Consider the following 461,373-nt stretch of genomic DNA (forward strand, 5'->3'; position numbering starts at 1 on the left):
AGATTATTGAGGCTATGCACATCCCGATCCTGATCATGGACGGCTACGAAGCTGACGACATCATCGGAACAGTTGCCAAAAAAGCGGCCCTGGCCGATTTTGAAGTGTACATGATGACGCCCGATAAAGACTACGGGCAGCTGGTCGAAGAGCACGTACACATCTATAAACCGGCGTTTATGGGCAAACCCGCCGAGAAGCTGGGCATTGCCGAAGTGCTGGATCGGTGGCAGATCGAACGTATTGAGCAGGTAACCGACATGCTCGGACTGGTAGGCGATTCGGTCGATAACATTCCCGGCATACCGGGTATTGGCGAAAAAACCGCGCAGAAGCTCATCGCCGATTTCGGCTCCGTCGAGAACCTGATTGCCAACGCCGACCAGTTAAAAGGTAAGCTGAAAGAGAACGTAGTGAACTACGGGCAACAAGGGTTACTGTCGAAACAACTGGCGACCATTCATCTGGACGTACCGGTTGATTTTGACGAAAACCGGCTGCGACATACCGAATACGACAAACCCCGTCTGGCTGCGCTGCTGGACGAGCTGGAGTTTCGGCAGATGAAAACCCGGCTGCTGGGGGGCAATTACGATGAGAAGCCGCTGCCAACGGCGTTTAAAAATAACGCTCCGGCACAGATGGATCTGTTCGATTCACCGGGCGACGATCAGCCAGCCTTCCTGCCATTCCCAAATATGAGCGCCGTCAATCCGTCGGGGGCTGATGATCTGCCGTTCGATTTTAGTGCTGACGATACGTCCGCAGCACCTGCCGCCCCACCTGAGCCACCCGCTAAAACCAGGGCGAAACAGACTAAAGTTACCGCGCCAGCCGCGTCGGCTACCGATGCGACGCCGAAAGCGGTAACCGATACAGCTGCGGTGGAAGATGCGCCCGGTGCCGAGGTTACTCAATCATCGGCAGATCAACCGGCGTATCTGGACGTGTATCCAGACTACGAGATTGACGAGCACCAGCCCGAACGACGCAAAACGATTCATTCCGTTAAGCACGATTATCGGCTGGTCGATACGCCGGAACTCCGGGCGAGTCTGGTGCATTATCTGAGTCTGCAAACCAGCATTTGTTTCGATTCCGAGACGACAGCCATTGACCCCGTTGAGGCTGATCTGGTAGGCCTTTCGTTTTCGTACCGGAAAGGAGAAGCGTTCTACGTACCGGTTCCCGCCGATCGGGCTGAAGCACAGGCGATTGTCGACCAGTTCAAACCCGTTTTTGAGAATCCGGCCATTGAAAAGATTGGCCAGAATCTGAAGTATGACCTGCTGATGCTGAAAAAGTACGGCATAGAAGTGCAGGGTAAGCTGTTTGACACCATGATTGCCCACTACCTGATTGAGCCGGAAATGCGCCATAACATGGACATGATGGCCATGACGTACCTCAATTACCAGCCGGTTGAGATTGAAGCCTTGATTGGGAAAAAGGGGAAAGGACAGCTAACGATGCGCGATGTTGATGTCCAGAAAGTGGTTGAGTACGCCGGTGAGGATGCCGACATTACCTTACAGCTGAAGGAAGCGTTTTCGCCCCGGCTCGAAAAAGACAACCTTCATAAACTGTTCGATCAGGTTGAAATGCCGCTGGTGCAGGTGCTGACTGACCTCGAATTAGAAGGAATCACGATTGATGTCAACGCCCTGTCGGATCTCTCGGCAACGCTGGAAACCGATATGCGGCAGGTGCAGCAGGAGGTATTTGAGATCGCTGGGGAGTCGTTCAATATTGGGTCGCCTAAGAAGCTCGGCGAGATTCTGTTTGACAAACTCAAACTTGACAAGAACGCTAAAAAGACACGTACCGGCCAGTACGCTACGGGTGAAGAGATCTTGTCGAAGCTGGAAGAAGAGCACGAAATTGCCCGCAAGATCCTTGATTACCGCGAGTTGATTAAGCTGAAGAATACGTACGTCGATGCCTTGCCGCTGCTGATCAGTAAGCGTACCGGCCGGATCCATACGTCGTTCAACCAGGCGGTAGCGTCGACCGGGCGATTGTCGTCGGCGAATCCGAACTTGCAGAACATCCCGATCCGGACACCCCGTGGTCAGGAAATTCGGAAAGCGTTTGTGCCGCGCGGGCCGGAGTTTCTGATTATGTCGGCCGACTATTCGCAGATCGAGCTTCGGATTATGGCCGCTTTCAGTGGTGATCAAACCATGCTCGATGCCTTTAACAACGGCGTCGACATTCATACGCAGACGGCAAGCAAGGTTTTTCACGTACCAATCAGCGAGGTGACGGGGGATATGCGCAGGAAAGCCAAAACAATCAACTTCGGTATTATTTACGGTATTTCTTCGTTCGGGCTGGCGCAGCGCCTGAAGATTCCGCGCAAAGAAGCATCTCAGATTATTGAAGAATATTTCGTGGAGTTCCCGGCAGTTAAAGCGTTCATGGACCAGAGTATTGAGAAAGCGCGCGGATTTGGGTACGCCGAAACGATTCTGGGTCGGCGTCGGTACCTGCGCGACATTAACTCGCGGAACATGACCGACCGGATGTTTGCCGAACGAAACGCCATCAATGCGCCGATTCAGGGCAGTGCGGCCGATATGCTCAAAATCGCCATGATTCAGATTCATGACTTTATGCAGCGGGAGCATTTAAAGTCGAAAATGATTCTGACCGTGCATGACGAATTGGTATTCGACGCCCATCGGGATGAAATCGATCATCTTCGCGAGCATGTGAACCACATCATGAAGAACGCGATTCCAATGGCCGTGCAAATGGATACCGGCATCGGTATTGGCGAAAACTGGCTGCTGGCGCACTGAGACTGATCCTGGTGATCACGGAAACTTTTTGCTTAGCTTTGCTGGCCCCGTAACTCTTCTATGATAGAACTTAGTTGGATAAAGCAATGCATTGATGAACAGAAGTATTTATATTCTGCTCACGGTGACAGGGAGCGATTAGCGGATAACTTAACGCTTGATGAAGTGGAAGAGGCTATTCGGAATGGAATCATCCTTGAACAATATGAAGATACTGGTCGTGGTCCGTGTTGTCTAGTAGCTGGCTTTACTACCACAGGTAAACCAATTCATATTGTAGTCGGCCGTAAGCTAGATAGAGTGATTGTCATTACAGTTTACATTCCGACACCGCCTAAGTTTACAACGCCGTTTAAACGAAATAGACTATGACTGATAAATGTAGTTTTTGCGGGAATGAAGAATTTAAACAGCTGTCAACTCAATACATCTATCAAAGGAATGGATCGTTGATGGTAGTTGATAATGTACCCGCACTCGTTTGTTCGTACTGTGGAGAGAAATATTACGACATCCAGACGTTAAAGCAAATTGAGAACCGCTTTAATGCAATTTACCAAGATGGTCAGCCCCCTGTCAAGCAAGTATCGGTTCCATTTGAAAGTTGGGATATTTTGAAACAGGCAGGTTGATCGTTCGTTAAAAACCAATACCCTTGAGCCAAAAAGGCGTAGAGTAAGATCGTAAAGCTGGCGATCCAGAAGCCGTTTTCTTTGCATTTCGTCATAAATGTGAGGGAAACGGCTTCTGGCAGTTTTTGCGCTAGTGATCAAACGGAATGCCTATAATTGCACGGATGGACTAACTTTTTAGAACATTCGTAGACCCGGAAACGAAATCAGATTTTTTGCATTTATCCCAGAGCCGGACCCCTATAGGGCGGCCCTGGGTCAGTGCGGTTGTACTGACTGTTTAAAGTTAGTACATTCCGTATGAAAAAGAATCTGTTGCCGCTGACTATGGGTGGCTTCGGCATTGGCATGACCGAGTTCGTGATGATGGGCATTCTACCCGATCTGGCTCAGACGCTGCATATCAGTATTCCGGAAGCGGGTCATTTGATCTCGTCGTATGCTATAGGGGTTGTACTGGGGGCTCCCTTGCTGGTGGGTGTTGCGGGTAACTACCCGCCTAAGAAGATTTTGCTGGGCCTGATGGCCTTATTTACCTTCTGTAATGCACTTTCGGCCTTTGCCCCGAATTATCCGATCATGATGATAACCCGACTGTTGTCAGGCTTACCGCACGGCGCTTTCTTTGGCGTAGGCGCGGTGGTGGCCAGTCGGCTGGCGGGACGCGGTAAAGAAGCGCAGGCTATTTCAATGATGTTCGCGGGACTAACCATAGCTAACATCATTGGCGTGCCGCTGGGAACTTACATTGGGCATACCTTAAGCTGGCGGATCACCTTCGTTCTCATTGCCGTTGTTGGGCTAAGTACGATGTTCTGCATTCATAAACTGCTGCCTGAAATGCCGGTGGTGGGTGAATCGAATCTTCGTAGAGATCTGAAGCTGTTCACCTTCGCTGAACCCTGGCTCATTCTGGGCATCACCGCCATAGGGACCGGCGGCTTGTTTGCCTGGTTCAGCTACATCGCTCCGCTTCTGACAGAAGTGGCGCATTTTCAGCCCAGCCAGATCACCTGGATTCTGGTGCTGGCGGGTATGGGCATGGCCGTTGGCAACCTAATCTCGGGGCGGGTGGCCGACAAGGTATCGCCCATTAAAGCGACTATGTTGTTTCTGGCCCTCATGGTGGTTAGTCTGTTAATCGTTTACGTAGTCTCGCCGTTTAAAATACCGTTGCTTGCGATGACATTTGTGACGGGCGCTATCGCGTTTTCGCTGGGTGCGCCTATCCAGATCCTGATGATTCGCGCGGCCAACGGCTCCGAAATGCTGGCTTCGTCAGTTACGCAGGCTGGCTTTAACATCGGTAACGCGTTGGGCGCGTATTTTGGTGGATTGCCCATTGCGGCCGGACTCGGCTACGCGTCACCCCAGTGGGTGGGTGCGATTATGGCCTTTGCGGGGTTCCTGCTGGCTACGGCAATCTACCTCCGGCAACGAAATGTGCGCCGTGAATCGGTGCGTTTCGAAATGGCGGCTTAAAGCAACAAACGACCGATTAGATACTAATTGACAACTAGTTCAACAGGATTCTGTACCTTGGTATAGAATCCTGTTGTATTTAACCCCTTATCCTAATGACATTATTAAGTATTTTCGCGTTGCTGGCAATCATTATTGTCTACCTGTCTGTTGTTGTCGTTCAGCAGGGAACGGTTGCCGTTATCACCATTTTCGGGAAATACACCCGCGTGATGGGACCGGGACTAAATTTCAAAATTCCCTTCATTGAAGTCGTTTACCGGCGAATCTCTATTCAGAACCGGTCCGTTGAGCTAGCTTTTCAAGCGATTACGGCCGATCAGGCCAATGTCAACTTCAAAGCCATGCTGGTGTATTCGGTACTGAATCAGGGTGAGGAAACCATTAAGAACGTAGCGTTTAAATTCATCGACGAAGCCTCGTTCATGCAGGCGCTCATTCGAACGATTGAAGGTTCGATCCGGAGTTTTGTGGCCACCAAGCGGCAATCCGAAATCCTGGCGTTACGTTCCGAGATTATCGAACACGTAAAGTCCCAGCTCGATACATTGCTGGAAAGCTGGGGGTATCACCTGACCGACCTGCAACTAAACGACATTGCGTTCGACGAAGTGATTATGCGCTCGATGGCCCAGGTAGTTGCGTCGTCAAACCTGCGGGCTGCCGCCGAAAATGAAGGTCAGGCCCTGCTGATTACGAAAACTAAATCGGCCGAAGCCGAGGGGAATGCCATCAAGATATCGGCCGAAGCGGAGAAAACGGCGTCGCAATTACGTGGTCAGGGCGTGGCTTTGTTCCGCGAAGAAGTGGCAAAAGGTATGGCGGAATCGGCCAAAGTCATGACCGAAGCCAACCTGGACGCTTCGTTAATTTTGTTTTCCATCTGGACGGAGGCCATCAAGCACTTCGCGGAGAATGGGCAGGGAAACGTCATTTTCCTGGATGGCTCGTCGGAAGGTATGGAGAAGACAATGCGGCAAATGCTGGCGGTGGAAAAGATGAATACGGGTGGCACCAACGGCAACGGCCGTATTATACCCGCCACTTCCTAATCACTGGTCTGGATACGGATAAACGAAACAAATTTGGGGGGCGGGCGGGACGATTCGGCGTTTTGTTTGTTGATGCTTCTAAACACCTGTTCACTCGCATATGACAAACTTGCTTTTCCCCACAGATTTCTCTACCAATACCAACGCTGCACTTGATTGGGTGCGACTCTTTGCGCGTAAAACTGGCGCTACCATTACGTTGCTGCACGTTTATCAGCCGATGGTTCCCGATTCGACATTGCCCACGCTGGGCGATCCGGGTATGGGCATTACGGCTTCGCGCGAAGTGGAAGACATTAGCCGCCGTCGACTCAATGAATTAGCCGCTACGTTACAGGCCGAAGGCCTGTCGGTACAGACCGAGTGGCGGGCAGGCGGTACGGAAAACGAAATTCTCGATGCTGCTAAGGAATACGCGGCTGACTTAATCATCATGGGACGCAGCGATCTGAGTACGTTCTTCGATCGGCTAGCCGGTAGTGCGGTCAGTGATGTGGCCAGTGACGCGCTTTGTCCGGTACTGATTGTGCCGACAAGTCCCGAGGGCGGAGCCATTCGCCCGGCTCAGGTACGGACCATTGCCTACGCTATGCAGCCACGCACCACCCGAAGCGACGTATCGGCCCAGACGGATTCGTTAGTGAATGCGTTCGACGCTGAACTGTCCGTATTGACCGACGATCAGATTGACAACGCACATGCCGATCTGATCGTTATGGAGTTGTATCCGCAACCCGGCTTCCTCGATAAACTTCTGCACCCGAATCGAACGGCGGCTCTGGTCGAAAAGTCGTCGGTGCCGGTGCTGATTTATCATAAACCGGCTTAACTATACAAATAAGGCCAGCTACGTAGCTGGCCTTATTTGTATAGCTGATGTTCCTCAATAAAATTAAACTGCCAGATACGGCGGTAACGGCGTTTCCAGACTGTACTGAGCCGGAACAGGAGTCTGCCGGGTGGTTTGAAGAGGAATTACGCCCGCCCACGTCGGTAGTTCAAGGTCTTCGGGCTCATCGTTCGGGCCGCCCGTACGTACTTTAGCCGATGCTTCGGCCAGCGAAAAAGCCAGCACAGTGGTTTTGCGCATCTCGCTGGCGGTGGTTGGGCGAAGATCGGCCCAGCGGCCAGGAATCAAATGATCGGTAATAAGCTCTAAAGCGTCCATTCGCTCGGTTTCATCCGTTACCTTCTCCGCGTTCGCGAAAATGACAACTGACCGGTAATTCACGGAGTGACTGAACGCGGACTTTGCCAGCACCAGCCCGTCCGCCAGCATCACGCTGATGCAAACGGGGCTGCCCTGCTCAATCTGGCGAATGAAATGGCTGCCTACTGAACCGTGGATATACAGCTTATCGCCTTTTCGCGCGAAGGCGGTCGGAATCGCCATGGGTTGACCGTCGATGGCGTAACTGACAGTGCAGAACATAGCCTCGTCTAAAACGGAGTAAATACTGGCTGTGTCGTAGTGGGTGCGCTTGGCTAAGCGGCTTGGTGTGGTACGTGTCGTTGACATACGCGTGGTGGGCGTGGCCCATTTGGATGGTGAGTAAATTAGATGATAACAAATGTCGTATCTTACCGGCTGGTTTAAATCGTCCACTTTTCAGATATAAACTAGTCCGGTTGTGCTGCCATTCAAGTCATTACTACAAATCAAGAAGTCATCAGCTACACCGGTTTTTGTCCAGATCAGTGAGCAAATTGGGCAGTTGATCCGGACAGGCACCCTAACCGCCGGTCAACGGTTACCCGGTACGCGTCAGTTAGCCGAACTACTCAATCTGCACCGGCAGACGATCGTTGCCGCCTATGACGAGGCAATGGCGCAGGGGTGGCTGGAGAGCCGTACGGGCAGCGGAACGTACGTAGCTTTGCATAGTCAGGAAGCTCGTCCGCAGGAATTTCGGACGCAGGACCGCGCCCAACATCCGGTTGCTCTGGAACAGTCAGGGTCTTTACGTCGCCCAAACGACACACCGGGCTACGCGTTCGAATCCCGCCCATTTCTGGCCCGACCAGTGCTGACCAACCAGAGTGGCTTACGGCTGGACGATGGTTTTCCCGATTTGCGGCTGGCACCGATGGACGAGTTGAGTCGTGCCTATCGGTCCTATTTCCGGTGGGGAAATCCCCAGGAACACTTTGGCTACAGCGATACCAAAGGACATCTGTTGCTGCGGGAGCAGCTGTCACTGCATCTCAACGAAACCCGCGGCCTGCGAACGACGCCCGACAACGTACTCATTACGCGGGGCAGTATAATGGGGATGCACCTCAGCTGTCAGGTCTTGCTGCGACCGGGCGACGTAGTAGTTACCGGCGAAACAACCTGGGCCGGGGCCACCATGAATTTTCTTAACGCCGGCGCTACGATACGTACCCTGCCCGTCGATCAGTACGGTATGGACGTAGCCGCGTTAGCTGAACTGTGCAGTCGGGAATTCGTACGCATGGTATTTGTGACCCCGCATCATCACTATCCGACTACGGTTACGTTACGTGCCGATCGGCGCGTGCAGCTACTGCACCTGGCCGAGCAGTATGGATTTATCATCCTGGAAGATGATTACGACTATGATTTTCATTATTTAAGCCGACCTATCTTACCCCTGGCCAGTGCTGACGATCACGGTATGGTTGTATACGTCGGATCGTTGACGAAGTCCGTGGCTCCGGCTTTCCGGATTGGTTACGTGGTAGCGCCAACCGCACTCATTGGTGAACTGGCCCGTCACCGGCGCATCATCGACCGGCAGGGTGATCCCATGCTGGAATTTGCCATTGGTCAACTCTTTAAAACCGGTGAGTTGAAACGGCATTTTCGCAAGGCGCTGCGGACGTATCACAATCGGCGCGATCAGTTCTGCGCGTTGCTCAGTCAGGAGCTGCCCGATGCGGTCCGGTTTGAAAAGCCTGATGGGGGAATGGCCGTCTGGGCGGTGTTCGATTCAACAATTGACTTGGAGCGGCTTGCCGAAGACGCCGGACGAGCCGGACTTTTCTTGTCGAGCGGGGTTTCACACAATCCGCCCGGTCGGCGGCAACTCAATGGCACCCGGCTCGGTTTTGCATCGAGTAACGAAGCCGAATTGGAACAAGCGGTAGCTGTGCTCGGGAAACTAATCCGGCGTTAATAGGTAAGCTCCTCGTCGTCGAGTAGTTGCTTGATATTCAATTGACAATCGTCTACAACGGCAATAGTTTGACCCCAATCAACGATGTGCCAGGTCGGGTCGTTGCGGTCGATAACATACACCCGTTGCATACTGGTGATAATCCAGAGTACTTTCTCAACGCCAAAATCGAGCAGTTTCAGAGCCTTCTGCATGACGTAACCATCAGCTCCATTTTCAAATTCGGCCGTGTCCGCTTTAATATCTACCTCAATGACAATTTTGAGAGGAATATCGAAGTATTTGCCTGTGAGCTTACCTAACTTTTCTTTTTCGAAGATGACGACATCATTACCCAGATTATCGTTCAAAGCAAGATGCAGCCCGATTTCGTTCGTTGCCAGCAGGTATTTTTTGCGGTTGAGGGCGCTGAATAAATGGCCATTCAGCAGCGATACAAGCACCGCCTGTAAATCGGAACACGATATAACTTCTTCAATAGTTTTCTTTCCGGCTAATACGTCCCGATAGCCTCGGTAATACACGGGCTTACCCTGCCACATCTCATAAATGAGCGTGGAGGGAATGTTGCGGGTCGACAAACGGCCGGTTCGTCGGCGTTTCGTTTCAGCAATGGCCGTCATAAAAGTGTCAGTTGTGATTAACGAGTTTACCACAAAAAAACGGCATTGACAAACGGTTCAGCGGCTTTCGCGCCAGGCTCGGTAGGCATCTGGCAAGCAGATGGCACACGGGCGAAATCCATGCTCAATCGCTTCGGCTTCGTTCCGGAAAAAGACTCTGTTTTTAGGGTTCATGCGTTTCCCCGCCCGGCAATCCAGTCGTCCGTAGATTTTGCCGGGCCGGTTTCCGCCTAACGTAATGGTTTCGGAAGAGATTAGCGAAGTTAAAGCACGAAGCCGGGCGAACGATGTCAGGCCTAAATCGGTATGGCGAATCATGCTGCGTCGTGAAAAATAAGCCCAAGATTCACGCGTGTGCCACTACTGACTTCGCTTACCCCATGCCGCATCTGCATCCGGTAATATCCCCGTGCTCCCTTAGCAGGTCTGTATTTTGTGGTAAACACCAGGAGTTGTCCCTGCTCGGGTTGTAACACCGTTGCTTTTGACTGCATCCGGGGGCGTTGCTCAAGCAAAATGAATTCACCACCCGTGTAGTCCAGCTTGGGTTGACTCAGAAACAAAACGGCCTGAAACGGAAAATAGAGCGTTCCGTATAAATCCTGGTGCAGCGCATTCCAATCGCCCTGTCTGTAGCGCAGAATCAGCGGAGTCGGGCGTGTTTGACCCGCTGCGCGACAGGTCGCCAGCCAGGTGTCCAGATCAGCGGGATACCGTTGCTCAATGCCGAGTCGCTCGTTCCAATCATTAGCGACCGGAGCCAGGTAGCGAAACAAATCATGCCGTAACGTATCAACGACGGGCGGCAGGGGATAGCTGAAATACCTGTACTCACCACTGCCGTAGCCGTGCTTTTGCATGACAATCGTTTTTCGATACAGGCCCGGCGTATCAAACAGAGCCGCTAGTTTCTGACATTCCTGAACGGACAGGAGCGGTGGCAGGAGCACGAAGCCGGTTTCAGACAAGGCTGACTGATAGCTGGGCCAGTCTGCGGGATGAGGAAAATCCATGGCTGTTACGTTTTGAGTGGGCCGTATCAAGGGATAGGAAAATGCAATTAACGTAAATTGTGGATCGTTCATTGATGAGTTAACTGACAAACTAAGAGCTACGCGTCAGCCTTTTAGCCATAATTTACGTTATAATCAGCCATTAACCCGTGCCGCTTCCCAACCCAGCATCGCCTGTTTGCGCCCGGTTCCCCAGCGGTACCCACCGACTAATCCGGTTTTCTTGATAACCCGATGGCAGGGGATTAGGTAACCGATTGGGTTACTGCCAATGGCGGTGCCTACCGCCCGCGAGGCCGATGGTTGTCCGATGGCAGTCGCAATCTGATCGTAGCTGACCAAGTGCCCTTCCGGAACTTTCAGTAAAGCTTCCCATACCTTGAGTTGAAACGGTGAGCCTTTGATCAGCACACGTAGCGGTTGTGACGTATCATTGGACGCTGATAAGTCGGTCGGGAAAATCTGTTCGGCCAGGTAGCCAACGGCTTGTGGATCATGGTGTAATACGGCTTCTGGCCATGCGGTGGCTAAAATTGTTTCCGGGCTGAAATGCGCTTCCAGGAACTGTAATAAACAGACTTTGCCGTTAACAGTGCCTAGTACGTATTCACCAAACTGACTATTAAAAACACCGTACATTACGTCCAGTCCAAGTCCTAACTGCTTGAACTGCCCCGGCGTAACACCCTCAATAGTAACGAATAAGTCGTGAAGGCGGCCTGTCCCCGATAAGCCTAGTTCATAAGCCGTTTCTGCCAGGGGAAAGCCTTGCCGAAGCTGCTGCTTGGCGTGTTCGAGCGTCAGGTACTGCAGAAATTTTTTCGGGCTTACCCCGGCCCATTCGGTAAATAAACGTTGAAAATGGAATTCGCTCAGGCTGACCTGCTCGGCCAGCTCAGTCAGGGAGGGTTGCCGACGGAAGTTTTCGATCAGGTGTTCGATGATGCGGGCGATCTGCTGATACGTATAGGGGTTGGCAGTGTTCATAGTCGTTGCGATCCTGTAGTTGTTTGCGAGTACAAAATTGGTACTCGTTGCCTGATTTAGAAACCCGATTCTTGCGGAGTTTTCTGGGGCCGGAGCCACCTAGGTACTGCTGTAAATTGATAGCTGTATACGTATTGAAGATGATCCATTAATTCAACCGATCTGTTTATCTTTGGTGAAATCTACTACGTATAAGGTCGTGTTTTGGCGAAGTTAACCACCTGATTTTGCCCGCGCGTACGTACATATTTATTTCCTCGCCAGCGTCGTATTCCGGATTTCAGTCCGGATGGGTTGATTACAGCATGAAACAAGGAATACTCACTGCATTTTTAGTCCTAACCACGCTGATCCTACAGGCGCAACAACGGTTCGGTAACGAATGGATCAAGGCCGGTCAACAATACCTGAAATTCTCGGTGAACCAGGCGGGAATTTACCGGATTAGTTATCAAGACCTCAAAGCCGCTGACGCTGCGTTTTTCCGGACGAATCCTACGCATTGGCAACTGTTTTTCCGGGGTAAAGAGATCGCCATCCGGGTTGTGGGCCAGCAGGACGGAGTATTTGATGAATCAGATTATCTGGAGTTTTATGGAGAAGGTAATGACGGTAGTCAGGATTCGCTGCTTTACCGGCCTCAGCAACGGCTACACCCGTACCAAACCTTGTTTTCGGACCTTACCGCCTATTTTCTAACCAGCGACCCGACCGCAACAGGGAAGCGAATCCCGGAATTGAACCTGTCGGCTCAGGGACGTACTGCCGAAGCATTTCACGTTGAAGAGACCGTTCAGGCGTTCACCGACGAATACACTTTCAACAGTTTAAAAGGCATTGAGCCCCCCTTACAGCAAAGCTATTTTGAGCCCGGTGAAGGCTGGTCGGGAAAGCTGATCCGGGCTGATTCGATCGGAACTGTTTCCTTTAAATTAACGGGTCGGGTAGCCGCAAACTGGCCTATCAGGGTAGAGGGCATGGTTAACGGCCGGGATTTTCTGTTTCATCGAGTTCTGGTTGAGTCGGGGGCTGGCCCGCAGACGCCCCTGGCCGTACTGGATGCCCCCGGATTCTCCAGCCAGACGTTTCAGGCAGCCATTAATCCGGCTACCCTTCAGAACGAACGGCTTTCGCTGCGTTTCAGGGCCGGTCAGGAGGGGGGCACTACCCAATTTTCGGTTACCTACGTGAAACTGTCGTATCCGCAGGCGCCGGATATGGCCGGGCAATCGACAAAGGTATTTCACCTGCCGGCTGGCCCCCGCCAAACCGCCCTGCTGGCCATTCAGAACATTCCTGCGGGGGCGATTGCTTACGACATTACGGATAAAACGAGTTGCCGTTACCTAACCCTACAGGCATCTGATGGGAAAAGGCAGGTTGTTGTAGACGAAACGAGCCAGGGGCGCAACGTTCTTCTGACCAACAAGTTTCTTAAACCCCTATCGATTGAGCCCGCCCGCTTTCGATTTGCTTATCCCAAAGACGCTGATTTTTTAATTATTACTCATGCGTCGCTTACCCAGTCGGCAACCGCCTATGCCAACTACCGGGCATCGGTACAGGGAGGACGCTTTACTCCGCTGTTAATTGACGCGGACTCACTCTACGATCAGTTTAACTACGGGGAACGGAGTCCCCTCGCGCTTCGCCGGTTTGCCGATTTCATGCTGGCCAATACGGCAGTGAAGCACTTATTTTTGATCGGAAAAGCGTGCAGTTACCCGTATTACGTAAAAACGGCCCCCGATGATCTGGTGCCAACTATTGGTTACCCCGGTTCCGATGTTCTGCTGACGGCCGGCCTGAATGGATATGCGCCCAATACACCCGCTATTCCGACGGGCCGACTCAATGTACTGACCAACGATCAGGTGATGGCTTACCTGAAGAAAGTCAAGCAGTTTGAAACCTCAGTACCAAATGGGCTTTGGCGCAAAAACATTATTCACATCAGCGGGGGCAAGTCGGAGTTTGAAGCGCAGGGCTTACGGAACGCCCTGCGCAACCTGGCCGATTTGTTCCAAAAGGGTCTGCTGGGTGGGCACGTTACGTCTTACAGCAAAACGAACCCCTACGACGCAATTGAATCGGCCAATATTGCGCCAGTCGTGAACGAAGGCGTGAGCCTGATCACCTTTTTTGGTCATGCTGGCCCTTCGATTACGGACGTCAACTTTGGCTATGCGTCGCCCCCGCAGAATGGCTTCGCGAACCCGTTTTATCCGCTCATGATTTTCAACGGTTGCGGAGTGGGTGAGATATTTTCCCGCTTTAATACGCTGTCGACCGACTGGCTGCTTGCACCGGACAAAGGAGCGGCCGCCGTACTGGCGCACTCGTATTTCAGCTACGAAGAGCCCACAACGCGGTATCTGACCAAGTTATACGGCGACTTGTTTGGTAATCCGGCTACGCTGGGCATGTCGCTGGGGAAAATTCAGCAGCAGCTAAATGCTGCGCTTGAGAAAGAAGGCATTGACCTGCATGATCTGGCCGTGTTAACCCAAATGATTTTGCAGGGCGATCCCGCCCTGGTTGTCTATCCGTTACCTAATCCAGATTATGCTGTAGAACAGAAAGGCATCTACCTGGCGTCGACCGTAGCGGGCGGAACGCTTCGCACGAGTGATTCGATCCGGGTTGTGGTGCCGATGGCTAATCTGGGTCGTTTTTCGGCCGATCAGCCGGTGAACGTAGCGATTCAGACAACCAGTAAAACCTCGGTCAGCCATACGGTACGCTTTAACGCCTTTCGGTACCGCGATACGTTGGTGTATACAATTCCGAGGGATGAGAATTTGCAGAAAATCGACGTATTGATCGACCCGGATAATCAGTTAACCGAGTTAAGCCGGACTAACAACACGGCTACGCTGACCGTCGATTGGGCGCAGGCGGGCGCGGGCAGCAGTTATCCGCTCAACAGGTTGCCCGATCGGATCAGCCCCGCGCTTAATGTGTTCATCAATGGGGTAATTAAGGAAGACAGCGCCGTTGTCAATGGAAAGCCCCGCGTAGAGGTGTTTCTGCTGGATGAAAACGCCCTGGTGCCGACTGATCTTACTGCTGTGGATATGTATTTGTCGGCCTGTGATACGTGCAGTGCCCAAAAAATTTCACCGCAGTCGTTCACCCTTGTCTCGGTATCGGCGAATCAGCTTAAAGTGACCACTAATCTGGACCTCAAACCTGGTGCTACGTATCAGCTGATTGTTTTCGGGAAAGATGCCGCCGGTAACCGGACCCAGCCACCTTATGTGCTAACCATTACGACTGTCGGCACTGACCAGCCCATTCGCTTTACCGTATATCCGAATCCGGCCACTACCTACGCCAAGTTCGAACTGGATTTACCCGTTCAGGAGCTGCCCGCCGAAGCCCGGCTGACGGTTTATAACCTGCTAGGCGTACCAATTTCTGATCAGGCGTTTCCCATTGCGGCCGGCCGAAATTCATTGCTCTGGCAGGCGAATACCGCTGGTCTGTATACGTATTCGCTGCGACTGGTCTGGAAAGACGGACGTACCGAAATCCGCACGGGGAAAGTGGTCTGGCAGTAGGAGTGGAGCACTACGTATTGGCTAATCAGACCGAAGCATTACGGCAGGCGGTTACTCGCAATAAGTTCTTGTTTAAGCCGCGTTCCGGACGTAACAATACCTTTGCCGACGCAATCGGGTGAGGACTGGCAGAACGCCACCGCTAAATTCTCGCGATACACCAGGCCGATATGTTGGGCGTATACGCGGAGGTACCTGGATTGATCCACCAGCGTGGAGTCGTTTGTACCCACCACCGAAACGGTTTTGTCGAACGCCAGCTTACCAACTGTATACGAACGGCCTGGCTGCTGGTACTGAAGCAACGTATCGGGATTCGCGTTGTAGGCGTTCAGATTCCAGGACGTAGTCGAGCCAATTGGGAAGGCCAGATCAACAACCGGTACGTTGTTGCGCTGACTAACGACCTCCGAAAGTGTTTTGTAGAGCGTACTGAGGCCATTAATTTTCCAGTTTGACTGCGCTGACGGGCGAATGGATTCTTCGACGACGTAAATCAACTGATCGTTCTGGCTATACGTATTTTGAATCCGTTCCTGAACTTGGTACACGCGCCGGGTTACCGAATCTGCCGATACGTAATGCTCCTGCGTTACCTGATAAATCCAGTAATCGCCCACGTTGAGCGGATAGTAAGCCGAATCGTCGGGGGCGGGGGCGTTTGACGGCTGGTCGCAGCTGCCACAAAGGCCTAAACAGACCAGCGCGGTAACCAGATACAGAACAGATTTCGGGAGGAACGGTGAGCGCAACAACACGGAGCGATACAGGATAAAACAAACAACATTGGTTCTGGCGAAGATACTAAATATAGCAGATTGTCCAGGCTTTCCTTTATTTTGCAGATAAGGGCAACAACAAGGTTTGCCGCATCAGACTAGTATGGGTGGAATCGCCGGTATGATTCGCTTTGATGGGCAAACGATTGCTCCCGACGATATCACCAACCTGAATCGGTTACTAAAGCACAGGGGAGAAGTGGTTAGCCAACCCGTTGAACAGGGCATTTTCCTGTCATTTGGCGGCCAACTTGACGTCGATACAGTTGTATCGAGGTATGCCATAGCGGATGCCGATCTCTTCGACGCTACGGCTGCCGGGCAGCCGTTTGCGAATCAATACCGGCAGCGGGGAACAGTCGTCTTCAATGAACGTAATGCCGACTTTGCCCTAGTCGGGTGGGATGCCCAACGGCAGATGCTGATCTGTGCCCGTGATCTTGTTGGGGTTAAGCCGCTTTATTACGTACACCAGCCGGGTCGTTTTTTTGCCTTCGCGTCGGAAATAAAAGCGTTGCTGGCGCTGCGGGAAGTGACCGTAAAACCGGATCTGCATAAGGCCTACGAATACCTGGTGTGGGTAACCAGCTACGTACCGTACAGCGCCGAAACCTTTTACGAAGGCATCTACAGCGTTTTGCCGGGTCATTACCTGGAAATAGATGCGCAGCGGGTGACCGCCAAAACCTGGTGGAACCCCAATCTGAAACGATTTGCGGGCCTGAATGGAGCAGCCGCCTATGCCGATCAGTTCCGGGATTATTTCGAGCGGGCCGTTGATGGTCGCATGCAGCGCAAAACGTCAATCGGATCTCACCTGAGTGGTGGACTCGATTCGTCGTCGGTCAGTTGCGTGGCTCAGCAGCTACTCACCCAGCAGAACCGTGCTTCACTCCATACGTTCAATATCGATACCGGACTGGCTTCTACTGATGAATCCGAATACGTCCAGGCGGTCGTTGATCGCCATCATCCCGAGCACCACGTAGTGCATCCGGTTCCCGATGTCCTCGACTCTATTCTAAAGATTAACCGGCTGTTCGACCGGCCGGAGCACTTCATTATTCCCTCTAGTTTTCACCTGAGCGTTTCGCTGAAAGCCCGGCAGATCGGCTGCGATTGTCTCCTGACCGGGCACGACGGCGACAGCGTAATTGCCACCTGTTACGAGTATCTTGATACGCTGATCGATCAGAGTGACTGGGCGAATTTAGCGGTGGCGGGCCGACAGTTTGTATCCTATCCGGATCGTAACCTGACACCCATAAGCAGTAACTGGCTGAGTTTAAGCGAACAGGAGAAATTCGAAAACTACATCGTTTACCTGCTAGGCGCTGAGATCGTCAAGCGATTTAAAACGCAGCCGCTGGGCGTTTTTCTCAACACAAGCCTCGAGCAGAAACGAGTGTTCGGCATTCCCAGCGCCACTCTTGTTACCTATTGTGTTAAACGCATTCAGAATAAGCTGGCTCACCGGAATCTGATCAACAATGCGTTGAGTGCCGACTTTAAACAACGCGTACCGCCCAGTACTCAGCTGTCAACAAAAGCTTTTACGACTGCCTTTCTGTCGGAACACGGGATTCCCGTCGACCAGATCCTAAATACGACCAATGTGATCTGCAACGAGCAGCTGAATCACATTGGCGCTTACTACGGTCATCAATATTCATTTCCGTTTTTTGATAGGCAGGTTGTCGAGCTTGGCCTGGCGACTCCCTTAGAAGTCGGTTTCGATCGGGGACGCGGTCGCGGGTTAATTCGCAATGGATTGCAAGCCGTTTTACCGCCGGGCATTACGACCCGTCTGACGAAGACTAATTTTGTTGAATACGCAACGCTGTCGGCGCAACAATTATACGACGCCACGCACGAGCAGTTTGCGTCGCCTGGCCACCCAATCTGGGGCATTATTGACCGGGCTGTGTTCACTAAAATTGTAGGACTGGTGTTTAACCCCAGGATGCCGGTCCAGAAAAAGACACGCTACAACTGGCTGTTGAGTCGGATTATCTACCTGGCGATCTGGCTGAGCGATCTGTCAAATAACGCTGACTAGCTGCGTTACTAGCGGTTTGAGACAAGGCGATAAATGGAGCGAACGGCTCGGAGAAAGATCGTGACGAATCCCCATTCTTTAGAAATATAAATCATTCGCTGGCCGATTTTGAACGTACTGGCCCGAAAAACCCGGCTTGTTAACGAGGTGAAATAAATGTTTACCAGCTTGCTCACCTGCGTCTGCGCTTTCACAAAATAGGTGAACTGCTTCAACACAAGATCGCTTCCGCTAACCGATTGAGTAGCCTCCCAGTTGGTTTCGTACGAGCGAGCCAGCGAACGAATAGCGTCTGTAGCCACCTGCGCCTGAACTGACTCAGGTAACGATAACCCCCAGATTTGTTGACACCAGTGTAAACCAGCCAGAAATACGCGTTCCAGACCATATTGGCGTAGCTTCTTCAGTAACCACGGCCAGTCGATGGATTGGTTGACCAGCAAAAAATACAGATCATTCACGTAGTAGATATGCTGCCAGAGGTTGGTCACCCCGTGGTGCGTGACCAGCAAGATCACCTGCCACTCCTGCTGACGCGTGGGTTCAGCCCGGAAATCAGGCAGACGAAACGAGGCATAGTCCCGGTTAAAGAACATGATCGCCCAGTGTAAGTCTATATCGAAGTGGTTGGTGAAGAAGGGTTTAAATAAGCTTACTTCGAATAAATCGTCAAGCAGGCCCTGCCCGCTATGCTCCCAATAAAGGGTTTGCCTTTCGTTTAACTGATACTGGTTTGCCTGGAGCAGTCGAATGGCGTTAATGGCGTCTTCAGTCGCGACCAGAATGTCGATGTCCCCCGAAATCCGCAGGCTGCTGTCGGGATAATACGTTTGGGCCAGATGCACACCTTTATAAGCGATATGATCAATGCCGTGCTCGGTCAGCAACCTGGCGACCTGATGGTACTCATGAAGTTTGAGCAGGTTGTCAGTAGCTAGCCGTTGGCAGGTGGTACGTAACGAAGTAAGAAACGGCTCCGGCGTCTGGGGAATCTGCTGGAGCGTACGATACAGAAACGGTGCCAGCCGATGCCGATCCGCCAGAGCCTGTACCCGGTCTAAGTCCAGATGCGGTTGCGTGATGAGCTGGCCCAGTTCTGTGCGCTTCTCGTCAGAAAGGTCTAGTGTGCAGGCGTTGAGCAGTAAAGTTAATTCAGCAGAGTGCCCAAAATTCATTATGCGGTAGTTGTCAGGTATTCAACAAAGTCGTAAAGCCTGGCGAAGTTAGCAGGGCGGCTCATCCGAATAACCGGTACTGATCGCGCTATGGAGCTGCTTTTTTCAAAAAAGTCCTTTAGCGAGGCACCGCGTAGTAAGGAGTCGGGGAGGGGAAAGTAACCCAGCAGTTCAACCGGAACCTGGCTCTGAAGAAGCAGTTCGGTCGATCCGCCTGAATCCGTGGGGGCAGTTAACACATAAATTTGTTCTAACGGCACTTCGTCTTGTTCGAACGTAATGGAATCGTTCCACGAAAACTTATTCACTCCTTCGCGAACCGGTGCCAACTCTTCTTTAGCTAGCTGTAATCCGTCGACGCTGGTTTCCCATATTTTGATTTGCGGAAACGCCGGGATCAACACGGGCGTGCCGCTTTCATTAACCCGGATGCAAACCATGTCGTCGCTGATTACGCCGAAACCCTGCTGGGCGAAAGCAGCAACGGTTGTTGATTTACCCGCCCCCGGCTCACCCAAAAAGACGATGCCTTTGTCATTGATCTGCACCGCGCTCCCGTGCAGCAGAAAGTACCCCCGCTGAAACAGGATCAGGCCAAGGGCCTCGCTATACGTAAACAGCGCCACCAGGTCCGCATCGGTCTGCGTTGTGTCGACTAATAGCTTAGTACCGTCAGTAGCCAGGTAAGAAAGGAGGGGTGGCCAGGTTAACCAGATCTGCCCCGACTGGTCCTGGGCGCATCGTGCATTCAAACCCGCCCGGTACGCTTTCGAGGGCTCCAGCGCTGAGTTAGCTGGTAACTGGCTTCGCTTAATTCGTAAGTCGGCCGGAGCCGGGCTAATTTCGGGTAGAGGAGGCAATGGAATTTCGGAGCCAATCACTAACCCGTATGCTTTGTAATAATACAGACTCAATTCCATTCCATAATGGGCTGAAACACCTGATTGGCTTGTTCGCCGAGAATCGTTCGGCCTCTGTAGACGACCCAGGCGTGCGCCGAAAACTGATCCGTTTCACTTTTCTGAACGCCGATACAGATCTGAACCTCAGGGTTCTTTAATAACCACTTTGCGCTTAACGCCTGTACCAGACACGTAAACCCCAGCGGGATGCGGGCGCTGACAACTCGGATCGCCCAGGTCATTCTGTCAATTTTATCATTAGGGAGTGCATTTGCTGAACCATCCTGACCCGGCTTGGCCGCAACGAATTTATTGAATGGGTAGACAAGTAATAGACCCTTATACACTAACAGTACAAAAAAAGCGCTAACGAGCAAGCCTACATCATACCCACGTAGCGACCGGAATTTTGCGAAATCAGACTGTTTTTTCAATGAGCTTTTCATGAAAAAGATTGTCTAAAAACTGCATGAGTTCTTCTTCACAAACGGATTCCTCTACATCGAATTCGTCAAGCAACCGGGCTTTTAGTTCGTTGACAGACATCACTTTATTGGCCTGTAACTGTGACCAGATAAACCCGCCGATTTCATTGAGTTCGTAATAATTACCAACTTCATAATTTAAGACAATCGTTTCGTTGCCAAGTACAGACGATGACTGGCTGGAAACGATCTGGATACGGGTATCGGGCGTAATGGACATACTCTAAAAATGGACAGGAATATAAAGATAAAAAAAAGCTTGATTCGTAAACGAATCAAGCTTTTTGTGTGCCGCAATTCAGCTGCGTTTATCCGGTGAATCCAGATCCGCCGAAACCGTCCGTATTAGAACCTGTTTTAAGCGTAAGTTTCTTTACATTCCCCAGCACTTTAAGCTTCGGGGTTCTATACGCCTTTTTGGCGGAAGGATTTATGCTATTTTTTGAGTTCTTATTCATTGGAAGTCAAATGCTAATGGGTTGAAATCAATCTGGTAAAAGACAATGCTTACTCAACTACAACACGATGTTTACGGGTTTGGCCACGCTCTTCAACGGTCACAATGTAAACACCAGTAGGTAGTTTACCCACAGATTTCAATAAAAGACTACCTGATTCAGTTCCGGCTTTCTGGAATGGCAGTGAACGACCGTCTACGTTGTAGAAGCGAACCGTTGCCGTTTCAGGCTCGTCCATGCTGATTCTGAACACCTGATCGTTAACAACCGGGTTTGGGAAGATACCGTAAGCGCCATCGCGGAGTACTACAGATACCGTTGGGTAGGCTGTTGATTTGCCGCTCAGATCAATCTGCGTTAACCGGTAATAGCTGGTACCCTGAAAAGGCGAGTTGTCGAAAAGCCGATAGTTTTTACGAGCCGTGCTGTTCGCGGCAACATCGCTTACTTCGCCAACTTTTTCGAAAGCCTTCAGGTCTTTGCTGCGCTCAACTACGAACCCTTTATTGCTGGTTTCCAGCGACGTTGACCACTCCAGCGCTACTGTACGATTGTCCTGCGCTTTAGCCGTGAACGAAATCAGGTTAACGGGCAGGGCCGTACCGGTTACAATAATGTTACCGGCTGCGTTGTCATTCTGAGGATCGTTAGTGCCTACTGCTGGCGACGTTCTGGCGTTGATGCTGATCGGGGCTGCAGCGCCATTCGTGGTTTTTAAAGCCAGAACATTGAGTACAATGTTATAGTTAGCATTAGCTGGTACGGGACCCTGGTTACTGACAATCGTTACAATTGTTCCGTTTTGGGGATCGTATGCACCAATTGTTACCGACAGGTTCGGGGCAGCTGGGGTGATGCTAAAGCTCGTTACACCAATGTTGGAGGGGAGGTTGATTGTGTACGTCGCATTGTTAGCCTGAGGAATTGGGACAGAGCTGTTATTGCCAAAATTAGCCTGAACCGTTCCTGTAGTGCTTGAAGGTAAAGTATTTGGAACGGAAGCGATTCCGCCCACAGTTGGATCTTGAGCGTAGCAGGCATATTTGCCAACTAGACTGATTAGAAAAACTAGTAAAATTTTTCTGGTCATGATTATGGGAGTTTTAAGTTGAAGGTGCTAAAAACGGCACCGTGCAAAACTACACAGTGCCGTTTATTATGCAATTTAATTTAGCGATGCATTAATAATTCTTGTGTAATTATTATTTAATGCATTGCTGTCATACGCAGAGTTGGTGTTATCATTCGTAATGTTTACGATAATATTGGCCGGAGTACCAGAGTTCGCGAAAGTCCGAGTTATCGTAAATCCTATAACTGCCGTTCCGTTAGCCGGGATGACCTGACCATTATTAAGCGTTAACGTGAATTGCTGTCCGTTTTGAGAAGCCGTCCATCTGGTATTCTCTACCGGTACCGTTCCTCCGCCGGAGACTGCAATCGACGTTAGCCCACCGTTGTACGAAATCTCGTAACCGAACGGAGCCGTTAGCGTAAACACCACCGTGCCTGCTGTCGGAAGACCTCTCAACTCCTGTAGTTCTACCGTAAAGTTCCGGGTAGCATTTGGACCGGATGGGCTGAAGTTCGCTTGCGGCAGGTTTATGCTTGGCGTCAGGTCAGGTCCAGCCGTTGGTTTTACCAGCACGTGCAGGGTAGCCGAAGCACACGATTGAGGAGTGCCGCCACAAGCTGTGTATGTGAAGTCGACTGGACCTGTGACGCCAGGGTTAGGCACGAAGCTATACGTGCCGTTGCTGTTCAATGTTAACGTACCGCCCGCAGGACTGTAGGTACCCGGGTTGGTAACTGTCAGGCCAGGGCTATCGTTGGTCAACACATTGCCCGTAGTGGTCGAACCCGGAGCCGTACTGACGTAGTCATCTGCAGCGGTAGCCACCGCTGGGCTACCAGCAGGCCGTACCGTAACAGTCACCGTTGCAAACCCACACTGATTCGCTGGTGTTTCGCATACCCGATAAACAAACGAGTCGGTACCGGTGAAACCTGGATTCGGAGTGTAGACGATGGTCTGACCATTAACAGCTGCATTGCCATTGGTTGCGCCGGTAGAAATCTCCGGAGCGCCCAGTGTACCCCCGGTATTACCTGGACCATCGTTCGCTTTCACATTGATCGTTACCGGCGTGGTACCTACCGTGGATGCGACGTCTGGATTAACTACGGGAGCGTTGGTCGTCACCGTTGGGTTCAGCGCCGTGATCGTCAGCGTCTGGGTTGGGCAACTTCCTCCTGGGCAGTTGACCGGTACGTTATAGACATACACACCTGGGTTTGGCGTAATGAACGTATACGTACCGTTAGGTTGAAGCGTAAAGGTAGCTCCTCCTGGACCGCTGGCCTGGGTTGTTGGGCCATACGTAGTTCCTGCTGGTGCTATGTCGTTCGTGCTGACGTTACCCGACACCTGTTGATTGATGTTGGTTACGTTGAAGTCTGGATAAATTGTGTTGGTGTTTGCAGGGGTCGTTGGTTTAACCAGTACGTGCAGGCTAGCCGAAGCACAAGGCTGTCCACCACTACCACAAGCGGTATAGGTGAAGTTGACTGGACCCGTGAAACCTGCTGTCGGCGTGAAGATATAAGTACCATCGCCGTTTAGTTGTAGTGAACCACCGGTTACATTTTGCACACCTGTGTTCGTGACGGTCAAACCAGGACTATCGTTGGTCAACACGTTACCAGTTGCGTTTACGCCCGGAGCGGTGCTGACATAGTCATCCGCTGCTGTTGCCACCGCTGGGCTTCCGTTAGGCAATACCGTCACGGTTACCACCGCAGAGCCACACAAGTTGTTACCGGGTGTCTCACAGACAGTGTAGGTGAACGAGTCAGTACCGGTGAAACCTGCGTTTGGCGTATAGACTACGTTCTGCCCATTGATGGAGGTTGTACCGTTCGCTGGGTTGCCTGAAACCGTTGGCGTTCCTAATGTACCACCGGTGTTGCCCGGACCGTCGTTCGCCTTCACGTTGACTGCAACTGGGTTTGTGCCAGTAGTAGTAGCAATGTCCGGGTTAACCACTGGGTTGTTGGTAGTCACGGCTGGATTAATTGCCGTAATGGTCAGCGTCTGAGCCGCGCAGCCGCCCCCTCCTGGGCAGTTAACCGGTACGTTATAGACGTACACACCTGGGGTCGCCGTGGTGAAGGTATAGGTACCATTAGGCTGCAAACTTAAGTTGCCTCCGTTCGGACCACTAGCCAGCGTTGGTGAACCGTAGGTGGTGCCTGCTGGTACCACATCGTTCGTGCTGACGTTACCAGTGGCCGTCTGATTGATGTTGGTCACATTGAAGTCCGGATTGGTCCGGTTGGTGTTCGGCGTGGTCGTTGGGCTCACCAGTACGTGCAGGGTTGCTGTAGCACAGGGCTGTCCTCCATTTGTACAAGCCGTGTAAGTAAAGTCCACCGGACCGGTCACACCAGCCGCTGGAGCGAAGCTGAACGTACCATTCGGATTCAGCGTCAGCGTACCAGCTGGAGAGGTAGCAGGACCGAAGCCAGTCACGGTCAGGCCTGGGCTGTCATTGGTCAATACGTTGCCGGTAGCCGTTACGCCCGGAGCGGTGTTAACATAATCATCAGCAGCGGTTGCTACGGCTGGTAACCCAGCTTGTAATACTGTAACGGTTACTGCCGCCGTACCACATCTTCCGCCAGGTGTTTCACAAACCTGATAGGTGAACTGGTCAGTACCAACGAAATTAGCATTCGGTGTGTAAACAATATTCTGACCATTGACTACCGCATTACCGTTGGATGGACCACCTGTTACGGTCGGTGTGCCTAGCGTACCACCCGTGTTGCCTGGGCCATCGTTAGCCTTCACATTGACTGTTACCGGGTTAGGCCCTACGGTAGAAGCGATGTCGGGGTTCACCACGGGGTTGTTGGTCGTTACCGTTGGGTTGAGAGCGGTAATGGTCAGCGTCTGAGTCGGACAGTTGCTTTGGTTAGGAGCGCAAACCGTTACATTATATACGTACACACCTGGTGTAGCCGTGTTGAAGGTGTAACTACCGCCATTACCATTAGGGGTCAGCGATGGCGACGAGCCGTTAGGGCTGCTTACCAGAGTAAACGGTCCGTAGGTAGTATTCGCAGCGACTACATCATTGGTGCTGACGTTACCCGTTACCGGCTGATTGATGTTGGTTACGTTAAAATCAGGTTTCGGGTTCTGCGCGCAGAAGAAGCCATCACCCGATGCCGTGCTCGTATTCACGAAGGCACCGAACACATCAATGCCACCATTCAACGCGTTGACGCCAACTAATGGCGAAACGCTGATCTGGACTTCATCAAATGGCTGCGTTGTAATAAAGCCAACATTGATGCGATCACTTGGCGGCCCAAACAGGTTGATTGATAGGTCAAGTAAGCTGGTAGCTGTTCTTTCCTCTACGAAAGTACCATCCCGATATGTCCGGATGAATAATCGGTCAGACACATTAAGAAGTACGAGATTGGGTGCTCTTCTGATTGTAAATCCAGCAAATGATCCTCTCGGATAATCGTTTATTGGGTTACGTACCGCAATTGCCGCTACCGTACCGGCAGAAGCGGTATTGGTAATTTGAGCGAAGTCAGTCAGGTCGCCTGAAATTACGTTCTCTACGTTCTGAATGCTTGCTGCTACACCAGCTAAACCTACAATACCGGTTCGCTGATTGTCAATTACAACAGAAGACGTGGAGCTATTCAGCAGATACGATTGGTTACAGGTGATCGTAGTCCCACATAGGTTTCTGACGACTGCGCCATAAATTTCAAGCGTTCCGACCGATACAGTTAATAACCTGGAGACGGTTAGTTTTATCTCGTCGAAAGGCTTGGTTGCGACAAGACCTATTGTTCTACGCCCCGATGGGGTCAGTAAATTCGTACTGCCTGCGATCAGGGTGCCAGCGTCTATAACAAAATCTCCAGTGGGAGCTCCACCGATATAGGTTTCAACCCGGATCCGGGTATTGGCATCAACGGTTATCAAATTGGGGTTGCTGATATCAAAGCCAGCAAATGTACCGGCTGGAAGGGGACCTCCTGCCTGTAGCTTTACCGCAAATGATCCACTTCCCGCAACGCTACCCGTCAAAGCAAGCGATGCTGAGTTGTTCGGGTTAGCGTCAATCGCATTGGTCTCATTCGATATACTGCCTACGTTTAATATCCCACTAAAACCCGTGTTAGCTGGGTCAATAATGACGGGATAGGCAGGAGAGGTCAATGGAGTTGTTACATTACAGGCCAATGCTTGACCTGCACAGAACTGCTGAACTACGGCTCCATAAATGTTCGTAGTCCCTATAACATTAACGCCACTAACGATTAATCGAATTTCGTCGAAAGGCTGGGTTGGGACAAAACCGACGGTTCGCCGACCCGTGCCCGATAAAAGCGAAACGTTCGCTGAAATCAAACTGGTACCTGTTGCACTTTGGCCCGTGGGTGCGCCGTTATTATAGGTTGCAACGGTTATTCCACTCAAAACGCCAACATCTACCAGGGATACGCTCGCGATGTCAAAACCAGCAAATGTACCGCCTGGAAAATCAGTGCCTGTTACGTCTCGTACTGAAAACGTAGCGCTTCCTGCCCCAATAATAAGATTGAGGGTGGCGACGTCATTCGCATCTGCTGAGATTGCTGCCTCAGCATCAGTTATAGTAGCTACGTTCACACCACTAAAACTAGTGCTAACCGCTACTGGGTATGAGGGTTTATTAAGCCTGACAGGCGTATTACGAGTTGCTGTGTTATTACAATCTAAAGCTGGCGCTGCACAGACTCGTTCGGCAACCGCGTAATAGACACTTATGCTACCAGCCCCTACTGATGTAAATGTAAAGCGTATTCTGTCATAAGGTTGTGTTGTTACAAAGCCAACTCTTGACCGACCAGATGCAATTCCCACCGCAATCAAGGAAGTAGTAGGAAAAGATTCCTTCTGAGTATCACCTAAATAGGTAGTAATTGTACTGGTACCTAATAATGAAATAGCATCATTATCAATAACAAAACCGGCATAGCCGCCAGCAGGATAGACGTTTCCTCCTGTAGCAGCAAGGTCTTTTACTTCAACGTAAGCAGAACCTACCCCAAGAAAGCCGAAAGTAGATGGGTTGGTAAGGTCTGAATCAATTAACCTGCCTTTATTGTCAAATTCATCACTTCCCAGACTTCGGCTGGAAGTAACTGACAAACTTGAAAAAGTTGAGCTGATAAGCGGAGTAATCGTGTTGCAGGGTGCATTTCCCGATTGGGCGTTGGCCTGGATGAATAGGCCGAACAAAAGAATAAGAGCAAACCAGGCCACTAGGCTGGATGGTGCTCGTCTGTCGGAGACGATAAACGTTCGTTTCATAGAAGAAAAGAATAATGAGTAATAAGTAATTAGGAATGTAATGGAAACGATCCAGGTCGCCGGATATAATAAACAGGGCGATGGGATAGGGGCTTTCCAACAAAAGCCAGCGGCAGCGGATAATGACGTAGAGAGAGTACTACATAAGCAAAAAGTTTAACGTTGAGGTGAATAGAATTAACTACTGCTTACTAAAATATAATTAAGTTAATATAAACTATATAAACATAACTTATTATTTTCAGAAAGCATTTTTATGGCTTAAAAGTATTATAAAAATGTTGCCTGCAAAATTATTTTTTATATATGATCTAAAAAAATTAAAAGTTATTACATTTATTTTATTAAATGTAGACTATCTATTAGCTTGGTTTACAGTATATTTGGTTAGTGAATATAAATAGGAATTATCGCGTATGTGATTATAAAATAACTGATTTCTATAAATCTATAATATTAATTATACGGTAGTTTAATAAATAAGGTTAACTAGTCAATGGCATGTAGTTGGATATAGGAACAATCGCTAAACTGGCATAGGTCACTAATTACAGTTGAGAATAGAACCTGTTTGCTGGTATAGTCACGGTATTAGGTCAGATGATCTAAACAAAGAAGGGGTGCCAGTTTTCCACCAGCACCCCTTCAACTCGCTATATCCGTTTAAACCAACCCTATGCGTGCTGCTGAGGCATGGCTCCCTGCAAGTTTTCCATGCTGATGCCCAGCCCCTGCGCAATGGCCATACCCAGCGACAGGTCGGCGCGGAACCAATGGCACAACTGTAAGTTGATGATCTGGTCGCGTTTAGGGCCATCAATCCCACTCATAGCACCGACGATATTGTTGACCGTATTGATCTTCTGTTCAGGATTCATCAGACGCCAGAGGTTGCCGGGCTGCGTGTAATGATCGTTCTCGCCGGGGGCGTTACGGTCATACCAGCCAGCCACTGAGTCCTCCAGTTGCCAGGCGGGTTGCTTGTAGCTTTCGTCCGCCATAATTGTGTCGAAGCTGTTCGGGAAATAGTTGGGTTTGCGGCCACCGTTCCCGTCTATACGCATCTGTCCGTCGCGCTGGTAATTGTTAACGGCATACGGGCAGCGGTTCACCGGAATCTGCTCGTAGTTACCGCCTAAACGATACCGTTGAGCATCGGGGTAAGACAGCAAACGGCCCTGTAGCATCCGGTCGGGCGAGTAGCTGATACCGTCGACTACGTGCGCGGGCGCAAACGCCGACTGTTCCACATCTTGGAAATAATTGTCGGGATTCTCGTTTAATTCAAGTACACCCACATCAATCAGCGGGAAATCAGCATGAGACCATACTTTGGTCAGGTCAAATGGGTTCCACTTGTACGTCTTGGCCTGCTCGTCGGTCATGACCTGAATTTTCAGGTTCCACCGGGGGAAATTACCGCTGTCGATGGAAGTTACCAGATCACGCTGCGCGTAGTCAGGATCTACGCCTTTCAACCGAACGGCTTCATCGCTGCTTAGATTTTTTATGCCCTGCTCTGTTTTGAAATGGAATTTCACCCATACGCGCTCATTATCGGCATTGATCAGGGAGAAGGTATGCGAGCCGTATCCGTTCATGTGCCGGTACCCATCGGGTGTACCCCGGTCCGACATCAGAATTAAAACCTGGTGTAGGCTCTCCGGATTGAGACTCCAGTAATCCCAAACCATTGTCGCCGATTTGCAGTTGGTGTAAGGATCGCGTTTCTGGGTATGAATGAAATCACCAAACTTCTTAGGGTCTTTCAGGAAAAAAATAGGCGTATTATTACCGACCAGATCCCAGTTACCATCTTCGGTATAGAATTTTACGGCAAAACCGCGTGGGTCGCGCTCGGTATCGGCCGATCCTTTTTCTCCCCCAACCGTCGAGAAACGCAGAAAAACGCGTGTCTGCCTGCCGACCTCGTTGAATAATTTGGCGCGGGTGTACCTGGTGATGTCATTCGTTACTGTAAACGTACCGAATGCGCCGGAGCCTTTGGCGTGAACAACGCGCTCCGGAATCCGTTCGCGGTTGAAGTGGGCCATCTTCTCATGCAAAATATAATCCTGCAGCAAAAGTGGTCCCCGCTGACCGACGGACATCGAATTCTCATTTTCGAAGTAGGGGCTGCCCGATGCGGTAGTGAGTTTTTGGGGTTGGTTTTCCATAAAATAACCAGTTTAGTGAGGTGAGATACTGACAAATCTGTCTTGGCTTTGTCTGTTTACGAAGGCAAGATTAGAAACTAGTTGTCCATCATTCAAATTGATTTAATTTATAACATCATCAATTTTGGCAATGAGTCAACAACGACTCAAGGAATGGAGATCGAAAACTATTCAGCGCCGAATGCGTTTAGTAAAGATTACTCAACAAGAGAAAAACGATATGGATAAGGCACAGAAGTTCGAATTGATGAATAAAGTCGTTCGGGAGTTGGAAGACTTGCAGAATAGTCAAACGGCTTTAATGACCAAGATCGGGCAGATTGAAGTAGACAATATGAACGGTCTCAATGATAAACGGCTGGAAGACGATTTGGGGGATATGCACTCGAAAATCGCTCAGAACGTAGACGCGATTACGGAAATATTCGCTTATTTCGAGCAACAGCGTGATGAGTTTGGAAACGCCAATCGTTCGGCCATTGAAGCGGCAGAAGCTGCCGCAGCAGTCGACGCTGCGAAGTAATTCCAGAATAGGTATAGTAGGCAAGAAGCCGGACAGATGTCCGGCTTCTTGTGTTTGTAGTTAAACCAGTTCCTGGCAAACGAAGCCTGCATTGTGCATCACCTGAACAATATCAGCGGCCGAAATCGTTTGGGTTTCTACGCGTAGAATTTTGTCGCTGTCATCAAGGTCAGTGTTCCAGCGGATGGCCGTCCCAAACCGACTCAATGCATGGGCGACCGCCTGAACGCATTCCGGGTGCACCATATTCGTTTTAAACACCAACACGCTCATAGCTATTCGGGTGATGAGTCATTCGGGAGGTGGCGGAACAGTTTGTGGTCGGCGTAAAACGTACCGCCGGGAAGAATCGACGCCAGTAAGGCCAGTAAGGTCTTGCCAATCGACCAGCCATATTCGGTTTTGGCCTGAATTACGATCACTACGTAGAGTACAAACAGCAGACCGTGGATGGGTCCGACAATCTGCACCACTTCGGGGTGGTCGGCAAGCCGCTTCAGTGGGACTCCGATAAACAAGAGAATCAGATACGAAATACCTTCGGCAAGGCCAATGGCACGTAACCGGACTTTAGTTGAGTTAAAAATAGTAGCAGTCATAGCTTGTAGGCGTTAATCGGTACGTACGGTCGGCATTCGGCGGTCTTCTTGAAAAGGAATTACACCAAACTGTGCTGAACTAAAACGGTCGAACGAAGGGCCGGGCCGCCAGCGGAGAGAACGGCCAGGGTATGGCTATCAAAATCAGGAGCAGTCCAATGGTAAAGTAAACGGCCGTGGTTTTAAATTTCCGTTGCGGGTCTGTCTGCCGTTTTGCCTTGCTCGATCCAACCGTCATCAAAATTACGGACGTAAACATGAAACTGATGTGAATCAGGCCAAAAAAAGGAAACTCCGGCGACTCGCTGAAGCTGGGTTTATAGCTCCAGTAGTGTTTGATAATTGGGCTGATCGTGTACAGATAAAAGCCAACGAGCAGTTGGGTGTGCAGAATCGAAGTGGTTACGATTCGGAGCGTCTGATCGGCCGGACGGTATGCGCGGGCGGTGATCCAACCTGAATAGGCGCTGAACAACGTAACAACCAGACCGCCCAGAACAAACCAGCGTAACGCACTATGAAGGGCTACTAAAACAGGGTACAGCATTACCAAGCAACAAACTTAATTCAGCCGCAAAGTTCAGTATAAGGCGCAGGTTGAGTTAGGCTAAACTCGTCAGAAATTGGTTAGAATCAATCATTTTGCGAAAACCGGCCGGGCTCGTTTGTGCGTATTTTCGAAACAGCTTCCCGAAGTTAGACTGATCGTCGTAACCTACCTCAGCCGCGATCTGCGCAACGGTCAGATCTGATTGAAACAGCAACACCTTAGCTTCAAGGATAATACGTTCGTCTATCCAAACGGATGGGGAGCGGCCGGTACGGGATTTAACGACTTTGTTCAGGTGGTTCGGACTAACGCTTAACAACTCTGCGTAGTCCGTAACCAATCGTTTCTGCCGAATGTGGGTATTGAGCTGATCCAGAAATCGTTGGACGAGCCGGTCACCGGCATCGACGTTGGCTCTATTGACACCAACGTAAGCCCGGTTGATTTCCGTCAACAGTGCCAGCAGGTAAGCTCCGATGAGGTCAGTTTTGATCGCGCCGACTCCTGTATACTCCGCGTTTAACCGGTTCAAAAGGTTCGTAACGTAACCGGATTGTTCCGCTGATAACGTAATAAACGGATTGCCCGTAAGCTTCAGGAAGTCATAATCGATTTCCTGAGCCGTGCTGAGCAGCGCTTCCGGGCTAAAAAAGCACATAAAGCCTTCGGCATCTTCCTGAATAGCCGTGATCGAAAAAATCTGCAAAGCCGGAATAATCACCAGGTCCTGCGCCGAAAGCGTATATGTATGGTGCCCCACTATCAGTTGAACCTGGCCGGCTGTCAGAAAAAATAAAGCGTGGTTCCCCGTTCGGCCGGGTGGCACCGGAAGTTTAATGACCGGTCGGGCAAATTCTAAGGTAGTGATGATGAACCGATTGAAATTTGGCCGGAACCGCTTGTCCCATAGCTCGTCCTTGACTAAAAAACGCTCCCGGGCCATACCGGGACTAATAGCTGGAAAGGGATCATCGGAAGTCATGGCTGATACAAAAGTTTACTCGCCCGAAACGGACTATCCGCAGCCTGCAGAAGTTTCGCCCGGAGTCGCGGGTTGTAATTCGGGCGGTCGGCTAAAAATTGCCGGATCAACTGAGTCGTAGCGGGCGATTGGTAGGTCGACAAGGTAGAACGAAGCCACGATTCGGGAAAGAAGATATCGCCCGTCCGCTGAATCTCTTCCAGCAAGTCCAGGCTTTTGGGCAGATACTTGGCCGACGTAGGCGCTCGTAAGGGATGATGCAGGTAACCCAGCGCGGCTGTCACCCAGGCTTCGCGTTCCCGATTCTGTTCGGACGCCAGCGAAGCGAAGAACGCATCGCGCTGCGTTACGTCGCTCGACAGGGCTGGCATCATAAACTGTAGTCGTTTCTGGCGGTCGGGGTTTTTTATGCGGCCTAGCTGCCTGGTTAAAATGCCGTCGGCCGGATAGTCGCGTACGGCTAAGGCCAGGGCCAGCGATGTGTAGTCATCTTCGGTTAACGTAACGCCAGTAGGTGCCTGCTGATGGGTCCAGATGGTGTACAAACGTTCCTGCGCTTCGGCGCTGATGGACAGGTTTTGATAAAGTCGAAACAAAAGCTTCTTTTTGCCGGAAGCTGACTCCTGTTCCATCGCCTGCCAGACCGTTTTTTCCAGCGACGCGGCCAACGACCTGCGGTTTTCCGGAAGGGTGAACGTCCAGACCAGATCCGACAGTTGACTCGTAAGCAGGCGGATGTTCAGCTCTTCGGATTCGTTGCCCAGTAACTGCTGGTAAATATTGGCCAACTGCCTCGGCTTGATAATCTGGTCATTCAGCATATTTTCGTACAGGTTAATGTACGTAGCGGCTCGCGTGACCGGGTTTCTAATTGTGCCTGCCTGAGGGCCTATCATGGCCGGGTCAACGGGAAATAAACCATAGCCCTGCCCCGAGGAGTTAAAGACAATATACTGCGGTTCAGGTTTGCCGACAGCCTCCGGTAGCGTGACCTGTGGCTGGTCCATGGATACGGTCAATTCGTCGATGTGATCAGCGTACACCAGCGCAACCTCAAATTTCTGCTGCCACAATCGGGTCGAGCCATCTTCGCCGGTTTGCGAAATCGTAAGCTGACTGATTTTGCCGTTCTGTTTGGCCAGTTGATACGAGAATTTGGGGCGACCCGTTTGATTGACCCACACCTGATTCCAGGCCGCCAGATCCGTTGGCGTGCGGGCATCCAGAATCGCGATGAGGTCGGCCCAGGTCGCGTTACCGAACGAATAGGTTTTGAGGTACTCCTGTAGTCCATCGCGCATGGCCGTCTTACCCATCAGCCGCTCCAGCTGACGCATCATAATAGGCGCTTTGTGGTAGATGATGCCACCATACAACGTACCGGCCTCCTGTAAATTGGCCAGCGGTTGCCCAATGGGGTTAGCTCCTTCGGTGCGGTCGACGGCATAAGCAGCAGGAAAATGATCGACCACAAACTGCAGATCGTAGTTGGCATCGGCCATTGCGGTTTCCGTAATCTTATCGGCCATAAAATTGGCAAATACCTCTTTCAGCCACACGTCGTCGAACCAGCGCATGGTCACCAGATCGCCGAACCACATGTGCGCCGTTTCGTGAGCAATCAACGTAGCACGGGAAAGCTTCTGGTCGCGGGTAGCCCCGGCATCCAGAAACAGGCTCGACAACCGGTAATCAATGGCTCCGACATGTTCCATCCCCCCGTACTGAAAATCCGGAATGGCTGCAAAATCAAGTTTCTGAAACGGGTACGGAATCTGGGTATAGTCTTCCAGGAAACGTAACGCGTCGGCGTGGAGCGTAAAGATCGGGTCCAGGCTCAGCCTGATCTTGGTCGAATCGGTTTCGCGGTGCAACAGCGTCATTGGACGACCGTTTATTTTTCGGGAGACAGGGGTGAACTTACCCGCTACAAATGAGAACAGGTACGTAGGGATGACAGCAGAAGGTTCAAAGCCATAGCTGATTCGGCCCTTGGCTCCATCCACAACGCTGGAACGGTATGGGGCGTTGGTCATGGCCTGCCACTCTTCGGGTAGCGTTAACGAAAGCTGAAAGGTAGCCTTCAGATCCGGCTGATCGAAGCACGGAAAAACCGTCCGGGCGCGGTCGGGAACCAGCAGTGTGTAGAGATAATCATCGGCGCGGTTGAGGGATAAGTTGCCTGCCGTGAACCGGATGATAATTGTGTTTTTGCCGGGTTTCAAATAAGCAGTAGAAATCAGCAGATGTTCGCTCTCAAAAACAATGGGGATGTCTCCTCCATTGACCCAAACATTCTGCAAATGAGCGCGTTCTTCTTTAAAATCCAGTTGAAGAGGAGCCAAATGCTTTGTCCAGTAAAACGTAATTGTTTCAGTTGCTGGAATGGGGTGCGTTTTCTGCGCCGGAATGTCTAAATTTAATGCATAGGACAGCTGACTGATCGTTTGCTTCCGAACCTTCGCAAGGGTGTGTGACACCCCCGGTTCAACCGATGGCTGTTTGACGGGTACCGATTGACCATAAGCCATAGCCGCGAGTAAAAGAGTGATGCTTATAATAATGCCGTAACACGTATTTCGTTGAATAATCCTGACCATGTTCGGCGTGGTTGGGCGGTAGGTTTGCAACATAGGCTTAAAAGTAACGCACTTTATGAAACGCTACGTCTCTACGCTCCTGGTTTTTATGGTCCTTTCCGGAAGCACCCTCTCTGGTCTGGCCAATTCGATATTGATTCCCATGGACGATCAGCAGGCCAACCACCTCAAGGCCTACGGTATTGCCTACAAAGTGCTCAAAGACGACCAGGAACTCGACTGGTTACTGAACTACCGGGGGGGCAGCTTCCTACTCAAGCACAGCCCCGCCGTCGAAGCGGAGTGCCGTATCCGGGGCGTGTCGGCCGAGGTGATCTCCGACGCCCGGGCTGCGTCGATCCGGCAGCAACTGAGCGATCCGGATGTGAATATGAACGTAGTGACGCTCCACAAAGCGGCTAAAATTGTGGTGTATTCACCCATTAAAGTGGGACCTGCTGAATTTGAAAATAACGATGCGGTGCTGCTGGTGCTGACCTACGCCGAGATTCCCTATGAAGTGGTATATGACGAAGAAGTGTTGAAAGGAGATCTGGCCAAATACGACTGGCTGCACCTGCACCACGAAGATTTTACTGGTCAGTACGGCCGAAACCTGCACCGGCAAACGCTGGCCGATATAAAGGCGCAGGAAGACATCGCTCGCAAATTCGGGTATTCGAAAGTGTCGCAGATGAAGCTGGCGGTTGCCAAAGCCATTAAAGGGTTTTGTGCCGGTGGCGGGTATCTGTTCGCCATGTGTTCAGCCGCCGAAACGTTCGACATTGCGCTGGCAGCCGAGGGCGTCGACATCGTCGGCAGTACGTACGACGGCGACGGCGTTGACCCGAACGCCCAATCCAAACTCGACTTCAGCAGGTGCGTCGCTTTCGAGAACTTTACGCTCGACGGAGACAACGGCTACCGGGGCTTTTCAACCTTCTCGGACATCAACTCATCGGGTGGGCGAGGGTATGACCAGCCCGCCGGTTTCTTCGAGCTGTTCAACTTCTCGGCCAAGTGGGACGTAATACCGTCTATGCTGACCCAGAATCACGAGAACATTATCAAAGAATTTTTCGGGCAGACCACTGCGTTCCGGAAAGATGCGGTCAAAGCGAGTTCGCTGGTGATGGGCGAGGGGAAAAGCTCACATCGTTACCTCTATGGCGAACTGGGTAAAGGACAGTGGACCTTCTACGGTGGTCACGACCCGGAGGGAACGCGTGGGGGAAATTTCCGTACGCCAACCGATCTGAACCTGCATCCGCACTCGGCCGGTTACCGCCTGATCCTGAATAACGTCTTATTTCCATCCGCTCGTAAAAAGAAACGGAAGACGTAATAGGTGAGTGAAAGAGGTAGTAGACGAAAAAAGCCCCGATCGGGGCTTTTTTCGTCTACTACCTCTTTTTTAAACCAGGATTACTTCGGCAGCAACACCCGGTCGATGACGTGCACTACGCCATTCGTAGAAATCTGGTCGGCCTGCACAACATTGGCAACATTGGTGCCATTGCCTTTGCCCAGAATGGTCACCTTACCGTTGGAAACGTTGGTACGAACACTGGTACCCTGTGCTGTTACAACATCTGCTCCATTCTGGAAGGTTTGCGAGAAAGCACGGTATTTAAGGATATGGTATGAAAGCAGATTGGCGAGCGTATCCGCACTAACCGCACGAACAGCCGCTTCATCGGCATAGCCAGCCGCTTTAAAGGCCGCATTATTTGGTGCGAATACGGTTATTCCGGTTTCCGTTGTCTGAGTTAACAAGTTCTGTACGGTCGCACCGGCCTTATCAACTGCAGCGTAGAATATAGACAGGTCAGCGTTGGCTTTAGCTACATCGCTTGAGCTTCGCGAAGGCGGAGTAAGTACCTTATTAATAATATGAATTGTACTTCCCGTCGTTGGAATGTCACCTTCGATCACCTTTGATTCGTTGAAGCTTACATCGCTATTGCTTACTTTAGTAACATATACCCGGCTGTCACTTAATGTAGTCTGGTAATATGTAGTCACTGTCGGAATAGACGACAGGTCAATTCGGGAGCCGATCACATGGTATTGCAGGATTCGGCGAAGATCAGCCGCTGGTGCTGCGCTTACAGCCGCAACGCTGGCAAAACCCGCAGCTTTGAACGCATCATCCGAGGGGGCCAGTATGGTTATGTTGGCTTTGTTGAGGTCAGCCGTTAGGCCCGCCTGTGCAATGGCAGCTGCCAGAAAGGTCAGATTTCCTTTCGCCTTAATGTAGTCTACACTCGCTACCACGGTGCCTGGCGTAGTAGTTGTGCCCGAGCCCGGTGTCGTGGTTGTGCCTGAGCCTGGTGTTGTGGTTGTACCCGATCCTGGGGTTGTCGTTGTTGAGCCAGGGCCCGTTGTACCCGTGCCCGATGGCTGAGGGTCTTCGGTGCCGGTACAACCGATCAGCAGCGTCGCTGAACCTACTAATGCCGTGGCGACTGTTTGCCGTAGCGTTCTAAAAAAACCTTGATTGTCCATACGTTGAGTGCGTGTTAAATGAACTGAATGAGTCTACAAAATACCGTTCCGATAAACGGCAGTAAGAGGTAGTACAATCACAGAACGCCCCTCTATGAAGAAATGTTATATGAACAAACGCGCTTCGAGCCAGCGGGAAAATCCAATTCGTAGGTATTATTTTATGAATAAACCTATTTTGAAGCGCGATGACCTACAAAATCCCGTAAAAAACCGCCTGCTTTTCGTCAGCTTTTTACGGGATTCACAGATTTTAAAAACTAGAACGTCAAGACGATTTTACCCGTAGTCCGGCGACTTTCCAGCCGCTGGTGGGCGTCGCCAATTTTGTCGGCGGGCAGCACTTCGCTGACTTCAATGGCCAGCTTTCCGTCCGAAATCAGTTGATTGATTTTAGTCAGATCGCTACCGCTGGTGTGTACTAGAATACGCTCCGCCTGGATGTCCGGCCGAACCTCCAGTACTTTATCCATGGCTCCGTAGGCAATCGAAATTAAGCGCCCGTTCGGTTTAAGCACCTTCGCCGAGGTGAAGATGGTGTCTGCACCGGCTGTGTCGAAAACCAGATCGACCTCCGATACCGCTTCTTCAACGTTGGTCTGGGTGTAGTCGATGAATTCATCTGCGCCCAAGGATCGGACGAACGCTTCGTTTTTAGTTGAGGCCGTGCCGATTACGTAAGCACCCAGCGCTTTGGCTAACTGAACACCCAGATGCCCCACGCCACCCGAAGCGGCCTGAACCAGCACGTTTTCGCCTGCCTGCAAATGCCCATGTTCGGTCAAAGCCTGCCAGGCGGTGAGCACCGCCAGCGGAGCGGCTGCCGCCTGCTCAAACGAAAGTTCGGCGGGTTTGTGGGCCAGATGGGCGGCCGGAGCGGCAACGTACTCGGCGTAGGCATGGCCCGGCTCCGGGAAGTTGACCATACCATAGACGGCATCGCCTGGTTTGAATTCCGTTACGTCGGAGCCTGTTTCTACGACTTCACCGGCGATGTCCCAACCTAGAATAATAGGATGAGTATAGTTTTTGGAATAAGGCGTCGTGCCGGTCCGGGTTTTAAAATCGGCCGGATTGACCCCAAACGCTTTTACCTGCACCAATACGTCCGATGCCTGGATCGCAGGCTTAGCTATGTCCTGGATGGCAAAATTCTCGACACCACCCCAATCACTTAAAACAACGGCTTTCATACGTTTATTTTTTACTTGTCTGCTGTAACAACGAAAGACGTCGAAAAATGCATCACTAGTGCGGTTTTAACTCAAATAAACCCGTTTCGGGATCAAATTCGTACCTCCGGGGAATACCCGTTGCCAGCTCAACCCGTTCAATATCGGCGGGGGATATCAACTCCAGCCGCATCATCAGCGATCGCAGGCTATTGCCATGGGCAACGAGTAAGACATTGTCCTGCTGTTGTAAATGAGGCAGAATCGTTGTGTCAAAATAAGGGATGACCCGCTGGTACGTATCCGCCAGACTTTCGCCGTTAGGGGGCTGGTCGGCATAACCCCGACGCCAGCGAAAGACCTGTTCAACTCCAAAACGCGCTTCGGCTTCCGTTTTATTCATGCCCTGCAAATCGCCGTACATGCGTTCGTTGAGTGCTGCGCTACGTTCAATCGGCAAGTCGGTCTGGCCGGTTTCGTGTAGGATGATGTCCATGGTTTCGATGGCTCGCTGCAAGACGGACGTAAAGCCAATGGCGAATCGGTCGGGTTTCAGCAGAACCCCTGCTTCGCGGGCTTCGTGCCGACCTAGTTTCGTCAGGGGCGTATCAACCGTTCCGGTGAAGCGGTTCTCCAGGTTCCACTGCGACTGTCCGTGCCGGACAAGAATTAAAAGCGACATAGGTGATGGGGTAATTCCGCTATTAACTACGCTGAACCGGCCAGACTGTTTGGTTCATTAACGGTATTTTAACCAAAAGGTAAGGACGTCGGGGCCGCTAACAATTGATAGTACACCGGCCCGGATGTGATAAATGAGGACGGGGGACGTTACGTGACAGGAGCCTGATTTTGAGTAAGCAAAGTGCTCGACATCTTAAAAAAGCGCGCTGCGGAGAACCGGTCAGGAACAAACAATCAATTCGCTTGTCTCGTTAATGGTTGTTTAGTGAATGACCGCTGAATAAACCTTTCGATTAGGCAACTGTCAAAGAACCAGTTCACGCTAATAGTCCACTAGTAAAACAAAGACAACTATGAAAAAGGCCATAAACAGTGTAGTACTAATCTTGATTGTAACCACTACACTTATGCAATCAGCTCAGGCTCAGTTTGGTAGACGCTGGAGCCCACAGGCAAAAGGAGCCGTGATTGGCGGTGCTGCCGGCGGGGCCGCCGGAGCCATTATCAACAAACGCAACCGCGTAGTAGGTGGTGTTATTGGCGGGGTAGCCGGGACTGCAGCCGGGTATGCCATTGGGAAAGGGGTCGATAACCGGAAGAAGGCTGCGGCTCGGGTAGCCGCAGCTGAACGGGAGGCCGCTGAAGCCCGGCGCGAAGCCGCTCTGGCCCGTCAGGAAGCCGCTTCGCATAAATCAGCACCAGCCATAGCCGCTCCCCGGCCGGCAGTAGCGAAAGCGGCCGCTGCGCCTACTCCTGCACCTGCCGCGGTTGCTGCGCCTAGTCCAATGGCAACGGCGTATAGCCCCCAGGTGGCGGCTGCCTATACTACGAACGCCCTCTTCTTGCCGAACGATACGTACGGCGATCCCTCAACGCCATACCCTACGTCCGAATACCGGCGTAAGAGCTGGTAAGGCTTAACAAACGTGTTTACCCGGTTAGCCAGCCGGTTTCCGGGTAAACACGCAGTGTGTAAATCATTCACTAGTTTCAAACCGTTCAATCTTATGAAACCGATCGTATCACTGCTGCTCATGGCAGCACTGTTTTCGTCATGCTCAAAACCGGCCGATCCGGCCGTTATCGACGACCTTAACAAGCAGTTTATTGGTGCCTGGAATAACAAGGAATCGGATAAGGTTATCTCATTCCTGGCCGAAGACGTCAACTTTTTGCAGGGCGACGTACACTTCAACGGAAAATCGGAGGTATCGCAGAAATGGGTGCGCGAAACCCTGCCAACCATTAGCGATCTGAAAACCAACGTAGTGAGTTCGACCGTCGACGCCCAAACGGCGTATCAGGCCGGTACATTTTCGGTAGACGTGTTGCCCGATGGCCCCAACCGCCCCCGCGGTTTCGGCGAAGGTAATTTTATCTTCGTCTGGAAAAAACAGGCTGATGATAGCTGGAAACTCGGCTACGCTCAACTGGAAGACCTGCCGGTGCAGGTAAAGAACTAATTAAGTCATTACGAATAACTGAGCCGCTTCAGCTGTTGATCAACGGCCGGGGCGGCTCAGTTACGTATAGGCCGAATCAACGGAGTCTGAACAGGTAACTTCGCGAGGGGCCCGTCTTTATGAATATGTATCCCTGTTCCTAACCCGTTTATATTTAGCCCCTTCTGTTCGCTCATGAAAACCCGGCTCGCTGGTTCTGTAGTTTGCCTGTTCGCGTCTCTTGCCGCCCTGGCTCAACCCAATCCCGATCGGCCTGATTTATGCCAGGGGGCTTATTTCACCGAAGCGCAGGGGGCCGATTCGTTACGTTCGTTTGCGCGTACTTACCACGACCGGGCAACCTGGGAGAAGCGGGCCGCTCTGATTCGGCAGGGACTACGCGACGGAATGACCTTGCCCGACAAACCCGTTTTTGCTCCCCTTCGGCCGATACGGCACAGTCTGCGTACCATGAACGGCTACACCGTCGAGAACGTAGCGTTCGAAAGCATACCCGGCTTTTTTGTGACGGGAAACCTGTATCGTCCCATCAGTAAAACAGGTAAACTGGCGGGGGTGCTTTGTCCACACGGGCACGCGCCCAAACAAGATGCCCGGTTTATGGAGCAAACCCAGCAGCGGTGTGCTACCTTAGCCCGAATGGGAGCCGCCGTGTTCGTGTTCGACATGATCGGCTACGGTGATTCGCAGCAGTGCTCGCATAAACTGCCGCAGGCGCTGAAACTGCAAACACTGAACAGTATCCGGGCACTCGATTTCCTGACCAGCCTGCCCGAGGTTGACCCAGCGCGCGTCGGGGTGTCCGGCGAATCGGGTGGCGGCACGCAGACATTCCTGTTAACGGCGCTGGATTCGCGGGTAAAAGTCTCGGTACCGGTAGTCATGGTGTCGGCGCACTTTTTTGGCGGCTGTACCTGCGAAAGCGGAATGCCCATTCACAAACGACTAACGCATCAGACCAGTAACGTAGAACTGGCCGCGCTGGCGGCTCCCCGGCCGTTGCTGCTGGTGTCTGATGGAAAAGACTGGACTAAAAATACGCCCGATGTTGAGTACCCGTACGTTCGTACTATTTACGGTTATTACGAAGCTACCGACCGTGTCGAAAACGTTCATCTGCCAACCGAAGGGCATGATTATGGCCCCAGCAAACGGGCCGCAGCATATCGGTTTCTGGCGAAGCACCTCAATCTCGATTTAGGCAAGGCCTTAAAAGACGGGCAGATTGATGAAGGTTCGAACACGGTACTAGAGCCCTCCGCGCTTCAGGTTTTCAACGCTGAACACCCCCGGCCCGCTCAAGCCGTAGTGGGCGACGAAGCCGTAATGGCTCTCCTGAATAAATAAGACTTCATTCTATTCGTCAGCTACTGGTACTGCCTGGCTTTATCAGTGATTGACCACATCCGGTTTTGGTTCTACCGCAAACAAGCCCGTCGCTGCTAGTTATGTGTTGAAACCGGCCTGCTGTTAAGTTGGGCTGGGTGAGGGCTTCCTGTATCTATACTTTTACGCTGTCGATGAATAATCATTGACCAGAAGTAGGTCAGCAGTTAGCTATGAGAAGCCATGTCGTATCGCCTGCGTCTTGTGTTTCGGGGTTTAGTCATTCCGTTCAGCGTATTGTTTATGCGTTGTAGTACGTCATCGTTATCAACCGGGGCCGTGGTCGATCCTTCGCTGTTACGGGTAAATGTGGTCATTAGCCGTTCCATGAGCTACGGAGGCACCTTAACCGAATCGGTTGAGGGCTTCATCCGCGATAAAAACAATAAACTGGTTGCCAATCGGGATATCCAACTGAAAATAAATGGCAAGCCGCTGTGGCTCAACAACGGTTCATCGAATTACTACGGGGCCTACCCGTACTATCAACTCGTCGATTCGGAGGTGGCTGTCGAAGCCGATGCTGCGTATACGGTTACTGTTGCGCTTACGGACGGTAAAGAATATAAAGTTGGAACCATTGAAACGCAGGCCGAGCTCACAGCGGGGCTTTTTTCTCCGCCAGTAAAGCACTCAAAACAGCAATCACTCAGTTTACAGTGGCAAGGGCTGGAGCCCCACAATTGGTTTGTGACTCAGTGGAAAAATTGGCAGGGGGAAAGCTCCGTAACCGAGTTGAAAGTCTCTAAGAGCAGCATGCTGGTCGACCCCTGGGGCCATGTGCAGTATGAGCGGGGCAGCGCCGACGATGCCGATTATCTCAGTACCCATGTCGGGTCGGGGCAAGGGACATTCACCATTCCGGAATCGTATTTCAAAGGGCCTTTACAGCGGTTCAATGCGTTGGATTTACTCGTTGACTCGGAAAAGAACGTAACGGCCGACGACCCGTTTCTGGCGGGTAGCGCAATTACCAGTAGCCGCCGGTGTATGTATCGAATTGCTATTACCAACTAATTGCCTTCGCTCAGGTGGGCCCGTCCTGTCATGGAGCCGTTACGTATGAAACTCATCGCCCTTATCAACTGGTTACTGCTGGCTAGTTACGGAATTCTGCTTGCGTACAGTACGCTGGCGATGAATCCGTCGAACACCGATGCTGCGGGTCGGGGCCTGGCGACGGCTTACCTTCTCTTCGGATTTATCGTACTGGCTGTGCTGGTCGGTGTAAACTGTCTTTCATTTCACGTTACACGACTTGGCGTGTTTGTCCTGCTGTTGTTGCCCCTCCTGGCCGGACTTGTTGAACTGATCGGCCAGGGATTTTCGGCCCGCCAAACCAGACTGGAAGAAGATGGTCGGTTTTACGGTACGTATTATTTCCGGGATGCCCAGCGACGCCAGATCGCCCAGGCAATCGCAAGCCGGGACCTGGCTCGCGTACAAACGTTGTTAGCACAGCCTGTGCCAGTAATAAACGGGAGCGGAACCGATCACGTTACGTTACTCGACTTTGCGGCCCTGCGCGGGGGCGATAGCGCCGACGGGGTAATCCCTTATTTATCCCTTCTGCTGGCCAAAGGAGCGACCATTCAAACCAACGATACGTTACGTTCGCCCACGCACGCACTGGTCAGTCGCGACTGCCCGGCCTGGTTGCTGGCGTGGTTTCTCAAGCACGGCGCTGACCCGAACGCCAGCCGAATGCAGGATAAGCCCACGCCGATTCTGTTTGCCGTCATGGATTACAATAAAGACCGGCTGGAAAAAATTAAACTCTTGTTGGCACACGGTGCCGATCCGAATGCCGTGTATCCACCAACGGCAACGGGCTGGCTGGCGGGGCATCCGGCTTTGCTGGCTGCTGCCCGCCTGGAGCTGTGGGATGTTTGTCAGCTTCTGCTGGAGTGCGGTGCCGACCCTGCCGTTACGGGCCCCCAACGCCTGGTGTTTCGTGAACTCATCGACCGCTACGCCGAGATCTTTGCCGCAGGGGACGATGCGCCCTTAACGTTTAAAGCACTGATTAAATACCTGAACGCACCGGGTAGTACAAACTCCTGAAGCAGCGCATGAACTGATGCAGTGGCGCGAACGTAGCATCGCATATCATTTGAAAAATAGCTGGCCACACGAGTAAAGATGATTGTGGATTAAATCTGAAGTATTCTATTGGTAAACAATGGATTGATGGTGCTGTGTCTTTTGACCCACTACGCAGACAAGAAAGCTTTACACACCACGAACAAAAAAGGCTGACGTTAGTACCCCATAGGAGCCTAGTGTCAGCCTTTTTATTTATACTCATGGCAATTAATGCGAAACAATGCCTGATTTATCTTACCAGGTTGACTTTGTCGTCAGCGTTCTAACCAGCAGCAAGCCGCTGGCTAGCAGAGGAAGACCCGGCAGCCAGACCAGCGCCGTGGCTGTGGTCTGGTAATGGCAGTTCTTTAGATAGAACGAGAACCCCACCAACCCTACGCCTAGCCACGCAAGCCCGAAGAGTTGTTTATTGCTCAACTGCTTAGGGCGGTTGATCTCGGGCGATAGGAGAATCCAGCAGGTGATCAATACACCTAAACAATCAATAGCTGCGCCGAATCTGAATAGCCAAATCATGGTAGTGAACAGGTGTTGAGTGACAATACTCTATGCAGCTAATTACGCTTGGTGGTCAGGTGTATTCGTATCGTCCGGCTGTGGCTGGTGGGCTGAGGTCAGCTGATCCGAAATCAGGTTGTAGAGAACGATCAGCAGGGGTAAGCTTGCCACTACTAAAGCGGTTATTCGGGCCGCCCGGTACGGGAGAAGGTTCAAGCCAACAAGTGCCGCCAGCAGCAGAAACCCGATAAAAACGAATCCGGATTCCATCCCCCGGCCGGCTGCATCGTTGCCGGGACGACTGATATTTACGAGGGTAAACAGGAGCAGAGCGCCGTATACACCCACCAGAATCCAGTTGGCTATCGTTATAATTTTCATCAGGGTTGTCGGTTATTACGTCCGCTCATCGTTACTCGGCGGCACGTTACAAACGTAGCCTATGTGCCGGGCCTGACCTATCACGAATCAACAGCTGGCGGGTTTGGGGCAATAACAGGCAGCCAGGCTCGTGAAATGACCAGGAACCGGTTATCCATAGATTCCGCGAGTTATTACGCCAACTCCGCCAGTTACGGATTGGGGCTGGTATTCGAAAGAGAGGATCGGCAACTTTGATTGAACGACCGGCAAATCTCATGACATCCTCTATCTCTATCATTCCCCTGCTCATCGCCTTTGGCGGCTTTGTTATTGGCGTAGTCTGTACGCTGGTTGGCTGGTATCTATGGTATGAAGGACGCGACCTCAGGAGCAGCGGCCTCACTGTAACGGCAACCGTGCTTACGAAATTCCGAAGGGAAGACCCCGGCTTACTGGGGGAACTGGAAAACCACTACGTTCGCTGTATGTTCCTGGATGCCGCCGGGTCACCCCATGAGGTCGATGTCAGTATGCAGTCAAGGCGCTGGGTTCAACTGAGCGAAGGCACCACAACCCGGCTTACGTATGTGCCCGAAGAACTGGACGAAACGCAGCCGGGTTCCCGGCGCAGCTGGTTGCTTCGTGGTGCGCTTGGTCTTGTCATGCTGGGAGGTGGGCTGCTGGCCATCACCGTATGTGTCGTCAGTGGTTTGCAGGAATGGCTAACCATCAATCAATCTATTTATTGAGAATATGAATCGTATTGCTGCCTATTCGTTAGGCCCGGAGCTGGTCTGGCTGCTGATGCTGGCCATAACGGCCTTGCTAGTGTTCCGAAATCAGCCCGCTACTGAGGCTGGTAATCTGCAGCTCGAACACATCGGCTGGTTTCTGCCCATAGTGGGCGTTCTGCTTTCCTTTGTTTCTTTAGCCTGGGCACCCGGCAGCCCCTGGTGGGTGTTGGCACGTATCATTCTGGCCGGGGGCATTGGAATTATGCTGGTGCCTGCCTGTCTCTGCGGGGGCATTGACTATGGCGATAGTCGTAATTCGGGCGTGGGCAGCGGTTATATCATGTTTGTTGGCTTAGGTCTGATGACCCTATTTGTCGGTAGCTGCATCGCCGTCCTGTTTTTGGCGACTAAATGGCCGTTTATGCCGGTTTTGAAGTGGATGCTGATTGTGGTGGGCGTGCTCGCGGGTTTCCTGTCCCTCATCTTCTGGTTAGCCTCATTTGGCAACAAATAACCCGATTTATAGGGAAAACCTAAGGCTGACCGTACGGAATCAGGCGGAAGCGATACCGTAGCGATAGGCCAAGCTTGGCCATTTCCGGTAGTATGTAATCCTGGTATTGAACGGGCTTCTGCCAATTTGACCAGTCTGTTGATTGAGCCGGACGGCGCGGCAGATTCAATGGAAACAGCATCGGTTGGTTGTGCAGAAACGCCCGTATTCCCCATTGATTTACCTCGATCGGCGTTGTCTCCCAGGGTAGGATTGTTGCGTCGGCCTCGTGGCGAATTTGCTCGGGATGCGGAGAATTTACGTCTGTACCTCCGCTAAAATCCAGGGTAAGTAGCGAGTCAATGGACCTGCCGCCCAGCAGCGCGTTCGTAGCCCGTAATTCGACTTCCAATACGGGTCGGTAATCACCGTAGTCTAAGCGTTGGGGCTGCTGGTCGGCGTAATTCATGTAAACAATGATCCAGCCAACGAGGGCAATGGCATCCGCAAGCTGAACGATACGCAGGTAGTGCGGGCTGAGAAACCGATACGTAACGAAGCCAACGAGGAAAAAGCCGATAATCATGGCTGCAAACCCGCCAAAGGTACTGAGATACGCTACGGCCAGGCGATCGTCGGGGCCACCCGTTTCCTGGTTGGCGGCTTTCAGGAGCCAGGCCGCTGCGAAGTAAAACAGAGGAGCCGCGCACAGGCCGGCCAGAAGCGACGAAATTACCCGTTCCATTCCGGTTTTGGTTGAAAAAGAGGGCGTTGGGAATAATCTAGATTGTACACGCTAAAGGTACCGCCCACCCGATTCGTAGGCGAGTGCTACTTAACAGCTAGTAGCATTCCGAACACAACGAGTAGTCTCTGCGGTATAGCTGTCAATTAACACAGTTAAAAAAGCGAAAAAAGGCTATTCCAGAGAATTGACAGCCGTTTTAGTGCACTCGCGTGCCGAAAGAATGATTGAATTTACCAGTTATGAGCGAGGGGAAACACGTTATGCAGCTAAACCTACTGGCTATTGGTTACGGCTGGATGCCTGTTCGACTAGCCGCCAACTTTGCAGCGTTATTCACAATCTTCTTTACCAAAACAACAACAAGTACTAATGAATACCTTATTCAAAAAGAGTATTACAATCGTTGGGTTCGTTGCATCGTTCGGCCTGCTCTCTTGTCAGGAAAATAACCTGGTTACACCCGATAAACCAGTGTCCTCGTCAACCGAATCCGCGAAAGACATTATATCGCCGGGCCTGCCAAAGAAATATCAATTGGTTAAGCATGGGCAGGCAACGCTGACTTATCTCGCCGATGGTAAACTCCAGAAAGTGACGTATGGCCCCGGTACGTACGCAAACATCTACAACCGGACGGAGTATAATTATGGCTTTCTGTCGATTAAAGCCACGGCATACGATGGCAACAAAGTTGGGCAGGAGGATACGTATCAGATTGACGTAAATACCGGTCGCTGCTATGAATCGAAGCACGTAACGTACAGCTATTATAGTTCTGGCACGGTGGTCAACGAGAAAAACTGGGTGTACAAGTATACTGACAAAGGCCAGTTGAAGACGCGCGCCAACAAAAGCAACGGGGCCGAACGTACTGATTATAGCTTCAACGCGGAAGGCGATTTAGCCAAAGTTACTTCGTATGGCGCAAATGGAGCCGCTTCTAACGAAGTAACGTTCGCGTATAATCAGCCCGTCAGCGATCCAATTCTGGACGATCGGACTGCCTTGAACCCTAGCTGGGCGAACCTCCCCGACACATATTTGAAAATTTTCGGCAAGTCGAGTAAGCACCTGGTGAAGCGCATTACGCAGAAAAAGCTTCCCGGTAACCAAATCCAGTTTGATCGTTTCCACAACTACACACTCAATGCAGACGGGTATGTAACCGAAGAAAAAGAATTTAACGTAGCTAATGCTGCTTTGGTTGATACCAAGCCGTACGACTACAAGATTAGTGTTATTAGCGTACAGCCTTAAGGACAATACGTATAACCTAGAATATCCTGCAATGAGAAAACGAGTCTGGCACAATTGCCAGACTCGTTTTTATACCGGCATCACAGGCAGGAGGATGATTACTTTAGTGCCGGTTGGCTCATCGGCCGCATCCATCTTATCGAGTACCGTTACGCGGGTTTCTTTGCCGCTGCGCTGGCTGATGAGCTGGAGCCGTTCTTCGGTTACTTTGAGCCCTACGCTTCGGTGCGACGACACCATTTTGCTCTTTAACTCACCCGCTCGTTTTCGGCCTACCCCATCATCATCGACAATGCATTCCAGTCCGTCGTTCATCGGTTTTATACACACCTGAATGTGGCCCCGTGTTTTCTTATGCGCCATCCCGTGAAGAATCGAGTTTTCGATATAGGGCTGAATAATCATCGGCGGAATTGACGTGTGCTCTTTATCCAAGGTAGGGGCGGCATCCACTGAGAAATCGAATTTGTTGCCAAACCGGAGTTGTTCAAGTTCCAGATACAACTGTAACTGCTCCAGTTCACTGGCCAGGGTTACCCATTCCTGGCGGGAGTTGTCGAGAATAAGCCGCATGAGCCGCGAGAACTTCACCAGATACTTGTCGGCGTTGTCGCTGTCGTTCTGTAGCACAAACAACCGGATGGCATTCAGGGAGTTGTAGAGAAAGTGCGGATTCATCTGCGACCGTAGCGCTTTCATCTCCGACGCGGCAATCCGTTCGCGCAGTTCGCTTTTTTCCTGTTGTTCGCGCACGAGCCGCCGTACCCGCCAACGGGCCGTTGCCACCGTAACGGCAACAAGCGAACAAAGAACGGCAATCCGGAACCACCAGGTTTGCCAGAAGGGGGGCGTAATAACAATGGGTAAGCGGTAGCCCTGTCGGTTCCAGACCCCGTCGTTGTTGGACCCAATAATGTGCAGTACGTACCGATCGGGCGGTACGTTGGTGTAACTGGCAAATGACCGGTCACCGGCCTCGTTCCACCGATCTTCGAAGCCTTCGAGCCGATAGGCATAGCGATTTCCCGCCGGATTGTCGAAGCTGAGCGTGGCCATATCGAACGTAAACCCGTTCTGGGTGTAATCCAGAACGATGGTTTCCGGATTTCCTGCTGGCCCTTGCAGAAACTCCTGATCGTTTACCCGGAATGAGGTGACAAACACGGGTGGCACAAAGCGATTCGGGCGAATCTTATCGGGCTGTACGTAGACCAGCCCGCGCATAGCCCCGAAATAAATCCGTCCGGCTGCATCCTGAACCATCGAATTCGATTCAAACTCGGACGAAGGCAGCCCATCGGCTTCGTCGAACTTCGTCAGCCGCAGTCGGCGGGTGTCTACGCAGGCCAGGCCCCGACTGGTGCTAACCCATAATGTGTCGCCCTTCGTTAACAAAGCGGCTGTATCGTTACTCGGCAGGCCGTCGCGGGTGGTAAAGGTCACGAACCGGCCGGTTCGTTCGTCCAACCGGGCGAGGCCATTGTCGGTAGCCATCCACATATAGCCAAAACTATCTTCGGCAAAGCCCGTGACGCCCTCATCGGGCAGGCTGTTCGGGTCGTCTTCCTTATAAACGTATTGGGTCAGCAGGCGCAGATCGGGACTGATCTTATAGACGGGACCTAAGCCACCTACCCACAAATTGTTATGGCGATCGACGTATAGGGTATTGTAATTTTTGCCGGGAAGTTTTCGAATGCGTTCGTCGTTATACTGGTGCCGGAACTGGCGGGTTTTGGGGTCGTAAATAGTTATTTTTTCATTCGTACCCATAAATATGCGACCGTCGGGGTGTTGGATGATCGTGAACACCTGTTCGCCAGCGGTTTCCTGATACGTGGTGCCCGCCGGACGAGCAGGCCGCACGGCATTGGTCAGGCCACTTACGTACCGAATGCGCTCGAACGTATTGGTGGGCGGATGGAAGCGGGTAAGCCCTTTTGGGCTGCCCGCCCATACGTACCCCTGGGCGTCGGCCAGAATGCTGTATAAAAAATTGGTGCTTAGGCTGTTAAGATTTGCCGGGTCATGGCGGTACAACCGATAGGCCTGGGTTGTCGGGTCAATCCACACCACTCCATCGCGCGTGGACACCCAAAGGCAGTTTCTGGAATCGATGGATAGCTTGGCGGCATCCAGACCCAGTGATGAAGCCGGACGGTACGAGACCTCATCGAATACGGAATGAAACTTCTCGACCGTTGGATTAAACCAGCTCACGCCCGCATCGTCGGTAATGGCCCAGATTACTCCGCTCCGGTCTTCAAATAAGCCCTTTATAGAGTTGGAGCCGAGGCTGCGCGGATTAAGTTCGTCGTTCTGGTACGTAGTGAACCGGTTTTTTGGGGCGTTATACTGATGCAAACCACCGCTGCCCAGACCCACCCACAAATCGCCTTTTCTTGTGAACAGCAGATAGGCCGCGCCCTGATTGGTTGCGGCTAGCGGTAGCTTGGCAAACTGATTCGTTGACGGGTGGAAAATACCGACATGGCCACTCGTCGTACCCACCAGCAGGGCGCCGGTACGTGGATTTTTAGCCAGTGAGGTGATGTAATCTTCCGGCAGCGACAAGGCTGCTGCCGGGTTGTGCCGGTAGCAGCACAGGCGTTTGGTTTGCCAGTTAAAGCTATAAAGCCCGGCCTGAGTACCAATCCAGAGCAACGGCCCATCCATCAGCAGCGCCCGAACGGAGTTGGCCCCCTCCCGCGAACTTGAATCAGCGGGTATGGCAATAGCCTGCGCGCTACCCGTAGCTGGATCGACGCGAACGACTCCGCCTTTGGTGCCGCACCAGAGCATACCGTTTGCACTTTCGGTGATGACGCGGATAAACTGCTGATCCGGGCTTAACTTCGGAAACGAATAGCGCTGAAACTGCTGGGCAAGTGGGTCGAAGCGATTTAAGCCGTGTTGGGCACCCACCCATAAGGTGCCATTCCGGCTCGTGAATAACGAGCGGACAATGCGGTGCGACAACGAACGGGAATTTCCCGCCTGCCGGGCGAAGGTACGACAACGCATTCCGTCGAAGCGGGTCAGGCCACTGACCGTACTGATCCAGATGAAGCCCAGGCTGTCCTGCGTGATTGAGGTCGCAAAATTAGTCGCCAGCCCCTGACGTAGCGTGAGGTGCTGAAACCAGGGAGCGGACGAAGGCGATGAACTGCTGACGTTTGGGCGCAGCGTAACCGGTTGTGCCCTGAGCCCCGGCGGCTGCCCCGAAACGAGCCCTAAAAGAAACAGAATAAAGCTGAATCGATTTTTCAAGCAAATACCAGGCTAGGAGTTAAGCAGCTAGAGACGGACGTAATTCCGAATACAGGATGTCAGGACTAATCTGTTTTGCGGAAGTTATCAGCCAAAAATCACGTACTGTTTATTTGGGCTTTCAAGTTAAGCTCTGTTTTGCGTAGTTGCTACCAACGTGGCGGCTTAACCCGCCGTCAACTTTGCGGATTGCCTCACCTTTTAGTAATCGGTAGGCTTTTGGAAGGCTGCAAAACGATTGTCGACCTATATGAATGAGAAAAGCAGTTGAACACCCCATGGCTATCCCCAGTAAGCCACCGAGTTGTCGGGCGTTGGCAGAAGAGCTGGAAGCGGAACGGGCCATTACCTTTTTCGCGACCTCGCTTATTACCCAAACGACCATCGACGAGGTACTCTGGGATGTAGCCAGAAACTGCATCAGCCGACTCAATTTTGTCGACTGTGTGGTGTACTGGCTTGACCAGGAGCGTGGGATGCTGGTGCAGAAAGCGGCTCACGGACCTAAAAGCCCCCAGTCATACACTATTTTGCAGCCGATCGAGATTTCGCTGGGAAAAGGAATTGTGGGATCGGTAGCCCTATCAGGTCAACCCGAGGTGATTGGCGATACGTCCCTCGATCGTCGGTATATACCGGATGATGCCGTTCGTTTGTCCGAAATTACCGTACCGATTGTGTGGGAAGGGCAGGTACTGGGCATTATTGATGCCGAACATCCAGCCCGGAATTTCTTTCAGCCCCGGCACCTGAAGATCCTGACGACCGTAGCGGCTTTGTGCGCGCAGAAGATCAGGCAGGTAGACGTGCAGCAGGCGTATCAGAACGCCGAGCGGCAGTTGATGGAAACCAACAGGCGGGTGGCCGAAACAAAACTGCTGGCGCTCAGGATGCAGATGAACCCGCACTTTATTTTCAATAGCCTGACGTCGATTAACAGCTTTATTCTGCAGCAGGATATGGAACGAGCGTCCGATCTGCTCACCAAGTTCTCGCGGCTGATGCGGCAGGTAATCGATAACTCGAAAACCGAGTGGGTATCGTTGCGCAGAGAGCTTAAAGCGCTGGAAATATACCTGGAACTGGAACAACTGCGTTGTGACAAAAAATTTGACGTTGTGTTTGAGGTCCGGCCGGACCTTGATCTGGATACCATTCATGTGCCCCCGCTCATTACGCATCCCTACGTTGAAAATGCGATCTGGCACGGACTGTTGCCGATGAAGGGCGGAGCGCCGAAGTTGCAGATTACGTGTCGGCAGCAGGCCGGAAACCTGATTATCGAAATCAACGACAATGGCATCGGGCGGGTAGCCGCGGCTCAGCTACGTCCCAATCCGCTGTCGGGTCACAAAGCCGAAGGCGTTAAGCTGATGGAGGAGCGGTTGCAGCTTGTAAACGAAATGTACGGCGCTAACGCCCGCATCGATATAGTTGATCAATACCTGGCCGACGGAGTAGCGGCCGGAACCAGCGTATCTTTTACCTTAAAATTACCGTTCTCATGACTGCTGTTCTGGTAGACGATGAAAAACACTGCCGCGACGTATTGGCGTTGTTGCTGGCTAAGTACTGTCCTCAGATTACGTTACTGGCATCCTGTAGCGACGGCCCGGAGGGCGTAGCGGCTGTTAATCTTCATCACCCCGATTTAGTGTTTCTGGACATTGAAATGCCGGGGATGAGTGGGTTCGATATGCTCAAGGCCTGCCAGTTTACAGGCTTTCGGGTCATTTTTACGACGGCCTACAATGAATACGCGATTCAGGCGATTCGGCATAATGCGCTCGACTACATCCTGAAACCCATCGATAAGGACGAACTGCGGCAGGCGATTTCAAAAGCCGAAGAAGCTCTGCCAACCCGGTCGACTTCTCAGGTCGACGAGTTCGTGGCTTACCTGAACCGGCAGAAGACCGGCGACCGCATTGCGTTGCCCACCATGGAAGGTCTGCAAATTCTGCAAAGTGAAGAGATCTACTACTGCGAATCCGACGGCGGTTATACGCATTTCTTTCTGACGAACGGGAAAGCCGTTTTAATTTCGAAAACGTTGAAAGAAGTCGAAGATGTGCTCGAAAGCAAAGGGTTTTGCCGCGTACATCATGGCTACCTGATCAACGTGCGGTACGTGCAGAGATACATCCGGGGTGACGGGGGGGAGGTAATCATGGCCAACAACAAAAACATTCCGGTATCACGGAATAAGAAGCAGGAATTTCTGAATCTGCTCGAACGTATTTGACGGCGATTGCCCAATTATCAAGCTGAACAGGCCAGTTGTTGCCCCAGACCTGCCTGCTATCGGTTTCGCCTACCTGATCTGGTTTATCACGGATAGTTTTGAGTTGTTATCCTACATTAACCCACAAACACTCCGTATGAGAACTCACCGTGTATCGACGTTTAAAAATCCGGCCGAAGCCGTCACCTTTCTGGAGCACTGGAATCAGAAAATAGAAGCACTGAACGGGTTTTCGTACGAGCGGATTACGGTGCTGACTTCATTCGGCATGACACGGGTATGGGGCGCTAACCTGCACCTGACAGAGGCTAAAACGATCGTCTTTTTTCCCGGTGCCCGTACCTGCGGTTTGTTCTGGGATATGGATAATGCGCTGCTTCCCCTTCGGGAACGCTATCGGTATTACATCGTAGAGGTGAACGGGCAGCCGAGCCTGAGCGACGGGGAGTGCCCCGACATAAAAACGGATGCCTACGGGCGTTGGGCCGCCGAAGTGCTGGATGGACTCGGTCTGCAAAACACCACTATTGCCGGAGCCTCGCTGGGCGGGCTGATCTGCCTTAAGTTGTGCCTGGCTGCACCCGACCGGATTGAGAAAGCGATACTGCTGAACCCGGCCGGTATCCAGCCCTTCTCGTCGTCGTTCCCAAATTTATATTACAATCTGTTACCCATGCTCTGGCCCACTCAGGAAACACTCAACTCGTTTCTGAACGCGGCTATTTTCTGTTTACCCACGCATACCGTTCCGCCTGTATATCGGCATCTGATCCGTCAATACCTGCTCTACGCCTTGAAAAATCACAAGTTTCGGGGAGACTATCCGGCACCGTTGAGCAAGGAAGAGCTGCAGCGTCTGAGCACAGACGTTCATCTGGTACTGGGCGAAAAAGACCTGTTATTTCCCCCGCAGGAAACGGTTCGGCTGGCTCAGCGGCATATCCCCTCATTACGGAGCCACCAGGTGCTGGCAAATACGGCACATGGCATCGAAACCTCTAAGGAAGCCATTGGTAAAGTTGTCGCGCATCTGGAAAATACAAGGGCGAACGTACCGCAACCTACGGTAATCAACTCAACCTTGAACAGTTACTGGCTGCTGGCTTGAGTGCCAGAACATAGGCAGACTGACTAGCTATGTGGCAATCCGTTTAGAAGCGTAGCGATACGTAGAGCCGCAGACTTTTTGGCCTGAGATCAATGCTAAAGAAGCCAGGCCAAAAAAGTCTGCGAAGCTGTCTGCTATCAGTTAATACACGTCGCAGATGCCTACTCATTAAAAAAGTAAGATACCGTCTCCAAGCCTAAACTTGCAGAGGTGGATGATCGACGGATCAGTCTATCCTGAGCATCATACTCCATGACGTAATTAGTGGGCGTGGAGGTAGTGATGTTGTCTTTAAAAGTAAGGCTGATCAAATTATTGTTACTCAGATTTTCATGAATATAATCCAGGCTAAAGCGCCAGAAAACACCTTTCAGGATGTTGGGTTTGTCATCATAGCGGTACTCCGTCTGAACGTTTGAAAGAGTGCCGTCGGCGTATTTGTGTCTCAATAACTGTAAGTTATTACTTTGGTAGTCAAAGAGTTGGCCAACGTGATATCGGTTCGGGTCTTTAATCTCCACGAGTCGATTCGCTGAGTCGTAAATCAGGATGTTGCGTTCCAGCAAACGAGCCTGCCCACCGACCTCTACCCGGTACAGAAGGTGCGCGCTGGGACGCTCCTTCGCATCATACACCAGTTGCTCCATAAAATAGAATACCGACTTATCTGGATTGATTACTTTGTTGAAAGTACGGTAAGGTCTGTCATTGGCGTATTCATAAATAGACGCATTGTCTACACCTTTGGAAGGTGAGTTAAGCACCGTATGGCCGATGATTCGCTGTTTGGCATCGTAGAGTAAATTAGTAGTGATGCCATTAGGGTTACCGGGATTACCATACTGATAGGTATTCGTTATCCGATCTAACTTCCCCCTAGGTGTAACTGAGGAGTTGATAACGCTGGCGAAGTCAGGCACAGCGACCGTTATTAACGAATCGCTGGTTGAGTTTTGATCTGTCACAGCAGGATCTGGCTGTTCCGGCTTACAAGCTTGCAACAGTCCAACGGCGAGAAGGGCTAAACTCAGTCGGTGAAATAGACGCATGTCAAATGGCGGTAAAGTGAAACTTCCGGTGCAAATATAATAAGCCATTATACATATGACGGCTGTTTCACTAAAGCATTAGTAGGCTTTAATGGCGTAAATTTATGCTTACCAGCCTAGCGGCTTTGGAAAGAGCAAACGCGTAGAAAGGGTAAGTAAATTCAAACGAGACACTACCTATTGAGTAACGAGAGCAGGAAAAACACGAATCCGCTAATAAAGAGAATACTCGTGAATACAGTTGCCAGAATCAGCAACACTCCTTTAACGCCTGCCTTGGGTGCAATCAATAAGGTATCGGTCTGAGTAAACTGCGCCGTAGCTGGATTGGCGAGCTGAAAAGAGCCCGGTTGTTCGATGGTAAACTCCGCCACCGGTACGATACGATGACCGGACATGTCGGTACGTTTGCTTGTCAGAAAGGCGTAATTATCGACGGCGATTGGTTGATTACTCAGGAGTTCGTTGATCTGAAATGAGTTATTTCTGGGAATTACACCGAAGATTGACGCTCGCTTTACCGCTACTTCATACACCCCTGGCTTTGGCAGATCGAAACGAAACGTTGCTGCCAGGGCACTCTGCTCGATGCGGACGCCAGATGTATACACGGCAATGAGTGACGTAACACTACGGATCAGCAGGACCAACGCTAACATGCACCAGGCCGCAGCGGCAATCGTAAACCAGATTGAGTGCATGAATTGATGGTGTGTATTTTATCGGAAAGAAACGTAACGCCTTGATTTAACCATGCGAGGAAGCTGCAACTGCCCTGATCAAAGCAAGAAAGTAACACAGCCTCGACTAACCAGGCTGTGTTTTAAAAGGATGTAACGCTTAATTTATCTGGATTAAGCCGTAACCTGAGTAGGCGAACAGACTCTTCCATACCAGGGCGTTGGTTGCCATATTTGTTATTTTCTGCTCCGTAGCCAGCCCGTCGTTGTTCAAGGTATACGTATATAGGTACTCAACTACGTCGTTATTGCCACAAGCTTTATAAGTAACCCGCCGGATAAGATGTTTCGTGAATGCCCCGAAAATTGGTAAATGCTCATCCAAAGGCGCTAACAGCACAGAGTTCAAGCGATAACGGTCTACCTGTATGGGTTCGCCTGGCACACTGTAGCCGAAGGTAATCTCAACGCCTTTCAGATTACCCGAGTCGAACGTTTTAAACATTACCAATTCGCCATTTCCGTCGTACTCATACTCGTGACGTTCGTTTACAGCGTTGGCGTTATACCGTTTACTGAGCCGACCCTGCGCATTGTACTCATATTTATACGTCTTGTTATCTAGGGCACTAACGTGCTTCGATGAAGTACAGCGCCCGTCGGCGTTTAGCGTGTGCGTAATCTGGCTGGTTTTCTGGCCATTCTTGTAATGGATAGACACAAGCGTTCCCGGACTGTAAGAGTACTCAGTGTACTCGTTAGGGTTATCGATTATTTTCCACAACCGATCGTCGGCATTGTAAAGCAGTTTGCTGCCATCGTGTTTAATCAACTTGCGATTTATCCGGGTGGGTGCACCATCGGCACTGGTTAAGGTTGCGGCTGGGTCCGGAGCCTGTGCCGATGAACCTACAGGAGACACCAGTTTTTCAGTCTGGCAAGCGCTTAGCAGGCACGTAATCAAAAGTCCATTTACGGCTAAGGCCGTCATCGTATGTTGTTGCATGGTTAATAAAGAGAATGGTAATACGTCACAAAAGTAGGCGGAGGGCTGGCAAGCAACCAGCCAAAACCAATAGCTGGCCTGCACTTGGCAGTAACTGGTAGAGTTTGACAAGTAGTAGACTACACAGAGTATGTGGTTAAGTGCGCAGGAACTCGATGGGCAAGCAAAACAGGCGCGTTTGGTTGAGTATACGATAAGAATATGTTGAGTTTACCAACACCATACCCGCGATTTTATAGTTTTAGCTAGTAAGACTTGTTTTCCAGGAGAAGCTGGAAGCAAACCAACCCAATCTGTCTAACCATCAAACGATATGGAAAACACGCCAACCCAGTTTCAACCCGGCGATCAGGTTACCCTGCTGGAAGGTAGCGCGCCAATGACCGTAAAAGCCGTTAAAGACGGTGGCCGTACCGTAACCTGCGAGAACAGCAATGAAGACAATCCGACGGAACAGGATTATGAAGCGACCAAACTGACAAAGCTCACAAGCGGTCAGGAGAAAGGAGCAAAGGCTTAAGTTCTTACGCAAGCTACGTTACGTTCGGTAGCCTGAGCAAGGGAAGAACAGCGCGTCTTCGACTTGTTCAGGCTATTCGGTTTAGTACGTTCATGTCTCTCTGTTTCGTTGAATCGGAAGATGTACAGACGCTTTCTAGGTTTTGGTCCGTTGTCAGCAACCGGCTGGATAGTTACTGGAATGAGCCGTTTTAAACGGTACGATTCGGCAAAAAAACAGGTTGGTGTAGTACGTCCTGATTAAACTTTTGACGGGGTTGAGTAGTCAATAGGGATAAGTAACGAAACGAAATGGGCCGGAACGATGGCCTGTTCTACCCAGTCATACTCAACCGATATAACGCATGAAACGCATACTCAGTAGTTTCTTTTTTGTAGCCGGCGTATCAACTTCGCTGCTGGCTCAGATACGGATCGACCCGAATCTCCTGCAGGCGCTGATGGAAGGAGCCGGCTCAATTACATTGTCCGACGCTCAGGTGGCTCAGTATTCCAGACAGGCTATACAGGAGATGGATGCTAAAAACCCCATCGCCGGACCGAATGACCCCTACACGCAGCGGCTGAACCGAATTGTCAGCCGTCACCGGACCATCGGGGGTTTGCCCATCAACTACAAGGTGTACATGGTTCCCGATGTGAACGCGTTTGCTACCGCCGACGGCAGCGTACGAGTCTTTAAAGGGCTTATGGACATCATGACGGACAACGAACTGCTGGCCATTATGGGTCATGAAATTGGCCACGTCATTAATCACGACTCACGTGATGCCATGAAAGGTGCACTTCGTCGGTCAGCTTTGCGGAATGTCGGCGCTGCTCAGTCGGGCGTGGTTGGCAAGGTATCGCGGTCGCAACTGGCTGGGGCTGCAGACTACCTGGTAGGCGCGTCGTTTAGCCGCCAGCAGGAGACGGAGGCCGATGATTACAGCTATGATTTTCTGAAACGAAACGGCTATAGCGTCATGGCCTTAGCTACTTCATTCGAAAAACTGGCCAAGCTAAGTGGCGGGAACAGCGGAGGACGTATCACTACGTTTCTCTCGAGCCACCCCGACAGCAGGACCCGGGCCGACCGGGTACGTACCCGCGCTCGTCGCGATGGATTGGCCCGCTAACAAATAAAGCAGGCCCGTCGGTATACCGACGGGCCTGTACGCAGCAAAATTGACAGGATCTTAATTGATTTTCAGAACGGCCATAAAGGCTTCCTGCGGAATCTCTACGTTACCGACCTGACGCATCCGCTTTTTACCTTTCTTCTGCTTCTCCAGCAGTTTACGCTTCCGGGAAATATCCCCCCCGTAACACTTGGCCAATACGTCTTTACGCAGGGCACTCAGGGTTTCACGGGCAATAATTTTCTGGCCGATAGCGGCCTGAATAGCTATCTCAAATTGCTGCCGGGGAATCAACTCCCGAAGTTTCTCGCACAATTTTTTACCCCATTCATACGACTTCGACCGGTGAACAATGGCCGACAGCGCGTCGACTTTATCGCCGTTGAGCATTACGTCCAGCTTCACCATGTCGGACTCACGGTTGTCCATAAACTCGTAGTCGAGCGACGCATAACCTCGCGAAATGGTTTTGAGCTTGTCGAAAAAGTCGAACACGACCTCCGCCAGCGGCATTTCGAACTGTAGTTCGACCCGGTCGGCGGTGAGGTAGACCTGGTTTTTGAGGTTGGAACGCTTATCCATGCACAGACCCATTATGCCGCCAACGTACTCGGCTTTCGTGATGATCTGCGCCCGGATAAAGGGTTCTTCGATGTAATCGATCAGGTTCGGTTCGGGCATCTCAGCGGGTGCCGACACCTGCAGTTCCTCACCTTTAGTGGTTACGACCTCGAACCGCACCGACGGTACAGTTGTAATAACGGTCATATCAAACTCGCGTTCCAGCCGTTCCTGCACGATCTCCATGTGGAGCATGCCGAGGAAGCCGCATCGGAACCCAAAGCCCAGCGCTGCCGATGTTTCGGGTTCCCAGACCAGAGCCGCATCGTTTAGCTGTAGCTTTTCCATGGCGTCACGCAGGTCTTCGAACTCGCTGGTCTCGACGGGGTAAATCCCGGCAAATACCATTGGTTTGACTTCCGAAAAACCCTGAATGGCAGTAGTAGCCGGATTGTCAAGCGTAGTGATGGTATCACCCACTTTTACTTCTTTGGCCACTTTAATCCCGGAAATCAGGTAGCCTACGTCGCCACATTCGATAACGTCTTTTGGCACCTGCGACAAACCAAGCGTACCCACTTCATCGGCAATATACTCCTTGCCGGTGTTCATAAATTTCACCCGGTCGCCTTTCCGAATACGCCCGTTGACATTCCGGAAGATAACTTCGATACCCCGGTACGAATTGAAATGAGAGTCGAAAATCAACGCCTGCAGCGAGCCGTTGGGATCACCTTTAGGAGCCGGAATCCGTTCGACGATAGCCGCCAAAATTTCGGGCACACCGATGCCTTCCTTACCGCTGGCCGGAATGATGTCATCTCGTTCGCAGCCGAGCAGGTCCACCATTTCGTCTTTTACCTCTTCGGGCATGGCACCCGGCAAGTCAATTTTATTTAGTACCGGAATGATAACCAAATCATTATTCAGGGCCAGATACAGATTTGAGATCGTCTGGGCCTCGGTACCCTGCGAAGCATCGACCAGCAGCAACGCTCCTTCGCAGGCGGCAATCGAGCGCGATACTTCGTAGGAAAAGTCGACGTGGCCGGGCGTATCGATCAGATTCAGCGTATAGGTCTCACCCTGGTACGTGTAGTTCATCTGGATGGCGTGGCTCTTGATGGTGATGCCCCGCTCGCGCTCCAGATCCATATCGTCCAGCAATTGGGCCTGCATGTCGCGGGCTCCAACCGTCTTGGTAAATTCTAACAGTCGGTCAGCCAGCGTACTCTTGCCGTGATCAATGTGGGCGATGATGCAAAAATTACGGATATGTTTCACGTAGGTGAATTGCGATTTACGATGTAGAACGTATGAATTTTACGTAGTGCATTCATACAAGCTATAAACCGCAAAAATAAGCAAAAAAGTCCGCTTTTGGGCAGAACAGGCTGAGTAGAAAAAACAAACGCCGGACTCATCAGGGAGCCGGCGTGTTCAATTACACTTCATCAACAAACTAAAATCGTAAATGTCCGTGACTTGGACAAGTGCTGTAGGAGGGGGACTCGAACCGCCCACGGTGCAGTTAGCTACAGTACAAATCCTGGTGGTCAACCCCAGTCGCCCTTGCGGGCGGCATTATGCTGCGTTTATCCCTTATCACCACCCCCGAGACAGGAGGGCACGTCTGCCAATTTCGACATCCTACAGTGTGAGAAAAGTTGTCAAGAAGATCGGCGTGTGACCCCGCTCGATCAACTTGACAATGCAAATATAGTATAGCCAGTTAGTTGATTGCAAATTTTACATGAAAATTTCTGAAAATTTAGCGTTTGTTTAAAAAATAGATACTTTTGTTAGCATTCATCAAAAACTATTAAAAAATGGTCGAGAAAAATTTAGAGATTGATAATACCGATCTGAAAATACTCAGTCTGCTTATGCAGGACGCAAATATGGCCTATACCGAAATTGGCAAACGAATCTTCGTGTCGGGAGGGACGGTTCACGTTCGGATGAATAAATTGAAGCAGATGGGTATCGTACGCGGATCGCAGCTGGTGATCGACCACGCCAAACTAGGCTGGGATATTAGCGCATTTCTAGGCATCTACCTCGACAAAAGTTCGTTATACGCCGAAGTGTCGAAGCAGTTGGAGAGCATACCGGAGGTGGTCAATATTCATTATACAACGGGTATCTATAGCATCTTTGCCAAGATCGTCTGCCGCGATACGCAGCACCTGCGCGAGGTACTACATGATAAAATTCAGAAAGTCAGCGGTATCCAACGTACTGAAACGTTTATATCGCTCGAGGAAAGCGTCAATCGGCCTATCCCCTTCGCCGAACTGAAAGAGTAACCGTTTGATCTTGTTAGTTACGCGGTAGTTTTACCCGGTATAGCCAGTAAGGCTCTTTTACCTGACTGACGCCCCCGTTGAATTTAGGAAGTCGCTCGTACTGGGCCGCCGTTACGTAGAGATACCCATCCGCCGTAATGGCGTAGCTGTCGGGCCAAAGCAGCCGCTCATCGGTTACCACCGTTTCAAGTTTACCCGCCGGTGTCATGCGCCGGATCGTTTTCGCTGGCGAATCTCCCATATACACATTCCCAGCCTGATCGGCAATCATACCATGCGAAATGCCGGCTTCACCTATATCTTCTACGTAAGCACCTAGCTGTTGATCCGTAAGCGATGCATCGCTCAGCCGGTTCGTTTCAAGGCGATACAAGCGCTTTTTGGTGATTGGCCGGTAATACAAATACCTGAAGTCGGGCGTAAGGGCAATGCCGTTGACATGACTGGAAAACGGTTTGCCGCTATTGTCGCGGACTTCCTTCCCGTCGATGGTTAAGATCACACTTGGGTCGGCCGTGGTAGATGGGTGTTTGGTGAGCACACTGCGACTTTTTCCCGTTTTCAAATCCAGCACAACCAGACAAGCCCGACCCGGATCGGATAAGTAAGCCACCTGCCGACGCGGATCGACCTGTACGTCGTTCAGACCAGCCTGATTTAGGGGCAGATCGTTGAAGCGGTACGTGTTCGTAATTCGATTGGTGGCCAAATCGATACGTAACAGCTTAACCCCGGCCGGGATCGACTTGCCGAAGTTTGGGTTAGCGGGGTCGAGTACCCAGAGGGCGTCGTCCTGATCGATAAACAAGGCTTGCACACTAACAAAATGCTGTTGAGGGGCCGTCGTGTCCCATTGATTCCAGGCCGCATCCGGGAAGGGTTTGCGCTGGCCGTTTTTCGTTACTTCGACTAACCCATACTGATACGTATCGGTCCAGCGGGGAAACGAAACGAACAATCGGTTAGCTTTCGATATGGCGACGCCAACGGGCTGATAGGCGCCAAAAGATATGGCTTCTTCCAGGCGAGATGGGACCGTTTGCGCTGTACTATACAGTGATGCCAGTAAAATAAACAAGAAAGCGGCCTTCATACACGTTTTGCAATATGGTGTATTCGCTGAACCGACCATTTATTAGGTTTGTTCAACCGCTTTTTTACCGTGTAACGGACGAAATTTACCCCAAACGTGTTATACTACACAACCAAATCACAATTCATGCAACCTGTAATTCACGCTACCACTGTTGTCGGCATCCGGCATAACGGGCAAGTATCGCTCGGTGCCGACGGGCAGGCTACGATGGGTAATACTGTCGCCAAGAGCAATGTTCGGAAAGTCCGCGTTTTGATGGGCGGAAAAATACTGGCCGGCTTTGCGGGATCAACTGCCGATGCCTTTACGTTGATCGAACGGTTCGAAGAAAAGCTGAATGCCTACGGCGGCAATCTGAAACGGGCGGCTATTGAACTGGCAAAAGACTGGCGTACAGACCGGTACCTGCGTAAGCTTGAGGCCATGATGATCGTTGCCTCGAAGGATGACCTGCTGCTGGTGTCGGGTACTGGCGACGTGATCGAGCCCGATCATGACGTAGCGGCCATCGGGTCGGGCGGGATGTATGCCCAGTCGGCGGCCGTCGCCCTGAAAAAGCACGCGGCTGCGCTCTCCGCCGAAGAGATGGTACGGGAGAGCTTACACATTGCCGCCGACGTCTGCATCTATACCAATCATAATATCATGGTCGAGACGTTGTAGAAACAAACCGGCGGGTAGGGCGTAGGCCGGTTCGTCAGGTTTGCGCTGTCTTTTTTATCTTTGCGACGTACACGATTAACCGGCGTTATGAAATTAATTAACCGATTTGCACCCAAACTCATGAGCCGACGCATTGCGTTGGGCTTCGTTGTGGCGATGGTGCTGATTGCGTCGGGGTTTACCATTTCCTTTTATAGCTACACCCAATATCGGGAAGCGACCAAACAGGTCCGGCACACGTACGAAGTCACCAGCGCCATTGAAACGATTCTATCGCTGGTGAAGGACGTGGAGACCGGGGCCAGAGGCTATGCATTAACCAACGATCCCGGTTATCTGGAGCCGTATGATCTGGGTGTCAATCAGTTACCGCAGGAAATGGCGCGGCTGCGTAGTCTGATGGGGTCGAATGAATCTCCGCAGAAACGGGTCAGGAAGCTTGAGCAGCTCATTCTGGCGAAGCTGGAGATTACCAAGGTACGTATCAACCAGCCGCCGGTCGATAAGATCGCCAGTTTAAAGTTAAGTGCCGAAGAGAAACGACGTATGGATGCGTTACGTCGGCAGGTGGCTATTATGGTCGACATGGAGCAGATTCTGGTGGAGCTGCGAAATGATCAGGCCGAACGGTCCTTTCGCCACACCATCATCCTTATTTTTTCGCTGTCGCTGTTAACATTCATTACGTTAGCGATTTCGTACCGGCTGCTGGAGCAGGAGTTGTTGCACCGGCAGGAAACGGAAGATCAGCTTCGGGCGTTTGAGGTCAAACTGAAAGAGCAGATCCGGCAGTTGCAGGCTTCCAATGATGAACTGGAGCGCTTTGCCTTCGTGGCCAGCCACGATTTGCAGGAGCCGCTGCGTAAGATTCAGTCGTTTGCCGATTTAATTACGGAGCGGTACAGTAATTTGTTCGATGGTGACAGCCGGATGTTCATGAACAAGATTTCCCATTCGGCCGAACGAATGTCGAAGCTGATCAAAGACCTGCTGAATTTTTCCCGTATATCGAATCACCGTGAGGACTTTGAGCCCGTTAAACTGAATGATATTGTCCGCCGAATTCTGGACGATCAGGAACTCCGAATCAAAGGATTGAATGTGCAGGTAATAATCGGATGGTTACCTATGATTCCGGCAGTATCTAGTCAGATGGATCATCTGTTCAATAATTTAATCTCGAATGCACTTAAATTTGTAAGGACCGATGCGCAGCCCGTTTTACGGATTGAAGCGCGGGCCGTTGATGGCAGTGACTATCCGGAACTGGTGGCGGGCCGCCGTTATTTCGAAATAATTATTGAAGACAACGGAATCGGTTTTGATGAAAAATACCTAGACCATATCTTTAAAGTTTTTCAACGATTGCACGGCAAAACCGCTTTTGAAGGTACCGGTATCGGACTGGCTATCTGCAAGCGGGTTGTTGTGTATCATCAGGGGTATATCACCGCCCGTAGCCAGCCCAATCAGGGCACAACCTTCGTGGTAGTCTTACCTGAAAGCCAATTATTGCAGAACTATGACCGACCAAACTCAACCGAAGCCTATTCATATACTGTTGGTTGATGACGATGAGGACGACCGTTACCTCACTCGTGAGGCTTTTCATCAGCACTATCCCTCCAGCCGCATCTCATTTGCCGAAGACGGTGAGGATTTGCTTGACTTTTTGAAGTATGAAGGCCGTTACGTTGGTGCCGAACATTCGTTGCCCGAACTGATTCTGCTGGATCTGAACATGCCCCGTAAAGACGGTCGCGAGGCCCTGCGTGAAATCAAGAGCAGTGAGCAACTGCGCCATATTCCGATTGTTGTCCTGACGACTTCCGACGCGAAAGATGATATCGAAACCTCGTATTTCAACGGGGCCAACAGCTTCATTACCAAACCGCCTACCTTTCAGCGGCTAAGCGAGGTGACTAAGGCAATTGGCCAGTATTGGTTTAACGTAGTAACAATCTGCGAACACGAGTCGGGTGAGTGAGCTGGATAATAAGTCAATAAGTGAAGTGAGTGTACCAAGCGATTAGGTTTATACCGATCTATTCTACTCGCTCCACTTACTTACCCTCATTTCCCCGATAGCTTCACCAGGTTCACGAAAATCCTCTCCAGTTCGGCGGTAACCGCACGGTTCTGGCCGGGCGTGAACTTGTTGACGAGCACACAAAAGGTCATCGGCTCGCCGTCGCTGGCGGTGAAATAGCCGGCATACGCCCGGACTCCCTCAATCGAGCCACTCTTTGCCCGGATGTTACCCGCTGCGGCCGTCCCTCTGGCCAAGGTACGGACCGTACCGCTCTGCCCCACAACTGGGATCGTTGCGTAGAAATGCGGAAACGTTTTTTCGCGGCCCATCGCACTCAGAATGCCCGTCATATTGTCGGCGGTGAGCGCACCAACGGCCGATAAACCGCTGCCGTCCCGAATGCGAAATCCCTCCAGATTTACTCCTTTAGTCTTCCAGAATGTTACCAGCGCATCAATACTCGCTTCGGTGGAGCGAACCGGTTTGGCAAGCGCCAGCGACGTAGTACGCAGCATGGCCTCGGCGTATAGATTAATGCTCTGAAAATTTGTCTGCTGAATCAACTCGGTCAAGGCCGGGGATTTATGCTGATTGAGCACCGTTCGTTTTCCCGACGTAACAACCGTTGTCGACTGACCGCCCCCCAGGGAGACCGGTGGTCCACTAATCGTTATGTTCTCCTGGATGAGCTGTTCCTGCAAGGCATAAGCGGCAAAATAGGCCGGGTCGGGCAGGGCCCCTTTTACGCTGAATTCATTCGCGGGTTCGCCCATCGGCACTTTCCCGGTCAGCCACTGCTGATTCATGAACGGCGTACCGTAAATGTTTACCTGATCGCCCGTATTGGCCGCATCGGTGGTGACCGTATTGCGAAACGTTACGTATGGAATTAATGGATCGGTACGTAATACTGTCGCCTGGGCACCCACTGATTTGCCGGGCCGGAAAAATACGCGATACAAGTTTTCGTTCATATTAAGTGCGCTTAGGCTGGCACCGTAATAATTACCCAAATCGCCGAACGGCCAGGTGTCGGGTGTAGTCAGGTCATCGTAAATACTGGCATCGCCCACTACCGCCCCCTGAATCCGGCGAATACCAGCGGCTCGCACTGCGTCCGACCAGCTTTTGAGCTGCGCCGATACGTCATTGTAGCCGGGGTATCGCCAACTGCCCAGCGATGGGTCGCCCGTGCCGCGGATGTACAGGTTACCCGTAAGCACGCTGTCGGTGATGGTGCCGTTGTATTCGAGTGTCGTGGTATATGTATAGCTTGGCCCCAGTACCACCAGGGCCGTAGCGGTAGTAATCAGTTTAAGCGTAGAGGCTGAAGGCAGACTCTGGCGGGCGTTGTAGCCAATCAGCTCTTCGCCATCCCGCACGCGACGAACCGAAAGCGCAACGGTTCCGAAGCGGACGGCGGGCCCGGCCTGAAACGCTTCTACCTGTCTTAAAAGCCGTTGCGTTGCCAGTGAATCGACAGCCGGCTGGTCCTGCGGAAAGGCTTGAATGGCCGTAAAAAAAACAAATAGAAAAACGAGCGGGTTGACCCGTAGGAAAGAGGTAAAATAGGGCATAAAGCGCGTTTGGGAACAGTTAGGCGATTCGGGTGGTATTTTGTACTTTTGCAAACTTACGTAATTCGTACCACCCAACTTGCGCTAAACCACCCTTTAACGATTTTGATCAAAAGCCACTGGCTATTTAAGCTATACGCATGAAATTAGCATTTCTGGGGGCAGCCCGGCAGGTTACAGGTAGTATGTACCTGCTGGAACTGGAGGATGATTACCGCATCCTGATTGACTGTGGGTCGGACATGGAACGATCCGGTTCCAACGGTCAAGCGGTCCCAACAACTCCTCATCCAGGATTCTTTCCGTTTGAGGCTTCAAGCATAAACTTAGTCCTACTCACGCACGCTCACGTCGACCATTCGGGAAATTTACCCAACTTGTTTCGGGAAGGGTACGAAGGCCAGATCTTATGCACCGAACCGACATTCGCTCTGACGAACGTATTGCTCAAAGATGCGGCTTCCCTGAATCAGAAGCGTATTAATGAGTTGAACGCCAGTAAGAAACAGCGCGTAAAAGATCGGCAGGCACAGATGCAGAAAGACTTGTTTCTCGATAAACAGGTCCGCGAAGCTATGGAGAACGTAGTGCCCATTGCCTTTAACCGAAAGTTTAAAGTAGCCGATGGCGTCGATGTTACGTTCATTCCCGCTGGCCACTTGCTGGGGGCCGCTCATATTGTGATCAACGTAGTTGAAAACGGCGAGCGGAAAAGTATTTGCTTCTCCGGCGACATTGGGCGTCGCAATTACCCGCTCCTGGTCGATCCGGCTCCTGTTCCGCAGGTTGATTATCTGATCTGCGAAAGCACCTACGGCAACCGGCTCCACGAAAATATGATGTCGCCCGAAGATGCGCTGGCCGACGTTATTCAGCGGACGTGTATCGACATTCCCGGCCGACTCATTATTCCTTCGTTCAGTGTGGGGCGGACCCAGGCCTTACTGTATACGCTGAACCGCCTGTATACCGAACGCGACTTTCCGCCTATTCGGGTTTTTTCGGATAGCCCCATGGCGTTCGAAAGCTCGAAGATCTATTCGCAGCACGTGAAGATGCTGAACGGGGAGGCCAAGGAGTTCTATAAAGAAAACGAAGCCCTGTTCGATTTTCAGAATTTTCAGTTTCTGGAGTCTTCAAAAGCTAGTAAAGCGGTTTCAAACTACGGCGAACCCTGCATCATCATCTCTTCGTCGGGTATGGTACAGGGCGGTCGGGTCGAGTATCACGTTGCCGAAAACATCAGCAATCCGTATTCAACCATCCTGATTATCGGGTACTGCGCCGAAGGAACGCTCGGCTGGCGGCTGCTCAATGGGCAGCAGACGCTGAGTATCAAAGGAAAAGACCACCAGGTGCTGGCAAAAATCGAGAAAATTGACGTGTTCAGCGGTCACGGCGACCGAAACGACCTGATGAATTTTGTGGGCATGCAGTCGCCCGAAACACTCCGGAATATTTTCCTGGTTCACGGAGAATATGAGAGCATGGAGTCGTTTAAGGCGACGTTGGCCGAAGCGGGTTACCCGCAGGTAATTATTCCGAAAAAAGGCGAAAGCTTTGAACTATAAAGAGCAAAGGGAAGAGAGGGAGGAAGGAGGAAAGGGGTTTGTCTCTCCTCCCGTTTGTCCCTTTCCCCCTTCCTCCCTTCTTTTATGAGAACATACCTAGACTTTGAAAAGCCCATTGCCGACCTGGAATCGCGGCTGGAGGAAACCAAAACATTGGCGCAAACCAGCAACGTAGATGTTAGTGAAGCGGTTGGTGTTCTTGAACAAAGTATCGACAAGCTTCGGCGGGAGATTTATCAGAACCTTACGCGTTGGCAGCGGGTTCAGTTGTCCCGCCACCCCGACCGGCCATACACTCTTGATTACATCTCGCTGATGTGCGATCAGTTCATTGAACTGCACGGCGACCGGACCGTTCGCGACGACCCGGCTATGGTTGGGGGGTTCTGCGAGTTAGATGGACAAACAGTAATGATCATTGGTCAGCAGAAGGGACGTAACACCAAGCAGCGTCAGCACCGTAATTTCGGAATGCCAAACCCCGAAGGCTACCGGAAAGCCCTGCGGCTGATGAAACTGGCCGAGAAATTCAACAAACCAATCATTACGTTGATCGACACTCCCGGAGCCTTTCCGGGTCTGGAAGCCGAAGAGCGTGGGCAGGGCGAAGCCATCGCCCGCAACCTGAAAGAGATGTTCATGCTGACGGTGCCCGTTATCTGCATTGTCATTGGCGAAGGGGCATCGGGGGGCGCGTTGGGCATTGCCATCGGCGACCGCGTGCTCATGCTGGAAAATACGTGGTATTCGGTGATTTCGCCTGAGAACTGCTCAACCATCCTGTGGCGAAGCTGGAATTATAAGGAGCAGGCGGCCGAAGCCATGAAGCTGACGGCCAAGGACATGACTTCGTTCAAGCTCGTAGACGGTATTGTTGACGAACCGCTGGGTGGTGCGCACAATGACCACACTGAAATGGCCAATCACCTCAAAAGGGTCATTCTCGATACGTTAGCCGAACTCAGTGCTATTGATCCACAGGAACGTATCAACCAGCGTATCGATAAATTCTGCTCAATGGGCGTGGTGGTTGAGTAAGTTGTTTGTTCCAAACGGAATGCCTTTGCTCTACAACCAGTAAAATTAGAATGGTATAATCAACCCACATGGCAACGCTTAAAAACCTCATTTTTGATCTTGGTGACGTCATCATACCCATTGACCTGACGGCGCCTATCCGCAACTTCGCCATGCTGGCGAAACTGCCCGAAGAGGAGGTGCGGGCGATCTGGAAACAGCACGACTTTATCAATCGGTACGAAACCGGTCTGATCGACGATGAATCGTTCCGGGGCCACGTTCGGGAGTTGTTAAGGAATCGGGCCACAGAAGCTGGTACCGAAACGGTCGCGTCGGATGCGTGGGCCGATGAGATCATCGATACGGCCTGGAATACCGTGCTGCTTGATCTGCCGCTTGAACGAATTGAGCGCATCAAAGCGTTGAAACCCAATTACCGGCTGTTTCTGCTCAGTAATACCAGTCCCATCCACATTCGGCAGGTGAACCACGTCCTGACGGGTATGGGCCAGCCAACGCTGGAAGAACTCTTCGAGCGGGTATTTTATTCGTATGAAGTACGGATGGCGAAGCCTTCGCCGGAGATCTACCAGCATGTGTTGTCCGAAGCGGGTCTGATAGCCGAGGAAACGGCTTTCTTCGACGACAATGCTGCGAACATCCGGGCGGCTGCGGAGTTGGGTATTCAGGCGGTGCATGTGCAACCGCCCGAAACGATTTTAGATTATTTAGAGGATAAGTAAGTAACGCGGGTGGGAAGCCCGTGCCGCTGTTTACTGTGGGTTTCTACCCGCGTTACCTGTATGACGCCACGTACCAAAACGTACCTCCTTCATGGAGGTCTTTTTTTAATTACGCTTGTCACCACAACCTTGGCCGGGGCGGAGTGGATGTACGGCCGAGTGTTCCTGCCGGAGAGCTTTATGGAAAGCTTGGGGGTCAAGGGTATGAAACCGTTGGGCTGGGCCGAATTCGTGGACGGATTCCAGTTTTCAGTACCGTTCCTAGCGATTCTTACCGTACACGAATTTGGGCATTATTTCACGGCAAAAGCAAACCGCGTTCGGGTAACCCTACCGTATTATATTCCGCTGTGGCTGGGTATTGGGCAAAGCATCGGAACGCTGGGGGCTTTTATCCGCATTCAAGACTACATCAACAGTCGCCGAAAATACTTCGACATTGGCATTGCTGGCCCGCTGGCGGGATTTGTGCTGGCGCTTGCCGTGTTGTGGTACGCGTTTACTCACCTGCCCCCGCCGGAGTTTATCTTCACCATTCACCCTGAATACCAGAAGTGGGGGCTTGATTATGGTAAATACGCCTATGCGAATCTGCCGCCGGACGCAGCGGTCGGTTTGGGTGACAATCTATTATTCAGCTTTTTCAAACAGTACGTAGCAGACCCGGCTCGTGTGCCTCATCCCAACGAAATGATGCATTATCCATACGTACTGGCTGGCTACCTGGCCCTGTTCTTTACGTCGCTTAACCTGATCCCCATTGGTCAGCTCGATGGCGGACATATCCTGTACGCCCTCGTTGGGCCGAAACGGTACCGCTGGATAGCACCCGCTCTGTTTATTACGTTCGCGTTTTATGCCGGGCTTGGGTTTTTCAAACCGGTCGATTTCGCGATTCCTTCAAACGAAGCCTTTTTTACGGAACTGGGCTATCTCGGCCTGTACATCTTGTTTCTGTCGTTGTGCTTTTCGCGGATCAGCGAGAACCGCACAACCGTATGGTTCATTACAATGAGCGTTGTTGCCCTGCAACTGCTGTGCTCGTGGATACGTCCGGATTGGGAGGGTTACCCTAATTTTCTGGTATTTGTTTTTGTAGTGGGGCGGTTTTTAGGCGTATATCACCCTGAAACTGAACAGGAAGAGCCACTTAATGCAACACGCCAGGTGTTGGGCTGGCTGGCGTTACTCATCTTCGTGCTGTGCTTTAGTCCCCGGCCTTTTCTGATTTAAAAGTTACCAAACTTACTATGAGGTTGCGAAAGCCGGTCCGCGTTGATACGTAGCAGACCGGCTTTCGCCGTTTACAAACCCATCTTAATGAAATTCAGTTCTGTAGCGAAACCAAGCTCCTATTTTTAGTACCTTACGGGCACACAATCCCCGTTTATGGTATGCGACTTTTTTCCCGGCAGCTCCCCGATGCTGATTTAATGGCCGGTATTCGGGCGGGCGGAACCCAGCGTCGGCTTTACGAAAACAAGTTGTACGAGAAATATGATTACCTCATCGCCGATGGTACACGTAAGCACCGGTTAAGTGAAGATGAATGCGCCAGTGCCTATTCTGACGCGGTTTTAACGATCTTCGAGCACATCACAACGGGCCGTTTTGAAGGGCGTTCGGAACTTAAAACCTATCTCTATCAAATATTTACGAACAAATGTGTTGACGCAATTCGAAAAAAAACGACTAATCGAAGTAGCGTACACGATGCCTTCTCGCTGGATGATTCGCTGATGCAATTGCCCGACGAGGCCAAGTCGGCGGTGCAGCGTTTAATTGCGCAGAGTGACGTAGAAAATCTCTACCGGCATCTGCGTGAACTGGGCGAGAAATGCCGTGCCATGATTCTGTCATGGGGGGAGGGGTACTCGGATGACGAGATTGCTGCGGCTATGGGGTATAATACCGCTGCCGTGGCCAAGACCAGCCGCTTACGTTGCCTGGATAAACTTCGTGAACGATATCGCGCAACCCTATGATTGATCTGGAAACCATTGAAAATTACGTAAACGGGCAACTCTCTGCCGGTGAGCGAGCTCAGTTCGAAACGGCGCTACGTACCGACCCCGCCGTGGCCGACGCGCTCGCGTTTTACGTACTCGCCAAACAAACTGCCAGGAATGAAGCCCGCGCCGAACGCCAGGCCGAACTCGATGCCCTGCGCCAACGCACGAGTAAACCGCTGATGAGTGCGCCTATACGCTGGGCCGCGGCCGCCAGTATTGTGCTCATTCTCAGTTTGGGCTGGTCGGTTTATCGGCTTCGCAACGAGGCGGTGGGGGCTGCGCAACTGGCAGACACGTACATCAGCGCTACATTCAGTCAGCTGAGCACGACCATGGGTGGCGAGACCGACAGCTTGGAAACAGGCGTTGGTTTATTTAACGAAAACAAGCTGGCCGAAGCAGAAGCTGTGTTCGAAAGCGTAATGACTAACCAGCCTGCCAACGACCGGGCGCTGAAATACGCGGGTATTGCTGCGTTTCGTCAGGGCGAGTACGACCAGGCCATCGACCGCTTCCATCGACTGAGCGAACGTACTGATTTATTTTCAAACCCCGGCTCGTTCTACGAAGCGCTTGCCCGTATAAAACGAGGTCAACCGACGGATACGAGTCAGGCAAAAAAGCTGCTGGAGGAGGTAGTCAATAAGAACCTGGAAGGAAAAGCTGAGGCCGAAAAACTGCTCGATAAATTAGATTGATAACCCGAACGCCTTATGAATACTACTAAAGTTATAAAGAAATCGGCCGTTTCAGCGGTGAATGCGTTAATGAATCAGCAGGATAAACTGGTGCTGAAATTTGAACCCGGCACATCGGTTCAGCACATTACGGAGTGGATAGATTATTTCCTGAAGCAAACGCCCAGCCGAAACGGACAGGCACCCATAAGGGCCGACTCGATGCACGTCAGCGCCGACGGAACGGTGATTGTCAGCGGTAAAAATATTGGGGCAGTACAAAGCCAGGGCGGTAAAGCAAGCGGGAAGGCCGCTCAAAAAAAGGGGACTGTAGCGAGCCCAGGCGAGGTAATGTACGGTGTCGATTCGTTCCAGGCTCCCCGCCCGCCCCGACCTAAGATTCCCGATCCGAACGAGCTGAATCAGATTATGGCGAAGATGGTTGGCCAGCCGGTATTGCTGAAAACAATGAAAACGGGCGGTCGATAAGGTGTAGAGACGTTTTTGCGGAGATCGAATTACTTTTGTTGCTGAACGTATTGGTTTACAAGAAAGCAGCAAATGATTTTCCGCTTCACCTTAGCCCTCGTGCTGTGTTTTGCTACCACCTTACTTTGGGGCCAGTGCGCGGATGCGGTGGCTGTTGCCAAACGGATTATAACCATTAAAGAAGGGCCAACCGAGCAGTGGCTGCCGGCTTGTTCTCAGTTAAAAGCCCAACTCGACCGCTGCCGGGCGGTTCAGGATTCGAATTACGCCGAGGTTTTGTTTCTCCTGGGCTACGCGCAGAGTTACGCCGGTAACAACGCGCAGGCCATCAAACTGACCAGGGCCAGTATCGGCATAAACAGCCGGAAGTCGCCGGACACAGCGCCGATCCGACGCATACAGGCTTTTTATTATCTAGGAAATTATCTGCGGGCTGACAATCAATCCCTAGAAGCCTTTGAGGCATATCAGCAGTGTATTACGCTCGGGAAACAGTCGCTTGCTCAAATCGCCAATGTTACCCGGGCGCTCATTGGCCAGGCTCAGGTCCTGTACCTTCGCGGGGATTACGAGCAGGCACTTATTAAAGCGCAGGAGAGTTATCAAACCGCTCTCATTCAACGGGATAAGCTTCTGCTCGCCGAGTGTTCCATCGAAATCGCCCGTAACCAGATCAACCTGGGCGATTTAGCGCAGGCCGAAAAAATGGCGCGTGCGGGCATTGAGCTAGCCAGAAATGACCCGTATGGCAGCGACATTGAGAACGTAAGCCGGGGAATCTTAGCCATTATTTTCCGATCGCAGAATAGAACGGAAGAAGCCCTTCGCGAATTGGAGCGTTCGGCTAATGCGTATAAAGCCATCGGTTATCTGGATCAGGCGGCTCATGCGTACAATAGCATCGGCGACCTTTATTTCAGGCGGAACGAGCTTGATAAAGCGCAGGCTTATTTTGAGCTGGCTTATACTAACTACCCTGAAAAGCATAATAAAGCGATCAGCCTTGATAATATTGGCAGCATCTACCGAAGCCGGAAGGCCTACGAGCAGGCACTGCATTATTTCCAGGACGCGTTTCAGCTGCTTCCAATTTCATTCAGGAATAAGAACGTTACCAAAAATCCGTCGGCTGAATCCATCCGGTTAATTACCCACGAGGAAATTCTGCTGTCGATTATGCAGGATAAAGCCGATACGTGGCTGGCTTACGCCAAGGCGACGAACAACCAGCAGTACCTGCGTAATGCCCTGGAAACGTATCAAATTGCTGACGATATGGTCGACATCATGCGCTGGCAGCAGGTAGGTCAGCAGTCAAAGCTGTTCTGGCGGCAGAAGACGCGGGCTATGTATGAACGCGCGATTGAAACGTGTTATCGGTTGAAAGATACCGAACAGGCTTTTCGGTTTCTGGAAAAAAGCCGGGCGGTGATGCTAACGGATAAGCTAAACGAACTCGGCGCACGGCAAAAACTTTCGCCATCGCAGATGGCCGAAGAACAGCGTTTATTACGGTCGGTTGGGTTGTATCAAATTAAACTGGCTCAGGCAGCTTCCGACAGCGTAGCCTACGCCAAAGCCCGTACGGCCCTGCTAATTGAACAGGATAAGCTGGATGCGTTCCGGAAACATCTGGAAGTGACCAACAGCGCCTATTTTCGCTATAAATACGACAATACTACACCCTCGCTGGCCGATTTACGTCGTAAGCTGGGGGCGTTGGATACCTACTTTCTGAGCTACTTCGTGGGCGATAAAGCGCTCTACGTATTAGGCGTTACAGACACAAGCAGTACGTTGATCCGGCAACCTGTCGACACGTATAACCAGAACGTAAAAGCGTTTATGGACCTGCTGAGTAACGCCGACGCCATGAACCGTAAAGCGAACCTGAACCAGTTTCTGAGCTTAGGACATGGCTTATACCAACAACTCATGGCGTCGCTTCGGGTGCCCGCAGGCCGGGTTGCAGTATCTCCGGATGGGGTATTTATTCCGTTTGAAACGTTGAGCCGGTCAACTAGCCTACCTGCGTATCTGGTTACTGATTATGCGTTTAGCTATACATACTCGGCTGGCCTGTTGTTAAAAAGTAATGCGGATAATACGGGGAAATCTGCATTCGATGTGACTGATTTTCTGGGTGTAGCGCCGGTACGGTTTGCGACAGCTCTGGGCCAGGTTGCCCTGCCGGGCTCCGACGTAGCGTTGCAGTCGATTGCCAGCCGCTTTAGGTCGCCAACCCTGCTGACCTATCAAAAGGCTACCCGGCGGGCGTTTTTACAAAAAGCTGCGGATGCCCGTGTGATTCATTTATTTACGCACGCTATAGCCGACAGCTCGGAGCGCGAACCACTCCTTTATTTTGCGGATTCAACGCTGCGGCTTTCCGATTTGGGCGACGGCAGTTTACCAAATGCACAACTGATCGTTCTGGCGGCCTGTAAAACGGGGGTAGGGGCCAATCAACAGGGAGAAGGCGTGTTTAGTCTGGCCCGTGGTTTTGCCGGCCTGGGTGCACCAAGTATCCTGACCACCCTGTGGAGCGTTGAAAACGATGCTACCTATAAGCTGACCAATCTGTTTTATCAGTACGTGGATGAGGGCATGCCCAAAGATCTCGCTCTGCAACGGGCAAAGCAGGACTGGCTTAGATCGGCCGGAGGAGCTGAGCAACTCCCCAACTTCTGGGCGGGCCTGATCCTGGTCGGCGATACAGAACCGCTCAGGGCGGGCAGCCGCTGGCCCTGGGTGGCCGGCGGACTGCTGCTGATTACGGGTGGATTCGGGGCCTGGCAATGGCGCCGGAAACGGAGAGCTAAACCGCTAGTTTCATGCCATCGCTCAGCTTGAATACTTCCTTCAGGCATTGCGCGGTAAGTACCGCATCTTCCAGCGCGTTATGAAAGCCATCTTCGCGAGCCAGGCCAAAGTAGCTGGCAATGGCGGTTAGGCTAAGCCGATCCGGCACCCGGCGACCATTGGCTTTCAGCACCCGAAACAGAAAATAACTGAGCGTGTGCAGGTCGACCAGCACCCGTGAATATGGCCACTTCAGCTTCTCATAGCGGTACGCTTCCCTGAGAAAGTTGATGTCGTTGATCACGCTCTGGCCGCAGATAACTACATCGCGCAGGTAAGGCGTACGGTCTAGCTGACCTTTGGGGACGCGCAACCCTAACTGATCACAAATCCACTCTTCCATCTCGGGCAGTACATCGTACATCATGGGTGCATCCTGCAGATCGGTCAGCGAGAGATTGTGTATTTTTTCGGAAGAGGACGAGAACGCATCTTCATTCTCGGGATAGACATTCGTCATGTACTGCCCTTTTTCAACCCAATTCTCGTCGAAGAGAACGGCACCAATCTGAATAATCTCGTTGTAATCTGGCTCTGGGCCAGTCATTTCCAGGTCAAGAACTAAAAAAGGCATACAGCAATTGAGTTAACCAAAACTAATAACGGTTAACGGATTTACAGTGCCTAAACTTTACTGAAAAATTATTCAGCTATTTTCCGTAGTATAAACTTTCAGGGTGGTTCTATGGTTTTACTCATAGCAGCACTGAAAAGCCCCGGACGATCACTCGCCGGGGCTTTGTGTTTATGTGTAATACAGATGGGAGAAGCTAAGTTAATTCACGTTTTTGCCTTCTTCCAGCAGCCTGATCATGTTCTCTACGTTCGTCTTGTTCTGGCCATTAGGTGACTGCGCCAGCGCGGCTTTCATGTAAGGAAGTGCTTCTTTATTTTTACCAATACCCGATAAGCCTCGCCCCAGGCCAACATTTGTCGTGAACTGGTTCGGATTTTTGTCATAATTGACTTTGAACACGTCATACGCTTCCTGAAACCGCTTCTGTGCCAGCAACTGACGCCCATATTGGTGCAGCTCGTTTAAACTACCCATCGGTAAGGCTTCTTTCATGAGGGCGGTTGCTTCCGCTGGCTTGGCCAGAGCAGTCAGAATAGAGGCTTTCGTGCTGAGGGTCTGAAAATTTTTCTGACCGATAAAAGGCGCACTAATCGCCTGATCAGCCCAGGCAAGTGCCTGATCTAAATCGCGCTTTTGCTGTAGACAATAGGATGCGGCCTGCACAAAAGACTGCCAGGCGAAACCAGGCGTGGTGCGCAGCTCATTCCGGAACGAGGCTAACTGATGGTTGTACACATCTGCGGTTACAGTAAAGGGAATCATACGCTTTTCCCATTGCAAGGTAATCGTAGCCGAGCTATCCGTTTGATTGATAAACTGATAAGTGAGCCACTCGACGCTTTTGTCGAGCGATTGGTTTCTTACCGTTACGCGCAGAGCATCTTCCTTAGGGTCGTAGTAATAGCTGCCCCAGGAAGCTGAATTTTTTGAAAAGATGACTGTGGTTTCCTGATCGCCCAACGCCATGAACAAACCATAGGTACCCGCTGCCAGCGGTTTCCCTTCAACCTGTACGTCGTGTGAGAACTGAATGGTGGTGTTCTCATTGGAACCCGCCCGCCAGGGAGCCGACTTACTCGTGCCGAAACCCAAATCTTGAAAGCCGTTGTGGGCAATGGTCGTACCCCAGATCTTGCCTTCGCGCCCTTTCACACCGGGCCGGTCGTAGTGGATCGTGATGTTTGCCAGGCCGATCTGTTCCGAGACCGACGCTTTTTTGTTGCCTCCGCCGGGTATGGTGGTTAATTGCTGGGCAAAACTGTTTTCGAACGCCGTTAACAAAACGGCTAAAAAGAGGATGGTTCTAATGTTCATGCAGTAAATGGTTTGATTACTAATGCATTGCAAAGAAACGCAATTCGTTGGCCACCAGACGTACCGCTCGACTTGCGATTTCTGCCGTTACTCAAAACGGGCCGCGCGTTTATCGTTTTACTTTTTCCAGTAGTTTGCTTATGTCGCTGCTGACTCGCTGAATGAACTGAAGTTGTTCGGTAAGCAGCGGATCGTCGGGCGTTACGTTGTCTGGGCTAGAAGGAACCGGGGGGGCATTGGCGCTTTGCTGTTCAGGTTCTACACCTTGTTGACGCAGACTTTCGGTCAGGGCAAAGAGTGCCCGCTTCGCCGGGCGTAATACCCCGGACGAATGCACGGTAGGGGTACTGTTGACTAACGCTGAGGTTATGGTGGCGATATTGGCCGACAGGATATGATTCAGCACTACAAATTCGTAAATGATACGTTCGTTCCGCTGCTTATGTTTGGGCTCTGACACCATCCGTTCAAAGGCCGCTGCCAAGTTAGCCGAGGTTACGTAGACCTCTTTACGAGCCAGCTTATAATCAACCAGATTGATGGAACGGCCCAATAGTCCATCGTATAATAGCTGCATGTAACGTACGTTAGCCAGTAACAGGGCCTTCATGGGCTTCGCCAGCTGGTCGGACTCCCAATTGGGAAACAAAAGATATCCGGTTGCTAAAGCAATAACGCCACCGAACAGGGTATCCAGAAAGCGTTCTTCGGCAACGCCCAGGTAACTGGCCCCCAGGAAGCTGAATAGAATGAGCACGAAGGGTGTTATGCAGACGACCATAACAATGTAGTTCACCCGCTGGGCGCTGTATGTGCCCAGCATGAACAGCACCATAAAGACAAAATGAATGGTCGAATCGGGTATGAATTTGAGAATTACCAACCCAATAAGTCCACCTACGAGCGTGCCCGAAATACGTTCGATGTTCCGTTGTTTGGTCAGGCTAAAGGCGGGTTTCAGAATGACTGAAATAGTCAGAATCACCCAGTAACTGTGGTGACCGTAGGAGCTGAGCTTGGTCAGAACGAAACCCAGCAACATGGCCACCGCCACACGGACCGAATGTCTGAAAACCGATGAATTGAGGGTCAGATTATCCAGAATGGATTTAACGTCAATTTCCTGGTGAGACACAAACCGCCCGTATTCCAGATCGCTGCGGATGGGGCCAACGTCGGGCGCAGTAAGGTTGCGCTGAATGGTAATTAAGCGCTGACTCAGATTACGCAGACTAACCAACACTTTTTTGAGCACGAGCGTGCTGCCCTCCTCGTCCCCGAGCGCGTCGATGCCCTGTTTTACGTCTTCCAGCAAAGGCGTAAAATCAGTAGCCCGGTGAATGGGTATCGAAACGGGCGATTGAATGTTCAGCCCAATATGATCGAGTTCGGTGGCTAACCCGCGTATGACTTTGGCGATTCGGTCGAGGACGCCCGTGTGGCCAAATCGTTCGCGAATGTCTGAGTAGTCGTAGTACATCGCTATAATCTGCTCGTACAGATCAACCACATCCACGAAGGTCAGCACCAGCAGCCGACCTGTTCGGGTTGACTCGGCCACGAAGCGTCTACTTTTGAATAAAATCTCCCGAACGGCGTCCTGCTTCTCGCTGACATCGACTTGCTGGGCTAACAGCTTCCGATAGTCGTCGTCTAACTGCGTGGCAACCGTATAAAAAGCAGCCTTGATCGTTAAAAATTTAGCTATTTCGTGAATACATTCACCTAGTGCCTGCTGCGCTGACCGGTAGGGCTGCAACCGGGACGAGAGCATACTGATTGCTGTGTACCATACCCCCCCGGCCAGGATCAGTCCGCTTTCGAGTAAAACCCCGGCGGGATCGAGCGGTCGGTCGATCATCAGGATCATCACCAGCAAGGCCGCCGTTCCAACCGAAGTGGCCCGGTTACCGTACACGGCAAGCATTGAGAATATAAACCCGAACAGGAAAATTTCCAGGCCCAAGGTATAGACATTCAGCCGGGCGAAACCGGTCACAATCGTTACCACAAATCCGGCCAGTACCGTAGCCGCCATGCCGTTACGTCGGTGAGCGGTAGGACCGGGGGCATCACTCAGGCTGACACTTAAGGCTCCGAGCGACATCGCCATGCCGGTCTGAAGCTGCCCCATCTGTGCGAACAACAGGGAAGGAAGCAATATGGACAGCGTAATCCGTAGACCATTCGAGAAGTACTGACTGGAAAGAAAGTAGCTGGCTTGCCGGATACGTTTGTTCATAGTGGGACTTTAACGGACCAATTGCAACAGATGTTACGGTTCGCGGACTAACGGCTCTGACTTTCGTTCGCCAATCTGTTGCCGCCACATGGCGTAATATAGTCCCTTCTGCGCAACCAACGTATCGTGATTGCCCATTTCAACAATTTTACCTTTCTCCAGGACAAAAATGGTGGTAGCGTGCAGGATGGTCGACAGTCGGTGGGCAATCAGAATGGTGATTTGCCCCTGTAAGGCCGATACGCGCCGAACCGTATCGGTAATTTCTTCTTCGGTGAGTGAGTCGAGAGCCGATGTAGCTTCGTCGAAGATAAGCATTCGCGGGCGCCTGACCAGAGCGCGGGCTATGGAGAGTCGTTGCTTTTCGCCCCCCGACATCTTGAGCCCTCCTTCACCAATCTCCGTGTCTAATCCTTTCCCCGAACGGGCCATGATCTGCGTACAGGCGGCTTTTCCCAGCGCATCCAGCATGTCGGCTTCGGTCGCGTTGGGTTTAACAAATAACAGATTTTCGCGGATTGTGCCGGCAAACAGGTGCGTTTCTTGGGTGACGAACCCAATTTGCCGACGCATCGGGTTGAAGCGTATATCTTTCGTCGACAACTGGTTATAAAATATCTCGCCGGCGCCCGGTCGGTAGAGGCCAACCAGCAACTTCACCATGGTTGATTTTCCTGATCCCGACGGACCAACAAAGGCGATGGTATCGCCAAGGGTAGCCTCAAACGAAACCCCATCGATGGCATTCTGACCAGCGCCTTTATGCCGGAAGACGACGTTGGCAAACCGCAATCGCTCGATGGGTCCAACCTCAACGGGTGACTCCGGATTGCGCTCGATCGGTTTCTGCATCAGCTGAGCAAAGCTGTTCAGGCCCGCTTCGGCTTCCCGATACGCCAGTATGATATTGCCCAGATCCTGCAATGGATTGAAAATGGCCACCGAAATAAACTGCATTGATATGAGCTCTCCCGTGCTTAGTACGTGTCGGAAGATGAGCCACAGCAGCGTAAACAGTACCGACTGTTTCAGGATGTTGAGCGTCGTACTCTGCCAGAAAGACAGCAGCCGTACCCGCTTCACTTTCAGCATTTCCAGATCGAATATCCGGGCGGTCTGGCCTTTCAGTCGCCGGATTTCCGGGAAAGTCAACCCCAGGCTTTTTACCAGTTCAATGTTTCGGAGCGACTCGGTGATAACGCCCGAGAGCAGGGCAGTCTCGCGGTTAATGGACCGCTGGGTCGTTTTGATTTCTTTGCTCAGCAGGCCAGTAAGGCCACCCAGCAGCAACACGCCGATCAGAAAGACCGGAACCAGCGCCCAGTGTTTCGTGACGGCATACCAGCTCAGAAAGCCGATGCCCACAACCGACGAAAAAAGTACTGACACAAAAGAGTTAATAAATTTTTCTGTGTCAGTACGTACTTTCTGGAGGATGGATAAAGTAGCTCCGCTGCTTTGGTCGCCAAACTCTTCGTACGATAAACGCAGCGTCTGGGCGAGCCCGTCGTTGAAAATATCCGTGCCAAATCGCTGCACAACCAGGCGAGTCAGGTATTCCTGAAAGGCCTTCATTACGTTCGACAGCACAGCTACGCCAACGGCCAGCGCGAGTAGTTGAAGTACACCCGTTAATTTCCCGGCTTCGGTTTTCTGGCCCGGATTGGTCGCGTACTCATCAATAAGTTTACCAAAAATGATGGGGTCGACCAGGGCCAGCACCTGTGCCATACCGGCTAGTGCCAACGATAGGCCAGCCAACCAGCGGTATGGTTTTAGGTACGTCCAGAGAATGCGCACGGGAAAGGAGTTAATTACTCATCCAACTGCTGAATGCGGGTAAGGTGACGACCGCCTTCAAAAGGCGTATCGAGCCAGATTTTGACGAGTTTCAGGGCCGTTTCTTCGCTCATCATCCGTTCGCCGATGGATATTACGTTGGCGTCGTTATGCTGCCGACCGAGCCGGGCCGATTCTTCGTTCCAGCAGAGCGCGCAGCGAACGCCCTTGATGCGGTTCGACATGATGGCCTCACCGTTGCCTGAGCCGCCCAGTACGACCCCCCGCTCAACCTCACCGGCCGCAACCGCTTCGGCAACGGGACGGATAAAACGTGGATAATCGACCGATGCTTCGGAGTCGGTACCTTTGTCTGTAACCTCATGGCCAAGGTCAATCAAGTACTTTTTGATGGCTTCTTTGTACCGGAAACCGGCGTGGTCGGAGCCGATGGCAATTTTCATACGATTAGAAATGGTTGTAAGCGCGGGTCAAAAGTACCGTATTCTTATCAGTTGATGCAATCCTGACCAAAAAACTCACCAGTGAGAAATAAGTTGTTGGCGAATAAAGCGCGGCCTGGATTAAGCGTATCGGTCAACGTTTCTGTGGTCATTCTGCCGAATGGACGTACCGACCGGCTGTAGGTGAACAGGCTTAAACGTTACGTTCGCTGGCAATCGAATGAGGTTGGCCTCCCTCACGAAACCGGCGAAGGGCAACACGATTAGCCTAAGATTTAGGGACCTCGCGGAACCTTAACCATATAAACTTGTTCCGAACGTGGACCGTCGGTAATTTGCGGCCCGTCAATACAACCGGATTATGATCCCAGCTACGAATCAGCGGCCACCGGCTACGGTGCTGTTCATCTTCGGCGGCAGCGGAGACCTCAACCTTCGCAAGCTCACGCCCGCACTGTACAACCTATTTATAGACAACTATTTACCGGAGCGACTGGCGGTTGTTGGTCTGGGCCGGAGCCAGTATACCGACGAATCGTTTCGGGAGCGGCTGCTGGAAGGCGTTCAGTCGTTTTCCCGTCGTAAAAACGGCCCCGAAGATGCCTGGAAGACATTCTCGCCCGTAATCTCCTACATGCAGCTGGACGCGGGTGATGCCGGGGCCTATCAAAAACTGACGGACCTGGTCGAGGAAAAACAGAAGGAGTGGGGCGACTGCCCGAACGTGTTGTTTTATCTGGCCGTAGCCCCCCAACTGGTGCCCGGCATTGCCACTAACCTCGGCAAAATGCCCTTGTGCTCCGACAAAGGCCGGGTTCGCATTGTGGTAGAAAAGCCATTCGGGCACGACCTGAAAACGGCGCAGGAACTCAATGCGTTGCTGGGAGGTCTGTTTGCCGAAGAGCAGATCTACCGCATCGACCATTACCTGGGCAAAGAAACCGTGCAGAATATTCTGGCGCTGCGTTTCGCCAACTCGCTGTTCGAGCCGATCTGGAACCGCCGTTACGTAGAGTATGTGCAGATTACGGCGGCTGAAACGGTTGGGCTCGAAGGTAGGGGCGGCTACTATGAAGGCTCCGGTGCCTTGCGGGACATGATCCAGAATCACCTGTTGCAGGTGCTGTGCATGGTGGCTACCGAAGCGCCCATTTCATTCGATGCCAACGAGGTACGGAACAAGAAAGTAGACGTCCTGAATGCCATTCGCCGGATCAAACCGGAGCAGGTAAAAGACGTAGCCGTACGTGGCCAATACGGCGCCGGTACGATTAACGATAAAGCAATTCCAGGCTATCGGGAAGAAGAAGGTGTAAAGCCGGACTCCGCCACCGAAACCTTCGCGGCCGTGAAACTATATGTTGACAACTGGCGCTGGGAAAACGTACCGTTCTACCTGCGTACGGGTAAATCGCTGCCCGAAAAAACAACGGTGATCAAAATTCAATTTAAACCGGCTCCTGACTACGCTTTTCCGGACGAAGCTACCCAAACCTGGCAGTCGAACCGACTCATGATCGGTATTCAGCCGGCTATGGACATCCGGCTGCGGTTTCAGGCAAAACGCCCTGGCCAGACCCTGGCTATCGATCCGGTCGAAATGGTGTTCAGCTACAAAACCGCTTACGAAGGTCAGGACCCCGAAGCGTACGAAACCCTGCTGTTAGACGTAATGACGGGCGACGCTACGTTATTTATGCGGGCAGATCAGGTAGAGGCCGCCTGGAAAGTGGTGACGCCGATTCTGGACGCCTGGGAGAGTGAAGCTCCCGCCGATTTTCCAAATTACGAACCCGGTACGTGGGGCCCTAAAGCGGCTGATGAACTCGTTGAAAAAGACGGCTTCCAGTGGGCAATTAAATAAACTTTCTGCGGGGCAAGACCATAGTTTAGTGGTCTTGCCCCTGTTTTTAATACGTAAGATATAATCCCGCTATGGCCCAATCTCAGCTAGCTGCTCTGTTTGTAGAGGATGACCGTCTGCCCTGGGAGCCGGTGGCAACCGGTGTGCAACGCAAAATCATGACCTATGACGCCAACCTGATGATGGTAAAAGTGGCTTTCGAAGCGGGCGGCATTGGCGCAGCCCACAGTCACCCCCATACGCAGATGAGTTACGTTGAGCGTGGCGTATTTACCATTACGATTGGCGACGAAAGCCGAACGGTACATGCCGGTGATGCATATTACATTCCACCCGATGTCTGGCATGGTGCCGTTTGCGTGGAAGCCGGTGTGCTGGTCGATATTTTTACGCCGATGCGGGAGGATTTTGTGTAAACGGGTTTTCCCGGCAACCTACGAACGTACTGCATGCAACTCATTATCAAGAAGAATCCGGATGATCTGGCCAAGGGTGCGGCCGATTTCATCGCCAAGCGTATAAAGGAGGTTCTGAAAAAACAGGACCGGTTTACCATCGCCTTATCCGGAGGCAGCACTCCTAAAGCCCTGCACGAACTGCTGGCTAAGTCGCCGTATCGGGAGCAGATTCCCTGGCTGCAACTTCATGTATTCTGGGGTGATGAACGCTACGTGCCGATTGACGATGAGCAGAGCAATGCCGGGATGGCCTATGATACGTTGTTAGGTCACGTATACACGCCCGAGGATCAGATTCACGTCTGGCGTACGGACCTCGAACCCAACGCGGCTGCGGCTGATTACGACCGGATTCTGCACGAGTACTTTGGCGATACCGGCCCTACGTTCGATTTGGTGTTATTGGGCATGGGCGACGATGGCCACACGCTCTCATTGTTCCCCGGAACCGAAGTTGTTCATGAACAAACCGCCTGGGCGAAAGCCTATTTCCTGACTCAGCAAAACATGTTTCGCCTGACGCTGACAGCCCCCGTCGTGAATCGGGCGTCGTGTGTAGCGTTTCTGGTGGCTGGTCCCAAGAAAGCGGCCCCGCTGAAAGAAGTGCTGGAAGGGACGTACCAACCCGACCTGTTTCCTTCGCAGGTGATCAAACCTGATCAGGGCGAGTTGATCTGGATGGTGGATCAGCAGGCGGCTCAGCAATTGAGCAAGTAAGGGCTTATACCAGTTCCTCCGTCGATGGAATCAGCGGCACGATGACGTCGAAGGCGTCGTCGGTTTCGCAGATGTCGATAGCGGGCTGGTTCAGCAGCTTATATTTGAGGTTAATATTTTCCAGTCCTTTCTTGGTCGACGCCAGGCGGTTGAGCCGTTTCCGTTGCAGGTTGTTACGTACCACCAGAGCCCCGTCGTTGTCGGTATAAATCCGGATCGTCAGCGGGTTGTTGGGCGACACTACGTTGTGCTTCACAGCATTTTCGACGAGCAGTTGCAGCGTAAGCGGTGGCAGCAGAAACTCCTGATACGTATCGTGAATATCGACCTGCAGACAAATTCCCTGACCGTAACGGGTTTTTAGCAGGTGGTAATACGAACTGATAAATTTCATCTCCGTCGCCAGGGTCGTCAGCTCACGGTCGCTGGCCTGGAGCAGGTACCGATACACGCTCGACAGCTCATCCACAAACCGCTCGGCTTTTATCGGATCGTCGGCAATCAGTGAGGATAACGAGTTCAGGCTATTAAACAAAAAGTGTGGGCTCAGTTGTGCCTGCAACGCCCGCATGTGCATTTCGGTCACTTCCTGTTTCAGTCGCTGAACGGCGAGTTCCGCTTCCAGCTGAGCCCGCCAGCGCTGCTCCCGTTCGCGGGTGAGGGCCTGCTCGAACATGGCCCGTTTAACGGCGTCCTGACGGTGGCGGTACGATAAGCCCAGCGAAAAGAACATCAGTTCGAGAATGATGCCGATCTGCATATAGGCAATGGGCGCATTCCAGAATACATTCGTCTGGTAGTCTGTCCAGACCAGCGTCAGAATCATCGCGACAAGTCCGCCGAACACCAGCAGCGCCGAGCCGGTGATGAAAAAACGGGTGATCAGGTCTTTTCGCTGAAACAGGTTAACGATGATGTAGCCTGACAAAACCGCCAGCACCGTACGGGCCAGCGAATGAATCAATTCGTGGATGGGCTGCTGCCAGTAATCGGTCAGCAGGCAAAAGCCGATTTCCACAGCAACATAGGCAACCAGACCCACCTGCGTAACCCTGAACAGACGCATCAACCTGGGTTGACTATCCCGAATGTTGACGAAGGCGATGGTGAAATCGTAATAGACAAAATAAGCGAACATAGGCCCCACGATTCGCACAAAATTGGCCAGATTGTCGGGCAGGTCCATGGCGCGTAAAGCAAAATAGCTTAGCCAGACAAGCATGTAAGCCGTGTAAAGACCGTAAATGCGTTCGCGGTACAGTCCCCACTGCACTACGTTGTAAAGCAGCATTGCCGTTACTATACCCAAAAAGAAAAGCAGCCACGCTTCGTACGTCATATTTACTACGATACTGTCGAGCAAAAGATGGGACAAAACTAAGAAAGCTGCACCCACGCCCGATTAATTGTTTAACCAACGGCAATTATCGAGGCTTATTGGACAAGATCAGGGATTTCTGACCAAATAGGCGCGCCGTCGGCGGGAGAAGTTTGTCCAACTCGTTAATTGGGTATGAATATAGCCAATAAGTTTGATATAGAAAGTGGGCGACACGCAGAATTAAGGGCTACAACGCCAACTGCCGGGAACTGGATTTAGAGGAGATTGGTGCCAACTGCCAGCGTGATACGTAGTGCTGTGCTTGTCGAAAAGATTTAACACGTCAATGGGTAGCAGGCCCAATACGGTATGGAAGCCGTTTTTCGTTCCTGTATAACAACTGTAATATTCGGGCTGGATATAACCAAAAGGCATGACAACCGCGTATGGATTCCAGAAAAGGCGTTGGAAACGGATTGCATGCTTCCCGAATTATTGGCCGGATGCGGTAACATAGACCAAGATACCGAGGAGAGAGCCACAAATCATCAGCATCCTGGAATGGAGTCAAGAGTAACCACGTATCAGCAAGCCAAAGCATATTGCCGAAACCTGCCAAGTCATCCAGTTCTACGGGTTAGTGATAAGGATGATCTCTATTAATGCGTGAATTAGCCTATAAAACCTGTACATCGTGAATGTCGGCCCATTCACTCAAAGGCAATTCGTTTGTATTAAAACTTTACAGATTTACTCACTAAGTAATAACGTCCAAGCATCTTGATAGTGTTGTACTTCATTTTAAATAATGTTTACCTCAGGATGTGCCTTATGATTAGGTAAACCAGGTCAACAGGATAATATAGAGAAATGCGAAAAGCCCGCATTTAGCGGGCTTTTTGGTCTGAAAGATAAGCTTTCTGTGCACTCGTAGGGATTCGAACCCCAAACCTCCTGATCCGTAGTCAGGTGCTCTATCCAATTGAGCTACGAATGCGATTTACATTTTTACGAGGGGCTCTATCAAATTGATGTCGACCCCGGTACAAATGCATTTCCCGTTGATTGGGAGTGCAAAAGTAGAGAGAAAAATGGCGTCTGTCAACTTATTTGCCCGAAAAATTTGCGTTACGCTTCATCAGGAAGGCACCGATTCCCTCTGCCGCATCCGCCGAACGGCCTAAACTATCTTGATTTTCAGCTTCCTGCTCCAGCTGATGGTCAAGGTCCGAATAGAGCGATTGATTCAAAACTTTTTTCATCGCCCCGATGGCGAGGGTAGGGGCAGTGGCGTAATAACTCACTACGTCGGCTACGGCCGCGTCTAGCTCAGTGGCTGGTACCGATCGGTTGACCAAACCGATCCGGGCGGCTTCGGGGCCATACACGCGTCGGCCGGTGCTGCTTAACTCAAAGGCCCGCTGTGGACCAACCAGCCGGGGCAGAAAGAACGTAGAGCCCGCATCGGGCATGAGGCCGATGTTGACGAAGATCTGACTGAAGTAGGCTTCGTCGGCGCAGATCACTACGTCGCAGGCCAGCGCCAGTGAACAGCCAGCCCCGGCCGCTACGCCGTTGATACGTCCCACCACGGGCTTTGCCAGGTTGCGGATCGCCCGGATCATGGGATGGTACCCCGTACGTAACGACTCGCCCAGATTGAGTGTACCCCCCGTCGAAGCTGCGTTTGCGAAGCCTTCTTTCAGGTCGGCACCGGAACAAAAGGCTTTGTCGCCCGCGCCGGTGAGCACCACAACCCGAACCGTGTTGTTGGTACCCGCCGTATAAATGGCCTCGGTAACATCACGAATCAGGCCGGGGCTTAGGGCATTGTATACCTGGGGGCGATTCAACGTAATGCGACAAACACCGTCAGTTACGTCATAAAGGAGATTTTCGTACATCTTAGAAAACAGGTTTAGGTCGTGTTCGTTCGTAGTTTAGTACGGGCTATTGGCGGTCTGCAGCAAGTTAACGAAATACATTCCCGATGACGTTTACGGATTACGGCAAAAATCAGATCAGCCAGAATACCGTGGCTAAACTGACCGCCAGTCCCAGCACGACACCGGCTCCGATCTGGGCGGGGGTATGGGCGTTGAGCCTCAGGCGGGCGCTGGCGACAAGGCCCGTCAGCAGCACCAGAACGACCAGAGGAAGGAACAGATCATCGGTGCCGAATTTCAGCATCAGCCCGCCAATGCTGCCCAGTACGCCACTCATGCCCACGCTGTGAGCGCTGATCTGCCAATACAGACTCACCAGACCAACCAGGAGAATGGATGAGGAAATGCCGCCCAGCAGAATGGCTACGCCCGGTGCCTGCGTAGACACCAGCTGCATCCGAAAGCCAAACAGATAGGTCATAAACGTATAGACAAGGGCCGTCAGAAAGTACGGCAGCCGCCGGTCGGCCAGATCGTTCAGGTGCAGACTGCTGACGTATCCGCTCCGGAACAGGTAATAAATCAGCAGCGACGGAACGGCGAACGTACCAATGAAGATTAACACCAGCAGGCTAAGCCGAAGCGAATCTGAGAAGGCATCCAGTCCTAAGACCCCCGGCGCTAAAAACAGCAAAACGCCGAACAGAAGTGTCGGCATGAGCAAGGGATGAAAGACGACAGAAAGAAACTGAGCAAGACGGGTATTCAACTTGAAAACGGTGACCGGATCGCCGGTGCGGTGATGGATGATGAACGGTACAATTACCGGGACAAATTTAAGTGCTGAGCGCTTGTATATCGTTCATCATCCATCATTCTAATTTAGTTACAGCTGTTTTCTGAGCCGGGCAACGGGAATGTTGAGCTGCTCGCGGTACTTGGCCACCGTACGCCGGGCAATGTTGTAGCCACGATCGTTCAGAATTTTCTCGAGCTTATCGTCCGACAGCGGATTGAGTTTGGGCTCGTTGTCGATCAGATCCCTCAGGATATTTTTGACTTCCCGGCTGCTGACATCTTCGCCCGTATCGGTAGAGATCCCTTCCGAAAAGAAGTATTTAAGCGGATAGATGCCGAATTCGGTTTGTACGGCTTTGCTGTTAGCCACCCGCGACACGGTCGATACGTCCATATCGATGAGCGTCGCAATGTCTTTCAGGATCATGGGCCGCAGCTTCGATTCGTCGCCGGTCAGGAAAAAATCATATTGAAAACGCACAATGGCGTTCATGGTTTTGAGTAGGGTCTGCTGGCGTTGCTTGATGGCGTCGATGAACCATTTGGCTGCGTCCAGCTTCTGCTTCACGAACGAGACCGTTTCTCTGAGGGCTTTGTTCTGCTTGCTGCTCTTGTCGTACGTATCGAGCATGTCGGCAAACGACCGGCTGATCCGTAGTTCAGGCGCGTTTTTGGAATTGAGCGTCAACTCCAGTTTACCGTTGTTATTAGTCAGGATAAAATCCGGAATGAGGTACTGCGCGCTGCCCGATTCACCTTCGACCGAACCCGGCTTGGGATTGAGCCGAATGATGATGTCGATGACTTTCTTGAGCGAGTCGTCGCTGATATTCAGTCGTCGCTGGATCTTGTCGTAGTGCTTTTTGGAAAACTCATCGAAGAAATCGTCGATGATGCGGATCGCCAGGACGTTGTACGGATCAGACTGGTCTTTGCGGTGCAGTTGCAGCAGTAAACACTCCTGAAGCGAGCGGGCAGCAATGCCGGGCGGGTCGAAGGACTGGATTTTTTTCAGCACCTCTTCCACCTCCTCGGTGTCGGTAAACACGTTTTGAGAGAAGGCCAAATCGTTGACAATGGCCTGAAGTGACCGGCGGATGTAGCCATCGGCTTCGATACTGCCGATGAGCTGCTCGCCAACCAGCCGCTGCTCTTCGGTTAAGTTCAGGTACCCAAACTGCTGCAACAGGGAATCGGTCAGGCTCGAGCTGGTGGCTAGCGGCATCTCCCGCTCTTCCTCGTTGTAATTGCCATCGCCCTGCATCTTGTAGCCCGCATAATCTTCGTCCTGAATGTAGCTGTCGATGTCAAGCTCCTCGTCGCGGTCTTTAAAGTCGTCGGTTTCGTCGAATGGGTCGTCTTCTTTCTGGTCGTATTCTTCATCCATCCCCTCCTCAAGCGCCGGGTTAATTTCCAGTTCTTCCTCGATACGGGTGTCTAATTCAGCCGTCGGTATCTGCAGCAGTTTTATAAACTGAATCTGCTGCGGAGATAGCTTCTGCTGGAGCGATTGGGAAAGGCTTAACTTCTGCATGGTGGTACTGCGGAATTACAGATTAGGGGCCTGCGTTGAGTGGTGAGCTTAGTAGCAAAACTGCCCCTCACAATTATCAGACCAAATTAGGTAATTAATTGTTTTTTGCCAGCAGAAATTTTCTGGGAACCCCCTGAGTACTACCTTCGCGCCATGATAAATAAGCTGTACGATACTTCGCTGAGCCTGCTCACAGACCTGTATCAGGTCACTATGGCCTATGGATACTGGAAATCAGGAACCGCCGAAAAAGAAGCGGTATTCAACCTGTATTTCCGTAAAAACCCCTTTGCCGGTGGATTTACGGTAGCTTGCGGACTAAGCAACGTAATTGGCTACGTCAACAACTTCGGCCTGTCGAAGAAAGACCTGCGCTATCTGGAGACGCTGACGGGCAACGACGGCCAGCCGATGTTCGAAGCCGGCTTTATCGAGTATCTGGCTACGCTCAAACTTACCTGCGACATCGACGCAATTCCGGAGGGGACGGTGGTCTTTCCGAACGAACCGCTGGTACGGGTGCGCGGTCCCATTCTGCAATGTCAACTGCTTGAAACTCCATTGCTTAACCTGGTTAATTTTGAGTCGCTGATCGCCACCAAAGCGGCCCGGTTGCGGTTGGTCGCCGAGAACGATACGTTGCTGGAATTCGGGCTGCGCCGGGCGCAGGGAGTTGATGGGGGCATGACGGCGAGCCGGGCCGCGTACATTGGTGGCTGCGACGCTACGTCCAATGTGCTGGCCGGAAAGCTGTACGATATTCCGATTCGGGGTACGCACGCGCACAGTTGGGTGATGTCGTTCGAAAATGAGCAAACGGCCTTCAATACGTATGCCGACGTCTTGCCCAACAACGTAACGCTGCTGGTCGATACGTATGATACGTTACAGGGGGTTCGCCACGCCATCGAAACGGGTAAACGACTAAGGGAACAGGGGCACAAGCTTTCGGGTATCCGGCTCGATTCGGGCGATCTGGCGTACCTGAGCATTGAAGCGCGCAAACTGCTGGACGAAGCTGGATTTACTGATACCGCCATTGTGGCCAGTAACGACCTGGACGAAACGATCATCAACAGCCTGAAGCAGCAGGGGGCAAAGATCAACATCTGGGGCGTCGGTACGAAACTCGTTACGGCTTACGACCAGCCTGCGCTGGGGGGCGTGTATAAACTGGCCGCTTTCCGCAATGACAAAACGGCCGGCTGGGACTACAAGATGAAGCTATCGGAGCAGGCCGTGAAAACCTCAACCCCCGGTATTCAGCAGGTACGCCGGTACCGCGACGAGCGCGGGTATCTGGCCGATATGATTTATGACCAGAGCAATACCCCCGGAGAAGGGGCGCTGGGCGCAACCGACACGACCATGATCGATCCGCTGGATTTTACCCGACGCCGACGATTCACGGCGGAACAGGCGTATGAAGATCTGCTCGTTCCGGTATTTCAGGACGGGAAATGCGTGTACGACAGCCCGGATATTCATACCGTGCGGGCTCGGGTGCAGACTCAGCTAAGCCAGTTGCACCCCGGCGTCAAGCGGTTTGTTAATCCGCACACGTATCCGGTTGGCCTGGAAAAAAACCTGCACGAACTGAAAACAGAACTGATTTTAAAACTACGGGAGGGTTGATGCAACCGCTATGTCGCATGAGGATGGTTCAAAGTACGTAACGCTGCCTGTTCGATTCGCGGTCGCTGCCTCTGGTTGCTGTCTGGTATGAACGGGCATAAGTCGTTTAGTCTTGACTTCTTCTCGATTTCTTAACACAGACGGCTCCGAGCGTACAGGAACTTTCTGTTGCTTTACTGCTCTGTCTTCTAACCCCATTCATAATGCAACCGATTGAGTTAGTGGTTTTTGACATGGCGGGTACAACGGTGACCGATCACCACGAAGTAGAGCGGTGTTTCGCGCAGGCAGCCGCTGAAACTGGTCTGAATGTTACCGACGAGCGGATTCTGGCCATGCAGGGTCTGGCCAAACGGTACGTATTTGAAACGCTCTGGAAAGAGCAGTCGGGCGATCTGCATCCCGACATAACAACGCAGGTAGACGTTTCGTATGCGGCTTTTCAGGGGATTCTGGAGGAACACTATCTCCGGAATGGAGCGACACCCACCGAAGGCTGTCTGGACGTTTTTAGGTACCTGCACGACCGGGGTATTGCTATTGCCCTGACAACCGATTTTTATCGGACTGTGACGGACATCATTCTGGAGAAACTTGGTTGGCTAAATGGTCTCAATGGGCAGCGTATCGGCGGACCGGACAGCCTGATTCAGGTGTCTATTGCCAGCGATGAAGTCGAGCGCGGCCGACCGTATCCGCTCATGATCGAGCGGGCAATGGCGCTTCTGGTCGGTAGCAACCCTAAAGCGGTTGTCAACATCGGTGACACACCTTCGGATCTGTTGTCGGGCCGGGCAGCTGGCGTCGGCCTGAATCTGGGCGTAACGAATGGTACACACACACGTGAGCAGTTGGAAGTCCATCCGCATGATTACTTACTCGGCTCTTTAGCCGAACTCCCGGCACTGTTAAATTCGCGGGAGGTTATGGTCGCTTAATTGATTGTCATTCTTTGTCATTAGTCAAAATAGTTAGTATGTGGTCATTAGTTTCTGCTACACGAAAGGCTAATGACTCCACATAAATCATGTACGATCTGATTGTTATCGGCGCGGGAGCGCTGGGGACTTTTCATGCCTATCATGCGGCTAAAGCTGGCCTGCGTGTGTTGCTGCTCGAAAAAGATAATTACCCGGTAGGAGCAACAGTCCGTAATTTCGGGCAGGTGGAGGACCTGGGCTATCATACGCAGGATTTTATCAACGAGCTGATGCTGGCCGAAGCCCGCCGGATTGTGAGTTTTCCCATAACGATCAAAAAGACGTGGGCTGGTTTTTATAGCCAGACAAAGGCCGAAATTTTTGAGTACGATGTCGATGAACACATCCGTATCGTGACCGGTATCGGCGGGAAGGGCATGAGTTCCGGAGCGGGCTACGCCGAAGACAGCGTTCGGCAGTGGCTGGGTGTGAAAGTATAAGCGGATTACTACTTGGATAGTTGTCGGCCTCTTGTGTCCAGTTTATGGTCCGAGAGACTACAAATTGTGATGTAACCAGTGCTTTCTCAAAATATATTCTCTTTATCTACACCAACACTCTTTATGATTGGAAAAACTATTTCTGGTATAGCTACGCTCTTCGAAGTGGGCGGTAACGACGCTTATTTCGGCGAACCGGTAACGCAACTCGAACACGCCTTACAATGTGGTGGCCTGGCTGAACGTGCCGGGGCCGACGAAGAAACTATCATTGCTGCGTTCCTGCACGATATTGGCCATTTGCTGCCTCCCGAACAGGCGAAGGGGTACATGGATGGCTACGGTACCGTTGATCATGAGCGACTGGGAGCGGACTACCTGCGTGAGCGGGGTTTTTCGGAAAAAGTGGCTCAACTGATCGAGCACCACGTTAACGCGAAGCGGTATCTGGTGACGAAAAATCCGGATTACTTCGCGCGGTTGTCGGAAGCTAGTGTGAAAACATTGGAATTCCAGGGTGGACCGATGACATCAGATGAACTCGTCGCCTTTGAGAAGAATCCCTCTTTTCGGCAAATCGTGCAGGTTCGTGGCTGGGATGAGCAGGCTAAAGAAACAGATATGATCCTGCCTGATCCGATTTACTATCTCGAAAAGTGCTACAGCCATCTGGAAAGCCGATTAGCGTAGCGTAGTCGGAAGACACAGCAGCAACAAGACGCTGTTTTTAAAGCTCACGTTAACTACTACCAACAAACGCCAACAATTGCTGACAGGAGCGTTGGCTAGACTCGCTATCGGATATGTACGGCAATAAGTGCAAGTATGGCAGGAAGCGCCTGTACGAAAAAGATACGTCGACTAGCGGTTAGAGCACCGTATATGCCCGCAACAATTACGCAACTGAGAAAGAAAATGGCGACATACACCTTCCAGGCGGGATCAGAGATAAAGAAAGTCCAGATGAGGCCGGCCGAGAGAAAGCCGTTGTAAAGCCCCTGATTGGCTGCCAATCCTTTAGTGGGTTTGAACAGGTCGGCTGGCAGGGCGTGTTTGAAAATTTCTTTTCCTTTGGTTTCCCAGGCGAACATCTCGAACCAGAGGATATATAGGTGTTCAAGGGCGACTACACCGATCAGAATAGTAGCGATCAAGTTCATTGTACAAGCGTTTTCGGGTTGACAGCGGAAGGTAGTCACAAAAAGTGATTTTGTTTAAATAGACGTGACTCGCCATGACAGAGTTTAGCTTGATGGAACCTAAAGTATTAGATCGCCCGTAGAAATGGCACTGAGCGAATGATAAGTCTAGAAAGTGCGCGGGCTAAACCTGGCCAGGTGCAGTCAACGAAGATTGATTTTACAGTATATTGCGGTATATGCGCTTTCTCCGAAACCCAACTGCCTTCATGCTCTTTGGCGCTACGGCCGCTTTCTGTACGTATGCCTGCATATTCGCCTTCCGTAAAGGGATAACCGCTGTTACTTTTGAAGGCATGGCCTTCGCGGGTGTCGGCTATAAGACCTGGCTCGTTACGGCACAAGTGTTAGGCTATGCCGTATCGAAAGGACTAGGAATCAAGTTTGTGTCGGAGATGTCGCCCGGTCGACGAGCGCTGAATATTCTGCTGTTCGTCGGTGCTGCCCTGCTGGCTTTGCTCGGCTTTGCCGTCGTGCCCGCTCCTTATAACATCCTATTCCTGTTTCTGAATGGATTGCCCCTGGGTATGGTCTACGGCATTATGCTGGGCTTTCTGGAAGGGCGCCGACAAACGGATGCATTGGTAGCGGGCTTGACGGCTTCGTTTATTTTTGCTTCGGGCTTTGTCAAAACGGTGGCGCTAACCATCAAAAGCAGTTGGGGCGTGTCGGAATTCTGGTTGCCTTTTGTGACGGGGTCACTGTTTGTATTGCCTATGTTGGCGGCTATTTACGCACTCACCTTACTGCCACCGCCTACTGCCATCGACCGCGAACTACGAACCGAGCGTAAACCCATGAACCAGTCAGAACGACGGGCGTTTGTGAGCAACTTCAGGCCAGGGTTGGTACTACTAATTATATCCTACGTTCTGCTGACCGCCTTCCGCGATTTTCGCGACAATTTCGGTCCCGAAATCCTGCGCAATGCGGGTGTTGAAAACGCGGGCATTTTTGCTCAGACCGAAACCCTGGTTGCGGTAGGTGTCCTGATTATGATGGCTTTGCTCCAGCGCGTGACCGATAATTTCCGGGCGTTCGCGTTTCTCAATGCGATTATGCTGGCGGGCGGTGCCGTGGTGGGCATGAGTACCTGGGCGTATACGGCCGGTATGCTCTCGCCCGGCACCTGGTTTCTGCTGACCGGTTTGGGCCTGTACATGGGGTATGTACCCTGTAATGGCCTGTATTTCGAGCGGCTGGTGGCATCGTTCCGCTACGTGAGCACCGTTGGGTTCATGGTGACGCTGGCCGATTGGTACGGGTATCTGGGTAGTGTCAGTGTGTTGCTCTACAAGAATTTTGGTCAGGGCGGTATCAGCTTTCACCAGTTCTTCATCTACGGGGCGTATATCCTATCGGTTGTTTACGGGCTGTTAGTGCTTGGCTCGTTCGTGTACTTCCGTGGTCAGTATCAGCAAATGAAACTCGTTAACGAGCGAGTTCACGCCACGTGATGCGTTCGTTATACTCTATATACTCTACCCATTAGCGGATCACTGAACGAGCTCACACCTGTTTCAACACGTCCCGCATACCGTTGCTCAAACGACGAATTGTCGGCTACGCGAACGCTGATGTCATACCAACCATGACTGTCAGTAAGAGGAAGCCTGAATACAGCTTGATCTGATTTGAGGCCACTTGCACGAAGTACCTGACGCTGCGCAGGATGCTTGTACGCATTCGCCACAACTTCAACCGTTACGTTCTGTTTGTTCGGATTAGTCAAGCGGATGATGAACTCGGATGATGAACCATTCCGGGCAATCTGATCATCGCAAAGAATCGTAACAGGCGCTTCGGTTCCGTGACCCGTAAACTCCCGGAAAAATCCGTTAGGCCCGTACACCCGGAAATGGTAAGCGGCTCCATCGGCAATCTTCCAGGTATCAGTCAACTGGTCGCCGGGTGATACGGCATAGTTCCGGACCGAGTGATCGCTCATATCGTATACCATAAACGGCGCACCAGCCGCAGTCTTACCAAATCGATCAGACTTAGCCGCAAAGGTGATGCTAAACTGATTCTCGCGTAATTGACCATCGACGGCTAACTGATAGGGGAGAGCACAGGCCGGTCGAATGCCCTTTTCCTGCTGAACCAGCAACGGAGACGCGCTGGTCTGGTGGTGAATCTGTGCGATTTCTGTCTGGCTAAGCGGCCTGAAATTACTGGGTACGTCTTTGAACTTAGCCTTGTGAACACTTTTGATGAATTGATCTCTGGCAACGAAGGTGGGCAGTTTAATCGACTCACTCGTGTACGGTCTGAACACCGATGTCAGGTCTCCGCAGACGGTCCGACGCCATGAACTAATGTTTGTTTCGCGAATCGGTTTCCCCGTTTTCCTGCTCAGGAAGCCCTCAAGAAACTGTAAAATAGATGTATGGTCGAACACCTCCGAACAGACGTAGCCACCCCGGCTCCAGGGAGAAGCAATCACTAAAGGAACTCGATAGCCCAGTCCGATCGCACTGGCTCGGGCATCCTTCGCGGGTTGCCTGGCCGACCGGCTCAACTCCTGCTCCAGGCTTACGTGCTCATCCCTGGTATCAACGCCCGCAGAGGTTTTGCCGGTTTCGGGCTGGGCTGGATGGGGCGGAACAAAAGGCGGTACGTGGTCAAAATAGCCGTCGTTTTCGTCGTAGGCCAGAATGAAAATTGTCTTTTTCCAGACGTCCGGATTCTGGGTCAGGATGTCCAGCATTTCCGATAAATACCAGGCACCGTACCAGGGAGCTCCGGGATGATCCGAAAAATTCTCCGGAGCCACAATCCACGACACGGTAGGCAACTGACCCGTTTGAACATCCGTCCGAAACTGATGCAGGACATCGCCTTTCGGAATCGCCACCTCGCGGTTTACGTCGCCATCCTGATACGACAAGCTGGTCAACTGACGGTAGTACGGATCGTTGCCATTAGTCGTAAACGCTTTCTGATGAAGGGCCTGCCCGCGGGTCGACAGCTTCTCAAATTTTTCTGGCTGCCATTGGTCACCTTCTGCGGTAAGTGAAGCCAGGAGGTTTTTTTTCTGCGCAAGTGTCTTCCGTAAGGTCTTTCCGTCTTTAGTTGTCTCGGATGTAGTCGTTATCTGCTGCTCTAAAGCGCCGATTTCGCCGGGTAGGTTTTGCAGCCGTTCGGCCCGGTGGCGCTGATAGTTAGCCGAAAACTTGACGTTGTACTGCGAAAACCACTCCAGTGGGTTATCGCTAAAGTTCGCCAGCCAGGCCTCTTCTTCACCCGTAAAGCCCGTCGATAAATTAATTTCGTTCTGGTAGACGCGCCACGAGATGCCGTTGTCTTCCAGACGCTCCGGAAAGGTGGTCCAGCTGGCGGGCCTATCGTAGTCCAGTTCTTCGTTACGAACGCGGGCGTGGGACGTAGCATCTTCCCGGATGGTGCCGCTCCACAGATAAAGTCGGTTTGGGGTAGTACCCGTCAGCGACGAGCAGAAATTCTGGTCACAAACCGTAAAGGCATCGGCCAGCGCGTAATAGAATGGAATATCGGCCCGGTCGTAATAGCCCAGCGTCAGGGGCATATGCGCGTACTCTTCGTGCCCCGACGGTTTCACATCCAGCCAGCGGTCGTATTTTCCCTCATTACGGGCGTCGACCTGATTAGTCCATGAATGAGGCAGTGAACTCATCCAGGTAGCTTTCGTGTCGCGCAGATTCAGCCGGAATGGCGCGTAAGTTTCCCCGTTCACATTTGTTTGCAACCAAACCGGATTCTTATTGGGTAACGTAATGGCCCGCGGATCGTTGAACCCGCGAACACCCCGCAATGTACCGTAGCAGTGATCAAACGAGCGGTTTTCCTGCATCAGAATCACGACATGTTCCGCGTCGAGATACGTACTGCCCGGTGCCGGAGCAATCGCCATCGCTTTCTGAATGGAAGCCGGTAGCCCTTCAAAGAGCCCCGCACTACCGGCCAGTAAAGCCGCTTTCTTCAAAAACTCGCGTCGTGTATCCATGGCTATGAGACCTCGTTTATCTGGAGAATACAAAAGTAAAGCATAGCTTCATGATTATCAGGCCTAATAACCGGCAGCTCAGACACGCTTTAATAATTTGATTACAGCCGATAGTTTATAGCTGCCGGTAAGAAGATTGCTTTTCCTCAACCGCTACGTAGGCAGGTGGCTACGGTCCGACGGGGTAAGGACGGCGGATGAAGGGTTTCGTTCATTGGGTTTTGTATTTTTGCGGCTCTACCTGCTACCAAGCCGATGATTTTAACCCTAGATACTTTCGATCAGCAACTGCCGAAAGCCCTGCTCAAAAAAGCCCAGCCTTATTTTCAGAACGGAGCCGTGCTGTACCTGGAGCCGGACGAAACCGGTCTCTGGAAGGCTGAAGTGGAAGGCTCGGACACGTATTCGGTGGAAATAACCCTCGATGGACGAACCATAACCGATTCGTTCTGCGACTGCTCCGTTGAGAGTGCAACCTGCAAACACGTGGTCGCTACGTTATTTGCACTACGCGATGAACTCAAAAAAAAGGCGAAACAACCCAAAAAGAAGAACGTAACGGGCAAATCGAAAAAGCTGACCATTGCCGATCTGCTACAGCAGGTTAGCGCCGATGAGCTACGGGCGTTTCTGGTTCAGTACGCTGCGGCCGACAAGACGTTTGCCACGAAACTGCAACTCCACTTCGCCGATAAAGACGAGCGGATCGACGTAGGCAAGCACTACACCGAATTAGTTAAAAAGATTATTCGTGCCTATAGCGACCGGCACGGTTTTGTGGAGTATCGGGCCACCTTTAAACTGGCGAAAGAGATTAATAAGCTGCTGGCGACGGGCGTAACGCTCATTGGTCAGCGGAACTTCAAAGATGCATTAACGCTGGCGCTGGTTGTGGTCCGGGAGATAATGACGGTGCTGACTCAGAGCGATGATTCGGCGGGTAACATGAGTGGTGTGTTCAGCGAAGCCGTTGATCTGCTGCGGGACATTGCCCTTAGTGAGGACGCGGCTCCAGCCCTGCGCCGACAGTTGTTCGATGAGCTGGCTATCGAACTGACCAACAAACGCTACTTCGACTATGGTGATATGGGCCTATGGCTGCTCGACGTGACCTGCCAAACTGCTCTGCGCCTAAGTGAACCCGACCTTTTTCTAGCGCTGATTGAGCGTCTGCTACCCCTACAACGGTCGAGTATCAGCACGTTTAATCAAGACTATCTGCGGACAATGCGGGTGAAATTTCTGCGGGAGATTGGCCGAACCGACGAAGCTGATCGGCAGATGCAGGCCAGTATGGATATTGTAGAGGTTAGGGCACAGGCTGTCGATGAAGCTATCCGTACAGAGCAGTACGACCAGGCTAAAACGCTGCTGCTGGAAGGCATTCGCATTGCCGAAGGTAAAAAACATCCCGGCACGGTTAGCCGGTGGGAAAAACAGCTGCTGGCCATTGCTGAAGCCGAAAAGAACCTTTCCGAAACCAGGCGGCTAACCAAACGCTTTGCGTTCGACCCGCGTTTCGACGTGGCTTACTTCAGGCGGTGGAAGGCCAGCTTTTCGGCCGACGAGTGGGCTGATGAGTACCGGTCACTCGTCGAACGCATCCGTCATGAGGAGGCCGAAGAAGCTAAAAAACGCCGGACGGGCTGGGGGTACAGCCTGGGGGATGCATTGCTGGCTCGTTTGGGACCCCTGCTGGTGGAGGAAAAACAGTGGGCCGACCTGCTCGCCCTTGTGCAGCAGGCTCCCCGGCTCGACGTACTGAAACAGGTGCTACCGTATCTGGCTGGACCGTACCCGGTCGAGATGCTGGCCCTGTTTCTGCCTGCTATTCGCAGCGTAGCAGAGCAGGCTAGTACGCGCCCAGATTATAAGAATGTGGCGTCGCTGCTGACGCTGGTTCGTAAGCATATTGCGGGTAGCGAGGAATCGACCAACGCCCTGATCAACGAGTTGAAGGAAACCTTTGTCAAGCGCCCCGCCATGCAGGAGGAATTGCGAAGTATTAAATAAGCCAACACCATGCTGACCGATGAGGAAATGCAATACAGGATTGACTACGAAATTATCGTAGACGCCTACGACGAGTATGAGCAAAGTATGGGCTGGTTCTCTTTTTTTGAGGAGACACTCCAATTTCCGTTCACGGCCACGGCTCAACTCAAAAAGCGTGACGGCACCACCGAATCAAAGCGGGTGAAAGTAGTTGGTATAGCGTCAAACGAAGAAGACTTCATGACCAACGACTTCAACCTCGACATCGAGCAGGGACAGTACATCCGCCCCATTGCTTATTCGGCACTAAGCGATTTGAGTGCATCCGAAGAAACGCTGGAAGCCTTTCAAATCTGGAATTTCTATTGGCGTAGCTAAACCTCACCAAACCCATTTGCCCTTCATCTTTGTTATTTGATAGAAATAACCTGAAGCCAGGTGAGTGATCGGGGTAGTGCTGGTCGGGCACCACCCCGATTCGATATTTGCTCTCTCACTCATTCGCTCTTTCACTCTTTGAAAATGAAACTCATCAAAGTAGCCGCCGGTGTCCTGAATCAAACCCCGCTTGCCTGGGAAAGCAATAAGCAAAACATTATCAACGCGATTGAAGCCGCCAAAGATCAACAGGTTAGTCTGCTGTGTCTGCCCGAACTGTGCATCTCGGGCTATGGCTGTGAAGATGTGTTTTACGCGCAGAATACAATTGATCAGTCTATTGCTTCATTGCTGGATATCGTTTCGTATACCAACGATATTGCGGTATCAGTAGGCTTGCCCATGCGACACAACAACCGGACGATCAACACGGTTTGCCTGATTGCGAATAAACGAATTCTGGGGTTTGTAGGAAAACAGTACCTGCCCAACAACAGCATATATTACGAACTTCGGTGGTTCCAGCCCTGGGTACAGGGGCTGCGGGATGAGGTTCATATTGGTGAGTTTACCTATCCGTTTGGCGACCTGGTATTTGACCTGTCTGGCGTTCGGGTTGGGTTCGAAATCTGCGAAGATGCCTGGATTGCGAACCGGCCCGGTCGGGCGCTTTACGAGCGGGGCATCGATATTATTATGAATCCCAGCGCGAGCCATTTCGCGTTTTTTAAGTCGCAGGTGCGCGAACGGCTGGTTGTCGATGCGTCGCGGGCGTTTGGCGTATCGTATATCTACACTAATATGCTGGGCAACGAAGCCGGACGAACGATCTTCGACGGTGACGCTATGGTTGCAATGAATGGCGAGCTGCTCGTGTCGGGAAACCGGCTCAGTTACGAAGATTTTGTGATCGTACCGGCCGTGATCGACGTCGACAACACCCGCCTGAATCAGGTCCAAAACCGGGGTAATCTGGCGTTGAGTTACCCAAACCTGCGGGTGGTTGATCGGTTCGAGTGGCCCGAGGTAACGCCTGTTGTTCAGAAAGCTGAGCTGGAAGCGTGGGAGCGGGGCGGTTATCTGAAAGAAGAAGAGTTTGCCCGGGCGGTGGCGCTGGGTTTGTTCGATTATTTGCGGAAAAGCCGTTCGCAGGGCTACGTACTATCGTTGAGCGGTGGCGCTGACTCGTCGGCCATTGCCGCTACGGTCTTCCTGATGATTCGGATGGCCGTAGAAAACATCGGCCTTGTCGGCGTTAAGAAAAAGCTCGGCTATATCAAAGCGCTTCAGGATTGTAATACGTCGGAGGAAATGGTCGGCAAACTGCTGACGGTCATGTACCAGGGAACCGAAAACTCGTCCGACGATACGTTCAACTCGGCCAAAGAACTGGCCGACGATATCGGCGCTACTTTTCTCAATATCAACATCAACGGCCTGGTCGATACGTATCGCGGGCTGATTGAAGGTCAGCTAGGCCGGAAATTATCGTGGGATACCGACGATCTGGCCTTGCAGAACATTCAGGCGCGGGTGCGGGCTCCGAGCATCTGGATGATCGCCAATATCAACAACGCGTTGCTGCTCAGTACGTCGAACCGCTCCGAAGCCGCCGTTGGCTATGCAACTATGGACGGCGATACGGCCGGCAGTATTTCGCCCATTACCGGGATTGACAAGCATTTTCTGCGCGGCTGGCTGCGCTGGCTGGAGACGGTTGGTCTGAACATCAAGAACGCCCCCGAACCTACTGACCGTACCAGCCTGGCCACTACAGCTTCGGTAGCGCCCGATGAACTGATTAAAGTGAAAGGGTTGCGGGCGGTTAACAACTTGCAACCTACCGCCGAACTTCGTCCGCTGGACAAAAAACAAACTGACGAAGACGACCTGATGCCGTACGACGTACTGAACTCCATTGAAGAAGCCGCTATCCGCGACAAACAGGCCCCGGTTGAGGTATTAAAACTCATAGAGGTTCGCTACGCTACTATTCATGAGCGCGAAAAACTGTTGATCTGGGTAGAACGCTTTTTCAAGCTCTGGAGCCGCAATCAGTGGAAGCGCGAACGGTACGCGCCCTCGTTCATGCTCGACGATCACAATCTCGACCCCCGCACCTGGTGCCGCTTCCCGATTCTGTCGGGTGGTTTCGAGAAAGAACTCGCCGAAATGCAGGACTGGGCCGCTGGTCAGAAGCAAAGCAGCCGAAAAGGTAAGATTGGGTTCTAGTGCAGCCTGTTAGATTTGTTAACTTTGTAGAAAGCCGCTGCTTATGATTACGCCCGAAGAATTTCCTTATATCAAATCGTTATACGTGAATAACTGTTACTCGTACAGGGAATTTAACATTCAATTGCAGGAATATAAGCCATTCGGTCATTTAATTTTAACAGGTAAGAATGGCTCTGGCAAGAGTACCATACTAAAGTCAATTCATAAACAATTCTTTCCAATCAAATCAACCAACTTCCCAGAGCTGCTAGTCGGCAGTAAAACGGTTGACAGTAGAACTGTTAAAGTTCGTGAAACGACTGTATCGAGTGGCTATAGTATTTCAAATGTTATAATTTCTTTTTCGATATCACATGAGATAAGTAAAGAAAATGGGCAGTTTAAGGCAATGAGTCTTGATGAGGTTTTCGAATCTTATCGGGATAAAGTTTACTCATACTTCGAAGCAAAACGGGGTTATGTAAAGCAGATAGTAGAGGGGCCGTCGAAGGAGTCTGATTTCGTCAACTCTCTAAATTCTGCAGATTCTACTAATTACTTTATTGCCAAATTCAAGCAGTATCTTGTTAATAAAAAGATAGACCAAGCGTTTGCTCAAATTGAGCAGCAAGAGGAAAAAGTAGCTAATATTCAGCTATTCTTTGAAACACTTCGTGTGAGACTTAGCCAAATATTTGGGCAAGAAGTTAGTTTAATAGAATTTAATCGCGAAGGATACGAGTTTTATTTACATCTAGCAGATAGGCGTAAGATTACTTTCGATGTGCTTCCCGAAGGTATCTCTGCTCTACTTAGCATTCTTATGGACTTATTCATGCGAGTTGATTTGATTCGTAAAAAAGTCGGTAATAATTTATATAATCCCTGTGGAATTGTCTTAATAGACGAGCCAGAGACTCATTTGCATCTACAATTGCAAGAGCAAGTATTGCCTTTATTAACGGACTTATTCCCTAATATTCAATTTATTGCAGCTACGCACTCTCCTGCAGTAATTGCTAGTATTAAGAACGCCACGATTTTTGACTTGACAACCAAAGAGTCTAGAGGTAGCGAGGAAACTGTTGGGCGGAGTTATTCGGAGCTGATGCGAGGACATTTCGGATTGAAAAATGAATACTCAAGTATTGCGGATGATTTGTTTAAAAAGGTTGATCAGATTCTTAAAGAAAACAAGGGGCAACCTAAACTTCTTAAAGATAAGCTAGAGCAATTCTTTACAGAAAACGAAGTTTATTTTTCCCCTAGCTTTCGAGTTGAGTTAGAGTCGATTTTTTTGGAAAACGCTTAGGTTAGGATGATTAATGTAGTACGAAGCCAACAGGCTCCGAGTTCATTAGATAGCGATGGTATAAAATCTTATCTAGACCATCTTGAATCGTATAAAACGGACCAGCTATTACCGCCTGATCAACAGCAGAAAATACCAAAACCTAAGTGTGATGAGCAATATCGTAGCGCTGATTTATTCGTAGCGTTCGACGACTGTTTTTTCAAGAAATGCTATCTAACGGAACAGGCGTTTTTTACATCATGGTCAATGGATGTTGAACATTTTTTGCCTCAGAATGAACGGCCAGATTTGAAGTACGAGTGGACTAATTTGTATCCAGCTTCGCATGATGCTAATATGATGAAGCCGCGCATAACACCGGCGGGAGGCTATTTAGACCCCTGTAATCCTAGCGATGATGTCGAAAATGGCCTTATCTACTTTGTTGACTTTGAAAGTGATAGTATCCACTTTCAAGCAGCTGATCCTTCTAATATAAAAGCTGTTAACACAGCTAAGCTATTACAAAAACTCCATAATGGTACTACGGTTGAGACACATCGTAAAACAGTTGAGTTACGAGAAGCTATTCGTAAGAAGTACATTAAAATTTTAGAACGAATTGATGATTGGCGCAATGCACGTGAATCCAACGACACACGTGCTGAGTTTGAAGCTGAACGTATGTTAAAGGGGCTTTTATCTAGAAGAGCTGCGTTTACAATGCTAATTCGTTCCTTCAAAGCAGTTCAAAGACTTCCAGTTGAATTCTTTGACTAATCGGGCGCATGAAACAAATTCTTCCCGGTCTCCTTTTTGCTGCGCTTTGGGCATCGGCTTCCGTTGCAACTAAGTTTGGGGTGCAATCCGTACATCCGCTTATTTTGGCGAACGTTCGCTTTTTCATTGCCGGAATCGGTATGCTGGGTGTAGCCTATGGTGTTCAGCGAACGAAAAACGCTTGGCCAACGGGCATTGAGTGGCGTCAGCTAACCATTTTTGCCTTGCTCAATACAACCATTTACCTAGGGGCGTTTGTACTGGCACTTAAGCAGGTTTCGGCAGGTATTGGCAGCTTGTCCACGGCCACGAATCCGTTGTTTATTGCGTTGTTATCGGCCATCTGGCTGCGTCGGCTTCCGCGCTGGAACGAAACCGGTGGGCTGCTCTTAGGGTTGGCTGGCATGGCTATCGCTACGTATCCACTGCTTCAAAACAGCTATGCTACAGTTGAAGGTCTGTTAATTCTCCTTGGTGGGATGGTTTCTGTATCGGCCGCAACGGTTTACTACGCCCGCATTCAGTGGCGACTGCCCAATCTGGTGATTAACGGTTGGCAGGTACTGATCGGCGGAATATTGCTGCTGCCGTTTACCCTGATCTTTGCTGACTTTAAGACGTCGCACTACGATCAACGGTTTTGGGCGTCGGTGTTCTGGCTGATACTTCCCGTTTCTGTAGCAGCTTTGCAGCTCTGTTTTACCTCGTTCGGCAAGACGCCGTCCGGGCATCGCTATGGCTTTTTCTATGTCCTATTTTTGGGTTTGTGTACTCGTATTTGCTTATGGGAGAGCCCATTACTGCCTACACCCTTATGGGCACTGGCCTAGTGATCGGCGGGCTGTGTCTGGGAAGAAAGCAAGTGTAGCCTAAAACAATTTGTATGCTTTAGACTGCACTTGCTGCTTACAATTACGCTTTGCCAGCTTGTTGAGTGGCCAGCAGGATACTGAGATCATCAAAGTTGCTATCAGCCAGCTCCTTGGCTTGCTGAGGCCAGTTCGTTGGGTCATAGATGCGGTAGTGCGCACCCGCAGCTGACAATATTTCCCGAATTCGCTCAATGGGCGTTTCGGCTAACTGCGAGAACTGACGAATACCCGCCTGCATTAATAGCTCAGCAACTCTGGGTCCCATACCCTTTATTTCGACAAACCGATCCACACTATCGACACCGGGCTGATCCGTAGGTTCTTCAATACGTGTCAGTTCAATGTCTGTACCATCGGCTTTATTGACAATGTCAATGACTTCGGTGGTTGCTCCATCCATCGAATCCACTGTGTCCGACAGCTCTGTGACGTAACCCAGTGGGCTAACTATAACATCGAGGGTTGTATTCTCGTCAAGAATATGGCCTGCTGAGTCGGTTGCGTCCTCCAGAAAGTGGGGCTGATCGTGATGTAAGCCGGGAGATGTATCGTTTAACTCAGGTTTCTTCTTCATCCTACAAATGCGTTGAGTGGTTGCAATCCCCAGAGGATTGTTACCCTTTAAACCCAGGCGTGTTCGTATTGTTAAGTAGTGCGGAGAAACATCACTGCTTCAATACGGTCATTTCTACCCGTCGGTTAAGCTGGCGGGTCGTTTCTGAATTATTGCTGGCGATCGGGCGGGTTGGGCCGTAACCACGCGTGCTGATGCGACTGGCCGCAATGCCGTTCTTGACCAGATAATCTTTAACAAGGTCAACGCGCTGCTTCGACAGTTTTACGTTCTCGTCAAAATTGCCCTGGTTATCGGTGTGGCCAGCCAACTCAATCTCAGCAGTTGGGTGACTGTTCATAAAGTCGAGTAGTTGCTCCAGAGCGGGTTGTGCGTCGGGCAGGAGTTCGGCTTTACTCTGCACAAACTGAACGGCCCGCAGCTGCGTGGCTTTGCCGGTAGGGGCCACGACCAGCGGTGGCGTATAGGTGACTTTAGCGTCGAGGGTTTTGGGCGGTGTTACGCGTGTGCTGGTCGTTGCTGGTGCATCGCCAGCCGCCGGACGACCGCCCGATGCTGCTGCGCTGGGCGACGAGGTGGTTGCTGCTATCGTGCCCTGTGCGTCGCCAGCGGACCCCGGTGGCTTTGTGCCAACGCGGTATAGATGAGTCGGCCGCCGGGTCAGACGGTCTACTTTCGACACGGTAAACGTAAGGGGCTCTTCCAGCGACTCATACCCATCCGCTTTCGTGGTAACAATATACGTCTGCTTCGGATCAAGGACGAGCTGGTAGGAACCGTCGGGGGTTACCACTTGCTGAGCCCGCATGGTTCCTTCCTTACTGCGGGCACTGATCGTGGCCCCGACGATGGGCTGACGGCTCTGAGCGTCTAAAACCCGTCCTTCAACCAGGGCGGTTCCGTCAACGGGTGTAGTACGGCGCTGAGTCTGGCCCCAGGCAGGCAGGTCGACGTGATTACTTAACGAAAGGTATCCAACGGTGACTATAACTTTTATCCACTTCATCTGTAAAGGCAACGTAAAAACGGAGCGCAAAAGTACGTTTAAATGTGTAAAAACAGCGCTTTGCCTGTTATTGACTTACCTATAGAGAAGGAGATTTTTAAGGGTGAAAAATGACATGTAAAATAGTATGTAATTAATTGATTAATAGACTAGTTATCTAGTGAAAATAATGGTCTGAAATCGAACGATGAGTGAGGTTTATTCGTTACTAATGTATGACACAGAGAACCAACGTGACGATGCATTCCCCGGACGCTCAGACACCGTTTGTACCGGCTCCTGCAGGCAGTGTGCCGGTCGATGAGAACTGGCGAAAGTCAATTCCGGCGCAGGTGTTTCTGAACCATTTTTTTGCGATGGATTACCACATCCAGCATCAGAACGACCTGTTCGATGTTGCCAAGTTTCCCATATTCCAACAGTTTCATGGGTTGGCAACCGCCGAGAGTCGTAAGGCGCTGGAGAAGTTATTGTTAAATAGCTGGAGTGCCGAGTACGCGCTTCGCATTACGCCCGTCGTCAACGATGAGCAGTATTTGCAGAGTTCGTTACACTGGACATTCCCGCAGGCGTATTACAGTGCCTTGTTCAGCGCCCGGGCATTCCTGGCCGTGCAAGGCGTTAACGTGAGCAACGAAGAACTGATTCGTAAGCGGATCGGCAACATGGTTGTGCGTGGCTATTACCCGGCCTCCATTGGCTACTACGCCCTCGGGCCGATCAACAGCTACCGCATTCAGCGGCTGCCCATGGCCAAGCGCTTCAGCGTAGCGGGCAAGGCGGATCTGTTGTTGCCGTCGCGGGCGGGGTCAGCGCAGGCCGAACTGGCGCAGTTCCTGAAGACGACCCGCGACCAGCGGGTGAAGGCATTACGTAATGCCATTCAGAACAACCCAAAGACGGCGTTACGTAGCCCCAAGACGGGGGAGATCCTGCAGAAGTTCAGCGTTGAGCAGTATAAGCAGTTAGCGAAGCAGATTGGTTACACGACCTACTTCGATATGCTGAGCCGCCTGCGTATCTCGTCGACTAATCGCGAGATTGAGCGCTTTGTTGACTCGGAGATTGACGTAAAGCTTTTTCACCAGAGTCTGGTTAACATTGTGGCACATATCAACGCGGTACACGAAGCCTACATTGCCAAAGCGTTGGGCGCTGAAGCATACCGTCAACTGGTTGCCAAGCTGCCTTCTTACCTTCAGGAGAGCTTCGTTCGTGATCGGATGAACACCGTTATTCTGCCGATGATACGGCAGGATGAAGGCGAGCAGTTTATGCAGATGGCCGCTTAACAACGGCTTCCAAGGACTTTATTTTGACCAGCTCCGGAGCTGGTCTTTTTTTTTATCCAAGTCGGTAAAATTATAATCTGCCGTTTTTTCATAATTGCATTTTTCTTGGAGAGTTTCTATAGTGCTGCTTGTACATCTGGCGAACGTAATCAATTGAATGGTTGATTCGTGGCTAAAATCAAATCAATTCTTTCTATCATTGATTGATAAAAATCATGTTGTGTAAAAAGAATTTGTCTCTTATTTGCACTCAATTCATAATTGCCATGAATACAACTCCAATTAAAACTATGAAAAATCAAATTATCTCGGTTGGCTCTCAATTCCCGGAGTTCAAAAAACTAGCGGTCGTTTCGCTGGATAAGGACAACGAATTTTATGAAATCTCGTCGGAAGATCATCGGAACGCTGGTCAGTGGCTGGTGATGTTCTGGTGGCCGAAAGATTTTACGTTTGTGTGCCCAACCGAAATCGCCGAGTTCAACAAAAAGTTTGAAGACTTTCAGGATCGCGACACGATGGTGATCGGTGCCTCGACCGACAGCGAGTTTGTTCACCTGGCATGGCGTAAGAATCACGATGACCTGCGTGGCCTGAAGTTTCCGATGCTGGCCGATACGTCGAAGTCGCTGGCCGAAGAACTGGGCATCCTGGAAGCTAACGAGAAAGTGGCGTATCGTGTTACGTACATCGTTGATCCACAAGGCATCGTTCGTTGGGTAAACGTTAACGATCTGAACGTTGGCCGGAACGTAAACGAAGTGATTCGCGTGCTTGACGCCCTGCAAACCGACGAACTTTGCCCTTGCAACTGGGTAAAAGGAGAAGCTACACTGACTGCGTAATCTCTGAGCGAACTGTACATGAGTGATTGAACCATTGATTCGCTCAATCACTTATGTACTCATTCACAATTTATCATGACAACGACACAAAACGAAACGGTTGTATCGCTGCTGAATTTGGTGGGGCTCGATACGTCGATCGAACGTCCGGTGCTGGAAGCTTTAGCGCAAACGGATAGCCGCTACCTGCGCGACCTGAAGATCAATGTGGGTAATGTGCTTAACAGCAGCCAGACGCTGACTAAAAAAGAAACGACTTTACTGGCCCTGTCGGTGGCCGTAAACGAGAAGTATCAGCCGCTGATTGACGCACTAACGGCCATGACAAAGCAGGAAGGTGCTACGGATGCCGAGGTCGCCGAAATCATTGCCTGCACGTCGCTGCTGAACACGAACAACGTATTTTACCGCTTCCGCCACTTTGTGGGCAAAGATTATTACCAGCAGACTCAGCCGGGTATTCGCATGAGCATCATGATGAATCCGGTGCTGGGTAAAGAATTTTTCGAACTGGTGAGCTTAGCCGTTTCAGCCGTCAATGGCTGTGAACTATGCGTACGGTCGCACGAAGAAAGCGTGCTGAAACACGGCTCCAGCGAACCCCGTATCTTCGATGCAATCCGGCTGGCATCGGTAATTAAAGGCCTGATTACGTTGCTGTAAACGACGGCTTATTGTCAGATAACCCCAGGGCGGTTTGGACAATACTTGTATGAACAAAAACCCCCGTACTGATCAGTACGGGGGTTTTTGTTAAGCGGTTTTTACCAGATCAACCAGAGTTTCAATCCAGATGGGGCTGTCGTTGAGGCTCTCAACCAATTGCCAGTGCTGACCGCCAGCTTTCTCGAAAAGCTCTTTGTATTCTTCGCCTACTTCAATCGTTGTTTCGAGGCAATCGGCTACAAAGGCGGGCGAGAATGCCAGCACACTCTTGGCTCCCTTGGCCACCAGTTCAGGAATGACGTTGTCGGTGTATGGTTTGATCCAGGGATCACTACCTAAGCGAGATTGGAAGCTGGTGGTGTACTTGCCTTCCGGAATGCCCAGGGCGCTCACCAACCGGCGCGTTGTTTCGAAACACTGCGCCCGGTAGCAATGCTGATTCATAGCGTTTAATGAGCCACAGCATTCGCCAAACTTACACACGCTCTTGGTTACATCGCCTTTTCGTATCTGGCTTTCGGGCAAGCCGTGGTAACTAAACAGAAAGTGGTCGTAGTTATGCTGGGCCATGTATTTGCGGCCTAGTTGTGCAAAACCTTCGATGAATTTTGGATGGTCGAGGAAGCGATTAACAAACCGAATTTGTGGGATCACCTGCCAATCTTTGACAATGTCCATCACCTTCTCGTATACCGAACCTGTTGAGGCTGACGCATACTGCGGAAAAAATGGAACGACCACAATGTCGGTGAGGCCAAGCTGCTGAAACTCCGCTAACCCAGCCTGAATGCTCGGGCTTTGATAACGCATGGCCAGTTTAACAATATATTTCTCACCCAGCGACTGCTGCAACTCACGTTCGACAACCTCGCCGTAGTACTTTAACGGAGAGCCCGTTTCGGCCCAGAGCTGTTTGTATACTTTGGCAGATTTGGGCGCTCGAAAAGGCGCAATAATACCATTCACAAGCAGAAAGCGCGGAATGAAGGGGATGTCAATGACCCGACCATCCATCAGAAATTCACGGAGGTATTTGCGAACGTCCGGAACAGCCGGACTATCGGGGGTGCCAAGATTTACGAGCAGAACACCCGTTTTGCCAAGCGGCTTGGTGATAGATACAGGTGACGGTATAACAGATGCTTCCATACAGGGGAAACAGTGATTTTAAAAAGTTAGTTTGTTGAACAAAGGAGTCCGTACAGTGCCCGAAATTAAGTGAATAAGGCTTAAGCTGGTCGGCGGGCTTGTTTATTGATAGCGGCTAAGGTCCGTTCGGGTGAAATCACTGAACACTTCGCCGGGCAGGCCGCTGAACACCATAATATCGGTCAGGTCGCGGTCGCCCCGTTCGCCCGCCAGTAAAATACTGCCGTGCTTCTGGTAACCGCTCCAGGGTAACGTAAATACGGGTTGTTCATCGGTATGGTTCGCGAACTGCGCCCACTGACTGACCAGGTGCTGCTGCTTATCGATCCAGACTTTGTATTTGTTATCGGGACCCGCACCAACTCCTTTGAATGTCAGTTGAATCACATCGGCCCGTTTCCCGTCTTTGGTGGCTTCCTCACCCAAGTATTTGAGCGTAACGCCGGGGTCTTTGAGTTTAAACGGCATAACCAGCCAATAGGACTCGTTCAGCCAGGCGGTTTTGCCCTGCTTCACGTACCGGGCTACCGAGTCTGGATTGGTCATCTCTTCCCCCTTACGAAAAACTCGTCCCTGCGCGTTGTTGACGTTGAGCAGCACCGTCTGGTCATCATGCAGGTTATCAATCCGTACGTTACCTGTCCATTTATCCCAAACAAACTTTCGCATACCGGCAAACGTCCAGGCAATCAGGTGGGTATTTTCCCAGGCTTTCCGGCCGCCCATAGCGTTCAGCACTTCGTCGGCAATCTGCACCGCGCGCGGGTCCGAACCAGCCAGCTCGGAGACCAGCGCCGGGGGGGGCGCAGTTTTTTTGGGTTGGGGAAACGCCATGGATACGCTGACGGTTACCAGAAGTAAAAAAAGAAGCAATGTTTTCATAACAAATGGGTGTTGCTAGACAAAATTAGAACCCGTATCGGGGAGTTTAGTTTGATACGATTTAGATTTGTATTGTTTTTGTTTATCGGATGGACCGCTGCCCAGTACAACCTGCTCTGTCCGGTGCTCTACGCTCGCTATGACACTTTCCCAACTCGATTACATCGTTGCCGTTGATACGTATCGCCACTTTGCTACTGCTGCCGAAAACTGCCACGTTACGCAGCCAACGCTCAGTATGCAGATTCAGAAGCTGGAAGATGAGCTAGGGGTTCTGTTGTTCGATCGCTCGAAACAGCCGGTAGTGCCTACCGAAACCGGGCAGGTTATTCTTGCCCAGGCGCGCGACGTACTCCGAGCGGCCCGGCGGATTCCGGAAATTGTCAGTGAATCGAAAGATGATTTTCGGGGCGAACTCCGTATTGGCATTATTCCCACGCTGGCTCCTTATTTATTGCCCTACTTTATCGGTGAATTCGTGGGTAAATACCCGTCTGTATCGGTCCAGATTCAGGAACTGGTGACCGAACAGATCGTTGAGCGGCTGAAGAAGGGCTTGATCGACGTGGGGCTCGTTGTCACTCCGCTTGCCGAAAATGGAATCACGGAGATTCCGTTGTTTCGTGAGCCATTTGTAGTGTATGCCGCTGATTCGCATCCGTTGTTCCAGAAACCGGTCATTGCCTCGGCCGACTTACAAACGGATGGACTCTGGCTGCTGACCGAAGGCCACTGCTTCCGCAATCAGGTCATGAACATCTGCGGAGCCGACCGACAGGCTAATGGCGGAACGGCGCTGCGGTACGAAACCGGTTCGCTCGAAACGCTGATCAAGCTGATTAACAAGCAGGATGGATTTACCTTATTGCCCTACCTGGCTACGCTGGATATGGATGAGACCCGGCGGGCGCGGCTTCGGGCCTTCGAAGCTCCGCAGCCAGTGCGGGAAGTTAGTCTGGTTATGCACCGTAGCTTTCTGAAACGCAAGCTGATCAATGCGCTTAAGTACGAAATCATGGCGCATCTACCAAGCGAATTAACGAAGGGCGTACCAAACCAAACGGTCGTAGGTTTGTGAGATAGCAATTTTACTGTACCAAGAAAACCTTGTAATTTCGCGGTTGCTCCATCCCGTTTTGCTACGTAGCAGGCCAGCTGGAAGCGAATCCTATAAGCCGTACGTTAGGTGGCCACTACTCCTTTGCATGATTGACCGAACATTTACCATTTGTTCTGCATTCAACTACGTCTTCCGATCAATAAAGGCTACGTTTTTCAGTTGCCAGCCGGGGCCACAGCTGTTGATTCGGGGCATTGTGCTGCTGGTCCTGGCAGTAGGAGCCAGTCCGCTGTGGAGCCAGTCAATTAATGCGCAGTTTGAACACCTGTCCGTGAAAGATGGACTGTCGCACAACTCGGTCAACTGCATGCTTCAGGACCGGGAGGGCTTTTTGTGGTTCGGCACCAACGACGGGCTCAATAAGTATGATGGCTACGTATTTACGACGTTTCAGCCCGATCCCGCCCGCCCCGACCATAGCTTTCGCAACAACCGGATAGCGGGTATGTGCGAGGGTCGCAGGCGACCAAGCAGTCTGTGGGTCGTTACCGAAGGGGGAGGACTGCACGAAATCGACAAACGAACGGGGCAGGTAACGCCCCACCCGATTCAGACCGAAAACGCTAACCGCTGGAATAATCAGCTGTCAGTCTGCGAAGACAGAGACGGTATCCTCTGGATCAGCGCCTACGATGGCATAGCCCGTTACGATCCGGAGCGGCACCATTTCCAGCTCTATCGATCTCCAGCCAAAGAAACGCCCATCAAATCGATTTTCATTGATCGGCAGGGGCAATTCTGGGTAGGTACGTATCATGGTCTATATACGTTTGACAAAAAAAACGGCCACTTCTCGCTTGTATCGTCGCCAACGGCCAGGGGTGTCCAGCCCGTTTTTAACTCGTTTCACCTGGATAAGCGAAATACACTTTGGGTAGGCACGGCCGGTGACGGTATTTTCCAGATTGATCTCAATAATCGGCCCGTACGTCCGGTGCCGTTTCAGCCCGAAGGGCAGGTTAATCCGTTTGTGTATCTGAATGCCCTGCATGGGGATAATCAGGGGTTTTTGTGGGTAGCCACTACCGAGGGTCTCCAACGGATAGATGCCGATGGTCGCCGGATTGTAACCTACCGGCCCGATCCGAACAGCCCCAAGGGTATCAGCAGCACCAATGCCCAGGCCGCTTACCACGACCGGTCTGGTCGGTTGTGGGTGGGTACCAACAACGGAATCGACCGGCTGGCGATGCCCACCAAACCATTCGCTACGTTCCAGATCAAGCCCAGCGCGGGTACGGCAAATCTGATCGAGAACAAAACCAACGTTGTTCTGATTGATAATGACAATCGGCTGTGGCTCAGCAATCAACGTAACGTATTTCGAGCCAGTCTGGATCATACCGTCAGCCTGGTTCCTTCCTCAGCGCTGGGTGGAGTCGGCCCGCACGAAAACTACACTACGTCCATGCTGGCCGATACGGGTGGGGTTTGGTTTGGGACCTGGAACGGGCTATATTTTTACGATAAGCTGACCAACAAATTTAGGAGCTACCCTTCGGAAGTGCCTACTCAGTTTATCTCGCGTGGCCCTACAGGAACCATCTGGATCGGCGGAGAAGGCGGAATCGGCTCTTTCGAGCCCGTTGCCCAACAGTATACGTATTATAAATACGATCCGGACAGCCAGAAGGGACTACCTGACAAGTTTGTTTACGCGATTCTGGCCAGTCGCACCGGTGATGTCTGGGTGGCGGTGAACGGCAAGGGCATCAGCCGATTGAATCCTAAAACCGGTCACTTTGTCCATTACACCCCGTCTTCCCAGCCGGGGAAGCTGAACAGCAACGAGGTACTGGCGTTTTATGAAGATGCGCAGGGGATCATCTGGATCGGGACCAACCAGGGGGGACTTAACCGGCTGGACCCGAAAACGGGCCGGTTCACCTATTTCACAACGCAGGCGGGTTTGCCCACCAATCGCGTGGTTGGCATCATCAGTGATCCGTCGGGCAACTTATGGTTGAGCACCAGCAAAGGACTCTGCCGCTTCGATCCACGTACGCAAAGCGTTCGAAACTACACCATTAACGATGGATTGCCGAGCAACGATTTTCTGGAAAATGCCATCGCCCGACAGAACAACCGGCTTTACTTCGGCAACCTGAACGGCCTGGTTCACTTCAATCCCGATAGTATCCGCGATGATACCCGCCCGTTTCCGGTCCACATTACCGGGTTTAAAGTCCTAGACAGAAGCCGACCGCTGACCGGGGAACCGATTACGCTGAACCACGACGAAAACTTTCTGTCGTTCGAGTTTGTGGCCTTGACCTATGAGCTGCCCGAAAAAAGTCAGTACAAATACCAGTTGACGGGGATCGACAAGGGCTGGGGGCAGAACGGAAATCGGCGCTTTGTCAACTATACGAGTCTGCCGCCGGGTCACTACACGTTTCGGGTGAAAGCCTCCAACAGTGACGGCATCTGGAACGAGGAAGGAACCTCGCTGCAGATTACCATTCTGCCGCCCTGGTGGGCTACCTGGTGGGCCTACGGGCTGTACATCGTTGCGCTTATCGGGGCTGTAGTGGGTGGACTGCGTACGTACACCAATCGAATCCGGCAACGCGAGGAACTGGTTTTTAACCAGCGCAAAGCTGAACAGCTCCGGGCCGTTAACGATCTGAAAAGCCGTTTCTTCTCGAATATAACTCACGAATTCCGCACGCCGTTAACCCTCATCATATCGCCGGTCGATTCGCTGTTACAGAGATCCGCTCTCGACACGGAGACGCGCGCTAGGTTAGCCTCTGTACAACGTAACGCCGGGCAATTGCTCGGCCTGGTGAATCAGCTGCTGGATATGTCGAAGCTCGAGGCCGACAGCATGCCGGTTACGCTGAAACGGGGTAATATCGCCGACTATATCAGTCAACTGGTGGAACCGTTCGGGCACATCGCTGAACAGAAAAACGTCCGGTTGCTTTACACTGCTGACGTGGATGACCGGGAGTACCTGTTCGACGACGACAAGTGGAATAAGATATTGGCTAATCTCTTGTCAAACGCAGTAAAGTTTACCAGTTCGGGTGGACAGGTAGCCGTATCGGCAGCTTTTGATTCCGTTGCTGGTACTGACGACCCGCCCAGGGTGCGGATTACGGTTGCCGACACGGGTATTGGCATTCCCGCCGACCGGCTCGACCATATCTATGACCGATTCTATCAGGTGGATAACTCGCGAACCCGCCCTTACGAAGGTACGGGTATCGGACTGGCGCTAGCTAAAGAACTTACGGAACTGATGGGGGGCACGATCGAGGTACGTAGTGAGCTGGGCTCGGGCACTACGTTTACCGTTCATTTACCGGTGCAGCCCGTCACGGGTGAAGTTGATGTACCCGAGGTGGGCATGCCGGTGGTTGCTCCTCATATATTTCATCCCGCTGTTGCCAGCAAAGACGAGCCCGACGTAGTACCGGAGGACGACAAAAAAGAGAAGACAGATACGTCGGCACTTCCGGTTGTGCTGGTCGTAGAAGATAATCAGGAACTGCGGGAGTTCATCGCGAGAGAGTTGTCTGGGTCGTATCGCGTATTGAAAGCGGCAGATGGCGAAGAGGGTTGGGAACGGACGAAGGAAGAATTGCCTGACGTAGTGATCTCGGATCTGATGATGCCCAAAATGGATGGCTACGCATTAACTCGACACATTAAAAGTGACCCGGCTACCAACCACATTGCTGTCGTGTTGCTCACGGCCAGAGCGGCCCAGGATAGCCGTATCGAAGGATTGCAACAGGGTGCGGACGAGTATCTGACTAAACCGTTTCAGCCCGAAGAGTTACGGCTGCGGATCCGTAACTTGATCAGCTACCAGCAGAAACTACGAGCGAAATACAGAATGCAGATTGAGAATCCAGACGTGTCGGCACCTGATAATACCGTGCAACATGAGTTCATTGATCAGCTTTATGGATTGATTGAAGCCAATCTAGAAAATCCAGATTATGGTGTAGACCAGTTAGTCGAGTCAGTAAACCTGACTCGCAGAACGTTCTCTCGAAAATTGCAGAGCTTAACGGATGTGACGCCAGCCCACTTTGTCCAATATTACCGGCTACAGAAGGCTACTGAATTGCTTCGGTCCGGCAAAAGTTCAGGCGAAACGGCGCATCTCGTCGGCTTTAAAACTCACGCTCACTTTACCAGCGCTTTCAAAAAAATGTATCATATGACTCCTACTGAGTATATAAAAAAGCACTAAAATCATGCTTTTAAGGCGCTTTTAGCCTAATTTTTTAGAGAATGTCCTAAATCTGATAGGATTTGTCTCAAATCAGAAAGCGGCTTTAGTCGAAAAGGAGTGACATTTGGAAAGCCTAACGCGAGTGATCGCCCCTTCCCGTTGTAGTGGTTTGCAGTGGCATGGAAGAGAACGTTGGCTTTCCAATTCTATCCTTTACTAAATGGTTTGAGCGGCTATCCTGCGCACCATTTCCCATCAACCGACCTCCTTCGGGCGAACCGGTTTGGTTCGCCCGAAGTGTTTTTAGACTATAACCAAAGTGCCCCAAGAGGATCCTCAAAGGACTGCCCGTCCGGAGAACTCCAAACTCACAACCCTGAAGCCGAGCAGACATTGGGTAAAGCGAACAGCCCGTTTGTCGTTACGTTCTGAATGGTCACACTGGCAGCCGCCGTGAGCTTAAGCTATGGAACACTCGTAAGCCTGCAGTTCCATTTCACGGGCGGTGTCGCTGATTTCGTTTGGCTCGTTCCAGGCGTAGGTAAACATCTGCGAAGTCGTCGCCATTGGCAATTGCGTTCGTTAATACCGAAACATTCGGCCAGCCGACTACGGCCAGCCAACGCGACACCTCATCGGCGGCCGTCTGGTAAGCCAGCATAACGTGGTCGTAGTTACCCCCGAAGAAATCGCGCGTGGTCTCTAGGTCCGTTAATTTTAGCATCGGTTGATTGGGAAAGGGACCCCAATCCGCTTCGTCGGCGAATAGCGAATCCGGCTGCGAACTACTGCCTGATTGCTCAACCAACGGCTTTGTGAACCGGTAATCCAGCATCAGCGCCAGCCCTTCGTTGAACCAGACGGGAATTTCCCGTTTGACACGCCACCAGCCCAGCCGACTAAACAACTCATCATGGCATAACTCATGGGCTATTACGTCGGTGTTGTTCCCGTCGGGGCCAAGTACGAGGTAGGACGCGCCCCAGGGTGTGCCGACACTACAGCCCGCTCCTTCACCGCCGATGCAGTACTGTTCGTACTCGGCCTGGCGTGGGCAATAGATCAGGATGGCCTGTCCGTGCCGGTCGCCCCAAAATCGCCGAATCCGGTTTTGGGCGGTTACGATGTGACTGCGCAGCTGTTGCCGTTGACGGGACGTTGCGTTACGGTTGACGTACACGTTGTTGAACGGCTTTAATGGCGTAAAATCCGGCGACTGGCTAATGCGCATGCACCGGAACACCTGCGGATAGAGCAGTAAGAAACCGATCGGCAGGGCAATCAGGAACGGTAGGACGTAACGCAGAAAGAAACGCAAACGATTAACAATTTACGAAGTGCAAGTTTAACGGGGATACGCTGTACTTCGTGGTCTTAACTCGGAAAAGATCGGGTAGCGTCTATTTTTCGCCAACTCTATATGGAATGAGACGCTGACAATGACCTTGTTCAACCCCTGTTTTAATATGCGAAAGCGTAAAGAGTACAGTTATACCAGCTCATGTATGCGCTACTGATGGCTCTCGATTTACGGACCGGACAATTTCGTAATCGGCTGGATTGACCCGGCGCGTGACTCGGCGGTAAGTAGCTGTGAGGGCGGGCCAGATGGTCGTGTTTTTGCCCTGAGCGTTCAGGTACCAGCTCTGGCAGCCCGATGCCCATACGGTACCCGTCAGCTTTTGCTGGATGGTTTTATTATAGGTTTCCTGCGCTTCGGGTCTGACATCCAGAAAGGCGCCTTCTCCAACCTTATTTAGTATTCGCAAATAATCCAGCACATAATTAACCTGCGATTCGATCATGTGCACAATGGAATTATGCCCTAACCCCGTATTCGGACCTACCAGAAACAGCAGGTTCGGATAGCCCGAAACCGTGAGGCCATAATGGGCTTCTGCGCCTGTTTTCTGCCACTCAGCGAAGAGGTTTCGCCCGTTTCGGCCGATAATGTGCAGATCGCAGATAATGTCCGCAGCCACAAAGCCCGTGCTGAAAATAATAACATCGGCCGGACGCTCGGTCCCGTCGTTGGTGGTGATCGAGGTAGGCTTTACGGCGGCAATGAGTTCCGTTACCAGCTCAACATTGGGGCGGGTCAAGGCTGGGTAGTAATCATCCGAAACTAAGACTCGTTTGCAGCCTAACTTGTAGTTCGGCGTCGCCTTCCGACGTAGCACGGGATCGCTGATCGACCGCTCCAGGTGTTTGAGCGCCAGTTTAGTGCCGACTTTACTAAACGTTTCATTGCCTAAAAACGACAGGCCACGAAGTTCGTTTCCCCAGTAGATAAACGAGCGATACAGTTTCTGAGCGAGCGGAATCCGTTGAAACAGGCGTTGCTCAAACGGCGACACCGCCTGGTCAAGCCGGGGCGTTACGTAGGGAGCGGTACGTTGGTACACCGTAAGCCGGGCCACGTTCGGAGCAAGTTGCGGGATGATCTGGATGGCGCTGGCCCCCGTGCCGATTACCGCTACGTGCTTATTGGTTAAGTCATAGGTAGGGTCCCAGTTGGCGGAGTGAAACCGACGGCCCGTGAACGAATCAAGTCCCTCGAAGTGAGGCACACTCGGACGGTTGAGCGGTCCGATCGCACCAATAACGACACGGGCCGTTAGTTGATCACCCGCGCGATCAGTGAGCGTCCAGTACCCGTTGAACTCCGAAAACTCCGTGCGAACAATTTCGGTATCATAGCGGATATGTGGCTTCAGCGCATACGTATCGACAACGTTTTTGAGGTAAGCTAAAATCTCGGGCTGGGGCGAGTACGTTCGCGACCAGGCTGGATTTTGCGCGAACGATAGCGAATACAAGTGCGACGGCACATCGCAGGCGCAGCCCGGGTACACGTTATCACGCCAGGTGCCCCCGACTTCACTGGCGCGTTCAAACACGACAAACGATACGTTATCCTGCTGTTTCAGCCGAACAGCGGCCCCGAGTCCGGCAAAGCCAGCGCCGATAATGGCTACGTCAATAGCTGCTTTCATACGTTCGTGTGGGTTAGTCAGCAAACAAATTTACCGTAAAATCAACGCGCTTTTGTGTCTGAGGTACGGTTAAACCGCTTGCTGCTGCCAGATCAGTTCGGCTACTTCGCGGCCCGTTTTCATAGCCGCATTGAGCGAGGGATAAGCGGTTTGGTCACCACACTGATATAGGTTCTCGGAACGTTTCAGCGGTTGGTGAATGGCATCCGGGCCGTAAGCGGGGAGCGCCTGCGGCAGATGATACGTCCGGAGGTGCCGCCACTGCTTTACATCCTCACCAAACCAGCCGGTCAGTTCGCGCTGAATTCGCTCGGTCAGAGCATCTTCATCTACCGTTTCCAGTCCTTGTGTACTGACCGAAATCAGCGTTTGTGGGGCCGACGCGAGCGTGTTCGCCGTCGCGTATTCGGGCGCTACGTCGGTCATAATGGCCAGGTTGTGAACCGGGGAACTCCGCTGCGGATTCAGCATCAGCAGTCGTTGCCGGGAAGCTGGTAGGGGAACCCCGGCGGGAGCTGCGAAATACGTGCAGGTGGTGTGGTTGAAGGCGGGCAGGGCGGGGGCCGGAGCACCGGTCAGACGAGCCGCCTGTGCTGCATCGACTGCTACTACCACCGCGCGCCCGGTGAGTGTTTCGCCTGTATCAAGCTCAAGCCGGTTTCCATCAATTCGCTTCACCACCGATTGTAAGCGAATCTGGCCCGGATCGAGTCGGCTGGCGAGTTGAGCCGGAATGGCCGACATACCGGAAGCAGGTACGGCCGCATCGCCGATGAAAAACATCCGAAAGCAGAATTCGAAGAAATTACTCGACGTACTGAGCGCATCTTCCAGAAAAACACCCCCGAAAAAAGGGCGAAAAAACTGCTCAATCATCCGCTCCGAAAAGCCAGTTTCGTGCAGGAAGGCGAGCGTAGTGGTTGGCGTTTGCTGAAATAGTTCGCCAAGGGAAACCTGCTGCGTTCGGCGCAGCAACGCAACGATACGTAGTTTATCAGCGAACGTTCCAACGGGGGAGGTGAGCGTTTGAAAGACAGCACTGGGTTCCTGAACCGGATTCAGCAACGTCATCCACGGCGACGAGCTATCCGGTCGATGGTCGCGGATGAGCGCCCCCGAGCGGAACGTCCGCAGATCGAGTGCGGCATAGTTCAACAGACGCCGTGCTTCGGGGTAAGCCGTCAGCAGAATCTGAAAGCCCCGATCGAGCCGAAACCCGTCGACGAGATCCGTTCGAACCCGCCCCCCAACCCCATCGCTGGCTTCGAGTACCAACGCCTTGATACCGGCTTGCTTTAGGTACGCGGCACAGGTCAGGCCAGCCATACCGGCCCCAACGATAATTACGGGTGAATCAGTGGACATAAAACAGAAGGAATAAATCCAGCAGAATGAAGGCCAAAGTTACACGCTATACCGACCGATTCACGGTTCAGTAATTTACGAGGATAGTATTTTTTTTATAAAAATTAAATAATTCTAATAGTAATAAAACGTAATGCATTGACAGTCAATATGTATATTAAATTGGCTGTTTATTTTTCTTAGAAATTGTTAATTTTGGCCTGTTCCTTTTTGTTAGCTGGTCATGAACCTACTGGTTGTTGACAACTTCGATTCGTTCACCTACATGCTCGTGGATTACCTGCGGCAGACCGGCGCGAATTGCCGGGTTGTTCGAAACAACGACTCCTTGGAGCGGTTGTGCCAGCGGGGGGTTGACGGAGTGGTGCTTTCGCCCGGACCGGGAACCCCGCTCACGGCCGGACGGCTCTCGGAGGTTATCCAGTATTATCATCAGCGAGTTCCAATGCTTGGCGTTTGTCTGGGGCACCAGGCGCTGGGCGAGTTTTTTGGCGCGAAACTGGCGAAAGCCGGTCAGCCGATGCACGGAAAGACGTCCAGCATCAGAACGCTCACCGACGATCTGCTCTGGAACGGGTTGCCGGGCGTATTTACCGTAACGCGCTATCACTCGCTGCTGCTGACGGACCTGCCCGATACGCTGGTGCCTTTAGCCGTTACCGATCAGGGCGAGCTGATGGCGTTACGTCATCGGACTTTGCCGCTCTGGGGCGTTCAGTTCCACCCCGAAGCGGCTCTGACCGAACATGGATTGCGTATGTTGACGAACTGGATTGCGTTTACGTTGTTAAGCAGTAGGAAGGCTAACACCTCATCATTAACTGTAGAATACCTATGAATTACCAGATCCGCGAAGAAGCAGGCTTCCGCTACGTCGACGAAGGAGAAGGCGAAGTGTTTTTATTGCTACACGGTCTGTTTGGTGCCCTGAGTAACTGGGACAGCGTTATCAATACGTTTGCTGACCGGTACCGGGTTGTTATTCCACTGCTTCCGATCTACGAGATGCCCATCCGGCAGGCGAGTCTGGAAGGGCTAGTGGCGTTTATCGAAAAGTTCGTCGCTCAGAAATCGCTGACAGACATGACCTTACTCGGTAATTCACTGGGTGGTCACCTGGCAATTCTGTATACATTTAAACACCCCGAACAGGTTCGGCGGCTGGTGCTGACCGGTAGCTCGGGGCTGTTCGAGAACGGCATGGGCGGCTCGTTTCCCAAGCGGGGTAGCTACGATTACATCGCGGAACGGGTGGCGTATACCTTCTACGACCCTAAAGTGGCCTCTAAAGAACTCATTGACGAAGTTTTTGAGATCACGAGCAGCATTCCCAAATGCATGAGTATCGTTGGCATTGCCAAGTCGGCTCAGCGCAACAACGTAGCGAAAGATTTACACCAGATTCAGGTGCCAACGCTGCTTGTCTGGGGGCTCAACGATACTATTACGCCCGCTGAAGTAGGCCACGAATTCAACCGGCTGATCGCGCATTCGAAACTCTATTTTATCGACAGGTGCTGCCATGCACCCATGATGGAGTGTCCGAACCGGTTCAATGAGTTGCTGGAAGACTGGCTCGTGCGCCATCCGCTCGGCGAGTTAGTGGCCTGATTGGGTAAGGCGAAGTTGAGTTTAAGCCGGGCGAAACCTTTTGCTTATACAGCCGATTTTCCGAGTAGATAGTAAGCTTTTTCGCTAAGTTTTGGAAACTATGGCAGAATTTCACTAGTTTTCTGCCGTACAGTTTTCGTAAATAATCATTAATATGCTGGCTGCCGAACTCATAGACCCCATGCTTCCGGCTCTGAAGCCGACCGACTCTGTTGGTCAGGCGTTGGATTGGATGCAGGAACACCACGTCAGCCAACTCGTACTGACCGATCAGGGCGGTTATCGGGGCGTGGTTAGTGAAGAACTCCTGATGGACGTTTCGGACGACGAACGTCCACTGGGTGACATTATGCGCCTGTTCGAGCAGACGTATGCGTACGAAGATCAGCACCTGTTTGAGGTGCTTGGGCTGATCATTCAGCACCAGATGACGGTTGTCGCCGTACTCACCGAAGGGCAGGAGTTTCTCGGCACCATCTCGGCCAATGAACTGCTCAAACAGTTTGCTCAGGAACTTGGCGTGCAGGAAGCGGGGGCAATTCTGATCCTGAACATCAACGAGCGGGATTATTCAATGACCGAAATCAGTCGGCTTATCGAGTCTAACAACGTAAAGGTCATCAGCAGTTATTTTTCCAGTGCAGCGTACGGCATGCCCGACCGCTCGCGGCTGACCCTCAAACTGAACCGACGGGACATTGCGCCGGTCATTTCAACCCTGGAGCGGTTTGGTTACCAGATCGAAGCTGCTTTTGCCAACGCACCCGTTGAAAGCATCGATCAGGAGCGGCTCGACTCCTTACTTCGCTATCTCAATACGTAGTGGATGGGGCGGGTTCGTTTTACGCGAAGGCTGACTACTATTCACGAACCGCGCAAGCGGGTCTGCACTAACTTTAAAACGCATGAAAATTGCCATTCACGGGCGTAACTTCCCCGAATCGGCTCGGCCGTATATCCAGTCAATGTTTGAAGAACTGGCGAAACGGCAGGCTGAGGTGATCATTTCAGCTGGCTACCGGGAGTTTCTGGATGCGGCTGGCGTTGCTCACTACAGCGAGGCCACCTACACGGTTGAGCAGGGCGTCGACAATGCCGACTTTATTTTCAGCCTGGGGGGCGATGGCACCCTGCTCGATGCCGTTACGCATGTCGGGTTTCACCAAATTCCCATCATCGGTATCAACATCGGGCGTTTAGGCTTTCTTGCCACGGTAGCGCCTGCCTCCGTGCGGCTCATGATCGACGCGCTGTTTAATGAGCAGTATAGTATCGACGAGCGAACGTTGGTGAGTGTGCGCTCCAGCCAGGATATTTTTGGTGACTTGCCCTTTGGCCTGAACGATTTCACCATCACACGTACGCAAACGTCGTCGATGATTACGGTACATGCGTACCTGGACGGGGAATTCCTGAACTCGTACTGGGCCGACGGGCTGATTATTTCAACCCCTTCGGGATCTACCGGCTACTCGCTCAGCTGCGGAGGCCCCGTGCTGCTGCCCCAAACGAATAACTTTATCATCACGCCCATCAGCCCGCACAACCTGAATGTTCGCCCTATGATTGTTATGGACAGCTGTCAACTGGCGTTCGAGGTTGAAAGCCGCAGCGGTAATTTTCTGGCCGCGCTGGATTCCCGCTCCTTTACCGTCGATACGTCAGTGCGCATTAGCGTTCAGAAAGAAGCGTTTAAAGCCCGGTTGGTTAAGCTGCGGGATGATAACTTCCTGAACACGCTCCGCAGCAAACTGAACTGGGGCTGGGACATTCGCAATTGAGGTTGACAACCCGTGTGGTTTACCCCCGTTCCGTTGCCTCGTTTAGTTATATTATTTCGGGTTCATTCGGCCTGAATCGGGTCTATGGCATAATTTTTAGTGCATATTGCCAATAAAAGCCGCGCAGTTGCCGTTTCGGAAATGGCTGGCTTACCAGTTCACGGTTGATTCACGTATTTCGTCCATATGAAGACATGTAAGATTTTAGCAGCGGGGGCAGCAACCCTTTGTTTGCTAGGGGGCCAGATTACTGATAGTTTGGCGCAGCGACGGCCAAATACACGGTTTGCGCCTTATTCATCCGTTACCTTCGGTGTCGGTACGTCTACTTACCTGGGTGATCTGGCCGGTTATCGTCAGCCGCTCAGAACGTTAACTACCTTGCCCCGCTGGAATGTCGGCCTTGGCTATACCCGGCAGTTTACGCCCCATTTCGCGGCCCGTGCCATGTTTACCTGGGCGCGAATCACCGGTGACGACTATACTTTCAATAAGAACAACATCGAACAAAATGTTGTCCAGTACGCCCGGAACTTGCACTTTCGGAATGATCTGAAAGAATTTGCCCTGACCGGTATCTATAATTTTGTTGAAGACGGGCGGAACTCGAATGCTCGTGCGAAATTTACGCCTTATCTGTTTGGTGGACTCGCCGTGGTTGCGCACAGCCCTGAGGCCCGCACGCCCGCTGACCCGGCTAATGGTGACGAACGGCGGTGGGTAAAACTCCAGCCCCTGCACACCGAAGGCCAGGGGCAACCTGGTCGCGATAAGCCGTATTCGCTGGTTACGGTAGCCATACCGGTTGGCTTTGGCGTACGTTACGCCTTAAATCAAAACTTTAATATCGGCGTCGAGATCGGCTATCGATATACCTTCACCGATTACCTGGACGATGTCGGTTCTGGAAGCTACCCCGACCCGGCTACGCTCGAAGGACTGGCAACTGTAATGTCCAATCGTCGCTTTGAAGAAGTGGCGGCCCGGAAGAATGTACCCGGCCGGTACCAAAAGCTCGCTGATCTCTTTCAGTCTCGCCCTGATCTACAGGGGACCATACAAAACGCTTTAGAGACGCCCGTTCGTGGCGGAGATAACATCCTGCCTGATGGGTATTTATTAACGAATTTCTCGATCCATTACATCATACCGGGAAAAATCAAATGCCCGCCTATTAAGTAGACCACGTATAGCGCTGCTGACGGTACAGTTGGTATCGCCAGCAACGGTATATAGGGTGGCTACAGTGTTTTATGCAGAACCAATCATGTGTGATAGCCCGACTGCTCCTGGTCGGGCTTTTTATCAGTTTCAGTGCACAGGCGCAGAAAATTGAGGTCGGTGGTGGGCTGGGCGGAATGCTCTACAAAGGAGACGTACTGCCTGCGCTGAATCCGCTGTACTACGGTCCGGCCGCCGGTTTGTTCTTTCGGTACAACGCGTCGCGGTCGTTCTCGATCCGGGCGGGTATGGCAACCGGGGTGCTGCGTGGCGAAGACCGGGCCAGTAATGATCCGCTGCGGCAGGCGCGTAACTATGCGTTTCGGACTACGTTAGGCGAGGCCACTGTCGATCTGGAATACAATTTTCTGAACTATAAGCTACAGCCCAAAGCCCGCAACTGGACTCCCTATGTGTTTGCTGGCGTTGGCTTGTCGAACTTCAAAAACTCGGTTATTAAGGCCCGAGGTATTCTGAATTTCCCGTTGGGGATTGGCGTGAAATACGAAATCAACCGTCCCTGGAGCGTTGGTCTGGAGTTTGGCACCCGCTTTACCCGCAATGATTACCTGGATGGCTTAGGTGAACGTACGTTTGGCGTAACCACGAACAAACTTGCTCAGGGGAATCCTGCCCTCAGCGACAGCTATACGTATACAGCCGTGACGCTTAGCTACACGTTTTATCGCATCGTTTGCCCGTAGCGGGTTCGTTCTCCTGAACGTATTGGAAAAATAGGCGCTGCTGTCTGAGTTAAAGGCATACGCTAGTCATCCTACTTTGTGTATTTTTGGGGCTTAACCTGGGAAAATAAGTAGTGAAGATTGATGTAACTTCGTTCATGCGTGCAGTAGGTATCGTGGGTGCATTTTTAGTGGGAAGCCTGAATATGGCTTCATCACAGGTCGTCAACAGTAACTCGACGGAGCCGACGCTATATACGTACTGCCAGCGATTTCAAACGTTGTATACACAGATCAGAGAGCAGCGCGTTACGCCCGACTCGGCCCGGATGGAATTCAGTGCCATCATGCGCGGTTTGCAGGAGCGCTTCCAAAGTGACGAAAGCTACCGGCAGGATTCGCTGCAACGGGATAGCCTCCGCCGAACGGGGCGGTATTTTGCGTTTCCCATTCGGGGGTATACCCCCAGCGCTATAGGTGGAACCCACGGTGAAGGCTACCGGGGTACCGGCTTCGACTTGTTTGACTACGCCGTTCGGGGGAGTCACCCCGCCCAGGATATTTTCATTACCGACCGCAATCAGGATATTGCCGATGACCGCACTGGCAAACCCGTTGATATTCTGGCTATGAGTAGCGGGCTGGTAATCGGTATCGAAACCGCCTGGCAACCCGGTTCAGAATATCGGGGCGGCAACTGGATTTGGGTCTATGACCCGACGCTTCATGGCTTGTTCTATTACGCCCACAACAGTCAGGTCGACGTAGCGCCGGGGCAGTGGGTTCAGGCCGGGGAGAAGCTGGCCGAAATGGGCCGTACGGGCTACAACGCCTATAAAACCCGCTCACCGACGCACCTCCACCTGATGTACCTCCAGATCAAGCCCGACGGGTTGCCGCAGCCACTCAATACGTACGAATGGCTGCTCACCGCCCGCCTGTCGAAATGAGATATCCAGTTGCAGAGTTGGCTTACGCTTCATTACTTATACAACTGGATAACGCTGAAACGGTATAACGCTCGGTTACGATTCGCGGACCAGGTTGACGCCGGTAATGAGGAAAATCATGCCGACGATGAACGGAGCGGCCGCTTCGACTTTCGATACACTCATCCCCAGTACTGGTTTACCGTTCGACAGGAACGCTACTAAAGCAAATAGAATCACAACTACGCCCAGAATGGTGAGTGATGCGCCGAAGAAGCGCCGAAAATTGGTGTTATTCTCCATGTATTCAGTTAGACAAATGTTCGTTTTCGACAAAAGCAGCCTGAAGGCTGCTTAGTTCGTTCAGGTTCTTTGATACAACCAGCCCTCGTTTTTTGCCCTCTTCAACAAGAAACGGATAGGCCCCTTCGAGGGTATTCGGCACTATACCATCCAGAATTGCCTCCCGCACTACCGTTTTAAGTTCGCCTACTTCTTTAGATGGAGGCAGATTAAACGCTGCCATAATCAATTCACCCGTGATAACTGGCTGGAAGCTGCGCAGTTTGTCGCGTTCTTCCAGATCGTGAAGTTTACGTTCAACCTTATCGAAATTGCGCAGGTGTTTCTGCACCTTTTCGTAGTTCTTGGAGGTGATGTCGGCGCGGCAGAGTGCCATAAGGCCGTCCAGGTCGTCGCCTGCATCGACCAGTAGCCGACGCAGGGCTGAGTCGGTGATCTGCTCCTTGGTCAGCGCAATCGGGCGAAGGTGTAGCCGGACGAGCTTCTGCACAAACCGCATGTGTTCGTTCAGAGGAAGCTTCATGGTCCGAAAAATGCCCGGTACCCAGCGAGCCCCCAGATCTTCGTGCCCATGAAATGTCCAGCCTACTTTCTGGTCGAACCGTTTCGTGGCAGGTTTGGCAATATCGTGCAACAGCGCGGCCCAGCGTAACCAAAGTTCATTAGCGTGCAGCACGGGCGACTGATTCGTGCGGTTAGCGATGTTATCGAGTACCTGAAGGGTATGGTAAAAATTATCTTTATGCCCTTTTCCTTCGATCGTTTCCACACCCTTCAGCGCGACTAGTTCAGGGAAAATCCGATCTAACAGGCCAGCATGGTAAAGCAGCTTGAAACCGTACGAAGGGATGGGTGAAAGGATCGTTTTGTTCAGCTCATCGGTGATGCGCTCCCGAGAAACAATGGTAATGCGTTCGTTCATGCGTACAATCGCGTCGAACGTATCGGGCTCAATGTCGAAGTTAAGCTGCGACGCAAAGCGAATAGCCCGCATCATCCGAAGCGGATCGTCAGAAAACGTAATGTCGGGGTCGAGCGGTGTCCTGATGATTTTTCGTTTGAGGTCCTTCAGGCCGTCGAAGGGATCAATCAATTCACCGTACTGGCTGGCGTTGAGGCTAATGCTCATGGCGTTGATGGTGAAATCGCGCCGGTTCTGGTCATCTTCCAACGTTCCATCTTCTACGATCGGCTTGCGCGAGTCGCTCCGGTACGATTCCTTCCGCGCTCCCACAAACTCTATCTCCCAATCCTGGCCGTTATGTTCAGTCCGAAGCATGGCTGTGCCGAAGCTCGGGAACTGAGCTACGTTGGTATGCAACGCCTTACCGACGGCCTCTGCCAGCGTAATGCCGCTTCCAATGCAGACGATGTCGATGTCTTTGGAAGGACGACCCAGTACCAGATCGCGCACGAATCCGCCAATAACGTAGGCTCGTACGCCAAGGGTATCGGCTTCGCGGGCGATCCGGTTAAAGACTGGATTTTTATGTAAGGTATCGCTAAAATTCATATATCCTGAGGTTCGCCGTTCGTCAGTCAGTTAGTCTACCAACCATGATTGACGAACGGCGAACTTATTTTCTAATAAAACGAACCGTTCCATCCACACCCAGCCGCATGATTCTAGGCCGTTTAGGCATGGCCGGAAGCGTTCCGAACCGGTTTGTCGTAAGGTCTTCAAGAGCAGGTGGCCAGACGAGCGATTCGAACGGAATCGTGAGCAACCCCCGGCCGAAACTACCGATCAATCGCTGCACGTTGCTGCTCAGCGACCGACGTACGGCGACTTCGGCACTTGACGTACCGCTCGCCTGTGCGACGAGAACCGACAGGTTCTTGCCCTGATCATAGACGACCGTTAACGGATTGTCGGCAAACTCAACCAGATCGTAGGCCACATCAGGGACTTTCGTTACGTATAGCCCGAGCTGATCGGTATGCTCAATGAGCACCGTTGGCTGTAAACCCAAGGGCATGCCGGTTCGGGCCGTCAACAGAGTTTCAACAGCCGCATCGTTTATCGGATCGGCCGCCAGAGACCAGCCCGTCTCATCGGCCAGGGCAATAAGTTGACCCTGCCGGAGCTGGTAGGCAATATCGCGGATAGTAGGTGTCATGATTAATTAACCCGCAAAAGTACGCCAAGTTTAGCGAAACCGGATGAGTTGACGCCCAGATGAGACTAATTCCGCCCGGCATAACCGGCGTGTGAGATGACGGTAGCCGAAAACGTATAGTTGTAGGCGTTAAAGAATACTGTATTTTGCGATCGGCAAACATCTTCCTTATGAACTCCGAGCCGAGCCGACCGTATCACTATCATCAGTTTTCGCATAGCTTGTTATCGCTGGCTATTCTCACCGTTGCCATTTACCTGGGGCAGGATATTCTGGTACCGCTGGCAATGGCGGGGCTGCTGGCAGTGCTGTTGCGACCCGTAGAAAGCTGGTTACTTCGGCTCGGTATGCATAAGGTCTTTGCCATTAGCCTGGCCTTGCTGCTGGCGATAATCGCGATTGCCGGTGTCGCTATTGTTTTATCGATGCAACTGGCTGATTTTACCGATGATCTGCCCAAGATCAGGCAGCACCTGAACGATCTGTACGACGAAGTTCGGCGCTGGGTTCGTCGGGAATATAATGTCAGCTACCGACAGCAGGACAGATACATAAAGCAGGCGCAGGCGCAAACGCTGGATACGTTACAGACGGTCAATACGTTAGGCATCATTACCGGACCGCTGGGGACGTTGATCTTACTGCCTATCTATGTGTTTCTGCTCCTGTATTACCGGTCGATGCTGCTGCACTTTGTGGTGGTGCTTTTCCCCGAGAAACATACCATACGGGTCCGCGAGGTACTCGCTGAAATCAAAGGGGTCATCCAAAGCTACGTAGTAGGTTTACTAATTGAAACGGCTTGCGTAGCGGTGCTCAACTGGGTTGGCCTGCTTCTGCTGGGCGTGCAGTACGCCCTGTTGCTGGGTATTATGGGGGCTATTTTAAACCTGGTCCCTTATATCGGTGGTCTGGTGGCTACGGTGTTGACCGTTGTTATTACCATGAGTTACCAGCCTGATCTGTCGCTGGTGATTGGCGTTGTGGGCGTTTTTCTGTTTGTGCAATTCATTGATAACAACGTACTTGTGCCCCTTATTGTGGCCTCTAAAGTACGTATCAATGCCCTGGTGTCGATTGTAGGGGTGTTGGTTGGGGGCGCGTTGGCAGGGGTATCGGGTATGTTTCTGTCCATTCCGGCGATCGCAATCATGAAAGTCATTTTCGACCGGGTCGACAGCCTGCGGGCCTGGGGTGTGCTGCTGGGTGATCAAACGCCCGAACAGGCCGGTAATAACCTGTTTCGCTTACCCCGACGGCGCCGAAAAGCAGTCCCCGAAGAAGGAAAATAATTAGCAGCCTACGTCAGTTTCAGGAAGCTTATCTAATACCCGACTGTTTACAATCACCTAATACCTACTTATGGTGTATAGGCACGGCAACGCCATGCATCAATGACGTAGCGTGCAATGAATCAGCATGTTAGCTGCCTACAAACAGCAAGCGTAAAACAAACACTACCTGCTTTTCGCACTAAGTAACCGTTCCCTCAAAACATTGTCGTTATAGGCTGGCAAGCGTATATATTTAAGCCCTGTCTCAACCGTTCAACGATTCTCCAACAGCCGCTACAATGACGCCTATAGAAGTTGCCCATTTACGTGATGCAGCCGAGATTCTTTCACTCCAAAAGCAGGTCTATTTAGCCGAAGCGCGTTTGCACGATGATTACACTATTCCTCCTTTGCTTCAGTCGATGCATAGCGTAGAAGACGAGTTCCGGGCCGGTATTGTGTTGAAGCTAGTTAGAGAAGGTCGGATTATTGGGTCAGTACGGACTTTTCGGCAGGATCAGACCTGCTTTATCAGCAAGCTCATCGTTGATCAGGCTTACCAGAATCAAGGGTTAGGCAGGCAGTTGATTAGCCAGGCCGAACAGCACCATCCTGATGTGCACCGGTTCGAATTGTGCGCCGGCCATAAGAGCACCAACAGTGTCTACTTGTATCAGCGGCTGGGCTACGAGGAGTTCAACCGGCGTACGGTAAGTGAAAAGTTAACCTTGATCTACTTCCAGAAGCATTCCACCAAAGTCAACGGAGCAGGCTAGTGAACGGCCTATAAGCCAGACGCATTTATGGGGTATAAGCGGTACGCGGTAACGCAATCGGTGGTGTGTAAACAGGATTATACTAGAGCATCCGTTTGCGTTTCCGGGAAAGATGTCTGGAATACAGGTTCAAAAGCAATGAGCATATTGCGCAAATCGTCAGCATCCTGCAAAAATCTGGCAAACTCCGCTGAGGAGAGGTTGCCAGAACGAGTAGGCTTGCACTGCCTACCACGACTAGCCGACCCACGATGCTGTGCTGCTCAAACTGCCTGGCTACATTTGGTTTGTAGGCGGCAAGCCCTAGTTGAATGAGCAATCCCAGCAGCAACACACCTAGTTCAATTAGACTAATAAAGTGATTGCTGATGGCAGCTACGGCAAGAGCTATCACCATGGCATTTAAAATAATGTTCCGGTAGAATTCAAAGGAGTATTTCATAAATGGTAAGAATAAAGCCGTGAACGTGATCTTGTTACCTACTATTAATAGTCAGGTTGGCGTACAATCAATTTGTGCCGACCAGTCGACTTAGCCCGAGCGAAGATCGGTGTGATACGTTTCGCGCAAATGCCTCTCCACTACGTCCCACACAATTCGATCCGCGGAGTCGGAATCTAACGTATGCCGTTTGACTAGTGCTTTACTCAGCGACTTCGTAAGTACCCGAATACCCTGCCATGGCTTGTTGTTCGTCAGCGCTGTATGCGCCGTCATCACTTCGTCGTAGGTCACAAAAGTAAACTTGCCGGGTATGTCAGGGGCGGGTTCGTCGGCTTTGGGCTGCTTGGGCTTATGGCGTTCATTCCACAGTTTTGCTATGCTGTTAAACTCACTTCGGTAGTCGGGGTTCGTATAGGTGGCTTCCACTAAATCCTGATGGCGCGTCAGAATCGCCTGTACAACCTCATTACATGACAAATCCCAATACCACCACTTTATCGATTTGTCGGATTCAGACGGGGTAATTCGCTCATAAACAGCTTTGAATACGATCGGCAGCGTTTCATGCGACTTAACGAGACCATTCCCCGACGTATCCAGGACAAACCGAAGGTGTCCTCCCTGGTACGATGATCTTCGGATTAGTTGAGCGCCTGGGTCAGTGGGCGTCATGGAAGCCGTACTGATGAACTGCTCCGTATCGGCGTCAAAAGGGCCCAATCGAAAGAGCAAAGACGATACGTCGAATAGCCACATTGCTTTCAACTCTTCGTCTTCCTTATTGAAGCGGCTCACCAGGTCTGCTTCCGACCGGACGCCCTGGGCGAATTGGTAGGCTTGTATTTCCTCTTCCAGGCTCATAGTTCGGTTCGATACGTAGCACTACGTGAAACGAGTACAGAAATGATTTAGTTAATCTGTCAAGCCTGCTCCCTCTTTGGATAAAGCCTGATCAGTCAGATATTTACCGAACAAACTGCACATTACATCTCGCGATGGGGCGTTTGCTAATTGACCCCAAAGTCAGTATAACCCGTTGATCACTTATTTCCTGCGCTGAATGAGTTCCGGTTCTTCAATAAACAGGACAGAGTCACCAAACGATAACGTAGTGAATACGCCCAGTCGTACCGCCAGTGACAGCAAAAAAGCCCGCACCGGATGATTCCGACACGAGCTTCAAGGCAATGTTGATTGATACGTTGTTTAGCCGCCAGTTTCTAGTAGGCGGGGGCAGCCGAAGGTAAGCGATTACGCTTCTTTTTTGCCTTCAAAGCTCATGCCCTGTGCATCGAGCGTAATGCTGGTCACTTTTTTGTTTTCATCCCGATTAAACTTCAGCGTGGCCCGGCCATCCGCATCAAACTTATCGGTAGTATCTTTAATTGGGGTCAGCGGGCCTTCTTCTGTACCGGTATTAACGGTCAGTTTGCCGTCTTTTACGGCGATGGTGAGGTAATCAAAAGGTAGTCCTTCAAATTTGTACTTACCCACGTACTGGTTCAGATCGACCGGGTCATCAGTACGTTGCTGATTCGTTACAGAAGGATTGCTAACCGCAGGAGCGGCCGCATAAACGGCTGACAGGGAAAGAGCACAGGCAAGGGTTAAGGCGAACTTTTTCATGCTAATCGCTTTGCTAAAAACTGTGGTTGATTAATTTTCAAATCTACGGATTATACGCTCACAGTGCGCCTATCGTATGGACCAGTGGAGGGCATTCTCTACTAAACGAACGAAATCAGCGTCCTGCCATACTTCTTTCGAGTGGCCCATGGATGTGTAAAAGGTCTTCCCCTTGCCAACGGACCGATACCAGGCGACTGGGTGATACTTACCCATCCCAAAGTTTTTATTTTTAATCCACAACATATTACCGTTGGGGATGATCTTGTCTCCGTTGATGTAAGAAACGATTTTAACTCCTTTGGGCTGGTCCAGAAAGACGTACCATTCATCTTCATGCATCCACGAAGGAGGTAAATTATGAGTCAGCGTCGAGTCGGCATCCTTTTCCACCTGTACATCCGTTTTCTGCAGGTGGGGGTTAATTGGATGGTGAGAAAATTGGGTACCAAGCAGGTTCGTTTCGTACCAGGGCCAATGATGCGAGTTGTCCCCGGCTCCGTGAATACCTATTAAAGAGCCACCCGCTTCTACGTACTGGCCTAGCGCCTGCTGTTGCTCATCATTGAGCACCCGGCCCGTGGAGTTGTTGAAGATAACCGCGTTGAATTGCCGAAGCTGTTCTGGGTTAAAAACGCCCCCTTCCTCCATTTCGTAAACAAACCAGTTGTTTCGCCGGGCCATCGCCTGAAAAACCGGTTTCGAGGCATCAATGGATTCTCCGTGGCGGAAGGCCGTTGTTTTTGAAAATACTAAGATAGCGGATTGATTCGGCGGAAAATTGATCGCCGGTTTCTCTGTTTCATACGTTACCGGAAAGCCGTTTTGAATCTTGTAAAAGAACACGCCCATGGCCGCTGCTAACAGCAAGATAAGCCCGAGAACACTCCAGAGGATGATTTTGCCAATTTTTTTCACGGTGATAGGAGGCTACCGGTAGGTACGCCGGATATGGATGTGTTCTACAGGCTACCGATAGATAGCCCGTAGAACCCGATTGAGCAAATGATTAGGACAGTTCGGTACGTACGCGTTCGAGTAGCGTCTTGGTGGCTTTAATCCCGTCGCTGTTGGGTAAGTAACCGCCAGTTGGGTTATACATATTCATTAAACCCCCTTCGTACTCAATACCTACGTATCCTGTGAACCCGGCATCTTTAATGATCTTGAACATCCGGCGAAAATCCGTTTCGGTTTCGTTGCCCTTAGCATCGAACTTATGCGTTTTGGCACTTATACCTTTGGCGTAGGGCATCATTTTCTTCACCCCCTCATAGCGGTCATATTCCTTCAGGCACTTAGTGGCCATAATGCCTTTGATATCGTTGGTTTCGGGTTTGCTGCGTTGTCGGCAGAAGTTGCCAAAATCGGGTAACAGGCCCGCATTGGGCATGTTCACTTGTTTCAGTACGCCAACCAGCCAGTCGATGTTGGTCGAGTTGCCAAAGTGATTTTCGACGATGACGTTGATCTTTTGCTTCGCTGCGTATTCGAGCAGTTGATGATAGCCATCGGCCGCTGCCTTGGCCGCTTCTTCAGCCGGATCGTCGGGGGCACCGGACATGGCTATAGACGTATCACCCAGGTTCACCCGGATGGCGGTGCAGCCTAAGTATTTAGCGGCATCGACCCAGGGGTGGTGTGCGTCAACGGCTTGCTTCCGCTTGGTGGCATCCAGATCGGCAATGTTAGCCCCGTCGACCATGATGAGGTTGTTTTTCATACCCAGATCGTCGGTGCGCTGCTTTAACTCCTTGAGGTAGGTCTGGTCGGTGTGCTTGTTGTTGAAAAACATGGACACGTACTCCAGTACATTAATGCCGAACTCATTTTTGGCCCGTGCCGGGAAATCCATGTTGGTCATTTTACCGGAGAACAATTCTCCCGCAAATGAGAATTCGGCGAGCGAAATATCAAATCGGAACGCCGAAGCGGTAAATTTTTTAGCCGTCATATCGGCGAAGGTTTGAGTTGGTAAAGCAGAGGCCAGGCTCAGACCGGCGGCTGACAAGCCAAGGTGGTTCAGAAATTGACGACGGGATTGGGGCATGATCGTTTGATTTTGGGAGATGTGAGACGTATAGAGATAAGGCGGTGAGAAGAAAGACGTAGGACTCAAGCGTGTTGGGAGCGATGGTAAGGAGTTTTTCTTCTGCGTCTTACGTCTACCGTCTTCAGTTAAAAAGTTGAACGGTGATTGGGGCAAACAGAGGAGCCTTACCGGCCTTTTCGTTCTTGAAGACAAAGTATAAATCGTGTACACCGGCCACTGGCGAAAGAGTAGCTTTGGCCATACTCGGTTTAAACGCGTCGGCTGCGCTTTTTACTTCCGCTTCAGAAGGGCGCAGGTCTTCGATTTGTCCGAGTAGTGGTCCGGTCGGCGAATCGACCCGTACTTCAATGCGACCGCCAGCGGCATTTAATCCCTGTTTAGGAATCGCTACCGAAAACTCCATCGCTTTGATACCAGTCAGGTCCAGTTTGTTAAACTGCACATACGTATCCGACGCCATCACGACTACGACCGGAAGCTGGCCCGACTTGAAAATCATCGTTCCCTTCGATTGACTGTCGCTCGTTCCCAACTGAAGCAGCGGATTCCGCAGCACCAGCGCCTGCTGGGCTGTCTGGGCGGGCAGGCCGTTTGCTCCTTTATCCTTATAAGACGCTTGCAGTACCAGATTACCCTTCTGGTCTTTGGCCGGTGTAACTGTACCTTTTGTTGGTAGCAGCGGGGCTTCGACGGGTTTGTCCGACAAGGTTAGAATATACTTGACAATTTCACCTGCATCGGCCGCACCAAGTTGCGGGTGCGCGGTCATTATGGCATCGCCCCAGACGCCACCACCGCCTTTAATGATTTTAGTCGACAAGCTAGCTATCGCATTGGCGTCGCTTTTATAGCGTTTCGCTACGTCGACGAATGCCGGACCGATGGATTTCTTGTCGGTGAAGTGGCAGGCTTTGCAATCGCTCTTTTCCATCAGCACTTTGCCGTTACCCAGATACGTTGCTTCCGAAAACTTATGACTAGCCTCGCTGGCATTCTGAGCGGTAGCTTCGTCCTGATACGTCGCGCGGACCACCACCTGCCTGGGCTGAATCTTGCCCGTCGTCAGGCTGCCATCTTCTTTGTCCGTTACATTAACCTGGTAGGCAATCGGCTCACCGGGGAAGTAAAAGCTCTTATTGCCTTTCGTTAGTTGGAGGGCTACAACCGGCGGCTGGTTACCCGCTACAATGTTCAGCTCACGGGTGTCGGCCGCTCCTTTGGCATCCGTTACGGTCAGAATCGCTTTGTATTGGCCTGGTTTCTGGAACGTAAAGTTTGGGTTCGCTTCGTTCAGCACCGTCGGCTGCCCACCAGCTTTCGAATAAACCTTCCATTGGTACGTCATGGCGTCACCATCGAAGTCTTTGCTACCGTCCGACGATAAGGTCACGTTCAGCGGTACGGCTCCGGCGGTTTGGCTGGCGACTGCCTGAACGGCAGGTTTGCGGTTACCGCCGTTGTACTCGATACGAACCAGCCGCGAGTCATCATTTTTGGTAAACCAGCCGGTGCCATATTCCAGTACGTACAGATCACCATTCGGCCCAAACGCCATATCAATTGGGTGGCTGAACGCCATATTAGGCAAAAAACGCTCGACGTTCGTCATGTCGCCCTTGTCGTTGAAGCTGACCGACAGAATCAGATCGCGCATCCACTCGTAGAAGAACACTTTGCCGTTGTAATAATCCGGAAATCCCCGTTTAGCACTTTTGAAGTCGTCTTGGTAGTAGGCTGGTCCCGCCATGGCACTCCGACCACCTGAGCCCATGAACGGAAACTTCTTGGTTTCGGAGGCAGGGTAGGAGATCAGGGCTGGCTGGGCGGGCGGAAGATCGCGCAAGCCGGTGTTGTTAGGTGAATCATTGACCGGATGGGCCGGGTCGAACTGCGCTCCTTTCTTGTTAGTCGCGAAATCGATGTCGTAATAGGCTTTGTTATCGCCCACAAAATAGGGCCAGCCGAAATTACCCGCCTTGCGAGCCTGGTTGTATTCGTCTTCGGCCATGGGGCCAACCCCTGCCGAATCGACGCCCGCGTCGGGACCGACATCGCCCCAGTACAAATAACCGGTATGTTTGTCGACCGAAATGCGGTACGGGTTCCGGTGCCCCATGGTGTAGATTTCAGGCCGGGTTCTGGACATTCCTTTCGGGAATAGATTCCCGTCCGGAATGGTATACGTACCATCGGCTTCGGGATGAATACGGATGATTTTTCCGCGCAGGTCGTTGGTGTTGCCCGACGACTTTTGTGCATCCCAGGGGCCACGGCCTTCGCGCTCGTCGATAGGAGCGTATAGGGTAGCTCTGGGTGAGGTATTGTCGCCGGTGGATAGGTACAGGTTGCCATCACGATCCCAGTCAATCGAGCCGCCCGTATGGCAGCATTGCTCGCGCTGCACTGGTACTTCCAGCAACACTTTTTTGGACGAAAGCACCAACTCATCGCCTTTTAGCTCGTAGCGGGTCAGAATGTTCTTGGCTTCTGAACCGGCGGGGGAGTAATAAAGGTATATCCAGTGATTCTGAGCGAAATTTGGGTCGATGTTAACGCCCAGCAGACCATCTTCGGCTTCGGTTTCGTTCCCTTCTTTATCTTTATACTTTGTGCTGACGGGAATAGTGGCGATGGTTTTGAGTTGTTTTGTCGTTGGCGAATAGATACGTACATCGCCATGCCGCTCAATCAATAACACCCGCTCGTCGGGTAAAATCGTCATTTCCAGCGGCTCGTTGAGCTTTTCGGCCAGCACCACCTTGGTGAACCGGTTTTCTTCTGGTTTATCGCCGGGGGCATTGATGGATCTGCCAGCGTAGGCCCACAGGCCAACAGCGCCAACGCACAAAGCCGCTATTGACTGGTAGGGTTTTAAGGAAGGAAAGTTAATGCTCATTATTAATGCGTATTATGAACACAATGATAAAAATAAATTTTCAATGTGTATTTGGTACGCACTATGTTATTTTTTAGTTTTTCAGGATGGAGTACAAAAAAGAGGTATTACAGCTAGTTCGGAAAATAAAAGAAGAGTGCGTACCCTCGGTGTCAATCGACTGCGTGATTTTTGGATTTCATAGTGGCCAGCTAAAAGTGTTGCTGTTGCGCTGGAAAGAAACCGAAGACTGGTGTTTACCGGGCGGACGCGTTGGTCACCACGAAAACGTGGATGATGCGGCTTATCGGAGTTTGCAGGAGCGAACCGGGCTGAGCGAAGTGTTTCTACAGCAGTTTCATACGTTTGGCGACGTAATACGGTATAAAAATTACAGCCGCGAAGAAACCATGCTTAAGTTAGGATTGCCCGCCGAAGTGAGTCAGGCTATCGTTGGGCGGGACGTTTCAGTAGGGTACTACGCCCTGGTTGAGTTTGCGGAGGTGAACCCGACGCCCGATGTCTTCACGGATGAATGCCGCTGGTGGGATGTTGATCAGATTCCTCCGCTGCTGTTCGATCATAACGATATGATCAGCCTGGCGCTGAAAACGCTTCGGCGGCAGCTTAGCTACCAGCCCATTGGTTACAACTTACTAGGTAGTAGGTTCACCATGCCCGATTTGCAGCAACTCTACGAAACCATTCTGGGGCAGTCGCTGGACCGACGAAATTTTCAGAAGCGGATGCTGGGCTACGGTGTGCTGAAGCGCCTGGACGAACGGAAAACCGGCGGAGCGCATAAGGCCCCTTATCTCTACGAGTTTGATAAAGAAAACTATCAGAAAGCCCTGGAAGAAGAGCGGCTCTACGTTGGGTAAAGGACAGGTTAGTCTGGATAGATACGTAGTCGCTACGGCCTGCATACCAAAAGCCCGCAGAAATCTGGGCAGAAGGTAATGATCCTGCTGTCTGAACAATCGTTGTTCGTACGTCAGGCTACCATGCAGTGGCCTGACGTACGAACTTTTGCTTAGCTATACAGCTTTTTAATAACCTCCTGCTGGGTTTTTATGAATTGCTGACGTTCGGCGGGTTGGCTCAAGAGCGTGCCGGGCGGATAAATACTGGTTTTAGTATAACTCTCGCCATACAGTTCGAACCGTTGGCGAGCCAGGAGATTGCCCACGGCCGGACGCTGCCGAAACTCGCGCAGCGCAGCCAGATCGATGTCGGCGTTGGCCACCATACTTTCGCCATACCCAGCTTCGGCCAGCACAACGCCCTTCGGGTCAACCAGTTTGGAGCCGCCATCGTTTGAGCCGAAAGGAATAGTATTGTTCATGATGCCCGCGGAGTTGGCCGACACCACGTAGGCCATATTCTCGATAGCCCGCGCTTGTTTCGCTACGTTCTTTTGCGTTTGCTGGGGGCTGCCAATTTCGGAAGTAGAGTGCAGCAGCACCTCGGCTCCGCGCATGGTCAGGCAGCGGGCTACTTCGGGGTATAAAATGTCTTCGGAAGCCACACAGGCCAGGTTCCCAATGTTTGTTTTTATGACCGGAAATAAGGAGTCGTAGCCGTAAGCATCGAGGTACAGTTCCCATACATCGTGCGGGGTCGGTACGTACATGGCGTTCAGACGGCGGTAACGTAACAGAATGTCGCCGTTGGGTCCAATGATAAAACTGGTCTGGAAATACAGCTCCGGGAAGAAGGGGTCCTGCTCAAACGCATTGCCGGAAAAATAAATCTGCTGCCGCTGAACCATTGCACCCAGGGCCTCATAAATACGTCCGTCAATCTCCAGCGCGGCTTTTTCCCGCCATTCCTCAATGGTTTCGCCCAGTGGAAAACCTGTCAGAAAGAACTCGGGAACTACCACCAGCAGGGTATCCCGGCCGATGAGGCCAATAGAAGCGGCAATTTGTTTTTCGATACGCTCAATGGTTTGAAGCATTACAACTTCGGCATCATCACGGGTCTGGTACGAGTTGACGGTCTGGCAGGTTAGCTGAAGGGCGAGCGCTTTGTAGGACATGGGGTTAGGTTACAACGAGTGAAAATGGGATTATGGAGTGTAGTTGAGATTCGTACAGGGCCAGCGTTTAGTCTGTAAACGTTTGGGCCTTACTTCGCCAAAGTAACGTGTTTCAGGGAAAAAAATAATAGTCTGGCGTTCGCATCAGCGAACAAAAAGCGAGCCGGATTGATTGACTGAATAGTTCGTAGGGCTGATTAACCAGCGAGATAAAGCCACCAAACCTTAAATTTGCCATCATGACCGCCGACGTTTTAGCCATTGCTGCTCATCCGGATGATATTGAAATGACCTGTGCCGGTACAATACTCTCTCTTATTGCGCAGGGTAAAACGGTTGCCGGGGTCGATCTGACCCGTGGTGAACTTGGTACGCGCGGCACCCCCGAAATCCGGTTGCAGGAGTCGGCCGAAGGAGCCCGACTGATGGGCTTGGTCGCCCGCGAGAACATGGGTTTCCGCGATGGGTTTTTTCGGAACGACGAAGAACACCAGTTGGCGCTGATCCCGATCATTCGTCAGTTCAAGCCTCAGATCGTTCTGACCAACACCCCCGACGATCGGCACCCCGATCATGGCCGGGCGGCTCAATTAGTCGTGGACGCTTGTTTTTACTCAGGGTTGCGCCAGATCAAAACCGTCGGTAAAGACGGGCAGCCGCAGGAAGCACACCGACCTGTGCTGGTTTACCACTTCATTCAGGACCGGTCGCTGAAGCCTGATTTTGTGGTCGACGTAACGCCGTATTGGGAAGGTAAAATTGCCGCTATCAAAGCGTATCAAAGTCAGTTCTTTAACCCGAACAGTAATGAGCCGCAGAGCTATATTTCCGGCGAGCCATTCATGAAATTCCTGGAAGCCCGCACCCGTGAGCACGGGCACATGATCGGCGCGGAATTTGGCGAAGGCTTTATCAGCAAACGAATGCTGGGCGTTAAAGACCTCTTCGCTTTGCTGTAAAAGCTGACTTCGAAACGGTACGCCGTGGCGGGGCTATGCGGTAGCTGTATTACGTATCAGCAACTGCCTACAAACAATTCAAAACGAGTTAGGCCACCGCCAGCGCGCCCGAAACCGAGATCAGTTGTGCATTCGTCTGGCTAAGCATGGTCCGGGTTTCGTCGGATAGCTCTTGTACCTGTGCGTCGACAAGCAGGTAATCGTAGCGACGGAGCAGCATGTGAAGTTTAACGGCTAATTTAGGGCTGGCTAACAGCGTTTCGGGTTTTATCTGATCAGATGCGGTTTGTGGAATCAGATCCAGCCACTGGTCCAGTCGGCTCTTCGCTTCCTGCTTGATGGTCCGGCAGGTTTCTTTGGTCAGCGACGTACCAGCCTTCACATCATAGGGATAGACGATTGTCAGGCAGATCGGTTCGTGAGCGTGGTTAGCCATCCATCGACGTAATACAAACGCGGAATCTACCGAGCAATCCGTAGTATAAAAAGCCGTTTTCATTCTCTTACCAGTCAGTGGCCATCGGTGGTCATTCAGGTTTTGCGGCCAGTGACCATTCCATGACAGTTAATTGCCTGACAAAAATAGCCGGCTCAATCACCCAACTGGTTGAGCAAACTCATCTGGTATTCTGATTTTTGTCAGGCGGGTACTACCAGTTGGCTCGACGGAGCTTGTCGGGTTGCACTATGCGGATACCGGCCGTACTTACCTCGATCAAACCATCCTGCTTGAACTCGCTTAAGGTTCGGATAAGTGACTCGGTAGCCGTGCCAACCACCGCGGCCAGGTCGTCGCGCGAGAGTTGGATCGGTGCGGCTTCGCCATCAGACTGCATCGTGTGCAGGCGCAGCAACGCATCGGCAACCCGGCGACGTAACGAGCCGTAGGCCATACCTAACAACTGCTGCTCGCGCTCACTGACCCGCCCGGCCAGCAACTGGATAAACTGGCGACTCACCTCGGGCCGGGCCGTCAGCAGTTGCTGGAAGTCGGCCCGCGGAATATAAATAAGCTCCGAATCGTCGAGCGTCACGGCCGAATCGGTGTAGTTTGTTTCTTCGAGTAAGGGCAAATAGCCAAAAAATTCACCCGCTCCGTAGATCCCCGTGACCAGTTCTTTGCCATCAGCATTGGTACGCATGGCCTTTATCCGGCCACTTTTCAGGAAATACAGGCGCGTTGGTTCGTCGCCCTCCGTGTAGATAAATTGCTTTTTGGCTACCCGATGCACCTTTCGGTCGGCAGAAAGGCTTTCCAGTCCTCCTGTGGTGCGCGCATCGTTGAGGAATTGCGTAAGGCCTTCGCGGTCCAGGTTGTAATCGGAACGGACCGCAGGGGCCACTTTTTCGAAACGATTCAGCCGCCCTTCAATCGCGCTCAAAAGTTCAGTATCGTCGAAGGGCTTGGTCAGGTAATCGTCGGCCCCCAGTTCCATGCCCCGGCGGAAGTCGACCCGCTCGGATTTTGCCGTTAGGAAAATAAAGGGAATACCACTCAGTTCGGGGTTTTTATTGACAATGTGCAGCACGCCATAGCCGTCCAGCACGGGCATCATGATGTCGCAGATAATCAGGTCCGGTCGGTCGGCCAGCGCCTGCTCAACGCCGAGTTTACCGTTCTCGGCCGTCAGGACACGGTAGCCAGCCAGTTCCAGAATTTCGGCCGTGTTTTCCCGAATGTCCGCGTTATCTTCAATCAACAGAATGGTTTTCATAAGGTAGTGTGAGGGTAATCGTCGTGCCTTCTTCCAGGTGGCTGGATAGTTCAACCGAACCACCCAGGAGTTCGAGGTATTTGCCAACAATATGCAGCCCGAGTCCGGTACCCGCAAAATTAGTCGCGTTTTTAGCCCGGAAGAATCGTTCAAACAAGTGCTTCTGATCGTCGGCCGAAATGCCGATGCCCTGGTCGCGAACCACCACTACGAGCGCCGTTTCCTGACAATGCGCCGACAGGTAAACCGACTGGTTTTCGCCGGAATACTTGATGGCGTTCGACAGCAGATTGACCAGAATCTTACGGAGCAGCGACGGGTCCGACAGAATCGGCTTAGGGCAACTGAAGTCGGTGTGTACGGTCTGCCCCGCTTTTAACATATCCTGAAGGTCGGTAATAACTTCGGCGGCTAGTTTAGGGATATCAACCAGTGACCAGGTCGCTTCAACCCGGCCTTCTTCCAGGCGGCCTACGGATAAAAACTCTTCCAGAATATTATTGAGGTGATTCACCGACGATTTAATCCGGTGAATATGCTTGAGCCGTTTATCCTGCTGGTCGGCTCCCGGATATTTTTCGATCAGCGAAGCGGAGGTCAGCACGGCGCTTAAGGGGGTCCGGAACTCATGCGAGGCCATCGATACAAAGCGGGATTTCAGTTCGCCTAACTCCCGCTCGGCGGCCAGGGCTTTGGCCAGCTCATCTTTCGATTCTTCGAGTTGGTGCAGCGTCGCCATGAGCGCATGCGTACGGTCGGCTACTTTTTGTTCGAGCTGGGCGTTAAGCTGTTCAATACTGTGTTTTTGTTCGAGCAGTTTCCGCTCCGATTCCTTTTTGTACGTAATGTCGATGATGTACGATACGACAAACAACTGCCCCTCGCGCCGGAAATAACTTAAGCTGATCTCCGCCGGAAATACCGTATCATCACTACGTTTAGCGTAGAGGTCGCGTTCGTGCCCCATAGCCCGAACCTGCGGGTTGGCATTAAACGATTCGCGCAGTCGTTCGTGGCGGTTAACAACGGTATCCGGTACGAGCGCTTCGATGCGCAGGCTGGCCATCTCGTCGTAGCCAAACAGAGTCAGGGCAGAGCGATTCGCCGAAATGATACGTCCAGTCGCGTCGGAAACGAGAATGGCGATGGTGGCATGCGTAAAAACGGCCTCGAATGAGTCGTCGAACATACAAATTAGGATTTCGTACTGCAAAGTAAAGACTAACCTAACTAACCTGCCTGACAAAAATCAGTTTTGGGGTTGATCCCCATCACAGAACCCCAGCGGGAATACTGCCAATTTTGAGCAGTTGAAAATTGGTTTGTTGTCATGACATCTACTTCGCTTCAAATAGCCTCCCAACCACCCGTCTTACTGGTCTATATACCAGCGGCTTCGGGCTACCGTGTAGAGATGGAGCATTTGCTGGAACAGACCCGGTCGGTGCTCGATCCGGCTGTGCGAATCATGCGCGTAAGTGAAACGACTCATCCTGAGGTTGTTACTAGTTTTGGATTTGCCGCTCAGCCCTCGTTTGTCTTACTTAAACGAGGTTCGGAAATCTGGCGGTACACAGGTGTGACCGGTAGCGCTGAAATCTCTTCTCAAGTAAGCGATAAACTTCGTCAGGCAATATAGCCCATAACCGTATGGATTCACTACGTTCCTATACTCCTCCTATCACCCCATTAACTATGGTAAGCTGTCATCTTGAGTACCAGCAACTGCAACAGACGATCCGTCGGCAGGAAGAAGAGATCGAGCAACTGCAAACGTTACTGCTCGACGTACTGAACCGCTACAATTACCGCAGTCTGCGGCACAGCGCGATTGACTATTACGGAAATCTGAATCAACTGCAGGGCCGTTTAAAACGCTTACGTCGCGATATGATTTGCGAGAGCACTCAGTGTCAGAAGGCAGATGAGTCGTTACCCTGCCGCGACCTGCGCTTTGGTTTATCGACGACAATTGAACGCCACGCCATTTTACTCATTGATGAGTTTGTGCGCATTAAAGATGGCTGCGTTCAGTTTCTGTCGGGTATGATGGCGCTTAACTTGCTGTAAAGGGGGGGCTGAACAGGCTTAACCTAAAAAGAAGAGAGGACTGTAAAAGGCTGACGCTCGGCCCGCCACGGCGGGCCGAGCGTCAGCCTTTTACAAATACGTCGTGCTTTCAGCGCGTGGCGAGCGTACCGTGGCAAACCGGAATGGGATCAGTGGGGTGAGCGGGTAGTTTGTAGTGTGCAAGTCCCCGGCTGATGAGCAGTAGGGCTACAATAACCGTCGCTACGGAGAGAAACCGATTGATTCGCTTTCGCCCGATGTCGCTTAGCCAGTTCATGACCGCATTGACGCCCAATAACGCCGGGAGCGTACCGAGCCCAAAGAACAGCATGTACAACGCCCCGGCTACAGGCGTATCGGTCGCGAGCGTACCTGCCAGTGCTACGTAGGTAAAGCCGCAGGGAAGCAGTCCGTTTAAAATGCCGAGTCCGGCGAAACCCGCCCAACCTGTCCGGCGGAGGTGCTGGCTGAAGGTCTTGGTCACCCACTGATTGAAACGGGGGAGACGTAACTGAGTTGCCCAATTACTCCTCCATACCGTACCCGCTAACAGAACGACTCCACAGATCACCGCCAGTGGGCGCTGCCAGCCTAACCAGTGAAGGCCCAAGCCCATAGTACCCGCCAACGCGCCCAGACTGCTGTAGATTATTATACGCCCGGCATGGTACAGTCCCACTGCCAGCCAACGCTGGGTATGGGGCAATCGACCGATGGGCAGTGCAGCCACCAGAGGACCGCACATACCCACGCAGTGCAGGCTGCTGATGAGGCCGGTCAGTAGGGCAGTAACAAACCAGGGTGACATCTTACAGGTGGATTTGCTTTTCGGTATAATACTCGCGCTGGCCGTCGGACCAGCTAAACTGCACCCGCCAGTAGCCTTTCGCCAGGCTGCCTGTAGGGATAATCTGCTCGGCTGCGTGTTGCGCCGGAACCGGTACGCTAAAATCCTGCTCGCGGTCGGCGGGACGGTAAAAAGTAATCTCACCCTTTTGCAGCGAGTCGGATAGGGCAAAAACAACCCGCTGCTGGTCAGGCTGATACGTAATGTCGATGGTCCTTTTCTGCCGGGCGTTGTTCACCCGGTCAATATGTTGTTGATAAGCAATTTCGTCCTGGTAATAATCGTCGCGAACGAGGTCAATATGTTGGCGGCTCATTCTGAACACCAAGGTGCAGATGAAGCCGGCAAAAAAGACAAATACAAGCGGAATAGCTTTTCCCCAGCTCATAATTCTAATGCGTATTGATATACGTAAAATTCGAGCTATTCAGCGCCATACGACATGATCGAACTCAGTAATCCACCAAACTTTTGTCAATCTCCGAATGAAAGGTCACTGATTGCTAAAACGGCTGGAGGGCCATTTTTTTTATGCAGTTTTGGCAGACAACCAGTGCTCAGGCAGCATTGAGGAAATCATCACGGCAGCGAAAAGTCGCGTTCGTCTCGCTACAACAGCGTAAAAAGCTGATTTAAGACTGCGCACCAGTGATCCGGTCTAAACTGAACGGAATGTTGCAATCCTTTGTACTTATCGCGTATAAAGTAGTCCTGAACTCCTACTAAAAGTGTAAATTGCAGTTGATTTGAGATCGCTTTCAGCCATCGGGTTTTTGTTGTTGCTGCTCTACCATCTGGTAGGGGTGCCAATGGCTGTATTGACCTTTGAGCAGGTGTATGAGGTAGCGGCTCCGGTCGAAGCAGACGATCAATGGAAGGTGGTTAAGCTGCCCATTTCGTTGCCTTATACAGCTAGCTGGGAAAATACGGATGGGCAGGACGGCCTCATTCAGGATGGCGATAACTTTTATAACATCGTTAGTCAGCGGTACGTCAATGATACGCTGTATACAACGCTTAAGACGAATCAGAACGCAAAGGAGCGCTTCTTCGAACTGGCTGAGCAGTGGCAGCAGCTTAGTGATGATCAGACTCCGCCTAAATCACCCCTGAGCCAGTTGCTCAAGATGCTTAAACACCGGCTGAACACCTACCTGCCCCCGTTTGTCTGGGAACTGCAACATCCCATTGCCATAACGATTGACAGGCAGGCTGGTTTTGGGGAATTGACGCTACTTTACTACGGTGTCGATCTTAGCCGCACGTCTCCTCCCCCCAAACAATAGCTACCCATCTTCCTGGTTTCCTCCGATGAGTCAGTTTGCACTGGATTTGTTCCGCACGTCCGGGCAAAATTCCCGTGCCTGACAATCGATAAGTTCATCTTCCGAGCAGCTTGTCAGCCTGCCCTACATCATATTGGCTATTTATGAAATTACAATCCATCTTCGGCATCGTACTGCTGCTAGGATTAAGCGCCTGCCAGCCGAAAGCCACCCCTGACGAATATAATGCACGGGCCGCAAACCCTCAGCTTTTGTACGACTGCTCCAAAACACTGACCGATATCATCATACATGATATTTTTAAGCCACCCGTCGCCAGTCGAATTTATACTTATACGTATCTGGCCACTTACGAGGCCCTCAGACCTGGCTACGCAGGATATCCATCGGTCTTACAGGCGCTTAATGGGTCGACTCCGGCTCCTTCTCCCCAACCGAATCAGGTTTACTGCTACCCACTGGCCAGCCTGAAGGCTTTTCTGACCGTTGCCCGCGCGCTGACATTTTCTGAAGATTTATGGGATAAGTATGACGAGACGTTTCTGCCTAAACTTCAGGCACTGAATGTGCCGGATGATGTCTACGAGCGCTCAATGGGATATGGAGAACAGGTAGCCAGGCATGTGCTGGAGTATGCGACCAAAGACCACTATAAGGAAACCCGCGGCTTTCGGTATACGGTCACCAATAAACCGGGCACCTGGGTGCCGACTCCTCCGGCCTATGCCGACGCCTGTGAACCCCAATGGAACACTGTTCGTTTGTTTGCACTGGATTCAGCACGGCAGTTTCGGTGCTCTCCCCCGGCTAAATATGACCTGTCACCTGCTAGTCCTTTCTGGAAATTGACCAAAGAAGTGTATGATATCGGTCAGCGGCAGGATAAAACCGAGCAGGCGATTGCTTATTTCTGGGATGATAACGGCTTCGTAACGAACGTATCTGGCCACGTCATGTTTGCCAGCAAAAAAATGACCCCGCCTGGTCACTGGATGGCAATTGCCACCACGCTCGCCAAGCAACAGCAGTTTAGCCTGATCAAAGCGGCTCAACTGTATTCGCTCACGGCCGTTGCTATGTTCGATGCCTTCATCACCTGTTGGGAAGAAAAATATACTTACGTCCGGATTCGGCCCGAAACCGTAATAAACAACCATCTGGATCCCAACTGGCGGCCTTTTCTGGAAACACCGGCTTTTCCGGAATACGTGAGTGGGCACAGTGCCATTTCAGCAGCGGCTGGTAAGGTCATTGCTGACCTGGTCGGACCTAACGTAGCCTTCACCGACTCAACGGAGTATCCGTATGGGCATGGGGTGCGCCATTTTTCGTCCATCGAAGCCGCCTACCAGGAAGCGTCTGTGAGTCGGGTATATGGGGGTATCCATTATCGGGATGGCGTCGAAGAAGGTACGCGTCAGGGAGAGCATGTAGGACAGTGGGTTGTCAGGAAGCTGCTCGATAAAGCAATTGCCGTAAAGTAAGGTCTATTAAAAGATTACCCTGGCTATCGGTTACCGCATCAGATGCGGTAACCGATAGCCAGGGCTTCTTAAAAGCCTAACTTAATCCGACCAGCCAGGGTTAGGGAGGGTATTCATGCGGTGACGTCACTGGCAGTAAGTGATTGGCATCGGTTGGATAATCGTTTAAGCCTTATTGTTCTCCTGAAAATCCTGCAATCTGTGTTCGTGAATCAGCCCGGCCCCAGGAAGCTGGTTTGGACCTTATCGAGCACAACACCTTCGGATACGACCTCAATTTCCAGCCTGGTACTGCTTTCGTGGATGGATTGTTCAGGGAGCAATATGAAAAACATGCCTTTCGTTAGCTCATTGGCCGCTACGTGGGTGAGTGGCTGAACCATTCGGAGGGAAGCGCCGGGGTAGTTGACCCGGAAGGTAACGGAACGGGCATTGTGCGTTTTGTTGACAAGCTCAACCAGGTATAGATTTGAGATTTTGCCGCCTGGTTCGCGCTGAAACAGTTGACCGGGGGCGCGCAATACGGTTGTTTCCAGATCGGCCCGGTTCGTCAGTAAGAAGGCCCAAACGCCCATAATCAGCACCAGCACCAAGCTATAGATTGCCATGCGGGTGGTGATCCGCCAGGGTTTGCGGTTCTGAATACCGTCGAGCGAATCGTAGCGGATCAGTCCACGCGGCCGGCCGATCTTGTCCATCACATCGTCGCAGGCGTCGATGCAGGCGGTGCAGTTAATGCATTCCATCTGCACGCCGTTCCGGATGTCGATGCCGGTCGGGCAGACCTGTACACAAAGCTTACAGTCGATGCAGTCTCCTTTGGGCTTGTCGGCAGGAGCGAGGGGCAGAGCCGTAAATGTGGTGCTGACGTCGGGATCGGTGGGTTTAGTCCGTTGCTTCTTCCCTCTGGGTTCTCCGCGAATATCGTCATACGCCACAACAATCGACTTCTTATCCAGCAGAACCCCCTGTAGGCGGCCGTATGGACAAATGGTGGTGCAGACGATTTCGCGTAGCCAGGCAAACACCGCGTAAAATACGCCCGTAAACACAAGAATGGTTGCCAGACCGACGAGGTGATTCGCCGGATGGTCGGTAATGATATCAAGCAGCGCGTCCTTACCGATTATGTAGGCCAGGAACGTATTGCTGATGATAAACGAGATCAGAAAAAAGACGCTGTGTTTCGCGCTTTTCTTGGCTATTTTTTCGCTAGTCCAGGGACTGGCGTCGAGCCGTTGTCGGGCTTTATAGTCCCCCTCGATCCAGAATTCAAGCTTGCGGAAGACCATCTCCATGAAGATAGTTTGCGGACAGGCCCAGCCGCACCAGACGCGTCCGTAAACGACCGTAAAGAGGGCAATGAACACGATAAAGACCAGCAGCCCCATCGCGACCAGGTGAAAATCCTGCGGCCAGAACGTAACGCCAAAGAAGTTAAACTTACGCTCCAGTACGTTAAACAGAAACAGCGGCTGGCCGTCGCGGCTCAGGAACGGTCCCGCAAAAAGCAGGGCGAGCAATACCCAGGCCACTACGGTGCGCCAGTGGTAATACCGTCCGTTTACCTCGCGGGGGTAGAGCCACTGCCGCTTTCCAGACTTGTCGGTGTTGGGCAGATGAGTCCGGAAATAATCATCGAGCGGTTTTTCTGGGTCGTTGAGTTCGGTTACCATACGGCTAAGTTGTTACGTCCGGATACGCGAAAAGAGCCACTGATCGTTCGGAAAATCCTACTTTATAGCAGTGGCTCTGCAGGCATCGGTGCGGATCTTATTTATAGGTCAGCTACTTTTTCGGTTTGTGCGGGCAATTCCGGTACAACCTTCTCGCCCTGCGCTTCTTTGGCACCGGCTGGCTTGGTTCCTTGCAGGGACAGTACGTAGCTGGATACCTGCTGAATCTGCAGGGGATTGAGCTGCTTCTTCCAGGAAATCATCCCTTTCTCGGGAACGCCTTCGGTAATCGTATGGTAAATGGCCTTGACGGTGCCGCCGTGCAGCCAGTACTCGTCGGTGAGGTTCGGCCCGACCTTACCTTCGGCGTTCTGACCGTGGCAGGCGGTGCAATACTGGATGAACAGGACCTTTCCGGCTTCGATGCCTTTGCTGTCGGTCAACTGCGTCACGGTGTTTTCGTTGATCTTACCGGCAACCAGTTTCAGATACGCTTCCCGTTCTTTCTCGGCAATGGCCACTTCCCTGCTGTATTCCTGTTCCATAATGTTACCGGTACCAATGACGTGGAAGATCAGCAGGTAGATGACGCCGAATCCAATCGTTCCGTAGAAGAGGCCCATAAACCAGGGGGGCGTAGGGTTGTCCAGTTCGGCAATGCCGTCGTATGCATGTTCCATCACCAGATCTTTTTCCTGGCTTAGCGAGTGCAGGCCTGAGATGCGCTGCCAGAGCGGGCGGGTGTCGACAGGCTTAGTTTCCTGTTGCGGGGCCAGCGTACGGCGCAGGATGTAGGCCAGATAAAGCGTTGTCGCCAGAATCAGGCCAATACCAGCGGCTACCAGCAGGATGACCAGATACCACAGCAGGTCGTCGCCCGAGGCAAGATTCCATACGGATGATGGGTTGGCTGGGTCAGACAGGTTCGTTAAAAGCAGCTTCATGGTTGGTAGGGATTAGGCGTCGGTGGCTTCGTCGAGGGGCAGACGGCTGATTTGCTGAAGGTGACGTTTGTCGGCCAGCACCAGATACAGCCCGACCAGAAGGAAGAAGACCAGGAAGGTCAGGAACGAACCGACCATATAGATGTCCGCTCCGGGTAATTTTGAGATGAATTGCTTGAACATGGCTTTTGGAGTAGTTAGGAGAGAGCAGCGGGAAGTGAGCAGAACGGTAGGTACGAGTATGCTCACTCCTCACTTTTCGCTTCTCACTTCTTAGTTTTGGGCAGTTTCCATTTTCTTGATATCCGTACCCAGGCGTTGCAGGTAAGCGATGAGCGCCACGATCTCGCGGTCCGAATCAACCTTGATACCTTCTTTCGCCAATCGGCCGCTGACCTCGTTGGCTTGCTTCGTCAGGTCTTCGCTGGCGTACGAAATGGCGGAGTCATCGTACGGAACGCCTACTTTTTTGAGCGCCTTCATCTTGGCTTCCGTATTGGCGATGTCCAGTTGCTGAGTTAACAGCCAGGGGTAGGATGGCATGATCGAACCCGGTGACATCGACGCTGGGTCGCGCATGTGGTGGTAGTGCCAGGAGTCGGGATACTTACCCCCTTCGCGGTGCAGATCCGGCCCGGTTCGTTTCGAGCCCCACAGGAACGGGTGATCGTAGACGAACTCACCGGCTTTCGAGTACTCGCCGTACCGTTCGGTTTCGGAGCGGAACGGGCGAACCATCTGGCTGTGGCAGTTTACGCAGCCTTCGCGGATATAAAGATCTCGTCCTTCCAGTTCCAGCGCGGTGTAGGGCTGCACCGAGGCAATGGTCTGTACGTTCGATTTAACCATGAATGTGGGTACTAACTCCACCAGCGAACCAATCAGAATCACTACCAGTGAGCCAACCAGCAGAGGCATCGGCTTGCGCTCAAACCAGCGGTGCCAGTACGTATCGGAACCAGTTGGTGTATACGCTTTGGTCAGCGCGGGTGCTTCAGCGGGTTCATCGGCTACCAGCGAACCGGCTGCCATTGTTCTGAAGAGGTTGTAGGCCATCAGAATGGCACCGCTCAGATACAGCGCACCGCCCAGCGCCCGCATCATGTGCATCGGCAGAATCTGCAGCGTAGTTTCCAGGAAGCTTGGGTATTTCAAGACGCCTTCGGCCGTAAACTCTTTCCACATCATGCCCTGCGTAAAGCCCGAGATATACATCGGAACGGCGTAGAACAGGATGCCCATCGTGCCAATCCAGAAGTGAATGTTCATCATCTTCTTCGAGAACAAAGGCGTATGGTACATGCGTGGGATCAGCCAGTACAGAATGGCGAAGGTCAGGAAGCCGTTCCAGCCGAGCGCACCGACGTGTACGTGGGCTACAATCCAGTCGGTGAAGTGCGCAATGGCGTTTACGTTCTTGAGCGATAGCAGGGGACCTTCGAACGTGGCCATACCGTAGGAAGTCAGACCGACGACCATGAACTTCAGAATAGCGTCTTCGCGAACTTTATCCCAGGCACCCCGTAGCGTCAGCAGTCCGTTGATCATACCCCCCCACGATGGAGCAATGAGCATAATCGAGAACACAACACCCAGCGATTGTGCCCAGTCGGGCAGCGAACTATACAGCAGATGGTGCGGGCCCGCCCAGATGTAGATGAAAATCAAGGCCCAGAAGTGCAGAATCGACAGCTTGTAGGAGTATACCGGGCGGTTGGCCATCTTCGGCAGGAAGTAGTACATCATGCCCAGATAAGGTGTCGTCAGGAAGAAGGCGACTGCATTGTGACCATACCACCACTGCACGAGCGCATCCTGCACCCCGGCGTAGAGGTAATAACTTTTAAAGAAGGTTACCGGCATCTGAACCGAGTTGATGATGTGCAGCACAGCGACCGTAACGAACGTAGCAATGTAGAACCAGATGGCTACGTAGAGGTGACGTTCCCGGCGTTTGATGATGGTGCCGAACATATTGATGCCGAACACAACCCAGATTAACGTAATGGCTATATCGATTGGCCATTCCAGCTCAGCGTATTCGTGTGAGGTCGTGATGCCCAGCGGCAGAGTCAGTACGGCCGATAAAATGATGAGTTGCCAGCCCCAGAAGTGAATTTTGCTCAGCAGGTCGCTGAACATACGCGCCTTGCAAAGCCGTTGCAGGGAGTAATATACGCCCATAAAGATGGCGTTGCCGACAAAAGCAAAGATGACGGCGTTCGTGTGCAGGGGCCGGATGCGGCCAAACGTAGTGTATTGGTTGCCGAGGTTAGCGGCCGGTGCAAACAACTGACTGGCGATAAGCACCCCAACGAGCATCCCGATTACCCCCCAGATGATGGTGGCGATACCGAAGTCGCGGACGATCTTGTTGTCGTAGGCGAAGCGCTCTACCGGATTCTGGCCCCCCGGCGGTTGTTGCCCAATGGCCGCCCTGTCTGGCGAAATGAGCGTAGCAGATTGACTAAGCGAAGCATTCATGGTAAACGAGTACAAAAAATTAATGGGTATCTATGTCAGTTTCCGTTGAGGATTGCAGATCATCGTCGAGCAGCATGCGCATGGAAGGCGTATATAAATCATCCTGCTGACCAGTCCGCATCGACCAGACGAAGGCACCTAAAAAGCCCAGCGCCATCAGTAGGCTGATCCCAATCATGAAGAAGATGATATACATAGCCGTTTGTAGTTTGACAATTCAAAATTGCAGCGATTGCGCCCGGCGCTGTATGAGGTCAGTCAGTCGCTCAGGTGATTAAAATCAAGCCCGGAGCTGGATTAGGGTTGATGGACGAATGGGGGAGGAATGTCTGGATCAACGTGAGTGAAGAAAAAATGCTGACGCGTAGCGGGAGTACGCGTCAGCAATACATTACATGTAAGATGGTTTGCCCAGGTGTGATCCATAATGCGTTAGGCTGCGCTCATCCGAAGGGAAAGATCAGGGAAAGCTCTTACTCCCCACCTGGCCTACATGTATTTCAAGTCATTATTGGCTTTCAACCGGATTACGTGCAGGCTGTTCAGCAAGCGGATAATAGGGTAGGTTGGATCGAACTCATGCCAGCGGAACCCACCGAAGTTTGCCCGGCCGCCAAACTTGTGGTGATTATTGTGGTACGATTCGCCCATCATCAGAAAATCGAACGGAAGTAGGTTTTTGGCCGTATCGTCGACCGAAAAGTTGACGTACCCATAGCGGTGGGCGTACCAGTTAATGATGGCCCCGTGGATGGGACCCATCAGGTAGTGAATGGGCAAAAGAGCGAAAAACCAGATGGAAGGAGCGTAATAAATGTACACAAGGGAATACGATACGCCCCAGGCGATACGTACCGGCCAGCGGTCGCCCAGCCACTCCATAAAGACCCAGTTCGGCACGCCTTTCTTGAACTTGGTCGCAATGTGGTCGCGGTTGTTTACGATGTCGTTGTAGAACTGGCGGGTTTTCCACATCATGTTGAAGAGGCCATTCGAGTAGGAGGGAGAGTGGGGGTCATGCTCCGTATCGGCATGAGCGTGGTGCAGCCGGTGCATAATGCCATACGCCCGTGGGCTGAGGAAGGAAGAACCCTGACCAATAAACGTCAGGATGTAAAAGAACTTCTCCCAGCGCGGACTCATCGTAAACATACCATGAGCCGCATAGCGGTGCAGGAAAAAGGTTTGTGTGAAGATGGATAAATACCAGTGAGCCGCAAAAAAACAGAGAATGATAAGCATGAATGTAAGTGAACGGTAAAAAATAAAGCTTACCGCCCTGCGCAGGGCGGTAAGCTTTCGACTAACTATTTGACAGGAAATGACGACTTCGTAATCGCATACCCAGCGTGGCAATAAGTACCATGGTGGTTGAGCTAAGGGGCATCAGAATAGCCGCGACAATGGGCGAAAGCGCTCCGGTTAGAGCGTAGGATAAGCCGACGAAGTTGTACAGCAGCGAAACGCAGAAGCTGAACCGGATCAGCCGCATGCCGAAGCGGCTGAAGCGTAAAAAGTTGGGCAACTCACGTAACGATTGCGCTTCCAGAATGCCGTCGCTGGCGGGCGTAAACTGAACCGTATCGTCAGTGATGGCAATACCAACGTCAGCCTGTTTCAACGCTCCGGCATCGTTCAGGCCATCGCCGACCATCAGTACACGATGACCTTTGGCCTGTAGTTGCCGAACAACGTCGAGCTTCTGCTGGGGGCTGCACGAAAATACCATCCGGTCGCCAAACCAGCGGATCAGCCGGGGTTTGGCTGTGTCGTTATCGCCCGATAGCAAATGCAGTGTATACGTAGTAGTCAGGTCAGTCAGCATGTCTTCAATGCCCGCCCGGTACTGGTTCGGGAAGCGGAAACTGCCCCGGTACGACCGGCCAATCTTCACGTGAACCTCCCCTCCACCGCTCCACGGTTCATTTTCTAGTACGGTCGACGTGTGGTCTGGGACAACAAAGGATCTGGCTCCTAACGTAACAGGCCAATCATCAACCAAACCGCGAATCCCTTTACCGGCAACTTCCGAAAAGTCGTCGATGGGCAGCGTCAGGGCACCCGACAAATGATTTGCCAGTTTGCGGCTAAGGGGATGTGCCGATTGTCTGGCCAGCGAGGCAATGAGGAGCCGTTCGTAGTGGGTTAACGGCTGAGCAAATAGTTCGATAATAGTGCTGTCGGAGGTCGTCGTAAGGGTGCCGGTTTTGTCGAGTACCAGCGTATCGCAGGCGGCCATCTGCTCGATGACATCCGCGTTTCGGAGGTAGAATCTGCGTTTGCCGAGCAACCGTAAGCCATGACCCAGCGCAACGGGGTACGACAGCGAGAGCACGCACGGGCAAGCCACGATCAAGACGGCAGTAAACGCATTGACGGCCGTAGCCGGGTCATGGCGATAAGCATACCAAAACAGCCCCGTCAGGGTAGCCAGCGTCAGTACGGTTAGGGTAAAGTATTTCCCGACGTAATCGGCGAACGTTGTAAAACGACCCGTAATGACCTTGCGGAAGGTGTCGTTGTTCCAAAGCTGGGTTAAATAACTCTGCGACGTTTCCCGAACGACTTCAATGTCAATCGCTTCCCCCATTTGACGTCCGCCAGCGTACAGCAACGCGCCGGGCTCTTTGCGTTCGGGCTCCGACTCGCCCGTTACGAACGAATAGTCGATGAGCGCATCACCCTGGAAAAGCAGCCCGTCGGCCGGAATCAATTCTCCGTGGCGAATCCGGATGTGATCGCCTTTGGCTAAGCTGGTTACGGGTACGGGCGTTTCTGTGCCGGACGAGTCTGATGTTTTCTGGTCCTGGCTCTTGCCGCCCCGCCTTAAACGCATGACGGCTAAGGGAAAATAGGATTTATAATCCCGCTCGAAGGAAAGAAAATCATACGTCCGCTGCTGAAACCATTTGCCGCAAAGCAGAAAGAAAATCAGACCCGACACGGAGTCGTAATACCCGGCTCCATTCAGCGCAACTACTTCATACGTTCCCCGAATGTAGGCGACCAGGATACCCAGCAGAATGGGAAAGTCAATATTGATGATCCTACCACGAACGTGACGGCGGAGGCTGCGCCATACGGAGTCAAAATAGCCTGATCCCGAGTAGAACACCACGGGCGTTGCCAGCACCAGATTGATCACGCCGAACCAGTGCTTGAAGGTCGGGTCGTCTAGACCCAGGTATTCCGGAAAGCTGAACAGCATGATGTTCCCCGCGCAGAAGCCCGCAACCGCCAGCCGGTAAAGCAACGGCCGGTAAGTGGGCTTCTGCTGCTCTTTAACCACGTCGTTGAGGCTGATGAGCGGCTCATAGCCCAGCGAGGTCAGCAGTTCGACCACCTCCCGCAGCGACACCTGCGTATGCGCGAAGTTTAGATGCACCTGCTTTTTCAGGAAATCGACCCGCGATTGGTTGATGGCCGGGTTAAGCCTGTACAGGTGTTCCAGCAGCCACAGGCACGAACTACAGTGAATGGTAGGTATGTAGAACGTAGCGGATGTGGTGGTGTCGTTCGAAAACTCGACCAGTTGCTGCTGAACTTCCGGCAAATCCAGGAACGCCAGCCGCGACGACGAGTTTTTTGTCGATTCCGACGTATCGGTAGCCCGGCGACCGGGCTGCACGTTCAGATCGTAGTATTGGCAGAGTTGATTTTCGTTGAGAATCTGATACACGGTTTTGCACCCGTCGCAGCAGAAATGACGGGCGTCGAACGTGATGTCGTGTTCGGTGCAGTCGTTACCGCAGTGGTAGCAACTGGTTGAGGTGATTGTAGCCGTAGACATGGCGTTGAAATTTGCGGCAAGTTGGCGCTACGCGTCTTCCTGAACCTTGACGATCGTCAGCTCGTCGGATGAGACCCGTCAGGGTACGCTCCGGCAAGTCGGCGCATCTTTGTCCGTCAGATAACCAGGGCAACGCACGTAAGACATTGAAAACCTGGCGGCCGCTTAGCTATGAATTCGCTCATTCAGAAATATAATGTTCCGGGCCCCCGGTATACCAGCTACCCTACAGTTCCCTTCTGGGACGACAGCACCTTCAGCCAGAACGCCTGGATCAGCAACCTCAAACGGGCCTTTACGGCCACGAACACCACAGATGGCATAAGCCTCTACATTCACCTGCCGTATTGCGAGAGTCTGTGTACGTTCTGCGGCTGTAACAAACGCATTACGCGTAACCACGACGTAGAAGTGCCTTATATACTGGCGGTACTGGCCGAATGGAACACGTACTGCGATCTGTTGCCCGAACGGCCACGGATTGCCGAATTTCATCTGGGTGGCGGAACACCGAGCTTTTTTGCGCCCGAACAGCTTCACCGACTACTGGCCGGAATCTTTCACCGGGCTGACCCCGTTGCGACGACGGCGACCAGCGAACCCGATTTTGGCTGGGAAGGCCATCCGAACAATACCACGCGTGAGCATCTGCAAACGCTGTATGAATTTGGCTTCCGGCGCGTTAGCTTCGGTGTGCAGGATTACGATCCGGTTGTTCAGAAAGCCATTCACCGCATTCAGCCTTTTGAACACGTACAGCAGGTGACCGAGTGGGCTCGTGAGGTTGGGTACACCTCCATTAGCCATGACCTGGTGTTCGGATTACCGTTTCAGACGCCGGATTCGATCGAAGATACGGTGATCAGGACATTGCTATTACGTCCCGACCGCATCGCGTTCTACTCGTATGCCCATGTGCCCTGGATCAAAGGAAACGGCCAGCGCGGTTTTCAGGATCAGGACCTGCCGTCGGGTGAGCAGAAGCGGGTGCTGTACGAAACTGGCAGGGAGTTGTTGGAGGGAGCGGGTTACGTCGAAATCGGGATGGATCATTTTGCGCTGCCGCACGATTCCCTGTACAAAGCCCTCGACAACGGTACGTTACACCGTAATTTTATGGGGTACACCACGACTCAGACGCGCGTACTGCTCGGCTTAGGCGCATCGTCGATCAGCGATGTATGGTCGGCTTTCGCACAGAATGAAAAGAATGTAGATACCTACATCAATCAGGCCTTAGCGGGTGAACTCCCCGTATTTCGAGGCCACGTGCTCGATGATCAGGATGCGTTTCTGCGTCGGCAAATCCTGAACATTATGTGCCAGGGCGAAACTCACTGGCATTTGGGCTGCTGGTCGAAATCCGAATGGGCGGCACTGAGCGAACGACTGGAAGAGTTCCGACTGGATGGGCTGCTGGAGTACGACGCCGAGGGGTTACGCGTTTATCCGGAAGGGCGGCCGTTCTTACGAAACATCTGTATGGCCTTCGACGAGCGGTTAAACTACGCGCAGCCCAAAACGCAGCTTTTCTCGCAGACGGTGTGATACCACCTGAGAGAAGTTGATGTAGCTACTGACCGTAGTTTTTGTCGAAATGGCTAATCCGATACAGCTTGCTGAATGCGAACCGTAGCCGACTTGGTTAATGGATCAGTGGTACCTGTCTGAATGGGTGGAATGGCAACCGCCGACCCGGCTTTGACCGATTGAGCAAGCATATGTCGTTTAGTACTGATTCGATGGTATTGTGCGTCATAGTAGTCGAAACGGATCTGTATTCGATGATAGCTATGCTCGTTGGACGTATTGGTAATGGAAAACTGGTGCTCATTGATCCGAACACATGGTTTGTTGGGGACCGCTTTGGGTATCCATACGATTCGATCAATCAGTAAGTCTCGTACTGCATCGGGCTGGCTTTGGTAGCCAGGCTTCTCTCTTGTACAAGAAGAGCTAATAATCAACAAGAACAAATAGTATACGGTACGGTGCATAATCAGCAGTATATCAACAAAAGCAAAAGTTAAGCAAAGCTAAAGCTCTGTCATGCGCTACTGAAAATAACGGTTAAAATCTGGCGATCTCAATGTCTGAGTGCATACAAAAAATAGTCCACCGGGGCGGACTATTGTAAATTAACGGGAGTTATGAATAAAATGCTGACGCGCGATCCGTCGTTACGAGGACGCGCGTCAGCATTATGTTGCGAATGAATTGATTGTCTTAAGTGTGCCCTAACTCATTAGCTATCAGTTGCCAAAACGCTATAATATGTTCATGAGGATCATCGCTAAGTGAATAACGAAGCTAATCGCAAAGGTCGGGAAGATGACTTTCGCCGGCATCGCTGACAGCACCGGAACCAGCACCAGCAGGAAGCAAAGCATACTGGTTAAGAACTGCCAGTCGCCACCACCCAGATACGACAGCGTAAGGAGCAGAACGGGAGATAGCACACAACCCTGAATGGCAACGGCCGTACAAGCCCAGCCAAAGCGGTTAAACTCAGCGTTCTCAGCGAAATTTTTATAGACACTTAGCCAGTTTGAGTCGGTGGTATAAGCAGAAGACGAATGTGTGAGCGTTGCCATGATTGTCGTTGTTTGTAATTGTTGATACAAAGTAACAGCACGGCAGCCGGGGCAAATATGACGTTAATCAGCCCCCGAACTGATCTTCATACGTTTGGATGACTGGTTGATGTTGGCTGGTAACTTAATGTGAGAAGGCTGACGCAACGTAGCGGGGACACGCATCAGCTTTTTGTTTATGCCTACTTACTTTTTGACGGACAGTTTATAAACCGTTGTGCTTCGGTACGTATCGCCGGGGCGGAGCGTTGTTGTCGGAAACTCGGGGTGATTGGGCGAGTCGGGGAAGTGCTGTGTTTCCAAGCAAAGACCGTATCGACGGGTAAAGGCGACCCCTTCTTTCCCCTTGACGCGGCCGTTCAGGTGGTTGGCCGTGTACATCTGTACGGACGGTTCGGTGGTGAACATTTCCATAAACCGGCCGCTCGCCGGGTCCAGTACGGTAGCCCCTAACTTCAGCTTATTGGAGTTGTCAGCAAATACCCAGCAATGGTCGTAGCCATGTCCATAGCGAATCTGCGTATCGGTGGTATCGTTGATACGCATACCGACCGGCATTGGCTTTCTGAAATCAAACACCGTACCGGCCACAGGCTTTAACTCATCCGTCGGAATCTGCGTCGGATCAGTCGGCAGGAATTTGTCGGCGTTGATCATCACGACATGATCCAGAATGTCGCGTTTCATGCCACCCAGGTTAAAATAAGCGTGATTCGTGAGGTTTAAGACGGTGGCTTTATCCGTCGTAGCGCTGTAATCGATACGTAACGCATTGTCTTTTCGCAACGTATACGTAACCACTACGTTAAGCGTGCCGGGATAGCCTTCTTCGCCATCGGGTGAGGTATACTGTAGCTTCAGGGCGGGTTCGTTACCGCTAACCGGAGTCGCTGTCCACAGTTTCTTGTCGAAGCCAACGCGACCACCGTGGATGTGATTTTTGCCGTTGTTGCTGGCCAGCGTATACTCTTTGCCGTCGAGGGTAAATTTGCTGCCGCCGATGCGGTTGCCGAAGCGGCCGATGATCGGACCAAAGCTAGGGGTGCCTTTCAGATAGTCGGCAAAAGTGGGTACGCCCAGCACAATGTTTTCGGCTTTGCCGACTTTGTCGGGAGCCAGCCACTCCACAATGTAGCCGCCATAATTGGTAATCTTCACTTCCATGCCTGCCGCGTTCCGTAACGTAAACAGATGGGCTTCTCGACCATCGGGGAACAGACCGAATACTTCTTTTTCGATGCCGGGTTTATGGGGATTTGGTTCGGGATGCGAGAAGGACGGAGCGGAAATAAACAGACAAACGAACAGCAGCAGAGAAGCAGCATTCATGGGGCTAGACGAAAGAAAAGGTTAGTAAATCTGATAAACGAGCGCTGATCCGATAGCGTCCGCGGACTTAGCAGCAACTCTCCATTAGAAGCAGCCGAATCCCACCAATTACTCTTTCCAAGCCGCCAATGGCTGGAGATGACCGGTTGTTACGTATCGTTTGCTGCCGTACGTATACGACAAACGCCTGATAAGGTGTGTGGCTTATCAGGCGTTTCGGAAGAACAGACTGGAGTTAAATACCCCTGCCCTGAATGAGCCGCAAAATGACAGCGATAACGGCAATGACCAATAAAACGTGGATCAATCCACCCATGCCGAAGCTGTTAAAGCCTAAAAAGCCCAATAACCAGATGATAATCAGAATCACCGCAATGGTGTACAGTAAGTTTCCCATAATTGTATAGAACTTGATAGTGAACAAACTGCTTAACTACGAATAAGCGGCTTTAGCTAATAAAACTGACGGAACGGTTTTATAAGGTTGCCCTATATAGGAGATAAACAACAGTATCAGCCTGAATGAGGGTGCTCGTATCGCTCAGCTGAACGGTCTGCATTGACCTGTAACGGCACCTGGTCCCGGACGTCAGTAGAGCAGGAGTCTGGTTACTCACGGGACGTAACGAGGCCAGGCAACGCCTTCTAAAACTCGCCTAGCATTGACGACAAGCCCGACGCGTGACTGGGGTACGCAAAGAACGTATCGCTGAGTGCCTTTATGGGTATGGAGTGCCGGATGGCCAAGGTCAGTACGTTGATCAGTTCGTCGCTGCCAGCCCCCAGCAGGTGAGCGCCGACCAGTACGCCTGTATCCTCGTCCAGCAAGAGCTTGAAACCGGATACGGGCTCGTTGATCCGGCGCGACTCATACCAGTCTGTCGTTTCCTTGTAGGCAATCCGTATGTTACGGCCTGACTCTTTGGCGGCCGCTTCGGTTAAGCCTACGGTGGCCAAGACCGGCCAGGTAAATACCGCAGATGGTACAACACTGTCGGTAAACTCCTGATTGTTACCATGCAGAATGTTGCCGGCTACCAGTTCGCCTTCGCGGGAGGCCACAGGAGTTAAGGGTAAACCCCGGTCGGCCACATCCCCGCAGGCGTAAACGATCGGATTCGACACACTCTGTAAAAACGAATTAACGGTGATACCCTTGTCACTAAACGCCACACCGGCCTGATCAAGCGCTAAATTCCGGAGGTCGGCGGGACGCCCGGCAGCATGAACAACCAGCTTAGCTGGAACTGTGCGCGTTTGCTCCTGCTGCGTGAACTCAACCGACAGCGCTCCTGGCTCACCAGAAATTCCGGTGACTTTAGCATTTAACAGAACCCGAACGCCTATCGCTTCGGTGGCTTTAACCAACAGCCCCACTAAATCGGGGTCGAACCCGTTTAACGGCTGTTTACCCTGATGAATTATGGTGACCTTGGCGCCAGCGCGGGCGGCAATGTGCGCAAACTCAAACGCAATATAGCCGCCCCCCACCATAACAATCTCGTCCGGCAACTGCATCAAATCCATAAAGCCGGTGCTGTCGGTCAGAAGTTCTTCGCCTGGTATATCCAGCGGAGCCGGGTAAGCGCCCGTAGCGATAACAATATGGCCGGCCTGCAGGCGGGTGTCGCCGACCTGCACCGTGTCTGGCGACAGAAACCGGGCGGCTCCGTGAAAAGCCGTAATTCCTTCTTTGCTGAACTTCTCTTCCGTTCGGGCGGGTATCGGGTCGGTAAACGTTTGCTTGAAATGGATCAGCGCTGGCCAGTCAATCTTCGCTTCGGCAACGATTCCTTTCTGAAGCATCTGCGTAGATCGGGCCACCAATTCAGCCGCACCTACCAGAATCTTCTTGGGATCACACCCTCGTTGTGAGCACGTACCACCAAAGGGTAATTTATCGATAATGGCAACGGTTTTTCCAGCTTTTTTGAGTTCGTCGGCAGCGTTGCTTCCTGCTGAACCTGTACCAATTACAATTACATCAAATTGTTGCATAAGCCTGTTGTATGGACTGTTGATACGTACCGACCGCTCGTTCAGGATAAGGCTGCATCGAGTGGGCGGGTTGGTAGTGCTCGACACTTGCTGAGCGTAACGATGGGCAGTAATTAGCCATACGCGTAGTGCGAAAGCTCATTCAGGGTCTTTAACCAAACGCTCAAGCCTACAATAGGTTTAAACCAGGACCGACAACTGCGGCTAACCCTGTGTAATTCATGGACTCCCCCGCCGGAGCAGGGAATTAAAAAACGGCTGAGCCAAGTGGCTACAGCCGTTTCGATATCCATAGCCCATCAAAAAATGTAGGTTTAATTCCAGCCTCCGCCCAACGACCGGTACAAATCGGTTAGGGACAGGAACTGCGCTCGTTTAGTGTTTATCAATGCCAGTTCGGCTTCCAGTACGCTACGTTGTGCCGTAATCACTTCCAGATAAGATGCGTAGCCACTGGCAAACAAATCATTCGACGTAGTTACGGCCTGGCGGAGCACGTTTACTTCCTGCGCCTGTAGCTCCGCCACCTGGCGGTAGTTTTCAACACCGCGCAGACTGGTCGCTACTTCACTAAAACTGGTCTGAATCGTCTGGCTGTAGCGGAAGAATACTTCGCGGCTCTGCGCAACCGATCCCCGGTAATTTGCTTTCAAAAAGCGCCGGTTGAACACGGGAGCCGACAGGCCACCCAGCAAACCGGCCGCAATAGATGCGGGATTAACCAGCGTGGAAAGCCGAAAGGTGTTTAAGCCCGCATACGCCGACAGATTCAGGCTGGGCAAAAATTCGGCCCGCACTACGTCTACGTCTATATTAGCCGCCTGTAACTCAAGTTCAGCCTGCTGGATGTCGGGTCTGCGTACGAGCATCTGAGTTGGAAGGCCCGCTACGACCTGGCCGGGCAATTCGCGCTGCTCTAACGACTGGCCTCGTTGAATCGGCTGGGGGAAACGCCCGATCAGCCGGTTCAGTTGATTCTCGGCTTCAACGATCTGCTGCCGGATCTGCCCCCGCCGACTTTGCGTGTTTAACAACTGGGCCGAAAACTGCTGAACCGCCAGCTCGGTAACTCGCCCGGCCTGTTTCTGGATACGGACCAGATTCAGGGCGTTCTGCTGATAGTCAATGTTTTCCTGGATGATTTCCAGCTCGCCATCCAAAGCCAGCAGGGCGTAGTAATACCGCGCAACTTCGGCCACCAGCGACGTAATGACGGCATGACGACCTTTTTCGGAGGCCAGGAATCGGAGATAAGCCGCCTTGCGCCGGTTCCGGAGCTTGCCCCAAATGTCAATCTCCCAGGTGCTGCGGGCCCCTAGGAAAAACTCAGGGGTAGGGTTTGGAATCCTCAGATCACCCCGGATATTCTCCGACAGGTTCGTGTCGAAGTTACCCACCCCGTTTAAGGTGTTACGTCCGTACCGATCGACACCCGCTGAAGCTACAGCATTGATTTGGGGAGCCAGGAAGCCCCGGCTGTACTCGAACGTGGCCCGTGCCTGCTCGATCCGTTGGGTCGCAATGCGTAAATCCAGGTTGCCCACCAGCGCCGTGTCGATCAGCTGCACCAAATTAGGATCGGCAAAAAACGTGCGCCAGCTTTGACTGGCAATGCTCGCCGAGTCGGTCTGACCGGCAAACGAAACCGGCATGGGCCGCGTCGTGGGCGAAAGCAGGGTGCTGGGCACCTGACAGCTGTTCAACAACAGTAGGGCCGCAATACTATAGAAAAAGAGCCTTGTTAATTTATGAATGAACGATTGTGCCATTAACGTGAGGTTGGTTGGATAGTTGAACCGGGTCAACGTGGTTCTTTGATGAACCCGGCTCGGATGAACTGGGTTGCTTTGGGTCGTCATCGAGCGTCTGTTTCGACTGGAACCGCTGAGCCAGTTTGGCAAAGAAGACGTACAAGCCTGGAATCAGAATCAGCCCGAACAGCGTACCGGTGAGCATCCCCCCGGCCGCGGCTGTTCCGATCGAGCGGTTGCCCATGGCCCCGGCTCCCGACGCAATACAAAGTGGGATAAGACCGGCAATAAACGCGAACGAGGTCATCAGGATCGGACGCAGGCGGGATACGGCCCCTTCCAGCGCGGCCTCGATAATTGGCAAGCCTTCTTTCTGCCGCTGGTTGGCAAACTCCACAATCAGAATGGCGTTTTTACCCAGCAGCCCAATGAGCATGACCAGCGATACCTGCGCGTAGATGTTATTTTGCAGCCCCAGCATTTGCAGAAACAAAAAGGAGCCGAACACCCCGGTTGGCAGCGACAGCAGCACCGGTAGGGGCAGGAACAGGCTTTCGTACTGCGCAACCAGCAACAGGTACACGAACACCAGACAGATGGCAAAAATGTAGATGGCCTGGTCGCCCGACAGGACTTCTTCGCGCGTCATACCTGACCACTCGTAGCCATAGCCATTTGGTAGCTGCTTCTCGGCAACCTCCTGAATGGCCCGAATGGCATCGCCACTACTGTAACCCGGTTTTGCATCGCCGTTGATCATGGCCGAGGTATACATGTTGTAGCGGGTTATCTGCTCCGGACCGTACACGCGTTCGAGCCGCACAAAGTTGGAGTAAGGCACCATTTCGCCCTGCTCGTTCTTCACCCGCATGTTTAATACGTCCTCGGGTTTGGCCCGGTAGCTGGGCGCGGCCTGCACCATAACTTTATACATCTGCCCGAACCGGATAAAGTTCGACGCGTAGTAGCTACCCATCAGGGTTTGCAGCGTACTCATGGCGTTATCAATGGATACGCCTTTCTGAGCGGCTTTTTCCTGGTCGACGTGCAGCAGGTACTGCGGGAAACTCGGGTCAAAACTGGTGAAGGCATCGCCGATTTCAGGCCGTTTTTTCAAAGCCGTAATAAAGTCCTGCGCTACCTTGGCCGTTTTGGTGAGATCACCACTGCGGCTCCGGTCCAGCATCCGCAGCTCAAAGCCGCTGGAATTACCAAAACCGGGTACGGTCGGGGGCGGAAAAAACTGGATGGTAGCGTCGGTGATGTGTTTCGTTTCGTTTTCCAGCGTTTCGATCAGTTCCCGCATGGTGATTTTCCGCTCGTCCCAGTGCTTGAGGTTAATCATGCCCATACCATACGTAGCACCGGCTCCATCAGTGAGCAGACTGAAACCGGCCAGCGTCGATACGTTCTCGACGGATTCCTGCTTCGACGCTACCGCTTCGATGGCATCCAGTACTTTCTCGGTTCGGTCGACAGTAGCGCCTACGGGTGTCGTTACGTTCACGTAAATCATGCCCTGGTCTTCAGTCGGGATGAAGCCGCCCGGCAGGATGGTACTGACTCCCCAGGTGCCGACTACGAACAGCAGCAACAGCCCCCAGGTTATCACACCGCGGTTAACAATCCGGCGCAGCAGTCCCTGGTATTTGGAAGCCAGCGAGTCGTAGCCCCGGTTAAAGCTGGCAAAAAAACGTCCCAGAACGCCTTTCTTCTCGCCATCGTGGTGAATAGGACGTAGCAGCAACGCACACAACGCAGGCGTAAGCGTCAGGGCGTTGACGCCAGAAATGACAATCGAAATAGCCAGCGTCAGTGAGAACTGGCGATAGAAAATACCCACCGGACCGTCCATGAACGCGACCGGTACGAATACCGCCGACATCACGAGCGTAATGGCAACGATCGCGCCGGCAATATCGCCCATGGCTGCGAAGGTGGCCGCACGGGGCGAAAGCGGACCATCTGGCCCTGCCGATTCTTCCATTTTGGCGTGCACGGCTTCGACGACCACAATCGCGTTATCGACCACGATACCAATGGCCAGTACGAGCGCAAATAAGGTGAGCAGGTTGATCGAGAACCCGATCATGTTCATGAACGCGAACGTACCGACCAGCGCCACGGGTACCGCCAGAGCACAGATCAGCGTAGAACGCCAGTCCTGCAAAAAGAGGAACACGATAATGAACACCAGCACAAAGGCCTCGATCAGGGTCCGGATTACCTCGTGGATCGACGCGTCGAGGAAGCGCGATACGTCATAGGCGTAGTTATACGTCATGCCCGGCGGAAACGACGAGGCTTTCAGTTCAACCATCCGCTTTTTTACGTTGGCAATTACGTCGCTGGCGTTGGAGCCCGGCCGCTGTTTAAGCATGATAGCCGCCGAGGGACGCCCGTCGGTTTTCGAGAGCACTTCGTAGCTTACCGACCCGAATTCAACATCGGCCACGTCTTTCAGCCGCAGCAGCGACCCATCGGGATTGATGCGCAGGACAATGTTTTCGTATTGAGCGGGCTCGAAGAACTTACCCGTATAGCGCAGCACGTATTGCAGTACGTTCGCGTCGCTGCCCGAGCTTTCACCAGCTTTGCCGGGGGCGGCTTCTACGTTCTGTTTCCGGATACCGGCAACCACTTCGTCCGCCGATATTTCGTATACCGTCATGCGGTCGGGTTTGAGCCACACCCGCATCGAGTAGTCGCGGTTACCCATGATCGCGGCAAACCCAACGCCGTCGATTCGTTTCAACTCGGCCAGTACGTTAATATCGGCGAAGTTGTAAATGAATTTTTCGTCGACGCTTGGATCATCGCTGATGATATTGAGGTACAGCAGCATACTGTTCACCTCTTTTTCGGTGACTACACCCGCTTTGATTACTTCTTCGGGCAACTCATCGAGTACGGTCGTTACGCGGTTCTGCACGTTAACGGCCGCCAGATCGGGATCGGTGCCGACTTTAAAGAATACCTGGATGAGCGTGGTGCCGTCGTTCCCCGAAATCGACGTCATGTAGGTCATGTCGGGTACGCCGTTGATGGCCCGTTCGAGCGGAGTCGCCACGGCTTTCACGCTCACGTCGGCGCTGGCACCCGTGTATTTGGTAGTTACGGTTACCGAGGGCGGCACAATATCCGGGAACTGCGTAACGGGCAGGCTTGTCAGCGCCAGTACGCCCAGCAGGACGATCAGCACCGAGATGACCGTGGAGAGAAGGGGCCGCTTAATGAATGTGTTAAACATAACTTAGGAGTTTGTTCACGAGCCATAGCCCAAACCGACTGGCCAGTTACTGAGCGAACCAACCAGCCCTATCGGGTGCAGAACTCTAAAATGACCTGATGGCTAGCGAGCGGATGCGAACAGCGCTCTCAGTGTGTCGGTGGGTAAAGGGCGGGGAACGATCGTCATGCCGTCTTTCAGGTTTTGGATGCCTTCGTACACGACCCGATCGCCGGGCTTAAGACCAGATTTAACGATATAAAACTGATCCATGCGGCTCTGGGGAGCGAAACTGCGGGTACGAACCTTGTTGTTGGCATCGACTACGTACACGAAATTCTTGTCCTGCACCTCAAATACTGCCTTCTGCGGAACCAGCACGGCATCATCGACGTCGGTCGTTACCCGGATTTTGCCGGTAGCGCCGTGGCGAAGCAGCCGGTCGGGATTCGGGAAACGCGCCCGGAACGCAATGGTACCGGAGTTGCCTTCGAACACCGTTTCGGTGGTTTCAATAATGCCTTTGTGGGTGTAATGGGTATCGTCGGCCAGCAGCAGGTCTACCTCCCGAACCGTTGTCTTTTGGGGGTCCTGGCGTTTTTTTACAAAGGCCAGGTATTCTTTTTCCGATACGTTGAAATACGCGTACATCTCGCGCAGATCGGAGATGGAGGTCAGCAATGCGCCATTTTCGATCAGGCTACCCTGCTTAAAGGGCAGGCGGTTGATTACACCGTCGAAGGGCGCGCGGATGCTGGTGAGCGAAACCATAAGCCGGGCGTTGGCTAGTGCAGCCTTCGCCTGGTCGATCATGGCCCGGGCGGTTTCCACTTTAGACCGGGCGAGTTTGAGTTCGGAAGCCGAGATAACATTTTTGTCCACCAGCAGCTTTACGCGGCTCATCTCCACCTCCGACGATTGGGCCTGGGCAGTTGCGCTTTCTAAACTGGCCTGCGCTTCGGCTACTTTAACCTGGTACTCGGCTGAGTTCAGTTGAAACAGAAGCTGCCCTTTCCGAACGGGCCGACCTTCGTCCACCAGAATTTTATCGAGGTAGCCCGAAACCCGGGCCCGAACCTCTACGTTCTGCACGGCTTCGAGATTACTGGCGTAATCATGGTCGAGGGTTGCATCGTGCCGGGTCAGCTGGATAACCGGGATTGCCGGATCTGATTCGGTTTGTTTTGTCTCGCTCTGGGCAGTACAGCCAGCCAGAAAAGCGCCCACAAACACTATTTTTATACTTGCGCAAGAAGCCATAGGGGTCGTTTGAAAACGGGTTACTTCTACGAAGCCCTGAGGGTTGATACGGGGTGTGTTCAGGAATTTCGTTACGTTGCAAGTACCAAACTTTTAATAAAGATCAGCTTAGAAAAATCTTAGAATTTGCTTAGAATAAGCTCGTTAATGAAGGGCTAACCGGGAAAAAGACAAAAAACTACAACCTTTATCATATATCTCGGAAACACGCCGGAAAGCGCGTAGTGACCGACGATTAAATTGAACGATAAACCCTTGATCGGGTTGGCAGAATATGTACGGCAGACGACGTACTGGTTTGTCTGAAACTACGGACATTGCCAGTCACAACTGACACCGGTTCAAACCATACAAAATAAACCAGCAAGGCCCGAAGAGTTTGTCTTCGGGCCTTGCTGGTACGTGACTAAAATCGGCTTGGTTTATCGGCTTCAAATCTTAGGCTCCCAGCCTTTTTCGTAGTCGCGTCCCCAGAGTTTCATGGCTTCCTTATCCTGAATGTGGCCGTTTTTAGGGTCAACATTGAGCGATTTGTTCGTACGGTACGCGATGTTCGCCAGATGGCACAACAGGGTGCTCTTGGCTCCTTCGTCGATAGGGGAGGCCTGCTTCGCTTTGCCCCGAATGGCCTCAAAAAAATTGACGACGTGCCGGGTGGTCATGTCGCCCCCACCGCCCAGCGCGGTACCGGCTTCCGTACCGGCCGACTTACTGTCTTTCACGGCTTTGCCTTCGCGGTTAAACAGCGTATAGCCATCGCGGTCTACGTAGACGCTGCCATTGCTGCCGTAGATGATGGTGCCCCGGTCACTGCCGTAGGTTTTGTGACCGTTGCGGCTTTTGCCATCCCACTTAATGATTTTGTTGCCGGGGAATCGGAACGTAGCGTCCATGGTATCGTACACCGCCCAGCCGTCGTTCGGAAACGTTCGTTTGGCAGCCTCCACCGTTACGTACTCCGGAAAGTCAACCTGCAGCGCCCACCGGGCCACATCCAGTTCGTGGGTAGCGTTGTTGCCGCTTTCGGCGGTGCCGTAGTGCCAGCCGTACCAGTGCCAGTTATAATCCCAGGTGTCATGCGTGTATTCCATCCGGGGGGCAGGCCCCTGAAAAAGATCCCAATCCAGCCCGTCGGGAACGGGGGCTTTCTTCGGAACGGGTACTTCACCCCGCGCAGCGGCATAAAAAGCGACGGCTTTGTACGGCGTGCCAATGGCCCCGTTATGAATCTGGTTGATGACATCAATGGATTCGAGCGCTGATCGCTGCTGATTACCCATCTGGATCACCTTCCCGTATTTTTTCTGGCATTCGGCCAGAATTTCACCTTCACGCGGATTATGACTGCACGGTTTTTCGACGTACACGTGCTTGCCGCCCTGCACGGCCATCCAGGTACCCGGTGCGTGCCAGTGGTCGGGGGTAGCAATAAACAAGGCATCCACCTGCTTGTCGGCTATCACCTTCCGAACGTCGTTTTCCTGCTTGGGGGTATACGTAATGTGCTTGGAAAACTTCTGCACCGCCGATTCGCGCTGCTTCTTCATGACGTCGCACAGGTACACCAGTTCAACGTTGCTGTCCTTGCGCCCGATGGGGTCGTAGTAAGCCCCCAGTCGGCGGCCTAACCCAATGATCGCTACGTTGATTCGTTCGTTTGCGCCGATGATTTTTACGTAGCTCTTGGCCGACATCCCGTTGGCTAATCCGCCCACGGTAATCCCTGCGGTACCTAACGCGGCTTTTTTGATAAATTCTCGTCTTGACGTATCCACTCGATTGGAGGAGGTAATGGGTTAATAAGTAAGCCTGAAGCTGTGGTTTATTTGCTGTATTAGACTTTTCGCTTGCCCGATCTGGACGTATCGCAAACGCCTTTGAAGTAGCCGATCGATTCGGCAATGCCCGCCAGCGGATCTTTCATGTCTTTCTCGTATTCGAGACTGCAACAGCCATCGTACTTGATTTTACGCAGCATCGCCACAAAAGCCGGTATGTCGATAACGCCCCGGCCCAACTCGCAGGTCGTGCCTTCTTTCGACGCTGCGGTAACGTTTTTGAGGTGAATGTCGAAGATGCGTTTGGCGTACTTCTCCAGGTCGGCGATCGCGTCGTTGCCAAAGCGCGTATCGTGGCCCATGTCAAAGCAAAGCCCAATTCGCGCGTCCAGGTTCTTAACGGCGTCAATAACGGACGAGGCATTGGGCCACAACTTAATGTCCGGTCCGTGGATGTGAATCGCGTAGCGCATGTCATATTCTTTCACCTTTTTGTCGACGTACGGCAGCAGTTCGGCATTGGGAACGCCAACAATCAGTTTCACGCCCACGCGTTTGGCATAATCAAAGGCGTTATCCACTTCCTGCGTTGTTTTCTGATAGATCGGCCCGACCGCGTAGCCAGTAACTCCGGATTTTTTCAGCGTGTCGTGAAAAGCGCTGATCTGTTCGGCGGTGCTATTGTAAGGCAGATGAAAATCTTTGATGCACAGGTAGTGAACATCTACTTTCTTCATCATCTCCAGCGCCTGGTCCAGCTTGAAATGCACGAAGCTATAGCCGGCGATACCCAGTTTAAACAAGTCTTCACCCGCCGGAGGGCCAACGCGTGGGGCGTTGGCTAACGCCAGGGCCGGACTGACAGAGGCCAGGGCAACGGAGCCACCGGCTTTTTTTAGAAACACTCGTCGGGTTGTCATATCATTGATTGGTAAAGGCATTCATTGTCATTCTTCCATGAAGACGACACGGGCTTATTTTCTACTTACCAGACGGCGAATCAACCCGTCGCCCCGGGCAGGAACGTAACGGGCTGGAGCAGACTCCGTAAACCCGGGAGCAACGTAATGGCCATATCGAAATCAGCGTTTAATCGCCTTTGCCGCGTGTTGCCATGGAAAATCGTATCGGCCCAAAAGAGTATTTGCCACCCCTGGCCGTCTTTTCAATACGAATCAAGTACCACCTGTCGGTCCGGGCCGTACTGACAGCACGTAGCGAAACTTTTTGAACCCTTTACTTCAATGCCTTATTTCACCATCGACCGGCGTCAGTTCCTTCAGGGGGCTACGGCGTCACTTGCTTTAACCGCGCTTGGCGCTAATGGCATGGGCCTTAGCAAGCCTGAGAAGACGTACCGTGTAGCTCTGATTGGAACGGGCTGGTACGGAAAAAGTGACTTATTACGCCTGATCCAGGTGTCGCCCGTTGACGTGGTTGCGTTATGTGATGTGGATAAAAATATGCTCGACGACGCGGCCAAGCTGGTGAGCCAGCGCCAGAAATCGGGTAAAGTGCCGAAGCTCTACGGCGATTACCGCAAGATGCTGGCCGAAAATCAACTGGATATTGTGGTGATCGGTACGCCCGACCACTGGCATGCGCTGCAAACGATCGATGCGGTTAAGGCCGGAGCCCACGTATACGTACAGAAGCCGATCAGCGTGGACGTACTGGAAGGCGAAGCCATGGTCGCGGCCGCCCGTAAATACAATAAAGTGGTGCAGGTCGGTACGCAGCGGAAAAGTACCCCCCACCTGATCGACGCCAAAAAGAACATTGTCGATGCCGGTTTGCTGGGTAAAATATCGCACGTCGAGATGTGCTGTTACTTTCCCATGCGGGCCAATGGCAATCCGGCCGAGCAGCCGGTACCGAGCTTCCTGGATTACGAAATGTGGACCGGGCCGGCTCCGTTACGTCCCTACGACGGCCTGCCGCACGTTCGCTGGTGGCGCACGTTCAAGGAATACGGAAATGGTATTGTAGGAGATATGTGCGTACACATGTTCGATACCGCCCGCTGGATGCTGAAACTGGGCTGGCCCAAACGCATTTCCTCAACGGGGGGTATCTACGTGCAGAAAGAGGGGAAATCGAACATATCCGATACGCAGTCGGCGATTTTCGAATACGACGGGCTGAACTGCGTATGGCAGCACCGGTCGTGGGGGGGGCCTAACAATCCCGAATACCCCTGGTCACTGACGCTTTACGGCGATAAAGGCACTTTATGGGCCAGCACCATGCAGTACGACTTTATTCCGCTCGGCAAGGAAGGGCAGAAAATCCATAAGGATGTTGTCTACGAAAAAGAGAAATACCCGGAAGATCTGACCGAACCAACCAATCCGAAGATCGAGCTGAACGCAGCCCCGGCGACTCGTCTGCACATGATCAACTTCCTCGAAGCCATCGAAAATGGTGGCCGACCTGTGGCGGACATCGAAGAGGGCCATATCTCGACGGCGAGCTGCATCCTGGCAAACGTATCCATGCAAATCGGGCGGCCAATCGTGTATGATCCGAAAAAGCGGGAGATTGTGGGCGACAAAGAAGCAAACAACCTGTTGCAGCGGCCTTATCGTCAACCCTGGAAACACCCCGATCCGAATCGTGTCTAACACGTAGCGAACTCGTATCGTACCCGGCCCACTAGCCTGAAAACGATTTTCAGGCTAGTGGGCCGAAGAGCGTAAATACCTTATCCGTTTACCGCGTTCTGGAACGCACTTCGTTGTCTTCTCATTTATGAATCATGTTAAAAAAGTCGGTTTGTCGATAGCCGCGCTGGCCATCTCGTTGCAAACGTTCGCCCAGCGGGTCGACTCCGTGAAGGTGGTTATGCCGGGTGCTACGTTGAAGCAGGTCTCGAATCAGTTTACGTTCACCGAAGGGCCCGCCGTCGATAAAAAAGGCGTTATCTTCTTCACGGATCAGCCGAACGACAAAATCTGGAAGTATGATACGGACGGAAACCTGTCGGTATTTATGGACAAAACCGGGCGTTCCAACGGGCTGTATTTCGATAAGAAAGGAAACCTGATCGCCTGCGCCGACGCCAAGAATGAACTGTGGTCAATCAGTCCCAAAGGCGACGTAACGGTGCTGATGACCGATTACCAGGGTAAGAAACTGAACGGGCCGAATGATTTATGGCTCGACGCCAAAGGCGGTATTTACTTCACTGACCCTTATTACCAGCGCGACTACTGGGAACGTAAAAAGCCCGATATGGAGGGACAGAAGGTCTATTATCTGGCGAAAGGCAAACGGGAACCCGTCGTTGTCGACAGCGATTTAATGCAGCCGAACGGTATTGTGGGGTCTGCCGACGGCAAGTCTCTGTACGTAGCCGACATTCGGGCCAACAAAACGTACAATTACCAGATCAATCCGGATGGAAGCCTGACAAACCGCCAGTTGTTTGTTCCGCAGGGCTCCGACGGCATGACGCTCGATAATCAGGGAAATCTGTACCTGAGCGGCCGGGGCGTTACGGTCTATGATCCGGCCGGTAACAAATTAGGCAATATACCTGTACCGTCCCGCTGGGTTGGCAATATCTGTTTCGGTGGTAAAGATCGTAATACATTGTTTATCACCGCTTCCGAATCTGTCTATACATTGCCCATGCAGGTGAAAGGCGTCGAGTAAACAGTAATACGTATCAGAAAATCACGCTGATCTGTAACGCAAAACGCGCTGATAGCCAGGAGCCATCAGCGCGTTTTGCGTTGAGCCGGAACGACTGGTTATGAGTTCGTTTGGGCCATTTTTTACGGTTGAATCAAAGCGACAAATCGCCAGCCGCTTCGGGCTGGTATAGGATGCGGGCGATGCGGATTTTAACCGTCCCGTTCGGCGTGTTCAGGCCGACCTGCTCGTTTTCCCGCCGACCCAGGATCGCCGTAGCCATAGGAGCAAAAATCGAAATGCGGTTTTGTTGAATATTCGTTTCCTCCGGATATACCAGTTGAATATCCACGGTTTTCCGACTATTTACATATTCGATCGTTACCCGCGAATTCATCGTCACTACGTTCGCCGGTATATCGGTTGGCTCGAACAGCGCGGCCTCGTTCACCTTTTGGAATAACGTAGTCATCTGATTGCGCGACAGCGTAGGATCTGTTTTCGACCGGACAATACGTTCGGTTAGTCGTTGGTGATCTAATTTGCTTAACAATAAATTCATCATAATGTACTTTGTTTTGTTGATAGTAATTTGATAGTGAGTTAATTATAACAATTCAGGCGCCAGCAGTCACCTAATTCAGATGGAACGGCTGCGTCGGCCGGGGTGCCAGATTGATACTCTGGATAATAGCCAGAATGAGCGCGCCAATCAGAACCGAAACCGCTATCAGAAGCGTAGCGTTAATGGCTCCTCCCGAGGCTTCCTGGTGAGCGGCCTCAACGGCCTGCTGTCCGGTTTTGACCTGAATCTGAGCTAGTTCATGGAGAGCCAGCACGCCTTGCCGAAAGAATGTAGCGCCCTGCTCTGTAAATAACTGGGCGGCTTCCTGTACCCGGCTGGATTCGCTCAGGTGCAGAACCTTACGTTCCAGATCGTTGTAGTGAGTCACACTTGTCTTAAATGACTCCAGACGCTGGGCTTCCCTGGGCGTCAGCTTCGTGTGCTCGAATTGCCCGATGAGTTGCTGATTGGCTACGTTATACCGGTTCAGTTCTGCAGCCAGGGCCGAGGCCGCCATCTTTGTCTGGCCGGTTAGGTACGCATCCAGCAGGAGCCGTTTGGCGTGCAGGTTTTCGCTCAGGTAAACCAGATCAACAGCCGGCTGCAACCGGTCGGCATACACGGTGGTCAGCGTTTGGTCAATGTCTCTAAGGGCATGCCGCATGCTTAGTGCCGTGAACAGGATGAGGACCATGGCACCAAAAAGCAGCCCAACCGCTTTCATTTTCTGTTTGAATCCTAGAAACCACTTGATCATGGGCGTAACGTTTACTTGTAGGCATTGGTCCGGGACAATTAATCGATCTGCCAGTTGCTGCCACTCTGTAGTTTACCCAGCCGTAAGAGGCTGAGTGAGGACCGTATGGGTCGGTTCGTGGCGTTTCCAGGGTCGGTGATGGCGACACCAGCGGATGAGCTGCAACCGTTCAGACGCCGATAGATACGAGACAAACTTGCGGAGTTCTTTGCGGAACAGCGTTCGGTCGAAGCTAACCTTTTCCAGAACGCATTGACTGTATTCAAGCCAGGACATAATCAGTTATTTTTTAAGAGTTAGGAGATTATTAAGGATACGGAAACTCATTATATATAAGGCGCCAGCCACGGCTGCCCGCTTCGGTTTGCGGCAGTAGTGGTTGATAAGCCCAATCGCCACCCGGTGGCGACTTCACGCCGAAAAAAGACTGTGCGGCCCGTTCTGTTGTCAGTTGCTGCTGACAACTATGTTCTGTCAGGCAATTGGCCACCAACGAACCGCCGAGCAGCAGCAGAAAGTAAACCGGTAGCCGGCGGTCGGTGGATACCCAGGTTGAAGACTGATATTTGGTTGAATCGTTCATGAACGGAGTCGTTTAAAACCCTGGTCGATAAATGAAGCCCTTCACTACGTAGAGAGATGCTATCCGCTACGTTCTGCTCTGCACCAACAGCCTGACCTGTACGGCTTAAATGCCCAGCCAGTCAGACGGACCGGTCAATGAATTGGTTGTGCCTTGCTCCGCCCACGTACTGCGGGTGGAGGTATACGCCAGCGTAAAGCCGACCAGGAGTGCCGCCGACAGGAGCGCAGCTGGATAAATGAATAACGTTTGTCTGATTTTCATAACGGGTTCGTTTGATTTGTCATCTTATAGCTGTAAATTTACAACTGCAAAAACACAAATGCAAATAATATGACCTATATAAGTGCTCAGCCTCAGGTTACGGAATCATGGCAGGAGATATGCTATCCGGTAGAACCTGTATGGCTAACCGATCTACTGCCTGGGTATGATATTATTGCGACCGACCGTCAGCAACTCGTTGTTGGTCAGATGCCAGGCGGCCGTAAAACGTTGTTTGGTATCCAAAGCGCCGATTATACGATTATCCCGAATGAAGCGATACGTACGGTGGTTGATCAGCTCATTTCCGATTATCGCTTACTCATCAAATACACGACTACCGGCGAGTTCAGCATCAGCATCATTCTCCCCACAACTCTGTCGATTGGCAGTGAGCGATTGCAGCGAAGCCTGATCTTAACCAATAGTTACAATGGCCGGACGCCGTTCAGTATTCAGGGGCAAACGCTCACCTCCCTGCTGGACAGCACCCCTCAGCTAGGCAGTAGTCTTTACCGGTCAGTCTGTCAGAATGGGCTGCTGGGCTGGGCCGACCCGTTCGCCGATCTGAATACGTACTGGAGCTGGCTGGGCGCCTGGTCGAAGGGCAAAGAAAAACTGCCTTCCACGAAAAGTGTACAGCCTAAAGACCGGCCGCTGCGGAACAGTACCGACATCCGTAAGATTCACCACCGTGATCTGACCATCGAACGCTTTCAGGAGCATTTGCATAAGCTTTTGCTTGAGCATTTGATGGCCCCCGCTTCGTTAACGTCAAACGTGTATAATCACCTTCAGCAGGCTCCGTTGTCGGGCGCTCAGGAGAGTCTGCTACGCGAACTGCCAATTCCGGTCCAGTTGGCAAAGCAAGCGAGCGAACGCCTGCGGCTGGAGGAAAGGCTGCTGAATACACCGGGTTCGTACTGGCTGCTGTACAACGCGGTTAACTACGCCTTATTTACCAGTAGAAGCAGTTTGACGCTTAACGACCGCTACCGGCTGGATGAACGGGTGTTTCACCAACTGGCCGCTCTTACTATCGAATAAGAGTCGGGCCGGAGTCGATCTAGTTCTCGCAAAACCATTTATTAATCAACAAACTGTTTACTACCTATGTCTATGTATTCTCCAGATGTATCGATGGGATTGGGCAGTGTCGTGTATGCCCTGGCCAAGCTGGACGGTCACCTTCAAAAACCGGAACGTGAGGTTGTTCAGGAACTGCTGGCAGGAGAGCCCTACAGCGACCTGGCTATTTGCGCCTGTTTTTTACGGGACAATGTTGGCGAAACGGCCGAAGAAGCGTATGCGTTTGGGTTGCGCCGGATGGCCGATCAGCGTATTGAGCTGACCAAGCAAACCAAAAAGCGGTTCATTCGCATTCTGCTTCGCGTAGCCAGAGCTCACGAGGGGATATCGCGCGAAGAGCGGACGTTTATCCGGGCGTTCTGGCAGGAACTCCAGCGGCTTTAAGTTATGGTCAAAACTGGTTATAATCAGCGGTGATGACGATTCGACTGGTGAGAATTGTAAACAGAGAGTAACCCGAAAGTCTGTTGAAGTAGATACACGCAGTTTACGAGAACTATATCGATTCAGACACTATTTCCCGCATTCTAAGCCGGTCTTGAGCGGCTCGATGGACGCAACTGTTGTCGGTTCCGACGAACCTTCGTAATGTTGTGGAGGCTAAATTAGCTGGTAGACAAATCGGGTTGTGACCGTAAATCAAGCAGATACACTGCCACTACAAACGCTCGGACGCCAGCCGGTAGACAATCCACCGGAAGCATACACGAACGACAAGTGGATACGCATCATCGGCACACCCGTTGCGGTGCTGCCCTTTGTGCTGTTTTATCTGGAGGAATACGGGTATGACTGGCGATTGCTGGCCATGACCTTTAGCTGGGGGATGGTGTCAACAACCAGCGCCTGGTTTCTGCTGTACTGGTGGGTGATGCAGGTCAGAAAGCAGTACACGCTGAAATCGCAGACGAGCAAGCGCATCCTGCTTACGTTTGGCGGCTATTCCCTGCTGACCGTTATGCTGCAGGCGCTCGAAACCTGGGCGTTAAGCCAGATTGACCCAACCGGGCTTATTGCCCCGCCCGAATTTCCGCGGGTGTACATTATTCACGGCTCTATGGCCCTCACGTTTGTGATCATCGTGGGTGGTTACTACGAGATTACGTATTACCTGCACCTCTATCGGCTGGCGGTTGCCGAAGCCGAAGCCGTGCAAAAAGCTAGCCTGCAAAGTCAGTTCGACAGCCTTAAAAATCAGGTAAATCCGCATTTTCTGTTCAACAGCCTGAATTCGCTGTCCGCGCTCATCTGGGAGGATCGTGAAAAGGCCGGTGAATTTCTCGATGAGTTGGCCACGGTATACCGGTATCTTCTGCAAACCAATCAGCATCGGCTGGTGCCATTGACAACAGAACTGGACTTCATCCGATCGTTTTTCTTTCTCCTCAAAACGCGCTACGGCGTATCCCTCGACTGGCAGATCTGCATTTCGGACGAAGCAACGGAGCGCTGGTTGCCACCCCTGACGCTCCAGACACTGGTCGAAAATGCCATTCGTCATAATGTAATCTGCGCCAGTGAGCCCCTACAGATCAGTATTGAAGCTGACAAGGACTATCTATCCGTCAAGAATTCTATTCAACGTAAAACACGGCACATCCAGACTCAGCCGGGCGGGCTCAATAACCTGACCGCGCTGTATGCGTCACTAAGCTTGCCTTTGCCACGTATCATCGACGATGGGCGGGTTTTCCAGGTAAAACTGGAACTGCCAAAATCTGCCGGAAATATGGTAGCTTTACCTTAAAACGGCTGACCCGCCAGCTGGCTGGCCGCCAAACAACTACCCGTTTTGAAAAAGACGCAGTACACTCGGAGGGATAATGTTATTGCACTCGTTCTTCTTCCGTTCTACTTCCTGTTTTTCAACTATATGCTTTTCGGGACGCTTTATTTTAGGCGACTCGATGTGTTTGTATTGGCTACGGTTACTGTTGTACTGATCTTTACACCCATCTACTTTCTGCATAGCGTACCAGCGCTATATCTTCGGAACCAATTTCCCGAAGTCCATCAGACCTGGCTGCGGATGTTTCTGGCGTTGCTGATTCATATGCTGATGTCATCGGTAACCATTGTCGGATTTTTCTACGGGTACGAATGGATTGGTTTTCCTGGTTTTACCTTCAGCAGCGCTCGTTTGTACAATACCTTATTGTTTGGTATTGCGGGAAACGTCATTGCGAACGTAGTACACGAAACGGTTTATACCTTCGATCGCTGGTCGCAGACGTTAAGCGAAACCGAAAAGTTTCGGCGGGCCAATCTGCAAAGTCAGCTGGAAGGCCTGAAGCAGCAGGTTAATCCGCACTTTCTGTTCAATAGTCTCAACTCGTTGTCTTCGCTGATTGATGATGACCCGGAGCGGGCCGAACTGTTCATCGAAGAGTTATCGAGCGTATACCGGTATTTGCTCCAGACGAACGCCAATGAGCTAACGACACTGTCCTCAGAACTGCGGTTTATTCAGTCGTACTACCACCTGCAGCGGACTCGGTACGGGAATGGTCTTACCTTGCAGATTGACGTAGACGATACGTATCTAAAGACGCTTTTGCCTCCGCTCACGCTCCAGTTGCTGGTCGAAAATGCCATCAAGCATAACATCGTTGCCGCCGACCAGCCTCTGCACATCACAATCCGGACCGATGATGGAGGCCAGTTGCAGGTCATCAATAACCTGCAACTCCGACAAACCAGGGTGCTATCGAACGGGGTCGGCCTGATTAACATCTACACGAAATATCAGTTGCTGGGCCAGGGCGAACTGGAAGTTGGCGTCGTTGACGATACGTTCAGGGTCCGGATTCCCTTGCTCACGAGCCAGCCTGAACTACGGGCCTAACGTCACTTTTTTATTCATATTTCACACCATCTACGTAACAGTCGTTCTGGTCGGTTGCAGCAACCCGGAATGATTCTCGGTTGATCGCCTTTTTTCTGCCTTTCACTGGCTGCAAACTGCAGTTCACCCGTCTATTCATAGGACTCGCCCGCCATTCAGGCCAATTTTGACCCGTCAAGGCCGGAAACAGGGCTGACGTAAACAACACCATACTCGTTTCAACCAGCAATTTCAATGAACGCACTCACTACGTTACGTATAGGGGCGCTTGTCGCCTTACTGCTCACGGGCGCTTCGGCCTGTAAGAACGATCAGGACAACGCATCACCAGCCAGCATACCCGCCTTCGTTGGTAAAAGCTGGACGATGACGGCCTACACACTCGACACGCCCATCGACTTCGACGGCGACGGCACACTTGACAAGGACCTGACTTCGTTTCTGGACGAATGCCATACCGACGATTCGGTTGTGTTTGAGGCTAATGGCAAGGTAATGGGAAACAACGGTCAGCAGCGTTGCGAAGCCGATGAGCAGGCTGTCGAGCAAACCAATACGTGGTCATTTGATGCCGCAACCCAGGTCTTGACCCTGAAGGATGTTGACAAGCCGACTAGTGTGAGCCGGTGGCACGTACTTGTTAATGACGGCACAACGTTGAAAGCCAGTGTTGAAGTAAACGAAGATGGAGCGACCATGAAGGCGACGCTTGTCCTGAAGCGTTAAGTCAACCCAATTGCCATCAATCCTCCGTCTAGAATCAATCCACTACAGTAAGGTGCTCATTTAGAGACCTTTTAAGCTGAGTAGTACGTGTATCTATCCAACACCCGAAACGGCCAGCTGTACGTTACAGCCAATGTTATGAAATTCCTCGCCATCGACCTTTACACGAATGACCCCATCGGTACGCGGGCGTTTTACACCCAGCGGCTTGGCTTACCGATTGTTTCGGAGTCCGCCACGCACCTGACGCTTCAACTCGGCTGGACCCAACTGACGTTCTGGGCGGTCAGTGTGCCCGTAGCGCCCTATCACCTGGCCATCAACGTACCACGCGGGGCGCTGGAAGTATGCATGTATTATTTCGACTTCGAATACCTCGATACGCAGGCGCGGGGCCAAACTGTGGCGGAGTTCCCCGACTGGAACGCCCGGGCTGCTTATTTCTACGACAATGCCGGAAACCTGCTCGAATTTATTGGCCGGGCCGATCTTCCGCTCGATGATCCCAACCTGACCATCAATGAGCTGTTTCAGGGGGTGAGTGAACTTGGCATTGCCACCGAAGACGTAACACTGACCACCTGTCGACTGGCGGCACAGTTCGGCATTGAGCAGTTCAGCAAGTCAACGCCGAAGCTGGATTTTAATGCGGTCGGCAACGACGATGGCTTATTTATCCTGTCCCGTATCGGTCGGAAATGGCTTTTTTCGTCGGTTAAAGCTCAACTCAATTACTGCCGGGTCGTATTCCGGAACGAGCCAACCGGTCAGGTGCATACACTGCACAGCTACGACATCAGCAGGCTCCCGATCGGTTATTCGTCGGTTAAATGAGTTATGATTTATTAAACGGTTGATTTTTAGCTGGTTGTCGCAGAGTCCGAATTAAGATTTATCGTACTTTTAACGCAACTATGCCGAAAGGTTTAGCCTTGATTCAGTATAATCCAGTACCATTCCAAACCCTTGTATGAAAAAAGTTTTTCGTTACGTAGGTGTCGGCTTAGCCGTCATTGCGGTAGGTATTATTGGTCTGTTGGCTTACGTAAAACTGGGCTTGCCCAACGTAGGACCAGCACCGGAGCTGCGGGTAAAGTCCACCGCTGCCCAGATTGAGCGGGGCCGCTATCTGGCCAATAACGTGAACGTTTGTATGGATTGCCACAGCACGCGCGACTGGAGCCGGTACACCGGACCGCCGGTAGCGGGTACACTGGGAAAAGGGGGCGATCGGTTCGGGCCCGAAATGGGCTTTCCCGGTACCTTCTATGCACGTAATATTACACCCGCGGGCGTGAGCAGCTGGACCGATGGTGAACTCTTTCGGGCCATTACCTCCGGGGTTGACCGTACTGGAAAAGCGCTCTTCCCCGTGATGCCGCACCCCGCTTTCGGACGCATGGACTCCGAAGACGTACAGGCGGTAATCGCCTATCTGCGTACCCTAACACCCATCGACAATGCCGTACCCGCTTCGGAAGCCGAGTTCCCGATGAACTTCATTCTGAACACGATTCCGCAGAAACCTGACTTTCAGAAGCGCCCCGACTCTACGGACGTACTGGCTTATGGAAAATATCTGACGAACGCAGCTTCCTGCGTCGATTGCCATACGAAAAAAGAAAAAGGCGCAGCGATTGAAGGTATGGAGTTTGCGGGAGGGATGGAGTTCGGAATGCCGGACGCGATGATCCGCTCGGCCAACATTACGCCCGATAACGAGACCGGTATTGGCCACTGGACTAAAGAAGCGTTTGTCGCCCGCTTTAAAGCCCATGACCCTGCCAGAGGCTACGTTCCCCCGGCTGTTAAGCCCGGTGAGAAACAAACGCTGATGCCCTGGATGATGTACGGGGGGATGACCGAAACGGATCTGCGCGCCATTTACACCTACCTGCGGACGCTGAAACCGATCCGTCACAAAGTGGAGACGTTTACGGCGCGGGTATCCGCTAAGCCCGAAGTCGCAGCGAAATAACCAGGCTGAATAGTCAGTATGTAGAGTCTGACTGGTGTTACAGAACGTAGCATCCGGTCAGACTCTACGTACGTAACATCAGTTGTGCCGCTATCTTTGCCGGAACGTTGGAGCAAGTTTAACGCCAAAGATCGGGGCGGTTCACCGTCTGTTTGGCGCATTTCATCGCTTACTTTGTCGGTTCTGTCGACAAGGAAATTGCCAATAAACTCTTCAATCAACTAGTTTAGAGTCGTAACGAGTAGAAATTCCTAAACAGCCGTGCCATGAACGTATTGATTATCGAAGATGAGGAGTTAGCTGTCCGTAAACTGACCAAATTGTTAGGAGAGGTAGATCCCACTCTTCATGTTGTCGGCACAGCGGCCAGCGTACGGGCATCGGTGAATTACCTGGAGACAAACGGGCCGGGCCAACCCGACTATCCCGATCTCATTCTGATGGATATTGAACTGGCCGACGGCCAAAGCTTCGAGATTTTTGAGCAGACATCCGTATCGTCACCGGTCATTTTTACCACCTCTTACGATGAATACGCTTTGAAGGCGTTTAAAGTGAACAGCATCGATTACCTGCTCAAACCCATCAAACGCCACGAACTGGAAGCCAGTCTGACAAAGTACAAACGGCTGATGGATCAACCCAATGGCGGAACCCAGGGGCGGGTGGCCATTGATGCCCTCGTGCAGCAGCTTCGCCAGCAAATTCAGCCCGCCGAATACCGTAAACGCTTTCTGGTTAAGCATTTGTCGCAGTGGATGCCCATTGAGGTTGGCGATATTGCCTATTTTTATTCGGAAGATGGCGTAAGCTTGTTCCGCACAAACACGAACCAAAAGTTTTCTATTGATTATACCCTCGACGATCTGGAAGCGATGCTCGACCCGGCGCAGTTTTTCCGCGCCAACCGCCAGTTTATTGTCGAGGTTAACGCCGTACAGCAGATTCATCCGTATTTCAACAATAAGCTGAAACTAACGCTTAAGCCCACCCCCGACGATGAAGTGCTGGTGAGTCGGGAACGCGCCACAGAGTTTAAGAAGTGGATGGGTAAATAAGTCGTCCTTATAATGTATAATTCGTGGTTGATTAGCAGACATTTACGGCTAAAACAAAAACGCTATCGAAGATCAGGCTTCGATAGCGTTTTAATGTTTGTTCAACTATGAATAATACGTACTGCTTTGAGCAACCCAACGACAACAGTAGCCAACTCGTCAGAAAACAAACTTCTGAACTGGTTGCAAGCTACGGCCAGCTTATAAGAAGAGGCTTAATTTTGTCTTAGAAATAGATTAGAAATGCCGTGCCCAATCATGGCCACGGAGTTACGTAAACCCCTGTACAGATCTAACTGATTCCGTACGCCGAAGCGGTAGCGCTTTCGGGGACGCGCTTGATCATCAATTCTTTGGCGGTCAGGTACGTAACGATTCCAACGCCTACTTTATTTATCACATCGGCAATTGAAAAGGCCAGGTGAATCCAGTTTGAATCAAGTCCGGGAAAGCAGGTGAGAATATACCCGATTGGATAAACACCCCAGAACGTAACGGTTGTTAAGGCGATCGTTCGAAAAGCCAGGCGCTCCTCGGGTTCGACCTGAGTACTGAATTGCTGCCAGATCCGGTACAGGGTGAGCGGAATCAGGACGTAGCCAAGGGTGGATACAGCTCCCCAAATCAGTTTTGAGGTGACTAAAATCTGGGCTCCGTCGGTCAGTTGCTGCTCTCCGATGTATCCGGTAACAATCATGAAAAAATCGGCAGCCAGCAGCGTCGCGTATTGCTTTGGGGCATCGCGGTAGCGGATACGTAGCATGGACACCATCTTGATCAACAGCAACGGAGTGGTCACCGCCCAGTCCATGTAACGGTATTGACCAATGGCATTATAAGCCTGTCTGGTTAGGGTCAGCCGGTCGTTGGGATCGCTCACGTTGGCCAGTTCTTCGAGGTAATCGTGGAAAAAGAAGGTGATCAGGACGTATGAAATCCCGGCAACGGCAACAATGCAGGCGGTTAAGGTGTGAGAAAAGCGGTGTTCGGGTGCCACGCTTGTCCGGGTGGCCAGCGAGAAGATGAAACAAGCCAGAAAGGCGTAGGTCGTTGCGGTTATAAAGAAATAGGTTAGCATGGGAAGAAGGCCAACCAGATCGGCAGTGGGAATGAATTGGGTAGAAAACTTCATGCGAATGGTAAGTATACAAATCCTTATTCTGATTCCTGAGGCTATCGGCAGTACAACCGTACAGACTGCAAAGAGTTTTCGGACTGGGCTACAGACAGAAAGGGAACGTTTGCTCATTAATACATAGATTTTGTAGAGAAATGGTGAGGGTGGTCCAACAATCAAAAAGAAAGAGGGTTGGGAAGACAGTTATCACCAATAAATCCTCAAGACTATGTTTTATCACGACAAAAAACTCCAGTACAAAGTACGCGTCGAGAAACCCAATCCGCAGTTTGCCCGTGCTCTTCAGCAAGCCATCGGGGGCATTGAAGGCGAAATTCGTGTTTGCCTACAGTATCTTTTCCAGGCCTGGAACTCCCGTGGTCCAGTCCGGTACCGGGACATGCTGTTAGATACGGGAACTGAGGAAATGGCGCACATCGAAATGCTGGCAACCGCGGTAGCACTTAACCTGGAAGGGGCATCGGGCGATTTGGTAGACACGATTGTCGGGAAAGATCCCATCGTAGCGGCCATTATGGGCGGCATGGACCCTCGTCATTATCTGTCGGGTGGATTAGGTGCCATGGCGGCTGATGCGAATGGGGTTCCTTTCAACGGTTCCTGGGTCGTTAGTTCAGGAAACACGGCCGCCGATATGTACGCAAACGTAATGGCGGAGTCAACAGGTCGTGTGCTTGCTACGCGTCTTTACGAGATTACGGATGATCCGGGCATGAAAGATATGCTTGCGTTCCTGATCGCGCGCGATACCATGCACCAGAATCAATGGCTGGCCGTACTCGAAGAGCTGGGTCACGGCGACCTGCGTAAGGTTCATCCGATTCCGAACAGCTTCCCGCAGGCCAGTGAGAATCAGGACGTAAACTATACGTTCGTTAACACGAACATTGATCCGGATTCGCCGTCGACTGGCCAGAACCGCCGGTGGTCGCACGGGCCGTCGATAGATGGTAAGGGCACGTTTCAGGAGATGAAAGCGCATCCAATGGGCGATGAACCCCAGTTGGGTCCTCCGCTGCCTTCGGCCCACGCGCAAACGGAGCAGATGACTGAGCATAACTCCAAAGCGTAATACGCGCGCTTGTATATACAGGCGAAAAGCTCCCGCTGGGGAGCTTTTCGCGTTAGTATAGTGCTGGAAAGACAGGGCAATTTGAGCATAGAGTCTGGTCCGGATACAGATTGAGTTGGTTCACAATCGACAATTTGCCTACCTTTATTCTAAAACGAGTCGATTGTCCCAATGAAATTTTTAGCGCTTCTGCTTTTCGTTCTCTCAACACTATGTCTCAATTTTCCGTCGGTAAACACCGCTCAGTCTGTTGCCGCCGACACCGTTACGTTCTCCAACCCACTGCCCGTTCAGTTCGGTGACCCATACGTTCTGTTCACCAAAGGCACGTACTACATGTACGGCACGGGCGGTGGAGCGGATAAAGGCTTCGCGGCTTATTCCTCAAAGGATATGGTCAACTGGAAACCCGAAGGTCAGGTGTTCTTTCATAACAACAAAAACGGCTGGAGTGACCCAAATTCGGCCTGGGATGGCGCTTACTGGGCTCCGGAAGTGTATGAGGTAAAGGGAAAATATTACCTGTTCTACAGTGCCCAGTGGAAGGTGAACCCGACCCGCGAAAAAGAAAACTTTCGCATTGGAGTGGCCGTAGCCGACAAACCAACCGGGCCGTTTATCGACCTTACTAACGCCCCCATTTTCGACCCTGGCTATCCGATCATTGACGCCAATGTGTTTGTGGACGCCAACGGTAAAACCTATTTATACTATTCCCGCTGCTGCTATAAACATCCCGTCGACAGCGAAGTGGCCGATCTGGCACGTAAAAAAGGGTGGTTCAAAGAGATCGAAGAAAGCTGGGTGTATGGTATCGAACTGAAACCCGATTTTTCGGGTGTGATCGGTCAACCGGTTTTGTTGCTGCGCCCCCCCGTTCGGCTCAACGACAAACAGGCTGGCTGGGAAAGCCAATCGGTGATGGCCCGCGAAGTAAACCGCCGTTGGACAGAGGGCTCCGTTACGTTCAAAAAAGACAAGACGTATTACATGATGTATTCGGCCAATCACTTTGGTGGTCGCTACTATGCTATCGGTTATGCTACGTCTACCTCTCCACTGGGGCCGTTTACGAAAGCAGCTAACAATCCGGTGTTGCAGAAGAATACGGAGAGGGGCGGTCTGGTGTCGGGCACGGGGCACAACAGCATTACCTACTCGCCCGATGGCAAGGAAATGTTTTGTGTTTACCACGGACGAACCGCCAAAACCGGCGACGAACGGGTTGTTTTTATCGACCGCATGCAGGTCAAAAACGGGCGCATAACCGTATCGGGACCTACGACCAGCCCGCAACGGCTTCCCTCCGGCGTCGTATCGGCCGAAAGTGCGCATTAAGGTCGATTGCCGTCCATTCTAAATACCGTCCGGACACCGGATCTTCCGTATCTTTGTTTGAGTAGTCTGCGGTGTCAGCGCTGCTGGTAACGAGGTCTCGGCAAACCAGTGTCCGCGTAAGGCCGTGATGAATCCATAGCGTTTGCATGAAAATTCTGTTAGTTGAAGACGAAGAACGGTTGGCTTCTTTCATCCGCAAAGGCATGTCGGCCGAGGGCTATGAGGTCGAAGTGGCTTACGATGGACGTACCGGTCTGTCCTTCTTTCGTAAGGATGAATATGATATTATCATCCTGGACGTCAATCTGCCGCAGATGAACGGCTTTGAGTTGTGTCGGCTGATCCGGTCGGAGAATGAGGCCATACCCGTGCTGATGCTAACCGCGCTGGACAGCCTGGCCGACAAGTCGGATGGTTTTAACGCCGGGGCCGACGATTACCTGGCCAAACCGTTTGAGTTTCAGGAGCTGCTGTTACGTCTTCGTGCGTTAACGCGCCGGAACGGCTCCAAACCCAAGCAGATTCTTCGGCTGGCCGATCTGGAACTGAATCTGGATACCAAGACCGTAACCCGCGCCGGCAAACGCATTGACCTGACCACCCGCGAATACGCGCTAATGGAATACCTGATGCTCAATAAAGGCAAAATCATTTCGCGGGTCGACATCAGCGAACGGGTCTGGAGTCTGAATTTTGATAGCGCGACCAACGTTATTGACGTATACATCAGTTACCTGCGCAAAAAGATTGACAAGGGCTTTTCGCCTAAGTTACTGCATACTATTGTCGGCATGGGCTATGTTCTCCGCGAGGATTAGACGAGTCATCATTCGTTTTTAGCAAATGGGCATTTGTGGCTTTTCATCGTCGAACAACGAATGACCACGTCTTGACGTCCAGTGACTATTTACACCAACTAGATTCATGCTCATTCGCAATCGCCTGACAATTATTTTTACCTTACTGGCGACTGCCATCCAGATCATGCTGTCGCTGCTGGTATGGTATTTTTATTCCCTGTACCGGCAGGAGGAGTTTTACAGTCGGCTGGTCTCAAAAGCCCGTGTGACCGGTCGGGTGCTGATTTCCCGGCGTCATTTGCACGATGATTTCTTCAAGAACATGGTACGTACTGATCTGCTCACCATTGTGGAAGAGCAAATCAGTATTTATGACGACCGGCGTAATCTGGTATTTACCAACCGGACCCTGAAAGAATCCGAGTATTATAAAGAAAAAATACCGCTGATTACATCCGATTCGCTGCTGAAATTCAGGAGTGGTCACCTGGAGTCTATCGTAATGCCGTACCAGGACCGGGGGCAGTTGTTTTACATTTTTGCTTCGGGCTACGACCGGATTGGTTTTTCCAAAATGAGTGCGCTGCAGCAGATTCTGATGCTGGCTAACCTGCTGGGGTTTGCGTTGATTGTGCTGGCGGGCTGGTATTTCTCCGGGCGGGTCCTGAAACCTATTTCCCAGATTGTCGACGAAGTCGAGCAGATCACGGCCACGCACCTGCACAAGCGGGTACACGAAGGCAATCGACGGGACGAAATTGCGCAACTCGCCATGACATTCAACCAGATGCTTTTTCGGCTGGAAGATGCCTTTGTGTCCCAACGCAGCTTCGTCGCCCATGCCTCCCACGAACTGCGCACCCCGCTCACTAACACCCTGGGGACGCTGGAAACGTCGCTGCGGTACGACCAAAATCCGGACGACTGGCGCGAGAGCATGGAAGTGGCAGTCGATGAATTGAAAAAAGTGATTGCCCTCACCAACGGCCTGCTTGGCTTAGCTAAAGTTACCGATGGAACCGTCGCGCTGACTGCCGTTCAGGTAGACGATTGCCTGCTCACGGCTATTGGTCAGGCGCAGACTAAATACCCCGGCCGGAGTTTACTGCTTCAGTTTATGGCGACCGAAGAAGATTCGTTCACCATAAAGGGCAATGCGAGTCTGCTGACAACGGCTTTCCTGAATGTGCTCGATAATGCCTGCAAATACTCCAGCGAAGCCGTTTCGGTGCAACTGCACGCCAAAGACGAGCAGATCACCGTTTCAGTAACCGACCAGGGGCGCGGCATCGACGAAAACGATGCCGCCCACATCTTTACGCCCATGTTCCGGGGGAAGAACGTAGAGGGAGTGCCGGGCTACGGCATTGGCCTGCCCGTAACGCAGAAGATCATCGAACTGCACCAGGGAAATCTGCAAATTGCTTCCAATATAGACCAGGGAACCTCAGTCACCATTACGTTACCCAGCCAGGTGTAACCCGTCTCAGTCGAACAAAATTTAATAGCAGGAGTAGGACCTGACGTTACGTTGCGGTAGAACGGGCAGGTGCGTTTTCACCTCATTATAAAAGCCAGATCAATCGATTCGTACGCGTGCTATACGTAGCGTACACTGCGCCGGAGACTGTATAGGTTCTTACCTAAACAAAATAACTTCTTATGTCAATCTAAACGAGTGAGAGAAGCGTATTTTAGTTTATTTTTGTACACTTCGATAAATTTTGTGTTGTCGATCTATATTCTAGCTTATATTTATAATAAAAATGTGTTACCAATTATTAACACTGTCTGATCTATAACTAGTTACCGTTTTGGCTTCCGGTTGATCAGGTGGTGATTGGCGATCAATTCCTCAATCCTCTTTTTTAATGCGGTTCATTTGCTACTCAAGTAGCACAGATTTGATACCCCGTTGGCGGGGCATCGATCAGCACACTCGATTTGTAGGCACAATATCTGTTGTGCTGACAAATCTGTAGAGGGAGTCTACACCGAATCGCGCTCCTGTACACACACGTATTTTTTGGCTTGGATGTCCTGCAAAATGGGACTGAAGGGGCGAAGCCATGAAAAATCAAGTAAATCGGTGGCCTAATCCTAGGCATCTCCCAGCGTTCATGAAGCGGGGCGCGGACATGAAATCGAATCGGTACGGTCTTCGCTCGACGAGATCGTCCGCGTCAAATCGAATCTGTACACGGCACGGCTCAGGGCGACTCCGACAGATTGCCCGCTTGGTTATCGCGCTGCTGGCGGTCATTCAGCTTTCGGCTTGTACTACGGTAAAACCAACCCAGTTTGAATACTTCCGGAGCCGAAGCCAATCCTACCCAAAACTGATAGAAACGGCCGTGCCGCGGGTTTCCAGAATTCAGAAGGGGGATATTCTTGGGGTGATTGTCAGTACGCTCAACAAAGAATCGAACGAGATTCTGAATTTTGCCAATGTCAACCAACTGCCGGTATCTACATTCTCGGGCGGAAGCGCGGGGAGCGGCAATCAACCCCTGGGGTATCGTGTTGACTCGGCGGGGTATATTTCAATGCCTATCATCGGCCGACAGAAACTGGAAGGGCTAACCCTGGAACTTGCGGAAGCTAAGCTCCGGGCCGACCTTGAAAAAACGATCGTTCACCCGTCGGTGAATGTTCGGTTTATGAATCATAAATACTCCGTGCTGGGGGAGGTGAGACAGGTGGGAAGCTTTAACCTGCTGGATGATGAAACCACTATACTCGATGTTCTGGCGGCCTGTGGCGATCTGACGGAGTACGCAAAACGGGACAGTATAACCGTAATCCGGAATCGGAATGGTGTGCGCGAAATCGGTAAACTGAACATGCGCAGCCTGGACGTATTTAAGTCGCCCTACTTCTATATCCAGCACGGCGACGTCGTGTACGTCGAGCCAACCAAAGACAAAGTCATTCCACCCCAGCCGTTGAGTTCTGGTCTCCAGAAGGTTACAATTTATTTAGGCCTGGTAACATCAATTGCCTCCCTTATTTTCTTAGGGTCACGACTGTAGGAAGTCGCTGAGTAGCATGAACACTAACAACGACATTTTTTTAGCGGAAGATCAGGATACCGATTTCGATATCCTGAAGTATCTATTCAGTTACCTGCGCTACTGGTACTGGTTTGTGCTGACCATCGCTGTCAGCCTCGTGGGAGCCCATTTTTACCTTGAACGGGTCACGCCAATCTATAAAGTATTTGCCACCCTGCTGATCAAGGATGAACAATCGCCCAGAAAGGCAAACGATATTGTTGAAGACTTTACGGCCACGGCCAACAAACGCATCGAGAACGAGATTGTGTTGCTGACCTCGATGCCGTTGCTGGGAAAAGTTGTCGATGAACTGAACCTGACCGTTACGTACTGGACCGAGTCGCCCAGTCGCGATATCGAAGTATACGATAACTCGCCGATAACCCTTATCGCCGGGGAGGTTACCGACTACGCCTACGGAAATCCGGTGTTCGTTGTCGGGCAGGGCGGCACTACGTATCAACTCCTGGACGCTGAAGAAAAGAGCATTGGCGTTTTTCAATATGGCGCACCGGTCGCGTCAAAATATGGGAACTTCCGGATTGTTCGGAAAGACCTTAAAAAACGGGTGGTCAATACCCGCACGAAAGTAACATTTGCCAGCCGCGAAGCTATGGTCGATATGCTGATTGGCAGTATCGCCATCAGCCGGCTTAATGAATACAGTTCGTTTCTTTCGGTGAGTATCGAAACGGCGCTGATCGACAAAGGCAAGGCCATCTTATCCAAACTGCTGGACGAGTATGCGTTTGCTTCGCTGGAAGACAAAAACCGCGAAGCCACCAATACGCTCCGGTTTATTGAAGAACGGCTGAGGCTGGTAACGTCGGAGTTGGGAACCGTTGAACAGAACGTCGAAAAGTACCGACGGGCCAAAGGCATTACGGACCTAAGCTCCGAGACGACCCTGTTCCTGAAAGAAGAAGAGCAGAATAACGCCAAGCTCAACGAAGTCGATATTCAGCTCAATGTCCTGGAAAGTATCGAACGCTACGTCAACGGAGCCAAACTGACCAATGTTGCGCCGGCAACCCTGATGGTAAACGATCCCGTACTCAATGCCTACGTAACGCAGTTGCTGGATCTGGAAATTGAGCGGAGCAAACTGGCGCAGAGCGTTCATCCGGGCAACCCCTATCTGGAGACGGTTCGGTCGCAGATGAACAACGTAAAGCAGGCTATCAAAGAAAACCTGACCAATCAGCGAAACAACCTGCTGGTTACAAAAAACAGCTTACTGGCGACCAAGAAGCGGCTGGAAGCGTCGATTCTGTCTGTGCCTACAAAAGAGCGGGAACTGGTAGAAATTAAACGACAGGCAGGCATCAAGGAAAATCTGTATCTCATGCTGTTGCAGAAGCGCGAGGAAACTGCTCTGTCCTACGCGTCTACGGTGACGGATAGCCGGGTCGTGAATACGCCCTACCCATCGGGCGGTCAGATACGACCCAACCGGCAGAATGTGTTTCTGGCAGCGGGCCTGATCGGACTACTGTTGCCGATCTTCCTGATCACGATCAGGAACCTGGTGACCACGACTGTGCAGTCGAAGAAAGAAATTGAACGGAAGAGTGGGCTGAAAGTTTTTGGCGAGGTGGGCATCAATCCCAAGCAGTCGGGTACGATCATCGACGTTCGGAACAAAAGCTTCGTAAGCGAGCAGATCCGGACCATTCGCTCCAATTTGCAGTATCTGTTAAGTGATTATCACCATACGGGTGGTCGTACGATCCTGATTACGTCCTCGACGGCGAACGAAGGAAAGAGCTTTCTGACGCTGAATATTGCCATATCACTGGCAGCTCTGAATAAGCAGGTGCTTATTCTAGGGGTAGATCTACGAAAGCCGAAAATCAACCAGTACCTGAACGTCAGCAATCATATCGGCATATCGGATTACCTGATTGGCAGCGTCAATGCGCAGGATATCGTCCAGGCTACCTCGATTGACAACGTCTTTATTGCGCCCAGCGGACCCATTCCGGCCAATCCGTCGGAGTTGTTGTCTTCGATCCGGACCCGGAACCTTATCGACGAATACAGGCTCAGCTATGATTTTATTCTGCTTGATACACCCCCATTCAGCCTCGTTACCGATGCCTCTATTCTGGCCCCCTACAGTGACATCTGCTTCTATCTGGTCCGGCACGAAAAGACGCCTAAAGTGTACCTGAACCACATTGCCGATCTGAACAATCAAAAGATATTCAAGTCAGTAAATATCATTTTCAACGCCGTCAATTATAAGACTTCGCCCGATTACGGATACGGCTATGAATACGGCCCGGACGGGTACTACGGGACCGGTTCGGGTAAGAACAAATTTCTCGGTCGACTTTTCGGCGGCCGGCATAGCTGATGCTACGTCCCCAAATCCGGTTACTGACGAACTCTCATTCGCTCAGCATTGCCCCCGATCAGCGCACCAGCTCTCAATCAGGATTAGTGAACAACTAGTAATGGCTTACATGAATCTGCCTTTATCTGATCAACTGGTACGTAGTGCTGTGTACAATGACTACGTCGATTACGAACCGGCAGTCGATAAACTTCCGGATTTGTTGCTCAACTACGCACCAGCTACAACCTGGGAAGCGGTTGATCTGGATACAATACTGAACAACGACCGGGCTTTGTCCGGAAAACATATTTTTCTCCAGACCAGCGTAACCCAGCTCGGAGACCCTAACCTCGTATTCGGGCGAGTACGCAGCCGATTGGCTGAACATCAGTATTTTGCGGTTAACCTGGTTACGGCAGAGAACGTAAAGTCCAGCCTGAACCACCGGTTCAATGCGTCGTTTTTCAACCTGTATTATCCGATTTATTTTCTGTTAAAGCGGGTACTGCCCAAGCTGAAGGGGGTGCGCAGGCTATGTAAACGGCTGAACATTGTCCCCGACGTATCGAAAGCGGAAATACTGGGACGACTCATCTTCAAGGGCCTGAAGGTGATCGACATTCGGGAGAAAACCCACGAGACAACGCTCATCGTAAAACACAATCTGAGTAATGATCCCAGTCAGGAGAGCGCTGTTCCCAGCGAAGGATTCATGCTGAAAATGAAGCGACTGGGCCAGTACGCCAAACCTATTTACGTGTACAAGCTGCGCACGATGCACCCGTACGCGGAATACGTACAGGCCTACCTGCACGAAACCAACGGGCTTGACCGGGGCGGCAAGTTTAAAGACGATTTCAGGGTAATCACGGGCGGGCGGGTAATCCGCAAATACTGGATCGACGAAATTCCTATGTTGTACAACCTACTGCGGGGTGATGTGAAACTGATTGGCATACGGCCGCTTACCGATCATTACTTTAGTCTGTACCCTGCGTCCGCGCAGGCGGTTCGGATTAAACACAAGCCGGGGCTGCTGCCGCCGTTTTATGCCGATCTTCCGGAAACGTTCGACGAGATTGTGCAGTCTGAATTAACGTATCTGGCGGCCTACGAAGCGGCTCCGCTAGCTACGGACTTACGATACCTGATGCGGATTCTGACCAATATCCTGTTCCGAAAAGCTCGGAGTAAGTAAGTCGATGCTGACCAGGAAATTTCAGGATCAGGGCGTGTCGGCCATTCAGATGGTTGACTTAACAGGTCAGTACCTGAACATAAAAGTGGCTGTCGATGGGGCTATTCAGGCTTGTATAGACTCAGCCGCGTTTATAAACGGGCCGCCGGTCAGCCAGTTTGAGAACCAGTTGGCGGAGTTTCTGCCAATTGAGCATGTCGTTTCCTGCGGCAATGGAACCGACGCCCTGCAACTGGCCATGATGGCGCTCAGCCTGAAGCCAGGAGACGAAGTTATTATGCCGGCGTTTACCTACATCGCTGTGGCGGAGGTGGTTGCGCTATTGGGCCTGACGCCGGTTATCGTGGATGTCGATGCGCGCACGTTTACCATCAGTCCGGAGCAGATCGAGCGGGCCATTACGCCCAACACAAAACTGGTGGTGCCGGTGCATCTGTTCGGTCAATGCGCCGATATGGTACGTATTCTATCGATCTGCCAACGGCATCACATTCGGGTTGTCGAAGACGCAGCGCAGGCGATTGGCGCAGCGGTTCGTTTTGACAACGAAACATTGGTTGCTGCCGGGGCAATGGGTGCGATGGGCATCACTTCGTTTTTTCCATCCAAAAATCTGGGCTGCTTCGGCGATGGGGGCGCTGTTCTGACTCGGTGTGGTGAACTGGAGCGCCAGGTCAGACTGCTTGCCAATCACGGCCAGTCGCGGAAGTACCAGCACGAAGTTGTCGGGATGAACTCGCGACTCGATACATTACAGGCGGCTATTCTGATCGCGAAGCTTCCGCACCTGCCTGCCTATACGCAGGCCCGGCAACTGGCAGCCGCGCGCTATGACGAACGATTAAAGGAGATCGACGCCATCGAGATTCCATACCGGAGTGCCTATTCAACGCACGTTTTTCACCAATACACGGTGAAAGTACCGGCTGGCCAACGCGACGGGTTGAAAGAGTACCTGCGGCAAAGAGGCATTCCGAGTATGGTGTATTACCCGATCCCGGTTCCCGCCCAGAAGGCGTATCAAAACCAGGGCCGGGTAGTGGGTGATCTGGCCGTTACCAGCGAGTTGTGCCAGCAGGTACTCTCGCTGCCCATGCACACCGAACTGTCGGAAAACCAGATTGACTACATCACCGAAACGATTACCGCTTATTTTCAGTAACATGGCCGAACTCGTTTCCATCCACCCAACGGCCGTCGTTGACGAAGGCAGTCAACTTGGCGAAGGAACCAGGGTCTGGCACTTTTCGCATATCATGCCCGGCTGCGTGATCGGGCCTGACTGCAACATCGGTCAGAGCGTGGTCATATCGCCCGGTGTGGTGCTGGGAAGTAATGTCAAAGTGCAGAATAACGTATCGATTTATACCGGGGTTACCTGCGACGACGACGTATTTCTGGGCCCGTCGATGGTCTTTACCAACGTCATCAACCCCCGGTCTGCCATAAACCGAAAGGATCAGTACCAGAAAACCCACGTGGGGAAAGGGGCTACCATCGGCGCAAATGCTACCATCATCTGCGGGAACGACATCGGCGAATACGCGTTTATCGGCGCGGGATCGGTTGTCACCAAACCGGTACCACCCTATGCACTGATCATCGGCAATCCGGGGCGTCAGCGGGGATGGATGAGCCAATTCGGGCACCGACTGACATTTGATGCCCAGGGCCGGGCCGTTTGTCCGGAGAGCGGCCAGCACTACCAGTTGGCTGAGAACAACGTGACACCGCTTTTCTGAACCTGTTTAGACCTGGCCAGGATAGTACGTCATCAACAGATGAACTGAACTTTACCTACTCACGTATGAAACGATTTGCGTTGATAGGGGTGGCTGGCTACGTAGCCCCCCGGCACCTGAGGGCGATCCGGGATACCGGCAATACGCTCGTAGCGGCTTTCGATAAATCTGATTCAGTCGGCATCATGGACAGCTACTTTCCGGAAGCCGATTTTTTTATTGAATATGAGCGGTTTGATCGCTGCATCGATAAGCTCCGGCGGCAAAAGCAAGGCGTCGATTACGTAAGCATCTGTAGCCCCAACTACCTGCACGACGCTCATATTCGGTTTGGGCTGCGCAATCAGGCCGACGTGATCTGCGAAAAACCGCTGGTGCTGAACCCCTGGAATATTGATGGGCTGCGGGAGATTGAACAGGAAACCGGTAAGACGGTCAATAATATTTTACAACTCCGGCTGCACCCGAGCCTGGTCGCGCTGAAAGAACGGATCGGCCGCTGCTCCCATAAAAGCTACGACATTGATCTGGTGTACATTACATCGCGTGGGCGCTGGTACAACACGAGCTGGAAAGGCGATGCGGCTAAGTCGGGCGGAATCGCCACCAACATTGGGGTCCATTTTTTTGACGTACTGATCTGGCTATTCGGCAACGTGCGGCAAAACCTGGTGCATGTTCATGACACCAACCGGGCCGCGGGGTATCTGGAGCTGGAAAACGCACGCGTTCGGTGGTTTCTGAGTACGGATTACGCTACGCTTCCGGAAGTGGTCAGGCTGAAAAACAAACAGACATACCGTTCGCTACGTATCGAAGGCGAGGAAATTGAATTTAGCGACGGATTTACGGACCTGCACACGCAAAGTTACGAGCGCATTCTGGCAGGGCAGGGGTTCGGATTAGCCGAGGCTTACCCGTCGATTGAGGTTGTTCACCAGATCCGGAATGCCCGGCTCAGCCCCCTCACCGGCGATTATCACCCGATGGTGCAGGGCAGCGAACCGGTAAATTTTGTCCGAAACGAATAATACGGTGTCCGACGAACAGGCTACGTATACGCACTCGATTACGTCACAGAACAACCTGTTCGACCTGCGGCTGGGCGAAATCTGGCAGTACCGCGATTTGCTGGTCCTGCTCGTTCGCCGTGACTTTGTGGCCAAGTATAAGCAGACGATTCTGGGTCCCGTCTGGTTTTTTATCCAGCCCCTTTTCCAGACGGCCGTTCTGGCGGTTGTGTTTAGCGGGATGGCGCGTCTGTCTACCGATGGCACCCCGCCCATCCTGTTCTACCTGTCCGGCGTAACAGCTTGGAATTACTTCGCGAGCTGCCTCCGCGCTACGTCCACTACATTCACGGCCAATGCGGCCCTGTTCGGCAAAGTCTATTTCCCAAGAGCCGTAATGCCCTTATCGATTGTGGTTAGCAATCTGATTCAATTCGGGATCGGTCTTCTGCTCTTTTTAGCGATCTATACGTACTACAGCTTCAGTGGACAGGCCTTACAGCCGAATACGACGCTGCTGCTGGTACCCCTGCTGGTGATCATTATGGGACTTATGGGGTTGGGCCTGGGGATGCTGGTCTCGGCCATGACAACCCGCTACCGGGATTTGTACTACCTGGTCGAGTTTGGCGTACAGCTCCTGATGTATGCCACGCCCGTCATTCTGCCCCTGTCGGCGGTACCGGCAAAATACAGGTTGGTTATGCTGCTCAATCCAATGACCGGTGTGATCGAGGCTTTTCGGTACAGTTTTCTGGGAGCGGGCGCTTTTTCCAGCTCGCTGGTGCTGTATTCGGCGGGGTTCGCTTTGGTTGTGCTTCTGATGGGTCTGGCGGTGTTCAACCGAACCGAGAAAAACTTTATGGATACGGTATAATGGTGGCTCAACTCGTGGGGTTCATGTGTTGCAGCCTTTGTTTTATCAGTATCGGATCGGTTGTAAAAAAGTTTGCGGCCTGGAACACGTCATTTTTTCATGATTTCCTAATCGGATTAGCCTTATCCAACGCCTTTTTTACGCTTGTATCGATTGCGTATCCAGTTACCAATACCGTTACGTTCGTATTTGTCTTACTCGTTTCGGGCGTAGGGTTGGTTAATGCTGATTACGTACGCCAATACTACCTGGCCGTGAGCAGGCAGTTTGCGACGCGTGTACGAACGAATCCGGCGCTGGCGTTCCTGTTATTGGTATTTATCGGGATCACTTTTTTTCAATCCTTGTACAGCCCTTCGCTCCATTATGATGCGGGCTTATATCATATTCCGGTTATAAAGTGGACCGCCGAGCATAAAACAATCCCCGGCCTGGTTCATCTGAATACTTTCCTGGGTTATAATTTTAATAGTTTTTCGTTGGATGCGGCTTTTTACAATTTGTTTGCTCAGCCCATTTATCCACTAAATTTTACAATCATCACGTACTGCTCACTGTATAGTTTTGAAAAGATTAGCAGCGCATTTAAACTGGCTAATTACTTGCTGGCTGGTAGTTACGTACTGATACTTTATTATTTAATCCAGAATTTCTGGCCACACGTTTCCACCCCCTCAACCGATACGTTGGTGTTTGTTCTGATGATCCTTGTTCTTAGTTCTATTGTTGATATACACAGAAACAGAGATACAATCTTTCCCATCCTTATTCTGTCTGTTTACGCAATTACGCTAAAGCTATCGACCGCGCCTGTTCTGCTTGTCGTTTTTTATTTGCTCGGGACGGCCTATTTCTGGAGCCGTAAGAAACAAGCGCTGATTACCCTGCTTAGTTGCGGCTTTATCGTCTTTCCCTGGCTGGCGAAAAACGTCATACTTACCGGCTGGCTATTGTTCCCGTTTCCAGCCATCGATTTGTTTTCGCCCGACTGGAAACTGCCAAAGCCCGACGTTGCTCAGCTACAGCAAGCCATCCGTGCCTATTATGTTCCGGAGGGAAGTTCAGGGCGTTATGGGTTACAGACCTGGCTGGGCAATCAGAGCGGGGCTGACCTGATCATGATCGCGAGTAGTGCAATCGCTATACTTGTAGTCGTAGTACGTCTGTTCCTGAACAAGCGCTCATTAGCCCGCCATTACGTAATGGCTTTGAGCGTATCCGTCGCAGGCATTATATTCATGGGCATACAGGCGCCGAGCCTTCGATACGGAGCCGCTTTTTTTGCCGCACTTCTCCTAGTATCCGTTCAGTCACTGAACGCCAGAGACACGATCAGCAAGTACGGATTGTATGCATTTGGCCTGGTGGTTACCTGTCTCTTTTTAAAAGATAACTGGTTCCACCCCTGGCATTTTACAAAGCATATAGCTCACCGATTTCTGTTGCCGTATCCACTGGAAATACCCCAGCAGAACCAGTTTGCTTATTTTGTCGTCGATACTAAGGTCAAGTGCTACTACCCAATCGCTTCCGATCAGTGTTTCGATCACCCGTTGCCCTGCGCCAGCAAACGAATCGGCGGATTACACCTCAGAGGGAAAAGGCTTGAGCAGGGTTTTTACCGAGATGCCCGGTAACGCTCGTCGGTACCACCCATGAAGCCCGTCGTTAAAATAGAAAATCTTTCCAAGCAGTACCGCTTAGGTACGGTGGGTGCGCGAACGATCCGCGACGATGCACAACGGTGGCTGCACCGTTTCCTGGGAAGAGAGGACCCCCTGCTGAAAATCGGCGAGTTCAATGACCCCGCTACCAAAGGCTCAAGTCGATACGTCTGGGCGCTCAAAGACATCAGTTTCGACGTAATGCCCGGTGAGGTATTGGCCATAATTGGCAGAAACGGAGCCGGCAAGTCGACGCTGCTCAAAATTCTCTCTAAAGTGACCGGACCGACTACGGGCCGAATCGACTTTAACGGCCGTATCGGTAGCCTGCTTGAAGTCGGTACGGGCTTTCATCCGGAGCTGACCGGGCGGGAAAATATATTCCTGAACGGTGCCATTCTGGGCATGAGAAAACGGGAGATCAGGGCTAAGCTCGATGAAATCATCGACTTCTCGGGTTGCGAGCGCTACATCGATACGCCTGTCAAGCGCTATTCCAGCGGCATGACCGTCCGGCTGGGGTTTGCCGTAGCCGCCCACCTGGAGCCCGAAATCCTGATCGTTGATGAAGTGCTGGCCGTTGGGGATGCGGAGTTTCAGAAAAAAGCCATCGGCAAGATGAAAGCCGTGAGCCAGCATGAAGGCAGAACTGTGCTGTTTGTGAGCCATAATATGGCGGCTGTAAAAAATTTATGCACGCGCGGCATCGTACTCGATAAAGGGCGCTTCGCCTTTGAAGGTACTACAGCCAGTGCCATAGCGCATTATTTCGCTGCTCCGGACTCGGGCGGCTCGCGGATTACGGAGAAGATAGCCGCCCTGCACACTGGCCTGTCCATTTCGGACATACGGGTCAATGGCTCGTCCGCCGATTATATCAGTATTTCCGGAAAAAGTGGTACGCTCGACGTTACGATTAAAGGCGACCTGACCCAACCGCTGCCCCTTTGCTTTGAAGCGGTTTTTGTCGACGAGCATGACGTTCCTTTCGCAATTTATAACCCCGATTTCTCGTTCGGAACTCTGAAAACTAGCCCTGCCGGAGCGTTTGAAGTTCGTAAAACCATACAGCTTCCGGCCCGAATGAACAAAGGGCGGTTTTACGTCAACTTTCTGTTCGTCGATCCGCTAAAAGCCGTTTTCATGGCCATACCACGCGGTCTGGTGGTCGACTGCGAAGGCTATGTGAATGAAAGCGGATACGTTTATTCTTTCCCGGACGGGGGATTGATCAATCTGAGTTAGAGGATAGTGGGACGTATCACAGCAACCGTAAAAAAGCTTATTTACGCCAGCATTCCGGCCGGGTACAAAGAGTTTATCCGGCAGGAAATTCTCAACGAGCATACCTATTACAAGTACTTAACGACGGGTTTCTCGCAGGAGGGCGAAGACCAGATACTTGCCCAATATTTCTACGGAGTCGACACGGGGTTTTATCTGGATATTGGCGCCTATCATCCGATTAACTATTCAAATACCTATAAATTTTATCTGCAAGGCTGGCGGGGGATTAACCTGGACGCTATGCCGGGCAGTATGGCCGCATTTACTGAAATCCGGCCGCGCGATATAAATGTGGAAACCGGCCTGGCCGAGCAGGAAGGTACGTTGCCATATTACATATTTAACCAGACCGGTATCAATACATTTTCTGAAACGTTTGCCGCCGAAATGGTCGCGAAAGGCTATGCACTTGTTGAAAAGAAAGCGGTAAAAGCGCGAACCTTACAATCTGTTCTGGCGGAGTATTTGCCAGCTAACCAGGTGATTGACTTTATGTCTTTAGATGTAGAAGGCTTTGAACTGGACGTACTTCGGTCGAATGACTGGTCGACGTATCGACCCCGGTTGATTGTTGTCGAATCGCTGCAATTGAAGAATAAAACGCTGCTGGATAATTACCTGGGTCAGGTCAATTACGGGCTTATTGCCAACACGCTCAACAATTTATACTACGCGGATAAGCGGTAAACGCTCTGTACCGATACGTAATGGAAATCAACGTATTGTTTATCATTTTTAACAAATCAGACGAAACGAAACGCGTCTTTAACGCAATACGTAGCCAGAAACCGGCGCGTCTTTTTATTGCCGCCGACGGACCACGACCGGGTACAGAAGGCGAAGCGGAACGATGCCAACTGATCCGGAACTGGGTCCTGGAACACGTAGACTGGTCATGCGAGCTGAAAACCTTATTCAGAGACGAAAACAGAGGCTGCGGGCGGGGGCCGTCGGAAGCGATAAGCTGGTTTTTTGAGCACGTAGACGAAGGTATTATTCTCGAAGACGACTGCCTGCCCAACCCCACTTTTTTTCAGTTCTGCGCCGACCTACTCGGAACGCATCGGGATAATCGGCAGGTGTCGATGATCTCCGGAAATAACTTTCAATTGGTGCAGCCCATGCCCATTGAGGCCGATTATTACTTCTCGGTTTTTCCGAGTTCGAATGGGTGGGCTACCTGGAAACGGAGCTGGGAAGGCTTCGATTATACCCTTTCCAACTGGCCTCGAATCGACAAAAAGCAACTAAGTACGTACCTGTTTGCCGAAAAACCGTATGCGCGGTGGTGGCTGAATCAGTTCGACTGGTTGTACAGAAACAAACCAGACGATATGTGGGATTTTCAGTTTCATTATCTCTGCATGACCCGGGGCCAGCTGGCCGTAATTCCGAAAGCCAACCTGGTGTCCAACATTGGGTATGGCCCGTACGCCACCCACTCCCAAAATCCGGACAGCTATTTTGCCAACGTACCGACCCATGAACTGGCGATCCCCTTTACGCATCCGGAGCGGATCGAGCGGCATTACGAAGCCGATCTGTTTATCCAGCGTATGCTGTTTGGACAGGCTCATGTCGATAGCCAGTTCAAGAAGTTCAAACGCGTGGTCAAGAAAGTGATCCGATATAACCCGATGTGATCCCGCTTTCGATCATTACAATAAACCTGAATAACGCGGCTGGTCTGGAAAAAACAGCGCAAAGCGTTAGCCGCCAAACGTTCCGGGATTTTGAGTACATCATCATCGACGGTGGATCGACCGATGCCAGCCGGAAGGTTATCGAGCAGGTTTCGGAGCACGTTACGTACTCGGTATCGGAACGTGACCGGGGCATCTACCACGCCATGAATAAGGGTATCAGGCGGGCAACGGGTGAGTACTGTCTGTTTTTGAACTCGGGCGACTGGCTCGCGACGCCTACGGTGCTGGAAGAGGTGTTTGCCAGTCGCCCGCAGGCGGATATCGTCGCGGGTGACATTTATTTCTACGACAACAAGAAGCAGGAAATTCGCTGGTGCGTGAATTCGCCGACGAACATCACGGCCCGAACGCTTTTTCAGGGTACGCTACCGCATCAGGCTACACTGATCCGAAGGCGTTTGTTTGAGTCGGTCGGGCTGTATAATGAGCAACTCAAAATCGCTTCGGACTGGTTGTTTTTCGTAGAAGCGATGCTGGAACACCATTGCTCGTACGCGCATTTTCCCGGCGTGATCGCCTATTTTAATATGGATGGTATCAGTTGTGACCCGGCCACCAACAACCTGTCCCGGCAGGAACAGCGACTGATTCTGCAGCAACGCTACCCCTTGTTTCTGGTCGATTTTGAGCGACTGGAGGCACTGGAGAAGGAGCAAACCCAATGGCTATCCAGTCGGGAAAACGCCGTTTACCGCTTTCTGGAACGTAATCAAATTATTAGTGCAGGGGTATTCGTATGGCGGTTAAAACGCTTTACGCTCAGACTGGTAAGGCGTCGGGAGTGAAAGAATTTATAAAAAAGATTGCCCAGTATTTCGGGCATGACATTGTGCATTTACCCGCTGACCCGATCGTTCGGCAATGGCTGGATTTGATGCGGTCAGCCAACATTGACCTGATTTTCGACGTAGGCGCCAACACGGGTCAATTCGGTAAACAGGTTCGGAAACTAGGATTCGCTGGCTCAATCGTTTCGTTTGAACCCCTGTCGGAAGCTTATGAGCAGCTTCAGCGCACGGCGCTGGCTTATCCGCCCTGGCAAACGGTTCACACCGCCATCGGCGATTACGACGGAATGGCTGAGATCAACGTGTCCCGAAACTCGTACAGCAGCTCGTTGCTGAATATTCTTCCGCTGCACGTGGAGAGTGAAGCTGACGCGGCTTATGTCGGTGCGGAAACCGTTCGCGTGCAGACGATTGACTCTATTGTTGACCAGTATTGCCGGCCCGATCAGAACCTGTACGTAAAGGTCGATACGCAGGGGTTTGAACGTCAGGTAATTGCGGGTTGCACTCAGTCGATTGGTCGAATCAAGGGGTTTCAACTGGAACTGTCGCTTCAGCCGCTCTATGAACAGGAAACGCTGATGCCCGAACTGATCTACGTCTTGAAGCAGGAGGGGTATACACTGAAACTTATTCAGGGCGGCCATCGCCATTACGAAACCGGGGAGCTACTACAGGTTGAAGGTTATTTTTTCCGATGAATCCGGTCGTATTGTCCATCATCACCATCAATCTGAACAACAAAACCGGGTTGGAGGCCACCATCCGAAGCGTGTTGAACCAATCCTTCAAAGCGTTTGAATTTCTGATTATCGACGGAGCCTCGGAAGATGGCAGTGTTCAACTCATCGAAACGTATTCCGATCAGGTGACGTATTGGATTTCCGAAGAAGACCAGGGCATCTACCACGCCATGAATAAAGGAATACGCCGGGCAGAAGGAACGTATTGCCTGTTTCTGAATTCGGGCGACTGGTTCATTGACGGTTCCGTGCTGGAAACGGTGTTTTCCCGGAGTCAAACGGCCGATCTGCTGATCGGACGCTGTCGGGTTTCGAAAGGGGACGAGCAGGTTTACATCACTAAGTTGCCCGAAGCGCTGACTTTAAAGTCGTTTATTGGCAATACCCTGCCGCACCAGGCCACGTTTATCAAAACGGCGCTATTCGCACAATTTGGGTTATACGACGAGCGATACCACATTCATTCGGATTACGCCTTCTGGATCCGCGCCCTGATCGTGGGGAATTGCTCGACAGCCGCGCTCGATGTTCTGGTTGCCGATTACAACCTCGACGGTATATCCAGCAGTACCGAGCAAAACCCGGATAAACCCAACGAAATACCGCTCATTTTAAGCGAGTATTTTCCGGAGCGTGTACTCCAGGATTATCAGAACTGGGCGGTAGAAAAGCAGGAGCTGGTGTATTTTGACTGGCTGAAATCAAGAGAATACTTGTACGCACTTTTGAAAGTCCTGTATAAAGTTTCAAAAAATATCACGAGGGCGACTGCCTGTTTTAGGCCAGCAAACGATAAGAACTAGCTATCCGGCTGAATGAATTTAATAAGACGTATAGCTCTCTTTCTTAGAAAGAAACTCGTATCCACTAAACAATACGAACAAAAGACCTATACCGGCTGGCTGGCGAAAAACTACGATCCTGATCCGGAAATAAGCTTTATCATCCAGTCGCATAACAAATCAGAAAATGTCATTTTCCTGGTCAATAAATTAAGAACTATTCAGCGCAGTGAGATACTCGTCATCGACGATGGCTCGGAAATCGAGCATACCCTGCGGCTCACTAAATTTCTCAGGAATGCGAATGAATTTTTGCTGCGCTGCAATGACCTGTACGAAATAATAACTTACGGAAGAGCCTTGTATTTCGCCAGGGGAAAATACGTAGTGCTATTGCAGGACGACGACGATTTCGAGACTACCGAATGGGTAAACGAAGCCCAGAACTGCTTTGAGCAAGACGATCTCCTGGTTATTCTGGGCGGTCGGGATGGGGCGCGGCTAAGGCCTGTGACCTACGATAGCACCGGTACAAGAGGGCCTTTCGTTCGGGAAAACAACAAGGTGTCCCGAGCCAACTCGTTCAAAATCGAATTGAGCAGGGACAGTGAGTCGGCTCCGGGCTTAAGCTATGTTCAGTACGTAGATCGGGCACCGATGTGGCTCCGACGTAACGTATTCATCGAGGCACTGCACGATTTCGACCCCCAGTTCGCTCCCTTTCAGTGGGACGATGCCGAAGTCTGCCTCCGGGCCTGGACACTGGGCCTGCGCGTGGGGCATTATCCCGCAAAGTTTAAAATAGGTGGACTAGGACCCGGCGGCATGCGGATCTGGAACAACGAATTGCACCATCGACAGGACGAAGTGAACATCAAACGAGTGTATGCTTTATACGAAGATAAGCTCGACTACATTGATTCGCTGGTAGACAGCGGCAATCGGTCACTGAGCCATCGCTGATGTTCACGACGCCCGTTCTGCTCCTGATGTTCAACCGGCCTTCGATAACGCAGCAGACGTTCAACCGAATCAGGCAGATACAGCCCCGCCATCTGTTTGTGGCGGCCGATGGACCCAGGCCAAACCAACCCGCCGATGCCGAGCTATGCCAAAAAACCCGGGCGATCATCGAAACGCAGATTGACTGGGACTGTGAGCTTCAGACCTTGTTCAGGACCGAAAACCGGAGTTGCGGGCGGGGTCCGGCCGAAGCCATTACCTGGTTCTTTACGCACGTAGACGCCGGTATTGTGCTGGAAGATGACTGCCTGCCGGAGCTAAGCTTTTTTGGATTCTGCCAGCAACTGCTGGAGCGATACGCTGCCGACCCGCGCGTGTACATGATTACGGGTACCAACGCCATGAAAAGATGGTTTCCGTCGCGGCAGTCCTACTTTTTTTCGTACATGGGGCACAGCCTGGGCTGGGCTTCGTGGCGCAGGGCCTGGCAGGCGTTTGATTACGAACTGAACGGTGCTGATACGCTGCCGGTACAAAACCAGATACGGACGACCCTGGCTAATGACCAGCACGCCAATCACTACGTAGCTCAGTTTATGACGTATCAGAAAACGCAGCCGAGTGACGTGTGGGACTTTCAGTGGTTGTTTTCCCGCTGGGCCAACGGCGGCTGCACGATTGTTCCGTCGGTCAATCTGATTTCCAACATCGGCTTTACGGCAGAGGCTACCCATTCGTTCAATGAGGATGATCTGCTGGCGAACCTGCCCGTTTTTCCGATTTCCTTCCCGTTGACGGATGCAGCCGTAAAGATTGATCGCTTATTCGACTGGGTGGTTTTTGAGCGATTTGTGAACCCCGCCAAACGGCCGCTCTGGAAGAAACTGCTCTTAAAAAGCATCCGCCTGCTGGCTACGTAGCGCCCGACTATGCAAACCCATCCAAGAACTGTACTGAACTTATCCGCCATGGACTATAGCGGGGCCGGTGCATTTGCGGTTGAGTTTGATGCGCTCTTAAAAGAGAGTGGCCTGCGGTCGTATCTGCTCGTTAAAGAGTCGAAGAACAAGTCGAGTCAGGCGATTGTATACAACAATACTCCGTATGAGAACGTAGCAGGTAAGCTGAAGCGAAGCTTCTATAAACAGCGATTCCCCGACGCTCTGTTTGCGCACGATTATTATTTCTACAACCGACACGAACAGTGTACTACCGTTTCGGCCCAAAAAATACTGGCGCAAATTCCGGATAAACCAGATGTCATCATTACGTACTGGGTCACGGACTTCATCAATGCCCGTACGTTGCGGGAGTTGTTCGAACTGACCGGCGCTCAGATCTATTGTTTTCTGGTCGACAATGCTCCGCTGACGGGCGGCTGCCACTATCCCTGGGATTGTCGGGGGTTTACACAAAGCTGCGCCGACTGCCCGGCGATTCTGGCTGAGGGCGACAAACAACTGGCGTCGGAGAACTTAGCGTATAAACAGAAATACCTGCCCATGTCGGCTAAAGCGGTGGCGTTTTCGGGCAGTGATTTTAACCGGGCCACCCAATCCGCCCTTTATCGGGAGAAAGAAGTTTTGAAATGGATCGGTTTTGTTGACGAAACGAGGTTCGCCGTAGGAGACCAGCAGGCCGCAAAGAATTACTTTTCGCTGCCTGCTGATAAGCAGATTATCTTTTTCGGAGCGTCGGCCTTACAGGAAAAACGAAAAGGAATGGGGCTGCTGATCCAGGCCCTTACCGCTTTACAACTGGATACAATCTACCTGCTGATCGCTGGCGACTGTTCTCTGCCGCTGGACGGTATACCAGCCTATTTGGCCGGTTATCTTTCTGAACCGGAACTTATCCGGGCGTATCAGGCGGCTGATGTGTTTGTCTGCCCATCGCTGGAAGACTCCGGACCCATGATGGTCAATCAGGCCCTGATGTGCGGTACGCCGGTGGTGGCCTTTGATACGGGCGTCGCTCAGGATCTGGTGATAACGGGCAAAACCGGTTACAAAGCGCAACTGGGCAATGTAGCGGACCTGGTGCAGGGCCTTGAATTCGTGTTGAACCTTCCGCAAGAACAGTACGAACGTATGGCCGCGAACTGCCGAAATTTTGCCGAAGAGACCTTTGGCAAAGAGAGTTTTCGCGCTCAGGTAACGACGTTCCTGCAAGCGCTATGACGCCTGAGCTACAGCAACTACCCTGGGATACCCGTTTCTTTGGCTATACCGTCGGCCGACTCGATCTGCATTCTTACGACGAAACCAGACTGGTAACTGTACTCGAACGGGCCAGGCTACAGGGCTTTAAACTGCTGTATGTGTTTACCGGCAAGGCCAGCATTCCGGAGCAGGCTATGACCAGTTCATATCCGATCAGGCTGGTCGATACGAAGGTCACTTACAGTTATGTGTTAGGCCCGCCAGCAATACCATTGCCAGAATTGCTGATCCGAAGATTCTCAGCTACTGACAACGTAGCGCAGCTGTATGAGCTTGCGTATCAAAGTGGCAAGTATTCCCGATTCAGGGTCGATGCTGCGATTGGCGCAGAGAAGTTCAGGGCGCTGTACCGACTCTGGGTTGACAACAGTTTGTCGGGTCAGGCGGCTGACGATACGTTCGTATACGTAATGGATGAGGTGATTAGCGGGTTCGTCACCGTAAGCAAACGACTGCCGATTGCCACCATCGGGCTGATCGCTACCGACGAAGCCAAACGCGGGCGGGGCATTGGCAGCGCCCTGCTCAACTACGTCAAACATGAGGTAAAGGCCACGTCGGCGGGGCGGCTGGAGGTAGCAACTCAAAAAAAGAACACGATCGCCTGTCGGTTCTACGAACGTAACGGATTTGTCGTCAGCGACGAAACGAACGTGTATCATATCTGGCTATGACGACCTACGCCATTCCGTTCAATAAACCGTATCTATCGGGTAACGAAACGCAGTACATCGTTGACGCGGTCAAGTCCGGCAAAATCTCGGGGAATGGGATCTTTACCCAGCGATGCCACGAATTTTTCCAGACCCGATACGGATTTCCCAAAGTTCTGCTGACGACATCCTGCACGGATGCGCTGGAAATGGCGGCCATTCTGGCGGATATTCAACCGGGCGACGAAGTAATTGTCCCTTCCTATACGTTCGTGTCGACCGCGCTCGCTTTCGTGCGTCAGGGTGCTACGATTGTCTTTGCCGACAGCAGTCCGGAAAACCCGAATCTGGATATAACCCAGCTCGAATCGCTGATAACGCCCCGAACCAAAGCCATTGTTCCGGTGCACTATGCGGGTGTCGCCTGCGACATGGACCCGTTGCTGGAACTGGCCAATCGAAACAAGCTGCTGGTGATCGAAGATGCTGCCCAGGCAATCGATGGTTATTATAAGGGGCGGCCGCTGGGCTCAATTGGGCATCTGGCCGCTTTTTCCTTCCACGAAACCAAAAATATTATCTCGGGCGAAGGCGGTATGCTGGTCGTCAATGACGAGCGGATGTTCAAACGGGCCGAGGTTATCTGGGAAAAAGGCACCAACCGAAGTGAATTTTTCCGGGGCGAGATCGACAAATACGGCTGGGTGGATACGGGGTCCTCGTTTTTGCCTTCGGAGATTGTTTCGGCCTTCCTGTACGCGCAGCTTGAAAATCTGGATAGTATTCAGGAACGACGCCTGGCACTCTGGACGTATTATTACCAGGCGCTGGAGCCGCTAGCCGGCAAAGGGGCGTTTCGCCTGCCGGTTATTCCTGACTATGCCCGTAACAATGCGCACCTGTTCTATCTGGTTTGCCCGAATACCGCCGAGCGTTCCCGGTTGATTGCGTCGCTGAAACAGGAAAGCATCCTGGCCGTATTTCATTACCTGAGTCTGCACCGGAGCCGCTATTATCACGACAAACACGACGGGCGGGACTTGCCGTTCGCCGATCACTACGCCGATTGTCTTGTCCGGCTGCCGCTGTTCTACGAGCTGTCGTTTGCCGAGATCGACCGTATCGTGCACCTCATCAAGACCCTTTACCGTCGGAAGCCCCATGCCGAAACTGTCGATCATTACGGTAAATTATAACAACGCCCAGGGGTTGGCAAAAACGATTGAAAGCGTTGTTCATCAGCAAAGTGCTGACTTTGAGTATATTGTGATCGATGGTGGGTCAGCCGATGGGAGCGTAGAGGTAATCAAACAGTTTGCTGGCAGGATCAACTATTGGATCAGTGAACCCGACAAGGGCATTTATGAGGCCATGAACAAAGGGATACGACAGGCCAAAGGCGACTACTGCCAGTTTCTGAACTCGGGCGATTACCTCGTCGACCCGGGCGTTACCGGGCGGATGCTGGCGGATATACCCGCGACGTGCAGCATTCTATACGGCAATAAACTAAGGCGCTATAAGGGCGTGGATCGGGTCGAGAAGAGTTACGCAGGCCGACCGATTACGCTGTTCGATATGTACGTTTCTACACTGTTTCACGCACCGGCTTATATAAAAAGATCGCTTTTCGACCGTTACGGTCTCTACGACGAAACGTTGAAAATCGTGTCCGACTGGAAATTTTATCTCATCGCCGTCGGACTTCATAACGAGCGCGTCGTCTACAAAGACATTAATGTGGTCTGGTTCGATAGTCAGGGCATCAGCAGTACCCAAAAAGCGCTTGATAAGCAGGAGCGGGAGCAGGTGCTGGCGGCTGTTCTGCCCGAAAGTATCGGGGCTGATTATCGCGAATTTGCCCAGGATCTGGTTGTAGTCAGAACGCTGAAAAAACTGCCCGGCTTCTGGTTCTTCATCCTGAATCTGTACCGGCTCGTTGTCCGGTTCGACCGGTACGTAGCGCAACACCGTTAAACCGCGTTTGCCGACCATGAAAAAGTTTATCGCTGCGTTGCTTGACAAATTAGGATTCGTTCTGATTTCCAAGCGGAAATTGAATACGTATCAAACGGCGCAACTGGAAGAAACCTACCCGGAATTGCAGGGAAAAACTGATTTTCTGCGGGCAAGAGCCAACAAAGGGTTACGGGAGAAACTGATCCGGGAACGAAAAACGAAATGGCTGGAAATTGGCTGCGGAGGTACGTTTGAAGAGAACTTTGTTTACGTCGATTTATTTCCCAAAAGCTTAGTCGATACAAAAGGGACGTATTATCGGCTGGATATTGTTCACGCGACCGAAGAGGAATTTGCTCAGCTGGGTAAATTTGATTTGATACGTATGCAGCACGTATTTGAACATTTCTCGCCGGAAGATGGACTAATTGCGCTGAACAATTGCGCGAATCTGTTAAATCCAGACGGCTATATCCTGATTTCTGTACCCGACCTCCGTAAATACATTGGCTTTTACCTGACCAATCAGATTCGAAATAATTATGACTGGGCGTTGAATCGAATAAAAAAAGACAGTCCGAACAGCTTTTATTTTTCTGTTTTTACGCACAGTGTGCAGCACGAACGGCACGAATGGTGTTACGACGCTGAAGGATTAATCTACCAGCTTGAACGGACGAAAAAATTCAAAGCTATTCGTGAACTCACGCTGACCGATGAACTGGCGAATATTCCGTTTACCCACAACCGCCCAAACGAGGACGTTTGTGTACTTGCACAGCTTTCTTAATTGCTGACAAGACGTGATTCAGGATTTTACTATTCTTGTTATTCGGCTATTAAAAAAACTGAAATTACTTCACCACGTTACAGTCAACGTGCCCGTAGTATTCAATAAACAGAAAATAATTTTATTGATACGTAACGGCATTGGTTATCCAAATTTATTTCTCGACGAAGATTTTCTGCTTGCTTTATTACGTCTTTTCTTAGGGCGCAAATCCGGCGTTTTTATTGATGTTGGCGTCAATATTGGGCAGACGCTGCTTAAAGTGAAAACCGTTGATCCAACTAGGCACTACATTGGTTTTGAACCGAACAGGATTTGCGCCGATTACGTCCTGGATCTGATAACATTAAATCAGTATACGAACTGTGAGATTAAGAATAATGCCCTTTCAGATCGACGTGAACAAGTTGAGTTAGCGCTAAACGAAGCAACCGATGCAGCCGCTTCAATTGTCGCGAATCTCAGGCCCGGTTATTTCAGCGAACGTATTGCCGTTGACTGTATTTCCTTCGATGAACTAGGTCTGACAGCACCCATATCGATTGTGAAAATTGACGTTGAGGGGGCAGAGCTGGACGTATTGACCGGTATGCAGAACGCTATTGAGCGTTTTCACCCGCTCATTATTTGCGAGGTATTAGACAGTTATAATCCGGATGTGCTCGAATTTACGCAGGACCGGGCAGATCGCTTGTGTACGCTGCTGGAAACGCTCAGCTACCGTATATTCCAGATTCACCACGATCATATACGTATCAGAAGCGTTGAGCTGGTTGACGAAATACAAATAAAACTTTGGTCGAAAGACAGTTACTTCTCGAATGATTACGTGTTCTGTCACGTGGATAGCGAGAAAGAAATAACAGAGTTGCTGAGCCAGCTGGCGTATGGCAAAGGTATTCGTTGATCCCCGTTGTAATATCGAGTACAGTGCTTTCTACCTGGAAGGACTGTACAGCCTTTTTGGTAAAAGAAACGTTTCGTTTGATAGTCGTTATTTTCTGAATGCTCCCAATGCCGATAATTTGAATTTTGTTGTAGAAGACGGTGAGAAAGAATTACGATGTAGCGTTGATTATAACGACAGCCCTTATATAAATCAGGGGTTATACAGTTGGTGTACGCATTACGGAAAGGTGAATTTCAGAGCTTCTTTTTTGCAGGCGGGGATAGGTGAAAAAATTGTCAACATTACGCCGTCTTTTGGTATCCGTATCTGGACTTTGTCTGATACCATTATAACGGCCTTACGTAACTACGCTCAGGTTAATCCCCGGCCCGACTCTCTTAAACGCTTTTTGTCGGGCTACGTTAAACAGCTCCGGCACCTTCCGTTAAGCCGTTACCAGCCCGCTCTATCCTCGACTGATTATATATTTTCGGTCAATACACTCTGGTTCAGCAATGAATGGATCGATACGGATAAAACCGTTAATTACATGCGCCTTAATTTCTACAAGGCGGTTTCGGCGCTTTCAGCCATTCGTTCGGAAATTGGGTTTGTCTACAGCCAGAAAAGGAATGAAAATCCGGCTTTTCAGGAATATATAATCGAGAAGTGGCTACCCAAAAAAGAATATCTGCGAAAAACGCAGCAGTCGGTTGTTGTGTTCAATACGCCCGCCTGGGATTTGTGTCATGGCTGGAAACTAGCGGAATACCTGGCGCTGGGTAAAGCCATTATATCGACTCCATTTCACAATGAACTGCCGGTTCCGCTGGAGCATGGGAAACACATTCATATTGTGGATGGATCGGTTGAGCAGATTCAGGAGGCTGTACAGCGGCTGCTGACCGATACGACGTATCGACAAAATCTTGAACAGCAAAGCAGAGCGTATTACGACGTCTATGTGCAGCCCGCGGCTGTTATGCGCTATCTGCTCAAAGACGTTACGTTATAACCGGCCAAACTGGGTTCGCCCTACCCTCGCATGTTTTCGGTAATTATTCCGCTCTATAACAAAGCCGACTACATCGAAACCGCCGTGGCATCTGTACTCCAGCAGACCTTTTCGCAGCTTGAGCTTATTGTCATCAACGATGGGTCAACCGACGGGAGCGAACAACGACTGGCGGCTGTCAACGATCGGCGGCTAACCGTAATCAGCCAGCCGAACGCGGGCGTATCGGCGGCCCGAAACCGGGGTGTTTCCGTAGCCCGGTATCCGCTGCTGGCGTTTCTGGATGCCGACGATTGGTGGCACCCTGATTTTCTAAAAGAATTACACGTCCTGATCACCGACTGTCCCGATGCGGTGCTGTATGGCAGCAATTATTACTACGTCAAACACGGACAAAACCGCGTTGAAGACAAAGGGCTGGCGCCTGGTTTCACGGCGGGCTACATCGATTACGTAGCGCTTTACGCGGCCAGTTTTTGCGTACCCATCAACTGTTCGTTCGTGGTGGTTCGCAGAACGGCGTTTGAGGCTGTGGGCGGTTTCAAAACCGAATTACGCCTGGGCGAAGATTTTGATTTATGGATTCGGCTGGTGCTGTACGGACGGGTGGCTTATGTCAACAAGCCGCTGGCGTATTCGAATCAGGACGTTGCCAACCGCGCCATCGGCCAAACCCAGTTGTATTCGCCACAGGCCCACGTTACGTTCAATCTGTCTTTTCTCCGTCGGGCTGAGGATGCATCGCCGGTGTTGAAAACGCTCACCGATGGGCTTCGCGTTCGGTCGATGCTTCCGTATTATCTGGCGGGTCAACATACCGAATCGGTAGCACAGGTGCTTCAGGAAGTGAATTTTTCTCAGCAACCCGTTCGGGTTCGGTTGCTATACCGAGCGCCGAAGAAATGGGTACAAGCCTATTTTCGGGCCAGACAACTGGGTGCTGCGGCCAAACGAATTCTCGCCGGTCTGCGTCGGTAACAGCTATCTTATACATGAAAACCCGACTTCTGTTTGTGTTTGGCACCCGGCCCGAAGGAATCAAACTAGGTCCGCTCATTCAGGAGTTCCGAAGGTATCCATCGCGCTTCGAGTTGATAATCTGCGTGACTGGGCAACACAAAGAAATGCTGGCGCCGGTGCTGGACCTGTTCGCGATCTCGCCCGATTATGATCTGGCGATCATGAAGAACGGACAGGATCTGACGGAGATGACGGCCTGCATCCTGGTCCGTATGCGCGATGTGCTGACCGCCAGTAAGCCAGACCTGGTATTTGTACACGGCGACACCGTTACGTCGACAACCGCAGCCCTGGCGGCATTCTACCAGAAAATAGACGTAGCGCATATTGAAGCCGGGCTGCGAACCGGCAATCGCAACAGCCCCTGGCCGGAAGAAACGTATCGTGAACTCACCAGTCGGATGGCCACGTATCATTTTGCGCCTACCCGGCAGGCACAGCGTAATCTGTTGAAGGAAGGGATTCAGCCGCAGCAGATCATCGTTACGGGCAATACGGTTATCGACGCCCTGCAAACGATCGTCCGGCGGATTGATGCCGACAATACAATCGAGTCCGGACTGCTGGAAACCATTCGGCAGGCAGGTTACGATGCTAGTCGTCTCAAACCGGAAAAACGGCTGGTGCTCATTACCGGGCACCGGCGCGAAAATTTTGGTCAGGGAATGCGGAATATCTGTTGCGCGCTCAAGGCCCTGGCCATACGCTATCCAGACACCGATTTTGTGTATCCTGTTCATCTGAATCCTGTAGTGCAGCAAACGGTTCGGCAAACTCTGGGTGCGCAGCCCACGGAGAACATTTTTCTGATCAGTCCACTGGACTATCTGGCCTTTGTGTACCTGATGAAAGCCTCGTATCTGATCCTGACCGATAGCGGTGGCATTCAGGAAGAAGCGCCGAGTTTGGGAAAACCGGTGCTGGTCATGCGCGATGCCACCGAGCGGCCCGAAGCCGTTGACGCCGGTACGGTTAAAATCGTGGGTACCGATCCGGAACGGATTACCGATGCCGCCAGTCTGCTGCTCGATGATCCGTCAGCGTACGCAAAGATGGCGACGGCGCGTAACCCCTTTGGCGATGGTACCGCTTCCGCGAAGATCGTGGCCTATTTCCAGGATCGTATTCCAACATGATTCCTAAAATCATTCATTACTGCTGGTTTGGCCGGGGAAAGATGCCCGCCAACGCAACGGACTGCCTGGAGTCCTGGAAAAAGTACCTGCCCGACTATGAACTCCGGCTATGGAATGAAGACAGTTTTGATCTCCGGCAGGTGCTGTACGTAAAGCAGGCCTACGAAGCCGGAAAGTTTGCCTTTGTCACGGACTACGTACGGCTTTATGCCCTGTATCATGTCGGGGGTATTTATATGGACACGGATGTGGAAGTGCTGAAAAGCCTTGATCCGTTGCTTCATCTGCCCGGCTTTTCCGGCTTTGAGAGCGACACCGAAATACCGACGGGAATTATGGCTGCTGAGCGGCACAACTCCTGGGCGAAAGAACAGCTTGATTACTATTCCAACCGGCCTTTCCTGAACCAGGACCAGTCGATTGATTACACCACCAACGTTGAAATTATTTCCCGGTCAATGCAGGCGAACGGGTTCGTGCTGAACAATACGTACCAGGTGTACAACGGCTGTATGCACATCTTCCCAAAGGATTATTTCTGCCCGAAAACCAGAGCGGGCGAGATTATCCTGACGGCGCATACGTACTGCATTCACCATTTTGAAGGGTCGTGGCAGCCCGTCCGGCATAAGCTTAAGAAGTTCATCGTTCGGCGGCTGCTGGGTGTTGCCCTGACCAAGTTCCTCGTCCGGGCCAAACGGCGGCTCGTAAACCGCATTTCATGAACAGCGAAGCCTATAGTCTCGTCACGCACGTTCCGCGCTATTTCACCCGTAAAGGCATTACGGCGTTTGTGGCGATAACGGTGCTGACGATCGTGCTTTTTTTTCATCGGATTATTCCCATACCGTCCCTGGTTTTCAACCTCGTTGAGGTCATTTTTTTCTTTCGGCTGACGTCAACGCTATCCGTGCGCTGGGCGGACTTATCGACGCTTACGTTTACGAAGCGGCTCACGAAAGTGGCCTTTGCTATCCGCCTGGCCTGGGTCGTGTTCAGTTATTTCTATTATCAGGTTACTACGGGGCAGCCCTTTGAGTTTCAGAGTGCTGACTCGCTGGGTTATCACAACGAAGCCATCTGGCTGGCGGGGCTGTTGAAAGACAATAAATGGCCGGTTTACGTCGCGTACATTGGCAAGAACTATTCCGATCTGGGGTACCCGACCTACCTCGGAATTCTTTATTACGCCTTCGGTGATTACGTCCTGATTCCGCGCCTGATCAAAGTGCTGCTGGGGAGCCTGACCTGTCTGCTAGTCTATAAAATCGGCAAGAATAACTTCGGCGAAAGTACCGGACGGATGGCGGGTATAATGGCGATGCTGGTGCCGAACCTGATCTATTACTGTGGCCTGCACGTCAAAGAAACCGAAATGGTGTTTCTGACCGTCTGGTTCGTATACCTGGGCGATAAGCTGATTCGGAATCGCAAGATAAAAGCCGGTGATCTGAGCCATCTTTTTTTGATCGGGGCGCTGCTGTTTCTGTTTCGAACCGTTCTGGCGGCCTGCCTGATCGGCTCGCTGGGACTGGCTACGTTGCTGACCTCCCGGCAGGTGTCGATCCTCAGCCGACGCGTCAGCCTGCTCATGGTGCTGGCCGTGGCGTCGCTGTTGATTGTCATTACGCCCGTCGGCGACAACATTACCGAGTACCTGCACGCCAGCGATCAGAGCCAGACCAAGCAGATGTGGAGTTTTTCGGTGCGGGAGGGGGCCAACAAACTGGCGCACCACGGATCAAGAGGGGTGTTTCTGCCGTTTATGCTCATGGCTCCGTTTCCAACCCTGGTTTATATCTACGACCAGCAGAACACGATGATGCTGGGGGGCGCTTACTTTACCCGGAATGTGTACGCGTTCTTTGTGTTTGTGGCCTTGTTTATCCTTTACAAACGAAAACAGCTGAAAGGACACGTCTTGCTGCTGGCCGTTATCTTTTCCTATGTGTTCGTGTTAGCGTCCAGCGGGTTTGCCCTGTCGGAGCGCTTTCACCTGCCCCTGGTTCCGTTCCTGCTCGTGCTGGCGTCCTATGGCGTGTCGCAGATGAACCTGCAAAACCGGCGCTACTACGTGCCGTATCTGATCCTGATCGGGCTGCTGGTGATTGGCTGGAACTGGTTTAAACTGGCTGGTCGCTCGTAGGGGCGTATGCGTATCTTAATCGTTTGCAGCGGTAATCGGCCTGATTTTGATGTGCAGAAACATCAGGCGTTTATCTACGATCAGGTCGAAGCCCTGAAAGTCCTGGATGCCAACCTTGCATTCGATTACTTTTTTATCACCGGCAAAGGGGTACGGGGGTATCTGAAGTGCTTTCCGCAGTTAAAGCGACAACTGATGCGCGGACGTTACGACCTGATCCATGCGCACGTAGGACTGCCGTCGCTGCTGGCGAACCTGCAACGGCGCGTGCCGGTGGTGTCCACGTTTCACGGTTCGGATATCAACGACGCCCGGCTAAGATTTCTGTCGCTGCTGGCGGAACTGTTGAGTCAAAGCACAATCTATGTCAGCCCGCATCTGAGACAAAAAGCGATTTACGCCAGCCCCAGAACGAGTCATGTGATTCCGTGCGGGGTTGATTTTTCGTTGTTCAGACCAAGGTCGAAGCCGCAGAGTCGTCAGCGATTCAGGCTGTCTTTCGACAAAACGTATGTTCTGTTTTCGTCGGACTTCGCCAATCCGGGTAAAAATTATAAGCTGGCCAAACAAGCCCTTGACCAGCTGAACGACCCCACGATTGAGTTGCTGGAACTGAAAAATTACACGCGCGAAGACGTAGCGTTTCTGTTGACGGCCGTCGATCTCGCCCTGATTACGTCGTTTTCGGAAGGGTCTTCGCAGTTTTTGAAAGAAGCGTTAGCCTGCAACTGCCCGGTTGTAGCAACGGATGTCGGCGATGCCCGGCTGGTCATGCAGGGCATTGCGGGCTGTTACGTTACTACCCACGAACCGGAGGTCGTAGCGGCTGGCCTACGTAACGCCCTGGCGTATGCCGGTTCCGTTCAGTCGCGCGACCGCATCGCCCAGTTCGATAATCAACGCATTGCCCAACAAGTTCGGGATGTCTATTACCAGCGCTGATCACGACCCCTCTGACCTGGTCATTATCGACTACGGCGCGGGAAACCTGCGCTCGGTCGAGAAAAAATTTGAACGGGTTTATGGGCGGGTTCGGGTGTCGTCGGACCCTCGGGTCATTGCAACGGCGGGTAAACTGGTTCTGCCGGGTGTCGGGCATTTTGCCCGTGCTGTGAGCAGGTTAAAGGAATCGGGCATCTGGGATGCGCTGAACCAAGCGGTGCTTATTGATCAAACGCCTATACTGGGCATTTGCCTCGGTATGCAGTTGATGGCCCGTCACAGCGAAGAAGGCAATGCCGAGGGCCTGGGCTGGTTCGACGCAGAGGCCGTTCGGTTTCGGGTGAGCGACAAGCTGACCCACAAAGTACCGCACATTGGCTGGAACACGGCGGAGCAGACTAAACCGTCCTCCTTGTTTGCCAGCATAGCCGATGCAACCCCGTTTTACTTCGCGCATTCGTATTACGTTGCCTGCCGGGATCCTCAGGACATAGTAACGCAAACGACCTACGAAACGCCGTTTGCGTCGGTCATTCAGAAGAGAAACATCGTGGGAACGCAGTTTCACCCCGAAAAAAGTCACGACCGGGGTGAGCAGTTAATCCGAAATTTTGTTGATCTGTAAGCGGATCATTTGCTTATGGGTTGTTAGGGCTTTATCCCAGATGTTCAGACCGCGCGTTATTCCGCTTTTACTGCTTAAAAACAAGGGATTGGTTAAATCGGTCCGGTTTAAAAACTACACCTACATCGGTGATCCGATCAATGCCGTTCGGATTTTCAACGACCGCAAAGCCGATGAACTGGTGCTGCTCGACATTCTGGCCACGAGCCAGAACCGCTGCATTGACCTAGACGTAGTACGGGCGATTGGCGACGAAGCGAACATGCCCGTTGCCGTGGGCGGAGGTATTCAAACGATACAGCAGATCAAAGCGTGTATCAACGCGGGAGCCGAAAAAGTGATCATCAACTCAGCCGCCATCGAGAACCCCGCCTTTGTTAAGGCAGCCGCCGACGAATTCGGCAATTCAACCATCGTGGCTGCTATCGACGTCAGGAAAAATCTGCTTGGCCGGAAACGCGTGTACGCGGAAGGAGGGAGCCGGTCGACGGGGCTCGATCCGGTTCCGTGGGCGCAGCAACTGGCAGCCAACGGGGCCGGTGAGCTACTGGTAACGTCCATTGACCATGATGGGATGATGCAGGGCTACGATTTACCGTTGATTCGGACACTGGCGGCTGCCGTTGAGATACCCGTGATTGCGGCTGGCGGAGCGGGTTCGCTGGCTGACCTGAAAGCGGCTACGCAAACGGCTTATGCTTCGGCTGTAGCTGCCGGTTCGCTCTTCGTCTATCATGGTCCCCGAAAGGCCGTGCTGGTTAACTATCCCGGTATCGATACGTTACAAACGCTGTTCAGTCCATCATGAGAGTTTGTGCAAAAGGAGTCTGGGACGAAACCATTCCCGGAATTTCGTTCGACGAACGGGGCGTGTCGAACTTCTGCGTGTTGCAGGAGAAACTCATGGCCGACTACCCACGGGGCGAAACCGGACAGGCCGACTGGGCTAAACTGGTGCGGGCTATGAAGGCGGCCGGTAAAGGCAAGCGGTACGACTGCGTGCTGGGCGTCAGTGGCGGTGTCGATAGTTCGTATTTAATCCACTTAACAACGCAATACGGACTGCGGCCGCTGGCCGTTAACCTCGACAACGGCTTTAGCAGCGAGATCGCCGTTCAGAACATCTTCAACGTAACGTCGGCGCTGGGCGTTGACCTGGAAACCTACGTAATCGATTACGAAGAGATTCAGGATTTGCTGCGGGCGTACATGAAAGCCGGGTTGCCCTGGATCGATGCGCCTACGGACCTTGCCATCAAAGCAACCATGTACAAGGTGGCCCGGTCGGAAGGCATTCAATACATTCTACGGGGTAATGATTTTCGGTCGGAGGGGAAGCAGCCGAAAGAGTGGACCTACGCCGATGCAAAACAACTGCGGTTTATTCACCGGAAGTTTGGCGTGCCCGTTCCGTTGAAAACGTATCCCATGCTGACCCTGCCCCGGCTGATCTACGCCGGTCTGGTGAAGGGGATAAAAGACATTCGCCCGTACTATTACCTCGACTATACCAAACAGGAGGCCAGAAAGGTCCTGATGGATCGTTACGACTGGAAAGACTACGGCGGACATCACCACGAAAACCTGTTCACCAAGTTCGCGATGACGTACTGGCTGCCCCGAAAATTCGGCATCGACAAACGGAAAATCACGCTGTCGGCCCAGGTGCTGAATCAGGTCATCAGCCGGGAGGAAGCGCTGATGCAGTTAGAGCAACCACTTGGGACGGATAGCGAACTGGAGCAATTACGGGCGTACGTGATCAAGAAGCTAGCCTTGTCGCCGGATGAATTTCAATGTATCTGGTCAGCACCGACCAAAAACACCTTCGACTATCCGTCGGACTACGCCTTGATTTTTGGTCTGGTGAAACGGTTTCGGCCGCTTATCAAACGCGTATATGCCTTTACGCCCATGTCGGTTTCGGCCAACGACATCATCAAGGCAAAGGGGTGATGAACAAAGGGACTATTACTATAGATAAGGCAGTTCAAACCGTCACCGTACGGGCCACGGACGAATCTTGCCAGTATAGCACCCTCACGCAGCTAACGCCTGAACTGGAAGCGCAGATTTCGGCCTTTCTGGAAACCTGCCCTGGATTTCATTATTTTCAGTCGCCCGCTTTCTTCAACGTTTGTTGTTCATCAAAGAAACTCACGCCGTATTACGTCATAGCCTGGCAAAATGGGGCCATTGTGGGCGTGTTACTGTATTTCAGACAAAGACAATTTGTCCTGCCGGTAGCGGATTTCCTGACGAGTCGAATCCTGATCTGGGGAGGGCCGGTGGTCCGTAACCACGTACCGGCGGTAGCAGACGGCCTGCTTCGGCACTACCAGAACACTGGCCCGAACGTAATGTACACGCAGGTCCGGAATCTGATCGATACGGCTGTCTTCCGGGATCAGTTCAGGCGGTATGGCTTTCGCTACGAAGAACACCTGACCCTGATTGTCGATCTGAACCAGTCCGAGACTACGCTCTGGCGGGACGTATCGACGAAACGGCGCAATCAGATCCGGAGGGCTGAGAAAGAAGGCTGCATAGTCGAAAAACAAGATTCACTGTCGGCGCTGAAGGTTAGTTATGCCATTCTGAAAGACGGGTATGAACGGACGAAGCTACCTCTGCCGGATTTTAGCCATTTTGAAGCGTTGCACCAGCAGGCCGATGCTTATTCGGGATTGCGTGTCTTTACGGTAAGCTGGCAGGGCGAGATCATCGGTTGTATGCTTTGTCTGGCTCATAGTCACTGGCTATTCGATTACTACGCCGGGGCCTATCGCCAGTATTATAAAAAATACCCCAATGATCTGCTACCGTGGCGGGTACTGCTGTGGGCCAAAGAAAACGGGTTTACGCAGTTCGACTTCGGCGGGGCTGGTAAACCCGGCGTTCCCTATGGTGTGCGGGAGTACAAAAAACAGTTTGGCGGGCTGTTGGTGAACCACGGCCGCTACGAACGTACCACCTATCCCCGGCTGTTCGCTCTGATTACCAACGCGTTCAGGTTGTGGCAACGGCTTACCCGATGATTCCCAGATTTACTACGTCGTTTTCGATTCGCGATGCCTGGGGGGCAGTGGGCGCTTTGTTCGCAGACGAATTACCGGGTATGCCACTCTACAGGCATTTATTTCCGGTAGCGACGACCTATGAAATCAGCAGTGCCAGAGCCGGCATGGCGTACGCACTACGGGCGCTGCAACTCAAACCCGGTGCCTGCGTTGGCGTTCAGCCCTATACCTGCTCATCGGTGATGAACGCAATCCGGACGGCTGGTTTCAGGCCGGTCTTTATCGATGTTGACGAAACGCTCACCCTGGATGCCAACGATTTGGTCCGCAAGGTCACTCACCTGGATGCGCTTGTTGTTACGTATACGTTCGGTAGGCTGGCCAACGTTGAACAGATCAGGGCGTCAACCGGAAATATACCGGTTATTGAAGACTGCGCCCACGCCTTTGGCACCCGCTACGAGGGTGTAGCGGTCGGCAATTTCTTTGACATGGCCGTTTTTTCGTTTGGTCCCGGCAAATTTCCGGCCCTCGGTGGGGGAGGGCTGCTGGTTGTCAACAACCGGCAATACGTTCAGTCGGTCAGCGAACAGGTACGTCCGTTGAAACCGATCCCGATGCCTGGTGAGCTGGCTTTTATGGGTCGTCAACTGATCAGTTCGCTGCTGTATTCGAGGGTGGGATACGGGCTGATGTACCGACTTTTCAAGGCTCGTCTGATGAACAGAGGAAAGCAGCCCGACGACCAGGCTGACCTGGGAAACGCGATGCCCAGGGCCGTGCAGTGGTGGCTACGGTCGCACGCCGATAGGATTGAAGCCGCCTTTGCAAAGCAGCGACGAAACGCCCTGATGATCATTAGCAAACACAACGCTACGTTCCGATTTATCCAAAATCAGGGTCCGAACAGCGGCTGTTTCGCACTGGTTTGCGTAACCGAGTCGCGGGATGCCCTGTTCGATCATCTCGTTGATAGTGGTATCAGTGCCGGAAAACATTTTCAGTACGCGCCGTTGTGGGCGTCTCAGTTCGGCTACCAGCGTGGCGACTGCCCAACGTTTGATCGGCTGGTCGAACAGATTATCACGATTCCCTGCCACGACGCACTGACCCCGGGCGAGGTTGCTCATATTGACGAATCGCTCGCCCGATTTGCAAACAGCAACGTATTCAAGCAGAAATTGCCGTCTTTTTCATGAAAACGAAACGGATACTGGTCGATATCAATCACCCGGCTCACGTCCATTTGTTCCGGCATTTCATCGGCGAGATGCAGGCGGCAGGGTACGAGGTATTTGTCACGGCTAAGCGGGTGCCGTCAATTGTTGACCTGCTTACCCAGTACAACATTCCGTTCACGCCCGTTGGCCGTAAGAAAGATGGGATGATGGGCAAATTCATCGTCGAGTTTTTTCATCTGTTGCGGGTGGTGCGGCTGGTTGTTGCGAAACGGATCGGGTTGGGCATTGGCGTGTCGATGGTGCTGCCCCTGGTGTCGAAACTGACCGGCATGAAATCCATTTGCCTGGACGACGATGACGTAGCGGTTACCCCGTTGTTTGCCCGGTTTGTTTCGCGGGCCGATGTGATTCTGACGCCCAGTTCCCTGGCTTATGAAGGCCGGGGAGCCAATCACATTAGCCACCCCAGCTTTCACGAACTAGCCTATCTGCACCCGAATCGGTTTGCGCCCGACCCCGCCATACTGGACGAAGCCGGTATTTCGTCGGGGGAACCCTTTTTCGTGCTCCGGTTCAATGCGTTCAAGGCCCACCACGACGAAGGGGCGACCGGACTGTCGATACAGCAAAAGCGGGCGCTGATCGCGCTGCTGAAACCGCACGGTAAAGTCTTTATCACCACGGAACGCGCCATTGATCCGGAACTGGAGCCATACCGACTGCCGGTTGCCCCCGAAAAAATTCATTCGCTCATGTACTACGCTACGCTGTTCGTCGGCGACAGCCAGACCATGACTTCGGAAGCCGCGGTACTGGGCACACCCGCCGTTAAACTGAACAGCTTTGCGGGTCGCCTTTCAATACCCAACGAACTCGAACAGCGCTATGAGCTTTGTTACGCCTTTCTGCCGCCCGATTTTGACCAGATGCTCGCTCGCCTGAAACAAATGCTGGAAACTCCCGACCTGAACGCGGAGTGGAGCCGCCGACGGGCTGCGATGCTGGCAGATAAGGTTGACCTGACCGCCTTTCTGGTGACGGTTGTTACTCATTACTCTGGGCGTTCCAGGTCAGAGGCCCCGCCTGTAACTCAACAGTCGATCTCCTGATTTGCCGACGGAGTAAGTCCATACCGTTCTTTCAGTCGCTTTGATGGATTTTACGCTGAAGAAATACCAGGCTTTACTGGCAAGCTTAATCGAAGCGAACTACTCGTTTCAGACCTTTGCCGACTTTCTGAGCGATGTCCGCCCGAACGCAATCATTTTGCGGCACGATGTCGACCGGCGACCCGAGTACGCCTTTCGGTTTGCCGAACTGCAACGAGCAGCGGGTGTGCGGGGAGTTTATTATTTCAGGGCCGTACCGCAGAGCTGGGACGAGTCAATTATCCGAAAGATTGCTGCGTTGGGGCATGAAATTGGCTACCACTACGAATGCCTGACAACCTCTAAAGGCGATGTAACAATCGCCATTCGGGATTTCGAGAAAAACCTGACCGCCCTGCGTCGTCTGGCGCCGGTCGCTACGATCTGTATGCACGGCAGTCCGATGTCGCGGTTCGATTCCCGAGATCTCTGGAAAACCTACAACTACGGCGATTTTGGCGTACTCGGCGAACCCTACTTCGATATCGATTTCACGAACGTACTGTACCTGACCGATACCGGGCGTCGGTGGGATGGCGGGGCGGTCAGCGTTCGGGACAAGGTGAATTCCGGGTTTGATCTGGTATTTCGGCAAACGGACGACATCATCAGAGCAGCCCGGACGCAACGTTTGCCGAAGCAGATCATGTTTACGTTTCATCCCCAGCGCTGGAGCGACAATCCGTTCGTCTGGCTGGAAGAGGCTGTTTCTCAGCATGTCAAGAACGTAGTGAAAACGCTTTTTTTCGTTAAAGCCTAGCGGAAGAATTTGGGCTGCATACATACCCATGAATACGGAAATAATGAATCATCGGCCACCGTTTCGCCATACGTTTACCGCCCTGGATCGATCCGGTAGCCACATATCTTTATCCAATAAGGCTCTCAACGCTCTGAATCAACCCGATACCCATCAGCACAGTCCGGTTAATCCGTATTTTAGGTTCGTAGTCATCAGTTCGTGTCCGGAAGACTGGGGAGGCAGTGAAGAGTTGTGGGGCGGCAGTGCGCAGTTGCTGGCTGAGGCTGGCCACCGGGTATTCGTCTTCAAGACAAAAGTAAATGCGCAGCATCCTCGTATAATTGGTCTGCGCGCGGCAGGCTGCATCGTCACCGATCTCTACCACCTGTCTCCGTTGCCGGAGGAGCTGTCCGCCGAAACGGACTGGACGCTCCAGACCCTCGATCATAATCTGCGGGCGATTCAACCCCATCTGACCATTATCGCCCAGGGCAGCAACTTCGACGGAATGGCCTTTGCCGACCTCTGTCGGCGCGTTAATACGCCCTTCGTTATCATTGCCCAGAAAGCGGTTGACGCTTTATACCCGCTGGATGGCGATCGGTTACGGTATCAGCAGGCGTACCAGACCGCAGCACGCGCTTTTTTTGTCTCCCGGCACAATCTGGAGCTGACCCGCCTTCAGCTGGCCCTGCCCTTGCCGAATGCTAAAGTTATCCTCAATCCGGTAAACGTTCCGTACGCGGCTGCCCCCAACGATACGTTTCCGGCAATGGACGGCGCAGTACGTCTGGCCTGCGTAGCGCGGTTGTTTATCCTCGAAAAAGGACAGGACATACTGCTGCGGGTGCTGGCTCAGGACAAATGGCGGTCGCGGTCCCTTTACGTTACGTTGTTCGGCGAAGGACCCAACCGCGTCGCTCTGGAGGAGATGGCTCGTTTTCTGAACGTAACGAACCGGGTTCAGTTTGCGGGGCAGGTAGCTGACCCAGCCACTATCTGGCAGACGCATCACGCCCTGATTTTACCCTCACGTAGCGAAGGGTTACCGCTGGCCCTCGTTGAAGCGATGCTGTGCGGACGTCCGGCCATTGCGGCCAGCGCGGGCGGCATTGCCGAAGTGCTGGTCGACAACGTAACCGGTTTTCTGGCGGCTACCCCATCCGATACTGCACTTGACGACGCCCTCGAACGGGCCTGGACCCAACGGACCGAATGGCCAGCGCTGGGGAGAGAAGCCGCCCGGCACATCCGCGCCGTAACCCAACCCAACGCCCTGCAACAGTTTACGGAGCAGATACTCGATTTAACCCGTCAACTGAATCCTCCGGTCGATCTCAGAGGAGCTGAGGATCAGCCGCTCGTCTCGATTATTATTCCGACTTATAATCGGGCGGATCTCATTGAACGGGCCATTCGAAGCGTCAGAAGGCAGACATACACCAATTGGGAACTGATCGTTGTCGATGACGGATCGACGGATGATACTCGGCAGCGAATAAGTAAGGCCCGTGGCGTAACGTATCATTATCAGGAACGCCAGGGGCAGGGGGCCGCCCGTAATACAGGGCTACGCCACAGCCGGGGTCAGTATGTTGCCTCGCTCGACTCCGACGACGAATGGTACCCGAATTTTCTGGCCGAAAGTATCGCCATGCTGCAAAAACACGAGTTGGACTTCGTGTTTTCGAATTATCTGAACAGCCTGGGCAACGATGCGTGTATGAGCTTTCTGGGGCAGCCCGATGGTCGGCAGCGCTACTGTACCCAGCCCGACGGAAACTGGTGGCTGCTGAAACCAGAGCAGGCCCGCCACCTGATGATCGATTCCTGCCCGGCCATTTCTTCGTCCATGGTCATGCGCCGAAAAACGATGCCACAGTCCTGGAACGAAACCATGCTGATTGCTGATGACTGGTGTCTGTTATTGGATATGGTGCTGAACCGGTCCTGCAAGGTTGCGTTCACACTGACCCAGAACTGGTATAAACACATCCACGATAGCAATATTTATGACCAGCGGGATGCGGCCCAGGTCGCCCAGGAGTTAGGGTTTCATGACGAAAAACTACTCCTCAAACGCTTTCAGCATCTGTTGCAGCCCGCCGAACGGGCCATCTTTTGCAAGCGGATCGGGTTTCACCATCTTAAATTTGCGTCCATGAGCCGAAGGCGGGGAGCGCCGTTTATTCAGGTGGTGAAGCACGTTGTCATCGGTCTGAGCATGGCTCCAGCGCCCATGAGTCGCCGAATTCTTAAGAAACTATGGGTTCGGGTCCGACCGTTTCTCAAAAAACAACTAGTTTCCTAGATCGGTAACGTGTGCCGGTTTACATTAGTTAAACTGGCGGGAAACCGCATGTCGGAGGGTCGTCAGTAAACGCTTAGCTTCGCGGGCAGTAGCCAGCGCATGAGCGCCGAAGAACAGGCCGTGCAGCACCAGGACAATGCCATCCGCCGGATACCGCAGGCATTGCGTGAGCAGTAGGGCTACCGGAAAAAAGATACTGTAGTACTCATCGAACACGATCCGCTGATTGGGGTCGAGGATAACCGGCCGAATTTGCCAGAAGCGGGCACGTAACGCTTCCAGCCCCCAGTAAAAAATCAGGAACAGAATGGGCATTGCCTGCCCCAGAGCCATCAGCATCACCCCAAAGGCAAGCACCTCCACCGGAAACGCAACCCAGGCTCCCAGCCGATGGGCACGACGCCACCCCCACCGACTAACGAGAGTCCGAACGCCAGCCCGATCGTCAGCGGACGCATCCCCCAACTGATGTTTAAGGATATTACGGATGCCACAGGCCATTGACCAACTGCTAACTGCAACCCACCAGGTCAGGGAGACGGGCTGGTTCACCCAGTGCTCGACCAGCGAGACAATCAGCAGCTGCGGAAAGACGTGGGCTCCCAGGGCATCGGCCAGTATACCCGCCAGGCCCCGTATCTTGAGCCGGACTGGAGCGAGGGAATAAAGCGAGTACGCGACCCAGCTGCCCAGATACAGCAGCCCACTCAGGGGATACAACCGCCAGAAGTAAACTGTAAATCCAAGTCCGGCTGCCAGACAGAGCGCTAACAGGACTTGCACGAACAGCAGCGGCTTACCCACCAGCCGGTTCGTTTTTCCCGCCATTCGGTCATCCGCCAGATCGGTCCAGTCGTTGAGTACGCTGACAAAAACCGCCCCGACAGTGAGAGCCAGAACCAGCAGCAGGAAGTGGGCCGTTAAGGGCCAGAGGGGCTGATTCAGTACACCTACCGTAGCGTAGCCGACCGCGAGCAAAGGTGCCATCTTATACCCCCACCATTCTCCCGCACGCGTAACCGAAATAGCCCGCTGGCTAGGCTGTAGGATGCGTTTACGTATAGATAATCGGGGGTTGGTCATAAACATCAGGTAGGCAGACGCAAAACAAAAGTAACCTGTTTTTTTATTTACCGAAGACCGGGCCAATCGCTACCATTGGCCTGTTTCAATTAAATCCGGCCTGATAATTGAGTGAACAAGTCCGTATGCGTACAGTAGCTCCCCAGTTAATCAGTTTACTAAACCAAACGAGAATCGGTAACCTCGCCCGCCGGTTGGTCAAGAAAACGATACGTGTGGTCTCCGGAAGAACAAAACGGTGGAAGCCGAAGAAGCCTGTTTACCCGTCGATCGCTGCGCCGGTTGCGAACGAAGTGGAAGCATACTATGATCAGGAAACCGATGCGTATCTGAAGACATACGGCAAAATTATTCAGTCGGCCCGCCCGGCTTCCGATGATGAACTGATCGCTTACTTCTCAGACAGTATGGGCATCCGCGATGGTATGCACCTGCTGGATGCGGGGTGCGGAGTGTGCGGACCGGCGGTGGGCTTGGCGAAAACCCATACAGTTACCATTGAAGCCATTACCATCAGTGACGTACAGGTCCGGAAGTCCCGGCAATACGTAGCGGAAAACCAGCTTGATCAGTTGATTCACGTAGCAAAAGCGGATTACGCCAATCTGGCGGAACTGTATCCACCCGGCACCTTCGATCTGGTTTTTTTTCTGGAAACACTCGGCTATGCCAACGACGTTGGGGCCGTGCTAAAAGCGGTGACAACGGTGCTCAAACCCGGCGGATCTGTGTATATAAAAGACTTTTTTCTGGTGCCGATTCTGGACGAAGATAAGCGGGACCTGCAGCGTACATACACCGAATCGATCCGAAGAGAATATCTATATCGAATTCCGGACCTAACCGATCTTGTCGATACGTTACGAGCGATGGGTTTATTCCTCGAGTTCATACGGCCCATGGCCATCACCGAAGATTTTACGCGTGCCGCTCTGTTTGAGACCGTAAACACCACTCATGCCATATACACGAAAACAATGCACACACCATTTCAGCTTTTCGAATCGCTGGAGCTGAAGTTCAGGAAAGTGTATCCGTAGAGATTAATATCGATCATTTACTACCGATCCCGTGCTCAAACTGCTCACCATTATCGGCGCCCGACCACAGATCATCAAATCGGCCGCGATTAGCAGGGTTATAAAAAGCGAGTATACCGACCGCGTTCGCGAGGTGATCGTTCATACGGGGCAGCATTACGATCCACAGATGTCGGCGGTGTTCTTTGGCGAGTTAGACCTACCCGAACCTGACTATAATCTTCAGGTTGGCTCCGGTAGCCACGGTGTTCAAACGGCTCGTATGCTTATCGGTATCGAAGAGGTTATTCAGGTCGAAAAGCCTGATTGTCTCATTATTTACGGCGATACCAATTCGACGCTCGCAGGGGCTATTGCAGCCGCCAAACTGCACGTCCCCATCGCGCACGTGGAAGCGGGATTGCGCTCGTTCAACAAGCGGATGCCGGAAGAAATAAACCGGATTCTGGCGGATCACGTTTCCACGTTTTTGTTTACCCCCACGCAGATGGGCTACACCAACCTGCTTAACGAAGGGTTTCGCCCCGACGTGCAACCGCCCTATACGATCGATAATCCGGGGCTATTCCAGGTCGGCGACGTCATGTATGACAATAGCCTGTACGTTTCAGCAAAAGCCGCTGAACAATCGACCATTCTGCAGGAAAACCACCTTACGCCGAACCGATACGTACTGGTCACCATCCATCGAAATGCGAATACAGATCAGGCTGATCGGTTGAACGCCATTTTTACGGCTCTACAGCTCCTGACTACCAGGCACGGGGCCAAACTGGTGATACCAGTCCATCCGCGCACTGCAAAGCAGATGGCGGCCCACCTGGAACCGACGCTTTACCAGAGCATTCTATCAAATCCGGCGATTGTACTTCTGTCACCCGTCTCGTTTCTGGATATGATCTGTCTGGAGCAACACGCCAAACTAGTGATAACCGATTCGGGGGGCGTACAAAAAGAAGCGTATTTCTTCAATAAATATTGCCTGGTTCTACGGGCTGAAACGGAATGGGTCGAACTCGTGGAGCAGGGGGCTGCCAGGCTCTGCGACGCCGATCCAGACCAGATTGTGGCGGGATTTATTGCTTACAACCAGGCTGATAACGTAACGTTTCCGGCTTTATACGGCGAAGGGCAAGCCGCTCGAAAGATTATTGATATTCTTATCCAATCGGTTTAGTTAAGTTCTCCGTAGGTATCATCTAGTTTATAATATGAAAGTATTATAAATTTGGTGTTTTTTTATACACTTTACCTGCAAGCTGATATTACTATGCCTTGGTTTGTACTATACACGAAGTCAAATACAGAGAAGCGCGTGGCGGAGGGTCTTCGGCAGCGGAACATCACTGTGTATTGTCCCCTCATAAAGGAAAAGCGAAAGTGGTCAGACCGGACGAAGCTGATAGAGAAGCCATTGTTCAGATCGTACTGTTTTGTACATGTCGATGAAAAAGACCGCAACCGGGTGTTTGGTGTGGCTGGGGTTGTGGGCTATCTGTATTGGCTGCAAAAACCGGCCATCGTCAGGGAAGAGGAGATCGACGTAATCAAAAAACTTCTCAACGATTTTGACCACCAGACTATTCAGGTTCAGCAATACAACGTATCGGATAAGGTACGTATTGGTTCCGGCTTGTTTATGGAGCAGGAAGGTCAGGTTATAGCACAACAGGGTAAAAAGCTGGTGCTGCGTATCGAATCACTGGGGGTGAGTATTTCCGTTGATACAGGCAGAACTCTTGTCGATAAACTGGTAAAACCACCCCGTTCTTAATTTCCGAAGTTAATGCCATATAACAACAGTAAGGCACGGTTTGTGGTAGAGCAGTAAAGCATTCGTCTGTGTACACACCTAGTTAGTTTTGAGCGTTGAGGGTCGATCAGATTTGTTACCGGGGTTTGGTGATTTCCGTTGGTCTTGCACTGGCTAGTCTGTACGGAAACGCCCAGACTGCCGGCAAAAAAACGCAGTATTGGGTAGAGGCTGGCCTGTTTCTGGCAACGGCGGAGACCAATCCGTTCTGGGTGCGTTCCAATCAATACGGAGAAGTCCCGCTCGAATCGCCGGGATTTACCGTACGGGCTCAGGCAAGGGGCGATTTTGCTCCGCTGGCTGACAAAAAGTTCTCGTATGGGTACGGGGCTCGGGGCGTAGTAAACGCAGGGGCAACGAATCAGTTTTTGCTCTCGGAGGCTTACGGTAAAGTTCGGTACGGTGCTTTTGAGTTTTACGCGGGCCGACGGCGCGAAGTCTTCGGACTTGCCGATTCCGCCCTGAGTGCGGGTTCGTACATCTGGTCGGGGAATGCCTTACCAATGCCGAAACTGCAGCTTTCTATCCCGAACTATACACCGATATTGAAAAATGGTCTGCTGGCCATCCGGGGCAATTACGCGCACGGTTGGTTTGGGCAGTCGGATTCAGTGGCCAACTATTACCTGCACCAGAAAAGCTTCTACGTCCGAATTGGCAAACCCGACTGGCGAATTAAGATTCAGGCCGGTTTCAACCATCAGGTGCAGTGGGGCGGCACCGTTTTGTATCCCCGGTTCGACAGTGGCGTACGGATCACCCAGTTTGGTTCGGACTGGCAGTCGTACGTGTTTGTGGTTACGGGTAAGTCGCTCTATGAGCTTGACACGCTGACCATCAGCAATAACGCAGCCTCGGCCGAAGGCGGAAACCGGGTCGGAAATCACCTGGGTACCTTCGATCTGGGAATTGATTACGAAGACGAGCAAAACCACTGGTTCATCTATCGGCAGTCCATTTACGAAGCAGGCGCTTTATTTTATCTCAATAACATCGCCGACGGCCTGACCGGTTTGTCCCTGACTCGCAAACAGGCAAAGCGGGGCATTCAGCGGATTGTGCTCGAATACCTGCACACCTCAAATCAGGGCGGACCCCTTCCATCGGGAAGGGCGGGCGGGACGCCCCAACTGCGGGGATACGAAGATTATTTTAATAATGGCCGGTACATTGATGGCTGGGTGTATAAACGCCAGACGATCGGCACGCCGTTTATCATGCCGCTTAACTATACCACCGGCCTGCCCCAGAATCTGGCCAAAAATCCTCATTACATTGTTAACAACCGGGTAAATGCGCTCACGCTGGGCGTTCAAAGCCGGTATGGAGCGCTTGATCTGCTGACCCGGATTTCGGTCAGCAACAATTTAGGAAACTACACTACGTCGCTGAATTATACACAGTTGTCTGTTCAGCAGCAGCTTATGTTTACCATCAAACAAAACCGGCTGACGGCTACTATTGGCTACGACGGAGCCGGGGTTCTCAACCAAACTATTGGTATCAGTCTGCTCGCGAGTCGGAGTTTTTAACCGCTGTTTCTGTCATGCCCCTATTTCATGAACTAGCTATACGTACCCTGTTCCTGATTCTGGCCGGATCAGCGCTAGGGCCGACCCGGGTTTCCGGGCAATTTAGTTCACGGCCTGTATCAGCCGAGATCAGTTCTGGTGCCGGGAAGAACGCAGCGCGGGTAAGCCGAACGGGTTTCTATACTAAGCTGGAGAACGCCGGTGAGCCGGATTCCCTCTGGACGAAACGGAGTTTTTTCTCGACGGCAATCATTCAGCACGGTAACCGGTTGGATCGACATTCCATTAGTCAACTGCTGAGTGAGAACGCTCCGGCTCAGACTCTCTACCAACGGGGGCAACTGCTAAAGCCAATTGGCCCCCTACTGGGCGTATCGGGGCTAGTTATTAGTTATATAGCTCTGAAAGGGACCCCAAAAACGGCCTATGCCAGAGGGGTTGGTACGCCCACTAACCCAAGTCCCCCGGACGTACTGGTCGAGTATACCAGCCGGAGTTTGCCTGCGTTGCTGGGTGGTGTAGGCCTGGTGGTTGGCGGCTTATGTCTTATCGAAATTTCGAACGGATTGACGGCCAAATCAATCCGTGTCTACAATGCCAGCATCTTGTCGCATCGACCGACTTCGGGCCTGCAAACCGTAAGGCTGGGCGTGACAACCGCTGGAACCATTGGTTTTGAAGCCAGTTTTTAAGCTGTTCATGCTTTCGCTGTGATACAGCGACCTGTTATAAACCCAGTCCCTAAGAGAGCTGAGTTCCTTTTCTACAAAGTCATTCGGTTAACGTAACGCGCTGGTCTAGAAGTCGCCTTGTAAAGGATGATCTGCCCGATCAACGGTGCCATTTGGTGCCGTTGATCGGGCAGATTTAGTATGCAACACATTTACACCCTTCCAATGTAAGTACTGCGGACTTGTTACGCTCCCTTGCCCCAATGCTGTTGTATCTCTCCCGGCCTCCCTCGAAATTCACTACTTACCCCTCCTAATCTTAACAGGGCATATTGTCCGGAGCGGAACTGCACCGCATGAAGGCAGAACGACAGGCGATTCCCGCTCCCGGGCATACTCAGGCTACCGTCAATTAGTCTATTCGGATAAATTATTGTATTATAGTAAGTGATTGATTGGTCAAAACGCTTCATTGGTCTACATACTTGGTACGTTTCTAATATCTTCTAATTTACTTCTCATACCGTTTTAATGTCACTGGCTTGTTTTGTATCACTAAACACAAATACAAGCTATGCAACGTCGGTATTTTCCCTCGATTTTGCTTTACAGTTTTGGACTCGCACTGGCGCTCTCGCTGGTGTTCAATGGCTTTCTGCTGTATGAGCAAAGCCACCAGCGAAGCATTTATGAATTTGATCTAAGCAGTTCAGGCCATACCGTGGATGATATGGTCTGGCAACAGCAGCTTTCTGATTGCCAACGGGCTAATCAACAGAAGGACAGCGTGATCTACCGATTGGAACAGGTTCCTAACGCTCCGCCCGGTCAGGAAGTCACCGTTCAGCGTACCGCTTCAAAATAGTATTATCCAACAGTACAAACCCCCTATAATCAAGCCATGTCACTTAAGATTCTTATGAATAGAATCCTCATCCTCCTGAGCGTATGTGCCTTAGCGGGCAACATTGGCTGCTCAACGAAGGCCGAAGAACAGAAAGAAGAAGAGGTCCAGTACCAGGTTACGAGTCCGTTGATAAAAGACACAACGGCGATTAAAGAATATGTGTCTCAAGTCCATTCCATTCAGCACATTGAAGTAAGGGCTTTAGAAAAGGGCTACCTGCAAAAGATCTTTGTGGACGAAGGACAGTACGTTCAGAAAGGACAGTTGATGTTTCAGATCATGCCCGTAGTCTACAATGCCGAACTGCAAAAATCGCAGGCCGAGGCTAACTACGTAGGCATCGAATATCAGAACACGAAACGCCTGGCCGACAGCAACATCGTATCCAAGAATGAACTGGCGCTGGCAAAGGCCAAGTTCGACAAGGCAAACGCTGAGGTCTCGCTGGCGAAAACGCATTTGCAGTTTACTCAGATTCGGGCACCGTTCAGTGGTATCATGGACCACTTCCAGGTTCGATTGGGTAGTCTGGTTGACGAAGGCGATCTGCTGACGACACTGTCGGACAACAGCAAAATGTGGGTGTATTTCAACGTACCGGAAGCCGAATACCTCGACTTCAAAACGCGCACCCAGAAGGATAACCAGACGCACGTAAACCTGATGATGGCGAACAACGAACTGTTCCCGTATCCCGGCATCGTACAAACCATTGAGGCTGATTTCAACAACGAAACCGGTAACATCGCCTTCCGGGCTACGTTCCCGAATCCGAAAGGCCTGTTACGTCACGGCGAAACGGGAAATGTCCGGATGACTGTACCGCTCAAACATGCCTTGATTATTCCGCAGAAAGCCACCTTCGAAGTGCTGGAGAAGAAGTACGTATACGTAGTGGACAAGAGCAACGTAATCCGGTCCAGAGAGATCAGCATTGCGGCAGAAATGCCCCACATTTTCGTGGTGAAAAGCGGGCTGAGCAAAAACGACAGAATTCTGCTGGAAGGCTTACGGCAGGTAAAGGAAAACGAAAAGATACACGCCAAGTTCGTGCAGCCTGAGGATGTTGTCTCGCATTTGAGTCTATACGCCGAATAAGTTAATCATCTAAACATCGGACGGCGCGGTCAGACCACCGTGCGGAAATCCCGCGCCGAAACAGCAGTATATATGTTCAGTAAATTCATACGCAGACCCGTATTCGCTATTGTAATATCGGTCATGATCGTCTTTGTGGGAATACTGGCGATCACCCGGTTGCCGATCTCGCAGTTCCCCGATATTGCCCCCACCACGGTCAATATATTCATTGCGTATCCCGGTTCCAGTGCCGATGTACTGGTTAAATCCACGCTGATTACGCTGGAGCAGGCCATCAACGGGGTTCAGGATATGCGCTACATCGCAACCGACGCCACCAGCGCGGGTGAGGCTACCCTCCGGATTATCTTTGAGCCGGGCACCGACCCCAACGATGCCGTTATCAGGGTAAAGACCAGGGTGGACCAGGTAATGCCGCTCTTACCCGAACTGGTGCAGCGGGAAGGGGTTATCATTACGCCGGTTCAACCCAGTATGCTGATGTACGTCAACCTCTATTCGAAGGAAAAGAGCATTGACGAAAAATTCCTGTTCAACTACGCAACGGTGAAAATGATCCCGGAGATCCAGCGGACCAAAGGGGTAGCCCGGGCGCAGATCTTGGGTAGCCGGCGCTACGCGATGCGGATTTGGTTGAACCCCGAGCGGATGCGGGCCTACAACATCTCCACGGAGGAAGTCATGAAAGCCATCGGGGAGCAAAGCATTATCGGTCGGCCCGGTCGGATTGGGCAAAGCTCCGGTATCGCGGCTCAGTCGCTGGAATACGTACTTACCTACAAAGGCCGGTATAACAAGCCCGAAGAGTATGAAGGTATCATCGTCCGGGCCAACTCAGCCGGAGAAAGCATACACCTGAGGGATATAGCCAGAGTTGAACTAGGCAGTGAATTCTTCGATATCTATTCCAACCTGGATGGTCACGCGTCGGCCGCTATTGTCTTGCGGCAGAACTACGGCAGTAATGCCAGTGATGTGATTGCCGAAGTGAAAAAGAAGCTTGAAGTCATGAAAGGCTCTTTTCCGCCAGGGGTCGATTACAAAATCAGCTATGATGTGTCGCAGTTCCTGGACGCGTCGATCGAGCAGGTAATCCATACGCTGCGCGACGCGTTCATCCTGGTTGCTTTTGTGGTGTTCATCTTCCTCGGCGACTGGCGGTCTACGCTGATTCCGATTCTGGCGGTTCCGGTATCCCTGATCGGGGCATTTTTCGTGATTCAGTTCTTTGGGATTTCCATCAATCTGATTACGCTTTTCGCGCTGGTGCTGGCCATTGGTATTGTGGTCGATGACGCCATTGTGGTGGTCGAGGCCGTGCACGCCAAAATGGAAGAAGAGCCGCATCTGTCTCCCTTTGGGGCGGTTAAGAAGGTACTGGGTGAGATCAGCGGGGCCATTATCGCCATCACCGCTGTCATGGTATCGGTGTTCCTGCCTATCTCCTTCATGTCGGGGCCGGTCGGTACGTTCTATCGGCAGTTCTCCATCACCATGGCCAGTTCCATTGTGATTTCAGCCCTGATCGCTCTGACGCTTACGCCTGTTCTGTGCGCCATGCTGCTGAAAAACCACCATGGACACGCCCGGAAGAAGAACCTGCTGACCAAAGCACTCGACAGTTTCAACCGGGGATTCGATAAAATGACGGGTCGCTACGTAAGCCTGTTGAAAGTAATCGTCAGCCGACGCTTTGTTACGTTCGCTATCCTGATCGCGTTCTGTCTGGGAACCGTATTCGTCAATAAAGTGCTGCCCGCCGGATTTATTCCGAACGAAGACCAGAGCACGATTTACGCCATTATCCAGACACCACCGGGGTCCACGCTCGAAAAAACCAACGAAGTGTCCCGTCGGCTTCAGCGGATATGTGAAGAGGTGCCCGGCATTGAATCGGTCTCTTCGCTGGCCGGTTACGAGATCATGACGGAAGGCCGGGGCTCCAATGCCGGTACGTGTCTCATCAACCTGAAACCCTGGTCGGAGCGCGACCTGAACGTGAAGGAGATCATGGAAGAGCTGGAAGAGAAATCGAAAAACCTGGGGGCTACCGTCGAATATTTTGAACCACCAGCCATCCCCGGCTTCGGTACGTCGGGCGGGTTCTCCATGCGCTTACTGGATAAAACGACCGATACGGACTACCGGGAGTTCGACAAAATCAATAAGGAGTTCATGGATAATCTGGGCAAGCGGAAAGAGCTGACCGGCTTGTTTACCTTCTTTGCCGCCAACTATCCGCAGTACGAACTGGAGATCGACAATAAGCTGGCCATGCAAAAAGGCGTATCGATCGGAAAGGCGATGGATAACCTCAACATCATGATCGGCAGTACGTACGAACAAGGGTTTATCAAATATAACCAGTTCTTCAAAGTATACGTGCAGTCTGACCCTAGCTTCAGACGGCTTCCCTCTGATCTGCTAAAGCTGTTTGTGAAAAATGATGAAGGGGAAATGGTGCCTTATTCGGCCTTCATGAAGCTGAAGAAAGGACAGGGACCAAACGAAATTACCCGCTTCAACCTGTATAATTCAGCGGCTATTCAGGGGCTTCCGGCTAAAGGCTATACCACGGCTGATGCCATCCAGGCCGTACGGGAAGTTGCCGCCAAGACGTTGCCCAAAGGATATGACATCGCTTTCGAAGGTCTTTCCTACGATGAAGCGGGCCGGGGAAATGAGGCTCTTTACGTGTTCCTGATTGTTCTGGCCTTCGTGTACTTTGTGCTGGCCGCTCAGTACGAAAGCTTTATCATTCCGCTGGCCGTGGTGTTCTCCCTGCCGGTGGGGGTATTCGGTTCGTTCCTGGTGCTTAAGCTGATGGGGCTGGAAAACAACATCTACGCCCAGATCGGGCTCATCATGCTGGTCGGTCTGCTGGGTAAAAACGCCGTCTTGATCGTCGAGTTTGCCGTGCAGAAACGACAGCAGGGCGAAACAATTCTGAATGCCGCCATTGAGGGCGCGAAGGTTCGTTTCCGTCCCATTCTGATGACGTCATTCGCCTTCGTGGCCGGTCTGATTCCGTTGATTATTGCTACGGGGGCCGGTGCCATTGGGAACCGCACGATCGGCGCGTCTGCGCTGGGAGGCATGTTGTTCGGCACCATTTTCGGGGTCATCATCATCCCCGGCCTGTACTACATCTTTGGTACGTTGGCCGATGGCCGGAAGATGATCCGGGATGAAGAGGACAGTTCATTGACCGACAATCTGGTTCATCAGTTAGATACGTTTCCCGTAACCGAAGAAGAAACTACGAACCATGTCTAGAAAACTCATATCGATATACCTGGGCCGTGTCGTCGTACCGGTAGGCTGCTTGATGTTCGCCATAACGTCATGCAAAACCCCGGCACTGGTTGGGCGGACCGAGAACCGAACCGTTCCTACAAGCTATAACGCAGTTCAGGACACCGTCAACTCGGGTAAGCTTAAGTGGCGGGAATTTTTCACCGATCCATACCTGGCTGCCCTGATTGATACGGCCTTGAGCAACAACCAGGAGCTGAACATTACGTTGCAGGAGATTCAGGTCGCCCAGAACGAAATCAGAGCCCGGACCGGGGAGTACCTGCCCTTTGTAAATCTGGAAGCGGGCGCGGGCGTCGACAAGGTAGGCCGGTATACGCGGCCAGGGGCGATTGAAGAAAGCACCGAGATCGCGCCCGGTAAGCGCTTCCCGAATCCGCTGCCCGATTTTTTGCTGGCTGCCCGCGTATCCTGGCAGGTCGATATCTGGAATAAGCTGCACAACGCGAAACGAGCTGCGGCAGTCCGGTATCTGTCCAGCATCGAGGGGCGGAACTTCACGGTCACGAACCTGGTTGCCGAAATCGCCAACTCCTATTATGAACTGCTGGGGCTCGATACGCAACTGGACATTGTCAGGAAGAATATTGATATTCAGACGAATGCGTTGTCCATCGTCCGAATTGAGAAAGAATCGGCTAAGGTGACGGAACTGGCGGTACGTCGGTTTGAAGCGCAGGTGTTACGTACCCAAAGCCTTCAGTACGACATTCAGCAGCGAATCACCGAAACCGAGAACCGGATCAATTTCCTGGTGGGTCGCTTTCCGCAGCGCGTTCAACGGAGTTCGCAGGATTTCAATTCGTTAGTGCCCGAAGCCATGCACGCTGGTATTCCATCGCAGCTGTTGCAGAACCGGCCTGACATCCGGCGGGCCGAACGCGACCTGGAAGCCGCCAGACTGGACGTGCAGGTGGCGCGGGCCAATTTCCTGCCTTCGCTGGACCTTTCGGCAGCCGTCGGGTTCAACTCGTATAATCCCGTGCAGCTGTTAACGCCCGAATCCTTTCTGTATTCGTTGATTGGGGGTTTAACCCGGCCGCTGGTCAACCGGAATGCGATCAAATCGCTGTATTACAGTGCCAATGCCCGGCAGATTCAGGCGGTTTACAACTACGAACGGACTATACTGAACGCTTATATCGAAGTGGCCAACCAGTTGTCCAGCATCAATAACCTGCAAAAGAGCTATGATCTGAAAGCCCGGCAGGTAGACGCTCTGATTCAGTCGACTAACATTTCGAATACGCTGTTCAAATCGGCCAGGGCGGATTATATGGAAGTTCTGTTAACGCAACGCGACGCGCTGGAATCACGGTTCGACCTTGTCGAAACGAAAATGCAGCAACTGAATGCCATGGTGAATACGTACCGGGCATTGGGGGGCGGCTGGAATTAATAAGAGACCAGACAGGAAAGCTACCCTGAATGAACTGTACGTAACAGGCTCGTTCAGGGTAGCTTTTTAGTGTATGTTGGCGAATTAAATCGGAGTAGCTCAGACTAAAAGCCGGACCTTAGCTCAATACGTACTAATCAACGCTGCCTACCACAGCATGGATGGAACGTCCGTCAATACGCCGATGAGCACAGCCAGCAGGAACAAGCCAACCATAAGCCATAGCAGATAGTCGGGACGCCGGGAGGACTGAGACCGTGAAGAGGGCTCGCTATGTTCAGGTTTATCAATGAGTTGTGCCATGGCTCAAAACTAGGCCTGAGAGCTTAGACACGCCTAAGGAGCGGCTTAGAATTTGCTTAAAAAAGGAGACTACGGGGCAATTCGATGCGGAATACGGTTGGCTCATTCGCCGACGAACTGACAGTGAGTTGACCCTGGTGCAGGCGTATAATCTGCTTAACCAGCGAAAGTCCCACGCCATAGCCCCGCACGTCGGCGGTTTGCCGGGAGCGGTAGAAGGGTTCAAAGATGTAAGGCAAATCTTCGGCTGGAATCGATTCGCCGTTGTTACGGACACTGATGCAGGCCACTTTATCCTCGAACGTAACGTCAATGAACGCCTGACTGTCGGACGAAAACTTGCAGGCGTTCTCGGTCAGGTTTTTCAGGGCAGTTCGGAGTAAGGCACCATTGCCGGAAACCGTTAACTGGTCGAAATCGTCGGGCAGCTCACCGAGATCAACCTTTACGGTATAGCGGGGATTTATGGTGATTATCTCATCGCGAACATCCCAGACAATTTCGTCTAAACGCACCAGATCCGTCAGCAGGCCCGCAGCATCGGCTGCGTTGACCTGAGAGAGCTGAAGGAGTTCACGCGTCAGGGTCGATAAATTGCCCACATCTTCGAGCACCGACCGAATGGTCTGCTGGTACGACTCGGGCTCCCGACGATTAAGCAGACTTACCTCCAGCTGCGAACTGATCTGGGTGAGCGGGTTTTTCAACTCGTGCGATACGTTGGCCACGAACATGCGCTGTAGCCGAAACGACTCCTCGATGCGGTCGAGGAGTCGATTGATGGTCGCTGATAACCGACTGATCTCGTCATTCTCGTCGCCTACGCGCAGCCGCTCGTGTAACGTACGCGGAAAAATGTCACTCAACTGCTCTTCAATCTGCTGCATCGGCTGCAGGGCGTCACCCGCGTAAAGTCGGCCAGCAAAGGCTACGATGGCGCAAATCGCCAGAAAGAGCAGCCCGAACGTAACCAGCAGAGTACGCAGAAACTCGTCACCGTATACGTTCCGGGCGCTGGCGATCACTACAAACGTACCGATGGGTAGTTTATAGCGAATACCCGATACGTAGTAGCGGTTCCACCGAAAATCGCGCAGTTCCTGACGCCGGACGGCATCCAGCTCGCGGGCGGGCATACCGAGCGTAATGGCATCGTTGGTAGTGAAAATAGGCGCGTTCCGGATGTTATATACGGTTATTTTTTGGTCGGGCAGTTGATCTTTCCGTAAGCGGCTCATTCTTCGCAGCAGCTGAGGTTCCATCCGTTGCCGCAGGAAGAGTTCGCCGTAGGTATGCGCCTTCCGGTCGAGCCGATGGTAAAAATCCGAGGAGATGTAATACCAGCAGAAGCCGTAAATACTGGCGAAGGTCAACGCGAGGATAGCCGACACCAGGCCCGTAAACCGTAGCGTTAACCGTGAGCGGATGGTCATAGATCGAAGAAGCGGGGGCTAAGGTATTTACTCTTCTTTCAGCACGTAGCCCATACCAAACAGCGTATGAATCAGTTTTGTCGGAAAGTCCTTATCCACTTTTTTGCGGAGGTAATTGATGTAGACTTCAACAACGTTGGTGCCCGTATCGAAATTAATGTCCCAGACGTGTTCGGCAATCTCGGGCTTCGACAGAACCCGTCCCTGATTGCGTAGGAGGTATTCCAGCAGAGCAAACTCGCGGGCCGTCAGTTCAACGACCTGCCCAGCTCGTGTAACACTTTTCGTGTCCAGGTTCATTTCCAGATCGCTGTAGCGCAGCGTCTGAGAGGTCATGGACACCTGCATTCCGCGCTTGGTCAGGGAACGGATGCGGGCCAGCAGCTCGGCAAACTGAAACGGCTTGGTCAGGTACTGATCAGCTCCCGAATCGAAGCCCACAATTCGATCGTCGCTTTCGCCGAGTGCCGTTAACAGCAGGATCGGGGTTGTTACGCCCGCAGCCCGCAGCTGTCGGCACAGTTCGTAGCCGTTCAGGCCGGGTAAAATAACGTCGGTGATAATGGCCGCGTAATTGTTTTTAAGGGCCAGCCGTTTGGCGATCAGGCCGTCATAGGCAATATCTACATCAAACCGACTTTCCTCTAAACCCTGCTGAATGGCTTGTAAGGTTTTCGGCTCATCTTCAACGACTAACAGTTTCATTATCATGGTAAGTTAAGACCCCGGCCGTTAACGCACCGACGGGCCTGTTTTTGAGACCCGGAACCGACAGGCCCCGCTGGGCTGCCATTCCGGTTTCGGGTGGCTTGTATCACAAACTTTGCTCCTGGTAAATGGTTGACTAGTTATGACGTATTGCCCCGTCAATACGCCGTCCAACTATAAACTCATTCGTTATGCGCCTGTTCCTGTTTCTTCTCGCCAGTCTATCTACATCGGTCTGTTTCGCCCAGAACGATTCAACCAAACAAACCCAGGGGCCTGCCCAGACGCAGGTTTTGATTCCAGGGATCGATTCGCCGGTTTCGTCGCCGGGGGCTCTGATGCAGTCGTCGCCCCGTCCGAACGCCGTACCGGCTGTGCAGCCTGGCCAGCGCAAGGGAAAAGTCAGAACGGCCCCGCCCAGCGACCCCCGGGCCTTCGGCGTTGGCATACCGGTGGGCAAACCCAAAAAAGATACGCTCCGGCGCTAACCCGTCTGGCAGGCCGCATGCGGAGCTGGCCTGAGAAATGGTTCTGGTTATACTCTGCACATATTAAAACGCTAAAAAACGAATTATAGCACAATAGTAGTAGTGACTTGAAAGATTAAGGGAAAACCCTATATAATTTCGTAGCCCACTGTTGTATCTTTGAAAGAATAAACCGAATCCTAGATACAAGTTTGTGGAAAGACGTAATGCGTTAAAAACAATGGCTGTTGCGGTTGGCGGGCTAGTCAATCTGCCCGCCTGGGCATCTGGCTGGACCACCGAAACAGTTCGCTCAGCCGACCCGTTTCTCTCCCGTAGTCAAGATACGTTGCTGGCCGACATCGTCGAATCAATCATTCCGGCCACCGACACGCCGGGTGCCAAGGCTCTGAACGTTCACCAGTTCATTCAGAAAATGGTCGCGGATTGCTACGACCTAAAGGCACAGGATACGCTTCGGAACGGCCTGGCTGCCACCGACGAACTTGCCCAAAAAACGTTCGGTAAACCTTTTGCCGAAGGCGACGTAACGCAGCGTACGGTGCTTCTTACCCAGCTTGCCCAGTCAGCCGATTCCGCGCAGAAAGATTTTTACGGACTGGTGAAAGGGTTGACCATTCGGGGCTACATGAGCTCGGAGTACGTAATGACCAACCTGACGCACTACCAGTTTATGCCCGGCCACTACTATGGCTGTGTACCGGTTCCTTCCAAGGCGATTTCCCAAACAAAATAAACGTTATTCAATCGTCATTCTCATTAGTCGTCATGAATCGCTTAGAACGTATGACTAGCTAATGACGGATGACCACTGACCATTTTCGAGTATGGCATACCTGAATATAGACGCCCAGGCCCAGAACACCTACGACGCCATCGTGATTGGCTCGGGGATCAGTGGGGGCTGGGCCGCAAAAGAATTAACGGCTAAAGGCCTGCGGACGCTCGTGCTGGAGCGCGGTCGCGATGTTCGGCACGTAACCGATTACCCAACCACGATGATGCAGCCCTGGGAGTTTGAACACCGCAACCAGCTGCGCCGGGAAGTGCGCGAGGCTAACCCCATCATCAGCAAATGCTACGCCTTTTACGAAGGTACCGAGCAGTTCTTCGTGAAAGATGCCGAGCATCCATACGTTCAGGAAAAGCCGTTCGACTGGATTCGGGGCTACCAGGTAGGGGGTAAGTCGCTGATGTGGGCACGGCAGACGCAGCGCTGGAGCGACTTCGATTTTGAAGGCCCCGCCCGCGATGGATTCTCCGTCGACTGGCCGATCCGGTACGCCGATATTGCGCCCTGGTACAGCTACGTAGAGCGATTCGCCGGGATCACCGGCAACAAAGATGGGCTGGCTACCCTGCCCGACGGCGAGTTTTTGCCGCCCCACGAGTGGAACTGCGTGGAAAAGCATTTTCAGAAAGCGGTATCCGATCGTTACAAAGACCGCCACGTGATTATGGGCCGGGCGGCTCACATCACCAAGCCGCAGCCCATTCATATCCAGCAGGGGCGCGCCCAATGTCAGCACCGCACGATCTGCGAACGGGGTTGCCCCTTCGGTGGCTATTTCAGCAGCAACTCATCGACAATCCCCTGGGCGGCCAAAACGGGTAAGATGACCCTGCGCCCCAACTCGGTCGTTCATTCGATTATTTACGACGAAGCAAAAGGACGGGCAACCGGGGTGCGGATTGTCGACAGTGAAACGAAGCAGATGAAGGAGTTCTACGCCCGCATCATTTTCCTGAACGCGGCCGCCCTCAACTCGAATCTGGTCCTGCTGAACTCGACCTCAAGCCGGTTCCCGAACGGACTCGGCAACGACAGTGGTGTGCTGGGTAAATACGTAGCGTTCCATAATTACCGGGCGGGTATCTCGGCGCAGTACGACGGAAACCTGGACTCGACCACCGATGGCCGTCGGCCCAACAGCCCGTACATTCCGCGATTCCGGAATGTGTTCAAACAGGAAACAGATTTCTTACGCGGGTATGCCGCTGGTTTCTCGGCGGGTCGCCAATCGCGCTCCAGCCAGGATGGCATCGGGGCCGATTTGAAAAATAGCCTATTGAATCCGACGCTGGGTGGCTGGTACGTTGGCTCGCACATGATGGGCGAAACCATTCCGAAAGAAACCAACTACGTAGCGCTGGATCAGTCGCTGAAAGATCCGTTCGGCATTCCGCAACTGAAAATAGCCATCGAGTACGACAGCAACGACGACAAGATGGTGAAGGATTATCAGGAGCAGATGACCGAGATGTTCACCGCGGCTGGCTTCACCAACATCCGGGTGCGCGACGACAAGCGGAACCCTGGTCTTGATATTCACGAGATGGGCGGTGCCCGCATGGGTAAGGACCCCAAAACCTCGATGCTGAACAAATGGAATCAGCTGCACGCCGTCAAGAACGTGTTTGTTACCGATGGTGCCTGCATGACCTCTACGTCGACGCAGAACCCCTCGCTGACGTACATGGCCCTGACGGCCCGCGCGGCTGACTATGCGGTGAAGGGTTTGAAAAAAGGACTCGTTTAACCGCTACTGGATAAAAACCGCAGCAAGGTCACCTGCCTAACTGGGTGACCTTGTTTTTTGTAGTTTTGTTGTTGCAGGCCATTACAACAACTATCTGTATAATCTGATAATGGCATGCCGGTAACCCCCGTTATAATCACATGAATCACTCCAAAAAAATTACCCGCCAGGATTTTCTGAAAATCAGTGCCTTAGCTACATCGGTTGCTTTATTGCCTTCGGTCAATGCGTTTGCCGCTTCCTCCAAAAAGGTTGGCTTACAGCTGTATACCCTGCGCGAAGCAATGGGTAAAGACCCCGACGGAACCCTGAAAAGGGTAGCGGATATTGGCTATAAAGAAGTGGAGTCGTTTGGCTATGCCGACGGTAAATTCTTCGGTAAGTCGCCGAAAGAATATGCCGCTTTGCTGAAAGATCTTGGGCTGTCGTCGCCCAGTGGTCACTATACAACCGGTAACGTAGTGGTAACCGGAAAAGGAACGCTGAAAAACGACTGGAAACGCGCCGTTGACGATGCAGCCTCGATCGGGCAGAAGTATATGGTGTGTGCGTACCTGTTTCCGCAAGAACGTACCAAGCTGGATGATTACAAGCAGTTTGCTGATCTATTCAATAAATCGGCCGAGGTGTGTAAATCGGCGGGAATCCAGTTCGTGTACCACAACCACGATTTTGAATTCAAGGAAGTTGACGGTCAAATTCCGTACGATGTCTTATTGAAAGGTACCGATCCGAAGCTCGTTCAGCTGGAACTGGATTTGTACTGGGCAATCATCGCGGGTCAGGACCCCGTGGCCTTGTTCAAGAAACACCCCGGCCGGTTCCCACTCTGGCACATCAAAGACATTGCGAAGACGCCCGAGCGCGAGTTTGCCGAAGTAGGCACCGGCTCGGTTGACTTCCAGCGGATTTTCGACGCTAAGAAAGTAGCGGGTATGACTCATTACTTCGTGGAGCAGGACGTTTGCAAGCGCCCACCTCTGGAAGCGATCGCCATCAGCTACAAGAACGTAGAGAAGTTGAAAGTATAGCCCTGAATTTCGCTTTATCAAAGACGCCACTCATTAGTCATGAGTGGCGTCTTTGTGACGTTTGCCGGTTCGTACGGCAGCGGCAGACCGCTCAGGCGGCCCTGCGTAAAAGCCGTCACTTAACTTAAGAAGGTCAAAAGCTTTTAATGAGTGCGGTATCACGAAAAGAGCCTTATGTGAGATGAGACAAAAGGGTGTATCGACCTGCAACGAATCCTTCTAATCGATCTTCTTCTGTTCTGAAAGGCGCTCACCTAGAGCCCTCTCCGGTTTTACCGATGATGAACGGCTAAGGGGTTTGTCTCTTGTTTTGCATCGTCCCGTTTGTGGAAGTAATAGTAAGAGGTAATCAGCAACAGCAGGGGAAGAATTGGTCCCACGCCTTTGGCGATGCCGTCAACCAGCCCGTGCGCAATTGCCCCGGAAAAAAACGTAACGCCAAAGGCGACGTACGCCCATTCTTTCACTTGGCGGGGAACCGCCGGAATCAGCAGCAGCAGCACTCCCAATAGTTTGCCGATGCCCAGTTCAATCCGAAAATAGTCTGGGAATCCCAAATGGCGGAACGAGTCAATCATATAGGCATTAGTAAAATAGAACAGGGCGGGGGTGGCCCCCATCAGCATGGCCAGACCAGTCGTGATCCAGTAGATCCTCTTGTCTCGTTTCATCGTTGTATCTTTTTGAGTCTGCCTTTGTTTGGCAAGTCAAAAGTAGGTAAGCTTGCTAACCAAAAGTTAGCAAGCTTACCTAAAAGTAACCAGCAACCTTAAGGTAACCAGGATGAGTCAGCCGACCCCTACTCAGGAAGATTGTTTGTCGCGCATGTTACCAGTTCGGGATGCGCTGGACGTCATTAGTGGAAAATGGAAGATTCTCATTTTTATTTCCCTGACGTATGGCCATAAGCGATTTCGGGAAATCGAACGGAGCATTCCAAACATTTCTTCGAAGGTGCTGGCCAAAGAGCTGAAGGACTTAGAGGAGCATAAGTTGGTAAAACGGACGGTCTACGACCAGTTACCTGTCTTAGTGGAGTATACCACTACGGAGTATGTCCAGACGCTGGAGCCAGTCATCCAGGCCTTGTATCAGTGGGGCCTCCAGCACCGCCAGCGGGTTCTAGCCATCGATGAGCAACCTACGTGATGGTTACCGTTAACCCCAGCGGACCGATGAGCCTGGTGGGTATCTGCTTCCATTGCTAGTTCAGCACCTGTAGGGCGACAGGGATGCCGATCTTGCGTCTTTTTGGTCAATTTTAGCTCCGCGTTATATGCTTTGGCGCAGGTCTGACCACCTTTTTATGGCGATTGGGTGCTGCCTTATTTTTCCGCAGCACTACCCTAGGTGGGTGGGTATTTGTAGCTGCCAGTGGGGGAGCCTTAGTGATCACCTTACTCCCGGTCAGCCTCCCGAGCGTGAAAGCCGCCCTGCTGAATCGGGTCAAGAGTTTGCGCAATGAATAATAGAGTGCCTGTCGTCCTTTCTTTTTGAACTTCCCTATAGTGGCAACTCAATAAACGCCCGTTTTTTTATAACAACTTGTCAATGCGGACAATAATGTTCACAGAAGATGGCTATTATCTCAAGTTGCTATCTCATTAATCAATGTATCAACTTCAATTACTGGTTGAGTTAAGGATAATACAATTATTGCTTATCTCCTCTCTTGCTGACTGTCAAGTGACGGATTTTATATGAAACGGCAAACGTACCTGTCTTTGTGTTTACAGACTACCGAATCGGGCGAAAGCCTGGCGCTCTAACTCTTCGCGGTGATCGGGATGGGCGATATTGATGAGCGCCCGGGAGCGCTGGCGCAGATTCTGACCGTATAGATCAGCAATACCGTACTCCGTAACAATGTAATGGACGTGCGCCCGTGTCGTCGTTACGCCCGCGCCTTCTTTCAGGAACGGCACGATTTTGCTCAGCCCTTTGCTGGTTACCGACGGTAAGGCAATAATTGGTTTGCCCCCTTCCGACAAGGACGCTCCGCGCACAAAATCCATCTGACCACCCACTCCCGAATATTGGTACGTACCGATCGTGTCGGCGCAGACCTGGCCGGTAATGTCAATTTCGATCGCCGAGTTGATGGCCGTAACTTTCGGGTTACGCCGGATAATGGACGTATCGTTGGTATAGCTGGCCTGTTTCATGGCTACGCCGGGATTGTCGTCGATAAAATCATAGACCCGCTGGCTGCCCATTACGAAAGCAGATACAATCCGGTGTGGCAGCACGGTCTTGTGCTCGCCCGTGATAACGCCCCGCTCAACCAGATCGATCACCCCATCCGAGAACATTTCCGTATGAATTCCTAATCCTTTGTGATGAATCAGTTCGGCTAACGTAGCGTTCGGGATGCCGCCAATGCCAAGTTGAAGCGTGGCTCCATCCTCGACCAGACTCGCTACGTATTGGCCGATCCTGCGGTCTTCGGCGCTGATTTCGCCGGGCAGCACTTCGTAGATCGGCTCGTCAACTTCGACTGCGGCATAAAGCATACTCACCGGGATCAGCCCGTCGCCATGCGTCCGGGGAACCCGCGGGTTGATTTGGGCAATAACGTATTTCGCGGACTGAATAGCGGCTAACGATACGTCGACGGAGGGGCCGAGTGAGCAGTAGCCGTGCTGGTCGGGCGGAGAAACCTGAATGAGCGCTACGTCGATCGGCAGAATTTTTCGCTTGAACAGTAAGGGCACCTCGCTCAGAAAAACGGGGACGTAGTCGCCGATGCCCTGATTCAGTTGCTTACGCATGTTGGCACCAATGAAAAACGAGTTGGCCCGGAAGGAATCATGGTACTGCGCGTCCAGATAGGGCAACGGACCTTCGGTGTGAATGTGGCAGACCTCAACGTCTTTCAGCTCGGCTGCTCGCCCGACCATCGCGTTGATCAGGACGTGCGGGGTTTGCGCAACACTGTGAATAAATACGCGGTTGCCGGATTGGATAGCCGTTACGGCCTGTTCTGGGGTAGTAAGAGGAAGTATAGCTGGCATAGGATGGCAAATAAACAAGGATACTGTACAATAAATACTGATTGTCGCTTCACGTTCGGCTGACAGTACTCATTGTCCAGTATCCGCTGTTCATTCATTATACATTAGACGCGTTTTCCGAGGTTGAAACGGAGTCGAAAAGGGGAGCATAATCCTCCGACAGCGTCACTTTTAACTTGTGCAGTTCACCCTCGGTGATCATCGAGCTGAACAACTGCATGAACTGCTGGGTATAACGCTGGCCCGTTTCCTGGTCGGCACCTACTTTATCGGCCACGCGGTCGTAAAACTCGGTAAGCTTGAAGCGCTGGCCCTGATCCCGTTCTTCCGGATTGATTTCGCGGATAATATCCAGCAGTGGACCCGGCAGCTGAGCCCCCAGGTTATCGGCGGCATTACCCGCCAGGTGTTCGGTTAATGTATGCAGAAACGCACGGGTAATGTCGAGCACTTCCTGCTCAGAATCAACGCCAAGTTTCTGTTTGGCCTCATGAATAAATTCGGGGTATTGCATAACGTTGGTCAGTTTATGTATGCTGAACAACTCCCTGACTAGCGGTGAGGTTTGAAAAAAGCGTTAGTGGCTTTGGTGGCCTACCCAATCAGGCGTATCCGTTAACAGCTGTTGAAACCAGCGGCCCGACGCTTTGACGATCCGTTGCTGCGTTCGAAAATCAACGTATACCAACCCAAAGCGGGGGCGATAGCCTTCGGCCCACTCGAAGTTATCCAGGAAGGTCCAGGCGAAGTAGCCTTCTACCGGAAAACCTTCCTGCCTGGCCCGCAGTACGTTCCGCAGGTAATTCTGGTGATAGTCCCGACGGGCTGCATCGTTCACGTCGCCGTTCTGCACGGTATCGTAAAAAGCGGCTCCGCTCTCGGTGATGAATATTTTCTTGACGCCCGCGTACTGCCCGAACTGGCGAATGATGCGGTACATACTTTCGGGATAGACTTCCCAACCCATTTCCGTAATGGTCGGCACCCCTCTACGTAACGGCGATACGTCTTTGGCCCACAGATAGGGCATGAAATACGATTGCTCGACCACGGCCCGGAAGTAATGTTGAAGACCAATGAAGTCAAAATCGAACGCCAGCCGCTCCATATCCCCCGGTTTTGCCACTTTTTTAGCAATGCCGCTCAGAAAGGGTAATTCACGGGTCGGGTAGCCCAGACCAAGCGCTGGTTCAATAAATAGCCGGTTCAGCAGCGCATCAACACGGGCCGCAGCCGCCTGGTCGCGCGGAGAATCGGTAAACGGATCAATGGGGGAGCAGGAAAAGGTAGTACCAACCTGCGCATCGGGCACGTTCCGCCGAACAATCCGACCCCCTTCGGACTGGGCCAAAGCCGTATGGTGAATAACGGGCAGCAAACTGCGGAAGCTTCGTCGGCCGGGCGCGTGCTGCCCGGTGAAATAACCCAGTACCGAAAACGCCAGCGGTTCATTCAGCACGATCCAGTGCTTTACCTTATGGCCGAATGCTTTGGTGCAGATATCGACGTAATTGGCGAACCAGTCAACGATGCTGCGATTTGGCCAGCCGCCCTGGTTTTCGAGCGCCTGGGGCAGGTCCCAGTGGTAGAGCGTGATCCAGGGCGTAATGCCCAGTTCCAGACATTTATCAATCAGTCGGTCGTAGAAAGCCAGTCCGGCTTCGTTAATCCGTCCGGTTCCGTCGGGTAAAATCCGGGGCCAGGCCAGCGAGAACCGGAATGCGTCAAAACCCATCGCTTTGTGAAGCTGTAAATCAGACTCGTATCGGTCGTAGAATTCACAGGCGATGTCGGCATGTTCGCCGGTCTTGATTTTGCCTTTCTGATGACAGAACGTATCCCATACCGAAGGCCCTCGTCCGTCGCGGTCAACGGCTCCTTCGATCTGATAAGCGGCTGTGGCGGTGCCCCATGTGAACGAAGGGCCAAACGCCCGGCGGTTCAGATCGGGATTAAGGGGGGAGGAGGAAGACGGGCTAGCGGACAAGAGTACTCAGAAAGGAACGCTCAAAAATACTGGTTTGTCAGAAAAGACAATGCCTGAATGGATTTGTTAACATATCCATTCAGGCATTGTTCCATAGGATTGAAGAAGCGGTTTAAGTGCCTCGCCAGTGCCCAAAAGCCACGGTCTGTCAGCTCAAATCACTACCTCAAAATGCTTCTGACGCCAATTAACCCCGGCGTCCGAACGGAGCGTTACGTGGAGCCGGGCCATATTGTTGTTGCTGGGCGAACAGCCGGTCGCGCTGCGCGGATGTCAGGACGGCCAGTATATCCTGCCGTTTGCGCAGCTGAAGCTGACGGTAGCCATCGGGAGTCAAGCGCGACGTAGCAAACATCCGGTCGTAGTTATCTTCGATCTTGTGGAGCTGCTTTTCCTGACGGCGGCTGAGACCCACGATCGCATCGATCCGGTCAATTTTCAGGTCGTCCTGGTGCTGGTCGCGGTCGTATCGCGTTCCGCCGTATTGAGGACGGTTGTTGTAGGGTCTTGAATAAACGCCTTGAGCAAAGATTACGGTGGTTGTCAGGGCAAAGAATGTAAGGGCGGCTGCGATTGTCTTTTTCATGATCAGTACGTTGTTTTTGTGCGTTACTGATTCTTAGAGGCATCCGGGGCCGCTGCGTTTAACGACCCCATAGGCCTGATTCGCCGAATGCCTTTTTCGGGTTACTGAAAGCATAAAAACTACTTCTGAATGGCCTTTATTTCGGTAGAATCGGGTTGCTGGTTCGCCATGCCCTGCGCCAGAATGCTGGCGACGATGAGCTGCAGGGCGTGGTACACCATAATCGGCAGTAAGGCAATGCCAGCCAGGGTAGGGGGAAAAAGTACGTTGGCCATCACGCTCCCCTGCACGAGCGACTTTTTGGACCCGCAGAACAAGGCCGTGATTCGGTCTTCGCGGGTAAAGCCCAATACGCGGCTGACCAACGTAACAAAGCCAGAAATAAGAACGAACAGGCCGAGCATAAGGGCGGCCAGCCACAATAGGTCCGCGGCCGAGTAGTTAGCGAACAGATTCAGGTGGAACGATTCGCAGAAGGCCGTATATACAATGAGTAAGATCGTGATCTGATCAAAATAGCGCAGATACGTCTTGTTGCGTTCGGCAAACCACCCGAGCCGACGGTTGAGCAGAAGCCCCAGTACAACGGGAACAAGAACCTGCAAAGTTAGCTTACCAATTACCCCACGGAGATCATACTGGCCACCGGTCGTGCTGGTCAGCACAAACCCCATCCAGATGGGCGTAATGAACACCCCAATCAGGCTGGAAATACTGGCGTTGAAAATAGCGGCTGGCAGATTCCCTCGAGCAATGGAAACCATTACAACCGACGACGAAACCGTGGACGGCAACGCAGCTACGTAGAAGATGCCTAACCAGAGCAGCTCCGTTTCGGGTGTCAACAGCAACGCGCGGGCGGTCAGCACGACCGCCGGAAAAACGACGAAGGTTGTCAGGTGGATGACCAGGTGAAGGCGGTAGTTGCGTAAACCGGCCTTGAGCTGCCCGAAATTTAACCGCAGACCGTAGAAAAAGAAGATCAGCGAAACGCCGTAGTTCGCCAGCGCCGATAGCGAAAACAGCCCTTCCTGAATGCCCGGCTCCGGCCAGATTCGGGCGAGGCCGATCATAGCCAGTAAGGCCAATATGAACCAGTCGAGGCCAGCACGGGCTAACAGAGAACGTAATGAAGAGGTTGCCATACGAACGCTTAACCGGTCGCAGTCGGGTTTCGTTTGAAAAAGGCCATTGCGGTGTGAGCACGACACGGCAAACCACTTACTGGACGGAACCGAAAAAGCGCAACCCCTGGTGTCATCAGATACTTTATTCGCGTACATTTGCGCTCTTTTTGCCCTTAACCATCTGTTACGTCCGCGCTGACGCTACGTATTCGCGGTGAAGCAGGCGGATTGCGGCAGACTCGTTACCTGAATAAGCATGTCAACACATTCCTGCGGAATTGATTTTGGTACGTCCAACTCAACTATAGCCATCGACCTGAACGGTGACATCACGCTGGTGCCGGTCGAGCAAACGCACGTAACCATTCCCAGCGCCATTTTCTTTCGACAGATCAATAATAAACCCGTTTATGGGCGGGCGGCTATCCAGTCGTTCTTCGACCGGGAGAACGGGCGGTTCATGCGGAGCTTAAAGCGGGTGCTGGGTACGTCGCTCATGAAGCAGGGCACGCTGGTGAACGGGGCTTCGATGAATTTCAGCTCGATTATCACGGCTTTTCTTAAACACCTGAAAGATAAAGCAGACGCACTGGCCGGAGAGTCAATCGAAAACGTGGTCATGGGGCGCCCGGTTCACTTTGTCGATAACGACCCCAAAGCGGACGCCCAGGCACAGGCCGAACTGACAGCCATTGCGCAGCGCATGGGATTTAAGTCGGTGGAGTTCCAGTTCGAACCGATAGCCGCAGCTTTTGCCCACGAGGCTCGTATCCAGGGTGAAAAACTGGCCCTTGTGGCCGATTTGGGCGGGGGTACCTCTGATTTTACCATTATCAAATTGTCGAACCGATACGTATCGAAAGCCGATCGGTCGTCCGATATTTTGGCCAACACGGGCGTTCGGGTCGGCGGGAATGACTTCGATAAAGCCTTAAGTCTGGCGGCTATTATGCCTGAATTAGGGTACCGGAGCACCTACGGCGCTAAGCAGTTAGACGTTCCGCTGAAACCGTATCACGATCTGGCCGAATGGAGTAAGGTAAACTTCCTGTATACGCCTAAACTGATCATGCAGATCCGGCAAATCCTCCACGAATCGCACGATAAAAAGCGATACAAACGCCTGCTGAACGTCTTGGAGCGCGAAACGGGGCATTTGCTGCTGTCGGCCGCCGAAGACGCAAAAATTGCGCTCTCCGCGCAGAATCAATACAACGCTATGTTCGACTTTGTCGAGGACGGTTTTTCGACGCTCATCGAACGCAGCCTGTTCGAATCGTCGATTGAAGCGGATGTTGAGCGGATTTCCGAGGCTGCCAGGGCGTGTCTGCAAGCAGCCAGCGTACCCGCGTCGGCCATTGACCTGATTATCCTAACGGGGGGCTCAACCGAAGTGCAGGCCGTACAAACGACTTTGAAGCAACTCTTCCCCGATGCGGCCATTGCCGACCAGAATAAGCTGTCGAGTGTTGGCCTTGGCCTGGGCTACGCCAGCCGGACTAAATTCGGCCCGCAGACTGCGCCCCAGCTTACTACGTAGTAAGGCCGTTACGTAGACTTTACGTTAAAAAAACGTAATTATCCGCAGGGGCTACGAAAGCCGTTTCTGAAATGCTCATCTTTGTTACAAAGGCACATGGATGAAACGGCTGATAGGCGTTATGTTCTTGGTTGGGTGCTTACTCGGCACCCCGGTAACCGCTCAGACGGGGTTGAAAGGTGAGTATTTCATAGGGGTAAACTTTGCCCGTAAGGTCGGTAGCCGCATCGACCGTCAGCTCAATTTCAACTGGAGTGAAGGTAGCCCCGCCCGGGGAATACCCCATTCGTATTATTCCATTCGCTGGACCGGCAAATTATTCGCACCCGTAACGGGCGTATACCGATTTTACGCAAATGTAGATGATGGAATCCGGTTATGGGTCGATAATCAACTGGTGATCGAGTCGTGGCAGCTAAACGACTCTGAAAACTATATGGGTACGATCAAGCTGCAGGCGGGCCGCTATTATTCGTTCCGGGTCGATTACTTCAATGATATGCTGGGCGGTGAGTTGCAGCTTTACTGGGAGCGGCCTGACGCGAAAGCACCAGCCCCGGACCGGTATACGAAGAGACCCGTGGGCGACATTATACCGGCTAATTTTTATTTTCAGAAGGAGCCGCCTGTTGCTCTGGTTACTATTCCAGCTAAACCAGCAACCCCTAAGCCAGCTGCAATTGCAAAAGCCACTCCGGTCAGACCCGTTCCAAAGAAACCGCTCGTAACCCGGCCTACTCCGGTAACCACCAACTCGGCGGCAGCCCCTGGTTCAACCAGTCAGTCCGCCACTGATCCGGCGTTGTCTATTGAGCGGGGAACAACGTTTAGTTTGCCGCGTGTTCAGTTTGAGCAGAGCAGCTACGTACTGTTAACCGAAGCCGCTCTTGACCTCGATAAGCTGGCTGCGGCCTTGACGGCTCATCCAGCCTGGCAACTCGTTGTCGCCGGGCATACCGACGCGATCGGTGATGCGCGTTTGAATCAGGCATTATCTGAAAACAGGGCTAAAGTCGTAGCGCACTACCTGATCCGGAAAGGCGTTGCCGATTCAAGAATCAGCAGCGTCGGTTATGGCGGGAGTCGGCCCATCGCCGACAACGCCCGTGAAACGGAACGGGCGAAGAACCGGCGGGTTGAGTTCACAATTAAATAACCCCCGAAGGACCTTACGCTAGATCTAACGTCACAGCCTGCTGGCTGATTCGTGATTAGTCTGTAATCTTGTTTATGCATTCGATCAGAACTAGTCTCCCCCTTGTCTCTCGCTTGCGAATTGGCCACGTCGTTACAGGCGGTATTCTCGTCAGCCTGCTAGGTGGATTCAGCAGCCCCCGACCGGGAAATCGTAACGTACCCGTATCTGCTGAAATCGCTCAGGCGAGTGGATGGCGCTACGAAAAACGTGTTGAGGCTAAAGGCGGTGTCGTTCACAAAGCAACGCTGACATCAACTAACGAATTTCAGCTGGCGTACCCCTATACCGGCGGAACGCCCGTTACGTTAACCATCCGTACTAAGGGCGGTGATACGTATGTGTATCTGGAAGTGGCCAAGGGAATGTTTACCCGAAGTTTCCAAAGCGGCAAGGCCCGTATTCGGTTTGACGCCCAGCCAACCGTTACGTATACCTTGTCGGCCGCGGCCAATGGTCGGGCCAATATTGTCTTTTTCGATCTGGAACAGCAGTTAATCAAGCAGCTAAAAACAGCCCGGACAATGAGCGTTCAACTTCAGTTTACGGGTCAGAACCAGGCCGGACTGCGCTTCAATACGGCTGGGTTACGTTGGAATCAATAATGACAGTTGATATAAGCTCTCATGCAGATTGTTATCCGGTTCAGGGTACGTGGCTACGTCATACTTCAGACGAATCGCTGTCTACTTCATGGTTACTCAATATGTTACCATCTGCTTAAAGATGTGTGTAATTTATTAAAATATATAACAGAATCTGCTGTTTAGCATCATTATTGTGGCTTTTTATGTAAAAAAAATATAAGCGCTACACTACAGTGATTCTTTATAAACGTATCCTACTGGTTGCGATTAATCTAGTACACGTATGGCTGATCGGCGGGTCTTTCCCGGCATCGGCTCAGCTTAAAATTACCCACCCGGTTAGCCGGATGGTTCTGCAACGTAACGCCGATAACCAGGCTTCAGTACAGATTGCGGGTAGTTACCATCAATTTGTGGACGTGGTTGAAGCGCGGGCTGTAGCCCGAAAGGCCGGGCAGGGAACCACTACCGCCTGGACAACTATACAGACGAACCCGACGAACGGCCAGTTTAGCGGACGTATTAACGTAACGGGCGGCTGGTACACGCTTCAGGTGCGGGGCTGGAGCGGAGGCAATCTGGTTGGAATTGATTCGGTCGATCGCGTTGGGGTCGGCGAGGTGTTTGCCGTCATGGGCCATTCGAATGCGCAGGGATCGAGTTGTATCATCAGTGGCGTTGATAAATGTCCAACCATCGACGGGGCTAGTGACGATCGGGTAACGGTCGTTGCCCTCGATCAGAATACCAGCCAGTTTCAGCAGTACCTGACCACCGCCGATACGCGTTACCTGCCCGGATTAGCGTTTAGTCAGTTGCTTACGCGCAGCGGCAGCGCTCCGTTTGCTCAGGAAGCCTGGCTGTGGGGTCGCATGGGCGACGAACTGGTGAAGCGGATCAATGTGCCCGTGTTGATTTACAACGCCGGGTTTGGTGGGAGCAACATGCAGCAGACGTACTGGGCCGCGTATGACATTCCGTTCGAGCACTTTTTTATTCGGTATGATCTGCGGATGCCTTACGCAAATCTGCGCAATCTGATGAACCTCTACGTACCATCGACGGGCATACGGGCGGTACTGGTTCAGCACGGCGAAAACGACCGGAGTAACCCGGCGGATTCGACTTACAAGTACTACGCCGGGGTCATTGATAAACTGCGAACGGAATTTAACAAGCCGAATCTTGGCGTTGTCGTTGCCTACTCGTCTTTCGTGAGCGGACGGTTTGAGAATGTGCGGTCGGCGCAGTACCAGATCATCAATCGGGCGGGGTATAACGCCTTTCAGGGCCCCGACCTCGACAATATAAACGCCCAGGCCGACCGGCCGGATGGGATTCACTTCTCGCCGACTGGCCAGGTTAAGGCGGGTGATTTATGGGCCGCGGCCATTCATTCGGTCTATGCTTCCAGCAATCCGTATCCGGCGGAAAGTCAGCCACTCGTAGCGATACAATGCGCTGACTCGAATCAGCTCACGCTGAGTCAGCCTTCCAATTATCAATACCGCTGGAGCACCGGCAGTACGGTTCAGCGCCTGACAGTTGGCGCTGGTACCTATTCGGCCCGCGTTAAAGACAGTCTGAACCGAATATTCTTTCCGCCCGCGGTCGTTGTGCCGACAACGGTTACCCCTGCTTCGCCCGTACTGTCCAGCGACAACGGCACCTGGGCCATCTGCCGACGTTCAGGTTTAAAGTTAACCTCATCCTATACCGGCTTAAATACCTGGAGCACCGGCCTTAGCTCGTCCTCTATTGTGGTCACGGAGCCGGGTGTTTACACGGTGCAGGCGAAAAACCCGGTCTATGGCTGTTTGTCGGGCGTTGTCTCGCAAACCGTTACGTGGGCACCGGTCGATCTGGGCCTGAGCCTTGAGACGACCAGACGTATTGTTATGGTATATGATACGGTACGGTTTCGGCTCCTGTTACAGAACAAAAGCGACTGCGATGCCGGGGCCGTAACGGTGCAAAGTCGCCTGCCGCCCAATATGAATGTTGTTTCCACCAGCAACGCTGCAACGGTAGAAGATGGTGTTGTTCGGGCCACCGTACCGGGTATACCGGCCGGGTCGGTGGTCAATGTCGACTACGTCACTCGGCTGAGCGCGGCCGGTACGTATCGCACCTCCGCTGAACTAATCGCTTCGACTAATACCGACCTGAATGCTATCCCAAACAATGGTACGGCCAACGGGGAAGATGATGAAGCGCTGGCGGACGTACGAACAACGGCTACCAGTTCCGCTTTGTACGAATCGCCGAATCCTGACCAGCGACCTTTACCACCCGTTCTGCCGAACCAGCCAGTTGCTGATCCATCGAAAGCCGATCTTAGCGTACAGGTTCAGTTAAGTCGCCAGGTGCTACGTGTCAATCAGCAGGTGGACATTATCCTGACCGTCAGGAATCAGGGCGGGCTTACGGCTACGGCTGTTGGCGTGCAAAACGTCTTGCCAGCGGGTTTAGCTTTTGTTGGTTCAGCGTCGGGTATGCAGGGAAACGGGACGGTGGTGAATGGCACAATCGGGCAGATACCGGCGGGGGAGTCGGTTCGCCTGACGTTCACCGCCAACGTAACGACCAGCGGTTTGTTTACGAATCAGGTTCAGATTATGAGCGTCGACCAGGCCGATCCGGATTCCGTTCCAGGCAATGGATACGACAATGGAGAGGATGATCAGGCCAGCGTAACCCTGCGGGCAATTCAGTAGATGGCGGACTGGCGCGCTTTTCCAGAAAGGCACCGTCAATTTGTAGAAGCAATCAATAGATCTCAACCGTTGATCAACAAAGCATTTTTATCATGAATAAGCTTCTTCTAAGTGTTCTGATTGGTCTGGCCCTGATTGGGTGTAGTCAGGCCCAACCCAACGAGACGCCCCAGCTGCCCAGCGGGTATCTTTATGAAGTACAGGCCGCAACGCCCGGCCAGAAAATATACGTTTGTGGAGATCGGCCCCTGAACTCAAAAGGCGAGCTAGTCGGTTCGGGAGACCTGAGCCAGCAGACGAGGCAGGTTTTCGACAACATAATAGCCTCGCTCAAAACGGTGAATATGACACTCAGCAACGTAAACCAGGTGACGTATTCCGTCAAGGGGGCATCCGATAAAGTAGATCCCGGCGCGGTACAGGCGTTAAACGCGGTGGCGGCAACTTACTTTACCCAAAAGCCAAAGATTGTCGACATGAAGAGTGTGTCGATGATTGCCCGCGAGGATATTCTTATTGAAATCGAGGTAATTGCGGTGAAATAACGACGTTACGTCGGCGTCTTCAGGCTTTACATCGCTACAAAAATAAGTAGCGATGTAAAGCCTGAAGACTAATGTTGCAGTTTACATATTGCGCCGATACTGGCCGCCTACTGCGTACAAAGCATTGGATAGCTGACCCAGCGAACAGACTTTAGTCGCTTCCATCAGGCTTTCGAAGAGGTTGCCATTGGCCAGAGCCGTAGCCTGCAAATCCGACAACGCTTTGTCCGCTTCGGCCTGGTTCCGCTCCTGATACAGGCGGCACGACTCGACCTGATACCGTTTTTCCTCATCTGTTGACCGGATGACTTCGGCGGGGACCAGCGTCGGTGAACCGTTGGGGTCTAGGAACGTATTGACGCCGATAATGGGAAGCTGGCCGTTGTGCTTCAGGGTTTCGTAATACATCGACTCTTCCTGAATCTTGCTGCGCTGATACATCCGTTCCATCGCGCCCAGCACCCCACCGCGTTCGTTAATGGCCAGAAACTCCTGATAAACGGCTTCTTCAACTAAATCGGTCAGTTCTTCGACCACAAACGCGCCCTGCAACGGATTTTCGTTTTTAGTCAGGCCAAATTCGCGGTTAATGATCAACTGAATGGCCATTGCGCGCCGTACCGACTCTTCCGTAGGCGTGGTGATGGCTTCGTCATACGCGTTGGTATGCAGCGAGTTGCAGTTGTCGTAGATCGCCAGCAGCGCCTGTAAGGTCGTGCGGATGTCGTTGAAGCCAATTTCCTGCGCGTGCAGACTCCGGCCCGAGGTTTGAATGTGGTACTTCAGTTTCTGCGACCGGTCGTTGGCTTTGTACTTGTGTTTCATGGCCTTCGCCCAGATACGCCGGGCTACCCGGCCCAGCACCGTATATTCGGGGTCCATGCCGTTCGAGAAAAAGAACGACAGGTTCGGCGCGAAGTCGTCAACGCGCATTCCGCGGCTCAAATGGTATTCTACGAATGTAAAGCCGTTCGACAACGTAAAGGCGAGCTGTGATATGGGATTCGCACCGGCTTCGGCAATGTGGTAACCAGAGATCGAGACCGAATAAAAATTCTGCACCCGATTGTCGGTAAAATACTGCTGAATATCGCCCATCATCTTCAGGGCAAATTCAGTCGAGAAAATGCAGGTGTTCTGCGCCTGGTCTTCCTTCAGAATATCGGCCTGCACCGTACCGCGCACTTTGCGAAGCGTGTCGGCTTTGATCTGCTCGTAAACCTCGCGCGGGAGCACCTTGTCGCCGGTTGTTCCCAGCAGCATCAGCCCCAACCCATCATTTCCCTCGGGCAAAGGGCCGGAATAAAGGGAGGAAGGGGACGAGGGGAAGGAAAGAGGTAATGAGTTTGCCCCCCCTTGGTTCCTTCCTTCCCCCTCGCCCTCTTCCTCCCTTCTCTTTTTTAACCACTTTTCGCACTGCTGATCGATGGCCGCATTCAGGAAAAAGCCCAGCAGCATGGGGGCAGGGCCGTTAATGGTCATCGACACGGACGTAGCGGGATCGCAGAGGTCGAAGCCGGAGTATAGCTTTTTGGCATCGTCGAGCGTGCAGACGCTGACACCGGAGTTGCCGATCTTGCCAAAAATATCGGGGCGCATGGCCGGATCTTCGCCGTAGAGCGTAACGGAGTCGAAAGCCGTGGAAAGCCGTTTGGCGGGCAGGCCTTTCGATACGTAATGAAATCGGCGGTTCGTTCGTTCGGGGCCGCCTTCGCCGGCAAACATCCGGGTGGGGTCTTCGCCTTCGCGCTTAAGCGGAAACACACCGGCCGCATAGGGGAACTCACCCGGTACGTTCTCCGTCAACAGCCAGCGTAAAATATCGCCCCAGTCGTGGTATTTTGGCAGGCTGACTTTCGGGATTTTCAGGTGAGAGAGCGTTTCGGAGTAAAGCGGCTGCCGGATGATTTTGTCGCGGACGCTGAACTCGTAAAACTCAGCCGTATAGCGTTGCTGCATCTGGGGCCACTGCTGTAACAGACTGCGGCATTCGGCGTGGAGACGGCTTTCAAGCGTCGCATAAATCTTCTGCAGCTCTTCTTTCAAAGACCCTTCCGCGACGACTTTTACCGTACCGTCAATCTGATACAGCTGCCGGGCCAGGGTCGTTTGCTCGGTCACGAACTCATCGTAGCGTCGGCTTTCCTCCACAATCTCAGCCAGGTAACGAACCCGATCGGCCGGGATAATGGCGGTAGGCTGATTTTTGGTTTCGGGTGCCGGATTCACTTCGTCGGGAAGCGAAATTTCCAGGTTCGACATCAACAAGCTGAACAACGTGTTCATGCCCGCATCGTTGAACTGGGCCGCAATGGTTCCGATAATGGGCAGGTCTTCGTCCGCATTATCCCACAGGTTGTGGTTTCGGCGGTATTGCTTGCGGACATCGCGCAGGGCATCGAGCGAACCGCGTTTATCGAACTTATTAATGGCGATTACGTCGGCAAAGTCCAGCATGTCGATTTTTTCGAGCTGGGTAGCCGCGCCGTATTCCGCCGTCATTACGTAGAGCGTCTTGTCAGCGTGTTCGGTAATCTCGGTGTCTGACTGACCGATACCCGATGTTTCCACAATGATCAGATCGAAGTGGGCGGCTTTACAAACGTCGATGGCATCCTGTACGTGGCGGCTGAGGGCCAGGTTCGACTGCCGTGTGGCCAGCGACCGCATGTAAACTCGCACCGGCGCACCAGTCGGGGGAGTAATGGCATTCATCCGAATCCGGTCGCCGAGCAGAGCGCCACCGGTCTTGCGTTTGGACGGATCCACGGAGATGATCGCCAGCGTTTTATCCGGAAAAGTTCGCAGAAAACGTAACACCAGCTCATCAACCAGCGACGATTTACCCGCCCCACCCGTTCCGGTGATGCCCAGTACCGGGCTTGTAAGTGCCGACGAATGAGCGAGCGAACGAGCCATTTGCCGGTACTGATCGGGGGCATTCTCGGCGGTGGTAATCAGCCGGGCGATGCGGTTAGGATCGTCGCGCAGCGACGGCTCTGCCGGTAGCTCCGAAGCTGGCAGTTCAAAATCGCATTGCCGGAGCAAATCGTTGATCATGCCCTGCAAGCCCATTGCCCGGCCGTCGTCGGGGCTGTAGATACGCGTAATGCCGTAGGCGTGCAGCTCCTTAATCTCAGAAGGCAGGATGGTGCCGCCCCCGCCCCCGAAAATTTTGATGTGTCCGGCTCCGCGTTCGTTGAGCAGATCGTACATATACTTGAAAAACTCCAGGTGGCCGCCCTGATAGCTGGTAACGGCAATGCCCTGCACGTCTTCCTGAATGGCACAGTCGACGATTTCGGCGACCGACCGGTTGTGGCCCAGATGAATGACCTCGGCCCCCGATGCCTGCATCAGGCGACGCATGAGGTTGATGGCGGCATCATGTCCGTCGAAGAGTGAAGCGGCCGTAACAAGTCTGATTTTATGCGTCCAGCCCGGCGTTGCTGGTGATTCGGATTTAGCGGGTTGAGCAATCATATTGATGAAGTATACGAAAAAGAAAGACGGAACGTCAAGCTGGTACGTCAGCCATCTCTGGTACGCCTTACGGTTCGTTATATGTTTTTCTCAAAGTTACGAAGCAAAGCGGAATGCGTTTCATCTCATTGGAACTTGCTTTTGTACTGCCTGTCTGTAGGGTGGCCGACCCAAATGATTCGTTCACTGCTTTGGTTGGCTAATCCGTTTTGCGTACTTTACCTCTATGAAAAAACTCGTTGCCACCGGATTATACCTGACCGGCCTGCTGTGGATGGGCGCAACCAGCCCCCCTGTTCAGGCGCAGGATAATGCCTTACTCTATAAAGTTACCGGCCCCGGTCTGTCCAGACCTTCGTATCTGTACGGTACGTTCCATCTGGTTTGCCCAACCGATCTGAACATCACCGATGCGACCCAGCAAGCCATGACTGATGCGCAGCAGGTGTATCTCGAACTGGATTTAGATGACCCATCCATGATGATGAGTATGCAGAAGGCCATGCTTATGCCGAACGGAAAAACGGTGAAAGACCTGCTGAAACCCGATGAGTATACATTGCTGGATACGTACCTGAAACAGAAAATGAACGTAGGGTTAGCGCAGGTAGGCATGTTGAAACCAATCGGGCTGCTGTCGATGATGTACATGACCGTACTGCCCTGCCAGCCCGCGTCCTACGACATGAAGTTTGCCGAGATGGCCGCCAAAGACAAGAAAGAGGTGCTTGGTCTGGAGACGATTGAGGCTCAACTGGCCGCGCTGGACAAGATACCCCTGGAGGAGCAGCTCAAAGGCCTGGTCGATATGGCGCGCAAGCCCGAAGAGGCCCAGAAAGAGTTTGCCGATTTGCTGGCTGCTTACAAAGCGAAAGACATGGCTAAACTGATGAGCATGATGAAAACCAGCCAGTTCAGTGGAGGGGATTTTACGCAGGTTGAAGAAAGCCTGCTGAACGAACGGAACACCAACTGGATTCCGATTATCGAGAAAGCGGCCAAAGAAAAACCGACATTCTTCGCCTTTGGCGCTGGTCACCTGGTCAACGAGAAGGGCGTAGTGAACCTGCTACGTAAGAAAGGCTATACCGTAACGCCAGTGCAGTAAGAACCGGGATTGAACTGATTTAAACTGATTGAGCTGAGAGTGAAGGCCATCTGGCCTCTATTGACGGAATAAACCACTCAGTTAAATCAATTCAAATCAGATCAATCCCGGTTTACTTTTTAAACGCCAGGGCTTTAACGGGCTGGATGCGGTTAATGATAAACGTCGGAACCCAGAGGACCAGCGCAATGAGCAAAACGGCCGCGCCATTCATCGCCAGAATCGTCGGCCAGTCCCAGGTGATGGGTACGTAGTTCATAAAATAATTCTTCGGATCGAGCGGAATCAGCTTAAACCGGTCCTGAATGAAACACAGGCCGAGTCCAACTAGGTTGCCAAGCAGCAGCCCCCAGCCAACCATGTTAAGACCCACGTACAGAAACATGCGCCGGATCAGCGGATTGGCTCCGCCGAGGGCTTTGAGCAAACCGATCATAGGCGTGCGTTCCATCATCAGCACGAGCAGCACCGACACCATATTGAAGGAAGCCACGAACGTAATGAGCGTCAGGAGAATGACCATGTTTCGATCAAGCAATACCATCCAGTCGAATAAAGGCCGGTACTGATCGGTTACCCGCGTTATCCGCATCGATGGAGTTATCCGGTCAAAAATGTTGGCAATGGCCGGTTCCAGCTGGTCGAAATCGTTGACGAAAATCTCGTAGCTGCCCACCGAATCGGGCCCCCACCGGTTGAGTCGCTGAATCAACCGAATATCGCCGATAGCCAGGGTTTTGTCGACCTCTTCCAGCCCCGTTTCGTAAATGCCTACTACCGTCATTTTGCGCGCCCGGGGCGGACTGCCCAGAAAATAAAGCGGTAGGTTCTGACCTACGTTTACCTTGAGCTGATTCGCCATAGTCTGACTGATCAGCAGTTGAGTAGATCCGTTACCCGTATCGGCCCCGACAACCGGTACTGTACCGGCTACCAGCGACTCCCGCAGTAATGCCCAGTTGTAGTCCTTGCCAACGCCTTTCAGCACTACGCCCGTTAGCTCATCATCGGTTTTGAGGATACCTGCTTTCAAAGCCACCGCCTGTATGTGCTGCACGCCCGGAATTCGGTTTCCTTCCCGGTATAAGGCGGTATTCAGTGGCAGCGCCGATTCTTCGTAGGAGTAGTTGTTGGAGAACTTCGCTACCTGAACGTGCGCGCCGAACAGAAAAATCTTTTGCTGAATGGTGCGCTTAAAGCCAAACAAAACGGCAAACGACACCAGCAGGATCGCTAACCCCAGGGCAATGCTAACGATACCCACGCGGGTAACCGTAGCCGAAAAACTACCCTCCGGTGCGTGTCGTACCTTGCGGGCCAAAAAAACGGGAACGTTCAAAATAGTGGAGTTTACTGTACCGGGTATTGTTCGCCAGGTCGGCTAGCTTAGTAACGACAAAACTACGGTTTTTGTCAATGCTGGTTTCTCCTTAGCCCTTATATAACGCAGCTATGAGCTTTCTCCTGGCTGACCGACAAGGGTAAGACGTAACGGTTCGCTATGAAGTGAACCCCTCGCTACTTATTTTTAGCTGTTCAATCAATTCGTTCATGACGCTTTTTGTTCGGCTTGTTCTTCTGTTGGGGTTATTCGGTCTGTTCAGATCGGCTCGCTCTCAGGGGGTAGTTAATATTGACAGCTTGCCCGCTGACGGTATTCCGCTTAAATCGGGCTGGCGCTGGCATCCTGGCGATAACAGGGCCTGGGCGAGTCCTGGGTTCGACGACAGCCGTTGGGATACGATTCGGCCGAGTCGAAACAGTAAAGATCTGCCTCAGTTTCAGAAAGCAGAAATAGGTTGGTTTCGGTTGAGGTTTGCGCTGGATTCGACAGTAGCGAGGGAGCCGTTGGCGGCCCAGATTCGTCAGATGGGAGCCTCTGAACTCTATATAGATGGTATTTTAGTGCAGCAATTGGGTAAAGTCGGGTTAAGTGACCAGCAGGAGGAACCGTTTACGCCTGCCACATGGGAGCGTTATTCATTACCTTATCTATCGCCCGGACCTCACCTGGTAGCGGTCCGATTGTCGCAGCATCACCTTCCCTGGTACGTGCCTAAATTCTGGCATACCCTGATGCCTGTGTTCAGTATTACGCTCGTCGCCACAAAAGGACTGGTTGGGCAGGTGGCCAATGGGGTATATACGAGTACCAGCCATAACTATATGGTAGCGGGTATATTCCTGATGTTAAGCATTATTCACTTTCTGTATTATTTATACCGGAAACAACGTGTCAATCTGTTTTTTGGGCTGATGGCCTTGTTCTGTTGCGGAAGCTTCGTCCTGGCACAATCATTTTTAACGGTAACGAATTCGTTGGTTTTTGAATGGGTGTTTTTGGCGCAGGGAACAGTCGTTATGGCTTTTATGATTTTCCTGCTGACCGCGTATTACACGTTTCTTCAGCAACCGTTCTCGTGGTTATTCCGGATCATAGTCGTCGGCCTGATTGCCCCCAAAATAATAGCGCATTTCGTTCCCGCTTATTCCGCTACAAGCCTGTTCATTACGGCGTTTACAGTCCTGCTGTTTTTCGATTGCATCCGAATCAGTGTGATTGCCCTGCGCCGACGACACCCGAACGCCCGATTTGTTCTGTTCAGCTTACTGGCAATGGTCGCAGTCCTGTTAATTGGAAGCCTTGCCAGTATCTGGGTTAGTTACTACTATCCTGCTTACAGCCGATATTTAGGTAATGTGACGAATCTAGTCTTTTTTTTACTACTACCGCTCAGCTTTGCTGTTATCCTGGCTCGCGACTACGCGCAGACGAACCGTAACCTGGAAGAACGGCTGAAACAGGTGGAACAGTTGTCGACAGAAAAAGAACTAATCTTAAAAGAACAGAACGAAACTCTGGAGCGGCAGGTGGCCGAACGCACGTCGGCCCTGACGCAGTCGCTAGCTGATCTGCGCGATACGCAGCAGCAACTGATTCAGCGCGAAAAAATGGCTAGCCTGGGGGAGCTAACCGCTGGCATAGCCCACGAAATCCAGAACCCGCTCAACTTCGTCAATAATTTCGCCGACGTTTCGGTAGAGCTCGTCACCGAACTGAACGAAGAGCGCGATAGAGGAGTGAACCGGGATGAAGGGCTGGAGGCCGAACTGTTAGGTGATCTGGAGCAGAATCTTCAGAAAATCAGTCAGCACGGAAACCGGGCTGCGGGCATTGTGCGGGGTATGCTCGATCATGCCCGCCTGAGCAGTGGTCAGCGGGAGCGTACGGATATCAATGCGCTGGTCGATGAGTATTTACGGCTGGCTTATCACGGCATCCGGGCTAAAGACGAGAATTTTAACGCCCATCTGGTTACTAACTTCGATGCCGGCGCGGGTAAACTAAACGTAGCCCCGCAGGATCTGGGCAGGGTCTTTCTGAACCTGTTCAACAATGCGTTCTATGCCGTTCAGGAGCGGTCGATTAAGGACGGGGCAGCCCACGTACCTACGGTTACGGTGCGTACGCACCGAATGGCCGGTGGGGTCAGGATTATGGTAAGCGACAATGGTTCAGGTGTACCCGATCCGGTGAAAGAAAAAATATTTCAGCCGTTCTTTACCACCAAACCTACGGGACAGGGTACCGGATTAGGATTATCGCTGAGTTACGATATTGTCACAAAAGGGCACCAGGGTACACTGGCGCTCGATACATCTAATTCCGGAGAAACCTCGTTTATTATTACACTACCTGATTAAATAACCTCATCTATTCCCTTTCAATCGTCTATGAAGACAGTCATACTCGGTCTGCTCCTGATGAGCCAAATCGTCGTTTCGCAAGCGCAGACACCGATTCAGACGGGTGCTGCCCAAACCGCTTTATACCTGCCGACGCTGCAAGGCAAACGCGTGGGTATGGTGGTGAATCAGGCCTCGATCATCACAAAGACGGGTGGTACGTCGACGCACCTCGTCGATAGCCTGGCCGCATCCGGCGTAAAAATCAAAACCATATTCGCTCCCGAACACGGTTTCCGTGGGCAGGCCAGCGCGGGCGAAAAAGTAGCCAGTAGCCGCGATGCCAAAACGGGAATCAACATCATCTCGCTGTACGGCAAAAATTACAAGCCTACCCCCGCCCAGCTCGACTCTCTGGACGTAGTAATGTTTGACATCCAGGATGTTGGCGTTCGGTTCTATACCTACATCAGTACGTTGCACTACGTTATGGAGGCCTGCGCCGAAACCGGCAAACCTCTGATTGTACTCGACCGGCCCAACCCGAACGGACATTACGTCGACGGCCCCGTGCTCGATATGAAATTCAAGTCATTCGTCGGGATGCACCCCATTCCCGTCGTTCATGGGCTGACGGTGGGTGAGCTAGCGCGCATGATCAACGGCGAAGGCTGGTTAGGCGGAGGCAAAACGGTTAATCTGACGGTGGTGCCGCTTAAAAGTTACACCCACCAGACGGCTTACGACTTACCGGTTGCGCCCTCGCCGAACCTGCCGAATCGCCAGTCAGTCTTATTGTATCCATCCCTGTGTCTGTTCGAAGGAACGGAAGTCAGTGTCGGGCGGGGTACCGACAAACAGTTTCAGGTGATTGGATCGCCCAACCCGAAGAACGGTTCGTATCAATTTACGCCAGTCGACAAACCCGGTGCGGTAAACCCGCCGAATGAAGGTAAACTTTGTTACGGGCTGGACCTCTCGCGCATCGACGCACGTAACCAGGGTTTTACGTTGAAGTACCTGATCGATTTTTACAACAAAGCTTCCAGTAAAGACAAGTTTATTCTGGGTACCAACTTCATCGACAAGCTCTACGGAAGCGACCAGCTGCGCCTGCAGTTACGAGCGGGCGTGTCGGAAGTTGAAATCCGGAAAGGCTGGACTGCGGCTTTAACGGCGTATAAGGAAACTCGGGCGAAATATTTGTTATACCCTTGACCAATTGGCAGATACGTTACCAACTTTGTAGTGAACGAGTCAATGTCTTTGTATAGACGTAGTTATAACTAATTATGTTTGTACTTCTTTTATACCGCAGATTTGTGAGATTTTTACAACTAGCCCTCTTGTTAACTTTAGTTGGACCTCTGGTTGGCAGAGGGCAGGGCACCGTGCTGCTCGATCAGTGGCCCGCGCGGCTTCAGTTATATCCGCGTGATCAGGCCAATCAATGCAGTATTGGCATTGCCGGGCGGGCACCTACTCAGGAAGTAAAGGCGGTTTCGCTGGTCGTTCTCCGGAGTCAGCAGCCCTATCGCTACGAACGGGTCAAGGTCGACTCGCTGACCGGGCGGTTTGCGCTAAACCCCGTTATCAACTCGGAATTAAGTGAGTATAGTTTTCGGCTCTTTGCGCACCGCGCGACGGACTCCCTGCAAATAGCGTTTCGCGACAGTATTGTCTGTGGCGATGTGTTCCTGATTATGGGCCAGTCGAACGCAGTGGGGCGGTTTGATGCCAACGCGTATCGCAATGAGTTTTGCCGCACCTTCGGCGTCAACAACGGCGAGGTGGTGTATAATCCCGCCGATACGGCCTGGTGCCTGACCAATACGTCGGAAGGAGCGAATAGTTTATGGGGCGTAGAGCTGCAGCGCCTGATTACAACCCACCACGGCATTCCAACCGCCGTGATCAACGGAGCCGCCGGGTCAACATCTATCTTCAACCACGCGGCCCGCGACCCCGATCAACCAGCAACCATCAATAACCTGTATGGGCGGCTGCTGTACCGGGCCCGCAAGGCGGGCGTTGCCGACCGGGCTAAAGCCATGATCTGGCGGCAGGGCGAAGCCGAAGCCGCCAACGAACCCCAGGCGTATGAGCAGACGTTTCCGCGGCTGTATGGGTACTGGAAGCAGGATTACCCCGGTCTGGCCAAAGTGTACCACGCGCAGCTTAATTTACTGGTAGAGAACAAGATCGGCGCGGGCGCATTACGGGATTTTCAGCGCCGGTCGAAAAGCTTGTTTCCCAATAACGAACCCATTGCGACGGTCGGCCTGCCCGGTTATCAGGGTATTCATTACAATGAGATCGGGTATCGGCAGTTTGGTCTGGAACTGTATCGCCTGATCGCCCGTGACTTCTACGTAACGGCGGACACAAGCAACATCAGCTCGCCGAATGTTCAGCGGATTTTTTACAGCACCCCCGAGCAGAACGAGATCGTGCTGGAGTTTGAACCGGGTCAGGTGATGCGCTGGCCCGCCGATACGGTTATTCTGAACCCGGCGAACGGGACCCGCTTCTCCCAAAGCCTGTCCAATTTCGTGTATACTGATTACCCTTACGGCGAAAGCAGCCTGATCAAATCAGTTACCGAGCAGGGCAATCGACTGATTCTGAAACTGACAAAATCCATTACAGCCAAAACGCTGACGTACATGCCATCATATTACCAGGATCGGGAGATTGGGTACTACGTCGGCCCTTTGATCAAGAACCGCCGGGGGATGCGGGCGCTGACGTTCTACCAGGTGCCCATTGCGGCTCCGCTGCCCGTAGCGGCCGATTTGCGCGCTACGCCAGTCGATACTAGCGCGATCAAGCTGATCTGGAACGAGAAGTCCGAAGGGGTGGAGCAGTGGCTGATTGAACGGGCGGATACGGCCGATGCCTTTCGGCAACTGGCGCGGGTGCCGGGTTCTGCTACGTCGTACGATGATCAGCGATTGACCAACGGGAACGATTCACTCCGAATTGGGAAAGTGTATAAATACCGGATCCGGTCGACCGGCAGCCGGGCGGAGGCTCCGTATTCTCCCGTCGTGACGGCCTCGCTGCAACTGGTACTGAGTACGCCCGCCCTGGAACCGCTCAGCGATGAGCCCGCCAGCAACCCGGCAGCCCTGGTATATCCGAATCCGGCCCGCGATCAGGTTCGGGTACGTTTGCCTATCGACTGGAACGGCGACTCGGTTCTGCTGACCCTGACCGACGAAACCGGCGCGTTGGTTTTACGGCGTACCGACCGGCCCCCGGTTGGCTCATCGACGCTGACGTTCTCGGTGTCCGGGTTGCCGGTTGGCTCGTATGTGCTGTCGTTACAGTACCGCAATGGAGGGGTGCAATGCAGGCTGCTCGTTGAGCATTGAGCTTGCCCGTTGGGCTATTGGGTGAAGAGTGTATCGAAAAATGCCCTAACTTTGCATTTTAGAGACCTATTCATGGCCACCGAACAGATTCTGATTCTGGATTTTGGTTCGCAGTACACCCAACTCATTGCCCGCCGGGTACGCGAACTGAACGTTTACTGCGAAATCCATCCGTACAATCACATTCCCGAGATTAGTGCTAACGTAAAGGGCATCATCTTATCCGGCAGCCCGTCGTCCGTCCGTGACGCTGATGCTCCGCTGGTTCATTTAGCCGCTTTCCGTCATAAAATGCCGCTGCTGGGCGTTTGCTACGGAGCCCAGCTGCTGGCGCATACGAGTGGGGGCGAAGTGGCCCCTTCGTCGATCCGCGAGTACGGACGTGCCAAACTCGGCACAGTTAACGCCGAAAATCCGCTGCTGAAAGGCATAGACCCGCATTCGCAGGTGTGGATGTCGCACGCGGACACCATCACAAGCGTACCGGAACAGTTTAAGGTCATTGCCTCAACCGATACAGTCCACGTAGCGGCTTTTGCCGTTGATGGCGAACCGACCTACGGCATTCAGTTCCACCCCGAAGTAACTCACTCGCTACAGGGTAAAATGCTGCTGCATAACTTCGTCGTTGACATCTGCGGCTGTTCCCAAAACTGGACCGCCGAATCCTTCGTCGATACCACGGTTGCGCAGCTCAAAGAAAAATTAGGCGACGACAAAGTCGTGCTTGGCTTATCGGGCGGGGTCGACTCCTCGGTAGCAGCCATGCTCATTCACCAGGCCATCGGCAAAAATCTGTACTGCATTTTTGTCGACAACGGCGTATTACGTAAAGATGAGTTCTCGGGCGTACTGGAGTCGTACAAGACATTGGGCCTGAACGTAAAAGGCGTTGATGCGAAAGAGCAGTTCTATACCGCCTTGGCCGGACTGTCTGATCCGGAAGCGAAACGGAAAGCCATCGGCAAAACCTTTATCGATGTTTTCGACCACGAAGCCCACCTGATCGAGGGCGTATCCTGGCTCGGGCAGGGTACCATTTATCCGGATGTCATTGAGTCCGTATCGGTTAAAGGACCTTCGGCTACCATCAAGTCGCACCATAACGTAGGCGGTCTGCCTGACTTTATGAAGCTCAAGGTCGTTGAACCGCTGAATACGTTGTTTAAAGATGAGGTACGTTCGGTGGGCCGAACGCTGGGTTTACCCGAGGCTATTCTGGGTCGCCATCCGTTCCCCGGTCCTGGCTTAGCCATTCGTATCTTAGGCGATGTAACTCCCGAAAAAGTCGAAATTCTCCAGCAGGTAGATGCCTTATTCATTGATGGTCTCAAGCGCGATGGGCTATACGATAAAGTCTGGCAGGCCGGGGCGATGCTGCTGCCGGTGCAGTCCGTAGGGGTTATGGGCGACGAACGGACGTACGAGCGAGTCGTTGCCTTGCGGGCCGTAACCAGCGTCGACGGTATGACCGCCGACTGGGCGCATTTGCCCTACGAGTTCCTGGCCAATATATCGAATGAGATCATTAACCGGGTTAAAGGCGTGAACCGCGTGGTGTACGATATTTCCTCTAAACCGCCAGCCACGATTGAATGGGAATAACGAGCGCTGTACAGCACGTTACGTACCCAAGATATTCAATTGCAATGCAACAGGAGATGGCTCACGCCATCTCCTGTTGCGTTTTAAGCAAGCTCCAAACGTAATGGCTACCCTCATTGAATAATGATCGGCTTGTTAATCCTCTGCGACTGATTGCGGTTTGTGCGTCATTCGGATTGAGTACGTAACAACTCATACTCATTTTGTTGCAGTTCAGCGTACGAAAGCAAAACTTTAAGGTATCTATCCCACTGCTTTATCGCTATGAACGCCTTGACGCTACCTGCTTTTCGGACCATAAGCGTGGCGAAATGGCTGAAGGTAGCCGGGGTGAGCTGGCTTCTGACCTGGGTAGGCGTTGTCAGCGAGCAGGATCGCCTGACGCAATTTGAAGTCCGGCATATTCAGGAGAAAGACGGTCTATCGTTTAACACCGTAAGCTGTTTCCTACAGGACCGCGACGGTTTTTTGTGGATTGGAACGTTCGACGGCCTCAACCGCTACGATGGCAACAACTTTACGCACTTCAAAAATCGGCGGGGTGATCCGGGTACGTTGCTCAATACTCTGTCTCTGGCGGCCGAAGCGAAACCGATGAGGTAATTTCCTTTGCTCGGCAGGCCCAACAGCCGCACTTTTGACGTGAAGTAATCATACAACCATGCTTGGGTATATCTTTTTTACAATTACCACCTTATTCTACGTCGGTCTGGCCTTGCTTACAGCCTCTAAACCGTCTATGAGTGGCGACAATGGAATGGGCTACGGCCTTGTACTGGCTTTTTTAGGACTGGGCTTTGCGGTCAGCAGCCTGGTCTTAACCCTGACGATTTCGGCCAGAAGTGGATTTAACTGGCTAGCCACTGACGCTGGCTTACGGACGGGTGCGGTATTTGCGTGCTGGTTATTTGTGGTCATAACCATATTTTTCTGCGCTGTTTTCAAATGGGAGTGGCACAGTACCGATGACAACACCTACCCTCCGTTTCTGCACGGGATCGCGGTGTGGCACGGCCAGCTTTGGATTCCGCTGCTGTGGTTAGCGGCCTGCTTTTTTGCTCTCAACCCGAATTGGCAGACCAGCTTTCCGCCCACTCTGTTCAAGCTTTTCTTTTTTGCTGCGTTCGGCACCAGCGCTCTGTACAGTGGCGGGTTGGCACTAGGGTACGTACGGGAGTCGGCCCGGAACTCGGAACGGGAACTGGCCGCCCGGAACGAGCAGGAGAAACGATGGCATCAGGAAACCCTGGATTTTATTGCTACTCAGAAGCCCGAAGACCCTATCATTAATCTATTGGGGCATACAAACCGGTTTCAGGAGGAGGCTATTCGTCAGGCGGCTATTGCCAAAATCAAAGCGCACCCCAACTGGGAGTCTGAACTTCTGGCACTTTTAAAAAACCAAAGGACGTACCGGGAAGTGTATTATTTTCTGGATGGCAACTCTGTTAGTCGACCAAAGGAGTTTGCGGAGGCACTCAATGAGAGCATTGGGTGGATGGCCTCAGCCATAGCTGCCGATATTCGGGACAGCAATAACCTGCAAAACTGGAGCTTCGATATGTACGGTATTGAACGGGTGCTGCGGGCCATTGACGAACAGTTTCAGGAACAGGGCGTCAACTTTTACCCAAACGTTCTGAAACTCCAGCAGGCGCTGAATACAACCCCTCCAGAACAGTTTAAAGGCGTCCGATTTACCGTAGCGGACGTAGTGGACGGGTGGTTGAGGGCCTATAAGCAGCGTTCGTAAGTCGTAATAGGAACGTACCGTCCGCGTTAAAGGAACGTGGGGAGTAACCTAAGCAGACGGTTTCGGGACATTATAGATGAGTGGGGAGTTGGGCCAAGTCTGATCGTTGAAAGTCTAAGTCAGCCGTTTCATTCGGGTACGTATTGCCAGATTAATTGCTGCCCAAAACCTTGTATCAGTGATTTAAAGCAGGGTATGTTCCGGGCAGTCCAGCCGGAGCAGATCCGCTTCCAGCGGTATTTTCAATAAGCCACAGTAATGAATCTGCCCGTCAAACCGGTAGTGCTTACAGGTCTTGCACATTCGCTGCACCGTAATCAGACCGCGTTGGTGTAGTCCGTAGATGAGCGTAAACAAGCTTTCGTAAAGTAATGTCTTCTGCTCGCCAGTCAACTGTCCTACCAACTCGCTCAGAATGTTAGCGAAACCACTCGTCTGATCGACAATTCGTTGTCCCGCCGGGGTTAGCTGCAAACTGTGACTACGGCTGTCGGTGGGATCGACGATCCGCGCGACCAGCTCTTTCTGAACCAGCACCTTCACGGCATCACTAATGGTCGGCTTGGTTAAGTTGAACTCGGCGGCCAAATACCCGATTTTGCATTTGGCCGGGTCATGAAAAGCCAGAAACAGAAGTAGTTGAATCTGAATCGGACTTAGGCCGGTTTCGCGGCTCTGTTGCCAGAGCAGTGTACGGAACACTTCACCCAGTCGTTCCAGCCCCGCCACAATCTTGGCATCGACCGAGCTGTTTTGTCGGCCTAAGTCAAAAACAGAATCATCCATTCAGCAATCGCAGGTTTCACAGTAAGGCGCGTAGCCTTCGTACTGGGGCGCAAATTCCCCTCCGGCACTAACCAGTTTGGGTAAGGGAACTCGATCCCCCGTTGAGAGAACGACCATCGGGTCATTGCCCTCCGTAGTCAGGCTTATAACGAGCGCATTCAGGGTAATCAGCTCGTGAAGCTCGGTAAAATATTGGACTTTTACATAGCTTCGCCTTCTCACCAGGTCTTTCAAATACGTGCGATACGCAGTTGAGTCGTTCATTTCGATTGCCAATAGTTATTTGCCGCTGCAATAGTGGCGAATTCGGTGGCGACGGTCTGTCCAATGGCGATCAGCATCATCGCGTCATTGGCATATACGTCCCGGAGTTGAATTCGTTTCTGCTCATCGGGCTGGGTTGCCTTGATGATGAGCCGGGCCATTTTGATGGCTAGTTGCCGACCTTCTTCCGGGGTGGGCGTTAGCAGACTGTTGTTGGGAATCAGGGTGATCGTGTCCATGGTAAAGCTGTATAACGTAGTGAGTTATTTTTTTGCTGTAACCGTATACGGTAAGGTCAACTTACCCGACAGCACGGTGTATACCGCATACACCCCAAGCGTAGGTTTGGACGCTGATGTTTCATGATTGGCATGATCGCCCCCCATATTCATTTCCAGGTAACAGCTTACCGCATCAAACTTGAAATCCTTCTGATTGTTAACCCGATAAGCCGGAACTCCCATCCGAATTGCGTTACCGCGCGTCACCACATTGTAGCCCGGCGAATCGAAATACATCGGCACACCCGGCGCAGTTTTAGGTAAGGTAACAGCCTTATCTTCTTTCCTGAACTCCTTCACACTCAAACCGCCCGGTACCCGGCTGTCTTTGGTCAGTACAACCCAGTGTGGGTGCCAGACTACGCCGTCGTTGTCGAAAATGCCGTCGTTATTCTCGTCCCAAAGCGGAGTGTCGTCCATATCGGGGTGAGACGTAAGACCCATCGCTACAATACCTTCGGTATTGGAAAAGCCTACATCGGTCGGTTTGAGCGTCGTTGGAAATACGTAGGCCAGAACGGGCGCGCCATTCATGCTGCCTACACCTTTGGGCACTGTGCGGCCGGCGGCTCCTTCCACCTTCATCTCGAAAATAAGCATATCCAGCGTGTTGTCGTAGACAATGCTAGCCGATTTGATGTTGAAATCGGCGTTATTATAGGCCGTAGCGGGCTTGTGGGTTTGAGCCGTTACCGCTGAAGCTGTCAGCACAAAGGCGAACAGCGTTGCTTTTAGTGATGTATACATGGACTAAGTTGATTAGTAAACGAAAACTTTTTGACTGAGAAAAATGGGGACTGCCAGGGAGTTGACGAATGGTCAGCAGCCCTGCATTTCAATGATGTGAAAGCCCTGACTAGCGATGCTTTCCTGCATTGCCTCGGTAGCCTCTTCAATGTGACAAAAGCGGCACTCTCTTGCCGTTAGTGGCTGCCCAGCCTGGCCTTTGGTCGCCAAATAAGCTTGCCCATATTCATGGATCGTTGCCTGGCTGGTTAATGCAGATGGCACCAGAATATCAAAGTGCATGATCGCCCCGTCGGTACGGGTAACGTAGGTATCATAAACAGAAACTTGCATAGTTTGAGAGAGTTAGCGATTATTAAAATTCTTCGGGATAAACGTAGGGATGGCTCCATAGCACGGCTGTAAGCGTAACGGCTTTGAACCAGGCGGCATGCATACCGGCTACAGTGTCGGCATCATGCCCTTTGGCCGCCAGAAAATCCTTCATAGTAAGTGTAAGGGGTACGATGAAGGCCAGGATGTACCGCAGATGAATGATTGGTTCGGCTTTGGCGTCATCCGTTTGATTTTTCTTGATCGAATGATGACGAAGGGCGATCTCCTGCTGATAGGCCAGCCAGGCTTCGTCGTAAGGGCGAGTACAGGTATCTGTAATCCACTGACCAAACCGCTTTCGAACGGCTGCCAGGTAGTGTGCGTCGGGCTGACCTTGCTGGCCAAAGTAACGTAGCAGGTGCGGGTGGCTACCCACGAAGCCATACCAGACGTCTAGAATAGCCTCGGTCTGATCGGCCAATACGTCACCAGCCAGCCGCAGCAGGCGCGCATCATCCTCAGTAAACAAGACAGTTTGTTTCAACAGGGCCAGTTCCTCAACAGAAATTGGCGATGTAAGGGGTTGCCGCCCAAAGATGTACCCTGGTATTGTGTTTTGATCGCTCATGATAGAGTCAGTTAAAATCCGACACAAATTTAATTAGGAATCCTAACTAAATATAAAAATGGTATATTTTATTTATCAATAGGGTATCGACAAAATCTATCAGATGACTAAAGGCGATCTAATGCGGTTTTTATAGCGCGAATACCTTCTTCCATTTCCTCTGTAGTTAAGGAAGCAAAACCTAACCGTAAGGCATTAAGCGGTTGGTCATCAAACGAAAAGCGGTTTGTATCAATGAAACTTACTCCCTGAATGGCTAGCTGATGTCGAAGGGGCACCAGATCGAGCGATTGACGAAAAGGAACCCAGTAGGCTAGTCCCCCATCGGGAGGGTAAACATCTACGCGATCATTAAGATAGTGATGAAGCAGATCGCCCATTGCCCGGTGCCGTTCCCGATAAATCGATAAGGCACGACGGGCATGTTTCTGAATTTCGCCTGTTTCCATTAGCCCGGCCACTGCCTGTTCCAGCACCACATCGCCCTGCCGGTCAATAATTGAGCGCAGTCGGGCCATTGCCTGGATCAACGACGATGAACCTGTCATAAAGCCAATCCTGACCGCCGGCGCAATCAATTTACTCAGCGATCCAATATACACGACTGGCTCGCTGGCTTCGTAGCTAGCCAGGGGTAAGGGGCTTTTAACTCCGTAATGAAAATCGTGGTCATAGTCATCCTCAATAAGGGTAAACCCGTACCGTTCGCGGAGCTCCAGTAAGGTCAGCCGACGATGCGCTTTCAAGGTGACTGTAGTAGGGAATTGGTGTTGGGGCGTTACGAGCAGCGCCTTCACCCGATGTCGCTGGCAAAGCGCTTCCACCTGATCAACAACAAGGCCAGACTTATCAACAGGTACTGGCATCAGCCTGGCCCCGGCTTGGCGAAAAGCGTCCCAGGCCGGCGCGTAGCCTGGATTCTCAACCAACACGGTATCACCGGGTTCGAGCAGCGTCATGGCCGTTAAGTAGAGCGCCATCTGACTGCCTCGGGTAATAAGGATAGAGTCGGGAGCAACACGAATTCCCCGGTGCAGGGCCAGCATCGTAGCTATACTTTGACGGAGTCGTTCATCTCCCTGTTCACTACTGTAGCCCATCAGCCGCCAGCGAGCCTTCTGGTTAAAAATGCGCCGGTACGCCTGGGCCAGTTGATCCAGCGGAGCCAATCGCACGTCAGGAATGCCATCGGAGAAAATGATTCGGGGTACTATACCCACTGATGAAGGGGAAAGGGGCAAATCCGATGGGCGAAGGAGGGGCGGCTGATGGGCGGGAACCAATTTAGCTGATGCAGCGGGCGGTTGGGGTAATTGCCCCGAAACAAACGTTCCACTTTTGTCGCGGCTTATAATCCAGCCCTCCGAAAGGAGTTGCTCATAGGCCATGACGACTGTTTTTCGATTGACCGCCAGTTGCTTGGCCAAGCGTCGACTACCTGGTAGGGCGCTATTGGGAGCAAGTCTCCCCCGTTTAACTTCTTCCCGCAAATAATCAGCAATCTGCAGGTAAATGGGTTGGTCTCCTTCCCAATCCAGAGAAAGGTTCAATATCCAAGGTCGTAACTGGCCCATGTAAGTTTATGAAAACTGGATGGCAATGCTGGTCCAAAGATACGACACTTTTGCATCGTCATCCAGCAAAACGGATGGCAGACCAACTAAAAGCAACACACATGGAAACACTGCATTCACCCGAAAAAAACGAGATATTCTCGTCGAATGATTTTCACAAAACGTATGCACGGCCTCAGTTTCGGCGCCCCGATAAGCTGATTCACCGCAATGTCGAACAGGCTGGCGAACACAACCAGTTCTCAACGGAGCGGAAGCACCCAGTCTTCTTTGTTGACCTGCCCACTAAAAACGTTAGCATGACTATCGGTGGTCTGCTGCCGGACCAGTTGACCAACCGGCACCGGCATACCTACGAAACCGTACTGTACGTACTAGAGGGCAAAGGCTGGACCGAGATTGAAGGTGAACGCGTTGAGTGGCAAGCTGGCGACGCTGTTTACATTCCGTCCTGGGCCTGGCACCGCCATCAGAATACCAGCTCGACCGAACCGGCCAGATATCTGGCGTGTGAGAACGCACCCCAGTTGCAAAACTTAGGTGTCGCCCTGCGCGAAGAAGAAGGACGCGATCTATAAATTCACCCGGCCGGGGTAATGATGCTCCGGCCATTTTTTACCTCTTTCATGACGAACGTACCTTTTCACGGCGTTATCGCTTATCCAATCACCCCGTTCGACCAGGCGGGCAAAGTTGATCTCGATTTATTCAAATCGCTGGTCGAACGGCTGGTCGTTACCGGGTCACATGGTATTGCTCCCCTGGGCAGTACCGGCGTGTTGCCCTACCTAACTGATGAAGAAAAAGAAGCCCTAACCGAAGCGACGATGCAGCAGGTTAATGGCCGGGTGCCAGTGTTGGTGGGCGTTTCTAACCTGACTACAGAACGCACCGTCTACCACGCTCAGTTCGCCGAACGGGCCGGTGCGACCGCCGTCATGATCATTCCTATGAGTTACTGGCGGCTAACCGACGACGAGATCGTTACTCACTACGATACCGTGGCTAAGGCCATCTCCATTCCCATTATGGCCTATAACAACCCAGCCACTGGCGGGGTAGATATGTCACCGGCCCTCCTGAAACGGCTGCTGCGCATTCCGAACATCACTATGATTAAGGAAAGCACCGGTGATGTGCAACGAATGCACTACCTGCGTCGACAACTGGGCGAGGAAGTTGCTTTCTACAACGGCTCGAATCCACTCGCCCTGGCAGCTCTGGCGGCCGGAGCACGCGGATGGTGTACAGCGGCACCCAATCTGATTCCGGGGCTGAACATCCAACTTTATGACGCGTTTCAACGGGGGCAGTGGAGCAAGGCTCAGCAGGCTTTTTATCAGCAATTTGATCTGCTCCAGTTCATTGTTCAGAAAGGCTTGCCCCGAGCCATTCAAGCTGGCCTGGATCTACAAGGGGTTGACGGAGGTGAACTACGAGCCCCGTTAGCCAAGCTCACGGTTGAAGAGAAGGCTCAGTTAAATACCGTACTAACTGCCTGTATGGACTAATATAAATCAGGCTGGGACCGGTTCCCCTGGCGGTCCTGGCCCATTCTCCATTTATAATTAAAACCAAGACATAACCATGAGCCAGATCAAACCTAATATCACTAGTCCTTTGGAACTAGTGCTGCGCCTGGCGGTTGCAACCTACCTGGTCGTTGGAATTTTGTACTTTGAGTGGATGGCGCTGGTGTTTGTCCCTTTCTACATATTATCGACCTCACTAGCCGGCTATGACCCTTTAAAAGAGGGCTGGTTTGCTTTACGCCAACGCATTGCTAACCGCCGGACGCACGTAATTAAATCTTCCGCTAAGAAACCCGTTGCTCCGGTAAGCAAGGTGGTCTCCGCTATATTGACCCGTCAGTCTTCGACTTCTACCGTTTATGGTCACTGATGAGCTGTTACGGATGAAGAAAGCCGACGAAACCTGCGTAATTCTGACAAGTTATACAAAGGGCTTGTGAACGGGTCGATCGTCGTCTATATAAGGTACAATTGCTATGAGCGACGAAAACCGTGCCGGTGGAGAAGGTGCGCGGGGCACTGGAAGCTGGTGAATGCTTATTGAGTGAGAACAAGATTCAGGAAGCACGGAACAAGCAACAGGCTTTACTGGCCGATAAGAGGCTCAAAAAACTTTGTCTTTTGAGCCTCTTATCGGCCAGTTTAAAACGCCCGACAGGGATCGAAACGTTTTTGGTGCCTGCTCTGCTTATCAGGCACCAAAAAGACTATACCTGCAATTACTTTTTAAAGACGCGATACAACCGCCCCTGATCGGTGACAGCGTAGAGCGCACCGTCCTTGCCCTGCGTTACGTCCCTGAACCGCTGGTAATCGCCCGCCAGCAGTCGTTCTTCGCCAACTACTTTATCGTTCTCGATGACCAGCCGGGCGATGTGCATCCCGCTCAGTGAGCCAACAAAGAGATTATTTTTCCACTCCGGAATGGCATCACTGGTGTAGAACGTCATGCCGCTGGGCGACACAACCGGGTCCCAATAATAGACCGGCTGTTCGAGCCCTTCTTTCTGTTGAATGCCTTCGCCTACTTTTTCACCGCTGTATTCAATACCATATGTAATGGTAGGCCAGCCATAGTTCTTTCCGGGCTTCACCAGATTCAGTTCATCCCCACCTCGTGGGCCGAATTCAGCCTCCCACAGATCGCCCGTTACCGGATGAAGAGCCAGGCTCTGTACATTCCGGTGGCCGTACGAATACAACTCAGGTCTGGCATCGGCCTGGCCCGCAAATGGATTGCCCGAAGCGGGTTTGCCTTCTTTGGTGATGCGAATTACTTTACCCAATCCCGAGTTAATGGACTGGGCTTGCGGACGGGTCACCTTGTCGGAACGCTCGCCGGTGCTGATCAGCAGGTTACCCGATGGATCGATCAGGATTCGGCCGCCATAATGCAGGGTGCCTTTATACGCTGGAGTGGCCCGGTAAATGACCGTTGCGCCTTCAATCTTGGTTTCATCCGCCGATAATTTCCCCTTCGCCACAGCTGTCAGATTGCCCTCGGGTAGTGGCTCGGAGAATACCCAGTACACCATGCGATTTGTTGCAAAATCAGGATCGACCCGAACGCCTAACAGTCCGCCCTGGCCAGCCGGGTTAACCTTTGGCAGGCCCGTAATCGGGCCGCTTACCTTACCGGCCGGGGTGGCGATACGCATCGTTCCTTCTTTCTCAGTGATGAGCAGTCGACCATCGGGCAGGCTGGTGATGCCCCACGGACTTTTCAGCGCTTCCGACAACACCTTGCCTTCGTAAGGTGTGGCCGATTTGATACCGGCAATTCGGGTCTGGCCCGCAAATGCGGGTTTATAGGCTGAATTGGGCTCTTTAGTCTCCACAGACGGCAAATCTGCCGTCTGAGCAGACGCTGCCGTATTGGTAGACGCACTTTGACCACAAGCTGTTAACGCCAGTGAGCTGCCCGCCAGAATGAATAAAAATTTGTTTGCCATAACTACTTCAGTGATTTGATAATAAACGCAGATACAGGTTGGCTTTTACTGCACCAGACAAACTTACAAAGTATACGACCATAAACGGATAATTTATTGGGGTCAACTCTGTTTTGCCGAAGACGAATTCAGACGGGAACCTTTCTGTATCTGATACGTAATGGCCGAAAATTCCAAGTCGGATTATTGCAGGCGTCCGGTCATCTACCAGTGCAGTCCAGATCAGGCCGTACTGGCCGTATTGGCCTTGTTCGATCCGGGTAATCGGGTTTTCAACCGACAACGTATCGTACGCATCAGACTGTTTTTGAACTGCGTTTCTGTATTCTTCCTGCCAGAACGAAAAACTAAAAACGAGTGCTAACTTTAAAACCGTTCGCGATCCGTTTTTTATCGAATTTCCTGCCCGCTATGTACGACGCCATTCTTGCTCACGTAAGCCAGTTTATTGACCTTACGCCCGACGAAGCAACTACGTTTACGTCCCTGCTACGGTATAAGCTCCTGCGGAAACGCCAGTACCTGGTTCAGGCGGGCGACGTCTGCCGATACGACTCCTTCGTGGTAAAGGGTTGTCTGCGTACGTATTTTGTCGATGAGCGGGCTAACGAGCACGTCGTGCAGTTTGCCGTTGAAAACTGGTGGGCGGGTGATTTGTGCAGTTTTCTGACGCAGTCACCCGCGGCCTATAATACCGATGCGCTCGAAGATGCCGAACTCCTGCAAATCGATCATGCATCGCTGGAAACGTTGTATGAGCGCGTCCCCAAGTTCGAGCGGTTCTTCCGGATTCTCACGCAGCGGGCCTTCGTAGCCGCCGAGCAGCGGGTTATTGCGACTATCAGCCAGACGGCCGAAGAACGGTATCGGCACTTTCTGAACCAGTATCCGGGTCTTGATCAACGCGTACCGCAGCATTTAATCGCTTCCTACCTGGGCTTTACACCGGAGTTCCTGAGCCGGATCCGTCGGCAGATGGTCACCCGAAAATCTTGAACTAGGTCAATACGATTTCCTAAACCAGGTCAAGGCACCCTGCCAGGTGGGTGCCGTAGCTTTGTGTTGTCAAATAACTGATAAACAACACCATGGAAAAACTATTGACTACGATCAACACCCTGAACAGCCTTGTGCTTGAGGGGCAGGCTATGGAAGCGTTTGAGCGGTACTACGACGAGGACGTCGTGATGCAGGAAAACGCTTTGCCGCCTACGGTGGGTAAAGCCGCTAACCGCCAGCGCGAACAGCATTTCTTTGCCAGCATAACCGACTTACGCACGATTCGCGTACTCGACGTAGCTGCTGGCGATAACGTAACGATGGTCGTTTGGCAGTACGATTACACGCACAACGAATGGGGACGTAAAGATTACACGCAGGTGTCGGTGCAGCACTGGCGCGACGGCAAGATTGTGCGCGAACAGTTTTTCTACGATCCACTACCCACGCAGAACTAACGTTCACCAACCCCGTTCCTTGAACCGTAAACGACAAAAAACAATGTTACAACGACTCATATATACCAACAATAGCTTTGTAGGAATTTTGCTTCGCATACCTCTCGGTGTTGTTATGCTTTATCATGGTCTGCAAAAGACCGCAGGCTGGTTCAGCGGTTATGGCTTCAGCGGCACTATGCAGTTCTTTACCGAAACCCTGCACCTGCCCTGGATCATAGGATTTCTGACGATTGTGATTGAAACCCTGGGGGCCGTGAGCTTACTAATTGGTTTTTTAGGCCGCCTGAATGCGCTGGGAACTTTTGCCGTTATGCTCGGGGCCATGCTGACCACTCACCTGCCATTCGGCTTTTCGATGAACTGGTTTGGTAATCAACCGGGGGAGGGCTACGAGATGGATTTGCTTATTTTCGGTATGAGTCTGGCCCTGGTACGTATCGGGAGTGGTCGGTATTCCGTAGATCGGCTGCTGACTAAAACTGCACAGACCAACCCCAAACACACCCGTTCAGACGCTATAGCAACGTATTGATTAGATATGCGTACTAATTGAGTGGGCGTTACGTACTGACTATTCCATCAATACGTAACGCCCGCTCATTCATGTCCAACGAATGGACTAGAACAGTTTCTCATTCGGGGGTTTAATACCCTTCATGCGGATGTAGATGGTCGTTTGGCCACGGTGGTGCGTTTGGTGCTCAAACTCTTTGGCAAACGCCGTTTCGCGCGTCATATCCCGTCCGAATACTTTCACGCTCTCACCGAGTTGGGCGTCGGTCATCGATTTTAAGGCGTCGATAGTAAAATCGTAACTCTCCAGAACGACTTTGGTCAGTGCGGCTTTCGTTTTGAACTCGTCCAGCTTTTCCAGGTTTTTGCCCTGATACGGGTTGGCTTTGCCGCTGGCTGCGGAGGCAATGTTGAAGTTGCCGTTGGCCAGGTGAAGCATCTGCTCCGCAAAGCTGCGGATCTCGGCGGTAGGTTTATAGCCTACTCCATCTTCGGGCATGGCATCCAGATATTCTTTGGTGTATTCTTTTGCCCGCTGCCACTCAGCCACCATCTGCGAAACGGTAACGGTTGATGGTTTTTTAGCGGCTTGTCCGGTCAGGTGACTCAACGACAGCAGAACGGCTGTCAGAAGCAGACCAAAGGTTGTTTTGATTGACATGGTAGGAGTTGTTTTTCGATTTGTCTGCTAAAGTAAACAAATCACCCGCACCAAAACCCAACCTGTATAATTAGTTTAATAGCCTTCGACAAACGCTCGGTTCCGGATGGTGGGGGCCAGGCAGTACATACGTATCAAAAACAAAAGCCGGAACGATAGCTCCGGCCTTTGTAGTGCTGCGTCTTAAATGGCGCTGGTAAATTAGTCAATAACGTTGAGTGAGATCGTAATCTGACCCTGTCCAGCTGGGGCAGGGGTATTCTTCAGTGTGTTGAGTAAATCAGAAAGCACTTGGTTGAATTAGAACGCACCATCGGTATGGTATACGCCTGATTCTACAGGATCATTGTTCGTATTGTTGGTCTTAGATCCGTTTGCCGCTTGTTGGGCCTGGTCTTTGAATTCATTGACTTTCTCCTGGGCCTGACCAACGTACTGGTTAACCTGACTTTTTACTTGTTCGTATCCGTCTTTGACTTGGGCTACGTTTTTGTTCCACTGATCCTGAAGATCCTTCGAACGCTTGTTAGCCTCGTCCGTTAACTTGTCGCGTGTTTCTTTACCGCTTCTTGGGGCTGTCAAGTAGCCGACTGCTAAGCCTGCTAGAATGCCTGTCACGAAACCTTTCATAGTTGTAAGCGTTTTAGTTAGTTCTGAGAACGCTATCAGTTTAGTCAAAACCGTGCCAGTTCAAATATTTATACGCAAGTATTTGATTATCAGTCATAAAACTTTTAGCTGAAAACTCATAGTTGGCAAAAAACATGGGCAATCCTGAGTATTTATCTCTACAACTTGCTTACGCTTGCCTTACCCGTAACACTTAAGTATTGTATAGGTCAGCGCCAACATTCTGAGCCCCCGGTGCGAGAAAATAAGCTGTCTGTAAAATCAGCGTGGGGATAAACTCAATTCTAAAGTTTTATGAAAATATAATATTCCAAGGAAATTAGGGTGGCATACACGTATCGGGAAAATAGACTACTTAATATGTAGAATATATTATACAAATCGGCTTGGCTTGATCTGCTAATACGCAGACAATCAGCAGTTGGACCGGTATTTGATCTATTCGGCAGCAACAGCACTAGCTGACCTCAATACTACGTATGAACTTGACCCCACAATTTTCGGAACAGGAAGAGCCCCATGATCAGCCTCAGCAAGTGATCACTCCCGTTTTTGAAGAACAGGTGCACATTGATAAGCGTATTGTTGAGACCGGCCAGGTAACGATTGTTAAAAAGGTGCACGAAAAACAGCAGGCGATTGAAGTACCTGTTGTACACGAGAACGTTCGCGTTGAACGCGTTCCTATTAACCAGTACGTCGATTCGGCTCCCCCTGTTCGGCAGGAAGGCGAGACAATGATTATTCCGGTTATCCAGGAGGTACTGATAACGGAGAAGAGGCTACTGCTGGTTGAAGAGGTGCACGTAACCAGAGAACGAACGGAAGAACGCGACATCCGGCAAGTGACGCTTCGTCAGGAAGAAGTTCACATTGAACGGACGTCAAATTCCTGAAACGCAATTACCAATGCAGAGTACATAGTTTTCAAACTAACAAACCACAAGACAATGGCACAACAAACAGTAATCGGCGTATTTGACAGCGCAGCAGAAGCGCAACGAGCGGTGGACCAATTGGTTAGCAGTGGTTTCTCACGCGATAGTATTGATCTGTCAGCCCAGACTACTTCAGATTACAGTGATAGCTCGACGCAGGTAGACCGCGACGATGATCACAATAGTGGAATTGGTGGGTTTTTTAGTTCATTGTTCGGTGGGGACGATGATGACAACACCCGGAAATATACCAGTGTAGCTGAACGGGGGTCTGTTGTAACGGTTCATGCGCAGTCGGAGGATGAAGCGGAACGGGCCGCCGACCTGCTCGATGAGTATGGTGCCGTCGACATTGACGAACGGGCAAACCAATACGGTACGTCATCCTACAATACCACCTTGTCGGATGCTACAGCCGGCTATACAACAGGCAGCGTAGCGGACACAACGGATTACGTTGATACGACTGACACGACGAATCGTCTCGCCGACACAGGCAGAGATCAGACCATTAAAGTAATACAGGAAAACCTGGAAGTAGGCAAACGCGAAGTTGAACGCGGTGGCGTTCGGGTACGGAGCCGGATCATCGAACGACCCGTGGAAGAAAGTCTGCGGTTACGCGAAGAGCGGGTTCGCATTCAGCGGACACCCGTAAACCGTCCGGCAACCGCGGCTGATCTGGATGCGTTCCAGGAAGGTCAAATTCAGGTAACTGAACATGCCGAAGTACCCGTAGTTTCGAAAACGGCCAACGTCGTGGAAGAGATTTCGGTCGGCAAAGAAGTAAACGAACGCGTAGAAACCATCCGTGATACCGTTCGCAATACGGACGTGGAAGTCGAGAATATCGGCACTACCGATCAGACGTTAGGAACAGACCACACTACGTTTGATGACGACGATCTGACCGACAATACCAGTACGTCGTACACAAATCGGTAAGCAATAATAACGTAACGCACTACAATGAAGAGGGGCAACGTACTGATACGTTGCCCCTCTTTCGTTTTAACAAAATCCTGGTTTTAGAAAGAGCTACCGGGTATCAAACGGAGCGTTTATGACGATCTCGCTGTCCGAACTAGCTGTACAGTGTATAATCTTCCCAGAGCACACCCGCCAGCATCAGCAATCTTCCGGGAACTGGGTAGCTGGCGATGAACAAGGAACAACCAAAAAACATCCCAGTAACAACCGGCGAACGGCCTGAACAACACATGGATTGGTAAGCATAGTTTGTCAAATCAGGTTTGGCTGCTCATAAACTAGAACATAGACTCAGTTAGTTGGGGCGATTAACCCGTTCGGTACGTCCAGACCGGATCTAACCCAATCCGGAATCGGCTAGCGTTTCTCCGAGATTACCTCCCGAATATCGTTGATGATTTTTCCGGCAAGATGGTCGGCGGTTGCCAGCGTATCCGATTCGGAATAAATCCGGATGATCGGTTCTGTGTTGGATTTTCGCAGGTGAACCCACTCTTTGTCAAACTCGATCTTGAGGCCGTCGATGGTGTTGATGGGGTTGCGGGCGTATTTCGTTTGGATACGATGCAGTACCGCGTCGACATCAATATCGGGCGTTAACTCAATTTTATTCTTTGATATGTAGTAGTTCGGATAGGTCCGGCGCAGCATAGACGCCGACTTGCCAAACTTCGCCAGATGGCTGAGAAACAAAGCGATGCCTACCAGCGCATCGCGTCCGTAGTGCAGTTCCGGATAGATGATGCCGCCATTGCCTTCGCCCCCAATGGTGGCCTGCTGCTCCTTCATCATCTCGACAACGTTAACCTCGCCAACCGCCGATGCAAAGTGCTGGCCGCCGTACTTTTTCGTTACGTCGCGCAAGGCAACCGTACTCGACATATTGGAGACGGTATTTCCGCCAGCCGGGCTGTTTTTCAGGACGTAATCGGCCACGGCTACGAGCGTGTACTCTTCGCCGAAGGGTGAGCCATCCTCACAGATTAGTGCCAGGCGATCGACATCGGGATCGACGACAACGCCCAGGTCGAAGCCGCCTTTTTCAATCTCTTTGATAATGTCGCGCAGGTTCTCCGGTAAAGGTTCGGGGTTATGCGCAAAGTTTCCGGTCGGGTCACAGTGCAGCCTGGTGATTTGCTCCACCCCCAGTGCTTCCAGCAACATCGGCACCGCCAGACCGCCCGATGAGTTAACCGCATCGACTACAATCCGGAAGTTCCGGGCGGCAATCGCGTCCCGATCCACCAGCGGCAGCGCCAGAATCAGGTCAATGTGTTTCTGAAGCCAGGTCGTGTCTGTTTGATATTTTCCCAGCTTACGTACCTCGGCAAACTCACAGGAATCGGCTTCGGCAATTGCCAGCACTTCGGCACCATCCTGGGCGGTAATAAACTCTCCCGTTTCGTTAAGCAGTTTAAGGGCGTTCCACTGAATGGGGTTGTGACTGGCGGTTAGGATGATGCCTCCGGCGGCCCCTTCGCCCGGTACGGCCAGTTCAACCGTGGGCGTAGTCGATAAACCCAGGTCAATTACATGCAGGCCAAGGCCCTGTAACGTAGCGGCCACCAATTTTGACACCATCTCGCCCGACAGTCGGCCGTCGCGCCCGATGACCACCGTGTGGCGATCCGGATTGCGTTGGCGAAGCCATTGCCCGAAAGCAGCCGAAAACTTTACTACATCCAAAGGCGTCAGCCCGTTTCCACTGCGCCCCCCAATTGTACCTCGAATTCCGGAAATAGACTTAATTAATGCCACGTGATGGGTCAGGTAAGTATTCTGATAAGTTTACAAATATAGTCGTCAGTACTGAGTCAACCGGTCTTATCTCGACAAAAAAGATAGACCAATCTTTACGCCAGGCCCTGATTTTACTGAGCGTAGAGGAATAAGGTCAGATGAAGACCAGCTCCGAGCGGAAGGTTGAACTGGCCTGGCCCCGAAAGATGCCGCTGATGGGGGCGGCTAACTCAGGATTTGCCGTTGAGGTCAGAAAAATGTGGCGGTTCACCACAACTGATCCCTCAGTCGGGTCGAAGCCGCGCCAGCCCGCACCGGGCAGGTACACTTCGGCCCAGGCGTGGAGTTGATGCTCGTGCTGCGGATTGCCGAACAGGTAGCCGCTCACAAACCGCGACGCCATACCTAAACTGCGACAGGCAGCCATAAACAGGGTTGTGTAGTCCCGGCATGACCCTTTCCGTAAGGTGAGCGTCTGTTCAGGCAGAAGCGGAGCACCCTCTTCCCGAATTTCGTACATGAATTGCTGAATCGCCTGATTTAGTGTCATCAAAAAGCCCGTTGTCTGCCAGCCGGCCGAAGCCGCCAGTTGCCGAGCCCAGCTTTCGACCAGATCCGATACGCCAACCCGCTGGAGATACGGCTGCAACAGGTCTTCCACAGATTTTGGGTAGCGGAACGGCACGCGTTCGGTTTCAAAGGGGAACAGCACGAAATCAAATGAATTGAACTCGTCGGACTGAAGCTGCATCTCAGCCGTTACCCGCAGGTGCCTGGTTGGCTGGTTAAAATAAACCAGCTGCTGTACGTTGCCCTCTACGTCGATGTTCCGGACAATATGCGAGGGCGTGGGGTCGATCGTTAGCTGATAGTCCAGCAACCGCTGATACGGGTACATCCGCGGGTAAAGGTAAAGCGTTTGCGGACCCAGCGCGACGGGGCTGTCGTACGTGTATTCGGAGTCATGCCGAACGTGAAGATGCATAGCGATAGAATCTTGAATCGGACCCGCCCGTGTGTGGGGGGCGGGCTGAACAAGCTGGCTCATTCGGCCTGCCTCAATGGTTTACAGCACGTACCTTTTCGAAGATAGGGTCCATCCAGTATGTAGGCAGCTTACGTACCGAGTTACTCAGCAACGCACTCCACTGGTGCGAAACCTCGTCCATATCGTCTTTTTCGAGCCGGTATTCGGTCATGTGGAAACTGTCTTTGGGATAGATCACTACGTCCAGCGGATAATCGACGTCATTGGCGCTGACCCGCGTCGCGTCGAAGGCCAGAAACCCGATCTTCAGCGCTTCCTGCAGGCTCGTTTCGTACGACAGGTTCCGGAACAGTAAGGGTTTTCCATAGCCCGAGTTGCCGATGATCTTGAAGGGTGAGCCATGCTCGACTTCTACCCAGTTGCCTTCCGGATACAGCATAAACAGCTTATGCTCGTCATCGTCTTCCAGTTGCCCACCCACAATGGCGTTGAGGTTAAAGCTCAGCCCACTCGCTACAATCGACTCCTTATCTTCTTTGGCAACCCGTTTTACCTGTTCGCCGAAGGCATTAACCGCTTTGTAGAGCTTATTGAAAGAACGGTCTTGTTCGAGCAGTACTTCCCGGAAATACGTAATGGCTTTGTCACGCACCGAGCGTAACCCTGAGGTCATGATAAATAAAGAATGGTTCTCGACTTCGTGAACCGAAATCTTACGGTTCGACGACACTTCAGTGCCGGATGTAAGCCGCGTGTCGGCAATAGCAACTAAGCCCGACGCAACTTTGATTCCTAAACAATACGTCATTCGAAACAGTGGGAAGCAGGTTGTATGCTCAACAAATATACAGGTTGCCCTTAGTTTTGTATGAGTTGCCGCATTGTTTTCTTGAAAAATGGCGATGGAATTTGTTACGTGTTTAGCCGGAACCGATGGTACTCATCGGGTTAATCAAGCCGGGTCAGGACAATCTCCAGTCGTTATAGGGCACCCTTGACATACCTACGATCCACTTGACGGATTAAGGTCGGGGCTCGCCTACGGTTTCAGAAAGACCGGGCTGTTTCGACAACTGAACCGGAAGCTCCTGCCCGCAACGTCGGCCTGAGGTCACTCTGATAAGAAGCAGAACGCCCATGCCGATGAATCGATTGTTAGCCGCACAATCAGATTTGTCAGATCAGGAGATTTCGGTTATATGGGTTTGTTTTTGGGAAAGGTTTCTGTTACTTTGTCTGGTAGAAGGTAGTCAAACCCCTTTCCCGTTTTACGATGAACTTTGACGACGAGGACGACGATAGCTTTATGGATTGGGACGGTTTCGACGAAGACTATGATCCGGAAGAAGCCCGCGCCGAAATGGAAGCAGAAAATCGGCGTATCAAAAACCTGCCGGTTTTGCGTAAGGCGAATGAGATCATGGAATTGACTCAGGCCATTGTCGAAACGATCAATAAGGAAGATGACGTGCTCATGATGCATGAGCAGATGCTGGCTAATGCCATGATGCTGCCACCGAAGATTGTTGGGGCTGAAGGCGGAGATCTGTATACGCTTCGTATGGAGAATGCAGTCATTATAAAGATGCACGCCCGTGAACTGCTCGCGCAGACCTCGTACTGTAAAGCCGAAAAGTTAGCCACTCCCGCTTATCTAAACGTACTGCGCGATGAGATTGAGCAGTTTCGGCTGCTGTTTGTTGACTGGGTGAATAGCTTCGATAAAGACAACGACGCACCCGACGACTGGGGCCTTTTCTACTAAGAAAGCCCAAGTTTCTCCGTACGCTCATTGCGCCCGTCTCTCTCTCCGCTCCTGAGCGGTCGGGCAGTACAACACTAGTCCGATCGTTCAGAACGGCATCACTTACGGACCAGCCGGTGCGCTGTCTGTTGAACGTATTTTATACGTAGTGCCGAAGATACAAGCTAATTATCACTGCACTTTGCTGGCATAAATGGCTCTTTCAGGGTGAAAACGCCGAAAAGTAAATAAATCGTGATGGGCGGCTACGGAGTTATGTATCTTGAAGGGCTGTTTTCGCTTATCTACTCCGCCCTCTATGGAAAACTGTTTACAGTTTCTTTCTCGGTTTTTATTTGTCTCCTTAGTTATCCTGTTTGGTAGTTTCTGCTCAAGTTCAGCGCTCGCGCAGGGGAATCTGGTTGTAACCGCTACCCAAACGGCCGTTTGTGCGGGCACCAGCATCACCCTGACCGCTGCTGGCTGCCCGACAACCGGTACAGTGCGCTGGTCGACGGCGCAGGCAGGAAACCCGATTGTCGTTGCGCCCATGCAAACCACGACGTATACGGCGGCTTGCGTGACCAGTACCACGGCCGCAACGGGTACCGCTGTCACAAGCACAACGCTGGCAACAGGCGCGGTTACAGTCGAGGTGAGCCGGGCCATTATCGTATCGCCACTCAGTACGTCTGCCAGTTGTAATGGGAGCAGTGACGGACTGGTTGCCATACAGGCGACCGGGGGATTTGGTACGTTGCAGTATCAATTCAACGGGCAGCCCTTCAGCAGCGAAAGTGGATACGGAAATCTCAAGGCCGGTACATATCCGATTGCCGTAAGAGACGGGCGCGGGTGTACGGTGCAAACGAACGTGGAAGTAAAGCAACCGCCATCTCTGTCGCTTACCGTTACGGTTGTCGGTACCAAATGCGTGAATGGAACCGATGGGGGGGTAATAGCAGTGGCCTCCGGCGGAAACGGCAATTATCAGTACCTCCTCGACTTCGGTACTCCCCAGCGCAATGGTACGTTCATTAACTTGAAAGCAAACACGACGTATCAGCTTTCAGTAGCTGATCAGCGGGATTGTCTGCTAACGGTTCCTATATCGGTGACGGCCCCGAATCCATTCGATATTAAGCTCGATGCCAAACCAACGCTCTGCGCTGGCTCGGTAGACGGGGGAATTACAGTTGCCGTTACGGGCGGAACGGCGCCGTATCAGTATCAGCTCGGCACCAGTGCGTTTCAAACTGGGGTGTTGTTTACGGGCCTGTCAGCCAGTAGCTACGATATTACGGTTCGGGATGCCAACGGCTGTCAGAGCAAAAAATCAGTGGCTGTTCCGGAACCTGCTGCCTTACGGCTAACGGCAATTGCCGGGTTGGTGAACTGTTTTGGACCCAACAGCGGCTCAATCACCGTAACGCCAGCCGGGGGAACGGGGGCCATGACGTATCAATTAACGACCACGCGCGTTCCGCAGGCCAGCAACGTGTTTACCGGCTTAGCGGCTGGCGATTATACCGTAGTTGGTAACGACGCGAATGGATGCACAAGCCTGCTTCCGGTCAGGATTGGCGTTGCCGAACCGCTGAAACTTCAGGCGACGGCCATTTCGGCTTCCTGCTGCGTATGTCCGACGGGCGCGGTTCAACTGGCCAGCAAAGGAGGATCGGGCACCAATCGTCAATATCAGCTCATCGGACAGGCGTATCAGGCCAACAGTCAAATCAATGGACTCCGACCAAATTCGTACCGGTTCCGCGTTACGGACGAGGTTGGTTGTACGGACTCGATCGCGGCCATCGTTACCGATGCGGCTGCGCTGACGCTTTCCGTTGGCACCATCAAAAACGTATCGTGTACCGGTGGCAGAGACGGGGAAGCAACCGTGCAGGTGGCCGGAGGAGCTAGACCATTTACGTATTACTGGCTGACCGAACGAACCGATACACTTAAAGCCCGCACAGCTACGCAAACGAGTTTATCGGAAGGGACGTATACCGTGAGTGTGCTGGACAGTAACCAATGTACAACTGCAACATCATTCGTTACGGTAAAAGCACAAAATCCATCCCCGTTCAAACCGGTAATCAGCCAGTCGAATAACACACTGGTGGTGAACCAGACGGCAGGTATTCAGTGGTACGTGCAAAGTGGGAGTGACCCGGCCAAACCCGTTGTGAATGGAAACCAACCCGTACTGATTCCCTTTGAAAGCGGCCAGTACTACGCCACAATCACGGTAAATGGGTGTCCATCGCCCCCGTCCGATCCGATTAGTTTCATCCTGACCGCCTTGAATGAACCGGGCGATGGCCTGTCCATTCGTGTCGTACCTAACCCCATTGTGAGTCGGTTACACGTGGAGATTGAACAGGCTGAGCGATCTGCTGTCGACTTGCGTTTACTGGACCTGTCAGGACGACCGGTCTGGCAGGGGCAGATACCGGCATTCACCGGTAAGAAACAGGCGGAATGGCCGCTAACGCCCATCCCATCAGGGCAGTATTTGTTAAGAGCCGAAGCGGGTAGACGACAGTCGGTACTCCGGGTACTGGTTGAATAAAACAGCTAAAAGACCATGTTCCTTTATAACCAAAAAGAGGGCTCTAAGAGCCCTCTTTTTGGTTAGTTTTTATACTGTTTAAAAGAACGTACCAATCGAAAGGGTTACGTTCGTCCGTTGCGCCTTTGTTAACACAGTCGGCGTATCGGACGGATTCGGGAGTTCATACGGCGCTAAACCAGTTGTAAACGTGTAATAGCTGCCGGATAGATCCGCAAAGAACCGTTCGTTTCGGATGCCCAGACCGCCCGTGATGAGCACTCGATCGCGGTCATTTGGCGCTACCCGGTACAAGTTCAGCTTGTAAGCGGTGGGCAGATAACCCGCCCCAGCGCGGATACGCACCAGACCCGCCCGAATCTCGGTGCCCGCTCTGAAATTAACTACGCTCTGGTACCGGTCCTGAACCGCCAGCCGAACATCATTGCGGAAGTCCGTATTTCCCTGTGAGTCGAAATCCGTTGTGCGAACCCGCATGCCCCCGTAACCCGCGTACTCGGCCGTAGCCGTGATCAGTCCGATTCGGCCTTTACCCAGGAAATACGTAACGCCCCCCGACGCTCTGAACGGAGAGGTCAGCGAATAGTTGAACGTTGGCTCCGGTGCGATGGCTATGTTGTTGATGCCGTTCGTTTGAAACGCGGGTGCAATGGCTCGAGCCGCTAACGTCTGGCTGTAATCTTCGCGAACGCCGTACCAGGATGGCGATTGTGCAGTAACACCAATCTGAAGGCTCGGATCGAGTTTGTAAATGATACCAAGCGATAGATTAATACCATTGCCGGTTACGTCGAGCCGACTGTTGCGGGAGTAATTATCAAATGCTCCGCCACCAACCACATATTCACGTAACGTATAATCGGAGCTGTATCGAATCCGGGTTAAGGACAACGAACCGCCAATATATAGTTTATCATCCAGATTGCCCGCGTAGGCAATCGACCATTGCGACTGCGCCCCCGTTCGGGTCAACGTAGCGCGTTGGTTGAGCGGCAAATTCGGTGAATTATCAGGCCGGGTATAAGGTAGCCCGGCTGTGCCGTTGGTAAGTTCGGTTGGATTAATCAGAAATAACTGATAGGCGGCACCAGCACCCGTAGCGGCCGAGTTCGTATTTGGATCGTACTCTAAATCAAGATCAGCCGGATTGACATTGTTCGAATTTACATCGTTGAGATAGGCCTGCGTGAACGACGAGTTGTTATTTCGATTGATACCCGTTGCATCAACAAGTTCGTTGAAGTTCAGCGATTGCGAGTAGGAGATGCCCAACGTAGACCGACGCCAACGACGACTTCCGTTGCTGTTATTGCCTGCCAGAACCAGGCTGAACTGCCCGACGTTTACGTTGTTTTTTGCCCCGACTGTCGAGGCACCTAAGTAGTTGCTCTCGTTCCGGTTGATGTTGAACGACGGACTGACACTGACTTCGGAGCGGTTATAAAATCCCAGCCCAGCCGGGTTGCCGAAAATGGTGCTGGCATCGCCACCCAATGAAGCATGGTTACCGCCCATACCCCGAAACCGCGCCGTTCCGGAAATAACCTGATCGGAGTACCGGAAGGCATCATCCGCATAATCAACGGCAGGCCCCTGCGCATAAACGGCCTGTGTCAGTAGCGTGATGCTCGTTATAAAACAGAGTTTTTTCATGATATTTAACGTGTCTGTGGCGTCTGATACCACTATGACAAAACGGATTGATGAACGTTTAATCGTACCCAATCAATGAAACGAAAAATCCCGCCATTTGTCATCAATGGCGGGATTTTATTTTATACAGCTGCTCAGCAACTAGCGTGGCCCACGTGAACCGCCACCACTGGAGTGACTGGCTCCTCCGCCACCGCCACTACTTGGGGCACTGTAGCTCGGCGCGCTATAGCTACGGCTTGGTGCGCTGTAACTAGGCTGCGACTGTTGTTGGTAGCTAGGCTGGCTGTAACCCCGGCTTTGCTGCTGGTAGCTTGGCTGCGACGACTGATAGCTCGGCTGAGCGTTGTAGCCACCCCGGCTACCGCTGCCGTACGTACCGCCACCACCGCTCTGGCGTGGACGGACGTAATAATCGCTATTGGATGACGAGCTACTGCTGCTGTTGTAGGCCGGAGCCGAAGGCGTGTTGTTGAACGACCCAGCGCGGCCGCCACTACTGCTGCGGGTAGCACCGTTGTCGTAATAATAGTTACCGTCATTGCCACTCCGGCGAGGCCGTGCGTAGTAGTCACCCGCTGCGGTTGCGTTACCCGTCGAGCCTGAACCTGTGTTATACCGGCGACCGCCATTGGGGTCGTTGGTCGTCCGCGGACCGTTTACAAAAGCGTCGTTATAACGGCCGGCCGAGCGGTCGTAGCGCGAATTGTACGTCCTTCGGTATGGGTCAGCGCCCGTCACAATCACGTTGTTTACGTATACCGGCCGACCACCACCGTAATACCCACCCCCGTAGAAGGGTGAATAGAAGGAGTTGTAGAATCCGCCACCACCATACGCATACGGGCTATAGAAGGGATCATAATACCCGCCACCGTAGCCGAATGGACTGTAGGCGTATGACCCACCGTAAAACGGTGAATAGAACGGACTGCCAAAGCCGAAGTTGAAGCTGTTGTAGCCGTAGCCAAAGGCGCTCATGCCCAGACCAAGGCCTAGCCCATTGTAGAATCCGGTGTTGTTAAAGCCCCAGCGATTCCAGCTGTAAGCGGAGGTCATAGCCGAGTTGTAGCCATTCGCAAAGCCTGAATTGTAGGCGTTCGTGCCGTTGTCGCTCCAGCCTGGATCGGGCGAAAGGCCACGGTTCAATTTCCGGGCGCTCAGTTCGGTGTAGTACTCATCCGTGTTGGAATTGTACCCCTGCTGTTCGTCGTTGTATTCAGGATTGGCGTAGCGGGAAGACGATCGTTGTTGTTGACGATCAAAACGTTGCTGCTGGCGCGAAGGACGCTCAGCAACTGACGAAGGGTCCGATGAGTTGCTGGCATACACCACCGCGTTGGAGGAGTTACCGTACAAATCATCGACTTCGCCCGTATTCTGAGCAGTCTGACGGCTGGAGGAACAGCTCCAGAAACCCATCAGCGCGGCCAGCGTTAGGTAGCGATATAGTCGTTGTGTATTCATTTGGCAAGGGGAATTTTCGTAAAGTAAGCGCATTGAACCACCCTTCTTGGTCCATAACGCAGGGCCGGGCGGATTGATTACAAAAATAGGAGAAAAACCTATCTTTGCAAGTCTTCAACCTGTTAGATTCTAATTTGTTCATAAAGGTTTAATCCGTTCTTAAAAAAGTTTTTCGTCGTCAGAAATAGCCATTGCGCGTCACATAAGTTGCGCGTGAACAACGAGTGACCAGCTAATGACAAACCTGATGACGAATGACCATTACCGTATGGCTAAAGCGATTCCGTCCCGTAGTGAAAACTACTCCGAGTGGTATAATGAGTTAATCAAAAAGGCTGATCTGGCCGAGAATTCGGCCGTTCGTGGCTGTATGGTGATCAAACCGTATGGCTTCTCCATCTGGGAGAAAATGCAGCGGGCTTTAGACGATATGTTTAAAGAAACCGGTCACATGAATGCGTACTTCCCGCTGTTTATTCCCAAGTCCTTCCTGAGTAAAGAAGCGTCGCACGTCGAAGGGTTTGCCAAAGAGTGCGCCGTTGTTACGCATTACCGCCTGAAAAACGCCGAGGATGGGTCGGGGGTTATTGTTGACCCGGAGGCTAAGCTGGAAGAAGAACTTATTGTTCGGCCAACCTCAGAAACGGTCATCTGGAGTACGTACAAAAACTGGATTCAGTCGTACCGCGATCTTCCCCTGCTCATTAACCAGTGGGCGAACGTAGTGCGCTGGGAAATGCGCACGCGTATTTTCCTGCGTACCGCTGAGTTCCTGTGGCAGGAGGGGCATACCGCCCACGCTACCGCCGACGAAGCCATGGCCGAAACCCGTCAGATGCTCGATGTGTATGCTCAGTTTGCCGAAGAGTGGATGGCAATGCCAGTAGTCAAAGGTCACAAAACGCCGAACGAACGATTTGCCGGTGCTGATGATACGTTGTGCATTGAGGCTATGATGCAGGACGGGAAAGCCTTGCAGGCCGGTACGTCGCACTTCCTGGGGCAGAACTTTGCCAAAGCGTTTGACGTGCAGTTTCTGAACAAGCAAAACCAGCTCGACTATGTATGGGGTACGTCCTGGGGGGTATCGACCCGTCTGATGGGTGCTCTGATCATGGCCCACTCCGACGACGACGGGCTGGTGCTGCCTCCGAAACTGGCTCCGATTCAGGTCGTTATTGTACCGATCTACCGGAACGATGAGCAACTGGAGGCTTTGTCGGCGAAGATAAAGCCTTTGATTCAGGAGCTGCGCAAGGCCGGGGTTTCGGTGAAGTACGACGACTCCGACGCCAACAAACCCGGCTGGAAATTTGCCGAATACGAGTTGCGCGGTGTGCCGGTTCGACTGGCGATGGGTGGGCGTGATCTGGAAAACGGTACGGTCGAGATTGCGCGTCGCGATTTGAAAACAAAGGAAACGGTACCCTTCGACGGGCTTACGGAACGAATCAAAGCCTTGCTCGACGATATTCAGCAGACGATTTACAACAAGGCTAAAGCGTTTCGGCAGGAGAACACCCATAAAGTCGATACGTTCGAGCAGTTTCAGGAGCAGCTCGAAAAAGGCGGATTCCTGCTAGCTCACTGGGATGGTACGTCCGAGACTGAGGAGGCTATTAAAGAAGCGACCAAGGCCACCATTCGGTGCATTCCGTTCGATCAGGAACCCGAAGAAGGGGTGGATGTCTATTCCGGAAAGCCTTCGAAAGGACGCGTAGTGTTTGCGCGGGCGTATTAAGTCGGGACGAACGAAACAGAGTTATATCGGGCACAGGATTGTTTTTTGAGCGATTTCTGTTGCGGGTGTAACTCTGTTAATTTTATGATTACTGCATCACCCCTGATTACGCCTGATTTGATTGCCTCGGCGCTGACCTACGAGCAATACGTTCAACTATCAACGAATCGCTACGCCAACGGCCTGAGCACCTCCGACGATCCGCATTACAACACACCCGAAATTCTGGGGTATACCAAACTTAACCTGCACCGCATGAGCCGCCTGAACAAGCTGACGGTCGTTCGTCCGGAGCTACAGCAGGCGCTGGCGCAGGTAACGGAATCCTGGACCTGGCTGGTGCTGACCGAGTCGTGGTGTGGCGACGCGGCCCAGATTATACCGGTGCTGGATCGCATTGCTGAGACATCGCCTGCCGTCACCTTCCGGTTGTTGCTGCGCGACCAGAACCCCGACCTGATGAACGCCTATCTCACTAATGGCGGTCGGTCGATTCCCAAACTGATCTGTCTGCGCTCGGAAACCCTGACCGAAGTGGGTACCTGGGGGCCGCGCCCGGCGGGCTTGCAGGCGCAGATGAACGAGTGGCGCTCCGAGAAACTGTCCCTGAACGAAGCCGTTGAGCGGGCCCAGCGCTGGTACAATGCCGACCAGACCCAGTCTACCCAGGCTGAACTTTTGGCCGCCGTAACGAGTTGGTCAAAAATTAGCGTGTAGTCCCGTCATCGCCGGAAGTTCCGGTATCTTTGGGACAGCGCATACAAAACCAAATTGACTTATGGCACAAGCAAAATCCGGAGACACCGTTCAGGTGCATTATACCGGAACCCTGACCGACGGAACTGTTTTTGACTCGTCAGCGGGCCGCACCCCCCTGGAATTTACGGTCGGCAGTGGCCAGGTGATCAAAGGCTTCGATGAGGGGGTTGAAGGCATGAACCCGGGCGAAAAGAAAACCATCAATATTCCGGTCGACGACGCCTACGGGCCCGCTAATGAAGAGATGGTGTTTACGTTGAATCGGTCGGAAATTCCTGATGATATTCCGCTCGAAATGGGCATGACCCTTAATATGCACGAAGACGGTAACCCCCGGCCAATTCCGGTGATCGTACGTGACCTGTCCGATACAAGCGTAACGCTCGATGCGAATCATCCACTGGCGGGTCAGGATCTTATTTTTGAAGTAGAACTCGTTGGCGTGAAGTCGCCGTCCGGCTTGATTTTATAAGAGAGCACCGACCAGAACACAGCGGAGGCAGCTGGACAGTAAGACGAAAATTCTTGCTGTTCAGCTGTCTCCGCTGTGTTTTTCGGAGATTATTCTTCGGTGACTACTAACTCAGTGATTTCCCGGATGGCGGTTTCAATACCGCGTACGTTGCCACGGGCTACGTAAGAAGCCAGCGCAACGGTAATGGCCCCTACGTTGAGAGCAAGGCTCGTGTTCTCAATACGTCCAAGGCTTGCTTTCGCTTCGTCGGTTGCCAGTTGAACTCGTTTTACCAGGTCGGCGGTCTGGCTGAAGGCAGGCCGTATGGCCAGGGTTTGTAGATCCTGCGCCCGGTTCAACAAACTACTCTGGTACGCGTTCAGATCGATCTGCTGCTCATCCGTGAGTGCTGGCCAGTGCAGGGCCTGAAATTCGTTCAGCGCACGGGCTGTATCGCGGTAGCCGGTAGCGATAACCTCGATTTGTTCAGGGCTCAAGTCTTCCATAAACGGGCGTGAATGGCTCAAGGTCGACCCGCAGCCTTACCCCGGCTGCAGTAACCACGGCAATGAGTGATAATCGGTTCATACAACAGGTAAGGTCAGCAAGTGCATAACTCACAGTAAGATATAATCTTGCCGACAGAAACTAGGATAAACGCGCCGGTTTTGAACGAACGGTCATAATTAAAACCGGATCGGTTAAAATCGGGTTTACTGCCTATGAATTCCGCTTCACTCAACGCTGGCTACGCCTGTATCAATATCAGTCTTCAGGCCGAAAAGATTATGACCAACCGGGGAATGATCAAAAAGACATTCGCCGAAAAAGGCACGGCCTATGCCTCCGAGCTGGCCCTGAAGAACGTACAGGATCTGCTGAAAATCGTGGACTGGAACCTTGAACACGGGTTTCGGTTGTTTCGGGTATCGTCCGATCTGTTCCCGTGGGCATCCGAGTACCGGCTGTCTGACCTGCCCGATTTTTTCGAGATCCGGTCAACGCTCGAAGCCATCGGTAGTCGCCCAATCCGCCTGACGGTGCATCCGGGCCCCTTCAACCACCTGGCTGGTCAGGGGCGGGTGCTGGATAATACGATCACTGATCTGGAATACCATTCCGAAATCTTCGACCTTATGGGGTTCAAACCCTCGCACTGGAACAAGATCAATATTCACCTGGGCGGTACCTACGGGGATAAACCGGGCACGATTGCGCGCTTTTGTCAGAATTTCAGCCGGTTATCTGAGAATCTGCGCGCCCGCCTGACGGTAGAAAACGACGATCGGCCTAGTTTGTACTCGGTTGCGGATCTGGTGCCTGTATACGAGACGATTGGTACGCCGATCGTGTTCGACTACTTCCATCATTCGCTTCATCCCGATGGCGTGAGTGAACAGGATGCCTTTCTGATGGCCTATGATACGTGGGATGTGCGTCCGGTGTTCCACTATTCCAATTCCCGCCGGGAGTACGAAGATCCCAAAGCACGCGCCGAAGCCCATGCCGACTGGCTCTATACGCCCGCCAATACGTACGGAAAAGAGGTAGATATTGTCTTTGAGTCGAAGATGAAGGAACTGGCTATTATGCGGCTGCGGGGCGAAGAACCGGAGATTACGCCTAAAATGGCCAAGCTGATGAATCAGCAGAAAAAACAGGACCCCGAAAATCCACCCGCCGAGGTTGTCGACGCGAAAGAAACGACCTGAATGCTGCCGGACGTAACCGCGCATTAAAAATGAAAACCCGCCACACTCGTACGAGTGCAGCGGGTTGGGAATGGTGGGTGCAACCGGGCTTGTCCGAAGAGTCCGGCTGCGGAATCGAGTGTTGCTGATCGTAAGGACTGGCTGTCAATCAGCGGGTAACCTACTAGTGACGGATGTCGACCCGAGCAGAGAACTGCTTCTGATCAGGACCAACCACGAACGTATACGAACCTTCGGGCAGCGACGACAGATCGAACCGACGTACTTTGCCGTTGAACGTGTCGGCGTATACCGGTACGCTCTGAGCGTCGTAGATCGTTACGTTGGCCTTCGTTACGTTGGTCGAGGGCAGGCTTACTTCAATCTTGTCTTTTTCGTAGGCAGTCAGCGTGGGCTGAACAACTTGTTGCAGATTGCGCTCGTCTACGTTGACGGTATTCCCCCTGATGGTCAGACTCTGCGACATCCACCAGGCGTTGTTGCTGGCGGTGAGGAAGTACTGCCCGTCGGGTAAGTTAGCCAGATTAAACAAGGTAGCTTTCTGCTTCTGGTTGGATACGGAGCCCCGATAGAGCAGATTGCCGTCGGTATCAATAATTGACACCTCGACTGGTGCTCCCGGCTGGGTATAAATACGAACTTTCTTGTTTTCGGACTTCTCGACTTTCACCCCATTCGCTCCCGATCCATTGTCGGCTTTGGCATCTCCCATGCCTGCCAGACCCCATACTGACAAGAGTACAGCAATTGATAAACGGAACTGTTTCATTGGTTTGAAATTTAGTTTTACCGTGACAAAGGTGGGCCGTTGAATTGGTTTAATGCAACAGGCTGAAGCGCTGAGAAGCCTTGTTTCGCGAAACTTCCTTCTAAAATTCAATTAGTTATGAGTAAAGTAGGGCGCTTATGTGAAAAGTACAATAAGTCCCTATTTATAGCGTATGTATTGTATTTTTCTAATAATTCTAAATAATTGGATTGTAAAATTAGTTTTATACAATTTTTATCGAAAAAGTACAAAATTACTTTTAGCGGCATTTGTAGCTCTAACAGATTTCGCGTTGAAAACAGAAATTGACGCACCTCATTTTACCGGTTCGACATTCTGGAAGCCGCCTAAAACGATTAGTCCTGTTATGCCAATCAAGTGATCGGGAATGACAGGGCTAATCGTTTTAGTATGTACCGCTTTTTGTGAGAGTGCTTTGCTACTACGTCTGTATTATCTGTCTGATAGCAGAAGGGCAAAAATCGGCATCTTTACAGCCGCAACGCCTGCCTCCAGCAATACGCGAAAACAAATCGACGGTAAAAAACTTACGTTTAAAACACATCGATTAACGTATGGATCAGGTCTTAAAGGGGCAGATTGCGCTTGTTACCGGCGCTAGCAGTGGTATCGGAGCGGGCGTAGCCAAATCGCTGGCGCAGGCGGGGGCAACAGTGGTTGTCAACCACTCATCCGCCAGATCCATCGAAAGCGCACAGGCTATTTTAGCCGAAATCACCGATACTGGTGGCGCGGGTATGACGGCCCAGTGTGATGTCAGTAAAGAAGACGAGGTCATCCGCATGTTTGCAGATGTGGTTGCCCGGTACGGCACGGTCGATATACTGATCAACAATGCCGGTCTACAGCGGGATGCCCAGTTTCATGAAATGACCCTGGATGACTGGAAAACTGTTATTGACGTTAATCTGACCGGGCAGTTCCTCTGCGCCCGGGAAGCCATCCGTGAGTTTTTGCGCCGGGGCCCGCGTCCGGAGGTGTCGGCAGCAACGGGCAAGATCATCTGCATGAGTTCGGTGCACGAAGTCATTCCCTGGGCGGGTCACATCAATTACGCGGCCTCGAAAGGCGGTATCAAAATGCTGATGCAGTCGCTGGCGCAGGAATACGGCGACCGGCAAATTCGGGTCAACAGCATTTGCCCCGGCGCGATCCAGACGCCCATCAATAAACCCGCCTGGGATACACCCCAGGCCCTGAACAGTTTAATGTCGTTAATTCCGTATAATCGCATCGGACAGCCGTCGGACATTGGAAATCTCGCCGTTTTTCTGGCCTCTGATCTGTCTGATTACATCACCGGAGCCAGCATATTCATCGATGGCGGCATGACTGTTTTCGAGAGCTTCGCAACCGGAGGGTAAACAATGATTGATGGTTTGGTTGTCGGGCTGTTCCCGCCTATAAACAATCAACCGGCAAACAACTGAGCAGTCAAACACATCCCGCATGACCACCGAACACCAACGCCTGCAAGACCCCGCCTGGCGGCAGTGGGGCCCGTATGTCTCTGATCGGCAGTGGGGAACGGTTCGCGAAGACTACAGCTCGAACGGTGACGCCTGGCGGTACACCACCCACGATATGGCCCGCAGTTATACGTATCGCTGGGGAGAGGATGGTATCGCCGGATTTTGCGACGATAAGCAGCAGCTCTGCCTGGCCCTGGCGCTCTGGAACGGAAATGACCTCATCCTGAAAGAGCGGTTTTTCGGACTAACCAACGGCGAAGGAAACCACGGCGAAGATGTAAAGGAACTGTATTACTACCTGGATGGTACGCCCTCTCATTCGTATCAGCGGATGCTGTACAAGTACCCACAGGCTGCTTTCCCGTACCAGCGACTCGTTGACGAAAACAAACGCCGAACCCGCAATGACCCCGAATATGAACTGCTCGATACCGGGATTTTTTCCGATGATCGCTATTTCGACGTAGCGGTCGAGTACGCCAAAGCGGGTCCGCAGGACGTATTGATGATCGTTACGGTGCAGAACCGGGGGCCGGAAGCGGCTGTGCTGCACCTGTTGCCAACGCTCTGGTTTCGCAACTCGTGGGCGTGGGGCGACGATTCGGATGGGGTACCCAGCCAGCGGCCGCTTTTGTCGTTGCAGAGAGATGGCAGCGTACTGGCCGAGCAAAGTTTGTTGGGACGATACGTCTTCCATGCCGAAGGGCAACCTGAGTGGCTGTTCTGTGAGAACGAATCGAACCTGGCCCGGTTGTATGACACGCATATCGGGCCGCAGTTTCCGAAGGATGGCATAAACGACTACGTAGTGGTTGGCGCTAATACCGTCAATGCCGCACAACGGGGCACGAAAGCCGCAGCACGTTACGTAGTCACGGTTGATGCTCGGGGGCAGGCAACTATCCGGCTACGGCTGCGGGCTCAGTCAGCAACGCCAGATCAGTCAGTCGATGCATTTACTGATTCTGATCGGCTTGTTGCCCGGCGCAAGGCTGAGGCCGATGCCTTTTACGCAGCAATCCAGCCCGCTCAGGCTACCGACGACGAGAAGCTGGTGCAGAGGCAGGCGTTTGCCGGGATGCTCTGGAGCAAACAGTTTTATTATTACGACGTAGCGCGTTGGCTGTCGGGCGATCCTGGTAAACCGCCCCCGCCACCCGAGCGGGCCAAAGGGCGTAACCATTCCTGGACGCAGCTCATTAACGCCAGCGTGATCTCGATGCCCGACAAGTGGGAGTACCCGTGGTATGCGGCCTGGGACTGGGCGTTTCACTGCGTAACGCTGGCCCTGATCGATCCGGGATTTGCCAAGCAGCAACTGATGCTGCTGACCAACGAATGGTACATGCACCCGAACGGCCAGTTACCCGCCTACGAATGGGCCTTCAGCGACGTGAATCCACCCGTGCAGGCCTGGGCCGCGTGGCGGATTTTTCAGCTCGAAGCGCAGCATAAACCGCCCGGCGACGAGGACGTAGCGTTTCTGCGGGCGGTGTTCCATAAGCTCATGCTCAATTTCACCTGGTGGGTCAACCGTAAGGACGAGTCGGGGAACAATATTTTCGAGGGGGGATTTCTGGGCCTGGACAACATTGGCGTCTTCGATCGCAACGCGGTTTTTCCGGATGGCAGCCACCTGGAGCAGGCCGATGGGACCAGTTGGATGGCCATGTATGCCCTCAACATGATGCGCATCGCGCTCGAACTGGCGCGCCATGACACAGTATACGACGAGATGGCGACGAAGTTCTTCGATCATTTTTTGTACATCGCCGGGGCAATGACCAGCATGGCGCACACCAACATCGGTCTATGGGATGAAACCGACGGCTTTTTCTACGATCAGCTCCGCTGGTCGGATGGCAGTGTGCAGCGGCTGCGGGTACGTACCATGGTGGGGTTAATTCCTATGTTTGCCGTTGAGATTCTGGACGATGCGCTGCTGAAACAGAACCCGGCTTTCGTTGACCGCATGACCTGGTTTCAGAGCCACCGGCCGGACCTGTACCACCAGGTGTCGCGCTATACCGAAACGGGTATCGCCGATAAGCGGTTGCTGAGTTTGTTACGGGGGTTCCGCCTGAAAGCGCTGCTGAACAGATTGCTGGATGAAACGGAATTTCTAAGTCCGCATGGTGTGCGGGCCGTCTCAAAAATATACCGCGATACGCCCTACGAGTTTCGACTCGACAGCACTACGTTTCGGTTGACGTACACGCCCGCCGAAAGCGACAGTAATATGTTTGGCGGGAACAGCAACTGGCGCGGACCCGTCTGGATGCCGGTGAATTACCTGCTCATCGAAAGCCTTGAGCGCTTTTACGATTACTTCGGCGATAGCTTCACCGTTGAGTTTCCCATCGGCTCGGGACAGCAGGTCACGCTTCGGACGGTGGCTGATGAGCTGATCAACCGGCTCATCAGCCTTTTTACCCTGGATAACAACGGCAGGCGGGCCGCATTCGGTCAGCACCCAGCGTATCAGGACCCGCACTTCCGGGATCACGTATTGTTCTACGAGTATTTCGATGGCGACAATGGCCGGGGCGTTGGGGCGAGCCACCAAACCGGCTGGACCGGCTTAGTGGCCGAACTCATCGATCGGAAATACAACAGGCCCAGTTCATGAACCGGCGGGTACGAGTCAGCAGAATGGCCGTTGGTAAACCTCGGTCGCGAATCGGTTCAACGTCGTCCGGCAGAATCTCCGCGTCAAATCCGTAGCCGTTCAGCAAGCTGATCAGGGCTGACGACTGAATCGGACCGGTTGCCGACTGTACCCGAAGAACCTTATCGCAGTCTTCCAGGTCGAAATTCGCTTTGTATTCGACGAACCGCTGCTGGATCAGCGTAATAAGTACCGCTGCATGATCGGAGTGGAATACATTGGTTTTAAATACTTCTACCATACCGTTCTTCGTGTTTATAGACACATCCTATGCCACCTTTTCCCGCTCGAACCGCTTCCAGACGTAATAGGTCAGGAACATAACTCCGAGCATAACCAAGGGCGGAAGAAATAAGCCGATGTCATCCCCAACGAATGCTCTGGAGGCAAATGCACCAATAAAGTTAATCGCAAAACCCGCATACGCCCACTCTTTCAGGGTGTTAAAATTAGGTTGTACCAAGGCAAGTACGCCCAGAATTTTGGCTGTTCCAAAGATGATCAGGACGTACATGGGGTAGCCAAGATGGCGCATCACATCCTGGCCGGTTTTTTCCTGCATGACACCGGCAATGCCATCCATCAGCATCGCTAAGGCGAACAGGCCTGTTAATGCCCAGTACGCAATGCGCAGGGATTTTGACTTGGGCGCAACGGATTGAGTTGCAGCGGGGGTAGCGTTCATTTCCATTGTTGTTTTACGGAGTGATAGATAACTATTAGCGGTTAATTTTCACCATGCAGGTCACATCCTCATGGTCGTAGCGTTCTACACAAAATGAAGTCGGATCTAACCGCGGGTCGTCCCGTAAAGTCCGGAATGTAAGACCGATGCTGTTTTCCTGCTTCGGCCACTGCCGGATTGTAATGGTCAGATAGTCACCTTTAGCCAGCGTAAGCGATTCGTGGCCGTATTGCTTCGCTTCGCCTTCGTAAGCTTGCGGAACTCCGGCTTTGTAATTAATCGCTCCTGTTTCGTCGGGTTTGGAGATGCCGTAGAAAGGCCGGTGACCTGCTTCCGGAACGGAAGATTCCAGGGTTTTAAAAGCCTGACGAATACCGGCAGGAAACGACGTAGCGGTAACGCAGATGAGGTCGAAGTCCTGGTCGAACTGAACGATTTCCATTGGTTGGCTGGGGTTTGTTTACAGGACAAATTTACCGGTTGAATGGGGGGGCGAAAGGGGGTAAATCCGGCAATAAAAGGGTAGATTGCGACACCTTTTCTGGATATAGTTAACCCTATGAAACACGTATCAATTCTGGTTCCGAAAGGCGCTGTTTTAGGCAGTATCGAAGGCCCCCGGCAGGTGCTGACTGAAGTGAATAAGTACTTGGCGAGCCTCGGAAAACCGGCCCTGTTCAACGTACAGCTGGTCGGGTCAGCGCAGCAGGTGCCCGCAGCGGGTGGCAAATACACGGTCTATACCGATGCCCTGATGGAGACCATCCGCCGGACCGATCTGATCATTATTCCGGCGTTGGATGGCGACCTCCGACAGACGCTGGAAACGAATCAGGAATTCGTTCCCTGGATCGTCAATCACTATCAGAAAGGAGCCGAAGTTGGCAGCCTGTGCGTAGGCGCATTCCTGTTGGCCGCAACCGGTCTGTTGACCGGCAGGCAGTGTGCTACGCACTGGATGGCCGCTCAGGAGTTTCGGCAGTTGTTTCCCGATGTCAACCTGGTAGAAGATAAGATCATTACCGATGAACAGGGTATTTACTCCAGCGGGGGGGCTTTTTCGTATCTGAATCTGATTCTGTATCTGATCGAGAAATACGCCGGGCGCAGCGTAGCGGTGTTTATGTCAAAAGCCTTTCAGATCGAGATTGAGCGCCAGAGCCAGTCGCCGTTTATTATTTTCCATGGTCAGAAAGGACACGGCGACGAAGCCATTAAAAAGGCGCAGGAATACATTGAACAAAATGTAGAAGAACGAATAACCGTCGATCAGCTGGCCGCTATGTTTGCGATCGGTCGACGGAACCTGGAACGCCGGTTCAAAAAAGCTACGGCGAACTCGGTCGTTGAATACATTCAGCGGGTAAAGATCGAAGCCGCCAAGATGAACCTGGAATCATCGCGCGAGAACGTAAACGAAGTGATGTACCGCGTTGGTTATTCCGACCCGAAAGCCTTCCGCCTAACGTTCAAAAAGATTACCGGATTATCTCCGCTGGAGTACCGCAATAAATACAACAAGGAGCTGGCCATAGCCTAGGAGAGCCGTTTACATATCGTACTCAGTAGGTAAAAAGCGGCAGCAAACGCTGTAGCTTATCAGTTTTTACAGTAAAAAGTAATCAACCGCTCACCCGAAACGACAGTTCTTTCTCCCAAAACAGCCAGTTCAGAGGTGTTACGTTGAGATAGGCATAAAAGACAGACGCTCGGCCTTTCGGCCGAGCGTCTGTCTTAGGTATTCACAAAACAGAAGGCCTTAGCTACGGCTGCGAATCGGACGCAGTACCGTAAACCGCTGCTGAAGCAGGTAATAGCTGCCGAACAGCACGGCACTGAAGAACAGATCGCCCAGAAGCCCGTTCAAAAAGAACGACGTACCGTTGTAGAATGCCAGCCCCGAGACATAGCAGCCCATCAGACCGGCCATGGTTTGCGGATAAAACTGGCTGCCGTACCAAACTGCAAAGTTCGTGATCAGGAAGAACAGCACCGACGAACTGACGGAGGCCAGGGCGATCCGTCCGGCTGAGGGTTGGCCCGAACGCTGCGTGTTCAATGCCCACAGACCCAGCAGCCAGGTTAGGGCAAAACTTAAGTAAACAGCGCCCATGCTGCCATGAAACCCGATCAGGGCGTCGCTGAGGAGCATGGCCGCAAAAGGAATGACTAAACCCAGCCACTTCCGCTCGAACGTAGCCGCGCCAAACAGGGCCAGAGCCGCTACGGGCGTGAAGTTCGGCCAGTGCGGCACCAGACGAAAGAGAGCTGTAGCCAGAACGAGGACAGTGAGCGTAGTCAGGCGAATTTGCAGGGACTTCATTGGAATAAATTAGCGATTGATATACTGAATCGTGTACGTTGAACCGGTTAGGGTAAGCTTCGTAACAGCGCCGTAGTCGAGGTTAATTCGATAGGCGTTCTGCAAAGATAAATCCAGAAACAGACACAGCAAAGCGCGTATAACCCCACCGTGTGATACGATGAACACCGGCTGGCTCGTTTGAGTTTGCGCCAGCGGCAGAATCTGCTCCCGCCAGAAAGCCCCAACCCGGTCGAATACATCCTGGAAGTTCTCGCCGTTGGGCGTTTTCACATTCACAAAATCGGCCATCCACGGGTCCAGCACCTCACGGCCGATTGCTGACCAGGGCTGCATTTCCCAGTCGCCAAAAAAGAATTCCTTCAACCGATCGTCGTACTGCACGTTGGGCGTGTGGCCATCAATGACCGTAGCCTGACCGGGAGCCACCTCGATCTGACTATTGGCCGCTGCGGTTACGGCCAGATCTTCGGCCAGTCGGCGGCAACGGCTCAGCGGAGACGAGAAAATAGCCGATGGGCGACTCGAAGCAGGGTCTTCGGTTAAGTGGGTGAGCAGCCGGTCGCGCTGTTCAGCGTAGCTTTCCGCCAGGTCAACATCGGTCTGCCCATAGGCGACACTACGTCCAACGGCAACTTCGGTATGTCGGATGAGGTAAATATCCATGTATAGCAATCAGCAGAAAGTGGATTAAATAGAAACCCAGAGGAGGGATACGAACGACAGATACACAATCACTTCAGTAAGCTGCTGGGTAGCGCCCAAACAGTCGCCGGTATAGCCTTCCAGCCATGTATTGAAAAATCGGATCAGCCGCCAGCGGACGAGCGCCAGCGGAATCAGGAAGGTCAGGTAAATCCATAAGCCGCTATACGCCACCAGCGCCAGCAGGGGAGCCAGCCCAAACAACGCAGCGATGGCCAGTTGACCGGACGTAATGCCCTGGGCTATGGGCTTGGCTTTCGAGTCGGCATCTTCGCGGGCGTAGGGTAAGGATCGGATCACCGTCGCGGCTGTCAGCCGACTCAGGCTGTGCGCCGATACGTACTTCAACGCCACTGTCCAGCCGAAGGTTTCGACCGACAGCATTGCCTGCAACGCGAAAAACTTGACGGCCAGCAGCAACCCGAGGCCAATGGTGCCGTACGTACCGAGCCGACTGTCTTTCATAATGGTCAAAATCTGGGTTTTAGACCAGCCCCCGCCGAAACCGTCGCAGACATCCGCGAATCCGTCTTCGTGAAACGCCCCCGTTACCCAGACCGTTGCGATCATGCTGAACAGTACCGGCAGATAAGCGGGTGGAAAAAGCACCGTACTTAGCCAGTATACACCAACGCCGATGCCACCCACAATCCAGCCGATCAAGGGAAAAAAGAGCGTCGACCGGTTCAGAGCGTCGGCCGAGTGATCGATGGACTTTGGCACCGGCAAACGGGTGTAAAACATCAGGGCCGTAAAAAATAACTTCATAGTACGTCCATGGTGGCCATGTTGTTGAGCATATTAACCGCAGCCGCTACGATGGGGTAGGCGAGGGCACAGCCGGTTCCTTCGCCCAGGCGGAGGCCCAGATCGAGTAGGGGAGTAGCCCCCAAATGAGCCAGCATCCGCTGGTGGCCCTGCTCATCGGACTGGTGGCAGAAAATGCAGTGCTGTACCACCGCTGGACGTATGGCCTGCGCAGCCAGCAGAGCCGACGTAGCAATAAAGCCGTCGACCAGAATAATCATGCCATTTTCGGCCGCCTGGATCATACCCCCGGCTATGGCCGCGATCTCCAGTCCGCCCATAGCCGCCAGAATCGCCGTTGGCTCGGTAAGGGCCGTGTACCGATCCGCTGCGTTTTGTAGTACCGAAAGCTTATGGGCCAGCCCGGCATCGTCGAGGCCGGTACCCCGTCCCACGCATTGATCCAGCGGCACGTTCATAAACCGATGCATCAGCAAAGCCGCCGACGACGTATTGCCGATGCCCATATCGCCGAAGCCCACGATGTTACAGTCGCGGTAGTGCACACCGTTGACCAGCGTTTTACCCGCGTCAATAGCGGCTGCGCACTCTTCGTCGGTCATGGCCGGTTCGTGACGCATATTCCGGGTACCCGGTCGAATCTTGAATTTGACAAACTCGGTGGTGCTCTCGGCGAACGTACCGTTGACACCCACGTCGCAGACCAGCAGCCTGAGGTCGTTCTGGCGGCAAAACACATTGATCGCGGCTCCGCCCGCAATGAAGTTTTTCACCATGCCGTAGGTCACCGCAGCCGGATAGGCGCTGACGCCTTCGGCAGCCAGGCCGTGGTCACCAGCGAAAACCAGCAGGTGCGGATTGTGCAGAACAGGCGTTGTGGTTTGTTGAATCAGAGCAATTTGCAGGGCGATTTCTTCCAGACGGCCCAGGGCACCAAGTGGTTTGGTCTTATTGTCAATCAGCCGACGGACTTCGGTTTCCAGCGCTGAATCTGTTGAAAAAGTAATCATTATGTTTGTAGAGCGAGGCCGCAAAAATCGGGATTGGATCTTAGATCATCACTATGGGATAAACACCTTTCCTGTCGTTGTTCTGCCTGAGCTGACTACGTAGTGAGCGGTTTGTCTATTCGGAACGTCAAAATAAGTTGACAGTATCCTAGCTTAAACCAATCTTTTATGGTTATACTCTGAACTGGAGACCTACCGGTCAGTGTGTAAGCGTGTCCCAAGCCAGAAGTTAACCACAACGTATCATGCGCCAAAACGCCACAATCTGGTTAGTCGACGATGACGAGCACATCGCGGATATCGTCACCCGCGCCTTTGAGCACCTGACGTGCCAGATTGTTTGTTTTCCGGATAGCAAAGCGCTGCTGGCTGAAATCGCTATAACGCCGGCTTTACCTTCGCTCCTGGTCATTGACTATTACTTGCCCGACGAAGATGGCTTACGGCTGATCGAACGCCTGAAGAATAATCCAACCACGCAGGCTTTACGTACGGTGCTGTTCAGCCAGCAGTTAAAGCAGGATGTCGTCCTGAAAGCAGAGGCCTTAAACGTGTATCAGGTTGCGCCTAAACCCTCAAATTTCCACGACTGGCGTTCGTTTGCTGATGAACTATGCCTGGCGGGCTATTTCTCACGTTGACAAAATCACTTTCCCACTTATTTCATTCATTTGCATCGGTTGTTTAACCCCATCTCCTGTTTCGGGGCGAAGGTATCTACACGCATAACCGACCGTTTGCTAATAATTAGACGATTGCCTGACTAATTAATTAGATATTTGTCTAATCGTTTAACGAGTTGTATGAATACGCTTTTCAAAGCCCTGAATGACCCGACCCGCCGACAGATTCTGGATTTACTGCGGGATGGTGATCTGAATGCCGGAGAAATTGCCGAGCGCTTCGACATGAGTAAACCAAGCATCTCGCACCACCTCGATCTGCTCCGTCAGGCGGGTCTGGTTGAGTCGGTAAAGAAGGGCCAGTTCATCACCTATTCACTGAACACGACGGTGCTCGATGAGCTGCTGGCCTGGCTGATGGGCTTTCAGAAATCGGAGACGCCCGCGCCCGAACCGAAAACATGACATCCTCACTAAACCGTATACGCATGAACCGCAAATCGACCGCGTCTGAATTGCTGATGATCGGGATGCTGCTGATCCCGTTTATCTTCCTTGCCTACATTTGGACGGAATTACCCGATACCATTCCGGGTCACTACGGGCCCAACGGAAAACCCGACCGCTACGACCCCAAAGAGCAACTGGCCTTTGGCATGGCCGGATTAACGGTGTTCCTGTACCTGACATTTCGGTACGTACCGCGCCTTGATCCCCGCAAAAATCTTGACACGGCCCTGTTCCAGAAAATACGCTGGACGATCATGGTCTTCTGGGCTGCTTTTCTGATTTGGATGTGGACAGTAACCTGGAAAGGCGTAAGCCCGGAAATGCTGGGAACCAGTGTACTGGTTGGCGTTGGACTGCTCGTGGCGTGTCTCGGTAACCTGATGAACAGCGTAAAGCCTAACTATTTCGTGGGCATACGCACCCCCTGGACCCTGGAGAGCGAGACCGTCTGGCGAAGAACGCATCAGCTGGGTGGCCGGGTGATGCTGGCCGGAGGGGTAATCAGCACGGTGCTTGCGTTGCTCGTTCCTGTACCCTACAAGAGTGGGCTGGTGGTCGGCGTTACGTTGCTTTCGGTATTCATTCCCGTCGTCTATTCGTATATCTACTTCCGGCAGGAGAAAGTTGTCAGGTAGCCAATGTATTGCTGGATGAACACCAGTCTCATCATCCTTCTCTCATAATGGAAAAGGGGCCGGGGAGAGGGAAACAACACCCAATCTGAACGTAACAAGTCACTGATCATGAATCACGTTTTCCAAGTCTTATTTTGTCTGCTGGCCGGACTAACCAGTTTTGCGCAAACGGAGGAGCTACTCTACTTTAAAATCAACGTACCAGCTGAGGCTAATTTAACCCTCGATGGTACGTTGACGATTCCCAATCAGGTCAGAGGTCCCGTGCCCGTTGTTTTGCTGATTGCCGGTTCGGGACCCACCGACCGCGACTGTAACAGCGGCTACGGTCTGAAGACGAACGCGTTTAAAATGCTGGCCGATAGCCTCGTTCGGCAGGGAATTGCCGTAGCCCGGTACGATAAACGGGGTTCGGGAACCAATCTGATCGGGGCCGCAGCCACCCTTAAACCCCAGGAGCATCAGTTCGATTATTACGTAAGCGATGCCGTTGGCTTCATTCGTCAGCTACAGGCCGACAAGCGATTCTCGAACGTAACCGTAGCCGGACATAGTGAGGGCTCGCTGGTTGGTATGCTGGCCGCTCAGCAAACGAAGCTGTCGTCGTTTATATCCATTGCCGGACCGGGACGTAACATTGCCGATGTGCTGAAAGAGCAGCTTCGCGCGGGCCTGCCCGACACGCTCAGAGCCGTCTCCTACCAGACTATCGACTCTCTACGGGCCGGGCACCGGGTCAACCGGGTGAACCCGTTGCTGTATTCGCTGTTTGGTCCTAAAAATCAGCCAGGGTTAATTTCCTGGATGAAGTACGAACCGACGGCGGAGCTTAAAAAGTTGAACGCGAACGTACTGCTGATCAACGGTCGGCATGATGTACAGGTACCCGTCACCGAAGCCGAACTGCTGAAAGCCGCCCGACCCGATGCGCAGTTACTGCTGATTGAGTCCATGAACCACATCCTGAAAGATGCGCCAGCCGACCGTACCGAAAACCTGAAAACGTACACCAACCCGTCGCTTCCGCTTAGCCCCGGTCTGGTTACGGCTATAGTCAAGTTTGTGAAAAGGGGGTAGGGGAAGAAAGGGAGGAGAGGGAAGAGTGGGAGGAAGGGGAGTAGGTGACTACACAAGTTCTATCCCTTTCTCCTTCCTCCCACTCTTCCCCTTATTCCCTTTCCTCCCCTTATTCAATTCGCCGAATAATGTTGCAGATACGCGATCAGGCGCTCGAAATGCAGTTGTTCGTGCGGGTTCTGCGTCTGGCGAACCAGCAAATGCCGGTAACTGTCAATTAACCCGTCGAAATGCGGATTGTGATTCAGTCGGGCGGCAATCAGGCCTTTGTAGCAGCGGTGCGTCTGGTTGTAGACGTAACGGCAGGGATGGCTGGGGTGATCGTTCAGCAGTTGATCGAGCGTAGCCAGCGACGAAGCCCGGTTCAAGAACTCAAAGCCCTGTTCGGTAAAGAACGCTTCGATTTCGGCGCAGGCGTTCAGCAGTTCGTCGGTGGTATGCAGTTTATACCGAAAATAGTCCAGGCCGCGGTATTTGCCGATAGAGATAATGAGCGTGTTGGCGTCGGGCCGGTAATCGGCCATGTTGTTCAGAAACTGCTGGGCAATCTGTTCAATCTGGTGGTTACGGCAGCCAAAATTCACCTCCAGCACCGTTTCGTCGCCGTAAAACGAAGGCGACAGGATTACGTTCTGAAAACCAGTCTCTAACGGTCGCCGATACTGCCGTTTATCGGGGAGCAGTACGTACTGATGCCTGGCGAAAAAAGGCGTCAGGTGCTGGTATAATGTGGTTTCAAAAGGCGTACTGATCATAGCTGTTCTGCCGGTATTGCCTGGCGGTGTCGGGTAGCGGCTTAACTAATCTAAAGTACATAAGTTTATAAACTTAGGCAATACGAACGTGGGGGTAAGAGAGCGGAACCAGAACCAAAAGCCTTATATTTGCGTTTAGATAGAACACGCCCTTACTGGTGTTCACTTTTGGGGACGACCGGAATTGACAGCTTGCAGAGGTCGCGTGTAAGCATGCCGGGAGTTGACGGTATTTCCCGACCCGAACAAATCGTCAAAACAATAACTGGCGAGTATAACTACGCCATGGCTGCCTAATCCGGAGGATTAAGCAATAGCCATTGTCTCCCCGGCCTACGTGCTGCTGGCTGGATCAGGGGGCATCGACTCGCAGCGCTGGCTCGGTTTATGGTGTTAACGGCCGAGTAAGACACAAGCACCTACGGATGACGCTTGGTCTGGTATGCACCGGGCCGATTCCCGACAATCCCAAGCATACCTAAGCATGTAGAAAGCACGACGAGTTCCTTGACTGGACGAGAGTTCGAATCTCTCCGTCTCCACAGTAAAACCGGATGATTAGCTGTAGATCAGTTAGTTGTCCGGTTTTTTGTTTCCTGGTTGCACAAAACTTGCAGTTAGTTTACTGCAATGCTCACTTTGTCTATCTTTGAGATATAGACTCCAGATCGCTCATTCACAGATGCTTCTGTACTATTCGGTGGTACTAAATTTGCTGTAGCCTATCTATAGGTTCCGTAGAGAGACTAATATTCGAATCGTGCCAACGTAAATCTCTTATCCTCACTCGCAGTATGTTCAACTTTTTCAAACTCCTTGGTCAGAGCCACGACTACAACGTATGGCTCGGTGCCGTTCAGAACCGCCTGTTTAAATCCAGTTACACCCAGCCGCTGCAACAACCGGACTATGACTACCTGTATGATATGTGGTCGATTCACGAGCTGACGCCAGACCAGGCAGTTGACAACTTCGTCAATAAGGATCGGTAGTTACTCGTACACGGCGGCCCTTGTCTTCGTCCAGATCGCTCGTTACAAGATTTTCCAGATAAGCTTCGGTTGTGCTAAATCAGTAATCTTTTAGGCTTTTGCTGATCAAAGCGCTTCTAATCTGATCGCCAATCTATCACAGCACCTTTCTCGTTGATGAAATGGTAGAGCACTACGTGTTTGGTATGGAAATTAACCCACTTGCCGTTCCAACAATGAGACTCTACCTTGCTTACTGTTTCAACACCTTGTTAATCAACAAAAAAGCCGGGTCAAAACTGATCCGGCTTTTTTGATTATACAGACTTATGCCTTTTTAGGGCTTAATGACTTTTACACTCTGGCGTTGAGCAGGCATACCGGCACCAGCTCCACGTACTACCTGCAATATGTATACTGCCGACGTTTGCCCTTGCATGTCCCAGTCAATCAGGTGCTCTGCCTGGGCCTGGCTCCAGCGCTGCTGACGAATGGGCTTGCCGTTTAGATCAACTAGTTCTACTTGTAAGGAGTGGCCTTCTGCCCCCCGAACAATGGCACGTAATCGGTCCTGCTGAATGGGGTTTGGAGCCAGTTCAACCTGTAAGGGTGTTTCTAGTTGGGCGATTTCACGAGCTCGGCAACTAGCGTCCACCGTCAGCCGGTAAGGACCATAAATCTTCACGGTGCCTGAACGGTCAGTCACTTTGAGGAAGAAGTTACCCTGGGTGTTAGTCTGAGCGTTGATCAGCGTTAGGCTGGACGTAGCGGTGCCCCGGAAAAGCTGGGGCGTCTCCATAATCTTAGGCGTAGAGAGGCTATTCTTGTACCATTCGTACTTGACCGGATCGCCATCGACCGCTACGTTGATCACTGCCGTTCCTCCCCGGCATACAGTTGGACTGTTACCACCCGTAACAGTCGTCGAAGCCGTAGCGGTACAGCCGTTGTCCAGCCGGGTTACCGTCACAGAGTAGATACCCGGGGTACTTACCTGAGCCATATTACTCATGCCCTGTTGAATGGCTCCGGGACTAAAGCTGTAGCTAACATTGTCACTGGATACAGCAACAAGGGTGGACGTAGCGTTGGTAAACGATATGGGGCCTGTGTTCGTCAGGCTTACCGTTGGTGCTATGGTGTTGCTGCTAACCGTCGTTGTGGTCAGTGCGGTGCAGCCATTGGCACCAGTTACAACTACCGAGTAGGAGCCCTCCTGGCTAACTACTGCTGTTGAACTGGTACCACTTTGGCTCAACAGAGGACCAGTGAAAGCATAATTGCTTTGCTCAGCGGGTGTAGCAATTAGCGTCACTGTAGGAGTAGCGCAGGTTATGGTGGCGGAGCTGGACAAAGTAGCCTCAGGAGCTATGGTGTTGCTGCTAACGGTGGTAGTAGCCAGAGCCGTACAGCCGTTGGCTGCGGTCACAACTACCGAGTAGGAACCCTCTTGACTGACTACTGCTGTCGCACTGGTGCTATTCTGCGTGAATAGAGGACCTGTGAAGCTGTAGTTGCTCTGGTCGGCGGGCGTAGCCACTATCGTAACGGTAGGGTTGGCACAAGTTATGGTGCCTGAGCTCACTAACGTAGGGGCAGGGGGCAGGTTGACCGTTACGGGAATGGATACAACCTGGCTACAACTACCCTGAGGATCATTAACCGTAAAATAGAGGGGATACGTACCACCTGTAGCTGGACTGCTAACCGTAAATGTGTTGGTGTTGGCATCGTAGGTGCCAGCCGGTGTTGTTAACGCTTCATCTTTGCTCCAGGTGGTGCTTACCTGCAAATTGTTGCTTCCTCCCACCTGCAAAGCTGGACTAGCCGTCAGTTCACAACTGGTGGTGATGGGCAGGGCCGTGATCTTGTTGTTAATCACCCCAGGAATGGGATTACCCTGGGGGTAAACGATGGTGCCGTTGTTAGTTAACGTACCTGAGTTAAGATGAGCCTGGGTGGTGTTCACCGTCAGGAAGCCCTGATTGGTGAAGGTGGCCGCATTCCCAACCGGAGCAAACAGCGTCAGGCTGGCACAGGCAGCATTTGTAAAGCTAGTCTGGTTACGGAGACCATAGACACCCACAGGGCCAGTTGCTCCAATGACAATACGTGCCGAGTTAGTAAAGATGCCTGTTAAGTTAAATAAGCCAGCTTGAGTGGCGTTGTCAATCTGAATCTGGCCACCAGCAGAATTAGTAAAGGTCGCCTGGTTACCGAGACCATAGACACCCACAGGGCCAGTTGCCCCAATGATGATACTAGCCGCGTTGGTAAAGGTACCCCCTTCGTTCCTTAATCCGATTTCAGTGGAGTTGTCGATTTGTATCTGACCGCCAGTGTTATTATTAAAAGTAGCATAATTATAGAGGCCATTTTGGCCCACCGAAGCCGTAGCGCCGATGCGAATACCGGCTACATTGGTAAAGCTGCCTGCCAGGTTGGCTAACCCATACGTGGAGGATCGGTCGATTTCGATCTGGCCGCCAGTATTGTTTGCAAAGTTACCTTGGTTTGCAAGCCCCGACTGCCCTACCGCAGAGGTAGAACCAATGACGATACGCGCTGAGTTGGTAAAGGTGCCTAATGTGTTGAGTAGCCCGGCAGTGATAGAGTTGTCAAGTTGAATCTGGCCACCGGTGAGGTTATTGAAGGTGCCAACTTGATTAAGAAGTGCATTTTGTCCCACCGAAGCTGTAGCCCCAACGACAATACTACCTGCATTGTTAAAGGTTGCATTGAACTGATTATACAGTCCAGCGGTCGTTGAGCGGTTAATCTGGATTTGACCACTGGAATTGTTAGTAACCGTACCAAACTGATTGAGAAGACCATATTGCCCCACCGCAGCCGTGGCACCAATACTTACCAGACCATTGTTTGTTACGCTACCTGCATTATAAAAGGCGGTAGTGGCACTACTAATTGACTTCGAGCCGTTGACCGTCAAGGTTGCTGAGTTTTGAATAGTGAGCACCGCGCCAAATTGTACCTCTACCGTCCTAGCTAAAACGGCCGATGTTGACCCGATAATAGGATCGTTGGTTACGTTAGGAATAATTACATCACTGCTATTCGTAGGTACACCATTGGGGTTCCAGTTGGTCGGTGTATTCCAATCGGAGCTGGTGCCCCCTGTCCAGGTGATAGTTTGGGCTTGCACAGAGAAGCCACTAAGTAACAGTAACAAGTAAGTAAACAAGTGTTTCATAAGAAAAGAATTAGTTTACAATCAGTAAGATACAATACTTATAAAGCTACTTAAGTAAAGATGAATAGTTGACTGATTGGTGCGAGATAGTTACTAAACGGAGGTACGAAAGGCAAGGAAACCGGCGCCAGAGTGGCCAGATGTCAGTAGTTTTTCTGGCTTACGAGTACACATCGACAAAAAGCCAGACCGCTCATGCAGTCTGGCTTTTCGCACTCAATTTAAAACCCAAAATCCTTGATGAAGTAACAAATAATTTACCAGAAGGATTAAGTTGTTTTAAAATAGGTTGATCATTCTAGTTTGATAATCGAACAGGCTCTCGACAAATCAGTGGTGCCTTCAACAAAAAAGCCGGGTCAAAACTGATCCGGCTTTGCTATACTACTTCTTAACTTAAACACCTGTCACGGGCTGGCCGCAACCGGTTCGGGTAAAAGACAGGAAAAATCGGCTGACGTTGCATCTAAGCTGTTACATCCAACAAAAAAGATCGGACGCAACCGGCCCGATCTTTCGGCGTTCAACTTTTACGAGTGTCTGGAAGACAGTCCATCCTAAAGACGACTCGTTCGGATGAAACGTTGCGGTAATTAGCGGTTTTTGGATGAGAGGTCAACCGTCTGGATGAGCGGAACCGCCGGGCGTTACGTCCCTCCGCCTACCCCTCTGATCTGTCAGTCTACCTTAAAATAAACGGGATGAATGGGCTCGAACGTACCCCCGTAGTCGTAGCGGGTGCTAAATTCGTAAAAGGTGAGTTCGACATCTTCGACCTCGTTGAGTGAGAAGACCTGCCAGCGCGTGTTGCCCTCTTTGGGAGAAGGCACCACATCCCGGCAATAGCCGTAGAGACTGGCGGAATGAGTGGTCTGGTGAACCCCCGCAATGTAGGGTTCGACGGTACGCCAGCTGTTTTTATGCTTCAACTGAATGACCCAGTGGTTTCGCATGGCGAAATCGATGAGCTTGAGAAATTTGTTTTGTATAGCTGCTTCCATCCCTGTGCAAGTATCAGAATTACGTTGTTGCCAAACCTATGCACTTTATATGCCAATGGAAAGCCGTTGTTGATATGTTTTTCATATATTTTTTAATAGGTGAATCAGGTAGAAACAAGAATAAATCAAACAGTGACTTACGCGCACGTAGGAGACTATACGATTCGGGGCCGGTGGCCGTTTTATCAGTTGAATCAGGGCGCAGCCGGACGAGGTTAAAAGACGATTATAGCGTTTGATTTGGCCTGTTTGCCCGTTAATTTTACCGGCTGTACCGAAAGACGAACAGAGTAAATACCCCCGCAAGTCATAGAAAAAGGGGCGCAGAAACCAGCGGGGCCGTCTGCTACGTAATGATTCCAGATTCATGAAAAAATACCTTTATATCATCGCCTTTTTTTCCGTAACGGCCTTTTCGTGCGATAGTACCGAAGCCGTCGATATTGAGTGTACCGGAAGTACCTACAACGGGCATCAGCTCAACCGGAGTCCAAAGGGCTGCTACTACATCAATATAAATGGCAACCGAACCTTTGTTGACAGTACGTTCTGCAACTGCTGATCGGGCGAAGCAACAAATGAACCAGCGCCTGGTTATCCTGACATGACCCGCAACCAACTTGACGAGCTTATTGAGCAGGGCGAAAGCAATCGGTTAGAGTTTAAGCGTCAGATTTCGTCGGCGCATCGCATTGCCCGTACCCTGGCCGCTTTCGCCAATACGTCGGGTGGTACGCTGCTCATCGGCGTAACCGACGACGGAAAGATCGTCGGTGTACCGTCGGAGTTCCGGGAAGTTCGCAAAATCGAGGATGCCACCGATAGCCTGATCGAGCCTGCGCTGAGTGTCAGCTACGAGACGCTAAGCCCCGATGGCCGCAAGGTCCTGATCATTACCATAGCAGAAAGCACCGAAAAGCCACATCAGGCCATCGACGAAGCCGGAAAGCGTACCATTTATGTCAGGGCCAGAGACAAATCGGTGCCGACCAACAAGCTCATCATTACGCCCGACGCTGCCGATGGCGAACTGATCCGGTCGCCGATGGCGCGTACGCTGATCCAGTACCTGCGCAAAAACGATAACATCACCGCCGATCGGTTCGCCAAGCTGATCAACGTATCGGCGTATCGGGCGGGCAAATTACTCCGGCAGATGGCCGAACAGGGGCTGCTCCTGATGATCGACAAACCCCGCCCGGTTCGCTACGCCCTGAAGCTGGCTGAATAAATAGGTCTTATCTTTACGGTATGATTTCAGACCAGCTCACCACTAAAGAAACCATAACGGCGTTCTTCACCAACTTACAGGATCGCATTTGCCAGGCTCTGGCCGAAGCCGATGGAACAGGAGCCTTTCGGGAAGATCGCTGGGAGCGACCCGGTGGGGGCGGGGGGCGCTCGCGAACCCTGGCGAATGGAGCGGTGATCGAAAAAGGCGGAGTCGGCTTTTCGGCCGTACACGGCGAGGCTACCGAAGCTACGTTACGATCGCTCAACCTGACCCAACCGGCGGAGTTTTATGCCACCGGCGTATCCATCGTGCTGCATCCGCACAATCCAATGGTGCCCATCATTCACATGAATGTCCGGTATTTCGAGATGAGTACGGGCCATTGCTGGTTTGGGGGCGGCATCGATTTAACCCCGCATTACGTAGTGGACGAAGACGCCCGCTGGTTTCATCAGCAGCTTAAAACGGTTTGCGACCGGCACGACGCCAGTCACTACCCGAAGTTCAAGCCCTGGGCCGACGATTATTTTTTTATACCGCACCGGCAGGAAACCCGCGGGGTGGGCGGCATCTTCTTCGATTATCTGAAACCAGCGGATGCGGTCCACAAGGCCAGTCTGTTCGCGTTCGTGCAGGACGTTGGTAACGCGTTTGCGCCTATTTACACGCACTTCATGCACCAGAATCGCGAACTACCTTACGGAGGGCGCGAAACCAACTGGCAGTTGTTACGTCGGGGGCGATACGTAGAGTTTAACCTGGTGTGGGACCGTGGCACCAAATTCGGTCTGGAAACCAACGGACGCACCGAATCGATTCTGATGAGTATGCCTCCGCAGGCCAACTGGATTTACGATTACCGCCCGGAACCGGACAGCCCCGAAGAACAGACGCTGAAACGGCTGCGTAAAGGAATCGACTGGGTTTAAAAAGGAATAGCAGTTAGGTGTCACAACCCCTGACGGATGCGTCGATACCTTATTTTTATAGTGACCAGCACAACACCCTATGGCTGAATTTACGGCATGAAACGGACCATTCTCTTATACAGCGTAGCCTTGGCGGGTCTGGTTACGGCGCTTAAGCTGTTGGAATACCGATTTCTGGTACGTATGCTGCCGCTGGAAATCTACCTCGGAACAGTTGCCATTCTGTTCACGGTCTTGGGCGTATGGGCGGGCTTGAAGCTTACCCGAACAAAACCAGTGATCGTAGGCCCCGCAGTCAGTCGAATCAATGGGGTACTTCCGGAAACGGCTGGCATCAGCAAACGCGAATACGAAGTACTGGAACTGATGGCGCAGGGACTATCGAATCAGGAGATTGCGGATACGCTCTTTGTTTCTCTCAATACCGTTAAAACGCATACCTCGAACCTGTTTCTGAAACTGGACGCAAAGCGCCGGACCCAGGCCATTCAGAAAGCCAAGGAGCTAGGACTGATTCACTAGCCCGAACGGGTGATTCAGCGGGTCGTGGCACAAATCATACTTTCGGGTGAGGGAGGTGATTACCAGTTTGGCTTGTTTTGACCAAAAAACAACCATGAAAAAAATCATTTTAACCTACGGCCTGATCGCCGGTACTATTGTGGGCGGCATGCTTGCCGTTAACGTTCCCTTGTGGCAGAACGGAACCATTACGTTTGACAATGGTATATGGGTGGGGTATGCCACAATGGTCATTGCCTTGTCGCTGATCTTCTTCGGTATCAAAGCCTACCGGGATAATCACCTGGGCGGATTCATCACCTTCGGCACGGCCTTTAAAGTAGGTATACTCATTACGCTGGTCGCTTCACTGCTGTATTGCGTTGCCTGGGAAATTTGCTACAACACGGTTTTTTCGGATTTTATGGAAATGGCCGCCCGGCATACCGAGTTAGGCCTGAAAGACAGTGGAGCCAGCCCGGCGGAGATTACCAAAACCATGAACGAATTCCGGCAGAGTGCCGAGTCCTATAAAAATCCGCTGGTGCGTTTTGCCATGACCTTTGTGGAAATCTTCCCGGTTGGGCTGGTCATTACGTTGCTCAGCGCCAGCCTGCTGCGAAAGAAAGAGTTTCTGCCCCTGGCATAGGCGTTCCGGAGGGGGAGGCTGTCGTACACAACAGGTAACCGTTCATAAGGAATAAATTCCAGCTATTGCTGACGCCTGTGAGACGTAATCATTACGTCTCACAGGCGTCAGCAATACACGCCGATATACTAAAGGGGTAACGGATTATCGCGGCTGCATAGTACCTAATCCTAACGGGCTCAGATCCCAGGCCTGAGTGGCGTTGTAACGCAGGTGACCCTGCTCGATGGTGAGCGGGCTGTCGAAGTTGTTCTGGTAGAGCTGGCCCGTACCCAGACCCTGCGGAATCAAATTCTTGAACTGGGAAACGTATTGAGCAATTGCATTCAACCCGATGTTCGACTCCAAGGCCGAGGTAATCCACCAGCCAATATTGAGCCGCCCGGCCAGTTCGATCCACTCGTCGCAATGGCGCAGACCACCCAGCAAGGTCGGTTTCAGGATGATGTACTGGGGCTGAATCTTCTTTAACAGCCGAAACTTATGGACGTACTCCATCTGCCCAATCAGCTCTTCATCGAGCGCAATGGGCAGGGGCGTGTGGTGGCATAATTCAGCCATCAGCTCGGGCTGACCCGCGCGGATGGGCTGCTCGATCGAATGCAACCCATAGGTCGACAAGCGTTCGAGTTTAGCCATAGCTTCGTCGGGCCGAAACGCGCCGTTGGCATCAACCCGGAGCGTAATCTGCTCGGGAGTGAAGCGGTCACGGATCATGGCCAGCAGGTCGCACTCCTGCTCGAAATCAACAGCGCCGATCTTCAGCTTAAGCGTCGTGTAGCCCGCGCTGAGCTTCTCTTCGATCTGCTGCCGCATGAAGGCCGGACTACCCATCCAGATCAGGCCGTTGATGGGCAGCGAACGGTTCCCGTCCGAAAAATCGTTGGTGTACAAGACCCGTCGACCACCCGACAGGTAATCGAGCATGGCGGTTTCAAACCCAAATAAAATACTCGGAAACTGCTGACTAATCAGTTGATTCAGAATGATGGGTACGTTCCAGCTAAAGAGCTGAAGGTCAAGTGAGTTAAACTCCTGGCAGTATTGGCCTAAACGCTCTTCAAAATCAGCCCGGTCGTCGTAGCTTAAGCCCACCAGCGGACCACATTCGCCGTAGCCGACAACGGCTGGATTCTCGTCGTCATAGAGTCTGATCAAATACGACGTCTTCTCGGTCAGGATACCGCGCGACGTACCCGCTTCGAAGCGAAAATGCAACGTGTATTTGAGGTTGTCGACCTTAAGACTCATTGTAACAAGTGGTGAGGGCGGGTAATCACAATCCTAAAAGTACTACTTTTGGCTGCTTGGAAAAGGCAATAGTACGAAAATATTAGCGATACGTTGCGTGAATAACTGGTTACTCCTTCCACTCAGTGGAATTTATGGATTGATAACGACGGTACGTAACTGGTTGTTCGACAATGGGTTGTTTCAGCACTATTTGCCGTCAATATACACAATCGGGGTAGGTAACCTTACCGTTGGCGGCACCGGAAAAACACCCATGGTCGAATTTTTGATTAAATGGTATGCCGCAACGGGTGCTACTACGCCCTTCGAAGCGGCTACGCTCAGCCGGGGGTATGGCCGACAAACAACGGGCTTTCGGATTGCCAACGATTCCGATACAGCCGCAACAATCGGGGACGAACCGCTGCAGCTCTACCGGAAATTTAAACAGCAGGTACGCGTCTGCGTGGGGGAGCGCCGGGCCGAGGCCATCCAGCGTCTACTGGAACTCCATCCCGAAACGTCGCTGATCCTGCTCGATGACGTGTTTCAGCACCGGGCGGTGCGTCCGCAGTTAACTATTTTGCTGATGGACTACAATCGGCCGTTCTATACCGATTATCCGTTTCCCGCCGGGCGGCTTCGCGAACCAAGGCGGGGAGCCGATCGGGCTGATGTAGTGGTGGTAACGAAATGCCCGCTTGACCTGTCCGATTCTGATCAGGAACGTATAGCCTGCCAGATTCGGCAGTACGCCCGGCCTCAGACGCCGATTTTTTTCGCCGGGCTGCAGTATGGACAGCCGGTTGCGTTTAGCGGCCGACCTGTGGTGTCTGGGTTGACGGACGTGGTATTGGTATCGGGTCTGGCCAATGCCGATCCGCTGGAACGGTACGTTCGCCAGACGTTTCAACTCCTGAATCACTATCGATTTGCGGACCATTACACCTATACGCAGGCTGATCTTGACCGAATTATGGCTGATCTGCCAACCGGCGCAGCGGTGCTAACTACCGAAAAAGACTGGGTTAAACTCGATGCGCTGCTCACGCCCGAACAGCGAAACACCCGGCCTTTCTATATTCTCTCCATCCAGATGACGTTTCTGGAACAGGCCGGTGAGAATTTTTCCGACTATCTAACCCGGCAGCTCCTTAAAAATCGTTAACCAGTTACCCCTATGTTCGGCCATACGGCGATTTAGCGTATTTTTGAGGCAATGAATCGAATTCTTTTCTGTTTACTTTTTCTCATCAGTCTCACGCAAACCGCCTGGGCGCAGCAGTTCCCCGGTGGCACGCAGTTGCCCAATGGCTTTCCCGGCGGGTTTGGTGGCCAGCAGGGACGGCCGGGGTCTTTCTCCAGCGCAACCACCAGCAAAAACGGTATCGATGACTCAACCAAAGTCATATACGGGCCGAAGTCGACCCGGTTTATGCTGGAAGAAGATATATTCAATAACCGCCGGAAGCTCTATACGATCGATACCACGATGGACGATGTCCACCGGTTTACGTACGTGCAGCGGAGCCAGAACCAGTACCAGGATTTAGGAACTCTCGGAACGCCCATGCGGCCGATATTTGTGCAGGTACCGCAGCAACTGGGGGCTCAAACCGGTTATTACGTGTTTTCGCCCTATGCCTATCAAACGATGGGCGTACGCTATTTCGATACGAAGTCGCCATTTACGGATATGTATCTGGCCCTGGGTGGCCGGAATCAGAACATCCTGCGCTTCGACTTTTCGCAGAACATTTCTCCCCGCTGGAATGTCGGATTCAACGCCCAGCGCTTTACGTCGCAGAAACAGTTTGGTACCAGCGGCCCCAACGACCCTAACAAGCTGCTGGCGCAGAACTGGGGATTTCTGGGGCATACCAACTACCGCTCCAAAAACGACAAGTATACCCTGCTGCTGCACTTCATTAACATGAACCACAGCTTCGACGAGCAGGGGGGCGTGTTGCCCGGAGAAACCGCCGATAGTACACCGATCGTTTACAACTATACGGGTGATCCTATTCTGCGGAGTGGCGATCAGCAGTTTCGGGTGCAGGGACCGCACGGCTGGGAAATCCGCAACGACTGGCACGTGTACCATCAATACGTACTGGATCAGGGGTTTCAGGTGTATCACCGGCTCGATTACCGGCGGCAGAAAAACTTTTATCAGGACGACACCCTGCGGTTGAACCAGTCGGTTACGTTGCCCGATGAGTCGGTCCGGCGCTTTTATCCGTTCATCCAGGGCGATACGTCCCGCATTTTTCAGGAGGCCCGGTCCCGGCAGGTCGAAAATCAGTTCGGGCTCAAAGGTGTTTACCGGCGTGGAGGTTCTGCGTTTAATTACCGGGCTTATCTACGCAGCCGGATTTTCGGGCAGTATACGCGGTACAACACCTCCCGCACCAATTTCAACGAATACGAAACCCGGCGGGTCGAAACCTTTCTGGGCGGCTGGCTGGGCTACTACTTCCCGGACAGTCTATCGCAGGTGACGGCCGAGGCTGAATACCAGGTCGGCGGTGGGTTCCGATTGCAGGGGCAGTTCGACAGTAAGTTCTTAACGGCTGGCTACACGGCCATGCTGGTGCAGCCAACGCTGCTGCAGGAGCGCTACCAGAGTATGATTTATTTCTGGCGTAACGATTTCAAGCTGCGCGGCTATAACTACGCCTATGGTAAGCTGAACCTGCGGTATAAGAAACTACGGATCGAGCCGGGCATTGATTACTACTTACTGAGCAATTACACGTATTTTGATACGAACGCCGTAGCCCGGCAGGCGTCCGGTTCTTTTAGTGTGCTACGTACCGGCTTGGGTTATCATCTTCAATTGGGCAAGTTTCTGGTTTCGGGACAGGCTTATTACACCGTTCAGTCCCGCTCCGATATTCTGCGAACGCCACCGTTCTTTATGAATACCCGGCTGCAATATGAGTTTCTGTACGCCAAGGTCCTTTATATACAGGCCGGTATTGATCTGCACTATAAGTCGCCGTATTACGCCGATGCGTATATGCCTGTTACGCAGCAGTTTCATCTGCAAAACCGGCAGCGGGTAGAAGGCTACGTCCTGGCTGACCTGTACGCGAATCTGCGGGTCAATCGAACGCGCCTGTTTGTCAAACTCACCCACGCCAACGAGGGCGTATTTGCACCCGGTTACTTTGTGGCACCTGATTTTCTACAAATGCGCCGGGGCTTTGCCTTTGGCGTTGACTGGTATTTATTCGATTAAATGCTCCAATACAGGTAAAACAGGCTGCTCGGCCGCTTCTATACCTGTTAACTGATACGTAACAAGTGGTCTTATGAATGCCATTGTTCAAGTCTGTATACTCATCACCCTCAGTTTCAATCTGTGGTTTAGCGGCCATGCCGCAAAGCCAACGCCTATATTTGATGGCAAAACCTTTCGGGGCTGGGAAGGCGACACTACGGGTTTATGGCGCATCCGGGAGGGTGCCTTAGTAGGCGGCTCGCTCACGCAGACCGTTCCCAAAAACGATTTTCTGTGTACAACCCGGAGCTACGCCAATTTTGATCTGAAGCTGAAATGGAAGCTGATCGGCACCGCCGGTTTTATCAACGGGGGTGTGCAGTTCCGAAGCCAGCGGCTGACTAACCCGGCCCACGAGATGACGGGCTACCAGGCCGATCTGGGTGATGGCTACTGGGGTGGGCTGTACGACGAATCCCGACGTAACAAAACCTTAGTCGCCCCCGACTCGAACCAGGTGAAACGCATCCTGAAACGTAACGACTGGAATGAGTACCATATCCGGTGCGAAGGACGGCGCATCCGGCTCTGGCTGAACGGGCAACCGACCGTCGATTATACTGAACCTGATGCGGCCATTCCGCAGTCGGGAATTATTGGCCTGCAAATTCACGGCGGAGGCAAAGCTGAAGTCGCCTATAAAGAGCTGATTCTGGAAGAACTGCCCTGAGCCGGGGCGTCAGGAGCGGGCGATTGCTTCGCAACCTGACAGCGGCTTCGTGTTTATATTGTATCTTTAATTTGTATTCTGAACAATTCCGTAAAACCGTATTTTCTGCATGGACCCAATTCAGATTAAAAAAGCCCCGACACAGTATGATGTGGCTATCGTCGGCTCTGGAGCCGGAGGAGGCATGGCGGCTTATATGCTTGCAAAAGCGGGGGCTAAAGTTGTCTTGCTGGAAGCAGGAGGCTATTTTGACCCCGCTGATCCAAAGTATATTACGCAATTAAAGTGGCCCTGGGAGTCGCCCCGGCGCGGAGCGGGTACAACCCGGGCTTTTGGGGATTTCGATGCGGCCTGGGGTGGCTGGGACATTGAAGGAGAGCCCTACACGACCGCCAAAGGCACCGAGTTCTACTGGTTCCGCTCGCGTATGTTGGGCGGACGTACCAACCACTGGGGACGTATCTCGCTCAGGTTTGCGCCCGACGATTTCCGGCGGAAAAGCATGACCGGCGTCGGTGAAGACTGGCCGATTGGGTACGACGACATCAAGCCATTTTACGATCGCGTCGATAAACTGATTGGTGTGTTCGGCTCGGTGGAGAATATGCCAAGCGAACCCGATGGGATTTTTCTGCCGCCCCCGAAGCCGCGTCTGCACGAACTGATGATTCGGAAAGGAGCCCGGAGCATCGGTATTCCGGTCATTCCGTCGCGCCTATCTATCCTGACCAAGCCGATCAACAACGAACGGGGGGCCTGCTTCTATTGCAGCCAGTGCGGTCGGGCGTGTCAGGCGTACGCCGATTTTTCGTCGTCGTCGGTACTGGTCAAACCCGCTATGAAGACCGGTAACGTTACGTTGATTAACGGAGCGATGGTGCGCGAAGTCGTGACCGATCCGGCGACCGGCCTTTGCACCGGCGTTAGTTACGTGGATACGCAAACCTTGCAGGAGGTGACCATAAAAGCAAAAACGGTGGTTCTGGCGGCCAGCGCTGGCGAAACGGCCCGGCTGCTCTTAAACTCGAAGTCAGCCCGCTTCCCAACGGGCCTGGCCAATAGCAGTGGCGTAGTCGGAAAATACATCAACGACTCCACCGGGGCTTCCCGCTCGGCATTCATCCCCGCCCTGATGGACCGCAAACGCTACAACGAAGACGGCGTTGGTGGTATGCACGTTTTCACGCCCTGGTGGCTGGATAACAAGAAACTCGATTTCCCGCGTGGGTACCACATCGAATACTGGGGCGGCATGGGCATGCCGGCCTACGGATTCGGCTGGGGCGTTGAAGAACTGAACGGCATGATTCCCGGCCGCGACGGTAAAATGAAACCCGGTGGTGGGTATGGTGCCAGCCTGAAAGACGACTATCGGCGTTTCTACGGCGCTTACGTCGGTATGGCCGGTCGGGGTGAGCCTGTCCCGCTGGAAAGTAACTTCTGCGAAATCGATCCGAACGTAGTCGACAAATACGGTATCCCCGTACTGCGGTTCAACTACAAATGGTCGGACTATGAGATCAAACAGGCCAAGCACATGCAGGATACGTTCGAGGAGATCATTCACTCGATGGGCGGTATTGCCCTGGGTGCGAAACCAAACGCATCCAACAACTACGGTCTGGCCGAGCCGGGCAAGATCATCCACGAGGTAGGTACCGCCCGTATGGGTAACGATCCGAAAACGTCGGCGCTGAATAAGTTTCAGCAGGCGCACGATGTGAAAAACCTGTTTGTGGTTGATGCCGCTCCGTTCCCTTCGCAGGGCGACAAGAACGTAACATGGACAATCCTGGCCTCGTCGATGCGCACCTCTGAATACCTGATCGATCAAGTTAAACAAAAGAATATCTAACACTGCGCCTTCCTGTTCCGTCTGCTGCGGCTGGTCTTACCAACCTACACTACGTACCGGCAGACTGATCAGGAGACCGTATAAGCAACTACGTCTATGAAACGCAGAGACATTCTAAAAACAATACCTGCCACGGCACTCGGATTCGCGGTTGCGCCCGTCGAAGCAGCTGTGCCGGCTCCACCGGATGTAAAACCACTCAAAATTCCCGGTGGCCGACAGAAGTTCGAAGCCGAGCGTGATGCCAAGCTGCACGCCGAAAAGTTTTTTACGCCCCATGAGCTACAAACCGTAACGGTGCTGGGCGACATTATTATTCCCGCCGATGAACGGTCGGGAAGTGCTTCACAGGCCGGTGTGCCCGCATTTATCGAGTTCATGATGAAAGACCAGCCCCGTAACCAGACTCCCATGCGGGGCGGAATTCGCTGGCTCGACAACACCAGCGTGAAACGCTACGGAAAACAGTTTGTGCAGTGTACAAAAGCGCAGCAGATCGACCTGGTTGAACAGATTGCCTATCCGGCTACGGCCAAGCCGGACATGACGCAGGGCGCTGCGTTCTTCAGCATGATGCGGAATCTGGTCGCTTCCGGCTTTTATACCAGCCAGATGGGCATTAAGGACATCGGTTATGTCGGCAACACGCCCAACCAATGGGATGGCGTCCCCAACGACGTCTTGAAACAGTACGGACTGGCCTACGAAGAGCGCGAACTGACGCAGGGTAAGTAGTTTCGTTACAAACCTGATTGATACAAAAACAGCCTTACTCTCCAGTAAGGCCGTTTTATTTATAACCTGGCAGGTAGTTACTCAAGACTGCTCACCGAACGAGCCGACGATGGGGCACGGTCGCCCGTCTGAGTATCGCGCGTATTTTTTTGTACGGCAATGGCTGCGAACATACTCAGCGTAAACGACATGGCATAAAACCCTTTTTCGCTTAAAGTCAGGCTGGCGTTCCACAGCCCTACCGTCAGCAACAGAATGGCCAGAATCACGGATAGCCAGCTAATGCCGTAATACACGTTTGTGACGGGGATACCCTCGATCCGGTCGCGTACGCTTTTCTGGACAGAAACGGCGGCAAACAGACCGTACATCAGCACGGTGAAATAATAGCCTTTTTCGTTCAAGGGCATCTGGGCATTCCAGAGACCAATGTTAAACGCTAAAATACCCGCAATAAGCGCAGCCCATGAGGCTGAAATAAAGGCACTGGATGGTTGTTGCATCGATTTTGTTGGTTGGCTATGAAAGAAGGCTGTATTTGCTAACCGCTTGAAAAAGAGTTAATTTTCGCTGCAAGTCTCCCACTTATTTTTTCACGAAGCAACTTTTCGGGAACGTTACTTAGTAATCGGTAAGCTAGCCCAGAATATAGCCGACAAGGCCCACGAACCTAGTCCTTGAGAATCGCCATTTACAATGCATGCCGGGAACAACTGGCTTTGTTGCCACTTACAAACTAAGCGATATAGATCGGTTGTAACCAGGACACGGACGGGGTAGATGCCATTCGTTGACCACCAACGGATTAGCCGCTACCCCCAACATTTTCCCGTTTTTTAAAACCGTTTTCTGGTTTATTTTATCTACCTTTATATCCCGTAACGACCAAATCAGGTTTCAATCATGGCGGCTACGGGACCAAAATCCGCAAAATATATTTTTGTTACGGGCGGGGTAACTTCATCACTTGGCAAAGGCATTATAGCCTCTTCACTGGCCAAACTTCTTCAATCGCGGGGACTTACGGTAACGATCCAGAAATTCGATCCGTACATTAATATCGACCCCGGTACACTCAATCCGTACGAACACGGCGAATGCTACGTCACCGACGACGGAGCCGAAACCGATCTCGATCTTGGGCACTACGAGCGGTTCCTGAACCGCCCCACGTCGCAGGCGAATAACATCACCACGGGACGTATCTACAACAATGTGATTACGCGTGAACGGCGGGGCGACTTCCTGGGTAAAACTGTGCAGGTCGTACCCCACATCACCGATGAGATCAAACGCAACATTCGGTTGCTGGGTGATACGGGCGAATACGACATTGTGATTACCGAAATCGGGGGGTGCGTCGGTGACATCGAATCGCTTCCCTTTGTTGAAGCCGTTCGTCAGCTGAAGTTTGAACTCGGGGAGAAAGATACGCTGGTCATTCACCTGACCCTCGTGCCGTATCTGCAATCGGCGGGCGAATTAAAAACCAAACCGACTCAGCACTCGGTACGGATGCTGCTCGAAAATGGCGTTCAGCCCGACATCATTGTGTGCCGTACGGAGCACGCATTGCCGCAGGACATTCGCCGGAAAATTGCCTTGTTCTGTAATGTGCAGGTAAACTCAGTTATCGAAGCGATTGATGCCGAAACGATCTACGACGTACCGCTGCTCATGCAGAAGGAGCGCCTGGATCAGCGCACGCTGTATATGCTCGATTTGTATAACGATAAAGACGCGGATCTGGACGCCTGGAAAAGCTTTCTGGGACGACTCAAAAATCCCGGCGATACCGTTCGCATTGGGCTGGTGGGTAAGTACGTCGAACTGAAAGATGCGTATAAGTCCATCGCCGAATCCTTTATTCACGCGGGTGCAGCCAACGAATGCAAAGTGCAACTGGAATGGATTCAGTCGGAAACCCTGGTTGATGAGCATCACTGCGCCGAAGTATTGCGCGAACTGGACGCGGTACTGGTTGCCCCTGGTTTTGGGGAGCGCGGCATCGAAGGCAAAATCAACGCCGTACGGTACGTTCGTGAACACGGCATTCCGTTCCTGGGTATTTGCCTGGGTATGCAGATGGCCGTTATCGAGTACGCCCGTAACGTAATGGGTATCGAGGATGCGCATTCAACGGAAATGGAGCCGCACACGACCAGTCCCGTTATCAGTATGATGGAAGAGCAGAAGAGCATCACCGATAAGGGAGGCACGATGCGGTTGGGCGCCTATACCTGCAAGCTGAAGCGCGATTCGCTGGCGCACCAGATTTATGGGAAAACCCAGATCAGCGAGCGCCACCGGCACCGCTACGAGTTCAACAACGACTACCTCGATCAGTTTGAGCGGGCAGGACTGCGCCCAACGGGTATTAACCCCGATACAGGGCTGGTCGAGATTGTTGAACTGGTCAATCACCCCTGGTTTGTGGGCGTTCAGTTTCACCCTGAACTCAAAAGTACCGTCATGAATCCGCACCCTTTATTCGTGCAGTTCGTGCGGGCCGCACTTGCCTATAGTCAGCAGAAACGCACCAGTGAAGCTTCTGGCCGCACCGCTCCTGTAGAAACCGCTGATTTGGTTGATTAAGCGGGCGAATTGGCGTAATTTTACGCGCTGATCTACGATGTACGAACTACGATTTCATACTCGCAGGTAAACGTCGTACATCGTAGATCGAATTTCGTAAATTACATACATGGATCGTAATCAATTAATTGGCATTGTCCTGATCATGGCGATGCTGGTCGGCTACCAGCTTCTGGTGCCGAAGCCCGCGCCCGAGAAGGAACCGGCCCAAAAGACACAGACGACAAAACCCACAACAGCGTCGGCAGCTTCGGCCGCCATTACTAAAGCGGAACAACCGCTCGATTCGGCTGTAGCCCGCCAGCAGTTCGGTGATTTTGCTACAGTAGCTTCCGGTCAGGCGCAGGACGTAGTAGTGGAAAACAAAGACATAAAGGTTACTTTTAGTACCCAGGGCGGGCGTGTGAAGGAAGTGGTTCTGAAGCACTATAAAACCTACGATCAGAAACCACTCGTCCTGATTGATGCACAGAGCAGCCGGACGGTATTGGAACTGCCAACCAATCGTGGTAAGGTCGATCTGCATAAATTATTTTACCAGACGAGCACCCTGAGTGGCAGCGTAGGCAGTCAGCCGCAGCAGATTACGTTCCGGGCTGAGGTGGCACCGGGGCAGTCGGTCGAGCAGGTATACACCATGCCCGTTGAAGGCTACGAAATCGCGTATAATTTAAAGGTAAATGGCCTCGCCAATGCGGTTACCAACGATAACATCCGATTCTACTGGGAAGATAAAATGCGCCAGTATGAAAACGATTTGTTGAATAACCGCCGGGCCGCCACCATCAACTACCTGACGGCCGATGAGAATTTTGACAAGCTTACGGAAGGCGAGAGCAGCCAGGAAGCCACACTCGAAGAGCCGGTTAAATGGTTCACTATCAAACACAAATACTTTTTGTCGGGTTTTGTGGCTCAGAATGGTCCGCTCACGAAAGCTAATTTCAAAGCCTTAGTTGATCCGACCGATACCAGTGTGGTAAAGACGGCTATCGCGGATGTGTCGCTGCCGATAGCTGATGTCAAGTCGGGTAAAGGCCAGTACAAGTTTTACTACGGCCCGAACGATTTTCAGTTGCTGGGTAACGTAGCGCCGGAGTTCGACCAGAACGTTTATCTCGGCTACTCGGTGCTGAAGCCGATCAACAAGTATTTCTTCGTGCCGGTTTTCAACCTGCTGGAGAAATTCATCTCGAACTATGGCCTGTTAATTATCGCCCTGGTGGTGTTTGTGAAGTTAATTCTAACACCGTTAACCTATAAGTCGTACGTCAGTATGGCGAAAATGCGCGTGCTGGCTCCCGAAATCAATGAAATCAAGGAGCGTGTGGGCGACGACATGGCCAAGCAGCAGTCAGAGCAGATGAAGCTGTATCAGGAGGTAGGCGTAAGCCCGCTGAGTGGCTGCGTACCGGTACTGGCTACCATGCCGATTCTGTTTGCCCTGTTCATGCTCTTCCCGAACCTGATTGAACTGCGGCAGAAAACCTTTCTGTGGGCTCCTGATCTTTCGACTTACGACGCCTTTATTACGTTCCCACAGATCCCCTTTATTGGTGGTCACCTGAGTTTGTTTACCGTTTTGATGACCGCTTCATCGATTGCGTACGCGTATTACAACAACCAGACTACGCCGACACAGCCGGGACCAGTGAATATGAAAGCGCTGAGCTACGTGTTCCCACTGATGTTCATGTTTGTGCTGAACTCGTATCCCGCTGGTCTGACGTTCTACTACTTCGTATCGAACGTAGTGACGATCGCGCAGCAGCAGTTGATTCGCCGGTTTGTTGATGAAGACAAGATCAAAGCGTTACTCGACGAAAATCGACGGAAGAACGCAGCCGGTGAAGGCAAAAAGCCGGGTGGGTTCCAGGCGCTTCTGCAAAAGCAGCTGGCCGCAGCCGATGAGGCCCGGAAGCAGGCCGAAGAAGCGCAGCGGAAAGCGAAACAGAAGAAGTAAAGTTTAGTTAGAAGTCTACAGTGCCTGTTTACGTAACGAGCCGAGAAGACGTTTGTGAACAAACGGCCTGACCGCTTACCAAAAGCAACGCCACCGCGTTGCTTTTGTGCATTAACCCAAAAAAACATGAACGAGAGACTTTATTGGTTTAAACTGCTGGCAGGCGGTCTGATCTGGCTTGTGAGTCAGCAGCAGGCTGTTGGGCAGGTAGGAGCTGATGCCCAGAAACGCTATAAGGCTGCGGTTCGGCTCGTTCAGACGGGCGACTACGACCGGGCCAAATCGGAGTTGAACGTGATTATTCAACGAGATGGTCCCCTCGCTCCTTACGCCCATTATTACTACTCCATTGCTGCCTTTCGGCAGCGCTACTTCGGTCAGTCGCGGCTGATGCTGAAGCAGTTGATGAACCGCTACCCCGACTGGCGGAAGATGGACGAAGCCCGTTATCTATTCGGCGCGGTGTGCATGGAAACCGGCCAGTTCGAAGACGGCCTGACCGAGATGCAGCGAATTGGCGATCCGGTGCTGAGGGCCGACGTAACGAAACTGGAACGGCATTTTATCGGGCAGATTACAGATCTGAACCGCCTGAGGCAGATGAACCGGGAGTTTCCGGAAGATCGAATCATTGGGCTGGCCTTGATTGATCTGATTCAGCGATCATCCAGCGACAAAGAAGACCTGGAGTTATCGGACCGGTTAACGAATCGCTTTGGCGTGCCTGTGACGGCCTCGTCCCGGCCGACTACCATACCTGCGTCGTCCACAACAACGACGCGCCCAACGCCAGCTACTCCTCAGACCAGTCGACCAACCCGGGCGAAAGGCTATTACAATGTGGCCGTGATGTTTCCATTCCGATTAGAGGATTTTGATGCGGACAAGCGGTTGCGGGCAAATCAATACGTATACGATCTGTATAATGGAATTAAGTTAGCCAAAGACAAACTACAGGAAGAAGGGATTACGGTGAATCTGTTTGCCTACGACGTAGACAATGACGCCAACAAAACCCTGGAACTAGTGAACAGCCCGGCATTTGCGCAGACCGATCTAATCATCGGCCCGTTATACGTAGAGCCGAATCGCATTGCTTCTGCCTTTGCCAATCAGAATAACGTATTGCTCCTGAACCCAATAGCGACGAGCAGTGAGTTAGTCGCCAACCAGCCCATGTCGTTTCTGGCGCAGCCCTCACTCGTCAGGCAGGCGCAGCGTGTGGTCGAGCAGGCCCGAAACCTGGGCGGGGGACGTAAAGCGGCTATTTATTTTGGGGCAACCCGTAAAGATTCGCTGTTGGCCGTAGCGTACCAGACTGAGCTGAAGCGGCTGAATTACCAGATCGTGGATTTCCGAAAACTGACGGGAAGTACGCAGGCTATCGCCGATGCCATGCAACCAACTGGGCCTACAACGACGACGGCTGTAGCATCGGCAAGCGCCAGTATCCCACTGAGTCACATATTCCTGTCCAGCAGTAACGACGACGATGGCCCCAGACTATTAGACGCCCTGAGTCGCCGACGCGTGACGGGCCCGGTACTGGCTACCGCTGCCGCTTTCGATTTTTATAAGAACTCCTTATCGACATTTACCCGACGCGATCTGTATCTACTCTATCCTGACTTTATCGATACGTCGCGTGAGCCGGTTACGGCCTTTCAGGAGCAGTACCTGGAAATCAGGAACACCATTCCCTCCGTATTCGCCAGTCAGGGATACGACATGATGCTGTTTTTTGGGCGCCAGCTGGCCAAAAATGGACCTGGTCTGCGGAATCGTACTAGTCTCCGTTCGGACACGGATGATTACCTGCTCTCCGGATTCGATTATACACAAAACAATGAAAACCAGATTGTCCCTATCGTAAAGTACGACGGCGGGCGGTTTGTGAAAATTAATTAGCGGAAGAGCGAACGAGAAGGGAGTAGCTTTTGGACGCTCTTTCACTCGTTCGCTCTTCCGCTCTTTCCCTATGAACACGAGCGAACAATTATTTGAGAAGGCGAAGCAACTGATTCCGGGTGGGGTTAACTCTCCAGTTCGGGCGTTTCGGGCGGTTGGCGGCAATCCAGTATTTATCAAATCAGCCAGGGGACCGTATATCTACGATGAAGACGGTCGGCAGTACGTCGAGCTCATCAACTCGTGGGGACCCATGATCCTGGGTCATGCCTTCGAGCCGGTCGAACAGGCTGTTCGGGATGCGATTCAGCACTCCTTTTCGTTTGGTGCACCAACCCGCAAAGAAGTTGAGATGGCCGAACTGATTATCGACATGGTCCCATCGGTCGAAAAAGTGCGGATGGTCAACTCCGGTACCGAAGCGACAATGGCGGCCATTCGGGTAGCGCGGGGTTTTACGGGCCGTGATAAAATCATCAAGTTCGAAGGCTGCTACCACGGTCATGGCGATTCGTTTCTGATTGCGGCCGGTAGCGGAGCCATTACGATGGGCGTACCCGATTCGCCGGGCGTGACCAAAGCCACCGCAGCCGATACGTTAACTGCGCCTTACAACGATCTGGCCGCGGTAGAAATACTACTCGACAATAATCAGAATCAGGTAGCGGCTTTGATCCTGGAACCAGTTGTCGGCAATATGGGCTGTGTGCTGCCCGCACCCGGTTTTCTGGAGGGTCTTCGTGCTCTGTGCGACAAACATGGTGTTGTGCTCATCTTCGATGAGGTGATGACCGGTTTCCGCTTAGCCAAAGGCGGAGCACAGGAACGATTCGGTATTACGCCCGATCTGACGACAATGGGTAAAATTATCGGTGGCGGTATGCCCGTAGGGGCCTACGGTGGTCGCCGTGATATAATGGACGTAGTGTCGCCCGCCGGACCGGTTTACCAGGCCGGAACGCTTTCGGGCAACCCGATTGCGATGTCGGCCGGGCTGGCCATGCTGCGTCACCTGAACGAGCATCCAGAGGTCTACACCCGCTTGGAAGAGATCGGCCAGAAACTGGCAACGGGTTTCCAAAACGGCTTGCAGAAAGCAGGGCTTAACTACACCATCAATCAGATTGGATCCATGTTCACCTTGTTCATGACGGAGCGGTCGGTAACGAATTTTGCCGAAGCTAAAGCGTGTGATCTGCCGTTGTTTGGCCGCTATTTCCACGCCATGCTGAACCGGGGCGTGTATTTAGCGCCGTCGCAGTTCGAGAGCCTGTTTGTATCGGTCGCCCTGACCGACGAGTTGATCGACCAGGTAATTCAGGCCAATGAAGAAGCGCTGGTTGAGGCCCTGAATCCGTAAGTAAGAAGGGTAGACGATGCCGCAACGTTGCGGCATCGTCTACCAGGTATCATTTTCCGTATGCTTTTTTCCGTTATTATCCCTGTCTATAATCGTCCGGATGAACTGCGCGAACTCCTGGTAAGCCTGACCCAGCAGACAAGCCAGAATTTCGAGGTGCTGGTCATCGAAGACGGCTCTACGGTTAAGGCCGATGCTGTCGTCGCTGATTTTAAGGATACGCTCAGGATTCGTTATTTTTTCAAAGAGAATTCTGGGCAGGGATTTGCGCGGAACTATGGATTTGAGCGAGCGGAGGGCGATTATTTTGTTATTTTCGATTCGGATGCGCTGGTGCCTCCGCACTATTTCCAAACCGTCGCTACGTACCTGACCGCTACCTGGCTGGATGCGTATGGCGGGCCCGACGCAGCGCACCCCGATTTTACGCCCGTTCAGAAAGCAATCAGCTACTCCATGACTTCGCCGTTTACGACGGGGGGGATCCGGAGCAGTAAAAAAAACCTGGGCGGTACGTTCCATCCCCGAAGTTTCAATATGGGCCTGTCGCGCCAGGTCTGGGAAAAAATAGGGGGGTATAAACTTAGCCGGATGGGGGAAGATATTGAGTTCGCCATCCGCATCATTGAAAATGGCTTTACGACGGGGCTAATTGCAGATGCGTTTATCTACCACAAGCGCCGGACGAACTTTGGCCAGTTTTTCCGCCAGCTGCGGTTTTTCGGCCGGGCCCGAATCAACATCTCCCGGTATTATCCCCGTGAGTTGAAGCTGGTGCACACGTTTCCGGCTTTGTTCACGCTGTTTGTTTTCTCGGTACCTGTCTGGGCGCTGATTAGTCCGGTGCTGTTTGCCCTGGCTTTGGTCGTATTGCTCGTGTTTTCGATCCTGATCTTTCTGGATGCTAGCCGTAAAGAGAAAAATGTGCAGGTAGGACTGCTTAGCGTCGAGGCTGCCTTTGTTCAGTTGATCGGTTACGGGATCGGGTTTATGAGCGAAGGCTGGAAACGCGTTCGGGAGCCCAAAGGATTTCGGGAAACCGGAGCAACTATTGAGTATCCGTCTTAATGTTACGCTCTTGTTAACAAATGAACGAATGGGTACGTTATGAACGTACACCACCCTAAGCTGTAAACGACATGGCAAAGCTTCCTCCACCACCCGGCCGTCGGTTAGTGAACCGGATGAGTACCCGCACAAAATGGTTGCTATTAGCGCCGGTCAGTCTTATGCTGATTGGTGCCGGGCTATGCGTGTTGAGTGAGGCAGGTCATGCTAAACATAGCGGAGGCCCTTTTCGGCAGTGGTTCCTGATTGGTCTCTATGGGCTAATTCTGGTCAACGGCGGCCTATCTTTGTTTGGACAGGCGGTCCGGTATCGGGTTCAGCTCGACTACCGTCGGTTTGTGCGCCGGGAGTTTAAAAAGCGCGAAGGAAATCGTAGAAAACGAAAATCCTCATCCGGTCGAGATGAGGATTAGATACTAAGTTGCCGGTTCGCTAAGAATTAGCGAACCAATGAGCAGATCGAACGTTACGCGGCTTTCTTCTCAGCAAACGAAGCTTTGATCGCTTCTACGTCTACGTTCTTGATGATTGGCTTACGCAGCAATTGTTTGATGGCGTTGGTCTTATTATTAGCGATGGCGCGGTTCCGGCGGCCTTTCCGCTTCAATTCAGTTACTCCCATGACGGTATATTGTTTTAACTTGTCGGTTCTTACCAGTAAAAATGCAGCGTCTCTGCAAAATGAGACCGCAAAAATAAGGTTTTTATCAGACAAAGTAAATGGTACGCCCGTTCTTTTCGGTTAGGTGCGTAATTTTGCCCCATGCAAAAACCGACCTTACCCAAAGGCACCCGCGATTTTGGGCCGGAGCAAATGCGCAAACGGCTATTTATTTTTGACACCATCCGTCAAACCTTTCAGCGTTTCGGCTTCCAGCCGCTCGAAACGCCTTCGATGGAAAACCTGTCTACGCTGATGGGTAAATACGGTGACGAAGGCGATCAGCTCCTCTTTAAGATTCTGAATTCCGGCGACTTTGCCGCTGAACTGACCGAACTGAACATTACAGCCGGTTATAAAAAACTTACGCCCAAGATTTCGGAAAAGGGGCTGCGTTATGACCTGACCGTGCCCTTCGCCCGGTACGTTGTCATGAACCGCAATGCGTTGACGATGCCGTTTAAACGGTACCAGATGCAGCCGGTCTGGCGGGCCGACCGGCCCCAGAAAGGGCGTTACCGCGAGTTTTATCAGTGCGATGCCGACGTAGTAGGCACTGATTCGTTGCTCTGCGAGGCCGAAATCGTGCTGATGGTTCACGAAGTGTTTCGCAACCTCGGTATTGGGGATTTTACCTTGAAAATCAACAACCGGAAGGTGCTGGCTGGCATCGCCGAAGCAATCGGAGCCGCCGGTCAGGAGGGACCGCTGGCCGTTGCGATTGATAAGCTCGATAAGATCGGTCAGGAACGAGTCTTGGACGAACTGCGCGGACGTGGTTTTTCCGAAGAGGCCATTACGAACCTTGCTCCGATGTTTACCATAGCCGGGAGCCCGGCCGACGTACTTACGCAGTTGAAGAGCTGGCTTAATACGTCGGATACGGCACAGAAAGGGATTGCTGAGTTAGAGGATGTCTGGCGGTTTGTTGAGCAGTACGGACTGGTCGATTCGCGGCTGGAACTAGATATAACTCTGGCGCGCGGTTTATCGTACTATACGGGTGCCATCTTCGAAGTAAAAGCCAACGGAGTTCAAATTGGTAGCATCAGCGGGGGAGGGCGCTACGACAACTTGACGGGGGCCTTTGGACAACCGGGTTTGTCGGGAGTAGGCATCTCGTTCGGCGTTGATCGTATTTACGACGTAATGGACGAACTAGACCTGTTCCCGGCTTCGGCCGGACAGGGCACGCAGGTATTGATCGTTCCCTTTGATACTGAGGCCAGGGGAGTTGCCCTGCCGTTACTAACCCAACTTCGTGAGGCTAACGTAGCGGCTGAGGTTTATCCGGATCTGGCGAAAGTTAAAAAGATGCTCGATTATGCGAACGCCAAGAGCATTCCGTACGTAGTACTGATTGGCTCGGAAGAAGTACAAACGGGGCAGATGTCGCTCAAAAATATGGTAACTGGCCAGCAGCAAAAGATACGTGCAGAAGAGATTGTATATATCCTATGTAACGCCTATCCAAGTTAACAAACTGCACTGCCCAAGATGAGCAATTATGCGATCGACACCACTGTAGTTTAACGTGTTAATCAGGAGCCGTTCTGTTACGTTCAGGCGGTGTGTTTGGTCAGGTCGTTACGTTTCTCGGCTTGTAATTGCTTGGTTGTTTTACGCGATCCGTCGTGGCTCCAGCCGGGAGGGCCAAACAAGTACCCCAGGGCGTTACGTACTGAGCTAGACCGGCGCAGATCGTGGGCTATATCGCTCCACTCGTGAAAGGCGATGCGCACGGGATTATACGAATCAATATTCTTTGTCAGGCCATAGGTGGGGCGGTTACGTTCGGGCTCGAAGGTGCTAAAAAGCCGATCCCAGATGATAAGAATGCCGCCGTGGTTTTTGTCGAGGTAGTCGAGGTCGGAGCCGTGGTGGACGCGGTGGTGAGAGGGCGTGTTGAACACATACTCAATGGGAGCAGGTAACTTATTTATCAGTTCAGTATGAATCCAGAACTGATACAACAAACTGATGGCCTGCATGGTCATCACGGCCACGGGCGAGAAGCCTACGAGCGGTAACCAGGCCCAGAACAGGAAAGCCCCGCTCAACGTACCAGTCCAGGTTTGACGTAAAGCCGTGCCCAGATTATACTTCTGCGACGAATGGTGAATCACGTGCGACGCCCAGAAGTACCGACTGCTGTGGCTAGTCCGATGAAACCAGTAGTAGCTAAAGTCATCGGCCAGGAACAGCGCCAGCCAGGCCCACCACTGGGTCATGTCGATGGTAAACAGGCGGAACTGATACACAAACGAGTACACACCGAACACAATCACTTTGCCAACGAGGCCAACGATTACGTTGCCAATGCCCATCGCCAGACTGCTGGCCGTGTCCTTAGCGTTGTAATAATCTTTTTGCTGTTTGGCCGTTACTACTACCTCGGCAATCAGCAAAATGACAAAGCCGGGGATGGCGTACTGAATTAAGTCTTTCATTACGTTCGTATAAGATTTAACGCGACGAGCGTGTCCAGCGTCTACAGATCCTCTTATTCGATCTTCGACCAATACAAAAATAAAACGCAGCTGGGTAGAATACAATCGGAAAAAGGACCCATATCCGGACAACGTCGTGGGCTATATGTTGAATGGGTAATCGGACCATTCGTAGACTAACCTATTGGTAACTATCAAAATAACAGCGTACTTTACCGTACTACGTGTGCTCAATCAGTGATTCCAATCAATACTCAATTTATTACGGATAAGCTTACTGGTTCTACCGTGAAATAATCGCCGGTACGGCCAGCCAGTACTCTGTCATACATGAATACAACACCATTTACTGGCGCTTCCGGGCAGGCTGAGTACCTGCAACGGATGTTGGAGGAAGTACCAGTCGCCCTCATTCATCTGGAATCCGTTCGGAATCAGGCTAATCAACTGGTTGATCTGCATGTTCAGTACGTCAATTCCCTGGCGGCCCGATTCGTAGGCCGCTTTACCGCCGGGGAAGTACTGGGAAAACGGTGGTCAGCCATATCAGATAGTGATTTACACGCCCAATTGTATCGATAGTCGATACAGGTAATCACAATGGGTGAGCCGCTTCGATATCGGCAGGAAACCAGGTTAGATACTCTTCTGAACTGGTTCGACGTAACGATCGCTCCCTACGGCGACGGTACGCTGACGACTATCCAAAAAATTGAAGAGCCCCCGGTAATCCCCGAGTGCGACCAGCCGTGGCAGGCGCAACGTTTACAGGGGGTTATTGATACCCTGCAAAGCAGTGTTCAGATCATTCGGCCGATATTTAATCAGCATGGTCAGATCGTCGAATTTAGGTTTACGGCGGTTAACCCGACCCTGGCGGAGTACGCCGGTGTAACGCCTGCCGATTTAGTTGGCGAGTCATTAACCGACTGGTTTCCGGGATACCGGGAACCAGGGTTGTTCGATCTGTACCGACAGGTATACGTATCGGGGGAAAGCCAGCAGCTCGATCTGAATTATACCCAGGATGGACTCAATATCTGGGCCAATGTGAAGGTGTCCAGGCTGGACCATGAACTCCTCATTACGCACACCGATTACACCGCCCTCAAACAGGCGCAACTAGACCTTCAGAAATGGGCAGACCAGCTTAAGTTTGTGACGGATAGTGCCTTAACGGCTATTGGGCTGTATTCAATTATTCGCGACCCGGCGACCAACGAAGTCGTCGACCTGCGGTATGAACTGATCAACGGTCGGGCTGAGCAGATGACCCAGCGTAAGGCCGAGGAACTGGTAGGGCGTACCATGCGTCAGGTGTTTCCGGGCATCGAAGGCACGGGCATCTGGAGTAAATACCAGCAACTGGCCGAAACCGGCGTACCGCTTCGCTACCACAACCACTACAACGTCGACGGGTACGACCTTTGGTACGAGGTGCAGGGAATCCGGAACGAGGATCTGATTGTCCTGTCGTTTCTGGATATTACGGATCTGAAAAATGCACAGGAGTTTAATCAGAAGCAGGCCGAGGAGTTTAGCCAGATACTGGACAACGCGCTGACGGCGATCTCGCATTTTACGGCCGTACGCAACGACGAGGGCCAGATTGTTGATTTCATCTACCAGTCGTTTAACCACACGTCGGAGTTATTTACAGGCTATAAGGCCGAACAGGTTGTGGGGAAGCGGATGCTTGAACTATTTCCGGGAGTGCGAAGAAGTGGCGTATTCGACCGCTGGGTGAAGCTGGTGGAGCAGGCCAGGACTGAACGGTTTCAGGATTGCTACCAGTACGATGGGTTCGATTTCTGGTTCGATACGCAGGCGGTGAAGTGGGGCGATGGGTTTATTCAATCGTACATCGACATTACGCCCATCAAGCAGGCGGAACTGAAGCAACAGAAACAGGCTGAACTACTGAATGCTGTGCTGGATGCTACCCTCACGGCTGTATCCTGCCTGGAAGCCGTTCGTGAGGCCGAGGAAACCATTCTGGATTTTCGCTTTACGCTGGCAAACCAGATGACGTACGAAACACTAGGCATGACAGCTGAGGAGTTACAGGGCAAACTCCTCAGCGAACTTACTCCGCAGTTACACAAGAGCATTGCTTTTGAGCAATACGTTCGGGTGGTGGAAACCGGTGAGCCAGTAACCCTGGAAATGCCGGTAGACGATCGCTGGCACTACGTATCCATTGTTAAGTTTGGCGATGGTGTGCTGACCTCCTCGATTGATATTACCGAGAATCATTCCTACAGCCAGCGGATTGAAGCTACTAATGCTGAACTCACGAAGTCGAATGAAAATTTGCAGGCTTTTGCCTACGTAGCCAGCCACGACCTTCAGGAACCCTTGCGGAAGATTGAATCTTTCGGCGAGCTGCTCAAAAATCAGTACGCTGGTGGCCTGAGCGAATCAGGTGTGGATATGATCAGCCGAATGCAGCTGGCGGCTTCCCGAATGGCGGTTCTGATCCGGGATCTGCTAAGCTACTCCCGAATTACTACCCAACAAAAAGTTCTCCAGCCGGAAGATCTGAATCAGGTTGTTGCCGACGTTCTGGGTGATCTGGAAACGGCTATTGAAGAAAAACAGGCCCGCATTGACGTACCGAACTTACCGACCGTGCTGGGCGACGGAAGTCAGTTACGTCAACTCTTCCAGAACCTGTTCAGCAACGGGTTGAAGTTTGTAAAGTCGACCAAAGCCGCAACTCCGGTAACTCCACACATCACCGTAACCTGCGTGCCTGTGGCAAAACGGGCACTTCCAGTCTCAATTATCCGGTTACTTCCAGCCGGAGACGGATCGGCTTACCAGTCGCGTCAATATTGGGTTATCAAAGTCGCCGACAATGGGATTGGATTCGGCCAGGAATACGCCGACCAGATATTCGGAGCGTTTCAGCGGCTACACAGTCGCCAGAAATTCCCCGGTACTGGCATTGGTCTGGCCATTGTGAAAAAGGTAGTCGAAAATCACGGCGGTGCTGTCGTGGCTGAGAGCCAGCCCGGCCAGGGCGCTGCGTTTACGATTTATCTGCCCGATCTCGTCTGACGGCGGCAGCTTTTGCAACCGTCTATAACAAAAAAGACGACCGCTGCGGTCGTCTTTTTTGTTATCCTATTCGATTTCTATCGGTTCATTGAAATCAAAAACTCTTCGTTGGTTCGTGTGCCTTTCATGCGGTCGAGCAGGAAATCCATCGTTTCCATGGGATTCATGTCGGCCATGTGCTTGCGCAGAATCCAGACGCGCTGCAACGTCTCTTTATCCAGCAACAGGTCTTCCCGACGCGTACCGGAAGACAAGACATCGACGGCCGGGTAAATCCGTTTATTGGCGAGTTTACGGTCCAGTTGAAGTTCCATGTTGCCCGTACCTTTAAATTCTTCAAAGATAACTTCGTCCATCTTCGAACCTGTATCGATCAGAGCGGTCGCAATAATTGTCAGCGAACCACCATTCTCTACGTTCCGCGCGGCACCGAAGAAGCGCTTCGGCCGATGCAGGGCATTCGCGTCCACACCACCCGACAGAATCTTGCCCGACGACGGAACGACCGTGTTATAGGCCCGCGCCAGCCGCGTAATGGAATCGAGCAGAATCACTACGTCATGCCCGCACTCGACCATGCGTTTCGCTTTTTCGAGGACCATACTCGACACTTTTACGTGCCGGTCGGCCTGCTCATCGAACGTTGACGAGATCACTTCGGCATTGACACTGCGGGCCATGTCGGTTACTTCTTCAGGGCGCTCATCAATAAGCAGTACAATCAGGTACACCTCGGGGTGATTCTTGGTGATCGCGTTGGCAATTTCTTTCAGCAGCACCGTTTTACCCGTCTTGGGCTGGGCTACAATCATACCCCGCTGACCTTTACCGATCGGGGCAAACAGATCCAGTACGCGTGACGAATAGTTTTCCGGGCGATTGCTCAGGCGGAGCTGCTCTTCGGGGAATAGCGGAGTCAGGTATTCAAACGGAATCCGATCGCGTATTTCTTCGGTGGTTTTGCCGTTCACCGTCGACACGCGAAGCAGGGCGAAATACTTCTCGCCTTCTTTGGGAGGACGTATGGCACCCCGAACGGTGTCGCCGGTTTTCAGGCCAAACAGCTTGATTTGCGAGGGCGATACGTAAATATCGTCGGGGCTGGCCAGATAATTGTAATCAGCCGACCGCAGGAAGCCATATCCACCATCGGACATAATTTCCAGCACTCCTTCGTTATCGATGATGCCATCGAATTCGCGAATGTGCTGGTTATACTGCCGACGGATGCGGTTCTGGTATTCCTGTGCTTCGCGCGAAGGTTGATTCACCGGATGGGGCTGCCCCGCTGCTCCATTCTGTGGCTGCTCCGATTGGTTATCGCCCGGAGTATCGGTCTGCGGAGCCGCCGAGGGATCGGATGTGCTCAACTCCTCAGTTGAGGGCTGCATATTGGCTGCGTTGTCTTCCGATACAACCGTAGGTGTCAAAAACTCTTCGTCGGGCTGACCAGCGTAGTTGATAGCCGTTTCGTCGGCTACGACGCGTTGCGTACGGGGGCGATGCCCCGCATTACTGTCGCGCCGGTTTACATCACGGTTACCCTCTACACGTTGACGACCGTTTCCATCGCGCCCGCCAAATTGATTGGCATCGGGGCGCTGATCGCGCCGGTTTACATCGCGGTTACCGTCAGGACGTGAAGGCGTTCGGCTTTCGCGGGGCCCGGTTTGCTCTGGTCCGCCCTCGCGGTTAAGACGATCTCGGTCATTACGCGCCCCCATATCCCGTCCGCTCTCCTGACGATTTCTGGGCTGATTGCCTGCCTCGTTTCGTTGCTGAGTGGGTTTCGGGTCCCGATTCGTGCGGGTACGTTCGTCGCGGGGTTCCTGCGTGGGCTGGTCGGCGGATTGCGGAGGGGCTGATTCAGCCTCAACCGTTGTAGCCGCTTCAATCGGAGTGGCTTCAGGCTGAGGAACTTCGGATGCTGTTTCTACAACAGCTTCGGGTGCTGCTTCCGCCGTTACCTCCTCACGTTCACGCCGTGCACGCTGACGTGTACGGGGAACTTCGGGAGTTTCGGCCGGGGCTGCCTCGGGTTCGCCGGGCTGTACGGGTACGGCCTCAGCTACCGGACGCGTACGTCGGCCACGGCGGGGCGCTTCGTCAACAACGGGCGCTGTAGCCGCTGATTCAGGCTCAGACGCAACGGACTGTTGATCTAATATTCTGTAAATGAGTTTTTCTTTCGTGTATTTGGCAGCATCGCGAATGCCAAACTGCTCGGCAATAGGCTGAAGCTCAGACAAGAGCTTCATAGCTAATTCTTCTTTTGTTAACATAGAGGTCAGGTTAGCAATAAACCTTCAAGAGACCGCTCTGGCGGTAATGTTGAAATAGGGGAATGTTGACTGAAAACAGATGTTCTGTGGGTAGGTTGGTTGACCGAACAAGCGCCGGACGGTGGGGCCACCGATTAATTAACCACATTAACCTCAACGGGCTCAATTATTTACGTAATGGAAAAATAAGTCAAATAGTAAACTTGGAAGCGATTTCCCTGATCTACACACAAAGGTCTGGTGGGGCCAGACACGGTGGTTGTTAAAACGCTTGGGAAAACAGACGGTCCGCTATAGCTATGGGCTGCTGCGATGAAAGCACTACCTGCAAACCGGATTGATGGAAGCAAATGTAGCGATTTCATTTGTTTATGTCAAGATAACGTAATTGGATTGGAAATGTTTCCACTGATTTATCAAAAATTCCCATCCAGCACCTGAATATTCAGGTTTACATTTACTCCACCAGAAGTTTGCCGGTAATCAACCTTTTGGTCGTGCTAATGCGGTAAATATAAACGGCTTTCGGGAGTTTATCCGTACTTAACTCGGTGTCCCGAAAAAATGATTTTTTAACGACTACGTGGCCCGTTTCGTCGAGCAGCGTAACTTCCAGAAGCCCATCCAGCGAGGTCTGAATCTGAACCCTGCCTTGGCTGGGGTTCGGAAATATCCGGACCATATCAGTAGGCAGCTTATGTATGGCGAGTATCGGATTGACCGTAACCTGAGTCTGAGCAGTACTGGAGCAGCCCTGTTCGTTCGTGACCACCACGGTATAGTTGCCCGCCTGACTTGTTTTGACGCTTTGAGTGGTCGGGTTCTGCTCCGTCGACTGAAAATTAGCGGGCCCGGTCCAGCTGTAACTTTTACCACCCTGCGCCGTCAACTGGAGTGGCTGGCCTTCCAGATATGGGCCGGTGTTAGCTGCACTAGCCGTTGGTAGAGGAAACACCTGCACGTCAATGGTAGCGGTTTGTGACGGGACTCCCGATAAGCTGCACATTGCAGAATAGGTGGTGGATTGGGCTGGCGATACGGTTACCGACGTAGTGGCAGCACTCGTCGACCAGGTCACTGCACCCGCGCAGTTCAGGGCGGTCAACGTAATGGACTCCCCGGCGCAAACGGAACGCTTCGTCGCCGTCAAGGAAAATGGCGGAGCAACGGTTCCTTTAACCAGGGCCCATTGGCTGATATACCGATGGGTAATGCGGTGACTGGCCAGCCGGATAAACGGAGTCGTGTCAACCACCGAAACACTCAACGTAGCGGTCGGGTCGGTTAGTTGGCTACTGGTCAACATCAACTGGTCGCTGTCCTGGCTGATAAGCTGATTGTTTAGTCGCCATTCTACCCGGAGCGTGTTCGGTTCAGGCTTGAGGAGGCCCAGCCGGAAGAGCGCGGGCTGTTCGTTGACGACAACCCGTGATCCGGCCTGCGGCTGCATGGATTCTACCGACTTCACTACGTTTAAAATTCTATCGGTTGTGGCTTCCCGACATACGGCGCAGAACGATTTGTCGAGCTGCTCCATCAGGCAGTTGTGCGTTGTGGGTTTATACCAGTTGCCTGCATCAACCGCACCCGTATGCGGAAAAATGCCGATATTCTGTTGACTCAGCCAGTTTTTCCAGACGACGCTGTTGGGGTCAGTGATTCGGGTCATGTTAGCGGCTTCGTGGGCGTATACCAAACCCGCCCAGTACTCATCCGTTAAAGCCGAAAAGATGTGTCCAACCTCATGCATGGCAATTAGGTCGGCTTGTGGGTCAAGCGTAAACGTAGCCGGATTGCCGCCCGACCCACCGTACCAGGGCGAGTTGACAATCATAACGGCCAGATCGTAGCTTGGGAAATTAGTGGCCATGACGTTCGTAAACGCCGGATAATTTCGGATGGCTACCAGCCGGTGAATGTTGCTGGTGCCGAAGGAAGAGCCAAAATACGTGTCCTTGGTTTCGACGGGCTGGTTGGGGTATCGATCGGGGGCCGTTCCCGGATTTGTGGCCCCGCTTTGTTTCGACGGAATCGGTATCGAATAGAAATTAAAATAGTTCTGGTAGGCGCTATAGGGCGAATAGCTCAAAAAGAACGTAACGAACTTCTGGGCGGCCTGGGTAAACGCCGGAAGTTCGCTCTGGGTAAATCCGTCACCCAGTATAACAACGTTGATCCGGTTGGCAATCGGGCCGGATTTGCGGAGTGTATCGACCTGGAACGTTTGGGCGCTGCACCAGGCACTTACTAAACAGAGACCAATAAGCAGGCAGGTAGAAAGTTGTTTCATGGGCGTAGACGTAAGGTGTGGATTTTGACGATGCCTTTGTCAGGCGTGACACTGAAGATAGCAAGTCGGCCGAGCGCTTCGGTATATGGAAATCGGATCGAAACGTGGCCACTTTGTTTGCTTAGAGGCTGACGGCTTAACGTACCATTCGGTTCGGCCATCTCCACTGACCTGAATAGGGGGTGTTCCAGACTGTCGCTGACGGGCTCCCGGCCGTCGGTATAGTAGCGGATTACCCTGAGTTGGTACGGGTTGTGTACAGGGTGAGATAAGGTTTTCAGCTTACCATTCCCTATAATCGAATTCACAAGGCGTATTCGCTCCGGCTGAGCAGGCCCCGAACGACTGATGTTAAAATCGAGAAATAAGACCTGGTGGGCAGCTTTTTCGCTATAATTCGGCAAGGTGTGAATCGCCAGCGTTTGTTTGGCTGAATGACAGGCGACAACCCATGTACCCAGACAAACGAGGAAAACCGCCTGAATAAAGAGAGGACGCATACGGATCAGCAAGCGGAAAGGTGGGTTATTCAGAAACGTCGTTAAAAATCCTTAAATCCTTATAAACATACAAATTTTAAGTCCCGAATCAACGTTGGGACTTGGTACGCGCATGGAGACACGAACACGGAAGGTAACGCCGTCGGCTTCCCCAAATCTGGTGATCGATTGGGGCAATTCAAGCCTCAAAACGGCCTGGTTTGAGGGGGGGACACTTCTGGAAACAAATCGCTACGAATCGCCGGAGGCCCTCGTGGCGGCACTAGCTCACCGGTCAATCGGACACGTACTGGTTTCGTCGACGAATCGCCCGGCCGATGAGATCCGGACGCAGCTCGTAGACCTGAGCCAGGATGTGTGGGTACTCGACGGTTATACGCCATTGCCCATCCAAAAAGCGTACGATACCCCAACTACGCTGGGAGCCGATCGGGTCGCAGCCGCGGTGGGTGCCGTTACGTTGTTTCCCCAGCGCGATTGCCTGGTGTTTGACCTGGGTACGTGCCTGACGGCTGATCTGGTCGACCGGCAAGAGGTTTTTCAGGGTGGGCTTATTTCGCCGGGGTTACGGATGCGCTTTCGGGCCATGCATGAGCAAACGGCTCGGCTACCGCTGGTGGAGTTGCCGACAGAATGGCCGGATCTGCTGGCGAAGAATACGCGGCAGGCCCTGCAAAGCGGAGTGGCGAACGGGCTGGCGTTTGAGATGAATGGAATTATAGATACCTACCGCCGTGAGCGGCCTGACATTGTGGTATTGCTGTGCGGAGGAGATGGGCCTGCCTTTGAAAGTCGTCTTAAACCGCCGATATTTGCAGTGCCCGAACTGGTTTTACTAGGGTTGAATCGAATTTTACGGTATAATGTTGAGAATTTATAAGCGGCTTCGCCGGACGTTAACGCATAGTTTGCTGGCCGTTGCCGCGACATCGCCGATGGTATTGGCGCAGGGATTGGGAAACTCTCCCTATTCAGCCTTAGGCATCGGGGAATTATACAGCCAGGGTAACGTAACAAACATGGGTATGGGTGGTCTGGGCATCAGTAATGCCAGCCCTTTTTACCTGAATATGCAGAATCCGGCCCTGCTCGCCCGCCGAACCCGCTTTACAGTATTTGAAGTAGGCCTGATCGGCCAGTCAAAATCACTCAGCCAGAATCTGAACGGTGGTCTGCAAAGCCAGCGGGATTTCGGCGGAAACCTCGGCTATCTGGCTTTAGCGTTCCCGGCAAGCTCGCGATGGAATATGGGAATCAGCCTCAAACCCTATACCTACGTCGATTATACCACCCGCCAGTACCGAACTGTACCGGGCACGATCTACGAAGCCGAATATAATTACACGGGGCGGGGTGGGCTCAACAAAGCAACTTTTACCAACGGCTTTCGGATTGGCAGTAATATCTACGTTGGTGGCGAAGCCTCATTCCTGTTTGGTAACGTAACCAACTCTTCTGATTCGCGAGTGCTGATCAACGATGCCAGTGTCGGCATTCAGGATACGCGCGTGACTCGGCTGGACCGCGTCAACTACAGCGATATTGTCTGGAAATTTGGTGCGGGCTGGCGACCTAAATTAAGCGAAAAATGGTCGCTTAATCTGGGGGCGACCTACGATCCGCAGACCCGGGTTAGCGCCAGCGAGACCGATATTTATCAGCAAACGTCCTTAACGGGCGTAGCGATCTCGGCGGCTGATACCTTGCGTATCGAGTCGAGCGGCCGGGTAACCTTGCCCCAGCAAATGCACTTCGGTATCAGTCTGGAGAAAAATAATACATTTCTCGTTGGAGTTGATGTAGGCTTCCAGAAATGGGGACAGTACCGCACGATCACGGGCCAGCCGGGCAATCTGGCCGACGGGATGACGGTTGCCGCGGGTCTGGAATACACGCCTAAGGCCAACTCGACCCGGTACTGGGATCTGGTTACGTATCGGGCGGGATTTCAATACAATCGACTGCCGTACACCGTTGAGGGTAAGCAGATTAATGACGTAAACGGAAGTTTAGGCCTATCCCTGCCGCTGGGCGCCTATCTGGTCAATCACATCACCCTGTCGGTTGTGGGTGGGCAGCGCGGTGTACTCACGGGCACGCAGATTCGGGAACAGTACGTTCGCATGGCGCTGGGATTCTCGCTCAATGACTGGTGGTTCCGCAAACAGGTTGTCGACTAAGGCCCGGCAAACTTATCGCTCTTCTCCCGCGTTGCGTTAGTTGCTACTATGCCTATTAACAGTCAGATGAAACAACGTTTTGTTCAAACAAAGGCGGTTGTGCTCTTTGCTTGCCTCAGTGCGTTGCTACTGGCTTGTGAAGAAGCCAAGCAGACCAAGAAAGTAAATCCGTACAGCGGACCAATTGAAGAAATTAACGACGTAACGTTATTATACAGTGAATCGGCCGCCCTGAAGGTGAGGCTGACAACGCCCAAGCAGTTTCGGTATGCCAACGACAACCGGTCGTACCCGAAACCCGTCAATATTGTGTTTTACGGACCAGCCGGTGACGAAGCGACCACTTTACGGGCTGATTCCGGCCGCTACGACAAGGCTAAAGATTTGTACACGGTAATGGGGAACGTAGTGGTCGTAAACAAGCAGAAGCAGGAACGGCTCTATACTCCACTGCTGAACTGGAATCCGGCCACTAAAAAAGTACATACCGAGAGCCGGGTTAAAATAGTCAGTCAGCTTACGGGCGAAACCTTGTATGGGATGGGGCTGGATGCGAACCAGGACTTTACAAGCTCTAAAATCCGCAAGCCGACCGGAATTTTCAATGTCGAAGCCGGGCCAGGCTTTTAATTGCTTAGTGTACGTAATGGACTGCCTAACGGTGGGCCATTATTGTTTGCAGCGCGCCAGAATCGGCGTTACCGTTTTCACATCGGTACGTTTCGTTTCATTACCCCACTGATTGTAGATATAGGTAACGAGTTCCGCAATTTCGAGGTCACTCAACTGGGGCTGAGCGGGCATCACCCGGTTGTAATGCTTGCCATTGACCACAATCGGCCCTTGCTGTCCGTACCGGATCAGGCAAATTACACTGTCTTTTTTGGCGAGGTAGTCGGAGCCCGCAATGGGCGGATACAACTCGGCTAAGCCTTGCCCTTTGTCCTGATGGCAATTGGCACAGTTGTTCTTGTACACCAGAATCCCTTCCGTGATGTATTGCTGCCGCTTAATCTCTTCTTGACTCTGGCAGGCGCAAAACGCAGCTGCTGCCACCAATGCCAGCCAATAACCAATCCGTCGACTCATTTTTTGTACTCGGCCAGTAACCGCTCCATATCGACCATAAGTTTATCAACGCCTTTTTCGGTTGTGCCGTCGTAGATGCCCCGGATGTGTTTGGCTTTATCGACCAGGATAAACGCACCGCTGTGCACAACGCCCCCCGGTGCAGTAGAGTCAGCCTGGGCCGTTACCATGTAGCTGTTCTGACCAATGTCGTAGATTTTCTCCCGGTCGCCCGTAACAAACAGCCACTGTTTGCCCGTCAGCCCCAGGTTATCGGCAAATTCCTTCAGCACCGCCACCGAATCCCGTTCCGGATTGATTGTGTGTGAGAGCAGCATCACATCCGGGTTGCCCTTAAACTTCTCGTAGACCCGTTTCAACTGTACTTTCATTTTCGGGCAGATGGTTGGGCAACTGGTAAAGAAAAAATCGGCAACGTAAATTTTATTGTCCAGCGTTCTGGCCGTAACGGTATCCCCATACTGACTGACAAAGCTGAAATCCGGAACGGCCTGATAGACCGAGTCGGTTACGGTTTTGCCATCGACGACCTTCGTAACGGCTTCGCGCTGGCCCAAAATTGGCAACGTATCGTCGCCAGACCCGCAGCTTAGCAACGTAGTCGTTAAACCAAACGCGAGTAACCAGCTACTATTTTTTATCCAGGAACTCACGAGCCTGCTCAAGGCTGGCATTATATTTTGTCTTGACATCGGTAATCCTATCTTTTTGTTCGGCTAAGTAACGTAACGCATCTTCGTGGGAAAGCTTAACCAGCGTATCCCCTTTATAGTGATCCATCCAGTAGTTCATCAGGCTATCGGACTCATTCAGATTTCGCCGTAAACGAATGGCCTGTTCCTTTTCTTCGTCATTACGTAGCGTAGCGGCCGCCGAACCTGTGGCTTTGAGGCTGTCAATCAGACTGATCTGCTTATTCAACTGTTTGCGCAGTTTCATCAAGTCATCCATCTTCGGCATGACCTCATCGTGGATGGCAAAGACTTCGTTCTCGGCGTTCTTAATGGCTTCTTCGTCTGAGTTACAACCTCCGAGAAGAGTACCAATGGTGAGGGCGGTAGCAAGGGTAAGCGAAAACTTTGGCATAGCGGTACGTGGGAAATATGAGTTGCCTGAAAAGGTTCTCTTCTCAGGCAACTCGCTTATTTGGCTACGGCTGTAGCGCGTTGTTTAAGAATTTCACGAGCGTTTTTGAGGGCGCTTGCTGATGGGTTTTTACCACCGATCATTTGCGCTATTTCAGTGACCCGTTCGTCGAAAGTTAATTTCTTGATCCGGCTCACCGTTTTTGCCGCCGAATGGTCTTTATACACAAAATAGTGGGCGTTACCCTGACCGGCAATCTGGTGCAGGTGCGTAATGGCGATGATCTGGTGGCTGTGCGCCATATCCCGCATCATGTTGCCCATTTTAATGGCTATCTCACCCGATACACCCGTATCAATCTCATCGAAGATGATCGTAGGCAGCGACCGCTTACTGGCCAGAATGTATTTTATGGCCATCATCAACCGCGAAAACTCACCCCCCGACGCTACGTTCTTAAGTTGCTGCGGCTTCACGCCTTTGTTGGCGCTGAACAGGAACGAGATGGTATCGACACCCGTTGGCGTTGGTTTGCCGGTTTCGGCCTGAATCTTCAACGACGCGTTGGGCATCCCCAGGTCGTGCAGTAAGCCGCCAATTTCGGATTCGATGGAAGGTAATACGGCCTGGCGAGAGGCCGATAGAGCTTCGGCCGATAGTTGCAGCTGCGCGCGGGCGGTTTCGGCATGGTCCTTTGCGTCGGCAAGTTCGTCATCCAGGTTAAGCACCTTGCTCACTTTCTGACCGAGTTCGTCGCGCAGCGCAATCAGGTCCGCAATGGCTTTAGCCTGGTGCTTGGTCTGCAACTGGTAGAGTAAGTTCAGGCGTTCCCGAATAACCTCGGCGCGCGTATCGTCTACGTCTACGCTGTCCTGCTCACGACTGATTTCGTCGGCCAGATCACGGAGTTCGATCAGACTGCTTTGGGCGCGTTGCTGCAACTGAAGGTATTGGTCTGAGAGCTTGCTGATGTAAGCCAGGTTACTGACCGCCCCTTTCAGAAAATCGATGACGGACTGTTCGGTATTATCCAGATACTCGTAGGCCAGTTGAAGCCGTTCCTTTATGTCTTCGGCGTTTTCAAGAATATTCAGTTCCTGTTCGAGCTGTTCCTGCTCATCGGGCTGAAGCTGCGCCTTGACCAGTTCTTCGTACAGAAAATTGTTGTAATCAAACTCTTTTCGCATGGCCGACGCTTCGGCCTGCAACTGATCGTAAACCGTTCGTTTCGCGCGGTAGGTCTGGTAGTCGGCCCGGTACGCACGCAGCACTTCGTCGTTCTGCGCATACGTGTCGACAATTTCCAGCTGGTATTCATTGGAGCCCAGCAGCACTGAGTCGTGCTGGGAGTGAATGTCCATCAGCTGGCTGGTTACCCGACGTAACGTTTCGAGGTTCACAGGTGTATCGTTCACGAACGCCCGGGATTTGCCGCTCACGCCGATCTCCCGGCGAACGATGCACGTATCAGCATAATCTAGTTCTTCTTCGTCGAAAATGCGCTCAATGATGTAGCCCGATACACCGAACGTACCTTCAATTACGCACTTCTGCTCCGGATTGAATAAAACTCGGGTATCGGCCCGGTTGCCCAGTAGCAACCCAATGGCCCCCAGCATAATTGACTTCCCGGCTCCCGTTTCGCCCGTTACGATGTTCAGTTCACGGTCGGGGGCAAGTTCAAGCTCGTCAATTAACGCGTAATTTTTGATTAGTAGATGCGATAGCATAGAGGAGGCTCCTTACTTAACTAACACAGGTAACCAGGGCGAGGTTCAGTCATAAAGACAGTAAGCGTCACGAAATCATGTTTACAACTCTGCCGGATAATGAACCTGTACTTACAGAGTTAGCTTTCGGTACGTTTCCGTTTTGGCGGGGTCCAGATACGAAAGCAGATCAAACGCCCGCTTCCGTTCTTCGGGGTTACCTTCATAGAGAATGTTATACAACTCCTGCGACTTTGCATCGAAGAACGAATTAAGCAGCACCGAGTTGGGCATCTGCAAGCCAATGGTTCGAATGGTCGTCAGCAGATCGAGCGTTTGTTTGCGCACCTGAACCGGATTGGCGCCAAACACGTCCAGCCCTTGCCGATGATACGTATAAAAACCGTCGCGGAAGGGCAGTAGCTGCTGATTTTGCAAATTCTCGATGAGCCAGTACCGATTACGCCGGTCACCGCCCGGTTGCCAGGCTCCGTTGACTGAACCCTGCTGAGCCAGGTTCGTGATGGTGTAGGCCCGCTGAATGAATGGATTACCGCCCTGCTTACTGAACGAGTCGTAATCGACCGCCAGAATGACGTTTGCGTAGAAAGCCAGCAGCGACGTCAGATCATCGGAGAACTGATTCTCCCGGAAGTAAACGGGTGTAGTAGGCAGGTACACAAAATTAAACGCCCGGTCGACGTAACTAAAGATAGTGGTTTCGTAGTTGGTGCCGTAAACTGGTCGCGTAACCACAATCTGCGCGGTGGCTTCAAAAGCGCCCTGAGCCAGCGACTTTACCAAATTTATGTTCATCGAGCAATTAACGCGCTCGGAAACCGTGAACTGGTCGTTGCTCCAGCGCCGGGTATTCATGAATTCCGAAACGATCCCCCTCAACTGGTTTACGTAGGTGAAGTCGGTTTTCTGCTGCGCGAATAACTGATCTGAATTGATCGTTACCTGGCAGTTTAATTCCTGTGCCCGAGCCTCCGGCCGACTTAGGATCAGGAAGGTAATTAGGAGTATGGCGAATCTCATAACTAGGTATACAGCGTATATCGACTTCAGCTTTTTAGTTTGGTTGAGACCAGACTTACCAAATCCTGGGCGACCTCGTCTTTCGATTTCAGCGCAAATTCGTGGGTTTGTTCGTCTTTGTCAATAACGGTTATTTTATTGGTATCGTGTCCAAAACCGGCTCCGGCATCACGTAATGAATTGAGCACAATCCAGTCTAAATTCTTGGCGCGTAACTTCTTCTTGGCGTTTTCAATTTCATTATCGGTTTCCAGGGCAAATCCCATCAATAGCTGGTCAGGGCGCTTCTGCTGACCAAGGGTAGCCGCAATATCGACGGTTTTAGTCAGTTCCAGGGAAAATTCCGCTTCTTTCTTTTTAATCTTCCGGTCGGCGGGATGGGCAGGTGTGTAGTCGGCCACGGCTGCACTCAGGATCATTACGTCTGCCTGCCCGAAAACTGCTTTCGTGGCCTCGAACATATCCTGAGCCGAACGCACATTGATGCGCTTTATGCCAGCGTGAGGCACTGTCAGTGCAGTCGGACCGCTGACGAGCGTTACGTCGGCACCAGCCTGCGCAAAGGCATTGGCAATAGCGTAGCCCATTTTACCGCTCGAATGGTTGCTGATATACCGCACCGGATCAATCGGTTCCTGAGTTGGGCCAGCCGTAACCAGTACGCGTTTGCCCATCAAAGGTAGGGGAGAAGCAGACGTAGTAGCGGGAGAGTCAGCCTTTAGCTTATCCTCCTGTATGCCTGCCTCCTTCGTTCCCTCACCGTTTGCCCAGTACGTTTCCAGCGTCTGCACAATCGTTTCAGGTTCGGCTAACCGACCCTCACCAATCAGACCGCTCGCCAGTTCGCCATGTTCGGCCTGAATGATGATGTTGCCAAACGAAGCTAATCGGTGTAAATTTTCTCGAGTGGTCGGATGGCGGTACATGTCCAGATCCATAGCCGGTGCAAAAAAGACCGGGCATTTAGCCGACAAATAAACCGCAGACAGCAGATCGTCGCAGAAACCATGAGCGCAGCGGGCCAGTGTATGCGCTGAAGCCGGCGCGATAACAAACGCATCGGCCCATAAACCCAGTTCAACGTGGTTGTTCCAGCTACCCGTGCTGTCTTTAATGAACGATGAAAGAGCAGGATGTTTAGAAAGCGTCGCCAGCGTTAGCGGAGTAATGAACTCCTGCGCCGATTCCGTCATAATAATTTGAACCTCAGCACCCGCTTTTACCAGTAAGCGGGTCAGCAGCGCAGATTTGTAGGCTGAAATACTGCCCGTTACGCCCAAAAGAATTCGTTTGCCGGATAAAGTCATCAATCAGGAGAGATTAAAACTGACGAAAAGTGGTCATGTAGACACCACCTGATTCAGGTAAACAGAAAAACCGCACGGCAAACATACCGTGCGGTCAAATCGCATCAACGTAACGCTAGCTTACTGCTGAGCGTCTTCGTCGTTATAACGCCAATACACCTTGCCTTCCAGAAACTCATCCGTTGCGATAGAGGTCGGCTTCGGCATCCGCTCGTAGAATTTCGAGATCTCGATCTGTTCGCGGTTTTCGAATACTTCTTCAAGGTTATCGACCGCCGAAACGAACTCCGACAACTTGTTGCTGAGCTCTTCTTTATTTTTGGTAGCAATCTGGCGAGCGCGTTTCGAGATAATTGCTACTGATTCGTACAGATTTCCAGTTTGTACTGCAATCTTGTCGTTATCGCGGGTAATGATCGATTGATTCGTTGCCATGTATTGAGAGTCAATTTATGATTTGTATCCACGGTAGCAAGTAAAGAGTTGCTACCCGTAATTTGTCTTGCTAAACTTAATTGGCGGCCGTTACCTTCGCCGGGCGATTGGCATCAGGAGCCTTCAATTTCTGCTTTTCCAGTTCGCGTTCCTGTTCCAGCTTTGTCAGCCGCTCCAGTTCTTTCTGGCTGGTTTCGTACATTTTTTCCGACAGCTTTACGTATTTGCTGTTCGGATATTTGTCGACAAAGGTCTGGTAATAATTGATCGCTTCCTGATAACGTTCCTTCTGCTTCGTTTCCAGGCTGTTCTGCGCCAGACTAAATTCGGCGTCAACTTTCAGATAGGCGAGTTCTTCGTTGTATTCAGAATCCGGAAACTCTTTCTGGAAGTTGTTGATCGCAATAACCGATGATTTGTAGGAAGCGATGTTGAAACCGCTCGTTTTGTAATACAGCTTGGCTTTTTCGTAGGCTTTCCGCTCCAGTTTTTTCCGAAGGTCAAGAATTAATTTCGTGGCTTCGGTATTGTATTTGCTATCGGGGTAGGCGTTGATAAAATCCTGTAAAGCCGAGGTCGCCGTTAACGTATTTGACTGATCAAGGTTAAACGCTGGTGTGTCCTTGTACAACGAATAAGCGTACATATACATCGATTCCTGCGCGTAGTCCGACCGGGCAAACGTTTCGTAAAACTTCTTGAACAACGTAGCGGCCAGCAAATACTGCTGCTGGTGATACTGCGTGTAAGCGTAATAGAACTGAGCCATCTCCGACTCCGTGCTTCCTTTCAGAACCGGAATCAGCTCTTCAAACAGCAGACCCGCCCGGTACCAATCGCCTTTTTTATAGTACTCGACAGCCCCTTTGTATTTTTCGTCATCGGTACCACTTTTCTGCAATTTCGAGAACGGACTGCACGAACCAAGTATTACCACGACCCAAGCTCCCAACAGAAACTTACTGATATGACGTTGTTGCATAAGTGGCAAAGATACAAAAAAAATAGAGGCTACACCGTTTTAACGACGATGCAGCCCGGATAGTGCCGTAAACCAAGCTGATTTAGACTTGGTTTTACAATATTTTAACAAATCGCATACTTACTGATGACGAACGAGCAAACGCTTGGTTGCCACTTTTTTACCATCGACCGTAAGCTGGTACAGGTAATAGCCGGTAGCCAGATCGCGGGTGCCGATGCGGAGCTTTCGGTCACTTCGTTCAAGCTCATACTCAGCCACTGGCCCGCCCAGAATATTCAGCAGCGTTAATTTCGCTTCGCCAGCTCCACCGTTGAATTGGTAATCCAGTTCAGCGACATCATCCGCCGGATTTGGGTACGCATTCGACACCCAGATTTTCTCGTTCGAGAACATTCGGTTTTCGCCTTTCCCTTCCTGAACCGCTACAGACCGGGCGTCGCTGGTTGGTGTGGGCGTATTGTCAGTTGTCAGGGAACGAGTGGGAGTTTTAGAGCCCGAAGGAGCTACAAGCAACGCTTTGTAATGTTCGTTGATTGCCGTGTTCTTATTCGTCAGAATTGCCCGGTCGAGGTTGGACAGGGTTGGATTCGGCGCAAGCGAAAACCGATTCGATGGCAGAACCGGGCCAGGCGTTTTCCGGGGCGCTGATGTGCGTCCCAGCTCAAGGCGACTGCCTTTTCGGGCATCCGAATCCCGGAGCGCGACCTGCGCCCGAATCGGGATCGTTGCCGTTAACAGGCCCGTCAGTACACCAATAAGTATAATTTGTTTCATGAAAGTCGTATTCAGGTACACTTGTACTCACCACAAACATATTCATCGAAAAAGACAATGTCAACGGGGTACAGTCTAAAAAATTGTTAAACGGCTCAATTATTACCTCTTGGAACGAGTTTCTTAGCCAAAGGTTTAGTGTTCGGCTTCATTTTAATTGGTTTTTTAGCGGCTGGTTGTTCAGCCGGTGGAATTTCTAACCACAAAACTTGTGCCTTAGTCGGCTTTTCGGGTTCGCGCCACCGAAAACCATCTAGTTGTTCGTTCTCACTAGTAATTTCTTGGGGCGGAATCAGTTGAGCGTCAGGCCGTCCGTAGAAACGAATACGTCCCACTTTATTCTCGAGAAACTCGATGTTCATGCGGCTGCATTCCACGTGATTCAACCCAATCATTCTATTCTGTTCATCAACTGCGTAGTAAATACTCTGCCCGTTTCCTTCCACAATGACCCGCTCCAGTGCGGTTTCCTCCTGAACTGGAGCGCTGGCCGAAACCGGTGCGGTGTTTTGTACCAGTACGCTTTTAGGCGAGGGGTTCGTTGCAACCGTAGAAACGGTTCGGATGATGGGCGAGGCCGTTGAACTGGTGCCGCCGACCCGAGCGGCCGCAGTCGTTTGGGGCGTTATGTCCGCAGGCCTGGTTTTTGTGGTGAAATAAGCCGTAATGGTACGCCCTTTAATCTGATTGAAATTCTTGAGGGTATCAAGCGAAATCACGAACGACCTGCCCTTCAGAAACATCGTATTGATCCGATTATTTTTCAGCAGAGCCCGCATTGAGTCCGCTTCCATCTGGTATTTGTTCTGGCTCCAGACAATCGGCTTCTTGTAAAAATAAATGGTCGAGTCGGCCGTATTGTACAGCAGCGAATCGCACTTGCTTTGCAGGTCAGACTTGTAGACAAACACGTTTTTGTGCGCTAACAACCGGCGGGTGTTCGTCGCTTTGTCATCGAAGGAAAACAACGTATCAGCTCTCAGGAATAAAGTGTCTCTGCTGGCTTCGCTGGCGAGGCTTTTCATGACCGGATGGCCCGTAACCCGTGAAATCCCTGCTTTACCGTTGTAGCGAACGTGGTCCCCGTTGATAATGATCTTGCGGTCTTTAGCCACCATAATCACTTTTCCTTTGGCAATGCCTAACTCTGTTACGTTGTCGTAATACAGGGAGTCGCCCGTGAGCCGGTATGTAGGGGTTTCAACCGTGGCCCGGCGCTGGAAGTTTGAGATGCCCGTTGTCGTATTGTACTGCCCTTCAATGGCCGTCAGCACGCCGTCTTTATTGGTAATACGTGTCGGCCCCTGGAAGGTAGCGATCCGGCTTAAAGAGTTGTACAGCAGCGAATCAGCGGTTAGCGTACCTTTATCGTTGACCAGACGAACATTCTGCCGGAAGGTGAATAATTTTGAACGGGTATCGTAATAGCCTTCGCGGCTGGTCAATACGTTCTCTTTATCGACAATCCGGCCCGGCGTGGGGTAGTGCGCTATTCCGGAAATCATATCGTAATCGAGCTGAGCTGTCGTGAGCGTCATTTTCCGGTCTTTCATAACGACACGGCCGCGTACATTCGCCTGGCGGGTATTGCCATAATACAGCATAGTATCACCCCGAACGCTGATGGTATCGCCCTGAATCATGCGAACGTTCCCGTAGGCTTCAATGACGTTGCTCGTTACGTTCTGGATGGCCAGATCGCAGTACATGAGCACGCCTTTCTGACGAAACCGGACGTTATTATAAATCTTGCGAACCGCCTGACCCGGTATATTCACGATCACTAAGCTGTCGGAGCCGGGCAGCAGCTCCACCTTGTCAGCCGCGGGTGTGGCTGGGCGACCCACCTGCGCCAGGGCGTTGGGGGCAGCTATCAGAAAACTGAGCAGCGTAAAACCAAGAAGAAGGCGAACTGTCAAACGATACATGGTAACAAAACTACGGCATCGAGCCGATACCGGATGCTAGAGCAACATTTTTTAGGATTTATTAACGACAACTGCTTGTTTACGGCAACCGATCGGGTCCTGCTGGCGGTGAGTGGCGGACTCGATTCAGTTGTTATGGCCGAGGTGTTCCAGCGTAGCGGTCGGCCGTTCGCCATAGCGCACGTTAACTTTGGGCTGCGCGGGACGGAGTCAGCGGCTGATGCCATTTTCGTAGAAAACAAGGCAAAGCAGTATGAGGTTCCGTTTCATATAATCGAGGTCGATACCCGCAGGCTGGCTCGTGAGCGTGGTATTTCGATTCAGATGGCCGCCCGCGAATTTCGTTATAACTGGTTTACGCAGCTTCTCCGTGAGCATAACTATGCCTGCGTAGCAACGGCTCACCATCAGAACGACGTACTGGAAACGATGTTGCTAAACCTTACCCGCGGAACGGGTATCGCGGGATTGCGCGGGATTGCGCCCAGGCAAGGCAACGTTGTTCGGCCGTTGCTGATGGCAACCCGTGCTGAGCTGGCTGCCTACGCACAGGCACATGCGCTGACGTACCGGGAAGACAGTTCCAATGCTGATGATAAGTACGCACGCAATCGAATTCGCCACCATGTTGTACCCGTGCTGGAAGCGCTGAATCCGGGATTTTGGGAAACGCTGCCACGGACAATTGAACGGCTGAGGGCTACCGAAACCCTGGTACGTAGTGAACTGGAGCGTTCCTGGACCCAGACGGCCGAACGGCAGGGTAAGCAAATCTGGCTGGCTGCGGATAAGCTGCTGGTCCTGCCGGAAATGACGTTTCGATTGGCGGAATGGCTTAAACCTTTCGGCTTTACAGGTGATCAGGCCCGGCAGATAAGCAATACGTTGGTCAGTGAAGCTGGGCAGGTCGTTCAATCGGCTACTCACCGTATCACGCACGAACGGGGAGGGCTTTTGCTGGCACCTCTGGCTGACATAGATACGGTCGATATTATACTGACTGACTGGCCCACCTCGCCCATGGTACTAGGTGAGCAATACACGCTTCATGTTACGCTCCGTTCGCGAGAGCCTGAATTCATGGTGCCCACCGATCCGCACATTGCTTGCCTGGATGCGGACCAACTTCAGTTTCCGCTGACGATTCGGCCGTGGCGGCAGGGCGATCGGTTCCGACCGTTGGGGATGAAAGGAAGTAAGCTGGTTAGCGACATATTAAACGATCTGAAAGTAAGCCGCTCTGAACGGGAAAAGGCCCTTGTTCTGCTCGCGGACGATCAGGTTGCCTGGGTGGTTGGTCGGCGAATCGGCCACTCTGTTCGCATTACGTCCCAGACAAGCCGGATCGCGCAGTTCATTTTGCAACCTAAGTGATTCGATGTGTCTACTAGATTACAAAAAATTGTACTTTTAAAGGGGCAATTGCGTACACTGTTCCGATCGACGGGATTGGGTGTTCGTTTTTATAACTCTGGCACTCTATTTGATAGATTCCGTTCTGAGCCCATAGTTTCATAAACTTATTATTATCCATGAACCGAATTGTACGGGTCTTGCTACTTGCAGGACTGGCCTTGTGGAGCCTGACTGTTCAGGCGCAAAGTGCGCGGTTGCGAGCGGCCAACAAACAATTTGATAACCTTAGCTACGTCAGTGCTGTGCGGGCGTACGAAGAGTTTCTGCGGACCGATAAGAAAAAGGACCCTACAGAGACTCGCGAAGCCATGATCAAGCTTGGCTATAGCTACCGTAAGCTCCAGGACACCCGGAATGCTGAGCGGGTATATGCCGATCTGGTCAAAGCCTATACGGACCTTGACAGTGAGGTGTACCTGTATTATGCGCAGTCACTGGCTGCCAACAGCAAATACCGGGAGTCGCAGAAGATGTATAGCCAATACGGCGAAAAACAGGCGCAGGACTTACGGGGGCGTCGGTTTACGGTATCCTATATGGATATGAGCCGCTTCTATCAGGATTCCTCGTCCTACCGAATTCATAATCTTCCTATCAACTCACGCCAGGCTGACTTTAGCCCGATGTATTATAAAAACGGGCTGGTATTTGTCTCGGCCCGCGACGAGTCGGGGGCGGTTAAGCGGGTTTTCAACTGGAACCAGACGCCTTTCCTGGATCTGTATTACCACCCCGATACCAATCAGTTACGGGTGCCAGGGGCCCTGCCTCGCCCGGCGAGTGCGGCTGTGCTGGGAGGCAGCAGCGACACAAAAGCTACCGAAGCGGAAGTGGCCGCCGAGAGTCAGCAGCTCACTAAAGCCGAGATTTTCAGCCGGACCCTGAACACAAAATACCATGAGGGACCGATGACTTTTACGCGGGATCAGAACTTTATCATTTTCACCCGGAACAATACCAGCAAGGGAAAAGCTGGTAAAAGCTCGGATGGGATAAAAAAACTGAAATTGTATTCTTCCGTGAACAAAAACGGAAAGTGGAGTGATATTCAGGAGCTACCCTTCAACAGCAACGAATATTCAGTTGGTCACCCGGCTTTTTCGCCCGACAACACCAAACTTTATTTTGCGTCTGACATGCCCGGTGGCTACGGCGGCACGGACATCTACGTCGTTGAATACAGCAACGGGCAGTGGGGAACGCCCGTGAACATGGGTAAGGAAATTAATACGGAGGGGAACGAGATGTTTCCGTTCGCCGATGAAGGTGGAAACCTGTACTTCTCCTCGGATGGACACGAAGGTCTGGGCGGGCTGGATGTGTTCTACGCGGAACTTCGGGATGGAGTTGCCTACAAAGGGGTTAACAATGCAGGCGCTCCAATTAACTCCGAGAAAGACGATTTCGGATTCATTACCGATAAAAGCCGCACGAATGGGTATTTCAGTAGCAACCGAAAAAAAGGCGTAAGCGATGACGACATTTATGCGTTCCGGCGTACATGTAAACAGTTAAATATTTTCGTTTACGACGCGAAAACCAATCAGCCTCTTGAAAATGCAGATGTCCGCATCCTGCGGAACAGCGTCAACCAGGAGCTTAAACTAACCAATCTACAGGGGCGGGCGGATCTCTGCGTTGAGTCGAACACGGAATACGAGTTCAAAGCTATCAAAGAAGGTTTTGCCATGAATAGTGTTCGCTTCTCGACGCTGACCCAGTCGCCCAAGCCGATCCTGAACGTTTCGATCTATCTCGAACGCTCGGAGAATACGATTGTGAAGGGCGTGGTGAAAACTGAAGTCAATCAGTTACCGGCCTCGGGTGTGAAGGTGACGTTACGTAACGACAAGGACAAGTCGGAGCAGACGGTGATTACGGGCCCCGACGGAGGGTACGAGTTCAACACCCGCCCTAATGCTCCTTATACCATTACGGCCCAGAAAGATCGGTACGCTACGAAGAAAGCACAGTACGCGAAGAATAAACGCAATCCTAAGGTTGTCACCGACTCATTGGGGTTATATGGCGTAGGAGATATATTCCAGCTCAAGAACATCTACTATGATCTGAACAAATTCTTTATCCGGGCTGATGCAGCTCGTGAACTCGACCACGTACTGGCAATTTTGAAAGAGTATCCGCAGATGTCGATTGAGCTGCGTTCGCATACGGATGCGCGCGCTACGGATGCCTATAATCTCCGCTTGTCGGAAAACCGGGCCCGTGCAGCTATGGATTATCTGGTATCACGGGGCATTAAGGCCAGTCGGTTAGTGGCTCATGGGTATGGAGAAAGTGAAATTGTAAACGGCTGCGTTGACGGGGTGAACTGTAACGAGAACGAACACCAGCAAAACCGACGAACCGAGTTTAAAATATTGGCAGTGCAATAAAAAGGAGGGCTTAGGCCCTCCTTTTTTAATAATATCGGATCGAAACAGCGTATCGTTTACCGCGTAACGGCCGACATCTGTTCGCCAACGCTCAGGCCAAGAACCTGGCTGGTGTGCTGCCGGGTTTCCTGCAATAGCTGAGGGTCTTTGGCAAGTGAGCGGCCATACGATGGAATCATTTCCTTTAACTTTTGCTGCCAGGCATCCGACGCCATCTCTTCTTTAAAGCATTTGTTGAGCAGGTCGATCATGATCGATACCGCCGTTGATGCGCCCGGTGAGGCTCCCAGTAATGCAGCAATGGTGCCGTCGGCTGAGCTAACGACTTCGGTGCCGAACTCTAACACACCACCCTCTTCTTCATCTTTTTTGATGACCTGTACCCGCTGGCCGGCAATCTCCAGATCCCAGTCGTCCATCTTGGCATTCGGAAAGTACTCCCGCAGAGCAGCTAAGCGATCTTCGGGCGACTGCATCACCTGCTGAATCAGATACCGGGTAAGCGGAATATTGTGCAGACCAGCCATCAGCATCGGAGCCAGGTTGCCCATCTGGATGGACTTGGGCAAGTCGGCATACGACCCGTGCTTCAGGAATTTAGTCGAGAAACCCGCGTAGGGGCCGAAAAGCAACTCCCGGCGACCTTCGATCATGCGGGTATCGAGGTGAGGTACTGACATCGGTGGCGCACCTACCGACGCTTTACCGTATACTTTTGCCTGGTGCTGGTTGATGATGTCGGGGTTCACGCATTTAAGCCACTGACCGCTCACGGGGAAACCGCCGTAGCCACGTGCTTCGGGAATGTCCGATTTTTCCAGCAGACGCAACGAACCACCACCGGCACCGATGAACATAAAGCGGGACCGAACATCGCGGACGTGATTCGTTGTTACGTTTTCTACCCGAATTTTCCAGCCACCCAGTGATTTCGACCGCCATATATCGCGCACCTCATGGGCGAAATAGATGCGAACGCCCGGCATGGCCTGCAGCCGGTAGAACATGCTGCGGGTGAGGGCACCGAAGTTAACGTCCGTGCCCAGGTCCATGCGCGTAGCCGCTACTTTCTGGTTGGGATCACGGGCTTCCATCACCAGAGGCATCCACTGCGCCAGTTGTCCCGGATCTTCCGAGTACTGCATGCCGTGGAAGAGGTGATTCTGCTGGAGAGCCTCGAAGCGCTTGTGCAGATAGTTTACATTGTCTTCACCCCAAACAAAGCTCATGTGCGGAATCGAGCGAATGAAGTTCGGTGCGTCGGACAAAAATCCCTGCTCAACCAGAAACGCCCAGAACTGCTTCGACTGTTCAAACGACTCTGCAATCTTGATCGCTTTTGAGTTATCAATGGAGCCGTCTGGGCGTTCGGGGGTGTAGTTTAACTCGCAGAACGCCGAGTGACCAGTGCCCGCGTTGTTCCAGGCGTCTGAACTTTCGGCAGCAGCCCCGTCGAGCCGTTCGTAAATATCAATGGTGATGTCCGGCTGTAATTCCTTCAGCATCACGCCGAGTGTGGCGCTCATGATGCCTGCCCCGATCAGAATAACGTCGGGTCCTGCCTGTATAGTTTTGTCGTGCTTAGCCATGAAAGTAGCTGGGCAAAAAGTCCCTATGTTTCTACAAATTTGACTGGCTGCTTGTTCCAGAAAAAGCGTTTACGGCCCATAATATGACTTAGGTGAAGTCTTGTATTGGTTAGGTGCTATTGTTGGCTAGTTGATTGCTGACGTTCTCCACGAACAGCCGCATACGCTGGTAGTGCGTTCCTTCCCAGTATATCCGACCACAGTGCTGGCACTGCCAGAATCGGTCCTGTCCTTCCCGAACGTTCGGCGGCAACTGGTCAATAACGATTGCTTTGTCAATGGGTTCAGGCAAGCCATTACAGGCTAAACAGCGCGCAAACGGGCGTATGGCAGCAGCTAAGCCGAAGCGTTGCAGGACTTCGATGAGTTGCTTTTCGGGATTCGTGTTACGTAGGAAGTACCCATACTCAACAATCGTACGCATCAACAAACCCCGATCGCGGGTTAGCAGCACACGAGTTTCCTGATGGGAGATACGGGCTAATTCCTCATCGTCATAATCATTCCGGTAGAGTGTGTCAAAGCCCAGCATACGCAGGTACGTCGCCAGCGTACCCAAATGTACGTCCAGCACAAACCGGTATTCGCTCAGCGGCTCGGGCTGAACGGTGGAGATTACGGTTAGAGGAAGCTGACTAAAGGCCGGGTAAGCGCTGATGACATCCTGCTCCTGAATGAGGTAAGTAAAATCGACCGATTCGTTGTTGGCGAGCAGTAACCCAATCTCTGGATGAGGTACCCCCAACGACTCAATCACATCTTTAACCGACACCCTCGCCCCAAACGTATGCACGAATGCTACGTATCGCCGGTTACGGGCAAGAAAATCATTGAGTGAACCCTGAATCCAAAACGTAGCGGTCGCCATAGTATCAGTAACTGGAAAGGCAGCCACTACGTTTTCGACCTTGTCTGGCTATTCGTGTTTTGGGTTCTGATTGGCAAATATCTTCTCCAGACACTTGACCGTAATCAGGTACGTCGGTTTCACACCTAACGTACCGAGACTGCCGGATGCCAGCGTTCCACCCGTAATCAGGGGATTGTCAGACGCGTAATAGGCGTAGCGTACGTTGACATGGTTGGGAACGCTGTTGCGAATCTCGACATGGGCCTGAATCGCTTTCTGGTAGTGCGCTCCTTCCATTTCCAGACCAACCGCTTTCCACGACGAATTGCGGAAATAGCTGAGGATGTCCTTGTTCTGCAGCGACGTACCCAGGACGGTAATCATAGCGCCTTCGTAGACAGCCAAACCATTGTCCTCGAAATCCGCTTTGCAGAAGTCGTTCACAAAAGGGTAGTTATCGGCGGTGCCTTCAAAAATATGGGCCGTTGGCAGCATCAGGTCGCCTTTGCCGCCCGTCAGGATACCTGCTTTGCCAATGACCGAAATAGAGGCTACCCGCAGCGGGAACGATTCGCCGTTAACTTCATACGGCTTTAACAGTTCGTCCATGGTTTCGAAGGCCTGTTCGCCGAAGGCGTAATCCATTACCAGCAGCAAGGGCTGGTCTTTTCGCATCTGATCGGGATCGTGCGCCAGTTCAGTCGATAATTGAGCAACATCCAGTCGGGCGGTATCGATTAACTGAACCAGCAGATTGGTGCCGCCCGCATCGGCCAGTTCGTGCAGACCGTGCGCTAGGGCGTAGTCAAGTACGCGCTGCCGAAGGTCCTGCTGCGTCGGCTGGCTCAGTTTCAGGGCCAGGTCATAAAGGCTGTCCCAGCTGGTAGTACCTGCCAAAGCCGCTGGCGCGTAAAGGCAGTTCATTACGCTGTGCGGGTTGGCACTGATGATATGCAGAGGCCGCTCCTGGAGATTATTCTCCCAGATATACTGCTTGATGCGGGTTGCCCAGCGTTCGCCGTAGAGGTGCTGACCGATCCGTTCGCGGAGCATGGGCGTAAAATTAATCTCCCGGTCGAGGTGGGTTTCGCGAATTTCGCTGATCGATACGCTGCCCAGATTATAGACGATTTGAAACAGTCCGTTGTTGGTGCCTGCCGTCTCCTCAAAACGGCGGTAAGCGTGTTGGGTTTCTTCGAACGTGCGGCCCAGAATCGAGCTTAAATACGTAAGCGCCAGTTCGCGTTCATCTTCGGTTACGGTACCGCCCGCCTGAATAATAGCCTCCAGCTTCTCCCACTCGCGGGTTTTGCTGCCCCGTTCCTGAAACGCGTTCCGCCGAATCTTGTCGGCTTCCATAAACATAAACGTCAGGTGGGTCAGAATGTCGTAGATTTCGCTACGTCCGTTCGTGACTTCGATCACCATCTGTTCCTGGTCGATGCGGTAACAGTTACGTCGACGTTTCGCGGGAACCAGTACTGGAAAATGGGAATGTTCGAAGCCTTCGCGCGAGGCTAACGTAATGACCCGGCACGCTTCGATGCCCTTCGGCAAACGATCCATTACGTATACCAGACCGTCTAACTCAACACGCTGCGGATCCGTTACGAGACCGTAGATTTCGGGTTGGAGCGTGAGCAGCGCCCGGCGTATTTCTTCGCCCGAAACCCCCGACGGTTTGTAAAATCCCCGGTTAAAGAGGTGGCGCATGGTGATGTATAATCGTTCGATGGCAACGCGTGATTCCTGGGCGCGATTGAGAGGTGGCGATTGTTCGAGACTCATAAAATGACTGGGTATTTGACTGCAAATTACGGCATCTGGCGTTTGTGTCGGGTATTATTCTTTCAGGACCGGTTGGCTTTGCTAGAACGATATGGTTAGGTCGCGCTAATGCCTCTTTTGCTCGTGCATTAAATACAACTCTAGAATATTGGACAAGTTTGTCAACGATTACCACCATTGTATATACCCTTATTTTGTAATTTAGGCCAAGTACGTAATAAGCCGCAACGGTATGAAAAACGTGATTATGGCCCTGATTAGCTTGGGGCTGACGGGATGCTATCCCAAAGACTTTGCGCCGTATGAAAACGCAGAGGCCCTGCACGAGAAGTTTCACGGAAAGTACAGAGCCATTCAATCCGTGAGCAGCGAAGCGCTGGACATTAATCTCGATGGAAGGGAATCAACAGATATGCTGGTTGAGATCCCGGATTTGACCCTGAAGTATAGCAACTACTTAGAACTGCGCATTTATCCGACGGACAAACATCGGGCAAAGCCGGTATTTCTGTTTACACAATGGTGGCCAGAACAACATATCTGGTTGGAAACACCTAATAAGGTATGGGATGGTGAGCCCATTGAGTACGATCCTGAACGGATTGTTAATTACGCTATGCAAGGGGTTGTTCGTTATTTTTCGTTCTCCTCTGATCTTAAACGAATCGACGTAGTGCCCAATACGAAGGAAGATCTGTTTCGTTGGGTGTATCCGGAATCCGTTACGGTTGATCCAGATAGCAACACGATTCAGGTTGTGAACAGACGTCGGCTCTACACCCGCGCTGGCGTGAAAGACGTTGTGATAACGACTACCTATGCGCGTTTTACCATCATTACTTAATTGCTTTTATGATAAAAATCAGTTTACTACTGCTGAGTATACCGTTGCTGGTTCATGCGCAACGAACGCGTAATGGTGACCCCTTTGCCCATACGTTCTCCATCGTTGCCCGTGATGAAAAGACCGGCGATTTATCGGTGGGCGTGCAGAGTCACTGGTTTTCGGTTGGTACCACCGTTTCCTGGGGCGAAGCCGGAGTTGGCGTCGTGGCGACACAATCGTTTATCAACAAATCATTTGGCTTGCGTGGACTGGCCTTGCTGAAAAAAGGCAAAACGGCGCAAAAGGCACTGGATGAACTGTTACGTCTCGACGACGGGCGAGATATGCGTCAAGTAGCGATTGCCGATGCGAAAGGGAACGTAGCGGTTTATACCGGTAAAAAATGCGTCGATTTTGCCAGCCATCGCAAAGGCAAAAACTACTCGGTGCAGGCCAATATGATGCTGACCGATAAAGTGCCGGGGGCTATGGCCACCGCTTTTGAAAAGAATACTGATCTGCCTTTACCCGAACGCGTTTTATCAGCCTTAAACGCAGCCCAGGCCGCTGGCGGTGACATTCGGGGACGGCAGTCGGCTGTTGTTTTGGTCGTGAAAGGAAAGTCGACGGGGAACCCGTGGAATGATAACCATATGGTTGACCTGCGCGTGGATGATGCCGACCAGCCGTTACGTGAGCTGGATCGGCTGTTACGTACCCACCGCGCCTATGAGCACATGAACCGCGGTGACCTGGCGGTTGAAAACAACGACATGAGCAAAGCCATGCAGGAGTACGAAGCCGCCATGAAGCAGTTTCCGCAAAACCTCGAAATGCAGTATTGGACCGCCATTGCCTTAGCTAATTCAAAGCAGGTACCCAAGGCCGCGAGCATGCTCAACCGCATCTATGCCAAAGATGCAAACTGGCGTGAACTCACCCGACGATTACCCAACGTTGGCCTGCTAACGGTATCTTCTGCGGAGCTGGCGCAGTTGGTGAAGTGATAATCGGCTACTTTTGGGCATGAAACAATGGATACGGGCTACAGCATTGATTGGTTTATGCCTGCTCATTCTGGGTCAATCCGTTCAGGCACAACCGTTGCCAGCTGCCCCTGTCATACCTGATCAACCAGGCATAAATCAGGGTCGATTTATTGGCGTAGTCGCTGGTACGGCGGCTTTTTACACCATTACCCTGTTACTGCTGCGGAAGCAGTGGTACAAAAAGAAAGTCCCGTTTCATAGCTTTAACGACAATGCCGAGTGGTTGCAGATGGACAAGGTCGGTCATGCGGCTACGGCCTATTGCATGAGCCGGGGTGGCTATGAACTCATGCGCTGGAGCGGTGTCAATGAGCGAGCCAGTATTCTGACTGGCGGACTCCTGGCGCTTTTATTTCAGACAACCCTTGAGGTCTTTGATGGGCACTCGGAAGGGTGGGGGTTTTCGAAAGGCGACATGGTGGCCAACGTGGCGGGAACGGCCCTGTTTGTTGGACAGCAGTACAGCGCCGGGCAGCAGTTTGTGAGTTTGAAATACGGATTTCGTCAAACGATTTTCCCGTCCTACCGCCCGAACCTGCTCGGGAAAACGATTGGCCAGCAGATGCTCAAAGATTACAATGGACAGCAGTATTGGCTATCGGTGAATCTGGCATCGGTGTTACCCGTTGGCCCGTCGTTTCCGCGCTGGTTAAATCTCGATCTGGGTTATAGCGGCAGCGGCATGATTGGCGGACACGAGAATCCACGCGTCGTTGATGCCAATGGGCGCGAGTTGAAGTTCGAGCGGTACCGACAATTCTTTATTTCGCCGGATGCTGATTTGTCGCGCATCGGTACGTTCAGCCCATCATTGCAGCGATTCATCGGAACAGTGCAGTTCTTCAAGATACCCGCACCGTCGCTGGAGTTTAACCGGGTAAAGGGCTTCCGGCTCCACCCGTTGATTCTTCCTAAAGAGTGAAAGAGTTAATGAGCGAAATCGAACCGCCGAAGCAGAGTGAAAAAGCGTTTCAGCAATGCAGCGCTTTTTCGCTCATTAACTCTTTCACTCTTTAATACCGCCCTCCGCCGATGTCGACGCCGAATTTGATGCCGAAGTACGAGTTATTGCTCTCGTAGTTGAAATTGCTGCCCGATACGCTTCCAATGAATCCCGTTGTTTTGGGAATCAGGTTGTATTCAAGTCCGAAGTTGAAGTGACCGGCCTTGAAACCAGCGCGAACCAGACCGCCAAATTTGGTACCCGCAGCAATGTCGCCATCCGTTGTTCCCTGACCACCCGTAACGGTAAAGCCGGTAGCCGCCGTTGAAAATAAACCAGCACCCACGCCTACGTAGGGACGGAAATTGTTGGTGGAAATAAGGTACGTTCCGGTCAGTACGAATGAAGACGCGGCTTTTAACTCGCCATCAGCATCCTGACCATTGATGGTGTAGGCGCGGGCCATAGCCGCCAGCTCATACCGCAGGCCGATGTCGAACTGATCGTTTACGCCGTATTTGGGTTCCAGCGAGAAAAGCACACCGCCCGACGCGCCTGGGCCGGTGGGTTTGGCGTAGCCTAACGAGATGTTGAATTTGAAGGGTTTAAACTCTTGAGCCGAGGCAGATAAGGTAACAAACAGGAGAAAAACAGGAAAAATCCGTTTCATAGCAATAACATTAACGTGGAATGGTAGGAACAACTAAACAAAGAATTGCGCGAAGCTAACCCATTTTTACGACGTAACGCCACCAGGATTATACATTCCCTGATCAACAGTACATCGCGCGCGGGGTCAAGTACGTAACGATTAGCCGGCCAAAACTCTCTCTGGCAACTCTTCGGGATAAATAGCCTGTTACGGCCACCCCTTAACCTGCAAAAAGCAGGTTTATTATTGTGATTGCTATGAGGCCCGGAGTTGGCGCGCGGGGCAGAGGATTAACAAACTCAGGGTGAGGTCGGTTATCGTAAGGAGGCTGTTGCTGTTACTGCTTGTTTATGTCTCTTGCTGAATCTGCTTGGCACAAGCCGCTGGCCGAGTCTGGCTTCAACATAGCCACATCGAGCTTCATAATGCAGCTTAGATAAGGGAGGAGACACTCGCTGAACACCGACGCAAAAAAGCATTCGTTCAAAATAGCTTCAGCCTATAGTTGCTTTCTGGTCCGGCTCGTTCCCGTTTCGGTTCATTGGCTGCACTTACAGATTGGTATTCACCATTTTCTAATTTGATACGTATTATGGACAAACTACTTGCTCCCTACACACCGCATCTGTTCGCTCTTGTGCGCATTGTAGCAGGCCTGCTTTATGCATCCCACGGCAGTCAGAAGTTACTGGGCATTCCCGGCGGTGGCGAACCCGTACCCTTGCTGTCGATGATGGGTGCTGCGGGAGTGATTGAACTGGTGGGTGGCCTGCTTATTGCTATTGGCTTGTTCACGCGCGTGGCTGCGTTCATTGCCAGTGGACAGATGGCCGGGGCTTATTTTATCGCACACGTACCACAGGGCTGGGTGCCACTCCTCAACAAAGGTGAACTGGCGATGCTGTACTGCTTCCTCTTTCTATACATTGCGGCCCACGGTGCGGGTATCTGGAGTGTCGACGGGCAGTCGAGACGTACGGGCTACACACCTCGGTAACTGGTCATATCACTGCTGAATGGTAGCTACGTTTAACCGCTAGATTCTTCAGACATCGCCGGGCGGCTAACCGAATCCTGGCTATTGTGGTGCTGAATGCGATTATTGATTTTGTTCAAAAAAAGCGTCGGCTAGACACTGAGACCCTCCAGAAGATGGAGGCCTATTTCGCGCAGGTGCAGCCCACTACGCTACATTGCCGAACTGCCATTTGATTCGGATCGCAGGGTCATGACAACCCGGCACCAGACAACTGTCTCCGCAATAAACTCTGAACGTGCTCTGTTATGAACGTATGGGAGACTCTCGTTCGGCAGGGCCTCCGGTAATTGCCGTTCGCGACACGTCATTGTTAGCCCAATTTTCCTAAATTGACAGCCGAGTGCTAGTTAAACCAAAACCCTAACCGATGAACCCTTACGTCACTTTATCCGGAACGATGAATGAACTACAGAAGCAAGGCTACGTAGAAGATTTTAATTTACTGCAACAGTGCCTTGAATGCCGCAACGGTCAGTACAAAATCTTTGCGGATGACTTCGTGGTTGACAGCTTCTATCGCTTTGAAGGCCCGAGTGACCCGTCGGATATGGCCATATTGTACGCCATTTCGTCGGAGCGCTACGGACTGAAAGGGTTACTGGTCAACGGATATGGCGTTTCCAGTGAGTCCGTTACCGACGAGATGCTGCAAAAACTGGCTGTGAGATAGGTAGGGCTGCATAGCCCTCCTAATAACGGGCGCAGGTACGTTACGTCAAGGCTTGCTTGGCTGCCCAACCGCAGTATTAATTTAAGAATCGTATGGAAAAAGACCTCACTAATCGTTCGCGTACACGTATTACCTTGTTAATCATTAGTCTGTTAGCTTTAGTGTTGACAAGCGTTTTTCTGAGTCGCCGTACCGTTAACGAGATTCAGGAAGCCTCCGCTTCGATTTTCAAAGACCGATTGGTCCCCACGGCCATCATCACCAAACTAACTTCACGAGTGTATCAGAAGCGGTTGCTGCTTGAACCATATCTGGTGAGCAATGGTCAGGCTGATGGAGGCTCGGTAGGGTCCAGGCTGGAGCGGATCAACCGCCAGATCGATTCGTTGCTGACCGAATTTGACCGGACTAAACTGACTGACAAGGAAGCAAACCAATTGAATCTGCTGAAACAACGCCTGGCTGCTTACAACCAGCTAGAAGAAGAATTTACCACGAACATAGCCGATTTGCCGAAAGCCCGGCAGGCTTTCGTTGCGGGTACTGGCAGCACGGCCTTTAATCAGGTGGCCCAAACGCTGGCTGATCTGTCAGCACTGCAGTTGTCGGTGGGCGAGGACCTGATCAGTGAGTCGCGAGGCAACGCAAATTATATCTACGTAGTAACGGCGGTCCAGATTGGCCTTGTACTGATTATTGGCGTGAGTTTCTTCTGGAATCGTCTATAACACAAAAAGTAAAACTTCATTACGATGCGTGGCGCTTTGGGGAGTGCGTAAAGCAGCCAGCCGCCTGCTTCCATTGCCCGTACATACAGAGCACTGCTGAGTGAACGCGGTTGAAAATGGCCGAAATAAGCATGACATTTGACGAATACCTTATCCAGAAAAAGATCGACGCGGCCCGATTTCGGCAGTCTGAGCCGGACCGCTACGTCGAATGGCAGCGGGAGTTTGCCCAATTGCACCCCGATAGCTTTACCGCACAAAAGAAATTTCTGGTAAACGATACCCGGCGTAAGTACCTTCTGCACTAAATTGTGTGTAGAAGCCTGAAGGTCAGGCAGCATCCTCAAATTTTAACCTAGATTCCAATGGTCATGAGCATTGCATTGGGAGAGCTGCGCGGTGTTACGGAAGCAGTTCTGAATGCCTTAAAAGGGCAGGGATTAGTTGACGGAAATGCCTTGTTGGAAGCGGCAAAAACACCTCAGGGACGAAAGGCCCTGGCCTCGGCCTCGGGTGTTGATGCTGCAGCTATCCTGGAACTGGCGAATCGGGCTGACTTAGCCCGGATCAAAGGTATTGGCCGCGTCTACAGCGACTTAATGGAAGAAGCGGGGGTTGATACAGTGAACGAATTAGCCCACCGGGTACCCCAGAATTTACACGCTACGTTAATTCAGATTAACAAAAAACGCCAGTTCACCCAACGACCGCCTTCGGTGGAGCAGGTGAGTGATTTTGTGGAGCAGGCCAAAAAATTACCCGTTCTGCTAGAGTATTAACGGCAAAACGTTGGGAGTCGCCAGCTTTTTTGGCCGCGGCTCCCTTACGTACTAATCGGCAACTCCTGTTTGTATCAGAACGTGGCCAGTATACCCACGGATGCGTAGTTGATCCAGGTGAAGTTGTAGATGGTTTCGGTATCGGCACCGCCTTCCAAAACCCGGTAGCCTCCTTTCAGCCCAATCTTATCGGTTACCTGATACGTTACTCCACCGAAGATGTCTTCAGCCCGCCCTTGTTTTGCTCCCAGGGCGTCGCCTTCCAGTAGCAGTCCCAGGCGTTGCGTTGGGCGGTACGCTACGTAGAAATTAACCAGCGGCACGAAGCCGACATTGTCGAAGTTTGTATTCCGGTTGTTCGATTCGCCAGCCAGCCGGATGTTCGCGTCGCGGATCTTGGCCGTTAGTCCCAACCCGACTCGCCAGCGATCACGCGCCACGAAGTCGTAGCGATAGGTAAGCCGGTACGAGTTAAACTTATAGTAGGCCGTGAGCGGTTGACCGGTAGCGTAAACAAGATTGTTGAACGTTACCTCGCGATTGAAGCTACCTTCGTACCGAACCGTAAGCGGAGCGTAAAGGGCAGAAATCGTGTGCCGGTTGTTAAATGTATAACCAAGCCGCACGCGGTAAAACACTTTTGGCTTTTCCGAGAGGTCGGACGAGAGGTCGAACTGAGTACCGCCCACGTTCGGTATGCGGACGTCGTTGTAGTTAGTCCCCAGTACAACCCCTGATTCCAGATCGAGCCGGAGCTGCGCGGAAACAATGGAAATACTGCTGATTAATAAAGCTACCGACAAGGCAGCCCGTCGTAAGAATCGTTGCATAAATCGTTGCGTGTTTTCTTACGCAAACGACAGATGATAAGAAAGGTTTACCGGGCCGCGCCCGGCTCACGGAGGTAGCGTTCGAGCCGATCTTCCAGCTCGGCCAACGGCAAATTGGTAAATAGCTCACCATTAAGAGCCAGCGCCAGCCTGCCGCTTTCTTCAGAAATGGCAATGATAGCCGCGTCGGTGGCTTCGCTCATGCCGAGTGCCGCCCGGTGCCGAAAGCCCAGAGCCGGAGGCAGTTCGTCATCGTTGGATACGGGCAGAATGCAGCGGGCCGCCCGGATGCGCCCGTCGCCAATGATCACCGCGCCGTCGTGCAAGGGGCTGTACTGGCTGAAGATAGCCAGCAGCAGTTGCCTGGAGATATCGGCTTCAATAATCTCGCCCGACCGCACAAATTTATCCAGATCGTCATTTTTTTGCAGCACCAGCAGGCCCCCCGAAAACTCGGTGCTCAGCGATTTGCAGGTCTCCAGAATGGGTTTGAGGGGTGTCTGAAGGTCGGCCGGGTTTGTTTGCCGCAATAACCACCGACGCAGCCAGCGACTGTTGGTCAGATTTGTTGATTTGCCGATCAGCAGGAGAAACCGTCGTATTTCCTGCTGGAAGATGATAATCAGGGCCAGCGCACCAACACTGATGAAGTACTCAAGAATGGTGGTCATCAGGTTCAGGCCGAGCGCCTTAACCAATAAGTACGCCAGATAAACCAACAGATAACCAACAAAAACCCGACTGGCGACACTCCCCCGGACGAGATTATAAATCTGGTAGATCAGTAAGGCAACCAGGCCAATGTCGAGTAAGTCGAGCCAGCCAATATCTAAGAATCCCAGGCGAAAAGCCAGCATGAACGAAAGGCGAATAGTTTGGGCTAAATATAAACAGAATCCCGTCGGTACACCTCCCAAACTTAGCAAAGGCACATAAACCTTGAAGTACGGCAAAGGCTTTGTCCGGATTCTGGCGTATCAACACGAGCTTGCGCTCGCCGTTCCGAAAAGAAGATGAACAGCTTAGCCAGTCCGTCGGTTTTTTATACACTGATGAATCGTTTGCTACGTATCGGCCAGACCGCTGTTGACTATTTGCTGTTCAGCAATGTATTCATTGCCTGTTGTGCGCTGGCTATGACCGCCGGAACGGCTTCTGTATTTGCGCTTGATTTGCCCCGATCGTTCTGGGGGTTATCGTTTGCGGGGGCAGTGTGCAGTTACTCCCTGCACAGCTACTTGACGCTCCCGGTTGATGCGTCCCGCCGTCGATTGCATTGGATTGACGCGCATCGAAGGTTGCTGGTTAGGCTATTTGCCTGCGGAGCCATTATAGCGCTGTATTGGCTTTGGCAGCTTCGGGCGTACTGGCTGTATTGGCTACCGGCGGCCGTCGTTACGTTCCTGTATACGGCCCCTAAAATCAATCGATACCCGTTTATGTATCTGCGTAAAGTCGCCGTTCTGAAAACACTGTACCTGGCCGGGGCCTGGACGTACGTAACGGTGCTGTTACCCCTACTGATGACCGTTACGGTCTGGCAGGAGCGGATGAGCTGGTGGGCACTTAACCGGTTTTTCTGGCTCTACTGCGTTTGCTTCTGGTTCGATTACCGCGACCGGGCTGAAGATGGGCAATCGCGTTATCTGACCCTGGTCGCTGGCATGAACGAGCGACAGGCGACCTTGTTTTTTTCGGCGCTTGTGGGGAGCTTTACCTTTACGCTCTTTCAGTTGTACGAACACGGCTTCTCGGCTGATCAGCTGATGAGAGCAGCGCTGCCGGTTGTTCTCTTGGCGCTGGTAACAAACCAGTTACGTCACACAACATCCGATTACTGGTATTATGGCTACGTAGATAGCCTGTTACTGTTGTCGGGAGCTGTGTGGCTTGTGTAGTGATGAAACACTTGTAGTAAAAAAGGCAGACGCGCAGGTTCGCCGTGGTGGTCCTACGCGTCTGCAATTATTAAGCCAATACCGGCCGGGCTGAAGCGTATTTAACCGCTACAGCGTGTAGTTCGAGCAGGGGCTTGAGAAACTCTTCAAGCTGACCGATGTTGAGCTGACTGGCTGCATCACATAAAGCCTCAGAAGGGCAGGGGTGAGCCTCGACAAACAGACCGTCAACACCCGCAGCGACACCGGCACGCGCCAGAACCGGCAAGTATTCACGCGCTCCACCACTCGCGCTCGACGATGGAATGCCATACTTACGAATGGCGTGCGTTACGTCGAACACAACCGGATAACCTGTATTCGCCATGTGGAAGAAACTGCGCGGGTCAACGACCAGGTCATTGTAGCCGAATGTGTATCCCCGTTCGGTCAGAATAATTTGGTTGTTGCCAGCGTCCTCAATTTTCTTCACCGGGTGTTTCATGTTGTCCGGTGCCAGAAACTGACCGTGTTTCACGTTGACGATACGTCCGGTTTTCGCGGCCGCAACGATCAAGGTCGTTTGCATACACAGATAAGCCGGAATCTGTAATACGTCCACCACTTCGGCAACGGGCGCGGCCTGGTCGGGGTAGTGAATGTCGGTCAGCAGTGGGAAGCCGAACTGCTCTTTTACCTTGGCAAGGATGGCAATCCCTTTTTCCAGACCGGGGCCAGTGTAATAATCCAGGCTAGAGCGGTTGTCTTTCTGGAACGACGATTTATAGATGATCTTGATTTTGAGCCGTTCCGAGATCTCTTTCAACTGCTCAGCCACTGTCATCATGGTGTGCTCGTCTTCAATTACGCAGGGCCCCGAAATCAGGAACAACTCTTCTGAGCCGCAATCAATATCGCCAACACGAACAATTTTCTTTTCCATTTTTTGTACTGGTTTTAAGTAGAAAGACGCTAATGACTTAGATTACAAGCGCCGGAACAAATCTTTCAGACCATCAATCGTAATCTGCTCTTCCCAGTTCTCGCCAATGGCATGGCGCCACATGTGCGGCAGGTTATACGATACGTGCGCCATCTTCGTGATGGTATCATCGTCCCATTCCGCCGATAAACCCGTTGGCAGTGCAACCTGGTTGAGGGCTGCTAATTCCTTGAATTCAGCGACGCCTTCCCGGTAGTAATCGTCGAGGTGGTTCATGATCAGGCAGTTGGCGTAGCAGTGCCGGGTGCCCAATATCTTCGACAAGCCGTACGATAGGGCATGGCAAACTCCTACCTCTGAATACGTCAGACTTAACCCCCCCATCATCGACGCCACCATGAGTTTGTCGTCGTTTTCGGGCGTCTGCCCACCTTTGTATACCTGGCGGCAAAGACTCAGCGCCTGCTCGGCGTACGAATGTGAATACGCATTGTTGAACTGTCCATTCTCCGACTCGATGCAGTGAATGAACGTATCCATACCGGTATAGAACCACCAGTCGCGCGGTACCGTTGCAATGAGTTCAGGGTCGAGCACAAGCTGGTTAAATACCGTCCATTCGCATTTCAGGCCCAGTTTCTTAACGGGACCCGTCAAAACGGCGGTCATAGAAACCTCTGCACCCGTACCCGAAATGGTTGGTACGCCCACGTGGTAAACACCTGGTTTTTTGACCAGGTTCAGGCCCTGGTACAGCGTAGACGAGCCTTCGTTGGTCAGCATCAGCGACAACGCCTTGGCAATGTCCATGATACTACCACCACCGATGCCGACAACACCGGCTGGCAGACCTTTGCTGCCGAGAATCTCGTCACGTAACGTATCGATTTGGTCCGTAGTGGGTTCGTGTTCTTCGACACTGATGAAATACACCAGGTCACCCTCCTGAACGGGTATGCGGTTTTCGAGGGGTTTGCCTTTGAAATACGCATCCACGACAAACACCATATACGGATTCGGGCCTACTCGCTGCGGGGCCAGCACATCGCCCAACTGGTCGAAACTCCCCCGGCCGAAGACGGTCTTTTCGACGCCTTTAAAATTTTTATGCATTAACGCGTAGATTGAATGTAAATAAAAGAGGCAGGGTAGACCGGCAACTAAGCCGCTACCGGTACGGCCCTGTTAACAGCAGCTTCGATCTGGCTGGCCAGGGTTTCGACTTCTTCCTCGGTCCAGCTTGCCCGAATGCCGAACGAAATCAACCGGCCGATTACGCTTTGAGCTTGGGGAATATCGAGGTTGCTGTAGTCCTGCGGAGCACCCAATTTTTCGATGGGCAGGGCGGCAGCCGTTCTCATTTCCTTGATGTGATCCCACTGGTTAATGAAGTGATACATATTCGTAAACCAATAGTTGAAGCCTCCCACGCCAGCCGACTGCAACTCAGCAACCGTCTGGCGGGCTGCGGCTTCGTTCGGCAGCAGCAGGTTCAGGAACGTAGCGGAATCGCCGTTTGGATCAGGAATGCGTGCGAACGAAATACCTGCCACACCCGAAAGTCGTTCCATCAGCCGCTTTTTATGCTTGTTGTTTTGCGCAACGATCATGGGCACCCGGCGCGTTTGAGCAAGGCCCACGGCTGCGTGTAACTCGCTGATGCGGTAGTTAAAGCCCAGGATGGGGTGTTGCTCCATACCCCGGTTGCTCCCGATGTGGTCGTGGCCGTGGTCCGAGAAGTTATCGGCGTATTTGTAGGTTTGTTCGTCGTTGGTAACGAAAATACCGCCTTCGCCCGCCGTGGCAATCTTGAAGAAGTCGAAGGAGTAGGCACCCGCGCGACCCCACAGGCCCGTTGAAACGCCCTTATAGCTAGCACCCATAGCCTGTCCGGCATCTTCAACCAGTACCAGGTTATGTTCGTTGATTACGGCCATGATGGCATCCATATCCGCCATTTGTCCGCACATGTGTACCAGGCAAACGCCTTTCGTACGGGGCGTAATCGCCCGGCGGATACCGTCGGCACTGAGGCAGAGCGTATCGTCAATATCCGCGAAAACGGGTAAAGCGCCAGCTAACAGAACCGCTTCAATGGTGGCGATGTACGTAAAGGGAGGCACAATAACTTCGTCGCCAGCGCCGATGCCCGCGGCTACCATCGCGCAGAGCGCAGCCGCCGAACCATTGGCAACGGCGTGAGCGTATTTAGCGCCGACAAGTTTGGCTACTTCGGCTTCGAACTCACGGGCTTTGTAGATGTTGTTACGTTGTGCTTCGTGATTATAGCGAAACAGGATACCTGTTTCGAGAACATCATTGATTTCGGCGCGCTCCTGGGCTCCAAAAAACTCCATGCCGGGCATAGAAGAAGTGTTTACGTTGGAAATGAAAGTCTGACATGCGGGCGAATCGGGCAACGAGTACCGTCAGCCAGCACACTGTTCTTACAAACAGTTATTCACTAAGAATTTGGCAAAGCAGACCTACTCCGGGCGATGAGGCCAACAAGGAACGGTATGTCTTGCTAATTTCGCTCCAAATTTACGGAAGCTAGCGCATAGTCGGGCTACCTTCTCTTCACTTGTTCGTAATCTCATGCCTGCGGGTGCGAGAGTACGGCTAAAGATCAACGACACCATGTTTATTGGCATCATCCCCGCCCGGTACGGCTCAACGCGTTTTCCGGGTAAACCCCTGGCCATGATCAATGGCAAACCCATGATTCAACTCGTTTGGGAACAGGCAAGCCAGGCTCAGTCATTAACCCGCTTAGCCGTAGCCACTGACGACCAGCGGATTGTAGACGCAGTTCAGGCCTTTGGCGGAACGGCCGTGATAACCGGCGCCGACCACGCCAGTGGCACCGACCGCTGTTGGGAGGCTTTTCAGTTGCTGCAATCCGAATTAGGCGAAACGGATCAGACCGCTGCTTACGTAGTTAACATTCAGGGCGACGAGCCATTCATCGACCCGAATCAGATTGACGAGTTGACGGCGATTCTGGATGGCAAGGTACAGATTGCTACCCAATGCACGGGCGTAGAGTCGGCGGCTATGCTGCATAGTTATGAGGAAGTGAAAATTGCGCTCACAACCAACAAAGAGGCTTTGTACTTCAGCCGTGAGCCGATTCCGCATCTGCGCGGGATTGACCGAGAGCAGTGGCATACTCAGTATCCATACTATCGGCACGTCGGACTATATGCGTACCGCGCCGACATTCTCGAACAGATCAGTCAGTTACCGCCCTCGCCTTTAGAGAAAGCCGAATCGTTAGAGCAGTTACGCTGGCTCGAAGCGGGTTTTAAAGTTAACGTAGTGTCGACTCAATATATCAGCCCCAGCGTTGACTGGCCCGATGATATCGATAACCTGCCGACGATTGATTAGTCAATCGGGATTTAACTGATTTTAAGTGATGTATCTGATTCACTTTCACTGAGAGCGTTGGCTCATTAAATAAATCAGTTCATATCAGTTAAATCCCGGTTCTGACGTAGTATAAACCTATAAGTGCCTTCTTTGACAAGATAAAGGCACTCGATATACCGCAACCGCTTTTTCATCCCTATGAACCTTAACCGCAGAGACTTCCTCCGGCACCTGGGCTTCGGCGCAGTGGGCCTTAGCATCGCTACCAGCTTCAATAATATTGCTTTAGCCTCGCCGACGCGTTCGTTTAAACTGCCCCGTAGTTTGCCGGAGGCTCAGGGTGTATCGCCATCGGGGCTGCTGAACTTTGTCAATGCGGTTGAGAAGAATAAGCTCAACCTGCATAGTGTCATGGTGCTTCGCCATGGGCAGGTAGTGGCCGAAGGCTGGTGGGCACCTTATGCCCCACAACTCAAGCATACGCTGTATTCACTCAGTAAGAGCTTTACGTCGACAGCTGTAGGCCTGGCCGTTGCCGAAGGCAAACTGACGGTAGAGGATAAAGTAGTTAAGTTCTTTCCATCCGAACTGCCCGCGACGGTTAGCGAAAACCTGGCCGCGATGCGTGTCAAAGACTTGCTGACCATGTCGACGGGTCATGATAAGGACTCGACCCCTGCCGTACGGGGTAATAACAACAAGGACTGGGTAAACGCATTTCTGGCGCAGCCCGTTGAACACAAACCCGGAACGCATTTTGTGTACAACAGCGGAGCGACCTACATGCTGTCGGCCATCGTTCAGAAGTTGACCGGACAAACGGTGCTGGCCTACCTCAAACCTCGCCTGTTCGATCCGCTGGGCATCGAAGGCGCGGACTGGGAGGTTGATCCGAAAGGCGTTAATACTGGTGGCTGGGGACTGCGGGTACGTACCGAAGACATCGCGAAATTTGGTCAGTTATACCTGCAAAAAGGCATGTGGAATGGCAAGCGCCTGATACCGGAGGGCTGGATTAACGACGCTACGCAGAAGCAGGTACAGTCAGCCGGAGGCAAGCGTAAAGCCGAAGAAAACGACTGGCTGCAGGGCTACGGCTATCAGTTCTGGCGATGCCGGAATGATGCCTACCGGGGCGATGGAGCTTACGGCCAGTACTGCATTGTGATTCCTAAGCAGGATATGGTTGTCGCCATTACTTCGGAAACGGGCGATATGCAGGCCATTCTGGACGAGGTGTGGAACAACATCCTGCCAGCCGCTCAAGGCAGTAGAAAACCGGATAAGACAGCGCAGGCTGAGTTAAAACAGAAGTTAACTTCGCTGACACTACCGCCACCCATGATGCAGTCAACATCACCCGTTGCTGCGCAGGTAAGCGGTAAAGTGTTCAGCATCGACGATAACCCATCGAAGGTTAAATCGGCAGTGCTCACGTTCGGCAAGGACGGGTGCATCTTTAAGATGCAGGACGATAAGGGAGATCACCAGGTGACCTGTGGCATCAACCGCTGGGTCGATGGCGAAACTACGTTCCCCACGACGCCCCTAAAATTAGTGGCGACTCCGGTGCCCGGCGAAACAAAAACGAAAGTGGCGGGTAGCGGTACCTGGAGCGACGCCAATACGTTTGTCATGACCTGGCGGTTCATTGAAACGGCTCACTACGATACCATTACGTGCAAATACGGCTCCGACGACGTTGAGATAAGTTTTCAGAACAGCTTATCCAGGCTGACCGGCGCAAAAGACCAGCGACCACCGCTACACGGTAAACTTCAGGCCGTATCGCAGAAAGGGTAATAAACCAGATGAGCCAGCTTCACCGAAGCTGGCTCATCTGGTTTATTGTTGGGGTAAGATTACTGAGGCATAACCCCGTCACGGCAGGGCTATGCCTCAGCAGAATGTCTAAACATTGATAGTCTTTCCTTCTTCGGCCAGATAAGTTTCTGGAAACACCGCGCGAGCTTCGTCCAGGAACGAGTCGAATTGCTTGTAGCGGGATGAGAAATGGCCGATCAGCAGTCGCCCAACCTGAGCTTTAGCGGCAATGGTTGCGGCCTGTTGGGCAGTGGAGTGGTATACTTCAGTCGCCCGCTGAGCATTATCCTCCAGAAAAGTAGCTTCGTGATACAGCAGATCGACGCCCTGCAACTGGGGCACCAGCTCTTCTACGTAACGCGTATCCGAACAATAAGCATAGGAGCGGGGAGCAGGCCCCGGTTCCGTGTATTCCGCTGCTGCGTAGAGAATCCGTCCGTCGGCATCGACTATATCATGCCCTTCCTTCAACTGTTTCAGATACTGTACAGGTACATCGGCCGGAAGCTTTTCACGTAACAGATGCGGTTTATGCGGCTTTTCGCGGAACAGATAGCCCGTGCAATCAATCCGGTGCTGAAGCGGAATCGACTCAACTGTTACCTGAGAATGGTCGAGCAGCAAAGTTGGCTGCGCCGGGTCAACAACCTGAAAATGCAGATTGTAACCCAGCCGTGAATCGGACACCCGGAAGATGGTCGTCAAGACTTCATCCAGTCCGCGTGGCCCGAACAGGTATAAATCTTCGGTGCGCCCCCCCAGGTTCAGCGTAGACAGGAGAGGTGCCAGACCAAAGTAATGGTCGCCATGCAGGTGGCTGATAAAAATATAACGTAAGCGGCCGGGCCTGATTTTTTGCTCGATCAACCGCAGCTGCGTGCCTTCGCCACAGTCGATGAGCATATAATCATTCCCCACAAGCAGCAACTGTGCCGTTGGATGCAGCCGCAACGTGGGCGTAGCGGACCCGGCACCCAGAATCGTGAGAGCAAACGGCAAATGTGCCGGTCGTGGGTGTTCTGATACCTGACTGGTCACTGACTCAGGTTTAGTCGCGGCCGATGCTTCATCCGGCGTCATATTGGTCGTCCTCACTCCGAAAATCGTTCTCTAATTCATTCATGAAGACGGCGTCAATGGCTTCTTCCACGGTAGGCAGAATGGTCAGGTCGCTAATGCCCGCTTTATCGAGATCCTCGATCAGCGCATCGTCTTTCGTTACCAGCACCAGCAAACCCACTTCATTCGTGCACTGCCGGTTTACTTTCCGGATAACCATGATGCCTGCACTGTCTACGGATTGAACCGGTGCCATATCCACAATAATATTGCTGTACCCCTCCCGAAACAGCACGCGGCTCAACGTTTCGAAATCAGTGGATACATCCCCCTCAAAAGCGCTTTCGGCCAGACGGATCAAGGCATATTGTTCGTTTTTTTCAATGGTGTAATTCATAGCAACGGCCAATCTATAAGGAATACTCTGAAATGAGAAATGTTGTTTGACGGTATTCCCCGGTTGTGTGGTTTAGTAACGTATTAACGAATTGCCCCCAGAATATTGGCTTCGATCCGGGAAACGGGGTCAGCATCCTCGGCGGCCTGAAACGGTTGACCCGTAACGGTCTCAAACAGTTCGATATAGCGGGTCGTAATTTGAGCGACCCATTCATCCGACATTGATGGAACGGCCTGGCCTGTTTTACCCTGAAACCCGTTTGCGATAAGCCATTCCCGCACAAATTCTTTGGATAATTGTTTCTGCGGCTGATTCGCCTGTAGATTGGCCTGGTACGTATCCGCGTAAAAATAGCGCGACGAATCGGGCGTGTGTACCTCGTCGATCAGGTAGACCTTACCGTCCAGATTGCCGAACTCGTACTTCGTATCAACCAGTATCAGTCCCCGTTCGGCGGCCATTGCCGTTCCCCGCTCGAACAAGGCTAACGCGTAACGTTCCAGTTGGACGTAATCGCTTTCACTGACAATACCCCGGCTTAAAATCTCTTCCCGACTAATGTCTTCGTCGTGGCCCTCGTGGGCTTTGGTCGACGGCGTAATGATGGGCGTTGGAAACCGGTCATTTTCGCGTAAGCCTTCCGGCAGGGCGACTCCACACAAGGTACGATGCCCATCGCGGTACTGACGCCAGGCGTGCCCTGCCAAATAGCCCCGAACCACCATTTCTACGGCATACGGTTCGCATTTCAGGCCAATGCTCACATTCGGATCGGGTACGTTGAGCAGCCAGTTTGGCACGATGTCGGCAGTTGCTTTCAGGAAGTAAGCCGCTGTTTGGTTCAGCACCTGCCCTTTGAACGGAATCGGGCGGGGTAATACGACATCAAAGGCTGAGATTCGATCCGACGCGATCATCACGAGTTTATCGGGAAAGGAATAAACGTCGCGAACCTTACCGCGGTAAAAGGCCGTCTGGCCGGGAAACTGGAAGTTGGTTTCTTGAATGGGCACAGTTTTAGTTATCAGGTTTCTCGTTTATGCACGAGCTGGATGGAAGATTAGCTTCCATCCAGCTCGTTAAATCGCCAATCCTTTGACGGAAGGCGTTACAGTTTTTCAAGGATCAGCGCCGATGCGCCCCCGCCACCATTACAGATACCAACGGCTCCGTAGCGACCACCGTGCTGCTGCAATACGTTGGTCAGCGTAGTCACAATGCGGGCGCCCGAAGCACCCAGCGGGTGACCGATGGATACCGCTCCTCCCAACACATTGAGTTTGTCCTGGGGTACGTTCAGGAGTTCACTAAACGCCAGGGGCACTACGGAAAAGGCTTCGTTTACCTCAAAATAATCAATATCGTCGGTGGTTAAACCGGCGCGTTCGAGGGCCAAAGGTACAGCTTTCGTCGGAGCCGTTGTAAACCACTGGGGTTCCTGTTCGGCATCGGCATAGGCTAAAATACGGGCCAGGGGCTTCAGGCCAAGTTCATCAGCTTTTTTCTGGCTCATGATTACCAGCGCCGAAGCACCGTCGCTGATTGGCGACGAACTGGCAGGAGTCACCGTACCACCAGACGTAAAAGCGGCTTTGAGCGTTGGAATCTTGTCGTAAATCACGTTTTTGTATTCCTCGTCTTCGCTAACCGTTACGCTGCCTTTCCGACCGGCCACCTCAACCGGCACAATCTCAGCGCTGAAGGTGCCGTTCTGCGTGCTGGCTTCCGCCCGGCGGTACGACTGAACCGTGTAGGCATCCTGCGCTTCGCGGCTGATGGCGTATTTCTCGGCCGTTTTATCAGCAAAAACGCCCATCGCGCACTGATCATACACGTCAACGAGACCATCGCGGGCAAGGCCGTCAACTAACTCAGCGTTGCCGTATTTATAGCCAAAACGAGCTTTTGGTACGTAATATGGCGTATTCGACATGCTTTCCATGCCACCCGCTACGATCACATCAGCCTGACCCAGTTGAATTGTCTGAGCGGCCAGCATGATGGCTTTGGTACCGGATGCGCACACTTTGTTGATGGTTGTGCAGGGAACATTAGCCGGAATGCCGGCTTTCAATGCAGCCTGTTTGGCCGGAGCCTGACCGACATTGGCCGATACGACATTACCCATGTATACTTCCTGCACCTGATCGGGTTGTACGCCCGCCCGGCCAAGAGCCCCTTTAATGGCAGCCGCGCCGAGTTCGGTGGCCGATAACGTTGATAATACGCCACCAAAGCCACCAATCGGTGTCCGGACAGCAGAAACAATTACGACTTCATTCATGATTAAGTGTTGATGTAACGTGTTTACCAGCGATTGCCTTCCGGAGCTGGTTTCGTTGAGCGCCGGGCCGCCCGCGTCAGCGCATACGGCAGATCGTCGTTCTGCATTGCGTCGAGGAGTTGTAATGCCTGTTCTTCGCTCAGGTTTAACCGCTTGAACCGACGTAGCAGCTCGTCCTGACGCTCGGATCGTTCCACCTGCTGCCCACCCGCCGGCTGGGGTTTATTCACCTCGTTTGGCTGATTGGTGTTGGGCTTCTGACGCGACTTCTTCTGGGGAGTTTTGCCCGAGTAGAACTTCTTTATTAACTCAAAATTGTACCGTGCGGGTTCATTATCGGGGTTTTCCAGGAGGGCTTGTTCAAATAAAGACAAAGCAACGGCGCTGTCGCCTTCCAGACAGGCCAGTACGCCCAGCTGCGTAGCGGCTCCGGTGCGTAAATCCGGTCGATCGGAGCGAAGCAAGGTTTCGTACTGAGGCTTTGCCTGGCTGTAACGACGTAGTTTGAAATACGTATGACCGAGGTTTAACCGTACGGCTGGATCAATCGTGGTTGTAGTCTGACTTAAATACGCGTACAAACGTAACGCTTCGGCATAACGCCCGGCTTTGTAGGCGCGCTCGGCCTGTTGCCGGGCCTGATTATTCCGTGAAATCTGGTTTACCGGCAGTGGATCAGTCCAGAACAGCCAGGCGAAAATGAACAGATAGATCATACAGTACTAACGTTCGACCGGCCAAAAATAAGACGAAACCCTGAGATGAACTTACAACCGAAAGGTTCGGATGGTAATAACCAGATCAAGGACCAGCAGGAATAAAGCCGCCAGCAGAAAATAATAATACTTATTCGTCGAAACGGCTACGCGGTTCTGGTCGGTGACTCGTCCATGCAGCGATCGTAAGATACCCGCCAGCTCGTTAACGTAATGGCCGTCGGCATCGGCCTCAATGTACTGACCCCGTCCGTCGCGGGCAAGTTCCTGCATAAATACCCGGTTGAGTCGGCTCCGGACAATCTGCCGATCGGCATCGCGCACGAAGTCGCGGCCTTCACGAATGGAGGAACCGGCTTCGGTACCCACGCCAACCGTAATGAGTGGCACGCCAAACGTGCGCAAACGGGCCAGTTCCGTGCGATCGCAGGACGTGAAATTCTCGCCATCGCTGAACAAAACAATCGCTCTGACACTCTGGTGAGTCGATGAGTCGGTAAGGAGTTTCTGACGGGCTAACTCGATGGCACTGCACAAATCCGTGCCGCCCGTTGGAGAAACGCTCGTGTGCACCTCGCGCATGAATTGTTTGAGTGCATCGTGATCGGTGGTTAACGGCGAAAGAACAAACGACTCCGATGAAGCCAGAATCAGGCCGAACCGATCGGTGGGTAACGTATCGCAGAGTTGTTGTACGTCGTATTTAACCCGTTCCAGCCGCGTCGGTACGACATCGCCCGCATCCATCGACCGCGAAATGTCGACAATCAGAAACGCATCCCGGCCAGTTGCGATTAGATCACTGCTCGCTTCTCCGAACGACGGACCCAGCAGGGCAATGATCAGCAGGGTAAGGTAACTACTCCGTAAAAAGAACTTCGGCACCACGCCCCAGGCCGACGTATTTAGCTGACGAGCCAGCCAAAATGTGCGCCAGATGTAGAAACCATACAGGCAGATGAAAATAATTATAAAAAAAAGTTCGCTCCTCGAAAATGGGTATAACCAGCTCATTTGAATTCGTAATCAGGCTGATGCGACGCTAATCGCGTACCGGAACTGCCGTCGGAAAGGGGCGAAATTAGCGATTGTGAAAAGATTTTCTGGCTTACCTCTTGCTGAAAAGATAGAATCACTCTATCTTTGTGTCCCAATCGTTCGGAAACGGATGGTTGAGCACGGAGAGATGCCTGAGAGGCCGAAAGGAACAGTTTGCTAAACTGTCGTACTGGTAACGGTACCGAGGGTTCGAATCCCTCTCTCTCCGCGGAGAAATTAATTGTAAAGTCAGAGCGTTATAAAGTTGTATGCCTATTAAGCCCTCAACTAAAAAGCTTTAGGACTTTCAATCACCTTCGGGGTGTAGCGTAGCCCGGTATCGCGCCTGCTTTGGGAGCAGGAGGTCGTAGGTTCGAATCCTGCCACCCCGACACACTAGTCAAGCACTTATCAGCAATGGTAAGTGCTTTTTTTTGTGGTCCCCCGTTCAGATAGTTCGTCTGTTACCCCTTGGCCAGTACGTCTCTGCATGTCTGAGTCAACGCAGTGGTACAGGCTGCCGGGTTCTACGCTTTGTCTATTTACCGCTGGGATTGGGTTCAATGGAGACCCATTTGTTGGAGGCAGTGCGCGATAGAGTTGGTGCTGTGAGTATAATTTGTATATCTCACGGGTTACTTCTGGCATTTACTGGCGTCAGTAAACCAGGTAACGAACTGATTCAGATTAGATGATTATTGGTTGCTAAGTTGGTGTTTTATGTCTTTTAGACAATTTTTTCCCGATATAAATCTATACACTCTTTCTGTACGTATATACCTTGAAAGTAACCGTAACAGTAATTAATATGGGCCGCGCACTCATAACAAAGACAATACCTTCTTCATCCCGCAACCAGTGGGTAGACGCCGTTGATGCGTTCAATCAGTCCTATTATCAGCTCGTTAGCGCCTATCTGAGTCAGGGAGAAAATCCAGTAGGGCTGTGTTCGAGTAAGCAGTTGTTAGCTCACATCTGGCAAATGGAAACCCAGTTAGAAACTTTACTGGCAGATGCTGATCGGTTAAAAGGGGCAGAGGGCTTAGCCGCTCATGCTGATAGTTTAAATAAACTTACCCTGCAGGCTCAACTGATGCTTCAGCTAACGAGTCAACCGGCTTGTTAACGAAACCGGGATACTATCCACACATTTTCTGGGTAGACAAACAGGAATAAAGTATAAGCGGACTGATCAAAAAATGCTGCTGGCTGTCGGAGGCTCGTTGAACTGAACTGGGATTATCTGTCACTACGTTGCCTGATACGTACAGGACTGGCGTTAACGAGCGCGTTGACTGCTTAGTCTGGCTACTCATGTGTGCCAACTATACCTGGGAATTCCGGGGCCGTTTCTATCGGTTCCAGCTTTGCTACGGACACAATCAGGGTTGCCAGGGCTTCTTTCGTAACGTCGTTGATCGTTAGGACCCAGTCCGTTGACAGCACCCGATGCGTTTTGTGGTGAATTGGGTTGCCGACGGCGTTATTTTTCTCCCCTTTCCGCGAACGGGTTACGTTAATGGCGTCCCCTTCTTTAAAGGAAGGAACGAAACTAAAATAGCCATCCGCTAGTACAGATCCTTCTTTATCCGCTGAGCCAGGCTCGTAAAAAATCACTTTCAGGTCAGAATCCTTGGCCATGGTACTTGTTGTAGGCTTGGTAGTGTATACTGCTAACTGCCACCGGCAAGCAAATGTTACGTAGTGCAGCCAGAGTTTGGCTAGAAGAGTGCTTTACGAGTGTGAAGCAGACGGAATCGCAGCGCCCAAACATCAATTTAAAAACGCTTATTTTGTAAAATACTCCCAATCGGCGTACTTTTGGGACATAGTTTATTCGACCTGTCACCTTCAGTACGTTGCTGGTATGGACGAGTAGGCATAAAACCGGTCCTGTAGCTCAGTTGGATAGAGCATCTGCCTTCTAAGCAGACGGTCAAGCGTTCGAGTCGCTTCGGGATCACGTTGATAATGAGCCGGTTAGCTTTGCTGCTGATCGGCTCTTTTGCGTTTGGTTTAAACGCTGGGTACAACAACGTATCGGTGTAATCGCTGCAAGTACTGTTGTTTGTTGGCTGATACGTATGCTGCAAACGGAGCCTGCTGCCTGATACGTTCGCAAAGGCGGGTAAGATCAGTGGTAGAAAGCTGATTATCCGTTCTTGTTCCTGTCTCCCTGCTCCACAAACAGCGCCCCCATACACCCCTTTTTTGCCTGCAATTTGCCCTCTCTGCTGGGTTTTGTATAAATATCACTAAAAGGCGAATTCTTAATGCCGGACGAGTGGTAGGCAGAGACACTAAAAGACTTTTTATACGTATTTACCCCAAAATCTTGTAAAAAGAAGGTTTTTATTCGCTTTCGGGTAAACAGCGAAAAGCGTGAATGAACTATCTTGTTGCCCTGTTTTCGTAAAATTTTCCTCAATTTTTCTGGTATTACATGATTATGCACGAGCAACAGTTTCTGAATGAGTTAGATAAGAAGCTGTGGAATGCCGCCGATAAGTTGCGGGCATCTATGGATGCCGCAAACTATAAACATATTGTCCTGGGTCTGATATTCCTGAAGTACGTTTCTGATGCGTCCGACGAGCGCCAGCAGGAGTTACGCGGCCGTTTCCTTAACGAAGCCGATGACTATTATCTGCCCCGCGACGATTACGAGTCTGACGAAGCCTACGAAGCGGCTATTGTGGAAGAACTGGAACTGCGCGACTACTACATAGAAAGCAATGTGTTCTGGGTGCCGCGTGAGGCTCGTTGGGAAACGCTGCGGAACTGCGCGGTACTGCCCGTTGGCGCTGATCTGCCCTGGAATAAGCCGGGTTCCGACGATCCGGAAAAGATGCGCTCGGTAAGCTGGTTGCTCGACAATGCGCTGGAAGCGATTGAGAAAGAAAATATACGGCTGAAAGGTATTCTGAACCGGATCAGCCAGTATCAGGTGGGTAATGATACGCTGATCGGGCTGATCAACTCGTTCTCCGATACGAGTTTTCATAACCCGGTGTACAAAGGCGAACGGCTCAACCTGAAATCGAAAGATATTCTGGGGCATGTGTACGAGTATTTTCTGGGTGAGTTTGCGCTGGCCGAAGGCAAAAAAGGCGGACAGTACTTTACGCCCAAATCCATTGTATCGCTGATTGTGGAGATGCTGGAACCGTACAAGGGCCGTATCTACGACCCGGCTATGGGGTCCGGCGGTTTTTTTGTGCAAAGCGAGAAGTTTATCGAGGAACACGGCGGAGACACAAAGAATGTATCCGTCTACGGACAGGAATACAACCCGACGACCTGGCGACTGGCGGCTATGAACATGGCGATCCGGGGCATTGAGTTTGACTTTGGCAAGCGTAACGCCGATAGTTTTACGGACGACCAGCACCCCGATTTACGGGCGGATTTTGTTATGGCAAACCCGCCGTTCAACATCAAAGAATGGTGGAGCGCGAAGCTGGAAAACGACCCGCGCTGGCAGTACGGTACGCCCCCACAGGGCAACGCCAACTACGGCTGGATACAGCACATGCTGTATCACCTCGCTCCGGCGGGCAGCATGGCGCTGCTGCTGGCGAACGGCTCCATGAGTTCCAACACGAACAACGAAGGCGAAATCCGTAAGGCGCTGATTGAAGCTGATCTGGTGGAGTGTATGGTGGCCCTGCCGGGACAGTTGTTTACCAATACGCAGATACCCGCCTGTATCTGGTTCCTGACCAAAAACAAGTCGGAGTCGCGTTCAACAGCGCATACCGGCAAGCGAAACCGGGAAGGCGAAGTGCTGTTTATCGACGCCCGTAAGCTGGGCTACATGAAAGACCGCGTCCTGCGCGACTTCACCACGGCCGACACACGCCAGGTTGCCGATACGTTCCACAACTGGCAGAAAGGCGGCCCACGAGAGGACACCGACTACGCCGACCAGCCCGGCTTTTGCTACAGCGCGACGCTGGCCGACATCCGTAAGCATGATTACGTTTTAACGCCCGGCCGCTACGTCGGTGCCACCGAAGTAGAAGACGATGGTATTCCATTTGCTACAAAAATGGCCGAACTTACTGCCAAGCTCGGCGAGCAGTTCCGACAAAGTGCCGTACTGGAAGGACAGATTACGATTAATTTGAAAGGGCTGGGATATGAATGGTGAGTGGCAAGTTTGTTCGCTTAGAGAAATTAACATTACACTTATAGACTGCGATCATAGAACTCCTCCTGCTGCTAGTTCTGGGTATCCTTATGTAGCGATTCCACAAGTCAAAGACGGAAGAATCAACCTGTCAGATACTCGGCTTATTAGCGAAGAACACTTCGCTGACTGGACTAAAAAGGCAAATCCTCAACCGTTTGATGTAGTTCTTTCACGCCGTTGTAACCCAGGAGAATCAGCATTCGTTGAGCCGAATATGAAGTTCGCTCTTGGGCAAAACTTGGTTTTGCTTCGTTCTGATGGTCAGAAGCTACATAAACCGTTCTTACGCTGGCTAGTTCGGGGACCGGAATGGTGGGGGCAGGTTGAAAGGTTTATAAATGTTGGTGCAGTGTTTAATAGCTTAAAATGTGCTGACATTCCAAAGTTTGAGCTTACAATTCCACCGTTGAAGGAACAGCGCCGTATAGCATATATCCTCAGTACGCTTGACGATAAAATCGAACTCAACCGCCAGATAAACCAGACGCTGGAAGCGATGGCGCAGGCGTTGTTTAAGAGTTGGTTTGTTGATTTTGAGCCCGTAAAGGCAAAAATAGCCGCTATTGAAACCGGCGAAGACCCAACCCGTGCCGCTATGCGGACGATTTCGGGTAAGACGGACGAGGAGTTAGACGCTTTTAAAGCCGCCGACCTCGACGCTTATTCACAACTTCATGCTACGGCCAGTCTGTTTCCTGATGAGCTTGAAGAATCAGAATTAGGACATGTGCCCAAGGGGTGGGAAGTTGGGAAGTTAGAGGATTTACTCGTTCTACAGCGTGGTTTTGATTTACCAAGTCAAGAGCGCGAAGACGGAGTTTATCCTATAATAGCTGCAAGTGGCCCATCAGGATTTCATTCAAAATACATGGTTAAAGCACCTGGGGTAGTAACTGGACGGTCAGGAGTTTTAGGTAAAGTTTTTCTTGTCTTAGAGGATTATTGGCCTTTGAATACTTCACTTTGGGTGAAGCAATTTAAGAAAGCTAGTCCACATTTTGCTTATTACATACTTAAACAAATTGATTTCAAAATCTTTAACGCTGGGTCTGCTGTTCCTTCGCTTAATAGGAATCACGTTCATTGTTTGGCACAGTTACTTCCAGATAACAAGTCAATGTCCCTTTTTGAATCAATTGTATCTGAATACCATAAAAAGATAAAAAATAACGAAATCGAATCCCAATCACTTGCAAATCTTCGTGATACATTACTGCCCAAACTTTTATCTGGTGAAATTCTCGTTGGTGAAGCCGAAAACGAAGTTTTAGCTTTAGCATAATTTTTAGCCTCCACACCGTACTACATGCTTAACGAAGATCAACTAGAACAGCTTTGTCTTGGCTGGTTTGAAGAAACGGGCTGGTCGGTTGCTCACGGTCCCAATATTGCCCCCGATGGTGAAACGCCAAAACGGGCTTATTACACGGAGGTTGTGCTGAAACGGCCTTTGCAGGAGGCTCTTGAACGACTTAATCCGCATTTGCCCTCGTCGGCGATTGAACAGGCGATGGCCGTTCTGCTGAAACCGGAAAGCCTCGATCTGCAGCAGAACAACCGCGCGTTTCATCGGCTGCTGCTCAACGGTGTGCCGGTCGAGTATCGGCAAGATGATGACGTTCGGCAGGATCACGCGCTACTTGTTGATTTTCAGAAACCGGAGAAGAATCAGTTCTTGGTCGTTAATCAGTTTACGATTCAAGGCCGCAAACAACTGCGTCGACCTGATGTGGTATGTTTTCTAAACGGCCTGCCGGTTGCCCTGCTCGAACTCAAAAGTCCCAAAGACGAAGCCACCGACATCTGGGACGCTTACAATCAGCTGCAGACGTATAAGGACGAGCTACCCGATCTGTTCGCCTACAACGAAGCCCTGGTCATCAGCGATGGCTTCACGGCCCGCGTCGGCTCCTTAACCGCCGATCAGGAACGGTTTTTACCCTGGCGGACGGTCAGCGACGAAGACGACAAGCCTTTACTCGACTGGCAGCTGGAAACGATGGTACGCGGCTTTTTTGAGCCGCAACGTTTACTCGACTACTTACGCTATTTTATCCTGTTCGAGAACAACGACGGTCAGCTGATCAAGAAAATTGCGGGCTATCACCAGTTCCACGCTGTTCGTGAAGCCGTGCAGGCCACCATCGTAGCGGCCGAAGAACTGAATTTTGTCGGTGTGGCCGAACGACGCGCTACCTACGGGCAAGCCATTGAAGCGGGTAGCAAAAAGGCCGGGGTCGTGTGGCATACGCAGGGATCGGGCAAGAGCATCAGCATGTGCTGTTATGCCGGGATGCTCCTGCAACAGCCCGAAATGAAAAACCCAACCCTGCTGGTCGTGACCGACCGCAACGACCTCGACGGGCAGTTGTTTCAGACGTTTTCTGCCGCTCAGGAGTTGTTGAAACAAGCGCCGGTGCAGGCCGATGACCGCGATGAACTACGTCGACTGCTGGCCGAACGCGAATCGGGCGGCATCATCTTCACGACCGTTCAGAAGTTCGCCCTGCTGGCCGACGAAGACACGCACCCGGTACTGAACGACCGGCACAACATCGTGGTCATATCGGACGAAGCCCACCGCAGCCAGTACGGATTCAAAGCCAAGCTGGACACCAAAACCGGCGAGTACAAATACGGCTACGCCAAACACCTGCGCGACGCCCTGCCCTGGGCTACGTTCATCGGCTTTACCGGTACGCCCATTGAAGCCACCGACCGCGACACCCGCGCTGTGTTCGGCGACTACGTATCGATCTACGATATACAGGATGCCGTAGACGATGGCGCTACGGTGCCGATCTACTACGAATCGCGGCTGGCTAAAATCGACATCAACTATGCCGAAATTGAGCAACTCAGCGAGCAGGTCGACGAGGTGGTAGAAGACGAAGAAGACGCAGCGAACCGCGAAAAAACCAAAAGCGAGTGGAGCCGGCTGGAAAAACTGGTTGGGGCCAGTCCACGCGTTAAGCAGGTAGCCGAAGATATTGTCGCCCATTTCGACGCCCGGCAGGCCGTTATGGAAGGCAAGGGCATGATTGTGTGCATGAGCCGGGACATCTGCGTTCAACTCTACGACGCGCTGGTTGCCCTGCGCCCCGAATGGCATGATACAGACCCGGAAAAAGGCGCGATCAAGGTAGTGATGACGGGTTCGGCTTCCGATAAAGCCTTATTACAACCGCATCTGTACAGTAAGCAAACAAAGAAGCGCCTGGAGAAACGGTTCAAAGACACCAAAGACCGGTTCAAACTCGTGATTGTGCGGGATATGTGGTTAACGGGTTTCGACGCGCCCAGTTGCCACACGATGTACATTGACAAGCCCATGAAGGGGCATAACCTGATGCAGGCCATTGCGCGCGTGAACCGGGTGTTCAGGAACAAGCCGGGCGGGCTGGTTGTCGATTATATTGGTATTGCTACGGAGCTGAAAGAAGCGTTAAAGACCTATACTGAATCGAAGGGTAAAGGCGAGCCTACGCACCACGCCGAAGAAGCTTATAGTGTACTGGTTGAAAAGATGGACATCATTCGGGGTATGTTCAGCACACCCGTTGATGGGCATACGATTGATCTGACCGGTTATGAGCAGCACGCGCTTAAACTGCTGGTTCCGGCGGCTAACCACATACTGGCCCTGCCCGATGGCAAGAAGCGTTTTCTGGACGTAGTACTTGCCGCTACAAAAGCATTTGCCTTGTGTGGTACGCTAGATGAGGCAGAAGCCGTGCGTTTGGAGCTGGCTTTCTATTCAGCTGTAAAAGCCGCTATCAGCAAGTATACCAACGTCGACCGTAAACGCACACTGGCAGATAAGAACTCAACCTTAAAGCTGATTCTGGACAATGCCGTAGTGCCGCAGGGGGTTGATGATATTTTCGCCCTGGCGGGTATCAACAAGCCCAACATCAGCCTGCTATCGGACGAGTTTCTGAGCGATATACGGAAGACGCCCTACCGCAATCTGGCCGTTGAACTTTTAGAAAAACTTCTGAACGATACAATCAGGTCCAAGACGCGAAACAACGTCGTACAGGAGCGTAAGTTTTCCGAACGTCTGCAGGCGACCCTCCGCAATTACAACAACCGGGCTATTGAATCGGCGCAGGTTATTGAACTGCTGATCGAGATGGCGAAGGATTTCAGGCAGGCCATTGACCGCGAAGAAGCGCTTAACCTGTCGCCGGATGAGGTTGCTTTCTACGATGCCCTGGCCAACAACGAAAGCGCCGTCCGCGAACTGACCGACGATACGTTGAAGGCCCTGGCGCGGGAACTGACCGTTAAGCTTCGGGCCTCAACAACGGTAGACTGGCAGGTACGGGAGAGCGTCAGGGCAAGACTACGGATTCTGGTACGGCGCACGTTGCAGAAGTACAAATACCCGCCCGAAAAGTCAGACGAAGCGATAAAGCTCGTGTTGGAGCAAGCCGAAGCGTTAAGTAATGGCTGGAGTAGTACGTAGTGTGCATGAAGAATTGTGTCAGACAAAGTAGTAGCCCATCTTCCCCGACAGGCGCGTATTCCTGTTGGGCAACAGGCCGACAATTGCGTGGATTTGGTTAAGGTCTGGGCAAATAGCTAAACCTATTCATCGGCAACCAAGGCATACGATGAGCAGGTACTGAACAGACTGGCATCGTTTGCTTCTGATGCTGAGAATCTGCGGACATTTTTTGAATGGAAGAATACTACAGGGGACAAGTTGACAATGAAGAAGACCGGCAGTTTGGCAGCTGATAACCTCACTCACACGCCCGTTATTCAGGGATCGGCCCTCTGATACCAAATGCGCTAACAAGCCATAAACGCGCAAACAGGGGCTGATTCAAGCGCAATTGATTATCTTGCCCACGCCTTAGGATAGGCACCAGTGTCTTGTTTTCTAGTTGCGCTTAAATAAAAAAATCATGAGAACATCTGTTGTACTTTTAGTAGGAAGTGTATTGGCAGGTCTGTCTTTCGGGGTCCGGGCACAGTCTGTCACGTTGCAGCCCGTATGGGAAACCGATACGACCCTGCGCACGCCTGAATGCGTATTGGTCGATTCCCGGAATAAAGTTTTGTACGTCGCCTGCATCAATGGCAACCCAACGCTGGAGAACAAAGGCAGCTACATTGCTAAACTGGACCTGAACGGCAAGGTGACCAAGCTGAAGTTTACCGACAACCTGAATTCTACAAAGGGGATGGGGCTGTTCGGGAACAAACTCTATGTTACCGAAATGACGCAGGTCGCCGAAATAGACCTGGCTACCGGCAAAATCCTGAATCGCTATCCTGTGCAGGGCGCTAAATTCCTCAATGATATTGCCGTTGACAGCCAGAAAGGCGTGATCTACGTCACCGACTCGAACGACAGTAAAATCTGGGCCCTGACCAATGGTAAGATGGATCTTGTGCTAGAAGGCGCCCCACTCAAAGGCACCAATGGGCTGCTGTTCGAAAACAACCAATTGCTGATTGGCAACGGAGATGGGTCGCTGCTAAGCCTCAACCCCGCAACGAAGCAACTGAGCACGATCGCCAAGGGCATGGGTGGTATTGATGGCATTGTGGCCCTGGGCGATAAGCAATACCTGGTAACGGAATGGGGCGGAAAGATTTGGCATATTCGTGCCGACGGCACGCCGGAATTGAAGCTGGATACGTCTTCACAGAAAATCAATTCGGCTGATATCGGCTATGATCCATCCACCAAACTGTTGTTTGTGCCTACTTTTTTCCATAATACCGTAAAAGCGTACTCGCTCAAGTGAGTTGCTGACGGGTTTCTTCAGAACGACCTGATACCGGCTTACCAAGTTACCGGCCGAGTTTTGCCGAAATCAGTACGTAGCAGCAGGACCAACCGGTTTTACGATCGTATTGGACAACTGACGTAACGCCTTTGCTAGCCAGCAAAGGCGTTACGTTGTGTTTATAAATTCCGTATCGTACGTACACTACGTAGCTGCAGCCTTCAACGGGGCAGCATAACGACAGCCGCTGCGTATGGTCAGGTGCTGTCCTGCTCGTCAGGCAGCATCAGGTGCGTTGCCCAACGGTAGGCAGACGCACTAGGCCGAACCAGTATTGGCACAAAGTGCGGACCTGCTCCAGGGTGTCTTGTTTGAAAATAACGGAGTTAGCCCCAGCCTCATACAACCGGATAGTCTCATCGTCAGATATGGAGCCGGTCCAGACAATGATCGGTATATAACGCCAGGCTACCGAATCGCGAATCCGCTGCACTAATTCTTCGCCGTTTACGACCGGCATGCGGGCGTCAATCATGATGAGGTCCGGTGAAGGCCCCGATTGCATCTGCTGGAAGAGTCCCTCTGCGTCGTTAATGTGCGTTAGGTTAACCGTTTGTGTACATTCTTTAATTCGGGTAGCCAGCAAGAGGAAGTCATCTTCATCATCATCTACCATTATCAAGTTGTATTCCATACGATGCGCTATTGAGGTCAGCAAAAGTACAGTGCGCTATAGTAAAACCGCCCTTATTTGCTGAATAGCGCGGTTTTACTTATTCTATGAACGTATCAGGGTTGGTGCGGTCAGCTCAGGAAGTTTATTTACTACGGTTCAGGCCAGCTGAGCATGCCGAAGCATCTTACTGCTCAGGCGGAAAGGTTAGAGTGCCTGTGTCGCCGACGGGCTGTAATACAGCAATGCCGATACCGGACGTGTCACCTGCGGAGTTGGGCGTCTGCCCGTTGCGGAGAAACGTAATTACGTCCTGCTCAGCAGCGAACCCGTACTGATCGGCTACTGTCCGGCCCTGTAGCCAGGTCGGGTCGATGGCGGAGTCGGCGGCTTGCTGCGGGAAAATAAGCAGGTTTACAACAGTGAAGTCTTTAGATCGGGCCATTACGTCCAGGTACTCCGATTCACTTGCCTGTGTATGCCGTTTCGTGTTCAGAATCGTGAAATAATTTCCTTCATCTTCCGTATTGTGAAGGAGCCATTCGTAGATTGTTTCCATGTTGTTCAGATTGCCTGCATTAATAACCCATACGGTTCTGTAGTGTTATGGGCAGCGAAGAAAACAGGACGTCAAGCCGTTGCCGTAGTAAACTTCAAAGCGTAGTGTCAAGCAAAGCGTAGATCAGACAGGGCGGGAGAGACCTGGTCTGGGAGTGGTAAACCGGTTAGCCCAGCTGGTTTTCAATGTCCCGATATAGCCTAACTGCCGACATGACGGCAACATCCTGATTCTTAGCGATCCAAAGGACTGTATCGACAATCAGGTAAGCGTCCGGGTGACCCTGATAAATTCGCCAGACGGCATAGGCATCAGCATACTCATGGCCGGTCTGATGGGCTATGCGGACTAATTGCTCTATATCTGAGGGCAGTGGATTCATGGCACAATCCATTAAAGATACAGGCCACGCATTTATAATCAGTGGAGGTAACTGCTCGCCGGGGTTCCTGGGTGCTTCCATAACATACTGTTTTACAGAATATTATGTTAGCAAAAACAGTACCAATCAAACAAATTCGAAACCCATGTACCTATGATTGCGAAGGAGTAACTTTTGACCTTTCAATGTTACTTATTGATCGTGAATATAACCGTTGACTATACCGTCTAATCAATTATAATACGGTAAAAAATAATATGAAAAAGTTGGCACGGGCGTCAGCGTAACAGGCCGACAGGTAGTGCGTTGGCCACCGATATTCGTTGCGACGAACAGAAAAAAAATTGTTCAGTCTTTTTTTTCGCGGAGGGCCAGCCGCACCAGTTCAACGGTATTTTTAACCCCGGCTTTCCGGATGATACTCGCTCGTTGATTGGCGACGGTGTTGGGGCTGACATCGAAGCGTTCGGCGATCTCGCGGTTGCTCATGCCTTCGGTCAGGCAGGTGAGGATCTGAGCCTCCCGCGTGGTGATTTTGTGCCAGATCGATCCTGAACTGACCGAGGTCTGCTCATCGCCGGTGAGGGTGTTGCTGGGCGAAATAAAGTGCTTGATGATGATTGACGACGCCCCCGGCGGGTAGTACAGTTCGCCCGTAGCGACCATACGTACCGCCTGCAAAATCTCTTCTTCGCGCGTATCTTTCAGCAGGTACCCGGCGGCACCGCTCCGAACGGCACTCAGAATATAGTCGGGGTTGTTGTGCATGCTGAAAATCAGGGTGCGTACTTTGCTGTACTGCTGCGATACTACTTTAGCCACTTCGAGGCCCGACATGCGCGGCATGGTAATGTCGAGCAGCATAACGTCGGGTTTACTGCTCGCAATGAGTTCGATGGCTTCGTCCCCATCCGTCGCTTCCCCCACGATCTGAATATCGTTTTCGTCTTCGAGTAAGGTTCGGATTCCTTTTCTTACTACGGAGTGGTCGTCGGCAATCAGCAGTCGTATGGTCATAATTAGTTGGCGGAAAAATCAGATACGGTCAGTCTGACCATTACTTTGGTGCCCTTGCGGAGTTTCGAGCTTATCGTAAAGTCGCCCTGCAACAGGCGGGCGCGGGTGCGCATGTTTTCAAGCCCGTGACTTACCGACAGCCGCTGCGCCTGGCCGGGATTCGAAATCGTAAAGCCTTTGCCATCGTCTTCCACCGTTAGGGTTAGTTTTGCTTTCGTACGTTCGAGCCTGATCCGAATGGTTTGCGCATCCGCGTATTTAAGGGCATTGTTGAGCGCTTCCTGGGCGATGCGGTATAAACCGATTTCGACGAGTGGACTGAGCCGTTTTTCGGAACCGGAGCCTTCAAAGATAATCCGGCTCGTTGCTGAATCGGCCGTTTGTTCGGCCAGGAGCTGCAGCGTAGCATCCAGGCCGAAATCGCCCAAGACCGAGGGCATGATGTTATGCGAAATCTGGCGGGTGGTCTGGATAATGTTCTGGATTAAGCCGCACAGCTCTTCGAACCGCTTTCGTTGTTTCTCATCGGGCAAGGGGCTTTTTTTGAGCTTCTCGGCCATGAGCTTGAGGCCCGTCAGCATCTGCCCGATGCCATCGTGGAGTTCGCGGGCGAACCGCCGACGTTCGTCTTCCTGACCTTCGATCAATGCTGCCGAGCGGACCATGTCTTCCGCCCGCTGCAGCTGGTATTTCTCGGCCGTTGTGCGCAGCAGTTCTTCCTGCGTCTGCAGTAATTTACGATTCGCGGCCTCCAGGTCAAGATTCGCGCCTTCCAGCCGACTGTTGGCCAGTTGCAGGGCTTCTTCGGATTCGGCCAGCTTCCGAATGACCTGCTGGGTCCGCCGAACTACCGGTCGGAAAATCAGGAAGCCTTCGATCAGTAAGGTCAGCAACGTAGCGGAGCCCAATAGCCACTCAATCTGCTCGAGGTGCCTGACACGGGCGAAGCTTTCGGCATCGAATCGAAAGACGATGTCGTTCATTTGCTGCAGGTAGGCGGGCTCCTGCTCCAGAATAACCCGCAGGGCGCTTTGCTGCTGGGCGGGCGTACTACGGGCGTCGTTCAAGCGGACAAAACTCGCGTAGATGGCCTGGTAAACCGGCTGAATCTGCCGAAACATCGCGTCGAGCTGTTCGCTTTTCCGTACAACGTACGTTTGTTCCATCACCAGCGCCCCGTGCTGCAATTGCCGATGATTGGTATTCCACGCATTCAGCAACGAGTCGAAAGAAACCTGATCGGCCGAGGGTAGGCCCGTACTGCGCAAAAGGATAAGCTTGGTCAGGCGCTGACTCAGCATCCGCTGGCGACCCGCTACGTTAAGCACGCGGCTATCGTCGTTCAGGTTATTGAGGGTGTGTTTGATGAACAGAAGCCCGCTGACGGTCAGCAGCGCAATTACGGTCAGGGCAATGACGTAAAAGCGCGTTAGTCGGCGGGCTACCTGCTGATCGAGTTGCTGCATATTCGGGTTTAGTTGGTCAATCATTGGCATTACGTAGGTATTTGCTACGCTGTCATCAGTAGAGTGGACTGAATGGCCACGAATGACAGCGTAGCAAATACCTACGTAATGACCACTATCTATTCCGTCAATCCAATATAAACGAACTCGTTTTTTACCAGTATGGGATACGTATTGATCCGGTACTCGCTGTCGGTTAAGCAGCTTCCGGTTTCCAGCGAAAACGTTTTTTTGTGAAACGGGCAGGCTACTTTCGGTTCATCGCCCTGGCTGCCGATCATGCCCCTGGCCAGCGCCATCTGCTGCCGATGTGGGCATTCGTTGTCGGTAGCGTACCATTTGTTCCGGCGGGTGTAGTGAAAGATGGCAATTTGCCGCCCCTCAATGAGCGCGCAGGCTCCCCCGTCGAGGGGCACATCCGATACGCGGCAGGCCGGGTACCACGTGATTTCTTCGGTATCAATGAGAATAGATTCCATGGGAATATAGGTTGTATGGGATTAAAGACAGGACTGGACTAACGCCACTCTTTCGCGCGTTTCTGGCTGCGCAGGGGCTCGAACTGTACCGACGGATCTTTATGCTGGGGCGCATTGATAAAATGAGCGAATCCCTGGCGTAATTGTGGGTTTTCGACCACTTCTTTCCATTCGCAGGCGTAGTTGTCGATCAGTCCCTGCATTTCGCGCTCCAGTTCTGCGGCAATGCCCAGCACATCATCGACGAGCACCGCTTTCAGGTAGGTCATGCCGCCTTCCATTTTGTTGAGCCAGGTAGCGGTGCGGGCGAGTGGATCGGCCGTTTTGATGTAGAACATCAGGAAGCGGTCAATCAACCGCAGGCAGGTCGCTTTGTCCACGTCCGATGCCAGCAGTTGAGCGTGCTGCGGTTTGGAGCCCCCATTGCCGCATACGTAGAGATTCCAGCCTTTTTCGGTGGCAATAATCCCGAAATCTTTGCTTTGGGCTTCGGCGCACTCCCGGATGCAGCCCGATACGCCCGATTTAAGTTTGTGCGGAGTCCGGATGCCTTTATACCGCTCTTCGACCTCCACGGCGAACGTAACGGAATCCTGAACGCCAAACCGGCACCAGGTCGAGCCCACGCAGCTTTTAACGGTACGTAACGCTTTGCCGTAGGCATGCCCACTCTCGAAACCGGCGGCAATCAGTTCTTCCCAGATGCTGGGCAGGTCGCTCAGGTGCGCACCGAACAAGTCGATTCGCTGTCCGCCGGTGATTTTCGTGTAGAGATCGTATTTTTTGGCGACCTGACCAATCACGATCAGCTTTTCGGGCGTTATCTCACCAGCGGGAATGCGGGGCACCACCGAGTACGTACCCCCCTTCTGGATATTCGCCAGAAACCGGTCGTTGGAGTCCTGAATGGTGGCCCGGTCTTTTTCAAGAATATTTTCGTTCCAGAGGCTGGCCAGCACAGAAGCAACGGCGGGTTTACAGACCTCGCAGCCGTCGCCTTTTCCAAACTGATTCAATACGCCCCCGTAGGTTTTCAGACCGTTGATCTTGACGAGGTCGAGCAGTTCCTGGCGGGAATAGTCGAAGTGTTCACAAATCACGTTGCGGACGTATTGGCCCTGTTGTTGGAGTACACCCTGGAGCAGGTCTTTAACCAGGGGGGTGCAGCCTCCGCAGCCGGTACAGGCTTTGGTGGCTTTTTTTATTCCATCGAGGGTGGTATGGCCATTATCGGTAATTTCGGTGCATAGGGCGGCTTTCGTTATGGCTTCGCAGGAGCAGATCAGCGCGTCGTCAGGCAGGCCCATCACGCCCCCACCGGATGAAGCTCCCCCGGTTTCAGCGCCCCGCAAACCGAGGATGAGGTCTTCGGGATCAGGCGGCAGGATGGTGTTGTTCTTACAGGTTTGCAGGAGCATATTATACTGCTCGGCCTCGCCCACCAACACCCCGCCCAGCAGCTGACTGCCGTCGGCCGTTACGTTGATTCGTTTGTAAACGCCTTTTGCTTTGTTTTCGTAGCAGATGGTGCGGCAGTCGGGACCCTCAGCAAAGGGATTGCCGAAGCTGGCTACGTCTACACCGATCAGCTTCAGCTTCGTCGACATGTCGAAGGGCTTAAACTCCTTTTCCTGACCAAGCAGTCGAGCCGCAACCACCCCGGCCATCTCGTAGCCAGGGGCCACGAGCCCGTAGATCATCTGATGCGCCAGGGCGCACTCGCCAATGGCGAAGATTGCCGGATCGGAGGTTTGCAGAAACTCGTTTACCACAATACCCCCGCGCGGGTGCGTGTCCAGTCCGGCGCGTTTGGCCAGTTCGTCGCGCGGACGAATACCAGCCGAAATAATGAGCATGTCGACGTCCAGCACGGACCCATCGGCAAACTGCATGCCTTCAATCGTGTCGTCGCCAAGGATGGCCTGGGTGTTTTTGGCGAGGTGAATGTTTAGTCCCAGCGATTCGAGTTTATGTTGCAGAATGTGTGAGCCTGCATCGTCGATCTGGCGGGGCATGAGCCGAGTTGCAAACTCAACCACGTGAGCCTCCTGCAGGCCCAGATCCAGCAACGCTTTGGCGGCTTCTAGTCCGAGCAGCCCTCCGCCCAGCACGGCTCCACGGCCTCCCGTATTACGTCGGATTTTGCGGGCGTACGATGCAATGTATTCCAGGTCTTCGATGGTCCGATAGACGAAAACCCCTTCTTTTTCAACGCCGGGAATCGTGGGTACAAAAGCCCCGGAGCCCGTCGCCAGCACCAGGTAGTCATAAGGTACCAGAAGACCGTGGTGCGAGCAGACCTCTTTGCGGTCTCGATCAATGGCAACCACCGGGTCGGAGAGGTGCAGCTGAATGCCCTGATCGGCGTACCAGTCGCTGGTGGCCAGGGCCAGATCGTCGGCCGTTTTTCCCGCAAAATACTCACTCAGGTGAACCCGGTCGTAAGCCACGCGGGGCTCTTCGCCGAAAACGGTCAGCGCAAACCGCTGCTCACCGTTTTGAAAGGCCATAAGTTTTTCGCAGAACTTATAACCGACCATGCCGTTGCCAATGACAACGACCCGCTTGTTTGTGTTTGTCAGCATAGTTACTTGTGACTATGTTAGTATAAAAACCCTGTTTTTTAATTGTAATAATCTAAGAAAATGCCCCCATCTATTAGATACTATTACGGTTCAAACTTAAACTGTTATTTGGTTAAATCCTAGTATTTAATTTGTTGTTAGTTAATTTTTAAAGCATAAATTATTGAAAAGGCTTGTTTTTTAGAATATGTGCTATACTTTTGAACCACAAATCAGCAGTAAAACTGATTTAAGTCAATAGTACATTATTAATAATCATCCTTAGTATAAAAGTACTATGAAGCCAAAGCTGACACTCGTGGGGGCGGGTCCGGGCGACGGTGAACTGATCACCCTGAAAGGGGTCAGAGCGCTCCAGCAAGCCGACGTAATTCTTTATGATGATCTGGCCAATGCCACCTTGCTTGACTTTGCGCCGGAACAGGCTGTGAAGAATTACGTCGGCAAGCGGGCGGGGCAACCGTCGGTCTCGCAGGACGAGATCAACCGGAGTATTGTCCGGCTAGCCCGTCGGTTTGGCCACGTAGTGCGGCTCAAAGGCGGTGACTCGTATGTATTCGGCCGGGGCTACGAAGAATATCTCTATGCCACGCAGCACGGCATCGACTGCGAGGTCATATCGGGGGTATCGAGCTGCATTTCGGTACCAGCCTCGCAGGGGATTCCGGTTACGTGCCGGGGCGTCAGCGAAAGCTTTTGGGTAATTACCGGCACCACGCAGCACGGCGAACTATCGGACGATATGCGCCTGGCGGTGCAGTCGAAAGCGACGGTGGTAGTGCTGATGGGTCTGAATAAACTAGAGGGAATATGTGCGATGTACAGCCAGTACGGCCGGGGGCATTTGCCGATGGCGGTTGTACAGAACGGGACGCGCACCAACGAACGGTGCGTGGTGGGTCAGGTCTGGGAAATGCCGCGTCTGATGGCCGAGCAGGGTGTGGGGGCACCCGCTGTACTGGTCATCGGCGAGGTGGTTGCGCTTCATCCGTCGTATACGATGGAATACTTACGCAGCCTACCCGTGGCTTACTCGTGAAAAAAGCCGATCCGGTGTGGGGGCACCTTTGGATCGGCTCAACAGGGTTGTCTATGTTTAACACAAACGCTTCAAAGAAAATGAAAAAAAGCGACTAACGCAACTTTGCTTCTCCGGTCGGGCGGGTAGAACAGGCCTCTGTTTTCAAGCACCTGCGCCGACCTCATCGCCTGCTTCTGACTGACTTTCCTGTTTACCCGCTTCCGGGTATCCCTGCTCTTGCATTGCCGTTCCGAACACGCTCACTGTCTCTTCATGAAATCATATCTACTGCGATTGGCGCTGGGCTGTATGCTGACAACAGCCGCACAGCCTGATCTTTTCGCTCAGTTTTCGCTGGTTGGCCAGCTCCGCACGCGCACCGAAGTCCGAAACGGGCTGGGCAACCTGGCCCCGAAAAATAGCCCTTCGGCCGTATTCACGTCGCAGCGCGCCCGACTGACCTTTACTTACAAATGGGATCGCATTACGTTCCAGACGGCCGTGCAGGACGTGCGGGTCTGGGGGCAGGATGCGGCTACGACTAACAACGTAGACGGTAACCGGCTGATGATGCATGAAGCCTGGGCGGAGGTGACGCTGGCCAATCAGGCCGACAGCACCATACACTTTAACGCCATCCAGAATCTGTCGCTTAAGATTGGGCGGCAGGAACTGGTCTACGACGATGTTCGTCTGCTGGGTAACCTCGACTGGCTCCAGCAGGGCCGCCGGTTCGATGCGGCTTTGCTCAAGGCTCAACACCACGGCTGGGGGCTTGATCTGGGCGTCGGCTTTAACCAGAACACCGATGCGTTCGGAACCGTCGGTACGTATTACACGGCGGGTAACGCGCCCGCTTCGGCCTTATCGACTCAGAACGTAACGCTGGCCATTCCAACCGGCTTTTTACCGACTAGCGGCAAAGGCGGTGCTCCGGTACTGGCGACGCCCTTAAGTACCAACGGCCAGAATCAGCAGTTCAAGTCGTTTCAGATGGCGTATCTGAGCCGTACGTTCAACGGCTCGGCATTGGGGCAGGTTAAGTTCTCGGGGCTCGTCTTCAAAGACGATTTTCAGAAGTACCGGATCGACTCGCTCGGTAATGCGGCCCAAGGTTACGTATACGGGAGACGTTACGACGTAGCCGGCGTTAATTCCCGCGTAACCTACGGCGGTATGCTGATCGGGCAGCTCGGAAACGCTACGTCCCGGTTAGGTAAAATGCAATGGCGGGCGTTCGCCTACGGTCAACGTGGAAAAGACCGGGATGGTTTAGCCATCCGAAAAGCGTATCACTACGGTGCCAACGTCATGATTCAGAAAGGACCGCTCAGTTTCGGGCCGGGCTACGAAGTGTTGTCCGGCAACAATGCCACAACCATTCAGGCCAGTGAAACCAGTCGCTTTGACCCGCTGTACGGGACTCCACACCGCCACTGGGGCTATATGGATTACTTCTACGTGGGTACCGGATCGCCAGCGGGTGGGCTGAAGGATGCATTTCTGAAATTTAAATACACAGGCAGCCGCCTGACAACGGGACTGGACGTACACTATTTTGCCTTGGCCGCACCTACGTACAACAAAATGCCCGATGCCCCTTCGGGTGCTCTGGTTGATGCCAGGTTGGGTATGGAGTACGACTTCACGGCGACCTACAGCCTCAATAAGTTTACGATGCTGGAATTCGGCTACTCGGTCATGAGCGGCACCAACAGCCTTGAATACGTTAAACAGGGCACGATGAACCAGAAGAATAAACTCGGTACCTGGGCGTACCTGATGCTTAACATCCGTCCTGAATTTTTAACCACCAAATCCGTGGCTGCCCGGTAAGTCACATCAACTCATCACTGTCTTTCAACACCGTTTATCGATATGCAACCAACATTAAATAAACCACTGGATTCGCTGAACATCTTCCGCGTCAAGGGCGTACAAATGCAGACCTTTCATTTGAGCTGGTTAGCTTTCTTTGTTTGCTTTTTTGGCTGGTTCGGTCTGGCTCCACTCATGAAAATCATTAAAGACGATCTGGGGCTGAGCAAAGAACAGATTGGCAACATCATCATTGCCTCGGTGGCGGTTACGGTGGTGGCGCGTATTGCCGTAGGTAAACTTTGCGATACCTGGGGACCGCGCAAAACGTATACCGTCCTGCTGGCGCTGTGTTCGATTCCGGTCCTGCTGGTAGGACTGGCTCACAGTTACGCTTCGTTTCTGCTGTTTCGTCTGGCCATTGGCGTTATCGGCGCTTCGTTTGTGATTACCCAGTATCATACGTCGGTTATGTTCGACAAAAAGATCGTCGGCACGGCCAACGCCGTAGCGGGGGGTTGGGGAAACCTGGGCGGGGGCGTCACGAACATGGTGATGCCTCTGATCTTTGCGGGTTTTGTGGGATTGGGGTACCTCCCGGCTTCGGCCTGGCGGCTGGCGATGGTTGTGCCGGGCGTTGGCCTGCTCATTATGGCAGTGCTCTATTGGAACTACACCCAGGATACACCCGCCGGTAATTTTGACGCCCTTCCCGGGCGTCAGAAGCAGGCCAAAAAAGGTAGTTTGGCCGATGCCGCCAAAGATTACCGTACGTGGGCGTTGTTTCTGGCCTACGGTGCCTGCTTCGGTATTGAAGTAACGTTCGACAACGTAGCGGCCCTGTTCTTTGCCGAAAAGTTTGAGGCTAGCCTGACCATGGCGGGTATACTGGCGGGTTCCTTCGGGTTCATGAACCTGTTTGCCCGTGCCCTGGGCGGAATTCTGGCCGACAAGGTCGGTCGCCAGTTCGGGATGCGCGGCAAAGGCCTGCTGCTGGCCGTGCTGTTGGTGCTGGAAGGAGCCGGTATCGTTTATTTCGGAATGACGGGCAACCTGACCATGGCGATTGTCGCGATGGTGCTGTTTGCCTTGTTCCTGAAAATGGCTAACGGGACCACTTACGCCATTGTTCCCTTCATCAATCGAAACGCATTAGGCTCCGTAAGCGGAATCGTTGGCGCTGGTGGCAACGTCGGGGCCGTGCTGGCGGGTTTCCTGTTTAAATCGTCGACGATCTCGTATTCAGAAGCTTTCATCTATATCGGTGTCGCCGTTGCCGTTGTCGGCGGGATTATAGCCCTGACGCGGTTTGCCAAAGCCGAAGTCTCCGTGGTTGAATCTGACTTGGCTGTCGCCTGATAAACACATCTGCAAGGGTACGTTCCGCTATTTAAATCCAGTCTGCCATGAAGACACAGTCAACCCAACATCAAACAACCTGCTGCTATTGTGGCGTAGGCTGTGGCGTTGTGGTACATCAGGAGGCCAGCGGCCGCATCACGGTCGAAGGGGATAAGCAACACCCGTCGAACCGGGGGATGCTCTGCTCGAAAGGCATGAATCTGCACTATACCGTGATGGATCAGTCGGATCGATTGCTGTATCCGCAGATGCGGTTCAACCGGTCGATGCCGTTGCAGCGGGTTAGCTGGGATATGGCCCTGGAACGTACTGCGGCTGTGTTCCGCAGCCTGATTCAAAAATACGGTCCGGATTCGGTGGCGTTCTACGTATCGGGGCAGTGCCTGACGGAAGAATATTATCTGGTCAATAAGCTCATCAAAGGGTTTATTGGTTCGAATAATATGGACACAAATTCGCGGCTCTGCATGAGTTCGGCAGTCGCTGGGTATAAGCTGTCGCTGGGCGAGGACTCGGTTCCGGTTTGTTACGACGATCTCGAAGAAGCTGATGTGTTCTACGTGCAGGGGGCTAATCCAGCCTGGTGCCACCCCATTCTCTGGCGACGTATCGAAGCGCACAAAGCTGCTAATCCAACCGTTAAAATCATCAGTGTCGACCCGCGCCGAACGGATACAGCGCGCTCATCGGACCTGCACCTGGCCATTCGGCCCGGAACCGATATTGTCCTGAACAACGCCATCGGTCGGTTACTGATCGAAAACGGCTATACCGACGACGCGTTCATCGTCAACCATACCGATGGCTTCCTGGCTTACCGGGAGCAGGTCATGCAACGTACCGTTGAGGAGGCCGCCGAACTCTGTGGAATCGACGCCGGAGACATTCATTTGGCTGCCGACTGGATCGGGCGATCGACAGGTTTTCTGTCGCTCTGGACGATGGGTATGAATCAGTCGGTGGTGGGTGTCAACAAGAATCTGTCACTGATCAACCTGCACCTGATCACGGGTCGGATTGGAAAACCCGGCAACGGGCCGTTTTCGTTGACGGGGCAGCCCAACGCCATGGGCGGTCGGGAGGTGGGCGGTCTGGCGAATGGCCTGCCTGCCCACCGCGACGTAACGAATGCCCGCCACCGTGCCGACCTGGAAGCATTCTGGAACAGTCCGGTGAAGATTGCCGATAAACCCGGACTAACGGCTACCGAAATGTTCGAGGCACTCGCTGATGACCGGCTGAAGGCCATCTGGATTATTAATACCAACCCGCTGGTGAGTTTGCCCGATCTTACTGCCGTTGAAACCGCGCTGAAAAAAGCGCGTTACGTGGTGGTGCAGGACGTATCGAATCGGGCCGACACGGTAGCGTTTGCCGACGTCGTATTACCAGCCGCAGCCTGGCTCGAAAAAGAAGGGACCATGACCAATGCCGAACGGCGGATTACCTTCCTGCCTAAAGTGCTTGACGCCCCCGGTGAAGCCTTGCCCGACGCCGAAATTGTCTGGCGATTCGCGCAGAAAATGGGCTTTAGTCCGGCGTTTTCCTATACCTCTGCCGCCGAGGTGTACCAGGAATACGCACAGATCACCGCCGGAACGCATGTAGACGTAACGGGGGTCAGTTATGAATTGCTGAAGGCGATACGAAGCGTACAGTGGCCTTATCCGGCCTTGCCTGCGGGGATTGGCGAAGAGTCAGAAACGACCGGAACAAAGCGATTATTTTCAGACCATCTTTTTTACACGCCGAACCAGCGCGCGCAGCTACACGCCGTACCGGATGGCAACACCTCCGAGCCAACCGATGAAGACTTTCCGCTTGTATTAACCACGGGCCGCGTTCGTGACCAGTGGCACACCATGACAAAAACCGGGCGGGTTGCCAAATTGAATCAGCATACACCCAGGCCTCTCTTACAAATCCACCCGCAGGATGCTAAAGCCCGCGCCATTCAGGACGGTCAGCTGGTAGTGATTAAAAGTCGGCGTGGGGAAGTACGGGTGAAGGCGCAGGTTACCGACGATGTGCGGCCGGGTTTGTGCTTCCTGCCCATGCACTGGGGCAAATTTCTGAGCAGTAACCTGGGCCGCGCTAACAACCTGACGAACCCGCTTATTGATCCGCGGTCGAAAGAACCCGATTTTAAGTTCTCGGCGGTGGAGGTCATGCCATACCAAAAGCCGGTCGAAAAAATTATTATCATCGGCACCGGATCGGCCGGACTAGGCTTCATCAATACGTATCGAACGCTCAATTCAGCGGATGAAATACACGTCTTTTCCAAAGAGATTTACCCGTTCTACAATCGAGTGCTGCTGCCGGACTACATCAGTGGCGCGCAACCCTGGGAGCAGTTGGTACGGCTGCGCGAAGAGCAGTTTGAAGAAGCGAACATCACCGTTCACAAAGGCGTCAGCATTGTTCACATCGACCGCAGAAATAAAGTAGTTACGGACAGTAATGGCGCTGAACATACGTACGATAAGCTCGTGCTCGGCATGGGTAGTCGGGCGTTCATGCCCAAGGGGGTGCCCCGGCTACCCGGTATTTTTAACATGCGGTCACGGCTGGATGCCGACTCGCTGCTCCCTTTTCTACAGCAACCCGTTACAGACGGTACATCGTCCGGAAGTGCGGCAGCACCCGTCGAAACACCCACTGCCGTCATTGTCGGCGGTGGGCTGCTGGGTCTTGAGCTGGCGGCTTCGTTACGGCACATTGGCATTGACGTAACGGTCATTCAGCGGAGCAGCCGCCTGATGGAACGCCAACTCGATCCGCTTGCCAGCGAGCTGCTGTATCAGGAATTGTCGGAGCGGGGTATAACCATTTATTTTAACGATGAGGTACAAACGTTTACCGGTACCGATCGGGTGACGGCTGTTCAGTTGCGCTCGGGCCGAAAAATTGCCTGTGGCGTGGTTGTTATCGCCATCGGTACCGTCCCGAACATTGAACTCGCCCGCGAGTCCGGACTGGATTGTAACCGGGGAATTCTGGTGAACGATTACCTGCAAACGTCAGATCCTGACATCTTTGCCGCTGGCGAAATCGCCCAGTGGCGGGGCGAGATGTGGGGCATTACGTTAGCCGCCGAACAACAGGCCGATGTAGCCGCCCGATTCGTGGCGGGGGATGTGACGCAGCCTTACCGGGGGAGCGTTTCGATGAATATGTTGAAGATGGAAGGCTTGCACCTGTGCAGTATCGGGCTGGCCGAAGCTCCGCCGGATGACCGCAGTTACGAAGAGATCGTGTTTATGGATAAAGCCCGGCGGTATTACAAGAAGTGCATCGTGCATCAGGATAAACTGGTGGGGGCCATTCTGATCGGTGACAAAAATGAATTCCAGGAGTTTCGCGAGTTGATTGCTAACGGCATTGAGCTGTCCGATAAGCGGCTCCAGCTCCTGAGAGCCAGCAAAAAGGTAGACCCCGTGGAAGGAAAACTGGTTTGTTCATGCAACAATGTAGGCCAGGGTAATCTGGAGCGGGCGATTACGGGCGGCTGTCTTGATTTTCAACAGTTGTGTCAGAAAACGGGGGCAGGAACCGGCTGCGGATCGTGCCGCCCCGAAGTACGTAGTATTCTTTTATTGATGAGCGATAGAGCGAATGAGCGAAAGAGTGAACTCATTGCCTAATACATCCCAAGGCCCTTTCATTCATTCTGCCACTCTTTCGCTCTTTATCCCATGCGTGATTATTATTCGCTTAAAATCAACCTGCCTGCGGGGATTGTGTCGCCGGGGGCGCTGCAAACAATTCTGACCCTGGCTTACGAAGCAAAGGTCCGGAAGGTTCGCTTTGGAGCCCGCCAGCAGCTATTGATGACGGTGCACTACGAAGACATGCGCTTTCTGGAGAAAGACCTGAAAAAGCACCGGATCAGTTACGAACTCAACGCTGACCAGCATCCCAATATTATCAGTTCATACTGTGGGGAAGAGGTGTTCCGGACCGGAGCCTGGCTTCAGGAAGCCGAATATCATACGGTGCTCGATCATATTGATTACCAACCCCGACTGAAGATAAACCTGTCGGACTCTAACCAGAGCTTCACGCCGTTCTTCACCGGGAATATAAACTTCATTGCCTCACCCGAGCCGCATTTCTGGTATCTATACGTTCGCCCAAAGCAAAGCAATGTCCTGTTCAAGTGGCGCGATCTGGTGTATACCCATGAGATTGGCCGAATTGCCAGAGCGGTGGAACAGGCCATGCTCGGTCAGGGATGCCGGGACGAAGAAGCGCTGTATGCGGCTGTTACGTCGGAGCAGACCTTTATTACCCAACCGGCGGTTCAGGACGTAGAGCTTCCGGAGTTTTCGTTGCCGTACTACGAAGGCTTCAACCGGTACGGGCACCGTTCTTGGCTGGGTCTGTATCGGCGTGACGAACAGTTTTCGATTGCCTTTCTGCTGGACATTTGCGCGATGTGTCTGCATACGCGCATTGGCGAGATTTGCGTAACGCCCTGGAAATCGCTCATCATCAAAGGTATCGAGGAGAGCGACCGGGCGAAATGGTCGCACGTACTGGGTAAGCACAACATAAATGTTCGTCACGCGGCCAATGAACTGGCCTGGCAAACCGAAGACGATACCGACGATGGTACGCGGATCAAGAACTACGTAATCCGGTATTTTGAAACGAATGACACGCGTACGTTCGGGCTTTGTTTTGGTGTACAGACCCGACCCAAATCAGAGGTGTTCGGCTCGATCCTGATCCGGAAGCGACCGCTGCTGCAAATTGGCCAGTTGGCTTTGTTTAGTGTGTACGATCTGTACTTCACCGAAAATTTTAACCCGAACAGCCGAACGTATCTGCCCTTCGATAAAGGCCTCCTCAAGATTCACCTACCGGCTCAGATCGATCGCTTGTGCCGACGCTACAATAGCCGCCGGATCAGCCAGAGCACTGAAAGTATTCGGCTGGAGGGACAGGAAGCAGAGATAAGTGTAAGTTCATCGTATACCGTTCACCAGTGCCAGCATTGTCTCACAGTATACGATGAACAGTATGGGGATACGTTACAGGACGTACCCGCCGGAACGGCATTTGATACACTTCCCGAAACCTACGGTTGCCCAGTTTGCGGTGCTTCCAAAACGGAATTTCTTGACGTTGACCTACAGGCAGTAGGCTAGGGGATGAGCTGCGAACGAACTTGGAAATTAGGCTGGAAGCCGATTATGATCGCAGCTTAAGATAAATAGGTTGAATGTTTTCGTAGGTGCCCCGGTAATCGCTGTGGGGGCAGAACTCGTATAACGTTACCTCGATGTCCTCAATGTCATCCAGGTTGAAAACCTGCCACCGGGCCGAGGACCCTGATTGTACGGTAGGGACTACGTCGCGGCAGAAGCCATAAAGACTTGTCTGTTGAGTACCCTTGTAAATGCCTGCGATATAAGGCTCAATGGTGCGCCAGGTGTTGTTGTGCTTGATCTGAACTACCCGGTGGTTGGTGATGGCCGAATCAATAATGGTCAGAAAATCATTCTGTAATGCTGCATCCATACCTGTAGTAATTTAGCTAACGTATCTGGTAATGTATGTGTGTAGTGATGTAAACACTCTTGTACACATAGTATGCCAAACCCAGTTTTGGGACGATTTTTATTTTTAATTAGGCAGGTTCAAGACCCGGAGAGCATTACGTCTATCAAAGCAAAAAGCCGCCCGGTCACTGACCGGACGGCTTTTTGTTACAGTAGGATCGAGATTACAAATAATCAACTAAGCGCCGACTGATAAGGCCGCTCTGCAATTCCCGGCGTAACACCGCTTTCCGACGACGGGGGTGAGTAGAGACATACATAACCCGCATCTTGAGTGTGAAACTGACCATCATATAAATGCCGAATAAACAGCCAAGAATAATTAATGACTGCGTATTTGAAATGTTACGGTGCAGGAGAAAAAACAAAACCGTATTCAAAAACGAGGCTCCGCAGAGAACGGCCGTTGCCGAAGCGTGTGACAAACCGTTATCAAGCAGAATATGGTGCATGTGATTCCGGTCGGCTGAAAATGGGGAACGACCCGCTAAAATTCGCACCAGAAACACGCGTAATGTATCGAAAATGGGAACAATTAAAATTACAATAGCAATGATGGGTGCATTGAAAAAAGCCGTTGGTTCGTAGCGATAGGACGCATTTAAATTCACGAAACGAACGGCAAAAAAAGCAAGCATAAATCCGATAATCAGCGAGCCGGTATTGCCCATAAATATCTTGCTGGTTTTCGAAAAGTTGAACCGCAGAAAACCAATCAACGCGCCCGATAATGTAAACGCCAGACACGCCATCGTGAAGTGATTGGTTAATAAAAACCAACCGCCAAACGTAGCGCTGGCAATGGTTGCAATGCCCCCGGCCAGGCCATCAATGCCGTCAATAAGGTTGATGGCATTCGTTAAAGCAATAAAAATAAAGCAGGTGAGTAATATACCAATGATCTCGGTAATGTGGTGAAAGCCCATAATTCCATAGAGATAATCGACGCGCAGGTCGCCGAAGAAAATCAGGATCATGGCGGCCAGTACTTGGAATAGAATCTTTTTATTGGGATCTATGCCAACCAAATCGTCTTTTATACCGATAAAAAACAGGATGGTCATGCCAGCCACCGACAGGTTAGTGCGATATATATCGGTTTGGTCAATACTGGGCCACAGAAAATACGCAACCAGAATAGCCGCGTAAATGGCAATACCGCCAAATGTAGGCGTAGGGGTAGAGTGAGCCCGGCGTACCCCCGGATTCTCCATCAATTGTTTTAACTCCGATATTTTGATGACAACCGGAATAGCCACTACGGAAATAAAACAGGCGACCAGAAACGAAAGTACACACTGGTATAAACCAAGAGTGAACAGGTCGTCCTTAAATTTATGTTCCAGAAAAGCGATTAATAAGTCAATATTCATACAGTGGGATGGTTGCGTTTAGTTAAAGTGCGGTCGGCACTTTTTTCGTAAAGCTCGCTAACTTTTGTCAGCTTATTTTATCCACAAGCCACGTATTAATGAAACATAGCTCGTAAAAATCAATGGTTTATTTAACTTCTCAACATGAATTTGATTTAACGGTTTGTTGGCCTAATTACTAAGTAATTCCGGAGGCTTGCTAACGTATTGAACCAGCTTTCGTAAAGGCTTCAGCCATAAGGTAAAAAAATAAGGCTTCAACCCGTTTAGTTCCCACGCCAGCCGATCTTCCTGATTGGCCCGCAGCCGATTCGTGAGGCTGCTGTTACTGATGCCGCCCGCCCGCATCACAATGGTCACCTCATCCATATAAGCAAGGTTAGCCTTGTTTTTATGGATGAACCGTAGCATCAACTCATAGTCGGCCGCACTCTTCAGGTCGAGCCGAAACAAACCATGCTGTTCGTATAACTTCTTTTTGGCAAAAAACGACAAATGGCCCGGCATCCAACCCCATAAAAATGCATTGGTCCGGTACCAGCCTGATCGCCAATATCGTTTCAATTTCGTCGTATCCTCACGATCCACATACAGCATATCCCCGTATACGGCATCACTTCCGGTCCGGGTGAACGTAGCAGCGACATGCTCGATAACGCGGGTATGTCGGTAAAAATCATCCGCGTTTAAAAGGCCGATCACATCGCCGGTGGCTGCTGTAATCCCCTTATTCATCGCGTCGTACAGCCCTTTGTCGGGTTCTGATATAAACCGGGCAACTTTTGTGCCGTAGGAACGTACGATGTCGATGGTACCGTCGGTCGACTGGCCATCTATGATGATGTACTCAATAGCTGAATACGTCTGATTCAGCACCGACTCGATGCAGTCCCGAATGTGCTGAGCACCGTTAAAGACTACCGTTATAATGGATACTTTCACGCCGTTATGTTTCGTTGCCGGACTCGAACCGCCGGATTTCCCTGATAAACACCGTATGCACTCAACGAATGCGTAGCAACTGAGTTTACCGCTAATACTGAATGCGATTCGCAGCGAACACCGGGACACACTACCGACTTGGCACCAATCCAGACGCCGTCCTCAATGGTAATGGGACGGGTGGTGAGCTCGAACGTTGGCGATTGATAGTTGTGGTTGCCCGTTAACAGCATCGCCCCCTGCGACACGCAGGTATTATCGCCCAGCACGACTTCACTCAGGTTATCAATCCAGACCTGTTCCCCAATCCAGACGTAATTCCCTATATGAAGTAACCAGGGATATTTAATATTTACGGCGGGCTTGATCATAACTCCCGTGCCGATCCTGGCCCCAAAAAACTTTAAAATGCTGATTTTGAGCGATACGGGAATAGGAAGATACGTGTTCAGAAAAATCGGGTTGACCAGAAACCACAGCAACACTTTCCAGCGGGGACCGGGCTTATACCAGCTGTTATTGAACCGCGACAGGTCCGTTTTACCGGGAGCCGGAAAAGTGGTTTGGGGCGACGGCATGGGTTCAGGACTGACCGACGGGTTGAGTCCGGATGGGTCTAAGGTCTTTGCCATATTCCGTTAAAAAATAGTTGATGATCGCTTCCTTGTCGCGACCCGCCTGAAAATACACTTCAAATAACTTCGCGTCTACCAGAAACCGGTACCATAACCCCTGCAAAAAATGCCACATCAGGCCCGCCCGTCCATCCAGAAAACCCAACCTGAAGATGTACCGATACAAAAAGTACAAAATTGGTCGGGTGAACAACGGCAGCGAAGCATATTGGATTTTAAGGTAACGGGTTCGCTGATCCTGGGAACCAAACAAGTTCGGAGTTACCCGCTGCGTTTCGTCAAAGTTATATTTGATATTGAGTAGATCAATGACCTCCCGAATCGCGTAGTTATTATGCTTCTGCGTCCACCAGGTCAGGTTGTTCAGGTTATGGTCGACCAGGTCATGCTGAAACTGAATGGTTTGAGCAGGTTTGGTGCCCACATCGGTTAGCTTGATGTGCTCATCCATCCAGATCTCTTCGCAAACGCCCTGCCCACGGCGCCAAAGCCGCAACAGCCAGATCGGGTAATAACCGCCATTCCGCATCCAGCGATTGAAAAACAGTACTCTACGCTTCACATACACTCCCGACACTTCAGCCGGTAAGGTCGATAAACGCTCCCTGATTTCGTTGGCCAGTTCAGGCATTACGTACTCGTCAGCGTCCATGCGCATCAGCCAGGTAGTCTGAAACGGGTTATTGGCGATGCCGAAATTAAACTGCTTGGCGTAGTTAACCCAGGGGTTCTGAACGACAACGGCCCCCATAGATCGGGCAATGGCAACCGTCTGATCGGTCGAAAACGAGTCAACAATGAATATTTTGTCTGTAAATACCTGCAGACTTTGTAAACACCGCTTAATGTGTTTTTCTTCGTTGTGGGTTAATAAGATGACAGAAATATCAGTCATTATTGGATGGCGCGAGGACAAATGCCGCTGCGTTTAGTGCAGATATACCCTTAAAGACGTTATTTTTACCGAAACGTTGGCACATCTATAAATTATGCAATACTATAACTTTTTTTAGACGCGAAAAAGCCGATGAAGAGACTTTACGGTTCTATTGTATTGTTTTTATACTATTTTTCGGCCTCAGGGCAGGTTACATTTGATAAATTACCGCGCGATTTACAACTCTATCCCCGTGAAGCAAACAATCAGGCAGACGTAGTGGTGAGTGGTCAGGTAACGGCCAGCGGGTACGCAAAAATCAGTATGAAGCTGCTGCGCGAAGGGCAGCTGACCAGCCTCGTCAGCCAGACGCTGGCACCCGAGGCTACCAACTCCGCCTTTACTTTATCGACTCCTGTCAAGGCAGAACCCGCCGAATATTCAGTTCAGGTATTTCTTCACAAGGCAACCGATTCAACCCTGGTAGCCGAACGGAAGCGCATCGTTTGCGGAGATGTGTATATCATTCATGGTCAGTCAAATGCCCTGGCCCTGGCGGGCCTGGAAACCAATTATGCCTTTAATTTCGATGACAAATATTTACGGAACGCTACGTATCCGTACGACTCGAAAAACATTCCGGCCGATATGGCCTGGTATGCCGCCAAAGCTCCGTTCGGTAGTGTCGGTGGATTTGGGTTAACACTGCAGCGGTTAATTTTACAGACTTATGGCATCCCGACGCTGGTTTTGAATGGGGCCGTTGGCGGAACGGCCATTGCGCCCTTGTCATTGCGCGATCCGGTTAACCACGCTAACTTGAATACCATCTACGGCCGCTTACTATTTCGGACTCAGTGGACGGGTGTCGATAAGCACGTAAAAGCCATTATCTGGAAGCAGGGCGAAGATGACGCCGGAAACGGTCCGGAAGGATACGGGGAAAAATTCAAAACGCTCTATAATCAATTCCGGGAAGATTATGGCGATGCCCGTATTTACGTTGGGCAGATCAATATTTTAGCCGATCAGCAGGATGGGGCGGCCGCCCTGCGCGACTTTCAACGACGTACCAAAAGCCTGTTCAAAAACGTAGAGTCGATTGCCACCGTGGGGGCTAATGACTATGACGGAATTCACTACGGGGCCAAGGGGCATCAGCAGTTGGCTTTTGAGCAGTTTCGGCAGATCGCCCGGGACTTCTACGGGGCAACGGATACGTTGCAAATTGATTCACCGGATATAAAAAAAGTATTCTATAACGCCCGTAAAGATTCACTTACGCTCGTCTTCGACAATACTATGCAGATGGTCTGGAAGAGCGATACTACGTTCTACAACTTCGCTACCGGAGCCGTAATAGCGGTCAGGCAGCTCAAGGATTATTTTTACCTGGACGGGCAGGCCGGTTGGGTTACGAGCGGTTCGGCCACTCAGAACCGGGTTACGCTGCGGTTGAAGCAGCCAGCCAGCGCCAAAGCGCTTCGGTATCTGCCCGCCTATTTCTCGGATGCTACGTCTGATTTTTACAATGGACCGACGCTGCGCAACACACGTGGTATGCGGGCGTTTTCGTTCGATGGCGTGCCCATTGCCGAGGCCATTCCGTCGGTGACAACCCTGGCGGCTAAACCCGTCACCGAAAAACAGATTCAATTGAACTGGACCCCCTCGGCCAATGCCCAAACCCAGGTGCTGGAACGGGCCGATGGAACGCCGACAACCTTCCGGCAGATGGCTGTTGTGAACGGGACCACAGCGACCTTTGCCGATACCGACCTGCCCGATCCGTTTGGCACCTATTATTATCGACTGAAAGCGTTCAGCAGCGTATCCGAATCAGCAGTAAGCAACGTTGTCAGCGCCCGTCCGCTCATTCTGGGAATCGAGCCTGCTGTTCCGCTCGCACGCTTATATCCTAACCCGTTGGCGGCTGACCGGATGCTATACGCAGAGGCCGACCAGGTACCCATTACAAACCTGGTTATTCAGGACCTGATGGGTCGGGTGGTAAAGAGCTGGTCTGGTACGGCCCGTAATGCGCTGTCTCTTTCTGTAACTGAGCTGGCAGCGGGAATCTACGTAGCCGATCTGCAAACCGCCACGGGTCAGACGATTCGTCATAAACTGGTTGTTCATTGACGAAATTGACACCAGCTTGACGCTAAATCTGTAGCTTTGTGCTTCTAATCACTACAACTGACGAGTATGCGCCTTGTGATTTTAACGCAGGATGATCCTTTCTACTTAGCCCGAAACATCGACTATCTTTTAAAAAAGCTACCCCCGTACGCCGAAGTCGTGGCAACGGTCGTCTTCGATGTATCTCCGTTCGGAAAACGGGAGAGCTTCAGTGATAAGATAAAAAAAACGTATGAAATCTTCGGACTGCCGTTTTTTGTGCGCTACGGCTTCAAGTTCGTAGCGTCTAAACTGGATAGCCGCAACAACGTTCGTAAAACGCTGGCCGACCGGGGGATTCCGCTTATTCACATTGAAGGTGCGATCAACAAAGACGAAAACCTGGAGAAGCTTCGGGCCTATAACCCTGATCTGTTTGTGTCCATTGCGGGCAATCAGATTTTCAAGCGCAAGCTGCTCGACGTGGCTACACACGGTTGTATTAATCTTCATACGGCGCTTCTGCCGAAATACCGCGGCTTGATGCCGTCCTTCTGGGTCCTCAAAAACGGCGAAACCCATACCGGGGTATCGGTCTTCTTTGTTGACGAAGGCATAGACAGTGGTCCGATTCTGGTTCAGAAGAAGCTGGCCATCGGAAATATGAGCCAGGCCGAACTCATCGACGTAACCAAAAAAATGGGCATGGATGCGATTCTGAAATCCATCGAGAAAATCCATAGCGGTACGTATGAGCTGATCGAGAACGATGCGTCTCAGATGACGTATTTTTCATTTCCTACCCGCGACGACGTAAAAGCATTTCTGGCGGCCGGTAAGCGGTTTTATTAACGTACCGGCAAGCCATAACGCTTGCTGACTTACTCATTGGTTATGAACATCCTGACGTTTGATATTGAAGAGTGGTTTCATATTCTGGACAATGCCTCTACGCGGACCGAAGCCGAGTGGGGCCGTTACGAAACGCGGATTTACGAGAATATGGACCGTATCTTTCAACTGCTGGATGATACAAACAGTAGGGCCACGTTTTTCTGTCTGGGCTGGGTTGCCGACAAGCATCCCGAAGTGATTCGACGGATCAATGCCGCTGGATACGAGGTGGCCACGCATTCGTATGCCCACCAACTCGCCTACGAGCAGTCTCCCGCCGAATTTCAGGCGGATCTGGAGCGCTCGATTAAGCATCTACAGGATTTGACTGGCAAGCCTGTTCGGGCGTATCGGGCCCCTGGGTTTTCCATTAAAGCGTATAACCGCTGGGTTTTTCCGATTCTGGTTGAGCAGGGCATTGAAGTCGATTGCTCGGTGTTTTCGGCGCGCAGGGCTCACGGTGGCGATGCGTCGCTGGGTATGTTTGCGCCGGGCTATCTCAACGTAGGTGGAACCCTGCTCAAAGAATTTCCGATCAACACGGCGGCTGTACTCGGGCAGGATCTGATTTTCTCCGGGGGCGGGTATTTTCGACTGCTTCCGTACCGGGCCATCCGGGGGCTGATGCGTCGCTCGGACTACGTCATGACCTATTTTCACCCGCGCGATTTCGATGCGGAGCAGCCGATGATTCCGGGATTGAGCCGGGCCCGGCGGTTTAAATCGTATTACGGCCTGAAAGACTGTCTGCCCAAGCTTAAACAACTTTTGGTTGAGTTCCCGTTTATCGACCTGGCCGAGGCCGAGCGCCAGGTCGACTGGTCTAAGGTAACGCAGCGAAACGTAACGCTTACCTAAGCGCTAACTAGTTTTTGTTTGGCGATGAGCTGCTGGTAGATCGTTTCCCATTTGTGAATGTTCTTCACAATCTCGTAGTCTTCGACCAGTTCGACGGCATTGGCGCGGTAGACTACATACGTAGCGGCATCCAAATCTGCCATTGCGTTCAGAGTCTGGGCCAGCGGCTCCACCTCGTTCGACGACCAGAAGCCGGCCTTGCGCTCGCTCAACACCTTCCAGGGCGTACCAAACGAAGCGATAACGGGGGTTCCCTGCGTAAGCGCTTCGGTAACGACGATGCCGAAATTTTCGGTATGCGATGGCATCACCATGCAGTAGGCGTTGGCCATAAGCTGGTATTTTTCGGTGCCTCGTTTATGGCCCAGAAAATCTATTTGCTGGCTGAGTCCTTTCCGCTCGGCCAGTTCGATCAGTTGCTTACCGTAGTCATTGTTATAATCCCCAATTATTTTCAGCCGTTTTTTTACCTTAACCAGTGGCAGGGCTTCGATCAGGCGTTCAATGGCTTTTTTTGGGTGGATACGGCCAACGTACAGCCAATAGTCGCCGGGGGTTCGTGTAAGCTTGGGCGTCAATTCCATGAAATACGGAAGCTGGACGATACGTACCCCGGAACCAAACTGATTCTGTATGTAGGTTGTCTCGGCGTCGCAGGTCGAATGGAAAACGACTCGCTTGCTCATCCATCGGATCAGGGTTAACACTACTTTTTTACGGCCTGTACTGTAGATCAGTACGTCCGGATCAAGTTCGCCGTGCGGAGTCCAGACCACCTGTTTTCCCAGCAGCAGTGCGAGTGGCGCTAACAACCAGGAAATCGGATAGAACATCGTAGAGAGGTGAACCACATCGCAACGAAACAGGGGGAGGAGCGAAGCAATGAGCAGTTTTAAAGGCGCGTAGTGAATGGCCGTTTTTACGTACCGAACCTGGCCGCAGTCCATGGTCAGCCAGCGATCTTTCACAACGTCTGGTCCGACACCATCGTCGGTAGTGGCTACCCAAACCTGATGACCGCGTTGAACCAGGGCTTTGGCGTGCCAGTACATGATATTGTCGGGGCCCCCGATCTGAGCCGGATAAAACGAACCGATTGGTAAAAAAATAGTCATTGCAAACTCCAGATGTATTAAATGCCCAGGTCTACTTTGTAAGTGAGGGCAACAGACGACTAAAACCGTTGAGCATTTCGCGGGCGACAGCTTCCGGTGCGTACGGGGCGATAAGCTGCTGAGCACATTCGCCCATGCTTTTCGTATCGACCTGATTATTCATAAATTGTACAAGATGACGGGTCAGCTCATGGGGTTGATTCGGGTCAAATACAAAGCCATTCTGGCCATTCCGCATCAAATCCGGCACACATCCACACTTATCAGATACAATGACTGGAAGACCGCAAACCATCGCTTCGTTGACGACCAGGCCCCAGGGCTCCGAACGACTGGGCAGAACTAATACGTCGGAAAGCGCCAGAATACCAGGCACCTGATACCACGGCCGGCCAGCCAGAAAAGCGACCGAATCCGCAATGTTTAAGTCGCTGGCCTGATGCTGCAATGCTTCACGCTCCGGTCCATCACCCAGCAGAATGATTCCCCAGTCCGAAGCGTTCGGGGCCTGACTTCGTGCTTCAGCAAAGGCTGACAGTAGGGCCGATACGTTCTTGAACGCGATCAATCGACCGACAAACACAAAGTTATGCGGCCGTAAATCGAGCTGTTGTTGCTGTTCAGTACGTTCGGGCAGCGCGTGCTGATAGGCTTTCCATAAGGCCGTGTTGTCGACGGCACTCTTGCTCGACAGAATTTTTTCGGGTGCCACGCCGAGGCCAATCAGGTAGTTGGCTGACTGACTTCCGAAGCAGAAAAACCCATCACATCGGCTCATGATCTGCCGTTTGACGGATTCTTTCCAACCCCCGCGCTGGTGATCAATGGCCGTGCTTTCGTTCTGCATAACAATACGTATGCCTCTTAATTTAGCCCACAGCAGCAGCAGAATCTGCGCGGGATCGTAATAACCCGTTAACGTAATGATATCGGGCCGAAACCGTTTAGCCTGGCGAATCAGGGCAGTCGCTCGCTCCTGAACGCTAGTGTCTTCCAGAAACCGGTCGAAGAGCAGATCATACGTATAGCTGTAGGCCGGTGCTGTAGAGTCAGCGGTGGCTTCGAGGGCCGCTCGCGAACGCTCGTTGCGGGCAATCTGCACTACGTTCAGGACGATGTCCGGCTGCTGATCCGTCAACTGCTGGAGTGCCTGAAAAACGCTTGATTTATAGTGCGCCCATACGATGTTGTGTATTATCAGAATGCGCATCAGGCCGGCTGAGCTTTTGGAATCACAGTGTACTGATCGCTGAGTGGTTTACCCTGATGATTCGATAAATAAGCTGGAAACAGATGATCGACGCCCATAAATCGAATCATCAGGGCGAGTGGTAACCAGAACGAGATTTCGTACGGTCGCCCATTGGTGAATGAAGTAACCAGAATGAGCAGATAAAAATAGGCCAGGAACGTATTCAGCGGGTTTGGGTTATCGCGCATGGCAATAACCGAATAATACAGCGTTTTGAGATTCACCCCCGCGAACAGTACAAAACCCAGTATGCCCAGATTCGTCAGCGCTTCGAGAATGGGTACGTCCAGATACAGGAATTTATAGCCAAATCCGAGAATGAGCCGATGAATATGCCCTTCCAGGACGTTGGAAAAGAACAGCGCACTCGTGGAGCGGTTGGCCGCCGAGTCATCCAGAGCGGCCTTATAACCTGCTCCGTTTGCTTTCAGTCCTAGTATGGCATACACGTTTTCCAGGTTACGTTCCATGAACGCAATGACGTACCCGTACAGAATGGCGTAGGCATCGTAGTAGCGCCGGAAGAAATAGATAATACCCAGTAAGCCAACAAACATAAAAATAAGTGGAACGGGTTTTATCAGGCTGCGAACCGCCGTCCGGATTTGAGCCGGTCGAACGTTGAAATAAACAAAGAAGGCAAGCGCCAGCAGCAGGGCAACGATGGATGACCGGGTCTGCGTTAAGACCAGCACGGCCAGGCTGAGTGCCCCGGAGAATAAACATACGAGCCGGAACAGGATGTTCGTTTGCGAACGGACCAGCCAGACTCCGCAGGCAATTACGCCCATGAAGGCATTGCGGGAAAACACGTGAGGGTTACCAGAGCCATCATCACTGTTGCCGAGCGTGATCGTTGCCCGCTGCCCGATAGCCCAGGTTGGATTCGTTATCAGCGAATAGATCAGGCCCAAATTTGAGACCAACGTAAACAGAATAACGACCGGGATAAACACGCGGATGATGTCATTCGGGATGTTGATGAGCAGAAACAGAAAGATGAATACGTACAGGTAATAAATGAGGTCCCGATCATAGTCTTTGAAGCCGGGATCGCCCATGTAGGTGAACATATAGAAAATGCTGAGCAGCAAAAACGAGATGCCCATCCAGAACATGGTCATGTTGGGCCTGTACAATCGACGCAGGATCGTAAACGGAACCATCAACAGAAGCCCTCCCGCAAAGGCAATGGCCGTGAAGGCTGTGCTGCCGGGAGCTAACTTCAGGGTTTCCCGGAAGAAGAAAATAATTGGGTAGCCATCTATAAGAATACAGATGCCTACAACCATTCGCATATAATCAAGCGTCTGCAAAAAGCGAAGAACACTGCCCATACTTCAATTAGTTGACGAGTTGAGTCAATCTGATACGACCCAACTGAGCCGATTACGAATTCATTACGTTAAACCGTCTCAAAACTGCTCGCGTTGCCCGGCTACCTTTGCCTGCTGAGTAACGAGAGCTGAACGGCTCCCTGATATGTAGCGGCCTTCCTTTCTAAACGAGTTAACAGTTGTATTATTCTCAGAAATACGTCCGCAAAAATAGGGTATTTATTGATACGTTCCGGTCTGATACGGTGCAATCAGCGAATGACGGGCAAAGGAACCTGATCAATGAATTGTTTAATACCCATTAATCCGTTAATGGTTGATCGTCGCCAGCCGCGTATTACGTTAGGTTCCGGTTGTTGGCCGAATGCGGGCGGAGTCGTTAATCCGGCTGAGGTGTGCTGCTGTACCGTTTGCTTATACTGAGTTAGCAGTTCGGTAACGAGCAACTCGTTTTTGAGGTCTATTCGGGTCTGATGGGGAAAGAAGCCTTCGTCGGGATCCAACAATCCTTTAAAATTCACGAAAAGAAGCGGCACCGACTGGCTTATGGGCCCATCGATCAGCCAGTCTGGGCCAGCTTGCTGCAAGCGCCGTTCGGCCAGATTCCACAGGGCGACATGCCAGCCTCGGTCTTTAACAACAACGGTTTCTTTAAAAAATACCGGTACGTGCATCAACCAGAGCTGGTCTGTGCAAAGTCCCGAGCAAAAATCTATGTGAGCCCGAGTCCGTACGCGGTCATCCCACCAGGCTAGCAACCGATCTGTTTCGGTAGATCGGCGAAAGGCCATAAAATCGGAACTGTACAGACCCACGTTCTGAAAGAATTTCTCGTCGGGCCAGGCCGTGTCGCTAATTTTCTGCGTAATGAGCGGAGTCAGCAGCACCGTGCTGCTTCCCAGCGCTTCCCATATAGGGGCTGTTGGCGCATAAAACGTGATGTTCGGGTCGGCGTACAATACGTGATCAGCCGCTGGATACCGACGAAACACTTCCGAGAGGAACAAGGGCTTACAGGCCGCTTTTAGCTCAGTGGGTGTATAGACTGCGGACAGCTTTTGCAACTGCTCCGGCGCTATTACGTCGCTGAATGGCAATAACGGATAGGGAGCAATAAAATCAGGTGGTAAGTTGGCTGGGTCATCGGCTAAACCAATCAGTACCGGTACGGGCTGATTAACAGATTCGGCAGAATACCTGATGAAGCTATCGCCAAGCGCAAACGCTTGTGGCAGCTGGCGGATTGTACAGATGGTTACTAACACAGTGGGTGCAAAACTAACTCATTCGAGCATATCGCCCAAAGCCGCCAGGTAGGGAGCCATCCAATTAGCCGCTGCGTCGGCATATCGCTTATAATTTCCCTGACGAAGATTGCTCAGTACGGGGCGTATTCGGCGAATGCGTTCGTGAGGTAAGCAGCTTCGCATGGTGAAGTGTTCTAGCCGCCGATGGAGCAAGGTCATTCCGGGCGCTGTAGGGGCTACCCGTTCGGCTAACAAGCGGCTGATAACAGCCAGTTGAGCCTGCTTCTCGCGGAGCGGGGCCAGTTTTTCGCCCCGGTGACGAATAAAGCGGTCGCGCAGACGGATACGACGTCCGGGTTCACTTTCGCGCACGCCAACCTGCTGCTGCACGTGTGTTCGATACAGCTGTAAAGGCAGGTCAATGAAATGAATCGTATTGTACGCGGCTCCTACCAGGCCCATCCACCCGTCGTAGATATAACCCGGGATCGTTTCAGGAATCGGCAAAACGGTTTGTAAAAAACTGCGCCGGATAACACTGGCACACCCCATAACGCGGTTGCCGTCCAGCATTATGTCCATCATATCGCCTGTTTGCCAACGCGCTTTGGCCTGGCCATCGAAGCGCACGCGTTCCCAAAACCGGCTTTCGCGCTGTTGCAGCGCTTCGTCAGTCACCCAGGCATCGCAAAAGGCAAGCTGTGTTTCCGGTTGGTCGATCATGTAAGCCGACATGGTACTGATTTTTTCGGGAAACCAGTAGTCGTCCTGATCGCAGATAAAGAGCAGGTCACCGGTACAGGCGGAAAGGGCTTTCTCAAAATTTTTGTTGTATCCCAACCGAACCGGGTTTTCCAGAACGCGAACTGTAAATGGCGCTTTTTCGGCAAACTCATGAAGCAATTTTACAGTTCCATCGGTCGACTGGTCATCGCAGACAACTACCTCGTCGGGAAGTTGATGTTGCTCGAGCAAGCTTTGCCACTGAGTGGGTAAGTAAGCGCTTCCGTTATAGGTACAGAGCGCTACAGAAATAGTTGGTTGTGCCGATGCCGTCATGCACTTCGTCATAGTTAGATGTGATAGCCGTAATCAGCGAATACAGATCGCCAGTAGTCGGTGCCGTGAACATCCCAGGCATGGCAGCCAAAAGGAAGCTGCCCCTGATTATAATGTTCAATGGCCCACTGTGGGTAAAATTCAATTGCAAAATGCAGTGCTTTCCGGTAAGAAGGAATACGCAATAATGGCCAGTAGCGATTTACTTCTATTCCCCAAAAAACATCTTCATTGTATTGATGCAGATGTTTCTCTTCGTAGGCCTGTAGTTTATGCTTAAACAGGCGAAGCCCGCGGAGCATACTTGCCGTTCGCCGAAGCGACAGACCACCGTTGCCCACGCCGTTGAGACTGACGATTTCGCGGGGCGTAATGCCATCGGGTTTTTTTAGATCAAACACGGTCGCTATCCGTTGTTTTACACGAAACCAAAGTTCATCCCGCCAGCCCGTGAAGTCGCGGTCACGGAGCCAGGGCGCGCCAATATAATCGTACCCCTGCCGACACCAGTTGGCCAGTTCGTCGCGGAAGACAAAAGCATCCAACTGGTGAATCAGTATATAGTCAACATCGGCAAATGCCTGATAAAACTCCTCGGACAACATCAACCGATTGTACCCCTGGATGTCGGCGAAATAACGATCGTCGAACGTTTTGAGTTGTAAAGTTGAGGATATTTTACGGTAATAGGAAGTATCGAGTGCGTGCGGGGCAACCAGACAGATTGGATAACTGCCCAGTACGCGTAAACATTGCGCTAATGAAATGTACTCGTTCTCAGTAATCTCAGGTTTATAGATGGGTATAACAACGCACACGCTGGGAGCGGCAGATGACTTCATACAAATTTTGGTTGGCTCAGTTGCTGCTGAGCCGCGGTTTGCACCCAGTCATAGGGAAGCTCAGCACAAGGATGACCCGAGAAGTTAAGAATGGTCACGCCCTCTCCGCGTTTATAGCGGCCGGAGTAGGGCAGGTAATGGACGAAATCGAACAACTGGCCCAGCAGGATAATCCCGGGCGTGTTCATGGCGTTCGCCATGTGCGCGGGTCCGCTGTCGATGCCAATAAACAGTTGAGCGCGGCCAATGACCTCCGCCGTTTCGTGCAGACTGAGTTGGCCGCACAGACTGCGGAAACGCGGATTTTCTTCGGTTACAACCGGAGTCAGGCCCACTTCAATAACCGAATGCGGGTAGTTGGCCAGTAGCCACCGGACGAGCCGGTTCCAGTTTTCACCGGGCCAGTCGCGCAATACATGGCTGGACTGGCAGTGAATCACGATCGGTTGATGCGGTAGCCTCAGGTTGTTTATCTGCTGTTTCACCGGCTGAGGAATATACATCTTCGGATCCGCTGTCAGGGCGGGCAAACCGGCTGCCTGCGAAAACATGTACAATAAATCGCCCCGGTGGTAATAATTATCGAACGTCAGCCCAATGCGGTCCGCTGTCGGGTTAATGGGGTCTTCGGGGCAGTATTTACACTTTCGGTGCGATATATGTAAGTTATACACCTCGTCATAAATGCCTGACTTTATCAACCATACGCGTTCGCTGGGGCATAGCTCGACTAGATACCCATCCAGATCCGGGTGCGATTCGACTAACTCAACGTACGGTTTGCGAACGACCCAGATGATATAGCCGGTTGGGTGCCGTTGGCGAACCTCCCGGATCACGGGCTCACAGGCAATGATGTCACCCATCTGCTCCGATAGAATAATGGCTACCAGCGGTCGATTCGGGTGGCGAGTCTTCAACCGGCGCAGATACATATATTTTAGCGCAACGGACCAGAATTTACGCACAATGTGCGTGTACTTATGGTACCGATGCGTCCATAGTGCCCGAAGGTGTGACCATGATTGGTCCGGCCGTACAGCCATATTCGTTAGGATTCTAGCAACGCGATAATTCGATTAATGGGAGCTTTGAGCCCCTTTCGTACCCGCTGGTATCGTAACACAACGGGCGATTTGATATAAACGCATGCATACGTCCGGTATTTATCGTTGTGATTGGCCCGTAACCGCTCTGCATACAGGTCGAATAAGGGTTTGGCATCCAGCCGCAAACGACGGGGTTGCTCCGAAAAATCAGCTGCCGAAAAACTATACCGCGTTTGATACTTTGAGACCTCGTCCGGTCGGTCAGGGTTGTAACCGCTATAATGAAAAAACTGCAATTCGCTTATCGTATTGTGTTCATCCGGGGATGAACTTACCTGCCATTGCCCGGCTGAGTTAGTAGAAAAGTAACGTTCGTGCAGGTTCCAGTAGGCGGCATTGTAACCTAAGTGATGTTCAATCAATACGTTGTCGTAATAGACCGGGGCGAAATTAACCCAGTGCTGATCGACAAAAAGACCCGCGCACAAATCAATACGGCATTCGTAAATCAACCGGGCTTTCCACCAGTCAACAAACTGATGAGCCGTTCCGTCGTTCCGTAAACCAATAAACCCCAGGTTAAAAATGCCCGTGTTCAGATGGTGCTGCTCGTTTGGGCGTTCCCAGTCGGGAGTTGGCGAGCAGGTGTGGGGCGTCAGAACAAGGCTATGATTCGTCAGATCGGCGTTCAGCTTATTCAGGGGCTGAAAAACAATGATGTCGGGGTCAAAATAAATAACCGACGTAGCATCCGGAGCCGTCCGGAAAAAATAATCGATATAAAACGGTTTTACGGCCGTGTTCAGTTCGGTAATGTCATACCGATCGCACATAGCCGCGAAATCGGGTATCCCAATCTGATCGACTTCCAGCATGGGATAGTCTGGGATCAGGTCGTCGGGCAGGTTTGCAGCGCTTAATTTGTCGACCAGCCCGATTACATATTGATAATCAGGGTTCGTTTGTCGTAATGAGTCACCAAGAGTACGGGCCTGCGCTAAATAGTTAATGGAGCAGATTGTAAAAGCAAGAGTCATCGGATCATGGATAGCCAGTCAGCAGGTTGTACGTCTACCGACTAATCGGATTTGGTACCGGTTTTTTATACGCAAAATACCGTTTTAATTTATTGATTGGTCGTTCAAAGGCATACCAAGATAGGGAAGAAATCGCTAATAGTACGCCCAGACTGACAAGTCGGTGCTCCCAGTAATTCAAGGTTGGTGATAGGCCGAATCGGTTAAAAATACGTAATAAAAGGGGAATAATGTAACCTGGTACGATCATGTGGAACACGTAAATGCCATAACTGATACGCCCTACGAATTGCAGCAGGCGGTTGTCGAGTACATACCCAATCGGCCCGGTAAGGCCGACGCTCGCCCACGTCACTACGTAAACCGCAACTATTGAAATCAGAAATCGCTGGAACAAAACCACCAGTAAGTGGTCGGGAGGCAACTGAAGTAAGCTGATAAAACCTACTATTGCCAGCCCGGCAGCCAGTGTCAGCGTTTTACGGTAGCTCGTAAGCAGATCGGGACGGATTAGGCTGATGTAAGCCCAGGTGGCTCCGAGGCCAAACGCATCCAGACTGGCGGGCGTCAGCACACCGTCCAGATCGCCATTCACGTATCCGTACCCCCGAAACGTAATGGCGAATACAATCATACTTGCCAGCAGCCACCGAAGCAGCGACTTGGGTGTCAGCAGAATCAACCAGGGCCAGACCAGATATAACTGTTCTTCGACGCCCAGCGTCCAAAAGGGAGAAAGCAAATCCCCCCAGTTGCCGGTTCGATGCAGCAGGATATTATATCCGTATAAATAATAGTATAGCGGATGCTCGTCGATGTCGGATGCGGCTGGCAAAAAAATCAGGACGGCCGTAATCACCAGGTAATACAGAGGAAAAATGCGCAGCGCCCGCCGGACGAAAAAGTTACGGTACGTAGCGCCCAGGAGGGCTTTTCCCTGATCGATTCGCGAACGGTTTTCGAGTAGAATCCGGGTGATGAGAAAGCCACTGATAACAAAAAAGACCATGACCCCAATGGTGCCGTTGGGGAGCCAGTTGATACCTTCGCCGGTAGGAAACCAATGATAAACGACCACTAACAGCACGGCAAACGTCCTGAGCGCGTCTAACTGTGGCATGTAGCCCGAAGGTAGTTTAAACATGGGTCAGCTGGTTAAACAGACTAATGAGCGTCTCTACACTTTGTTTGGCCGGGTGGCGCTCCAGAATTTTCTGGTTAAGTCGTTTCCCCATCGACTGACGGGTAGCGGGCTGGTCGAGCAACGTCAGGATACGGCTACTCATGGCATCCAGATCCAGATAAGGCACCACAAACCCGCCATCCGCTTCGACCAGTTCGGGCGCTCCGCCAGCACCGTCGAAACACACGACCGGAACTTCGCACAGGCCAGCTTCAAAAACAACCAGCGGGTAGGGGTCTTCCCGTGAACATAAGACGAATACATCAAACCGGCTAACGTAACGTAACACGTCTGGTGTAGGCGGAATCAAGTGAACCCGATCGGCCAGACCGGCTTTTTGAATATCAATGATCAGGTCGTCGTGGAGTGGTCCCGGCGGTACACCCACCCAGACAAAATGAATGGGTTTACCGGCCTGTCGACCAATGACCTGACGAGCAATGGCGATGAACAGATCATTACCTTTCCGCCATTCTGCGTTGCCGCAGCCCCCCACAATGAGCGCATCTTCCGGTAGGCCCAGCGGAGAATAAATAGTCGGCTGCTGCCGGGCCAGTTGAACATTGCGCTCCATCATCGGCGTATCAATGAGCGTGTAAAGCATGATCCGTGCCGGATCAAATCCATGCTGCTGTTCATAATACCGAGCCGTTGCCCTCGATACGGCCAGCAGCCGATTCGTTCGCCGAAGCAAAAATGCCAGCTCATCGGGACGGGTATACATACGTACTGACATAGCCAGCTCATGTACAAACGTAACAACTGGCGTTTGCGCAGGAATGGGTAACTGACCAAACCAGCGGCTACTGGTGACCGTATTGACCAGAATTAGATCGGCCCGATCAATCGCCAGTTGGGCGCTGACTGTCTGCTGATGCGTTGCGGTTTGCTGATTGCGAAATCGCTCCCACAGACCAAGCTTACCCAGCACCTTGTCCATGATTGGCCCAACAACGTACTGGCTAGGCGCGGGCCAGAGGGTAACGGGGCAGATCGCCTTATAATCGGTCAGGAGTGGGCCGCCTTCGCCTAAAAGCAGGTGCATCTGAATGCCCTGCGCTTTCAGCAGGCGCATCAGATTGAGCAGAACGAGCTGTGCGCCTGCGCGGTTTGCATCGTGGCCAATGAGGAGAATGGTCATTCGAAGTGAGGCAGAGCCGTGAACTGCCTTTAGAGAGCTAGTGATAGCTCAGGCGTTGCCAACGGCAGTAAATGGCCGAATCTAGTACGTTTCGTGGCTGGGCTTCGGAAGCTTGCGGGCCGGGTTGCCAATGTAAACGCCCCAGTCATCTGTATCCTTATAAATAGCCGAAGCCATGCCCAGCAACGTACCCGTAGCAATGTGCAAAAAATCGCGAATGGTGCTGTTCACCCCAAAAAAGCAGTACGGCTCAATGACGCAATGTCCCGACATCACTACGTGCGAAGTAAAAAAAACGTGATCTTTAATCTCGCCGTGATGACCGATGTGGTTACCGCTCCAAAGCACCACATTATTACCAATTTTGGTGAAGGGCTGAATGGTGTTGTCTTCCAGAATGAAGCAGTTTTCACCGATTTCGTTACCGAAGGTCGTTGCTTTTGAACTGATGTATGAGATGAATTCGTAGCCTTTCGCTTTAGCATCAAGATAGATACGTTCGCGGTTACGGTTCATTCCTCGTCCGGTCATTGGCGCGAAAAACTTGTATTCCTGGGGTGGAAACAACGTCTCTACGTCTTCGAAGGCAACCAGGGGCAGGCCCCGAAACTCTGTTCCATTCAGATACTCCCGGTTCACCGTAAAGGCGGCTACTTCATGTTCCGAATCATGAGTCAGGTAGAAGTGAGCGAGTTCGGCGGTATCCATCACACCGAAAATAACAATTTTTGCCATGCTGTTAGTGAATGATGAGGTTGGGCGGTTAAGCTGGTCTAGACAATGCGCGCTTTATCGGTCCTGATCGGTACACACTAAACCAGTTCGTAGGCATCCAGCATTGTTTTTACGGTAGCAATGTCGTTAAACATAAGGATATCTAAAATAGACAACCAGGGAACGAACGTATGGCTACCATCAGGCCGCTTGAACTGAGGGTATTCAACCCGCCTGGATTGAATGAAACACAACTCAATGCCCGACTGCGTAAAAGTTGGCTTGTCGTATAGTTCAGTGCCGCCAATCGGATTAATGTATCGGGTCGCCCGTTCCTGCCGACAAATATCGAGAATTCGCTCCTGCGCTTTAAGCTGACCGTTGTTGTACACCGCAGAAGAGGCTACCAGGCGGGTGGTTAACCCTAAGTAGCTGCTCAGTTCAACGAGGCTATTCCAGATCAGTTCGGCAATCGAGTCCGTTGCGAAGTTGATAATTTTTTCGGTTATCGGCATGACTGCACCGTAATGGGGAGCCTTCCGGTACCCCTGTTCAATCGTTTTCAGCAGTTTGCTGCGCCACTTCGGATCGTCGGCGAGATGCACTTCGTTGATTCGCTTATTCTGGCTTGCATCTTTTAAGGGTACCGTAAACAGATATTCCTGCCCGTTGATCAGCAGGCGATTCCGGTTCACCCAACCGCGGTTAATAAACGCTACGTCGTCGTATAACACGAACGTATCCACGGCGTTCATCAACTGCATGTAGCCGATGTAAGGCAAAAAATAGGGCTGCATGATGGCAAGTGTCATACGAATTCAGGTTTGAGCGTGACGTTACGTGTCGGATGGTTTACCGGCGCTACTTCAACTTACGCAGGTAATAATCTTCACCCGGCACGATCACGGCAGTACGCATCGTGGTGTCGGTGCCAAGGCGTACATCGCCGGGCTGAGGGCGAATGACACTTTTCGCGAAAAACAGGTAATCCGCATCTTTCGGGACAGGCCGTAGCCCCTGTTCAAACGGATTGATGGCGATCAGACGACGCGACAGTCGTGGTCCGTAGAGCGGATACTCGTAGTCGTCGTTGATGGTACCCAGGGCTACAGTCGCCGTATCGGGAACAAGCTCGTCAAAGCGTTTGTACGGTGCATAAATATCCGGGCGGCCAAGCGTCATCTGCCGTATGCGATCAGACTGGAACGCTGACGAATACGTATGTCCGTCGGGAGCTGTCCAGCCGAACGGTAAAGCGCGGATGTTCATGAAAACGCTCATCAGTGCTGACATACACCCCAACCCGGTTATCAGCGCTACGTAGCCTTTCCAGATCGTTCGGTTGGGAACGGCCACGGAGGTGCGCGGATGCAAAAACAGTAGGGCAAGAAACGTAACGCCGAACAGACCGGTCTCGATGAAGTAGCGCCCTTTGAACGGGTCGTATGGAGCCGAGTAGGAAAGGGCTGCGAAATGAAGCAGCAAAGCTAAACCCAGAAAGATGTGCGGAGTTGACCGAACGTATCCAATCAGAACCAGAAAGAGCAGCGGAAAAATCAAACCAAAGCCAAAGACACCCCAATAAGGATTGGCATTGTAGAAAACAAACCGACGGTCGAAGGCAAACGGCTGAATCGAAAAATCGGTTTCTTCGTCCAGTCGCATGTGCAATTTATCTTCCAGGGCAACCAGCGGTGTGCGCATGGTATGGTTTACGGATGCCCCAAGCGTTGTGTTACGTATACCATCCAGGTTCACGTGATCGTAGCCATACCGGACAACATTCCGGCTGCCCTGCTCCAGCAGGTTCGTCAGTGAGCCAGCCCGCTCCACGGACTGATGCTTTAAGGCGGTCGGCGGGCCAATGGGATGACCAAAAACTTCAACGTTTTTAAGGTAGCCGGTCGGAAGTGTCCAGAGGCAGATGCCCACCAGAATGGCCGCGGCTAACCGCCAGGTTCTGGTAAAGGTAATCTGCCACGACGATGACAAAAAGACCGTATAGACCATGATAACAAAGACCGAAGGCAGCAGTAGAGCGAAAGTGATCTTATGGCCAAAGGCAATGCCGAACGCCATTCCCGCCAGGTACAGATACCGGTTGTCCTTGGTTTGCTGGTACGTAAACAGCATGTAGAGCAGCACGCTTAGGTAGGCCGTTAAAACAATATCCGTTTCAGTGGTGATCGCCTGCATCAGAAAATCGGGCAGCAGGGCGTACGCCAATGCACAAAAAAAACTAGCCGACAGGTTTTTGCCAATACGCTGTACAATACCGAAAACCGCGACAACGGCAGTCCAGTAACTGAGGTGATGAATAAACTTGAAGCCGTTTTCAAACCGGCCCGTCATCAGAAATGAATAGATCTGAAGCGTACAGACGCTTTTCGGATACGTGTCTATGTTCCAGTTCGTACCACCAAAGTGCCTCATGCTGCCCCGTTGCAGGTACTGCATCACCCGGTTCAGGTGGCCCGTCATGCTATCCCATTCGTTCGGAACGGTGAACAGCACCAGCAACAAGTTAGTAAAGGCAATTACACTTAACGTAATGAGTAAACTGCCGAATACGAACTTCGTATACATCGATAAACTGCCAAACCAATCTGAGAAGGTTCTGAGACTGGTACGTACCAGCTCCGAGATAGAGAAACGCGTCCGCTCGGTTGATAAGCGGTTCAGAATTGCACTCAATACGGTAGCAGTACCAAAAACCGAGACGGCCCAGACAGGAGCGTTAGCCGTTTGATACAACGCGGATAATATAAATCCCGTCAGGATTACACTGCCGGCTCCTAATAAAAAGATAGTCAGTAGCCACTCGGGCAAGGACGGACGGCATATTCGAGCGGCTAACCATCCGAGATAGGCAATAAACAGAAAACCAGAAATAAGGTACAGCAGCGTCATTCGGTCGAATTACTGAAGCATATAGCTCAAGGGGATGAGTTTAACGGCCGGTTGGCTAATGATCAACGTGGTCTACCGCAACAGCTTCATTGACAAGCGTTGCAATCCGGTCGACATCCGCTTCGGCTAAGTCAGGATAAAGTGGGAGACACAACACCCGCAGCGATATGTCTTCGGAGATCGGACAAGACTCGACCGCTCCCGACCGAAGCTGATTTACGAACGGTAAGGTATTGAGCGATGGATAAAAATAGCGCCGGGGCACAATGTCCTGGGCTTTCAGACCATCAACCACCCGCAGCAAGGACTCTTCGGAATCGAAGACAACCGGGTAATAGGCGTAATTGTAGTCAACACCTGGAGCTAACGTCGGACGGCTGATTCGGGTAAAATCAAGCCGGTCGTTATAATAGCCAAATACCTGTTTTCGGGCGGCAATCAGGTCCGGTACTTTCGGCAAAACGCACAGGCCCATGGCCGCGTGAAACTCGGAGTTTTTCGCGTTTATGCCAATGCTGTAGTAATCGTCGTTGCGATGCCCAAACGATCGGTAGAAATGCAGTTTATTCGCCAGTTCATCATCGTTCGTGGCCAGGCAGCCGCCTTCGACGGTATGAAAAACTTTTGTGGCGTGGAAACTACACGTACTGACATCGCCGTAGCTTAAGATAGATTGCCCCTGGTAATTAGCGCCGAAAGTGTGGGCTGCGTCGTAGATAACTTTTAGCTTGAAGCGCTCGGCAATGGCCTGAATCTGCTCAATCCGGCAGGCGTTACCATACACGTGGGTAGCCATGATGGCCTGCGTATTTTGGGTGATCAGCGGTTCAATCTTATCCGGATCAATGCAGAAATCATCCGGACGGATGTCGGCAAATACGGGCGTACAGCCTTCCCACAACAAGGCATTCGTGGTAGCAACGTAGGAAAAAGGCGTAGTAATTACTTCCTTGGTAATGTCGAGCGCTTTCAGGGCCATCTGAAGAACGATCGTTCCGTTGGAGCAGAACTTCAGGTGTTTCACACCCAGATACTCCTTCAACTGATCTTCAAGCTGGCGGAGCAGAGGACCGTCATTCGTCAGGTGAACACGCTCCCAGATACCCGACAGGTATTTGGTGTATTCGTCTAAGTCCGGCAGGTATGATTTGGTGACGTTAATCATGGATTGTCTTCACGGGAACGCTCATCTTTTTTTCAGGATTCAGGAGTATATTCGCCGAAACGCTGAAAATAGCTGAGCTGTACATTCATTTTACAGGAACCTCCTCCAGCATTTCCATCTGGAACGGAAACTGGGGACGTACGTAGCCCGGCCATTTTCCGTACCAGGCAATGCCTTCGCGGTAGTCCTCAACATCAAAGGTAATACCCTCATCCATAACATAAAGCGGAGTAACGGTATCCTTCACAATCATTACGGAAATCGTATACGTACCGTCGTTCAGGAAATAGCCGGGAATGGTGCATTCACCGACAATCAACCCTTTTCCGTAGGGTTGCGACTGAGTACCAACGTTAAAAATGCATTCGCCGGTTAACGAATTAAGGTGCAGGCTTAGGTTTAAATTAGCGCGTTCCATCATGTTCCAGAACTCGAATCGCACTTTCATCGGTGTCCGAACATCAATGGTCGTTAAGTCATCCTGGTATTCCGGAATCAACTCAATCCGACGAACGCGCACAAGATCGTTGCCAGGAGCATCTTCGGGGTTATCCCAATGGCGGGTCAGCCGCGTCTTCGATACTTTGCTCAGGTACGAGGCAATAACCTGGTTGGTTTCGCCCTGCTCAATCAACTGGCCCCGCTCAAAATACAAGGTCTTGTTGCAGAGTGCCTGTACCGCCGTCAAGTTATGGCTAACGAAAATAACGGTCCGGCCGCTTGCCGAGTTGTCGCGCATTTTGCCCAGGCTCTTTTTCTGGAACTCCGCATCACCCACGGCCAGTACCTCATCGACGATCATGATTTCAGGGTCGAGGTGGGCCGAAATGGCGAAGCCCAGCCGTACGTACATGCCCGACGAATAGCGTTTAACGGGGGTGTCGAGAAACTTTTCGACACCGGCAAAGGCCACGATCTCGTCAAACTGTTTACGGATTTCGCTCCGGGTCATTCCAAGCAGCGACCCGTTGAGGTAGATGTTTTCGCGACCGGTCAATTCCGGGTGAAAACCGGTGCCAACTTCGAGCAGGCTGGCTACTCGTCCGCGAATGCGAACACTACCGGTAGTTGGTTCAATAATTTTACTCAGGATCTTGAGCATGGTCGACTTACCGGCTCCATTATGGCCGATGATACCAACGCGATCGCCTTGCTCAATGGAAAAACTTACGTCACGCAAGGCCCAGAACTCTTCCCGGGTTATTTCAGTCTGCTGCTTTCCTTTTCCGAATAGCTGCCGGAAGTTTTCTGAAATTACATCCCGGAGCGTGGTCGAGCCCTTGCCTTTCTGGTGGTCAATGATGTATTGCTTACTTATATTTTCGACAGTAATGACGGACATAGTAATTATGACTTACGATTAGCCGAGTATGGTGGATGATGAGTCTTCATATCAGGTCAATATCCTGCCCCATACCGCGATCATAAATCGTTAAATATCATCGACAAAGGTGTTTTCGCGTTTGCGAAAGAAATAAATGGATATAGCCAGGCAAACCCCGACAATCGCAACGGAAGTCAGTAGGCTCCGGGGGTTAAAGTACGCATTTTCTCCCAACAAAGACCAACGAAACCCGTCAATAATGCCAACCAACGGATTCAGGATGTACAGTGAATACCAGGATTCATTGGCTACAAGTCGGCTACTGTAAGCAATCGGGCAGGCGTAGAATCCAACCTGCACCAAAAATGGAATCAACTGCCCAACGTCGCGGAATCGCACGTTGATGACAGCAAAAAATAGTCCAAACGCAAACGAGGCTAATACTGCCAGCAATATGAACACAGGCGCAAGCAGAATGTGCCAATCCGGAACGAATCGGTACCAGATAGCCAGCAAAATAAAGAGACCCAGCGACACCAAAAAGTCAATGAAGCTAACCGCGATCGAACTGATGGGCATGATCAAACGCGGGAAATAGACTTTGGTGACCAGATTTGAGTTCAACGTAACGCTGTTGCTGATCTGGGTAAACGCGGTTGAAAAAAACGTCCAGACGGTAATACCGCCCAATACCATAAGCGGGTAAGGAACACCGGGATCGGCGGGCAGCTTGGCAATTTTGCTGAACACGAACACCATGATCAGCATCGTCGTTAATGGGCGAATCAGACCCCAGGCCGTGCCAAGGGCGGTCTGTTTGTAACGTACCGACACGTCGCGCATGGACAAGATATACATCAACTCGCGGTTGCGCCATAAATCTCGCCAATAATGCCGCTCAGCGCGACCGGGTTCAATAATTACTTCGTGCGTTTTCATGGCAGTGGGTGGTGCCGTTCGATAATGGTCTGTTCTGCAATTTGGTCTGGTGGTGGCTGAAAGGTCGGTTACCCTTCCTGCATAATCGAGCGATACGTTTCGCGCAGAAAGACGATAATGATTGACAGAATCAGCCCTAATGCGATGCCCGCCTGCATACCAACCTGCGTTTTTATCTCCTTATACAGCGGAAAGGCTACCGGCTCCAGAATGGTAAATAAAGGCGCTTCACGAATCAGCGACAACCGCATATTATCCGCGCTTTGCAGGGCCTGGTAATATAGCGTTGTCAGGAACGTAGAATTACGGGTCAATCGGTTTTCCATAATCCGCCCCTGCGCAACGACTACCTGCTGATTTTGGTCCATGTACTTAGCCAGCCGATTTTCTGTTCCGCTCAGGATACGGGCGATCGAGTCGGCCCGGGAATTCAGCAGATCGAACATCTCACGCGTTTTCTTGGTTTGCTTTTTCCGATAATCCTCTTCGATCGTTGTGAGGTGTTTGGTAATGAAGTGGGCGGCCAGCATCTCATCCTGCATACCGCAGCGAAGCTCCATAAACGAGGATTTTCGTTCGGGTTGCGTAACCCCCATTTCTGATTTGATGCGGGTGTAAATGTCCGACATCACCCGTTGTTCCAGCTTGGTGTACTCGACTGGCTCTTTGCTTTTCTTGAAGTAAAAGGCTCGAAGGGTATCATCTTCTTCCCACTCTTCATCCCGAATTCCACTGTGACGGATGTAATAGTTCACCAACAGCGTGTCTTTGCCGTTGATCGTATCCCGTTTCATCAACGTTTTTTCGACTACGGGTCTCGATTTGGCGTAGATCAGGAAGTTGTCCCCCACAAAGATGTTCGCATCTGCGGCACCCTGACTCAGACCAAATGCACTGGCCAGCGCGCCCAATTCGCCGAAGCTGCTCCCTGATGAACCACCCCCGAGGTTGAAGAGCATCGTGGCACTATAAATAGGCGCTTTTTTGTGGGTCAGATCGTAAGCAAGACCGATGGTGCCGCCAATCGCCGTCAATATGAGCAGAAGCTTCCAGTTCCGGCGGGCAACATCCTTTAGTTTAAGAATACGTACTACAACCGACTTCGGCGAAATTTGATCGGGGGGCAAGGGCCGACCCGTTGCCAGGACGTCAGCATTACTGTTTATCGGATTTGTTGGAGTCATAGCAATGTTAGATTATCGTCCTACCCGACTTAAGGCGATGACCAGGCCAATTACTGATAAGAGCGACGAAATAGTACCAGCTGTTGAGCTAAGAATTTGCTGTGGCGTGAGAGGAACAGAAGTCTTCTTCGGAATCACAACCTCGGCACCTGGCTCAACACGCGGATACACGTTGAAGAACATGAATTTACGGGTGCGGTCGATCGAGCCGTTTGCGTAAATTACGAATGATTTCCGGCGCTGTGATTTAGCGGTAAATCCACCCGACTGCGAAATGTAATCCTGGAAGGTTTGGTTGGGGCGGTACTTAACCGTCGTGGGCAGCAATACCTCGCCCTGAATCCGCACCGTTTCGAGCAGTTTCGGGATACGTAACAGATCGCCTTCCTGGACCAGAATATCCTCGGAAGAACCAGGCTTAGCCAAAATCTTTTTCAGGTTGATTCCGATCGACTCTGGCTTGTCGGAAGACACGCTATCTGTTTCTACGGTAACCTGGCCAATACTGGCTGCATCAGCTACATCCTCCAGGGACTGTTTCCGACGCGCAACTTCGTCGGCACTGAGTCTTACGCGCCGAACCAGCGTTGCCCCTTCCACATAGGCCTGTGGAGTAAGGCCCCCGGCTAAAGTAACCAGATCAGAAATTTTCTGGTCTTTGCTGCGGATCGCGTACGAACCAGGGACGATAACCTCGCCTTCGATGTTGGCGTACGTCTGAACCAGGTAATTCGGCGACCGACGGACGATAACCTGATCGAAAGGCTCCAGGATAAACCGGTTCTCATCCGAATTAATCGACAGATCACGGTTAACATTGAACCGGTGAATTTCGGCTACCTGCGCCGAAGCGGAGCGTGGGTCGACATCCTTCTTCCGCCGAACCACTTCGACCAGCGAAGCGGCTGCTGATTCTTTTAATCCACCGGCGCGGAGTAAGGCATCGTTCAGCGACATGTTCGCCATGTACTGAATGTTTTCGTCGGGATAGTTGACTTCGCCCATCACCGAAACTTTAGCCTGCTCGGTCAGATCAAAGCGCGATGGAATAATAATCTGGTCTTCGCGCTGAAGCGTTACGTCGGGTTCTGTACCGGCCAGGATGTTGGCTAAGTTGACGGTTATGTTCTCGATGGCCAGGTCTTCGCGGGTCCGGACAATATTAACCCGGCCCGTAAAGGCATCACCTTTTAGGCCCTCGGCAGTGCTAATCAGTTTCTTTAGGGTCTGGTTGTTATCAAGTGAGTACTGCCCCGGCCGGTAAACTGCTCCCTCAATCGTAATCTGGTTCTCGAAACGATCCAGAAGCTGTTCGACCGTAACCAGGTCGCCATCCTGCATCTTAAAGGTTTTAAACTCGGAAGCCGTTACGTCAATCACTTTACGTTCGCGATCGGTCAGGCGCGTTACTTTAACCCGGCTTTTGTAAGCGTTAGCCGCGAAGTCACCGGCGTAGAAGAGAAGCCGATCGAGCGTTTCGTTCGGCATCATCTCAAAAATATTGTTTCGTTTAACAGTACCGGAAATTTCGACCCGTGTCAGATACGTAGTAAACCGGATGTTGTCGTTATCCTGTAGCCGGAAGTCGTTGCGCTGCGTACCGTTCAGCAGGTAATCATACAGATCCAGCGTAGCAATAGCCCGGTTATTACGGATCAGCTGCACCCGCCGGAAGGAACCGAGTTCATTGGGGCCACCCGCCTGATAAATGGCGTTCATCGCCGTCGATAGGGAGGAGAGTGTGTACGTGCCCGGCCGAACCGCATCGCCCGTTATAGTTACGCGTATGCTCCGGATAGCGCCCAGAGAAACCTCTAAAAATGTATTTTTAGGGCCGTAGGATGAGGACCGCAACCCCACAAATTTAGTGGCCAGCCGACTTTCGATTCGGGCTTTGGCCTGCTCTACCGACAGCCCTAATACAGAGACCGGACCAATCCCCGATTGATTGGCGAAGTAAACCGCTCCTTCGGGTGAAACTGTCTGCGAATAATCAACCTCCGAATAGCCGTAGATGCGGATATTCAACTGATCGCCGGGCCCGACGATGTAGTTCCGGGGAGTCGCAATATTTATGTTGGGCTCAAACGAAGCCGCCACGTCGGGGTCATTAAATATCGAATAGCCGAAGAGTTTTCGACGCGTTTCTTCACGTTCCTGGCGACGCGCCCGCTCGTAGCCATCTTCGATCACCTCTTTATCCGTCTGTGGACCCCGGTCGGTGGTGTCTGCCGGATCAACGGCGGTTTGACTGCGTCCGGTCGGATTCGTTCGGAGTGGGTTGTTGGTCGGTTGCGATGTTGTACGACCGGTACGTACGTTACGTCCCGGAATTTGTCCACCCGCCTGGTTGATCTGCTGCTGAATATTGGCTGGTAGATTACTGGTGTTAACTCCACCGGGCAACGTAGCGCTTCGGCCAGACTGGGTTGAGGTGGCCGGTGATGAGCCGGATCGAACGGCACCGGGCGAGGCTGTGCCTGTACCAGCGGGGGCAGGGGCAATCTGGGCTTGCGTGATGAAGCCCGTTACGGATAGCAGCAAAGCCGTAATGCCTGTACAAATTCGACGTTGAAAAAGAGCCCTTGCGGTATGAAAAGAATTTAGGGGAAAGTCGTGAATAATTCGCAAATTTTGCATATTTTTAAGATGTCGAACAGCTTCTGCGGCAATAAAGGCGAAGACTTGTATCTAACGACATTTTAGGTCTTATAGTACAAAGCACAGTTCAGCTGGCAAAGTAAACGAACTTTTGTCGGATTGCGAACAGTTTTCTATTCAGCGGAAACATTTATTGCCTTGCTTGAGCAGGGTATGATTTTTCCGATGTTCGTCAAATACACACGTTAAGCCAGCCGCTTTCATAAAGTCTATTATTCACTATTCCTGTATGGCAGAATTGACAAATCAACCCGTTCAATACAATGAAGATAGTATCCGCTCACTCGATTGGCGGGAACACATTCGTCTCCGGCCGGGTATGTATATCGGTAAACTCGGCGATGGTTCAGCGGCTGATGATGGGATCTATGTTCTGCTCAAGGAAACCATTGACAACTGTATTGATGAGCACGTCATGGGCTTCGGCAAGATCATTGATATTCGCGTAACGGATCACCGCGTCGAAGTTCGTGACTATGGCCGGGGTATTCCATTGGGCAAAGTCGTTGAGGTTGTTTCCAAGATAAACACTGGTGGCAAATACGACTCAGGGGCCTTTCAGAAATCGGTAGGCCTGAACGGCGTTGGTACGAAAGCCGTCAATGCCTTGTCGACGTATTTTCGGGTTCAGTCGTTTCGGGACGGACGTGCCGTGTGGGCTGAGTTTGAACGGGGCGAACTTAAACAGCAGGGTGAAGAAACTACCAGCGAACGGAACGGAACGCTGATCTGCTTCGAACCCGACGACACCGTCTTTAAGCATTTTCATTATATACCGCAGTATCTGGAGAACATGATCTGGAACTACTGCTACCTCAATGCCGGACTGACGATTGCGTTTAACAAGCAGAAATACATATCGCAGAATGGCCTGCTGGATCTGCTCCGTAATAAGACGGATGAAGATTCGCTACGTTACCCAATCATTCACCTGAAAGGCAATGACCTGGAGATTGCCCTAACACATGGCAACCAATACGGGGAAGAGTACTACTCATTCGTGAACGGGCAGTACACCACGCAGGGCGGTACGCACCTCAACTCTCTCAAAGAGGCCGTGGTTGAAACGGTACGTAAACACTTTGACAAGAACTACGAAACTACCGACATCCGGGCCAGCATCATTGCGGCCATCAGCATTCGCGTGCAGGAACCGGTATTTGAGTCGCAGACCAAAACAAAGCTGGGTTCGGTAAACATGTCGCCGGAGGCCAATGCGCAGTCAGTCAATTCGTTTGTTAAGGATTTCGTTAAAGAACGGTTAGACGATTTTCTGCACATGAACCCGACCATTCGTGACGCGCTAAAAAAGCGGATCGAGCAATCGGAGCGGGAACGCAAGGAACTCGCCGGCATCAAGAAACTGGCCAATGATCGTGCCAAAAAAGCAAGTCTGCACAACAAAAAACTTCGTGACTGCCGCAACCACCTGCCTGACGTAAAAGCGGACGATCGGTACCAGTCGACGTTGTTCATTACTGAAGGCGATTCAGCCAGCGGTTCAATTACAAAGTCCAGAAATGTGCAGTCGCAGGCGGTGTTCAGCCTGCGGGGTAAACCGTTGAATTGCTACGGCCTTACCAAGAAGGTTGTGTACGAAAACGAAGAGTTCAACCTTCTTCAACACGCGCTGGACATTGAAGAAGGGTTAGAAGGGCTACGCTATAATCGGATTGTCATCGCGACTGATGCGGATGTCGATGGGATGCACATCCGGCTGCTGATGCTGACGTTTTTCCTTCAGTTTTTTCCGGATCTGGTACGTAACGGACACCTGTATATTCTGGAAACGCCCCTGTTCCGCGTGCGAAACCCGAAAAACCACAAGGAAACTACTTATTGCTATTCCGAAGAGGAAAAGCAGACGGCTATCAATAAGCTGATGAAAAGTGGCAAGAAAGTAGAGATTACGCGGTTCAAAGGCTTAGGCGAGATTTCACCCGAAGAGTTCGGTTTGTTCATCGGTGAAAATATGCGGCTTGAGCCGGTGATTATGGAGAAAGAAACGTCGGTACCCAAGCTATTGAGCTACTACATGGGCAAAAATACACCCGACCGCCAGCGCTTTATTATCGACAATCTGCGGATTGAGAAAGATGTTGACGAAGCGGCATTAGTTTAGCCAATTGTTTGCAGTAGGCATCAGGCAGTGTACTTTTGTGGTACACTGCCTGATGCCTACTGCAAAGGCTGCACTTTTTGACTGATGACTCTCGAATCGCTCCGTAACAACATTGACGCCCTGGATGACCAACTGCTGCTGCTGCTGAACAAGCGCATGGAACTGGTCCGAAAAGTGGGTGAACTGAAACGGTCTACCAATACGGTTATCTATCGCCCCGAGCGCGAAAAACAAATTCTTGATCGGCTGCATAACCAAAATGATGGTCTGCTGAATCGCCCCGCCATCGAAGCCATTTTTCTGGAAATATTTGCCGTATCGCGTAACCTCGAACTGCCGGAGCGAGTAGCCTACCTGGGTCCAGAGGGAAGTTTCACGCATCAGGCCGCCGAAAGCCGGTTTGGAGCAATGAGCGCCTACATGACCCTGCCTACGATCCGCTCGGTATTCGAAAGCGTCGAAACCGGGCGTGTTCGGTTCGGAGTGGTACCCATTGAAAACAATCAGGAAGGGATTGTGCTGGAGACCATTGATCTGCTCCTTGAAAAGGACCTGACCATTGCCGCCGAGGCTCAGATTCCCGTACATTTTACGTTTGCTACAAAAACGGAAAATCTGGCCGAGATTACGCACATCTACTCTAAAGACATCGCCTTTCGGCAGTGCAGCAAGTTTCTGAACGATACGTTCGACGGATTACAGGCTGAACTGGTGCCCGTTGAATCGACCTCAAAGGCGGCCAAACTAGCCGCGCAGCAACCCACCGCAGCGGCCCTCTGTTCGAACATCGCAGCCAAGTTGTTTGATGTTCCGGTGTTATTCGACAACATCGGCGATAGTGATCTGAACCGGACGCGATTTCTGATTTTGGCGAAGAATTTTGTCAACCAGCCCAGCGGGCATGATAAGACGACCATCATTGCCCGGCTGCCGAATACGGAAAAACCGGGGGTACTGGCCGAATTTCTGCAGGAGTTCAACGCCCGTGGCATCAACTTAACCAAAATCGAAAGCCGTCCCCTGCGCGAAGGTGCTACGTTCCGGTACTGGTTTTTGATCGAATGTGAGGGTCATGCCAACGAACCCGCCTTGCAGGAGATCTTAAATCACCACGCGGCTGAGGTTAAACTGCTGGGCAGTTACGTACGCACAGCGTAACAGAGTTAGTTTTTTGGGGGCGATTTTTCGGCCTGGATGCGATCCGCAATCCGCCGTCCTAGTTGTTCACCCCATTCCCGGCCGATGCTGGCCGATTCCTGCATGATGGCCGGAAGTTCGCGGATGGATTTCTGACCAAGTGGCGATTTGTAGAAAGCTAATAGCTCCTTGATTTCATCATGGGTGTAATGCTTCTCGTACACAGGAATCAGCCTATTGATCAGGTCCTGGTAGTTCGCTTCCTTTTCAACACCAGTCCAGAAACTCTCCGGAAGGCCGGTATTCGCTTTTTTAAAGGTTTCAACGAACCGACTCATCGACTGCTCCATCAGGGAGGTTGTGCCCATCATGGTCATAAGCTGACGAATATCATCCTGCTTGGTGGGTGCGCTTTGAGCAGATGCGTGAAAGCTAATCAAGGCGAGGCATAGGAAGGCAAAGAACTGACGCATAAGGCTGAGTTTTTAGGTTAACAAAACTACTGATTCCTGTTTACTGTTTATTAAGGGTAAAAAGAGAAAACTCACAGGCGCGTATGGAAGCCAACGAAAAAACAGATAAGATTGTCGATGCCCGGATGAAACTCAAACGTCGGTTTGAGGAGAAAATGGCGCAGACACCATCAATGACGGACGAAAAACCACGCGGGTCAGGGGCACCGAACCGCCACGGAATGCCAACGGTACCCATTGGGCAGACCGTCACCGCGAAGTGGCCGGTACTGGATTTAGGGTATCAGCCCAGCATTCCACTTGATAAGTGGCAACTTAATATTGATGGCGAAGTAAACAGCCCGGTACGGTTAAAGTGGGAAGACCTGATGGCGTTGCCGCAGGTTGAGGATGTAAGCGACTTTCACTGCGTGACCACCTGGTCGCGGTTAGATGTTCCCTGGGTAGGTGTCCGCTTTATGGATCTGGCCGCTTTAGTCGATCCAAAAGGCACCGCTACCCACGTAATGTGCTACGGCTACGATGGCTACTCGACCAACGTATCCTTGGAAGAAGCGCTCAAGC

Annotated in this window: 410 protein-coding genes, 4 tRNA genes, 1 other RNA gene and 1 pseudogene (2 of these 416 cut by a window edge); 225 read left to right on the forward strand and 191 right to left on the reverse strand. The window is 52.1% G+C overall.

Annotation, left to right across the window (positions count from 1 at the left end; translation table 11 throughout):
- The 6 genes from polA to ACYVBJ_RS06160 all read left to right on the forward strand — a co-directional run.
- A protein-coding gene (gene polA, locus ACYVBJ_RS06135; RefSeq protein ID WP_460981415.1) for a DNA polymerase I crosses the window boundary here: on the forward strand, positions 1-2,804 show its 3' portion. 292 nt of this gene lie to the left of the window's left edge; the window shows 2,804 of its 3,096 coding nt (coding positions 293-3,096); the start codon falls outside the window, past its left edge; its stop codon occupies positions 2,802-2,804.
- A gap of 60 nt (positions 2,805-2,864) precedes the next feature.
- The gene (locus ACYVBJ_RS06140) at positions 2,865-3,176 is read left to right on the forward strand and encodes a DUF4258 domain-containing protein (protein WP_460981416.1); all 312 of its coding nucleotides are present in this window, start codon (positions 2,865-2,867) and stop codon (positions 3,174-3,176) included.
- On the forward strand, positions 3,173-3,436 hold the full coding sequence (locus tag ACYVBJ_RS06145) for a type II toxin-antitoxin system MqsA family antitoxin (RefSeq protein WP_460978142.1): 264 nt from the start codon (positions 3,173-3,175) through the stop codon (positions 3,434-3,436). Before ACYVBJ_RS06140 ends, ACYVBJ_RS06145 begins: the two co-directional genes overlap by 4 nt.
- Before the next feature lie 300 nt (positions 3,437-3,736).
- Positions 3,737-4,918, forward strand: coding sequence for an MFS transporter (locus tag ACYVBJ_RS06150; RefSeq protein WP_460981417.1), 1,182 nt, complete (start codon positions 3,737-3,739; stop codon positions 4,916-4,918).
- A gap of 95 nt (positions 4,919-5,013) precedes the next feature.
- Entirely contained in the window at positions 5,014-5,970 is a 957-nt protein-coding gene (locus ACYVBJ_RS06155) for an SPFH domain-containing protein (protein WP_460981418.1), read from the forward strand.
- A 100-nt stretch (positions 5,971-6,070) separates the two neighbouring features.
- Complete coding sequence (locus ACYVBJ_RS06160) at positions 6,071-6,799, forward strand: universal stress protein (protein WP_460981419.1); 729 nt, start codon at positions 6,071-6,073, stop codon at positions 6,797-6,799.
- A 63-nt stretch (positions 6,800-6,862) separates the two neighbouring features.
- On the opposite strand, the gene ACYVBJ_RS06165 is transcribed toward ACYVBJ_RS06160, so the two are convergent.
- On the reverse strand, positions 6,863-7,489 hold the full coding sequence (locus ACYVBJ_RS06165; protein WP_460981420.1) for a pyridoxamine 5'-phosphate oxidase family protein: 627 nt from the start codon (positions 7,487-7,489) through the stop codon (positions 6,863-6,865).
- A 112-nt stretch (positions 7,490-7,601) separates the two neighbouring features.
- On the opposite strand from ACYVBJ_RS06165, the gene ACYVBJ_RS06170 reads away from it, so the two are divergent.
- Positions 7,602-9,110 carry an aminotransferase-like domain-containing protein gene (locus ACYVBJ_RS06170; protein ID WP_460981421.1) on the forward strand — a complete coding sequence of 503 codons (1,509 nt, stop codon included), beginning with the start codon at positions 7,602-7,604 and terminating at the stop codon, positions 9,108-9,110.
- On the opposite strand, the gene ACYVBJ_RS06175 is transcribed toward ACYVBJ_RS06170, so the two are convergent.
- From ACYVBJ_RS06175 to ACYVBJ_RS06190, 4 genes are all read right to left on the reverse strand, one after another.
- A complete protein-coding gene (locus ACYVBJ_RS06175) occupies positions 9,107-9,733 on the reverse strand; it encodes a Uma2 family endonuclease (RefSeq protein ID WP_460981422.1) in 627 nt (208 codons plus the stop codon). The two genes, ACYVBJ_RS06170 and ACYVBJ_RS06175, sit on opposite strands and share 4 nt — an antisense overlap.
- A gap of 57 nt (positions 9,734-9,790) precedes the next feature.
- Positions 9,791-10,051, reverse strand: a complete 261-nt coding sequence (locus ACYVBJ_RS06180) for an Ada metal-binding domain-containing protein (protein WP_460981423.1) — start codon at positions 10,049-10,051, stop codon at positions 9,791-9,793.
- Positions 10,048-10,746 (reverse strand): 2OG-Fe(II) oxygenase, encoded by a 699-nt coding sequence (locus ACYVBJ_RS06185; RefSeq protein ID WP_460981424.1) that lies wholly within the window; start codon positions 10,744-10,746, stop codon positions 10,048-10,050. The genes ACYVBJ_RS06180 and ACYVBJ_RS06185 overlap by 4 nt, the downstream gene beginning before the upstream one ends.
- A 135-nt stretch (positions 10,747-10,881) precedes the next feature.
- Complete coding sequence (locus ACYVBJ_RS06190) at positions 10,882-11,733, reverse strand: methylated-DNA--[protein]-cysteine S-methyltransferase (protein ID WP_460981425.1); 852 nt, start codon at positions 11,731-11,733, stop codon at positions 10,882-10,884.
- 305 nt (positions 11,734-12,038) lie between these two features.
- Between ACYVBJ_RS06190 and porU2 the strand changes: the two genes are divergently transcribed.
- A complete protein-coding gene (porU2, locus tag ACYVBJ_RS06195; protein ID WP_460981426.1) occupies positions 12,039-15,296 on the forward strand; it encodes a putative type IX secretion system sortase PorU2 in 3,258 nt (1,085 codons plus the stop codon).
- Positions 15,297-15,334: 38 nt separating this feature from the next.
- Here the strand turns inward: porU2 and ACYVBJ_RS06200 are convergent, their stop codons facing one another.
- Positions 15,335-16,048 carry a hypothetical protein gene (locus tag ACYVBJ_RS06200; RefSeq protein ID WP_460981427.1) on the reverse strand — a complete coding sequence of 238 codons (714 nt, stop codon included), beginning with the start codon at positions 16,046-16,048 and terminating at the stop codon, positions 15,335-15,337.
- A gap of 130 nt (positions 16,049-16,178) precedes the next feature.
- Here ACYVBJ_RS06200 and ACYVBJ_RS06205 point away from each other — a divergent pair, with 130 nt between their 5' ends.
- Positions 16,179-18,134, forward strand: a complete 1,956-nt coding sequence (locus tag ACYVBJ_RS06205; protein ID WP_460981428.1) for an asparagine synthase-related protein — start codon at positions 16,179-16,181, stop codon at positions 18,132-18,134.
- An 8-nt stretch (positions 18,135-18,142) separates the two neighbouring features.
- Here ACYVBJ_RS06205 and ACYVBJ_RS06210 read toward each other — a convergent pair whose 3' ends face one another.
- The 7 genes from ACYVBJ_RS06210 to ACYVBJ_RS06240 form a co-directional block, all read right to left on the reverse strand.
- Positions 18,143-19,309: a nucleotidyltransferase domain-containing protein gene (locus ACYVBJ_RS06210; RefSeq protein ID WP_460981429.1), complete on the reverse strand. Its 1,167-nt coding sequence runs from the start codon at positions 19,307-19,309 to the stop codon at positions 18,143-18,145.
- Positions 19,309-20,229: a serine kinase gene (locus ACYVBJ_RS06215; RefSeq protein ID WP_460981430.1), complete on the reverse strand. Its 921-nt coding sequence runs from the start codon at positions 20,227-20,229 to the stop codon at positions 19,309-19,311. Before ACYVBJ_RS06215 ends, ACYVBJ_RS06210 begins: the two co-directional genes overlap by 1 nt.
- Complete coding sequence (locus ACYVBJ_RS06220) at positions 20,220-20,657, reverse strand: lasso peptide biosynthesis B2 protein (protein WP_460981431.1); 438 nt, start codon at positions 20,655-20,657, stop codon at positions 20,220-20,222. Before ACYVBJ_RS06220 ends, ACYVBJ_RS06215 begins: the two co-directional genes overlap by 10 nt.
- Entirely contained in the window at positions 20,629-20,916 is a 288-nt protein-coding gene (locus ACYVBJ_RS06225; RefSeq protein WP_460981432.1) for a PqqD family peptide modification chaperone, read from the reverse strand. Before ACYVBJ_RS06225 ends, ACYVBJ_RS06220 begins: the two co-directional genes overlap by 29 nt.
- A gap of 287 nt (positions 20,917-21,203) precedes the next feature.
- Positions 21,204-22,244, reverse strand: a complete 1,041-nt coding sequence (locus ACYVBJ_RS06230; protein WP_460981433.1) for a T9SS type A sorting domain-containing protein — start codon at positions 22,242-22,244, stop codon at positions 21,204-21,206.
- Between the two features lie 75 nt (positions 22,245-22,319).
- Entirely contained in the window at positions 22,320-26,858 is a 4,539-nt protein-coding gene (locus tag ACYVBJ_RS06235) for a beta strand repeat-containing protein (RefSeq protein ID WP_460981434.1), read from the reverse strand.
- A 1,358-nt stretch (positions 26,859-28,216) separates the two neighbouring features.
- Entirely contained in the window at positions 28,217-29,719 is a 1,503-nt protein-coding gene (locus ACYVBJ_RS06240; protein WP_460981435.1) for a catalase, read from the reverse strand.
- A gap of 130 nt (positions 29,720-29,849) precedes the next feature.
- Between ACYVBJ_RS06240 and ACYVBJ_RS06245 the strand changes: the two genes are divergently transcribed.
- On the forward strand, positions 29,850-30,242 hold the full coding sequence (locus ACYVBJ_RS06245; RefSeq protein WP_460981436.1) for a hypothetical protein: 393 nt from the start codon (positions 29,850-29,852) through the stop codon (positions 30,240-30,242).
- A gap of 60 nt (positions 30,243-30,302) precedes the next feature.
- Here the strand turns inward: ACYVBJ_RS06245 and ACYVBJ_RS06250 are convergent, their stop codons facing one another.
- From ACYVBJ_RS06250 to ACYVBJ_RS06270, 5 genes are all read right to left on the reverse strand, one after another.
- Positions 30,303-30,515, reverse strand: a complete 213-nt coding sequence (locus ACYVBJ_RS06250; protein WP_460981437.1) for a hypothetical protein — start codon at positions 30,513-30,515, stop codon at positions 30,303-30,305.
- 2 nt (positions 30,516-30,517) lie between these two features.
- Entirely contained in the window at positions 30,518-30,841 is a 324-nt protein-coding gene (locus ACYVBJ_RS06255; protein ID WP_460981438.1) for a DUF3817 domain-containing protein, read from the reverse strand.
- 79 nt (positions 30,842-30,920) lie between these two features.
- Positions 30,921-31,388, reverse strand: a complete 468-nt coding sequence (locus ACYVBJ_RS06260; RefSeq protein WP_460981439.1) for a hypothetical protein — start codon at positions 31,386-31,388, stop codon at positions 30,921-30,923.
- Between the two features lie 55 nt (positions 31,389-31,443).
- Positions 31,444-32,373 carry a helix-turn-helix domain-containing protein gene (locus tag ACYVBJ_RS06265; protein WP_460981440.1) on the reverse strand — a complete coding sequence of 310 codons (930 nt, stop codon included), beginning with the start codon at positions 32,371-32,373 and terminating at the stop codon, positions 31,444-31,446.
- Complete coding sequence (locus tag ACYVBJ_RS06270) at positions 32,370-34,904, reverse strand: M1 family aminopeptidase (protein ID WP_460982123.1); 2,535 nt, start codon at positions 34,902-34,904, stop codon at positions 32,370-32,372. Before ACYVBJ_RS06270 ends, ACYVBJ_RS06265 begins: the two co-directional genes overlap by 4 nt.
- A gap of 124 nt (positions 34,905-35,028) precedes the next feature.
- Between ACYVBJ_RS06270 and ACYVBJ_RS06275 the strand changes: the two genes are divergently transcribed.
- The gene (locus ACYVBJ_RS06275; protein ID WP_460981441.1) at positions 35,029-36,297 is read left to right on the forward strand and encodes an asparagine synthetase B; all 1,269 of its coding nucleotides are present in this window, start codon (positions 35,029-35,031) and stop codon (positions 36,295-36,297) included.
- An 80-nt stretch (positions 36,298-36,377) separates the two neighbouring features.
- Here ACYVBJ_RS06275 and ACYVBJ_RS06280 read toward each other — a convergent pair whose 3' ends face one another.
- The 3 genes from ACYVBJ_RS06280 to ACYVBJ_RS06290 form a co-directional block, all read right to left on the reverse strand.
- On the reverse strand, positions 36,378-37,460 hold the full coding sequence (locus ACYVBJ_RS06280) for a fasciclin domain-containing protein (RefSeq protein ID WP_460981442.1): 1,083 nt from the start codon (positions 37,458-37,460) through the stop codon (positions 36,378-36,380).
- A 260-nt stretch (positions 37,461-37,720) separates the two neighbouring features.
- Entirely contained in the window at positions 37,721-38,653 is a 933-nt protein-coding gene (locus ACYVBJ_RS06285) for an NADP-dependent oxidoreductase (RefSeq protein ID WP_460981443.1), read from the reverse strand.
- Between the two features lie 55 nt (positions 38,654-38,708).
- Positions 38,709-39,314, reverse strand: a complete 606-nt coding sequence (locus tag ACYVBJ_RS06290; RefSeq protein ID WP_460981444.1) for a 2,3-bisphosphoglycerate-dependent phosphoglycerate mutase — start codon at positions 39,312-39,314, stop codon at positions 38,709-38,711.
- Positions 39,315-39,723: 409 nt separating this feature from the next.
- On the opposite strand from ACYVBJ_RS06290, the gene ACYVBJ_RS06295 reads away from it, so the two are divergent.
- The 5 genes from ACYVBJ_RS06295 to ACYVBJ_RS06315 all read left to right on the forward strand — a co-directional run bounded on the left by ACYVBJ_RS06295 (position 39,724) and on the right by ACYVBJ_RS06315 (position 44,229).
- Positions 39,724-40,230 carry a glycine zipper 2TM domain-containing protein gene (locus ACYVBJ_RS06295; RefSeq protein WP_460981445.1) on the forward strand — a complete coding sequence of 169 codons (507 nt, stop codon included), beginning with the start codon at positions 39,724-39,726 and terminating at the stop codon, positions 40,228-40,230.
- 93 nt (positions 40,231-40,323) lie between these two features.
- Positions 40,324-40,779: a YybH family protein gene (locus tag ACYVBJ_RS06300; RefSeq protein WP_460978112.1), complete on the forward strand. Its 456-nt coding sequence runs from the start codon at positions 40,324-40,326 to the stop codon at positions 40,777-40,779.
- 174 nt (positions 40,780-40,953) lie between these two features.
- Complete coding sequence (locus ACYVBJ_RS06305) at positions 40,954-42,126, forward strand: alpha/beta hydrolase (protein WP_460981446.1); 1,173 nt, start codon at positions 40,954-40,956, stop codon at positions 42,124-42,126.
- A gap of 222 nt (positions 42,127-42,348) precedes the next feature.
- Complete coding sequence (locus tag ACYVBJ_RS06310) at positions 42,349-43,182, forward strand: hypothetical protein (protein WP_460981447.1); 834 nt, start codon at positions 42,349-42,351, stop codon at positions 43,180-43,182.
- Between the two features lie 45 nt (positions 43,183-43,227).
- On the forward strand, positions 43,228-44,229 hold the full coding sequence (locus ACYVBJ_RS06315) for an ankyrin repeat domain-containing protein (protein ID WP_460981448.1): 1,002 nt from the start codon (positions 43,228-43,230) through the stop codon (positions 44,227-44,229).
- Between the two features lie 276 nt (positions 44,230-44,505).
- On the opposite strand, the gene ACYVBJ_RS06320 is transcribed toward ACYVBJ_RS06315, so the two are convergent.
- Positions 44,506-44,787, reverse strand: coding sequence for a hypothetical protein (locus ACYVBJ_RS06320; RefSeq protein WP_460981449.1), 282 nt, complete (start codon positions 44,785-44,787; stop codon positions 44,506-44,508).
- Positions 44,788-44,829: 42 nt separating this feature from the next.
- Positions 44,830-45,150: a hypothetical protein gene (locus ACYVBJ_RS06325; protein ID WP_460981450.1), complete on the reverse strand. Its 321-nt coding sequence runs from the start codon at positions 45,148-45,150 to the stop codon at positions 44,830-44,832.
- A 257-nt stretch (positions 45,151-45,407) separates the two neighbouring features.
- Between ACYVBJ_RS06325 and ACYVBJ_RS06330 the strand changes: the two genes are divergently transcribed.
- Both ACYVBJ_RS06330 and ACYVBJ_RS06335 read left to right on the forward strand, forming a co-directional pair.
- A complete protein-coding gene (locus ACYVBJ_RS06330) occupies positions 45,408-45,881 on the forward strand; it encodes a hypothetical protein (protein WP_460981451.1) in 474 nt (157 codons plus the stop codon).
- 4 nt (positions 45,882-45,885) lie between these two features.
- Entirely contained in the window at positions 45,886-46,380 is a 495-nt protein-coding gene (locus ACYVBJ_RS06335; protein ID WP_460981452.1) for a hypothetical protein, read from the forward strand.
- A gap of 19 nt (positions 46,381-46,399) precedes the next feature.
- Here ACYVBJ_RS06335 and ACYVBJ_RS06340 read toward each other — a convergent pair whose 3' ends face one another.
- A complete protein-coding gene (locus ACYVBJ_RS06340; RefSeq protein ID WP_460981453.1) occupies positions 46,400-47,104 on the reverse strand; it encodes a hypothetical protein in 705 nt (234 codons plus the stop codon).
- Positions 47,105-47,476: 372 nt separating this feature from the next.
- Here ACYVBJ_RS06340 and ACYVBJ_RS06345 point away from each other — a divergent pair, with 372 nt between their 5' ends.
- Positions 47,477-48,364, forward strand: a complete 888-nt coding sequence (locus ACYVBJ_RS06345; protein WP_460981454.1) for a hypothetical protein — start codon at positions 47,477-47,479, stop codon at positions 48,362-48,364.
- Between the two features lie 69 nt (positions 48,365-48,433).
- Here the strand turns inward: ACYVBJ_RS06345 and ACYVBJ_RS06350 are convergent, their stop codons facing one another.
- A complete protein-coding gene (locus ACYVBJ_RS06350) occupies positions 48,434-51,634 on the reverse strand; it encodes a sensor histidine kinase (RefSeq protein WP_460981455.1) in 3,201 nt (1,066 codons plus the stop codon).
- Positions 51,635-51,888: 254 nt separating this feature from the next.
- On the opposite strand from ACYVBJ_RS06350, the gene ACYVBJ_RS06355 reads away from it, so the two are divergent.
- The 3 genes from ACYVBJ_RS06355 to ACYVBJ_RS06365 all read left to right on the forward strand — a co-directional run bounded on the left by ACYVBJ_RS06355 (position 51,889) and on the right by ACYVBJ_RS06365 (position 54,987).
- Positions 51,889-53,142, forward strand: coding sequence for a histidine kinase (locus ACYVBJ_RS06355; protein ID WP_460981456.1), 1,254 nt, complete (start codon positions 51,889-51,891; stop codon positions 53,140-53,142).
- Complete coding sequence (locus tag ACYVBJ_RS06360) at positions 53,139-53,879, forward strand: LytR/AlgR family response regulator transcription factor (protein ID WP_460981457.1); 741 nt, start codon at positions 53,139-53,141, stop codon at positions 53,877-53,879. Before ACYVBJ_RS06355 ends, ACYVBJ_RS06360 begins: the two co-directional genes overlap by 4 nt.
- A 136-nt stretch (positions 53,880-54,015) precedes the next feature.
- On the forward strand, positions 54,016-54,987 hold the full coding sequence (locus ACYVBJ_RS06365) for an alpha/beta fold hydrolase (RefSeq protein ID WP_460981458.1): 972 nt from the start codon (positions 54,016-54,018) through the stop codon (positions 54,985-54,987).
- Between the two features lie 161 nt (positions 54,988-55,148).
- On the opposite strand, the gene ACYVBJ_RS06370 is transcribed toward ACYVBJ_RS06365, so the two are convergent.
- From ACYVBJ_RS06370 to ACYVBJ_RS06380, 3 genes are all read right to left on the reverse strand, one after another.
- Positions 55,149-55,952, reverse strand: coding sequence for a hypothetical protein (locus ACYVBJ_RS06370; RefSeq protein WP_460981459.1), 804 nt, complete (start codon positions 55,950-55,952; stop codon positions 55,149-55,151).
- A 257-nt stretch (positions 55,953-56,209) separates the two neighbouring features.
- Complete coding sequence (locus ACYVBJ_RS06375; protein ID WP_460981460.1) at positions 56,210-56,737, reverse strand: hypothetical protein; 528 nt, start codon at positions 56,735-56,737, stop codon at positions 56,210-56,212.
- Between the two features lie 139 nt (positions 56,738-56,876).
- On the reverse strand, positions 56,877-57,722 hold the full coding sequence (locus ACYVBJ_RS06380; protein ID WP_460981461.1) for a hypothetical protein: 846 nt from the start codon (positions 57,720-57,722) through the stop codon (positions 56,877-56,879).
- Between the two features lie 313 nt (positions 57,723-58,035).
- Here ACYVBJ_RS06380 and ACYVBJ_RS06385 point away from each other — a divergent pair, with 313 nt between their 5' ends.
- Together ACYVBJ_RS06385 and ACYVBJ_RS06390 are read left to right on the forward strand one after the other, a co-directional pair.
- The gene (locus ACYVBJ_RS06385; RefSeq protein ID WP_460981462.1) at positions 58,036-58,242 is read left to right on the forward strand and encodes a hypothetical protein; all 207 of its coding nucleotides are present in this window, start codon (positions 58,036-58,038) and stop codon (positions 58,240-58,242) included.
- Between the two features lie 343 nt (positions 58,243-58,585).
- Entirely contained in the window at positions 58,586-59,359 is a 774-nt protein-coding gene (locus tag ACYVBJ_RS06390; protein ID WP_460981463.1) for a M48 family metallopeptidase, read from the forward strand.
- A gap of 60 nt (positions 59,360-59,419) precedes the next feature.
- Here the strand turns inward: ACYVBJ_RS06390 and lepA are convergent, their stop codons facing one another.
- On the reverse strand, positions 59,420-61,207 hold the full coding sequence (gene lepA, locus ACYVBJ_RS06395) for a translation elongation factor 4 (RefSeq protein ID WP_460981464.1): 1,788 nt from the start codon (positions 61,205-61,207) through the stop codon (positions 59,420-59,422).
- Positions 61,208-61,752: 545 nt separating this feature from the next.
- Between lepA and ACYVBJ_RS06400 the strand changes: the two genes are divergently transcribed.
- The gene (locus tag ACYVBJ_RS06400; RefSeq protein WP_460978092.1) at positions 61,753-62,232 is read left to right on the forward strand and encodes an Lrp/AsnC ligand binding domain-containing protein; all 480 of its coding nucleotides are present in this window, start codon (positions 61,753-61,755) and stop codon (positions 62,230-62,232) included.
- A gap of 13 nt (positions 62,233-62,245) precedes the next feature.
- Here ACYVBJ_RS06400 and ACYVBJ_RS06405 read toward each other — a convergent pair whose 3' ends face one another.
- Positions 62,246-63,325 (reverse strand): SMP-30/gluconolactonase/LRE family protein, encoded by a 1,080-nt coding sequence (locus ACYVBJ_RS06405; protein ID WP_460981465.1) that lies wholly within the window; start codon positions 63,323-63,325, stop codon positions 62,246-62,248.
- A gap of 126 nt (positions 63,326-63,451) precedes the next feature.
- Between ACYVBJ_RS06405 and hslV the strand changes: the two genes are divergently transcribed.
- From hslV to ACYVBJ_RS06420, 3 genes are all read left to right on the forward strand, one after another.
- Positions 63,452-63,991, forward strand: coding sequence for an ATP-dependent protease subunit HslV (gene hslV, locus ACYVBJ_RS06410; protein ID WP_460981466.1), 540 nt, complete (start codon positions 63,452-63,454; stop codon positions 63,989-63,991).
- 87 nt (positions 63,992-64,078) lie between these two features.
- A complete protein-coding gene (locus ACYVBJ_RS06415; RefSeq protein ID WP_460981467.1) occupies positions 64,079-65,560 on the forward strand; it encodes a sensor histidine kinase in 1,482 nt (493 codons plus the stop codon).
- On the forward strand, positions 65,514-65,978 hold the full coding sequence (locus ACYVBJ_RS06420) for a response regulator (protein WP_460978088.1): 465 nt from the start codon (positions 65,514-65,516) through the stop codon (positions 65,976-65,978). The genes ACYVBJ_RS06415 and ACYVBJ_RS06420 overlap by 47 nt, the downstream gene beginning before the upstream one ends.
- A gap of 86 nt (positions 65,979-66,064) precedes the next feature.
- Here ACYVBJ_RS06420 and dacB read toward each other — a convergent pair whose 3' ends face one another.
- Positions 66,065-67,600, reverse strand: coding sequence for a D-alanyl-D-alanine carboxypeptidase/D-alanyl-D-alanine endopeptidase (dacB, locus tag ACYVBJ_RS06425; protein ID WP_460981468.1), 1,536 nt, complete (start codon positions 67,598-67,600; stop codon positions 66,065-66,067).
- Positions 67,601-67,740: 140 nt separating this feature from the next.
- Between dacB and ACYVBJ_RS06430 the strand changes: the two genes are divergently transcribed.
- From ACYVBJ_RS06430 to ACYVBJ_RS06465, 8 genes are all read left to right on the forward strand, one after another.
- Entirely contained in the window at positions 67,741-69,171 is a 1,431-nt protein-coding gene (locus tag ACYVBJ_RS06430) for an MBL fold metallo-hydrolase RNA specificity domain-containing protein (RefSeq protein ID WP_460981469.1), read from the forward strand.
- Between the two features lie 84 nt (positions 69,172-69,255).
- Positions 69,256-70,209, forward strand: a complete 954-nt coding sequence (locus ACYVBJ_RS06435; RefSeq protein ID WP_460981470.1) for an acetyl-CoA carboxylase carboxyltransferase subunit alpha — start codon at positions 69,256-69,258, stop codon at positions 70,207-70,209.
- A 68-nt stretch (positions 70,210-70,277) separates the two neighbouring features.
- Complete coding sequence (locus tag ACYVBJ_RS06440; protein WP_460981471.1) at positions 70,278-70,934, forward strand: HAD family hydrolase; 657 nt, start codon at positions 70,278-70,280, stop codon at positions 70,932-70,934.
- A 60-nt stretch (positions 70,935-70,994) separates the two neighbouring features.
- Positions 70,995-72,167 (forward strand): site-2 protease family protein, encoded by a 1,173-nt coding sequence (locus ACYVBJ_RS06445; protein WP_460981472.1) that lies wholly within the window; start codon positions 70,995-70,997, stop codon positions 72,165-72,167.
- A gap of 161 nt (positions 72,168-72,328) precedes the next feature.
- Positions 72,329-72,919, forward strand: coding sequence for an RNA polymerase sigma factor (locus ACYVBJ_RS06450; protein WP_460978082.1), 591 nt, complete (start codon positions 72,329-72,331; stop codon positions 72,917-72,919).
- Positions 72,916-73,644: a tetratricopeptide repeat protein gene (locus ACYVBJ_RS06455; RefSeq protein ID WP_460981473.1), complete on the forward strand. Its 729-nt coding sequence runs from the start codon at positions 72,916-72,918 to the stop codon at positions 73,642-73,644. Before ACYVBJ_RS06450 ends, ACYVBJ_RS06455 begins: the two co-directional genes overlap by 4 nt.
- 15 nt (positions 73,645-73,659) lie before the next feature.
- On the forward strand, positions 73,660-74,112 hold the full coding sequence (locus tag ACYVBJ_RS06460; protein WP_460981474.1) for a hypothetical protein: 453 nt from the start codon (positions 73,660-73,662) through the stop codon (positions 74,110-74,112).
- 72 nt (positions 74,113-74,184) lie between these two features.
- Positions 74,185-76,965: a CHAT domain-containing protein gene (locus tag ACYVBJ_RS06465; RefSeq protein ID WP_460981475.1), complete on the forward strand. Its 2,781-nt coding sequence runs from the start codon at positions 74,185-74,187 to the stop codon at positions 76,963-76,965.
- Here ACYVBJ_RS06465 and ACYVBJ_RS06470 read toward each other — a convergent pair.
- The 5 genes from ACYVBJ_RS06470 to rpiB all read right to left on the reverse strand — a co-directional run bounded on the left by ACYVBJ_RS06470 (position 76,931) and on the right by rpiB (position 83,350).
- Positions 76,931-77,548: a 3'-5' exonuclease gene (locus ACYVBJ_RS06470; RefSeq protein ID WP_460981476.1), complete on the reverse strand. Its 618-nt coding sequence runs from the start codon at positions 77,546-77,548 to the stop codon at positions 76,931-76,933. The genes ACYVBJ_RS06465 and ACYVBJ_RS06470 overlap by 35 nt on opposite strands.
- 201 nt (positions 77,549-77,749) lie before the next feature.
- Complete coding sequence (locus ACYVBJ_RS06475) at positions 77,750-78,865, reverse strand: DUF2911 domain-containing protein (protein ID WP_460981477.1); 1,116 nt, start codon at positions 78,863-78,865, stop codon at positions 77,750-77,752.
- A 109-nt stretch (positions 78,866-78,974) separates the two neighbouring features.
- The gene (locus tag ACYVBJ_RS06480) at positions 78,975-81,107 is read right to left on the reverse strand and encodes an FUSC family protein (protein ID WP_460981478.1); all 2,133 of its coding nucleotides are present in this window, start codon (positions 81,105-81,107) and stop codon (positions 78,975-78,977) included.
- A 33-nt stretch (positions 81,108-81,140) separates the two neighbouring features.
- Positions 81,141-82,907: an ABC transporter ATP-binding protein gene (locus ACYVBJ_RS06485; RefSeq protein WP_460981479.1), complete on the reverse strand. Its 1,767-nt coding sequence runs from the start codon at positions 82,905-82,907 to the stop codon at positions 81,141-81,143.
- 14 nt (positions 82,908-82,921) lie between these two features.
- Complete coding sequence (rpiB, locus tag ACYVBJ_RS06490) at positions 82,922-83,350, reverse strand: ribose 5-phosphate isomerase B (protein WP_460981480.1); 429 nt, start codon at positions 83,348-83,350, stop codon at positions 82,922-82,924.
- A gap of 361 nt (positions 83,351-83,711) precedes the next feature.
- On the opposite strand from rpiB, the gene zwf reads away from it, so the two are divergent.
- The 3 genes from zwf to pgl all read left to right on the forward strand — a co-directional run bounded on the left by zwf (position 83,712) and on the right by pgl (position 86,389).
- Positions 83,712-85,214 (forward strand): glucose-6-phosphate dehydrogenase, encoded by a 1,503-nt coding sequence (gene zwf / locus ACYVBJ_RS06495; protein WP_460981481.1) that lies wholly within the window; start codon positions 83,712-83,714, stop codon positions 85,212-85,214.
- A gap of 71 nt (positions 85,215-85,285) precedes the next feature.
- Entirely contained in the window at positions 85,286-85,630 is a 345-nt protein-coding gene (locus tag ACYVBJ_RS06500; protein WP_460981482.1) for a cupin domain-containing protein, read from the forward strand.
- A 33-nt stretch (positions 85,631-85,663) separates the two neighbouring features.
- On the forward strand, positions 85,664-86,389 hold the full coding sequence (pgl, locus tag ACYVBJ_RS06505) for a 6-phosphogluconolactonase (RefSeq protein ID WP_460981483.1): 726 nt from the start codon (positions 85,664-85,666) through the stop codon (positions 86,387-86,389).
- Between the two features lie 4 nt (positions 86,390-86,393).
- Here pgl and ACYVBJ_RS06510 read toward each other — a convergent pair whose 3' ends face one another.
- The 5 genes from ACYVBJ_RS06510 to rpoN all read right to left on the reverse strand — a co-directional run bounded on the left by ACYVBJ_RS06510 (position 86,394) and on the right by rpoN (position 91,928).
- Positions 86,394-87,728: a histidine kinase gene (locus ACYVBJ_RS06510; RefSeq protein ID WP_460981484.1), complete on the reverse strand. Its 1,335-nt coding sequence runs from the start codon at positions 87,726-87,728 to the stop codon at positions 86,394-86,396.
- 905 nt (positions 87,729-88,633) lie between these two features.
- A tRNA-Arg gene (locus ACYVBJ_RS06515) sits at positions 88,634-88,707 on the reverse strand.
- A 109-nt stretch (positions 88,708-88,816) separates the two neighbouring features.
- A complete protein-coding gene (locus ACYVBJ_RS06520; protein WP_460981485.1) occupies positions 88,817-89,614 on the reverse strand; it encodes an enoyl-CoA hydratase/isomerase family protein in 798 nt (265 codons plus the stop codon).
- Positions 89,615-89,726: 112 nt separating this feature from the next.
- On the reverse strand, positions 89,727-90,314 hold the full coding sequence (locus tag ACYVBJ_RS06525) for a hypothetical protein (protein WP_460981486.1): 588 nt from the start codon (positions 90,312-90,314) through the stop codon (positions 89,727-89,729).
- Between the two features lie 168 nt (positions 90,315-90,482).
- Positions 90,483-91,928 carry an RNA polymerase factor sigma-54 gene (gene rpoN, locus ACYVBJ_RS06530; RefSeq protein WP_460981487.1) on the reverse strand — a complete coding sequence of 482 codons (1,446 nt, stop codon included), beginning with the start codon at positions 91,926-91,928 and terminating at the stop codon, positions 90,483-90,485.
- 153 nt (positions 91,929-92,081) lie between these two features.
- On the opposite strand from rpoN, the gene ACYVBJ_RS06535 reads away from it, so the two are divergent.
- The 4 genes from ACYVBJ_RS06535 (at position 92,082) to ACYVBJ_RS06550 (ending at position 95,673) form a co-directional block, all read left to right on the forward strand.
- Complete coding sequence (locus tag ACYVBJ_RS06535) at positions 92,082-93,563, forward strand: nicotinate phosphoribosyltransferase (RefSeq protein ID WP_460981488.1); 1,482 nt, start codon at positions 92,082-92,084, stop codon at positions 93,561-93,563.
- Positions 93,564-93,766: 203 nt separating this feature from the next.
- Complete coding sequence (locus ACYVBJ_RS06540; protein WP_460981489.1) at positions 93,767-94,501, forward strand: HAD family hydrolase; 735 nt, start codon at positions 93,767-93,769, stop codon at positions 94,499-94,501.
- A gap of 89 nt (positions 94,502-94,590) precedes the next feature.
- The gene (locus tag ACYVBJ_RS06545) at positions 94,591-94,983 is read left to right on the forward strand and encodes an FAD-dependent oxidoreductase (protein ID WP_460981490.1); all 393 of its coding nucleotides are present in this window, start codon (positions 94,591-94,593) and stop codon (positions 94,981-94,983) included.
- Between the two features lie 123 nt (positions 94,984-95,106).
- Positions 95,107-95,673 carry an HD domain-containing protein gene (locus tag ACYVBJ_RS06550; RefSeq protein WP_460981491.1) on the forward strand — a complete coding sequence of 189 codons (567 nt, stop codon included), beginning with the start codon at positions 95,107-95,109 and terminating at the stop codon, positions 95,671-95,673.
- Positions 95,674-95,777: 104 nt separating this feature from the next.
- On the opposite strand, the gene ACYVBJ_RS06555 is transcribed toward ACYVBJ_RS06550, so the two are convergent.
- Positions 95,778-96,143, reverse strand: a complete 366-nt coding sequence (locus tag ACYVBJ_RS06555) for a DUF1304 domain-containing protein (protein WP_460981492.1) — start codon at positions 96,141-96,143, stop codon at positions 95,778-95,780.
- Positions 96,144-96,361: 218 nt separating this feature from the next.
- Between ACYVBJ_RS06555 and ACYVBJ_RS06560 the strand changes: the two genes are divergently transcribed.
- Complete coding sequence (locus ACYVBJ_RS06560; RefSeq protein ID WP_460981493.1) at positions 96,362-97,639, forward strand: DUF5690 family protein; 1,278 nt, start codon at positions 96,362-96,364, stop codon at positions 97,637-97,639.
- 8 nt (positions 97,640-97,647) lie between these two features.
- On the opposite strand, the gene ACYVBJ_RS06565 is transcribed toward ACYVBJ_RS06560, so the two are convergent.
- A complete protein-coding gene (locus ACYVBJ_RS06565) occupies positions 97,648-100,167 on the reverse strand; it encodes a phosphocholine-specific phospholipase C (RefSeq protein ID WP_460981494.1) in 2,520 nt (839 codons plus the stop codon).
- A gap of 255 nt (positions 100,168-100,422) precedes the next feature.
- On the opposite strand from ACYVBJ_RS06565, the gene ACYVBJ_RS06570 reads away from it, so the two are divergent.
- From ACYVBJ_RS06570 to ACYVBJ_RS06595, 6 genes and pseudogenes are all read left to right on the forward strand, one after another.
- On the forward strand, positions 100,423-102,180 hold the full coding sequence (locus tag ACYVBJ_RS06570; protein WP_460981495.1) for an SWIM zinc finger family protein: 1,758 nt from the start codon (positions 100,423-100,425) through the stop codon (positions 102,178-102,180).
- Positions 102,181-102,189: 9 nt separating this feature from the next.
- The gene (locus ACYVBJ_RS06575) at positions 102,190-102,540 is read left to right on the forward strand and encodes a calcium-binding protein (RefSeq protein WP_460981496.1); all 351 of its coding nucleotides are present in this window, start codon (positions 102,190-102,192) and stop codon (positions 102,538-102,540) included.
- A gap of 144 nt (positions 102,541-102,684) precedes the next feature.
- Positions 102,685-104,772, forward strand: a complete 2,088-nt coding sequence (gene nadE / locus ACYVBJ_RS06580) for an NAD(+) synthase (protein WP_460981497.1) — start codon at positions 102,685-102,687, stop codon at positions 104,770-104,772.
- Positions 104,773-104,815: 43 nt separating this feature from the next.
- Positions 104,816-106,066: an AAA family ATPase gene (locus tag ACYVBJ_RS06585; protein WP_460981498.1), complete on the forward strand. Its 1,251-nt coding sequence runs from the start codon at positions 104,816-104,818 to the stop codon at positions 106,064-106,066.
- 6 nt (positions 106,067-106,072) lie between these two features.
- On the forward strand, positions 106,073-106,828 hold the full coding sequence (locus ACYVBJ_RS06590; protein ID WP_460981499.1) for a hypothetical protein: 756 nt from the start codon (positions 106,073-106,075) through the stop codon (positions 106,826-106,828).
- 8 nt (positions 106,829-106,836) lie between these two features.
- Positions 106,837-107,696: pseudogene (locus ACYVBJ_RS06595) on the forward strand (DMT family transporter).
- A 44-nt stretch (positions 107,697-107,740) separates the two neighbouring features.
- Here the strand turns inward: ACYVBJ_RS06595 and ACYVBJ_RS06600 are convergent.
- Together ACYVBJ_RS06600 and ACYVBJ_RS06605 are read right to left on the reverse strand one after the other, a co-directional pair.
- Complete coding sequence (locus ACYVBJ_RS06600) at positions 107,741-108,274, reverse strand: hypothetical protein (protein ID WP_460981500.1); 534 nt, start codon at positions 108,272-108,274, stop codon at positions 107,741-107,743.
- Positions 108,275-108,365: 91 nt separating this feature from the next.
- Positions 108,366-109,280 (reverse strand): OmpA family protein, encoded by a 915-nt coding sequence (locus ACYVBJ_RS06605; RefSeq protein ID WP_460981501.1) that lies wholly within the window; start codon positions 109,278-109,280, stop codon positions 108,366-108,368.
- Positions 109,281-109,495: 215 nt separating this feature from the next.
- On the opposite strand from ACYVBJ_RS06605, the gene ACYVBJ_RS06610 reads away from it, so the two are divergent.
- The 3 genes from ACYVBJ_RS06610 (at position 109,496) to ACYVBJ_RS06620 (ending at position 112,080) form a co-directional block, all read left to right on the forward strand.
- Positions 109,496-110,572 carry a hypothetical protein gene (locus ACYVBJ_RS06610; RefSeq protein WP_460981502.1) on the forward strand — a complete coding sequence of 359 codons (1,077 nt, stop codon included), beginning with the start codon at positions 109,496-109,498 and terminating at the stop codon, positions 110,570-110,572.
- 290 nt (positions 110,573-110,862) lie between these two features.
- Positions 110,863-111,417, forward strand: coding sequence for a peroxiredoxin (locus ACYVBJ_RS06615; protein WP_460981503.1), 555 nt, complete (start codon positions 110,863-110,865; stop codon positions 111,415-111,417).
- Between the two features lie 75 nt (positions 111,418-111,492).
- Positions 111,493-112,080: a carboxymuconolactone decarboxylase family protein gene (locus ACYVBJ_RS06620; RefSeq protein WP_460981504.1), complete on the forward strand. Its 588-nt coding sequence runs from the start codon at positions 111,493-111,495 to the stop codon at positions 112,078-112,080.
- A gap of 90 nt (positions 112,081-112,170) precedes the next feature.
- Here ACYVBJ_RS06620 and hemH read toward each other — a convergent pair whose 3' ends face one another.
- On the reverse strand, positions 112,171-113,232 hold the full coding sequence (gene hemH / locus ACYVBJ_RS06625; RefSeq protein WP_460981505.1) for a ferrochelatase: 1,062 nt from the start codon (positions 113,230-113,232) through the stop codon (positions 112,171-112,173).
- 102 nt (positions 113,233-113,334) lie between these two features.
- Entirely contained in the window at positions 113,335-114,114 is a 780-nt protein-coding gene (locus ACYVBJ_RS06630; RefSeq protein ID WP_460981506.1) for a hypothetical protein, read from the reverse strand.
- Between the two features lie 139 nt (positions 114,115-114,253).
- On the opposite strand from ACYVBJ_RS06630, the gene ACYVBJ_RS06635 reads away from it, so the two are divergent.
- Positions 114,254-115,192, forward strand: coding sequence for a LysR substrate-binding domain-containing protein (locus ACYVBJ_RS06635; RefSeq protein ID WP_460981507.1), 939 nt, complete (start codon positions 114,254-114,256; stop codon positions 115,190-115,192).
- Positions 115,193-115,319: 127 nt separating this feature from the next.
- Positions 115,320-119,444: a hybrid sensor histidine kinase/response regulator transcription factor gene (locus ACYVBJ_RS06640; RefSeq protein WP_460981508.1), complete on the forward strand. Its 4,125-nt coding sequence runs from the start codon at positions 115,320-115,322 to the stop codon at positions 119,442-119,444.
- A gap of 478 nt (positions 119,445-119,922) precedes the next feature.
- Here the strand turns inward: ACYVBJ_RS06640 and ACYVBJ_RS06645 are convergent, their stop codons facing one another.
- The 3 genes from ACYVBJ_RS06645 to ACYVBJ_RS06655 form a co-directional block, all read right to left on the reverse strand.
- Positions 119,923-120,744, reverse strand: a complete 822-nt coding sequence (locus tag ACYVBJ_RS06645) for a hypothetical protein (protein ID WP_460981509.1) — start codon at positions 120,742-120,744, stop codon at positions 119,923-119,925.
- A 181-nt stretch (positions 120,745-120,925) separates the two neighbouring features.
- Entirely contained in the window at positions 120,926-122,422 is a 1,497-nt protein-coding gene (locus tag ACYVBJ_RS06650; RefSeq protein ID WP_460981510.1) for a flavin-containing monooxygenase, read from the reverse strand.
- 69 nt (positions 122,423-122,491) lie between these two features.
- Positions 122,492-123,787: an NAD(P)/FAD-dependent oxidoreductase gene (locus ACYVBJ_RS06655; RefSeq protein WP_460981511.1), complete on the reverse strand. Its 1,296-nt coding sequence runs from the start codon at positions 123,785-123,787 to the stop codon at positions 122,492-122,494.
- A 223-nt stretch (positions 123,788-124,010) separates the two neighbouring features.
- Between ACYVBJ_RS06655 and ACYVBJ_RS06660 the strand changes: the two genes are divergently transcribed.
- From ACYVBJ_RS06660 to ACYVBJ_RS06690, 7 genes are all read left to right on the forward strand, one after another.
- Positions 124,011-124,625, forward strand: a complete 615-nt coding sequence (locus ACYVBJ_RS06660; protein WP_460981512.1) for an anthranilate synthase component II — start codon at positions 124,011-124,013, stop codon at positions 124,623-124,625.
- The gene (locus tag ACYVBJ_RS06665; protein WP_460981513.1) at positions 124,622-125,398 is read left to right on the forward strand and encodes an alpha/beta fold hydrolase; all 777 of its coding nucleotides are present in this window, start codon (positions 124,622-124,624) and stop codon (positions 125,396-125,398) included. Before ACYVBJ_RS06660 ends, ACYVBJ_RS06665 begins: the two co-directional genes overlap by 4 nt.
- Before the next feature lie 154 nt (positions 125,399-125,552).
- Positions 125,553-126,221 (forward strand): CBS domain-containing protein, encoded by a 669-nt coding sequence (locus ACYVBJ_RS06670; protein WP_460981514.1) that lies wholly within the window; start codon positions 125,553-125,555, stop codon positions 126,219-126,221.
- Between the two features lie 82 nt (positions 126,222-126,303).
- Positions 126,304-127,179, forward strand: a complete 876-nt coding sequence (locus tag ACYVBJ_RS06675) for an NAD kinase (protein ID WP_460981515.1) — start codon at positions 126,304-126,306, stop codon at positions 127,177-127,179.
- Positions 127,180-127,365: 186 nt separating this feature from the next.
- Positions 127,366-128,361 (forward strand): DUF6089 family protein, encoded by a 996-nt coding sequence (locus tag ACYVBJ_RS06680; protein ID WP_460981516.1) that lies wholly within the window; start codon positions 127,366-127,368, stop codon positions 128,359-128,361.
- A gap of 89 nt (positions 128,362-128,450) precedes the next feature.
- The gene (gene porG / locus ACYVBJ_RS06685) at positions 128,451-129,104 is read left to right on the forward strand and encodes a type IX secretion system protein PorG (protein ID WP_460981517.1); all 654 of its coding nucleotides are present in this window, start codon (positions 128,451-128,453) and stop codon (positions 129,102-129,104) included.
- A gap of 137 nt (positions 129,105-129,241) precedes the next feature.
- Positions 129,242-130,033 carry a M23 family metallopeptidase gene (locus ACYVBJ_RS06690; protein WP_460981518.1) on the forward strand — a complete coding sequence of 264 codons (792 nt, stop codon included), beginning with the start codon at positions 129,242-129,244 and terminating at the stop codon, positions 130,031-130,033.
- A 75-nt stretch (positions 130,034-130,108) separates the two neighbouring features.
- Here the strand turns inward: ACYVBJ_RS06690 and ACYVBJ_RS06695 are convergent, their stop codons facing one another.
- The 3 genes from ACYVBJ_RS06695 to ACYVBJ_RS06705 form a co-directional block, all read right to left on the reverse strand.
- The gene (locus ACYVBJ_RS06695; protein ID WP_460981519.1) at positions 130,109-130,315 is read right to left on the reverse strand and encodes a hypothetical protein; all 207 of its coding nucleotides are present in this window, start codon (positions 130,313-130,315) and stop codon (positions 130,109-130,111) included.
- A 4-nt stretch (positions 130,316-130,319) separates the two neighbouring features.
- On the reverse strand, positions 130,320-131,828 hold the full coding sequence (locus tag ACYVBJ_RS06700) for a CCA tRNA nucleotidyltransferase (protein WP_460981520.1): 1,509 nt from the start codon (positions 131,826-131,828) through the stop codon (positions 130,320-130,322).
- 64 nt (positions 131,829-131,892) lie between these two features.
- Entirely contained in the window at positions 131,893-132,435 is a 543-nt protein-coding gene (locus tag ACYVBJ_RS06705; protein WP_460981521.1) for an L-threonylcarbamoyladenylate synthase, read from the reverse strand.
- Between the two features lie 170 nt (positions 132,436-132,605).
- Between ACYVBJ_RS06705 and ACYVBJ_RS06710 the strand changes: the two genes are divergently transcribed.
- Both ACYVBJ_RS06710 and ACYVBJ_RS06715 read left to right on the forward strand, forming a co-directional pair.
- Entirely contained in the window at positions 132,606-133,727 is a 1,122-nt protein-coding gene (locus ACYVBJ_RS06710) for an AI-2E family transporter (protein WP_460981522.1), read from the forward strand.
- 281 nt (positions 133,728-134,008) lie between these two features.
- Positions 134,009-134,485 (forward strand): GNAT family N-acetyltransferase, encoded by a 477-nt coding sequence (locus ACYVBJ_RS06715; RefSeq protein ID WP_460981523.1) that lies wholly within the window; start codon positions 134,009-134,011, stop codon positions 134,483-134,485.
- Positions 134,486-134,567: 82 nt separating this feature from the next.
- On the opposite strand, the gene ACYVBJ_RS06720 is transcribed toward ACYVBJ_RS06715, so the two are convergent.
- The 6 genes from ACYVBJ_RS06720 to ACYVBJ_RS06745 all read right to left on the reverse strand — a co-directional run bounded on the left by ACYVBJ_RS06720 (position 134,568) and on the right by ACYVBJ_RS06745 (position 141,505).
- A complete protein-coding gene (locus ACYVBJ_RS06720) occupies positions 134,568-134,927 on the reverse strand; it encodes a hypothetical protein (RefSeq protein WP_460981524.1) in 360 nt (119 codons plus the stop codon).
- Positions 134,928-135,017: 90 nt separating this feature from the next.
- On the reverse strand, positions 135,018-135,791 hold the full coding sequence (locus tag ACYVBJ_RS06725) for a DUF5958 family protein (RefSeq protein ID WP_460981525.1): 774 nt from the start codon (positions 135,789-135,791) through the stop codon (positions 135,018-135,020).
- A 390-nt stretch (positions 135,792-136,181) separates the two neighbouring features.
- Positions 136,182-136,556, reverse strand: coding sequence for a DUF3471 domain-containing protein (locus tag ACYVBJ_RS06730; RefSeq protein WP_460981526.1), 375 nt, complete (start codon positions 136,554-136,556; stop codon positions 136,182-136,184).
- Positions 136,557-136,625: 69 nt separating this feature from the next.
- Complete coding sequence (locus tag ACYVBJ_RS06735; RefSeq protein ID WP_460981527.1) at positions 136,626-137,474, reverse strand: ThuA domain-containing protein; 849 nt, start codon at positions 137,472-137,474, stop codon at positions 136,626-136,628.
- A gap of 91 nt (positions 137,475-137,565) precedes the next feature.
- Positions 137,566-138,606, reverse strand: a complete 1,041-nt coding sequence (locus tag ACYVBJ_RS06740; RefSeq protein WP_460981528.1) for a sugar phosphate isomerase/epimerase family protein — start codon at positions 138,604-138,606, stop codon at positions 137,566-137,568.
- A gap of 124 nt (positions 138,607-138,730) precedes the next feature.
- Complete coding sequence (locus tag ACYVBJ_RS06745; protein ID WP_460981529.1) at positions 138,731-141,505, reverse strand: PQQ-dependent sugar dehydrogenase; 2,775 nt, start codon at positions 141,503-141,505, stop codon at positions 138,731-138,733.
- Positions 141,506-141,591: 86 nt separating this feature from the next.
- Between ACYVBJ_RS06745 and ACYVBJ_RS06750 the strand changes: the two genes are divergently transcribed.
- Positions 141,592-142,365 carry an NUDIX hydrolase gene (locus ACYVBJ_RS06750; protein ID WP_460981530.1) on the forward strand — a complete coding sequence of 258 codons (774 nt, stop codon included), beginning with the start codon at positions 141,592-141,594 and terminating at the stop codon, positions 142,363-142,365.
- A gap of 152 nt (positions 142,366-142,517) precedes the next feature.
- On the opposite strand, the gene ACYVBJ_RS06755 is transcribed toward ACYVBJ_RS06750, so the two are convergent.
- Complete coding sequence (locus tag ACYVBJ_RS06755) at positions 142,518-143,525, reverse strand: nitrilase-related carbon-nitrogen hydrolase (protein WP_460981531.1); 1,008 nt, start codon at positions 143,523-143,525, stop codon at positions 142,518-142,520.
- A 239-nt stretch (positions 143,526-143,764) separates the two neighbouring features.
- On the opposite strand from ACYVBJ_RS06755, the gene bshB1 reads away from it, so the two are divergent.
- Positions 143,765-144,484: a bacillithiol biosynthesis deacetylase BshB1 gene (bshB1, locus tag ACYVBJ_RS06760; protein ID WP_460981532.1), complete on the forward strand. Its 720-nt coding sequence runs from the start codon at positions 143,765-143,767 to the stop codon at positions 144,482-144,484.
- An 88-nt stretch (positions 144,485-144,572) separates the two neighbouring features.
- On the opposite strand, the gene ACYVBJ_RS06765 is transcribed toward bshB1, so the two are convergent.
- The 3 genes from ACYVBJ_RS06765 to ACYVBJ_RS06775 form a co-directional block, all read right to left on the reverse strand.
- Entirely contained in the window at positions 144,573-144,983 is a 411-nt protein-coding gene (locus tag ACYVBJ_RS06765; protein WP_460981533.1) for a hypothetical protein, read from the reverse strand.
- A gap of 151 nt (positions 144,984-145,134) precedes the next feature.
- Positions 145,135-146,199 (reverse strand): response regulator, encoded by a 1,065-nt coding sequence (locus tag ACYVBJ_RS06770; RefSeq protein WP_460981534.1) that lies wholly within the window; start codon positions 146,197-146,199, stop codon positions 145,135-145,137.
- A complete protein-coding gene (locus tag ACYVBJ_RS06775; protein WP_460981535.1) occupies positions 146,177-147,388 on the reverse strand; it encodes a PAS domain-containing sensor histidine kinase in 1,212 nt (403 codons plus the stop codon). The genes ACYVBJ_RS06770 and ACYVBJ_RS06775 overlap by 23 nt, the downstream gene beginning before the upstream one ends.
- A 141-nt stretch (positions 147,389-147,529) precedes the next feature.
- Between ACYVBJ_RS06775 and ACYVBJ_RS06780 the strand changes: the two genes are divergently transcribed.
- Together ACYVBJ_RS06780 and ACYVBJ_RS06785 are read left to right on the forward strand one after the other, a co-directional pair.
- Entirely contained in the window at positions 147,530-147,838 is a 309-nt protein-coding gene (locus ACYVBJ_RS06780; RefSeq protein WP_460981536.1) for a thioredoxin domain-containing protein, read from the forward strand.
- Positions 147,839-147,894: 56 nt separating this feature from the next.
- Positions 147,895-148,269, forward strand: coding sequence for a hypothetical protein (locus tag ACYVBJ_RS06785; RefSeq protein ID WP_460981537.1), 375 nt, complete (start codon positions 147,895-147,897; stop codon positions 148,267-148,269).
- 109 nt (positions 148,270-148,378) lie between these two features.
- Here the strand turns inward: ACYVBJ_RS06785 and ACYVBJ_RS06790 are convergent, their stop codons facing one another.
- Both ACYVBJ_RS06790 and ACYVBJ_RS06795 read right to left on the reverse strand, forming a co-directional pair.
- A complete protein-coding gene (locus ACYVBJ_RS06790; RefSeq protein ID WP_460981538.1) occupies positions 148,379-149,077 on the reverse strand; it encodes a sulfite exporter TauE/SafE family protein in 699 nt (232 codons plus the stop codon).
- Between the two features lies 1 nt (position 149,078).
- Positions 149,079-149,504 carry a FixH family protein gene (locus ACYVBJ_RS06795; protein WP_460981539.1) on the reverse strand — a complete coding sequence of 142 codons (426 nt, stop codon included), beginning with the start codon at positions 149,502-149,504 and terminating at the stop codon, positions 149,079-149,081.
- Positions 149,505-149,862: 358 nt separating this feature from the next.
- On the opposite strand from ACYVBJ_RS06795, the gene ACYVBJ_RS06800 reads away from it, so the two are divergent.
- Together ACYVBJ_RS06800 and ACYVBJ_RS06805 are read left to right on the forward strand one after the other, a co-directional pair.
- The gene (locus ACYVBJ_RS06800) at positions 149,863-150,402 is read left to right on the forward strand and encodes a hypothetical protein (protein ID WP_460981540.1); all 540 of its coding nucleotides are present in this window, start codon (positions 149,863-149,865) and stop codon (positions 150,400-150,402) included.
- A 143-nt stretch (positions 150,403-150,545) separates the two neighbouring features.
- Entirely contained in the window at positions 150,546-151,886 is a 1,341-nt protein-coding gene (locus tag ACYVBJ_RS06805; protein WP_460981541.1) for a vanadium-dependent haloperoxidase, read from the forward strand.
- Positions 151,887-152,098: 212 nt separating this feature from the next.
- Here ACYVBJ_RS06805 and ccoG read toward each other — a convergent pair whose 3' ends face one another.
- From ccoG to ACYVBJ_RS06840, 7 genes are all read right to left on the reverse strand, one after another.
- Positions 152,099-153,562, reverse strand: a complete 1,464-nt coding sequence (ccoG, locus tag ACYVBJ_RS06810) for a cytochrome c oxidase accessory protein CcoG (protein WP_460981542.1) — start codon at positions 153,560-153,562, stop codon at positions 152,099-152,101.
- 101 nt (positions 153,563-153,663) lie between these two features.
- Complete coding sequence (locus ACYVBJ_RS06815) at positions 153,664-154,506, reverse strand: cbb3-type cytochrome c oxidase N-terminal domain-containing protein (protein ID WP_460981543.1); 843 nt, start codon at positions 154,504-154,506, stop codon at positions 153,664-153,666.
- Between the two features lie 12 nt (positions 154,507-154,518).
- Positions 154,519-154,689, reverse strand: coding sequence for a hypothetical protein (locus ACYVBJ_RS06820; protein WP_460981544.1), 171 nt, complete (start codon positions 154,687-154,689; stop codon positions 154,519-154,521).
- Between the two features lie 90 nt (positions 154,690-154,779).
- Positions 154,780-156,990 (reverse strand): cytochrome-c oxidase, cbb3-type subunit I, encoded by a 2,211-nt coding sequence (ccoN, locus tag ACYVBJ_RS06825; protein ID WP_460981545.1) that lies wholly within the window; start codon positions 156,988-156,990, stop codon positions 154,780-154,782.
- A gap of 19 nt (positions 156,991-157,009) precedes the next feature.
- On the reverse strand, positions 157,010-157,186 hold the full coding sequence (gene ccoS / locus ACYVBJ_RS06830) for a cbb3-type cytochrome oxidase assembly protein CcoS (protein ID WP_460981546.1): 177 nt from the start codon (positions 157,184-157,186) through the stop codon (positions 157,010-157,012).
- A 293-nt stretch (positions 157,187-157,479) separates the two neighbouring features.
- Positions 157,480-158,232, reverse strand: a complete 753-nt coding sequence (locus ACYVBJ_RS06835; RefSeq protein WP_460981547.1) for an acyl-CoA desaturase — start codon at positions 158,230-158,232, stop codon at positions 157,480-157,482.
- 61 nt (positions 158,233-158,293) lie between these two features.
- On the reverse strand, positions 158,294-160,780 hold the full coding sequence (locus tag ACYVBJ_RS06840) for a heavy metal translocating P-type ATPase (protein ID WP_460981548.1): 2,487 nt from the start codon (positions 160,778-160,780) through the stop codon (positions 158,294-158,296).
- Positions 160,781-160,951: 171 nt separating this feature from the next.
- On the opposite strand from ACYVBJ_RS06840, the gene hemN reads away from it, so the two are divergent.
- Both hemN and ACYVBJ_RS06850 read left to right on the forward strand, forming a co-directional pair.
- Positions 160,952-162,328 carry an oxygen-independent coproporphyrinogen III oxidase gene (gene hemN, locus ACYVBJ_RS06845; RefSeq protein ID WP_460981549.1) on the forward strand — a complete coding sequence of 459 codons (1,377 nt, stop codon included), beginning with the start codon at positions 160,952-160,954 and terminating at the stop codon, positions 162,326-162,328.
- A gap of 173 nt (positions 162,329-162,501) precedes the next feature.
- On the forward strand, positions 162,502-162,678 hold the full coding sequence (locus tag ACYVBJ_RS06850; RefSeq protein ID WP_460981550.1) for a hypothetical protein: 177 nt from the start codon (positions 162,502-162,504) through the stop codon (positions 162,676-162,678).
- Positions 162,679-163,047: 369 nt separating this feature from the next.
- Here the strand turns inward: ACYVBJ_RS06850 and ACYVBJ_RS06855 are convergent, their stop codons facing one another.
- The 10 genes from ACYVBJ_RS06855 to ACYVBJ_RS06900 form a co-directional block, all read right to left on the reverse strand.
- Positions 163,048-163,374, reverse strand: a complete 327-nt coding sequence (locus tag ACYVBJ_RS06855; RefSeq protein WP_460981551.1) for a hypothetical protein — start codon at positions 163,372-163,374, stop codon at positions 163,048-163,050.
- 186 nt (positions 163,375-163,560) lie between these two features.
- A complete protein-coding gene (locus ACYVBJ_RS06860) occupies positions 163,561-164,703 on the reverse strand; it encodes an aldose epimerase family protein (protein WP_460981552.1) in 1,143 nt (380 codons plus the stop codon).
- Between the two features lie 235 nt (positions 164,704-164,938).
- Positions 164,939-165,100: a lmo0937 family membrane protein gene (locus tag ACYVBJ_RS06865; protein WP_460981553.1), complete on the reverse strand. Its 162-nt coding sequence runs from the start codon at positions 165,098-165,100 to the stop codon at positions 164,939-164,941.
- 248 nt (positions 165,101-165,348) lie between these two features.
- The gene (locus tag ACYVBJ_RS06870; protein WP_460981554.1) at positions 165,349-166,701 is read right to left on the reverse strand and encodes a dihydrolipoyl dehydrogenase family protein; all 1,353 of its coding nucleotides are present in this window, start codon (positions 166,699-166,701) and stop codon (positions 165,349-165,351) included.
- On the reverse strand, positions 166,688-166,822 hold the full coding sequence (locus ACYVBJ_RS06875) for a hypothetical protein (RefSeq protein ID WP_460981555.1): 135 nt from the start codon (positions 166,820-166,822) through the stop codon (positions 166,688-166,690). Before ACYVBJ_RS06875 ends, ACYVBJ_RS06870 begins: the two co-directional genes overlap by 14 nt.
- A 193-nt stretch (positions 166,823-167,015) precedes the next feature.
- Positions 167,016-168,470, reverse strand: a complete 1,455-nt coding sequence (locus ACYVBJ_RS06880; RefSeq protein WP_460981556.1) for a TolC family protein — start codon at positions 168,468-168,470, stop codon at positions 167,016-167,018.
- Positions 168,448-171,702, reverse strand: a complete 3,255-nt coding sequence (locus ACYVBJ_RS06885; protein ID WP_460981557.1) for an efflux RND transporter permease subunit — start codon at positions 171,700-171,702, stop codon at positions 168,448-168,450. Before ACYVBJ_RS06885 ends, ACYVBJ_RS06880 begins: the two co-directional genes overlap by 23 nt.
- A 102-nt stretch (positions 171,703-171,804) precedes the next feature.
- A complete protein-coding gene (locus ACYVBJ_RS06890; protein WP_460981558.1) occupies positions 171,805-172,941 on the reverse strand; it encodes an efflux RND transporter periplasmic adaptor subunit in 1,137 nt (378 codons plus the stop codon).
- Between the two features lie 431 nt (positions 172,942-173,372).
- On the reverse strand, positions 173,373-174,716 hold the full coding sequence (locus tag ACYVBJ_RS06895) for a Gfo/Idh/MocA family protein (RefSeq protein ID WP_460981559.1): 1,344 nt from the start codon (positions 174,714-174,716) through the stop codon (positions 173,373-173,375).
- 59 nt (positions 174,717-174,775) lie between these two features.
- The gene (locus ACYVBJ_RS06900; RefSeq protein ID WP_460981560.1) at positions 174,776-175,639 is read right to left on the reverse strand and encodes a sugar phosphate isomerase/epimerase family protein; all 864 of its coding nucleotides are present in this window, start codon (positions 175,637-175,639) and stop codon (positions 174,776-174,778) included.
- Positions 175,640-175,963: 324 nt separating this feature from the next.
- Here ACYVBJ_RS06900 and ACYVBJ_RS06905 point away from each other — a divergent pair, with 324 nt between their 5' ends.
- Both ACYVBJ_RS06905 and ACYVBJ_RS06910 read left to right on the forward strand, forming a co-directional pair.
- Positions 175,964-177,343 (forward strand): Gfo/Idh/MocA family protein, encoded by a 1,380-nt coding sequence (locus ACYVBJ_RS06905; RefSeq protein WP_460981561.1) that lies wholly within the window; start codon positions 175,964-175,966, stop codon positions 177,341-177,343.
- Between the two features lie 127 nt (positions 177,344-177,470).
- Positions 177,471-178,376, forward strand: coding sequence for an SMP-30/gluconolactonase/LRE family protein (locus tag ACYVBJ_RS06910; protein ID WP_460981562.1), 906 nt, complete (start codon positions 177,471-177,473; stop codon positions 178,374-178,376).
- A 133-nt stretch (positions 178,377-178,509) separates the two neighbouring features.
- Here ACYVBJ_RS06910 and ACYVBJ_RS06915 read toward each other — a convergent pair whose 3' ends face one another.
- The 5 genes from ACYVBJ_RS06915 to ACYVBJ_RS06935 all read right to left on the reverse strand — a co-directional run bounded on the left by ACYVBJ_RS06915 (position 178,510) and on the right by ACYVBJ_RS06935 (position 180,524).
- A complete protein-coding gene (locus ACYVBJ_RS06915) occupies positions 178,510-178,920 on the reverse strand; it encodes a GreA/GreB family elongation factor (protein WP_460981563.1) in 411 nt (136 codons plus the stop codon).
- Positions 178,921-178,990: 70 nt separating this feature from the next.
- The gene (locus tag ACYVBJ_RS06920) at positions 178,991-179,677 is read right to left on the reverse strand and encodes an MCP four helix bundle domain-containing protein (protein WP_460981564.1); all 687 of its coding nucleotides are present in this window, start codon (positions 179,675-179,677) and stop codon (positions 178,991-178,993) included.
- Between the two features lie 72 nt (positions 179,678-179,749).
- Complete coding sequence (locus tag ACYVBJ_RS06925; RefSeq protein ID WP_460981565.1) at positions 179,750-179,953, reverse strand: hypothetical protein; 204 nt, start codon at positions 179,951-179,953, stop codon at positions 179,750-179,752.
- A gap of 31 nt (positions 179,954-179,984) precedes the next feature.
- The gene (locus tag ACYVBJ_RS06930; protein WP_460981566.1) at positions 179,985-180,260 is read right to left on the reverse strand and encodes a hypothetical protein; all 276 of its coding nucleotides are present in this window, start codon (positions 180,258-180,260) and stop codon (positions 179,985-179,987) included.
- 105 nt (positions 180,261-180,365) lie between these two features.
- A complete protein-coding gene (locus ACYVBJ_RS06935) occupies positions 180,366-180,524 on the reverse strand; it encodes a hypothetical protein (protein WP_460981567.1) in 159 nt (52 codons plus the stop codon).
- A gap of 69 nt (positions 180,525-180,593) precedes the next feature.
- Here ACYVBJ_RS06935 and ACYVBJ_RS06940 point away from each other — a divergent pair, with 69 nt between their 5' ends.
- The 8 genes from ACYVBJ_RS06940 to ACYVBJ_RS06975 all read left to right on the forward strand — a co-directional run bounded on the left by ACYVBJ_RS06940 (position 180,594) and on the right by ACYVBJ_RS06975 (position 188,220).
- The gene (locus tag ACYVBJ_RS06940) at positions 180,594-181,571 is read left to right on the forward strand and encodes a hypothetical protein (protein WP_460981568.1); all 978 of its coding nucleotides are present in this window, start codon (positions 180,594-180,596) and stop codon (positions 181,569-181,571) included.
- 66 nt (positions 181,572-181,637) lie between these two features.
- Positions 181,638-181,997, forward strand: a complete 360-nt coding sequence (locus tag ACYVBJ_RS06945; RefSeq protein ID WP_460981569.1) for a tellurite resistance TerB family protein — start codon at positions 181,638-181,640, stop codon at positions 181,995-181,997.
- A gap of 244 nt (positions 181,998-182,241) precedes the next feature.
- Positions 182,242-183,360, forward strand: coding sequence for a sensor histidine kinase (locus ACYVBJ_RS06950; RefSeq protein ID WP_460981570.1), 1,119 nt, complete (start codon positions 182,242-182,244; stop codon positions 183,358-183,360).
- Between the two features lie 45 nt (positions 183,361-183,405).
- Entirely contained in the window at positions 183,406-184,458 is a 1,053-nt protein-coding gene (locus tag ACYVBJ_RS06955; RefSeq protein WP_460981571.1) for a sensor histidine kinase, read from the forward strand.
- 234 nt (positions 184,459-184,692) lie between these two features.
- A complete protein-coding gene (locus ACYVBJ_RS06960) occupies positions 184,693-185,184 on the forward strand; it encodes a hypothetical protein (protein WP_460981572.1) in 492 nt (163 codons plus the stop codon).
- Positions 185,185-185,322: 138 nt separating this feature from the next.
- Positions 185,323-186,018, forward strand: coding sequence for a VOC family protein (locus tag ACYVBJ_RS06965; RefSeq protein ID WP_460981573.1), 696 nt, complete (start codon positions 185,323-185,325; stop codon positions 186,016-186,018).
- A 136-nt stretch (positions 186,019-186,154) separates the two neighbouring features.
- Positions 186,155-187,162, forward strand: a complete 1,008-nt coding sequence (locus ACYVBJ_RS06970; RefSeq protein ID WP_460981574.1) for a c-type cytochrome — start codon at positions 186,155-186,157, stop codon at positions 187,160-187,162.
- A gap of 266 nt (positions 187,163-187,428) precedes the next feature.
- Entirely contained in the window at positions 187,429-188,220 is a 792-nt protein-coding gene (locus tag ACYVBJ_RS06975) for a LytR/AlgR family response regulator transcription factor (RefSeq protein WP_460981575.1), read from the forward strand.
- A 292-nt stretch (positions 188,221-188,512) separates the two neighbouring features.
- Here the strand turns inward: ACYVBJ_RS06975 and ACYVBJ_RS06980 are convergent, their stop codons facing one another.
- The gene (locus ACYVBJ_RS06980) at positions 188,513-189,352 is read right to left on the reverse strand and encodes a bacteriorhodopsin (protein WP_460981576.1); all 840 of its coding nucleotides are present in this window, start codon (positions 189,350-189,352) and stop codon (positions 188,513-188,515) included.
- Positions 189,353-189,566: 214 nt separating this feature from the next.
- Between ACYVBJ_RS06980 and ACYVBJ_RS06985 the strand changes: the two genes are divergently transcribed.
- The 40 genes from ACYVBJ_RS06985 to ACYVBJ_RS07180 all read left to right on the forward strand — a co-directional run bounded on the left by ACYVBJ_RS06985 (position 189,567) and on the right by ACYVBJ_RS07180 (position 232,524).
- Positions 189,567-190,430 carry a manganese catalase family protein gene (locus ACYVBJ_RS06985; protein WP_460981577.1) on the forward strand — a complete coding sequence of 288 codons (864 nt, stop codon included), beginning with the start codon at positions 189,567-189,569 and terminating at the stop codon, positions 190,428-190,430.
- Positions 190,431-190,601: 171 nt separating this feature from the next.
- Positions 190,602-191,768 carry a glycoside hydrolase family 43 protein gene (locus tag ACYVBJ_RS06990; RefSeq protein ID WP_460981578.1) on the forward strand — a complete coding sequence of 389 codons (1,167 nt, stop codon included), beginning with the start codon at positions 190,602-190,604 and terminating at the stop codon, positions 191,766-191,768.
- Positions 191,769-191,914: 146 nt separating this feature from the next.
- Positions 191,915-192,586 carry a response regulator gene (locus ACYVBJ_RS06995; RefSeq protein WP_460981579.1) on the forward strand — a complete coding sequence of 224 codons (672 nt, stop codon included), beginning with the start codon at positions 191,915-191,917 and terminating at the stop codon, positions 192,584-192,586.
- Positions 192,587-192,692: 106 nt separating this feature from the next.
- A complete protein-coding gene (locus ACYVBJ_RS07000; RefSeq protein ID WP_460981580.1) occupies positions 192,693-194,048 on the forward strand; it encodes a sensor histidine kinase in 1,356 nt (451 codons plus the stop codon).
- 640 nt (positions 194,049-194,688) lie between these two features.
- The gene (locus tag ACYVBJ_RS07005) at positions 194,689-195,600 is read left to right on the forward strand and encodes a polysaccharide biosynthesis/export family protein (RefSeq protein ID WP_460981581.1); all 912 of its coding nucleotides are present in this window, start codon (positions 194,689-194,691) and stop codon (positions 195,598-195,600) included.
- A gap of 16 nt (positions 195,601-195,616) precedes the next feature.
- Complete coding sequence (locus ACYVBJ_RS07010) at positions 195,617-197,983, forward strand: GumC family protein (protein WP_460981582.1); 2,367 nt, start codon at positions 195,617-195,619, stop codon at positions 197,981-197,983.
- Positions 197,898-199,163, forward strand: a complete 1,266-nt coding sequence (locus ACYVBJ_RS07015) for a sugar transferase (protein ID WP_460981583.1) — start codon at positions 197,898-197,900, stop codon at positions 199,161-199,163. Before ACYVBJ_RS07010 ends, ACYVBJ_RS07015 begins: the two co-directional genes overlap by 86 nt.
- A gap of 4 nt (positions 199,164-199,167) precedes the next feature.
- Positions 199,168-200,325: a DegT/DnrJ/EryC1/StrS family aminotransferase gene (locus tag ACYVBJ_RS07020; RefSeq protein WP_460981584.1), complete on the forward strand. Its 1,158-nt coding sequence runs from the start codon at positions 199,168-199,170 to the stop codon at positions 200,323-200,325.
- A gap of 1 nt (position 200,326) precedes the next feature.
- Positions 200,327-200,905, forward strand: coding sequence for an acyltransferase (locus ACYVBJ_RS07025; protein ID WP_460981585.1), 579 nt, complete (start codon positions 200,327-200,329; stop codon positions 200,903-200,905).
- A gap of 65 nt (positions 200,906-200,970) precedes the next feature.
- A complete protein-coding gene (locus ACYVBJ_RS07030; protein ID WP_460981586.1) occupies positions 200,971-201,936 on the forward strand; it encodes a Gfo/Idh/MocA family protein in 966 nt (321 codons plus the stop codon).
- Positions 201,920-202,792 (forward strand): ABC transporter permease, encoded by an 873-nt coding sequence (locus ACYVBJ_RS07035; protein WP_460981587.1) that lies wholly within the window; start codon positions 201,920-201,922, stop codon positions 202,790-202,792. The genes ACYVBJ_RS07030 and ACYVBJ_RS07035 overlap by 17 nt, the downstream gene beginning before the upstream one ends.
- A 23-nt stretch (positions 202,793-202,815) precedes the next feature.
- Complete coding sequence (locus ACYVBJ_RS07040; RefSeq protein WP_460981588.1) at positions 202,816-204,429, forward strand: LIC_10190 family membrane protein; 1,614 nt, start codon at positions 202,816-202,818, stop codon at positions 204,427-204,429.
- 18 nt (positions 204,430-204,447) lie between these two features.
- Positions 204,448-205,701, forward strand: a complete 1,254-nt coding sequence (locus ACYVBJ_RS07045) for an ABC transporter ATP-binding protein (RefSeq protein ID WP_460981589.1) — start codon at positions 204,448-204,450, stop codon at positions 205,699-205,701.
- Between the two features lie 6 nt (positions 205,702-205,707).
- On the forward strand, positions 205,708-206,430 hold the full coding sequence (locus ACYVBJ_RS07050; RefSeq protein WP_460981590.1) for an FkbM family methyltransferase: 723 nt from the start codon (positions 205,708-205,710) through the stop codon (positions 206,428-206,430).
- A 20-nt stretch (positions 206,431-206,450) separates the two neighbouring features.
- Complete coding sequence (locus ACYVBJ_RS07055) at positions 206,451-207,386, forward strand: nucleotide-diphospho-sugar transferase (protein WP_460981591.1); 936 nt, start codon at positions 206,451-206,453, stop codon at positions 207,384-207,386.
- Positions 207,383-208,234 (forward strand): glycosyltransferase family 2 protein, encoded by an 852-nt coding sequence (locus ACYVBJ_RS07060; RefSeq protein WP_460981592.1) that lies wholly within the window; start codon positions 207,383-207,385, stop codon positions 208,232-208,234. The genes ACYVBJ_RS07055 and ACYVBJ_RS07060 overlap by 4 nt, the downstream gene beginning before the upstream one ends.
- Complete coding sequence (locus tag ACYVBJ_RS07065) at positions 208,231-208,938, forward strand: FkbM family methyltransferase (protein WP_460981593.1); 708 nt, start codon at positions 208,231-208,233, stop codon at positions 208,936-208,938. Before ACYVBJ_RS07060 ends, ACYVBJ_RS07065 begins: the two co-directional genes overlap by 4 nt.
- The gene (locus ACYVBJ_RS07070; RefSeq protein WP_460981594.1) at positions 208,935-209,783 is read left to right on the forward strand and encodes a glycosyltransferase family 2 protein; all 849 of its coding nucleotides are present in this window, start codon (positions 208,935-208,937) and stop codon (positions 209,781-209,783) included. Before ACYVBJ_RS07065 ends, ACYVBJ_RS07070 begins: the two co-directional genes overlap by 4 nt.
- A 12-nt stretch (positions 209,784-209,795) precedes the next feature.
- Positions 209,796-210,725, forward strand: coding sequence for a glycosyltransferase family 2 protein (locus ACYVBJ_RS07075; RefSeq protein WP_460981595.1), 930 nt, complete (start codon positions 209,796-209,798; stop codon positions 210,723-210,725).
- Positions 210,725-211,645 (forward strand): nucleotide-diphospho-sugar transferase, encoded by a 921-nt coding sequence (locus tag ACYVBJ_RS07080; RefSeq protein ID WP_460981596.1) that lies wholly within the window; start codon positions 210,725-210,727, stop codon positions 211,643-211,645. Before ACYVBJ_RS07075 ends, ACYVBJ_RS07080 begins: the two co-directional genes overlap by 1 nt.
- 9 nt (positions 211,646-211,654) lie before the next feature.
- Entirely contained in the window at positions 211,655-212,905 is a 1,251-nt protein-coding gene (locus ACYVBJ_RS07085) for a glycosyltransferase (RefSeq protein WP_460981597.1), read from the forward strand.
- Positions 212,902-213,621 (forward strand): GNAT family N-acetyltransferase, encoded by a 720-nt coding sequence (locus tag ACYVBJ_RS07090; RefSeq protein ID WP_460981598.1) that lies wholly within the window; start codon positions 212,902-212,904, stop codon positions 213,619-213,621. The genes ACYVBJ_RS07085 and ACYVBJ_RS07090 overlap by 4 nt, the downstream gene beginning before the upstream one ends.
- On the forward strand, positions 213,618-214,796 hold the full coding sequence (gene rffA / locus ACYVBJ_RS07095) for a dTDP-4-amino-4,6-dideoxygalactose transaminase (protein ID WP_460981599.1): 1,179 nt from the start codon (positions 213,618-213,620) through the stop codon (positions 214,794-214,796). Before ACYVBJ_RS07090 ends, rffA begins: the two co-directional genes overlap by 4 nt.
- Complete coding sequence (locus tag ACYVBJ_RS07100) at positions 214,762-215,577, forward strand: glycosyltransferase family 2 protein (protein ID WP_460981600.1); 816 nt, start codon at positions 214,762-214,764, stop codon at positions 215,575-215,577. The genes rffA and ACYVBJ_RS07100 overlap by 35 nt, the downstream gene beginning before the upstream one ends.
- 16 nt (positions 215,578-215,593) lie before the next feature.
- The gene (locus ACYVBJ_RS07105; protein WP_460981601.1) at positions 215,594-216,349 is read left to right on the forward strand and encodes a class I SAM-dependent methyltransferase; all 756 of its coding nucleotides are present in this window, start codon (positions 215,594-215,596) and stop codon (positions 216,347-216,349) included.
- Positions 216,350-216,437: 88 nt separating this feature from the next.
- Positions 216,438-217,256 (forward strand): FkbM family methyltransferase, encoded by an 819-nt coding sequence (locus tag ACYVBJ_RS07110; protein WP_460981602.1) that lies wholly within the window; start codon positions 216,438-216,440, stop codon positions 217,254-217,256.
- Entirely contained in the window at positions 217,237-218,253 is a 1,017-nt protein-coding gene (locus ACYVBJ_RS07115) for a glycosyltransferase (protein WP_460981603.1), read from the forward strand. The genes ACYVBJ_RS07110 and ACYVBJ_RS07115 overlap by 20 nt, the downstream gene beginning before the upstream one ends.
- Positions 218,254-218,283: 30 nt before the next feature.
- A complete protein-coding gene (locus tag ACYVBJ_RS07120) occupies positions 218,284-219,231 on the forward strand; it encodes a glycosyltransferase family 2 protein (RefSeq protein WP_460981604.1) in 948 nt (315 codons plus the stop codon).
- Between the two features lie 14 nt (positions 219,232-219,245).
- A complete protein-coding gene (wecB, locus tag ACYVBJ_RS07125; protein ID WP_460981605.1) occupies positions 219,246-220,409 on the forward strand; it encodes a non-hydrolyzing UDP-N-acetylglucosamine 2-epimerase in 1,164 nt (387 codons plus the stop codon).
- Positions 220,406-221,134 carry a glycosyltransferase family 32 protein gene (locus tag ACYVBJ_RS07130; protein ID WP_460981606.1) on the forward strand — a complete coding sequence of 243 codons (729 nt, stop codon included), beginning with the start codon at positions 220,406-220,408 and terminating at the stop codon, positions 221,132-221,134. Before wecB (ACYVBJ_RS07125) ends, ACYVBJ_RS07130 begins: the two co-directional genes overlap by 4 nt.
- Entirely contained in the window at positions 221,131-222,555 is a 1,425-nt protein-coding gene (locus ACYVBJ_RS07135; RefSeq protein WP_460981607.1) for a glycosyltransferase family 39 protein, read from the forward strand. Before ACYVBJ_RS07130 ends, ACYVBJ_RS07135 begins: the two co-directional genes overlap by 4 nt.
- Positions 222,556-222,561: 6 nt before the next feature.
- Positions 222,562-223,497: a glycosyltransferase gene (locus ACYVBJ_RS07140; RefSeq protein ID WP_460981608.1), complete on the forward strand. Its 936-nt coding sequence runs from the start codon at positions 222,562-222,564 to the stop codon at positions 223,495-223,497.
- Positions 223,478-224,122 (forward strand): imidazole glycerol phosphate synthase subunit HisH, encoded by a 645-nt coding sequence (hisH, locus tag ACYVBJ_RS07145; RefSeq protein ID WP_460981609.1) that lies wholly within the window; start codon positions 223,478-223,480, stop codon positions 224,120-224,122. Before ACYVBJ_RS07140 ends, hisH begins: the two co-directional genes overlap by 20 nt.
- Positions 224,123-224,162: 40 nt before the next feature.
- Complete coding sequence (locus tag ACYVBJ_RS07150) at positions 224,163-224,930, forward strand: AglZ/HisF2 family acetamidino modification protein (RefSeq protein WP_460981610.1); 768 nt, start codon at positions 224,163-224,165, stop codon at positions 224,928-224,930.
- Positions 224,927-226,078, forward strand: coding sequence for an N-acetyl sugar amidotransferase (locus tag ACYVBJ_RS07155; protein ID WP_460981611.1), 1,152 nt, complete (start codon positions 224,927-224,929; stop codon positions 226,076-226,078). Before ACYVBJ_RS07150 ends, ACYVBJ_RS07155 begins: the two co-directional genes overlap by 4 nt.
- Entirely contained in the window at positions 226,078-227,160 is a 1,083-nt protein-coding gene (locus tag ACYVBJ_RS07160) for a lipid II:glycine glycyltransferase FemX (RefSeq protein WP_460981612.1), read from the forward strand. Before ACYVBJ_RS07155 ends, ACYVBJ_RS07160 begins: the two co-directional genes overlap by 1 nt.
- Positions 227,157-228,341, forward strand: a complete 1,185-nt coding sequence (locus ACYVBJ_RS07165; RefSeq protein WP_460981613.1) for a DegT/DnrJ/EryC1/StrS family aminotransferase — start codon at positions 227,157-227,159, stop codon at positions 228,339-228,341. Before ACYVBJ_RS07160 ends, ACYVBJ_RS07165 begins: the two co-directional genes overlap by 4 nt.
- Positions 228,338-229,432, forward strand: coding sequence for a DUF354 domain-containing protein (locus ACYVBJ_RS07170; RefSeq protein WP_460981614.1), 1,095 nt, complete (start codon positions 228,338-228,340; stop codon positions 229,430-229,432). The genes ACYVBJ_RS07165 and ACYVBJ_RS07170 overlap by 4 nt, the downstream gene beginning before the upstream one ends.
- Before the next feature lie 43 nt (positions 229,433-229,475).
- Positions 229,476-230,231 (forward strand): hypothetical protein, encoded by a 756-nt coding sequence (locus tag ACYVBJ_RS07175; protein ID WP_460981615.1) that lies wholly within the window; start codon positions 229,476-229,478, stop codon positions 230,229-230,231.
- Between the two features lie 28 nt (positions 230,232-230,259).
- Positions 230,260-232,524, forward strand: coding sequence for a glycosyltransferase (locus tag ACYVBJ_RS07180; RefSeq protein ID WP_460981616.1), 2,265 nt, complete (start codon positions 230,260-230,262; stop codon positions 232,522-232,524).
- 24 nt (positions 232,525-232,548) lie between these two features.
- Here the strand turns inward: ACYVBJ_RS07180 and ACYVBJ_RS07185 are convergent, their stop codons facing one another.
- Positions 232,549-233,607: a UbiA family prenyltransferase gene (locus ACYVBJ_RS07185; protein WP_460981617.1), complete on the reverse strand. Its 1,059-nt coding sequence runs from the start codon at positions 233,605-233,607 to the stop codon at positions 232,549-232,551.
- 125 nt (positions 233,608-233,732) lie between these two features.
- Here ACYVBJ_RS07185 and ACYVBJ_RS07190 point away from each other — a divergent pair, with 125 nt between their 5' ends.
- The 9 genes from ACYVBJ_RS07190 to ACYVBJ_RS07230 all read left to right on the forward strand — a co-directional run bounded on the left by ACYVBJ_RS07190 (position 233,733) and on the right by ACYVBJ_RS07230 (position 245,385).
- A complete protein-coding gene (locus tag ACYVBJ_RS07190) occupies positions 233,733-234,647 on the forward strand; it encodes an SAM-dependent methyltransferase (RefSeq protein ID WP_460981618.1) in 915 nt (304 codons plus the stop codon).
- Between the two features lie 31 nt (positions 234,648-234,678).
- The gene (wecB, locus tag ACYVBJ_RS07195) at positions 234,679-235,824 is read left to right on the forward strand and encodes a non-hydrolyzing UDP-N-acetylglucosamine 2-epimerase (RefSeq protein ID WP_460981619.1); all 1,146 of its coding nucleotides are present in this window, start codon (positions 234,679-234,681) and stop codon (positions 235,822-235,824) included.
- A 93-nt stretch (positions 235,825-235,917) separates the two neighbouring features.
- A complete protein-coding gene (locus ACYVBJ_RS07200) occupies positions 235,918-236,421 on the forward strand; it encodes a UpxY family transcription antiterminator (RefSeq protein WP_460981620.1) in 504 nt (167 codons plus the stop codon).
- Between the two features lie 128 nt (positions 236,422-236,549).
- On the forward strand, positions 236,550-237,992 hold the full coding sequence (locus tag ACYVBJ_RS07205; protein ID WP_460981621.1) for a capsule assembly Wzi family protein: 1,443 nt from the start codon (positions 236,550-236,552) through the stop codon (positions 237,990-237,992).
- 14 nt (positions 237,993-238,006) lie between these two features.
- Positions 238,007-238,684 carry a hypothetical protein gene (locus ACYVBJ_RS07210; RefSeq protein WP_460981622.1) on the forward strand — a complete coding sequence of 226 codons (678 nt, stop codon included), beginning with the start codon at positions 238,007-238,009 and terminating at the stop codon, positions 238,682-238,684.
- Positions 238,685-239,237: 553 nt separating this feature from the next.
- Positions 239,238-239,528: a hypothetical protein gene (locus tag ACYVBJ_RS07215; RefSeq protein ID WP_460981623.1), complete on the forward strand. Its 291-nt coding sequence runs from the start codon at positions 239,238-239,240 to the stop codon at positions 239,526-239,528.
- 54 nt (positions 239,529-239,582) lie between these two features.
- On the forward strand, positions 239,583-240,668 hold the full coding sequence (locus ACYVBJ_RS07220; protein ID WP_460981624.1) for an efflux RND transporter periplasmic adaptor subunit: 1,086 nt from the start codon (positions 239,583-239,585) through the stop codon (positions 240,666-240,668).
- A gap of 72 nt (positions 240,669-240,740) precedes the next feature.
- A complete protein-coding gene (locus tag ACYVBJ_RS07225) occupies positions 240,741-243,947 on the forward strand; it encodes an efflux RND transporter permease subunit (protein ID WP_460981625.1) in 3,207 nt (1,068 codons plus the stop codon).
- On the forward strand, positions 243,940-245,385 hold the full coding sequence (locus ACYVBJ_RS07230; RefSeq protein ID WP_460981626.1) for a TolC family protein: 1,446 nt from the start codon (positions 243,940-243,942) through the stop codon (positions 245,383-245,385). Before ACYVBJ_RS07225 ends, ACYVBJ_RS07230 begins: the two co-directional genes overlap by 8 nt.
- 147 nt (positions 245,386-245,532) lie before the next feature.
- Here the strand turns inward: ACYVBJ_RS07230 and ACYVBJ_RS07235 are convergent, their stop codons facing one another.
- The 3 genes from ACYVBJ_RS07235 to ACYVBJ_RS07245 are packed head-to-tail and all read right to left on the reverse strand — an operon-like array spanning position 245,533 to position 247,826.
- Entirely contained in the window at positions 245,533-245,688 is a 156-nt protein-coding gene (locus ACYVBJ_RS07235; RefSeq protein ID WP_460981627.1) for a hypothetical protein, read from the reverse strand.
- Between the two features lie 56 nt (positions 245,689-245,744).
- Positions 245,745-247,121 (reverse strand): sensor histidine kinase, encoded by a 1,377-nt coding sequence (locus tag ACYVBJ_RS07240; protein ID WP_460981628.1) that lies wholly within the window; start codon positions 247,119-247,121, stop codon positions 245,745-245,747.
- A 27-nt stretch (positions 247,122-247,148) separates the two neighbouring features.
- Entirely contained in the window at positions 247,149-247,826 is a 678-nt protein-coding gene (locus ACYVBJ_RS07245) for a response regulator (protein WP_460979920.1), read from the reverse strand.
- Between the two features lie 194 nt (positions 247,827-248,020).
- On the opposite strand from ACYVBJ_RS07245, the gene ACYVBJ_RS07250 reads away from it, so the two are divergent.
- From ACYVBJ_RS07250 to ACYVBJ_RS07265, 4 genes are all read left to right on the forward strand, one after another.
- Positions 248,021-248,317, forward strand: a complete 297-nt coding sequence (locus ACYVBJ_RS07250; protein ID WP_460981629.1) for a hypothetical protein — start codon at positions 248,021-248,023, stop codon at positions 248,315-248,317.
- Between the two features lie 220 nt (positions 248,318-248,537).
- Positions 248,538-249,053, forward strand: a complete 516-nt coding sequence (locus ACYVBJ_RS07255; RefSeq protein WP_460982124.1) for a gluconate 2-dehydrogenase subunit 3 family protein — start codon at positions 248,538-248,540, stop codon at positions 249,051-249,053.
- Between the two features lie 91 nt (positions 249,054-249,144).
- Entirely contained in the window at positions 249,145-250,857 is a 1,713-nt protein-coding gene (locus ACYVBJ_RS07260) for an FAD-dependent oxidoreductase (RefSeq protein ID WP_460981630.1), read from the forward strand.
- A 140-nt stretch (positions 250,858-250,997) separates the two neighbouring features.
- Positions 250,998-251,888: a sugar phosphate isomerase/epimerase family protein gene (locus ACYVBJ_RS07265; protein ID WP_460981631.1), complete on the forward strand. Its 891-nt coding sequence runs from the start codon at positions 250,998-251,000 to the stop codon at positions 251,886-251,888.
- A 272-nt stretch (positions 251,889-252,160) separates the two neighbouring features.
- Here ACYVBJ_RS07265 and ACYVBJ_RS07270 read toward each other — a convergent pair whose 3' ends face one another.
- Positions 252,161-252,559, reverse strand: coding sequence for a DoxX family protein (locus ACYVBJ_RS07270; RefSeq protein WP_460981632.1), 399 nt, complete (start codon positions 252,557-252,559; stop codon positions 252,161-252,163).
- 112 nt (positions 252,560-252,671) lie between these two features.
- Between ACYVBJ_RS07270 and ACYVBJ_RS07275 the strand changes: the two genes are divergently transcribed.
- On the forward strand, positions 252,672-253,037 hold the full coding sequence (locus tag ACYVBJ_RS07275; protein ID WP_460981633.1) for a winged helix-turn-helix transcriptional regulator: 366 nt from the start codon (positions 252,672-252,674) through the stop codon (positions 253,035-253,037).
- Between the two features lie 581 nt (positions 253,038-253,618).
- On the opposite strand, the gene ACYVBJ_RS07280 is transcribed toward ACYVBJ_RS07275, so the two are convergent.
- From ACYVBJ_RS07280 to ACYVBJ_RS07300, 5 genes are all read right to left on the reverse strand, one after another.
- The gene (locus ACYVBJ_RS07280) at positions 253,619-254,902 is read right to left on the reverse strand and encodes an acetyl-CoA hydrolase/transferase family protein (protein WP_460981634.1); all 1,284 of its coding nucleotides are present in this window, start codon (positions 254,900-254,902) and stop codon (positions 253,619-253,621) included.
- A gap of 97 nt (positions 254,903-254,999) precedes the next feature.
- Entirely contained in the window at positions 255,000-255,416 is a 417-nt protein-coding gene (locus tag ACYVBJ_RS07285; protein WP_460981635.1) for a DUF2267 domain-containing protein, read from the reverse strand.
- A 63-nt stretch (positions 255,417-255,479) separates the two neighbouring features.
- Entirely contained in the window at positions 255,480-256,889 is a 1,410-nt protein-coding gene (locus tag ACYVBJ_RS07290; RefSeq protein WP_460981636.1) for a GH1 family beta-glucosidase, read from the reverse strand.
- 187 nt (positions 256,890-257,076) lie between these two features.
- Positions 257,077-257,475, reverse strand: a complete 399-nt coding sequence (locus ACYVBJ_RS07295) for a hypothetical protein (RefSeq protein ID WP_460981637.1) — start codon at positions 257,473-257,475, stop codon at positions 257,077-257,079.
- Between the two features lie 119 nt (positions 257,476-257,594).
- Entirely contained in the window at positions 257,595-258,620 is a 1,026-nt protein-coding gene (locus ACYVBJ_RS07300) for a bile acid:sodium symporter family protein (protein WP_460981638.1), read from the reverse strand.
- Between the two features lie 238 nt (positions 258,621-258,858).
- On the opposite strand from ACYVBJ_RS07300, the gene ACYVBJ_RS07305 reads away from it, so the two are divergent.
- From ACYVBJ_RS07305 to ACYVBJ_RS07325, 5 genes are all read left to right on the forward strand, one after another.
- Positions 258,859-260,142, forward strand: coding sequence for an Hsp70 family protein (locus tag ACYVBJ_RS07305; protein WP_460981639.1), 1,284 nt, complete (start codon positions 258,859-258,861; stop codon positions 260,140-260,142).
- Between the two features lie 100 nt (positions 260,143-260,242).
- Positions 260,243-261,298, forward strand: coding sequence for an OmpA family protein (locus tag ACYVBJ_RS07310; protein WP_460981640.1), 1,056 nt, complete (start codon positions 260,243-260,245; stop codon positions 261,296-261,298).
- 74 nt (positions 261,299-261,372) lie between these two features.
- Entirely contained in the window at positions 261,373-261,942 is a 570-nt protein-coding gene (locus ACYVBJ_RS07315) for a hypothetical protein (RefSeq protein WP_460981641.1), read from the forward strand.
- Between the two features lie 215 nt (positions 261,943-262,157).
- Positions 262,158-264,641: a hypothetical protein gene (locus ACYVBJ_RS07320; protein ID WP_460981642.1), complete on the forward strand. Its 2,484-nt coding sequence runs from the start codon at positions 262,158-262,160 to the stop codon at positions 264,639-264,641.
- Between the two features lie 92 nt (positions 264,642-264,733).
- Positions 264,734-265,186 carry a RidA family protein gene (locus tag ACYVBJ_RS07325; protein WP_460981643.1) on the forward strand — a complete coding sequence of 151 codons (453 nt, stop codon included), beginning with the start codon at positions 264,734-264,736 and terminating at the stop codon, positions 265,184-265,186.
- Positions 265,187-265,267: 81 nt separating this feature from the next.
- Here ACYVBJ_RS07325 and ACYVBJ_RS07330 read toward each other — a convergent pair whose 3' ends face one another.
- On the reverse strand, positions 265,268-268,669 hold the full coding sequence (locus tag ACYVBJ_RS07330) for a methylmalonyl-CoA mutase family protein (RefSeq protein WP_460981644.1): 3,402 nt from the start codon (positions 268,667-268,669) through the stop codon (positions 265,268-265,270).
- A gap of 226 nt (positions 268,670-268,895) precedes the next feature.
- Here ACYVBJ_RS07330 and ACYVBJ_RS07335 point away from each other — a divergent pair, with 226 nt between their 5' ends.
- Entirely contained in the window at positions 268,896-269,777 is an 882-nt protein-coding gene (locus ACYVBJ_RS07335) for a TraB/GumN family protein (protein WP_460981645.1), read from the forward strand.
- Between the two features lie 112 nt (positions 269,778-269,889).
- On the opposite strand, the gene ACYVBJ_RS07340 is transcribed toward ACYVBJ_RS07335, so the two are convergent.
- Entirely contained in the window at positions 269,890-271,116 is a 1,227-nt protein-coding gene (locus tag ACYVBJ_RS07340; protein ID WP_460981646.1) for an ABC transporter permease, read from the reverse strand.
- A gap of 212 nt (positions 271,117-271,328) precedes the next feature.
- Here ACYVBJ_RS07340 and ACYVBJ_RS07345 point away from each other — a divergent pair, with 212 nt between their 5' ends.
- The 6 genes from ACYVBJ_RS07345 (at position 271,329) to ACYVBJ_RS07370 (ending at position 280,199) form a co-directional block, all read left to right on the forward strand.
- Complete coding sequence (locus ACYVBJ_RS07345; protein WP_460981647.1) at positions 271,329-273,482, forward strand: ATP-binding protein; 2,154 nt, start codon at positions 271,329-271,331, stop codon at positions 273,480-273,482.
- 30 nt (positions 273,483-273,512) lie between these two features.
- A complete protein-coding gene (locus ACYVBJ_RS07350; RefSeq protein WP_460981648.1) occupies positions 273,513-274,682 on the forward strand; it encodes an exo-beta-N-acetylmuramidase NamZ family protein in 1,170 nt (389 codons plus the stop codon).
- A 128-nt stretch (positions 274,683-274,810) separates the two neighbouring features.
- A complete protein-coding gene (locus ACYVBJ_RS07355; protein WP_460981649.1) occupies positions 274,811-276,841 on the forward strand; it encodes a sialate O-acetylesterase in 2,031 nt (676 codons plus the stop codon).
- 72 nt (positions 276,842-276,913) lie between these two features.
- Positions 276,914-278,446: a glutamine-hydrolyzing GMP synthase gene (guaA, locus tag ACYVBJ_RS07360; protein ID WP_460981650.1), complete on the forward strand. Its 1,533-nt coding sequence runs from the start codon at positions 276,914-276,916 to the stop codon at positions 278,444-278,446.
- 264 nt (positions 278,447-278,710) lie between these two features.
- Positions 278,711-279,049 carry a two-component regulator propeller domain-containing protein gene (locus ACYVBJ_RS07365; RefSeq protein ID WP_460981651.1) on the forward strand — a complete coding sequence of 113 codons (339 nt, stop codon included), beginning with the start codon at positions 278,711-278,713 and terminating at the stop codon, positions 279,047-279,049.
- Positions 279,050-279,107: 58 nt separating this feature from the next.
- Positions 279,108-280,199, forward strand: a complete 1,092-nt coding sequence (locus ACYVBJ_RS07370) for a hypothetical protein (RefSeq protein WP_460981652.1) — start codon at positions 279,108-279,110, stop codon at positions 280,197-280,199.
- A gap of 183 nt (positions 280,200-280,382) precedes the next feature.
- Here the strand turns inward: ACYVBJ_RS07370 and ACYVBJ_RS07375 are convergent, their stop codons facing one another.
- The 7 genes from ACYVBJ_RS07375 to pdxR all read right to left on the reverse strand — a co-directional run bounded on the left by ACYVBJ_RS07375 (position 280,383) and on the right by pdxR (position 284,770).
- Positions 280,383-280,985: a MarR family winged helix-turn-helix transcriptional regulator gene (locus ACYVBJ_RS07375; RefSeq protein WP_460981653.1), complete on the reverse strand. Its 603-nt coding sequence runs from the start codon at positions 280,983-280,985 to the stop codon at positions 280,383-280,385.
- Entirely contained in the window at positions 280,986-281,249 is a 264-nt protein-coding gene (locus tag ACYVBJ_RS07380; protein WP_460981654.1) for a hypothetical protein, read from the reverse strand.
- Entirely contained in the window at positions 281,246-281,488 is a 243-nt protein-coding gene (locus tag ACYVBJ_RS07385; protein WP_460981655.1) for a hexameric tyrosine-coordinated heme protein, read from the reverse strand. Before ACYVBJ_RS07385 ends, ACYVBJ_RS07380 begins: the two co-directional genes overlap by 4 nt.
- A gap of 24 nt (positions 281,489-281,512) precedes the next feature.
- A complete protein-coding gene (locus tag ACYVBJ_RS07390; protein WP_460981656.1) occupies positions 281,513-282,277 on the reverse strand; it encodes a hypothetical protein in 765 nt (254 codons plus the stop codon).
- 72 nt (positions 282,278-282,349) lie between these two features.
- Positions 282,350-282,610, reverse strand: coding sequence for a DUF2024 family protein (locus tag ACYVBJ_RS07395; RefSeq protein WP_460981657.1), 261 nt, complete (start codon positions 282,608-282,610; stop codon positions 282,350-282,352).
- Between the two features lie 22 nt (positions 282,611-282,632).
- Positions 282,633-283,220 (reverse strand): protoglobin domain-containing protein, encoded by a 588-nt coding sequence (locus tag ACYVBJ_RS07400; protein WP_460981658.1) that lies wholly within the window; start codon positions 283,218-283,220, stop codon positions 282,633-282,635.
- Between the two features lie 107 nt (positions 283,221-283,327).
- The gene (gene pdxR, locus ACYVBJ_RS07405) at positions 283,328-284,770 is read right to left on the reverse strand and encodes a MocR-like pyridoxine biosynthesis transcription factor PdxR (RefSeq protein WP_460981659.1); all 1,443 of its coding nucleotides are present in this window, start codon (positions 284,768-284,770) and stop codon (positions 283,328-283,330) included.
- Between the two features lie 125 nt (positions 284,771-284,895).
- Here pdxR and ACYVBJ_RS07410 point away from each other — a divergent pair, with 125 nt between their 5' ends.
- The 3 genes from ACYVBJ_RS07410 (at position 284,896) to ACYVBJ_RS07420 (ending at position 286,696) form a co-directional block, all read left to right on the forward strand.
- Complete coding sequence (locus ACYVBJ_RS07410) at positions 284,896-285,372, forward strand: cupin domain-containing protein (protein WP_460981660.1); 477 nt, start codon at positions 284,896-284,898, stop codon at positions 285,370-285,372.
- A 48-nt stretch (positions 285,373-285,420) separates the two neighbouring features.
- Complete coding sequence (locus ACYVBJ_RS07415; protein WP_460981661.1) at positions 285,421-286,305, forward strand: dihydrodipicolinate synthase family protein; 885 nt, start codon at positions 285,421-285,423, stop codon at positions 286,303-286,305.
- Positions 286,306-286,381: 76 nt separating this feature from the next.
- A complete protein-coding gene (locus ACYVBJ_RS07420) occupies positions 286,382-286,696 on the forward strand; it encodes a hypothetical protein (protein ID WP_460981662.1) in 315 nt (104 codons plus the stop codon).
- A gap of 349 nt (positions 286,697-287,045) precedes the next feature.
- Here the strand turns inward: ACYVBJ_RS07420 and ACYVBJ_RS07425 are convergent, their stop codons facing one another.
- On the reverse strand, positions 287,046-288,278 hold the full coding sequence (locus ACYVBJ_RS07425) for a PQQ-dependent sugar dehydrogenase (protein ID WP_460981663.1): 1,233 nt from the start codon (positions 288,276-288,278) through the stop codon (positions 287,046-287,048).
- 357 nt (positions 288,279-288,635) lie between these two features.
- Between ACYVBJ_RS07425 and ACYVBJ_RS07430 the strand changes: the two genes are divergently transcribed.
- The 3 genes from ACYVBJ_RS07430 (at position 288,636) to ACYVBJ_RS07440 (ending at position 290,270) form a co-directional block, all read left to right on the forward strand.
- Positions 288,636-289,274: a Crp/Fnr family transcriptional regulator gene (locus ACYVBJ_RS07430; protein ID WP_460981664.1), complete on the forward strand. Its 639-nt coding sequence runs from the start codon at positions 288,636-288,638 to the stop codon at positions 289,272-289,274.
- A gap of 92 nt (positions 289,275-289,366) precedes the next feature.
- Entirely contained in the window at positions 289,367-289,735 is a 369-nt protein-coding gene (locus ACYVBJ_RS07435) for a nuclear transport factor 2 family protein (RefSeq protein WP_460981665.1), read from the forward strand.
- Positions 289,736-289,778: 43 nt separating this feature from the next.
- Positions 289,779-290,270: a DoxX family protein gene (locus ACYVBJ_RS07440; RefSeq protein WP_460981666.1), complete on the forward strand. Its 492-nt coding sequence runs from the start codon at positions 289,779-289,781 to the stop codon at positions 290,268-290,270.
- A gap of 87 nt (positions 290,271-290,357) precedes the next feature.
- On the opposite strand, the gene ACYVBJ_RS07445 is transcribed toward ACYVBJ_RS07440, so the two are convergent.
- Together ACYVBJ_RS07445 and ACYVBJ_RS07450 are read right to left on the reverse strand one after the other, a co-directional pair.
- Complete coding sequence (locus ACYVBJ_RS07445; RefSeq protein ID WP_460981667.1) at positions 290,358-290,912, reverse strand: DinB family protein; 555 nt, start codon at positions 290,910-290,912, stop codon at positions 290,358-290,360.
- A 300-nt stretch (positions 290,913-291,212) separates the two neighbouring features.
- Positions 291,213-291,542, reverse strand: coding sequence for a YtxH domain-containing protein (locus tag ACYVBJ_RS07450; RefSeq protein ID WP_460981668.1), 330 nt, complete (start codon positions 291,540-291,542; stop codon positions 291,213-291,215).
- A 479-nt stretch (positions 291,543-292,021) separates the two neighbouring features.
- On the opposite strand from ACYVBJ_RS07450, the gene ACYVBJ_RS07455 reads away from it, so the two are divergent.
- On the forward strand, positions 292,022-292,438 hold the full coding sequence (locus tag ACYVBJ_RS07455) for a YsnF/AvaK domain-containing protein (protein ID WP_460981669.1): 417 nt from the start codon (positions 292,022-292,024) through the stop codon (positions 292,436-292,438).
- A 54-nt stretch (positions 292,439-292,492) separates the two neighbouring features.
- Positions 292,493-293,425 (forward strand): DUF2382 domain-containing protein, encoded by a 933-nt coding sequence (locus ACYVBJ_RS07460; RefSeq protein WP_460981670.1) that lies wholly within the window; start codon positions 292,493-292,495, stop codon positions 293,423-293,425.
- A gap of 402 nt (positions 293,426-293,827) precedes the next feature.
- On the opposite strand, the gene glmM is transcribed toward ACYVBJ_RS07460, so the two are convergent.
- The 3 genes from glmM to ACYVBJ_RS07475 all read right to left on the reverse strand — a co-directional run bounded on the left by glmM (position 293,828) and on the right by ACYVBJ_RS07475 (position 297,006).
- Positions 293,828-295,228 carry a phosphoglucosamine mutase gene (gene glmM, locus ACYVBJ_RS07465; protein WP_460981671.1) on the reverse strand — a complete coding sequence of 467 codons (1,401 nt, stop codon included), beginning with the start codon at positions 295,226-295,228 and terminating at the stop codon, positions 293,828-293,830.
- 136 nt (positions 295,229-295,364) lie between these two features.
- A complete protein-coding gene (locus ACYVBJ_RS07470; RefSeq protein WP_460981672.1) occupies positions 295,365-296,195 on the reverse strand; it encodes a transglutaminase family protein in 831 nt (276 codons plus the stop codon).
- 73 nt (positions 296,196-296,268) lie between these two features.
- Entirely contained in the window at positions 296,269-297,006 is a 738-nt protein-coding gene (locus tag ACYVBJ_RS07475) for a peptidase (protein ID WP_460978711.1), read from the reverse strand.
- Positions 297,007-297,471: 465 nt separating this feature from the next.
- On the opposite strand from ACYVBJ_RS07475, the gene ACYVBJ_RS07480 reads away from it, so the two are divergent.
- Together ACYVBJ_RS07480 and ACYVBJ_RS07485 are read left to right on the forward strand one after the other, a co-directional pair.
- Complete coding sequence (locus ACYVBJ_RS07480; RefSeq protein WP_460981673.1) at positions 297,472-297,963, forward strand: hypothetical protein; 492 nt, start codon at positions 297,472-297,474, stop codon at positions 297,961-297,963.
- 298 nt (positions 297,964-298,261) lie between these two features.
- Complete coding sequence (locus ACYVBJ_RS07485; protein ID WP_460981674.1) at positions 298,262-300,517, forward strand: SprB repeat-containing protein; 2,256 nt, start codon at positions 298,262-298,264, stop codon at positions 300,515-300,517.
- A gap of 78 nt (positions 300,518-300,595) precedes the next feature.
- On the opposite strand, the gene ACYVBJ_RS07490 is transcribed toward ACYVBJ_RS07485, so the two are convergent.
- Both ACYVBJ_RS07490 and ACYVBJ_RS07495 read right to left on the reverse strand, forming a co-directional pair.
- On the reverse strand, positions 300,596-302,170 hold the full coding sequence (locus tag ACYVBJ_RS07490) for an OmpP1/FadL family transporter (protein ID WP_460981675.1): 1,575 nt from the start codon (positions 302,168-302,170) through the stop codon (positions 300,596-300,598).
- Positions 302,171-302,311: 141 nt separating this feature from the next.
- The gene (locus ACYVBJ_RS07495) at positions 302,312-303,637 is read right to left on the reverse strand and encodes a hypothetical protein (protein ID WP_460981676.1); all 1,326 of its coding nucleotides are present in this window, start codon (positions 303,635-303,637) and stop codon (positions 302,312-302,314) included.
- A 268-nt stretch (positions 303,638-303,905) separates the two neighbouring features.
- On the opposite strand from ACYVBJ_RS07495, the gene proS reads away from it, so the two are divergent.
- The 3 genes from proS to ACYVBJ_RS07510 all read left to right on the forward strand — a co-directional run bounded on the left by proS (position 303,906) and on the right by ACYVBJ_RS07510 (position 306,609).
- Positions 303,906-305,378, forward strand: a complete 1,473-nt coding sequence (gene proS, locus ACYVBJ_RS07500) for a proline--tRNA ligase (protein WP_460982125.1) — start codon at positions 303,906-303,908, stop codon at positions 305,376-305,378.
- Positions 305,379-305,462: 84 nt separating this feature from the next.
- Complete coding sequence (locus tag ACYVBJ_RS07505) at positions 305,463-306,095, forward strand: thioredoxin family protein (protein ID WP_460981677.1); 633 nt, start codon at positions 305,463-305,465, stop codon at positions 306,093-306,095.
- Between the two features lie 61 nt (positions 306,096-306,156).
- A complete protein-coding gene (locus ACYVBJ_RS07510) occupies positions 306,157-306,609 on the forward strand; it encodes an FKBP-type peptidyl-prolyl cis-trans isomerase (RefSeq protein ID WP_460981678.1) in 453 nt (150 codons plus the stop codon).
- Positions 306,610-306,698: 89 nt separating this feature from the next.
- Here ACYVBJ_RS07510 and ACYVBJ_RS07515 read toward each other — a convergent pair whose 3' ends face one another.
- Positions 306,699-307,097 carry a hypothetical protein gene (locus ACYVBJ_RS07515; RefSeq protein ID WP_460981679.1) on the reverse strand — a complete coding sequence of 133 codons (399 nt, stop codon included), beginning with the start codon at positions 307,095-307,097 and terminating at the stop codon, positions 306,699-306,701.
- 216 nt (positions 307,098-307,313) lie between these two features.
- Between ACYVBJ_RS07515 and uvsE the strand changes: the two genes are divergently transcribed.
- Entirely contained in the window at positions 307,314-308,303 is a 990-nt protein-coding gene (uvsE, locus tag ACYVBJ_RS07520; protein WP_460981680.1) for a UV DNA damage repair endonuclease UvsE, read from the forward strand.
- Positions 308,304-308,466: 163 nt separating this feature from the next.
- Here uvsE and ACYVBJ_RS07525 read toward each other — a convergent pair whose 3' ends face one another.
- A complete protein-coding gene (locus ACYVBJ_RS07525; protein ID WP_460981681.1) occupies positions 308,467-309,072 on the reverse strand; it encodes a T9SS C-terminal target domain-containing protein in 606 nt (201 codons plus the stop codon).
- Between the two features lie 575 nt (positions 309,073-309,647).
- On the opposite strand from ACYVBJ_RS07525, the gene ACYVBJ_RS07530 reads away from it, so the two are divergent.
- The gene (locus ACYVBJ_RS07530) at positions 309,648-310,457 is read left to right on the forward strand and encodes an SDR family oxidoreductase (RefSeq protein WP_460981682.1); all 810 of its coding nucleotides are present in this window, start codon (positions 309,648-309,650) and stop codon (positions 310,455-310,457) included.
- Positions 310,458-310,542: 85 nt separating this feature from the next.
- On the forward strand, positions 310,543-313,194 hold the full coding sequence (locus ACYVBJ_RS07535; protein WP_460981683.1) for an MGH1-like glycoside hydrolase domain-containing protein: 2,652 nt from the start codon (positions 310,543-310,545) through the stop codon (positions 313,192-313,194).
- On the opposite strand, the gene ACYVBJ_RS07540 is transcribed toward ACYVBJ_RS07535, so the two are convergent.
- The 3 genes from ACYVBJ_RS07540 to ACYVBJ_RS07550 are packed head-to-tail and all read right to left on the reverse strand — an operon-like array spanning position 313,160 to position 314,360.
- Positions 313,160-313,474, reverse strand: coding sequence for a hypothetical protein (locus tag ACYVBJ_RS07540; RefSeq protein ID WP_460981684.1), 315 nt, complete (start codon positions 313,472-313,474; stop codon positions 313,160-313,162). The genes ACYVBJ_RS07535 and ACYVBJ_RS07540 overlap by 35 nt on opposite strands.
- Before the next feature lie 27 nt (positions 313,475-313,501).
- Positions 313,502-313,918 (reverse strand): DoxX family protein, encoded by a 417-nt coding sequence (locus ACYVBJ_RS07545; protein WP_460981685.1) that lies wholly within the window; start codon positions 313,916-313,918, stop codon positions 313,502-313,504.
- Positions 313,919-313,952: 34 nt separating this feature from the next.
- Entirely contained in the window at positions 313,953-314,360 is a 408-nt protein-coding gene (locus tag ACYVBJ_RS07550) for a hypothetical protein (protein WP_460981686.1), read from the reverse strand.
- Positions 314,361-314,477: 117 nt separating this feature from the next.
- Here ACYVBJ_RS07550 and ACYVBJ_RS07555 point away from each other — a divergent pair, with 117 nt between their 5' ends.
- The gene (locus ACYVBJ_RS07555; protein ID WP_460981687.1) at positions 314,478-315,458 is read left to right on the forward strand and encodes a GlxA family transcriptional regulator; all 981 of its coding nucleotides are present in this window, start codon (positions 314,478-314,480) and stop codon (positions 315,456-315,458) included.
- A 219-nt stretch (positions 315,459-315,677) separates the two neighbouring features.
- On the opposite strand, the gene ACYVBJ_RS07560 is transcribed toward ACYVBJ_RS07555, so the two are convergent.
- The 4 genes from ACYVBJ_RS07560 to cobT are packed head-to-tail and all read right to left on the reverse strand — an operon-like array spanning position 315,678 to position 318,724.
- Entirely contained in the window at positions 315,678-316,241 is a 564-nt protein-coding gene (locus ACYVBJ_RS07560; protein ID WP_460981688.1) for a DUF6580 family putative transport protein, read from the reverse strand.
- A 9-nt stretch (positions 316,242-316,250) separates the two neighbouring features.
- Positions 316,251-316,907 (reverse strand): alpha-ribazole phosphatase family protein, encoded by a 657-nt coding sequence (gene cobC, locus ACYVBJ_RS07565; RefSeq protein WP_460981689.1) that lies wholly within the window; start codon positions 316,905-316,907, stop codon positions 316,251-316,253.
- Positions 316,908-316,931: 24 nt separating this feature from the next.
- The gene (locus ACYVBJ_RS07570) at positions 316,932-317,714 is read right to left on the reverse strand and encodes an adenosylcobinamide-GDP ribazoletransferase (RefSeq protein ID WP_460981690.1); all 783 of its coding nucleotides are present in this window, start codon (positions 317,712-317,714) and stop codon (positions 316,932-316,934) included.
- Positions 317,711-318,724: a nicotinate-nucleotide--dimethylbenzimidazole phosphoribosyltransferase gene (gene cobT, locus ACYVBJ_RS07575; RefSeq protein ID WP_460981691.1), complete on the reverse strand. Its 1,014-nt coding sequence runs from the start codon at positions 318,722-318,724 to the stop codon at positions 317,711-317,713. The genes ACYVBJ_RS07570 and cobT overlap by 4 nt, the downstream gene beginning before the upstream one ends.
- Positions 318,725-318,969: 245 nt before the next feature.
- Between cobT and ACYVBJ_RS07580 the strand changes: the two genes are divergently transcribed.
- The 4 genes from ACYVBJ_RS07580 to ACYVBJ_RS07595 all read left to right on the forward strand — a co-directional run bounded on the left by ACYVBJ_RS07580 (position 318,970) and on the right by ACYVBJ_RS07595 (position 321,569).
- Complete coding sequence (locus ACYVBJ_RS07580) at positions 318,970-319,365, forward strand: response regulator (RefSeq protein WP_460981692.1); 396 nt, start codon at positions 318,970-318,972, stop codon at positions 319,363-319,365.
- Positions 319,366-319,527: 162 nt separating this feature from the next.
- Positions 319,528-319,812, forward strand: a complete 285-nt coding sequence (locus ACYVBJ_RS07585; RefSeq protein WP_460981693.1) for an autorepressor SdpR family transcription factor — start codon at positions 319,528-319,530, stop codon at positions 319,810-319,812.
- A gap of 23 nt (positions 319,813-319,835) precedes the next feature.
- Complete coding sequence (locus ACYVBJ_RS07590; protein ID WP_460981694.1) at positions 319,836-320,492, forward strand: SdpI family protein; 657 nt, start codon at positions 319,836-319,838, stop codon at positions 320,490-320,492.
- 108 nt (positions 320,493-320,600) lie between these two features.
- Positions 320,601-321,569 (forward strand): alpha/beta hydrolase family protein, encoded by a 969-nt coding sequence (locus ACYVBJ_RS07595; RefSeq protein WP_460981695.1) that lies wholly within the window; start codon positions 320,601-320,603, stop codon positions 321,567-321,569.
- A 113-nt stretch (positions 321,570-321,682) separates the two neighbouring features.
- On the opposite strand, the gene ACYVBJ_RS07600 is transcribed toward ACYVBJ_RS07595, so the two are convergent.
- The gene (locus ACYVBJ_RS07600) at positions 321,683-322,324 is read right to left on the reverse strand and encodes a hypothetical protein (protein ID WP_460981696.1); all 642 of its coding nucleotides are present in this window, start codon (positions 322,322-322,324) and stop codon (positions 321,683-321,685) included.
- Positions 322,325-322,494: 170 nt separating this feature from the next.
- Here ACYVBJ_RS07600 and ssrA point away from each other — a divergent pair.
- Positions 322,495-322,869, forward strand: a transfer-messenger RNA (tmRNA) gene (ssrA, locus tag ACYVBJ_RS07605).
- A gap of 249 nt (positions 322,870-323,118) precedes the next feature.
- The gene (locus ACYVBJ_RS07610; RefSeq protein WP_460981697.1) at positions 323,119-323,316 is read left to right on the forward strand and encodes a hypothetical protein; all 198 of its coding nucleotides are present in this window, start codon (positions 323,119-323,121) and stop codon (positions 323,314-323,316) included.
- Positions 323,317-323,632: 316 nt separating this feature from the next.
- Here ACYVBJ_RS07610 and ACYVBJ_RS07615 read toward each other — a convergent pair whose 3' ends face one another.
- Positions 323,633-326,506, reverse strand: a complete 2,874-nt coding sequence (locus ACYVBJ_RS07615) for a hypothetical protein (protein WP_460981698.1) — start codon at positions 326,504-326,506, stop codon at positions 323,633-323,635.
- Between the two features lie 677 nt (positions 326,507-327,183).
- Entirely contained in the window at positions 327,184-327,507 is a 324-nt protein-coding gene (locus ACYVBJ_RS07620) for a hypothetical protein (RefSeq protein WP_460981699.1), read from the reverse strand.
- Between the two features lie 367 nt (positions 327,508-327,874).
- Here ACYVBJ_RS07620 and ACYVBJ_RS07625 point away from each other — a divergent pair, with 367 nt between their 5' ends.
- The 5 genes from ACYVBJ_RS07625 (at position 327,875) to ACYVBJ_RS07645 (ending at position 330,820) form a co-directional block, all read left to right on the forward strand.
- A complete protein-coding gene (locus tag ACYVBJ_RS07625; RefSeq protein ID WP_460981700.1) occupies positions 327,875-328,069 on the forward strand; it encodes a hypothetical protein in 195 nt (64 codons plus the stop codon).
- A gap of 42 nt (positions 328,070-328,111) precedes the next feature.
- On the forward strand, positions 328,112-328,738 hold the full coding sequence (locus tag ACYVBJ_RS07630; RefSeq protein WP_460981701.1) for an AlbA family DNA-binding domain-containing protein: 627 nt from the start codon (positions 328,112-328,114) through the stop codon (positions 328,736-328,738).
- 20 nt (positions 328,739-328,758) lie between these two features.
- A complete protein-coding gene (hemF, locus tag ACYVBJ_RS07635; protein ID WP_460981702.1) occupies positions 328,759-329,670 on the forward strand; it encodes an oxygen-dependent coproporphyrinogen oxidase in 912 nt (303 codons plus the stop codon).
- 96 nt (positions 329,671-329,766) lie between these two features.
- Positions 329,767-330,192 carry a response regulator transcription factor gene (locus tag ACYVBJ_RS07640; protein ID WP_460981703.1) on the forward strand — a complete coding sequence of 142 codons (426 nt, stop codon included), beginning with the start codon at positions 329,767-329,769 and terminating at the stop codon, positions 330,190-330,192.
- 94 nt (positions 330,193-330,286) lie between these two features.
- Complete coding sequence (locus ACYVBJ_RS07645) at positions 330,287-330,820, forward strand: DUF4199 domain-containing protein (protein ID WP_460981704.1); 534 nt, start codon at positions 330,287-330,289, stop codon at positions 330,818-330,820.
- A gap of 144 nt (positions 330,821-330,964) precedes the next feature.
- On the opposite strand, the gene ACYVBJ_RS07650 is transcribed toward ACYVBJ_RS07645, so the two are convergent.
- Positions 330,965-332,071: an o-succinylbenzoate synthase gene (locus ACYVBJ_RS07650; protein ID WP_460981705.1), complete on the reverse strand. Its 1,107-nt coding sequence runs from the start codon at positions 332,069-332,071 to the stop codon at positions 330,965-330,967.
- A gap of 97 nt (positions 332,072-332,168) precedes the next feature.
- Here ACYVBJ_RS07650 and lpxK point away from each other — a divergent pair, with 97 nt between their 5' ends.
- The 5 genes from lpxK to ACYVBJ_RS07675 all read left to right on the forward strand — a co-directional run bounded on the left by lpxK (position 332,169) and on the right by ACYVBJ_RS07675 (position 338,599).
- Positions 332,169-333,221: a tetraacyldisaccharide 4'-kinase gene (gene lpxK, locus ACYVBJ_RS07655; protein ID WP_460981706.1), complete on the forward strand. Its 1,053-nt coding sequence runs from the start codon at positions 332,169-332,171 to the stop codon at positions 333,219-333,221.
- Positions 333,222-333,272: 51 nt separating this feature from the next.
- Positions 333,273-335,297, forward strand: a complete 2,025-nt coding sequence (locus ACYVBJ_RS07660; RefSeq protein WP_460981707.1) for a putative porin — start codon at positions 333,273-333,275, stop codon at positions 335,295-335,297.
- A gap of 73 nt (positions 335,298-335,370) precedes the next feature.
- Positions 335,371-336,009 carry a 3-keto-disaccharide hydrolase gene (locus ACYVBJ_RS07665; RefSeq protein ID WP_460981708.1) on the forward strand — a complete coding sequence of 213 codons (639 nt, stop codon included), beginning with the start codon at positions 335,371-335,373 and terminating at the stop codon, positions 336,007-336,009.
- Positions 336,010-336,118: 109 nt separating this feature from the next.
- A complete protein-coding gene (locus tag ACYVBJ_RS07670) occupies positions 336,119-337,864 on the forward strand; it encodes a GMC family oxidoreductase (protein WP_460981709.1) in 1,746 nt (581 codons plus the stop codon).
- A 96-nt stretch (positions 337,865-337,960) separates the two neighbouring features.
- Positions 337,961-338,599: a gluconate 2-dehydrogenase subunit 3 family protein gene (locus ACYVBJ_RS07675; RefSeq protein WP_460981710.1), complete on the forward strand. Its 639-nt coding sequence runs from the start codon at positions 337,961-337,963 to the stop codon at positions 338,597-338,599.
- A gap of 77 nt (positions 338,600-338,676) precedes the next feature.
- On the opposite strand, the gene yiaA is transcribed toward ACYVBJ_RS07675, so the two are convergent.
- The gene (yiaA, locus tag ACYVBJ_RS07680; RefSeq protein WP_460981711.1) at positions 338,677-339,102 is read right to left on the reverse strand and encodes an inner membrane protein YiaA; all 426 of its coding nucleotides are present in this window, start codon (positions 339,100-339,102) and stop codon (positions 338,677-338,679) included.
- 400 nt (positions 339,103-339,502) lie between these two features.
- Here yiaA and ACYVBJ_RS07685 point away from each other — a divergent pair, with 400 nt between their 5' ends.
- From ACYVBJ_RS07685 to ACYVBJ_RS07710, 6 genes are all read left to right on the forward strand, one after another.
- Positions 339,503-341,194 (forward strand): CTP synthase, encoded by a 1,692-nt coding sequence (locus tag ACYVBJ_RS07685; RefSeq protein WP_460981712.1) that lies wholly within the window; start codon positions 339,503-339,505, stop codon positions 341,192-341,194.
- Between the two features lie 109 nt (positions 341,195-341,303).
- The gene (gene yidC, locus ACYVBJ_RS07690; RefSeq protein ID WP_460981713.1) at positions 341,304-343,157 is read left to right on the forward strand and encodes a membrane protein insertase YidC; all 1,854 of its coding nucleotides are present in this window, start codon (positions 341,304-341,306) and stop codon (positions 343,155-343,157) included.
- Positions 343,158-343,283: 126 nt separating this feature from the next.
- Complete coding sequence (locus ACYVBJ_RS07695; RefSeq protein ID WP_460981714.1) at positions 343,284-345,065, forward strand: amino acid ABC transporter substrate-binding protein; 1,782 nt, start codon at positions 343,284-343,286, stop codon at positions 345,063-345,065.
- A 70-nt stretch (positions 345,066-345,135) separates the two neighbouring features.
- A complete protein-coding gene (gene hemL, locus ACYVBJ_RS07700) occupies positions 345,136-346,425 on the forward strand; it encodes a glutamate-1-semialdehyde 2,1-aminomutase (protein ID WP_460981715.1) in 1,290 nt (429 codons plus the stop codon).
- 60 nt (positions 346,426-346,485) lie between these two features.
- Positions 346,486-347,493, forward strand: a complete 1,008-nt coding sequence (locus ACYVBJ_RS07705; protein ID WP_460981716.1) for a glycosyltransferase — start codon at positions 346,486-346,488, stop codon at positions 347,491-347,493.
- Positions 347,494-347,564: 71 nt separating this feature from the next.
- Positions 347,565-347,906, forward strand: coding sequence for a hypothetical protein (locus ACYVBJ_RS07710; RefSeq protein WP_460981717.1), 342 nt, complete (start codon positions 347,565-347,567; stop codon positions 347,904-347,906).
- A 53-nt stretch (positions 347,907-347,959) separates the two neighbouring features.
- Here the strand turns inward: ACYVBJ_RS07710 and ACYVBJ_RS07715 are convergent, their stop codons facing one another.
- Complete coding sequence (locus tag ACYVBJ_RS07715; protein WP_167209822.1) at positions 347,960-348,115, reverse strand: hypothetical protein; 156 nt, start codon at positions 348,113-348,115, stop codon at positions 347,960-347,962.
- A gap of 141 nt (positions 348,116-348,256) precedes the next feature.
- Here ACYVBJ_RS07715 and hisS point away from each other — a divergent pair, with 141 nt between their 5' ends.
- A complete protein-coding gene (hisS, locus tag ACYVBJ_RS07720) occupies positions 348,257-349,633 on the forward strand; it encodes a histidine--tRNA ligase (RefSeq protein ID WP_460981718.1) in 1,377 nt (458 codons plus the stop codon).
- A gap of 83 nt (positions 349,634-349,716) precedes the next feature.
- Here the strand turns inward: hisS and ACYVBJ_RS07725 are convergent, their stop codons facing one another.
- Positions 349,717-350,604 (reverse strand): sterol desaturase family protein, encoded by an 888-nt coding sequence (locus ACYVBJ_RS07725; protein ID WP_460981719.1) that lies wholly within the window; start codon positions 350,602-350,604, stop codon positions 349,717-349,719.
- Positions 350,605-350,934: 330 nt separating this feature from the next.
- Here ACYVBJ_RS07725 and ACYVBJ_RS07730 point away from each other — a divergent pair, with 330 nt between their 5' ends.
- Both ACYVBJ_RS07730 and ACYVBJ_RS07735 read left to right on the forward strand, forming a co-directional pair.
- Positions 350,935-351,186 carry a hypothetical protein gene (locus tag ACYVBJ_RS07730; RefSeq protein WP_460981720.1) on the forward strand — a complete coding sequence of 84 codons (252 nt, stop codon included), beginning with the start codon at positions 350,935-350,937 and terminating at the stop codon, positions 351,184-351,186.
- Between the two features lie 18 nt (positions 351,187-351,204).
- Positions 351,205-353,667 carry a PAS domain-containing sensor histidine kinase gene (locus tag ACYVBJ_RS07735; protein ID WP_460981721.1) on the forward strand — a complete coding sequence of 821 codons (2,463 nt, stop codon included), beginning with the start codon at positions 351,205-351,207 and terminating at the stop codon, positions 353,665-353,667.
- 77 nt (positions 353,668-353,744) lie between these two features.
- Here the strand turns inward: ACYVBJ_RS07735 and rho are convergent, their stop codons facing one another.
- The 3 genes from rho to ACYVBJ_RS07750 form a co-directional block, all read right to left on the reverse strand.
- On the reverse strand, positions 353,745-355,949 hold the full coding sequence (rho, locus tag ACYVBJ_RS07740; RefSeq protein ID WP_460981722.1) for a transcription termination factor Rho: 2,205 nt from the start codon (positions 355,947-355,949) through the stop codon (positions 353,745-353,747).
- A gap of 457 nt (positions 355,950-356,406) precedes the next feature.
- On the reverse strand, positions 356,407-358,239 hold the full coding sequence (locus ACYVBJ_RS07745; RefSeq protein WP_460981723.1) for a M64 family metallopeptidase: 1,833 nt from the start codon (positions 358,237-358,239) through the stop codon (positions 356,407-356,409).
- A complete protein-coding gene (locus tag ACYVBJ_RS07750; RefSeq protein WP_460981724.1) occupies positions 358,236-358,739 on the reverse strand; it encodes a hypothetical protein in 504 nt (167 codons plus the stop codon). Before ACYVBJ_RS07750 ends, ACYVBJ_RS07745 begins: the two co-directional genes overlap by 4 nt.
- A gap of 112 nt (positions 358,740-358,851) precedes the next feature.
- On the opposite strand from ACYVBJ_RS07750, the gene ACYVBJ_RS07755 reads away from it, so the two are divergent.
- The 3 genes from ACYVBJ_RS07755 (at position 358,852) to lptC (ending at position 361,549) form a co-directional block, all read left to right on the forward strand.
- Positions 358,852-359,619 carry a type III pantothenate kinase gene (locus tag ACYVBJ_RS07755; protein WP_460981725.1) on the forward strand — a complete coding sequence of 256 codons (768 nt, stop codon included), beginning with the start codon at positions 358,852-358,854 and terminating at the stop codon, positions 359,617-359,619.
- The gene (locus tag ACYVBJ_RS07760) at positions 359,603-360,919 is read left to right on the forward strand and encodes a hypothetical protein (RefSeq protein ID WP_460981726.1); all 1,317 of its coding nucleotides are present in this window, start codon (positions 359,603-359,605) and stop codon (positions 360,917-360,919) included. Before ACYVBJ_RS07755 ends, ACYVBJ_RS07760 begins: the two co-directional genes overlap by 17 nt.
- A gap of 66 nt (positions 360,920-360,985) precedes the next feature.
- The gene (gene lptC, locus ACYVBJ_RS07765) at positions 360,986-361,549 is read left to right on the forward strand and encodes an LPS export ABC transporter periplasmic protein LptC (RefSeq protein WP_460981727.1); all 564 of its coding nucleotides are present in this window, start codon (positions 360,986-360,988) and stop codon (positions 361,547-361,549) included.
- Positions 361,550-361,588: 39 nt separating this feature from the next.
- On the opposite strand, the gene ACYVBJ_RS07770 is transcribed toward lptC, so the two are convergent.
- The 10 genes from ACYVBJ_RS07770 to ACYVBJ_RS07815 form a co-directional block, all read right to left on the reverse strand.
- Positions 361,589-362,008 (reverse strand): c-type cytochrome, encoded by a 420-nt coding sequence (locus ACYVBJ_RS07770; RefSeq protein WP_460981728.1) that lies wholly within the window; start codon positions 362,006-362,008, stop codon positions 361,589-361,591.
- A complete protein-coding gene (locus ACYVBJ_RS07775) occupies positions 362,005-362,649 on the reverse strand; it encodes an SCO family protein (RefSeq protein ID WP_460982126.1) in 645 nt (214 codons plus the stop codon). Before ACYVBJ_RS07775 ends, ACYVBJ_RS07770 begins: the two co-directional genes overlap by 4 nt.
- Positions 362,639-363,094 (reverse strand): viral A-type inclusion protein, encoded by a 456-nt coding sequence (locus ACYVBJ_RS07780; RefSeq protein WP_460981729.1) that lies wholly within the window; start codon positions 363,092-363,094, stop codon positions 362,639-362,641. The genes ACYVBJ_RS07775 and ACYVBJ_RS07780 overlap by 11 nt, the downstream gene beginning before the upstream one ends.
- A gap of 56 nt (positions 363,095-363,150) precedes the next feature.
- The gene (gene recN, locus ACYVBJ_RS07785) at positions 363,151-364,824 is read right to left on the reverse strand and encodes a DNA repair protein RecN (protein WP_460981730.1); all 1,674 of its coding nucleotides are present in this window, start codon (positions 364,822-364,824) and stop codon (positions 363,151-363,153) included.
- Positions 364,825-364,935: 111 nt separating this feature from the next.
- Positions 364,936-365,844, reverse strand: a complete 909-nt coding sequence (gene porD / locus ACYVBJ_RS07790; RefSeq protein ID WP_460981731.1) for a type IX secretion system protein PorD — start codon at positions 365,842-365,844, stop codon at positions 364,936-364,938.
- 26 nt (positions 365,845-365,870) lie between these two features.
- The gene (gene coaBC, locus ACYVBJ_RS07795; protein WP_460981732.1) at positions 365,871-367,151 is read right to left on the reverse strand and encodes a bifunctional phosphopantothenoylcysteine decarboxylase/phosphopantothenate--cysteine ligase CoaBC; all 1,281 of its coding nucleotides are present in this window, start codon (positions 367,149-367,151) and stop codon (positions 365,871-365,873) included.
- A 120-nt stretch (positions 367,152-367,271) separates the two neighbouring features.
- Entirely contained in the window at positions 367,272-367,586 is a 315-nt protein-coding gene (locus ACYVBJ_RS07800; RefSeq protein WP_460978629.1) for a DNA-directed RNA polymerase subunit omega, read from the reverse strand.
- 76 nt (positions 367,587-367,662) lie between these two features.
- Complete coding sequence (locus ACYVBJ_RS07805; RefSeq protein ID WP_460981733.1) at positions 367,663-368,568, reverse strand: outer membrane protein assembly factor BamD; 906 nt, start codon at positions 368,566-368,568, stop codon at positions 367,663-367,665.
- 120 nt (positions 368,569-368,688) lie between these two features.
- The gene (locus tag ACYVBJ_RS07810; protein ID WP_460981734.1) at positions 368,689-369,345 is read right to left on the reverse strand and encodes a T9SS type A sorting domain-containing protein; all 657 of its coding nucleotides are present in this window, start codon (positions 369,343-369,345) and stop codon (positions 368,689-368,691) included.
- 95 nt (positions 369,346-369,440) lie between these two features.
- Entirely contained in the window at positions 369,441-371,273 is a 1,833-nt protein-coding gene (locus ACYVBJ_RS07815) for an OstA-like protein (protein ID WP_460981735.1), read from the reverse strand.
- A gap of 75 nt (positions 371,274-371,348) precedes the next feature.
- Here ACYVBJ_RS07815 and tilS point away from each other — a divergent pair, with 75 nt between their 5' ends.
- Together tilS and ACYVBJ_RS07825 are read left to right on the forward strand one after the other, a co-directional pair.
- The gene (gene tilS / locus ACYVBJ_RS07820) at positions 371,349-372,647 is read left to right on the forward strand and encodes a tRNA lysidine(34) synthetase TilS (RefSeq protein ID WP_460981736.1); all 1,299 of its coding nucleotides are present in this window, start codon (positions 371,349-371,351) and stop codon (positions 372,645-372,647) included.
- A gap of 158 nt (positions 372,648-372,805) precedes the next feature.
- Positions 372,806-375,085 (forward strand): OmpA family protein, encoded by a 2,280-nt coding sequence (locus tag ACYVBJ_RS07825; RefSeq protein ID WP_460981737.1) that lies wholly within the window; start codon positions 372,806-372,808, stop codon positions 375,083-375,085.
- Positions 375,086-375,141: 56 nt separating this feature from the next.
- Here ACYVBJ_RS07825 and ACYVBJ_RS07830 read toward each other — a convergent pair whose 3' ends face one another.
- From ACYVBJ_RS07830 to ACYVBJ_RS07840, 3 genes are all read right to left on the reverse strand, one after another.
- The gene (locus ACYVBJ_RS07830; RefSeq protein ID WP_460981738.1) at positions 375,142-376,674 is read right to left on the reverse strand and encodes a malate:quinone oxidoreductase; all 1,533 of its coding nucleotides are present in this window, start codon (positions 376,672-376,674) and stop codon (positions 375,142-375,144) included.
- A gap of 109 nt (positions 376,675-376,783) precedes the next feature.
- Complete coding sequence (locus tag ACYVBJ_RS07835) at positions 376,784-377,542, reverse strand: Mut7-C RNAse domain-containing protein (RefSeq protein WP_460981739.1); 759 nt, start codon at positions 377,540-377,542, stop codon at positions 376,784-376,786.
- 48 nt (positions 377,543-377,590) lie between these two features.
- Positions 377,591-379,312, reverse strand: coding sequence for a DUF6909 family protein (locus ACYVBJ_RS07840; RefSeq protein WP_460981740.1), 1,722 nt, complete (start codon positions 379,310-379,312; stop codon positions 377,591-377,593).
- A gap of 232 nt (positions 379,313-379,544) precedes the next feature.
- On the opposite strand from ACYVBJ_RS07840, the gene ACYVBJ_RS07845 reads away from it, so the two are divergent.
- From ACYVBJ_RS07845 to ACYVBJ_RS07855, 3 genes are read left to right on the forward strand one after another with little or no spacing between them, the layout of a single operon-like run.
- Positions 379,545-380,156 carry a hypothetical protein gene (locus tag ACYVBJ_RS07845; RefSeq protein ID WP_460981741.1) on the forward strand — a complete coding sequence of 204 codons (612 nt, stop codon included), beginning with the start codon at positions 379,545-379,547 and terminating at the stop codon, positions 380,154-380,156.
- An 8-nt stretch (positions 380,157-380,164) separates the two neighbouring features.
- Positions 380,165-381,145, forward strand: a complete 981-nt coding sequence (locus ACYVBJ_RS07850; protein WP_460981742.1) for a DUF1028 domain-containing protein — start codon at positions 380,165-380,167, stop codon at positions 381,143-381,145.
- 19 nt (positions 381,146-381,164) lie between these two features.
- Positions 381,165-382,109, forward strand: a complete 945-nt coding sequence (locus ACYVBJ_RS07855) for a DUF2279 domain-containing protein (RefSeq protein WP_460981743.1) — start codon at positions 381,165-381,167, stop codon at positions 382,107-382,109.
- A 91-nt stretch (positions 382,110-382,200) separates the two neighbouring features.
- Here ACYVBJ_RS07855 and ACYVBJ_RS07860 read toward each other — a convergent pair whose 3' ends face one another.
- Complete coding sequence (locus ACYVBJ_RS07860) at positions 382,201-382,800, reverse strand: outer membrane beta-barrel protein (protein WP_460981744.1); 600 nt, start codon at positions 382,798-382,800, stop codon at positions 382,201-382,203.
- A 574-nt stretch (positions 382,801-383,374) separates the two neighbouring features.
- Between ACYVBJ_RS07860 and ACYVBJ_RS07865 the strand changes: the two genes are divergently transcribed.
- From ACYVBJ_RS07865 to ACYVBJ_RS07885, 5 genes are all read left to right on the forward strand, one after another.
- Positions 383,375-383,779 carry a DoxX family protein gene (locus tag ACYVBJ_RS07865; protein WP_460981745.1) on the forward strand — a complete coding sequence of 135 codons (405 nt, stop codon included), beginning with the start codon at positions 383,375-383,377 and terminating at the stop codon, positions 383,777-383,779.
- 409 nt (positions 383,780-384,188) lie between these two features.
- The gene (locus ACYVBJ_RS07870; protein WP_460981746.1) at positions 384,189-384,491 is read left to right on the forward strand and encodes a phosphoribosylpyrophosphate synthetase; all 303 of its coding nucleotides are present in this window, start codon (positions 384,189-384,191) and stop codon (positions 384,489-384,491) included.
- Positions 384,492-384,583: 92 nt separating this feature from the next.
- Complete coding sequence (locus tag ACYVBJ_RS07875; protein WP_460981747.1) at positions 384,584-385,219, forward strand: MCP four helix bundle domain-containing protein; 636 nt, start codon at positions 384,584-384,586, stop codon at positions 385,217-385,219.
- A 116-nt stretch (positions 385,220-385,335) separates the two neighbouring features.
- On the forward strand, positions 385,336-385,527 hold the full coding sequence (locus tag ACYVBJ_RS07880) for a hypothetical protein (RefSeq protein ID WP_460982136.1): 192 nt from the start codon (positions 385,336-385,338) through the stop codon (positions 385,525-385,527).
- Positions 385,528-385,590: 63 nt separating this feature from the next.
- The gene (locus ACYVBJ_RS07885; protein ID WP_460981748.1) at positions 385,591-385,998 is read left to right on the forward strand and encodes a DUF4332 domain-containing protein; all 408 of its coding nucleotides are present in this window, start codon (positions 385,591-385,593) and stop codon (positions 385,996-385,998) included.
- Between the two features lie 74 nt (positions 385,999-386,072).
- Here the strand turns inward: ACYVBJ_RS07885 and ACYVBJ_RS07890 are convergent, their stop codons facing one another.
- Positions 386,073-386,828: a hypothetical protein gene (locus ACYVBJ_RS07890; RefSeq protein WP_460981749.1), complete on the reverse strand. Its 756-nt coding sequence runs from the start codon at positions 386,826-386,828 to the stop codon at positions 386,073-386,075.
- Between the two features lie 47 nt (positions 386,829-386,875).
- Positions 386,876-387,685, reverse strand: a complete 810-nt coding sequence (gene cdaA, locus ACYVBJ_RS07895; protein WP_460981750.1) for a diadenylate cyclase CdaA — start codon at positions 387,683-387,685, stop codon at positions 386,876-386,878.
- A 195-nt stretch (positions 387,686-387,880) separates the two neighbouring features.
- Here cdaA and ACYVBJ_RS07900 point away from each other — a divergent pair, with 195 nt between their 5' ends.
- Entirely contained in the window at positions 387,881-388,726 is an 846-nt protein-coding gene (locus tag ACYVBJ_RS07900) for a UbiA prenyltransferase family protein (protein WP_460981751.1), read from the forward strand.
- 70 nt (positions 388,727-388,796) lie between these two features.
- Here ACYVBJ_RS07900 and kdsA read toward each other — a convergent pair whose 3' ends face one another.
- Genes kdsA through ACYVBJ_RS07915 form a run of 3 tightly spaced genes read right to left on the reverse strand, consistent with a single transcriptional unit; the run spans position 388,797 to position 392,005 of the window.
- Complete coding sequence (gene kdsA, locus ACYVBJ_RS07905) at positions 388,797-389,648, reverse strand: 3-deoxy-8-phosphooctulonate synthase (RefSeq protein ID WP_460981752.1); 852 nt, start codon at positions 389,646-389,648, stop codon at positions 388,797-388,799.
- 42 nt (positions 389,649-389,690) lie between these two features.
- Complete coding sequence (locus tag ACYVBJ_RS07910) at positions 389,691-390,761, reverse strand: iron-containing alcohol dehydrogenase family protein (protein WP_460981753.1); 1,071 nt, start codon at positions 390,759-390,761, stop codon at positions 389,691-389,693.
- 47 nt (positions 390,762-390,808) lie between these two features.
- Positions 390,809-392,005 carry a DegT/DnrJ/EryC1/StrS family aminotransferase gene (locus ACYVBJ_RS07915; RefSeq protein WP_460981754.1) on the reverse strand — a complete coding sequence of 399 codons (1,197 nt, stop codon included), beginning with the start codon at positions 392,003-392,005 and terminating at the stop codon, positions 390,809-390,811.
- Positions 392,006-392,288: 283 nt separating this feature from the next.
- Between ACYVBJ_RS07915 and kdsB the strand changes: the two genes are divergently transcribed.
- Positions 392,289-393,041 (forward strand): 3-deoxy-manno-octulosonate cytidylyltransferase, encoded by a 753-nt coding sequence (kdsB, locus tag ACYVBJ_RS07920; RefSeq protein WP_460981755.1) that lies wholly within the window; start codon positions 392,289-392,291, stop codon positions 393,039-393,041.
- A 180-nt stretch (positions 393,042-393,221) separates the two neighbouring features.
- Positions 393,222-394,826 (forward strand): serine hydrolase domain-containing protein, encoded by a 1,605-nt coding sequence (locus ACYVBJ_RS07925; protein ID WP_460981756.1) that lies wholly within the window; start codon positions 393,222-393,224, stop codon positions 394,824-394,826.
- A 108-nt stretch (positions 394,827-394,934) separates the two neighbouring features.
- Here the strand turns inward: ACYVBJ_RS07925 and ACYVBJ_RS07930 are convergent, their stop codons facing one another.
- The 6 genes from ACYVBJ_RS07930 to ACYVBJ_RS07955 all read right to left on the reverse strand — a co-directional run bounded on the left by ACYVBJ_RS07930 (position 394,935) and on the right by ACYVBJ_RS07955 (position 400,320).
- Positions 394,935-395,927, reverse strand: coding sequence for a ribonuclease Z (locus ACYVBJ_RS07930; RefSeq protein WP_460982127.1), 993 nt, complete (start codon positions 395,925-395,927; stop codon positions 394,935-394,937).
- Complete coding sequence (locus ACYVBJ_RS07935) at positions 395,914-396,303, reverse strand: STAS domain-containing protein (RefSeq protein WP_460981757.1); 390 nt, start codon at positions 396,301-396,303, stop codon at positions 395,914-395,916. Before ACYVBJ_RS07935 ends, ACYVBJ_RS07930 begins: the two co-directional genes overlap by 14 nt.
- 83 nt (positions 396,304-396,386) lie before the next feature.
- On the reverse strand, positions 396,387-397,319 hold the full coding sequence (locus ACYVBJ_RS07940; protein ID WP_460981758.1) for a phosphoribosylaminoimidazolesuccinocarboxamide synthase: 933 nt from the start codon (positions 397,317-397,319) through the stop codon (positions 396,387-396,389).
- 95 nt (positions 397,320-397,414) lie between these two features.
- The gene (locus ACYVBJ_RS07945; protein WP_460981759.1) at positions 397,415-398,590 is read right to left on the reverse strand and encodes an acetyl-CoA C-acyltransferase; all 1,176 of its coding nucleotides are present in this window, start codon (positions 398,588-398,590) and stop codon (positions 397,415-397,417) included.
- 23 nt (positions 398,591-398,613) lie between these two features.
- Positions 398,614-399,306 (reverse strand): tetratricopeptide repeat protein, encoded by a 693-nt coding sequence (locus tag ACYVBJ_RS07950; RefSeq protein ID WP_460981760.1) that lies wholly within the window; start codon positions 399,304-399,306, stop codon positions 398,614-398,616.
- A 51-nt stretch (positions 399,307-399,357) separates the two neighbouring features.
- Positions 399,358-400,320, reverse strand: coding sequence for a vWA domain-containing protein (locus ACYVBJ_RS07955; protein WP_460981761.1), 963 nt, complete (start codon positions 400,318-400,320; stop codon positions 399,358-399,360).
- Positions 400,321-400,486: 166 nt separating this feature from the next.
- Between ACYVBJ_RS07955 and ACYVBJ_RS07960 the strand changes: the two genes are divergently transcribed.
- The 3 genes from ACYVBJ_RS07960 (at position 400,487) to ACYVBJ_RS07970 (ending at position 401,470) form a co-directional block, all read left to right on the forward strand.
- A tRNA-Ser gene (locus ACYVBJ_RS07960) sits at positions 400,487-400,573 on the forward strand.
- Positions 400,574-400,662: 89 nt separating this feature from the next.
- Positions 400,663-400,736: transfer RNA gene (locus ACYVBJ_RS07965), tRNA-Pro, on the forward strand.
- 416 nt (positions 400,737-401,152) lie between these two features.
- A complete protein-coding gene (locus ACYVBJ_RS07970; protein WP_460981762.1) occupies positions 401,153-401,470 on the forward strand; it encodes a hypothetical protein in 318 nt (105 codons plus the stop codon).
- A 182-nt stretch (positions 401,471-401,652) separates the two neighbouring features.
- Here the strand turns inward: ACYVBJ_RS07970 and ACYVBJ_RS07975 are convergent, their stop codons facing one another.
- The gene (locus ACYVBJ_RS07975; RefSeq protein WP_460981763.1) at positions 401,653-401,985 is read right to left on the reverse strand and encodes a hypothetical protein; all 333 of its coding nucleotides are present in this window, start codon (positions 401,983-401,985) and stop codon (positions 401,653-401,655) included.
- A 248-nt stretch (positions 401,986-402,233) separates the two neighbouring features.
- On the opposite strand from ACYVBJ_RS07975, the gene ACYVBJ_RS07980 reads away from it, so the two are divergent.
- The 5 genes from ACYVBJ_RS07980 to ACYVBJ_RS08000 all read left to right on the forward strand — a co-directional run bounded on the left by ACYVBJ_RS07980 (position 402,234) and on the right by ACYVBJ_RS08000 (position 410,304).
- Positions 402,234-402,307 (forward strand) — tRNA-Arg (locus ACYVBJ_RS07980).
- Positions 402,308-402,793: 486 nt separating this feature from the next.
- The gene (locus ACYVBJ_RS07985) at positions 402,794-404,497 is read left to right on the forward strand and encodes a class I SAM-dependent DNA methyltransferase (protein ID WP_460981764.1); all 1,704 of its coding nucleotides are present in this window, start codon (positions 402,794-402,796) and stop codon (positions 404,495-404,497) included.
- Positions 404,487-405,821, forward strand: a complete 1,335-nt coding sequence (locus ACYVBJ_RS07990) for a restriction endonuclease subunit S (RefSeq protein ID WP_460981765.1) — start codon at positions 404,487-404,489, stop codon at positions 405,819-405,821. The genes ACYVBJ_RS07985 and ACYVBJ_RS07990 overlap by 11 nt, the downstream gene beginning before the upstream one ends.
- Before the next feature lie 24 nt (positions 405,822-405,845).
- On the forward strand, positions 405,846-409,010 hold the full coding sequence (locus tag ACYVBJ_RS07995; protein WP_460981766.1) for a type I restriction endonuclease subunit R: 3,165 nt from the start codon (positions 405,846-405,848) through the stop codon (positions 409,008-409,010).
- Positions 409,011-409,455: 445 nt separating this feature from the next.
- Entirely contained in the window at positions 409,456-410,304 is an 849-nt protein-coding gene (locus ACYVBJ_RS08000) for an SMP-30/gluconolactonase/LRE family protein (RefSeq protein WP_460981767.1), read from the forward strand.
- Positions 410,305-410,572: 268 nt separating this feature from the next.
- Here the strand turns inward: ACYVBJ_RS08000 and ACYVBJ_RS08005 are convergent, their stop codons facing one another.
- From ACYVBJ_RS08005 to nirB, 7 genes are all read right to left on the reverse strand, one after another.
- Entirely contained in the window at positions 410,573-410,980 is a 408-nt protein-coding gene (locus tag ACYVBJ_RS08005) for a response regulator (protein WP_460981768.1), read from the reverse strand.
- 166 nt (positions 410,981-411,146) lie between these two features.
- On the reverse strand, positions 411,147-411,518 hold the full coding sequence (locus ACYVBJ_RS08010) for a hypothetical protein (RefSeq protein ID WP_460981769.1): 372 nt from the start codon (positions 411,516-411,518) through the stop codon (positions 411,147-411,149).
- A gap of 166 nt (positions 411,519-411,684) precedes the next feature.
- Positions 411,685-411,900 (reverse strand): hypothetical protein, encoded by a 216-nt coding sequence (locus ACYVBJ_RS08015; protein WP_460981770.1) that lies wholly within the window; start codon positions 411,898-411,900, stop codon positions 411,685-411,687.
- Between the two features lie 348 nt (positions 411,901-412,248).
- Entirely contained in the window at positions 412,249-412,917 is a 669-nt protein-coding gene (locus tag ACYVBJ_RS08020) for a response regulator (protein WP_460981771.1), read from the reverse strand.
- Between the two features lie 2 nt (positions 412,918-412,919).
- Positions 412,920-414,407, reverse strand: a complete 1,488-nt coding sequence (locus ACYVBJ_RS08025) for an ATP-binding protein (protein WP_460981772.1) — start codon at positions 414,405-414,407, stop codon at positions 412,920-412,922.
- A gap of 95 nt (positions 414,408-414,502) precedes the next feature.
- Positions 414,503-414,862, reverse strand: coding sequence for a nitrite reductase small subunit NirD (gene nirD, locus ACYVBJ_RS08030; protein WP_460981773.1), 360 nt, complete (start codon positions 414,860-414,862; stop codon positions 414,503-414,505).
- 38 nt (positions 414,863-414,900) lie between these two features.
- Positions 414,901-417,447 carry a nitrite reductase large subunit NirB gene (gene nirB / locus ACYVBJ_RS08035; RefSeq protein WP_460981774.1) on the reverse strand — a complete coding sequence of 849 codons (2,547 nt, stop codon included), beginning with the start codon at positions 417,445-417,447 and terminating at the stop codon, positions 414,901-414,903.
- A gap of 277 nt (positions 417,448-417,724) precedes the next feature.
- On the opposite strand from nirB, the gene cobA reads away from it, so the two are divergent.
- The 5 genes from cobA to ACYVBJ_RS08060 all read left to right on the forward strand — a co-directional run bounded on the left by cobA (position 417,725) and on the right by ACYVBJ_RS08060 (position 426,804).
- Entirely contained in the window at positions 417,725-418,486 is a 762-nt protein-coding gene (gene cobA, locus ACYVBJ_RS08040; RefSeq protein WP_460981775.1) for a uroporphyrinogen-III C-methyltransferase, read from the forward strand.
- A 255-nt stretch (positions 418,487-418,741) separates the two neighbouring features.
- Positions 418,742-420,304, forward strand: a complete 1,563-nt coding sequence (locus ACYVBJ_RS08045) for an alginate export family protein (protein WP_460981776.1) — start codon at positions 418,742-418,744, stop codon at positions 420,302-420,304.
- Between the two features lie 42 nt (positions 420,305-420,346).
- Positions 420,347-421,645 (forward strand): NarK family nitrate/nitrite MFS transporter, encoded by a 1,299-nt coding sequence (locus ACYVBJ_RS08050; protein ID WP_460981777.1) that lies wholly within the window; start codon positions 420,347-420,349, stop codon positions 421,643-421,645.
- 47 nt (positions 421,646-421,692) lie between these two features.
- Positions 421,693-425,295 carry a molybdopterin-dependent oxidoreductase gene (locus tag ACYVBJ_RS08055; protein WP_460981778.1) on the forward strand — a complete coding sequence of 1,201 codons (3,603 nt, stop codon included), beginning with the start codon at positions 421,693-421,695 and terminating at the stop codon, positions 425,293-425,295.
- A 51-nt stretch (positions 425,296-425,346) separates the two neighbouring features.
- Positions 425,347-426,804: a rubredoxin gene (locus tag ACYVBJ_RS08060; RefSeq protein ID WP_460981779.1), complete on the forward strand. Its 1,458-nt coding sequence runs from the start codon at positions 425,347-425,349 to the stop codon at positions 426,802-426,804.
- Between the two features lie 43 nt (positions 426,805-426,847).
- Here the strand turns inward: ACYVBJ_RS08060 and ACYVBJ_RS08065 are convergent, their stop codons facing one another.
- From ACYVBJ_RS08065 to ACYVBJ_RS08085, 5 genes are all read right to left on the reverse strand, one after another.
- On the reverse strand, positions 426,848-427,177 hold the full coding sequence (locus ACYVBJ_RS08065) for a hypothetical protein (RefSeq protein WP_460981780.1): 330 nt from the start codon (positions 427,175-427,177) through the stop codon (positions 426,848-426,850).
- A 205-nt stretch (positions 427,178-427,382) separates the two neighbouring features.
- The gene (locus tag ACYVBJ_RS08070) at positions 427,383-428,591 is read right to left on the reverse strand and encodes a glycosyltransferase family 4 protein (protein WP_460978577.1); all 1,209 of its coding nucleotides are present in this window, start codon (positions 428,589-428,591) and stop codon (positions 427,383-427,385) included.
- A gap of 171 nt (positions 428,592-428,762) precedes the next feature.
- Positions 428,763-429,533: a glycosyltransferase family 2 protein gene (locus ACYVBJ_RS08075; protein ID WP_460981781.1), complete on the reverse strand. Its 771-nt coding sequence runs from the start codon at positions 429,531-429,533 to the stop codon at positions 428,763-428,765.
- Entirely contained in the window at positions 429,530-430,111 is a 582-nt protein-coding gene (locus ACYVBJ_RS08080) for a WcaF family extracellular polysaccharide biosynthesis acetyltransferase (RefSeq protein ID WP_460982128.1), read from the reverse strand. The genes ACYVBJ_RS08075 and ACYVBJ_RS08080 overlap by 4 nt, the downstream gene beginning before the upstream one ends.
- 4 nt (positions 430,112-430,115) lie before the next feature.
- Entirely contained in the window at positions 430,116-431,063 is a 948-nt protein-coding gene (locus tag ACYVBJ_RS08085) for a glycosyltransferase family 2 protein (RefSeq protein ID WP_460981782.1), read from the reverse strand.
- A 132-nt stretch (positions 431,064-431,195) separates the two neighbouring features.
- Here ACYVBJ_RS08085 and ACYVBJ_RS08090 point away from each other — a divergent pair, with 132 nt between their 5' ends.
- The 3 genes from ACYVBJ_RS08090 to ACYVBJ_RS08100 all read left to right on the forward strand — a co-directional run bounded on the left by ACYVBJ_RS08090 (position 431,196) and on the right by ACYVBJ_RS08100 (position 434,918).
- Positions 431,196-433,187: a sialate O-acetylesterase gene (locus ACYVBJ_RS08090; RefSeq protein WP_460981783.1), complete on the forward strand. Its 1,992-nt coding sequence runs from the start codon at positions 431,196-431,198 to the stop codon at positions 433,185-433,187.
- 66 nt (positions 433,188-433,253) lie between these two features.
- Positions 433,254-434,018: a methionyl-tRNA formyltransferase gene (locus ACYVBJ_RS08095; protein WP_460981784.1), complete on the forward strand. Its 765-nt coding sequence runs from the start codon at positions 433,254-433,256 to the stop codon at positions 434,016-434,018.
- A gap of 42 nt (positions 434,019-434,060) precedes the next feature.
- The gene (locus tag ACYVBJ_RS08100; protein ID WP_460981785.1) at positions 434,061-434,918 is read left to right on the forward strand and encodes a polysaccharide deacetylase family protein; all 858 of its coding nucleotides are present in this window, start codon (positions 434,061-434,063) and stop codon (positions 434,916-434,918) included.
- Here the strand turns inward: ACYVBJ_RS08100 and ACYVBJ_RS08105 are convergent.
- From ACYVBJ_RS08105 to ACYVBJ_RS08190, 18 genes are all read right to left on the reverse strand, one after another.
- The gene (locus tag ACYVBJ_RS08105) at positions 434,915-436,033 is read right to left on the reverse strand and encodes a glycosyltransferase family 4 protein (RefSeq protein ID WP_460981786.1); all 1,119 of its coding nucleotides are present in this window, start codon (positions 436,031-436,033) and stop codon (positions 434,915-434,917) included. The genes ACYVBJ_RS08100 and ACYVBJ_RS08105 overlap by 4 nt on opposite strands.
- Before the next feature lie 31 nt (positions 436,034-436,064).
- Positions 436,065-437,243, reverse strand: a complete 1,179-nt coding sequence (locus ACYVBJ_RS08110; protein ID WP_460981787.1) for a glycosyltransferase family 4 protein — start codon at positions 437,241-437,243, stop codon at positions 436,065-436,067.
- Positions 437,243-438,622 (reverse strand): O-antigen ligase family protein, encoded by a 1,380-nt coding sequence (locus ACYVBJ_RS08115; RefSeq protein ID WP_460981788.1) that lies wholly within the window; start codon positions 438,620-438,622, stop codon positions 437,243-437,245. Before ACYVBJ_RS08115 ends, ACYVBJ_RS08110 begins: the two co-directional genes overlap by 1 nt.
- A gap of 251 nt (positions 438,623-438,873) precedes the next feature.
- Entirely contained in the window at positions 438,874-439,887 is a 1,014-nt protein-coding gene (locus ACYVBJ_RS08120; protein ID WP_460981789.1) for a hypothetical protein, read from the reverse strand.
- An 18-nt stretch (positions 439,888-439,905) separates the two neighbouring features.
- Complete coding sequence (locus tag ACYVBJ_RS08125; protein ID WP_460981790.1) at positions 439,906-440,940, reverse strand: glycosyltransferase family 2 protein; 1,035 nt, start codon at positions 440,938-440,940, stop codon at positions 439,906-439,908.
- 2 nt (positions 440,941-440,942) lie between these two features.
- Complete coding sequence (locus ACYVBJ_RS08130) at positions 440,943-441,770, reverse strand: DUF5672 family protein (protein ID WP_460981791.1); 828 nt, start codon at positions 441,768-441,770, stop codon at positions 440,943-440,945.
- Positions 441,767-442,738 (reverse strand): glycosyltransferase family 9 protein, encoded by a 972-nt coding sequence (locus ACYVBJ_RS08135; protein WP_460981792.1) that lies wholly within the window; start codon positions 442,736-442,738, stop codon positions 441,767-441,769. The genes ACYVBJ_RS08130 and ACYVBJ_RS08135 overlap by 4 nt, the downstream gene beginning before the upstream one ends.
- An 83-nt stretch (positions 442,739-442,821) precedes the next feature.
- The gene (locus tag ACYVBJ_RS08140) at positions 442,822-443,856 is read right to left on the reverse strand and encodes a glycosyltransferase family protein (RefSeq protein ID WP_460981793.1); all 1,035 of its coding nucleotides are present in this window, start codon (positions 443,854-443,856) and stop codon (positions 442,822-442,824) included.
- A gap of 34 nt (positions 443,857-443,890) precedes the next feature.
- Complete coding sequence (locus tag ACYVBJ_RS08145; protein ID WP_460981794.1) at positions 443,891-445,000, reverse strand: acyltransferase family protein; 1,110 nt, start codon at positions 444,998-445,000, stop codon at positions 443,891-443,893.
- Positions 444,993-446,180 carry a glycosyltransferase family 4 protein gene (locus ACYVBJ_RS08150; RefSeq protein WP_460981795.1) on the reverse strand — a complete coding sequence of 396 codons (1,188 nt, stop codon included), beginning with the start codon at positions 446,178-446,180 and terminating at the stop codon, positions 444,993-444,995. The genes ACYVBJ_RS08145 and ACYVBJ_RS08150 overlap by 8 nt, the downstream gene beginning before the upstream one ends.
- An 81-nt stretch (positions 446,181-446,261) precedes the next feature.
- Complete coding sequence (locus ACYVBJ_RS08155) at positions 446,262-446,915, reverse strand: acetyltransferase (RefSeq protein WP_460978561.1); 654 nt, start codon at positions 446,913-446,915, stop codon at positions 446,262-446,264.
- Positions 446,916-446,992: 77 nt separating this feature from the next.
- On the reverse strand, positions 446,993-447,706 hold the full coding sequence (locus ACYVBJ_RS08160) for a WbqC family protein (protein WP_460981796.1): 714 nt from the start codon (positions 447,704-447,706) through the stop codon (positions 446,993-446,995).
- A gap of 49 nt (positions 447,707-447,755) precedes the next feature.
- Positions 447,756-449,804 carry an ArnT family glycosyltransferase gene (locus ACYVBJ_RS08165; protein ID WP_460981797.1) on the reverse strand — a complete coding sequence of 683 codons (2,049 nt, stop codon included), beginning with the start codon at positions 449,802-449,804 and terminating at the stop codon, positions 447,756-447,758.
- 55 nt (positions 449,805-449,859) lie between these two features.
- Positions 449,860-450,969, reverse strand: a complete 1,110-nt coding sequence (locus tag ACYVBJ_RS08170) for a DegT/DnrJ/EryC1/StrS family aminotransferase (RefSeq protein ID WP_460981798.1) — start codon at positions 450,967-450,969, stop codon at positions 449,860-449,862.
- Positions 450,970-451,054: 85 nt separating this feature from the next.
- Positions 451,055-452,311: an ABC transporter ATP-binding protein gene (locus ACYVBJ_RS08175; protein ID WP_460981799.1), complete on the reverse strand. Its 1,257-nt coding sequence runs from the start codon at positions 452,309-452,311 to the stop codon at positions 451,055-451,057.
- A 90-nt stretch (positions 452,312-452,401) separates the two neighbouring features.
- The gene (locus ACYVBJ_RS08180) at positions 452,402-453,232 is read right to left on the reverse strand and encodes an ABC transporter permease (protein ID WP_460981800.1); all 831 of its coding nucleotides are present in this window, start codon (positions 453,230-453,232) and stop codon (positions 452,402-452,404) included.
- A 68-nt stretch (positions 453,233-453,300) separates the two neighbouring features.
- Positions 453,301-454,416, reverse strand: a complete 1,116-nt coding sequence (locus tag ACYVBJ_RS08185; RefSeq protein ID WP_460981801.1) for a hypothetical protein — start codon at positions 454,414-454,416, stop codon at positions 453,301-453,303.
- A 12-nt stretch (positions 454,417-454,428) separates the two neighbouring features.
- Complete coding sequence (locus tag ACYVBJ_RS08190; RefSeq protein WP_460981802.1) at positions 454,429-456,960, reverse strand: polysaccharide biosynthesis/export family protein; 2,532 nt, start codon at positions 456,958-456,960, stop codon at positions 454,429-454,431.
- A 346-nt stretch (positions 456,961-457,306) separates the two neighbouring features.
- On the opposite strand from ACYVBJ_RS08190, the gene ACYVBJ_RS08195 reads away from it, so the two are divergent.
- Both ACYVBJ_RS08195 and pheA read left to right on the forward strand, forming a co-directional pair.
- Positions 457,307-459,199 carry a DNA topoisomerase IV subunit B gene (locus ACYVBJ_RS08195; RefSeq protein ID WP_460981803.1) on the forward strand — a complete coding sequence of 631 codons (1,893 nt, stop codon included), beginning with the start codon at positions 457,307-457,309 and terminating at the stop codon, positions 459,197-459,199.
- A gap of 84 nt (positions 459,200-459,283) precedes the next feature.
- Positions 459,284-460,357: a prephenate dehydratase gene (gene pheA / locus ACYVBJ_RS08200; protein WP_460981804.1), complete on the forward strand. Its 1,074-nt coding sequence runs from the start codon at positions 459,284-459,286 to the stop codon at positions 460,355-460,357.
- Positions 460,358-460,362: 5 nt separating this feature from the next.
- On the opposite strand, the gene ACYVBJ_RS08205 is transcribed toward pheA, so the two are convergent.
- Entirely contained in the window at positions 460,363-460,809 is a 447-nt protein-coding gene (locus ACYVBJ_RS08205) for a DUF2059 domain-containing protein (RefSeq protein ID WP_460981805.1), read from the reverse strand.
- A gap of 83 nt (positions 460,810-460,892) precedes the next feature.
- On the opposite strand from ACYVBJ_RS08205, the gene ACYVBJ_RS08210 reads away from it, so the two are divergent.
- On the forward strand, positions 460,893-461,373 hold the 5' portion of the coding sequence (locus tag ACYVBJ_RS08210; RefSeq protein WP_460981806.1) for a sulfite oxidase-like oxidoreductase. 212 nt of this gene lie beyond the right edge of the window; the window shows 481 of its 693 coding nt (coding positions 1-481); it begins with the start codon at positions 460,893-460,895; its stop codon lies off the right edge, out of view.

This window comes from Spirosoma fluminis, from assembly GCF_054778895.1.

Excerpts from the sequence above, each read along its gene's own strand:
- ACYVBJ_RS06890 (WP_460981558.1), bottom strand. The coding sequence starts at position 172,941 with ATGGCTTCTTGCGCAAGTATAAAAATAGTGTTTGTGGGCGCTTTTCTG.
- ACYVBJ_RS06620 (WP_460981504.1), top strand. The coding sequence starts at position 111,493 with ATGACAACGACACAAAACGAAACGGTTGTATCGCTGCTGAATTTGGTG.
- ccoS (WP_460981546.1), bottom strand. The coding sequence starts at position 157,186 with ATGTATATCATCTTCTTCATGATTGGGATCAGCCTACTGATGGCGCTG.
- ACYVBJ_RS07780 (WP_460981729.1), bottom strand. The coding sequence starts at position 363,094 with ATGCCAAAGTTTTCGCTTACCCTTGCTACCGCCCTCACCATTGGTACT.
- ACYVBJ_RS06855 (WP_460981551.1), bottom strand. The coding sequence starts at position 163,374 with ATGGCAACGCTCACACATTCGTCTTCTGCTTATACCACCGACTCAAAC.
- ACYVBJ_RS07090 (WP_460981598.1), top strand. The coding sequence starts at position 212,902 with ATGACGCCTGAGCTACAGCAACTACCCTGGGATACCCGTTTCTTTGGC.
- ACYVBJ_RS07715 (WP_167209822.1), bottom strand. The coding sequence starts at position 348,115 with ATGGGAGTAACTGAATTGAAGCGGAAAGGCCGCCGGAACCGCGCCATC.
- ACYVBJ_RS07200 (WP_460981620.1), top strand. The coding sequence starts at position 235,918 with ATGCCTTGGTTTGTACTATACACGAAGTCAAATACAGAGAAGCGCGTG.
- ACYVBJ_RS07475 (WP_460978711.1), bottom strand. The coding sequence starts at position 297,006 with ATGACGTATTGTTTAGGAATCAAAGTTGCGTCGGGCTTAGTTGCTATT.
- ACYVBJ_RS06380 (WP_460981461.1), bottom strand. The coding sequence starts at position 57,722 with ATGCAACAACATACGATGACGGCCTTAGCCGTAAATGGACTTTTGATT.
- ACYVBJ_RS06465 (WP_460981475.1), top strand. The coding sequence starts at position 74,185 with ATGATTTTCCGCTTCACCTTAGCCCTCGTGCTGTGTTTTGCTACCACC.
- ACYVBJ_RS07600 (WP_460981696.1), bottom strand. The coding sequence starts at position 322,324 with ATGATCAGTACGCCTTTTGAAACCACATTATACCAGCACCTGACGCCT.
- ACYVBJ_RS06750 (WP_460981530.1), top strand. The coding sequence starts at position 141,592 with ATGGAGTACAAAAAAGAGGTATTACAGCTAGTTCGGAAAATAAAAGAA.
- ACYVBJ_RS06475 (WP_460981477.1), bottom strand. The coding sequence starts at position 78,865 with ATGAACATTAGAACCATCCTCTTTTTAGCCGTTTTGTTAACGGCGTTC.
- ACYVBJ_RS06335 (WP_460981452.1), top strand. The coding sequence starts at position 45,886 with ATGAATCGTATTGCTGCCTATTCGTTAGGCCCGGAGCTGGTCTGGCTG.
- ACYVBJ_RS07585 (WP_460981693.1), top strand. The coding sequence starts at position 319,528 with ATGAATACGCTTTTCAAAGCCCTGAATGACCCGACCCGCCGACAGATT.
- ACYVBJ_RS07310 (WP_460981640.1), top strand. The coding sequence starts at position 260,243 with ATGAAACGGCTGATAGGCGTTATGTTCTTGGTTGGGTGCTTACTCGGC.
- kdsB (WP_460981755.1), top strand. The coding sequence starts at position 392,289 with ATGTTTATTGGCATCATCCCCGCCCGGTACGGCTCAACGCGTTTTCCG.
- ACYVBJ_RS07910 (WP_460981753.1), bottom strand. The coding sequence starts at position 390,761 with ATGCATAAAAATTTTAAAGGCGTCGAAAAGACCGTCTTCGGCCGGGGG.
- ACYVBJ_RS06655 (WP_460981511.1), bottom strand. The coding sequence starts at position 123,787 with ATGTCCACTGATTCACCCGTAATTATCGTTGGGGCCGGTATGGCTGGC.
- ACYVBJ_RS06150 (WP_460981417.1), top strand. The coding sequence starts at position 3,737 with ATGAAAAAGAATCTGTTGCCGCTGACTATGGGTGGCTTCGGCATTGGC.
- ACYVBJ_RS06415 (WP_460981467.1), top strand. The coding sequence starts at position 64,079 with ATGAAATTAATTAACCGATTTGCACCCAAACTCATGAGCCGACGCATT.
- ACYVBJ_RS07670 (WP_460981709.1), top strand. The coding sequence starts at position 336,119 with ATGGACCCAATTCAGATTAAAAAAGCCCCGACACAGTATGATGTGGCT.
- ACYVBJ_RS07550 (WP_460981686.1), bottom strand. The coding sequence starts at position 314,360 with ATGGAAATCGTTCAGTTCGACCAGGACTTCGACCTCATCTGCGTTACC.
- ACYVBJ_RS07865 (WP_460981745.1), top strand. The coding sequence starts at position 383,375 with ATGGACAAACTACTTGCTCCCTACACACCGCATCTGTTCGCTCTTGTG.
- ACYVBJ_RS07985 (WP_460981764.1), top strand. The coding sequence starts at position 402,794 with ATGCACGAGCAACAGTTTCTGAATGAGTTAGATAAGAAGCTGTGGAAT.
- ACYVBJ_RS06430 (WP_460981469.1), top strand. The coding sequence starts at position 67,741 with ATGAAATTAGCATTTCTGGGGGCAGCCCGGCAGGTTACAGGTAGTATG.
- ACYVBJ_RS07805 (WP_460981733.1), bottom strand. The coding sequence starts at position 368,568 with ATGCAACAACGTCATATCAGTAAGTTTCTGTTGGGAGCTTGGGTCGTG.
- ACYVBJ_RS07260 (WP_460981630.1), top strand. The coding sequence starts at position 249,145 with ATGGCATACCTGAATATAGACGCCCAGGCCCAGAACACCTACGACGCC.
- ACYVBJ_RS08145 (WP_460981794.1), bottom strand. The coding sequence starts at position 445,000 with ATGTTTAAACTACCTTCGGGCTACATGCCACAGTTAGACGCGCTCAGG.
- ACYVBJ_RS07055 (WP_460981591.1), top strand. The coding sequence starts at position 206,451 with ATGGAAATCAACGTATTGTTTATCATTTTTAACAAATCAGACGAAACG.
- ACYVBJ_RS06220 (WP_460981431.1), bottom strand. The coding sequence starts at position 20,657 with ATGAAAAGCTCATTGAAAAAACAGTCTGATTTCGCAAAATTCCGGTCG.
- ACYVBJ_RS07030 (WP_460981586.1), top strand. The coding sequence starts at position 200,971 with ATGAAACGATTTGCGTTGATAGGGGTGGCTGGCTACGTAGCCCCCCGG.
- ACYVBJ_RS07450 (WP_460981668.1), bottom strand. The coding sequence starts at position 291,542 with ATGAAAGGTTTCGTGACAGGCATTCTAGCAGGCTTAGCAGTCGGCTAC.
- ACYVBJ_RS06940 (WP_460981568.1), top strand. The coding sequence starts at position 180,594 with ATGACCTATATAAGTGCTCAGCCTCAGGTTACGGAATCATGGCAGGAG.
- ACYVBJ_RS07675 (WP_460981710.1), top strand. The coding sequence starts at position 337,961 with ATGAAACGCAGAGACATTCTAAAAACAATACCTGCCACGGCACTCGGA.
- ACYVBJ_RS06640 (WP_460981508.1), top strand. The coding sequence starts at position 115,320 with ATGATTGACCGAACATTTACCATTTGTTCTGCATTCAACTACGTCTTC.
- ACYVBJ_RS07840 (WP_460981740.1), bottom strand. The coding sequence starts at position 379,312 with ATGAGTCTCGAACAATCGCCACCTCTCAATCGCGCCCAGGAATCACGC.
- ACYVBJ_RS07485 (WP_460981674.1), top strand. The coding sequence starts at position 298,262 with ATGGAAAACTGTTTACAGTTTCTTTCTCGGTTTTTATTTGTCTCCTTA.
- ACYVBJ_RS07240 (WP_460981628.1), bottom strand. The coding sequence starts at position 247,121 with ATGACCATCCGCTCACGGTTAACGCTACGGTTTACGGGCCTGGTGTCG.
- ACYVBJ_RS07370 (WP_460981652.1), top strand. The coding sequence starts at position 279,108 with ATGCTTGGGTATATCTTTTTTACAATTACCACCTTATTCTACGTCGGT.
- ACYVBJ_RS08195 (WP_460981803.1), top strand. The coding sequence starts at position 457,307 with ATGGCAGAATTGACAAATCAACCCGTTCAATACAATGAAGATAGTATC.
- recN (WP_460981730.1), bottom strand. The coding sequence starts at position 364,824 with ATGCTATCGCATCTACTAATCAAAAATTACGCGTTAATTGACGAGCTT.
- ACYVBJ_RS07590 (WP_460981694.1), top strand. The coding sequence starts at position 319,836 with ATGAACCGCAAATCGACCGCGTCTGAATTGCTGATGATCGGGATGCTG.
- ACYVBJ_RS06870 (WP_460981554.1), bottom strand. The coding sequence starts at position 166,701 with ATGCAACAATTTGATGTAATTGTAATTGGTACAGGTTCAGCAGGAAGC.
- ACYVBJ_RS06225 (WP_460981432.1), bottom strand. The coding sequence starts at position 20,916 with ATGTCCATTACGCCCGATACCCGTATCCAGATCGTTTCCAGCCAGTCA.
- lptC (WP_460981727.1), top strand. The coding sequence starts at position 360,986 with ATGAAACAACGTTTTGTTCAAACAAAGGCGGTTGTGCTCTTTGCTTGC.
- ACYVBJ_RS07995 (WP_460981766.1), top strand. The coding sequence starts at position 405,846 with ATGCTTAACGAAGATCAACTAGAACAGCTTTGTCTTGGCTGGTTTGAA.
- ACYVBJ_RS06695 (WP_460981519.1), bottom strand. The coding sequence starts at position 130,315 with ATGGAGAATAACACCAATTTTCGGCGCTTCTTCGGCGCATCACTCACC.
- ACYVBJ_RS07570 (WP_460981690.1), bottom strand. The coding sequence starts at position 317,714 with ATGAAGTTATTTTTTACGGCCCTGATGTTTTACACCCGTTTGCCGGTG.
- ACYVBJ_RS07015 (WP_460981583.1), top strand. The coding sequence starts at position 197,898 with ATGAATACGGCCCGGACGGGTACTACGGGACCGGTTCGGGTAAGAACA.
- ACYVBJ_RS08175 (WP_460981799.1), bottom strand. The coding sequence starts at position 452,311 with ATGTCCGTCATTACTGTCGAAAATATAAGTAAGCAATACATCATTGAC.
- ACYVBJ_RS07515 (WP_460981679.1), bottom strand. The coding sequence starts at position 307,097 with ATGGAAGACTTGAGCCCTGAACAAATCGAGGTTATCGCTACCGGCTAC.
- ACYVBJ_RS08140 (WP_460981793.1), bottom strand. The coding sequence starts at position 443,856 with ATGACTCTTGCTTTTACAATCTGCTCCATTAACTATTTAGCGCAGGCC.
- hemL (WP_460981715.1), top strand. The coding sequence starts at position 345,136 with ATGAACACGAGCGAACAATTATTTGAGAAGGCGAAGCAACTGATTCCG.
- ACYVBJ_RS06270 (WP_460982123.1), bottom strand. The coding sequence starts at position 34,904 with ATGGCTTATGGTCAATCGGTACCCGTCAAACAGCCATCGGTTGAACCG.
- ACYVBJ_RS06385 (WP_460981462.1), top strand. The coding sequence starts at position 58,036 with ATGGAAAACACGCCAACCCAGTTTCAACCCGGCGATCAGGTTACCCTG.
- ACYVBJ_RS06880 (WP_460981556.1), bottom strand. The coding sequence starts at position 168,470 with ATGGCACAATCGTTCATTCATAAATTAACAAGGCTCTTTTTCTATAGT.
- ACYVBJ_RS06275 (WP_460981441.1), top strand. The coding sequence starts at position 35,029 with ATGAAACGCTACGTCTCTACGCTCCTGGTTTTTATGGTCCTTTCCGGA.
- hslV (WP_460981466.1), top strand. The coding sequence starts at position 63,452 with ATGCAACCTGTAATTCACGCTACCACTGTTGTCGGCATCCGGCATAAC.
- nirB (WP_460981774.1), bottom strand. The coding sequence starts at position 417,447 with ATGCTGACAAACACAAACAAGCGGGTCGTTGTCATTGGCAACGGCATG.
- ACYVBJ_RS06865 (WP_460981553.1), bottom strand. The coding sequence starts at position 165,100 with ATGGGAAACTTACTGTACACCATTGCGGTGATTCTGATTATCATCTGG.
- ACYVBJ_RS07170 (WP_460981614.1), top strand. The coding sequence starts at position 228,338 with ATGAAAACGAAACGGATACTGGTCGATATCAATCACCCGGCTCACGTC.
- ACYVBJ_RS07255 (WP_460982124.1), top strand. The coding sequence starts at position 248,538 with ATGGCTGTTGCGGTTGGCGGGCTAGTCAATCTGCCCGCCTGGGCATCT.
- ACYVBJ_RS07735 (WP_460981721.1), top strand. The coding sequence starts at position 351,205 with ATGGGTGAGCCGCTTCGATATCGGCAGGAAACCAGGTTAGATACTCTT.
- ACYVBJ_RS06860 (WP_460981552.1), bottom strand. The coding sequence starts at position 164,703 with ATGAATGCTGCTTCTCTGCTGCTGTTCGTTTGTCTGTTTATTTCCGCT.
- ACYVBJ_RS07900 (WP_460981751.1), top strand. The coding sequence starts at position 387,881 with ATGAATCGTTTGCTACGTATCGGCCAGACCGCTGTTGACTATTTGCTG.
- ACYVBJ_RS07020 (WP_460981584.1), top strand. The coding sequence starts at position 199,168 with ATGCTGACCAGGAAATTTCAGGATCAGGGCGTGTCGGCCATTCAGATG.
- rho (WP_460981722.1), bottom strand. The coding sequence starts at position 355,949 with ATGTTAACAAAAGAAGAATTAGCTATGAAGCTCTTGTCTGAGCTTCAG.
- ACYVBJ_RS07270 (WP_460981632.1), bottom strand. The coding sequence starts at position 252,559 with ATGAAACGAGACAAGAGGATCTACTGGATCACGACTGGTCTGGCCATG.
- ACYVBJ_RS08060 (WP_460981779.1), top strand. The coding sequence starts at position 425,347 with ATGCGTGATTATTATTCGCTTAAAATCAACCTGCCTGCGGGGATTGTG.
- ACYVBJ_RS07855 (WP_460981743.1), top strand. The coding sequence starts at position 381,165 with ATGAAACAATGGATACGGGCTACAGCATTGATTGGTTTATGCCTGCTC.
- ACYVBJ_RS07415 (WP_460981661.1), top strand. The coding sequence starts at position 285,421 with ATGACGAACGTACCTTTTCACGGCGTTATCGCTTATCCAATCACCCCG.
- pheA (WP_460981804.1), top strand. The coding sequence starts at position 459,284 with ATGACTCTCGAATCGCTCCGTAACAACATTGACGCCCTGGATGACCAA.
- ACYVBJ_RS08130 (WP_460981791.1), bottom strand. The coding sequence starts at position 441,770 with ATGAAGTCATCTGCCGCTCCCAGCGTGTGCGTTGTTATACCCATCTAT.
- ACYVBJ_RS08015 (WP_460981770.1), bottom strand. The coding sequence starts at position 411,900 with ATGAATCCACTGCCCTCAGATATAGAGCAATTAGTCCGCATAGCCCAT.
- ACYVBJ_RS07845 (WP_460981741.1), top strand. The coding sequence starts at position 379,545 with ATGAAAAACGTGATTATGGCCCTGATTAGCTTGGGGCTGACGGGATGC.
- ACYVBJ_RS07165 (WP_460981613.1), top strand. The coding sequence starts at position 227,157 with ATGATTCCCAGATTTACTACGTCGTTTTCGATTCGCGATGCCTGGGGG.
- rffA (WP_460981599.1), top strand. The coding sequence starts at position 213,618 with ATGACGACCTACGCCATTCCGTTCAATAAACCGTATCTATCGGGTAAC.
- ACYVBJ_RS06970 (WP_460981574.1), top strand. The coding sequence starts at position 186,155 with ATGAAAAAAGTTTTTCGTTACGTAGGTGTCGGCTTAGCCGTCATTGCG.
- ACYVBJ_RS07710 (WP_460981717.1), top strand. The coding sequence starts at position 347,565 with ATGGCAAAGCTTCCTCCACCACCCGGCCGTCGGTTAGTGAACCGGATG.
- ACYVBJ_RS07490 (WP_460981675.1), bottom strand. The coding sequence starts at position 302,170 with ATGAAAAAACTCTGTTTTATAACGAGCATCACGCTACTGACACAGGCC.
- ACYVBJ_RS07640 (WP_460981703.1), top strand. The coding sequence starts at position 329,767 with ATGAAACGGACCATTCTCTTATACAGCGTAGCCTTGGCGGGTCTGGTT.
- ACYVBJ_RS06295 (WP_460981445.1), top strand. The coding sequence starts at position 39,724 with ATGCAATCAGCTCAGGCTCAGTTTGGTAGACGCTGGAGCCCACAGGCA.
- ACYVBJ_RS06660 (WP_460981512.1), top strand. The coding sequence starts at position 124,011 with ATGAACCTACTGGTTGTTGACAACTTCGATTCGTTCACCTACATGCTC.
- ACYVBJ_RS06210 (WP_460981429.1), bottom strand. The coding sequence starts at position 19,309 with ATGAATTTTGGGCACTCTGCTGAATTAACTTTACTGCTCAACGCCTGC.
- ACYVBJ_RS07510 (WP_460981678.1), top strand. The coding sequence starts at position 306,157 with ATGGCACAAGCAAAATCCGGAGACACCGTTCAGGTGCATTATACCGGA.
- ACYVBJ_RS06795 (WP_460981539.1), bottom strand. The coding sequence starts at position 149,504 with ATGAGCTGGGGAAAAGCTATTCCGCTTGTATTTGTCTTTTTTGCCGGC.
- ACYVBJ_RS06775 (WP_460981535.1), bottom strand. The coding sequence starts at position 147,388 with ATGTTCGACGACTCATTCGAGGCCGTTTTTACGCATGCCACCATCGCC.
- ACYVBJ_RS07545 (WP_460981685.1), bottom strand. The coding sequence starts at position 313,918 with ATGAACGCTACCCCCGCTGCAACTCAATCCGTTGCGCCCAAGTCAAAA.
- ACYVBJ_RS07295 (WP_460981637.1), bottom strand. The coding sequence starts at position 257,475 with ATGAAAAAGACAATCGCAGCCGCCCTTACATTCTTTGCCCTGACAACC.
- ACYVBJ_RS06545 (WP_460981490.1), top strand. The coding sequence starts at position 94,591 with ATGTACGATCTGATTGTTATCGGCGCGGGAGCGCTGGGGACTTTTCAT.
- ACYVBJ_RS06665 (WP_460981513.1), top strand. The coding sequence starts at position 124,622 with ATGAATTACCAGATCCGCGAAGAAGCAGGCTTCCGCTACGTCGACGAA.
- ACYVBJ_RS07470 (WP_460981672.1), bottom strand. The coding sequence starts at position 296,195 with ATGCATCTTCACGTTCGGCATGACTCCGAATACACGTACGACAGCCCC.
- ACYVBJ_RS07950 (WP_460981760.1), bottom strand. The coding sequence starts at position 399,306 with ATGATCTATCTGTTCATTTTCGCCTGGCTGTTCTGGACTGATCCACTG.
- ACYVBJ_RS07330 (WP_460981644.1), bottom strand. The coding sequence starts at position 268,669 with ATGATTGCTCAACCCGCTAAATCCGAATCACCAGCAACGCCGGGCTGG.
- zwf (WP_460981481.1), top strand. The coding sequence starts at position 83,712 with ATGATCCCAGCTACGAATCAGCGGCCACCGGCTACGGTGCTGTTCATC.
- ACYVBJ_RS08005 (WP_460981768.1), bottom strand. The coding sequence starts at position 410,980 with ATGGAATACAACTTGATAATGGTAGATGATGATGAAGATGACTTCCTC.
- ACYVBJ_RS07210 (WP_460981622.1), top strand. The coding sequence starts at position 238,007 with ATGCCCCTATTTCATGAACTAGCTATACGTACCCTGTTCCTGATTCTG.
- ACYVBJ_RS07760 (WP_460981726.1), top strand. The coding sequence starts at position 359,603 with ATGTTGAGAATTTATAAGCGGCTTCGCCGGACGTTAACGCATAGTTTG.
- ACYVBJ_RS07040 (WP_460981588.1), top strand. The coding sequence starts at position 202,816 with ATGTGTTGCAGCCTTTGTTTTATCAGTATCGGATCGGTTGTAAAAAAG.
- ACYVBJ_RS06205 (WP_460981428.1), top strand. The coding sequence starts at position 16,179 with ATGGGTGGAATCGCCGGTATGATTCGCTTTGATGGGCAAACGATTGCT.
- ACYVBJ_RS08080 (WP_460982128.1), bottom strand. The coding sequence starts at position 430,111 with ATGCCGTCGCCCCAAACCACTTTTCCGGCTCCCGGTAAAACGGACCTG.
- ACYVBJ_RS07225 (WP_460981625.1), top strand. The coding sequence starts at position 240,741 with ATGTTCAGTAAATTCATACGCAGACCCGTATTCGCTATTGTAATATCG.
- ACYVBJ_RS06470 (WP_460981476.1), bottom strand. The coding sequence starts at position 77,548 with ATGCCTTTTTTAGTTCTTGACCTGGAAATGACTGGCCCAGAGCCAGAT.
- ACYVBJ_RS08160 (WP_460981796.1), bottom strand. The coding sequence starts at position 447,706 with ATGACACTTGCCATCATGCAGCCCTATTTTTTGCCTTACATCGGCTAC.
- ACYVBJ_RS07945 (WP_460981759.1), bottom strand. The coding sequence starts at position 398,590 with ATGAATGAAGTCGTAATTGTTTCTGCTGTCCGGACACCGATTGGTGGC.
- ACYVBJ_RS06980 (WP_460981576.1), bottom strand. The coding sequence starts at position 189,352 with ATGAAGTTTTCTACCCAATTCATTCCCACTGCCGATCTGGTTGGCCTT.
- ACYVBJ_RS06930 (WP_460981566.1), bottom strand. The coding sequence starts at position 180,260 with ATGAACGATTCAACCAAATATCAGTCTTCAACCTGGGTATCCACCGAC.
- ACYVBJ_RS07455 (WP_460981669.1), top strand. The coding sequence starts at position 292,022 with ATGAACTTGACCCCACAATTTTCGGAACAGGAAGAGCCCCATGATCAG.
- ACYVBJ_RS07100 (WP_460981600.1), top strand. The coding sequence starts at position 214,762 with ATGCCGAAACTGTCGATCATTACGGTAAATTATAACAACGCCCAGGGG.
- ACYVBJ_RS06550 (WP_460981491.1), top strand. The coding sequence starts at position 95,107 with ATGATTGGAAAAACTATTTCTGGTATAGCTACGCTCTTCGAAGTGGGC.
- ACYVBJ_RS06185 (WP_460981424.1), bottom strand. The coding sequence starts at position 10,746 with ATGGATTTTCCTCATCCCGCAGACTGGCCCAGCTATCAGTCAGCCTTG.
- ACYVBJ_RS07880 (WP_460982136.1), top strand. The coding sequence starts at position 385,336 with ATGGCCGAAATAAGCATGACATTTGACGAATACCTTATCCAGAAAAAG.
- ACYVBJ_RS08150 (WP_460981795.1), bottom strand. The coding sequence starts at position 446,180 with ATGACCATTCTCCTCATTGGCCACGATGCAAACCGCGCAGGCGCACAG.
- ACYVBJ_RS06725 (WP_460981525.1), bottom strand. The coding sequence starts at position 135,791 with ATGAGCCTGGAAGAGGAAATACAAGCCTACCAATTCGCCCAGGGCGTC.
- ACYVBJ_RS07630 (WP_460981701.1), top strand. The coding sequence starts at position 328,112 with ATGACCCGCAACCAACTTGACGAGCTTATTGAGCAGGGCGAAAGCAAT.
- ACYVBJ_RS06310 (WP_460981447.1), top strand. The coding sequence starts at position 42,349 with ATGTCGTATCGCCTGCGTCTTGTGTTTCGGGGTTTAGTCATTCCGTTC.
- ACYVBJ_RS07140 (WP_460981608.1), top strand. The coding sequence starts at position 222,562 with ATGCGTATCTTAATCGTTTGCAGCGGTAATCGGCCTGATTTTGATGTG.
- ACYVBJ_RS07105 (WP_460981601.1), top strand. The coding sequence starts at position 215,594 with ATGAAAAAGTTTATCGCTGCGTTGCTTGACAAATTAGGATTCGTTCTG.
- ACYVBJ_RS06215 (WP_460981430.1), bottom strand. The coding sequence starts at position 20,229 with ATGGAATTGAGTCTGTATTATTACAAAGCATACGGGTTAGTGATTGGC.
- ACYVBJ_RS07075 (WP_460981595.1), top strand. The coding sequence starts at position 209,796 with ATGAATTTAATAAGACGTATAGCTCTCTTTCTTAGAAAGAAACTCGTA.
- ACYVBJ_RS06455 (WP_460981473.1), top strand. The coding sequence starts at position 72,916 with ATGATTGATCTGGAAACCATTGAAAATTACGTAAACGGGCAACTCTCT.
- ACYVBJ_RS06765 (WP_460981533.1), bottom strand. The coding sequence starts at position 144,983 with ATGAAAACGGCTTTTTATACTACGGATTGCTCGGTAGATTCCGCGTTT.
- ACYVBJ_RS08000 (WP_460981767.1), top strand. The coding sequence starts at position 409,456 with ATGAGAACATCTGTTGTACTTTTAGTAGGAAGTGTATTGGCAGGTCTG.
- ACYVBJ_RS07135 (WP_460981607.1), top strand. The coding sequence starts at position 221,131 with ATGAACAGCGAAGCCTATAGTCTCGTCACGCACGTTCCGCGCTATTTC.
- dacB (WP_460981468.1), bottom strand. The coding sequence starts at position 67,600 with ATGCCCTATTTTACCTCTTTCCTACGGGTCAACCCGCTCGTTTTTCTA.
- ACYVBJ_RS06525 (WP_460981486.1), bottom strand. The coding sequence starts at position 90,314 with ATGCCGACACTTCTGTTCGGCGTTTTGCTGTTTTTAGCGCCGGGGGTC.
- ACYVBJ_RS07890 (WP_460981749.1), bottom strand. The coding sequence starts at position 386,828 with ATGCAACGATTCTTACGACGGGCTGCCTTGTCGGTAGCTTTATTAATC.
- ACYVBJ_RS07730 (WP_460981720.1), top strand. The coding sequence starts at position 350,935 with ATGAATACAACACCATTTACTGGCGCTTCCGGGCAGGCTGAGTACCTG.
- ACYVBJ_RS06885 (WP_460981557.1), bottom strand. The coding sequence starts at position 171,702 with ATGTTTAACACATTCATTAAGCGGCCCCTTCTCTCCACGGTCATCTCG.
- ACYVBJ_RS07755 (WP_460981725.1), top strand. The coding sequence starts at position 358,852 with ATGGAGACACGAACACGGAAGGTAACGCCGTCGGCTTCCCCAAATCTG.
- ACYVBJ_RS07830 (WP_460981738.1), bottom strand. The coding sequence starts at position 376,674 with ATGGCTAAGCACGACAAAACTATACAGGCAGGACCCGACGTTATTCTG.
- ACYVBJ_RS06180 (WP_460981423.1), bottom strand. The coding sequence starts at position 10,051 with ATGATTCGCCATACCGATTTAGGCCTGACATCGTTCGCCCGGCTTCGT.
- ACYVBJ_RS07875 (WP_460981747.1), top strand. The coding sequence starts at position 384,584 with ATGGAAAAAGACCTCACTAATCGTTCGCGTACACGTATTACCTTGTTA.
- ACYVBJ_RS07930 (WP_460982127.1), bottom strand. The coding sequence starts at position 395,927 with ATGACGCCGGATGAAGCATCGGCCGCGACTAAACCTGAGTCAGTGACC.
- ACYVBJ_RS06405 (WP_460981465.1), bottom strand. The coding sequence starts at position 63,325 with ATGAAGGCCGCTTTCTTGTTTATTTTACTGGCATCACTGTATAGTACA.
- ACYVBJ_RS07085 (WP_460981597.1), top strand. The coding sequence starts at position 211,655 with ATGCAAACCCATCCAAGAACTGTACTGAACTTATCCGCCATGGACTAT.
- ACYVBJ_RS07990 (WP_460981765.1), top strand. The coding sequence starts at position 404,487 with ATGAATGGTGAGTGGCAAGTTTGTTCGCTTAGAGAAATTAACATTACA.
- ACYVBJ_RS06155 (WP_460981418.1), top strand. The coding sequence starts at position 5,014 with ATGACATTATTAAGTATTTTCGCGTTGCTGGCAATCATTATTGTCTAC.
- ACYVBJ_RS06365 (WP_460981458.1), top strand. The coding sequence starts at position 54,016 with ATGAGAACTCACCGTGTATCGACGTTTAAAAATCCGGCCGAAGCCGTC.
- ACYVBJ_RS06440 (WP_460981471.1), top strand. The coding sequence starts at position 70,278 with ATGGCAACGCTTAAAAACCTCATTTTTGATCTTGGTGACGTCATCATA.
- ACYVBJ_RS06300 (WP_460978112.1), top strand. The coding sequence starts at position 40,324 with ATGAAACCGATCGTATCACTGCTGCTCATGGCAGCACTGTTTTCGTCA.
- ACYVBJ_RS08010 (WP_460981769.1), bottom strand. The coding sequence starts at position 411,518 with ATGGAAACAATCTACGAATGGCTCCTTCACAATACGGAAGATGAAGGA.
- ACYVBJ_RS06510 (WP_460981484.1), bottom strand. The coding sequence starts at position 87,728 with ATGACGTACGAAGCGTGGCTGCTTTTCTTTTTGGGTATAGTAACGGCA.
- ACYVBJ_RS07000 (WP_460981580.1), top strand. The coding sequence starts at position 192,693 with ATGCTCATTCGCAATCGCCTGACAATTATTTTTACCTTACTGGCGACT.
- ACYVBJ_RS06165 (WP_460981420.1), bottom strand. The coding sequence starts at position 7,489 with ATGTCAACGACACGTACCACACCAAGCCGCTTAGCCAAGCGCACCCAC.
- ACYVBJ_RS07420 (WP_460981662.1), top strand. The coding sequence starts at position 286,382 with ATGAGCCAGATCAAACCTAATATCACTAGTCCTTTGGAACTAGTGCTG.
- ACYVBJ_RS07770 (WP_460981728.1), bottom strand. The coding sequence starts at position 362,008 with ATGAGTCGACGGATTGGTTATTGGCTGGCATTGGTGGCAGCAGCTGCG.
- wecB (WP_460981605.1), top strand. The coding sequence starts at position 219,246 with ATGAAAACCCGACTTCTGTTTGTGTTTGGCACCCGGCCCGAAGGAATC.
- ACYVBJ_RS06360 (WP_460981457.1), top strand. The coding sequence starts at position 53,139 with ATGACTGCTGTTCTGGTAGACGATGAAAAACACTGCCGCGACGTATTG.
- ACYVBJ_RS06265 (WP_460981440.1), bottom strand. The coding sequence starts at position 32,373 with ATGACTTCCGATGATCCCTTTCCAGCTATTAGTCCCGGTATGGCCCGG.
- ACYVBJ_RS07445 (WP_460981667.1), bottom strand. The coding sequence starts at position 290,912 with ATGTCAATCAAAACAACCTTTGGTCTGCTTCTGACAGCCGTTCTGCTG.
- ACYVBJ_RS07335 (WP_460981645.1), top strand. The coding sequence starts at position 268,896 with ATGAAAAAACTCGTTGCCACCGGATTATACCTGACCGGCCTGCTGTGG.
- ACYVBJ_RS06460 (WP_460981474.1), top strand. The coding sequence starts at position 73,660 with ATGAATACTACTAAAGTTATAAAGAAATCGGCCGTTTCAGCGGTGAAT.
- ACYVBJ_RS06175 (WP_460981422.1), bottom strand. The coding sequence starts at position 9,733 with ATGACGGCCATTGCTGAAACGAAACGCCGACGAACCGGCCGTTTGTCG.
- ACYVBJ_RS06785 (WP_460981537.1), top strand. The coding sequence starts at position 147,895 with ATGGTAAGCTGTCATCTTGAGTACCAGCAACTGCAACAGACGATCCGT.
- ACYVBJ_RS06245 (WP_460981436.1), top strand. The coding sequence starts at position 29,850 with ATGAGTCAACAACGACTCAAGGAATGGAGATCGAAAACTATTCAGCGC.
- ACYVBJ_RS07665 (WP_460981708.1), top strand. The coding sequence starts at position 335,371 with ATGAATGCCATTGTTCAAGTCTGTATACTCATCACCCTCAGTTTCAAT.
- ACYVBJ_RS08165 (WP_460981797.1), bottom strand. The coding sequence starts at position 449,804 with ATGACGCTGCTGTACCTTATTTCTGGTTTTCTGTTTATTGCCTATCTC.
- hemH (WP_460981505.1), bottom strand. The coding sequence starts at position 113,232 with ATGGAAGCATCTGTTATACCGTCACCTGTATCTATCACCAAGCCGCTT.
- ACYVBJ_RS07070 (WP_460981594.1), top strand. The coding sequence starts at position 208,935 with ATGAATCCGGTCGTATTGTCCATCATCACCATCAATCTGAACAACAAA.
- ACYVBJ_RS07435 (WP_460981665.1), top strand. The coding sequence starts at position 289,367 with ATGGAAAAACTATTGACTACGATCAACACCCTGAACAGCCTTGTGCTT.
- ACYVBJ_RS07595 (WP_460981695.1), top strand. The coding sequence starts at position 320,601 with ATGAATCACGTTTTCCAAGTCTTATTTTGTCTGCTGGCCGGACTAACC.
- ACYVBJ_RS07005 (WP_460981581.1), top strand. The coding sequence starts at position 194,689 with ATGAAGCGGGGCGCGGACATGAAATCGAATCGGTACGGTCTTCGCTCG.
- yiaA (WP_460981711.1), bottom strand. The coding sequence starts at position 339,102 with ATGCAACAACCATCCAGTGCCTTTATTTCAGCCTCATGGGCTGCGCTT.
- cobT (WP_460981691.1), bottom strand. The coding sequence starts at position 318,724 with ATGATTACTTTTTCAACAGATTCAGCGCTGGAAACCGAAGTCCGTCGG.
- ACYVBJ_RS07495 (WP_460981676.1), bottom strand. The coding sequence starts at position 303,637 with ATGAATACACAACGACTATATCGCTACCTAACGCTGGCCGCGCTGATG.
- ACYVBJ_RS07535 (WP_460981683.1), top strand. The coding sequence starts at position 310,543 with ATGACCACCGAACACCAACGCCTGCAAGACCCCGCCTGGCGGCAGTGG.
- ACYVBJ_RS07660 (WP_460981707.1), top strand. The coding sequence starts at position 333,273 with ATGAATCGAATTCTTTTCTGTTTACTTTTTCTCATCAGTCTCACGCAA.
- ACYVBJ_RS06445 (WP_460981472.1), top strand. The coding sequence starts at position 70,995 with ATGACGCCACGTACCAAAACGTACCTCCTTCATGGAGGTCTTTTTTTA.
- ACYVBJ_RS06630 (WP_460981506.1), bottom strand. The coding sequence starts at position 114,114 with ATGAAAACATTGCTTCTTTTTTTACTTCTGGTAACCGTCAGCGTATCC.
- ACYVBJ_RS06905 (WP_460981561.1), top strand. The coding sequence starts at position 175,964 with ATGCCTTATTTCACCATCGACCGGCGTCAGTTCCTTCAGGGGGCTACG.
- ACYVBJ_RS07580 (WP_460981692.1), top strand. The coding sequence starts at position 318,970 with ATGCGCCAAAACGCCACAATCTGGTTAGTCGACGATGACGAGCACATC.
- ACYVBJ_RS06705 (WP_460981521.1), bottom strand. The coding sequence starts at position 132,435 with ATGACACCTACTATCCGCGATATTGCCTACCAGCTCCGGCAGGGTCAA.
- ACYVBJ_RS07460 (WP_460981670.1), top strand. The coding sequence starts at position 292,493 with ATGGCACAACAAACAGTAATCGGCGTATTTGACAGCGCAGCAGAAGCG.
- ACYVBJ_RS06400 (WP_460978092.1), top strand. The coding sequence starts at position 61,753 with ATGGTCGAGAAAAATTTAGAGATTGATAATACCGATCTGAAAATACTC.
- ACYVBJ_RS07410 (WP_460981660.1), top strand. The coding sequence starts at position 284,896 with ATGGAAACACTGCATTCACCCGAAAAAAACGAGATATTCTCGTCGAAT.
- ACYVBJ_RS07975 (WP_460981763.1), bottom strand. The coding sequence starts at position 401,985 with ATGGCCAAGGATTCTGACCTGAAAGTGATTTTTTACGAGCCTGGCTCA.
- ACYVBJ_RS07955 (WP_460981761.1), bottom strand. The coding sequence starts at position 400,320 with ATGAGCTGGTTATACCCATTTTCGAGGAGCGAACTTTTTTTTATAATT.
- ACYVBJ_RS07230 (WP_460981626.1), top strand. The coding sequence starts at position 243,940 with ATGTCTAGAAAACTCATATCGATATACCTGGGCCGTGTCGTCGTACCG.
- ACYVBJ_RS07275 (WP_460981633.1), top strand. The coding sequence starts at position 252,672 with ATGAGTCAGCCGACCCCTACTCAGGAAGATTGTTTGTCGCGCATGTTA.
- ACYVBJ_RS07160 (WP_460981612.1), top strand. The coding sequence starts at position 226,078 with ATGAACAAAGGGACTATTACTATAGATAAGGCAGTTCAAACCGTCACC.
- ACYVBJ_RS06250 (WP_460981437.1), bottom strand. The coding sequence starts at position 30,515 with ATGAGCGTGTTGGTGTTTAAAACGAATATGGTGCACCCGGAATGCGTT.
- ACYVBJ_RS07190 (WP_460981618.1), top strand. The coding sequence starts at position 233,733 with ATGCGTACAGTAGCTCCCCAGTTAATCAGTTTACTAAACCAAACGAGA.
- ACYVBJ_RS07390 (WP_460981656.1), bottom strand. The coding sequence starts at position 282,277 with ATGTATACATCACTAAAAGCAACGCTGTTCGCCTTTGTGCTGACAGCT.
- ACYVBJ_RS07245 (WP_460979920.1), bottom strand. The coding sequence starts at position 247,826 with ATGAAACTGTTAGTCGTTGAAGATGAGCCGAAAACCTTACAAGCCATT.
- nirD (WP_460981773.1), bottom strand. The coding sequence starts at position 414,862 with ATGGAATCTATTCTCATTGATACCGAAGAAATCACGTGGTACCCGGCC.
- ACYVBJ_RS06815 (WP_460981543.1), bottom strand. The coding sequence starts at position 154,506 with ATGAAGCTGCTTTTAACGAACCTGTCTGACCCAGCCAACCCATCATCC.
- ACYVBJ_RS07705 (WP_460981716.1), top strand. The coding sequence starts at position 346,486 with ATGCTTTTTTCCGTTATTATCCCTGTCTATAATCGTCCGGATGAACTG.
- ACYVBJ_RS06965 (WP_460981573.1), top strand. The coding sequence starts at position 185,323 with ATGAAATTCCTCGCCATCGACCTTTACACGAATGACCCCATCGGTACG.
- nadE (WP_460981497.1), top strand. The coding sequence starts at position 102,685 with ATGAAACTCATCAAAGTAGCCGCCGGTGTCCTGAATCAAACCCCGCTT.
- ACYVBJ_RS08205 (WP_460981805.1), bottom strand. The coding sequence starts at position 460,809 with ATGCGTCAGTTCTTTGCCTTCCTATGCCTCGCCTTGATTAGCTTTCAC.
- ACYVBJ_RS06960 (WP_460981572.1), top strand. The coding sequence starts at position 184,693 with ATGAACGCACTCACTACGTTACGTATAGGGGCGCTTGTCGCCTTACTG.
- ACYVBJ_RS08180 (WP_460981800.1), bottom strand. The coding sequence starts at position 453,232 with ATGAAAACGCACGAAGTAATTATTGAACCCGGTCGCGCTGAGCGGCAT.
- ACYVBJ_RS06315 (WP_460981448.1), top strand. The coding sequence starts at position 43,228 with ATGAAACTCATCGCCCTTATCAACTGGTTACTGCTGGCTAGTTACGGA.
- ACYVBJ_RS06920 (WP_460981564.1), bottom strand. The coding sequence starts at position 179,677 with ATGATCAAGTGGTTTCTAGGATTCAAACAGAAAATGAAAGCGGTTGGG.
- ACYVBJ_RS06500 (WP_460981482.1), top strand. The coding sequence starts at position 85,286 with ATGGCCCAATCTCAGCTAGCTGCTCTGTTTGTAGAGGATGACCGTCTG.
- ACYVBJ_RS06140 (WP_460981416.1), top strand. The coding sequence starts at position 2,865 with ATGATAGAACTTAGTTGGATAAAGCAATGCATTGATGAACAGAAGTAT.
- ACYVBJ_RS06535 (WP_460981488.1), top strand. The coding sequence starts at position 92,082 with ATGATAAATAAGCTGTACGATACTTCGCTGAGCCTGCTCACAGACCTG.
- ACYVBJ_RS08115 (WP_460981788.1), bottom strand. The coding sequence starts at position 438,622 with ATGGGCAGTGTTCTTCGCTTTTTGCAGACGCTTGATTATATGCGAATG.
- ACYVBJ_RS07745 (WP_460981723.1), bottom strand. The coding sequence starts at position 358,239 with ATGAAACAACTTTCTACCTGCCTGCTTATTGGTCTCTGTTTAGTAAGT.
- ACYVBJ_RS08155 (WP_460978561.1), bottom strand. The coding sequence starts at position 446,915 with ATGGCAAAAATTGTTATTTTCGGTGTGATGGATACCGCCGAACTCGCT.
- ACYVBJ_RS06320 (WP_460981449.1), bottom strand. The coding sequence starts at position 44,787 with ATGATTTGGCTATTCAGATTCGGCGCAGCTATTGATTGTTTAGGTGTA.
- guaA (WP_460981650.1), top strand. The coding sequence starts at position 276,914 with ATGGCCACCGAACAGATTCTGATTCTGGATTTTGGTTCGCAGTACACC.
- ACYVBJ_RS07010 (WP_460981582.1), top strand. The coding sequence starts at position 195,617 with ATGAACACTAACAACGACATTTTTTTAGCGGAAGATCAGGATACCGAT.
- ACYVBJ_RS06745 (WP_460981529.1), bottom strand. The coding sequence starts at position 141,505 with ATGAGCATTAACTTTCCTTCCTTAAAACCCTACCAGTCAATAGCGGCT.
- ACYVBJ_RS07625 (WP_460981700.1), top strand. The coding sequence starts at position 327,875 with ATGAAAAAATACCTTTATATCATCGCCTTTTTTTCCGTAACGGCCTTT.
- ACYVBJ_RS07180 (WP_460981616.1), top strand. The coding sequence starts at position 230,260 with ATGAATACGGAAATAATGAATCATCGGCCACCGTTTCGCCATACGTTT.
- hemF (WP_460981702.1), top strand. The coding sequence starts at position 328,759 with ATGATTTCAGACCAGCTCACCACTAAAGAAACCATAACGGCGTTCTTC.
- ACYVBJ_RS07220 (WP_460981624.1), top strand. The coding sequence starts at position 239,583 with ATGAATAGAATCCTCATCCTCCTGAGCGTATGTGCCTTAGCGGGCAAC.
- ACYVBJ_RS07540 (WP_460981684.1), bottom strand. The coding sequence starts at position 313,474 with ATGGTAGAAGTATTTAAAACCAATGTATTCCACTCCGATCATGCAGCG.
- ACYVBJ_RS06990 (WP_460981578.1), top strand. The coding sequence starts at position 190,602 with ATGAAATTTTTAGCGCTTCTGCTTTTCGTTCTCTCAACACTATGTCTC.
- ACYVBJ_RS08105 (WP_460981786.1), bottom strand. The coding sequence starts at position 436,033 with ATGACTATTTTTTTACCAATCGGTTCGTTTTATCCGGCTCAGATCGGG.
- ACYVBJ_RS07615 (WP_460981698.1), bottom strand. The coding sequence starts at position 326,506 with ATGAAACACTTGTTTACTTACTTGTTACTGTTACTTAGTGGCTTCTCT.
- ACYVBJ_RS07080 (WP_460981596.1), top strand. The coding sequence starts at position 210,725 with ATGTTCACGACGCCCGTTCTGCTCCTGATGTTCAACCGGCCTTCGATA.
- ACYVBJ_RS07440 (WP_460981666.1), top strand. The coding sequence starts at position 289,779 with ATGTTACAACGACTCATATATACCAACAATAGCTTTGTAGGAATTTTG.
- ACYVBJ_RS07315 (WP_460981641.1), top strand. The coding sequence starts at position 261,373 with ATGCATTCGATCAGAACTAGTCTCCCCCTTGTCTCTCGCTTGCGAATT.
- ACYVBJ_RS07850 (WP_460981742.1), top strand. The coding sequence starts at position 380,165 with ATGATAAAAATCAGTTTACTACTGCTGAGTATACCGTTGCTGGTTCAT.
- ACYVBJ_RS07345 (WP_460981647.1), top strand. The coding sequence starts at position 271,329 with ATGACGCTTTTTGTTCGGCTTGTTCTTCTGTTGGGGTTATTCGGTCTG.
- ACYVBJ_RS06145 (WP_460978142.1), top strand. The coding sequence starts at position 3,173 with ATGACTGATAAATGTAGTTTTTGCGGGAATGAAGAATTTAAACAGCTG.
- ACYVBJ_RS08050 (WP_460981777.1), top strand. The coding sequence starts at position 420,347 with ATGCAACCAACATTAAATAAACCACTGGATTCGCTGAACATCTTCCGC.
- ACYVBJ_RS08065 (WP_460981780.1), bottom strand. The coding sequence starts at position 427,177 with ATGGATGCAGCATTACAGAATGATTTTCTGACCATTATTGATTCGGCC.
- pgl (WP_460981483.1), top strand. The coding sequence starts at position 85,664 with ATGCAACTCATTATCAAGAAGAATCCGGATGATCTGGCCAAGGGTGCG.
- ACYVBJ_RS07395 (WP_460981657.1), bottom strand. The coding sequence starts at position 282,610 with ATGCAAGTTTCTGTTTATGATACCTACGTTACCCGTACCGACGGGGCG.
- ACYVBJ_RS07530 (WP_460981682.1), top strand. The coding sequence starts at position 309,648 with ATGGATCAGGTCTTAAAGGGGCAGATTGCGCTTGTTACCGGCGCTAGC.
- ACYVBJ_RS07835 (WP_460981739.1), bottom strand. The coding sequence starts at position 377,542 with ATGGCGACCGCTACGTTTTGGATTCAGGGTTCACTCAATGATTTTCTT.
- hisS (WP_460981718.1), top strand. The coding sequence starts at position 348,257 with ATGCAAAAACCGACCTTACCCAAAGGCACCCGCGATTTTGGGCCGGAG.
- ACYVBJ_RS07280 (WP_460981634.1), bottom strand. The coding sequence starts at position 254,902 with ATGCCAGCTATACTTCCTCTTACTACCCCAGAACAGGCCGTAACGGCT.
- ACYVBJ_RS06565 (WP_460981494.1), bottom strand. The coding sequence starts at position 100,167 with ATGGATACACGACGCGAGTTTTTGAAGAAAGCGGCTTTACTGGCCGGT.
- ACYVBJ_RS06330 (WP_460981451.1), top strand. The coding sequence starts at position 45,408 with ATGACATCCTCTATCTCTATCATTCCCCTGCTCATCGCCTTTGGCGGC.
- ACYVBJ_RS07235 (WP_460981627.1), bottom strand. The coding sequence starts at position 245,688 with ATGGCACAACTCATTGATAAACCTGAACATAGCGAGCCCTCTTCACGG.
- ACYVBJ_RS06700 (WP_460981520.1), bottom strand. The coding sequence starts at position 131,828 with ATGAATTTTAGCGATACCTTACATAAAAATCCAGTCTTTAACCGGATC.
- ACYVBJ_RS07480 (WP_460981673.1), top strand. The coding sequence starts at position 297,472 with ATGAACTTTGACGACGAGGACGACGATAGCTTTATGGATTGGGACGGT.
- ACYVBJ_RS06925 (WP_460981565.1), bottom strand. The coding sequence starts at position 179,953 with ATGTCCTGGCTTGAATACAGTCAATGCGTTCTGGAAAAGGTTAGCTTC.
- ACYVBJ_RS06260 (WP_460981439.1), bottom strand. The coding sequence starts at position 31,388 with ATGCTGTACCCTGTTTTAGTAGCCCTTCATAGTGCGTTACGCTGGTTT.
- hemN (WP_460981549.1), top strand. The coding sequence starts at position 160,952 with ATGAATTCGCTCATTCAGAAATATAATGTTCCGGGCCCCCGGTATACC.
- ACYVBJ_RS06740 (WP_460981528.1), bottom strand. The coding sequence starts at position 138,606 with ATGCCCCAATCCCGTCGTCAATTTCTGAACCACCTTGGCTTGTCAGCC.
- ACYVBJ_RS06790 (WP_460981538.1), bottom strand. The coding sequence starts at position 149,077 with ATGTCACCCTGGTTTGTTACTGCCCTACTGACCGGCCTCATCAGCAGC.
- ACYVBJ_RS06255 (WP_460981438.1), bottom strand. The coding sequence starts at position 30,841 with ATGACTGCTACTATTTTTAACTCAACTAAAGTCCGGTTACGTGCCATT.
- ACYVBJ_RS07385 (WP_460981655.1), bottom strand. The coding sequence starts at position 281,488 with ATGGACACGATCACCCTGATTCCCAACAACAGTCTGCTAACGCCCACC.
- ACYVBJ_RS06590 (WP_460981499.1), top strand. The coding sequence starts at position 106,073 with ATGATTAATGTAGTACGAAGCCAACAGGCTCCGAGTTCATTAGATAGC.
- ACYVBJ_RS08170 (WP_460981798.1), bottom strand. The coding sequence starts at position 450,969 with ATGATTAACGTCACCAAATCATACCTGCCGGACTTAGACGAATACACC.
- ACYVBJ_RS06575 (WP_460981496.1), top strand. The coding sequence starts at position 102,190 with ATGCTGACCGATGAGGAAATGCAATACAGGATTGACTACGAAATTATC.
- ACYVBJ_RS06650 (WP_460981510.1), bottom strand. The coding sequence starts at position 122,422 with ATGAAAGCAGCTATTGACGTAGCCATTATCGGCGCTGGCTTTGCCGGA.
- porD (WP_460981731.1), bottom strand. The coding sequence starts at position 365,844 with ATGAGATTCGCCATACTCCTAATTACCTTCCTGATCCTAAGTCGGCCG.
- ACYVBJ_RS06570 (WP_460981495.1), top strand. The coding sequence starts at position 100,423 with ATGATTTTAACCCTAGATACTTTCGATCAGCAACTGCCGAAAGCCCTG.
- ACYVBJ_RS06805 (WP_460981541.1), top strand. The coding sequence starts at position 150,546 with ATGAAATTACAATCCATCTTCGGCATCGTACTGCTGCTAGGATTAAGC.
- ACYVBJ_RS06850 (WP_460981550.1), top strand. The coding sequence starts at position 162,502 with ATGTCGTTTAGTACTGATTCGATGGTATTGTGCGTCATAGTAGTCGAA.
- ACYVBJ_RS07265 (WP_460981631.1), top strand. The coding sequence starts at position 250,998 with ATGAATCACTCCAAAAAAATTACCCGCCAGGATTTTCTGAAAATCAGT.
- rpoN (WP_460981487.1), bottom strand. The coding sequence starts at position 91,928 with ATGCAGAAGTTAAGCCTTTCCCAATCGCTCCAGCAGAAGCTATCTCCG.
- ACYVBJ_RS06240 (WP_460981435.1), bottom strand. The coding sequence starts at position 29,719 with ATGGAAAACCAACCCCAAAAACTCACTACCGCATCGGGCAGCCCCTAC.
- uvsE (WP_460981680.1), top strand. The coding sequence starts at position 307,314 with ATGAATTCCGCTTCACTCAACGCTGGCTACGCCTGTATCAATATCAGT.
- ACYVBJ_RS07870 (WP_460981746.1), top strand. The coding sequence starts at position 384,189 with ATGAACCCTTACGTCACTTTATCCGGAACGATGAATGAACTACAGAAG.
- ACYVBJ_RS06435 (WP_460981470.1), top strand. The coding sequence starts at position 69,256 with ATGAGAACATACCTAGACTTTGAAAAGCCCATTGCCGACCTGGAATCG.
- ACYVBJ_RS08055 (WP_460981778.1), top strand. The coding sequence starts at position 421,693 with ATGAAGACACAGTCAACCCAACATCAAACAACCTGCTGCTATTGTGGC.
- ACYVBJ_RS06230 (WP_460981433.1), bottom strand. The coding sequence starts at position 22,244 with ATGACCAGAAAAATTTTACTAGTTTTTCTAATCAGTCTAGTTGGCAAA.
- ACYVBJ_RS07425 (WP_460981663.1), bottom strand. The coding sequence starts at position 288,278 with ATGGCAAACAAATTTTTATTCATTCTGGCGGGCAGCTCACTGGCGTTA.
- ACYVBJ_RS06675 (WP_460981515.1), top strand. The coding sequence starts at position 126,304 with ATGAAAATTGCCATTCACGGGCGTAACTTCCCCGAATCGGCTCGGCCG.
- ACYVBJ_RS07155 (WP_460981611.1), top strand. The coding sequence starts at position 224,927 with ATGAGAGTTTGTGCAAAAGGAGTCTGGGACGAAACCATTCCCGGAATT.
- ACYVBJ_RS07935 (WP_460981757.1), bottom strand. The coding sequence starts at position 396,303 with ATGAATTACACCATTGAAAAAAACGAACAATATGCCTTGATCCGTCTG.
- ACYVBJ_RS06710 (WP_460981522.1), top strand. The coding sequence starts at position 132,606 with ATGAACTCCGAGCCGAGCCGACCGTATCACTATCATCAGTTTTCGCAT.
- ACYVBJ_RS07175 (WP_460981615.1), top strand. The coding sequence starts at position 229,476 with ATGGATTTTACGCTGAAGAAATACCAGGCTTTACTGGCAAGCTTAATC.
- ACYVBJ_RS08070 (WP_460978577.1), bottom strand. The coding sequence starts at position 428,591 with ATGAATATTGACTTATTAATCGCTTTTCTGGAACATAAATTTAAGGAC.
- ACYVBJ_RS08025 (WP_460981772.1), bottom strand. The coding sequence starts at position 414,407 with ATGATTGACCAACTAAACCCGAATATGCAGCAACTCGATCAGCAGGTA.
- ACYVBJ_RS07305 (WP_460981639.1), top strand. The coding sequence starts at position 258,859 with ATGTCAACACATTCCTGCGGAATTGATTTTGGTACGTCCAACTCAACT.
- ACYVBJ_RS07325 (WP_460981643.1), top strand. The coding sequence starts at position 264,734 with ATGAATAAGCTTCTTCTAAGTGTTCTGATTGGTCTGGCCCTGATTGGG.
- ACYVBJ_RS06900 (WP_460981560.1), bottom strand. The coding sequence starts at position 175,639 with ATGACAACCCGACGAGTGTTTCTAAAAAAAGCCGGTGGCTCCGTTGCC.
- ACYVBJ_RS07610 (WP_460981697.1), top strand. The coding sequence starts at position 323,119 with ATGTTCAACTTTTTCAAACTCCTTGGTCAGAGCCACGACTACAACGTA.
- yidC (WP_460981713.1), top strand. The coding sequence starts at position 341,304 with ATGGATCGTAATCAATTAATTGGCATTGTCCTGATCATGGCGATGCTG.
- ACYVBJ_RS06780 (WP_460981536.1), top strand. The coding sequence starts at position 147,530 with ATGACATCTACTTCGCTTCAAATAGCCTCCCAACCACCCGTCTTACTG.
- ACYVBJ_RS06480 (WP_460981478.1), bottom strand. The coding sequence starts at position 81,107 with ATGAACAAACGTATCCGGCAAGCCAGCTACTTTCTTTCCAGTCAGTAC.
- hisH (WP_460981609.1), top strand. The coding sequence starts at position 223,478 with ATGTCTATTACCAGCGCTGATCACGACCCCTCTGACCTGGTCATTATC.
- ACYVBJ_RS06755 (WP_460981531.1), bottom strand. The coding sequence starts at position 143,525 with ATGTCCTACAAAGCGCTCGCCCTTCAGCTAACCTGCCAGACCGTCAAC.
- ACYVBJ_RS07185 (WP_460981617.1), bottom strand. The coding sequence starts at position 233,607 with ATGACCAACCCCCGATTATCTATACGTAAACGCATCCTACAGCCTAGC.
- ACYVBJ_RS06420 (WP_460978088.1), top strand. The coding sequence starts at position 65,514 with ATGACCGACCAAACTCAACCGAAGCCTATTCATATACTGTTGGTTGAT.
- ACYVBJ_RS07750 (WP_460981724.1), bottom strand. The coding sequence starts at position 358,739 with ATGCGTCCTCTCTTTATTCAGGCGGTTTTCCTCGTTTGTCTGGGTACA.
- ACYVBJ_RS06600 (WP_460981500.1), bottom strand. The coding sequence starts at position 108,274 with ATGAAGAAGAAACCTGAGTTAAACGATACATCTCCCGGCTTACATCAC.
- ACYVBJ_RS06730 (WP_460981526.1), bottom strand. The coding sequence starts at position 136,556 with ATGAAAAAGTTCGCCTTAACCCTTGCCTGTGCTCTTTCCCTGTCAGCC.
- ACYVBJ_RS06345 (WP_460981454.1), top strand. The coding sequence starts at position 47,477 with ATGAATACCTTATTCAAAAAGAGTATTACAATCGTTGGGTTCGTTGCA.
- ACYVBJ_RS06945 (WP_460981569.1), top strand. The coding sequence starts at position 181,638 with ATGTCTATGTATTCTCCAGATGTATCGATGGGATTGGGCAGTGTCGTG.
- ACYVBJ_RS06615 (WP_460981503.1), top strand. The coding sequence starts at position 110,863 with ATGAAAAATCAAATTATCTCGGTTGGCTCTCAATTCCCGGAGTTCAAA.
- ACYVBJ_RS06280 (WP_460981442.1), bottom strand. The coding sequence starts at position 37,460 with ATGGACAATCAAGGTTTTTTTAGAACGCTACGGCAAACAGTCGCCACG.
- ACYVBJ_RS06190 (WP_460981425.1), bottom strand. The coding sequence starts at position 11,733 with ATGAACACTGCCAACCCCTATACGTATCAGCAGATCGCCCGCATCATC.
- ACYVBJ_RS06585 (WP_460981498.1), top strand. The coding sequence starts at position 104,816 with ATGATTACGCCCGAAGAATTTCCTTATATCAAATCGTTATACGTGAAT.
- ACYVBJ_RS06985 (WP_460981577.1), top strand. The coding sequence starts at position 189,567 with ATGTTTTATCACGACAAAAAACTCCAGTACAAAGTACGCGTCGAGAAA.
- ACYVBJ_RS07350 (WP_460981648.1), top strand. The coding sequence starts at position 273,513 with ATGAAGACAGTCATACTCGGTCTGCTCCTGATGAGCCAAATCGTCGTT.
- ACYVBJ_RS07725 (WP_460981719.1), bottom strand. The coding sequence starts at position 350,604 with ATGAAAGACTTAATTCAGTACGCCATCCCCGGCTTTGTCATTTTGCTG.
- rpiB (WP_460981480.1), bottom strand. The coding sequence starts at position 83,350 with ATGAAAATTGCCATCGGCTCCGACCACGCCGGTTTCCGGTACAAAGAA.
- cobA (WP_460981775.1), top strand. The coding sequence starts at position 417,725 with ATGAAGCCAAAGCTGACACTCGTGGGGGCGGGTCCGGGCGACGGTGAA.
- ACYVBJ_RS07810 (WP_460981734.1), bottom strand. The coding sequence starts at position 369,345 with ATGAAACAAATTATACTTATTGGTGTACTGACGGGCCTGTTAACGGCA.
- ACYVBJ_RS07380 (WP_460981654.1), bottom strand. The coding sequence starts at position 281,249 with ATGAACGACTCAACTGCGTATCGCACGTATTTGAAAGACCTGGTGAGA.
- ACYVBJ_RS06555 (WP_460981492.1), bottom strand. The coding sequence starts at position 96,143 with ATGAACTTGATCGCTACTATTCTGATCGGTGTAGTCGCCCTTGAACAC.
- ACYVBJ_RS06305 (WP_460981446.1), top strand. The coding sequence starts at position 40,954 with ATGAAAACCCGGCTCGCTGGTTCTGTAGTTTGCCTGTTCGCGTCTCTT.
- ACYVBJ_RS07970 (WP_460981762.1), top strand. The coding sequence starts at position 401,153 with ATGGGCCGCGCACTCATAACAAAGACAATACCTTCTTCATCCCGCAAC.
- bshB1 (WP_460981532.1), top strand. The coding sequence starts at position 143,765 with ATGACCGCCGACGTTTTAGCCATTGCTGCTCATCCGGATGATATTGAA.
- ACYVBJ_RS07825 (WP_460981737.1), top strand. The coding sequence starts at position 372,806 with ATGAACCGAATTGTACGGGTCTTGCTACTTGCAGGACTGGCCTTGTGG.
- ACYVBJ_RS06995 (WP_460981579.1), top strand. The coding sequence starts at position 191,915 with ATGAAAATTCTGTTAGTTGAAGACGAAGAACGGTTGGCTTCTTTCATC.
- ACYVBJ_RS07800 (WP_460978629.1), bottom strand. The coding sequence starts at position 367,586 with ATGGCAACGAATCAATCGATCATTACCCGCGATAACGACAAGATTGCA.
- ACYVBJ_RS06715 (WP_460981523.1), top strand. The coding sequence starts at position 134,009 with ATGACGCCTATAGAAGTTGCCCATTTACGTGATGCAGCCGAGATTCTT.
- ACYVBJ_RS06690 (WP_460981518.1), top strand. The coding sequence starts at position 129,242 with ATGCGTGCAGTAGGTATCGTGGGTGCATTTTTAGTGGGAAGCCTGAAT.
- kdsA (WP_460981752.1), bottom strand. The coding sequence starts at position 389,648 with ATGGAAAAGAAAATTGTTCGTGTTGGCGATATTGATTGCGGCTCAGAA.
- ACYVBJ_RS06820 (WP_460981544.1), bottom strand. The coding sequence starts at position 154,689 with ATGTTCAAGCAATTCATCTCAAAATTACCCGGAGCGGACATCTATATG.
- ACYVBJ_RS06935 (WP_460981567.1), bottom strand. The coding sequence starts at position 180,524 with ATGAAAATCAGACAAACGTTATTCATTTATCCAGCTGCGCTCCTGTCG.
- ACYVBJ_RS08185 (WP_460981801.1), bottom strand. The coding sequence starts at position 454,416 with ATGACTCCAACAAATCCGATAAACAGTAATGCTGACGTCCTGGCAACG.
- ACYVBJ_RS06450 (WP_460978082.1), top strand. The coding sequence starts at position 72,329 with ATGCGACTTTTTTCCCGGCAGCTCCCCGATGCTGATTTAATGGCCGGT.
- ACYVBJ_RS07150 (WP_460981610.1), top strand. The coding sequence starts at position 224,163 with ATGTTCAGACCGCGCGTTATTCCGCTTTTACTGCTTAAAAACAAGGGA.
- ACYVBJ_RS08085 (WP_460981782.1), bottom strand. The coding sequence starts at position 431,063 with ATGACTGATATTTCTGTCATCTTATTAACCCACAACGAAGAAAAACAC.
- ACYVBJ_RS06390 (WP_460981463.1), top strand. The coding sequence starts at position 58,586 with ATGAAACGCATACTCAGTAGTTTCTTTTTTGTAGCCGGCGTATCAACT.
- ACYVBJ_RS07250 (WP_460981629.1), top strand. The coding sequence starts at position 248,021 with ATGCGCCTGTTCCTGTTTCTTCTCGCCAGTCTATCTACATCGGTCTGT.
- ACYVBJ_RS07860 (WP_460981744.1), bottom strand. The coding sequence starts at position 382,800 with ATGAAACGGATTTTTCCTGTTTTTCTCCTGTTTGTTACCTTATCTGCC.
- ACYVBJ_RS07555 (WP_460981687.1), top strand. The coding sequence starts at position 314,478 with ATGAAACACGTATCAATTCTGGTTCCGAAAGGCGCTGTTTTAGGCAGT.
- ACYVBJ_RS06340 (WP_460981453.1), bottom strand. The coding sequence starts at position 47,104 with ATGGAACGGGTAATTTCGTCGCTTCTGGCCGGCCTGTGCGCGGCTCCT.
- ACYVBJ_RS07115 (WP_460981603.1), top strand. The coding sequence starts at position 217,237 with ATGGCAAAGGTATTCGTTGATCCCCGTTGTAATATCGAGTACAGTGCT.
- ACYVBJ_RS07695 (WP_460981714.1), top strand. The coding sequence starts at position 343,284 with ATGAACGAGAGACTTTATTGGTTTAAACTGCTGGCAGGCGGTCTGATC.
- ACYVBJ_RS06915 (WP_460981563.1), bottom strand. The coding sequence starts at position 178,920 with ATGATGAATTTATTGTTAAGCAAATTAGATCACCAACGACTAACCGAA.
- ACYVBJ_RS08095 (WP_460981784.1), top strand. The coding sequence starts at position 433,254 with ATGCGCCTTGTGATTTTAACGCAGGATGATCCTTTCTACTTAGCCCGA.
- ACYVBJ_RS07300 (WP_460981638.1), bottom strand. The coding sequence starts at position 258,620 with ATGGCAACCTCTTCATTACGTTCTCTGTTAGCCCGTGCTGGCCTCGAC.
- ACYVBJ_RS07885 (WP_460981748.1), top strand. The coding sequence starts at position 385,591 with ATGAGCATTGCATTGGGAGAGCTGCGCGGTGTTACGGAAGCAGTTCTG.
- ACYVBJ_RS07400 (WP_460981658.1), bottom strand. The coding sequence starts at position 283,220 with ATGAGCGATCAAAACACAATACCAGGGTACATCTTTGGGCGGCAACCC.
- ACYVBJ_RS06610 (WP_460981502.1), top strand. The coding sequence starts at position 109,496 with ATGACACAGAGAACCAACGTGACGATGCATTCCCCGGACGCTCAGACA.
- ACYVBJ_RS06375 (WP_460981460.1), bottom strand. The coding sequence starts at position 56,737 with ATGCACTCAATCTGGTTTACGATTGCCGCTGCGGCCTGGTGCATGTTA.
- ACYVBJ_RS07915 (WP_460981754.1), bottom strand. The coding sequence starts at position 392,005 with ATGGAGTTTTTTGGAGCCCAGGAGCGCGCCGAAATCAATGATGTTCTC.
- ACYVBJ_RS07815 (WP_460981735.1), bottom strand. The coding sequence starts at position 371,273 with ATGTATCGTTTGACAGTTCGCCTTCTTCTTGGTTTTACGCTGCTCAGT.
- ACYVBJ_RS06605 (WP_460981501.1), bottom strand. The coding sequence starts at position 109,280 with ATGAAGTGGATAAAAGTTATAGTCACCGTTGGATACCTTTCGTTAAGT.
- ACYVBJ_RS08125 (WP_460981790.1), bottom strand. The coding sequence starts at position 440,940 with ATGACGAAGTGCATGACGGCATCGGCACAACCAACTATTTCTGTAGCG.
- ACYVBJ_RS06325 (WP_460981450.1), bottom strand. The coding sequence starts at position 45,150 with ATGAAAATTATAACGATAGCCAACTGGATTCTGGTGGGTGTATACGGC.
- ACYVBJ_RS07365 (WP_460981651.1), top strand. The coding sequence starts at position 278,711 with ATGAACGCCTTGACGCTACCTGCTTTTCGGACCATAAGCGTGGCGAAA.
- ACYVBJ_RS06680 (WP_460981516.1), top strand. The coding sequence starts at position 127,366 with ATGAAGACATGTAAGATTTTAGCAGCGGGGGCAGCAACCCTTTGTTTG.
- ACYVBJ_RS06835 (WP_460981547.1), bottom strand. The coding sequence starts at position 158,232 with ATGCTTATCATTCTCTGTTTTTTTGCGGCTCACTGGTATTTATCCATC.
- porU2 (WP_460981426.1), top strand. The coding sequence starts at position 12,039 with ATGAAACAAGGAATACTCACTGCATTTTTAGTCCTAACCACGCTGATC.
- ACYVBJ_RS07685 (WP_460981712.1), top strand. The coding sequence starts at position 339,503 with ATGGCGGCTACGGGACCAAAATCCGCAAAATATATTTTTGTTACGGGC.
- cobC (WP_460981689.1), bottom strand. The coding sequence starts at position 316,907 with ATGGATATTTACCTCATCCGACATACCGAAGTTGCCGTTGGACGTAGT.
- ACYVBJ_RS07645 (WP_460981704.1), top strand. The coding sequence starts at position 330,287 with ATGAAAAAAATCATTTTAACCTACGGCCTGATCGCCGGTACTATTGTG.
- ACYVBJ_RS07025 (WP_460981585.1), top strand. The coding sequence starts at position 200,327 with ATGGCCGAACTCGTTTCCATCCACCCAACGGCCGTCGTTGACGAAGGC.
- ACYVBJ_RS06770 (WP_460981534.1), bottom strand. The coding sequence starts at position 146,199 with ATGAAAACCATTCTGTTGATTGAAGATAACGCGGACATTCGGGAAAAC.
- ACYVBJ_RS06635 (WP_460981507.1), top strand. The coding sequence starts at position 114,254 with ATGACACTTTCCCAACTCGATTACATCGTTGCCGTTGATACGTATCGC.
- ACYVBJ_RS08110 (WP_460981787.1), bottom strand. The coding sequence starts at position 437,243 with ATGCGCATTCTGATAATACACAACATCGTATGGGCGCACTATAAATCA.
- ACYVBJ_RS07215 (WP_460981623.1), top strand. The coding sequence starts at position 239,238 with ATGCAACGTCGGTATTTTCCCTCGATTTTGCTTTACAGTTTTGGACTC.
- ccoN (WP_460981545.1), bottom strand. The coding sequence starts at position 156,990 with ATGAATGCTTCGCTTAGTCAATCTGCTACGCTCATTTCGCCAGACAGG.
- ACYVBJ_RS06910 (WP_460981562.1), top strand. The coding sequence starts at position 177,471 with ATGAATCATGTTAAAAAAGTCGGTTTGTCGATAGCCGCGCTGGCCATC.
- ACYVBJ_RS06875 (WP_460981555.1), bottom strand. The coding sequence starts at position 166,822 with ATGGCTAATTACTGCCCATCGTTACGCTCAGCAAGTGTCGAGCACTAC.
- ACYVBJ_RS07525 (WP_460981681.1), bottom strand. The coding sequence starts at position 309,072 with ATGAAACAGTTCCGTTTATCAATTGCTGTACTCTTGTCAGTATGGGGT.
- ACYVBJ_RS06355 (WP_460981456.1), top strand. The coding sequence starts at position 51,889 with ATGAGAAAAGCAGTTGAACACCCCATGGCTATCCCCAGTAAGCCACCG.
- ACYVBJ_RS06160 (WP_460981419.1), top strand. The coding sequence starts at position 6,071 with ATGACAAACTTGCTTTTCCCCACAGATTTCTCTACCAATACCAACGCT.
- ccoG (WP_460981542.1), bottom strand. The coding sequence starts at position 153,562 with ATGGTAACCGAACTCAACGACCCAGAAAAACCGCTCGATGATTATTTC.
- ACYVBJ_RS08020 (WP_460981771.1), bottom strand. The coding sequence starts at position 412,917 with ATGACCATACGACTGCTGATTGCCGACGACCACTCCGTAGTAAGAAAA.
- ACYVBJ_RS06540 (WP_460981489.1), top strand. The coding sequence starts at position 93,767 with ATGCAACCGATTGAGTTAGTGGTTTTTGACATGGCGGGTACAACGGTG.
- coaBC (WP_460981732.1), bottom strand. The coding sequence starts at position 367,151 with ATGACTTTATCCGGCAAACGAATTCTTTTGGGCGTAACGGGCAGTATT.
- ACYVBJ_RS06840 (WP_460981548.1), bottom strand. The coding sequence starts at position 160,780 with ATGTCTACGGCTACAATCACCTCAACCAGTTGCTACCACTGCGGTAAC.
- ACYVBJ_RS06290 (WP_460981444.1), bottom strand. The coding sequence starts at position 39,314 with ATGTCGCTTTTAATTCTTGTCCGGCACGGACAGTCGCAGTGGAACCTG.
- ACYVBJ_RS07130 (WP_460981606.1), top strand. The coding sequence starts at position 220,406 with ATGATTCCTAAAATCATTCATTACTGCTGGTTTGGCCGGGGAAAGATG.
- ACYVBJ_RS06670 (WP_460981514.1), top strand. The coding sequence starts at position 125,553 with ATGCTGGCTGCCGAACTCATAGACCCCATGCTTCCGGCTCTGAAGCCG.
- ACYVBJ_RS07505 (WP_460981677.1), top strand. The coding sequence starts at position 305,463 with ATGATTACTGCATCACCCCTGATTACGCCTGATTTGATTGCCTCGGCG.
- ACYVBJ_RS06975 (WP_460981575.1), top strand. The coding sequence starts at position 187,429 with ATGAACGTATTGATTATCGAAGATGAGGAGTTAGCTGTCCGTAAACTG.
- ACYVBJ_RS08045 (WP_460981776.1), top strand. The coding sequence starts at position 418,742 with ATGAAATCATATCTACTGCGATTGGCGCTGGGCTGTATGCTGACAACA.
- ACYVBJ_RS06560 (WP_460981493.1), top strand. The coding sequence starts at position 96,362 with ATGCGCTTTCTCCGAAACCCAACTGCCTTCATGCTCTTTGGCGCTACG.
- ACYVBJ_RS08090 (WP_460981783.1), top strand. The coding sequence starts at position 431,196 with ATGAAGAGACTTTACGGTTCTATTGTATTGTTTTTATACTATTTTTCG.
- ACYVBJ_RS07120 (WP_460981604.1), top strand. The coding sequence starts at position 218,284 with ATGTTTTCGGTAATTATTCCGCTCTATAACAAAGCCGACTACATCGAA.
- ACYVBJ_RS06720 (WP_460981524.1), bottom strand. The coding sequence starts at position 134,927 with ATGAAATACTCCTTTGAATTCTACCGGAACATTATTTTAAATGCCATG.
- ACYVBJ_RS07620 (WP_460981699.1), bottom strand. The coding sequence starts at position 327,507 with ATGGAAGCAGCTATACAAAACAAATTTCTCAAGCTCATCGATTTCGCC.
- ACYVBJ_RS06520 (WP_460981485.1), bottom strand. The coding sequence starts at position 89,614 with ATGTACGAAAATCTCCTTTATGACGTAACTGACGGTGTTTGTCGCATT.
- ACYVBJ_RS07375 (WP_460981653.1), bottom strand. The coding sequence starts at position 280,985 with ATGGATGATTCTGTTTTTGACTTAGGCCGACAAAACAGCTCGGTCGAT.
- cdaA (WP_460981750.1), bottom strand. The coding sequence starts at position 387,685 with ATGCTGGCTTTTCGCCTGGGATTCTTAGATATTGGCTGGCTCGACTTA.
- ACYVBJ_RS07560 (WP_460981688.1), bottom strand. The coding sequence starts at position 316,241 with ATGAAGTCCCTGCAAATTCGCCTGACTACGCTCACTGTCCTCGTTCTG.
- ACYVBJ_RS06285 (WP_460981443.1), bottom strand. The coding sequence starts at position 38,653 with ATGAAAGCCGTTGTTTTAAGTGATTGGGGTGGTGTCGAGAATTTTGCC.
- ACYVBJ_RS07045 (WP_460981589.1), top strand. The coding sequence starts at position 204,448 with ATGAAGCCCGTCGTTAAAATAGAAAATCTTTCCAAGCAGTACCGCTTA.
- proS (WP_460982125.1), top strand. The coding sequence starts at position 303,906 with ATGGCTAAAGCGATTCCGTCCCGTAGTGAAAACTACTCCGAGTGGTAT.
- ACYVBJ_RS07285 (WP_460981635.1), bottom strand. The coding sequence starts at position 255,416 with ATGCAATACCCCGAATTTATTCATGAGGCCAAACAGAAACTTGGCGTT.
- ACYVBJ_RS07650 (WP_460981705.1), bottom strand. The coding sequence starts at position 332,071 with ATGAGTCTTAAGGTCGACAACCTCAAATACACGTTGCATTTTCGCTTC.
- ACYVBJ_RS07925 (WP_460981756.1), top strand. The coding sequence starts at position 393,222 with ATGAACCTTAACCGCAGAGACTTCCTCCGGCACCTGGGCTTCGGCGCA.
- ACYVBJ_RS08100 (WP_460981785.1), top strand. The coding sequence starts at position 434,061 with ATGAACATCCTGACGTTTGATATTGAAGAGTGGTTTCATATTCTGGAC.